At 58.7% G+C, this 461,373-nt stretch carries 405 protein-coding genes, 6 tRNA genes, 3 pseudogenes and 2 CRISPR repeat arrays; of the genes and pseudogenes, 208 read left to right on the top strand and 206 right to left on the bottom strand.

Annotated elements, in window-relative coordinates; genetic code table 11:
• Nucleotides 1-71 precede the first annotated feature (71 nt).
• Nucleotides 72-1,193: a tRNA (guanine(10)-N(2))-dimethyltransferase gene (locus tag RJ40_RS10095; protein ID WP_265580727.1), complete on the bottom strand. Its 1,122-nt coding sequence runs from the start codon at nucleotides 1,191-1,193 to the stop codon at nucleotides 72-74.
• 66 nt (nucleotides 1,194-1,259) lie between these two features.
• Between RJ40_RS10095 and RJ40_RS10100 the strand changes: the two genes are divergently transcribed.
• From RJ40_RS10100 to RJ40_RS10120, 5 genes are all read left to right on the top strand, one after another.
• Nucleotides 1,260-1,334, top strand: a tRNA-Arg gene (locus RJ40_RS10100).
• Nucleotides 1,335-1,414: 80 nt separating this feature from the next.
• The gene (locus RJ40_RS10105; protein WP_265580729.1) at nucleotides 1,415-3,622 is read left to right on the top strand and encodes a DUF3160 domain-containing protein; all 2,208 of its coding nucleotides are present in this window, start codon (nucleotides 1,415-1,417) and stop codon (nucleotides 3,620-3,622) included.
• Between the two features lie 373 nt (nucleotides 3,623-3,995).
• A complete protein-coding gene (locus RJ40_RS10110) occupies nucleotides 3,996-6,179 on the top strand; it encodes a DUF3160 domain-containing protein (protein WP_265580730.1) in 2,184 nt (727 codons plus the stop codon).
• Between the two features lie 40 nt (nucleotides 6,180-6,219).
• Nucleotides 6,220-7,056 carry a geranylgeranylglycerol-phosphate geranylgeranyltransferase gene (locus RJ40_RS10115; RefSeq protein ID WP_265580731.1) on the top strand — a complete coding sequence of 279 codons (837 nt, stop codon included), beginning with the start codon at nucleotides 6,220-6,222 and terminating at the stop codon, nucleotides 7,054-7,056.
• Between the two features lie 168 nt (nucleotides 7,057-7,224).
• The gene (locus RJ40_RS10120) at nucleotides 7,225-7,635 is read left to right on the top strand and encodes a bactofilin family protein (protein ID WP_265580732.1); all 411 of its coding nucleotides are present in this window, start codon (nucleotides 7,225-7,227) and stop codon (nucleotides 7,633-7,635) included.
• A 227-nt stretch (nucleotides 7,636-7,862) separates the two neighbouring features.
• Here the strand turns inward: RJ40_RS10120 and RJ40_RS10125 are convergent, their stop codons facing one another.
• From RJ40_RS10125 to RJ40_RS10140, 4 genes are read right to left on the bottom strand one after another with little or no spacing between them, the layout of a single operon-like run.
• The gene (locus RJ40_RS10125; protein WP_322743875.1) at nucleotides 7,863-8,558 is read right to left on the bottom strand and encodes a DUF116 domain-containing protein; all 696 of its coding nucleotides are present in this window, start codon (nucleotides 8,556-8,558) and stop codon (nucleotides 7,863-7,865) included.
• 18 nt (nucleotides 8,559-8,576) lie between these two features.
• Nucleotides 8,577-9,602, bottom strand: coding sequence for an S-methyl-5-thioribose-1-phosphate isomerase (gene mtnA, locus RJ40_RS10130; RefSeq protein WP_265580733.1), 1,026 nt, complete (start codon nucleotides 9,600-9,602; stop codon nucleotides 8,577-8,579).
• Nucleotides 9,599-10,882 (bottom strand): CoB--CoM heterodisulfide reductase iron-sulfur subunit A family protein, encoded by a 1,284-nt coding sequence (locus RJ40_RS10135; RefSeq protein ID WP_265580734.1) that lies wholly within the window; start codon nucleotides 10,880-10,882, stop codon nucleotides 9,599-9,601. The genes mtnA and RJ40_RS10135 overlap by 4 nt, the downstream gene beginning before the upstream one ends.
• On the bottom strand, nucleotides 10,875-11,366 hold the full coding sequence (locus tag RJ40_RS10140; RefSeq protein ID WP_265580735.1) for a gamma carbonic anhydrase family protein: 492 nt from the start codon (nucleotides 11,364-11,366) through the stop codon (nucleotides 10,875-10,877). Before RJ40_RS10140 ends, RJ40_RS10135 begins: the two co-directional genes overlap by 8 nt.
• Nucleotides 11,367-11,396: 30 nt before the next feature.
• On the opposite strand from RJ40_RS10140, the gene RJ40_RS10145 reads away from it, so the two are divergent.
• Nucleotides 11,397-11,855, top strand: coding sequence for a phosphopantetheine adenylyltransferase (locus tag RJ40_RS10145; protein WP_265580736.1), 459 nt, complete (start codon nucleotides 11,397-11,399; stop codon nucleotides 11,853-11,855).
• Nucleotides 11,856-11,943: 88 nt separating this feature from the next.
• Here RJ40_RS10145 and RJ40_RS10150 read toward each other — a convergent pair whose 3' ends face one another.
• From RJ40_RS10150 to RJ40_RS10170, 5 genes are all read right to left on the bottom strand, one after another.
• Nucleotides 11,944-13,173 carry an iron ABC transporter substrate-binding protein gene (locus tag RJ40_RS10150; protein ID WP_265580737.1) on the bottom strand — a complete coding sequence of 410 codons (1,230 nt, stop codon included), beginning with the start codon at nucleotides 13,171-13,173 and terminating at the stop codon, nucleotides 11,944-11,946.
• On the bottom strand, nucleotides 13,170-13,781 hold the full coding sequence (locus RJ40_RS10155) for a class I SAM-dependent methyltransferase (protein ID WP_265580738.1): 612 nt from the start codon (nucleotides 13,779-13,781) through the stop codon (nucleotides 13,170-13,172). The genes RJ40_RS10150 and RJ40_RS10155 overlap by 4 nt, the downstream gene beginning before the upstream one ends.
• Before the next feature lie 25 nt (nucleotides 13,782-13,806).
• Entirely contained in the window at nucleotides 13,807-15,129 is a 1,323-nt protein-coding gene (locus tag RJ40_RS10160) for a TrmO family methyltransferase domain-containing protein (protein WP_265580739.1), read from the bottom strand.
• Nucleotides 15,130-15,145: 16 nt separating this feature from the next.
• Nucleotides 15,146-15,625 carry a PadR family transcriptional regulator gene (locus RJ40_RS10165; protein ID WP_265580740.1) on the bottom strand — a complete coding sequence of 160 codons (480 nt, stop codon included), beginning with the start codon at nucleotides 15,623-15,625 and terminating at the stop codon, nucleotides 15,146-15,148.
• Nucleotides 15,626-15,837: 212 nt separating this feature from the next.
• The gene (locus RJ40_RS10170; RefSeq protein WP_265580741.1) at nucleotides 15,838-19,905 is read right to left on the bottom strand and encodes an acyl-CoA dehydratase activase; all 4,068 of its coding nucleotides are present in this window, start codon (nucleotides 19,903-19,905) and stop codon (nucleotides 15,838-15,840) included.
• Nucleotides 19,906-20,250: 345 nt separating this feature from the next.
• Here RJ40_RS10170 and RJ40_RS10175 point away from each other — a divergent pair, with 345 nt between their 5' ends.
• On the top strand, nucleotides 20,251-20,505 hold the full coding sequence (locus tag RJ40_RS10175; RefSeq protein ID WP_265580742.1) for a hypothetical protein: 255 nt from the start codon (nucleotides 20,251-20,253) through the stop codon (nucleotides 20,503-20,505).
• 385 nt (nucleotides 20,506-20,890) lie between these two features.
• Here RJ40_RS10175 and RJ40_RS10180 read toward each other — a convergent pair whose 3' ends face one another.
• Both RJ40_RS10180 and RJ40_RS10185 read right to left on the bottom strand, forming a co-directional pair.
• The gene (locus RJ40_RS10180; protein WP_265580743.1) at nucleotides 20,891-21,229 is read right to left on the bottom strand and encodes a hypothetical protein; all 339 of its coding nucleotides are present in this window, start codon (nucleotides 21,227-21,229) and stop codon (nucleotides 20,891-20,893) included.
• Nucleotides 21,226-22,245: an ABC transporter permease gene (locus RJ40_RS10185; RefSeq protein ID WP_265580744.1), complete on the bottom strand. Its 1,020-nt coding sequence runs from the start codon at nucleotides 22,243-22,245 to the stop codon at nucleotides 21,226-21,228. The genes RJ40_RS10180 and RJ40_RS10185 overlap by 4 nt, the downstream gene beginning before the upstream one ends.
• Before the next feature lie 782 nt (nucleotides 22,246-23,027).
• Between RJ40_RS10185 and RJ40_RS10190 the strand changes: the two genes are divergently transcribed.
• Nucleotides 23,028-23,387 carry a BlaI/MecI/CopY family transcriptional regulator gene (locus RJ40_RS10190; RefSeq protein ID WP_265580745.1) on the top strand — a complete coding sequence of 120 codons (360 nt, stop codon included), beginning with the start codon at nucleotides 23,028-23,030 and terminating at the stop codon, nucleotides 23,385-23,387.
• Between the two features lie 10 nt (nucleotides 23,388-23,397).
• Nucleotides 23,398-25,062 carry a M56 family metallopeptidase gene (locus RJ40_RS10195; RefSeq protein WP_265580746.1) on the top strand — a complete coding sequence of 555 codons (1,665 nt, stop codon included), beginning with the start codon at nucleotides 23,398-23,400 and terminating at the stop codon, nucleotides 25,060-25,062.
• Between the two features lie 296 nt (nucleotides 25,063-25,358).
• On the opposite strand, the gene pyrI is transcribed toward RJ40_RS10195, so the two are convergent.
• The 6 genes from pyrI to RJ40_RS10225 form a co-directional block, all read right to left on the bottom strand.
• A complete protein-coding gene (gene pyrI / locus RJ40_RS10200) occupies nucleotides 25,359-25,820 on the bottom strand; it encodes an aspartate carbamoyltransferase regulatory subunit (RefSeq protein ID WP_265580747.1) in 462 nt (153 codons plus the stop codon).
• On the bottom strand, nucleotides 25,817-26,716 hold the full coding sequence (pyrB, locus tag RJ40_RS10205; RefSeq protein WP_265580748.1) for an aspartate carbamoyltransferase: 900 nt from the start codon (nucleotides 26,714-26,716) through the stop codon (nucleotides 25,817-25,819). The genes pyrI and pyrB overlap by 4 nt, the downstream gene beginning before the upstream one ends.
• Before the next feature lies 1 nt (nucleotide 26,717).
• Nucleotides 26,718-27,449: a methyltransferase domain-containing protein gene (locus tag RJ40_RS10210; RefSeq protein ID WP_265580749.1), complete on the bottom strand. Its 732-nt coding sequence runs from the start codon at nucleotides 27,447-27,449 to the stop codon at nucleotides 26,718-26,720.
• Nucleotides 27,446-27,757 (bottom strand): nascent polypeptide-associated complex protein, encoded by a 312-nt coding sequence (locus tag RJ40_RS10215; RefSeq protein WP_394357382.1) that lies wholly within the window; start codon nucleotides 27,755-27,757, stop codon nucleotides 27,446-27,448. The genes RJ40_RS10210 and RJ40_RS10215 overlap by 4 nt, the downstream gene beginning before the upstream one ends.
• A gap of 35 nt (nucleotides 27,758-27,792) precedes the next feature.
• Nucleotides 27,793-28,266 (bottom strand): PUA domain-containing protein, encoded by a 474-nt coding sequence (locus tag RJ40_RS10220; RefSeq protein ID WP_265580752.1) that lies wholly within the window; start codon nucleotides 28,264-28,266, stop codon nucleotides 27,793-27,795.
• A gap of 94 nt (nucleotides 28,267-28,360) precedes the next feature.
• Nucleotides 28,361-29,746, bottom strand: a complete 1,386-nt coding sequence (locus tag RJ40_RS10225) for a single-stranded-DNA-specific exonuclease RecJ (protein WP_265580753.1) — start codon at nucleotides 29,744-29,746, stop codon at nucleotides 28,361-28,363.
• 349 nt (nucleotides 29,747-30,095) lie between these two features.
• Here RJ40_RS10225 and RJ40_RS10230 point away from each other — a divergent pair, with 349 nt between their 5' ends.
• The 12 genes from RJ40_RS10230 (at nucleotide 30,096) to RJ40_RS10285 (ending at nucleotide 36,852) form a co-directional block, all read left to right on the top strand.
• A complete protein-coding gene (locus RJ40_RS10230; RefSeq protein ID WP_265580754.1) occupies nucleotides 30,096-31,484 on the top strand; it encodes an NAD(P)H-hydrate dehydratase in 1,389 nt (462 codons plus the stop codon).
• A complete protein-coding gene (moaC, locus tag RJ40_RS10235; RefSeq protein ID WP_265580755.1) occupies nucleotides 31,477-31,950 on the top strand; it encodes a cyclic pyranopterin monophosphate synthase MoaC in 474 nt (157 codons plus the stop codon). Before RJ40_RS10230 ends, moaC begins: the two co-directional genes overlap by 8 nt.
• A 238-nt stretch (nucleotides 31,951-32,188) precedes the next feature.
• Nucleotides 32,189-32,779, top strand: coding sequence for a 50S ribosomal protein L15e (locus tag RJ40_RS10240; RefSeq protein WP_265580756.1), 591 nt, complete (start codon nucleotides 32,189-32,191; stop codon nucleotides 32,777-32,779).
• A gap of 29 nt (nucleotides 32,780-32,808) precedes the next feature.
• Nucleotides 32,809-33,444 (top strand): RNase P subunit p30 family protein, encoded by a 636-nt coding sequence (locus tag RJ40_RS10245; protein ID WP_265580757.1) that lies wholly within the window; start codon nucleotides 32,809-32,811, stop codon nucleotides 33,442-33,444.
• On the top strand, nucleotides 33,441-33,923 hold the full coding sequence (locus tag RJ40_RS10250) for an Rpp14/Pop5 family protein (protein ID WP_265580758.1): 483 nt from the start codon (nucleotides 33,441-33,443) through the stop codon (nucleotides 33,921-33,923). The genes RJ40_RS10245 and RJ40_RS10250 overlap by 4 nt, the downstream gene beginning before the upstream one ends.
• Nucleotides 33,923-34,666, top strand: coding sequence for an archaeal proteasome endopeptidase complex subunit alpha (gene psmA / locus RJ40_RS10255; protein WP_265580759.1), 744 nt, complete (start codon nucleotides 33,923-33,925; stop codon nucleotides 34,664-34,666). The genes RJ40_RS10250 and psmA overlap by 1 nt, the downstream gene beginning before the upstream one ends.
• 7 nt (nucleotides 34,667-34,673) lie before the next feature.
• On the top strand, nucleotides 34,674-35,378 hold the full coding sequence (locus RJ40_RS10260; protein WP_265580760.1) for a ribosome assembly factor SBDS: 705 nt from the start codon (nucleotides 34,674-34,676) through the stop codon (nucleotides 35,376-35,378).
• A 43-nt stretch (nucleotides 35,379-35,421) separates the two neighbouring features.
• Nucleotides 35,422-35,712, top strand: coding sequence for a 50S ribosomal protein L37ae (locus RJ40_RS10265; protein ID WP_220681114.1), 291 nt, complete (start codon nucleotides 35,422-35,424; stop codon nucleotides 35,710-35,712).
• Nucleotides 35,713-35,717: 5 nt separating this feature from the next.
• Entirely contained in the window at nucleotides 35,718-35,870 is a 153-nt protein-coding gene (locus RJ40_RS10270) for a DNA-directed RNA polymerase subunit P (protein ID WP_220681115.1), read from the top strand.
• The gene (locus tag RJ40_RS10275) at nucleotides 35,867-36,265 is read left to right on the top strand and encodes a Brix domain-containing protein (protein WP_265580761.1); all 399 of its coding nucleotides are present in this window, start codon (nucleotides 35,867-35,869) and stop codon (nucleotides 36,263-36,265) included. Before RJ40_RS10270 ends, RJ40_RS10275 begins: the two co-directional genes overlap by 4 nt.
• Nucleotides 36,258-36,500: a KEOPS complex subunit Pcc1 gene (locus RJ40_RS10280; protein WP_265580762.1), complete on the top strand. Its 243-nt coding sequence runs from the start codon at nucleotides 36,258-36,260 to the stop codon at nucleotides 36,498-36,500. The genes RJ40_RS10275 and RJ40_RS10280 overlap by 8 nt, the downstream gene beginning before the upstream one ends.
• Nucleotides 36,493-36,852, top strand: a complete 360-nt coding sequence (locus RJ40_RS10285; RefSeq protein ID WP_265580763.1) for a prefoldin subunit beta — start codon at nucleotides 36,493-36,495, stop codon at nucleotides 36,850-36,852. Before RJ40_RS10280 ends, RJ40_RS10285 begins: the two co-directional genes overlap by 8 nt.
• Nucleotides 36,853-37,485: 633 nt before the next feature.
• Here the strand turns inward: RJ40_RS10285 and RJ40_RS10290 are convergent.
• Entirely contained in the window at nucleotides 37,486-38,970 is a 1,485-nt protein-coding gene (locus tag RJ40_RS10290) for a 2-isopropylmalate synthase (RefSeq protein ID WP_265582563.1), read from the bottom strand.
• Between the two features lie 178 nt (nucleotides 38,971-39,148).
• Here RJ40_RS10290 and RJ40_RS10295 point away from each other — a divergent pair.
• The 6 genes and pseudogenes from RJ40_RS10295 to RJ40_RS10325 all read left to right on the top strand — a co-directional run bounded on the left by RJ40_RS10295 (nucleotide 39,149) and on the right by RJ40_RS10325 (nucleotide 42,488).
• Nucleotides 39,149-39,253, top strand: a tRNA-Tyr gene (locus RJ40_RS10295).
• Between the two features lie 11 nt (nucleotides 39,254-39,264).
• Nucleotides 39,265-39,337 (top strand) — tRNA-Asp (locus RJ40_RS10300).
• Between the two features lie 418 nt (nucleotides 39,338-39,755).
• Nucleotides 39,756-40,064 carry a nucleotidyltransferase family protein gene (locus RJ40_RS10305; RefSeq protein WP_265580764.1) on the top strand — a complete coding sequence of 103 codons (309 nt, stop codon included), beginning with the start codon at nucleotides 39,756-39,758 and terminating at the stop codon, nucleotides 40,062-40,064.
• Nucleotides 40,065-40,095: 31 nt separating this feature from the next.
• Nucleotides 40,096-40,412 (top strand): annotated as a pseudogene (locus tag RJ40_RS13030) (HepT-like ribonuclease domain-containing protein).
• Nucleotides 40,413-40,573: 161 nt separating this feature from the next.
• Complete coding sequence (locus RJ40_RS10320; RefSeq protein WP_265580765.1) at nucleotides 40,574-41,146, top strand: HEAT repeat domain-containing protein; 573 nt, start codon at nucleotides 40,574-40,576, stop codon at nucleotides 41,144-41,146.
• Between the two features lies 1 nt (nucleotide 41,147).
• Nucleotides 41,148-42,488 (top strand): SLATT domain-containing protein, encoded by a 1,341-nt coding sequence (locus tag RJ40_RS10325; RefSeq protein ID WP_265580766.1) that lies wholly within the window; start codon nucleotides 41,148-41,150, stop codon nucleotides 42,486-42,488.
• On the opposite strand, the gene RJ40_RS10330 is transcribed toward RJ40_RS10325, so the two are convergent.
• Together RJ40_RS10330 and RJ40_RS10335 are read right to left on the bottom strand one after the other, a co-directional pair.
• A complete protein-coding gene (locus tag RJ40_RS10330; protein WP_265580767.1) occupies nucleotides 42,466-44,109 on the bottom strand; it encodes a DUF4129 domain-containing protein in 1,644 nt (547 codons plus the stop codon). The genes RJ40_RS10325 and RJ40_RS10330 overlap by 23 nt on opposite strands.
• A complete protein-coding gene (locus RJ40_RS10335) occupies nucleotides 44,106-44,378 on the bottom strand; it encodes a hypothetical protein (protein ID WP_265580768.1) in 273 nt (90 codons plus the stop codon). The genes RJ40_RS10330 and RJ40_RS10335 overlap by 4 nt, the downstream gene beginning before the upstream one ends.
• Nucleotides 44,379-45,874: 1,496 nt before the next feature.
• On the opposite strand from RJ40_RS10335, the gene RJ40_RS10340 reads away from it, so the two are divergent.
• The 4 genes from RJ40_RS10340 (at nucleotide 45,875) to RJ40_RS10355 (ending at nucleotide 50,010) form a co-directional block, all read left to right on the top strand.
• Nucleotides 45,875-46,090: a hypothetical protein gene (locus RJ40_RS10340; RefSeq protein WP_265580770.1), complete on the top strand. Its 216-nt coding sequence runs from the start codon at nucleotides 45,875-45,877 to the stop codon at nucleotides 46,088-46,090.
• Between the two features lie 680 nt (nucleotides 46,091-46,770).
• Entirely contained in the window at nucleotides 46,771-47,811 is a 1,041-nt protein-coding gene (locus tag RJ40_RS10345; RefSeq protein ID WP_265580772.1) for a glycosyltransferase family 2 protein, read from the top strand.
• A gap of 54 nt (nucleotides 47,812-47,865) precedes the next feature.
• A complete protein-coding gene (locus tag RJ40_RS10350; protein ID WP_265580773.1) occupies nucleotides 47,866-48,984 on the top strand; it encodes a DUF354 domain-containing protein in 1,119 nt (372 codons plus the stop codon).
• A 96-nt stretch (nucleotides 48,985-49,080) separates the two neighbouring features.
• Nucleotides 49,081-50,010, top strand: coding sequence for a glycosyltransferase (locus RJ40_RS10355; RefSeq protein WP_265580774.1), 930 nt, complete (start codon nucleotides 49,081-49,083; stop codon nucleotides 50,008-50,010).
• Nucleotides 50,011-50,060: 50 nt separating this feature from the next.
• Here the strand turns inward: RJ40_RS10355 and RJ40_RS10360 are convergent, their stop codons facing one another.
• The 4 genes from RJ40_RS10360 to RJ40_RS13035 form a co-directional block, all read right to left on the bottom strand.
• Nucleotides 50,061-52,124 (bottom strand): hypothetical protein, encoded by a 2,064-nt coding sequence (locus RJ40_RS10360; RefSeq protein ID WP_265580775.1) that lies wholly within the window; start codon nucleotides 52,122-52,124, stop codon nucleotides 50,061-50,063.
• Between the two features lie 281 nt (nucleotides 52,125-52,405).
• Entirely contained in the window at nucleotides 52,406-53,506 is a 1,101-nt protein-coding gene (locus RJ40_RS10365) for a D-glucuronyl C5-epimerase family protein (RefSeq protein WP_265580776.1), read from the bottom strand.
• Between the two features lie 1,067 nt (nucleotides 53,507-54,573).
• On the bottom strand, nucleotides 54,574-55,059 hold the full coding sequence (locus RJ40_RS10370; RefSeq protein ID WP_265580777.1) for a transposase: 486 nt from the start codon (nucleotides 55,057-55,059) through the stop codon (nucleotides 54,574-54,576).
• A gap of 9 nt (nucleotides 55,060-55,068) precedes the next feature.
• Nucleotides 55,069-55,323, bottom strand: a complete 255-nt coding sequence (locus tag RJ40_RS13035; RefSeq protein ID WP_394357383.1) for a transposase — start codon at nucleotides 55,321-55,323, stop codon at nucleotides 55,069-55,071.
• 386 nt (nucleotides 55,324-55,709) lie between these two features.
• On the opposite strand from RJ40_RS13035, the gene RJ40_RS10375 reads away from it, so the two are divergent.
• From RJ40_RS10375 to RJ40_RS10415, 12 genes and pseudogenes are all read left to right on the top strand, one after another.
• On the top strand, nucleotides 55,710-56,576 hold the full coding sequence (locus tag RJ40_RS10375) for a hypothetical protein (RefSeq protein ID WP_265580778.1): 867 nt from the start codon (nucleotides 55,710-55,712) through the stop codon (nucleotides 56,574-56,576).
• A gap of 215 nt (nucleotides 56,577-56,791) precedes the next feature.
• The gene (locus RJ40_RS10380; RefSeq protein WP_265580779.1) at nucleotides 56,792-57,397 is read left to right on the top strand and encodes a serine O-acetyltransferase; all 606 of its coding nucleotides are present in this window, start codon (nucleotides 56,792-56,794) and stop codon (nucleotides 57,395-57,397) included.
• 669 nt (nucleotides 57,398-58,066) lie between these two features.
• The gene (locus RJ40_RS13040; RefSeq protein ID WP_449405519.1) at nucleotides 58,067-58,243 is read left to right on the top strand and encodes a transposase; all 177 of its coding nucleotides are present in this window, start codon (nucleotides 58,067-58,069) and stop codon (nucleotides 58,241-58,243) included.
• 83 nt (nucleotides 58,244-58,326) lie between these two features.
• A pseudogene (locus RJ40_RS13045) lies at nucleotides 58,327-58,518 on the top strand (transposase); the annotation flags it as partial.
• Nucleotides 58,519-58,665: 147 nt separating this feature from the next.
• Entirely contained in the window at nucleotides 58,666-58,833 is a 168-nt protein-coding gene (locus RJ40_RS13050) for a transposase (RefSeq protein WP_394357403.1), read from the top strand.
• Nucleotides 58,834-58,906: 73 nt separating this feature from the next.
• Entirely contained in the window at nucleotides 58,907-60,358 is a 1,452-nt protein-coding gene (locus RJ40_RS10385) for an oligosaccharide flippase family protein (protein WP_265580780.1), read from the top strand.
• Between the two features lie 389 nt (nucleotides 60,359-60,747).
• A complete protein-coding gene (gene pseF / locus RJ40_RS10390) occupies nucleotides 60,748-61,485 on the top strand; it encodes a pseudaminic acid cytidylyltransferase (RefSeq protein ID WP_265580781.1) in 738 nt (245 codons plus the stop codon).
• Nucleotides 61,478-62,383 (top strand): glycosyltransferase family protein, encoded by a 906-nt coding sequence (locus RJ40_RS10395; RefSeq protein WP_265580782.1) that lies wholly within the window; start codon nucleotides 61,478-61,480, stop codon nucleotides 62,381-62,383. The genes pseF and RJ40_RS10395 overlap by 8 nt, the downstream gene beginning before the upstream one ends.
• Entirely contained in the window at nucleotides 62,371-63,423 is a 1,053-nt protein-coding gene (locus RJ40_RS10400; RefSeq protein WP_265580783.1) for an N-acetylneuraminate synthase family protein, read from the top strand. The genes RJ40_RS10395 and RJ40_RS10400 overlap by 13 nt, the downstream gene beginning before the upstream one ends.
• Nucleotides 63,424-63,468: 45 nt before the next feature.
• A complete protein-coding gene (locus RJ40_RS10405) occupies nucleotides 63,469-63,894 on the top strand; it encodes an acyltransferase (RefSeq protein WP_265580784.1) in 426 nt (141 codons plus the stop codon).
• 3 nt (nucleotides 63,895-63,897) lie between these two features.
• Nucleotides 63,898-65,025 (top strand): DegT/DnrJ/EryC1/StrS family aminotransferase, encoded by a 1,128-nt coding sequence (locus RJ40_RS10410; protein ID WP_265580785.1) that lies wholly within the window; start codon nucleotides 63,898-63,900, stop codon nucleotides 65,023-65,025.
• The gene (locus tag RJ40_RS10415; protein WP_265580786.1) at nucleotides 65,026-66,054 is read left to right on the top strand and encodes a UDP-N-acetylglucosamine 4,6-dehydratase family protein; all 1,029 of its coding nucleotides are present in this window, start codon (nucleotides 65,026-65,028) and stop codon (nucleotides 66,052-66,054) included. It begins immediately after the preceding gene.
• Nucleotides 66,055-66,230: 176 nt separating this feature from the next.
• On the opposite strand, the gene RJ40_RS10420 is transcribed toward RJ40_RS10415, so the two are convergent.
• The 11 genes and pseudogenes from RJ40_RS10420 to RJ40_RS13055 form a co-directional block, all read right to left on the bottom strand.
• Nucleotides 66,231-67,490 carry a nucleotide sugar dehydrogenase gene (locus RJ40_RS10420; RefSeq protein WP_265580787.1) on the bottom strand — a complete coding sequence of 420 codons (1,260 nt, stop codon included), beginning with the start codon at nucleotides 67,488-67,490 and terminating at the stop codon, nucleotides 66,231-66,233.
• Nucleotides 67,472-68,398, bottom strand: coding sequence for an SDR family oxidoreductase (locus RJ40_RS10425; RefSeq protein ID WP_265580788.1), 927 nt, complete (start codon nucleotides 68,396-68,398; stop codon nucleotides 67,472-67,474). Before RJ40_RS10425 ends, RJ40_RS10420 begins: the two co-directional genes overlap by 19 nt.
• Nucleotides 68,399-68,636: 238 nt before the next feature.
• Nucleotides 68,637-70,094, bottom strand: coding sequence for a nucleotide sugar dehydrogenase (locus tag RJ40_RS10430; RefSeq protein WP_265580789.1), 1,458 nt, complete (start codon nucleotides 70,092-70,094; stop codon nucleotides 68,637-68,639).
• A pseudogene (gene wecB / locus RJ40_RS10435) lies at nucleotides 70,091-71,162 on the bottom strand (non-hydrolyzing UDP-N-acetylglucosamine 2-epimerase). Before wecB (RJ40_RS10435) ends, RJ40_RS10430 begins: the two are co-directional and overlap by 4 nt.
• Entirely contained in the window at nucleotides 71,159-72,073 is a 915-nt protein-coding gene (locus RJ40_RS10440) for a Gfo/Idh/MocA family protein (protein WP_265582566.1), read from the bottom strand. Before RJ40_RS10440 ends, wecB (RJ40_RS10435) begins: the two are co-directional and overlap by 4 nt.
• A 3-nt stretch (nucleotides 72,074-72,076) precedes the next feature.
• Nucleotides 72,077-73,159 (bottom strand): DegT/DnrJ/EryC1/StrS family aminotransferase, encoded by a 1,083-nt coding sequence (locus RJ40_RS10445; protein WP_265580790.1) that lies wholly within the window; start codon nucleotides 73,157-73,159, stop codon nucleotides 72,077-72,079.
• Nucleotides 73,160-73,309: 150 nt separating this feature from the next.
• On the bottom strand, nucleotides 73,310-73,513 hold the full coding sequence (locus tag RJ40_RS10450) for a hypothetical protein (RefSeq protein ID WP_265580791.1): 204 nt from the start codon (nucleotides 73,511-73,513) through the stop codon (nucleotides 73,310-73,312).
• Nucleotides 73,514-73,810: 297 nt separating this feature from the next.
• On the bottom strand, nucleotides 73,811-74,236 hold the full coding sequence (hepT, locus tag RJ40_RS10455) for a type VII toxin-antitoxin system HepT family RNase toxin (protein ID WP_322743877.1): 426 nt from the start codon (nucleotides 74,234-74,236) through the stop codon (nucleotides 73,811-73,813).
• On the bottom strand, nucleotides 74,233-74,652 hold the full coding sequence (mntA, locus tag RJ40_RS10460; RefSeq protein ID WP_265580792.1) for a type VII toxin-antitoxin system MntA family adenylyltransferase antitoxin: 420 nt from the start codon (nucleotides 74,650-74,652) through the stop codon (nucleotides 74,233-74,235). Before mntA ends, hepT begins: the two co-directional genes overlap by 4 nt.
• Before the next feature lie 298 nt (nucleotides 74,653-74,950).
• Nucleotides 74,951-75,298 carry a UPF0175 family protein gene (locus RJ40_RS10465; RefSeq protein ID WP_265580793.1) on the bottom strand — a complete coding sequence of 116 codons (348 nt, stop codon included), beginning with the start codon at nucleotides 75,296-75,298 and terminating at the stop codon, nucleotides 74,951-74,953.
• 629 nt (nucleotides 75,299-75,927) lie between these two features.
• Nucleotides 75,928-76,011, bottom strand: a complete 84-nt coding sequence (locus RJ40_RS13055; RefSeq protein WP_394357404.1) for a type II toxin-antitoxin system HicA family toxin — start codon at nucleotides 76,009-76,011, stop codon at nucleotides 75,928-75,930.
• Nucleotides 76,012-76,728: 717 nt separating this feature from the next.
• Between RJ40_RS13055 and RJ40_RS10475 the strand changes: the two genes are divergently transcribed.
• A complete protein-coding gene (locus RJ40_RS10475) occupies nucleotides 76,729-77,019 on the top strand; it encodes a nucleotidyltransferase family protein (protein WP_265580794.1) in 291 nt (96 codons plus the stop codon).
• Nucleotides 77,016-77,360, top strand: a complete 345-nt coding sequence (locus RJ40_RS10480; RefSeq protein WP_265580795.1) for a HepT-like ribonuclease domain-containing protein — start codon at nucleotides 77,016-77,018, stop codon at nucleotides 77,358-77,360. Before RJ40_RS10475 ends, RJ40_RS10480 begins: the two co-directional genes overlap by 4 nt.
• 281 nt (nucleotides 77,361-77,641) lie before the next feature.
• On the opposite strand, the gene RJ40_RS10485 is transcribed toward RJ40_RS10480, so the two are convergent.
• Nucleotides 77,642-78,010 carry a hypothetical protein gene (locus RJ40_RS10485; protein ID WP_265580796.1) on the bottom strand — a complete coding sequence of 123 codons (369 nt, stop codon included), beginning with the start codon at nucleotides 78,008-78,010 and terminating at the stop codon, nucleotides 77,642-77,644.
• A 694-nt stretch (nucleotides 78,011-78,704) separates the two neighbouring features.
• Between RJ40_RS10485 and RJ40_RS10490 the strand changes: the two genes are divergently transcribed.
• The 4 genes from RJ40_RS10490 to RJ40_RS10505 all read left to right on the top strand — a co-directional run bounded on the left by RJ40_RS10490 (nucleotide 78,705) and on the right by RJ40_RS10505 (nucleotide 82,371).
• Nucleotides 78,705-80,075: an oligosaccharide flippase family protein gene (locus RJ40_RS10490; protein WP_265580797.1), complete on the top strand. Its 1,371-nt coding sequence runs from the start codon at nucleotides 78,705-78,707 to the stop codon at nucleotides 80,073-80,075.
• A 134-nt stretch (nucleotides 80,076-80,209) separates the two neighbouring features.
• Nucleotides 80,210-80,848 (top strand): GNAT family N-acetyltransferase, encoded by a 639-nt coding sequence (locus RJ40_RS10495; RefSeq protein WP_265580798.1) that lies wholly within the window; start codon nucleotides 80,210-80,212, stop codon nucleotides 80,846-80,848.
• A 60-nt stretch (nucleotides 80,849-80,908) separates the two neighbouring features.
• Complete coding sequence (locus tag RJ40_RS10500; RefSeq protein WP_265580799.1) at nucleotides 80,909-81,358, top strand: hypothetical protein; 450 nt, start codon at nucleotides 80,909-80,911, stop codon at nucleotides 81,356-81,358.
• Entirely contained in the window at nucleotides 81,355-82,371 is a 1,017-nt protein-coding gene (locus RJ40_RS10505; RefSeq protein WP_265580800.1) for an ATP-grasp domain-containing protein, read from the top strand. The genes RJ40_RS10500 and RJ40_RS10505 overlap by 4 nt, the downstream gene beginning before the upstream one ends.
• Before the next feature lie 1,046 nt (nucleotides 82,372-83,417).
• Here RJ40_RS10505 and RJ40_RS10510 read toward each other — a convergent pair.
• Nucleotides 83,418-83,648 (bottom strand): hypothetical protein, encoded by a 231-nt coding sequence (locus RJ40_RS10510; protein WP_265580801.1) that lies wholly within the window; start codon nucleotides 83,646-83,648, stop codon nucleotides 83,418-83,420.
• Between the two features lie 364 nt (nucleotides 83,649-84,012).
• Between RJ40_RS10510 and RJ40_RS10515 the strand changes: the two genes are divergently transcribed.
• From RJ40_RS10515 to RJ40_RS10545, 7 genes are all read left to right on the top strand, one after another.
• On the top strand, nucleotides 84,013-85,626 hold the full coding sequence (locus tag RJ40_RS10515; protein ID WP_265580802.1) for a WD40 repeat domain-containing protein: 1,614 nt from the start codon (nucleotides 84,013-84,015) through the stop codon (nucleotides 85,624-85,626).
• Nucleotides 85,627-86,672: 1,046 nt separating this feature from the next.
• On the top strand, nucleotides 86,673-87,806 hold the full coding sequence (locus RJ40_RS10520; protein ID WP_265580803.1) for a glycosyltransferase: 1,134 nt from the start codon (nucleotides 86,673-86,675) through the stop codon (nucleotides 87,804-87,806).
• 58 nt (nucleotides 87,807-87,864) lie between these two features.
• Nucleotides 87,865-88,989: a non-hydrolyzing UDP-N-acetylglucosamine 2-epimerase gene (wecB, locus tag RJ40_RS10525; protein ID WP_265580804.1), complete on the top strand. Its 1,125-nt coding sequence runs from the start codon at nucleotides 87,865-87,867 to the stop codon at nucleotides 88,987-88,989.
• A complete protein-coding gene (locus RJ40_RS10530) occupies nucleotides 88,971-90,182 on the top strand; it encodes a glycosyltransferase family 4 protein (protein WP_265580805.1) in 1,212 nt (403 codons plus the stop codon). The genes wecB (RJ40_RS10525) and RJ40_RS10530 overlap by 19 nt, the downstream gene beginning before the upstream one ends.
• An 839-nt stretch (nucleotides 90,183-91,021) precedes the next feature.
• Nucleotides 91,022-92,221, top strand: coding sequence for a glycosyltransferase family 4 protein (locus RJ40_RS10535; RefSeq protein WP_265580806.1), 1,200 nt, complete (start codon nucleotides 91,022-91,024; stop codon nucleotides 92,219-92,221).
• Nucleotides 92,222-93,161: 940 nt separating this feature from the next.
• On the top strand, nucleotides 93,162-93,413 hold the full coding sequence (locus RJ40_RS10540; protein WP_265580807.1) for a hypothetical protein: 252 nt from the start codon (nucleotides 93,162-93,164) through the stop codon (nucleotides 93,411-93,413).
• Nucleotides 93,410-95,605, top strand: a complete 2,196-nt coding sequence (locus tag RJ40_RS10545; protein WP_265580808.1) for a DUF2206 domain-containing protein — start codon at nucleotides 93,410-93,412, stop codon at nucleotides 95,603-95,605. Before RJ40_RS10540 ends, RJ40_RS10545 begins: the two co-directional genes overlap by 4 nt.
• Before the next feature lie 1,252 nt (nucleotides 95,606-96,857).
• On the opposite strand, the gene RJ40_RS10550 is transcribed toward RJ40_RS10545, so the two are convergent.
• A complete protein-coding gene (locus tag RJ40_RS10550) occupies nucleotides 96,858-97,520 on the bottom strand; it encodes a polysaccharide deacetylase family protein (protein WP_265580809.1) in 663 nt (220 codons plus the stop codon).
• Nucleotides 97,521-99,021: 1,501 nt separating this feature from the next.
• Here RJ40_RS10550 and RJ40_RS10555 point away from each other — a divergent pair.
• From RJ40_RS10555 to RJ40_RS10565, 3 genes are read left to right on the top strand one after another with little or no spacing between them, the layout of a single operon-like run.
• Complete coding sequence (locus RJ40_RS10555) at nucleotides 99,022-99,930, top strand: glycosyltransferase family 2 protein (RefSeq protein WP_265580810.1); 909 nt, start codon at nucleotides 99,022-99,024, stop codon at nucleotides 99,928-99,930.
• Between the two features lie 36 nt (nucleotides 99,931-99,966).
• Nucleotides 99,967-100,917 carry a glycosyltransferase gene (locus RJ40_RS10560; RefSeq protein ID WP_265580811.1) on the top strand — a complete coding sequence of 317 codons (951 nt, stop codon included), beginning with the start codon at nucleotides 99,967-99,969 and terminating at the stop codon, nucleotides 100,915-100,917.
• The gene (locus tag RJ40_RS10565; protein WP_265580813.1) at nucleotides 100,914-102,371 is read left to right on the top strand and encodes a B12-binding domain-containing radical SAM protein; all 1,458 of its coding nucleotides are present in this window, start codon (nucleotides 100,914-100,916) and stop codon (nucleotides 102,369-102,371) included. Before RJ40_RS10560 ends, RJ40_RS10565 begins: the two co-directional genes overlap by 4 nt.
• 33 nt (nucleotides 102,372-102,404) lie before the next feature.
• Here the strand turns inward: RJ40_RS10565 and RJ40_RS10570 are convergent, their stop codons facing one another.
• The 6 genes from RJ40_RS10570 to RJ40_RS10595 form a co-directional block, all read right to left on the bottom strand.
• Nucleotides 102,405-103,322 carry an SDR family oxidoreductase gene (locus RJ40_RS10570; RefSeq protein WP_265580814.1) on the bottom strand — a complete coding sequence of 306 codons (918 nt, stop codon included), beginning with the start codon at nucleotides 103,320-103,322 and terminating at the stop codon, nucleotides 102,405-102,407.
• A 13-nt stretch (nucleotides 103,323-103,335) separates the two neighbouring features.
• Nucleotides 103,336-104,730 (bottom strand): mannose-1-phosphate guanylyltransferase/mannose-6-phosphate isomerase, encoded by a 1,395-nt coding sequence (locus RJ40_RS10575; RefSeq protein WP_265580815.1) that lies wholly within the window; start codon nucleotides 104,728-104,730, stop codon nucleotides 103,336-103,338.
• A 521-nt stretch (nucleotides 104,731-105,251) separates the two neighbouring features.
• Nucleotides 105,252-105,635, bottom strand: a complete 384-nt coding sequence (locus RJ40_RS10580; RefSeq protein ID WP_265580816.1) for an Hsp20/alpha crystallin family protein — start codon at nucleotides 105,633-105,635, stop codon at nucleotides 105,252-105,254.
• Nucleotides 105,616-106,248 (bottom strand): ArsR/SmtB family transcription factor, encoded by a 633-nt coding sequence (locus RJ40_RS10585; protein WP_265580817.1) that lies wholly within the window; start codon nucleotides 106,246-106,248, stop codon nucleotides 105,616-105,618. The genes RJ40_RS10580 and RJ40_RS10585 overlap by 20 nt, the downstream gene beginning before the upstream one ends.
• A 41-nt stretch (nucleotides 106,249-106,289) precedes the next feature.
• A complete protein-coding gene (guaB, locus tag RJ40_RS10590) occupies nucleotides 106,290-107,756 on the bottom strand; it encodes an IMP dehydrogenase (protein WP_265580818.1) in 1,467 nt (488 codons plus the stop codon).
• Between the two features lie 5 nt (nucleotides 107,757-107,761).
• Nucleotides 107,762-108,448, bottom strand: a complete 687-nt coding sequence (locus RJ40_RS10595) for a (5-formylfuran-3-yl)methyl phosphate synthase (RefSeq protein ID WP_265580819.1) — start codon at nucleotides 108,446-108,448, stop codon at nucleotides 107,762-107,764.
• A 62-nt stretch (nucleotides 108,449-108,510) separates the two neighbouring features.
• Here RJ40_RS10595 and RJ40_RS10600 point away from each other — a divergent pair, with 62 nt between their 5' ends.
• The 3 genes from RJ40_RS10600 to RJ40_RS10610 all read left to right on the top strand — a co-directional run bounded on the left by RJ40_RS10600 (nucleotide 108,511) and on the right by RJ40_RS10610 (nucleotide 112,213).
• A complete protein-coding gene (locus RJ40_RS10600; protein WP_265580820.1) occupies nucleotides 108,511-109,158 on the top strand; it encodes a HisA/HisF-related TIM barrel protein in 648 nt (215 codons plus the stop codon).
• Nucleotides 109,149-109,745, top strand: a complete 597-nt coding sequence (tmk, locus tag RJ40_RS10605; RefSeq protein WP_265582569.1) for a dTMP kinase — start codon at nucleotides 109,149-109,151, stop codon at nucleotides 109,743-109,745. The genes RJ40_RS10600 and tmk overlap by 10 nt, the downstream gene beginning before the upstream one ends.
• A 257-nt stretch (nucleotides 109,746-110,002) precedes the next feature.
• The gene (locus RJ40_RS10610; RefSeq protein ID WP_265580821.1) at nucleotides 110,003-112,213 is read left to right on the top strand and encodes a PKD domain-containing protein; all 2,211 of its coding nucleotides are present in this window, start codon (nucleotides 110,003-110,005) and stop codon (nucleotides 112,211-112,213) included.
• Nucleotides 112,214-112,328: 115 nt separating this feature from the next.
• Here the strand turns inward: RJ40_RS10610 and RJ40_RS10615 are convergent, their stop codons facing one another.
• The 4 genes from RJ40_RS10615 to RJ40_RS10630 form a co-directional block, all read right to left on the bottom strand.
• The gene (locus RJ40_RS10615) at nucleotides 112,329-112,520 is read right to left on the bottom strand and encodes a hypothetical protein (protein WP_265580822.1); all 192 of its coding nucleotides are present in this window, start codon (nucleotides 112,518-112,520) and stop codon (nucleotides 112,329-112,331) included.
• A 196-nt stretch (nucleotides 112,521-112,716) separates the two neighbouring features.
• Nucleotides 112,717-114,162 (bottom strand): flippase, encoded by a 1,446-nt coding sequence (locus RJ40_RS10620; RefSeq protein ID WP_265580823.1) that lies wholly within the window; start codon nucleotides 114,160-114,162, stop codon nucleotides 112,717-112,719.
• Nucleotides 114,163-115,177: 1,015 nt separating this feature from the next.
• Nucleotides 115,178-116,017, bottom strand: a complete 840-nt coding sequence (locus RJ40_RS10625; RefSeq protein ID WP_265580824.1) for a MerR family transcriptional regulator — start codon at nucleotides 116,015-116,017, stop codon at nucleotides 115,178-115,180.
• 160 nt (nucleotides 116,018-116,177) lie between these two features.
• Nucleotides 116,178-118,769, bottom strand: coding sequence for a valine--tRNA ligase (locus RJ40_RS10630; protein ID WP_265580825.1), 2,592 nt, complete (start codon nucleotides 118,767-118,769; stop codon nucleotides 116,178-116,180).
• 330 nt (nucleotides 118,770-119,099) lie between these two features.
• On the opposite strand from RJ40_RS10630, the gene RJ40_RS10635 reads away from it, so the two are divergent.
• On the top strand, nucleotides 119,100-120,308 hold the full coding sequence (locus tag RJ40_RS10635) for a DUF92 domain-containing protein (protein WP_265580826.1): 1,209 nt from the start codon (nucleotides 119,100-119,102) through the stop codon (nucleotides 120,306-120,308).
• Nucleotides 120,309-120,729: 421 nt separating this feature from the next.
• On the opposite strand, the gene RJ40_RS10640 is transcribed toward RJ40_RS10635, so the two are convergent.
• Both RJ40_RS10640 and RJ40_RS10645 read right to left on the bottom strand, forming a co-directional pair.
• Complete coding sequence (locus tag RJ40_RS10640) at nucleotides 120,730-121,587, bottom strand: DUF7847 domain-containing protein (protein WP_265580827.1); 858 nt, start codon at nucleotides 121,585-121,587, stop codon at nucleotides 120,730-120,732.
• A 7-nt stretch (nucleotides 121,588-121,594) separates the two neighbouring features.
• Entirely contained in the window at nucleotides 121,595-122,185 is a 591-nt protein-coding gene (locus RJ40_RS10645; RefSeq protein WP_265580828.1) for a pyruvate kinase alpha/beta domain-containing protein, read from the bottom strand.
• A 42-nt stretch (nucleotides 122,186-122,227) separates the two neighbouring features.
• On the opposite strand from RJ40_RS10645, the gene RJ40_RS10650 reads away from it, so the two are divergent.
• From RJ40_RS10650 to RJ40_RS10660, 3 genes are all read left to right on the top strand, one after another.
• A complete protein-coding gene (locus RJ40_RS10650) occupies nucleotides 122,228-123,400 on the top strand; it encodes a redox-regulated ATPase YchF (protein WP_265580829.1) in 1,173 nt (390 codons plus the stop codon).
• Nucleotides 123,401-123,457: 57 nt separating this feature from the next.
• Nucleotides 123,458-123,778: a hypothetical protein gene (locus RJ40_RS10655; protein WP_265580830.1), complete on the top strand. Its 321-nt coding sequence runs from the start codon at nucleotides 123,458-123,460 to the stop codon at nucleotides 123,776-123,778.
• Between the two features lie 772 nt (nucleotides 123,779-124,550).
• Nucleotides 124,551-125,150: a hypothetical protein gene (locus RJ40_RS10660; RefSeq protein WP_265580831.1), complete on the top strand. Its 600-nt coding sequence runs from the start codon at nucleotides 124,551-124,553 to the stop codon at nucleotides 125,148-125,150.
• An 816-nt stretch (nucleotides 125,151-125,966) separates the two neighbouring features.
• Here RJ40_RS10660 and RJ40_RS10665 read toward each other — a convergent pair.
• Entirely contained in the window at nucleotides 125,967-126,446 is a 480-nt protein-coding gene (locus RJ40_RS10665; RefSeq protein WP_265580832.1) for a hypothetical protein, read from the bottom strand.
• An 18-nt stretch (nucleotides 126,447-126,464) separates the two neighbouring features.
• Nucleotides 126,465-126,809 carry a hypothetical protein gene (locus tag RJ40_RS10670; RefSeq protein ID WP_265580833.1) on the bottom strand — a complete coding sequence of 115 codons (345 nt, stop codon included), beginning with the start codon at nucleotides 126,807-126,809 and terminating at the stop codon, nucleotides 126,465-126,467.
• 57 nt (nucleotides 126,810-126,866) lie between these two features.
• Between RJ40_RS10670 and RJ40_RS10675 the strand changes: the two genes are divergently transcribed.
• Entirely contained in the window at nucleotides 126,867-127,601 is a 735-nt protein-coding gene (locus tag RJ40_RS10675; protein WP_265580834.1) for a metallophosphoesterase family protein, read from the top strand.
• Here RJ40_RS10675 and RJ40_RS10680 read toward each other — a convergent pair.
• Genes RJ40_RS10680 through larB form a run of 3 tightly spaced genes read right to left on the bottom strand, consistent with a single transcriptional unit; the run spans nucleotide 127,573 to nucleotide 130,205 of the window.
• On the bottom strand, nucleotides 127,573-128,877 hold the full coding sequence (locus RJ40_RS10680) for a coiled-coil domain-containing protein (RefSeq protein WP_265580835.1): 1,305 nt from the start codon (nucleotides 128,875-128,877) through the stop codon (nucleotides 127,573-127,575). The genes RJ40_RS10675 and RJ40_RS10680 overlap by 29 nt on opposite strands.
• 42 nt (nucleotides 128,878-128,919) lie before the next feature.
• Nucleotides 128,920-129,432: a nicotinamide-nucleotide adenylyltransferase gene (locus tag RJ40_RS10685; RefSeq protein ID WP_265580836.1), complete on the bottom strand. Its 513-nt coding sequence runs from the start codon at nucleotides 129,430-129,432 to the stop codon at nucleotides 128,920-128,922.
• On the bottom strand, nucleotides 129,429-130,205 hold the full coding sequence (larB, locus tag RJ40_RS10690) for a nickel pincer cofactor biosynthesis protein LarB (protein WP_265580837.1): 777 nt from the start codon (nucleotides 130,203-130,205) through the stop codon (nucleotides 129,429-129,431). The genes RJ40_RS10685 and larB overlap by 4 nt, the downstream gene beginning before the upstream one ends.
• A gap of 90 nt (nucleotides 130,206-130,295) precedes the next feature.
• Here larB and RJ40_RS10695 point away from each other — a divergent pair, with 90 nt between their 5' ends.
• From RJ40_RS10695 to RJ40_RS10740, 10 genes are all read left to right on the top strand, one after another.
• A complete protein-coding gene (locus tag RJ40_RS10695) occupies nucleotides 130,296-130,604 on the top strand; it encodes an ABC transporter permease (protein ID WP_265580838.1) in 309 nt (102 codons plus the stop codon).
• A 41-nt stretch (nucleotides 130,605-130,645) separates the two neighbouring features.
• On the top strand, nucleotides 130,646-131,878 hold the full coding sequence (gene hisS, locus RJ40_RS10700; RefSeq protein ID WP_265580839.1) for a histidine--tRNA ligase: 1,233 nt from the start codon (nucleotides 130,646-130,648) through the stop codon (nucleotides 131,876-131,878).
• On the top strand, nucleotides 131,865-133,667 hold the full coding sequence (locus tag RJ40_RS10705; protein WP_265580840.1) for a DNA topoisomerase VI subunit B: 1,803 nt from the start codon (nucleotides 131,865-131,867) through the stop codon (nucleotides 133,665-133,667). Before hisS ends, RJ40_RS10705 begins: the two co-directional genes overlap by 14 nt.
• A gap of 277 nt (nucleotides 133,668-133,944) precedes the next feature.
• On the top strand, nucleotides 133,945-134,625 hold the full coding sequence (locus tag RJ40_RS10710; protein WP_265580841.1) for an FkbM family methyltransferase: 681 nt from the start codon (nucleotides 133,945-133,947) through the stop codon (nucleotides 134,623-134,625).
• Between the two features lie 62 nt (nucleotides 134,626-134,687).
• Nucleotides 134,688-135,767 (top strand): DNA topoisomerase IV subunit A, encoded by a 1,080-nt coding sequence (locus RJ40_RS10715; protein ID WP_394357384.1) that lies wholly within the window; start codon nucleotides 134,688-134,690, stop codon nucleotides 135,765-135,767.
• 128 nt (nucleotides 135,768-135,895) lie between these two features.
• On the top strand, nucleotides 135,896-136,540 hold the full coding sequence (locus RJ40_RS10720) for a class I SAM-dependent methyltransferase (RefSeq protein ID WP_265580843.1): 645 nt from the start codon (nucleotides 135,896-135,898) through the stop codon (nucleotides 136,538-136,540).
• A gap of 88 nt (nucleotides 136,541-136,628) precedes the next feature.
• The gene (locus RJ40_RS10725; RefSeq protein WP_265580844.1) at nucleotides 136,629-138,044 is read left to right on the top strand and encodes a polysaccharide deacetylase family protein; all 1,416 of its coding nucleotides are present in this window, start codon (nucleotides 136,629-136,631) and stop codon (nucleotides 138,042-138,044) included.
• Nucleotides 138,025-139,176 (top strand): carboxylate--amine ligase, encoded by a 1,152-nt coding sequence (locus RJ40_RS10730; protein ID WP_265580846.1) that lies wholly within the window; start codon nucleotides 138,025-138,027, stop codon nucleotides 139,174-139,176. Before RJ40_RS10725 ends, RJ40_RS10730 begins: the two co-directional genes overlap by 20 nt.
• Nucleotides 139,157-139,822 carry a PHP domain-containing protein gene (locus tag RJ40_RS10735; protein ID WP_265580847.1) on the top strand — a complete coding sequence of 222 codons (666 nt, stop codon included), beginning with the start codon at nucleotides 139,157-139,159 and terminating at the stop codon, nucleotides 139,820-139,822. The genes RJ40_RS10730 and RJ40_RS10735 overlap by 20 nt, the downstream gene beginning before the upstream one ends.
• Nucleotides 139,798-140,979: a glycosyltransferase family 4 protein gene (locus RJ40_RS10740; RefSeq protein ID WP_265580848.1), complete on the top strand. Its 1,182-nt coding sequence runs from the start codon at nucleotides 139,798-139,800 to the stop codon at nucleotides 140,977-140,979. Before RJ40_RS10735 ends, RJ40_RS10740 begins: the two co-directional genes overlap by 25 nt.
• Before the next feature lie 508 nt (nucleotides 140,980-141,487).
• On the opposite strand, the gene RJ40_RS10745 is transcribed toward RJ40_RS10740, so the two are convergent.
• Entirely contained in the window at nucleotides 141,488-142,705 is a 1,218-nt protein-coding gene (locus tag RJ40_RS10745) for a glycosyltransferase family protein (RefSeq protein WP_265580849.1), read from the bottom strand.
• Between the two features lie 293 nt (nucleotides 142,706-142,998).
• Between RJ40_RS10745 and RJ40_RS10750 the strand changes: the two genes are divergently transcribed.
• Both RJ40_RS10750 and RJ40_RS10755 read left to right on the top strand, forming a co-directional pair.
• On the top strand, nucleotides 142,999-144,018 hold the full coding sequence (locus tag RJ40_RS10750; RefSeq protein ID WP_265580850.1) for a polysaccharide deacetylase family protein: 1,020 nt from the start codon (nucleotides 142,999-143,001) through the stop codon (nucleotides 144,016-144,018).
• A 14-nt stretch (nucleotides 144,019-144,032) separates the two neighbouring features.
• On the top strand, nucleotides 144,033-145,385 hold the full coding sequence (locus RJ40_RS10755; RefSeq protein WP_265580851.1) for an oligosaccharide flippase family protein: 1,353 nt from the start codon (nucleotides 144,033-144,035) through the stop codon (nucleotides 145,383-145,385).
• A 166-nt stretch (nucleotides 145,386-145,551) separates the two neighbouring features.
• Here the strand turns inward: RJ40_RS10755 and RJ40_RS10760 are convergent, their stop codons facing one another.
• From RJ40_RS10760 to RJ40_RS10775, 4 genes are all read right to left on the bottom strand, one after another.
• Nucleotides 145,552-146,304: a class I SAM-dependent methyltransferase gene (locus RJ40_RS10760; protein ID WP_265580852.1), complete on the bottom strand. Its 753-nt coding sequence runs from the start codon at nucleotides 146,302-146,304 to the stop codon at nucleotides 145,552-145,554.
• Nucleotides 146,305-146,754: 450 nt separating this feature from the next.
• A complete protein-coding gene (locus tag RJ40_RS10765; protein ID WP_265580853.1) occupies nucleotides 146,755-148,062 on the bottom strand; it encodes a Coenzyme F420 hydrogenase/dehydrogenase, beta subunit C-terminal domain in 1,308 nt (435 codons plus the stop codon).
• Nucleotides 148,063-148,086: 24 nt separating this feature from the next.
• A complete protein-coding gene (locus tag RJ40_RS10770; protein WP_265580854.1) occupies nucleotides 148,087-149,346 on the bottom strand; it encodes a polysaccharide pyruvyl transferase family protein in 1,260 nt (419 codons plus the stop codon).
• 3 nt (nucleotides 149,347-149,349) lie between these two features.
• Complete coding sequence (locus tag RJ40_RS10775) at nucleotides 149,350-150,192, bottom strand: class I SAM-dependent methyltransferase (protein WP_265580855.1); 843 nt, start codon at nucleotides 150,190-150,192, stop codon at nucleotides 149,350-149,352.
• A gap of 358 nt (nucleotides 150,193-150,550) precedes the next feature.
• Between RJ40_RS10775 and RJ40_RS10780 the strand changes: the two genes are divergently transcribed.
• From RJ40_RS10780 to RJ40_RS10790, 3 genes are all read left to right on the top strand, one after another.
• Complete coding sequence (locus RJ40_RS10780; RefSeq protein WP_265580856.1) at nucleotides 150,551-150,718, top strand: hypothetical protein; 168 nt, start codon at nucleotides 150,551-150,553, stop codon at nucleotides 150,716-150,718.
• A gap of 240 nt (nucleotides 150,719-150,958) precedes the next feature.
• The gene (wecB, locus tag RJ40_RS10785) at nucleotides 150,959-152,017 is read left to right on the top strand and encodes a non-hydrolyzing UDP-N-acetylglucosamine 2-epimerase (protein ID WP_265580857.1); all 1,059 of its coding nucleotides are present in this window, start codon (nucleotides 150,959-150,961) and stop codon (nucleotides 152,015-152,017) included.
• A 26-nt stretch (nucleotides 152,018-152,043) separates the two neighbouring features.
• On the top strand, nucleotides 152,044-152,169 hold the full coding sequence (locus RJ40_RS10790) for a hypothetical protein (RefSeq protein ID WP_265580858.1): 126 nt from the start codon (nucleotides 152,044-152,046) through the stop codon (nucleotides 152,167-152,169).
• A 5-nt stretch (nucleotides 152,170-152,174) separates the two neighbouring features.
• Here the strand turns inward: RJ40_RS10790 and RJ40_RS10795 are convergent, their stop codons facing one another.
• Together RJ40_RS10795 and RJ40_RS10800 are read right to left on the bottom strand one after the other, a co-directional pair.
• A complete protein-coding gene (locus tag RJ40_RS10795) occupies nucleotides 152,175-152,627 on the bottom strand; it encodes a DUF5814 domain-containing protein (RefSeq protein ID WP_265580859.1) in 453 nt (150 codons plus the stop codon).
• Nucleotides 152,624-153,217 (bottom strand): DUF2150 family protein, encoded by a 594-nt coding sequence (locus tag RJ40_RS10800; protein ID WP_265580860.1) that lies wholly within the window; start codon nucleotides 153,215-153,217, stop codon nucleotides 152,624-152,626. The genes RJ40_RS10795 and RJ40_RS10800 overlap by 4 nt, the downstream gene beginning before the upstream one ends.
• A 152-nt stretch (nucleotides 153,218-153,369) precedes the next feature.
• On the opposite strand from RJ40_RS10800, the gene RJ40_RS10805 reads away from it, so the two are divergent.
• From RJ40_RS10805 to thiI, 3 genes are read left to right on the top strand one after another with little or no spacing between them, the layout of a single operon-like run.
• On the top strand, nucleotides 153,370-153,732 hold the full coding sequence (locus RJ40_RS10805) for a NifB/NifX family molybdenum-iron cluster-binding protein (RefSeq protein WP_265580861.1): 363 nt from the start codon (nucleotides 153,370-153,372) through the stop codon (nucleotides 153,730-153,732).
• An 18-nt stretch (nucleotides 153,733-153,750) separates the two neighbouring features.
• The gene (locus RJ40_RS10810; RefSeq protein ID WP_265580862.1) at nucleotides 153,751-154,479 is read left to right on the top strand and encodes a 7-cyano-7-deazaguanine synthase; all 729 of its coding nucleotides are present in this window, start codon (nucleotides 153,751-153,753) and stop codon (nucleotides 154,477-154,479) included.
• Nucleotide 154,480: 1 nt separating this feature from the next.
• A complete protein-coding gene (gene thiI / locus RJ40_RS10815; protein ID WP_265580863.1) occupies nucleotides 154,481-155,668 on the top strand; it encodes a tRNA uracil 4-sulfurtransferase ThiI in 1,188 nt (395 codons plus the stop codon).
• Between the two features lie 527 nt (nucleotides 155,669-156,195).
• Here the strand turns inward: thiI and pscS are convergent.
• Together pscS and RJ40_RS10825 are read right to left on the bottom strand one after the other, a co-directional pair.
• Nucleotides 156,196-157,380, bottom strand: a complete 1,185-nt coding sequence (gene pscS, locus RJ40_RS10820; protein WP_265580864.1) for an O-phospho-L-seryl-tRNA:Cys-tRNA synthase — start codon at nucleotides 157,378-157,380, stop codon at nucleotides 156,196-156,198.
• A complete protein-coding gene (locus tag RJ40_RS10825) occupies nucleotides 157,377-157,559 on the bottom strand; it encodes a hypothetical protein (RefSeq protein WP_265580865.1) in 183 nt (60 codons plus the stop codon). The genes pscS and RJ40_RS10825 overlap by 4 nt, the downstream gene beginning before the upstream one ends.
• A 116-nt stretch (nucleotides 157,560-157,675) precedes the next feature.
• Here RJ40_RS10825 and RJ40_RS10830 point away from each other — a divergent pair, with 116 nt between their 5' ends.
• Genes RJ40_RS10830 through RJ40_RS10845 form a run of 4 tightly spaced genes read left to right on the top strand, consistent with a single transcriptional unit; the run spans nucleotide 157,676 to nucleotide 164,585 of the window.
• Nucleotides 157,676-158,824, top strand: a complete 1,149-nt coding sequence (locus RJ40_RS10830; RefSeq protein ID WP_265580866.1) for a metallophosphoesterase family protein — start codon at nucleotides 157,676-157,678, stop codon at nucleotides 158,822-158,824.
• Entirely contained in the window at nucleotides 158,811-161,990 is a 3,180-nt protein-coding gene (locus tag RJ40_RS10835) for an AAA family ATPase (protein WP_265580867.1), read from the top strand. The genes RJ40_RS10830 and RJ40_RS10835 overlap by 14 nt, the downstream gene beginning before the upstream one ends.
• On the top strand, nucleotides 161,987-163,012 hold the full coding sequence (locus tag RJ40_RS10840) for a DNA double-strand break repair nuclease NurA (protein WP_265580868.1): 1,026 nt from the start codon (nucleotides 161,987-161,989) through the stop codon (nucleotides 163,010-163,012). The genes RJ40_RS10835 and RJ40_RS10840 overlap by 4 nt, the downstream gene beginning before the upstream one ends.
• The gene (locus RJ40_RS10845) at nucleotides 162,987-164,585 is read left to right on the top strand and encodes an ATP-binding protein (protein WP_265580869.1); all 1,599 of its coding nucleotides are present in this window, start codon (nucleotides 162,987-162,989) and stop codon (nucleotides 164,583-164,585) included. Before RJ40_RS10840 ends, RJ40_RS10845 begins: the two co-directional genes overlap by 26 nt.
• Before the next feature lie 569 nt (nucleotides 164,586-165,154).
• Here the strand turns inward: RJ40_RS10845 and RJ40_RS10850 are convergent.
• Both RJ40_RS10850 and RJ40_RS10855 read right to left on the bottom strand, forming a co-directional pair.
• Entirely contained in the window at nucleotides 165,155-165,562 is a 408-nt protein-coding gene (locus RJ40_RS10850; RefSeq protein WP_322743878.1) for a nucleotide-binding protein, read from the bottom strand.
• 127 nt (nucleotides 165,563-165,689) lie between these two features.
• Nucleotides 165,690-166,559, bottom strand: coding sequence for a formate/nitrite transporter family protein (locus RJ40_RS10855; protein ID WP_265580871.1), 870 nt, complete (start codon nucleotides 166,557-166,559; stop codon nucleotides 165,690-165,692).
• 385 nt (nucleotides 166,560-166,944) lie between these two features.
• Here RJ40_RS10855 and RJ40_RS10860 point away from each other — a divergent pair, with 385 nt between their 5' ends.
• Nucleotides 166,945-168,738 (top strand): chloride channel protein, encoded by a 1,794-nt coding sequence (locus tag RJ40_RS10860; protein ID WP_265580872.1) that lies wholly within the window; start codon nucleotides 166,945-166,947, stop codon nucleotides 168,736-168,738.
• Between the two features lie 225 nt (nucleotides 168,739-168,963).
• The gene (locus RJ40_RS10865) at nucleotides 168,964-172,185 is read left to right on the top strand and encodes a PAS domain S-box protein (protein ID WP_265580873.1); all 3,222 of its coding nucleotides are present in this window, start codon (nucleotides 168,964-168,966) and stop codon (nucleotides 172,183-172,185) included.
• A gap of 32 nt (nucleotides 172,186-172,217) precedes the next feature.
• Here RJ40_RS10865 and RJ40_RS10870 read toward each other — a convergent pair whose 3' ends face one another.
• From RJ40_RS10870 to RJ40_RS10885, 4 genes are all read right to left on the bottom strand, one after another.
• A complete protein-coding gene (locus tag RJ40_RS10870; protein ID WP_265580874.1) occupies nucleotides 172,218-172,385 on the bottom strand; it encodes a DUF1059 domain-containing protein in 168 nt (55 codons plus the stop codon).
• A 106-nt stretch (nucleotides 172,386-172,491) separates the two neighbouring features.
• Complete coding sequence (locus RJ40_RS10875) at nucleotides 172,492-172,932, bottom strand: hypothetical protein (RefSeq protein ID WP_265580875.1); 441 nt, start codon at nucleotides 172,930-172,932, stop codon at nucleotides 172,492-172,494.
• A 231-nt stretch (nucleotides 172,933-173,163) separates the two neighbouring features.
• Nucleotides 173,164-173,237 (bottom strand) — tRNA-Val (locus tag RJ40_RS10880).
• 176 nt (nucleotides 173,238-173,413) lie between these two features.
• Nucleotides 173,414-174,016 (bottom strand): PH domain-containing protein, encoded by a 603-nt coding sequence (locus RJ40_RS10885; RefSeq protein WP_265580876.1) that lies wholly within the window; start codon nucleotides 174,014-174,016, stop codon nucleotides 173,414-173,416.
• Between the two features lie 152 nt (nucleotides 174,017-174,168).
• On the opposite strand from RJ40_RS10885, the gene RJ40_RS10890 reads away from it, so the two are divergent.
• Nucleotides 174,169-174,747 carry a nitroreductase family protein gene (locus RJ40_RS10890; RefSeq protein ID WP_265580877.1) on the top strand — a complete coding sequence of 193 codons (579 nt, stop codon included), beginning with the start codon at nucleotides 174,169-174,171 and terminating at the stop codon, nucleotides 174,745-174,747.
• Nucleotides 174,748-175,055: 308 nt separating this feature from the next.
• Here RJ40_RS10890 and mch read toward each other — a convergent pair whose 3' ends face one another.
• From mch to RJ40_RS10925, 7 genes are all read right to left on the bottom strand, one after another.
• Nucleotides 175,056-176,000, bottom strand: coding sequence for a methenyltetrahydromethanopterin cyclohydrolase (mch, locus tag RJ40_RS10895; RefSeq protein WP_265580878.1), 945 nt, complete (start codon nucleotides 175,998-176,000; stop codon nucleotides 175,056-175,058).
• 62 nt (nucleotides 176,001-176,062) lie between these two features.
• A complete protein-coding gene (locus RJ40_RS10900; RefSeq protein WP_265582570.1) occupies nucleotides 176,063-177,196 on the bottom strand; it encodes an ORC1-type DNA replication protein in 1,134 nt (377 codons plus the stop codon).
• Between the two features lie 59 nt (nucleotides 177,197-177,255).
• The gene (locus RJ40_RS10905; RefSeq protein ID WP_265580879.1) at nucleotides 177,256-177,915 is read right to left on the bottom strand and encodes a hypothetical protein; all 660 of its coding nucleotides are present in this window, start codon (nucleotides 177,913-177,915) and stop codon (nucleotides 177,256-177,258) included.
• 47 nt (nucleotides 177,916-177,962) lie between these two features.
• Nucleotides 177,963-179,507, bottom strand: a complete 1,545-nt coding sequence (locus tag RJ40_RS10910; protein ID WP_265580880.1) for a beta-ribofuranosylaminobenzene 5'-phosphate synthase — start codon at nucleotides 179,505-179,507, stop codon at nucleotides 177,963-177,965.
• Nucleotides 179,508-179,992: 485 nt separating this feature from the next.
• Nucleotides 179,993-181,162: a cofactor-independent phosphoglycerate mutase gene (locus RJ40_RS10915; RefSeq protein WP_265580882.1), complete on the bottom strand. Its 1,170-nt coding sequence runs from the start codon at nucleotides 181,160-181,162 to the stop codon at nucleotides 179,993-179,995.
• Between the two features lie 4 nt (nucleotides 181,163-181,166).
• Nucleotides 181,167-181,637: a COG2426 family protein gene (locus RJ40_RS10920; RefSeq protein WP_265580883.1), complete on the bottom strand. Its 471-nt coding sequence runs from the start codon at nucleotides 181,635-181,637 to the stop codon at nucleotides 181,167-181,169.
• Nucleotides 181,638-181,641: 4 nt separating this feature from the next.
• Complete coding sequence (locus RJ40_RS10925; protein ID WP_265580884.1) at nucleotides 181,642-182,571, bottom strand: NAD-dependent epimerase/dehydratase family protein; 930 nt, start codon at nucleotides 182,569-182,571, stop codon at nucleotides 181,642-181,644.
• A 39-nt stretch (nucleotides 182,572-182,610) separates the two neighbouring features.
• Between RJ40_RS10925 and RJ40_RS10930 the strand changes: the two genes are divergently transcribed.
• From RJ40_RS10930 to RJ40_RS10950, 5 genes are all read left to right on the top strand, one after another.
• A complete protein-coding gene (locus RJ40_RS10930; protein ID WP_265580885.1) occupies nucleotides 182,611-183,483 on the top strand; it encodes a methanogenesis marker 12 protein in 873 nt (290 codons plus the stop codon).
• 342 nt (nucleotides 183,484-183,825) lie between these two features.
• Nucleotides 183,826-184,368, top strand: coding sequence for a pyruvate ferredoxin oxidoreductase subunit gamma (locus tag RJ40_RS10935; protein ID WP_265580886.1), 543 nt, complete (start codon nucleotides 183,826-183,828; stop codon nucleotides 184,366-184,368).
• The gene (locus RJ40_RS10940; protein WP_265580887.1) at nucleotides 184,368-184,628 is read left to right on the top strand and encodes a 4Fe-4S binding protein; all 261 of its coding nucleotides are present in this window, start codon (nucleotides 184,368-184,370) and stop codon (nucleotides 184,626-184,628) included. The genes RJ40_RS10935 and RJ40_RS10940 overlap by 1 nt, the downstream gene beginning before the upstream one ends.
• A gap of 3 nt (nucleotides 184,629-184,631) precedes the next feature.
• A complete protein-coding gene (gene porA, locus RJ40_RS10945) occupies nucleotides 184,632-185,786 on the top strand; it encodes a pyruvate synthase subunit PorA (RefSeq protein WP_265580888.1) in 1,155 nt (384 codons plus the stop codon).
• Complete coding sequence (locus tag RJ40_RS10950; protein WP_265580889.1) at nucleotides 185,787-186,671, top strand: thiamine pyrophosphate-dependent enzyme; 885 nt, start codon at nucleotides 185,787-185,789, stop codon at nucleotides 186,669-186,671. It abuts the gene before it with no gap.
• 783 nt (nucleotides 186,672-187,454) lie between these two features.
• Here RJ40_RS10950 and RJ40_RS10955 read toward each other — a convergent pair.
• The 5 genes from RJ40_RS10955 to RJ40_RS10975 form a co-directional block, all read right to left on the bottom strand.
• Nucleotides 187,455-188,102 (bottom strand): DUF5803 family protein, encoded by a 648-nt coding sequence (locus RJ40_RS10955; RefSeq protein WP_265580890.1) that lies wholly within the window; start codon nucleotides 188,100-188,102, stop codon nucleotides 187,455-187,457.
• Complete coding sequence (thrC, locus tag RJ40_RS10960; RefSeq protein ID WP_265580891.1) at nucleotides 188,039-189,244, bottom strand: threonine synthase; 1,206 nt, start codon at nucleotides 189,242-189,244, stop codon at nucleotides 188,039-188,041. The genes RJ40_RS10955 and thrC overlap by 64 nt, the downstream gene beginning before the upstream one ends.
• A gap of 371 nt (nucleotides 189,245-189,615) precedes the next feature.
• On the bottom strand, nucleotides 189,616-190,344 hold the full coding sequence (locus RJ40_RS10965) for a metal-dependent hydrolase (RefSeq protein WP_265580892.1): 729 nt from the start codon (nucleotides 190,342-190,344) through the stop codon (nucleotides 189,616-189,618).
• Nucleotides 190,326-191,066, bottom strand: coding sequence for a carbon-nitrogen hydrolase family protein (locus tag RJ40_RS10970; protein WP_265580893.1), 741 nt, complete (start codon nucleotides 191,064-191,066; stop codon nucleotides 190,326-190,328). The genes RJ40_RS10965 and RJ40_RS10970 overlap by 19 nt, the downstream gene beginning before the upstream one ends.
• Nucleotides 191,063-191,719 (bottom strand): MarC family protein, encoded by a 657-nt coding sequence (locus RJ40_RS10975; protein WP_265580894.1) that lies wholly within the window; start codon nucleotides 191,717-191,719, stop codon nucleotides 191,063-191,065. Before RJ40_RS10975 ends, RJ40_RS10970 begins: the two co-directional genes overlap by 4 nt.
• 642 nt (nucleotides 191,720-192,361) lie before the next feature.
• On the opposite strand from RJ40_RS10975, the gene RJ40_RS10980 reads away from it, so the two are divergent.
• Both RJ40_RS10980 and RJ40_RS10985 read left to right on the top strand, forming a co-directional pair.
• Nucleotides 192,362-193,117, top strand: coding sequence for a hypothetical protein (locus RJ40_RS10980; RefSeq protein WP_265580895.1), 756 nt, complete (start codon nucleotides 192,362-192,364; stop codon nucleotides 193,115-193,117).
• A gap of 145 nt (nucleotides 193,118-193,262) precedes the next feature.
• The gene (locus tag RJ40_RS10985; protein ID WP_265580896.1) at nucleotides 193,263-193,475 is read left to right on the top strand and encodes a hypothetical protein; all 213 of its coding nucleotides are present in this window, start codon (nucleotides 193,263-193,265) and stop codon (nucleotides 193,473-193,475) included.
• Between the two features lie 597 nt (nucleotides 193,476-194,072).
• Here RJ40_RS10985 and ndk read toward each other — a convergent pair.
• From ndk to RJ40_RS11025, 8 genes are all read right to left on the bottom strand, one after another.
• Entirely contained in the window at nucleotides 194,073-194,522 is a 450-nt protein-coding gene (gene ndk, locus RJ40_RS10990; protein WP_265580897.1) for a nucleoside-diphosphate kinase, read from the bottom strand.
• Nucleotides 194,523-194,527: 5 nt separating this feature from the next.
• A complete protein-coding gene (locus tag RJ40_RS10995; RefSeq protein ID WP_265582571.1) occupies nucleotides 194,528-194,719 on the bottom strand; it encodes a 50S ribosomal protein L24e in 192 nt (63 codons plus the stop codon).
• Nucleotides 194,720-194,724: 5 nt separating this feature from the next.
• Nucleotides 194,725-194,931 (bottom strand): 30S ribosomal protein S28e, encoded by a 207-nt coding sequence (locus RJ40_RS11000; RefSeq protein WP_265580898.1) that lies wholly within the window; start codon nucleotides 194,929-194,931, stop codon nucleotides 194,725-194,727.
• A 13-nt stretch (nucleotides 194,932-194,944) separates the two neighbouring features.
• Nucleotides 194,945-195,313, bottom strand: coding sequence for a 50S ribosomal protein L7Ae (gene rpl7ae / locus RJ40_RS11005; protein WP_265580899.1), 369 nt, complete (start codon nucleotides 195,311-195,313; stop codon nucleotides 194,945-194,947).
• Between the two features lie 97 nt (nucleotides 195,314-195,410).
• On the bottom strand, nucleotides 195,411-197,384 hold the full coding sequence (locus RJ40_RS11010) for a DUF2298 domain-containing protein (RefSeq protein WP_265580900.1): 1,974 nt from the start codon (nucleotides 197,382-197,384) through the stop codon (nucleotides 195,411-195,413).
• Nucleotides 197,374-198,345, bottom strand: coding sequence for a lysylphosphatidylglycerol synthase transmembrane domain-containing protein (locus tag RJ40_RS11015; RefSeq protein ID WP_265580901.1), 972 nt, complete (start codon nucleotides 198,343-198,345; stop codon nucleotides 197,374-197,376). The genes RJ40_RS11010 and RJ40_RS11015 overlap by 11 nt, the downstream gene beginning before the upstream one ends.
• On the bottom strand, nucleotides 198,329-199,045 hold the full coding sequence (locus tag RJ40_RS11020; protein ID WP_265580902.1) for a glycosyltransferase: 717 nt from the start codon (nucleotides 199,043-199,045) through the stop codon (nucleotides 198,329-198,331). The genes RJ40_RS11015 and RJ40_RS11020 overlap by 17 nt, the downstream gene beginning before the upstream one ends.
• Nucleotides 199,038-200,270, bottom strand: coding sequence for an NAD(P)/FAD-dependent oxidoreductase (locus tag RJ40_RS11025; RefSeq protein WP_265580903.1), 1,233 nt, complete (start codon nucleotides 200,268-200,270; stop codon nucleotides 199,038-199,040). The genes RJ40_RS11020 and RJ40_RS11025 overlap by 8 nt, the downstream gene beginning before the upstream one ends.
• Nucleotides 200,271-200,406: 136 nt before the next feature.
• On the opposite strand from RJ40_RS11025, the gene RJ40_RS11030 reads away from it, so the two are divergent.
• Both RJ40_RS11030 and RJ40_RS11035 read left to right on the top strand, forming a co-directional pair.
• Complete coding sequence (locus RJ40_RS11030; RefSeq protein WP_265580904.1) at nucleotides 200,407-201,588, top strand: tubulin/FtsZ family protein; 1,182 nt, start codon at nucleotides 200,407-200,409, stop codon at nucleotides 201,586-201,588.
• A 9-nt stretch (nucleotides 201,589-201,597) separates the two neighbouring features.
• Nucleotides 201,598-202,740 (top strand): hypothetical protein, encoded by a 1,143-nt coding sequence (locus tag RJ40_RS11035; protein ID WP_265580905.1) that lies wholly within the window; start codon nucleotides 201,598-201,600, stop codon nucleotides 202,738-202,740.
• A gap of 602 nt (nucleotides 202,741-203,342) precedes the next feature.
• On the opposite strand, the gene RJ40_RS11040 is transcribed toward RJ40_RS11035, so the two are convergent.
• The 3 genes from RJ40_RS11040 to tuf are packed head-to-tail and all read right to left on the bottom strand — an operon-like array spanning nucleotide 203,343 to nucleotide 206,546.
• On the bottom strand, nucleotides 203,343-204,932 hold the full coding sequence (locus RJ40_RS11040; protein WP_265580906.1) for a flippase activity-associated protein Agl23: 1,590 nt from the start codon (nucleotides 204,930-204,932) through the stop codon (nucleotides 203,343-203,345).
• A 6-nt stretch (nucleotides 204,933-204,938) separates the two neighbouring features.
• Entirely contained in the window at nucleotides 204,939-205,247 is a 309-nt protein-coding gene (gene rpsJ, locus RJ40_RS11045) for a 30S ribosomal protein S10 (protein ID WP_209628697.1), read from the bottom strand.
• Nucleotides 205,248-205,268: 21 nt separating this feature from the next.
• Nucleotides 205,269-206,546: a translation elongation factor EF-1 subunit alpha gene (gene tuf / locus RJ40_RS11050; RefSeq protein ID WP_265580907.1), complete on the bottom strand. Its 1,278-nt coding sequence runs from the start codon at nucleotides 206,544-206,546 to the stop codon at nucleotides 205,269-205,271.
• A gap of 176 nt (nucleotides 206,547-206,722) precedes the next feature.
• Here tuf and RJ40_RS11055 point away from each other — a divergent pair, with 176 nt between their 5' ends.
• Complete coding sequence (locus tag RJ40_RS11055) at nucleotides 206,723-207,022, top strand: hypothetical protein (protein ID WP_265580908.1); 300 nt, start codon at nucleotides 206,723-206,725, stop codon at nucleotides 207,020-207,022.
• On the opposite strand, the gene RJ40_RS11060 is transcribed toward RJ40_RS11055, so the two are convergent.
• On the bottom strand, nucleotides 207,006-207,872 hold the full coding sequence (locus RJ40_RS11060; protein WP_265580909.1) for a 4Fe-4S binding protein: 867 nt from the start codon (nucleotides 207,870-207,872) through the stop codon (nucleotides 207,006-207,008). The genes RJ40_RS11055 and RJ40_RS11060 overlap by 17 nt on opposite strands.
• Nucleotides 207,873-207,916: 44 nt before the next feature.
• Entirely contained in the window at nucleotides 207,917-208,633 is a 717-nt protein-coding gene (gene cobS, locus RJ40_RS11065; RefSeq protein WP_265580910.1) for an adenosylcobinamide-GDP ribazoletransferase, read from the bottom strand.
• A gap of 734 nt (nucleotides 208,634-209,367) precedes the next feature.
• Between cobS and RJ40_RS11070 the strand changes: the two genes are divergently transcribed.
• From RJ40_RS11070 to RJ40_RS11090, 5 genes are read left to right on the top strand one after another with little or no spacing between them, the layout of a single operon-like run.
• Nucleotides 209,368-211,170, top strand: coding sequence for a DUF3344 domain-containing protein (locus RJ40_RS11070; protein ID WP_265580911.1), 1,803 nt, complete (start codon nucleotides 209,368-209,370; stop codon nucleotides 211,168-211,170).
• A complete protein-coding gene (locus RJ40_RS11075; RefSeq protein WP_265580912.1) occupies nucleotides 211,157-212,131 on the top strand; it encodes a DUF3344 domain-containing protein in 975 nt (324 codons plus the stop codon). Before RJ40_RS11070 ends, RJ40_RS11075 begins: the two co-directional genes overlap by 14 nt.
• A 1-nt stretch (nucleotide 212,132) precedes the next feature.
• On the top strand, nucleotides 212,133-212,798 hold the full coding sequence (locus RJ40_RS11080; protein ID WP_322743879.1) for an ABC transporter ATP-binding protein: 666 nt from the start codon (nucleotides 212,133-212,135) through the stop codon (nucleotides 212,796-212,798).
• Between the two features lie 7 nt (nucleotides 212,799-212,805).
• Entirely contained in the window at nucleotides 212,806-214,023 is a 1,218-nt protein-coding gene (locus RJ40_RS11085) for an ABC transporter permease (protein ID WP_265580913.1), read from the top strand.
• Nucleotides 214,023-218,108, top strand: coding sequence for a DUF3344 domain-containing protein (locus RJ40_RS11090; protein ID WP_265580914.1), 4,086 nt, complete (start codon nucleotides 214,023-214,025; stop codon nucleotides 218,106-218,108). The genes RJ40_RS11085 and RJ40_RS11090 overlap by 1 nt, the downstream gene beginning before the upstream one ends.
• A gap of 575 nt (nucleotides 218,109-218,683) precedes the next feature.
• Here RJ40_RS11090 and RJ40_RS11095 read toward each other — a convergent pair.
• Nucleotides 218,684-219,136, bottom strand: a complete 453-nt coding sequence (locus RJ40_RS11095) for a phosphatidylglycerophosphatase A (RefSeq protein WP_265580915.1) — start codon at nucleotides 219,134-219,136, stop codon at nucleotides 218,684-218,686.
• A gap of 37 nt (nucleotides 219,137-219,173) precedes the next feature.
• Between RJ40_RS11095 and cobT the strand changes: the two genes are divergently transcribed.
• From cobT to RJ40_RS11120, 5 genes are all read left to right on the top strand, one after another.
• The gene (gene cobT, locus RJ40_RS11100; protein WP_265580916.1) at nucleotides 219,174-220,184 is read left to right on the top strand and encodes a nicotinate mononucleotide-dependent phosphoribosyltransferase CobT; all 1,011 of its coding nucleotides are present in this window, start codon (nucleotides 219,174-219,176) and stop codon (nucleotides 220,182-220,184) included.
• Between the two features lie 146 nt (nucleotides 220,185-220,330).
• Nucleotides 220,331-220,885, top strand: a complete 555-nt coding sequence (locus RJ40_RS11105; protein WP_265580917.1) for a GMP synthase subunit A — start codon at nucleotides 220,331-220,333, stop codon at nucleotides 220,883-220,885.
• On the top strand, nucleotides 220,873-221,415 hold the full coding sequence (locus RJ40_RS11110) for a YkgJ family cysteine cluster protein (RefSeq protein ID WP_265580918.1): 543 nt from the start codon (nucleotides 220,873-220,875) through the stop codon (nucleotides 221,413-221,415). Before RJ40_RS11105 ends, RJ40_RS11110 begins: the two co-directional genes overlap by 13 nt.
• On the top strand, nucleotides 221,408-222,613 hold the full coding sequence (locus RJ40_RS11115) for a TraB/GumN family protein (protein WP_265580919.1): 1,206 nt from the start codon (nucleotides 221,408-221,410) through the stop codon (nucleotides 222,611-222,613). Before RJ40_RS11110 ends, RJ40_RS11115 begins: the two co-directional genes overlap by 8 nt.
• A gap of 245 nt (nucleotides 222,614-222,858) precedes the next feature.
• Entirely contained in the window at nucleotides 222,859-223,377 is a 519-nt protein-coding gene (locus RJ40_RS11120) for a nitroreductase family protein (protein WP_265580920.1), read from the top strand.
• A gap of 37 nt (nucleotides 223,378-223,414) precedes the next feature.
• Here the strand turns inward: RJ40_RS11120 and RJ40_RS11125 are convergent, their stop codons facing one another.
• Nucleotides 223,415-224,239, bottom strand: coding sequence for a helix-turn-helix transcriptional regulator (locus RJ40_RS11125; protein WP_265580921.1), 825 nt, complete (start codon nucleotides 224,237-224,239; stop codon nucleotides 223,415-223,417).
• 97 nt (nucleotides 224,240-224,336) lie between these two features.
• Here RJ40_RS11125 and RJ40_RS11130 point away from each other — a divergent pair, with 97 nt between their 5' ends.
• The 12 genes from RJ40_RS11130 to RJ40_RS11185 all read left to right on the top strand — a co-directional run bounded on the left by RJ40_RS11130 (nucleotide 224,337) and on the right by RJ40_RS11185 (nucleotide 236,850).
• Nucleotides 224,337-224,867, top strand: coding sequence for a methyltransferase domain-containing protein (locus RJ40_RS11130; RefSeq protein WP_265580922.1), 531 nt, complete (start codon nucleotides 224,337-224,339; stop codon nucleotides 224,865-224,867).
• 1 nt (nucleotide 224,868) lies between these two features.
• A complete protein-coding gene (locus RJ40_RS11135; RefSeq protein WP_265580923.1) occupies nucleotides 224,869-225,477 on the top strand; it encodes a cobalt-factor II C(20)-methyltransferase in 609 nt (202 codons plus the stop codon).
• Nucleotides 225,478-225,479: 2 nt separating this feature from the next.
• Nucleotides 225,480-226,196 carry a cobalt-precorrin-4/precorrin-4 C(11)-methyltransferase gene (locus tag RJ40_RS11140; RefSeq protein WP_265580924.1) on the top strand — a complete coding sequence of 239 codons (717 nt, stop codon included), beginning with the start codon at nucleotides 225,480-225,482 and terminating at the stop codon, nucleotides 226,194-226,196.
• Nucleotides 226,193-227,083 (top strand): cobalt-precorrin 5A hydrolase, encoded by an 891-nt coding sequence (gene cbiG / locus RJ40_RS11145; RefSeq protein ID WP_265580926.1) that lies wholly within the window; start codon nucleotides 226,193-226,195, stop codon nucleotides 227,081-227,083. The genes RJ40_RS11140 and cbiG overlap by 4 nt, the downstream gene beginning before the upstream one ends.
• Nucleotides 227,084-227,102: 19 nt before the next feature.
• Entirely contained in the window at nucleotides 227,103-227,834 is a 732-nt protein-coding gene (gene cobJ / locus RJ40_RS11150; protein WP_322743880.1) for a precorrin-3B C(17)-methyltransferase, read from the top strand.
• Nucleotides 227,824-228,450 carry a precorrin-8X methylmutase gene (locus RJ40_RS11155; protein WP_265580928.1) on the top strand — a complete coding sequence of 209 codons (627 nt, stop codon included), beginning with the start codon at nucleotides 227,824-227,826 and terminating at the stop codon, nucleotides 228,448-228,450. The genes cobJ and RJ40_RS11155 overlap by 11 nt, the downstream gene beginning before the upstream one ends.
• Nucleotides 228,440-229,459, top strand: coding sequence for a cobalt-precorrin-5B (C(1))-methyltransferase (locus RJ40_RS11160; RefSeq protein ID WP_265580929.1), 1,020 nt, complete (start codon nucleotides 228,440-228,442; stop codon nucleotides 229,457-229,459). Before RJ40_RS11155 ends, RJ40_RS11160 begins: the two co-directional genes overlap by 11 nt.
• Nucleotides 229,456-230,025, top strand: coding sequence for a cobalt-precorrin-7 (C(5))-methyltransferase (locus RJ40_RS11165; RefSeq protein WP_265580930.1), 570 nt, complete (start codon nucleotides 229,456-229,458; stop codon nucleotides 230,023-230,025). Before RJ40_RS11160 ends, RJ40_RS11165 begins: the two co-directional genes overlap by 4 nt.
• A gap of 127 nt (nucleotides 230,026-230,152) precedes the next feature.
• The gene (cobN, locus tag RJ40_RS11170) at nucleotides 230,153-233,833 is read left to right on the top strand and encodes a cobaltochelatase subunit CobN (RefSeq protein ID WP_265580931.1); all 3,681 of its coding nucleotides are present in this window, start codon (nucleotides 230,153-230,155) and stop codon (nucleotides 233,831-233,833) included.
• Between the two features lie 58 nt (nucleotides 233,834-233,891).
• Nucleotides 233,892-235,220 carry a cobyrinate a,c-diamide synthase gene (locus tag RJ40_RS11175; RefSeq protein WP_265580932.1) on the top strand — a complete coding sequence of 443 codons (1,329 nt, stop codon included), beginning with the start codon at nucleotides 233,892-233,894 and terminating at the stop codon, nucleotides 235,218-235,220.
• A 1-nt stretch (nucleotide 235,221) separates the two neighbouring features.
• A complete protein-coding gene (locus tag RJ40_RS11180; protein ID WP_265580933.1) occupies nucleotides 235,222-236,178 on the top strand; it encodes a nucleoside recognition domain-containing protein in 957 nt (318 codons plus the stop codon).
• 135 nt (nucleotides 236,179-236,313) lie between these two features.
• Nucleotides 236,314-236,850: an antitoxin VapB family protein gene (locus RJ40_RS11185; RefSeq protein WP_265580934.1), complete on the top strand. Its 537-nt coding sequence runs from the start codon at nucleotides 236,314-236,316 to the stop codon at nucleotides 236,848-236,850.
• Between the two features lie 683 nt (nucleotides 236,851-237,533).
• On the opposite strand, the gene gpmA is transcribed toward RJ40_RS11185, so the two are convergent.
• Nucleotides 237,534-238,283, bottom strand: coding sequence for a 2,3-diphosphoglycerate-dependent phosphoglycerate mutase (gpmA, locus tag RJ40_RS11190; RefSeq protein ID WP_265580935.1), 750 nt, complete (start codon nucleotides 238,281-238,283; stop codon nucleotides 237,534-237,536).
• Between the two features lie 98 nt (nucleotides 238,284-238,381).
• Here gpmA and hxlA point away from each other — a divergent pair, with 98 nt between their 5' ends.
• On the top strand, nucleotides 238,382-239,668 hold the full coding sequence (hxlA, locus tag RJ40_RS11195) for a 3-hexulose-6-phosphate synthase (RefSeq protein WP_265580936.1): 1,287 nt from the start codon (nucleotides 238,382-238,384) through the stop codon (nucleotides 239,666-239,668).
• 560 nt (nucleotides 239,669-240,228) lie between these two features.
• Here the strand turns inward: hxlA and RJ40_RS11200 are convergent.
• A complete protein-coding gene (locus RJ40_RS11200) occupies nucleotides 240,229-242,286 on the bottom strand; it encodes a S8 family peptidase (RefSeq protein ID WP_265580937.1) in 2,058 nt (685 codons plus the stop codon).
• Between the two features lie 335 nt (nucleotides 242,287-242,621).
• Here RJ40_RS11200 and RJ40_RS11205 point away from each other — a divergent pair, with 335 nt between their 5' ends.
• From RJ40_RS11205 to RJ40_RS11220, 4 genes are all read left to right on the top strand, one after another.
• Nucleotides 242,622-242,876, top strand: coding sequence for a hypothetical protein (locus RJ40_RS11205; protein ID WP_265580938.1), 255 nt, complete (start codon nucleotides 242,622-242,624; stop codon nucleotides 242,874-242,876).
• Nucleotides 242,877-243,163: 287 nt separating this feature from the next.
• On the top strand, nucleotides 243,164-248,695 hold the full coding sequence (locus tag RJ40_RS11210; RefSeq protein ID WP_265582573.1) for a NosD domain-containing protein: 5,532 nt from the start codon (nucleotides 243,164-243,166) through the stop codon (nucleotides 248,693-248,695).
• Between the two features lie 95 nt (nucleotides 248,696-248,790).
• Nucleotides 248,791-249,714, top strand: a complete 924-nt coding sequence (locus RJ40_RS11215) for a hypothetical protein (RefSeq protein ID WP_265580939.1) — start codon at nucleotides 248,791-248,793, stop codon at nucleotides 249,712-249,714.
• Between the two features lie 32 nt (nucleotides 249,715-249,746).
• Nucleotides 249,747-251,543, top strand: coding sequence for an Ig-like domain-containing protein (locus RJ40_RS11220; RefSeq protein ID WP_265580940.1), 1,797 nt, complete (start codon nucleotides 249,747-249,749; stop codon nucleotides 251,541-251,543).
• A 295-nt stretch (nucleotides 251,544-251,838) separates the two neighbouring features.
• On the opposite strand, the gene RJ40_RS11225 is transcribed toward RJ40_RS11220, so the two are convergent.
• From RJ40_RS11225 to RJ40_RS11235, 3 genes are read right to left on the bottom strand one after another with little or no spacing between them, the layout of a single operon-like run.
• Nucleotides 251,839-252,273, bottom strand: coding sequence for an ACT domain-containing protein (locus tag RJ40_RS11225; RefSeq protein WP_265580941.1), 435 nt, complete (start codon nucleotides 252,271-252,273; stop codon nucleotides 251,839-251,841).
• A 2-nt stretch (nucleotides 252,274-252,275) separates the two neighbouring features.
• Nucleotides 252,276-253,574: a phenylacetate--CoA ligase family protein gene (locus RJ40_RS11230; protein ID WP_265580942.1), complete on the bottom strand. Its 1,299-nt coding sequence runs from the start codon at nucleotides 253,572-253,574 to the stop codon at nucleotides 252,276-252,278.
• Between the two features lie 5 nt (nucleotides 253,575-253,579).
• Complete coding sequence (locus RJ40_RS11235) at nucleotides 253,580-254,872, bottom strand: phenylacetate--CoA ligase family protein (RefSeq protein WP_265580943.1); 1,293 nt, start codon at nucleotides 254,870-254,872, stop codon at nucleotides 253,580-253,582.
• Nucleotides 254,873-255,386: 514 nt separating this feature from the next.
• Here RJ40_RS11235 and RJ40_RS11240 point away from each other — a divergent pair.
• On the top strand, nucleotides 255,387-255,833 hold the full coding sequence (locus RJ40_RS11240) for a hypothetical protein (protein ID WP_265580944.1): 447 nt from the start codon (nucleotides 255,387-255,389) through the stop codon (nucleotides 255,831-255,833).
• Nucleotides 255,833-256,621: an SdpI family protein gene (locus RJ40_RS11245; RefSeq protein ID WP_265580945.1), complete on the top strand. Its 789-nt coding sequence runs from the start codon at nucleotides 255,833-255,835 to the stop codon at nucleotides 256,619-256,621. The genes RJ40_RS11240 and RJ40_RS11245 overlap by 1 nt, the downstream gene beginning before the upstream one ends.
• Nucleotides 256,622-256,631: 10 nt before the next feature.
• On the opposite strand, the gene uvsE is transcribed toward RJ40_RS11245, so the two are convergent.
• Nucleotides 256,632-257,534, bottom strand: a complete 903-nt coding sequence (gene uvsE, locus RJ40_RS11250; protein WP_265580946.1) for a UV DNA damage repair endonuclease UvsE — start codon at nucleotides 257,532-257,534, stop codon at nucleotides 256,632-256,634.
• A 188-nt stretch (nucleotides 257,535-257,722) separates the two neighbouring features.
• Here uvsE and lysS point away from each other — a divergent pair, with 188 nt between their 5' ends.
• Together lysS and arcC are read left to right on the top strand one after the other, a co-directional pair.
• The gene (gene lysS / locus RJ40_RS11255) at nucleotides 257,723-259,249 is read left to right on the top strand and encodes a lysine--tRNA ligase (RefSeq protein WP_265580947.1); all 1,527 of its coding nucleotides are present in this window, start codon (nucleotides 257,723-257,725) and stop codon (nucleotides 259,247-259,249) included.
• A 922-nt stretch (nucleotides 259,250-260,171) separates the two neighbouring features.
• A complete protein-coding gene (gene arcC / locus RJ40_RS11260; protein WP_265580948.1) occupies nucleotides 260,172-261,107 on the top strand; it encodes a carbamate kinase in 936 nt (311 codons plus the stop codon).
• Here the strand turns inward: arcC and RJ40_RS11265 are convergent.
• On the bottom strand, nucleotides 261,094-262,311 hold the full coding sequence (locus RJ40_RS11265; RefSeq protein WP_322743881.1) for an arginine deiminase family protein: 1,218 nt from the start codon (nucleotides 262,309-262,311) through the stop codon (nucleotides 261,094-261,096). The two genes, arcC and RJ40_RS11265, sit on opposite strands and share 14 nt — an antisense overlap.
• 214 nt (nucleotides 262,312-262,525) lie before the next feature.
• Here RJ40_RS11265 and cas1 point away from each other — a divergent pair, with 214 nt between their 5' ends.
• Nucleotides 262,526-263,464 carry a CRISPR-associated endonuclease Cas1 gene (gene cas1 / locus RJ40_RS11270; protein ID WP_265580950.1) on the top strand — a complete coding sequence of 313 codons (939 nt, stop codon included), beginning with the start codon at nucleotides 262,526-262,528 and terminating at the stop codon, nucleotides 263,462-263,464.
• Here cas1 and RJ40_RS11275 read toward each other — a convergent pair.
• The 5 genes from RJ40_RS11275 to RJ40_RS11295 form a co-directional block, all read right to left on the bottom strand.
• The gene (locus tag RJ40_RS11275; RefSeq protein ID WP_265580951.1) at nucleotides 263,458-263,736 is read right to left on the bottom strand and encodes an acylphosphatase; all 279 of its coding nucleotides are present in this window, start codon (nucleotides 263,734-263,736) and stop codon (nucleotides 263,458-263,460) included. The genes cas1 and RJ40_RS11275 overlap by 7 nt on opposite strands.
• Complete coding sequence (locus RJ40_RS11280; protein WP_265580952.1) at nucleotides 263,733-267,266, bottom strand: hypothetical protein; 3,534 nt, start codon at nucleotides 267,264-267,266, stop codon at nucleotides 263,733-263,735. Before RJ40_RS11280 ends, RJ40_RS11275 begins: the two co-directional genes overlap by 4 nt.
• 241 nt (nucleotides 267,267-267,507) lie before the next feature.
• Entirely contained in the window at nucleotides 267,508-268,890 is a 1,383-nt protein-coding gene (gene glmM, locus RJ40_RS11285) for a phosphoglucosamine mutase (protein ID WP_265580953.1), read from the bottom strand.
• Nucleotides 268,891-268,903: 13 nt separating this feature from the next.
• Nucleotides 268,904-269,659, bottom strand: a complete 756-nt coding sequence (gene mobB, locus RJ40_RS11290; RefSeq protein WP_265580954.1) for a molybdopterin-guanine dinucleotide biosynthesis protein B — start codon at nucleotides 269,657-269,659, stop codon at nucleotides 268,904-268,906.
• 1 nt (nucleotide 269,660) lies between these two features.
• A complete protein-coding gene (locus RJ40_RS11295; protein ID WP_265580955.1) occupies nucleotides 269,661-270,200 on the bottom strand; it encodes a DUF5806 family protein in 540 nt (179 codons plus the stop codon).
• A gap of 2,204 nt (nucleotides 270,201-272,404) precedes the next feature.
• Between RJ40_RS11295 and xerA the strand changes: the two genes are divergently transcribed.
• Together xerA and RJ40_RS11305 are read left to right on the top strand one after the other, a co-directional pair.
• Nucleotides 272,405-273,331 (top strand): site-specific tyrosine recombinase/integron integrase, encoded by a 927-nt coding sequence (xerA, locus tag RJ40_RS11300; protein ID WP_265582574.1) that lies wholly within the window; start codon nucleotides 272,405-272,407, stop codon nucleotides 273,329-273,331.
• Between the two features lie 654 nt (nucleotides 273,332-273,985).
• On the top strand, nucleotides 273,986-274,516 hold the full coding sequence (locus RJ40_RS11305) for a type 1 glutamine amidotransferase domain-containing protein (RefSeq protein WP_265580957.1): 531 nt from the start codon (nucleotides 273,986-273,988) through the stop codon (nucleotides 274,514-274,516).
• On the opposite strand, the gene RJ40_RS11310 is transcribed toward RJ40_RS11305, so the two are convergent.
• Both RJ40_RS11310 and RJ40_RS11315 read right to left on the bottom strand, forming a co-directional pair.
• Nucleotides 274,500-274,898 carry an NUDIX hydrolase gene (locus RJ40_RS11310; RefSeq protein WP_265580958.1) on the bottom strand — a complete coding sequence of 133 codons (399 nt, stop codon included), beginning with the start codon at nucleotides 274,896-274,898 and terminating at the stop codon, nucleotides 274,500-274,502. The two genes, RJ40_RS11305 and RJ40_RS11310, sit on opposite strands and share 17 nt — an antisense overlap.
• Nucleotides 274,899-274,926: 28 nt before the next feature.
• On the bottom strand, nucleotides 274,927-275,760 hold the full coding sequence (locus RJ40_RS11315) for an MBL fold metallo-hydrolase (protein ID WP_265580959.1): 834 nt from the start codon (nucleotides 275,758-275,760) through the stop codon (nucleotides 274,927-274,929).
• A gap of 101 nt (nucleotides 275,761-275,861) precedes the next feature.
• On the opposite strand from RJ40_RS11315, the gene RJ40_RS11320 reads away from it, so the two are divergent.
• A tRNA-Gln gene (locus RJ40_RS11320) sits at nucleotides 275,862-275,934 on the top strand.
• A 410-nt stretch (nucleotides 275,935-276,344) separates the two neighbouring features.
• Here the strand turns inward: RJ40_RS11320 and RJ40_RS11325 are convergent.
• Nucleotides 276,345-276,695, bottom strand: coding sequence for a hypothetical protein (locus RJ40_RS11325; RefSeq protein ID WP_265580960.1), 351 nt, complete (start codon nucleotides 276,693-276,695; stop codon nucleotides 276,345-276,347).
• Nucleotides 276,696-276,978: 283 nt separating this feature from the next.
• On the opposite strand from RJ40_RS11325, the gene RJ40_RS11330 reads away from it, so the two are divergent.
• Nucleotides 276,979-278,016 (top strand): FkbM family methyltransferase, encoded by a 1,038-nt coding sequence (locus RJ40_RS11330; protein WP_265580961.1) that lies wholly within the window; start codon nucleotides 276,979-276,981, stop codon nucleotides 278,014-278,016.
• A gap of 5 nt (nucleotides 278,017-278,021) precedes the next feature.
• Entirely contained in the window at nucleotides 278,022-278,468 is a 447-nt protein-coding gene (locus RJ40_RS11335; RefSeq protein WP_265580962.1) for a CBS domain-containing protein, read from the top strand.
• Here RJ40_RS11335 and RJ40_RS11340 read toward each other — a convergent pair.
• The 16 genes from RJ40_RS11340 to RJ40_RS11415 all read right to left on the bottom strand — a co-directional run bounded on the left by RJ40_RS11340 (nucleotide 278,434) and on the right by RJ40_RS11415 (nucleotide 300,833).
• Complete coding sequence (locus tag RJ40_RS11340; protein WP_265580963.1) at nucleotides 278,434-279,606, bottom strand: cation:proton antiporter; 1,173 nt, start codon at nucleotides 279,604-279,606, stop codon at nucleotides 278,434-278,436. The genes RJ40_RS11335 and RJ40_RS11340 overlap by 35 nt on opposite strands.
• 27 nt (nucleotides 279,607-279,633) lie before the next feature.
• Entirely contained in the window at nucleotides 279,634-281,520 is a 1,887-nt protein-coding gene (locus tag RJ40_RS11345) for a sensor histidine kinase (protein WP_265580964.1), read from the bottom strand.
• Between the two features lie 163 nt (nucleotides 281,521-281,683).
• A complete protein-coding gene (locus RJ40_RS11350; protein ID WP_265580965.1) occupies nucleotides 281,684-282,826 on the bottom strand; it encodes a radical SAM protein in 1,143 nt (380 codons plus the stop codon).
• Between the two features lie 165 nt (nucleotides 282,827-282,991).
• Nucleotides 282,992-284,188, bottom strand: coding sequence for a PKD domain-containing protein (locus tag RJ40_RS11355; protein WP_265580966.1), 1,197 nt, complete (start codon nucleotides 284,186-284,188; stop codon nucleotides 282,992-282,994).
• 10 nt (nucleotides 284,189-284,198) lie between these two features.
• Nucleotides 284,199-285,170 carry a PKD domain-containing protein gene (locus tag RJ40_RS11360; RefSeq protein WP_265580967.1) on the bottom strand — a complete coding sequence of 324 codons (972 nt, stop codon included), beginning with the start codon at nucleotides 285,168-285,170 and terminating at the stop codon, nucleotides 284,199-284,201.
• Nucleotides 285,171-285,177: 7 nt separating this feature from the next.
• Complete coding sequence (locus RJ40_RS11365) at nucleotides 285,178-285,900, bottom strand: hypothetical protein (protein ID WP_265580968.1); 723 nt, start codon at nucleotides 285,898-285,900, stop codon at nucleotides 285,178-285,180.
• Nucleotides 285,897-288,368 (bottom strand): S8 family serine peptidase, encoded by a 2,472-nt coding sequence (locus RJ40_RS11370; RefSeq protein WP_265580969.1) that lies wholly within the window; start codon nucleotides 288,366-288,368, stop codon nucleotides 285,897-285,899. The genes RJ40_RS11365 and RJ40_RS11370 overlap by 4 nt, the downstream gene beginning before the upstream one ends.
• A 329-nt stretch (nucleotides 288,369-288,697) precedes the next feature.
• Nucleotides 288,698-290,530 (bottom strand): threonine--tRNA ligase, encoded by a 1,833-nt coding sequence (locus RJ40_RS11375; RefSeq protein ID WP_265580970.1) that lies wholly within the window; start codon nucleotides 290,528-290,530, stop codon nucleotides 288,698-288,700.
• 69 nt (nucleotides 290,531-290,599) lie between these two features.
• Nucleotides 290,600-291,154, bottom strand: a complete 555-nt coding sequence (dcd, locus tag RJ40_RS11380) for a dCTP deaminase (RefSeq protein ID WP_265580971.1) — start codon at nucleotides 291,152-291,154, stop codon at nucleotides 290,600-290,602.
• A gap of 18 nt (nucleotides 291,155-291,172) precedes the next feature.
• Nucleotides 291,173-291,895: an RNA methyltransferase gene (locus tag RJ40_RS11385; protein ID WP_265580972.1), complete on the bottom strand. Its 723-nt coding sequence runs from the start codon at nucleotides 291,893-291,895 to the stop codon at nucleotides 291,173-291,175.
• A 9-nt stretch (nucleotides 291,896-291,904) separates the two neighbouring features.
• On the bottom strand, nucleotides 291,905-292,594 hold the full coding sequence (locus RJ40_RS11390) for a phosphoglycerol geranylgeranyltransferase (RefSeq protein ID WP_265582575.1): 690 nt from the start codon (nucleotides 292,592-292,594) through the stop codon (nucleotides 291,905-291,907).
• A 12-nt stretch (nucleotides 292,595-292,606) separates the two neighbouring features.
• Nucleotides 292,607-295,426, bottom strand: coding sequence for a DNA topoisomerase I (locus RJ40_RS11395; protein WP_265580973.1), 2,820 nt, complete (start codon nucleotides 295,424-295,426; stop codon nucleotides 292,607-292,609).
• Between the two features lie 3 nt (nucleotides 295,427-295,429).
• The gene (gene gatB / locus RJ40_RS11400) at nucleotides 295,430-296,872 is read right to left on the bottom strand and encodes an Asp-tRNA(Asn)/Glu-tRNA(Gln) amidotransferase subunit GatB (protein WP_265580974.1); all 1,443 of its coding nucleotides are present in this window, start codon (nucleotides 296,870-296,872) and stop codon (nucleotides 295,430-295,432) included.
• The gene (gatA, locus tag RJ40_RS11405; RefSeq protein ID WP_265580975.1) at nucleotides 296,869-298,167 is read right to left on the bottom strand and encodes an Asp-tRNA(Asn)/Glu-tRNA(Gln) amidotransferase subunit GatA; all 1,299 of its coding nucleotides are present in this window, start codon (nucleotides 298,165-298,167) and stop codon (nucleotides 296,869-296,871) included. Before gatA ends, gatB begins: the two co-directional genes overlap by 4 nt.
• Complete coding sequence (gene gatC / locus RJ40_RS11410) at nucleotides 298,168-298,440, bottom strand: Asp-tRNA(Asn)/Glu-tRNA(Gln) amidotransferase subunit GatC (RefSeq protein WP_265580976.1); 273 nt, start codon at nucleotides 298,438-298,440, stop codon at nucleotides 298,168-298,170.
• Nucleotides 298,441-299,810: 1,370 nt separating this feature from the next.
• Nucleotides 299,811-300,833 carry an asparagine synthase C-terminal domain-containing protein gene (locus RJ40_RS11415; protein ID WP_265580977.1) on the bottom strand — a complete coding sequence of 341 codons (1,023 nt, stop codon included), beginning with the start codon at nucleotides 300,831-300,833 and terminating at the stop codon, nucleotides 299,811-299,813.
• Between the two features lie 477 nt (nucleotides 300,834-301,310).
• Between RJ40_RS11415 and RJ40_RS11420 the strand changes: the two genes are divergently transcribed.
• Nucleotides 301,311-306,074 (top strand): NosD domain-containing protein, encoded by a 4,764-nt coding sequence (locus RJ40_RS11420; protein ID WP_322743882.1) that lies wholly within the window; start codon nucleotides 301,311-301,313, stop codon nucleotides 306,072-306,074.
• Here RJ40_RS11420 and RJ40_RS11435 read toward each other — a convergent pair.
• A complete protein-coding gene (locus RJ40_RS11435; RefSeq protein WP_265580978.1) occupies nucleotides 306,055-306,636 on the bottom strand; it encodes a GNAT family N-acetyltransferase in 582 nt (193 codons plus the stop codon). The two genes, RJ40_RS11420 and RJ40_RS11435, sit on opposite strands and share 20 nt — an antisense overlap.
• 458 nt (nucleotides 306,637-307,094) lie before the next feature.
• On the opposite strand from RJ40_RS11435, the gene RJ40_RS11440 reads away from it, so the two are divergent.
• The gene (locus tag RJ40_RS11440) at nucleotides 307,095-307,499 is read left to right on the top strand and encodes a nuclear transport factor 2 family protein (RefSeq protein ID WP_265580979.1); all 405 of its coding nucleotides are present in this window, start codon (nucleotides 307,095-307,097) and stop codon (nucleotides 307,497-307,499) included.
• A 360-nt stretch (nucleotides 307,500-307,859) separates the two neighbouring features.
• On the top strand, nucleotides 307,860-311,465 hold the full coding sequence (locus RJ40_RS11445; RefSeq protein WP_265580980.1) for a right-handed parallel beta-helix repeat-containing protein: 3,606 nt from the start codon (nucleotides 307,860-307,862) through the stop codon (nucleotides 311,463-311,465).
• 541 nt (nucleotides 311,466-312,006) lie between these two features.
• On the opposite strand, the gene purB is transcribed toward RJ40_RS11445, so the two are convergent.
• Entirely contained in the window at nucleotides 312,007-313,347 is a 1,341-nt protein-coding gene (gene purB, locus RJ40_RS11450) for an adenylosuccinate lyase (protein WP_265580981.1), read from the bottom strand.
• A gap of 215 nt (nucleotides 313,348-313,562) precedes the next feature.
• On the opposite strand from purB, the gene RJ40_RS11455 reads away from it, so the two are divergent.
• From RJ40_RS11455 to mobA, 5 genes are read left to right on the top strand one after another with little or no spacing between them, the layout of a single operon-like run.
• A complete protein-coding gene (locus tag RJ40_RS11455; protein WP_265580982.1) occupies nucleotides 313,563-314,327 on the top strand; it encodes a hypothetical protein in 765 nt (254 codons plus the stop codon).
• A 54-nt stretch (nucleotides 314,328-314,381) separates the two neighbouring features.
• Nucleotides 314,382-316,400: an ATP-dependent DNA helicase gene (locus RJ40_RS11460; RefSeq protein WP_265580983.1), complete on the top strand. Its 2,019-nt coding sequence runs from the start codon at nucleotides 314,382-314,384 to the stop codon at nucleotides 316,398-316,400.
• 6 nt (nucleotides 316,401-316,406) lie between these two features.
• Entirely contained in the window at nucleotides 316,407-316,841 is a 435-nt protein-coding gene (locus tag RJ40_RS11465) for a methylated-DNA--[protein]-cysteine S-methyltransferase (protein WP_265580984.1), read from the top strand.
• A 35-nt stretch (nucleotides 316,842-316,876) separates the two neighbouring features.
• The gene (locus RJ40_RS11470) at nucleotides 316,877-317,794 is read left to right on the top strand and encodes a ketopantoate reductase family protein (protein ID WP_265580985.1); all 918 of its coding nucleotides are present in this window, start codon (nucleotides 316,877-316,879) and stop codon (nucleotides 317,792-317,794) included.
• Nucleotides 317,794-318,396 (top strand): molybdenum cofactor guanylyltransferase, encoded by a 603-nt coding sequence (mobA, locus tag RJ40_RS11475; protein ID WP_265580986.1) that lies wholly within the window; start codon nucleotides 317,794-317,796, stop codon nucleotides 318,394-318,396. The genes RJ40_RS11470 and mobA overlap by 1 nt, the downstream gene beginning before the upstream one ends.
• Nucleotides 318,397-319,070: 674 nt before the next feature.
• On the opposite strand, the gene RJ40_RS11480 is transcribed toward mobA, so the two are convergent.
• Both RJ40_RS11480 and RJ40_RS11485 read right to left on the bottom strand, forming a co-directional pair.
• The gene (locus tag RJ40_RS11480; protein WP_265580987.1) at nucleotides 319,071-319,865 is read right to left on the bottom strand and encodes a dihydroorotate dehydrogenase electron transfer subunit; all 795 of its coding nucleotides are present in this window, start codon (nucleotides 319,863-319,865) and stop codon (nucleotides 319,071-319,073) included.
• Complete coding sequence (locus RJ40_RS11485; protein ID WP_265580988.1) at nucleotides 319,858-320,748, bottom strand: dihydroorotate dehydrogenase; 891 nt, start codon at nucleotides 320,746-320,748, stop codon at nucleotides 319,858-319,860. Before RJ40_RS11485 ends, RJ40_RS11480 begins: the two co-directional genes overlap by 8 nt.
• 50 nt (nucleotides 320,749-320,798) lie before the next feature.
• Between RJ40_RS11485 and RJ40_RS11490 the strand changes: the two genes are divergently transcribed.
• From RJ40_RS11490 to RJ40_RS11505, 4 genes are all read left to right on the top strand, one after another.
• Nucleotides 320,799-321,665, top strand: coding sequence for a malate dehydrogenase (locus RJ40_RS11490; protein WP_265580989.1), 867 nt, complete (start codon nucleotides 320,799-320,801; stop codon nucleotides 321,663-321,665).
• Nucleotides 321,665-324,112: a DNA-directed DNA polymerase gene (locus RJ40_RS11495; protein ID WP_265580990.1), complete on the top strand. Its 2,448-nt coding sequence runs from the start codon at nucleotides 321,665-321,667 to the stop codon at nucleotides 324,110-324,112. The genes RJ40_RS11490 and RJ40_RS11495 overlap by 1 nt, the downstream gene beginning before the upstream one ends.
• Nucleotides 324,113-324,121: 9 nt before the next feature.
• Nucleotides 324,122-324,403, top strand: a complete 282-nt coding sequence (locus tag RJ40_RS11500; RefSeq protein WP_265580991.1) for a DUF1294 domain-containing protein — start codon at nucleotides 324,122-324,124, stop codon at nucleotides 324,401-324,403.
• Nucleotides 324,404-324,635: 232 nt separating this feature from the next.
• On the top strand, nucleotides 324,636-326,252 hold the full coding sequence (locus RJ40_RS11505) for a sodium:solute symporter family transporter (RefSeq protein WP_265580992.1): 1,617 nt from the start codon (nucleotides 324,636-324,638) through the stop codon (nucleotides 326,250-326,252).
• Nucleotides 326,253-326,280: 28 nt separating this feature from the next.
• Here the strand turns inward: RJ40_RS11505 and RJ40_RS11510 are convergent, their stop codons facing one another.
• The 6 genes from RJ40_RS11510 to RJ40_RS11535 form a co-directional block, all read right to left on the bottom strand.
• A complete protein-coding gene (locus tag RJ40_RS11510; protein ID WP_265580993.1) occupies nucleotides 326,281-328,014 on the bottom strand; it encodes a M28 family metallopeptidase in 1,734 nt (577 codons plus the stop codon).
• A gap of 345 nt (nucleotides 328,015-328,359) precedes the next feature.
• Entirely contained in the window at nucleotides 328,360-329,340 is a 981-nt protein-coding gene (locus RJ40_RS11515; RefSeq protein ID WP_265580995.1) for a TolB family protein, read from the bottom strand.
• 105 nt (nucleotides 329,341-329,445) lie between these two features.
• Complete coding sequence (locus RJ40_RS11520) at nucleotides 329,446-329,964, bottom strand: flavodoxin domain-containing protein (protein WP_265580996.1); 519 nt, start codon at nucleotides 329,962-329,964, stop codon at nucleotides 329,446-329,448.
• A gap of 22 nt (nucleotides 329,965-329,986) precedes the next feature.
• Nucleotides 329,987-330,898, bottom strand: coding sequence for a DUF2156 domain-containing protein (locus RJ40_RS11525; protein WP_265580997.1), 912 nt, complete (start codon nucleotides 330,896-330,898; stop codon nucleotides 329,987-329,989).
• The gene (locus RJ40_RS11530; protein ID WP_265580999.1) at nucleotides 330,885-331,310 is read right to left on the bottom strand and encodes a GNAT family N-acetyltransferase; all 426 of its coding nucleotides are present in this window, start codon (nucleotides 331,308-331,310) and stop codon (nucleotides 330,885-330,887) included. Before RJ40_RS11530 ends, RJ40_RS11525 begins: the two co-directional genes overlap by 14 nt.
• Nucleotides 331,311-331,646: 336 nt before the next feature.
• Nucleotides 331,647-332,108 (bottom strand): hypothetical protein, encoded by a 462-nt coding sequence (locus RJ40_RS11535; protein WP_265581000.1) that lies wholly within the window; start codon nucleotides 332,106-332,108, stop codon nucleotides 331,647-331,649.
• A gap of 203 nt (nucleotides 332,109-332,311) precedes the next feature.
• Between RJ40_RS11535 and serS the strand changes: the two genes are divergently transcribed.
• On the top strand, nucleotides 332,312-333,589 hold the full coding sequence (gene serS / locus RJ40_RS11540) for a serine--tRNA ligase (RefSeq protein WP_265581001.1): 1,278 nt from the start codon (nucleotides 332,312-332,314) through the stop codon (nucleotides 333,587-333,589).
• 93 nt (nucleotides 333,590-333,682) lie between these two features.
• Entirely contained in the window at nucleotides 333,683-334,351 is a 669-nt protein-coding gene (locus RJ40_RS11545) for a TMEM175 family protein (RefSeq protein WP_265581002.1), read from the top strand.
• A gap of 129 nt (nucleotides 334,352-334,480) precedes the next feature.
• Here RJ40_RS11545 and RJ40_RS11550 read toward each other — a convergent pair whose 3' ends face one another.
• Complete coding sequence (locus tag RJ40_RS11550; RefSeq protein ID WP_265581003.1) at nucleotides 334,481-334,834, bottom strand: DUF5518 domain-containing protein; 354 nt, start codon at nucleotides 334,832-334,834, stop codon at nucleotides 334,481-334,483.
• Between the two features lie 276 nt (nucleotides 334,835-335,110).
• Between RJ40_RS11550 and RJ40_RS11555 the strand changes: the two genes are divergently transcribed.
• Nucleotides 335,111-335,641: an LURP-one-related/scramblase family protein gene (locus RJ40_RS11555; RefSeq protein WP_265581004.1), complete on the top strand. Its 531-nt coding sequence runs from the start codon at nucleotides 335,111-335,113 to the stop codon at nucleotides 335,639-335,641.
• Between the two features lie 13 nt (nucleotides 335,642-335,654).
• On the opposite strand, the gene RJ40_RS11560 is transcribed toward RJ40_RS11555, so the two are convergent.
• The gene (locus RJ40_RS11560; protein WP_265581005.1) at nucleotides 335,655-335,948 is read right to left on the bottom strand and encodes a hypothetical protein; all 294 of its coding nucleotides are present in this window, start codon (nucleotides 335,946-335,948) and stop codon (nucleotides 335,655-335,657) included.
• Between the two features lie 220 nt (nucleotides 335,949-336,168).
• Between RJ40_RS11560 and cas1c the strand changes: the two genes are divergently transcribed.
• The 9 genes from cas1c to RJ40_RS11605 all read left to right on the top strand — a co-directional run bounded on the left by cas1c (nucleotide 336,169) and on the right by RJ40_RS11605 (nucleotide 351,110).
• A complete protein-coding gene (cas1c, locus tag RJ40_RS11565; protein ID WP_265581006.1) occupies nucleotides 336,169-337,200 on the top strand; it encodes a type I-C CRISPR-associated endonuclease Cas1c in 1,032 nt (343 codons plus the stop codon).
• A gap of 10 nt (nucleotides 337,201-337,210) precedes the next feature.
• The gene (gene cas2 / locus RJ40_RS11570) at nucleotides 337,211-337,501 is read left to right on the top strand and encodes a CRISPR-associated endonuclease Cas2 (protein ID WP_265581007.1); all 291 of its coding nucleotides are present in this window, start codon (nucleotides 337,211-337,213) and stop codon (nucleotides 337,499-337,501) included.
• A 297-nt stretch (nucleotides 337,502-337,798) separates the two neighbouring features.
• Nucleotides 337,799-343,402: a CRISPR direct-repeat array (repeat unit 32 nt; unit sequence GTCACACCCTTCACGGGTGTGTGGATTGAAAT).
• Nucleotides 343,403-343,796: 394 nt separating this feature from the next.
• On the top strand, nucleotides 343,797-345,983 hold the full coding sequence (gene cas3 / locus RJ40_RS11575; protein ID WP_265581008.1) for a CRISPR-associated helicase Cas3': 2,187 nt from the start codon (nucleotides 343,797-343,799) through the stop codon (nucleotides 345,981-345,983).
• Between the two features lie 75 nt (nucleotides 345,984-346,058).
• The gene (gene cas5c / locus RJ40_RS11580) at nucleotides 346,059-346,658 is read left to right on the top strand and encodes a type I-C CRISPR-associated protein Cas5c (protein ID WP_265581009.1); all 600 of its coding nucleotides are present in this window, start codon (nucleotides 346,059-346,061) and stop codon (nucleotides 346,656-346,658) included.
• Nucleotides 346,655-348,574: a type I-C CRISPR-associated protein Cas8c/Csd1 gene (gene cas8c, locus RJ40_RS11585; protein WP_265581010.1), complete on the top strand. Its 1,920-nt coding sequence runs from the start codon at nucleotides 346,655-346,657 to the stop codon at nucleotides 348,572-348,574. Before cas5c ends, cas8c begins: the two co-directional genes overlap by 4 nt.
• Nucleotides 348,571-349,422 carry a type I-C CRISPR-associated protein Cas7/Csd2 gene (cas7c, locus tag RJ40_RS11590; protein ID WP_265581011.1) on the top strand — a complete coding sequence of 284 codons (852 nt, stop codon included), beginning with the start codon at nucleotides 348,571-348,573 and terminating at the stop codon, nucleotides 349,420-349,422. The genes cas8c and cas7c overlap by 4 nt, the downstream gene beginning before the upstream one ends.
• The gene (gene cas4, locus RJ40_RS11595) at nucleotides 349,419-350,105 is read left to right on the top strand and encodes a CRISPR-associated protein Cas4 (RefSeq protein WP_265581012.1); all 687 of its coding nucleotides are present in this window, start codon (nucleotides 349,419-349,421) and stop codon (nucleotides 350,103-350,105) included. The genes cas7c and cas4 (RJ40_RS11595) overlap by 4 nt, the downstream gene beginning before the upstream one ends.
• Nucleotides 350,106-350,511: 406 nt before the next feature.
• A complete protein-coding gene (locus RJ40_RS11600) occupies nucleotides 350,512-350,895 on the top strand; it encodes a hypothetical protein (protein ID WP_265581013.1) in 384 nt (127 codons plus the stop codon).
• Nucleotides 350,895-351,110 carry a hypothetical protein gene (locus RJ40_RS11605; RefSeq protein WP_265581014.1) on the top strand — a complete coding sequence of 72 codons (216 nt, stop codon included), beginning with the start codon at nucleotides 350,895-350,897 and terminating at the stop codon, nucleotides 351,108-351,110. The genes RJ40_RS11600 and RJ40_RS11605 overlap by 1 nt, the downstream gene beginning before the upstream one ends.
• Nucleotides 351,111-351,583: 473 nt before the next feature.
• On the opposite strand, the gene RJ40_RS11610 is transcribed toward RJ40_RS11605, so the two are convergent.
• Nucleotides 351,584-351,656: transfer RNA gene (locus RJ40_RS11610), tRNA-Ile, on the bottom strand.
• 135 nt (nucleotides 351,657-351,791) lie between these two features.
• Between RJ40_RS11610 and iorA the strand changes: the two genes are divergently transcribed.
• Both iorA and RJ40_RS11620 read left to right on the top strand, forming a co-directional pair.
• Entirely contained in the window at nucleotides 351,792-353,567 is a 1,776-nt protein-coding gene (gene iorA, locus RJ40_RS11615) for an indolepyruvate ferredoxin oxidoreductase subunit alpha (protein ID WP_265581015.1), read from the top strand.
• Entirely contained in the window at nucleotides 353,564-354,151 is a 588-nt protein-coding gene (locus tag RJ40_RS11620; RefSeq protein ID WP_265581016.1) for an indolepyruvate oxidoreductase subunit beta, read from the top strand. The genes iorA and RJ40_RS11620 overlap by 4 nt, the downstream gene beginning before the upstream one ends.
• Nucleotides 354,152-354,594: 443 nt before the next feature.
• Here RJ40_RS11620 and RJ40_RS11625 read toward each other — a convergent pair whose 3' ends face one another.
• Together RJ40_RS11625 and RJ40_RS11630 are read right to left on the bottom strand one after the other, a co-directional pair.
• Nucleotides 354,595-355,131, bottom strand: a complete 537-nt coding sequence (locus RJ40_RS11625; protein ID WP_265581017.1) for a hypothetical protein — start codon at nucleotides 355,129-355,131, stop codon at nucleotides 354,595-354,597.
• Between the two features lie 2 nt (nucleotides 355,132-355,133).
• Complete coding sequence (locus RJ40_RS11630; RefSeq protein ID WP_265581018.1) at nucleotides 355,134-356,402, bottom strand: tRNA (N(6)-L-threonylcarbamoyladenosine(37)-C(2))-methylthiotransferase; 1,269 nt, start codon at nucleotides 356,400-356,402, stop codon at nucleotides 355,134-355,136.
• A 109-nt stretch (nucleotides 356,403-356,511) separates the two neighbouring features.
• Between RJ40_RS11630 and nadX the strand changes: the two genes are divergently transcribed.
• The 4 genes from nadX (at nucleotide 356,512) to RJ40_RS11650 (ending at nucleotide 360,132) form a co-directional block, all read left to right on the top strand.
• Nucleotides 356,512-357,273 carry an aspartate dehydrogenase gene (gene nadX / locus RJ40_RS11635; protein ID WP_265581019.1) on the top strand — a complete coding sequence of 254 codons (762 nt, stop codon included), beginning with the start codon at nucleotides 356,512-356,514 and terminating at the stop codon, nucleotides 357,271-357,273.
• Nucleotides 357,270-358,163 (top strand): quinolinate synthase NadA, encoded by an 894-nt coding sequence (gene nadA, locus RJ40_RS11640; RefSeq protein WP_265581020.1) that lies wholly within the window; start codon nucleotides 357,270-357,272, stop codon nucleotides 358,161-358,163. The genes nadX and nadA overlap by 4 nt, the downstream gene beginning before the upstream one ends.
• The gene (gene nadC / locus RJ40_RS11645) at nucleotides 358,160-359,002 is read left to right on the top strand and encodes a carboxylating nicotinate-nucleotide diphosphorylase (protein WP_265581021.1); all 843 of its coding nucleotides are present in this window, start codon (nucleotides 358,160-358,162) and stop codon (nucleotides 359,000-359,002) included. The genes nadA and nadC overlap by 4 nt, the downstream gene beginning before the upstream one ends.
• Before the next feature lie 104 nt (nucleotides 359,003-359,106).
• Nucleotides 359,107-360,132, top strand: coding sequence for a HEAT repeat domain-containing protein (locus RJ40_RS11650; protein WP_265581022.1), 1,026 nt, complete (start codon nucleotides 359,107-359,109; stop codon nucleotides 360,130-360,132).
• Here the strand turns inward: RJ40_RS11650 and RJ40_RS11655 are convergent.
• The 5 genes from RJ40_RS11655 to RJ40_RS11675 all read right to left on the bottom strand — a co-directional run bounded on the left by RJ40_RS11655 (nucleotide 360,119) and on the right by RJ40_RS11675 (nucleotide 365,002).
• Nucleotides 360,119-360,571, bottom strand: coding sequence for a universal stress protein (locus RJ40_RS11655; RefSeq protein ID WP_265581023.1), 453 nt, complete (start codon nucleotides 360,569-360,571; stop codon nucleotides 360,119-360,121). The two genes, RJ40_RS11650 and RJ40_RS11655, sit on opposite strands and share 14 nt — an antisense overlap.
• 4 nt (nucleotides 360,572-360,575) lie before the next feature.
• Nucleotides 360,576-361,853 carry an ArsB/NhaD family transporter gene (locus RJ40_RS11660; protein WP_265581024.1) on the bottom strand — a complete coding sequence of 426 codons (1,278 nt, stop codon included), beginning with the start codon at nucleotides 361,851-361,853 and terminating at the stop codon, nucleotides 360,576-360,578.
• A gap of 739 nt (nucleotides 361,854-362,592) precedes the next feature.
• Entirely contained in the window at nucleotides 362,593-363,867 is a 1,275-nt protein-coding gene (locus tag RJ40_RS11665) for an ArsB/NhaD family transporter (RefSeq protein ID WP_265581025.1), read from the bottom strand.
• Nucleotides 363,868-363,878: 11 nt separating this feature from the next.
• Nucleotides 363,879-364,406, bottom strand: a complete 528-nt coding sequence (locus RJ40_RS11670) for a universal stress protein (RefSeq protein ID WP_265581026.1) — start codon at nucleotides 364,404-364,406, stop codon at nucleotides 363,879-363,881.
• Nucleotides 364,407-364,456: 50 nt separating this feature from the next.
• A complete protein-coding gene (locus RJ40_RS11675) occupies nucleotides 364,457-365,002 on the bottom strand; it encodes an archaemetzincin family Zn-dependent metalloprotease (RefSeq protein ID WP_265581027.1) in 546 nt (181 codons plus the stop codon).
• A 15-nt stretch (nucleotides 365,003-365,017) separates the two neighbouring features.
• Here RJ40_RS11675 and RJ40_RS11680 point away from each other — a divergent pair, with 15 nt between their 5' ends.
• Nucleotides 365,018-365,431: a UPF0146 family protein gene (locus tag RJ40_RS11680; RefSeq protein ID WP_265581028.1), complete on the top strand. Its 414-nt coding sequence runs from the start codon at nucleotides 365,018-365,020 to the stop codon at nucleotides 365,429-365,431.
• Between the two features lie 745 nt (nucleotides 365,432-366,176).
• On the opposite strand, the gene RJ40_RS11685 is transcribed toward RJ40_RS11680, so the two are convergent.
• Nucleotides 366,177-367,574, bottom strand: coding sequence for a replication factor C large subunit (locus RJ40_RS11685; protein ID WP_265581029.1), 1,398 nt, complete (start codon nucleotides 367,572-367,574; stop codon nucleotides 366,177-366,179).
• 131 nt (nucleotides 367,575-367,705) lie between these two features.
• Between RJ40_RS11685 and RJ40_RS11690 the strand changes: the two genes are divergently transcribed.
• The 3 genes from RJ40_RS11690 to RJ40_RS11700 all read left to right on the top strand — a co-directional run bounded on the left by RJ40_RS11690 (nucleotide 367,706) and on the right by RJ40_RS11700 (nucleotide 369,851).
• Complete coding sequence (locus RJ40_RS11690) at nucleotides 367,706-368,713, top strand: methanogenesis marker 2 protein (RefSeq protein WP_265581030.1); 1,008 nt, start codon at nucleotides 367,706-367,708, stop codon at nucleotides 368,711-368,713.
• On the top strand, nucleotides 368,710-369,471 hold the full coding sequence (gene mtxX / locus RJ40_RS11695) for a methanogenesis marker protein Mmp4/MtxX (RefSeq protein WP_265581031.1): 762 nt from the start codon (nucleotides 368,710-368,712) through the stop codon (nucleotides 369,469-369,471). Before RJ40_RS11690 ends, mtxX begins: the two co-directional genes overlap by 4 nt.
• A gap of 173 nt (nucleotides 369,472-369,644) precedes the next feature.
• Entirely contained in the window at nucleotides 369,645-369,851 is a 207-nt protein-coding gene (locus tag RJ40_RS11700) for a histone family protein (protein ID WP_265581032.1), read from the top strand.
• A gap of 378 nt (nucleotides 369,852-370,229) precedes the next feature.
• Here RJ40_RS11700 and RJ40_RS11705 read toward each other — a convergent pair whose 3' ends face one another.
• The 20 genes from RJ40_RS11705 to RJ40_RS11795 form a co-directional block, all read right to left on the bottom strand.
• A complete protein-coding gene (locus RJ40_RS11705; RefSeq protein ID WP_265581033.1) occupies nucleotides 370,230-370,538 on the bottom strand; it encodes a PGF-pre-PGF domain-containing protein in 309 nt (102 codons plus the stop codon).
• Nucleotides 370,535-370,750, bottom strand: coding sequence for a PKD domain-containing protein (locus tag RJ40_RS13060; RefSeq protein ID WP_394357405.1), 216 nt, complete (start codon nucleotides 370,748-370,750; stop codon nucleotides 370,535-370,537). The genes RJ40_RS11705 and RJ40_RS13060 overlap by 4 nt, the downstream gene beginning before the upstream one ends.
• An 8-nt stretch (nucleotides 370,751-370,758) precedes the next feature.
• The gene (hisB, locus tag RJ40_RS11710; protein WP_265581034.1) at nucleotides 370,759-371,337 is read right to left on the bottom strand and encodes an imidazoleglycerol-phosphate dehydratase HisB; all 579 of its coding nucleotides are present in this window, start codon (nucleotides 371,335-371,337) and stop codon (nucleotides 370,759-370,761) included.
• A complete protein-coding gene (gene hisA / locus RJ40_RS11715) occupies nucleotides 371,334-372,044 on the bottom strand; it encodes a 1-(5-phosphoribosyl)-5-[(5-phosphoribosylamino)methylideneamino]imidazole-4-carboxamide isomerase (protein WP_265581035.1) in 711 nt (236 codons plus the stop codon). The genes hisB and hisA overlap by 4 nt, the downstream gene beginning before the upstream one ends.
• A gap of 6 nt (nucleotides 372,045-372,050) precedes the next feature.
• Entirely contained in the window at nucleotides 372,051-372,914 is an 864-nt protein-coding gene (gene hisG, locus RJ40_RS11720) for an ATP phosphoribosyltransferase (protein ID WP_265581036.1), read from the bottom strand.
• A 32-nt stretch (nucleotides 372,915-372,946) separates the two neighbouring features.
• Nucleotides 372,947-374,152, bottom strand: coding sequence for a methionine adenosyltransferase (locus RJ40_RS11725; protein WP_265581037.1), 1,206 nt, complete (start codon nucleotides 374,150-374,152; stop codon nucleotides 372,947-372,949).
• Nucleotides 374,153-374,209: 57 nt separating this feature from the next.
• Nucleotides 374,210-375,007, bottom strand: coding sequence for a DNA integrity scanning protein DisA nucleotide-binding domain protein (locus RJ40_RS11730; RefSeq protein ID WP_265581038.1), 798 nt, complete (start codon nucleotides 375,005-375,007; stop codon nucleotides 374,210-374,212).
• Complete coding sequence (gene sucD, locus RJ40_RS11735) at nucleotides 375,004-375,870, bottom strand: succinate--CoA ligase subunit alpha (protein WP_265581039.1); 867 nt, start codon at nucleotides 375,868-375,870, stop codon at nucleotides 375,004-375,006. The genes RJ40_RS11730 and sucD overlap by 4 nt, the downstream gene beginning before the upstream one ends.
• Nucleotides 375,867-376,952, bottom strand: coding sequence for an ADP-forming succinate--CoA ligase subunit beta (sucC, locus tag RJ40_RS11740; protein ID WP_265581040.1), 1,086 nt, complete (start codon nucleotides 376,950-376,952; stop codon nucleotides 375,867-375,869). The genes sucD and sucC overlap by 4 nt, the downstream gene beginning before the upstream one ends.
• Nucleotides 376,939-377,487, bottom strand: coding sequence for a 2-oxoacid:acceptor oxidoreductase family protein (locus RJ40_RS11745; protein ID WP_265581041.1), 549 nt, complete (start codon nucleotides 377,485-377,487; stop codon nucleotides 376,939-376,941). The genes sucC and RJ40_RS11745 overlap by 14 nt, the downstream gene beginning before the upstream one ends.
• The gene (locus RJ40_RS11750; protein ID WP_265582577.1) at nucleotides 377,484-378,242 is read right to left on the bottom strand and encodes a thiamine pyrophosphate-dependent enzyme; all 759 of its coding nucleotides are present in this window, start codon (nucleotides 378,240-378,242) and stop codon (nucleotides 377,484-377,486) included. Before RJ40_RS11750 ends, RJ40_RS11745 begins: the two co-directional genes overlap by 4 nt.
• 32 nt (nucleotides 378,243-378,274) lie before the next feature.
• The gene (locus tag RJ40_RS11755; RefSeq protein WP_265581042.1) at nucleotides 378,275-379,375 is read right to left on the bottom strand and encodes a 2-oxoacid:acceptor oxidoreductase subunit alpha; all 1,101 of its coding nucleotides are present in this window, start codon (nucleotides 379,373-379,375) and stop codon (nucleotides 378,275-378,277) included.
• On the bottom strand, nucleotides 379,372-379,644 hold the full coding sequence (locus RJ40_RS11760; protein WP_265581043.1) for a 4Fe-4S dicluster domain-containing protein: 273 nt from the start codon (nucleotides 379,642-379,644) through the stop codon (nucleotides 379,372-379,374). Before RJ40_RS11760 ends, RJ40_RS11755 begins: the two co-directional genes overlap by 4 nt.
• Entirely contained in the window at nucleotides 379,641-380,198 is a 558-nt protein-coding gene (locus tag RJ40_RS11765; RefSeq protein ID WP_265581044.1) for a FumA C-terminus/TtdB family hydratase beta subunit, read from the bottom strand. Before RJ40_RS11765 ends, RJ40_RS11760 begins: the two co-directional genes overlap by 4 nt.
• Nucleotides 380,189-381,037 carry a fumarate hydratase gene (locus RJ40_RS11770; protein ID WP_394357385.1) on the bottom strand — a complete coding sequence of 283 codons (849 nt, stop codon included), beginning with the start codon at nucleotides 381,035-381,037 and terminating at the stop codon, nucleotides 380,189-380,191. The genes RJ40_RS11765 and RJ40_RS11770 overlap by 10 nt, the downstream gene beginning before the upstream one ends.
• A 91-nt stretch (nucleotides 381,038-381,128) precedes the next feature.
• Nucleotides 381,129-381,641, bottom strand: a complete 513-nt coding sequence (locus RJ40_RS11775; RefSeq protein WP_265581045.1) for a 50S ribosomal protein L16 — start codon at nucleotides 381,639-381,641, stop codon at nucleotides 381,129-381,131.
• A gap of 586 nt (nucleotides 381,642-382,227) precedes the next feature.
• Nucleotides 382,228-382,686: a tetratricopeptide repeat protein gene (locus RJ40_RS11780; RefSeq protein ID WP_265581046.1), complete on the bottom strand. Its 459-nt coding sequence runs from the start codon at nucleotides 382,684-382,686 to the stop codon at nucleotides 382,228-382,230.
• Nucleotides 382,687-383,273: 587 nt separating this feature from the next.
• Complete coding sequence (locus RJ40_RS11785; RefSeq protein ID WP_265581047.1) at nucleotides 383,274-384,026, bottom strand: ABC transporter ATP-binding protein; 753 nt, start codon at nucleotides 384,024-384,026, stop codon at nucleotides 383,274-383,276.
• A complete protein-coding gene (locus tag RJ40_RS11790) occupies nucleotides 384,023-384,838 on the bottom strand; it encodes an ABC transporter permease (RefSeq protein WP_265581048.1) in 816 nt (271 codons plus the stop codon). The genes RJ40_RS11785 and RJ40_RS11790 overlap by 4 nt, the downstream gene beginning before the upstream one ends.
• Nucleotides 384,838-386,061 carry an ABC transporter substrate-binding protein gene (locus tag RJ40_RS11795; RefSeq protein ID WP_265581049.1) on the bottom strand — a complete coding sequence of 408 codons (1,224 nt, stop codon included), beginning with the start codon at nucleotides 386,059-386,061 and terminating at the stop codon, nucleotides 384,838-384,840. Before RJ40_RS11795 ends, RJ40_RS11790 begins: the two co-directional genes overlap by 1 nt.
• 189 nt (nucleotides 386,062-386,250) lie before the next feature.
• Here RJ40_RS11795 and RJ40_RS11800 point away from each other — a divergent pair, with 189 nt between their 5' ends.
• Nucleotides 386,251-386,784: a helix-turn-helix domain-containing protein gene (locus tag RJ40_RS11800; protein WP_265581050.1), complete on the top strand. Its 534-nt coding sequence runs from the start codon at nucleotides 386,251-386,253 to the stop codon at nucleotides 386,782-386,784.
• 199 nt (nucleotides 386,785-386,983) lie between these two features.
• On the opposite strand, the gene RJ40_RS11805 is transcribed toward RJ40_RS11800, so the two are convergent.
• Both RJ40_RS11805 and RJ40_RS11810 read right to left on the bottom strand, forming a co-directional pair.
• Nucleotides 386,984-387,400: a HEPN domain-containing protein gene (locus RJ40_RS11805; protein ID WP_265581051.1), complete on the bottom strand. Its 417-nt coding sequence runs from the start codon at nucleotides 387,398-387,400 to the stop codon at nucleotides 386,984-386,986.
• Nucleotides 387,387-387,947 (bottom strand): nucleotidyltransferase domain-containing protein, encoded by a 561-nt coding sequence (locus tag RJ40_RS11810; RefSeq protein ID WP_265581052.1) that lies wholly within the window; start codon nucleotides 387,945-387,947, stop codon nucleotides 387,387-387,389. The genes RJ40_RS11805 and RJ40_RS11810 overlap by 14 nt, the downstream gene beginning before the upstream one ends.
• 549 nt (nucleotides 387,948-388,496) lie before the next feature.
• On the opposite strand from RJ40_RS11810, the gene argH reads away from it, so the two are divergent.
• The 15 genes from argH to RJ40_RS11885 all read left to right on the top strand — a co-directional run bounded on the left by argH (nucleotide 388,497) and on the right by RJ40_RS11885 (nucleotide 400,906).
• Complete coding sequence (argH, locus tag RJ40_RS11815; protein ID WP_265581053.1) at nucleotides 388,497-389,978, top strand: argininosuccinate lyase; 1,482 nt, start codon at nucleotides 388,497-388,499, stop codon at nucleotides 389,976-389,978.
• Nucleotides 389,975-391,213 (top strand): Glu-tRNA(Gln) amidotransferase subunit GatD, encoded by a 1,239-nt coding sequence (gene gatD / locus RJ40_RS11820; protein WP_265581054.1) that lies wholly within the window; start codon nucleotides 389,975-389,977, stop codon nucleotides 391,211-391,213. Before argH ends, gatD begins: the two co-directional genes overlap by 4 nt.
• Nucleotides 391,203-393,032, top strand: a complete 1,830-nt coding sequence (gatE, locus tag RJ40_RS11825; protein WP_265581055.1) for a Glu-tRNA(Gln) amidotransferase subunit GatE — start codon at nucleotides 391,203-391,205, stop codon at nucleotides 393,030-393,032. The genes gatD and gatE overlap by 11 nt, the downstream gene beginning before the upstream one ends.
• A 48-nt stretch (nucleotides 393,033-393,080) precedes the next feature.
• The gene (locus RJ40_RS11830; protein WP_265581056.1) at nucleotides 393,081-393,383 is read left to right on the top strand and encodes a DUF5350 family protein; all 303 of its coding nucleotides are present in this window, start codon (nucleotides 393,081-393,083) and stop codon (nucleotides 393,381-393,383) included.
• A gap of 55 nt (nucleotides 393,384-393,438) precedes the next feature.
• Nucleotides 393,439-393,795 (top strand): hypothetical protein, encoded by a 357-nt coding sequence (locus tag RJ40_RS11835; RefSeq protein ID WP_265581057.1) that lies wholly within the window; start codon nucleotides 393,439-393,441, stop codon nucleotides 393,793-393,795.
• Nucleotides 393,782-394,312 (top strand): nitroreductase family protein, encoded by a 531-nt coding sequence (locus RJ40_RS11840; RefSeq protein ID WP_265581058.1) that lies wholly within the window; start codon nucleotides 393,782-393,784, stop codon nucleotides 394,310-394,312. Before RJ40_RS11835 ends, RJ40_RS11840 begins: the two co-directional genes overlap by 14 nt.
• 24 nt (nucleotides 394,313-394,336) lie before the next feature.
• The gene (locus RJ40_RS11845) at nucleotides 394,337-394,675 is read left to right on the top strand and encodes a DUF555 domain-containing protein (RefSeq protein ID WP_265581059.1); all 339 of its coding nucleotides are present in this window, start codon (nucleotides 394,337-394,339) and stop codon (nucleotides 394,673-394,675) included.
• On the top strand, nucleotides 394,672-395,556 hold the full coding sequence (locus tag RJ40_RS11850; RefSeq protein ID WP_265581060.1) for a carbohydrate kinase family protein: 885 nt from the start codon (nucleotides 394,672-394,674) through the stop codon (nucleotides 395,554-395,556). Before RJ40_RS11845 ends, RJ40_RS11850 begins: the two co-directional genes overlap by 4 nt.
• Before the next feature lie 6 nt (nucleotides 395,557-395,562).
• Entirely contained in the window at nucleotides 395,563-396,219 is a 657-nt protein-coding gene (locus RJ40_RS11855) for a diphthine--ammonia ligase (protein WP_265581061.1), read from the top strand.
• Nucleotides 396,216-397,964, top strand: a complete 1,749-nt coding sequence (locus RJ40_RS11860; RefSeq protein ID WP_265581062.1) for a DUF2070 family protein — start codon at nucleotides 396,216-396,218, stop codon at nucleotides 397,962-397,964. The genes RJ40_RS11855 and RJ40_RS11860 overlap by 4 nt, the downstream gene beginning before the upstream one ends.
• 217 nt (nucleotides 397,965-398,181) lie before the next feature.
• Nucleotides 398,182-398,394: a hypothetical protein gene (locus RJ40_RS11865; RefSeq protein WP_265581063.1), complete on the top strand. Its 213-nt coding sequence runs from the start codon at nucleotides 398,182-398,184 to the stop codon at nucleotides 398,392-398,394.
• 144 nt (nucleotides 398,395-398,538) lie between these two features.
• The gene (locus RJ40_RS11870) at nucleotides 398,539-398,736 is read left to right on the top strand and encodes a hypothetical protein (protein ID WP_265581064.1); all 198 of its coding nucleotides are present in this window, start codon (nucleotides 398,539-398,541) and stop codon (nucleotides 398,734-398,736) included.
• Nucleotides 398,721-399,056, top strand: a complete 336-nt coding sequence (locus RJ40_RS11875) for a type II toxin-antitoxin system PemK/MazF family toxin (protein ID WP_265581065.1) — start codon at nucleotides 398,721-398,723, stop codon at nucleotides 399,054-399,056. The genes RJ40_RS11870 and RJ40_RS11875 overlap by 16 nt, the downstream gene beginning before the upstream one ends.
• Nucleotides 399,057-399,663: 607 nt before the next feature.
• On the top strand, nucleotides 399,664-400,383 hold the full coding sequence (locus tag RJ40_RS11880; RefSeq protein WP_265581066.1) for a hypothetical protein: 720 nt from the start codon (nucleotides 399,664-399,666) through the stop codon (nucleotides 400,381-400,383).
• A complete protein-coding gene (locus RJ40_RS11885) occupies nucleotides 400,316-400,906 on the top strand; it encodes a hypothetical protein (protein ID WP_265581067.1) in 591 nt (196 codons plus the stop codon). Before RJ40_RS11880 ends, RJ40_RS11885 begins: the two co-directional genes overlap by 68 nt.
• Before the next feature lie 46 nt (nucleotides 400,907-400,952).
• Here the strand turns inward: RJ40_RS11885 and RJ40_RS11890 are convergent, their stop codons facing one another.
• Nucleotides 400,953-401,444: a hypothetical protein gene (locus tag RJ40_RS11890; RefSeq protein WP_265581068.1), complete on the bottom strand. Its 492-nt coding sequence runs from the start codon at nucleotides 401,442-401,444 to the stop codon at nucleotides 400,953-400,955.
• Nucleotides 401,445-401,500: 56 nt separating this feature from the next.
• On the opposite strand from RJ40_RS11890, the gene RJ40_RS11895 reads away from it, so the two are divergent.
• A complete protein-coding gene (locus RJ40_RS11895) occupies nucleotides 401,501-403,477 on the top strand; it encodes a copper-translocating P-type ATPase (RefSeq protein WP_265581069.1) in 1,977 nt (658 codons plus the stop codon).
• 312 nt (nucleotides 403,478-403,789) lie between these two features.
• The gene (locus RJ40_RS11900) at nucleotides 403,790-404,368 is read left to right on the top strand and encodes a hypothetical protein (RefSeq protein WP_265581070.1); all 579 of its coding nucleotides are present in this window, start codon (nucleotides 403,790-403,792) and stop codon (nucleotides 404,366-404,368) included.
• 334 nt (nucleotides 404,369-404,702) lie between these two features.
• On the opposite strand, the gene RJ40_RS11905 is transcribed toward RJ40_RS11900, so the two are convergent.
• Nucleotides 404,703-404,996: a hypothetical protein gene (locus RJ40_RS11905; protein ID WP_265581071.1), complete on the bottom strand. Its 294-nt coding sequence runs from the start codon at nucleotides 404,994-404,996 to the stop codon at nucleotides 404,703-404,705.
• A gap of 116 nt (nucleotides 404,997-405,112) precedes the next feature.
• Here RJ40_RS11905 and RJ40_RS11910 point away from each other — a divergent pair, with 116 nt between their 5' ends.
• Nucleotides 405,113-405,937, top strand: a complete 825-nt coding sequence (locus RJ40_RS11910) for a hypothetical protein (protein ID WP_265581072.1) — start codon at nucleotides 405,113-405,115, stop codon at nucleotides 405,935-405,937.
• Between the two features lie 93 nt (nucleotides 405,938-406,030).
• Here the strand turns inward: RJ40_RS11910 and RJ40_RS11915 are convergent, their stop codons facing one another.
• Nucleotides 406,031-407,227, bottom strand: coding sequence for an ATP-grasp domain-containing protein (locus tag RJ40_RS11915; protein WP_265581073.1), 1,197 nt, complete (start codon nucleotides 407,225-407,227; stop codon nucleotides 406,031-406,033).
• A 226-nt stretch (nucleotides 407,228-407,453) separates the two neighbouring features.
• Between RJ40_RS11915 and RJ40_RS11920 the strand changes: the two genes are divergently transcribed.
• The 3 genes from RJ40_RS11920 to RJ40_RS11930 all read left to right on the top strand — a co-directional run bounded on the left by RJ40_RS11920 (nucleotide 407,454) and on the right by RJ40_RS11930 (nucleotide 410,791).
• A complete protein-coding gene (locus RJ40_RS11920) occupies nucleotides 407,454-408,788 on the top strand; it encodes a Fic family protein (protein WP_265581074.1) in 1,335 nt (444 codons plus the stop codon).
• A gap of 646 nt (nucleotides 408,789-409,434) precedes the next feature.
• Entirely contained in the window at nucleotides 409,435-410,463 is a 1,029-nt protein-coding gene (locus RJ40_RS11925) for a PDDEXK nuclease domain-containing protein (RefSeq protein ID WP_265581075.1), read from the top strand.
• 100 nt (nucleotides 410,464-410,563) lie between these two features.
• Nucleotides 410,564-410,791, top strand: a complete 228-nt coding sequence (locus RJ40_RS11930) for a hypothetical protein (RefSeq protein ID WP_265581076.1) — start codon at nucleotides 410,564-410,566, stop codon at nucleotides 410,789-410,791.
• Between the two features lie 305 nt (nucleotides 410,792-411,096).
• Nucleotides 411,097-414,398: direct repeats of the CRISPR family, unit length 37 nt; unit sequence GTTTCAATCCCTATCGGGTTTTCTCATCAGCTGTGAC.
• Between the two features lie 147 nt (nucleotides 414,399-414,545).
• Here the strand turns inward: RJ40_RS11930 and cas2 (RJ40_RS11935) are convergent.
• Genes cas2 (RJ40_RS11935) through cas6 form a run of 8 tightly spaced genes read right to left on the bottom strand, consistent with a single transcriptional unit; the run spans nucleotide 414,546 to nucleotide 423,490 of the window.
• Nucleotides 414,546-414,818, bottom strand: a complete 273-nt coding sequence (gene cas2 / locus RJ40_RS11935; protein ID WP_265581077.1) for a CRISPR-associated endonuclease Cas2 — start codon at nucleotides 414,816-414,818, stop codon at nucleotides 414,546-414,548.
• Nucleotides 414,818-415,858: a type I-D CRISPR-associated endonuclease Cas1d gene (cas1d, locus tag RJ40_RS11940; RefSeq protein WP_265581078.1), complete on the bottom strand. Its 1,041-nt coding sequence runs from the start codon at nucleotides 415,856-415,858 to the stop codon at nucleotides 414,818-414,820. Before cas1d ends, cas2 (RJ40_RS11935) begins: the two co-directional genes overlap by 1 nt.
• A 5-nt stretch (nucleotides 415,859-415,863) precedes the next feature.
• Nucleotides 415,864-416,421 (bottom strand): CRISPR-associated protein Cas4, encoded by a 558-nt coding sequence (gene cas4, locus RJ40_RS11945; protein ID WP_265581079.1) that lies wholly within the window; start codon nucleotides 416,419-416,421, stop codon nucleotides 415,864-415,866.
• Between the two features lie 15 nt (nucleotides 416,422-416,436).
• Nucleotides 416,437-418,263: a type I-D CRISPR-associated helicase Cas3' gene (gene cas3, locus RJ40_RS11950; protein WP_265581080.1), complete on the bottom strand. Its 1,827-nt coding sequence runs from the start codon at nucleotides 418,261-418,263 to the stop codon at nucleotides 416,437-416,439.
• 2 nt (nucleotides 418,264-418,265) lie between these two features.
• Complete coding sequence (locus RJ40_RS11955) at nucleotides 418,266-419,009, bottom strand: hypothetical protein (protein WP_265581081.1); 744 nt, start codon at nucleotides 419,007-419,009, stop codon at nucleotides 418,266-418,268.
• A gap of 45 nt (nucleotides 419,010-419,054) precedes the next feature.
• A complete protein-coding gene (gene cas7d / locus RJ40_RS11960; protein ID WP_265581082.1) occupies nucleotides 419,055-420,101 on the bottom strand; it encodes a type I-D CRISPR-associated protein Cas7/Csc2 in 1,047 nt (348 codons plus the stop codon).
• Nucleotides 420,091-422,643 carry a hypothetical protein gene (locus RJ40_RS11965; RefSeq protein ID WP_265581084.1) on the bottom strand — a complete coding sequence of 851 codons (2,553 nt, stop codon included), beginning with the start codon at nucleotides 422,641-422,643 and terminating at the stop codon, nucleotides 420,091-420,093. Before RJ40_RS11965 ends, cas7d begins: the two co-directional genes overlap by 11 nt.
• On the bottom strand, nucleotides 422,630-423,490 hold the full coding sequence (gene cas6, locus RJ40_RS11970; RefSeq protein ID WP_265581085.1) for a CRISPR system precrRNA processing endoribonuclease RAMP protein Cas6: 861 nt from the start codon (nucleotides 423,488-423,490) through the stop codon (nucleotides 422,630-422,632). The genes RJ40_RS11965 and cas6 overlap by 14 nt, the downstream gene beginning before the upstream one ends.
• Nucleotides 423,491-423,621: 131 nt before the next feature.
• Between cas6 and csa3 the strand changes: the two genes are divergently transcribed.
• Complete coding sequence (gene csa3 / locus RJ40_RS11975; protein ID WP_265581086.1) at nucleotides 423,622-424,311, top strand: CRISPR-associated CARF protein Csa3; 690 nt, start codon at nucleotides 423,622-423,624, stop codon at nucleotides 424,309-424,311.
• Between the two features lie 368 nt (nucleotides 424,312-424,679).
• Nucleotides 424,680-424,943, top strand: coding sequence for a hypothetical protein (locus RJ40_RS11980; RefSeq protein ID WP_265581087.1), 264 nt, complete (start codon nucleotides 424,680-424,682; stop codon nucleotides 424,941-424,943).
• A gap of 563 nt (nucleotides 424,944-425,506) precedes the next feature.
• Here RJ40_RS11980 and RJ40_RS11985 read toward each other — a convergent pair.
• Both RJ40_RS11985 and RJ40_RS11990 read right to left on the bottom strand, forming a co-directional pair.
• Entirely contained in the window at nucleotides 425,507-425,818 is a 312-nt protein-coding gene (locus tag RJ40_RS11985) for a hypothetical protein (RefSeq protein WP_265581088.1), read from the bottom strand.
• 50 nt (nucleotides 425,819-425,868) lie between these two features.
• Nucleotides 425,869-426,204, bottom strand: a complete 336-nt coding sequence (locus RJ40_RS11990; RefSeq protein ID WP_265581089.1) for a hypothetical protein — start codon at nucleotides 426,202-426,204, stop codon at nucleotides 425,869-425,871.
• A 9-nt stretch (nucleotides 426,205-426,213) separates the two neighbouring features.
• Here RJ40_RS11990 and RJ40_RS11995 point away from each other — a divergent pair, with 9 nt between their 5' ends.
• Entirely contained in the window at nucleotides 426,214-426,813 is a 600-nt protein-coding gene (locus RJ40_RS11995; protein ID WP_265581090.1) for a DUF2703 domain-containing protein, read from the top strand.
• Nucleotides 426,814-426,819: 6 nt separating this feature from the next.
• On the opposite strand, the gene RJ40_RS12000 is transcribed toward RJ40_RS11995, so the two are convergent.
• A complete protein-coding gene (locus RJ40_RS12000) occupies nucleotides 426,820-427,236 on the bottom strand; it encodes a universal stress protein (RefSeq protein WP_265581091.1) in 417 nt (138 codons plus the stop codon).
• Nucleotides 427,237-427,477: 241 nt separating this feature from the next.
• On the opposite strand from RJ40_RS12000, the gene RJ40_RS12005 reads away from it, so the two are divergent.
• Nucleotides 427,478-428,908, top strand: a complete 1,431-nt coding sequence (locus RJ40_RS12005) for a SulP family inorganic anion transporter (protein ID WP_265581092.1) — start codon at nucleotides 427,478-427,480, stop codon at nucleotides 428,906-428,908.
• Between the two features lie 21 nt (nucleotides 428,909-428,929).
• On the opposite strand, the gene RJ40_RS12010 is transcribed toward RJ40_RS12005, so the two are convergent.
• Nucleotides 428,930-429,313, bottom strand: a complete 384-nt coding sequence (locus RJ40_RS12010; protein ID WP_265581093.1) for a VOC family protein — start codon at nucleotides 429,311-429,313, stop codon at nucleotides 428,930-428,932.
• Between the two features lie 467 nt (nucleotides 429,314-429,780).
• On the opposite strand from RJ40_RS12010, the gene RJ40_RS12015 reads away from it, so the two are divergent.
• The gene (locus RJ40_RS12015; protein WP_265581094.1) at nucleotides 429,781-430,404 is read left to right on the top strand and encodes a hypothetical protein; all 624 of its coding nucleotides are present in this window, start codon (nucleotides 429,781-429,783) and stop codon (nucleotides 430,402-430,404) included.
• A gap of 4 nt (nucleotides 430,405-430,408) precedes the next feature.
• Here RJ40_RS12015 and RJ40_RS12020 read toward each other — a convergent pair whose 3' ends face one another.
• From RJ40_RS12020 to RJ40_RS12035, 4 genes are all read right to left on the bottom strand, one after another.
• A complete protein-coding gene (locus tag RJ40_RS12020) occupies nucleotides 430,409-430,681 on the bottom strand; it encodes a hypothetical protein (RefSeq protein ID WP_265581095.1) in 273 nt (90 codons plus the stop codon).
• Between the two features lie 12 nt (nucleotides 430,682-430,693).
• Nucleotides 430,694-430,882, bottom strand: coding sequence for a hypothetical protein (locus tag RJ40_RS12025; protein ID WP_265581096.1), 189 nt, complete (start codon nucleotides 430,880-430,882; stop codon nucleotides 430,694-430,696).
• Nucleotides 430,883-430,985: 103 nt separating this feature from the next.
• Nucleotides 430,986-431,735: a class I SAM-dependent methyltransferase gene (locus RJ40_RS12030; RefSeq protein ID WP_265581097.1), complete on the bottom strand. Its 750-nt coding sequence runs from the start codon at nucleotides 431,733-431,735 to the stop codon at nucleotides 430,986-430,988.
• Between the two features lie 589 nt (nucleotides 431,736-432,324).
• Nucleotides 432,325-432,801: a YbhB/YbcL family Raf kinase inhibitor-like protein gene (locus tag RJ40_RS12035; protein WP_265581098.1), complete on the bottom strand. Its 477-nt coding sequence runs from the start codon at nucleotides 432,799-432,801 to the stop codon at nucleotides 432,325-432,327.
• A 128-nt stretch (nucleotides 432,802-432,929) separates the two neighbouring features.
• On the opposite strand from RJ40_RS12035, the gene RJ40_RS12040 reads away from it, so the two are divergent.
• Together RJ40_RS12040 and RJ40_RS12045 are read left to right on the top strand one after the other, a co-directional pair.
• Complete coding sequence (locus tag RJ40_RS12040) at nucleotides 432,930-434,342, top strand: MFS transporter (protein ID WP_265581099.1); 1,413 nt, start codon at nucleotides 432,930-432,932, stop codon at nucleotides 434,340-434,342.
• Nucleotides 434,343-434,389: 47 nt separating this feature from the next.
• Nucleotides 434,390-435,721: a deoxyribodipyrimidine photo-lyase gene (locus RJ40_RS12045; protein WP_265581100.1), complete on the top strand. Its 1,332-nt coding sequence runs from the start codon at nucleotides 434,390-434,392 to the stop codon at nucleotides 435,719-435,721.
• Nucleotides 435,722-435,738: 17 nt separating this feature from the next.
• Here the strand turns inward: RJ40_RS12045 and RJ40_RS12050 are convergent, their stop codons facing one another.
• The gene (locus tag RJ40_RS12050) at nucleotides 435,739-436,194 is read right to left on the bottom strand and encodes a ferritin-like domain-containing protein (protein WP_265581101.1); all 456 of its coding nucleotides are present in this window, start codon (nucleotides 436,192-436,194) and stop codon (nucleotides 435,739-435,741) included.
• Nucleotides 436,195-436,302: 108 nt separating this feature from the next.
• On the opposite strand from RJ40_RS12050, the gene RJ40_RS12055 reads away from it, so the two are divergent.
• Nucleotides 436,303-437,199: an HhH-GPD family protein gene (locus RJ40_RS12055; RefSeq protein ID WP_265581102.1), complete on the top strand. Its 897-nt coding sequence runs from the start codon at nucleotides 436,303-436,305 to the stop codon at nucleotides 437,197-437,199.
• Here RJ40_RS12055 and RJ40_RS12060 read toward each other — a convergent pair.
• On the bottom strand, nucleotides 437,196-438,596 hold the full coding sequence (locus RJ40_RS12060; protein ID WP_265581103.1) for a WD40 repeat domain-containing protein: 1,401 nt from the start codon (nucleotides 438,594-438,596) through the stop codon (nucleotides 437,196-437,198). The genes RJ40_RS12055 and RJ40_RS12060 overlap by 4 nt on opposite strands.
• A 465-nt stretch (nucleotides 438,597-439,061) precedes the next feature.
• Here RJ40_RS12060 and RJ40_RS12065 point away from each other — a divergent pair, with 465 nt between their 5' ends.
• The 3 genes from RJ40_RS12065 (at nucleotide 439,062) to RJ40_RS12075 (ending at nucleotide 441,704) form a co-directional block, all read left to right on the top strand.
• Nucleotides 439,062-439,346, top strand: a complete 285-nt coding sequence (locus tag RJ40_RS12065; protein ID WP_265581104.1) for a DUF427 domain-containing protein — start codon at nucleotides 439,062-439,064, stop codon at nucleotides 439,344-439,346.
• A 58-nt stretch (nucleotides 439,347-439,404) separates the two neighbouring features.
• Entirely contained in the window at nucleotides 439,405-439,881 is a 477-nt protein-coding gene (locus RJ40_RS12070) for a pyridoxamine 5'-phosphate oxidase family protein (RefSeq protein ID WP_265581105.1), read from the top strand.
• 674 nt (nucleotides 439,882-440,555) lie between these two features.
• Nucleotides 440,556-441,704: a hypothetical protein gene (locus RJ40_RS12075; protein ID WP_265581106.1), complete on the top strand. Its 1,149-nt coding sequence runs from the start codon at nucleotides 440,556-440,558 to the stop codon at nucleotides 441,702-441,704.
• A 653-nt stretch (nucleotides 441,705-442,357) separates the two neighbouring features.
• On the opposite strand, the gene RJ40_RS12080 is transcribed toward RJ40_RS12075, so the two are convergent.
• The 5 genes from RJ40_RS12080 to RJ40_RS12100 are packed head-to-tail and all read right to left on the bottom strand — an operon-like array spanning nucleotide 442,358 to nucleotide 445,914.
• Entirely contained in the window at nucleotides 442,358-442,645 is a 288-nt protein-coding gene (locus RJ40_RS12080) for a hypothetical protein (RefSeq protein ID WP_265581107.1), read from the bottom strand.
• Entirely contained in the window at nucleotides 442,642-443,250 is a 609-nt protein-coding gene (locus RJ40_RS12085; RefSeq protein WP_265581108.1) for an ABC transporter permease, read from the bottom strand. The genes RJ40_RS12080 and RJ40_RS12085 overlap by 4 nt, the downstream gene beginning before the upstream one ends.
• The gene (locus tag RJ40_RS12090) at nucleotides 443,244-443,882 is read right to left on the bottom strand and encodes an ABC transporter permease (RefSeq protein ID WP_265581110.1); all 639 of its coding nucleotides are present in this window, start codon (nucleotides 443,880-443,882) and stop codon (nucleotides 443,244-443,246) included. Before RJ40_RS12090 ends, RJ40_RS12085 begins: the two co-directional genes overlap by 7 nt.
• Nucleotides 443,879-445,003: an ABC transporter ATP-binding protein gene (locus tag RJ40_RS12095; RefSeq protein ID WP_265581111.1), complete on the bottom strand. Its 1,125-nt coding sequence runs from the start codon at nucleotides 445,001-445,003 to the stop codon at nucleotides 443,879-443,881. Before RJ40_RS12095 ends, RJ40_RS12090 begins: the two co-directional genes overlap by 4 nt.
• Nucleotides 445,004-445,017: 14 nt before the next feature.
• Complete coding sequence (locus RJ40_RS12100) at nucleotides 445,018-445,914, bottom strand: glycine betaine ABC transporter substrate-binding protein (protein WP_265581112.1); 897 nt, start codon at nucleotides 445,912-445,914, stop codon at nucleotides 445,018-445,020.
• A 185-nt stretch (nucleotides 445,915-446,099) separates the two neighbouring features.
• Here RJ40_RS12100 and RJ40_RS12105 point away from each other — a divergent pair, with 185 nt between their 5' ends.
• Nucleotides 446,100-446,408: a ferritin family protein gene (locus tag RJ40_RS12105; RefSeq protein WP_265581113.1), complete on the top strand. Its 309-nt coding sequence runs from the start codon at nucleotides 446,100-446,102 to the stop codon at nucleotides 446,406-446,408.
• A 271-nt stretch (nucleotides 446,409-446,679) separates the two neighbouring features.
• Here the strand turns inward: RJ40_RS12105 and RJ40_RS12110 are convergent, their stop codons facing one another.
• The 8 genes from RJ40_RS12110 to RJ40_RS12145 form a co-directional block, all read right to left on the bottom strand.
• Nucleotides 446,680-448,203: an MBL fold metallo-hydrolase gene (locus RJ40_RS12110; RefSeq protein WP_265581114.1), complete on the bottom strand. Its 1,524-nt coding sequence runs from the start codon at nucleotides 448,201-448,203 to the stop codon at nucleotides 446,680-446,682.
• 46 nt (nucleotides 448,204-448,249) lie between these two features.
• Nucleotides 448,250-448,981 carry an SAM-dependent methyltransferase gene (locus tag RJ40_RS12115; RefSeq protein ID WP_265581115.1) on the bottom strand — a complete coding sequence of 244 codons (732 nt, stop codon included), beginning with the start codon at nucleotides 448,979-448,981 and terminating at the stop codon, nucleotides 448,250-448,252.
• An 88-nt stretch (nucleotides 448,982-449,069) separates the two neighbouring features.
• Nucleotides 449,070-450,146: a hypothetical protein gene (locus RJ40_RS12120; RefSeq protein ID WP_265581116.1), complete on the bottom strand. Its 1,077-nt coding sequence runs from the start codon at nucleotides 450,144-450,146 to the stop codon at nucleotides 449,070-449,072.
• A 23-nt stretch (nucleotides 450,147-450,169) separates the two neighbouring features.
• Nucleotides 450,170-453,718 (bottom strand): NosD domain-containing protein, encoded by a 3,549-nt coding sequence (locus RJ40_RS12125; RefSeq protein ID WP_265581117.1) that lies wholly within the window; start codon nucleotides 453,716-453,718, stop codon nucleotides 450,170-450,172.
• A gap of 32 nt (nucleotides 453,719-453,750) precedes the next feature.
• A complete protein-coding gene (locus RJ40_RS12130; protein ID WP_265581118.1) occupies nucleotides 453,751-454,926 on the bottom strand; it encodes a hypothetical protein in 1,176 nt (391 codons plus the stop codon).
• A gap of 350 nt (nucleotides 454,927-455,276) precedes the next feature.
• Nucleotides 455,277-459,620, bottom strand: a complete 4,344-nt coding sequence (locus RJ40_RS12135) for a NosD domain-containing protein (protein WP_265581119.1) — start codon at nucleotides 459,618-459,620, stop codon at nucleotides 455,277-455,279.
• A 399-nt stretch (nucleotides 459,621-460,019) separates the two neighbouring features.
• Nucleotides 460,020-460,388, bottom strand: coding sequence for a hypothetical protein (locus RJ40_RS12140; protein ID WP_265581120.1), 369 nt, complete (start codon nucleotides 460,386-460,388; stop codon nucleotides 460,020-460,022).
• 94 nt (nucleotides 460,389-460,482) lie between these two features.
• Nucleotides 460,483-460,953 carry a peptidylprolyl isomerase gene (locus tag RJ40_RS12145; protein ID WP_265581121.1) on the bottom strand — a complete coding sequence of 157 codons (471 nt, stop codon included), beginning with the start codon at nucleotides 460,951-460,953 and terminating at the stop codon, nucleotides 460,483-460,485.
• A gap of 87 nt (nucleotides 460,954-461,040) precedes the next feature.
• Here RJ40_RS12145 and RJ40_RS12150 point away from each other — a divergent pair, with 87 nt between their 5' ends.
• Nucleotides 461,041-461,361: a HEAT repeat domain-containing protein gene (locus RJ40_RS12150; protein ID WP_265581122.1), complete on the top strand. Its 321-nt coding sequence runs from the start codon at nucleotides 461,041-461,043 to the stop codon at nucleotides 461,359-461,361.
• The last annotated feature ends 12 nt before the right edge of the window (nucleotides 461,362-461,373 follow it).

A 461,373-nucleotide genomic window follows, 5' to 3' on the forward strand; every position in this document is an offset into this window, starting at 1 on the left:
CAGCGCCCCGGCGCGAGTGGTGGGAAGGTGTGGGATCTGAAAGCCGGCACCACGCCTCTCCCGATCTTTTTTTACTCTCCCTCTCCCTTCACCGCCGCCTCGATCACTTCGAGCGGCGCCTCGGTCTTCACCCCGGTCCCGACATAGTGGGTTCGCGTCGCCGCATACCCAGCGTCCTGCACCCGCTGGAGCATCACGTCCATCGCCGGTGGAGAGGTCCGCAGCCGCTTGGCCACCCGGTGGTAGTCGTAGAAGGAGGAGGTCGGGAGTTCGGCCCTGAGGAGAGGGAGGAGGCGGCCGAGATAGGCGGCCGTGCCCAGACCCATCGTCGGGAGACGGGCTTCCAGGTCTTCGAGGAGGCCGGGGTCGTTGATCGCCCCGAGCCAGAGGGGGCCGACCGGACTGAGGGCCTCCCCACAGCGCGGGCAGGTCCGGCTTTCCGGGAACATCCCGGCCTGCTCGGCGCGGAAGAAACAGTGCGGGCACTGGAGAATATACCCGATCCGGCCGCGGGTTTGCTCGGCGGCGCTGACCCTGGGCACCACCCTGAGGTGGAGGCGGATGAAGTGCTCGTGGGCGAAGCAGAAGAGGGGCCTCACCCCCCGGTCGTACTTGACCATCTGGCGCGCCGCAAACCCGAGGAGCACCCGCAGCCCCACCTCGCCGTGGTACTCGGTGTTCATCGGCCGCGCCCAGTACCGGCGCATCCCGGCCTTGAGATGGGCGCCGCAGAGCGGGGCGGTGTCGGTGGCGGTGATGCAGAGGAACCGTCTGGCGCTCCGGCACCCCGAGTCGGTGAAGGGCGCCGGCGTCCCGAAGGGGTCGAGGTCCACGCAGTCGAAACGGCGACTGCTCATCAGGGCGTTGGCGTCCTGGCAGGTCACCTCGGCGTCGAGGCCCAGGTCTCTGACATTGGCCCTGATCTCGGCCGCGGCCGAGGGGTCGATGTCGTTGATGGTGGCGTGGGTCCCGGTCTCGTTCGCGATCCGCAGCCCGCGCACGCCGGTCGCCCCCATCGCATCGAGGTATTCGGAAGGACCGACCGCCGAGAGGAAGAGGACGGTGGCGTCGCGGTTCGCCTCCATCCGTGGGTTATAAAATATGGGGGCCGAACCGGGGGGGAACTGGGTGTTCTTATCCTGGACCGGTGCAAAAAATGACGTCTTCCCCTCGGTGACCCGTACTCTTTCCATTGCGGCAGAGAGGTAGCCCTCTCAAAACCTTAATACCTTCCAGGCACCAATATCTACAGACACTGAGGGCTTGTGGCCTAGCCAGGATAGGGCGTCAGCCTCCTAAGCTGAATACCAGGGGTTCGAATCCCCTCAAGCCCGCTCGATTTTATCACTGCGAATGTATTCGCAGTCTTGGATATCTTTATGGGGCCTTCGGCCTGATCTCAAGTCGTGAGATCATGCACCGAATACTCCCGGCTCTTGTCCTCGGCGCGGCCCTCCTGATCGCGGGGTGCGCCACCGTAGACGACGCATCGCCTCCTGCACCCACAGTCGAGGGTGCGGCGGCGGAGAATGATACCGACTTTGCCCATTCGTATACCCTCAAGCCCCTTGAGGTCACGCCGTCGGCACCGCAGTACGCCCTTCCCCTCGACCCCGGCACTGTCACGAACTGGGAGGAGGTCGTCGCCGCCCTCTCCCTCGGCGAGGAGGAACAGGCCCTCCTCAAGGAGCACGGCTTCGTCGTCGCCGCCTATCCCTTCGGCGACCAGGACGAGATCGTCGGGCCGTACAGGACCCTCGGCGAGCATGACGTCCCGCTCTTCCTCTCCTCCGACACTCTTCTCCACCTCTACCATGCCCAGTTCGACGACACTCTGCGCCGCGTCGAGGAACGCGAGTTCTTCGACGACCTCCGGGCCCTCGACGTCGCCCTCCTCAACGCTTCCGAGAAAGCCTATCGACAGAGTTCGGGGGAGGCGAAGGAGGCGGCCAGGCTGAACATGGGCTATTATGCCGTGGCCGCGACGCTCCTCGCGCCCGACGCCGAACAGGTCGGCGACGGCTTCGACCCTGAGGACGTCAAACGCTATCATGTCGACGTCCCGGCACCGGTCCGCGACGAGGTCGAGGCCGAACTCGCCCTCATCGACCGGCAGGCCGGGCTTACCCCCTCGCCCCTCTTCTCGTACACCGAGGACTACACCCAGTACCGCCCGCGCGGCCACTACACTCAATCGGAAAGACTCAAAAATTATTTCCAGGCGATGATGTGGCACGGGCGGATGCCCTTCCTTCTCAACGCCACCCGGCAGGTTCCCGAGGAGGAGGCGCGCATCCAGACCGCGGCCGCCGCCAGGACCGCGGCGCTCCTCGCCGACGACCCCGACCTGATGGAACACTGGGACCGGGTCTACGAGGTCACCGCCTTCTATGTCGGCTACGCAGACGACCTCGGACCGGAGGAGTATATCGCCGCGATGGAGCGCCTCTTCGGTGGGGCGAAGCAGGACCTCACTCCCGACGAAGTCGATGCCCTCAGGCAGGAACTCCGGACCCTTGACCCGCCGGCGATCTACAGCGGGACCGGTTACCAGAATGTGGGCTCCCCTGAAGAGGCGAGAAAGGCGCTCAACGCCACCATGGGCTTCAGGTTCATGGGCCAGCGTTTTGTCCCCGACTCCTACTTCTTCTCCGAACTCGTCTACCCGTACACCGGCGAGTTCACCGGGGCCGGCGAACCCTTCACGCTCGTCGGAGGTTATCGGAGCGTTCCGACCGGCCTGGACGTGATGGCCCTCCTCGGCTCGGAACAGGCCCGCACCCTCCTGGACCGTGGCGAAGACAGCGCCTATGCAAAGTATGATCCGGCCTATGGCAGACTTGAGGCCGAACTCGCCGCGCTCAACGAGAGCGCGTGGCGCCAGAACCTCTACTGGGGCTGGCTGTACTCGCTCCGCCCCCTCCTCGTCGAGTTCGGGGAGGGTTACCCGACCTTCATGCAGACCTCCGCCTGGCAGGAGAAAGAACTCACCACGTCGCTCGCCTCCTGGACCGAACTCCGCCACGACACCATCCTCTATGCCAAGCAGAGTTATACGTTCGGCAAAGGGCCTGCCACCTCGCCCGAGAAACCCGAGATCCCTGGCTATGTCGAACCGGTACCCGAGGCCTACCACCGCCTCGGGGCCCTCAACGCCATGACCGCCGACGGGCTCTTCGACCTCGACGTCCTTGACCCCGCCGCGCAGCGGCGGCTCAGAGATCTCGGCGACGTCATCGATCGGTTCACCGACCTCTCGGTGAAAGAACTCGAAGGCGTTCCCCTCACCGCCGACGACCACGCCTTCATCAGGGACGCCGCCGAGACTCTCGACGACCTTGTGATCAACCTCGAGGCACGGACGACTCTGGTTGCCGACGTGCATTCTGATCCGTACGAAAAAATCGTCCTGGAGGAGGGCGTGGGTCCTGTCGACCTCATCGTCGTCGCCTGCCCCGAACCCGACGGTGCGGTTACCCTCTGCGCCGGCCCGGTCCTCTCGTACTATGAGTTCACGCACCCGCTCGACGACCGCCTCACCGACGAGGCCTGGCGGGAGATGCTCAGGGAAGCACCCCCGACCAGGCCCTGGTGGACCGGCGAGTACGCGGTGGTGGCGTGAGGTGCGCCGCATCCTCGTGGGTGCTGTGGTCCTCATCCTCTTTTTCTTTGTCTTCCTCCCTTCAACCAGACCGTTGCCCTGAATCTCTCCATCGAGTGGGTGGACGGGATCGGCTCGACGGTCTCCCTCCTGTTCTCTCCTGGGCCTCAATGCCTCAGTCACGTCCTCGACGCTCAGGGCCGCGCCAGGCGAGCAAGTGGAGGTGGTCGTAGAGACGAGGGCCTGTGACCTGGCCAGGATAGGGCGTCACCCTCCTGAGCTGAATACCGGGGATTCGAATCCCCTCAAGCCCGCTCGGTTTTATCACTGCGAAATTATTCGCAGTCTTGGATATCTTTATTGCGCCGTCGGCCCGATCTCCTGTCGTGAGATCATGCACCGAATACTCCCAGCCCTTATCCTTGGTGCGGCCCTCCTCGTCGCAGGGTGCGCTACCGTAGACGACGCATCGCCTCCTGCACCCACGCCTCCGCTCAAGGGTGCGGCAGTGACGGATGATCCCGGCTTTGCCGGGTATTATCCGTCCGAGCCCCTGGAGGTCACGCCGTCGGCACCGCAGTACGCCCTCCCCCTCGACCCTGCGACCGTCACGAACTGGGACGAGGTCGTCGCCGCCCTCTCCCTTGGCCCTGAAGAGCAGGCCCTCATCAGGGAGCACGGTTTCGTCGTCGCCGCGTACCCCATGGGGCCCGAAGACGACATGGTCAGGCCGTACAAAGTCCTCGGCGACCGGAACGTCCCGCTCTTCCTCTCCTCTGACACCCTCTACCACCTCTATCATGCCCAGTTCGACGACACCCTCAGCCGGGTCGAGGAGTCCGAGTTCTTCGACGATCTCCGGGCCCTCGACACCGCTCTCCTCAACGCCTCCGAGGAAGCCTATCGGCAGGCTTCGGGCGAGGCGAAGGAGGCGGCCAGACTGAACATGGGCTACTATGCCGTGGCCCTCGCCCTCCTCGACCCTTCAGACGTCGACGTCCCGGCCGAGGTCCGCGCCGGGGTCGAGGCCGAACTCGACCTCATCGAGGGGCAGGCCGGGCTTGCGTCCTCGCCTCTCTTCTCGTACTCCGAGGACTACTCGCAATACCGCCCACGCGGCCACTACACCAGATCGGAAAAACTCAACAATTATTTCCTGGCGATGATGTGGCACGGACGGATGCCCTTCCTCCTCAACGCCACCAGGCAGGTCAGTGAGGAGGAGGCACGCGTCCAGACCGCGGCCGCCGCAAGAACCGCAGCGGTCCTTGCCGACGACCCCGACCTGATGGCGCGCTGGGACCGGATCTACGAGGTCACCGCCTTCTATGTCGGCTACTCCGACGACGCCGGACCGAGAGAATATATCGCCGCGATGGAACGGCTCTTCGGCGGGGCAAAGCAGGATCTCGGCCCCGAAGAGGTCGAGGCCCTCAGGCAGGAACTCCAGGGCCGGAACCCGCCGTCGATCTACAGCGGGACCGGCTACCAGGTTGTCTATTCGCCTGAAGAGGCGAGAGCGATGCTCAACGCCACCCAGGGATTCAGGTTCATGGGCCAGCGTTTGGTCCCTGACTCTCACGTCTTTTCCGAAATGGTCTACCCGTACGTCGGCGAGTTCACCGGGACCGGCGAACCCTTCACCATGATCGACGGCGGCCGGAATGTCCCGACCGGCCTGGACCTGATGGCCCTCCTCGGTTCAGAGCAGGCCCGCACCCTTCTGGCCGAGGGCGGGGACAGTGCCTATGCAGACTATGACGCGGTCTACTCCGGGTTCGAGGCCGATCTCGCCGCGCTCAACGAGAGCGCGTGGCGCCAGAACCTCTACTGGGGCTGGCTGAACTCGCTCCGCCCGCTCCTCGGCGAGTTCGGGGAGGGTTACCCGACCTTCATGCAGACGCCGGCCTGGCAGGAGAAGGAACTCACCACCGCGCTCGCCTCATGGACCGAACTCCGCCGCGACACCATCCTCTATGTCAAACAGAGTTATACCGGCGGCGGCAGCGTGTCGGTCCCGCCTGAGAAACCCGAAATCCCGGGCTACGTCGAACCGGTCCCCGAGGCCTACCACCGCCTCGGAGCCCTCAATGCCATGACCGAAGAAGGACTCTCAGACTTCGGCGTCCTGGACGCCGCCGCAGAGCGGCGGCTCGGCACCCTCGGCGAGGTGATCGACCGGTTCACCGCGCTCTCGGTGAAAGAACTCGAAGGCGTCCCCCTCACCGCCGACGACCACGCCTTCATCAGGGACGCCGCCGAGACCCTCGACGACCTGGTCTCAGACCTCGAGGCCCGGACGACCCTGGTCGCCGACGTGCACTCAGACCCGTACCACGACCTCGTCCTGGAAGAGGGCGTGGGGTACGTCGACCTCATCGTCGTCGCCTGCCCGACCGCCGACGGTGCGGCCACCCTCTGCGCCGGCCCGGTCTTCTCGTACTACGAGTTCACGCACCCGCTCGACGACCGCCTCACTGACAAGGCATGGGTGGAGATGCTCAGGGACGACCCGCCGCCCAGGCCCTGGTGGACCGGCGAGTACGCGGTGGCGGCGCACCCCGTCACCGTCAGATAAGTGGGATTGAAATATCTCTCCCGCTCACCTCTTTCTCAGCATGCACGGCTATCTTGCGATCACCCGCCCGGTCAACTCGGTCATCGCCGGCCTCGCCGGGGTGCTCGGCTACCTCATCGCCACCGGCACGGTCAGGCCCGAGGCCGCGCTCCTCATCGGGATCGTCGCCCTCGTCACCGCCGCAGGCAACACCATCAACGACTACTGCGACGCCGAGATCGACGCCGTCAACCGGCCCGACCGTCCCATCCCCTCGGGCGCGGTCTCCGGGCGCGGGGCGCTCATCTATGCCGCCCTTCTCTTTACCGGCGGCGTCGCTCTTGCTCTCGTCACCAACCCCCTCTGCCTGGGGATCGCCGTCTTCAACTCGGTGCTCCTGGTGCTGTACGCGGTGCGCCTCAAGGGCACCCCCTTCCTCGGCAACCTCGCCGTCGCCTACCTCTCGTCGTCCATCTTTCTCTTCGGCGGGGCGCTTGCCGGGGCTGAAGGTCTTCTTGCGACCCTCCCGGTGGCCGGGGTCACCCTCCTCGCCATGCTCGCCCGCGAGGTGCTCAAGGACGCCGAGGATGTCGAGGGCGACCGGGCCGGCGGGGCCAGGACGCTCCCGATGCTCATCGGGGTGCCCCGTTCGGTCACCCTTGCCCTCGGCTTCGCCCTTGCGGCCGTCGTCCTCTCGATGCTCCCGGTCTTTCGCTGGTGGGGCCTCCCGTACCTCCTCGCCATCGGCACCCTCAATATCGCTGTCCTCTTCAGGTCGGCAGGGGTGCGCGGGTGCGACACGCCGGCCTGTGTCCGGACCTCCGGGGTCACCTCGACCCTGAAGAAGGGGATGTTCCTCTCGTTGCTGGTCTTCACCGCAGCCGCCATACTCTGCTGAGGTGAAGATTTCGGGATTATGACTTTTCCTCTGTCACATGGGATATCGGACGAATAATCGGAGTCATGATGAAGAAAAGGGTTTTATACTGTCGATTGATTTCCTCATCAAAAATATAAACAAACCGAAACCTTTTCTATCCGTCCCCCGCATGATCGTGTTGAGAGCATGAAGGTCTATCAGCGCGGGGACACCTATATCGCACCAAAGGGCTCTTTTTTTGATGGGAATGTCCACATCCCGGGAAACTTTATCGTCCCGCCTGAAACCCATATCTGGGGCCGGCTCGATGTCGACGGCTGTCTCGAACTCGGGCCGCTCTCGACCGTCGGGGAGGACGTCACCTGCGGCTCAGGAGTTATCGGCCGGGGCGTGCGGATCAAGGGGAAACTCTCCTCGGCAGGCGATGTCACCGTCTCCGACCAGGCCGTGATCAATGGGGTCACCGCGCAGGGGGACATCATCCTCAGGCCAGGGGTGCGGGTCGGCGAGGTGAGGAGCGAGGCCACCATCTATGTCTGCGGCAAGATCGTCTCGACCAAACTTACCGGGAAGAACGTGAAGGTGTCGGGGAACTAGGGGCGAGTCAAGAACAAAATATCGCCAACGCGATGCAATTGAACGAGATCTCTCTCTCTCATCGCGTGAAAAGGACGTAGGGGACGACACCACCCTCTTCATGTTCCTCTCTCTGTCTTCCTGTTCCTATCGCAATCCCGGGGGTCCGGAATGAAGATGGGAAGGTGGCATAAAAGATCCTGAAGAGAGGGGGGTCATTCTCGCCCCTGCCTCCCGTACCCCTGCTCTCAGTTGTTTCCTGGAGCACTCGTCGGGGCAAGCCCGATCTCTGCGATCTCGACAAGGTCGCTCCAGTCAAGAATGGTCTCGACGCACCCGTCCTTGAGGGTGATCACGCCCATCCCGATGAGGCCGATCTTGTCGCAGAGTTCGAGCCCTTCTTTGATCTCCATCAGGCACCCGACCCCGATGATCGCCTCGGGGCGGTGCTGCTTCACCATCCTCTTGATAAAGGTCGAGCCCGGGACGATGAAGACCCGGTAACCCATCTCTTCAAACGTGTCGATCTCAGAGCCGATTGCACACCGCTTGCACCGGCGGCAGACCAGCCCCTCCGGGGTGAGGGAGGCGGGGCAGTCCCCTGCCCTGAGGCACTGAGGCAGGAAGATTGCCCTTTTTTCCACCGGCGTATCCCCAAACATCTTCATGTTCATGGTGTTGTGGAGCCTGATGAAGAAGGTGACCAGATCCTTGTCGTCGAAACCAAAGAACTTGCAGATCCCCTTGATCATCCCCTCAAGGAGGACCATCCCACTTTTCATCAGCCGTGGGAAGTAAAAATGCCCGCTCCTGACAGAAATAGTGGCAATGCTCATGACGACGACTGCACCGACAAACATTCCGATGAAGATCAGGACCGTGATCTCGCCGATGAGGGTCACCAGCGGGGTCCAGAGCGGGCTTGAGAAGAACATGCTTGCCATACAGTAAGGGAAGATAATTTAAATATTCCGGGGTTCGGGCATCAGGTCGAAGGGAGGCCTGAAGACGCCCTCCTCGGTGACGATCCCGCTCACCAGGTCGAGGGGCGTGGCGTCGAAGGCGTAGGTGGTGCACCGCACGCCCTCCCGCACGATCCGCCTGCCATTGAAGACGGCGATCTCATCCTCGTCGCGCTCCTCGATCACCACCTCGGCCTCGCTCCTCACGGTATCGAAGGTCGAGAGGGGGGCGGCCACATAGAAGGGGATTCCGTGGTGCCGGGCACAGACCGCGTGCATGTACGTGCCGATCTTGTTGAAGACGGCGTCGCGGGTGATCCGGTCGGCCCCGACGACCACACAGTCGATCTCTCCTCTGCGCATCAGGAACGCAGCGGTCGAGTCGGTGATCACCCGCACCGGGATCCCGTCCTCCGCGAGTTCGAAGGCGGTGAGGCGCGCACCCTGCAGGAGCGGTCTGGTCTCGCAGGCCGTGACCGAGACCTCCTTGCCGGCCTCGACCGCCGAACGGACGACACCGAGCGCCGTCCCCCAGGTCGAGCAGGCGAGGGCCCCGGCATTGCAGTGGGTGAGCACCCTCGCGCCGTCGGGGATGAGCGCCGCCCCGTGTCTCCCGATCGCCCGACAGGTCGCCTCGTCCTCGGCGGCGATCCGGTCTGCCTCCGCGACCGCCGCCTCCTTCGCGCTCTCGACGGTTTCGGCCGTTCCGGCGGCGGCGAGCACCCGGTCGATCCCCCAGCCCAGGTTCACTGCGGTCGGCCGCGTCCCTCTGAGGTACCCGGCGGCGTCGACGAGCCCGGCAAGAAAACCCTCCATATCCCCGGCCTCGCTCTGCATCGCGGCCAGGGCGACTCCGTATGCCCCGGCGATCCCGAGGGCCGGCGCCCCCCTGACCTCGAGCCGCCTGATCGCCGTGGCAAGCCGTTCGGGGTCGGTGCACCGCACTGTCTCCAGGCGTCCGGGGAGGAGGGTCTGGTCGATGAAGACGATGACCTCGCCCTCGCGGGCGATGGTCCGCGGGATCAAAGGTCCACCTTCAGCGCGTCCTGATAGGCCCGCATCGCCGCGGCCCCGGCCATCGCCACCGAGTCGGGGATATCTTTCGGGGCGACGGCAGTCCCGGCCACATAGATGCCCGGCCTGAGGGTCGAGACGGTGTCGGTCTTTTCGTCTTTGATCTGCACGAACCCGGTCGTCTCCAGGGTGATCCCGAGCCGCCCCGCGAGGGCCTCGGCACCGGTCGGGGGCTGCATCCCGACCGAGAGGACGACGAGTTCGGGGTGGAGGAACTCGACCTCCGCGGTCTCGGTGTTCTCGACCATCAGTTCAAGCCCGCCGTCCTTTGCGGCGATCTCGCCGGGCATACCGCGGAGGAACCGAACGCCCATCGCCTGGGCCCGTTCGAAATATTCCTCGTAGCCCTTCCCATAGGCCCTGATGTCCATGTACAGCACGGTCACCTCGGTCTCGGGATGGTGCTCCTTGATCAGGATGGCGTTCTTGACCGCCGCCATGCAGCAGACGCAGGAGCAGTACGGGCGGTCGATCTGCATGTCCCGCGACCCCACGCACTGGAGGAAGGCGATGCTTTTCGGCACCGCACCGTTCGAGAGCCGGCGCAGTTCGCCGCCCGTCGGGCCGCTCGCGTTGATCATCCGCTCGAACTCGAGGTTGGTCACGACGTCGGGGAGTTTGAGGTAGCGGAGGTTGGCCTTGCGCGAGGGGTCGAAGGTAGTGTACCCGGTGGTGACCACCACGGCGGCGGCCCTTACCTCGATCTCTTCTTCGTGATCTTCGTCGTCCCTGAGCACAGCGTCCTTACCGCAGGCCTCGTAGCAGAGCCCGCAGTCGATGCAGTGTTCGGCGTCCCTGACCGTGATGTTCGGGACGGCCTGCGGCATCGGTTTGTATACCGCCTTGCGCACCCCGATCCCGGCGTCGAAGTGGTTGTAGACCTCGACCGGGCAGACCTCGGTGCAGTCACCGCAGCCGTTGCACTCTTTCTCGTCGATGTAGCGGGGGTGGCGAAGGAGGCGGACGGTGAAGGCCCCGACCTCGCCCTCGACCCCGACGACCTCGGTGCAGGTGTGGAGGGTGACGAGCGGGTGGCGCTCGACGTCGACCATCTTGGGCGAGAGGATGCACATGGAGCAGTCGTTGGTCGGGAAGGTCTTGTCGAGCATGGCCATGTGCCCGCCGATCGTCGGTTCGCGCTCGACGAGGTGGACGGTCACCCCGTGGTTGGCGAGGTCGAGCGCCGCCTGGATGCCGGTGATCCCGCCGCCGACGACGACCACCTCAGCCATGCCGGTACCCCGCGGCCAGTTCGACGTAGATGCGTGCGTTCTCCCTGATGTGCTCGCGCTGCTCGGGACCGACCTCCTTGACGACCTTGCCGGGCACACCGAGGACCACCGATCCCGGCGGGACGACCTTGCCTTCGGTGACCACCGCGCCGGCGCCGATGATCGAGCCTTCACCGACGACCGCTCCGTTCATCACGATCGCGCCCATCCCGACGAGCACCTCGTCTGAGATGGAGCATCCGTGGACAATGGCGCCGTGTCCGATCGAGACCCGTTCGCCGATGATGGTCGGGTGACCGGTGCTGCCGTGGACGACGGCGTTGTCCTGAACGTTGGAGTCGGCGCCGATGACGATCCTGTCCCGGTCGCCCCTGACCACGGCGCCGAACCAGACCGCCGCTCTATCGCCGAGGGTGACGTCGCCGAGGACGGTGGCGTTCTCCGCGATGAAGACCTCGTCGCCGATGCGCAGATTGTGGTTCATAATTATAGTATGGGTTCCCCATGACTATCAATGAAGATTATGGTCGGGGGAACCTTCTCTCCCCTTCATGCCGGGCACAGGAAACTGATCTCGCGCTCGTTCGAACTCGCCGGCCCTGAGGGTCTGGTCGTCGTCGGGCTCTCGTCCGACAATTTTGCGGGCAGGAAGAGCCACCCGGTCATGACCTACGAGGCGCGGAAGGCGGCGCTTGAACGGTATATCGAGAGTCTCGGCACCGGGACGACGTGGGAGGTGGAGGCGCTCAACGACCGGTACGGCTCGGCGCTGGAGGTCGACTTCGATATTCTGGTCGTCTCTGAGGAGACGTTGCCGGTGGGTCTTGAGATCAACAAACTCCGCCGGGCCAAGGGGAAGAGGATGGTGGAGATCCACCAGATCGCCTGTGTCCTCGCGGAGGACGGGAAGTGGATCTCCTCGACCAGGATCATCAGGGGCGAGATCGACGATGCGGGACGGATGATGCGGTGAGGGTGGATTATTTTATTCAGTCAGGAAAATGCGCCGATGCCTTCGGAACCCTGCCTATCCGGAAAATAGGTGAATCTGTTCGCCCTCGTCATACAGATTCGTCCTCGACGCACCAGTCCATCAGTTGAGCCGCGCGTAATTCTTCTGCCCCCGTATAATCGACGCCGTAAATGTCCTGGTAAAAGGACAGCACCCATTCGTTCAGGTCTATGTCTTCAAATCTGTCGGGATATGTCGACTTTGCAATGACCATCATGTTGATCGGATATTCCAGACGTTCTGCGGAGTTTCTGGGTGCATAGGGGAGGGACGTGACGTGGTGATCTTTCACGGCGTCGAGTTCCCGGAGATTTCTGTAATAGGGTGCGTAATACAGTTCGTCGGGCGGATGATACCCGCTGGCCGTACCGAGAATGATGACGTCCGGGTTCATGGCAAGGACCTGTTCGGTGTTTATGACCTGGAACGTACCCACATCAGATCTGTACGCGTTTTTTGCATTGACAACATTTTCGACGATGTACGATTCGGTCGTCTTCAGTCCCCAGGCTATTCCCGCGGCAGTCTCGGTCCTGTGCATGGAAGAGAGTCCGAAGAGCAGCACACCGAGTTTTTGATCGTCAGATATATTTTGCGTCCTTTCTCTGATCCGGTCCTCCCGTGACTCCAGTTTTGCTATGATTTCTTCTGCCTTCTTTTCTTCTCCGAAGACGTTGCCGATGATCCGGATTTCGTCTGATATTTCGGTGGGGTCGGCATTTTTAGCGCATTCGGGAGTATACAGAACAACAACCGGAATGCCGAGCGATTCGATCATTCTGATGCTTTTCTGTGCGTTCTCGTCCTCTCCGGAGAGAAATGACGAACTTCCGAGGCGTATGATGACCACGTCCGGTTTGAGGGAGGCGAGCGTCTCAAGATTCATTGCCGAACCGTAATCCATGAACAGGGGAAGGTCTTTGAGATGCGGTGAGAGAGCAAGCGCGACATTCTTTCCTCCCTCGATTGACAGGTTTCTTCCATTGTCAAGGGAATAGCTGTAGTTAGAGACAAATTGGGAACCCTTCGACCCGAGGCCGACGATCGTGTCGTCGACACCGAAGATATACATCACTTCCTCGACGAGGCCGTCCGATACGGTCGCCACTCTCTCGATTTTCGCGGGTATCGTGACTTCGATGCCGCGGCTGTCCGTCACCGTTCTGACCTGCTCGTTTGCGATTGCGTTATCCGGGGTTGTTTCCTGCGTTTGCATGCACCCGCAAAAGGCAACCGCCGAGACCAGGATGCAGAAGACGATTGCTGTCTGAATTTTCATGTTCTCGCCTCCGGCACACAAAATGAGATCATGTAGTTGTACCCGAGATCTGCCAGACCGATCCTTTCAAAGCCGTAGTGCGATATGATCGGTTCAAGTTCTTCCGCCGATATGCGCATCCTGAACGGCGGGCCGAAATGCATCTCCTCTTTTTTGCATTCGATGACGACCAGGCGCCCGTGTCTCTTCAGGACGCGTCGAATGTCTGAAAAGAGCGTCTCAGCCACCTGATCGAGGTCGAGGGCGTGGAGGACCGTGACGAGGAAACAGACATCAATGGTGTCGTCGTCGAAGGGCAACCGCTCTGAGAGATCGGCGACCGTTGCCGTGATATTTTTCAACCCGGCTAAATCCGCTTTTTTCATCAGGGCGTCGGCCAGATCTTCCCGTATGTCCACGGCAATGACCGACCCCTGGTCACCGACCTCTCGTGCGGCATACAGGGAATATTCGCCTGCTCCGCAACCGAGGTCGAGGAAGACGTCTCCTTTCTTGAGGTTCACTTCCTGAAATATCCGGTCCGGGTCGTGCATCCAGAAACTGCTCGGACTTCTCTTTCCGTGGCCGCCCTCGCCGTGACGGCACACGGGCCTCTCTGTGTCCTCCATGGTGGTGTGTCTCCTCCTTCTGTCTTCATGCTTTTTCGACGATGCCTCTGCCTTCAACTTCCCGATATTTCCTGCTGCACATGAAACACATCCCTGTATCTCTGTCGATCTTTGTGGCCATCACGATCTCCCCGCACTGCGGGCAGACGGCGCTCGCCGCTATCGGGGCGTAGTCGGGAATGTCGGGAACAACGGTTTCAGCGACGAATATTTTTTCAAAGGGGAGTTTCATCAGTGCAAAAGCGGCTTCCTGTCCTTTTTCTCTGAAACTTTTCTCTTCTTCCGGTGTTCCCGCCCGGTTCATGATGACTTTTTCCATCAACGGGTAGAACTCGGGGACGGCGTCTCCGACATATTTCTTGAACTCGGGCCTGGCTCGTATGCGGACTCCTTCTTCTTTTCCGCGGACGGCAAACGTGACCGCAAGTTTTCCGAGGTCGCGGTAGATGAGGGAGTTGTTTCCCAGCGTGCACCCCGAAACCGCCTGGACGCCGTCGGCGAAGCAGGCATTGATCTCGACGATTGCAAGGAGGTTCTCCATAACGCCGTCTGAGTTCATGCAGTCCGGGCCGAGAAGGTGCAGGCCGTACATCGAGGCCATCACGCCGAGGGCGCTGCCCGGACAATAATGCCCGTGAATTTCCGCCGTTTTTACCAGACAGGTCGCGATATCTTTCTTTCGAAGCGCCTCTCCGAACTCTGCCCGCGGGTTTATTCTCAATTTTTCGATCCTCGCGCTCTCGAGCACACCTGAACAGAACAGGTCTCCGGCATTTTCATTGACATTCTCTTTCATTTCATCACTCTCTTTGTATTCGTTCATGATCGCATCCATCCATTCGGGAACAAAAGTGTCGTTCTGCGGGAATTGTTCACCCACATAGGGTTTGAGGTCCAGGACCGGGCTTCTGTCGATTGCGTCCAGACCAGAGACGGTCAATGTGGTGCCGTCCCTTCCCAGCAGCCGGACCACCGTCATCAGCAGAGGGTTTGGGCGGGCCGGGCTGCAGGTGGAAAAGATGCCCTTTAACGGGTAATCGGTACGGCCGACAGGGTGAACTTTTTTCAGGGACCGACCGGTGTCTGAAACCTCGTGACCCCAGTAGAGAACCACGATGTGGGAGAAGTCTTCGATGCCCTCGAGGAGATCGGCCATCTCCTCCTGTATGACGATCTTCGAACGCGCGTCCGATGCTTCATGAAATTTTTTCAGTGCGGTGCCCGGTTCATCGTTCAGTTTCAGGCCGTCGCCGTCCGCGACGAGTTGCGGTGCTGCCAGATCGTTCCTGATGATCCCGATGGGTTTCAGCGTGATAGCCTCCGCTAGTGTCGTGTCTGTTTGTTCCATTTTTTTGTCTCCTGGTCTAAAGGGTCTTTATTTCTTCAAAACTCCTTTTTAGAATCTCTTTTGCCTGGTCTATCTTCTCTTCGGGAAGTTTTTCTACATAGAACCTGATGTCCATCATGAGATGGATCAACGAAATATTCTCTTCTCCGAAAATTTCGAGGTGCATTTTTTTAAAAAAATTCACTCTCTCTTCAGACCCTTCTCTTTCGTTTTTGAAGTTCGAGATCGTTTTTTCTCCTGCATCTGTCAGTTCGTATGTTGTCTTTGAGCGCTTTCCGACTTCTTTTACTCTGATGAGTCCCTCCGATTCAAGAGATTTTAACAGGGGGTACACGGTTCCTTTGTTCGGAACCCACGTCCCCTCGGTCTGTTCGGCGATCTCCTTGAGGAGGTCGTACCCGGATTTCGGCTCTTTCTCCAGGGAGTGGAGGATCAGGACGGTGAGCAGTCCTCTCTCTTTTCCTTTTTCGGGGGTGAATTTCCAGATGCTGTGCATAATTCTCTCGTGTTTTGAGATCGGTGCGGTGACATTTGAAGGTTTTTATGCCAACGGTTTGGTAACAACCTATTGTCACAACATTGTTATAAGAGTTGCGTATTGTGTGATCACAACACAGCGATATGTCACATCGTCCGATCCGGTACCCTGCTCTCTCAAAAATCGGAGAGGAGCGGAAGACCGGCGCTCTTCCCCTGGTGTGCGAATACCTACAGATAATACAGGAACGATTCTATCTTTGTTTTCGTATTCTCATTTTCGTTCCCGTCGAATGTCAGGTTGAGAATCGGTTTTGACCTGTTGCGTTCATCTCCCTGGTGCAGGGTATTGAGTGCGATTCCCGTATTTTCATAGATCGACGCCACCGTTATGATGCCGTCGATTACTGCCCCGGCACACCGGGTTTTTGCTCCCCGGTATCTCCCGAAGGCGCCGGCATAATAGCCCAGGGTGCTGTCGGCCGTTGCGGCAAGACTCTTCACGTGCTTTTCGAAGGGACTGTACTCTGAGAGACACCCGGATATCTGTGAGATGGCGTCTTCAAACACCTCCAGTTTCTGGTGCAGCATCGTTTTGTTTTTCTTTCCGTTTTGAACGATGAAATCGTTCCACAGGAGCCACATGGATTCGCTCAGGGGAGCGTAGACCACCCGATGGTGGTTCTCTTCGATGTTTTTGAACGTTGCATTGTTTAAATAGTCGTTGAAGAGGATCATGGGTTCGCCGATTGCGAGAATGGTCTTTTTGTAGTTCTTTGCACGGTGTTCGGCACACATGTTCCCTGCCAGCTCTTTCAGGAATTCGAGGTGGAGACGACCGTCCTGAGACGCTTCGAGGACCATGTCGAGATAATCGTCTCTCCGCTCCGGGGGTGCATTGCGGACGATGTCTCCTGCGATCAGGACGAGAAAGATGGTGTCGAGATCGGTCGCGTCTTTCAACAGCGCGTCCTCGACAAATGGAGCAACGACGGCGATATCTTTCAGTTCCTTTGCATCCAGAATCGTTCTCAGGATGCGGTTGTACTGGCCGTCGACTTCTGCTCCCTCGGACTGCGGGATGAGTATTGCAGACGGTTTTTCATGATCCGTGCGAGTATCGAAGAAATTCACGACGTCTCCGATCAGAGCGATCAGAGAAAAATATTCGTTCGTTAAGGCGTATTTCCGCCCGGCGTTTATGCTGCCGAAGTCGGGTGCCGGCAGCGTTTGTGCATGTATCCCGGCGTTTTTCAAAGATGCACAGTAGATGTGCGAGTACGGGTAGATGTTCGGCACATAGATCGTCGCCCCGTCCTCCAGTTCCGCACGATCGGGCGTGATATTCGCTCTCCGGTGAGCCACCTTTCCGGGATATGTTTCCAGGGCATCTGCCGTTCCGGCGGGAATGGTATTCAGGCTGTTGATAAAAGCTTCGAGTCGCGTGATCACGCCGACATCTGAAGAATGTTCGTCGACCTCGATGTTCAGATAGGGTTTCCCATCCATAATTTCCCTGAAATAATGGGAAAAAACCGTGTCCGGACCGCACCCGTGATGGGTCAGGAATATTGCGTAGAGGTTCGGATGTGCTTTGACGATCTGCGCCGCTTCGAGGATGTGCTGACCGAAGGGCCAGTACATATTCGGGTGTTCTTTCGAGATGTCGCCTCCGGGCAGGTTGTAAAATGCCAGGACTTTATAGCCTTTTTCTGCAAGTCTGTCGGGAATTCCAAGGTTCAGTGCCGGGTCGGACACCCCGTACGTCTTTGAGATGATGACAAACGCTTTTTCGTCGGGCCTGAGATTTTTCACCAGTTCTCTGCTGGTTTCTTCGATCCTGGTCTCGAAATCGAGGAATGCTTTCATTCCTTTCTGGAGGGCCATGAGCGTTTCTTCGGGATCTTTTCCAAGTTTCCGCCCGAGATCCATGAAACTTTTTTTCATGAATTCTTCTCCGAGACTGAACCCGAATGTCGGCGAGAGGAGTTTGATACCTTTTTTGTCAAGTTCCATCGCCTTGTTGACCATCTTGAAGGCGATCTGCATATAGGGACAGCCATAGTCCTGCCTCGAATGGGAACCCGGGTGGGGTACGGTGAAGAGATCAGGGAAGAAAATATAGTCCACCTTTTTTTGTACCAGTTCGGCGACGTGGCCGTTGATCAATTTTACCGGATAGCATGTTTCATCCAGCGAGTACTCCTGGCCCAGCCTGACGGTTTCTTCATTGGTGGGATCCGACAGAATGACATTGAACCCAAGGTCCCTGAAAAAGGTGCTGAACATGGGGTACATGCCATAGGTGAAGAGTGCCCGCGGGATGCCGATGATCGGCTTGTCTTCATCATATGAACCATCGTATCCTTCGAAGATCAGTTCATTGACTCTGTTGTCAAATCTTGATTCGGTCTTTGGTGTTTCACTTTTCAGGGTAATCCTGGGAGCATCGCGAATATCAAATCCTTTGAATTTTGTTTGGGCTGTGTTCATCTCGTCTTTTGTCAGAATTGCCGCACCGTAGGCACCGGTGACACTAAAAAACGGGGGGACAATAATTTCTTTGCCGGTGAGCGCTCTGAAAGCATTGACAACTCCCTGGTTGTATGCGATGCCCCCCTGGAGGAATATTTTCTCTCCTATTTTATTCTGCCCGACAACTCTATTCAAATAATTTTTCGCGATGGAGTAACAGAGTCCGGCGGCAATGTCGTCGATTTTCGTGCCGCTGGATAAATGTGTGGCAATACTTGTTTCGATAAAAACGGTACATCTCTCGCCAAGATGAACGGGGTGGCGACTGTTGATCGCGATGGTGCCGAAATTGTTAATGGGTATATCAAATTTTTTTGATTGCTCTTCGATAAATGAACCCGTGCCCGCAGCACAGATTTTGTTCATCTGGAAATCGGTCACCATGCCGTCATGAAGGCTGATGTATTTGGAGTCCTGTCCGCCGATTTCGAATACCGTATCAACATCTCTGTCGATGGTGGTCGCTGCTTTCGCCTGTGCGGTAATTTCGTCTTTGATCACGTCGGCCCCGATCAGTCTCCCGATCATATGCCTGCCCGATCCGGTGATCCCCACGCCCAGAATATTTATTTTGTCCCCAATTTCATTTTTTAATTCATTGAATCCTTTTTTTACTGATTGAAATGGATCTCCGAGTGTTTTGAGATATCGGTAGGACAGAATCTCGTTGTACGGGTTCATGAGCACAAGATTGGTGCTGGTCGATCCGACGTCTATGCCCAGGTAGCAGTCGCTTTTTTCGCTTTTTTCACCGAATGGTTTGCAAAGATGTTTTCTTTTGCTGTCTCCATCGCCGAAGGCGTTGAGTGCCGGCAGTTCATCTTCCCCGGTATCGATGATGGATCTGTCATCCGCACTATCCAGGATATCCAGGATGTCTTTATAGCGGAGCCGGAGATGATCGTTTTTTGCAACTCTCGCTGCACCCACGGCTGCGGTATTCCCACATTTTTCGCAGACAACCAGTTCATGTTCTCTTAAATTGAGGACATCTTTAACCGCGCCAACAATGGCGTCGTTATAGGCTACTCCTCCTGTCAGCATGATGGGTTTTTCAAGGGGGAATTTTTTAATGACCGTTCCGCGATAATTCCTTATGAGGGCATACGCAAGTCCCAGAAGAATATCTTCTATCGGGACTCCTTCTTGCTGGTGATGAATGATGTCGGTTTTTGCAAAAACGCTGCATCTTCCGGCAATCCTTGGGATAAATATTGCATTTGCGGCATATGATGAATAGTCTTCAATATCAAGATTGAGTCTTGATGTTTGTTCTTCCAGAAAAGATCCTGTTCCTGCCGAACAGCTGGAATTCATTGAAATTTGAATGGTTGATCTGTTGTCCTTGTTCAGTCCTGTGATGTATTTTGCACTCTCTCCACCGATTTCGATGATAGATTTTATGGTGTCCTGTATGGTGAGGCATCCCTCTACCAGTGCCAGGACGTCGTTTATGTGCTGAATAGTCCAATTTCTGGTTGTGAATTTGCTTTCACTCCCGGTCACCGCTCCGGTCGTTATATTGTCGAGATTATATTTTCGTGGGATTTTTTTCAGGATTTTTTTCAGGGTTTCTTTGATTTTTCCTTTGTGCAGGATGTAATCGGTGTAAACGATTGCGTTTGAGTCATTGAGCAGTGCGATTTTCACTGATGAGTAGCCGATATCAATTCCTAAACTATATACCGGATTGAATTCGGTGATCTCACACAGGTGGTGGCTGTCTTCATCTTTTATTACGATTTCCGACATTTTTTCGAGCATTTTACATCTCCTCTCTGCGTTTGACGTATAGGGGATCGTCAATAGTTAATTCTCAAACTGTATATTTTCAAACAGTTCACAATCAAACTGTGAAGGATAGGTCCATTGTTAGGGGCATAAATAGATTTGCCGAACAAAATTTGATTTTCTGGCGTTTCTGGAACTTTTCCGATCGATGGAGGGTTTTCGTCTCCCTAGATTCAAGGCGCAATTGGCCCATCTTTCTTTTGTCGAGAATACTCTGGTTCTTATCTTATTTCTCCTTGAGATTTCCTGACCGATGCGGTTTATGGAAGGGCACCCCTCTCTCCGGGACGCGAGGTCGCAAAGAGCACGATCGTGTTGATGCAGCGCCTTCTCAATGAGTTCTTCACCCCCGAGGAGTGCGAGATGGTGGAGAGGGCGCGGCGGGCACGTGTGGAGACGCAGTATTATGTTGCCGGTGATGTCTCCGGGACATACGCTGAGAGGCTTGCACAACAGGTCCCGCGATTTCTGGTGAAGTGCAGGGGCATTGTCGACGGGTTGAACGAGAGGGAGGTGCAGGCACTGCGCGAGAGATATCGTGTGTTGATCGAGGAGAGCGGGGAACGGCAGTGAGGATGAGTGGGGGCGGCCCCTCTCTTCTCTATGAGCATATCCCAAAAGTCCAGAGTTCGATCAATCAGCTGGATCAGGACTTTTTTTCAGCCATTCTTCTGTCTTCCCTGCTTCAATCGCCATCTCGGGATTTTCATAGGCAACGTCCCCGGCGTGATTGATGGAGGAAGGCAAAACCGGTCAGACTTGCCGCCCACAGAGAGAATAAAGCATGTTCCCTCACTCTCTCCTGCCGGGGGGAGACCCCCCGGACCCCCCACGACGAAGATAGGGGCGGGGCGGCAGCAATCTCTTGAACGACGCCGTGCTTCATAGACCTCTTACTCTCACATAGAACGGCCAGGGAGTTTTGGGATGACCTCTATGAAAGGATTTAGAGATGACCTCACGGTATATTTTTCATCATCCCCGTATTCCGCATCCAGAGATAATACGGCAGGAAGAACGGCCAGAAGAGGAGAACCCAGATCGCCCACGACTGAGGTTTCCATGTTCTGATCTCCCTGAGTTGCTCGGGTTCCGCCTCTTTTCCGGCACCGATCGCTCTCGCGTCAAAATAGACGACCAATGCACTGAGAACCGCCAACACGGTCATGAGAACGGTGGCGACACCTCTCCCGCCGAGATTCAAGATTGCCGTCGTCAACAGTCCGGCAAGCAGGATCATGAGCACCACGCCTGGCCTATCCAGCCAGGATTCGGTTCCGGAGGCATCGCCGGTCATCGGATGTCCTCCCGCATGAACCTGACCCACGCCACCCCGAAGAAGGCCGCAGGCATCGCGAGCAGGGCGATGACGTTGCAGGCGATGCCTTGCATCTCGCCGCCAGGCCGACAGACAACATTCTGGACCGCCTGATAGTTGCCGGTCGGAGAGATAAGCGTGACGATATCGGTGATCATCTGTTTCTGCGTCATGTATCGTCTCGACGCCTTCTCATAGGCTTCGAGATCTTCGCTTTCTATCGTGTCGCCGGATGTTACCCCGACTCTTGTGTAGGTCGAAGAACTCTGCTGGTATGCGTAGGTGGAGGTGCCGGGAAGGTCGGGGGGATCGCCGAAGATGGCCGAGTATACCGGGCCGAACGTGAAGATCGGGATGAACGAAGAGAGGACGATCATCACGATCAGAGCATACAGCAGGGCGCTCCCGCTGTCCTTCGAGACCGCCGACATCAACAGGGAGAGTGAGAAGAACGTGAACATCAGGAGGAACGAAACCACACCAGAGATCAGTATGCGTACCATCTCTTCGTGGTCCGGGACAAGTCCGAAGATGCTCATGATCGCAAGGGAGACAATCAGGACGATCCCCATCGCGAGGGCGATCGCTCCCAACCCGCCGAGGGCCTTGCCGTTGATCACTTCGTCCCGGTATATCGGATGGGATAGCAGAATTTTCAGAGTTTTGTTCTCTTTTTCCCGGGTCACCAGGTCGAAGCCCATGGCGATCCCGAGCACCACGCCGATACTGGCGGTCAGGATCCCCATCTGATAATAAACCGAGAGGATGGATGGTTTCATGCCGGCAAGATCGCCGTCGACCGTAAGGTCTTCGCTCTGGGTAATCGTCTGGACCGCATTGTAATCGGCGATATCCTTGCTATACTGCACAACTCCGGCAATCATGCCGACAGCGGCGATGACGACCAGGATCCCGAGGAGGAGATGAAACCGCCTGCTCCGGATATGATCTGAAAATTCCTTTTTTGCTATGATACGCAGCCCGTTTGCAGTCATGGTTCCTGGATTTCTGTGCAATTGAGCGGCCCATATAGATTCTGTCACAAAGTGTTACCCATCAGGGATGAACCTCGGGCTCAAGCATATTGGATGAAAATTATCAGGTGTCTCTGGATTGAGCATGGATCCTTGCTTTCTTCTTTAGAGCAGGACACCACGTGGGAACGCCATCATTGCCACCCCCTGCCTCTCCTCGTCGTGAGGGTATGGGGAGTCTTTCCCCGGCGCGAGAGTGTGGTGAAGATTTTACGATCGGGGTGGCCTCTCAGATTGAGATGCCTTCCCCCATGAATCGCACCGGGGGCTCCGCCGCCTATCTTCTTCGGGGGTCAGCCATCCTCCCGGAGTGATATCCATCCTTGGGGTGGGAAGGCACACTATTGAGAGATGATCCATCTCTCACCCTGCTCATAGCGTAGTGAGCCTGTACGCGCATCCATCCCTGTGATCACAGAGAAGGTATCAGGGCCAGGGTCACTTATTGGGGATTTCATTCACTGCGAAATCTTGCTGTCTGGATTTCTGAGTAGTCGTGTGATCCATATGAGGGGTGGCACGCCGGATCATCACACTTCTCTTCATGGGAGAGGATAGGCAGTAGGACAGATTTCTGAAAGGTATTATCTCAACCACTGTGTTCTTTACCAGTCCTGGGCATTCTCACGCTTCCCTCCCGACCCGATGGAAATCTATAAATATGTTCATAGTACTTTCATTCTATTGTAGTAGAATATCGAGAACACTCGCAATCGATCCCGGGCTACAAAGGAGCCGTACACATGGCGATCAAGTTGTTTGACTCTGAATTGAAGGTCATGGATGTCCTCTGGAAAGAGGGAGATACCACTGCAAAACAGATTGCAGAAATCTTGAATGAGCAGGTGGACTGGAGCAAGACGACTACCTATACGGTCATCAAAAAGTGCGTGGATAAAGGAGCGATTCAAAGGAGCGACCCGCACTTTGTGTGTCACCCGCGTATCACGCGAGAAGAAGCACAGGAGTTTGAAACAAATGAACTCATTGTGAAGATGTACGACGGTGCTGCCGACCAACTAGTCGCCTCTATATTAGGGCGTAAGGATCTGTCCAGAGACGAGATCGAGCGCCTGAAGCAGATTGTCAACAGTCTGGAATGAGGTGGCGGATATGTCGATTATAGGTATGACACTCTCCGCGTCTGTCCTCATTCTGGTGGTCGTGGTGATCCGTGCACTTTTTCTCCACAGAGTTCCGAAAATAACATTTTTGGCGCTGTGGGGTATTGTGTTGTGCCGCTTGCTCGTTCCGTTTTCCATACCGTCGCGGTTTAGCGTCTATACGCTGATAGACCGGGTGGGAAATATGTTTTCGGAACAGGTCGTGATTCCGATCTCGACGGCTGAAGGGATTCACTCTCTTGCTATCGCTTCAGAAACGCCCGCATCGTCAGTATCGTCTGCTCTGTTCGTCTCCCCCCTGACACTGGTATGGTTGGCCGGCATCTTCGCCTGTGCCCTGTTCTTCATCGCCACGCATGTACGATGTCGTCGAGAATACGGGATGGCGCTGCCGGTTGAGAGCGACCTTGTGGCTGCGTGGCAACAGGAACATCCGACACGGCGACCTGTGCAGGTCAGAGAGTCTGATAAAATTTCCGCTCCGCTGACGTACGGGATCATCAGGCCGGTGGTATTGTTGCCGAAATCAATGGATTATACCAACAAACGTCAGCTGCGGTATATCCTTGCCCATGAGTACACGCACGTCAGGCGGTTTGATACGCTGGCAAAGAGTCTGCTGGCTGCTGCGCTGTGCGTTCACTGGTTCAATCCTGTGGTGTGGGTGATGTATGTCCTTGCAAACCGGGATATCGAACTTGCCTGTGATGAAGCGATCGTGCGGACGTTTGGTGAGACGACGAGATCTGCGTATGCTCGTACCCTTATCACCATGGAGGAAAAGAAAAGCGGACTGACTACTTTATGCAACAACTTCAGCAGAAATGCGATTGAAGAAAGGATCGTGTCCATCATGAAAACAAAGAAAACGACGACTTTTGGTATTGTCCTGGCGTTGGTGCTTGTTGTTGGTACTGCAGCAGCATTTGCAACATCAGGGATATCACAGATCCAGAACGGAGATACGTCGGTTAACGCCGACGGAATCGCAATTGGAGATCACACCGATGGTATCACATATGTAGTCGTAGAAGGAAACGATCATCCGCAGACAATCCGAGATATCCCTGAGGAGCAGGATTTATTATCCAAATACGGTTCATATGGCATTTCTTTTGATGAAAATGATAAAATGTGTTTCGATGGTGACCTTGTCAGATACTTTTTGGATGGTGTCGAATTAGATGACAATACATCGGCTGTCTATTATGAATATCTAAATGCGGATGGTATGGTTGACGTCCATACAACGCGAAAAGTGATAGACAACGGTGATGGGAGTGTAAATCCTTTTGGTGGATTAATAGGAATTGAAAAATATAGCCAGGAGGAATATGCACAAAGAAACCTGTCTGATTTGAAAATGTTGTCTGGATCGGACACATATGTAGTAGAGGACGTATCGGGGGGGTCTGGACAGGGCGAATCAGTTGTACAGAGGTTTTCCAAGTATAAGAGATATGGAATTGAGTACAAAGAACGAGAAGGAGGCAGCGTTGGCAACGTCTATTATAACGGACAAATGGTACAGATATTTATAGACGAAAACAAATCGAGTGGAATATTTACCTATCGGTCTGTTGGTGGTGGTGAAATCGTTGTTCATACGATTTATGACGAAAATGGAAAGTTGATTGGAGTGGAAGAAGAATAAGTGACTGCTTCCTCTCCTCTCGTCAGGGGTATCCAGGGTTTTTTCAGCCTGGAGATTGCAGTTCCGATCTTGATAAAATTGGCTCTGTTGAATCCCTCTTCTGGAGTAATATGAAGAGCTGATCACACCCTTGCCCCTCCGTGATGGACCGGCAGAGGACGGAGACCCCCTCTGAACAATTCCCCGCCCGCCTTCCCCCCCTATCGCAATCCCCGGGGGCGATCCCCTTCCTTCGACCAGATTTCATCCGGCCTCCTCGCCGCTCTCCCACCGCAAAAAAAAGAGGAAAAAAATCCTCAGATAATATGCCCCGGAATATCTTCCGTCAGGTACCAATCACAGTACAGACAGTGCAGCCCCCGCTTCGTCACCTCGAACCTGCTCTTGATCGGTTCGTTGGTGTTGGAGATGCACCCCCGGTTCGGGCACCTGACCACGCCCAGGAGCACCTTCGGGATCTCGACCCCCATCTTCTCGCAGACTAGATAGTCCCTGATGATGTTGATCGTGGCCTGGGGAGCGATGAGGGCGATGCGGTCGACCTCCTCGGTGCAGAGTTCGCGGTCTGAGATCTTGACCACGTCCTTTCTGCCCGACTTCTCGCTCACCACATTGGTGGCGATGGAGAGACACTCGTCGGTCGTCCCGGTGATCCCGAGGATCTTGAGCACATTGAGGGCCTCGCCCGCGGTGATATGGTCGATCACCGTTCCGTTCCTGATCGGGCTGATCTGCAGCACCCGCGGTTCGTCTTTCATCCCATCACCTCCAGGAGGAGGGCCATCCTGATCGGGACGCCGTTCCTCGCCTGCTGGAAATATTTTGCGTGCGGGAGGGCGTCGACCCGGGAATCGATCTCGTCGACCCGCGGGAGGGGGTGAAGGACGATCATCTGTTCCTTCGCCTGTGTCAGGAGTTCGGGGGTGACCCGATAGCTCGAAGCCACCGCATAATACGAGGCCGAGTCGGGGAAGCGCTCCCGCTGGATCCTGGTGACATACATCACGTCGAGTGCCCGCGTGAACTCACCGATCTCGTCGTGGACGACGATCTCGACACCCCGCTCGCGCAGTTCCTCGACGACGTTGGGCGGCATCTCCAGGCCCTCGGGGGCGAGGGTGTGGATGGTGACGTCGTACTGCGTCAGGGCGTAGGCGAGCGAGTGGGCTGTCCGCCCGTACCGCAGGTCGCCGAGGAGTCCCACATCGATCCCTTCGAGCGGCATCGCCTGCCTGATCGTGTACAGGTCGATGAGCGTCTGGGACGGGTGCTGCCCGGCACCGTCGCCGGCGTTGAGGACCGGGACCGAGGCAAACTCGCTGGCCAGTTGTGCCGCCCCCTCCTTGGGGTGACGGAGCACGATCGCGTCGGCATACCCGCTCACCACCCTGATGGTGTCGGCGAGGGTCTCGCCCTTCACGACCGAACTCACCTCCACGCCGCCCATGTCGATGGAGGCCCCGCCGAGCCTGGCCATCGCCGCCTCGAACGACATCCTCGTCCTGGTCGAGGGCTCGAAGAAGAGCACCCCGAGGATCTTGTCCTCCAGGGCCTTCGGGTCATAGTTGCCCTGGTCGATCGTCTCTGCCCGATCGAGGAGGGCGTCGATCTCCTTCTTCTCAAACTCCTTGATTGAGATGATGTGCTGCCGCATCTTACCGCCTTGCAATCGTGATATAACCTGAGTGTCCGACCCGCGTCGACGGTCTGGTGCCGCGCTTGCCCCGCGTCATCTCCCGCTCCATGCACTCATAGGTGTGCACCTCTGAGAAGAGCGTTGCGGCGGCGTCATAGGCCGCGTTCATCCCCTCGATGAAGGGGGTGTAGCAGGCGAGGTACCCGCCCGGCACCAGGAGGGCGCGGGCGCGGGCGACATGGTCGTAGGTGACCGGGAGGTCGAGGTGGACGATGTCGAAGCATTCCTCTCCTTCCACGTCGAGGACATCGCAGGCCCGCACCTCAACGTTCTCAAGCCCGGCATCTCTGATATTTTTCTCGGCCCGCGTCGCAAACTCGGGCCTGATCTCGCAGGTGACGACCGACCGGGCGATCCCGCCAAAATAGATCGCCGCGATCCCGCTCCCGGTCCCCGCGTCCAGAACGACGTCGTTCTTGTTCATGCCGGTGTAGGCGATGACCATCCCGATGTCCTTGGGGAGCATCGGGGCCCCGGTCCGGGAGGCATGGTTGAAGAAATCGGTGGCTTTCGGTCGCCTGACCGTGAACTCGTGCCCCAGGTGAGTGGCGGCGATGCTCCCGTACGCGGCCCCGACCAGGGCTTCGAGGTCGAGGATCCCCAGGTCGGTGGAGAGGGTGCCCTCGCCGGCACGTACATAGTACTCCCGCTTGTTCGAGACGAGGAGCAGCCGCTCCCCTGCCTGGATCATGCGCCGCTCAGCCGCATGATCGCCTCGGCGATGTCGCCGTTGGTGGCGGTGAGCGCCTCTTTTGCGGCTTCTGCAGAGGCGTTGGTCTGGACCATTACCAGTTTGACGTCTTCTTCGGGGATCTCGACGGCCGCCGGTTCGAACCGCGCCTCGCCGTTGATCTGGTAGGTGGTGGTCCCCTGCATGATCGTGGCGACGACCTCGGCCTCGTCGAAGACATAGTCCCCTTTCTCGGTCTCGATGACGACCCGCTTGACATCTTCAAGCGTCTCCATCTGCATGCCGAGCTGCTTCATCATCTGCTTCATCTTTTTTGGATTGATCTTACCGCCTGGAAACACGTTTACTTCCCTCCTTTCCGTACTTTTACCGCTACTCCGTAATCAAATGCCATCATCTCGTCGCCCGAGAGGGCGGCCTCGCCGGTGCCGAGAAGGTCGTCGCCCTCCCGCACCACCAGCACCTCGTCGCCTGGGCGGATCCCGGGGTCGGCGGCGACGACGTGTTTGGAAAAGGCGTTCTTCCCCTGCGCCACGAACTCGGCGGCGTCCTCCATCACCACGACCCGGTAGGCCGGGGCCGGGATGGCGGCCCGGAGCCGTCGGGCTCCTTCGATCCCGAGGGTGAACCGTCCGTCCTGGGCCCTGACCGTGACGAGCCGCTGATTTTCTAGCATCACCTGTCTGACCCGTTTGGTCTTCGACCTGACGAACCGGCACCCTTCAGGGAAGAGGGCTTCGCCTGCCCCCCGTCCGAACTGGAAGTCGGCGATGGTCCGGACCTGCTCCAGCGCGCGCGCTCCTGATCTTCCTATCACAACACACAGACTCCTGTACCAGATCCTGACATGCATGCCCCGCGGGGCTGGTCGGTCAGTACTTGTGTTTCAGCCGATATAATGCATCCGTGGGTCAGGCCTGACCCCGGGTGCGTTGCCGCCCGATGCACGCGTCCACCAGGCCGAGAAACTCCTCTTCCGCTTCCCTGGGGATATACGCACCCGCAGCGATGGCGTGGCCGCCGCCCGCCCCCCCGAAGGGTGCGGCCGCCTCGATGAGTGCCGCCTGGAGGTCGAGGCCAGCCCCGACCATCCGGTCGGTCGCCCGCATCGAGACTTTGGTGAGCGAGGGATCTTCGGGGAGCGAGCACATCACCAGGACCGGTTTGTCCTGGTTGAGTTTGGAGAGGGCCATTCCCGCGCCGATCCCGACGACGGTGTCGGGGAAGCGGTCGCCCACATGGATGTACTGGACCGCCCCGAGTTCTTCCACGCCGGTCTTGAGGATATAGTGCATCAACTCCTTGATCGTCGCCCGGTGGTGGGTGAGCATGTGCTCGGCCTCCCGGAGGGCGACGCCCCGGTCGTCGGCACAGACCGCGGCCCCGATCTCGGGCCTGGCCCACCGCCCGCAGGCGTTGAGGAGGGTCGAGAATTCGGCGGCATTGCGAAGTGCGGTCTGGGGTGCCTCGTCGGGGAAGAGGTAGAGTTCGGCGGTGAGTTTCTCGACGTCCCCACCGTCGGCGACGACCTGCTCGGTGAGGGCCGAGGTGATGGTCTGGCGCTCGCTGTCGTCGAGGTCTTCCCAGACCCGCCATCGTCCGCTATCGGTTCTGGTCCGGATCCCGTGAAGTTCCAGGAACCGGCGGGCGCCCTGGGGGTTGCCGGTCACGCCCCGCACCGGGGTCTCGTCGCTGTAGGCAAGACAGATGTGGAGGGGGCGGGTGGAGATCCCGAAGAGGTTGAGGTCGCGCCTGGCGGTCACGTTCCCGTACTCGATCCCGTCCCCGGCGATCTCTCTGGCCGGGCCGATGAGCCCGCAGTCTTCTCTGGCCATCATGTCGCCGACATTCCCGATGACCGCGAGTTTGGCAAGGTCGCGGTTGTCGGCGTCGATCGCCCTGGCGACGAGGTACGCCGCCCCGGCGGCCGAGAACTTGGTGTGGCCGTACGGGAGGGCGTTCACCTGGAGGTAGGGGGTGTCGACCTCCTGTGAGACGTGGTGGTCGACGATCACCACTTCGTCCTCGGCGAGGCCGTGCTCTTCGAGGAGGTTTTGTTGTCCTGCCCCGAGGTCTGAGAAGACCTTGAGGCTGTCGTCCTTCGGGACGCGGTGCATCATCAACGGCTCGAGCTGCCGGAGAAAGACCGGGGTCGCCATCACCCCGGCACGGGTAATGGCCTGCATCAGCACCGAAAGGCTGGTGATCCCGTCGGCGTCGATATGGGAGATGACGGTCACCTCGTCGGCGTTCAGGATCCGGTCTGCGGCCTCGCGCACCTCGCCCTCAAGAGTCATGGCTGTATGTACCTTGTCGCTGTCATTTAGTTCATTGGATCGGGGTCTGGTTCTGGGAAAAATAGTTGTGGTGAATTTTTATTCCGGGGTGTGAATGGTGGGAAGGCGAGTGATCCGACGTGCCGTCCTCCATCGTAGGATCTTCACCGCAATCTCGCGCCGGGGTGCTACGTACCCCCTCGCCGCCCTGTCGCGATTGAGAGGGGTCAGGGATCTCTCCATCTCCTGAAGAACTGCTATGAAAAATGTTCATGCGGTACGCCTGGGGCGTGCTCTCGACTCTGATACACCAGAGCCAAAATTATCTATGGAGGAACCGCGAAAAAGGACGCTTTGAGAAGGTTAGATCATGGACTTCAGGGAGTTGCAGGAGTTTTGTGAGACCGGGACGATCACGCCCGGACGGATGCGTGCGGTGGATAAAAATTCCATGGCCCTCGGGGTCTCGGGTCTCCAGTTGATGGAGGCGGCCGGGTGTGCCGTCGTTGCGGCGGTGCGTGAGTCTGCTCCGTCGCGGGTGCTCGTCCTCTGCGGGCGGGGGAACAACGGCGGTGACGGCCTGGCCGTCGCCCGCCACCTCCAGGACTGTGAGGTGGATGTGATCTTCCCGGCGTGCGGCTCGGCCACGCCTGGCTTCCTCACTCAACTCACCGCCCTCCGCGCCTGCCCGGCCGCCCTCCATGAGGTACGCCTGCCCACCGAGGTGGAGGCCCTCGCCCCGCTCTTCGAGCGGGCCGACGTGATCGTCGACGCCATGCTCGGCACCGGGGTTATGGGGACGCCGCGGGAGCCCCTGGCAACGATGGTCATGCTCATGAACGCGAGTGCCGCCCGCGTGGTGACGACCGACGTCCCGACGCCGGGGGCGCGTTCAGACCTCATCGTCACCTTCCACCGAGCAAAGGAACCGGGCGGCCGGGTGGCGGAGATCGGGATCCCGCTCGCCGCCGAGGTCTGCACCGGTCCCGGTGATCTCATGATGCTCAGGCCGAAGGGGTCGGCTGCCCACAAGGGTGTGGGCGGCGAGGTGCTCGTCGTCGGCGGCGGGCCGTACCAGGGCGCCCCGTACCTCGCGGCCCTCGCGGCCCTCAGGGCCGGGGCCGACATTGTGCGGGTTGCGTCGCCGGTGGCGCTCCAGGCCCCCGACCTCATCCAGGTGCCGCTCGCCGGTGGGCAGATCGGCACCGAACACCTGGAGACGCTGGTCCCGCTCGCCGAGCGTGCCGATGTCGTCCTCTGCGGCAACGGCCTCGGGACCAAGAGCCACGCGGTGGTGACGGCCCTCGCCCCGCATGCCCGGCGGCTCGTCCTCGACGCCGACGCCCTCCGCCTCCCCCTGCCCGCAGGGCAGGAGACGATCTACACCCCACACGCCGCGGAGTTTGCCAGGATGACCGGAGTCACTCTCCCGGCCGGGCTTGCCGATCGCGCGAGGGCGGTCAGGGCTGCGGTGCCGGAGGGCGCGACCGTCCTCCTCAAGGGCGCGGTGGACATCGTCTCAGACGGGAGGCGCGTCCGTTTCAACCGGAGCGGCTGTCCGGCCATGACCGTCGGCGGGACCGGGGACGTCCTCGCCGGGCTGACGGCGGGGCTCTTCTGTCGTCTTGACCCCTTCGATGCGGCGTGCCTCGCGGCGTACGCGAGCGGTCTCGCCGGTGAGGCTGCCGCCGCCGGGCGGGACGCCGGGATGACCGCAACAGAGATGCTCGAAAAGATCCCACAGGTGCTCTATGGTTGAGTTTACCCATATCGCCGATGACCGCGCCCACATGGTCGACGTCTCGGCCAAGCCCGACGTGGTGCGGACAGCGGTTGCCGCCGGCCGGATCTACCTGCGCCCCGAGACCCTGGAGGCGATCCGCTCGGGCACCACCATCAAGGGCAATGTCCTGGCCACCGCCAGAGTCGCCGCCACCCTCGCCGTCAAGGACACCCCCAGGATCATCCCGATGTGCCACCCCCTCGCTCTCGGCGGCGTGGAGGTCGAGTTTGAGGAGACCGGGGAAGACGCCATCGAGGCGAAGGTCAGCGTCCGTTCGTACGGCAAGACTGGTGTCGAGATGGAGGCCCTCACCGGCGTCTCCGCCGCCCTGCTCACCGTCTGGGATATGGTCAAGTCCGCAGAGAAGGACGAGGACGGGCAGTACCCGGTCACCAGGATCGAGGGGATCCGGGTGATCGAGAAGAGGAAGGGCACGGTCTGAGTGCTGTTGGGGGAGCGTTGCGCCTCCCGGTCCCCCCACGGACAGAGGAGAGGCAGGGGCGGCATGGACCTCCCTGCCCGCTGCCATATCGTGAAGAACGATCAGAATCGATCCCCTCCTCTCTCCGGACCGGTCTTCGGAACAATAATAACCACCTGATACCTAATTATACAGAACCACGGGATCCGTCCCGTTGAGGAATGTGGCGCGAAAGCGCCGAACCTTGAGGTGAATACGAATGGCAAAGTCAATGTATTCCTACGTCCGTGAGGCGTGGAAGAACCCTGAAGCCAGCGAGGTCAAGGCCCTCCTCTGGGAGAGGATGCAGACCTGGCGGCGTGAGGGTGCTGTGGTCCGTCTGGACCACCCGACCCGTATCGACCGTGCACGCACCCTTGGCTACAAGGCCAAGCAGGGCGTCATCGTCGTTCGTGCCCGGATCCGCCGCGGCGGTCGGAGGAAGTCCAGATACATCCGCGGCCGCAGGACCGCGAGGATGGGCATGCGCCGGATCACCGGCGGCAAGAGCATCCAGCGGATCGCTGAGGAGCGCGCCTCCCGGAAGTACCCGAACATGGAAGTCCTCAACTCGTACTGGGTTGGTCAGGACGGACGGTACAAGTGGTACGAGATCATCCTCGTCGATGGGAGTCACCCGTCGGTCAGGAACGATCCGTCGCTCGCCTGGGTGGCCAACGCCAACCAGCGCGGCCGTGCCGAGCGCGGCAAGACGTCGGCAGGTCACAAGGGCCGGGGCATGCGTCGCAGGGGTAAGGGTACCGAGAAGACCCGCCCGAGCATCAGGTCCAACGCGAACCGCGGCAAGTAACCCAATCTTTATTTTTTCGGAGTGCACCGATGGCGTATGCCGATGCCTGCGTGCATCCTTATCCTTCAGGCGACACGACCGCCGCTCGCCTCGCCCTCGAGGCTCGTGCCTGTGGTTTTGACACCCTCGTCTCAACCGCCGGTGCAGGGGAGTTCTTCGGGGTGAAGGTGGTGAAGGGCGTCCTGATCAGGGGGCGGACCCCCCGGGACGTCGCACGGAGCGTACGCCGCGTCCCTGCTGACGCCCTGGTCCTTGTCGAAGGGGGGGACGACGGATTCAACCGGGCGGTGCTCTCGACCGGCGGGGTCGATGTGATCCGCGGGATGCACCGGGCCCCGAGACGGGCCTTCGACTTTGTGGCTGCGAGGACCGCGGCCGAACATGAGGTGGCCGTCGAGATCGACCTCGCCCCCATCGTCGCCTGGCGCGGCCGGGAGCGGCAGAAGGTGCTCGGGCGGTATGCCGACCTCCTTGGTCTCCAGCGGAAGTATGGCTTCTCATTCTGCATCGCCAGTAACGCCCATTCGGTCCTCGACCTCAGAAGCGTGCGGGAGACGGTGGGGCTCTGCTCCCTCTTCGGGATGGAGGAGGACGAGGTACGGGCTGCCCTCTCCACGGTGGAGGGGCTGCTCGATCGCCAGGGCCCGGTGAGGGTGGTGGCATGAGGGCGAGACCCAAGGCCCTCCGTGCCAAACGGCGATACCTTCTGGTCAGGCTTCTCCCGCCATGGCGGGCGGTCGGGCAGAAGGCGCTGTACCTCGCGGTCAACGAGGCGGTCACCTCTCTCTTCGGAGATGTCGGTGCCGCCGGGATCGAACCGGCGGTGGTCTACTCGGCAGGCGAGTACGCTGTCGTCCGCTGTCGACGGGGCTCAGAGGACGATCTGGTCGTCGCCTGTGCTACCGTCACGGCCGTCGGGGGGGAGCGGGTCTCCCTGCGGACGGTTGCGACCTCCGGGACCATTGCCGCGCTCAAGTGTCGACTGGAACGTGACTCGGGGCGCTTTGAACCCGAAGAAGCGCGCTATGGTGAAAATGGGGTGCCGGCGTTCAGATACGGACGGCATAAGGTTGATGTGTTACAGGAAGATATTAAAGGAGAGAGCATAGTCTTTTTGACAGATAGTGAGAGAGAGGAGATCTAATGCAGCCACAATATCAGATGGGATATGACCGGGCCATCACGGTGTTCAGCCCGGACGGCCGGCTCTACCAGGTGGAGTACGCCCGTGAGGCGGTCAAGCGCGGGACCACCGCGGTGGGGATCAAGTGCAAGGACGGGGTGATCCTCCTCGTCGACAAGCGGGTGGCATCGCGCCTGCTCGAACCGGAATCGATCGAGAAGATCTACAAGATCGACGACCACATCGGTGTCGCGTCGTCGGGGCTTGTCGGGGACGCCCGGCTCCTGGTCGAGCGGTCGAGGGTCGAGGCTCAGATCAACCGGGTCACCTATGACGAGTCGATCGATGTCGATACCCTGGCCAAGAAGATCTGCGACCACATGCAGGTCTACACCCAGTTCGGCGGGGCACGTCCGTACGGGACGGCCCTGCTCATCGCGGGGGTCTCAGAGGGCGAGTGTCGCCTCTTCGAGACCGATCCCTCGGGGACGCTCCTGGAGTACAAGGCCACCGGGATCGGGATCGGCCGTGCAGCGGTGATGAAGGTCTTCGAGGAAGAGTACGACCCCGAGATAGACGTCAAGCAGGGGGTGCACCTTGGACTCAAGGCCCTTCATGCCGCGACCGAAGGGAAGTTCGATGTCAGTACGGTCGAGATCGGGGTCATCGAGGTCGAGAACCCGGCTTTCCGCAAGATGGAACCAGAAGAAGTGAAGGCCTTCGTCGACGAGACTGAGTTTGAGACGACGGCCGGCGAGGAGTGAGTGACCGATGATCCCGCTTGACCGGGCAGTGGTGGCACGTCTGGAGAGCCACGGCGAGCGGTTCGAGATCGGGGTCGACCCCGATCTTGCGCAGCAGGTACGGCAGGGTGCGGACGTCTCGATCGAGGACGTCGTCGCGGCCGAGACGATCTTTGAGAACTTTGCCCATGGGGACCGGGCCTCGGAAGAGACCCTGCAGAAGGTCTTCGAGACGACCGATTTCGAGCCGATCGCCCGGCGGATCCTCACGAAGGGTGAGATCCACCTCACCTCAGAACAGCGCAAGAAGATGATCGAGGAGCGGCGCCGGCAGGTGATCACTTACATCGCCCGCAACGCCGTCAACCCGCAGACCAAACTCCCGCACCCGCCGCAGCGGATCGAGATGGCGATGGAGGAGGCACGGGTGAACATCGATCCCTTCAAGTCGGTGGAGGAGCAGGTGAAGGTGGCGATGAAGGCCCTGCGTCCGATCATCCCGATCCGTTTCGAGGAGTTGCGGGTTGCGGTGCGGATCCCGGCCGACTATGCGCCCAAGGCCTATGGCGAGATGCAGGCCTCGGTGACGATCGAGCGGGAGGAGTGGCAGAACGACGGGTCCTGGATCTGCGTCTGCCGCATCCCGGCCGGGGTCCAGAACGATCTTTACACGCTGGTCAACCGTCTCTCCAGGGGCGACGGCGAGGTCAAGGTGCTTGAACAAGTATATTAATCCAGAAGTGTAACCTAGTAAGACATAATCAGGGGTAACCAGAATGGCGAGGCGTAAACAGAAGGCAAAAGGTAAAGTCACCGGAAGTGCCGGTAGATTCGGGCCGCGTTACGGCAGGTTCATCCGTAAAAGAGTGCTTCAGGTGGAGAAGGTCCAGAAGGCCACGCACACCTGTCCCCGCTGCGACCATGTCGCGGTGAAGCGGGTCGGCACCGGTATCTGGGAATGCCGCAAGTGCGGGTTCAAGTTCGCCGGTGGCGCCTATGCTCCGCAGACCCCGTCGCTGCGCGTGGCGCTCAGGACAATCGAGCGTGCCATTGAGTCGCAGGAGTAAACGGCGTGGCTGGTTCATATAAGTGTGCGCGGTGCAAGCAGAAGGTGGAGATCGATATCGACTCCGAGGGGCGCAAGCAGATCCGCTGCCCCTACTGCGGGCACCGTATCCTCTTTAAGGAAAGAGGGGCCGGGATCAAAGAGCTGAAGGCTCAATGACCGTCGTCACCACCTCAAGAAAGGCGGCGCACGACCTGCGGGCGCTTGCCCGGCACCTCGCTTTTGCGACGGGTGCCAGGTACATGCCCCGTGGGAAGACGGGATTTGCGGCCCTTGGCGATGAGCCGGTTATCGTTTTTTCGCGTGAGCACGGGAAGGTCCGGCTCCAGATCGTAGAAGAAGGGACGATCATTTTTGATGCATTGGTCGGGAAGGTGACACTCTCCGAGCGGGAGGGCCCCATCGTCCGGACGCTCCGCGTCTCAGACCAATCGGTTTATGATGTCCTGAAAAGATATTGTGAAGCAGAGCTGGTCGAGGCCGCAGAGCCGCTTGTCATCTATGACGGTCAGCAGAAGAAGCGTGTCGTTCTCGAGGTGGTGCCGGATGCATGAGGCGGTCTTTTCTTTTGAAACGCCTGCCGCACCCTTCCTGTACCGGGCCCTCGCCCCTGAGGCAGGGGAGGTGGCAGGCTCGCGGTCCCGCGAGGCGGTCGCCCTCCCTGATCCAGAGACTCTGGTCCTCTCGGTGCAGGCCGAGGATGTCCACGCTCTGCGGGCGGCGCTGAACATGTGGCTCCGGTTGATCAATGTGGCAGATGAAGTTCAGGAGATGATCAGGCATGAGTAGTAATATTTCCCCGAAGGTGCAGCAGCAGCTTGCGATGCTCCAGCAGATCCAGCAGCAGGTCCAGACGGTGGTCGGGCAGAAGACCCAGTACGAGATGGCGGTGAAGGAGACGAACCGTGCTGTCGAGGAACTCAAAGAGGTCGCGGACGACGCCCCGGTCTTTGTGAACGTGGGTACCGTGATGATGCAGCAGGAGAAGGCGACGGTGCTCGCCTCGCTCACCGAGAAGGCCGAGACGCTTGAACTGCGGATCAAGTCGCTGGAGAAGCAGGAGAAGGCGCTCCAGATGAAGTTCGAGCAGCTCCAGGCCCAGGTCAAGCAGGCGATCGGCGGGCCGCAGCAGGCGGCATAAGGTCGTCTCTTTTTTTGTTCGTTTTGGGTCTCTCCGTAGCCTGGGCATTGGAAATCCGTCCCCGATCCGGACCTCTCTTCCGCCGTTTTGAGGGGCGTACCGGGGGCCTATGGGCGTTTTATATTACCGTGGATCATATTGGTCTTCTGTGGGCTTTGTGAGGGCCGGTCTCTTTTCCGTATTGGAGAAAATATGGCTTTTCCGGTTAGATTTGAATAGTGGGCCGATATGGTCCCGGATTGAGGGGTTTGTACCTAAACGGGGGACGATATGGGCGTATCCTGGAGCGGGTCTGCCGCGGCGAGAGCCTGATCGCTCGCCTTCCTTCACGCCAGGGGGAGACCTCCCGGACCCCCCACGACGAGGATAGGTGGGGACGGGGATGGAGTGAGGTCTCCACCAGTTCATCTGTCATGAAAATAAGTGATCAAACGACGAGAAATTTTCTTCCAGTATGTTTTAGGCGTGCGTTCGCTTCAGGAACGATTCTAAAAACTTGTTCAGGCACATCGTTGATCCATCCCGGACCGGATCCCTTCGAGCGACCCCCTGAAGAGAGATCCATCCAGAAGCCCTCTTTTGCACTCTCTATCCCAAAAAAAGATCAGGGGAGGTTCCCCCTCCCCCTTGTCTTCACTCCCCTTTCTCGACCCGTCTGACCAGGTTGACGGCATTGATCATGGCGTCGACCGAGGCGGTGACAATGTCGTCTGAGGAGGCCGAGGCGTCGAAGATGTGGCCTGCCCGGTCCTCCACCGCAATGGTCACATGCCCGATGGCGTCGGTCCCGCCGGTGATCGCCTCGATGGAGAACTCCTTCAGGTGTACGGGTTCGGGCAGGCACCCGAGGATCGCCCGCATCGCAGCGTCCACCGGGCCGTTGCCGGTGCTGCACGCCACTTTCTCGGTCCCGTCGACGACCAGGCGGATCGAGGCCGTCGGGAGGGCGTGGGTGCCGGTGAGCACCGAGATGTCGGAGAGCTGGACCGACGGGGTCACGGCGCCCATCCCCACCACCTCCTCGGCGATTGCATAGAGGTCGGCGTCGGTGACCCGGCGGCCGCGCCCTGAGAAGGCCTTGACCTTCTCCAGGATCTGGTCGAGCTGGGCGTCGGTCGGGGTGAGGTGGACGTCGGCGAGCATCTGGCTGACGGCGTGCCGGCCGGCATGTTTGCCGAACTTGATCCGGCGCCGGTGCCCGACCATCTCGGGGGTCATCACCCCTGGCTCGAAGGTCTCAGGATGTTCGAGCACGCCGTGGGCATGGATCCCGCTCTCATGGGCGAAGGCGTTCTCGCCGACGACCGGCTGCAGGGATGGGACCGCGAAGTTGGCGTGGCGGGAGACGAGCCGCGAGGTCTCGACCAGCCGTGAGGTCTCGACGCCTGTGCCGATCCCGTAGATCGCCTCCAGGGCCATCACCGTCTGGGCGAGGTCGGCGTTCCCGGCCCGCTCGCCCATCCCGTTCACGGTCACCTGGACCTGGGAGGCCCCGGCCTCCACCGCCGCCAGGGTGTTGGCGACGGCGAGGCCGAAGTCGTTGTGGCAGTGGACGTCGATCGGAGCCTTCACCTCTTTCACGACATGGGTGATCAACTCCTTCATTGCCGAGGGGGTCATCACCCCCACGGTGTCGGGGATGTTCACCACCGTGGCCCCGGCCTCCACAGCCGTCCGGCAGGCCCTGACCAGGTCGTCCCAGTCGGTCCTGGTGGCGTCCATCGGCGAGAAGAGGACATGGTCCACATGCTCCCTGGCATAGCCGACGACCTCGGCGGTGGCCGCGAGCACCTCGTCCATGCTCATCCGCACAGTGTGCTCACGCTGGACCTTCGAGGTCGGGATGAAAAGGTGGATCATATCGACATCGCAGTCGAGACAGGCGTCGACATCGTCTCTGCGCATCCGTGCGAGCCCGCAGATCTCCGCACCGGTCCCCGCGGCGACGATGGCCCTGACGGCCTCCCGTTCCTCTGCCGAGGATGCCGGGAACCCGGCCTCGATGATCTTCACCCCGATCCCGGCGAGCTGCCCGGCGATCTCGACCTTCTGCTCGGTGGTGAAGGATACGCCTGGCGTTTGTTCGCCGTCTCTCAGCGTGGTGTCGAAAAGAGCGATTGATTTACGCGCGTTTCCAGGGGCAAAGAAAACGATACCCCCTTGTTGTTGGTGTGCCTGCGTTGTTGCGAGACATACACAGAAAGAGACGTATCGGTATATATAGGTGCGCCCTCAAGCATCGCACGCCGCCGATACCTTTAATAACAAGACTGACCCACCTATGTAGCACAACAAACCCGCCTTAACTCAGACTGGTAGAGTGCGCGGCTGTAGTTTGGTTCACTGTTCAAGTGACCGCGCGGCTACCGCGATGTCCCCGGTTCGAATCCGGGAGGCGGGATCTTGCTGTATGCCCAGGTAGTGTAGCGGCCTATCATGGTGCCCTGTCACGGCACCGACACGGATTCGAATTCCGTCCTGGGCGTTTACCTTCTTTTGTGATCTTGATTCTTCTCAGTCCTGGGTGCCGTTCGGAAAGAAATGTCTAAGTGGCGGGTGTGAGAGCATATTGCCTGACCGCATCGCGTAGGAGATGATAGAGATGGCCGTCCCCACGATTGAATGAGGGTTGTACCTGGAGGGCGAGGACGCCCGCCGCTTCGAGGATTACATGGCTAACCCCGAGAAATATAGCACTCCAGAAGGAAGGGAGATGAAGAAATGGGCCGAGGCCCATGCTGACGAAGTATTCGATTCTGTTTTTGTGTGCCTGCTAGTATGGATGCCTCTCCATCGAATGGCTCGCCCTTGATTGCCGATTCCCTGACATCAATTCAACCTCTGTCCGGGGCGGCGGTGCGGGATCTATATATATCGCCATCTCCCAGATCCTCTCGATAAGAGTGAGACCTCACCTCCAGACCGACGACTTCAGGCGATTGCAGGAGCGATCGGCCTGGATCAGGGAACATTTTGGCGTGAAGCGGATCGGCATCTTCGGGTCTGTTGCCAGGGGAGAAGAGACGCCGACGAGCGATATCGATATCCTTGTGGACTTTGCAGAAGGGGGGGCCACGTTCCAGAATTTCATGGCCCTCATCCGGTACCTCGAAGCCCTCTTCGGCCGGAGGGTGGACCTGGTCACCACCCGCGGGATCGACCCCTATCTCCGCCCGTACATTGAGGATGAGGTGATCTGGTGTGAAGCGTGAAGGGGTGTATCTTCACCATATTCTGGACGAGATGGTCTTTCTGGAGGAGCAGTGCAGCGCCATCACCTACGACGACCTTGTCCATGACGAGGTGCTGAAACGATCGGTTCTCCGGAGCATCGAGGTGATCGGTGAGGCGACAAAGCACCTCCCTCCTTCTTCAGGGAGGCTCATCCCGGGGTTCCATGGAGGGGGATGGCCGGGATGCGGGACCGTCTCATCCATGCCTATTTCAGCGTGGACTGGGAGATCGTCTGGGATGTGCTGACGCATGAGATCCCGGCACAAAAACTTCTTATCGGTGGTTTGCTCGAACGATGTGATGAAGAAGAGAGCAAGCGCGAGTGAAAGAGATATCCAACTGCCTGGATATCTCCGGGAGAATCGCGGCTGTACCTGATCCGGGCATCCATCGGATCGCCGGAGACCCTTCATGCCTCCTCTCGGGCACGGTCCCCATCCCGTGATCCCCCGACGCCTTCTTCACCCACGAGCAACGATAGGTGTGCATGGAGCATGAACAGACCGACGACCTCGCCGGGGAGGCCCTCCGCCTCGCCCTCGGCGGGGCCGAGGAGGCCAGGATCCGGAGGATGGCCTCCATCTTTCTGGGAAAGACCGGGGGCGCTTCATCGGTCGGGGCGCTGGAGACGGCGCTCCGCGACCCCGACAAGGAGGTGCGGGCCGAGGCGATGCGGGCGCTGGTCGCCTGCGGGTCGGCGGGTTTTCCGGTCCTTCTCGCCGCCCTCCGCGACCCCGACTGGCGGGTCCGGTATCGTGCCGCCGAAGGGCTCGGGCTGATCGGAGAACGGCGGGCCGTCGCCCCGCTCGTCAGAGCGCTCAAGGACGAACGGGAGCACGTGCGCTACATGGCGGCAAAGGCCCTCGGCCAGATCGCCGACCCGGCGGCGAGAGGGGCACTCCTGCCCCTCCTCCGCGATCCCAACCCCCCGGCGCGGAAGGCGGCGGCGACGGCCCTCGGGCAGATCGGCGGGGCCGAGGCGGTCCTGGAAGAGGCCCTTGTCGACGAACCCTCGGGTGCGGTCAGGCGGGCATTGAGGGACGCCCTCGGCCGACCGTGAGATGGACCGGTTTGCCGTCCCCCTCACGGTACAGATCGGTGTCTCGGGTGCCGGCAACCTGGCGCCGGCCCTGGCCCGCCTCGACGACATCCTCGCCCATACTCCCCATACCTATCTCGCTCTCTCGACCGGTCCGGGCCCGGTGCCGGGCACCGACGCCCACCGGCAGGTCGTCTCCCTCGAAGAGTTGGTCCGCGAGTGCGATCTTCTTATCGTCTCAGGTGCCGCGGACGGTGCCCTCGCCGCCGCAAGGGCCGCGGGCCGGACCGCACTGCTGATCTCCGCTGCGGGCCAGGTCAGCGCCGAGATCCATGGCGACCGGATCCTCGAAAACCTCAGGGCCTATGATGATTTCAATGCCGAAGAGGTCAATCAAAAAACGATCGATGAAAAGGTTGCTCTCTGGTCGGCTGATGTCCGTGCTGCCCTGCGGAAGGCCGGCCTCTCCCCCGCGCTCTTCGAGCCCCTGAACCGCTCGCTGCTTCCGTCGTATATCCGCACCCGGCTCCTTGCCGACCGGTACCGCCGTCGCCACCTCGGCGCCGGGACCGCGGTCTATGCCCTGGCCACCGCGGCGATCGCCACCGTCGCCCTCCAGATCCTCTTTCTCCCTGAACATCCTGAGGTGATCTGGTTCGAGGTGGCCGAGATCGCCGCCGCCCTCTTTCTCCTCATCGCCGCCCGGACTCTGGACTGGCACCGCAAGTGGCTCGACTACCGTCTCCTTGCCGAGCGGATGCGTTCGGCGCTCTTTCTCTGTTTTGTCTGTATCAGGTGCGAGTTGCCCGACGCCCACCCGGCCCTCACCCTCTCCCATCCCTCTGATGACTGGATGACCCGGGCCTTCGAGGGGCTGCTCGAAACCCGTCCAATCGAGTATTGTTATCTCTCGATGCCCCTCGGTCCTCTCAAAGAGTTCCTCCTCTCGGCCTGGATCGACCGGCAGGTCGCCTGGTATGCCGGCACCGCCCGGAGGAACCGGGCCTGGTTCGAGCGCCTCCTCTATGCCGGGGAGTTCTTCTTCATCGCCACGCTCATCGCCGCCGCTGCCCATGCCTCGGGTGCGGGCCATGGGTACGACCCCCTCCTCGCCGCGGCGACGCTCATCTTCCCGTCGGTCGCGGCAACCCTCGGGGCGGTGCGGACTCAGCGCGAGTACCGGCAGACCGCCGAGCGGGCCTCGCGGATGCTCAACCGCCTCTCATCCATCGCCCTCGAGATCAGGGAGGCCGAGGATATGTCCACCCTCTGCGCCCTCCTCGGCCGGGCCGACGAGGCGATGCTGCGGGAGCAGCAGGAGTGGCAGGCGGTCTTTCGGTTCAGGGAACTCGAGAGCCTCTGAACACACCGAGCAGTCGTTCGAGTTCCTCGACCTCTTCCCAGGTGCACCGGTCCCCGGCATAGCGTATACGCTCGTAGAGTTTCACAAATGCCCCCGCACTTTCCGCTCCCGGGGTATATTTGAGGGCCTTCACGAGTTCGCGCGGGGTCTGTGACCGCGGGTTCTTCACGTCGTACTCGATCCCGGCGGCATCGGCAAGGTCGATCCAGAGCCTGGCCGCCGCCTCTTCCGGGGTCTGTGGTATAGTCGGGGCCTGTACTTCTCCGGTCGCGGTCTCCTCTGCTGTCACGCTTATCTCTTCGTCTCTGTGTGCTGTGTCCGGAGCAACGTCGGGCCTGCGCCTTGACCAGCGCAGGAAGACGACGCCGGCGAGGAGGCCTATGGCCAGTCCTCCGCCGATGGTCATGAGGTTTCGGGGAGAGAAGGGGGAGGAACCGGTCTGGACCGGGATCTCCTCGCTCGACGAGGGCCAGAGCGGGTACTCCTCCCCGGTGAATTCGGCTCTCAAACGATGCTCTCCTGCTTTGAGCGAGACCTCGACCTCGTAATCTCCCTCTTTTCCGGTGACCGGCCTCGCGACGACGGCGTTGTCGACGATGACCTGCACCCTGGCGCCGTCGACGCCGCGTCCGTTTGCGGTGAGTGTCCCGGTGCATGTGACGACCTCGTCCTCGGCCGTCACCTGGAGGCTGAGGTTGGAGGGCGAGGTGAGGACGCTGAAGGGGACGAGGTCTGAGGCCGACCTGTCCGACTGGACATACACCAGGTGCGGCCCGGCCCTGGTCTTTTCGATCGGGTATGAGAAGGCGTACTCCCCGCCGGCGCCGGTGACGGTGGTCTCGTAGGGCCTGCTGTCCAGGTAACTCTCAATCTCCGTCCCTTCCGTCCGGGTTCCGAGCGTGCCGTGCCATCGCACGAGGTCGCCAAACTTCGCCTCGGTCGGCGCCAGGGAGATCCCGATCCCCGGGGCCGGGATGCCTGGCCTGGACGTGCCGTTGTCGAGACCTCCCACGATCTCTCCGTAGGTCTCGACGCTGTCTTTTAATTTCGCGGTATCGGTTTCGTACTTCTCGCCGATGGCGGAGAGATCGTCGCTATGCCCGGAGTAGGTCTTATACGATTCCTGAAGCTGTTTTTTGATCGCCTCTTCCTCGTAGATAACCGAATAATACATCGAGGGGTTGTCACTGTCCCGGTAGGTGACCTCCAGCTGCTTGAGATGGTCGAGGCGTGCGGTGCCGTTCACCAGGGTCTCCAGGGCGTCCCGGTTCTCCCGGCTCTTCTCTCTGAACTCGTTGATGTCGGTCCCTGAGAGGTCGAGGGAGAGGACCAGGTTGTCCATGGACCTGGTCATCTCGGCGTACTCTTCCAGTTCTTTCTGCGCACTCTCCCAGTCTTTCACCTTCACCGAGAGGACCACCGGGCCTCCCTGTCCGAGGATCTCCTCGAGGAGGGGCATCACCGTCTCCGCCTTCTTCGGGTCCATCTTCTCGGCCACCGAGAGGTCAACCTCGCCGATCGAACTCGTGTTCTCCGCAGTGTACAGCATCGGCTCCTGCGCATGGAAGGCGACCAGGGCCAGGCAGGCCACGATCAGCACGCCAAGGAGGATGCGTTTCATGAACCGATGATCTCCATGACTTTCATCACCACGATATACCCAAAGACTGTCACGCCCATCGCGATAAGCACCTTGATCCGTCGCATGGAACGCGGCTGGACGAAGGGAGAATCGATCAGCACCACCAGCACCAGCAGCCCGATCAGCCCGAGCACAAAGTAGACCTCAAGGTCGAGGGCCCGGTTGAGGAGCATGAAGAAGGCGATGATCCCGAACCACAGGGCAAAGAGGCAGGCCGCGAGGTACCTGGTATTGCTCATTGCGTTCATACGTTCTCATTACCCCGGATTAATGTTGCGAAATCGCCCCTTGTATTCTGAAAAATATGGCAGATATGTCTCCCCTCCAACCGCAACCTTTTTAATTGGTTCTCCCGATATGATCTCCCACGCGGCCCTCTCTCTCTGTCCTCTTCCTCTCTTCGTGCTATATATTGGCTTCGCAGATCCTGTCCTCCATCCGGGATGGGGGGCAAGGGCTATCATTCCCGTCCTTCCGGTCTCTGATCGGGAACACGAGTGAGTGCTTCTCGCATTCACCGGGGGATCCGGACGGATGCATATTTCTGGATCCTGTAGAATCGCTTATGAAACGAAGTTCAAGGTGGTTCTTTGAAAAATCCGGGGGAGGATTTCCCGAACTCTCCACGTATCTGATTGCATCGGGGATGGGAACGCCCTCTTCACGATCTCCCCTTCGCCTTCCCGCCCCTATCTTCGTTCGGGGGTCCGGGTGCAGGGGGCCGCCCCCGCTCCGATGGAAATCCGACCGGATATGCCTCTATTTTGGGGTCGGCCCCTTCGATCCGGGGCCATATCGGGCATATTGTGTGATCCCCTGAGAATGAGACTTTTTCATGAAATGCCGGGATATCCGTCTGCTTACCCCGCCCTCTGGAGGGCCCATATGCGTGGCAGGGATAGCTTTTGCCCGGCCCTGTGCATACCGCCGGTCTACGGCCCTTGTGTCCGGCAGGAAATCGGCGCGATTTCAAGGGCGTGGGTGCGGTTTCTGGCCGAAAAACGCTCTTCCTGCGGGCTTTGTATGGGCGTCGGCCGGAAGAGTTCTCCTGGTGTGCTCTCCCTAACCTGCGGGAAAAATCGTCGATCAAAATCGAGACTTTCCTGGATTATCGGCTTTTAAGAAATGCTCTGGATGACTATCTCTGCGGGGGGCTTGCCGCCCCCGCTCCCCCCAACGCGAAGATAGGCGACGGACGGTACCCCTCTCTTCAAGTTCGTCGATGGTGCCTTCCCGCCCCTGTCGCCATCCCCCGGGGTCGGGGGCAGCGCATCTGGTGAGAGCATGGAGATCCGCCCACACGCTGAAGCGCTGCTCAGAATATGTTCAATCGCGTATGCTTGAGCCCGGGGTTCATGCCTGATTCTACACCGTCGGATTATCATCGAACATACCCCGAAGTCTCCAGGTCTCGATCCATCATCAGGATCGAGACTTTTCCTCCCCTGCTTTAACCGACATGCCGGGGGGCGTCCCCGGCGCGATTTGACGGAGGAAGGCAGATCGATCCGACGTGCCGCCCACAGAGAGAACAAAGCATGTTCCCTCTCTCTCCTCCCGGGGGGAGACCCCCCCACGACGAAGATAGAGGCGGGGCGGCACTAATCTCTGGAACGACACCGTGCTTTCAGAACATTCTTCCACTCACCTCTCAGGGCCAGGCGAGTTCCGGGATGACCTCATCAAGTATATCCCGAAGTTTCGGAGGGTTTGAACATTCCCCCGGACTTTCTTCTCCTCTCTGATGCAGTACCCTGATGCATGGAGACACTTCTTCTCGTCGGTGCAGCAGGATCGGGAAGTCGACGCGGGTGTGCCTGATCATCTGTTCCCTTCTCCTGTGTGTGTGCCTGGCAGGGCTATCCTTTTCATCACCACGGATGAACCGCTCCTCCTCTCGATGGCGAACGACCCATGGCTTACCCACAGCATTGTCGAAGACCACTGCATCGTCCTATGAAGAAGTACGGTGCGGTCTTCTACCCCCGGGACAGAGTGCGACTTTTCGGTCAGGTCGGGCCGGACGATCGTCCTCGCCGTCCAGGTGACGCACTCTCTGCCACCATGGTGGCGGGGTTCTGCCGGGGCGATTGGACACGCGCACACCTTCGCTGAGGAGACGATCGTTCCCATGTCGGAGTCGGCAGAGAAAACCATCGAGGCCGGGCCGTCCACATCGTCTCGATCGTTGAGTGGCCGGAAGAGTTCTGGCATCTTTCTCTGCTCCGGGATCTGTCACAATTATTTCGGGTCTCTCTGCCCGCAAGGGTTGTGCCGCGCTCCCTGGCGTCTGCCTCGCGCAGGGCCAGGAGACCTCCCGGTCCGGGCTGTCGTGCCCCCGCCGCGGGTTGGAGGGGCATGGTGGGGTGGGGTCTGTGCCCTGTCCTCTCCCCCTTGCACCCCCCGCACCCTGGATCATATATAATTTTTGAATTTGTTTCCTTTATTTCTCCTCAATTACCACAACCTATATTATAATGTAATGAAAATAATCTCCAATATTTGTGATGCCCCGTCCGTTTGCACGTTTCCCCCTTCACACGCCGTTTCGTGGTGTTAGGGGGATGCCCGGTCCCTTGACCGGTGGCCGTGCGGGTGGGTGGGGGCTGATGTGAGGGTGAGTGAGTGGAAAGCGGGTGGATGACAATCGGAACAGAGAGTGTGGCCCTCGGCGGCGGAGGTGCGGTCGAGGGTCGGCCTTCGGCCGCGGCCGGGGTAGATGAGGAAACCTGCTACCGCGGGCGGCGGGTCGCGGTCGTCGTGCCGGCGTATAACGAGGAGAACCTGATCAAGGAAACCCTGGACGGGATCCCCGAGTATGTCGAGAAGGTCTATGTCGTCGACGACGGCTCGACCGATCGGACCGGTGTGATCATCGACGCCTACGCCCGCCACGACCCCTGCATCGTCCCCATCCATCACGACCCGAACCGCGGCGTCGGGGCGGCGATCACCTCCGGCTATCTCCGTGCCGTCGAGGACGAGATGGATCTCGTCGCCGTCATGGCCGGGGACAACCAGATGGACCCCGCCTATCTCCCCTCCCTCCTCGATCCCATCATCGACGGCAAGGCCGACTATACCAAGGGCAACCGCCTCATCAGCGAAGACTACCGGACCGGGATGAGCAAGTGGCGGAGCTTTGGCAACTCGGTCCTCACCTTCCTCACCAAGATCGCCTCCGGTTACTGGCAGATGATGGACCCGCAGAACGGCTACACCGCGGTCTCGACCCGGGCCCTTGCGACCCTCCCCCTCGACCATGTCTACCAGGGCTACGGCTACTGCAACAATCTCCTGGTCTGGCTGAACATCTATGGCATGCGGGTGCAGGACGTCGCCATCCCCGCGAGGTACGGCCGGGAGAAGTCGGGCATCCGCTACTCCACCTACATCCCCAAGGTCTCGCACCTCCTCCTCGGCAACTTCCTCTTCCGCCTCAAGACCAAGTACGTCCAGATGAGTTTCCACCCCCTCGTCTTCTTCTATGTCGCCGGGGCGGTGCTCACGCCGCTTGGGATGCTGGGGGGGTTGATCGCGTTGTGGGAGAAGTTTGCGATGGGCTACCCGGTGCTGTTTGTGCATGGGGTGTTGTCGTTTCTGGTGTTTGTGTTTGGAGCGCAGTGTCTGTTCTTTGCGATGTTTTTTGATATGCAGGCGAATGGGCAGCAGAGTTCATGAATATATGGAGAGTAATGGGAATTTCAGTAATTTTAAGGTGCTGATGGGGGTATAATGAGGATTCTTATTGATATGGGACATCCAGCCCATGTTCATCTCTTTAAGAATTTTATCTGGGAGATGGAGAAAAGAGGGCATCGTGTTCTTGTTACAGCCCGTGATAAAGACGTCGTTACTCAACTATTGAAGGCGTACAATATTCCATATATTCCTGTGGGCAAAAAAGGCACGGGATCATTGAACCTGATAAAGGAGTGGACATTCAGGGATTTTGACATTATTCGCATCGCAAGGAAATTCAATCCAGATATTCTCCTTGGGGTGTTGAACCCTGCAACGGCCCATGCGGCGCGGCTCCTCGGGAAGGTGTCGGTCACCTTTACCGATTCAGAACCTGAGATCGCGAAGTACCCGATTGCCGATACCATCACGTTGCCATTTACCGATGTCATCCTCACCCTTTCCTCAGTGCAGCATGATTATGGAGAAAAAGAGGTTCGTGTCAATAGTTACAAGGAACTCGCTTCCCTCCACCCACTCCGTTTTTCTCCGAACCCTGATGTCTTGAACATCGCGGGACTGACTCCAGAAGATGACTATGCCCTGGTCCGGTTTGTTGCCTGGGGTGCCTATCATGACATGGGTCAGGGTGGGCTCACACTGGAGGATAAACATGCCCTGATCAGGGAACTTGAACAATCGTGTCGTGTTTTCATATCTTCAGAGTCTCCGTTGCCTCCAGAGTTTGAGAAGTACCGTCTCCCCATCCCCCCGGAGAGAATGCACGACTTCCTCCATTATGCGAAGATCTTCGTCTCGGACTCACAGACCATGACCACGGAGGCGGCTCTGCTGGGAACCCCTGCTGTACGTTGCAATAGTTTTGTCGGCAAGAATGATATGGGGAACTTTGTTGAGCTGGAGGAGCGATATCACCTTATTTACAACTGCAAAGATGGAATTTCGGTATTATCGAAAGTGCGTGAGCTGCTTCTGTCATCAGACCTTAAGACTGAGTGGGCCCGGAGAAGAGAGCCTCTGTTGCAGGAAAAGATGGACCTGACGGCCTTCATGGTCTGGCTTGTTGAGAATTATCCACAGAGTTTTGCGGAGATGAGAGAGCATCCGGAGATGCAATACTCCGGTGCCTCTGCTATGGGTGGTGTATCGTGAGTACTAGATTTATGGGCTCTTTTGTGGGTTGGTATACACGAAAAGTATCAACGGCCTCCGTGAATTTTCTTCAATTGGATTGAAGTAGGTTGGAAAATGGCAACAGCTGAGATATTTGGTTTGGATGGTAAGAAGCTTCCTAGTTACATCCTAGTTACACCAGCAAGGAATGAAGAATCATTTCTCCCTCTAGTGGCAGAGTCATTAATTAAACAAACATTAAAACCAAAAATGTGGCTTATTGTAGATGATGGGAGCACGGATAACACTCCACAAATTATACAGAACCTTGAATATGATTTTAAGTGGATTAAAAGCGTACGCCTCCCCCCCCATCCAAGAGATTTATTCTATCATTATTCATTCGTATGCAAAAACGGCTTCGACAATGCAGTTGATCTCGCTGTTAAAAATAATATCAATTTTCAGTATATAGGTTTGGTTGATGCCGACACGGTTTTAGATGAGAGATATTTCGAAATATTAGTTAGTGAATTTATAAATGACAATACTCTCGGAATTGCTAGTGGGAATATCTATGATACAAACAATGGCCAGATTGAAGAGAATACTGCAGGGCACTTGCCACGAGGCACTGGCAGACTCTGGACAAAGAAATGCTTTTTCGAGACAGATGGATATATTGTAGAGGCAGCAGCGCATTCGATCTCAAATGTTAAAGCAATCTTGCGAGGTTATTCCATTAAAAAATTCGATAATATAATAGCAGTACAACAGAGACCAACTCGCAGTGCTGAAGGGCTATGGAGAACTTATATGAAAGATGGGTGGTTAGCATACTACTTAAATAAGCATCCCTTATTAATCTTATTAAATGTGGTCTGGTTCTCAACGAGGAGGCCATTCTATCTAGGTATACCTTACCTTTTCGGATACCTGGAATCATTATTTGCTCGGTGTCAGAAGATTAATGACGATGAAATAAAAGAATACTATTGGAATGTAAGACTAAGGGAATATAGGTCTCAATTAGGGAGTAAAATGAAAGCCATTTTCGTTAAATGAGATGAGAAATAGCATCTAAAGTTTTGTCGATTTATATGCCATAATGCTCGTTAGGGGCCTCTGATATTGTATCCATAAATTCCTTTGCTGTGATATATCAAATTATAATCCCCCAGCTTAAAGTGATTGAATATGTCCTCAGATAATGGAATATTTTTGCTATCACCATAGAGATCGGACTGTCTAACCGGTATAGGTTCATGTAGTGTACATTCTCGTAGAATATACAGTGTATCATATGTGACTTCTTTGTTTTTCCCTAACACATCTAAACTTCTGATACGAGACCATAAGTTTCCTTTACCAATGATTGTTTGTTCTCCTCCATATAGTCTGTATGTCCCGTAATATGCCGAATCTATCTTCACATCACCTGTAGATATCATTGAAGTTGTTTTAACTGCTTGAATCTCGCTATGTGTAAACTGATCTCTTACTGTTGTTTCTTTGGCTACGATGGGGTTATCTCGATTGATTGCCGGTGTGGTTATCATAATAAGCGAGAAGAAAAAAATTAGTACAAACAGAGTTATTTTTTTAAGTTTGTTTGATTTAATTGGTTGAACACTTCTTATAACGAAATCTGAAACAGGAAGAATGGAAAGTGCTACGAGTAAAGGTAGCCATCTTCCGGTTAATAGAGTTCGAATACCTAGCAATGGAATTCCATATGCCACAATAAAGAGCAATCCTGTAGAGATTCCAATGGTCTTCTTTCTACTGTCTTTAGAGGATATCCATAATAAAATGCCTGGTATAACTAAAAGTGGTATAATCAGATAGTGTGACTGAACTATCAGCGTCTCAATCGCAGTATAGTGGTATTGTTGGCCGACGATAAGCTTATCTGCCCCGTAAGCGCCTCCCTCAAGCGCCATAGATCGAACTGCTCGCACCATTGCTTCGAAGAAGGAATTAGCACTGCTTAACTCAGTAATGCTCCAATAAAATAGAATCAAAACTCCAAAGAGCGTTAATACAATCAGAGAAGGGGGCGCTTTGTTCTTCTCTTTATTTAAATTGTTAATGCCTTTTGAGGTTAACGTTATACAACATAAAGCCAATAAAACGACAAATGTGGTTAACTGGTGAGTTATAGTAATTAATACAATAGATGTTATGAGAAGTGCTAAAATTACATACGATTTTTTGTCTCGATAAACAAAGTATAGAATAATCGAGAAGCAACATAGGGTGACAGATCCTGCGGTAATATTTGTTATTCCCCGTACAATTACGACATTTGTAAGGTTAAACAGTAAGGCTCCCAAGAGCCCTATTTGGCTGTCACACAATGTTTTACCGAGCAGGTATATAAATAATGTTGGTATTATTATGCTACCTAATCCAATTGCGATTAAGATGCCTGTTTTAATATCGACACCGGGTATTATCTTCGCTGTTGCTATAAATATATGTAAAATGGGATAATAAAAATACTTGCCACTAATCTCAAATGGTGGAATAAAATGCGAATTTGATAAAACTTCCGCAATCGATGCGTGGGTGAATGCATCTGATCCCATTACACTAGGGTAATTGAAAAATATCCCACTTCGAATGATAAATGAAATATACAGTATTTTTAAAAGCATCGATAATGCAGAGCCTTTACTTTGAGGTATTGCAATTTCGACGCCAAGAATGGCCGAAGCGATTGCAATTAGTATAAAGTAAAGATCTGGTCTTGTACAATCACTGGTATACCACAAGATCTGTGCAAATATTAGAACAAAACAAAATATTACGTCTAAAATACGCCATTTATGAGCGTTGGGGATCGAAATATTATCCGTGTTTTTAGGATATAGAAAGCTCCTCGGGGGCTTTCTTGGGCATAGTATTTCGGGATCAGTGATCTGATTTCCGTTTTCAGCTTTGATTTGGTTACTATGGAAATTATATTGCCTGAGTAGTAGGTATGATACAGACCCCACTATGATTGTAAATCCGATATAATATTGACCTAAGACTCCAATGAAACTTAAGATAATTACAATGATACCTAAAACCGCTCCAAACAGGCCTCCTATAATATCTAACTTATCAAAAATATATTTTATTGTTTCATGGGGTAATTGCAATACGCTAAGTCTTCTTTTATCTGTATCCATGGGAGAACCCTAGTTTAATTAGTAGTTCATATTTAGGAACTTATAGACTTTATCTCTGGAGGAATTAGTGTGACTATTGGTCCGTGGGGGCCGGGTGTGGCCTAGGACTCTGTATCAATTTGAATTCTCCTTTCTGGCCCCCCAAAATGAGAACGGCTATTTTAGAGATGATATTATTACAAAAGGGGATTCAAATCGAATCGCTTGGTAGGGGCGATCAGCTCGTCGGTTTCCACTGCTTAAAGGGGGAGGGGTGATGAACATCGACTATAAAGTGAATACTATATCAAGGAAATGAATATGGAGAGGCTGGAGGCAATTACTGTCATGACGCACAAATTTAATATAAATCCCGCAAAGTGTTTTCTAGCCCAAAGGGGATTGAGAGGAATATAAAACCTCCACTTATGATAATACTTTTCAAAAAATGGATCTTCGGTTATCGTGTACATCTCATTTAATAATTTCAAATGAACATAATGATAATCATAAGCAAAATGATGTTGACGATCATATGCCGTCCAATAGCCTAGATCATATTCGTGAAGGTGCCTCTTGACTTCTTGTACGCCCAGATCGAATAATTCTTTGGCATTGCTGTCTTTTGTATCTTGGTAGTATTTATACAAATCTAATAGGCAGAATAAGTTACCATTTAGGATGGACGATGGTTTATCTGCGTTGCTTTTACAGGCTACTTCTTCAAACCACAATCCACCATCTTCGGGATCAACATGAAGCACACCTCCAGATGCCATTGGCACCCTCAACGAATTTATAATCAAATTGCATTTATATAGATATTTAGCGTCACATGTTAATTTATATGCGTTGAGATGGGTGACAAGTGCAGCTGTCTGTGCCATCGCTGAGTACCATGGGAGGTCTTGAGAACTCTTATCGGTAATGAAATTGTACGGATATAACACATATCTTCTACCTGAATCTTCATGCCATTCGCATAAGTCCTCAAGGTAATTGACACAACTAAGAAATTGGTTGTAAAACTGGCAATTTTTCGTTTCAACGTAGAGTTTGTAACAATCGTTTGCTTTGTCAGCAATGGTCAACGGGTTTCTTTGGGTGCCAACAAATACTCCCTGTTTATTTCCATAGTCTACATAAGGAACACCATTATTATCTATATGATTTACATTCGGGCCATGCAATTTGAAATAATTTGCCAATTTTCCATATATGGTCAGACTATTGTGTATGGACAGTGTGGAATTTATATGGGTTAAAACAAATGCGTGAATAATTAGGAGGATTATATAGGCCATATTTCGATACGCCCCGCTTATTGTGAGGGTAACAACAGTAAAGGTGACTACAAAGATAAGGATAATTAATATGTATTTTGTCCACTCTCTAATCAACATTCAGCACCTTTGGTATTAATAATCAGGTTTCCAGAATATATAGTATCCGAAAGATTATCTGAGAGGGGGTCCTAAAATTATAAGATCTTTCAGATAACTCTCAGAGTCATGGCCTTCCGGGAAATTGACGATGATCTCTGGAAGATTGTCCGGAAATATCTCCCGTCAACGAAGCCGCACATCGGTCGGCCCTGGTGTGACCCCCGCGGGTTTTTCAACGGTATCCTGTACGTCTGAGCGCTGGCTGTACCTGGCACGATGTTCCGACGAAATACGGTACTAAATCGACGGTACACCGGTAGGTACCACCTTGAATTATGCGAGAAGGGGGTGTACCAGGCGATCTTCCTCGACCTGCTCCGATCCGCTTATGAGATCCGGAAGATCGATCTCTCGCACTGTGCGATGGATACGAAGGACATTCTGGCTAAAAAAGGGGATCAACCGGCTATGATGGCTATAAAAAGGTAAATAGGAACAAGTTGAGTGCTCTAGTCGATCGAAAAGGCCTCTTTTACTTGCCTACACACAGTTTACCCTGCCAGAGTCCATGATTTCCAGTTCTACGAGCCAACCCTCGAAGCATTTGAGATTCCAGAAGTGCAGGATGACCTCGTGATCATTTCCGCAAATGCAGCCTACGATGCTCGGGAGATTCGACAATACAACCGAAAAAGAGGGATAAAAGTAATATCTCAGTCAACAAGATCTCTCGGAAACATCTGAAGCAGGGAAGACGGATAAGGTTCGATCCAGAACTCAAAAAGGGGCGAAGTGCCATTGAACGGCCCCTTAAGATGTATTGAGGCTTTTAAGAAGATTATTCCGCGTTAGGGGCGATATGAATGCTCATTCCTAGGACTGATTTATTTGGCGTGTGTCGTCCTGACCAGGAAAATATTGGGATGACCTCCACTACTGAAAGTTCGGAGAGACTTTAAAGATTTATACGCCTTCTAGCACTGCAATAGAGAGTGGGCATATTATCAGCCTAGATGCCTTTAAAGCGCTATAACAACATGTCCACAGTCTCGATTATCTTCGAGTTCATCCCATAACTCTCCTGATCATGATTCACATGCGAACATGATCAATCCGAGGAATGATTCTTCTTTTCTTTCATGCCTTAGAGCAATCTTCTTAAATGCTTTAATCCAACTTAAAAATCGTTCGATAGCTCCTCTTTTCTTGTAAAGTTCTGGATCAAAAGGTACTGTTCTTTTTTTCTCTGGATCTTCCGTGTTTCTTGTATTTATTTGAATATTGCTCTTTATTCTGTTTTGGTCATTGTATGCTCTTATTTTTATTGTATCGTACGCTGGATCTGCGGATATGAATGTTGGTTTGAATTTATTTCCGAAAAACGTGAATCCTTCAAGGGTTTGTATATAAAGTGTTGAATCGTGGCTATTTTCAGGGGATATAACACAAGAAAGTGGTCTGCCGTTTCGATCGACTATTACGCTCAGTTTGTTCTCTTTTATTTTCTTATGGTCATCAAATCCGATGATGCCCCTTTTTTTGCGGGAATAGACTTCGTATCTATCGAACAATGCGGAAGATCAACGATTTGAGATCGTATCCTCGCTGAAGTAGATCAAAAATATCTCCTTATTGGCGCTTTTCTCGCATAGATATTGATGAAATCGATGTACCGTCGATTTGGTTCCATGTTTTTCGGGTACGTCGCTCCATGTACATCTGGTAGTAAGAACAAAGAGAATTCCATTCATTAAACGACGAGGATCAGAACGAGGTCGTCCAGTGTGAGGTTTCTGAGGGGGGAGGTAATTGCTGATGATTGGGTAGTGCCCCATAAAAGAACTGAAAATTTATTTCGGGGAATCCGACAGAATTGCATCGAGCAGTGACCTGTATTCATAACATAAACTCACACAGGGAGAGTGTTTCTATTATCAGTTTTTTCTTGGGGCACTACCGATGATTGATCAGGGGGTCATCATCGATATCGCGGAATGCCGCGACATGTGGTTTTAATCGAATGCAATTTATAATCAGGCAATGTGGATTGGGATCACTTTTGGGATATGCTCTTCTATTGCAAAATTATCTTATATCCCTCAACTCCTATATTTAATGGAGATAATTATCGTGGTGAGTTTAATTTATAAAAATATTTGTCAGCCTATGATAACTTGATGAGTAAGGTATTAGAGATAATATTAGATGGTGTGTGGTGGCAATGGATCAAAACATTCATGGTAAATATCTTCAAAAAGCTATTGCAGTTTTGAGGATATTTAGCCCCTATGTAATTTACTATAAGTTATTAGATGCAGTATTAGACAGAAGTAGATTTGCAAATGTAATGACACTTGAACAAATAAGGGATGGCATTAAAAAGGATACTATATTTATATTCGGATCCGGTTTTTCGATAAACTCGATAACCCCAGCAGAGTTTGAAACAATTAGTAATATTGGAGATACTCTTTCTTTTAACTATTTTTTTAAGGGGATGTTTGTTCCAATTAAATATCATATCTGCGGAGAGGTCGCAAGTACTGGGCACTATGGACCAATCATGTTTGACAGGGATCGTCAACAGCGGATAGACGCCTACTATTCTGAACTTTTAAAAAATAGATTTTATAGTGACACCATTTTCCTTTTACGGTATAAACGCGATTATACAATCTCACCGATCGCTGCATGGTCTTTCTTTAGCTCTAAATATTTTGTTGACCGTAAAGTGTGCCTGTATGGTATAAAAAGATCGGTTGAATTGAATAAAAATGGGTCTTCAATTAGCCATAATGGTGGTACATTGTCCGATGCAGTTAATATTGCATATATTTTAGGGTATAAAAAAATAGTTTTAGTAGGCGTAGATTTGTATGATCGGCGGTATTTCTGGCTTAATGAAAGTGAAACCCGAGATATAGATCGCAAGAGAAGCGCAAATTTCTTTGACGTACATGACACTGCAAAACCGATCATTAAGTTAATGGGAACATGGCGAGAGACTCTAGAAGAGGAGGGAGTCGCTTTGTATGTCTATAATCCAAAATCACTACTTCGTGAAGTCCTACCTCTATACAGTGTTTGAACTAACCCGACATGAGGTTTTCAACAGAACACTTTATTTAGAATCGATCTAAATCGGTGGGAGGGCTTACTGTTACTACATTTGGGTATGAAAAATTTCTAGCGACGATCTACCCAAGTTTGCGACAATATAGATCAGTATCAAGAGTTTAACACGAGATGGGGCAATTGTTACAAGAGATACGTTTATCATCCCCATTAGCAACATATTGATGAATGATTCTGTCGAAACAAGATTATCTCTTTTATTTAGGTGCAGATAAGGCTTCTTTGAACCAAAAAAGGAAATATCCGAGGCTACTAGTTGACGAAGTTTGGATATATCAACGATTACTAAGGAAATGCGAGTATTGGAACAATTGCAAGAAAAACAAAACTCTTATTCATAAGTTATATTTTCAGGTACTTTTATTCAGGTTAACAAGGCAAGGTATATGTTTAGGATTCACGATCGGACTTAATTGTTTTGGACCCGGACTTAGCATCGCTCATCATGGAACTATTGTTGTAAATGGACGTGCCCGCATTGGTGCGAATTGCCGTGTTTATCCCGGCGTAAATATAGGCGTAAATCCGGGTGATCCAATAAATGTGCCCTCCATAGGTGATAATGTCTATATTGGTCCCGGTGCTAAGATTTTTGGGAATATTCAAATAGCAAATGATATCGCCATAGGAGCGAATGCTGTGGTTAATAAATCTTTTTTAGAGGCTGGAATTACGATTGGTGGAGTGCCTGCTCGTAAAATATCTGATAAGAGATCTAGTGTCGTAAAAGGAACTCAATTAGTGAATTCGTTGCAGGATCTTGATCACGGTTGATAGTGTAACGATCTCTCTGTAAAATTGAATTGACCTTGGATCCAACTAAGTATCCCAAAAGTATCCCGGGCTCGATCCATCGCCTGGATCGAGACTCTTCTCGGTCATTCCCCTGCCTTCCCCGCTTCAATCGTAATCGGGGAGCGGACCGATCAGCCGTGTCGTCCACCAAGAGAAGAAAGAGTTTTTAATTGCTCTCTTCCCCCAGGGGGAAGCCCCTCGGACCTCCTACGGCGAAAATAGTGGTGGGGCCGGCAGCAATCTCTTGAACGATGTCGTACTTCAGAAACGTCTTCCCATCACCGATCAAGACCAGAGAGTTTTGGGATGACCTCGAAGATAATCTCTCCGATCACGAGGGTGTTATGAAGACTCCCACCACCTGATTCCTCAATCAGGTGATGCTCGCAGAGGCACTGCAGCAGGCGAGAGTTACTCCGTATGAACGGACCGATGCGCGGAAGGCGCATTGGAACGGCTACAAAGACTGATCCCTCAAGACCCAGTATGGTGAGACAATCTTCTGGAAACCGCAGATCAGGGAGTTCCCATTTGAAACACAGGTCTTTGGACACTATTGCCCGGGTAGAGAAAACTTTGGTGGATGCGATCGTCGAATCCTACCTCTAAGGCGTCTCAACGAGAAGGATCCAAGAGGCCGTTACTCACTTGGAGATCGACCAGATCTCCCCCGCTTTGGTCTCCAGGATGGCTAAAGACCTCGACGACCAAGTTCAGGAATTCTTCGTGCGACCGATTGAACGGCCAATCCCGTACCTCTATGTGGATGCCTCCTACTTACAAGGGTGCGGGAGGAAGTTCGATACTTCACCAAAGCAGTCCTAGTGGTCGTCGGAGTGTGGGAAGATGATTATCTCGATATCATAGGATTTAAAGTTATGGAATGTGAGAATTAAGCGTTCTGGTTCGCTTTTTTCTATGAAATCAAGGAAAGAGGGGTATTTGGGCTCCAAATGGTCATCTACGATGGCCATATCGGCATCCAGAAGGCGGCCTTAGCCGCCTTCCTCGGTGCATCTTGGCGGATGTGCTCGGTTCACTCAAGGGCGGTCTTGAGCAAAATCTCCGAAAACACCAGAAGGAGGTTGCAGAGAGCTTGAAAGAGGCCTATGGAAGTGGACAAAGTCTACTAGGATCTTGCCGATGACCTGAATGCACACGGATACTGGAAATAAGCCAATACGATCGAGCTGTTTCTTCCGGGGTTCATGAATTACACAGTATTCTCCAAAGAACACTGAAAGCGAATCCGAACCACCAACATGATGGGGGGGGTCGGTAAGGAATTGAAACGAAGGACCAAAGTCGTAGAGGCATTCCCAAATGGGGAATCTCTCCTCAGGAGAGTTGGATCGATCCAATTAATTAAGGCGTCGCGTATAGCATTTATCATCAGGATCAGAAGAGTACTGTGACGACCTTAATATGCTCCTCTTGGAGAATCCTTTCTAGACAAATTTAAATAACCTCCTCTCCAAATAACTGTCATTGCATGGATATCAACAATTCGCCCGGCGAATCGGCCTCATAGGAATAACCAACCTCCTCATCGGCCTGAGCGGACTCATCCTTCTCCCGATCCTCACCAAAACTCTCCCAATTGAAGAATACGGGACATACGTCCAGATCACCGTGACCATCGGTCTTGTCCCCGGGGTGGTGATGCTCGGCCTCTCTTACACGATGGTCAGGTTCCTTGCGGCAACGAAATCACGGGAAGAAATCCAAGAAGGCTACTACTCGATCGTAGGCATTACAATCCTGACTGCGGGCCTTGCTTCGGCCACTCTCTTCATCCTGGCCGAACCCCTCGGCACTGCACTCTTCGACGGCCGGACGGCGGTCACCCGGATCCTTGCTCTCGCTGTCTTTTTGGAGTGCATGAATCTCCTCCAGTTTAACTACTTCAGGACATTCCAGCAGATTAAGAAATACTCCTCTCTCCTCTTCTTCAAGACCTGCCTGCAGTTAATCATGGTTGGAGGGCTTGTCCTTGCTGGCTATGGGATTTTCGGTGCGGTGATGGGGCTGCTTATCACCGACCTGACTCTGTTCCTCATTATGGGTGCTCTCATCATCTCTGAGATTGGGTTTGCTGTCCCGAAGTTCATACATATAAGGGAGTACCTCTCCTTTGGCTTTCCAACGGTTCCAGGGAACCTCTCAAGTTGGGTGGTGAACTCAAGTGACAGGTATGTGATTGCCCTTTTCTTGGGAACTGCTTATGTGGGTTACTATGCGCCAGGGTATACACTTGGGAATATCATTGGGATGTTTGTAGCGCCGTTTTCATTTATCTTGCCTGCAGTTCTTTCGAAGTATTATGATGAGAATAATCTTCAGGAAGTTCAAAATATCCTTCAGTATTCTCTGAAGTATTTTCTTATGTTAGCAGTTCCATCGTTTGTTGGGTTGTCCATTCTTTCAAAACCGTTGCTGGCAATTTTGTCGACACCAGAAATTGCGGCAAATAGTTATTTGATCACTCCATTTATCGCTTTAAGTGCCTTGTTCTTTGGAGTATATGCAATTATTTTCCAGATCTTAATTTTAGAGAAAAATACCCGGATTACAGCAATGGTATGGATTATTGCTGCGGTGATTAATTTTGGGCTTAACCTTGTTGTAATACCATATCTGGGAATCCTCGGTGCCGCCATTACGACACTGATTTCATTTATATTTGCTCTTGGATTTATTGCATATTATCTGATGGACAAATCCAAGACGCCTTTATTATATAATATTGTCTCTAGAGCCATTTTTCCAATAATATTGGCATCTATTTCAATGATTCCAGTTTTAGTTGCTTTTAATCCCGTTGGAATACTATCAATATTAATAACTGTGGCTTTGTGTGCTGCTATATATTTTGTTCTGATATATGCGCTCAAAGGAGTAACTAAAGAAGAAATATACTTTTTCAAGAACTTTGTTTGATCATTCGAGAATTACCTTCTGTGATTCTCTGTTAATATGGTATGGATCTGGATTCAAACAGACCCACAAAAACTTTTTTCATGTTACTTTCCGCCTTTTGGCTGAATTGATTTCTCTGATTTCATGGAGTAACACCATGTGACTGCTGTTTTCTTCTATCTCGTATGGGGGTTATAATCCGCACTTGGGAGTAAAATCCAGAAAACGGAACGGAGATCGTGAAGAGATGAATTGCTGTCCTATCCCAGTGTAAAATAGGAGATTGAGGGAGTGAAATCACCTCCGTCAGTATTCAGGGCGAGGAGTGTAAGAAACAAGACATATAATTTTAGAATTATGCTGGCGCGTCTATCCGATGGTTAATACGCAAGTTCTATATCTAGTAATGTATGAAAAATTATGGGTTATTCAAAATGGTGGTTGGAAAAAATATTGCGGTTATACCAGCACGGGCAGGAAGTAAAAGGGTGATTAATAAAAATATTAGAGAAATGTGTGGGCGCCCTCTTATCTCCTATACTATTGAAGCGGCAAAAAAATGTGGCCTATTTTCACATATTATTGTCAGCACAGATGGCGAGGAAATTGCTGCAATATCTGAAGAATATGGTGCAGAAGTACCCTTTATCAGAGATAATAACTTGGCTGATGATTATTGTCCTGTATCGCTGGTTACACTTGATGCAATCAACAAAATGGATTTTAAATCAGATCAATATGAAAATGTGTGTCAATTAATGGCAAACTGTCCTTTAAGGGATGATATTGATATATTAAATAGTCACCAGCAGTTTTTAGAAACTCGTTCTGATGCTCAAATATCGGTTACTAAATATGGATGGTTCAATCCTTGGTGGGCAATGAAATGTGATGTCAATAATAAACTAACACCGATCTTTGAACAACAATTAAGTGAGCGCAGTCAGGATTTATCTGAGTTATATTGCCCAACAGGAGCAATTTGGTGGGCGAAAATCAACACACTCCGTAAAGAAAGAACATTTCACTGTACGAACCGAACGGGGTGGGTAATCCCCTGGGAAAAGGGTGTTGATATTGATACGGAAGATGATTGGAAATTAGCTGAAATCCTTATGAAGAATAAACAATGGATTAAAAATGACTGATAATAAATTTGCGCTCTTTACAACTGTATATCCTGAAGGGATACAATATTTGAATGATTGGTATTCCTCTGTTTATCATCAGGATACTCCCGATTTTGATATCTGGATTGGATGCGATCGTCTCTCGATCGAAGAGGCACAAAAAGCAATGGGGGATCGTATTGAAGCGACATGGATCATTCGAAATGAGGATGAATCGCCAATTCAATTCAGAGAGAGAGCAATTCGGAAGATGATTAATCAGTATTCAGGAATTATATTTGTTGATAGTGATGATATCCTTGAACCTTCCCGTGTGAGCGCCGCTCAAAGTGCTCTCCAGTGTTATGATGGGTATGGGTGTTCCATGAATATTATTGATGAAGGCGGACATGATCTAGCAATAGAATTTAAACGGCCTCGAAATACTGGCCTCTTGGATTTATTGCTCCGCAATAATATTTTTGGTCTCTCCAATACTGCATATCGCTCGGACATATTAAAGAAATGTCTCCCATTTCCGAAAAAATGTGTATTGCTTGATTGGTTCATTGCGACAAGGGCTCTGAATAACAATGCAAATCTGTTTTTTGATGATATTGCTAGAATGAAATACCGTCAGCATTCTGCAAACACTGCGCGGGTGTTGCCTCCTTTTTCTGCTCAGCAGATTCTCTCTGCAACAAAGTTAGTCCTTCAGCATTATGATCTTGTTTTGAGATATATTCCTGAATTGAGTCCTTTCTTTAAGAAACAGATCCCTTTATTTCAGGATGAAGTTCTTCTGTTTTATAACTGCATGATACAATCCACGGAAACGTTAGATGAATATATCGAAAGATTGAATAAAATGCCTGCAAAGCACATATGGTGGTCATGTGTTGCTCACCCTGATCTGGAGGAGTTATGGAAACAATAGACATTGATGGTAAGATTGTCGGAAAAGGGAAAGTACCTTATTTTATCGCTGAGATTGGGTCAAACCATAATGGTGATATGGATCTATGCAAAAAAATGATCGATGCAGCAATTGCATGCGGTGCTGATGCTGTTAAATTTCAGTCTTGGACAAAATCGTCGTTGATCTCAAAGGCTGAATATGCTCGGAATACCGAATATTCAGATAAGAAAAAACATTTTGGATCTCTGGAGGCGATGGTTGAGAAATATCAGTTCACAACCGATCAACATAAAGAGATCATATCATATTGCAAAAGTGCAGGCATTACTTTTCTATCAAGTTGTTTCTCGAATAGTGAGGTGGATTTGCTTGTCTCTCTTGACGTGCCTGTTTTCAAGATCGCATCAATGGATATCAACAACCTTCCATTCCTGGAATATGTTGCGAGCAAAGGTAGACCAGTAATTCTTTCCACTGGAATGGCATCCCTTGGAGAGATTGAAACCGCTATTGCTACATTACGCTCATCTGGATCCGGTTCAATCGCCCTATTGCACTGTGTTTCTATCTATCCGCCGAATTTTGAAACCATTAATTTGCGTAATATCTCAACACTTGAAATGGCCTTTGACATGCCGGTGGGATTTAGTGATCATACGTTAGGAACTGCAATTCCCACTGCTGCTATTGCTTTAGGTGCATGTATCATTGAAAAGCATTTTACGCTTGATAAAAACCTTCTGGGGTGGGATCATGCGATCTCTGCCGATCCTGTTGAGATGAAAAGAATTGTTCAGGACGGAAAAGAGGTTTTTCTCTCTCTTGGAAATACTTTAAGATCAGTAAGTGATGCTGAACTTGAGAAAAGAAAAAAGTTTCGCCGAAGTGTAGTTCTAAAGAGAAACATGAAAAAGGGAGAGATTATTGATAGAAATGATATAGATTTCAAACGACCTGGAACTGGAATCGGCCCTGAAGAAATAAAATATCTCATTGACAGGTCTCTGAGTGAGGATGTGGAGGCTGATGTTGAATTGAAGTGGTCTGATATCAATTGAAATTCTTTATTTTGTTTCAGTACAAAATATTATATCAGAGAAATTATGAGATTCAAAGATTGGGAATATCCTGAAATTAAGAATGGGTTGCTAACAAAATATAACTGGGTAGTTCAGCATCCTGATAAATTAATCTTAGGATATAAATCTGATATTGGAACCTTTTCTTATATTAATGCAAAATATGGAGTAATAATTGAAGATTATGCACAAATTGGATCACATTGCTCTATATATTCAGTTTCCACAATTGATAATAAGGAAGGTTCGGTTGTTTTAAAGAAGAATTGTAAAATCGGCACACATTCTGTGTTGATGCCTGGCGTTACAGTTGGAGAAAACTCGATTGTAGGAGCTTTTAGTTTTGTAAATAAAGATATTCCAGACAATGTAATTGCATATGGTGTACCCGCCAAAGTTGTGAAAATGATTGACCATAACTGTGAAAATAATGACACCTTAGGTGACTGAGAAATGGCATGGAAAATCCCCCTCTTTAAAATGTACTGGGATGAAGACGACGTCAGTGCTGTCAGTGAAGCGATTCGCTCAGGGATGAATTGGGCGGTCGGTTCAAATATCCCTAGGTTCGAAGAAGAAATCGCGCAGTACGTCGGAACGAAATATTGTATTACATTCAATTCTGGAACCTCAGCCCTCCACGCTGCCCTCATTGCCCATGGGATCACCCCTGGCGATGAGGTGATCGTCCCCTCCTTCACCTTCATAGCAACCGCAAACGCCCCCCAATTTGTCGGCGCAAAACCGGTCTTTGCAGACATTGAAGAAACCACCTGTGGATTAGATCCAGAAGATGTAGTCGAACGAATTACTCCTAAGACAAGGGCGATCATGCCTGTCCATTATGGTGGATGCCCCTGCATGATTCGGGAGCTGCGCGAGATCGCTGATGACCATGATCTGATCCTCATCGAAGATGCTGCAGAGGCCTTTGGGGCGGCTATCGACGGCAAAAAAGTTGGAACCTTCGGCGATTCGGCGATGATGAGTTTTTGCCAGAATAAAATCATCACGACCGGAGAGGGGGGTGCGATCGTGACCGATTCACGAGACGTATACGAAAAAATGAAACTCATTCAATCGCATGGCCGCCTAGAAACTGCGGATTATTTCTCAACCACCGCAGTGATGGATTACGTCTCTCTCGGTTATAACTTCAGGATGTCGAATATCACCGCGGCACTGGGTATCGCTCAGCTTGGCAAGGTCGAGGATATCATCCGGATGAGGTGGGTTGATGCAGCGTATTATATCAAGCGTCTGAAGGCCGAAGTGCCAGAGTGCGTCATTCCAGAACTTCCAGAGGATTATTATCATGTCTATCAGTTGTTCTCTCTTCGGGTGAAGGATCGTGATGCCTTGATGCAGTATCTCGAAAAGAAAGGGATCATGACGAAAATCTATTTCTCGCCTGTCCATTATACGCATTTTTACCGTTCCCAGATGAAAAATCCATACAACTTGCCAGCAACCGAAAAAGTCTCAGAAGATATTCTCAGTCTTCCCTTCTACCCTGGAATTTCACGAGATGATATTGATTATGTGATAGATTCCGTGAAGGAATTTTATGAGGTGGCCTGAATGGATGAAGTTGATTTCTACTGTGGCAAATCGATCCTTGTCACCGGGGGGGTTGGATCGATCGGAAAAGAACTGGTAAAAAAAATTCTGAAAATGGATGTAGGTTCAGTCAGGGTTCTGGATAATAATGAGACTGGGCTCTTTGACCTGGGGCAGGAACTACAATCAGATAAAATTCGATTGCTGGTTGGTGATGTGAGGGATAAAGAACGATTGAAACGCGCCATGGAGGGGATTGACGTAGTGTTTCATGCTGCAGCCCTGAAGCACGTCCCTCTCTGTGAGTATAACCCATTCGATGCGGTTAAGACCAACATTCTTGGAACCCAGAATGTGCTCAATGTTGCTCTTGATGAGGAGGTAGAGAAGGTCATCGTTATCAGCACCGATAAAGCTGCCAATCCTGTAAATGTCATGGGTGCAACAAAACTTCTTGCAGAGAGATTGACCCTCTCTGCAAATTTCTATAGGGGGAAGAGAAAGACTGTTTTTTCCTGTGTACGGTTTGGAAATGTGATGGCATCGCGTGGCTCTGTTATTCCCCTATTTATGGAACAGATTAAAGGGGGAGGCCCTGTTACTGTCACCGATCCTGAAATGACTCGGTTCATCATGGATATTCCAAAGGCAACCGGTCTGATATTAGAAGCAGGGAAAATAGCACAGCATGGTGAGATCTTTATTCTGAAGATGCCTGTACTTAAAATTGGTGACCTTGCAGATGTTATGATCGCTTTTTGCACCCAAAAATATGGTCAGAGTGTCAATGACGTACGGATCAAAGTTACTGGCGCCCGCCCAGGAGAGAAAAAATATGAAGAATTGATGACAGAATCTGAGGCAGAACATGCATATGAGAATGAACATATGTTCATTGTTCTGCCTCTCCATGTCAAGGAAAAGATGCAGAGCAGTATTCTGCCAGATGGATTTTATAAATCTCAGAAAAAGCGGTATTCTTCGTCTGAAGAGGCAATAATTAACAAAAGGGGTATTTTTGATTTGTTACGCAATTTATATCCTTTTTGATTATTTCTATTCACAATTTTAGTTGCAGATCTGACATATATTTTTATGTGTTCTTCTATGGCTTCAAAAAAGACCTCAATTAACGCCTGCCATGTATAAAAAATTATAAATGGCATTTATAAATCATTTAATAAAATATCTTCTATGGGGCCCAGAATCGTGGCTTTGAAAACATCCTACAGCGTACAATACCGGCACCCCTCTCTCACCCCATCATTCTTCTTCAGCATCCCCGTCACATCCACAATGATCGGCTTCCCATTGCAGATCGCAAGTACCTTCTCCAGTGTCAACGACGCAAATACATCATGCGGCGAGTTGATGATGATGCATGCCATTGGATCGTCAATCTCCTGGAGCGAGCCGATCGGCGTCGCTCCGAACCGCTCGATCTCCTTTGCCCCAAGCAGTGGGTCGTACCCATACACATCCACATCAAACTCCTTCAACTCACGGACCATCTCGCTGACCGGGCTCTCCCTGGTGTCGGGGACGTTCTCCTTGTAGGTGAGGCCCATGATCAGCACCTTCGAGTCCCTGATCACCTTGCCAGCCCGGTTCAACTCCTTGATCGCCATATCCGCGACATGCTTGGGCATGGAGTCGTTGATCGCACGTCCGGCCAGGATCACCTGGGGGTGGTAGCCGAGTTCCTGGGCTTTGTAGACGAGGTAGTAGGGGTCGACTGGGATGCAGTGGCCGCCGACGAGGCCGGGGCGGTACTGGTGGAAGTTCCACTTCGTGCCGGCGGCCTTGATCACTTCCTGGGTGTCGATGCCCATCTTGTGGAAGATGAGGGAGAGCTCGTTCATGAGGGCGATGTTGAGGTCACGCTGGATGTTCTCGATCACCTTCGCCGCCTCGGCGGTCCTGATGTCGGGCGCGCGGTACACGGTGGTGACGAGGCTGTAGAGTTCGCAGAGGGCGTCGCTTGATTCAAAGTCCATGCCGGCGACGTTCTTGGTGATCTTTGCGAGTTCGTGGGCGTCGTCGCCAGGGTTGATCCGCTCAGGGGAGTAGCCGACCTTGAAGTCCTTCCCGCAGACGAGGCCTGACTCCTCTTCGAGGATCGGCTTGATGATCCCTTCGGTGACGCCGGGGTACACCGTCGACTCCAGGACGACGATCGCACCGGGCTTGAGGTTATAGCCGACGGTGCGGGCCGCGGACTTGACGAAGGAGAGGTCAGGCTCTTTGGTCTTTTTCACCGGGGTGGGGACACAGATGGAGATGAAGTCCGCCTTTTTGATCTCGGCGGGATCTGAGGTGACGTGCAGCGGTGCCTTCGTGGTCTCCGCGATGTGCCGCGCCTTCTCTTCCACGATCTCGTAACCGATCGTGGGAATCTTCTCCGCAAATGCCTCTGCAAGGGGCAGGCCGACATAGCCGAGCCCGACGACGCAGACGGTCTTGTCCTTCAGTGATTCCTGAACCATGTGATCGTCTCCATAAGTCCTGTTTTCAAGTCGTACTCCGGTGCGTACCCAAACGCCTCGCGCGCACGCGAGATGTCGGCGAGGGAATCTCTGACGTCGCCGGGGCGAGGGGCCTCGTGGATCGGTTCGAGGTCTTTCCCGACGATCTCCATGATGGTGCCGGCAAGTGTCAGGAGGTCGATCCGCTCGCCACAGGCGATGTTGAAGGCACCCTGGGCGTCGCTCTCCATTGCTCTGATGTTCGCCTGCACGACGTTTTTGATGTAGGTGAAGTCCCGCGTCTGTTTGCCATCGCCGTAGATGACCGGCGGCTGGTCATTCAGGATCCGCTTCACGAAGTTCGGGATGACGGCGGCGTACTGGGAGTTCGGGTCCTGGCGCGGGCCGAAGACATTGAAGTACCTGAGGCAGACGGTCTGCACCTCGAAAAGATCGGAAAAGACCGATGCATAATACTCGTCGGCGATCTTGGAGACGGCGTACGGGGAGAGGGGGTGGGGGTTCATGCCCTCGTGCTTGGGCAGGGTCGGGGTGTTGCCGTAGACCGAGGAGGAGGAGGCCATGACGACCTTTCTGACCCTAGCGTCGCGCGCTGCAAGGAGGACGTTCAGGGTGCCGGTGACATTTGCCTCATGGGTCGCCATCGGGTTCTTCACCGAGCGCTGGACACTGGGGAGCGCCGCTTGGTGGAAGATTCCGTCGGCGTCCTGGAAGAGGTTCTCGAGGAGGTCGGTGTCGTTGATGTCTCCCTGGACAAAGGATATGTCCTCACTGTCGACGAGATCCTGGATGTTTTCCATCCGTCCCGTGGAGAGGTTATCGATGATCGTGACCTCGTGGTCCAGAGAAAGCGTCCTGGCAAGATTTGACCCGATGAATCCTGCCCCGCCTGTGATAATATATTTCATTATATCTCCATTTTTTCGGCTCTGTAGAATTCCTCAAGACGGTCATCTCTGCGGGGGGCTCGCCGCCCCCCGGTCCCCCCGCGCGAAGATGGGCAGGGGACGGCAATACCCTCTTCATCGTCATTGATAGTGCCTTCCCGTCCCTATCGCAATCCCGGGGGTCCGGGGGCAGAGCCCCCGGCGTGAGCATGGGGGAAGGCGGTTGAATCAGACTTAAACCTAGAAAAAGTGAGGTTTTCTACAGGGCCATTTTTTCAATAATATGTCTGTTTTTATCCCCTCTCCCGATCCCCCTATAGGCGAAGCCGGCGTCGATCCAGACATCAGGATTCACAACATTCCGCCCATCGATGATCGCGGGATGCGCACATCCACACAACTCCCTCACACGCGCCGGCACCAGTCCCCGATACTCCTTATGCCCGGCAAACACCACCACCGCATCTGCACCCTCAAGCACACCCTCTAAATCACGACTCAGCCCCGCTGGCACATCCGGCGCCGTCGCGGGGTCCACCCACGGATCATGCACACGCACCTCCGCGCCCGCCGCACGGGCCATCTCATAAAACGGCTCCGACGGGGTGTTCCGTGCATCATCCGAATCGTTGATAAACGCCCACCCGAGCAGCGCAATCTTCGCCCCCTCCAGCGTCTTGCCCGCCTGCGCGAGCGCCGACTCCGTCAGCCGGAGCATATGCACCGGCATGAAGTCGTTGATCCCCCGAGCAAGGGTGTACAGCGACTCCCGGCCTGTCGGATAGTCAAGATCATCAGGCCCGAGCTGCTGCACCCCTCGCTCCAGATGGTAAGTATCCTTGGTGAGGCAGTGGCCGCCGACGCCGGCGCCGGGCCAGAGGACCGCACGGGTGATGCCCTCGCCCTTCAGGGAGGCCACGCCGGCACGGACGTCGTAGACGTTGATGCCCATCGCCTCGCAGTACAGGGCGAGCTGGTTGATGGCGGCGATCTGGAGGTCGCGGAAGGTGTTCTCCGCAGTCTTCGTCACCTCGGCGGCGGTGGCGGTCATCGGGATGACCTGGCCGGTGGTGAGGACGCGGGAGTAGAGCTCGACGGCCCGCCGGGTGGAGACCTCGTCGATGCCGCCGACGCAGCGGTCGTGCTCGCGGATGTTGCGGAGGAGGCGGCCGACCATCACCCGCTCTGGGGCGTGGGCGAGGGCGAAGTCCTCCCCCGCGACAAGGCCTGACTCCGCTTCGAGGATCTCGCGGGCCATGCCCGCGGTGGTGCCCGGGGTGATCGTCGACTCAAGGACCACGAGGGTGCCGGGCGTGAGGTGTCGGCCTACGTTTCGGATCCCTTCGATGAGGGGAGTGAAGTCGGGGAGGAGGTCTTTTTTGTCCCTGAAGGGCGTCTGGATCGCGAGGGTGACGGCGTCGCACCCGGCGACCTTTGAGAAGTCTGGGGTGCAGGAGAATGTTCCGGCTGAGACGACCTTTTTGAGGAGGTCTCCGAGCCCGGGCTCCTCGCCCTTGAGGGGCGACTCGCCCCTGTTGAGCATCGCAATCTTGTAGCCCGAGGTGGGCGAGTCGCGCTGGAAGCCGTAGACGTGTTCGGTCCCGGGAGCGTTTGCGAAGAGGAGGGCGGCCGGGATGCCGACATAGCCCATGCCGAAGACGCCGATGGTGCGGATGGGGCCGCGCTGTTTGATGAGTGAAGTGAGGTTCGTGGTCATGGTATACATCTCGATATCGATTCATAATCCGCGATGATCGCGGCGATCTGTTCTGCGGCGGTGCCGTCGCCGAAGCGAGTTGAGTGGCGGCGGTTCTGAACCCCCGCCTGCTGCGCCTCCGCGATGATCCTCTCCCGGTCCGCGCCGACGAGGACGTTCCAGCCGTCCTTGATGGTCTCCACCCACTCGGTGTTCTCCCGCAGGGTGACGCAGGGCACCTGGAGGATATAGGCCTCCTTCTGCACCCCGCCCGAGTCGGTGAGGACCGCACGCCTTGCTGAGGAGGTGGAGCATCTCCAGATACGGGAGTGGCTCTGTGATGCGAACGTTCTCCCCCGTCTTGATGCCGTACGCGGTGAGGTACTTGCGGGTGCGCGGATGGGCCGGGAAGATCACCGGCAGGTCGAGGGCGGCGAAGGCCTCCATGATCGACCGCAGGTGCTCCTCGTGGTCGGTGTTGCCGGCGCGGTGGACGGTGGCGAGATAGTAGCCGCCCTCTTCCAGCTCCGGGAAGGGTGCGTGCTCCTCTGCGAGAGTGCGGTTGTGGCGGAGGGCGTCGACCATCACGTCGCCGGTGAGGTGGACGCCGGCCGTGACCCCTTCGGCCGCCAGGTTCTGCACCGCCGTCTCGGTCGGGCAGAAGAGGAGGGTAGAGCAGTGGTCGGTGAGCACGCGGTTCACCTCTTCTGGCATCGTCCGGTCGAAACTTCGCAGGCCGGCCTCGACGTGCGCCACCGGGATATGGAGCTTTGCCGCTGCCAGGGCGCCGGCGAGGGTGGAGTTCGTGTCACCGTAGACCAGTACCATTCCGGGATCTTCCTGGAGGATGACCTCCTCGATGGCGGCGAGCATCCTCCCGGTCTGCTCACCATGGCGGCCTGACCCGATCCCCAGGTTGTAGTCGGGGGTCGGGATCCCGAGGTCGCGGAAGAAGACGTCTGAGAGAGCGGCGTCATAGTGCTGGCCGGTATGGACGAGCACCTCCTGGTGGTTTCGTCGGAGGGCGGCGGAGAGCGGGGCACACTTGATGAACTGGGGGCGAGCCCCGACGATGGAGAGGACCTTCACAGCGCCACGCCCTCTCTGATCGCGTCGCAGACCTGCACGTTGGCAAGCCCCTGTGCGGGCGTCACCGGGAAGGGTTTTTGGTCGCGGGCGCAGCGCACAAAGGTCTGGAGTTCGGTCTTGAGGGGCTCGACCTTGTTCACCAGGAGCTTCTCGATGATGTTCTCCTGGTGGTACAGCCCGTTGGTCTGGTCGTAGGTGCAGGGCTTGCGGTAGACGTACACCTCCTGGGCCATGAAGTCGGCCTCGATGGTGCGGTTCTCCTCCTCGATGTAGATCGACCTCACCTTCTTGGAGGACTTGCGGGAGGCGGAGAGGTAGACCGGGGTGGTGCCGAAGGTGGCGAGGGCCGAGGCGACGTCCGCCGTGCCGGTGGCCTGGAGGGTGTACTCCTGGTCAGGGAAGAGGATGTTGAAGGCGACGTCGATGTCGTGGATCATCAGGTCCTCGACGACCGAGGAGCCGGTGACGCGGGCCGAGGCCGGGTTGTGGCGGTGGAAGGCGACGTACAGGGGGTCGTGTACGAGCCCGGCGATCTCGGTGACGATCGGGTTGAAACGCTCGATGTGCCCGACGCCGACGACGACGTCGTCGGGGATCATGGCGATGAGGGCCGCCCCCTCCTCCGCGGTGAGGCAGATTGGCTTCTCGACGAGGGTGTGCACCCCGGCGGCGATCAACTCGCCGGCGGTCCTGAAGTGGTACGGCGTCGGCACGCAGACCGAGACGCACTCGGCCTTGCTGAGGAGTTCGTCCATCGAGCGGCAGACCTCGGCGCCGGTCGCGGCCGCGACCTCCTCGGCAGCGGCAGTATCGAGATCATAGACATAGGTGGTGCCGACCTCCTTGAGTTCGGTGTACACCCGGACGTGGTTTCTTCCCATCGCCCCGGTGCCGATGACGCCCGCGTCCATCATTCAGGCCACCTCGTTGATCGCGTCGCAGATGTACGCCCGGCCCTCGTCGGTGACGTTGGGGTGGACCGGGATGGAGAGCACCGAGGCCGCGAGTTTCTCGGAGATCGGGCAGGCGTCGGCCCCGGCATAGAGGGGTTGGTGGTTCAGGGCTACGGGATAGTGGACGGCGCAGCCGATCCCCTGCTCGCGGAGATGGGCCATCAGGTCGTCCCGCGAGAGCGGGAAGGCGTCGGTGACCTGGAGGGAGTACTGGTGCCAGACATGCGTCCTGCCGGGGGCGACCGCGGGGAGCACCAGGCCAGGTGCGGTGATGTGGGTGCGGTAATAGTCGGCATTCTCCTGCCGGCGGCGGTTGAAGCCGTCGAGTTTTTTGAGCTGCACCCGGCCGACCGCCGCGGCGAGGTCGGTCATCCGGTAGTTGTAGCCGAGTTCGGTGTGGAGGTATTTGTCGGCCTGGCCGTGGTTGATGATCCGGCGGAGGAGTACCTTATAGTCATCAGAGCCGGTCGTCACCATCCCGCCCTCGCCGGTCGCCATGTTCTTCGTCGCATAGAAGGAGAAGCAGGCGAGGTCGCCGAGCGACCCGGTCCTCTGTCTGTGATATTCCGCGCCGTGGGCCTGGGCGGCGTCCTCGATGAAGACGAGATTATTATCATCGCAGATCTCGCGCAGCGCCCCGGCGTCGCAGGGCTGGCCGTACAGGTGGACACCGATGACGGCCTTTGTCCGGGGGGTGATCTTCGCGCTCACATCGGCCGGGTCGACCGTGGCGGTCGCCCGCTCGACGTCCGCAAAGACCGGCACCGCCCCGCACATCGAGACCGAGGAGGCGGTCGCAAAGAAGGTGAAGGCCGGGACGATCACCTCGTCGCCTGGCCCGACGCCGGCGGCGAGCAGCGCGGCGTGGAGGGCCGCGGTGCCGGAGTTGACGGCGACGGCGTGCGGGACACCGCAGTACGCGGCGAATTCCTGTTCAAACGCGGCGGTCTCCGGGCCCTGGGCGATCATACCCGAGTCGAGGACGACGGTGACGGCCTCTGCTTCCTCGCTTCCGAGGGAGGGCTGTGCGATTGGGATCTGCATGGGGGTGCTCCTGATTGAATGCGCTGTTATTTTCGTGTGTCTTTTTATAAAAGTTTGTATTTTCTTCTGGGAATCAGGGGGAGTTAAACAGATTCGGAAGAGATGGAGCCGATGGAGGGGGAAATTTTTCCCTGGAAAAAAGAGGGACATTCACGAGGGAGAGGGCCCGCCCTCTCCCTCCTCGTCCTCTACCCTCACCGTGATCAGGTACGAGTGCCAGCCACCCCGTCTGATCGTGATCTCGGCGATCTCGCCTTCGGTCTGGCGCATCTCGGCGGCCAGGACGTGGGGGACGAGGTACAGGGGGACGGGGTACACGCTCCTCGTCCCGGCAGGAGTCTTCTTTGATGGCATGGTGATCGCTCTCCGGTGTCTTCGCACACCAGAGGGAGGTGGGAGGGGAGAGGGATAAATGAGGGGCGTGTGCGGGGGGTGAAAGTGAGCGTGAGAGTGTCGGGATGTTTCTTCATCGGGGGGATGAGCCCTTCTTCCCGGGATGCGGCCGGGAAGAACTATGGGGTATCTCTCAAAGAGGTTCGAAGGGGTTGGCCTCCTCCTCTGGACGAAGATGGCCGGGGGACGGTGACTGTATAGAATTTTGCATGAACCCCACGTTCATGCCCGATTCTCCAGAGCCGATCTGCGACACCATTATGGGTTCCCCGAAGATCGGTCGTGAAGATGCTCCAGGATGGCATCCCGGAATGCCGTGAGGGCACCGAGATCCTGGTGCAAGATTGCATAGACCTGTTCGAGATCCAGATCCCAGTAGATGTGGACCAGGACATTCCGGAATCCTGCCAGGGCCGAGAGATCACGGGTAAGCGGTTCAGGGAGAATCCCGTTCTCGCCGAGGATCTCAAAAGTCTCGCGGTAACTTGCAGGTTTCCTGAGCCGCTCTTCTGCGATCAGATCGGTTGCAATATCGATCGCCGACTGGATCCCGACCAACATTGCATGAAAGACCATATTCCGGGTATCTCGATCAGAAAAGAACTGCTCCCTGGAGATGGATTGATATCGTTCCCAGTCCCCCATCGCATCCTGGAGTTCCCGCATGTGGTGAAGAATTCTCATGTGGCCCCTGTTGTAAGAAGCGAGCGGTCCATCCTATCGTAGAGGGGCTTGAGATCGAGGTACTTCGCCAGCACATCAGCCTCAAATGCAACTCGCAGGCTCTCATCCCTGGCAAAGACAACCCTTCCCGTCTTCACCACTTCATACTGGAACTCCACGGGTGCGGTATTGAGAATCCGAAGGTCAACCTCGTATCTCGGCGTGATGCATCGTTCCAGATCGGCTGCGATCTTCATAGCATATCTGAAGAGTTCATATGGGCTCCTTTCCCCGGAAACGATAAGCCCTATGTCGATGTCATGAAAGTCGCTTCGCGCCAGGAACGAGCCATAGAGATAACCCAGCAGCAGATCCTCGACACCGGAGAGGCACCGGCTGATCTCTATGATCATCTCTTCTCTCTCACGATCGTTCATATCTCCCCCTGAAGACATAGTGACTTCTAACCTGATACTAGGATTGGGTGAAGGCAGGATAAAACTAGCGTTGCACTGAAAGCCTGGTGGTAGCGTGCATCCATTCTTCTGCAGGATTCCGTCCAGAAGAGAAGAGATCAGGTGCCCTGGCGTTTGGTCGACCGAAATCCTGGGGGTTGGAGGTAGCGATATTTGGATCGAGTGTGAAGAGGGGAACACTTCTCCTCACGCAAGGGTTTGCATGCCGTCTGTCCGGAACCACGGCGAGGGATGATCTCCTCTTCCCTCTTCTACGACCTCATGCCAGACAGAATACACACTGATGAAAATCGATGGAGCAGATTGAAACGACTGATCTTTGCGAGGTGGATGAGCGGTGAGGAGTTACTGACTGCTCGTGGCATAGGCTTTTGTCCTGGTCGAGATCCTCATTGGCATAGTGCCTGGGGATCTTCTGTGCTCCAGGCAATTGCTCCCATTCCCATCTGTTCACCCCTGCGAGAGCACAGGCCTTTCCAGACGAGAGGATGCCACGCTGGTAGAGTGCCAGGGCGAGTTCCTGCTGCAGTGCGGCCTGGATCGTATCGGGAGGAAGACGGAGTGCCTGGACGATATCCTCGGGCACCACGATCGTGATGTCTGACATACTGTATGGGGAAGGGTGGAGCGTAGATCGTATAATACTATTGAAGAGTCAGGAAAGAAAGGCCGCCTATTTTTGACCATGAGCATATCCCAAAACTCTCCGGGGTTGAACATCTCCTCGGACCGAAGCGCTCCCTTCCAGAAATGCTGAACTTTCTCCTCTACCAGGGGGCTTGCCGACCCCCGACTGCCCGCTGATGAAGATTGGCGGGGGATCCGCATCCCGTTTCTCGGTGGCGATCCCCGGAAATCAGCCCCTGATCCGGGCTCTGTTTCCACTATTTTCAGGGGCGTACCGCGGCGCCAGGATGGATGACATTACCTGCAGTCATATGGGGCGTCTGCGGGCCGGGTGAGGGGTGGTTTCCATCGTGCACCGGGGGAAAAATGGTCTCTCCTGGGAGATCTGGAACGAAGCCTGGTCCGGCCCCGGATCCGGGGCCGGCTCCCTGAATCCGGGGACAATATAGGCGTATTTGGGGGGGAGAGGGCCGTCGGTCCGGGTGGATACGCATCCCCCATGAGCGGGGGGGTCAATCCCTGCCCGGAGATGGAACCGGGAATGCGTTCTTCATGAAGGGATCGTTGCGTGCAGGGGGAGATCGGGCGTTCACTTCGACAGAATTACAGTTACAGGAACGCCTGGAATTCCTCGACGGTCAGCCCGACCTGGAGAAGAATCGTCTGAAGGGTCTTAGGGGCAAGGTTTTTCACTGAATGTACAGGGACCGTGACGATGACGCCGCGCCCGGGATGATGAGGTAATGGTGGCTGCCCCGTATTCCAACCTCCTCGAAGCCGGCTCTATTCAGGGCCAGGACTATCGGGAGTTTCATGTTGCATTGCTCGTGTTCAGAGGTACAGAGACCTCAACCGGAATGGGCTTTCCCGGTTTTCTGGCTACCTCGAGGTACCCCGCGATTGCCTCTTCAATATGTGCCAGTGCTTCTTCCTGGATCGATCCCTCGCCGATGCACCCGGGAAGGGAAGGGAAGGGACGGTTACGGTGTACCCTCCATCCTCATTCTGCTCCATGAGGACAGTGTAACGGAGACGAGTCTCTGCCATGATCCCTCCACTGGAGAGTGATACATGGCAATATATAGGAGTTCCGTACGAGGTGAATGCCCCGACTGAATCAGGCATATGGTCCTGGACCATGCCGATGCTCCCGCTCATCTCCTGAAGTTTGGTCCTGATGGCGGCACTCCTGACAACCTCACTTCGGAGGCAATCGCCCGCTCCCCGATAGAGGCATCGAGACGGTGCTTGAAGAGAGGGAGGATGAGACAGGAAGCCCGGGTTCTTCAGGGTGGGGTCGTTCACCCTCGTCCCGATCCCGGACGAGGGCCGTGGGGGGACTTCGAAGATTGCCCGGGGTCATTATCATGGCAACTCTTATCTCCCTCTATTCAGATAGGAGAAGATCAGATGAGCCTGTATGCAGATGTGCTGGAAAAGAGGGATGAGATCCTGCGGATCGCAGCAGGCCACGGTGCCCGTACGGTCCGGCTCTTCGGCTCGGCTGTCAGGGGTGAGGAGACCCCGGAGAGCGACATCGATCTGCTCGTCGAATTTGAACCTGGACGAAATCTCCTCGACCATGTCGCCCTTGTCCAGGATCTGGAGGACCTGCTCGGCCGCAAGGTCGACGTCGTGACCGAGGGTGGACTGCACTGGTATATCAGGGACCGCATCCACCAGGAGGCCGTCCCCCTGTGAAAGACGACCGGCTGTACCTCATCCATATCCTTGAGTGTGCTGGCAGGATCGAGTCCTACACCCGGGGAGGGCGGGAGGCGTTCATGGCATCCCCGATGGTGCAGGATGCGGTGATCCGGAACTTCGAGATCATCGGCGAGGCGGTGAAGCAGGTCTCAGAACAGGTGAAAGAAAAACGTCCCGACGTCCCATGGCGTGCAATTGCCGGTCTTCGTGATATCCTGATCCATCGGTATATGGGGGTGGACCTGGACGCGGTGTGGGACGTCGTCGAACAGGATCTCCCTGCACTGAAGCGGGCAGTTGCAGAGATCCTGGCCACGTTGCAGCAGGGCCCCTGAACCGGAGACGATCGAGGGCTGCGCTTTTTTTAAAATGTCCTCTCTTTCCAGAAAAGGATGGACCTTCATAGTCAGTCCCGGGTGTCGGCCGCGGCATCCCGGCTGCGCAAAAATGCCTCGATCTCCTGCCTGAACTGGGCGAAATCTCCGATATGCTCCTGCAGGATCGCAAACGTGAGGGCGTCGTCGATCGCTCCGGAGCGGTGGACGACGGATGGTTCTGAACCCTTTCATCGCCTTGAGGTTCGTGAGCCTCCCTCTGCTGAGGATTCCGTGCCGGATCAGATCTCGTCCGTACCGGGCACGCCGAGGCGGAGGTCGGTGTTCAGCATCGCACAGATATCGAAGACATTCACAATCCCACGGTCGATCCCGAGTACCTTAACCTCCTGCACTGGTTCCACGTCTGGATGCTCCATCGAGATGTGGAGGTAAAACACCTTCTTTCTCCTGTCATAGGAGAGAGTCGAAGTCGTGACCTTCCAGGAGAGGTACTGGCGATGATACTCGGAGATCGGAAACGTCGCTTTGATCCGTCCTTTCACCGATGCAATGGTAGCAAGACCCCGCACCAGGTTCACCGTGATGACTCGTTGATTGTACCGCATAGCGGCGAACGGCTTTCGTTCGGGTATGGTCTTACACTTCACGGCTTTCAGGGCCTCACACGCGCAATCTCGCGCACCCTGCACCAGAGAGGACGGAAGATCAGGAACAGTCTCACGAACACCCTTGTAGGTTGCCTTGTGGTTCTCCACCTTATTCCACGTATGGTCCTTGGACCCCCACTGTGCAGAGGCAGAGAACGCGATGGAATAGGCTCTCATCGTATTGAGGAGAGCAGTAGGGCCACCTTCAGGCAACTGAAGTTTGAACGTGATTGTCCGGATCACATTCAGATGCTGACCATGATAGCAGAAAAATGTACCGGAGGTGACGGGCAATTCCTCCCCGGCCTGAAGGCCGGGGTCTCCTTGCCCATTTAGATGAACCTCCTGATCCCCCCTATGGTCTTGATTATGCACCTGGAGGAAACCTCATCGGGAATCCAATCGATATAAATGAAATGAACAGGGTTAGAAGATATCAAAAATATTCCAATGTCTGATCACATCACCAGAGTCCTCAAAATCGTCTCCGGCAGTGTTATAACTCAGGTTATGGTGATGGGTTGTATCGGTCGGGGATTATGGGTTGCCTTGATGCATCGGTTCGCAGTGCATAGTGTCACCCCATCCAGACGCTGCATCAGAAATAATATGAAGCCAGGATCCAGCACATTCAGGAGAGAATCGATATGAGAGCATACTCCCGGTACATCGGAGTGCCTTTGAGTCAGGGTGCATGACAGGCAACGAGCAGAAGGGAATAATTACCAGGTTTTTTTCACACCTGATCCTCCCCGTCGTGAAGAGAAACCCGTATGCTTCTCGTGTGTTCGAGTTTATCCTGGATAATCCACTTTACAGGGGCGTACTCATCCTTGGCAGCGGCACCGCAGTTGCCCAGTTGATCGGTATCATTTCGATGCTGCTCATTACGCGCCTCTATACTCCGTCTGATCTGGGTGTTCTTGCGGTATATTCATCCATATTGGGGATCGTCGGGACCGGCGCCACTTTTCGGTATGAGTTTGCCTATGCATTACCAAAACAAGATGAAGATGCGGCAAATTTGTTTGGACTGTGTCTCGTCCTCCTGATCATTACAACCGCGGGGTTTGCACTGATTCTCCTCTCTGGAAGGGAACTTCTGATCGATGCCTTTGGTCTGGATACCCTTGAGCGGTATATCTGGTTCCTGCTTATCGGTTTCTTCGGGATGGGGCTCTATACAATACTGAACTACTGGGCAATCCGGCAGAGGGATTACAAGAGGATCACCTACACAAAGATCAATCAGGGTGCAGGGGGTGCAGTGTGCAAGATCCTCCTTGGTATTGTCTCATTAGGGCCAGTGGGCCTGATAATCGGGCATATCGTCTCTCAGATCGTGGGAATCGGCACGTTTGCACGTGCTATGTGGAGGAAGGAGAGAGAAAACCTCAAGGCCATATCCTTGAGCGGCATGAAGGGTGTTGCAAAAACATACCGGAGTTTTCCAATATTTAATCTGCCGGCCTCTATCGTGAACACCATGTCCTTGCAACTCCCGCCGCTTATGTTGCTCGCACTCTATGATGCACAGGTTGTCGGTTTCTACGCCCTTGCCCATATGGTGATGGTGCTTCCTGTCAGTGTCATCTCACAGTCGATGGGGCAGGCATACGTTGGCGAAGCGTCAAAGATGGTCAGGGAGGAGTCCCGAGAACTGCGAATGTTCTATATGAGAACATTCAGGCATTTATCGATGATTGCCGTCCCTCTCATTGGTATCCCGGCGTTGTGTGCCCCGTTTGTGGTTCCGATCATTTTTGGTGGGGCATGGGTGGAGGCGGGATGGTATTGCTGGCCGTTGGCGTTGATGGTCATCCCACAATTTATTTTTTCACCAATAGGTACTTTGTCATTGTATGGATATAATCACTGGGCGTTCATGTGGAATGTTGCACGTGTTATCGGGATTATTATCTCATTTTATCTGAGTTTTTTGCTCGAATTGTCTGTAATAACAACTATAATAATTTATGCATTTGTTATGTTGGTGATGTATATCGTTGGGTTCATAATGAATTTGAAGGCGATTGCCAACTTTTCGTCGGAGATAACGCACTAGATAAGTATAATAACTGGATCGAATGATGGGGTTATAGAAAGGAGAAATGCGGATATCACAATGTGATTATATCTTTGATGAAATATTGTGGTGTGCGTCGTAATTGCTAAGAATATGGGGGAGGGGGGGTAGAAATGATTCCTGGGATAGAAAAAATTGTTGAAAATAACTTCTTAAAAAAAAGATATGTCTTTTTGACAAATAAAGAACATTTTCCCGGACTGCGTGTACCCAAAAAAGATGAAAGTATTGCATGTAAAATCGAAAATACCGGTGATGAGGAATATATCCCGGGACTTCTGGCCGATATAGTCGATGATAAGGATGTTCTGGGGAGCATTAAGAAAATCTTAACGAATTTTAAGAATAGTGTTCTCATCTCTGCAAGTTATGATGGTGAAACGGCGGGATGTATTGTCGTTCTTATTCCCTCTGAGCCTATTATATATGATAACTGTAAGTATACCCCCGATCAGGTACGTTTTGCTCAGCTCTATGTAAACAGTAAATACCGTAGGAGAGGTATTTCATCACATTTACGATATGCTGCATTTGATTATTGGTATAATCATTATCCGGATAGGACTGTTGTGGGTATTATAGAGGGATCGAATGATGCATCACTCCAAGGAGCACAGAAGATGAATTATAATTTCGGGGGGGTCAATTACTTAATAAAATTTTTTGGAAAAAACCTGATGTCGGTAACAAATTGCACCGGGAAATGGGAGTTTCTTTTGTTATTTAGGGGTACAAAGTTTAAGAGAATCTAATTTATTTCACTCCCGGATATTTCCTGGGAATCTATTTCTGAAAAAGAATCTCTGATATATATGAAGAACAAGACCCCTGCTTTCGTTTTCGGATGCCAGTATAATGATCTGAGTATCATTCAGAAACTGGGCCGCCAGGGTACTCCGGTCTACGCCTGTCACTTGTCGAACCTCTGTGTGGATCATCAGGATCTTGAGAGTGGTGCATTTATTTTTCCAGAATCCGGGGATGTTTTTCCTTTTCTGAAATTCATTGTCATCGAAAATACCATCCAACAGGAGGACTCAAGGTATTTTTATTCGATGATGGAAATGTCCTGTGATGCATCCCCCAGAACAGACAAAAAACCTGGCTTGAGGGTTGCAGGAGAAAATTGCCAGGTTCAATTGTCTGGGAGGAATAGTCTCTCTATAATCCCTCGCATCGATAAGTGGGAAACCCGCGTTGCCTTTCGGAATGCCGGGAGCAAAAATTTCTCTTTGCCGTTCCAGGAGGTCACGGCAAAATGAAAAAAATCCTTATTCTACAGCCTGATTTAGACCAGTCGGTCTCGATTGCAAAATATATCAAAAAACATTCGGATAGGTATTATGTAGTCGGTGGATATGAGGAGGGCGTTCCAATTCCAGGAAGATTTTCTTATTTTGATGAAATGATTGTGGTGCCCTCAGATAGCGACTTGATCCCGGAGAACTATGATCTGATAATCCCTACCGGTGCGAAAAGCACCTTTCAAGAGATCACTCAAAAAGGGACGATAAATATTGGTAATATCAAGTATGATAAAGCAAATCTCATAGTCTTCGATAAAGTAAAAACGCTCGAAATTGTACGTGAAATCGGCATTCCAATCCCGGATATGTATTCAGATCTTGATGAAGTCCTTGAATATCCGGTATTTTACAAACAGGACTTTGAGAGGGGTGGAGGGGCCAGGGGAATTTTGAAAGATAAAAGTGAGTTAAGGGGAGTTTTCAACGAAAAAGGACAGATCTATCAGGAGTATATTAATTCTCCCTCTACGTATGGTGTTGCTTTTCTTGCGCATGAGGGACATATGATTACCTCCTTTATTCAAAAGGAGTTGCTGAGTTACCCTCGTGCCGGTGGCTCTGGCGTGGTATTGACAATTTTTGATGATCCAGGATTAATTGAGTATACGAAGCGGATAATCCAGAGATTGAATCTCAGTGGATGGGGTCTGGTTGAATTTAAATATTGCCCAAAAAGGGATGATTATGTATTCATGGAAGTAAATGCAAAGTTCTGGGCTTCAATAGAATTAGCATTTATGAATAATTCAGTATTCCTCAAGGAATTATTTGACATCGATTACACTGAACCGAAAACATCGAATATAATTTTCATGAATCGATTGGTAGAGTATGGCATTCTAGAATATATTCAAACATGTGTTGAGTATAAGGATTTCTACAAACTCAATTCGCTGAAATCCGTAACCGAACTGACTCTGGGATGTCTGCGTGGAGTCAGAAGAAATATTATGGGAGACCTCGATTAACCCGGGGCCTGGGGGGCATCAGTTATAAAATATCTGTCCCGGTTAAGTGAAAGGTTTCTGAAAATCCTCCTGGAATTTTCATCAGGTACCGTCAAAAGCATTTCGAGAGTTTCGACCCGCCACGCTCCCTCCTCTCTACAATGCCGCAGCATCTTCTCGTAGAACATCATCCCCTCCCTGTTCAGGCAGTGTGCCAGAGGAGGAAGACGTCGATGCAGCGCTCGGCCGTATCGATGGTGCCTGACGAGATCCCGGCACCGCTTGAAATCGATTCGCATGTAGTCGTCAGACTGGAAGGAAACTCCTTAAGGGAGTTCTGTACGGCCAGCAGTCAGGTTCGGCGATAGCGGTGTCGCCGAAGGCCGCTTCGAGTTCGGTGTTCGCGAGAAGAGTTTGGTCTTTGCGGCGTTGAAGCCGGTCAGGGTGGAGGTGCAGCCTCAGGGGTTGTCGACAGGGATGCTCTCGATGGTGCCGCTGGAGGCGGCGGCATCAGCGATCAGTGTGTCACGTTTCCGCACCGCCGTCTTGTTGACGGAAGACAGGACAAATGCAGCCACTGGTGTTTCTCTCCTGCATGGACGGCCCTTGGCCCGCCGAAGCGGAGGTCGGTGCTCGGCATCGCACTCGGGATGAATTCGATCGATACGATGTCGCGCCTGTATCGATTCATCACCTGTCATGGTGACGGCGCCGCCGATCAGGGAGAACTCCGGGATAGCAATAGAAGAATTTCGGCTCTGTTGAATTCCTCTTCTGGCGTGACCATGAGGGGCTGCTCACACCCTTGCTCCTCCGTGATGGATCGGCAGAGGACGGGAACCCCCTCTGAACGATTCCCCGTCCGCCTTCCCACTCTATCGCAATCCCGGGGGTTTCGGGGGCAGAGCCCCCGGCGAGAACATAAGGGGAAGGGACGTCGATCAGAAGGGTCGCCCCACCAGAAGAACAAGAAACGTTGCCCTGCTCTCTCTCGCTGGGGGAACCCCCCGAACCCCCCCACGGCGAAGATGGCCGAGGGGCGGCGAGGTGCTCGGTTCCCGCCACCCTCAAGGCCAGGAGAAGAGGAATTGAGGGTTTACCATGAAAATGATCCAGACGTTCAATTCTGGAGTTATGGATGAGAATTTGAACACACAGATTTCTCTCATACCTGATATACGGAGAAAAAAAACCGCCCTCAGAATGTTCGGGCTCTCTGCCTTCCCGCCCCCATCTTCGTCCCGGGGGTTCGGGGGCTCTGCCCCCGGCGTGAAAATGTGGGAAGGGGTGATGATCATGCGTGCCGCCCCGACCGCAGAATCTTCACCGTCGTCTCATACCGGGGGGCGAGTGCCCCCCGGACCCCCCACGGCGAAGATAGCCGAGGGGCGGCAATTGAACAGTACCCTTCAGGTGCCCTGTTGCGAGGAGAGGAATCAAGTATCCCTCCGCACTCAGGAGAACTGCAACGAGAAATTTTCATCCCGTATGCTTGAGCCAGGGGTTCATGCCTGATTCAACAGAACCAGAATTTCAGGATGAAATCGCCGCCAGGGGGTCATATCGTCAGATCTATTCCAGAAATATTCAAATCAGAATATTTATCACGCCTCTCGGTAATACTTCGGAGACATGGTATCTGCGACGGCAACGGCCAGAGGCATGGCCCCCCTCTGGATCTGTCTCCTTCTTGCCTGCCTGCCTGCCGGCGTCCTCGCAGAGGAACCCCTCTGGAACCTTTCTGTGCCGTCCGCGATCGGTGAGCTCACCATGACCCCGGACGGGTCGTATGTTCTGACAAACGGGGAACGCCTCTGTTTTCTCACCGGCAACGGCACCGTCCTCTGGACAGAGTGCTCGGCTGAGATGACTGACTGCTCTGCAGACGGCCGTTCGATCGCCGCTGCACGAGGCCAGCAACTCACTCTCTTCGCCAGGAACGCCACGGTGCTCTGGAGAGACGACCTTGATTCCGATACTGTGGACCTAGCCCTCTCCTCAGATGGCACGCGGCTTGTGGTCGCAGACCTCCCTGGAAGGGTGCATTTCTTCAATGCTGACGGCACCCTCCGTGCCACCGTCGATACCCGGGGCGATCCTGATGACGATGAGAAGAACGATCACCGCTCCTGGATCAGCGACATCGCCCTCTCAGAGAAGGGGACGTACGCCGCGGTCATCTCCAGCCGCGGCCTTTTCTATTATACCGGCAACGGAAGAAAACTCTGGGCGCACGAGGACGAACTGGAGGGCGGCACCGCCGTCGCCGTCTCCGGGACAGGAGACGAGATCGCCGCCGCCTCGGATGCCGGCGTCCGCCTTCTGAACCGCACCGGTGCACTCCTCTGGGAATATAAGTCCCACCGTCCGGTCACAGCGCTGGCGCTCTCCTCGAACGGCTCCCGCGTCCTTGCCGGCTCGCAGGACAACACTCTCATATGCTTTGATAGAGGCGGAGAGCAACTCTGGACGTTCACCGCCGGTGGCTGGATCCGGGATGTCGCCGTCTCTGAGAATGGCTCTCATGTCCTTGCCGGATCCATGGATGGGCAGGCCTACCTCTTCGACGGCGAAGGCCAGGTGCTCAAGACGTACCCCCTCGACGGCTGGGTTGACCATGTCGCCCTCACCGCCGACGGCACCGCCGGCGTCGCTGCCTCTTCTCATGAGATCATCGGTTTTTCTACGACTGTTCCTGTATCCCTCCCAGCGCCTGCGGCTGAGGTGCAGACGACCACGGTCATAACGACCGCGAGTCCGACGACTCCGACTGCCGTGGCTACGACGACCGCCGTCCCGACGGCCGTCCCCGCTCCTGATCCGAAGGAAGGCGTCGGCCTTCCTCTCCTGCTGGTCGGGCTGCTCATCGGTGGCGTGGTCCTCGGGGCAGGTTATCTTCATCGCCGGCGTTCTTCTCTCCCCGAGGTGCGGGTGGTAGAAGAGGGGAGCGAACGATCTGCATCATCCACGGAGATACCCCTTGTTCTGGAGGAGGAAGAACCCGTCGCATCCTGGGAGGCCTTTATGGAGCAGGGAAAAACCCGGGAAGCGGCCCAGATCATCTCGCAGCAGATGCTTGTCCTGGTCGGAGTGCGGACCGGTGCCCACATCTTTACCACCGCCGATGCCCTCGATGCCTGCCCGGGACAGCGGCACGATCTCGCCGCCTTCTTTGCGGCCGCGGACCGCCTCGGCTACGCCCTCGAGCCGCCGGATGTGCGTGAAGTGGAGGCGCTCGCGGCTGCATATCTGCACATTGCAGAACGGATGGGATAGAGGGTCAGGACTATTTCTGGTTGAGCATATCCCCAAACTCTCAGAGGGTTGAAGACTCACTTGAACCGAAGCGCTTTCTTCCGGAAATTATGGACAGATATCTTCCACCGGGGGACTTTGCCCCCTGGACTTCCCATGGATGAAGATTGGTGGGGGACCGCATCCCCTCTTCGTGTTCTTCTCTCCGCCTTCCCGCCCCTATCGCAATCCCGGGGGTCCGGGGGCAGCGCCCCCGGCGAGAGCATGGAGGATGGCGGGCGATCAGACAGGCCGCCCCACCAGAAGGACGAGAAATTCTCATCTGCTCTCGCACGCCGGGGGGAGACCCACCGGACCCCCCACGGCGAAGATAGTCAGGGGGCGGCGAAGTACCCGGTTCCCGTCACCCTCCTGGTCATCTACCATAAATCTTTTTCATGCGGTATGCCTGAGGCGTGTTCTCGGCTTATGCCTAATTTTACAGAGCCGAAAAATGAGAGAAATACTGATCCCCGGCACTCTTATCATGCAGGGGTTTGGGGGGCGGTCAATCCCCCGCACAAAGACCAGTACAGACGATTTCTTCACGGCTAAAAATGTCTGTCGTTCACTGCATTCCATTCGCGACCTTTTGTTCTTGACTCGCCACTGCCATGTTGTGGTGATGGCCGGAATTTTATAAATTTTAATATATATCTATTGTGCTACAGACACCGAAGAATTATGGGGGGACGGGACCGGTTGTCATGGTCTGTTCAGCGTCCTGGGATGATACGTCCTCGAGTTCGTACCGGTGGAACATGCCCGGCGAGGAGCATCTCCAGCGTCCTGAATGAACCTGTCCGGATAGAGGCTAACCTGAAGGTCAAAGAAGTCTTTTTTGAGGACGAGGCCTTCACCACAAGCAGAGAACGGGTTCTACAGTCTTGTGGAAGTTGCCAGGAACAGACTCTTTCGATTGTTTGGTCCTGCAACACCCTTGATCTTGAGATGATGCAGGCGATGAAGAAGGCGAACTTTCATCTGCTCATTGTTGGTTCTGAGTCGGGGGAGCAGAGGTGAGATGAATGAGAACATCCACCATCTGTATGGTGCATGGCTCGGACGTGAGCATCCCGAATGGTGCTACCGATCGAGTCATTGCATTTGTCAACGGCTTAAAAAATGCAGATTATGATGTTCATCTGGTGGTTCCGGAGCCGATGGGTACACTTCCGAAAGATGTGGAAGGGATAAATATCCATTCGATAAACACCACGGAAAAAGGGATAACGAATCAAGTTTCGAGGGCCGTCGCATTATCTCTAAAAGCAAAAAGGATTGCCCGGAATACCGGTGCGTTATTGCAGATCGAACATAGTACCCTCGCAGGATTTGCATCTCTCATGGGGTGTTCTGATTTTATACTGGACATGCATGATCTTTGTTTTACCGATCCGCTGTATTTGAATCTCCCATTTTCAAAATTCATACAACGCGGCATCTATAAAGTCGAAGAACGTGCTGTGAAAAATGCGTCTAAAATTCTTGTGGTCTCAGAACCCATGAAAAACTTTGTTATTGACGAATGGAATATTCCGGGAGATAGAATTGAAGTTATACCGAGTGGATACTTTGCATCTAAAATTGGCAATGGCATTTCGCAAGTCCCGGTAAGTCCGGATGTGATCTCAAGAGTCGGTTCTCTTTTCGTTCATCTTGATATAGATGCGATCGTGGCACTGGCAAAGTCTCTTCAAGAAACAGAGGTGAAAATTCATCTTATCGGCGGGGGTGTCGCAGAACATGAATTACACCTGAACATTCAAAAATACCATCTTAACAATATTGTGGTGCGTGGATGGGTATCATATCAAGAGGCAGTTCGCATAATGCGTGGTTCTCTTGTGACATTTGAGTCGATAAAAGATACGATGACCACAAGGCTGGCATCGCCGATAAAAATCCTGAATTATGCGGCAATCGGCAGACCAATTGTCTTATCGGATGTAAGTGAACTCAGTGGCATCTTTCAGTCAAAAAATGCCGCCCTCGTATCTGATCCCTCGGATATTGATCAATTTGTTGAAAATACTCATTTGCTTCTCGATAATGCAGGTTTACGGGATCAGATTGGGAATAATGCATTCAATCTGACACGTGCCTATAGTTGGGAGAAACAGGGAGAAAAACTAGCAAATATCCTGGATGATATGGACTGAACAATCTGTGGGGTACAGATGGTAATGTTTCATCGAATCTTGAGAGAGGAGACAATCTATGATTGCAATTGTCCTCGGCACTCGCCCTGAGATCATCAAGATGTCCCCGATTATTCGGGCCTGTGAGACCCATGGGCTTGACTGCTTCATCCTTCATACCGGGCAGCATTACTCCTACGATATGGACAGGGCCTTCTTCGTGGACCTCGACCTCCCTGAACCGGAGTATAGCCTCGACGTCGGTTCGTGGACCCATGCCGAACAGACCGGTCGGATCATGGCCGGTATCGAGAAGGTCTTGATGAAGGAGAAGCCTGAGATCGTCCTTGTCCAGGGTGACACCAATACGGTCCTCGCCGGGACTCTCGCCGCCGCGAAACTTTCTCTTCAAGTCGGCCATGTCGAGGCCGGTCTCCGAAGTTTTGACCGGAGGATGCCTGAGGAGATCAACCGGGTCGTCGCCGATCACATCTCCGACCATCTTTTCGCCCCCACCGAAACATCCAGACAGAATCTTCTTCGAGAAGGGATTGACGACGCGAAGATTCTGGTCACCGGGAACACCGTGGTCGACGCCGTCTCTCAGAACCTCGAGATCTCAAAGACGCGGTTCGATGTTCTCGATGAAATGACGTTGAAGCCAGGGGAATATTTCCTTGTCACCGCCCATAGAGCAGAAAATGTCGACATACGGATGCGTCTGGGAGGGATTCTCGATAGCCTTGCTGCAATCGGGGATGCCTACTCGAACCCTGTGATCTTCCCGATGCACCCGAGAACCGCGAAGATGGTCAGGGAATTTGGCCTCTCCCTGGAGGGGATCACGGTTACCGGACCTCTGGGATACCTTGAGTTCCTCCAGTTGGAATCGAACGCCCGCCTCATCCTCACGGATTCCGGGGGCCTGCAAGAGGAAGCCTGCATCCTTGGAGTGCCCTGTGTCACCCTGCGGGACAACACCGAACGTCCCGAGACGGTTGAAGTGGGGGCGAATGTGCTCGCAGGCGTGCACTCTGAAAAAATTATTTCGAGTGTATCGAGGATGCTGGGTGCAGCCTCGACATGGAAAAACCCGTATGGAGAAGGAAATGCAGGTGAAAAAATTGTTGCCCGGGTGGCCCACCAACGAAGATCTGAATTACATCTGCCACTCTCATCCAGTGGATGTATAGAAAAGAAGTAATACCACCTGCAGATGTAAGATGGGTTTATTTGAGAGGTGATGACGTGTTAGATCATTTGTCTTTATTATATCCGGGATCGATATGCCCTGACTTAACCGGAGGCTACCTCCGAACGATTCCATTGGCAAAATTAGTCAGGGATGATTTTATCGAGGTGAATATTTACACCACCGATGAGAATAAAAAATATCATGGCCAGATTGATGGCATCAATATTATACAGGATAAAAAGTTCAATGGATCTCTCGATAAATTCGTTTATTATTTTAATGGGCTTTTCTCCAATAATTTTAATTTGAAAGTTCCTGAATGTGCCTTAGATAACATTGATGATACTCTCTTTCAACTCGAAGGACCGTATTTCTATAATTTCATTAAAAAAACAAATATTGACCGATTTATTTTAGACGAGCATAACATCTATTGGGAACTTCAAGAATTTCCGTCATCTGACCCAAAAGAACTTGTGTACAATACAATCTCGGGGGCCAGGAATAAAAAGATCGAATTGGAAGCTCTTAATGCTGCGGATCACGTCCTGGTTTGTTCAAAACGAGATAAACAACTGATACTCGCTCATCTCCCACATATTGTCGATAAAATAACTGTTATTCCGAACTGTGTTTTTGCAAGTGAATATAGCCAATATATAATGGATGCTTCTGTGAAGAACAGAGATAATGAACCCTGCTCTGTTTTGTTTGTAGGATCTTTATCATATGCGCCGAATATCGATGCAGTCAGGATTATCTGTTCCAGAATTGCGCCTGTATTCGGAGATGAGGTACAATTTCTCATTGTCGGGAAAAATCCTCCCGATATTCCGAGACCATCAAATGTGAATTTTGTGGGCTATGTTGATGATGTCAAGGAATATATCATGAAAAGTGACATCTGCATCGCTCCATTGCGCTATGGGAGCGGGACGAGGCTTAAGATCCTTGAGTACATGGCGATGGGCAAGCCGATCGTTTCAACGTCAAAAGGTGCCGAGGGTATTGATTATACGGAGAATAAGGACATCATCATAGAGGATGATCTGGATGCGTTCTCTGAAAAGATCCGGATCCTCCTGGATGACAGGAGACTGAGGATTAATCTCGGAAAAAACGCTATGGATCTCATTCAACAGAAGTATGACTGGGAAATCTATCGAAAAACTCTTCATGAAGTCTATGAAGCCTGTAGGTAATATCCCCCGGCCTTCTCAAGTATTCTCTGGTCGCTCCTCGAAGCGCGTTCTGCTTCTCATACTTCCTTCTGGTCACACTCCCTGGTCAGGGGTTGACCCTGAGGTTACCCCAAAAGTGTCTGTGGGCTTGAACATTCACCGGGATCGAAGCACATTTTTTCAGAAACTCTGAACTGCTCTCCTCTGCCGGGGGAAAAACCCGGATCCCTCACGGACAAAGATAGTCGAGGTGCGGCATGAAGTGGTGGTCCCATGTGGCGTCCTGCTCCGAAGACGGAGCAAGGACCTATGCCCACTTCAGAGACCCATGTAATTTTCATGGCGTATGCTTGAGCCCCAGGTTCATGCAGAATTACTATCAAAATGATCCTGACGTTCAATTCTGGAGTTATGGATGAGAATTTGAATACACAGATTTCTCTCATACCTGATATACGGAGAACAAAACCACCCTCAGAACGATCCGGTTCTCTGCCTTCCCGCCCCTATCTTCGTCCCGGGGGTCCGGGGATAGCGCCTCCGGCGTGAAGATGTGGGATGGCGTGATGATCCGACGTGCCGCCCTCAATCGTAGAATCTTCACCGTCGTCTCGCGTCGGGGGGAGACCCCCCGGACCCCCCACGATGAAGATAGCCGAGGGGCGGCAATTGAACAGTATCCTTCAGGTAACCTGTTGCGAGGAGAGGAATCAAGTATCCCTTCGCACTCGGGAGAACTGCAACGAGAAATTTTCATCCCGTATGCTTGAGGCATGCTCCCGCCTCATGCCGAATTCTCCAGAGCCTTAAAATAGAATGTCGAGCCTGACTGACTCACCATAAACAATGGTATCACCCGAATGGTGGCACTCATCGAATCGGCGGTGGTCTGGTTGAAATTACGATACGTGGCCATGACTCCTGATCGGGATCTTGGTAGTGGCGTAAATAAGAAATTAGTATCTCAAGTGTCGAATCTGAGTTCTCTGGGAATGGATGCAAAACTGGTGTTGATTGGTATTATCAACTCCGACGGGCCTTACTCCGATTATATCGCTGCATATCCGTTAAGAGACATAACCGGACGGAACATTGTGATGCGTGTCAGGCGACTGTGGGAGATGCGGAGAATATTTAGGAATACCATTCGATTTTTGGGTGCATCTGATATCCTCTATCTCCGGGGCTCCGCTCCCATCCTCTCGTGCCCGTTCAATATAATCAGATGTTTTAGAACCTGTAAACTGGTGATTGAACACCAAACAATCGAGGAGAAAGAACTGAAGTTAAACAATCAATCTCTCGAAATCTGGTTAGATCGTCTTTTTGGAGATTTTCTACGGAAACAATCTGACGCTATCGTGTGTGTCACAGATGAGATCGCCGAGTACCAACTGAGGAATTCGGGACATTTTGCGAAACCTCATGTTACCATTGGAAACGGTTTTGAGGTCGCCACGGTTTCCATGAGACGGTCACCGATCCTGCAGAGTGATGAAGTACATTTTCTCTGTGTTGCTATGATAAATCCCTGGCACGGGCTCGACCGGCTTCTTCAGGGCCTTGCCACCTATAACGGGACATCGAAAGTCATCCTCCACATTGCCGGGGATGGTCCTGAACTGCCCCGCCTCCGGCAATTGACCGACGACCTCGGCATCGTCGACCGGGTGATCTTCCATGGTTTTCTGAGCGGCAGGAATCTCGATGCCCTCTTTGATCAGTGTCATGTTGCGGTAGGAAGTCTTGGGATTCATAGGATCGGTCTGAAGGAGGCGTCGATTCTCAAGGCCCGCGAGTATTGTGCTCGAGGGATACCCTTTATTTACGGGATATCAGATCCTGATTTCCCGGTAGATTTTCCTTATATTCTCTATCTCCCTGCCGATGAAAGTCCTATTGATATCGAAGGGGTTCTGGCGTTCGCAAAGAAGGTCTGTGGAGATCCCGATCACCCACAGAAGATGCGCCGCTACGCTGAGGAGCACCTCGACTGGTCAGTGAAGATGAAAACACTCAAAGAGTTTCTGGAGACCATGGTCGGGAATAATTCCGCCTGAAGTGAGCACCTGGCTCTATGAAGAGAATGGAGGTGTGTGTTCTGGGCCTTTCATGCTTAAGGATATTCAAGCGAGTACCTAATTAAACTCTCCAGACGGTACGGGGCCGGTTCAGAATAGATGTAAGACCGGCTCTGTTGAATCGGGCATGAACCCCTGGCTCAAGCATACGCTTGAACATTGTTCGGCCCTGTAGAAACCATCCTCTTTTCATCCCCTCAACCCCCCTATGACCTGAATCCATCGCCTTCCCTCATTCTTGCGCCGGGGGCTCTGCCCCCGGACCCCTGGGATGAAGATAGGGGCGGGAAGGCGCCATTGATGCACCTGAAGATGGGGTTGTCGTCCTCGCCCCTATCCTGATGCGGGGGACCGGGGGGCGGCCAGCCCCCCGCAAAGATATCCATCCAGAGCATTTCTACAAAGCCCATTGTTCAAAAGATCTTCTGATCGGCGTGCCTTCCCACACGCTCGCGCCGGAGGCGCTGCCCCCGGACCCCCGGGATGAAGATGAGGACGGGAAGGCATGTGGTGATCGTTCTGAGGGTGATCCCGTTCTCTGTCGATCCGTCACGCAGAGGGAAGGGTGTGATCAACCCCTGATGTTCACACCAGAAGAGGATTCAACAGAGCCATAAGATCGGAAAACCCTCCTCTTTCTGGCTGTGTGTGACTGCTCTCCCCACTTCAGTCCGGGGGACGGTCATATCATCAACGAAGAAATCTCGGGTTCCGGGCAAGCACCCATTCACCGCACTCCAGGAGGGGACCGTCCCATTCGCTTCTGGAGAATGAGTAATCATGGGGCCGAAAAATCCACACATTTATATACAGAATATCGTATACTTTGCCCGGGTGTGGGGGCACTGGACATCCGGAACAGAACCTCAAGACAGACATCTGTCATGAGGTTCAGTCTGGAGTCCTCTGGAGGTAGAAGATGCAGATTGGACATTTTGTTGAACATTTTCCTCCTGTTCTTTCTTCTTCTGGAGATGTATCTGGCTATTTCCGTTGTGTTGGTGCAGATATTGCCACTCCTCGTCTCGCCTTTGAAGGGGCCGAGAACTCAAATATTTCGTGTCCATCTCCCGGAAAGAATGCTGCTGAAAATATCGGGAGGAAGTACGACCCGGAGAGTGGTGGGGGACCGCTTCAGAGGATCTATGAAATCTTCAGGGATGACATATGAGAGTCAAAAATGTCTTCCGTTTGAATGATTGGGATTTTCGATCGTTTTTTATTTTCGTGCTGTCTCTCCAGCTCGCCCTTATAGGCACCTTTATTCTTGACACCTTCGGTCTCTCACTTCCTTTCCTCAGGGAAATGATCGGATTTCTCTATCTCACCTTTGTCCCCGGTTATCTCTTCCTGCGCATCTTTCGGATCCACCATCTTGGCAATATCGAGACATTCCTCTATGCTATAGGGCTTTCCTTTGCGTTTCTGATGTTTACCGGGTTATTTATGAACACCGTCTACCCATTTTTCGGTATCATCCACCCGATCACCCTCGTATCGGTGATGATTACCATCAGCGTCATGGTGTTTTTCCTCTGTATCCTCGCCTATGTGCGGGACCGTACATTTTCGGCTCATGATCTGCTCCCTCTTGGGGATGTCTTCTCGCCACCGGTACTCTTCTTCTCTCTGTTCCCTTTCGTGGCAATCTGGGGGAGTTATCTCATGAACCACTATCAGAGTACTCTCCTCCAGATGGGCCTCCTGATGGCCATTGCCATCGTCCCTGTGATAGTGATGTTCACTCGTCTTATTCCTGAAAAATACTATCCTTATATTCTATTTACCCTCGCTCTCGCTCTCCTCTTTCATACCGCTCTCATCACAAGGTACGTCTGGGGCTGGGACATTCAAGAAGAGTTCTATTTATCAAATTTTGTCGTCTCAGAATCGTTCTGGGATCCTACGATCTATCGAAACTGTAATGCTATGCTCAGCCTTGTCATGCTGGCTCCCATTTACTCACTTGTCCTCGATATGGGTATGGACTGGATCTTCAAGATCCTGTACCCCTTCTTCTTTGCTCTTGTCCCTCTGGGCCTGTATTTGTTTATCGGGAGGCAGACCAATGAAAAAATCGCTTTTTTGAGTGGTTTCTTCTTTATGTCCATATACACCTTCTACATGAGTATGCCATCTCTCGCCCGGCAGGAGATCGCTGAACTCTATCTTGTCATCATCCTTCTTGCAATGATCAATCAGGATCTGAAATGGCGGCAAAAATCGGCTCTTTTTGCATTATTCAGTGTTTCTCTGGTTGTTTCCCACTATGGGATCGCATATCTCTTTGTATTTATTTTATTTTGTTCCTGGGCCATAGTGGCTGTGGAGAGTCGTTTCCATCTCCTGGATATAACTAGTCGAATCCTCACCGGGATACAGGATCGATGGGGTCATTTCAGAGGTCTGAAGATGCAAAAATTCTCGTTTCACCCCTCGGTCCTCCCTCTCAATCTGGTGATGATATATCTTATATTCCTCTCGATCTGGTATATTTACACCGCGAGTTCAAAGCCCTTTGATATTGGCGTCATCATTCTGGATCAGGTCGTTGAAAGTACCTCCTCTGAACTGTTGAGTCCTGATGCTGCCCAGGGGATGGCAATGATCACAAATCCGGCAACGACACCTCTTCATGAGATTGGTAAGTACATGCATCTGTTGACAATATCCTTTATTGGGCTTGGATTTGTCGCTACTCTCTTTGGTCAGATCAAGACCCGTTTTGATCCCAGATATCTCCTCTTCTCTTTTGTGGCACTTGGCCTCTGTTTCGGAGGGGTTGCTCTCCCCTATTTTGCCAGTGCGATCAATGCTCCGAGACTCTATCAGATCTGTCTCATTCTTCTGGCACCATTCTGTATCATCGGGGGTTTGGCTGTTCTTTCAGGAGCAATGAATCGACTCGGTCGTCCGGAGGCACCATATAAATTATTATCTGTATTTTTTGCCGTTTTCATCTTGTTCAATTGCGGATGGGTTTATGAGGTCTCTCACGATAGGTCGACATCTTTTGCCCTCAATGATGAGGTCGATCTGGTTCATTTCAACCAGATGGAGATCACCGGGGGAGAGTGGTTGGCATCTCTGACATCCAAGAACAGGATCTATGCAGACACCTATCGATACCAGTTATTCAAACGATATTATGGTCGTCCTGCTATGCGTGTAAACCCTACGACACTCTTACAGGAAGATGACTACATGTATCTTTTCATGGGTACTTCGAATGTCCAGACCAAAATGCTGGCCGTTCATTCTTCGAGAGGAGTTACGTTGGTTTTTGATCGTTATGATGTCTCATCGCCTCTTCTCTCCTACGACCTTATCTACAACAATGAGGGTGCGGAGGTGTATTATTAGGACTCTGGAGATTCGCTCATGAACCGAAAGCACACCTCAAGCATACCGCATGAAAATCTTTCATCGTAGATCTTCGAAGTGTGGAAGGATCCTTGATATCTCTCAATCGCGACTGTGGGGCGAGGTAGGCACCACCTCAATCGCCGCCCCTCGTCTCTCTTTGCTGTGAGGGATTCAGGGGGTTCGCCCCCCTGGCGCAAGGCGGCGGTGAAGATTCTGCGATAGGGGTGGCACGTCTGATCCCTCATCATCTCACACAAAATATCTGACTTTGTAGATACGCAGATGAAAGGATCTTTCAAGCCGACACCATGAAAAACCCGGCGAGAGCGTAGGGTGAAGACACGTCGATCAGATGGGCCGCCCCCACAGAAGAACGAAAAAATTTTTGTCACGCTCTCGCGCCGGGGGGCCTTGCCCCCGGACCCCCCACGTATGAAGATAGGCGAGGGGCGGCAATTGAACAGTATCCTTCAGGTGCCCGGTTGCGAGGAGAGGAATCAAGTATCCCTCCGCACTCGGGAGAACTGCAACGAGAAATATTCAACCACGTATGCTTGAACCCGGGGTTCATGCTCAATTCTACAGAACCATCCATTCGCATAACTTCCCTGACCAAGAACACAATGATCGTGATTCTGGATTCTGTTCCCGGAACGGCTCTGTATAATCGCTCATGAAGCGAAAGCACGCCTCAGGCATACCTCCTGAAAAGTTTTTCATGGTAAATTCTCTAGGTGGTTATCTCTGCGGGGGGCTAGCCGCCCCCCGGTCCCCCCGCGTCAAGATAGGACAGGGGACGGGAACTCCCTCTTCATGTTCGCTGATTTTGCCTTCCCAACCCTATCTTCATATCGGGGGTCCGGGGGCAGCGCCCCCGGCGCGAGCATGCGGGAAGGCGGGTGGGTCACGCTTGTACCCAGAAGAGGTAAGGATTTCCTATGAAAAACAAAAAAGAATGGGTGGAAAAGCTCCGCTCTTTAAATCTGCCACCCCCGCCATTGGGTTGGGGAGCGGGTCTGAATTTTACAATGAATTTCCTATACGCGTTCTAAGACGCATGTCTGCTTTCAAGAGACACCTGATTCATTTCTACAACGGGCTCGAGGCCCAAAAATCCTTCAACCTTTGCTCCCCAGGGCACCTATTTGGGACAAAACATAATACGTTTTTCATGGTGCCGGCTTGAAAGCCCCTTTCATCTGCGTTTCTACAAAGCCCACGGAACTATTTTCCTATCTCATGATCCTCTTCAGTCTCTCATGAAGTGATTGCACAGTGCCGCACCATTGGTCAACCACGCGTCTTTCCCGGAGCAATAATCTAAAATCTTATGGTACATCCTCAACTGCTCCCCTCTCATGTAGGTGTTGTGCCAGAGGATGGTCATGACGCCATGGCACTGCTCGACCGTATCGATCACCTGTTTCGTGATCTCCCATGCCTGTGATGCATCCAGTTTCATGTACAGATCAAAGGTGCAGTCCATGATCGCGAGGGGGATCTCAAGGAGGTCGATGGATTGATTCTTTGAGAGATTATATGGGATGAAAGGGTGACACATGCCGTTTCTGAACCCTATACAGTCGGCATACCCGAAGGTCGTGTCGTACTTGAATCCTGCCTCTCTGATATATTCCCAGGTTTCTGGAACCCTGAAGCGGAGATAATGGTTCCGATACCCGACAGGCGGTCGCCCGAGCACATCTTCAAGACGTTTTTTTTCTTCCCTGATCTTTTCCGGGTTGTTGTAGGCGTCATGTCCACCGTGGAGGCCGACCTCCCAGCCGCGGTTGATGATGGTGCCGATCTCTCCTTCGAGGTCTTCGATGTTGAAGGCATGATCCGGATCGCCGTCCTCCAATGCGAGGAAGAAGAAGGTCGAAGATCCTCCGTAACATTCTTCGAGATCCATGATCTCGCTGAAATTACAGAGAGGGAGTTTTTTTGAGCGCATATTGGCAAGGGCCGATCGGATCCCCTGTATATCACTATTTCTGAGTGATCCCAGTGCTGCGAGCCCTTTGAAGGGGATCGATCGGTAGGCTTCGTCGATATCGTGGGTCAGACAGACTGCAAAGGTTTTGTCGTCTGGATAATCGATGTTATGGCCTACATCATGGAGGTACCTGGATGCATGGGGAGTGAAGATGTCGCGGCAATTGCTCGCGAAGTGAGGAAATCGGTCATATTGATCTCGTATTCGGTTGTCGTACTCTTCTTTTCTGGTGTATAGATCCCAGAGCGGAGGGTTCTGGCGAAGAAGACGAAGTGCTCTTTCTGGATATTTTTTCACACCCATTATTTTATGGGTCGAAAGATTCCAGGATTCAGGTTTCGAAGACGTATTATGGCCCCCCCGTTGTTCTTCTGATCCCGATGGTCGAGAGAAATGGATGCCTCTCCGAGCCTCAGGATTGCCATGAAAAAATACCAGTGGTATTTTTCAAAGAACCACCTGAAACTCCTTCTCATAAGGGATCCTATAATATCTTTCTCACTGTGGACGTCTCGTGGGGGGTCGGAGATCGCTCTGCGTACTTTTGATCTCCGGGATCGTAAATTTGAAAATTCGGCTCCGGATGACCACTCATGAGATGAATTTTCGGTTCTTTAAAATCGAGCATGAGCCAAAAACACGCCTCAGGCATACTCCATGAAAAGTTTTTCATGGATCATACCCCAAAACTCTCAGAGAGTAGAACACTCACTTGAACCAAAGTACTTCCTTCCGGAAATTATGAACGCATATCTTCTACCTGGGGGCGAGTGACCCCCGGAACCCTCCACAGATGAAGATTGGTGAGGGCTCGCATCCCTTTTTTCATGATCTTCTCTTCGCCTTCCCGACCCTATCGCAATCCCGGGGGTCCGGGGGCAGCGCCCCCGGCGCGAGCATGTTGGAAACCATATCGATCAGACGGGCCGCCCCTATTGAAGGATTCTCGCTCTGAACAATTTTCATGCAGTATACTTGAGGCGTGCTCTCGACTCATGCCCGATTCTACAGAGTCGATATTTCATTGGTTGAGCATGAGGCACGCCTCATGGAGGTTTCATAGTAAACCCTCTGCAGGGCTCGGTGAACCCCCTTCAGTGAGATCCTGTCTCCCCGGAGGATGATGCTTTTCTCCATCCGTCCGGAGATGCAAATCATTATATAAATGAAACCGGTGTTTATCTGCGGGGGGAGCATGGTTTTTCACGGGGGGTGGAAGATCTAACATTCAATATCACACGCTCTCCTATTCCCGGAAGCATATTAAAACTCTTTCCGGGACGTTATGGTGATTTGAAAGCACATGTGGGGGGTAAGGAGTGTGCGTGGGGTCGAGGTCTCGGTTCCATCTTCAGAGGAGTATAAACATCCGGGAAGATCGGATCGATCCAAATATTATGATCTTAAAAATGCCGGATTGCCATTTCCTGGACTTCGTGATCTTGCCGTCGGTCATGTCGTCGCTGCAATGCCTGCTTTCAACGAGGAGCACCAGATCGCCAGGACCATCCTTGCGGTGAAGAGGTATGTCGATTATGTCATCGTCGTCGATGACGGTTCGGTTGACGCCACCGCCGATCTGGCCGGTGCACTTGGTACAATTGTCGTCAGGCACGAGCAGAACCGCGGCTACGGCGGTGCACTCAGGACGATCTTTGAAGTCGCCCATGCACTCGGTGCCGACGGTCTGGTGGTCCTGGACGCCGACGGCCAGCATGACCCTGACGAGATCCCGAGACTCCTCAAGAAACTGGATGACGGGGTCGATGTTGTCATAGGCTCACGATTTTTGAAAGGTTCCTGGACCAATGCACCGGCCTACCGGAAGTTCGGGATGAAAGTTCTCAACATCACCCTCTCCTTTGCCGGCGTATCCCATCTCACCGATACGCAATGTGGTTTTCGGGCCTATGGTCGACGAGCGATCGAAGCGATACGGATCTCCCAGGGAGGGATGTCGGCAGGATCGGAGATCCTCCTCCAGGCCGCAGAGCGCCACCTGAAGATCGAAGAAGTGCCGGTCAGCGTACGCTATGACCTCAAGAGTACCTCGACCCTGCACCCGGTCACCCATGGTTTTTCAGTCATGAATATGATAGTCCAGCAGATCTTTGCCAGGAGACCGCTGGCTTTTTTTGCAATTCCAGGATTTGGCTTTCTACTCCTCGGCTTCATCTCCGGATATAACCCTTTTCTGGGCTATTCCGTCACTTCGAAGATCCCCTCGCTCCTCGGTATCGGGAGTCTGGTCTTTCTGATCACGGGGACGCTTCTCATCGCCGTCGGTCTGGTCCTCATGCTCCTCGCAGATGGGCAGGATGGGTGAGGTGGTCTTCGTGCGTGAGTATGGGGGGTCAGGGTGATGGATGCAACGCCACCGGATCCGAAGATCTCGGTCATTGTCCCTGCAAAAAATGCCGGGACACAACTTCAACCCTGTCTTGATGCTCTTTTCAATCAGTCTATCCCGGTTTATGAGGTGATTCTCGTCGATGGAAATTCTACGGACGATACCGTCGAGATTGCCGGGCAGTATCCCCTCAGGATCATCTCCGAGGACTATGGGACCGTCGGCGGTGCACGGCAGGCCGGTTTTGAAGAGGCATCCGGCGACTATGTGGCCTACACCGATGCCGACTGTCGGCCTCTGCCAGACTGGCTCGAACACCTCTCTCCTGAACTTCGGCGCGGCGTTGCAGGAGTCGGGGGAGGGGTACGAAATATTGGGTCCGGCATCTGGGAAGAATCCATTGCCCTTGCACTGGACACGTTTCTGGGGAGTGCGAACTCTGTCCAGGACCGTCTCATCCCCTATAAGAAGAAGGTCTCCAGCATCAGCGGCTGCAACTGCATGTATCGGCGTCTGGACCTCCTGGAGGTCGGCGGGTTTGATGTCGGCCTCCCGGTCAATGAGGACACCGAGCTCAACAGGCGGATCCGAAGACTGGGCGACCTTGTGTACACCCCGGATGCGCTCGTCCTTCATGAACAGAAGCGGGGCCTCGGTGATTTTGCCCGGAGAATGCACTTCTTCGGCTATGGAAGAGGAAGGAACCGACTCTGGGACCTGCAGGTCGCCCCCCCGGTCCTCGGTCTCTTTGTTATTTTCACGTATTTTTCCTTTTTCGAAGTGTTTCTTCTGCTTCTTCTGATCTATTTTGGTCTGATCATCCTCTTTGATCTGGCGATATTCGTGAGGACGAGAAGGCCCGCCTATCTCCTCTCGGTCCCGGTCGTCTACCTGGTGGAGCATCTCTCCTATATGCTGGGGTTCTGGCATGGACTTGCACACAGTTTCTGGAGGAAATCATGAAGATCAGTCTGTTAAACCCACCATATTTCCCTCATTTTAGCAGGGGCGGACGCTGGCAGGATACGGGAAGAGGAGGTACCCTCTACTATCCGATCTGGCTGGCATACGCCGCCGCCCTCCTCGGTCAGGAGCACGAGATCGATCTCATCGACGCCCCCGCGAGGGGCTGGTCCAGAGATGACGTCGTCAGGTATATCTCCTGGTCAGACCCGGGTATGACGGTCATCGACTCCAGTTTCCCGAGTCTGAAAAACGACTGTGCCGTTGCCGGAGCCGTTCGAGAGGCCTGCCCGGGGACAAAGACGGTGCTGGTGGGACCGCCGGCGTCGCAGTTGCCTGACCGGATCCTGGAAGAGGGAGGTGTCGACATTGTTGCACGCTTCGAATATGATTTTACCCTGAGAGAACTTGCGAGAACAGTTGAGAAAGGGGAGGATCTGCGCCCTGTCCGCGGCATATCGTACCGCACCGATGGAACGACGGTTCATAATCCGGACCGGGAGTTCTCCTCTTCTGAAGACCTCGACGAGATCCCTTTCGTCTCTGAGGTCTATGACCAACATCTGAATATCGAGGACTATTTTCTTGGTCAGTCCCTCTATCCTGAGGTCCAGATCCTGACCGGGAGGGGGTGCCCGAACCAGTGCACCTTCTGCGCCTGGCCCCAGACCCTCACGGGACGGAAGTACCGGGTCAGGAGCATCTCCGGTGTGCTGGACGAACTCTCCTGGATCGAGGAGAACCTTGCGGTCAGGGAGGTTTTTTTTGAAGACGACACCTTCACGATCCATTCGCAGAGGGTGCTGGACTTTTGCAGAGAGTATCAGGAACGTGGCCTCACGATACCCTGGTCATGCAATGCCCGCGCCAACACCCTGGACCTCCGGACGATGCAGGAGATGAAAAGAGCACATTGCCGTCTTTTGATAACTGGATATGAGTCGGGGGACGACGAGATCTTAAGGAGGGTAAAAAAAGGTATCACCACCGATCAGATCCGTGCGTTCGCACGGAATGCCAGGAAGGCCGGACTGATGGTCCATGGTGATTTTATCATCGGTCTGCCGGGTGAGACGAAGGCCTCCATTGCGCGGACACGTGACCTCATCAGGGAGACGAGGCCTGAAGTTCTCCAGGTCGCGGTGGCCTCCCCCTTCCCGGGGACTGCATTTTATGCGTGGTGCAGGGAACAGGGGTATCTCCTCTACGAAGACTCGGACGGGTATCTTGACGCCCATGGCCATCAGAGGGCCGTCATCTCATATCCCGACCTGAGCGGCGAGCAGATGGTGGAGGAGGCCAACGCTCTTCTCCGCGGCTATTACCTCTCGCCCCGCTATGTCCCTCTGGTCCTCAGGCAGATCTTACGGAGAGATGGTACGGAAGAGGCGAAGAGGATCTGGCATTCGGCGAAGATGTTTCTCGGATATCTTCATCTGGGGCGAAAAATGTGAGGGGAGTGTGAAGGCGCCCGATGTATTGGTGGCCTATCCGGAGCGTGCATCCCACCGGATCGTCTCCACCAACCCGTCCACCAGCGACCATTCAGGTGCCCACCCGAGCACCTCGCGGGCCCTGGAGATATCCGCGAGCGAGTGGCGGACGTCGCCCTGGCGGACCGGGCCGTACTCCACCGGCACCTCGCGCCCGGCCGCCTCCATCACACCCCTGGCCAGGGTGTTGAGGTCGGTCTGCCGCCCGCGCGCGATGTTGAAGACCCCGGTCACGTCCCGCTCCATCGCGAGGAGGTTTGCCCGCACCACGTCGGCCACATAGACGAAGTCGCGGGTCTGCCCGCCGTCGCCGTGGATGGTGATCGGTTCGCCCGCCTTGACCCGGTCGGTGAAGATGGAGATCACTCCCGAGTACTGGGAGGAGGGATCCTGGCGCGGCCCGAAGACATTGAAGTACCGCAGCGCCACGGTCTTGAGCCCGAAGAGTTTTGAGAAGACTGCCTCATAGTGTTCGCCGGTCAGTTTGGAGATGGCGTACGGAGAGACCGGGGCCGGGAGCATCCCCTCGTGCTTCGGGAGGGTGGGCTCCTCGCCGTACACCGCCGACGAGGAGGCGAAGACGACTTTTTTCACGCCGGCGCCCCGCGCCGCGAGGAGGACGTCGAGCGTTCCGGTCTCGTTGACGGTGTGGGTGGCGAGGGGGTCGTCGACCGATTTCGGGACCGAGGCGATCGCCGCCTGGTGGAAGACGCCGTCGGCACCTCTGAAGATCTCCCGGAGGAGGGGGAGGTCGGTCACGCTCCCCTCGACGAACTCGACATCGAAGTCCTGGATGTTCTCACGATGACCGGTGGAGAGGTCGTCGATGACCACGACCTCGTGCTCATTCGAGAGCACCTCTGCGATATGGGAGCCGATGAACCCCGCACCCCCCGTTACGACATATCTCATGCGATCCGATTCCTTAGTGTATCGTATGGGTACATAGCACTGTCGGTCTCTTTTCCGGCTGCTTTTCACGTTTGAAATCGTCGTCGTACCTGACGATGTCGTCCTCTGTGATGTGTTCGCCGTTCTGGACCTCGATCACTTCGAGCGGGATCAGGCCCGGATTCTCGAGCCGGTGCTTCACCCCGGCGGGGACATAGGTGCTCTCGCCGGAGCGGACAAAGAACCGCTCCCCATTGTTCGAGACGAGGGCCGTACCCCTGACCACCACCCAGTGCTCGCTCCGGTGGTGGTGGAGTTGGAGCGAGAGCCTCCGACCGGGGAGGACGGTGATCCGTTTGATGGAGAAGGAAGGCCCACTTTCGAGGAGGGTGTATGAGCCCCAGGGCCTGAAGACCGTGGTGTGACTCTCGCATCGGGCGTCCCCTCGTGTCTGCAATGTCCCGACGATCTCGCCGACCCGCTGCGCCTCGGCCTTCGGGCAGACCAGGAGGACATCTCTGGTATCGACGATCGCCATCTCCGAGACCCCGATGGTGGCGACGAGGCGGTCGGAGACGATGAGGTTGTTCCCCCCATCGATCCCGAGGTGTTCGCCATGGACGACGTTTCCCTTTCCATCTTTTTCTGCAAGAGCATAAAAGGCGTCAAAACTTCCCACGTCGCTCCATGCCGAGGTGAGCGGGACGACCGCGGCCCTCTTCGTCCGCTCCATCACCCCGTAGTCGACCGAGATCGCCGGTGTCAGCCTGAAAGCCTCTTCAGTTGATTTTTCAAACGCCGAGAGGGCTTCTGGTATGCAGTGCCGGCACTCTTCGAAGAAGAGGCGGGTGTTGAAGAGGAACATCCCCGAGTTCCAGAGAAACCCGTCTTTGATATACTGCTCTGCCGTCTGAAGGTCGGGCTTTTCGACAAAGGCATCGACCCGATACCCCCCCTCGACCCGGGTGCCCGGCCTGATATAGCCGTACCCGGTCTGCGGCGAACGCGGGGGAACCCCGAAGGTGACGAGGTACTCTTCTGCCAGTCTCCCGGCCGCCTTCATCGCCGCTCCATAGGTTTCGTCGGTCTCGACGAGGTGGTCGGACGGGAAGACCGCGACGTGCTCTTCATCGTCGACGGCATGTTTCAGCCCGTACAGCACCGCCGGCAGAGTATTTTTCCCCTCTGGCTCGACGAGCACCCGGCACTCGGCTCCGACCCCTTTCATCTGGTCCATGACCAGGAACCGGTGGTCCGCGCTGGTGACCACCGTCACCTCGTCGGGTGCTGAGAAGAGCAGGGCCCTCCTGAGAGTCTTCTGGAAGAGTGACTCCCCCTCGAAGTACTGGAGAAATTGTTTCGGAAAATGGGAGCGGCTCAAGGGAAAGAGCCGGGTACCTCTCCCGCCTGCAAGTATCAAGGTCTTCATCTGTCCCCCCTGTTGGAATGGAAAAATCCTGTTTGGTCTATAAATCGTTGATAATATATAATGATGGTGGGTCTTTCACCGGCCCATCAGAAGAAAGGGATTCAGATTCATTCGGTTTTGTTGAGATCCTTTGAATTGATCGATTGAGATCATTCCTTATGGGGCTGATAGGCTAACCTGCTCTTATCTTCTGCAGGGGATGATCGAGAGTGAGTTCGAGAAAATCGGCCCTGTTGAATCTTCTTCAGGAGTGTGCATCAGGGGCTGACCACACCCTTGTCCTCGGGTGGCTGGTTTCCCGCCGTTCCCCCCGCAGAAGAGAGGGAGTAGGACGGTAATCCCCTCTTCAGCATCATCACATGCGCCTTCCTGCTCCTATCGCAATCCCGGGGGTCCGGGGGCAGCGCCCCCGGTGCAAGCATGCGGGAAGGCACGTCGATCAGAAGATCTCTTGAACAATGTTCAATCGCGGATGCTTGAGCCCGGGGTTCATGCCTGTTTCAACAGAGCCAGAGAATCATTCACTCGGTTTTCACACAGACGATATCGAGGACACCGTGGTTGCATGAGACCGAACTCTGCTCTTCGTCGACCTCGCTTTCGAGATCGATCGTCTCCTGTACGCCGCCGATCGTCAGGGTGACTGCCTTCGCCTCGATCGCCGCCGAGACCTGTTCCTCGCAATCCGGGGGAATCGGGGCGGTGATATAGACACACCGATCGCACTCGGTGATCTCGTAGTCGATCCCATCGTCGTCATGGGCCTCAGGTTCGGGTCCGGGCCCGCCCCCGCCGGCGATGATCGCACATCCGATGACCCTCGGGTTTTCGCCGTTCTGACTCAGGGCCTCCTTCAGGATCTCTGCCAGGTTTTTGAAAATCTCGTCATAGGGATTGTTTGACATAAGGACCACGCAACATGTACTCGTTACCGTTCTGTTCGACGATACCCTTCACGATCAGGTCTTTGAGCATCCTCTCCACCGGCCCGGCCTCCAGGCCGGTGTACTCCTCGAGGTCTCTGAGGGTGAGGGTGCAGTGGGCCAGGGCCAGGACCAGGTCCATCTCGACCTCGTCGGCGAGCAGGTTCCGGCTGTACCTGACGATGTCATTCATCTTGACATCGATCTCCCGCTCGATGGTCTCCAACTCGGCGGCCAGGCGGTCGCGCGCCCGGATCATCCTGGCGAGGGTGTACAGGGAAACCAGGTACTTCCCCTCCAGATTCTCTGCCGGTTGGATGAGGGGGACTGGATCGCCGTTGCTGAGGTGGACATCGATCCTGATCTCCCGGGTCAGGCAATAATACTTCCGCCGCCGGTCGTCGTGGAAGGAAGAGAGGATCCGCTCCTGTTCCATCAACTGGAGGTGCTCGATCACCGCCTTTGGCGAGATCATCAGTCTGTCCGAGATCTCGGTGACAAAGCAGGGCTTCTGTCTGAGGAGATCCAGGATCCTCCTCCTGTTGCGGTTCCCCAGGATGTCGAGGATGCGGGAGGTCTCGGTGCTCTCAAACATCTTTACCTGATGTTAGTGGTTATCCTATTAAAAAAATGGGATTATCCCATCTGCCGGTAGTTCGGGGCCTCGTCGGTGATGAGAATATTGTGCGGATGGGACTCTCCCATACCGGCCGCGGTGATCCTGACAAACTGCGCTCTGGTCCTCAGGTCATCGATCGTTGCCGAGCCCGTATACCCCATCGCGGCCTTCAGCCCGCCCATGAGTTGGTAGACAACCTCCGAGACCTTTCCGACATAGGGAATCGCCCCTTCGACGCCCTCGGGGACGTACTTCGTCCTGCCGATCCCCTTCTTCTGGAAGTACCGGTCCGAGGACTCGCCGCCGCTCATCACGCCGAGCGATCCCATGCCGCGGTACTGCTTGTACTTCCTGCCCTGCATCGCGATGAGCCGCCCCGGAGCCTCGTCGGTCCCGGCAAGGAGACTGCCCATCATCACCGAGTTGGCGCCTGCAGCGATGGCCTTGGCGATGTCGCCCGAATACCGCACCCCGCCGTCGGCGATGACCGGGATGCCGAGCGGCGACGCCACCTCGGCGACACTTGCGATCGCCGTGACCTGCGGGACACCGACCCCGGCCACGATCCTGGTGGTGCAGATCGAGCCAGGTCCGATCCCGACCTTGAGCCCGTCGACCGTATCGGCGAGGGCCTCGGCGGCTTCCGAGGTCGCGATGTTGCCCGCGATGACGTCGGCCTTCACGCTGCCCTTGATGTTCCTGACCGCTTCGACCACATTCATGTTGTGCCCGTGGGCGCAGTCCACGACTATGGCGTCGACCCCTGCCTCATCGAGCATGATGGCGCGTTCTACATCGAAGGGCCCGACCCCTGCAGCCACCCTCAGGCTGCCCGAGGCGTCACGGTTTGCCTGCGGGAAAGAACGCTTCTCCAGGATGTCCTGCATGGTGATGATCCCGAGGAGCTTCCCGTTCCCGTTGGTCACCGGCAGACGCTCGACCTTGTTGGCGTACATCGTCTCCAGTGCCTCTGCGGTGGTGACATCCTCGCGGGCCGTGATCGGTTCTCTGGTCATGATCGAGGCGATCGGTTCCTCGCCACGCACATGCAGGATAGCCCTGATGTCACGGCGGGAGACAATCCCAACCAGTTGCTTCTCCTTGATCACCGGCACACCGCTGATCCCGTGCCGGTTCATCAGCGCCTCCACCTCATTGAGCGTGGCGTCAGGTCCGACCGAGAGCACCTCGCGCTCGATGAGGTCTTCGGCATGCTTGACCCTGGTCACCTCTTCGACCTGGTGGTCCGGCTTCATGTTCCGGTGGATGACCCCGATCCCGCCGAGGCGGGCGAGGGCGATGGCCATCTCCGACTCGGTCACCGTGTCCATCGCTGAGGAGACGATCGGGATATTCAACGGGATCTTCTTTGAGAAGATTGCATGCACATCGGCGTTGTACGGCTCGACGTACGACGCCGCGGGCTTGAGGAGGACATCGTCGAAGGTGAGAGCGGTGGGGATCTCGAATTTTTCTGTGTACATGGTCATCACCTGAGCATTGCCAGGGCCTTCTCCACCAGTTCGGGCCTGATGGCATCGGTCCGATCGCCGCCGCAGACCATCCCGCGCACCCCGATGATCTCGGGATCGATGGTCTTGAGGGCGGTGAGATCCTCGAACTTCAACGAACCCGCAAGAGCGGTCTCGACCCCAAGGCTCCGGTTCTTTGCGGTAAAGGCGGCAAGCATATCCGCGTCCATGAAGGCGAAGGTGCTCTTCCCGTCTTTCTTACCGGTGTCGATCATGGCGACGTCGGCGCCGGCATCGGCAGCAGCCTCTGCGGCGACGAAGGGCGAGATGGTGCCGAGGCGCTGGTAGTCGGAGTACGCGGCGATGACGACGATCTTCTCCGGGAATTCGTCTTTGACCGCCTTTACGACCGCTCTGCTCAGTTCGTAGGCCTTTTCCTTGCCGTCAAACATGAGCCCCACCTTGATGTAGTCAGCACCAGCGCATGCCGCTCCGTATGCTGCGAGAGCGGCGCCTCCAGGTTTGTAATCAAAATCACCTATGGCAGCACTGACTGGCTTCTCCGCCATCTCCTTGATCGCGCGGATCACCCAGGGGAAATTGGCACCGAGCGAACCCTCCGACGGTTTTTTCACGTCGATGATGTCTGCAGCGAGGGCAGATCGGGCCTCTTCGATACTGCTTGGGCTGACCAATAATCGCATAGAAATTAATGATCTTTAATCCTAATAGTGATTACGTTGAGCACATGGAATGTATTCTTGCAATGGACCTGAAGGGAGGTTATGTTGTCCACGGCGCAAAGGGACGACGGGAGACGTACGCCCCGCTCACCTGGGGCCTCTCTCCCACGGCCGAGCCCGAAGCTTACCTCCGGGAGTTAGCGCCAAAATCTCTCTATATCGCCGATCTCGACCGGATCGAGGGGTTGAGGAACCACGACAAGGTGGTCGGGCGCCTTGCCGGGATGGTGACGCGCTGTTATCTCGACCGCGGCTGCCGCACGCCGGCGGATCTGATGGACGGGGTGACGAACGTCGTCGGGACTGAGACGGCGGGCGACGATCTCTCTGGATATGCAGGATGTTTTCTCTCGGTGGATATCAAGGACGGCCTTGTGATCCCGAAGGGCGAGCGGCCGATCGAGGTGCTGAAGCGGGTCGAGTCCCTCCCCTTCGCCGGGTGCATTCTCCTCAACATCGGTGGTGTTGGGACCGGGTGCGGCCTCCCCGACGATCTCGAAGACCTCCGCGCCGCCTACTCGGGCCGTCTCCTCTGGGGCGGCGGCGTGGCCGGGGTGCGGCACCTCGATATGCTCGAGGGCGCAGGATTCGACGGAGCGATCGTGGCGACCGGCGTTCATAAAGGTACAATCCCCCTCGAATGGCTGCAGGAGGGGCGGACGTGCTCGTGACCGTCGAGGGGATCGACGGGAGCGGGAAGAGCACCCTGGTGAAGGGGCTTGCCGGCGCCCTCGCCGACCTCGATCCCGTCATCACCCGCGAGCCCGGGGCCACCTGGGTCGGCGAGGCGGTGCGGCGCGCGATCGCCGAGAACCGCGATCCCATCACCGAGTGCCTCCTCTTTGTCGCCGACCATGCCGCCCACCTCACCCATGTCGTCAGACCGGCCCTTGAGGAGGGAAAGATTGTCATCTCCGACAGGTACTCCGACTCCCGGTATGCGTACCAGGCGGTGACCCTGCAGGGGACGATGCCCGACCCCGAAGGATGGCTGCGGGCCGTCCACGTCCCCTTCACCGTCGTTCCCGACCTCACCTTCCTCTGCGTCCTCCCGGTGGAGGCGGCGGTCACGCGGCTCAAGGAGCATAAGGAGCACTTCGAGGAGGCGGCTGTCCTTGACGCAGTCCAGACGAATTATCTCCGCTTTGCCGAGGCCGAGCCCGATCGCTTCGTCCTCGTCGATGCGATGCTCGAAAAAGAGGCGGTGCTGGACTTTGTCGCCACCGAGATCAGGCGGCAGGCCGGGTCAGGGAGATGAGCGTTTCCGTTGAATTCCATATTTTTTTGTCTGCCGCCCCGTGGTGAGGAGATACTCTGGACCCTGCTGAAGACGCCCCGGCATCAGGCCTGGGTAACTAGCCTTTTTTTGTTTGGTTGGATAAAAGTGGGGTAAATGGCACCATGAGCATATATTTTGATCAATAATTATAATTATATCGAATGTCAATAGTGATTCGTCGTGCTTGAACATTCTTTCGAACATGTCTCCAGTCTTACAAATGGAAGATGATTATAGTGACAGGATCCAGACGTTATATCCGCCCGGGAAAGGCCACGTTCGGCCTGATCCTCATCATAGTACTTGTAGCCCTCATTCCGCTCGCTGCGGCGTCAGCCCCCGGCGCTGCTTTCTCGATGAACGTGACCTCCGGCCCGGTGCCGCTTGCGGTGTCCTTTACCGATCTTTCGACGAACGCTCCCACATCGTGGTCGTGGACCTTCGGTGACGGGAATGCGTCTTCTGAAAAAGACCCGACTCACGTCTATACAAAGGCCGGTACCTATTCGGCGAACCTGACCGCGACGAACGCGGACGGATCCGGCTCCGCGTCGAAGACCGTCACCGTGAACCCTCCGCCTCCCGTCGCCAGTTTTTCGATGAACGTGGCCTCCGGCCCGGTGCCGCTTGCGGTGTCCTTCACCGATCATTCGACGAACTCTCCCACATCGTGGTCGTGGGCCTTCGGTGACGGGAATGTATCTTCTCAACGGAACCCGACCCATGTATATACAACGGCTGGCACCTATTCGGCGACCCTGACCGCGACGAACGCAGGCGGATCCGACACAATGTCGAAGACTGTCACCGTGAACCCTCCGCCTCCCGTCGCCAGTTTTTCGATGAATGTGGCATTTCTCTCCGTGTCCTTCGCCGATCATTCAACGAACGCTCCCACGTCGTGGTCGTGGACCTTCGGTGACGGCACCACCTCGATAGAGCAGAACCCGACTCACGTCTATACAACGGCCGGCACCTATTCGGCGACCCTGACCGCGACGAACGCAGGCGGGTCGAACACCACGACTGCAGACGTCATAGTGACGCCTCCGGCTCCCATCGCCGGCTTTTCGATGAACGTGACCTCCGGTACGGTGCCGCTTGCGGTTTCCTTTACTGATCTTTCGACGAATGCTCCCACGTCGTGGTCGTGGTCCTTCGGTGACGGAAATATGTCTTCTGAACAGAACCCGGACCATGCCTATGCAACGGCCGGCACCTACACGGTGTCCCTGACTGCGACGAACACGGGCGGGTCGAATTGCACGATGAAAAATGTCACGGTGACGCCTCCGACTCCCGTCGCCGGCTTTTCGACGAACGTGACCCTTCTCTCCGTGTCCTTCACTGATCAATCGACGAATGCTCCCACGTCGTGGTCGTGGTCCTTCGGTGATGGGAATGTGTCTTCTGAACAGAACCCGACTCACGTCTACGCAACGGCCGGCACCTATTCGGCGACCCTGACCGCGACGAACGCAGGCGGGTCGAACACCACGACGGGAAACGTCACGGTGATGCCTTCGGCCCCCATCGCCGATTTTTCGATGAGCGTGACCTCCGGCCCGGTGCCGCTTGCGGTGTCCTTCGCTGATCTCTCGACGAATGCTCCCACGTCGTGGTTGTGGGCCTTCGGTGACGGTGCACATTCGACAGAGCAGAACCCAGTCCATGTCTATGCAACGGCCAGCACCTACACGGTGTCCCTGACAGCGACGAACGGGGGCGGGTCGAACACCACGACGGCAAACGTCACGGTGAAACTCCCCCCGGTGTCTGATAGCGGGGATAGCGATACGTATGATATTGCAGCCTCGGGAAACCTGAAGGAGGGCGCTTCGGTGACGCTCACCTTCCATGACTCGGCGATATCCACGATCAACTTCACCGCCGCAGAGTATATCGACGGGATCATGGTCAAACTGGAGACCACGGACGACCCCTCGCCGACGCTCCGCGGGCCTGTGTACCAATATATCAATACGACCCTCTATTATGCCTCCAACGACCAGTTCGATGATGTCGTCGTCACATTTGAGGTGCCGATCTCATGGATCTCCACCAGAGGCATCAAAGTCGGCGATATCGCACTGAGATATCTCGACGGCGGGTCATGGATGATCCTCCCCACAGAACTCAAAAAACAGACCTCGAGCACGGCCACCTACCGGGCGTTTGCGCCGGGCATTTCGTCCTTTGCTATCACCTATGCAAAGGGTGCAACTGTTGTTCCGGTCGTAAGTGTGCCGACATCGGCCAGTGCCGAGATCAGCGAACCGACACCCACCCCTGCTACCCCGGAGCCCACCGTCACGGAGACGGAGACCACGGCCACTCCGACGCAGACTGGATCACCGGCCGAGAAGACATCGACATCCCCCCTGATACTGCTTCTCCTTGCAATAGGGGCCGGCGTCGCTCTTATCCTCTTCGTAAGAAGGAAATAATCGGACCGTGGGTCCTCTCAACGAACACTTTTTTTCTTGTTTCGAAGATTTCCTGTTCTGGCGTGCCTACACCCTCTTCAGCCGCTCAGAGGGGCCTATCCTCTCCCTAACTCGGTCATTCCTCCGGTTTGCTCTCCTCGTCGTCCTCCGGTTCCTCTGTATATTCCGACGTCTGCATTCCGAGGAGGACGAGGACGATGCCGAGGAGGGCGAGAAGGCCGCTCACCGTGAGGTTGGCCGTGAGAAACCAGAGGGCCGCGGCCGCGACGAGGCAGGCAAGCCCCACATAGAGCGCTTCACGCGGCATTACATCTCCTCTGTCGTGTGTCTGTACATACAGGATCGTCCCTTTCCGGGATGATAGAGGTTGCGGGGTTTTCAGTCCCTGACAGGATACTGGATCTCCGAGGTGTGAAACCCCCGGCGCAAAGATTACGGGAAAGATTTTCTGATTTAGGGCGGCAAATCCGATCCTCGCGCCTTTTCACGCACTCCCTCGGTATTCACAGCCATCGGGGCAAGGGCACCCCGAGTTGCACGACGAGGTCGCGGAGTTCGTCGTGGATGCCGCGGTCGGCCTTCATGAGCACGAGTCCATACACAATCCCGCCGAGGGCGACGGCGGCGAGGGCGATGAAGACATTGGAGAGGGGGATGATCGAGCGGTACAGAATGAGCACGAGTGCCATCAGCCCGGCGGCGAGGAGGATATGGAGGGTGGGGCCGCGCTCGAGGCGCACCGGGATCTGTTTTGCAAGATAATGGCGGGTGATGGCGACGTTGACGAGCATCGTCACGAGGGTGGCGATCGCCGCCCCTTCGATCCCGAGGATGGGGATGAGGGCGAGGTCGAGGGCGATGTTCACGATCGCCGCGGTGCCGGTGGCATAGAAGGACTCCCTGGGCCGGTCGATGGCACTGAGCGTCATCGTCTGGAGGTACATGAAGACATTGACCACCTGCACCAGGAGGAGGATGCCAAGCACCGCCGCCCCCTCGGCAAAACCCGCGCCATAGAAGAAGTAGAGGAGACGGTCGCCGAGAACCCACCCCCCCACCGCCACCGGAACGGCGAGGAGGAGGGAGTAGGTGAAGGCGCGGGAGAGGGAATTGGCGATCCAGGCCGGGTACCGGTCGGCGTGCCAGCGGCTGATTTTTGGGTAGAGGGTCGTGCGGAGCGCCGTGGTGGTGAAGGCCGCGGCGGCGGTGAACTGGAAGGCGATCTGGTAGACACTGACGTCGGCATCGGTCATGAAGTAGCCGACCAGGATCGTGTCGGCGTACGAGAAGATGATCACCCCACTTGAGGCTAGGAAGATCCAGAAGGAAAAGGTGCTGAGGTTTATGAGGTGGCGCCGGGTAAACCGTGCCGGTCTGAGAGAGAGGAACCTGAGGGTGAAGAGGCCACCAACGAAAAGACCGGCGACGAACCCGCCGACAAGTCCGGCGACACCATATCCGAAGAAGACGGCGACCACCTGGAGAAGAATTTTTACCAGACTGTTCAGGAGACCCGCGCTCTGGTTCACGCCGACCTTCCCTTCTCCGTAGACCCCATTTCCCGTGACGCCGGTGAAGACCCCGATGACCAGCGCAAGCACCAGCCAGAAAAATATCCCTTCGCCCTGGAGAGCGTCGATGAACGGGCGGATGGAAAGGAGTGCGGTCACCGAGAGCGCAAGGAGAAGAACTCTCAGTACGAGAAAGGCCGTGAAGTATTCGTTCCGTTCGCTCCCGGCTGAGATCCGTTTGACCGCCGCACCGCCAAACCCTCCGTCGCCGATGAGATTGAAGATCCCATAGTACGCGAGGAAGAGAGCATAAGGTCCATATGCGGCCTTCCCCAGCACATGGGCAAAGTACATCGTGGCAACAAAACCAACTGCGGTAAGGCCGACCGTGGAGGCGAGACTGATCAGACCCTGCCGCCGGATTGGGTCGATGTCCATGATGCGAGAGAAGGAGCGGGGTTGAGAGACCACGATCTGGTACTATGGGGAGTATCTCAATAATGATTTGGCCTTGACGATACTCTGAGCATATCCCAAAAGTATCCCGAACATGAATCTTCGTCCGTATCAAAACCCTTCATTCCAGAAATTCTGATCGCAGATCTTCCTCCGGGTGGCTGGTTGCCCCCCGTTCCCCCCGCAGAAGATAGGGAGGATGACGGCAATCCCCTTTTCATCATCATCACGTGCGCCTTCCCGCCCCTATCGCAATCCCGGGGGTCCGGGGGCAGCGCCCCCGGCACGAGCATGCGGGAAGGCAGACCGATCGACGTGCCGCCCCACCTATAGAGTAAAGAATGTTCTCCTGCTTTCTCTCGCCGGGGGGAGACCCCCCGGACCCCCCACGACGAAGATAGGGCCGGGGCGGCAGATCCACCGGTGAAAGGAGAGAAGAAGGCGAGGAATGGATGTTCACGCTACGAAGAGAGGAGAGTTTGAAACCATCATCTTTCTTTATCTCTGGAAGAGGGGGAAGTCAGGAGAGCGATGAAAATTTTCTGAGGAGATCTTCCGGGGGTGGGAGAGTCCGTGATCCCTCCCTTGCGACGGTGTGGGAAGCATGAACACCGTCTTTTTGCTGCCTCCCGGACCCTCCAGCGCGAGGATAGATGGGGGCGGTGAAAGGAATTATTGGGATCTCCGTTGTGGCCTTCCGGCCCCTATCTTCATCCCGGGGGTCAGGGGGCACCGCCCCCGGCGCGTATGGTGTGGGAAGGCACGTCGATCGACGGGCCGCCACACCAGACCGATCTGAACCTGTCGTCTCTCGCCGGGGGGAGACCCCCCGGACCCTCCACGATGAAGATAGTCGAGGGGCGGCGGTTGAGAGGGATCAAGAATCCTTTCACACCTCAAAACGCCGCTCAGAACAATGTTTCCGCGGTATGCCTGAGGCGTGCTCTCGGTTCATACTTGATTCTCAGGGCCAAAAAAAGAGGCCCCTTCGCCGCACTCACTCCCTGACCGGGTACTGGATCTCGGTCATGAGGTCTGCGGCCGCGGTCTCTGCCGGGTCGTTGAGATAGATCTCGCGCTCAGGCCCGGTCTGGTGCAGGCTGTGGGCGGCGAGATACTCCCTCACCTGCCGGTGGGCTAGAGGAAGGTTCTCATGCGGTCCCTGGTACAGCGTCGAGAGGACCCGGCACCCTGGCAGCACCCGCACTTCGATGGCCGGATCCCTGACTGTCACCGCTCCCGCGACCGGGAGGGCCACCTCGACATCGCAGTCGCTTCCGTTCTCGTCTCCGGCATGACAGATCGAGATGACGGTGCCGGTGACCTTCACCATGGCGTTCCTGTTCTCAGGGAGGGCAACCTCCCGGCAGAGTTTCTCGATCATCGGGCCGGTGACCTCTGCATATGCTCCTTTCTCACGGGTCGAGACGACGCGCAGGGGCGCGACTTCTTTGATTGTCCATTCGGTAAGTGACATCTTGAACAACTCCTTCAACGGGTCTGCCGACGACAGCACCCGTTCCACCCCATGCAACCGATCGATCTCCTGCCTGACGGCACGGCGCCGCATCTGCATGAGTCCTGCAACGACCCTGGTATCTCCCTGGTCCAGGGCGTCGAGGACTGCCCCCACCTCGTCCAGGGAGAACCCGAGACCGGCAAGGGCGCGGATCCTGACGGCCCGGTCGATCTGGGCGATCGCATAATACCGGTAGCCTGAACAGAGGTCCTTTGCCACCGGCACCAGCAGGCCCTTCTGGTCGTAGCAGTGCAGCGCTTTCTTCGAGAGCCGGGTCAGGTGGGAGAACTTCCCGATCGGGATCTGATCGATTGGCATGGTATGATCAATCATGGAGAGCGGTGATAATAGGGCCTGGTTCTCTCCCCCGGGGGTGAGTTCGATAAAAGGAAAAGATTGGATTGTTCAGATGAGTTCGACACAGCCGGAGAGCTCTGTGTTTATCACGAATCGCCGGCACCAAAAAAAGTTGGAGGACTCAGTCACGCCGCAGCGTGACCGTCACCTCGTCGAAGTCGAGCACCTCGACTTCTTCGCCTTCCACCGAGAAGGCGAACTTCGGGGCGAAGGCGTCCTCAGGAACCGCGACTTCCTCGCCGTCGAGGGTCACCGTCGCCGGGGGGGTGACGAGCATCTCGGGCGGTAGGGCCTCGACCGCCTGCATGAAGGCCTTCGCCTGCTTGCGCAGCTTCGGGCCGATCACTGCCATATTGAATGTGACGCCGGCCACCGACTTTTCGAGTTTCGGCTCGCCGGTCTTCCAGGCGACCGTGGCGTTCAACGCCCGCGCCACATCGCCTGAGTCGTCGATCTGGTCGGGTGCGTAGATGTTCACCCTCCCGAAGGGGGCGTTCAGGGCAAGGCCCACGTCGTGTTTGTACCGGCGGAGTTCTGCCGTGAGGTCGACCACATGGTCGCCGATCCGCTCGGCCTCCGCGTCCTCGACGGCAATCTCAACCCACGGCTGCTTCAACACCGAGCCCTCCCTGAACTGGGCCCAGCACTCCTCGGCGAAGTGTGGTGTATAGGGTGCGATCATCCGACAGAGGGCGTCGACGGTGATGGTCAGGGCTCGGCAGGCGCTCGCGCGTTCAGGAGCGTCGGAGTACAGCCGGCCTTTCACCAGTTCGATGTAATCATCTGCGAGGATGTTCCTCGTGAAGTCCCGGATCGCCTTGAGCCCCTGGTCGAACTGGTAGGTCTCGAGGGCGTTCGTGACCTCGGCCACGGTCTCCGAGAGTTTTACAAGAAGCCAGCGGTCCAGGAGTTCGGTCACCTCGGCCGCCTCCTCCACCGGTTCGCGTTCGAGCTGGGTCAGTACAAAGCGGATGATGTTCCACATCTTGGTCTGAAACCTGGACGCCGCGACGACGTCGTTCCAGTTGAACATGATGTCCTGTCCGGTGGCTGAGCCCATCGCTCCCCACTGCCGGAAGGCGTCGGCGCCGTACTCTTTGAGCACGTCCTCGGGGGGGATGATGTTGTTGCGGCTCTTGGACATCTTGAATCCGTCCTCGCCCAGCACCATCCCGTTGACCAGGATCCCGTCCCACGGCCGCTCGCCGGTGAGGGCCACCGCGCGGAGGATGGTGTAGAAGGCCCAGGTTCTGATGATGTCGTGCCCCTGGGGCCGCAACTGCGCCGGGAAGATCTCGGGCGTGCCGCTCCCGTCCCATCCGGTGATGTTCAGGACCGAGATTGAGGAGTCCATCCAGGTATCCAGGACATCGTCCTCGCCAACAAACTCCTCCGACCCGCACGTCGGACAGGGGTGGTTGGGCTTTGTGACCGTCGGGTCGACTGGAAGGTCGGCCTCGTCGGGCAGGACCATCTCGCCACACTTCGCACAGAACCAGACCGGGATCGGGGTGGCGAAGATCCGCTGGCGCGAGATGCACCAGTCCCACTCCATCTGCTCGACCCAGTTCTCCAGGCGCATCTGCATGTGCTCCGGGTACCACTTGACCTTCCGGGCGGCCTCCAGGATCTCCTCGGGCTTGATCCGCACGAACCACTGCCGCTCAGAGAGGATCTCGATCGGGGTCTTGCACCGCCAGCAGGTTCCTACCCGCTGTTCGAGTTTCTCCTGTCTCTTGAGGATCCCGGCCGTCTCCATGTCGGCGAGGATCGCCGTGCGGCACTCTTCGGCATTCATACCCTCGTACCGGCCGCAGAGCGCTGTCATCCTGCCTTTCCGGTCGATGGCCTTTCTGAGGGGGAGGTCGTATTTCTTCCACCAGTGGACATCCTGCTTGTCACCGAAGGTGCAGATCATCACGGCGCCGGAACCAAAGGAGGGGTCGACGTCCTCGTCCTTGATCACGACAACCTCATGGCCAAAGAGGGGCACCGTCAGGTGCTTGCCGACGAGGTCGGCGTACCGCTCGTCCTCGGGGTGGACGGCGACCGCCACACAGGCCGCGAGGAGTTCGGGCCTGGTGGTCGCGATCTCCAGGCCGTCGAAGTCGAAGAAGTTGAGCTTTGTCTCTCTGGCTTCATGGTTCACCTCGGCAAAGGCGATCGCCGTCTCGCAGCGGGTGCAGAAGTTCACCGGGTGCTCGCTCTGGTAGATATAGCCCTCTTTGAGCATCCGCAGGAAAGAGAGTTGCGTCTTCCCGAAGTACTTGGGGAGCATCGTGATGTACTCATGGCTCCAGTCGGTCGAGAACCCGCACCGCCGCAGGGTGGTCCGCATCTTTGCGATGTTCTCGTGGGTGAGTTCCCGGCAGAGCCGCCGGAATTCCTCGCGCGGGACATCGTTTTTGGTGATGCCATGGATCTCTTCGACCTTGACCTCGGTCGGGAGACCGTGGCAGTCCCATCCCTGCGGGAACATTACGTTGTACCCGCGCATCCGCTTGTAGCGGGCGATGAAGTCGATATAGCACCAGTTCAGGGCGTTCCCGATATGGAAGTTGCCGGTGGGGTAGGGCGGCGGGGTGTCGATGATGAACCGCGGCTTTTTCGAGTCGGGGTCAAAGTAGTTGTCCTCGTCGCACCATGTGCGCTGCCACCGCTCCTCCACTTCCCGAAAGTCGTAGTTTTTAGGGATCGTATGCGAGGATGACATCTTCTTTCCTATTGTCTTTTCAAGTTTTTAACTCGTGGGGATGGGAAGGGAGAGCATGAAGTCGGCGCCCGGAGTATCCACTTTGAAGCAAAGCCTCAATCCTGGTCTATATTTCACGATGCCGGCCATGCTGCTCTGGTGGGGATGCTGAATACTCTCCTGGCAGATGTCCTGACTCACCTATAGTATTGGGGTGTCCGGAAGAAGGGGCAGTCTATTTGATAGACGCTCCGCCGCCTGGGCGCGGGTCCGTTTCCAGGGATGAGATAGCGCAGGAGATGCCGTGCCCCCGCCTCTCCCTACTACAAAGTTCTTTTTGGAGTACTCCCAATGATCATCCTGATGACTCGGGAGATCGGGCCTGCGCTGGCTGCTGTCCTTGCGGTCTTTGGGATCCTCATAGCTCCGCTGGTCCAGCCTGCATGGCTCCTCTCCCTGCTGGTGATCCTCTTCTCCGGCGTCCTCCTCTTGATCAAGGGGACACGGTATGTCTCGATCTCGATCATCGTCACCGCCCTGCTGTACGGCCTCGGCCTTCTCTCGCTGGCGGTCTTCGCCTCGACCCTGGCGATTATCGTCCTTGGTGAGTTCGCCTTCAGGGCGACCGGGGGAAAACCCCGGTCCTATATCGCCTACATCGTCTCGGGAATTCTGGGGGCGCTTGCGGCCATGGCCTACCTCGGGGTCTTCTCCCCGCTCACTGTTCTCATCGGGGCGCTTGTCGCCGTATTTTTGAGAGCCGCCCTGGTCGGTCGCGAGGACGCCCTGATGATCGAGGCACTCGGCGTGGCTATGGCCCAGCAGCTCTTCTTTGAGATCGGCTACTCGATCGACCTCCAGTCGCTCCTCCTGGCTGCGGTCATCGCCCTGGTCTTTGGTTACCTCTCGTACCATTTCAGGGCCGCCGACCTCTCGGGCCTCTTCTCCGGGGCGATCATCGGCCTCCTCCTCATCGTCTTCGCCGATGTCCGCTGGTTCTTCATCATGCTCGTCTTCTTCATCCTGGGTTCAGGGGCGACGAAGTTCAAGTACAGAGAGAAGAACGACCTCGGGGTGGCGCAGTCCCATGGCGGGGTGCGGGGCTACCTGAACGTCTTTGCGAACGGCCTCGTCGCGACGGTCGGCGCGGTGCTGTACGGGATCACCGGCCACCCGGCCTGTATCGCACTCTTCCTCGGGAGCGTGGCCTCGGCCGCGGCCGACACGGTGGCTTCCGAGATCGGAGTGATGGGCGGTCGGCCGTACCTGATCACCACCCTCGAACGGGTGTCGCCGGGCACCAACGGTGGGGTGACCCTGCTCGGCGAGGCGGTGGGACTGGGTGCGGCGGCGTTTGTCTCCCTCACCGCCTGGGCCCTCGGCGTGGCCGACCCCTGGATCGCGGTCATCGGGATGATTGCCGGTTTTGTCGGGACCAATGTGGACAGCGTCGTCGGGGCGACCCTGGAGAACCGTGGGGTCTTCGGGAACGCGGGCACCAACCTCATCGCCACGCTGGGCGGCGGGATCTGCGCTGCGGGACTGGCGCTCCTGCTCTGAAGAAGGGTTTGTAGGGTTTTTAGGCTTTGTTGAATCGTTCATGAAGCGAAAGCACGCCTCGGGTATGCCGCATGAACATTGTTCTGAACGCTTCGAGTGTGGGAGGATCCTTGCCCTCTCTCAATTGCGACCGGGCGGCGGGGAAAGCACTCCTCAATCGCCGCCCCCCTGGTCTCTTCACCGTGGAGGGTCCGGCGGCTCTTTCCCCGGCACCGGACGGCTGGTTCAGATCTTTTGGTTGGGGAGGCACTTCTGATCGACGTGCCTTCCCCCACGCTCGCACCTGGGGCGCTGCCCCCGGACCCCAGCATGAAGATTGGGCCGGGAAGGCCACATCAAAGATCTAGAGAGAAGAGGTTCGTTCAATAGTATGGTGGTGATGGGGGGGCCAACCCCCCTCCCGTCAGGATCCGGGATGACCTCAATACTTGTACCACCGCCCCTTCTCGTCGTACTCTCCCACCTCAACAATCGGTTCTTCGACGGTGCCATCGGCATGCCGCGCATAGAAGGCGGCCTTGAAGGCGAGGGTGAAGGGGAGGACGAGGACGATGAAGACCGCATAGGTAATGGCGGTGATCATGGCGCCGTCGGGCCCGAGGAGAGTGATGAACTGGGCCTGGGTGGCGGTGGCGTTCGCCGCGTCGAAGGCGAAGGTCTCCCCGCTCTCCACGAGAGGAGCAAGTTTCTCATACACGAGCATGCTCCAGACGATGAGCACCCCGAAGCCCAGGATGAAGAGGGCGAAGAGGTTGACGAGATAGAAGAGGAGCACCTGCCAGAGCCTGGTGAGCACCACGGCGGCGCTCCGCTGGAGGGAGACAAAGACCCCGAGTTCTTCGGTGACCGCCGCCACATCGTAGAAGTAGGCGAAGAAGGCGAAGGAGAGGATGACCCCGAAGACGGCCGACCCGGCCATAGCAATGGCGTTCTCTCCCAGGACCAGGGTGATCGGGATCGCAAGGAGGAAGACCGTCACCACTGTAGCAAGGAAGAGGACGATCCCGGGGAGGAGGACTCTGAAGTAGCCCTTCTTCCCTTCTTCAAGGAAGACGGCCATGCTCCGGTCCTCACGGTGTGCGGTGCCATACGCTCCGGCCGCAAAGAAGGGGACAAGGAGCAGTCCGAGGAGAAGGATCTTGCCGGCGAAGAAGACCTCTCCCGAGAACTCGAGGAAGAGGTCGATGCCGAGGGCTGCGCCGGCGACGATGCCCGCCGCCCAGAATGCCGGGTATTTTGTGAGCAGGCCGAAGGTGTCCTGGAGGGATGCGAGTACCATATCCTGGTCACCGGTTCCGTGGCATGGCGACGATCTCGCGCACCTGGAGGTCGAAGTACGAGGCCGTGTGCGAAGGCCTGATGACGCAGACGGTGTCGGCACCGGTGGCGGTTCCGCCGACGGCGACGATCTCCTCGTCCACCCTGATCGCGCCATGGTCGGCGGCGATGAGCGAGCACTCGACGGCCACCTTCAGGCCGACGGCCACCGTCCGCCTGAGCGCCTCGGCGATCGCCTCGGTCCTTGACGACCCGCCGAGTTTCGGCGACCTGGAGATCGCCCGCTCCAGGCCGGAGAGGGCATGGGTCCCGGTGACGATCTCGGCGCCTGCCGCCCGCAGGGTTGCGGCCGCCCCGGGATCGAAGTCCCAGACCCCGGGCGCTGAGAAGCCGACGACATGGGTGACGGCCACCAGACGCAGGTCGGTACCTTCCATTGCCCTGAGGAAGGCGAGGGCGGTCTTGCCGGTGGAGGAGGCCACGACGATGGTGTTGATCCCTGCTTCCTGCGCGCGCTCGACGGCGAACCTGGCGGCGTCCTCGGTGTTTGCCTCACCGGGTTCGTCGAAATAATAGGTCTTCCGTGTAATGTAGCCCATGGTACCAGATTAATAAGAGTACAAAGGTAAAAGTGAATTGTTATGATTACGCTTGCACTGGCCGGAAAACCAAACTGCGGCAAATCGACATTTTTCAAGGCCGCGACCATGGCGCAGGTTGAGATCGCCAATTACCCGTTCACCACCATCGACGCGAACCATGGCGTCGCCTATGTGCGGACGACGTGCCCGTGCAAAGAACTCGGCATCGAGGGCTGCACCCAGTGCCAGGACGGCGTGCGCTTTGTCCCCATTGCCTTCATCGACGTGGCGGGCCTGGTGCCCGATGCGCACAAGGGGCGGGGGCTCGGCAACCAGTTCCTGGACAACCTCAGGCAGGCCGACGCCATCCTCCATGTAGTGGACGCCAGCGGGGCCACCGACGAGGAGGGTAACCCGGTCGAACCCGGAAGCCATGACCCCAGGGAGGATATCAAGTTCCTGGGCGTCGAGATGACGATGTGGGTCCACGGCATCCTTGCAAAGCACTGGCCCCGTATCCAGCGGCAGGCCCAGTCGAAGAACTACAATATCCACGACGGCGTGGCCGAAGTCCTTGCGGGCCTCGGGATCACCTTCGAGGACTCGCTGCACGCGGAGAACGAGCTCGGGATCGACCTGCAGCGTTCGGAGATCGGGAACCTTGTCCCCTTCTGTGAACTGCTGCTTGCAAAGAACAAACCGGTTCTCTTTGTCGGGAACAAGATGGACACCGCTGATAAGGCCCTGCTCGGCGAACTCACGGAGATGGGAGGCGTGGTCAGCAGCGCCGCTGCCGAACTCGCCCTGCGGATGGCCGCGGATGGGGGGTTCATCCACTATATCCCCGGCGACCCCTCGTTCACGATCAAGGAAGACGCAAACCTCTCCGCCCAGCAGAGGGCCGGACTCGAACATCTCGCTGTCATGATGACCGAGCACGAGGGGACCGGCGTCCAGCAGGCGATCGACCGGGCGGTCTTCGAACTCCTCGACCAGATCGTTGTCTACCCGGTTGAGGACGAGCGCCACTTCACCGACAAGCAGGGTCGGGTTCTCCCTGACGCCTTCCTGATGCCGAAGGGCTCCACCCCGAAAGATCTCGCCTTCCGCGTCCACACCGATATCGGCGAGGGCTTCCTGTACGCCGTCGACGCCAGGACCGACATGCGGATCAAGGAGAGCACCGAACTGAAGAACGGCGACATCATCAAGATCGTAAGCGCCAAGAAGTGAGCGGGACCCCGGGGCCAAACCGCTATCTTTTTTACTCCCAGAGGTGGATCTTCACCTATGAGTGGCGAGGTCTACCAGGCACAGGTGCTCAAGAACTTTTTTGAGACGATCACCGGACCTGACCGGAACCTCTCCAGGATTTTCATGTGCGTCCTCTCTCTCGCGAAACTCCGGATGGAAACGCCCGAGATGGTGGCGCACCTCACTGATCAGCTCCGCAAGAGCCGCCAGCACCGCGAGCTCTCCATTGATATTCTGGACTATATGTGCTCGTGCGCGAGCGAACTCGACGTGGTCCCGGTCCAGACGGCCTTCGGGGTCAAGGACGTCAGAGAGATCGCCGAGACGTTTGAAGGGATCTCGATCGACTCGTTCTGAGGTCGTGCGGGAGAGACTTTTTTTGTGCTCTTGAAGAGCGGTGGCGGTCGCTCGCAACTGGAAGAGAAAACCTGCAGGGAGCAGATGGAGTTTTTCAATAGGATCTCTGGTGGCGCCTCAAGCACGAAAGGTCGCCAACACGATGTAATTGAACGAGATCTCTCTCTCCTCGCGTGAAGAGAACGCCGGGAACGACACCATCCTTTTCATGATCTCTCCTCTGCCTTCCTGCCTCTATCTTCGTCCAGGAGGTCCCGGGGCAGCGCCCCCGCGCGAGCATGGGGGAAGGCACATCGATCCGACGTGCCGCCCCACAGAAAAACGAAGAAATTTTTGTCCTTTTCTCGTGCCGGGGGGCGACCCCCGGATCCCCCCGAATGAGGATAGGCGGGGGGCGGCGATGGTTTGTGTTCCTGTCCATTGCCTCGTCTTGAGGAGCGTGATCAGGGGTCTCGAAAGGTCTGACATTTGAGGCCAGACTCGCCACCAGGCGAATGATTCATCCCGGATACTTTTGGGATATGTTCATAATTAAAGTAGATTTTCCAGTGGCTGAGTGTCCGACGATGATATCACGAACCATATATGGAATGAAAAGATATTGCATGGTTTGGAGATGGAAACGATCCCCCCGGGAACTCTGGAACATCCTTCGGGTGCTGAACAGGTATCTCCATCATCTGGAGGTATGGATCATTACCTTGCAGAGGAATGATGCGATTAGATCTCCCGGATACTGAGAGAGATCAGAATGAAAGAACCCTGATACGCAATGAATGAACAAAAGTTGTTCGCCGTGGCCCTCACCTGCACGTCCTCCCTTTTCTTCTACCCCTGGGTTATCTCTGCCCTCATGGCGGTCACCCCTGTATCTTCCGCTGTGCTTGGGGTAGTCCTCCCCCTTCTCCTCGGGAGCGTCTCTCTTGCCGGGACTATGCTCGCTCTCAACTGTGTCGAGGGCAGACGGCGGTACCTCGGTCTCCCTCTCCTTCTCGTGATCGGGCTGATCGTCGCCGCCAGTTTCCTCTCGGTGCCCCTGGGGTTCAGTCGTCTCATCGGGGCTCCGGGCCTCCTCCCGGCTGTCTGGATGGTTTCATTCCTTCTCCTTGCTCCATCTTCTTCGCTGTTCTTCCTCTCTCTTCCGGAAAGGACGGCGGCGGTCAGGACTGCCTCAGTGATCGCAGGAGTGGTGAGTCTCTTTGCTCTCCTGATCCTCCTCCTGATCGGGCCGTCCATGCTTGCAGGCGAGTCTATCCTCCCCCTCATCGGCTTCCTCTGGCTGTATGGGGTCATCGGACTCCCGATCATCGGCATACTCTTCATCATCATCGCAGTGTGCGTCAGGAAAGAGCGTTCAGGTGAGGAGGGGTGAGAGGCTCATACATCTCTTGTCGGATGTGATGAGATGACCTGCCCCTGACCCCGGCATAGATCTGGTCAATCTGGCCCCGGTTCAGGGCTCTGCCCCCCGGTTCTGCGGCCAGATCGGGCTTATTTTTATATCTCTCTAGAATGTCGATATTTCTTGAAATGTGGAAAGAAGCAGGCGCTCTGCTCGGCTCAGGATGACCGATATGACCCCGAGAGATGTGTCATAGGGCCTAAACTCCTGGAGCGCCGGTATATGGGCCGGGAGTCTGCCCGGAATGCGGCGCGATTGGGTGGGATAATCGGACTTATATTGGGGTTTTTAGAGCTGTGTGGAATCCTCTGGATGGTTATCTCTCCGGGGGGCTGGCCGCCTCCCGACCCCCCCGCGACAGGATAGATCCGGGGACGGCAACTCCCTCTTCATGGTCGTTGATTTTGCCTTCCCAGCCCTATCTTCATCCCGGGTGTCCGGGGGCAGCGCCCCCGGCGTGAAGATATGGGAAGGCGTGCCGCCCCGACCGCAGAATCTTCACCACCGTCTCGCACCGGGGGGCGTTGCCCCCCGGACCCCCCACGTATGAAGATGGCCGAGGGGCGGCAATTGAACAGTATCCTTCAGGTGCCCGGTTGCGAGGAGAGGAATCAAGTATCCCTCCGTACTCCAGAGAACTGCAACGAGAAATTTTCATCACGTATGCTTGAACCCGGGGTTCATGCTCAATTCTACAGAGCCGTTTTTAGGTTCATTCAGTCATTATTCCGGGTGTGGGGCCTCCACTCCCGTTCACCCCTGAGAATCTCACATCCGGTCAGGGACTCATAAACGCAGTTGTTTCCGGTATGAGGTGAGGATCTGGATGGTGAAGCCCCGGTGTTCGTCGAGCGCTTGCTCGTCGTCAGGGGAGGCGATCGCGCCCACCGCATACAGGAGGAGGAGGGCGTTGTCCAGGGTGAAGGTGGCCTTGTCCTCGACCTCCCCGGCCGGGAGATCCATCGCCAGGAACGGACGTTCTTCCTCGGAGAAGGGGGGAAGTTTGGTCGAGACCGGGACCGAAGCCTTGAGATCGTCTGCCCGCTGCTGCAGAACTTGCAGGGCAGTCCTCAGGGCCCCTGGTGCCTCCTCGCCCTCCAGGCGCGCGAGGGCAACTGCCGCCTTTGCGGCTGCGTTCCCGTAGAGTCCGAACTTGAACCTGAGGAGGGCCGAGGTGACGGCGTGCGCCGTCTCATCGTCCAGAGCCTCGAACGCCGGCCTGAGCCGTTCGATATATGCCTCGAGATAGGTGTCTGCGCGTCCCATGCCTCTACCTCTCTGCCTTCACTCAAATCTTTTCTCAAGTCGCACGGCGAGGATGGTGATCGTCGCGGCATAGACCACCTGCATGATCGGCCCGCCCGAGAAGTCGCCGGTGAGGAGGATGAGCACCGCGTACAGCGGCGCCAGAAGAGAGACGAGGTCTTTTCTCTTCTTCTGGTAGGCGACGTAGGCGAGGATGACGGAAGCCGCCACGCACGCCCATTTCCCTATCGCCCAGTACGGATGGTAGACATTCATTATCGATTCCCCTGAGACGAGGAGCGCCACCACCGCGACAAGCACCCCCCCGAATGCCACCACCGGGACGAGCGCCCACAGCCACTTGTTCATATCCTGCGATTTCATGATCTATAGAGAGAGATGGGGGTGCACATTTATTGGAGGTTGTGGTGAGATTATGGTGTGGCGACGCTCATCTTCTCTGATGTCCATGCCGACGCCCCGGCCCTCCTGAGCGTGCATGCTCTCCTGAAGGACCCGGCATTTCATGCATATTTCGGGGAAATCGACCGGGCGGTCAATCTCGGCGATCTCCTGGGCAGGGGGTACGCCCCGGTGGAGACCCTCGCGGCCGTGCAACAGTTCGGGCAGGAGATGCCGCTCCTCTCGGTCGTCGGCAACCACGACCACGCCTTCCTTCATGGGATCCCGGTGAGCGGGAGCGACGCCGCGAGTCTGGCCGCCCACCGCGCTCTCGAGGGCTCGCTCCTCCTGGAGGTGGTCAGGAACCTTCCCGAGGAAGCGGTGCTCGACGCCACCCTCTTTGTGCATGGCGGCCCGCTCCGCGCCGGCGACGCCCTCACCGACCGTCCCTTCTGGCAGCGCCTCTCTGCGCGGGCCGGCCCCTCTTGTGCCGGGTATCACTACACTCCAGGCATGGCCTTCGCCGAACTCGAACGCCGGGGGCTCTCCCATCTCTGTTGCGGGCATCAGCACACACCTCTCTGCTGCCAGAAAAGAGGGGAGGAGATTGTACCCCACCCGTTGATACTCAAGCCCATTCCCGGTCTTCCGCTCGGAGGTGCCACGGTCGCCCTGGACGCACCGTCCATCCTCAGGGTCGGGGCCTGCTGCGGGGCGCACCCGGAGTTTGCGGTCACCGATTTTTTCAGGTTCTGGTTTCTGCAGCGATGGTGAATCCCTCCCCTTCCAGGGCCACCGGAACGCCTGCAACCGATACCAGGGCGTCTCTGAGTCGGTGCGCCCGCTCGGGGATGCTTTCCGTCTCAGCGGCCACCTGCTCTGCCGCCTCCACTCTGGCGGCCCGGTCGGCCGCCACCCCGGCCTTCAGATTCTCGATCTCATTTTCAAGATCGGTCGCCTCGCTGAGAGCCGTGCATGCACGCGCCCGTGCCAGCGCCTTCTCCTCTTCCTTTTTCATCTCATCGAGGTGGGCGAAGGCGTCGGTGAAGGCACCCTCGATCTTTCCTTCCTCGGAGAAGAGGGCCCGGTCCTCCTTGCTCTTGAGGGCCAGGTCTCCGCTTTCGATCTGGCCCCTGACGATCTTGACCGCCGGGGGGAGGGCGGCCGCGACTTCTCCGGCGCCTGCGGGCACCGGGTTGTCGAGAACCTTGATACATGCTTTCAGTACCTTTCCCTCCTCTTTCCCGCCTGCCCTGGCTGCGACTCGTTCCGCCTTCCTGATGACCCGGGTGGCCTGTGCTCCCAGATTCTGCACCGCGCGCTCGGCCTCCTGTCTCCGGTCGAGACTCTCTTCCGCCGCGTCCTCGAATCTGGCGGCCTCCAGGTAATTGTCCCCATCTTTGAGGTTCTGAAGGGTCGCAGTCTTCTCCTGCATCATCTGCTCATCCGCCGCGATCTTCGTCTCCAGGTCTGCCGCACGCTCGCCGGCCCGGGCGATATCAGTCTGCGCCGCCTCAAAAATGCCGAGAGCATCGCGTGCGGCGTCGATCTGCTTCTGGGTGTCCTGCACCTCCTTGACCACGGCAGTGAGATCGTTGACAGCATTGCCGATGGTGCTGGTGACCTGCCTGAACTCCTTCATCTCCTCGGGGAAGGCCCCGGCCAGGTACCGGCCCTGCCCGCGCTGGATCTTGAGGATCCCGGTGATCAGGTCGGCTGCGGCGGCGTAGAAGCCATCCGGATCCTCGGGGAGGGGCCTGGCGATCTGCTGCTCCATTGCAGAGAGAAAAGAAGGGAGCGAACGCTCGGTGACGGTCTTCAACCGCGACGGGATATCATCCCGCCCCTCTGCGTCGCCCAACAATGCGAGGACACCCTTGAAGTCCTGGAGGGAGGCGGCGACCGTTGCCCGGGTCTCCCCGGTTTTTGCCTCCAGTCGCTCCTCCAGTTCCCCCTCGCGCCTCTCCAGCCACTCATCGACATCGCCGACGCGAAGGGTAAGGATTTCCTCCTCGTTCTTTCCGAAAAGACCCCTGAGAAACCTGAACATCACCGATCTATCGGTGGCGGGGTATATAGGGTTTGAGGGGGATCAGATCACATCTGAGGAGGCGATCTGCTTCATCCGCTCCACTCCATGGATCTGATCGATCACCCCGGCGACCGCCTCGGGCACGAGGTTCCGCCAGTCCTCCCCGGCGATCATGCGGCGGCGGATCTCAGTTCCGGAGAGGGTCTTACGCATGACCATCGGCATCGTCCGCACCTTCATCCCCATCTCCGAGAAGAGACGGATGACCAGGGGGTTGTTGGAGTAGACCACGTCGAAGTACGGGGTCATCGAGTAGACATGCGAGACCCAGAGGGCGTTCCTGCGCAGGTCTTCAATCGGGATGGCATAGAAGGGGATCCCGATCTCCTCCATGGCCGCTGAGATCATCATCACCCGCTCGCCCGCGGTGAACGGGTTCTCGATCTCGTGGGAGAACTGGGCGCTCCCGACCCCGATCACGATCTCGTCCACCTCTGGCGCGATCTGCTCGATCACCGTGTGGTGGCCGTTGTGGTAGGGCTGGAACCGCCCGATGTAAAACCCGCGGGTCATGCACGTCCCGCCAGGGTCGCGATCTGTGCGGCATGCGCCCCGGCCACAAATCCGGCATCGATATTCACGACGGTCAGCACCGAGCAGGACTGGAGCATGCTGGCAAGCGCCGCCTCGCCACCGCCCATGTAGCCGTATCCGGTCGAGACCGGGACGCCGATCACCGGTCTGTCCACGAGCCCCGCGACGACCGCGGGCAGGGTTCCTTCCCGTCCGGCGGCCACCACATAGACATGCGCCCCGGCCAGATCCTGGAGGGCCGGGAAGAGGCGGTGGACGCCCGCCGCCCCGACGTCGTAGGCCGTCTTCACCGTGCAGCCCATCTCCTCGGCGATGACCCGCGCTTCCTCGGCGACCCTGATGTCGGCCGTCCCTGCGGTAAGCACGGCGACGACCCCCTTGTGCTTCTCGGGTGCACCCCCCTTTGAGAGGACAATGATCTTTGCCCGCTCCTCGTGGCGGGACAAGAGCCCTGCCTTCCCCGCGGCCACTTCCACCGCCGCAGCCTGTGCCGCACTCACCCGCGTCGCCAGACAGCGCCCCGCCGCCTCGGTGTGGCGGAGCATGATCTCGACGAGGTCGTCGGTCTCCTTCCCCTCGGCAAGGACGACCTCCGGGATCCCGCACCGCATCTCGCGTCCCAGATCGATCCGAGCAAGTTCTCCGATCTTCGCTATTCTGAGCCCGGATATTTTCTCTATGGTATCGTCGAGGGAGAGTTCCCCGGCGGCATAGGCATCGAGCACCTCCCTCAGGTCCCTGTCTGACGACATATTCCCCTCGTACATTAGATAGACCCGTTCCCGTATATCATGCTCCCTCTGTCGACAGGCATAAACCCGTGCGCAGACCACCTCTCGGCAATGACCTATCTCCTCTATGTGGCCGGCTTCGGGGCAGCCGCTACCTTCTTTCTCTGGCTGCGGGACGCCAGGATCTTCTGGCGCACTGCCCTCCCCGGATACCGGCAGGCGGCGTACCGGGGCGTCCTCTACTCGGCCCTCTCGCTCTTCGGGTTTCTGATGGCGTACACCTCTGAGGATCTCGAGTTCCTCGCCCTGGGTGCAGTCCTGCTCGCCCTGTATCTGCAGGGGCGCCAGGAGCGGGAAAAAGTCTGGAAGGGCGGCGAGAACGCCGTGGATCGTTTCCTTGGCACCACCGGACGCAGGTAAGATAAGGCCCTGGCCGAAATACATACAGAGGAGACGTATTGATGCTTCAGAAACCACGTGGTACCAGGGATTTTCTGCCCGACGAGATGGCGCGCCGGCGGGCCGCGGAAGCGAAGATGCGCGAGGCCGTCGCCAGGTGGGGATATGGCGAGGTCTGCACCCCGACCTTCGAAGATGTGGAACTCTTCACCATACGCTCGGGCGAGAACATCAAGAAAGAGATGTACACCTTCGAGGACAAGGGCAACCGACAGATGACTCTCCGCCCCGAGGTGACCGCCTCGGTGGCGCGGATGTACGTCAACGAGGGGCGTTCTCTCCCCAAGCCCCTCAGGTGGTTCTACGTGGCCGACTGTTTCCGGTACGAACGGCCGCAGAAGGGGCGGTACCGCCAGTTCTGGCAGTTCGGCGTGGAACTGATCGGGGCCGACTCGGCGTCGGCCGATGCCGAGGTGGTCATGGTGGCCGACGACCTCCTCAGGTCGGTGGGCCTGGAATATGACCTCAAGGTCGGGTTCCTCGCCCCGATGAAGCATCTCCTCTCAGGGATCGAGCCCGGCCTCCAGCGGCAGGTGATGGGTCTCCTGGATAAGCGCGACTTCGAAGGACTTGCAGGCTGTCTCCAGACCTGCGGCCAGGACGAACTGGAGGACGCCCTCACCGGCCTGGTCTCCTGCCGGGCGCCTGAGGAGGCCTTCGAGATCTGCGGCGAGATCCCGGAGAAGACGCGGATCGAGGAGATCTTCTCCATCCTCGACGGCTCTGAGACCGAATACACTCTCAACTTCGGGATCGTCAGGGGCCTGGACTATTATACCGGCATGGTCTTCGAGGGCTTTGCTCCCAACCTCGGCGCCGAGAGTCAGGTCGTCGGCGGCGGCAACTACCGCCTGGCCAAACTCTTCGGCGGGGACGATGCCGCCAGCTGCGGGTTTGCCATCGGGTTCGACCGGGTGATGGTCTCCCTCGGTGAGACCCCGATGCCGCGCCCGCCCCTGGTCGCCGTCCTCTCCCAGCCTGGGCTCCTGGCCGTGGCCTTCAGGACCGCCCGCGCCCTCCGTGCGGCCGGAGTCACCGCCGAACTGAACCTGCTCGACCGCGGGATCGGGGCGCAACTCTCCCATGCGGCGAAGACCGCCGACTTCGCCTGTATCATCGGCCAGCGCGAGTCCGAGGCAGGGACCGTCACTCTCAAGGACCTGCACACCGGTGAGCAGCGGGAGATGAGCCTCTCAGAGGCTGTTGCCGGGGTGAAGGCCGTTGGTGATCGCTGAAGACCTGGCCAGGCAACAGCGCAGCATCTCGGTCGCTGAGTTCTTCGAGAAGAACAAGCACCTGCTGGGCTTCGACTCCCCGACCCGCGGGATCATCACCACCATCAAGGAGGCGGTGGACAATGCCCTCGACGCCTGCGAAGAGGCCGAGGTTCTCCCTGACATCTATGTGAGCATCAAAAAGAGCAGCCAGAGTGCCTACCGGGTGGCGGTCGAGGACAACGGTCCGGGGATCGTCCCGGAAAATGTCCCCAACGTCTTTGGCAAACTCCTGTACGGCTCGCGCTTCCACCAGATCAGGCAGAGCCGGGGGCAGCAAGGGATCGGGATCTCGGCCGCGGTGCTGTATGCTCAACTCACCACCGGGATGCCGGCGGTCGTGACCTCCCGGACCTCGGCGAAGGTTCCGGCCCACCGCTTCTCCCTGATGATCAGGACCGAGACAAACGAGCCCCAGGTGCTCACCCACGAGGAGGTCGTCTGGGATCGGACCCATGGGACCAGGATCGAACTTGAGTTCACGTCCACCCTGGCGGCCAGAAAACGCCTCCTCGAATATCTCAAATACACCTCGGTCGTCAATCCGCACGCGCGGATCCGGGTGGAGATCGACGGCGAGGCCGAGACCTTTGAGCGGGTCTCCGCCGAACCGATCCGGCCGCCGCAGTCGATCAAACCTCATCCGCACGGCACTGAACTCGGCACTCTCAAGCGGATGGCGGCGGCCGATCCCGACCGGCCGCTGGTCGAGTTTCTGGTCGACTCCTTCTCCAAGGTCGGGCAGAAGACGGCGGTCGCCATCGCAGAGGCGGCCGGGCTCGCGCCGGGAACCCCGGTGGGCACCCTCGGCGCCGCGGAGTTGAAGGCCCTTCATACCGCGATGCAGACGGTTCATGTCCCCCCGCCACCGACGAGCATCTGTCTCTCCCCCATCGGGGAGGAACTCATCGCGAAAGGGCTTGAAAAGGAGTTTCAGCTCGACTTTGTCAGGGCCCGCACCAGACCGGCTGCGGTCTTCTCCGGTCACCCCTTTGTGGTCGAGGCGGCGATCGGGTATGGGGGCAGACTTGAGGCCGAGGGATCGGCGCAATTGATGCGTTTCGCGAACCGCGTTCCCCTCATCTATCAGCAGGGGGCGTGCGCGATCACCGGGGCGGTGGCCGGGGTGAACTGGAAGAACTATAACCTCTCCCAGTCGGGCATCCCGACCGGTCCGGTGCTCATCCTCGTGCATGTGGCCTCCACCAATGTCCCCTTCACCTCGGAGAGCAAGGACGCCGTCGCCTCGATCCCCGAGATCGAGCGTGAGGTCACCCTGGTCCTCCAGGAACTGGGACGAGAACTGAAGGCCTGGCTTGCCCGCCGGGAGAAGAACCGGCAGCGCCAGGACCGGGCGCGGGCGGTTTGCGCGGTGATGCCAGCGATCGCCGAGAAGGTCGCGGAGATCGTGGACAAACCGGTCCCCGACATCTCGGCCCTGGAAGGGCGGATCATGCGCAAGGTCGTCGCAAGGAAACAGGTCCACGACGGCCGTGTCGTCATCGAGGTGAGGAACCATACCGATCAGGCGGTCGACCTCACGATCTACGACCTCTCCCCCGACGCCGGCGAGGACGCCGTCCCGGCGCCGTCGTTTGCGAGCGGGGCCGACGGGGAGTACACCCGCGTCTGGAACTGCACCCTGCCGGCAGGCGAGCGGTGGCAGGCGGCGTATGCCGGGAGGGGCGGCGGGTTCGTCGACCTCAAGGGTGTGGACGACAGGAAAAAAGTGGTCCTGCCGTTTGTGTAGGGCCTGTCTCTCTATTTTTGGCTGTGTAGATTCAGACTGATCGACGTGCCTTCCCATACGCTCGCACCGGGGGCGTTGCCCCCCGACTCCCGGGATTGCAATTGGGAGGGAAGGCAGACGAGAGATCTTGAAGAGACAATTGCAGTCCCCTATCCTGACGCCGGAGGGCGGCAAGCCCCCTTTATACCGGTCACTCCAGATGATCTCTCCGGAGCCGGCATCTCCCTGATTCTTCAGACCCATATTTTTATACCCTCCACGCTCGTCCCATGAGACGATGGATATCGTCTTCCTGATCAAGGACCTGATCAAGACCAGAGACCCCCAGGCATGGATAAACCGGAGGTTCAAGGACGAGCACCGAGTTCCGGTGGACTTTCGGGTATTCAGGACGATCTCGACCCATGAAGGTACTGTGTATGCGCTCTCCCCTGAGATCCAGACGGTCAGCGATGCGGCGGTGCGGTACCGCCTCTCTGAGATCAGAAAGGACGATATCGTCATCGACATAGGGGCCAATGTTGGGGGGTTCTGTATCCCGGCCGCCCGGCACTCGGCGCATGTCTATGCGGTCGAACCGATGACCACCGAAGAACTGCGCCGGAACATCGCCCTCAACGGTGCCGATGTCACGGTGATCGAGGCGGCCCTCGGCGACGGGACCGAGCAGGAGATTGCCTGGCGGGACGAGGTCCGACAGGTTCCGACGATGACGCTTGGTCAACTCAAGGAGGTCTGCGGCGGGTGCGACATCCTGAAGTGCCACTGCGAAGGGGCGGAGTGGTCCATCAGGCCCGAAGAACTGGAGGGAATACGCCGGATCGAACTGGCCTACCACCCCGAGAAGCAGACCGGGGCGGACCCTGAGGAGCTGCTTGGCTCCATCAGGTCGAGGTACGTCACCGAGTGGGAGGAGGTCGACGGACATGCCCTCCTCCATGCCCGATGGGTGGATTAATCCGTACCGGGACGCAAACAGTGAGAGTACGAAAGGTCGGTGATGTGGCGATGAGAGGTCAGGTGGAGACAGAACAGAAGGCTGCAGAGCGGCTCTATGCGATCGCAGAGCGGTGGTATGGGCAACTCAACGAGGGGCAGATCCCCTCGATCGCCCTCCCGACCAGGACCAAGCAGAATATCGAGTACGATGATGGGAGCGGGGTCTGGAAGTACGGCGATCGGGAGAGTGTCAGGTCGGCCCAGACAGCGAGGGGGGCGGTCCACCTCCTGAAGATGGCATATGTCGTCGGGTTCCTGAAACAGCAGCTTGCAGAGAACCGTTCCTCGACCCTGAGGGAGATGTACTACATCTCTGAAGGCTGGAAGCAAGCGAAGTTCGCGGCGCAGGACGAGTCCAACAAACTCGTCGAGGATCTGGAGATCCTCACCGATATCCAGCGCGAGGTCTACCACCTCCGTCCCGAGGAGAATGGCGCCTCGATCTTCGGGCCGATTCGGGTGCGCGAGCAGACCCGCCGGGGGATGCGCGAGCTGCACTGCCAGGACGACGTCGGCGAGACCGGGTACCAGATCCCGAACAATGTCGACGCCCTGGAGTTCGTGGACCATGACGCAAACTTCGTCATCGCTCTGGAGACCGGCGGTATGTATGCGCGCCTCATCGAGAACGGGTTTGACGAAGAGTACGGCGCGGCCCTCGTCCACCTCAAGGGCCAGCCGGCGCGCTCCACCCGTCGGCTCCTCAAGCGCCTCCACGAGGAGTTCAAGCTCCCGGTGATCGTCTTCACCGACGGCGACCCCTGGTCGTACCGCATCTATGCCTCGGTGGCGTACGGCTCGATCAAGGCGGCGCATATGTCGGAATTGCTGGCGACGCCACAGGCGCAGTTTTTAGGGGTGCAGCCCTCGGATATCCGGGACTATGACCTGCCTGCGGATCATCTCTCCGACCAGGATGTAAATGCGTTGAAGGCGGAGCTGACCGATCCGCGGTTTGCGACGGAGTACTGGCGGGAGCAGATCGGGCTGCAGCTTGAGATGGGGTTGAAGGCGGAGCAGCAGGCGTTTGCGAGTCAGGGGTTGGATTTTGTGACGCGGGAGTATCTGCCGGCACGGTTGAGTGAGATGGGAGTGTTGTGATTGGTCTATATTAATAAAAAAAGGGATCGAATATGAATCGTTCTCCTTTATCTTGGAAATCATATCTGGATGATATAAATAATGTTGATTCTTTTATGACCCGATATTACCACTATCTGCGGATTGTAATGGTTCAAGATGCAATTAAATATCTGCAGAATAATAATTTCTCAATACAAAACTGTCTGGATATTGGGTGTAATCGCGGATACTATTCTGCAATCTTTGGGGATCTTGGGGCACAGGTTGATGCTGTCGATCCGTACCTCCGTTCCGATCTGGTCATACGTCATCCTAATGTAACATATCACAAGGCTGATTTTTTAAAATGGACGGTGGACAAGAAGTACGATGTTATTCTTTTCTTTGAGGTATACGAACATATTCCGCCAGAATCTCGTGAGATCTTCATAGAAAAAATAAAACAGTCCCTGAATCCTGGAGGAATAATTCTATTCAGTGGTCCCAATTGCATCTCTTTATTTTACTCTGGAGGATTCATCAAGAGTTTAATCCCTCGAATCCTGGGAAAAATTCCAGAGATTGACTGGCATTACAAGATCCCATTTTTTTTCTATCGAAAATTGTTTAAGAATGATGAATCTCAGATAATTTCGTGGCAGACAAATGGAATTACGCTGGTTTTTTCCAATAAAATTGAATTAATGCTTGGTAAATCCTGTACTCAGCGATTATTAAATTTAGATCGATGTGTGTCTAGGCTGACATCTGGGTTGGGTGCAAATTATTTTTGTATAGTCCAGATGAAATGATGGTTTGTAACCTGTGACATGATTATGCATAGTAATGTTGTGTGGTCAAAATACAGCATACGCCGGAATTCTAGAATAGAGGCAATGAATGATAGGTGTTTATTATCCCGATCTCTCTCCAGTTGAAGAAACATTTCGACTCTTCAAGATCCCATGGGAGTGGTACGACCCCGCGCATACCTATGACGTGGTTATCGCCCGCAGAGGAGAGGTTGAGACAGCCGGTGCCTATCTTGTCGACCTCTCTGAGAAGGACTATTTTGCCGAGATTGCGCGGATCTTGAGCGAAGGTCTCCCTCACTGCCATGAGCCAATGGTCGAGATCCTCATCGACGAACTGCGCCAGGTCCTGAAGGAGCACACCCTCCTCGTGGAAATCCCCCCGGTGCCGTGGGGCTACTCGTACACTGTTGCCCTCACCCATGACGTGGACATCACCTCGGTGCGGGAACGGCGCTGGGTCTCGGTCGGGTATGCGGTGTACCAGTGCCTGCGGAAAGGCATGGTGAGGGACGCTGTGCGGATCCTCGGTGCGAAGTGCGGGATCGGAAAAGATCCATGGAATTGCTTTGAGGAGTGGATGCGGCTAGAGGAGGATCTCGGCGTGCGCTCGACATGGTTCTTCCTGCCTGAGAAGGGGAAGGCAGGGGAGGGTGCGCCCGCGATCCGGGCTGGGTACTATGACCTCGACGCTGAGTTGATCAAGAGGTTGACTGACGGCGGCTGGGAGGTCGGGGTGCACGGCCTCGACAACTGGCGGGACGCCAGTGCGGCGCGGGAAGAGTTGCAAAAGGTTTCAGACCTCACTGGTGCTACGGTGGGAACGCGCGTTCACTGGCTGCTCTTTGATGAAGATTCCTGGAAGAAACTCGATGAGGCGGGATATGTCTATGACTCGACGTTCGGGTACAACGACGACGTGGGCTTCAAGGCCGGGACGATGCAGCCTTACCGACCGCAGGGGTGCGAGCGCCTGCTGGAGGTGCCCTTGATCATTCAGGATGGCGGCCTCTTTGGGGGGAAGACCTGGAACTCGTCTGATGACGGAGGCCGTGGGGCATGCCTCTGTCTCTCTGAGGAGGAGGGGATGCGCCGGTGCGAGGAGGTGCTGACGTATGCGAAGCAGTATGGGGGTGTCGTCACCCTCCTCTGGCACCATGTGAGTATGGCGGCACCGAAGAGGTGGGGCGAGTTTTATCGTGTCCTGGTGGGGAAGGCGATCGTGGACGGGGCGTGGGTGGCACCAGAAAAGGAGGCGGTACAGTGGTTTAATGCTCGTTCAGATGCTGTTATCCACACCGAACACGTACCTGATGGTATCAGAATCCGCGTACCTGGTATCGGACTGGATTCATCTCTTCCTCCAATGAGGATACGGATCCACACCAATGGAGCGGATCTTGGTAAAATAAACGGTGATTATATTGAGGGAGCGCAATATAGTGATCTGCGGTGTTCATCTTTGGATATTCTGGTGAAAGTGCATGAAGGTACTGCTGACTGATGGGAATTACAAACATACCCTTGCTGCTGTCCGTTCTCTTGGTAAGTGGGGGGTGGAGGTTGGTGTCGTGTCGCATATCCCCTGCAGTGTCTCTTTCTGTTCTCGATACTGTACGTATCGGTATCATGCCCCGGATCCGAAAAAAGACGCATCATATGCCCAGAGGATCCTTGATATTGTTAAACAGGATCACTATGATGTTCTTCTCCCTGTCAGTTATGCCGCGGTCATGCACCTCTCCGGGATCAGGGATGAACTGGAGCACTTTGTACACCTCCCGATAGCCGATCCCGTCGCCCTTGACCTTGCCGGTCATAAGGATGAGACCATTAAAATTGCGGAAAAAGTCGGCGTTCGTGTTCCTAAGACCTATTATCCCCACAATATTCAGGAAGTCAGGGAAATTGCGGAAGAACTGCGATATCCTGTTGTTGTGAAAGGCGCCGAGGAGGCAGGATATGTCGGCTATGCAAACACGCCAGAGGAACTGATCTCCCGGTTTTCGTCGATATCAGAGTATCTACCGATCGTGCAGGAGTATATCTCTGGCGATGGCTACGGGTTCTTTGCCCTCTATAATCACGGAGAGCCGCGGGCAATCTTTATGCACCGGCGGATCCGTGAGTACCCGGTCACCGGCGGACCAAGCACCTGTGCGGAGAGCGTCTTCGATCCTGAACTGAAGCGGTGTGGTATGGCAATGCTGAATGAACTCCGGTGGCATGGCGTCGCCATGGTCGAGTTCAAAAAGGACGCACAGAGCGGGGAGTACGTGCTGATGGAGATCAATCCGAAGTTCTGGGGGTCGCTTGACCTTTCCATTGCCTCTGGTGTGAATTTTCCCCATCTTGCATGCAGGATAGCACTGGAAGGAGATGTAGAACCTGTTTTTGAGTATAAGGTCGGCACGAGGTTTCGGTGGCTCTTTCCTGGAGAACTATTCCATGGGATGACGAATCCCCGCGCGATACCACAGATTGTGCGGGAATTTTTCGACGGCAGCACGAATACAGATGTTGAACTGACCGACATCGTGCCAAACGTCGTGGAGATTGGGATGGCTGGTGCTGAGTTTATCCTTAGGGTGGCTCAGGGTCGTTTCTGGAGGGCTCATGGACAGGTTCGTCGCTGACTTTCATATCCACTCTAGATACTCTCATGACTCTTTCATGCGTCCGGAGAAAATCCTCGCCGTCGCAAGGGAAGTGGGGCTGGATGTGGTGGCGATCACCGATCATAATTCCATTCAGGGTGGACTGGAAGGTAGAAAATATCAGGAGAGGTCTGGGATCCAGGTTATTGTCGGCTCGGAAGTTAAGTCTGATGCTGGGGATATCATCGGGCTCAGTATAGAGGAGGAGATCAGATCTCGCGCGTGGAAGGACGTGATTGACGAGATCAAAGGACAGGGTGGGATTGTAGTCCTGCCCCATCCCTATCGAAGTCATCATTCGATTCAGGATCTTGCGGAGGCTGTTGATCTGGTTGAGGTATGGAATGCTCGAAGTACGCCAGAACAAAATGCTCAGGCTCTGGAACTGGCATCAAGACTCGGGAAAAAGGGCCTCATGGGAAGTGACGCTCACCTTTATCGTGAGATCGGAAGCGTGAAGGTAGCCTATGAGGATGATTCCTGGGTTCTAAATGAAACACTCTGTGCAAGATATGCCAGCACGCGGGATATCTGCTCCAGCCAGGTCATTGGACATATGCGGAAGGGAGAATTCCTTTCTTTGATTCTGGAGGGCGGGAAATGGGTGGCAAGAAAGGTTCTCTGATGGTGCTTTCGGACCACTATCTCACCTTTGTAAAAGATCAGATCGAGTGTATCGCACCGAAATTTGAGCAGGTGGATGTCTGTGTCCGTCACAACACTCTTGCCGAGGTCTCGAACTATCTCCCTCTAAATCGTCTGAAACCGTTCCGGTTGTGTTCGATACTGGATCGATCTGAACTGCCTGGGAATATCTCTGTCTATCCCTGCAGTCTTCCCTATCTCCCCCTTGAACAGATGAAAAAGTCACTGGGGGACCGCTTGTTCAGGACAGTTGACGATCTGATACAAAAGGAACAGATCAAGTGCGACCTCATCCATGCGCACTTCCTGTGGCCGAATGGATATGCCGGGGCGTTACTGAAGGAGAAGTATGATGTCCCTCTCGTGGTGACAGCCCACGGGTACGATATCTATGACCTTCCATTCAGGGATCAAGCATGGAGAGATCGGATCGTCTGGACACTCGAAGCCGCCGATGCGATCATCACTGTCAGCCAGAGTAATGAGGTGTGCATCAGGAGACTCGGGGTCATGAAACCCGTTCATGTCATCCCGAACGGCTTCAGGTCAGACCTCTTCTATCCGCGCGACCAGGGAGAGTGCAGGCGGACGCTCGGCCTCCCTCTGGACAGAAAGATCTTGCTCACCGTCGGCAACCTTGTCGAAGTGAAGGGCCACAAGTATCTTGTCGAGGCGATGGCTGAGGTGATGAAGGAGCGAGAGGATGTGCTCTGTGTTATCGTTGGATCCGGGCCGCTGAAAGGGAAACTGGAGGGGCAGATTAAAAGTTTGGGACTGGAGGAGCATGTTCACCTTGTGGGGGGGAAGCCGCATGAGGAGATCCCAATATGGATGAATGCGTGCGATGTGTTTGTGCTGCCGAGTTTGAGGGAAAGTTTTGGGATTGTGCAGGTAGAGGCTATGGCTTGTGGAAAACCTGTCGTGGCGACGAGGAATGGAGGGAGTGAAGAGATCATGGTTTCTGAGGATTATGGTTTATTGATGGACATTGCTAATTCCAGGGATCTTGCAGAGAGAATTTTGATTGCTTCGGATAGACAGTGGGATAGTGTAAATTTACGTGTGTTTACTGAGCATTTTTCATGGGAAAATATCTGCAGACAACTATATGGGATATATACTCTTCTTGATCTGTAATCATGATAAAGATAAGTTGGCAATATGGTCTTTTTTGAATATATGTATAATCATAGAGTATATCCCAAAAGTATCCAGGTCTTGATCCATCATCGGGATCGAGACTCTTCCTGGCCATTCCTCTTTCTCCTCCACTTTAACCGGCATCACAGGGTTCTGGAGTCGGCGTCCCCGGCGCGATTGACGGAGGAAGGGGAGTGATCCGACGTGCCGCCCACAGAGAGAATAAAGCATGTTCCCTCACTCTCTCCTGCCGGGGGGAGACCCCCCATGACGAGGATAGGGAGGGGCGGCAATAATCTCTGGAACGACACCGTGCTTTCAGAAAATTCTTCCACTCACCTGTTAGGGCCAGGCGAGTTTCGGGATCACCTCATATTCAGCATTCACTGATTATTTCTATGATTAGACTCTTTCTGTGAAGTAATACGCATGAAAGATAAATCAATTGAATCTTCGTGCCATTATATTGATTTATATATGTGATACAAAGATGGAGGTCATTGTATTAGGATGATGAGATTGAGGGTGTCTGTACCTCATGATAGAGTTGAATATATTGTGTTGCGACTGTGTCATATAGAAACATATTTCTAACGTTCAGGCTCTCCTTCATCATTTTAAGAATTCTATCTGGTTGCTGGATCAGAGACCCCACCACGGAGATGATCTCATCATCTGGAGTGTACCTGTCGAAGATCAATGAACATTTTGAGAATATATCGGCATAGTCAACATCTGCGCGAATGATGGGGACTGTTCCACACATCAGATACTCAAATACTTTATTTGGGGATATCTTCACCCAATAAGAGGTATCTGGTTTGAGGAGACAAAAACCCAGATGTGCTTTTTCTGTTATTTGGACCACTTCTTCTCTTGGGAGGAATCCGGTGAAGTGAAATCTCCCTGGATATTGTTTAGAGAGGTGTGCAAAATCGTTGATAAGAGACTGGTCCCCTGTCCTGCCACCGATAAATACATTTGTTCTAGGATAATTGGCCAGTATCTTGTTCGAAATATTGAGAATGAGTGCGATATCTCGGTCATAATGGTAGTCAAGGGATCCAAAATATACCAGATTGATGGCTGAATCTGCTGAAAATGACTCTATTTTTTCATTGATGATTTGGATATTGTAATCTGATGATTCTGGGAAATTAGGGACTGCTTTAATATTTGCATGTGGGAAAATGTTCTTACAAGATGATATGTAACTTTCCGAGACAGTGACTACACCTTTCACCGCTTTTGTAGTTATCACTTCGTATATCCTTTCAATGCGAGGGTGAGTAATTCCAAAATGTTTTTTACCATGTTCATATACTTCGTGCCGGTCATAGACAATAGTCGTGTTCTTGCAAATCTGTGTCATTTTTTTTGCAACAAGCAGGAGAGATGGATCATGAACGTGAATTATAGATCGATTACTTTCTTTCCAGCCTACCAATTTGAGACTTTTTTTAACTTTTTTCTGGATTATCGGTGTGAATGTATGGATGTTGTATAATACTGAGTTTTTTCTTGAATTTTGTGTATCAAAAAGATTTATCCTGTATCCTTTCTCTCCGTGATTTGAAAATGGACCTTCTTGAAGATTTGGATAAAATCTATTGATATGGATGCGGTAAACAAGGTACCCATTTTTTAAAAGGAACTTAATATGTCTGTTAACTCTGCTATCTTCTGTGGGATGTATATCTAGGACAATTACGCTGGTAGTCATAATCTTTGTTGTTGGTATCTTATATTCCTGTGTTCATACCTGATTTTGTTTTTTCATTTAATTATTCATTTTTGTGGACAAATATTTTCTGCTGGCAACCTGGGCATCGTTGAGTTGCAACTTCATTCAAATTTTTTTCAGATCTGTACCTCTCTATCAATGTGATAGGATCGGTCCATCTGGCAAATGTGCCGTCTATGCATATTTCGTTGTCGTGGTATCAAGAAAAATGTAGAAAACAGGCATGAACTTATAGCAACAAATCTAAGATCTTTGAGGGATGAGCGATGCAGATGTACAATATTCTCCAGCAGGATCCTGAGATGTGGCACCTCTTCACCTGTAAGGAGGAGTATGATGCATCATTTAGGGATGGATATGATCGTTTCCCCCACTATATGAGCAATAACCGGCAGGTCTTCGAACCCAGGGCTTCACAGTACCTCTTTGAGCGGGGGTATCATCCCGAATATCCTGAGGGCCAACCCTTTGCGGTCTGCCTCACCCATGACATCGATGTCGTCTATCAGTCGTACCCGAAAAAAGGGTTCGATCTCCTCCTTGCCCTGGCATATGGAAACAGGGCTGGTCTGATGCAAGGTGTCAGGAACCTGAGGAGCCCGAAATATCCTCTCTGCAACTTCGAGGAGGTCATCGCTCTTGAGGAGGAGTATGATGCTACGTCGACTTTCTTCTTTCTCGCCCTCCAGGACGGCGACCAGGACCATTCCTATCAGGTGGAGGATCTGGCCTGCGAGATCGGGACGATCGCAGACTATGGATGGGAGGTGGGCCTCCATGGCGGGCATCAGGCCTATGCAGACCTACAGAAGTTGAAAGACGAGAAGGCGAGGATGGAGAGGGTGCTGGGCCGACCGGTCGCCGGATACCGAAACCATTTTCTCAGGTTCAGGGTACCTGAGACCTGGGAACTCCTGGACCAGGCAGGGTTCCTTTATGATACGACATTTGGCTATGCCGATTGTGTCGGGTTCAGGAACGGAATGTGCTATCCTTTCAGGCCCTATCATGGTAGAAAACACCAGGAGATCGGGATCGTCGAGATCCCACTCACCGTCATGGACTGCACCCTTGACAGTTACATGCGCCTTGGTTCCATGCAGTCCTGGGACATCGTCAGGCATCTCATCGATACGGTGGAACGCTGCCATGGCGTCATCACTCTCCTCTGGCATAACACCTACCTGACTGGGGACAGGATGAAGTTCTATGAGAAGATCTTACGCTACTGCAGGGAGAAGGGTGCCTGGATGACGGGAGGAGACGGGATCATGAAATTATTAAACCCATAATTTGTGGTAGAGTAATGTTTAGGAAGCGTTCCATTCCTCTTTTGGATGCGATTGTTAATGAGATTATTTCTAAAATCTATATAATTTGGGGCCGCTTTCATGAGCGGTTCATTGAAAATCCTACCTATGTGGGATTTTATTCCATATTGAGCGGTTCAGTTTTAGGGCAGTTGGTGATGCTACTGGCCACTCCAATAATTACTCGGCTGTATTCTCCCTCTGATTTTGGTATTCTGTCTCTCTATACGATGGTCGTTTCTGTGCTTTTAGTTTTTGCTACATTAAAATATGAGTTGGCAATACCACTCCCAAAGGAGAATAAAAAAGCAATAAATCTAATGACACTTTGTTTTGGATTGACTTTTGGGATAAGTGTCATTAGTATCCTATTGATTGGTCTTATTGGGAGGGTATTTGCTTCTGAAACAGACCTCTCTTTATTGTCGCCATACCTATGGGTGATTTCACTGAGCATTTTCGGAGGGGGGGTTTATAATATTCTTAATTACTGGGCAATTCGAGACAAAAAATATTCGGATATTGCAAAAACACGAGTTAACAAAAGTGTTTTTGGATCTACTGGGAAGATCGCCTTTGGTATTTTTAACATGGCTCCCTTAGGCCTGATATTGGGAGAATTTATAGGGCAGATTACTGGTGGTCTCACTTTTCTGAGGTCGTTTCTGGCTAAAAACCGGCAGGAATTGAACTGTATCTCATGGAAAGCAATGGTATCTATCGCAAAACAATATTATAGATTCCCACTTTATTCCTGTCCTTCTGTCTTGTTTAACACACTCGCATTTCAGATGCCGGTGCTCATGCTCATCAGGCTCTATGGTCCTGAAACTGTTGGTCTATATACTCTTGCGAACAGTGTTCTGGTTCTGCCTGCTTCCTTAATTTCTTCGGCAGCATCTCAGGTTTATCTGGGAGAAGTTGCGCAATTTATTCATAGAGATCCGGCAAAAGTCAAGAAGTATTACCACGCAGTAACACGTAAACTTGCTTTTATCTCTTTACCTACAATTTCACTCATTGCAGTTCTGGCTCCATTTTTCTTCCCGTTAATTTTTGGCACTGTATGGGATGAGGCTGGATTATATTGTATTGCGTTATCTGGGATGGTAATCGCTCAATTAATATTCTCTCCACCTTCGATCTTACATTATTGTGGTCGTAATAACTGGGTTTTGCTCTTTGATATTTCCAGAACTATCCTCACTGGAGGTGTATTCCTCTTGTGCGCAATGTGGGGATATTCACCACTCCTTTCTCTGGTGCTTTATAGCATTACGATGGCTCTGATGTATGTTGTCAATTACTTTATGAACCTCAAGGCAATCGCATGTTTAACAAAAGAGTAAAAACATGATAAACCTCCATCTCAGATCAATAGATTGTGGAAAGAAACCTTGATCCCTCTTTTAACGGCGATAATGTCGGTTGAACCGTATAATTTTGCCTGCCTGCGCCTATTTTTCCATCTTAGAGGTTCGATCGAAGATTGTTGATCTTTGATTGTACTATGAATTACTTTTTTATGGCAGTTATGATATAGTGATATGCGAGACCATAGATTGGCCGGTATGGTGAATTCATTCGTTTAATATTCTTTTTTTTCTCTTGATATTTATGCTCAGAGTAGCCTTTGATGTAATTATTCCAAATATGGGGGGAGTGATCGCTCTTTTTGATTGCAAACATAGAATGATAGAGAGTTTCTATATTTTTTCTTATCTTTAATAGATCCAGGATAAAATTAAGTAAACGACGAGTAAAGTTGAATTTATATCCTGAAATGCTTTCAATATAGAAGAAGTCTTGGATTAAATTTTCAATGTCTTTCTTACTATAGTAGTGATAGTGCGTGAAATTGAACTGTGAATATTTATATGTACCAAAACGAATTTCAAGATCTCTAATTATCCTGAAAGGTGATCTGCGAGTTGGAACTGTAAAGTAAAATGTTCCTCCCGGTTTTAATATCCGAGAAATTTCTTTGATGACAGTTTTATCGTCTTTGATTAATTGTATGGTTGATAAACAACATATGAAGTCAAATGAGTTCTCTTTAAATGGGATGTATTCTACTGAGCTCAATATAAATGAATAATTTACATTTGATTGAAGATTATGGGGGTTTTGGATGTCCAATGAGATTATTCTTCTCGATTTGCTCATGAGTATATTGGTATAATAACATTCTCCGCATCCTGCATCCAGAAATAATCCTTCATTAGGTGCATTGAGGATCAAAGATGATGAAGGCTCAGAGATCATCATGAAGTAATCTACAGTCCGGTATATTAATATTATGAATATATGTTCCCTGTTGTTCTTGTAGGCAGAATCGAGTGTATAGCAACTGATAGTCTATATTGTAGTAGTCACAGGTCGCTATTTTATTCTTCTAGAAGGTAGTTGGCATCTGTTTAGAAGGGTATTTGATATTGGCATGATCCGAAGAAGGAGAGATAAATCAGTAATCTCGTGCCGAGAAAAGCAGAAAATTTTGATCGAAACATCTTGGTGAGTCAGATCAAGGCACGGGTTATATTGTGGGAAAAAAGTTGATCCATGAAATCCCCTTTATTGTAACTCCTGTGCACGGAAAATGGAAAGTTTTTCATTTCAAGTAGTGTTTTAATATCATACTATATATTGGAAGCCTTTGAGAGTATAGAAGTAATTTTTTTATTTCCTAGAAGGTTGATCAACCAAGATATTTTCAAATTATAGGGAGAATGATCTATGGATCTTTATTTTCAGTCGTTCTGCAAGGCATAACCACTGATATCCATAGCGGAAGATCACACCGTAAAGGAATAAACATGGCCACAAGATCTTGATCTGTGAGAGTCTCATCCCTGTTGTTATGAGGAAGAGTTTCATTTCCCAGAATAGATTCATTTTATATTTATCAGGGTCAAAATGGCGATTGATATAGTCTTTTCCGAGCAAAAATCTGCATGTTGTAGGATAATTATTAAAATAATCTGAAAATATTCTTTGTGAGTAAATTAACTCTTTTTCATTGGATTCCTGAAGAAGCAATTCCTTTTCTTGTTGCATTTGAGATAATATATCTTTTGCAACAGGACTTCTAGATATTATCAGAGAAACTCCTGTTTTATCTGATTCATATTGTTTGATCCAAGCATCACCTACTGAAATGTCTGACGCAGCTCCAAAACGATCATTACAGATGAGACACCTCTTCTGAGCAAATACCGGGAAAAATGCCAGGGTATGATAAATTTGTGCGAAAAATTTCTCAGGTCTTCTTGAGATGTGGATGGTTTCTTGGTTATTGAGTTCAAAAACATTATTTCCAGGCCATCCCATCCCTCTGTAAATTGACCTCACTTTATGCTCGTCGATTCCGTGCATCTTCAGATAATACTTGTATGCATTCAGGTTCGGGACTCCCCCACAGAAAAAACTGATTCTTAAGAGTATTTTCTCGCTGATGGATCTGTTTTGTTCTTCATATTTACGGAGAGCAGAGATCTGACATGGTGTTCCAATAATAACATATCTGCCGCTCATCTTGGACAGTTCTTTCAAGATCATATTTACAGGGATAGGAAAATACCTTGTTCCTGCATATCGGAGGATATCGTCAACATCATGAGATAAAAACGGATAATTATCAAATGGGGATTTGTCGCTTGGTTTGATCAATACAAAACCATCAATAATCTTGTTTGTTTTCAGATATCGCAAGAGAGAACTTACAATACCTCCTGATGATGCACGGTATCTCAGAGTATTGTCTAACGAATAACCCGAATAGATCCCATTATATGCTCCTATGATGGAGTTATTTGGATATTTATGCCCTGAAAGAATATCATTTGAATGACAAACGTCCAGACACAGCCCGCAGTTTATACATTTATTTCCGTCAATATTAGCGATAAGAATTCCTAATTGGAGATCTTTATGAATGGATATTGCTGATTTAGGACATGCTGAGTAACACGTACCACATCCATTACATAAATGAGAATTAACTACAGTGTTGATGTTTTTTGTCATACACACCTGTATTGGGATAAAACTTTAGACATTGTTCATAACAATCTCTTTCATAGTTTCAGATGAATTCTCGTACCTTGGCATGAATCTCTGGATATGCTCTTTCAATTCTGTATTGTGTGAAATGACATAGGAAATCCTTTCTTCAATGTCTTTGGTGCTACAATTCGAATAATCAACAACTAGATGTTCCAGTTCGAAGAGTTCCATGATCTCAAAGTACTTGTCGGCCCAACCTACTACTATTGGGACAACGCCTACCTTCAGGGAGGAGACCATTCCGTGAAATCTTGAACAAAGTGTAAAATCACAGCATTTCAATAGGGACTTGATTTCATTTGCTCTTAAATCGTCCTGTATATTTAATATATCGTCTTTGTTTTTGCATTGGTTGAAGATGATGTTATTTATGTACCGATCGTCTATCTTGCCCTGGTCATCTACTTCGTGTGCAATGAGTATCACATGATATCCCTTGGACTCGATCATAGTGTCAATAACTGCAGATAACATTTTTACTATGGGCATGCCTCCCCAGGTATAAAGATGAGTGTTGAACAGCACGGAAACATATTTTTTTGAGGGATCAAGACGATACCGTGAATAGATTTCCTGATCTTCATCGTTGCTGGGGTTTGGAAACGCAAAGGCCAAATCTGGCACGAATTGAATATGGGGATTACGGAGGTGCAACCTTTTGAGATACTCAATTGATTTCTCCCCTCTGGGCATGATGTAAGTAACGTTGTTTAAACCGCATTTTGCGCAGAAATTAATAAACCAATCGTCCGAAGGACCAATAGATTGTGGCATACAAAAATATTTTTTTCCCATTATTTTTGCTATTAGCATCTGCTCTGCCCAATAAAGTGCTGAAATCCTCCTAAAATCTTTTGAAAATGAAATGCCTGCGATTTGCAGGATACAATCACAAGTATCAATGTGCCGAATATGGGGTAATTTATATTGTATCTGCAGGTTGAAATGGCATAGAACAACTTTATTTAGGATTATAGATAGTAAGTCTCTGACTAAGAATAGTAAAGATACTCCAGAGTTTAGGTATCGATTTTTCACATGTCTCGGTGATAAACTACTAAGAACCTCAATATCTACTGACTTCGAGGCTTTATTTATAACTGATATATCGTATTTAGGGTTGGTAGATAGAAGAGAGATCTTATTATTTGGATCGATCTCCATAATTTTTCTGTAGGTTTCAAAGACCATGGCTTCAGCACCTTTACTCCGTACTGATGCTCCAGTTATCAGATAATTTTTCATGACTCACTCCTTCTTTGCCACTATGATGTAATGGTACGCAAGTCCATAGATCAACCAGGACAATGGGTGAAAATGTTTGAAATTCTTTTTTCTCTCTTGATGTTTATAATCTGAAGATTCTCCAGTACAATTATTCCGGATATGAGGGGTTTCATCACCTAATTTAGGTTTGAATATAGAATGAAAAATATTTTCCACGCCTCTCCTCACTTTGAACAGATCCAATATAAGATTGCATAATCGGCGAATGAAATTAAATTTATACCCAGAAACGATCTCGATCTGGAACAAATCTCTAGTTAGATCTTCAATGTCTTTTTTGGCATAGTAATGATGATGAGTAACATTAAACTGTGGATAATTATATGTCCCAAAACGAATTTCGAGATCTCTGATTATTCTGAAAGGTGATCTGCGAGTAGGAATTGTAAAATAAAACATTCCCCCCGGCTTCAATGTCCGAAATATTTCTTCAATCGTGGCTCGATCATCCTTGATAAATTGTATGACTGATAAACAGTATATGAAATCGAATGAATTATCATTAAAAGGCAGGTGTTCTACTGAGCTCAACATGAATGTAATTTCTTTTTTATGGATTTTTTTTGGTCTTTGTATATCCACAGAGATTATTTTTCTTGATTTGCTCCCGAGAATATTAGTATAATCACATTCTCCGCATCCCAAGTCTAAGAATAACCCTGTTTCTGGAGCGTTAAGAATCAAGGATGATGTTGGCTCGGAGATCATTGTTATAATACTATTTTCTGTGGAACATAAGAGGATTCCTGAAAGATCCCTGTAAGAGATTTTGCAGGTAAAATCTTGTGCATAAAAATAATACATAATAAAATATTATTCTCTTATATCTGCCCGATTCTTGATTGAGATAATAGAAAAGGTGAACTTGATCATCTCGGAAAAATCCTTCATAAAGGTTAAAGATGGAGAACCTGTGACTCAACCACGAGGGTTATCGTTTGATTTAATCGGGATCCCAATAGCAGTAAACATCGTTTTTATGGCTCTGTAGAGATCCTCACCTATTCTTATTGCATATGTGACAGAACTACCTTCCTCCGTGCTTGCGCTTGGGGACTCTGCCTCCATAGACGACTATAATGATGATGTTGCTGTCCTCTACCCTATCGTGTGGTGAATGGTCCGGGAGGTGGCATGCCATCCGGTACAGAGAGATGTCAAGATGATTTCTACAAAGCCGTATTTATCTCGTTCTGATCGCCATTTTAGGGTTATAGGGTTCAAACGGGCAAAGCTCACCGCGTTTGTGACAGTGGTCGTCAATGCCACCATCTACCTCGGCGAGATCGTCTATGGTCTTGTGCTCCTGATGTCGAAGCGGCATCCATGACGAAATTCGAAGCCTTAAGGTGCAGTTCTGGGTATGCTCTGGTCCGGTGGTTAAGAACGCAGGGAGAAAAAAGTGAAAAGGGTTCTGCAGAGTCCTTCTTATGGAGTGTGAGGGGGAGCAGTTGGGGGGTGGCAGTTCCCTCCCTATCAGGATTTTAGGATGAACTCCTGACTAAATAATCCACGATGGTGATCCTCCAATCGCAACCCTCATCCTCTCCCCGTCCCAACCATCTCCACCATGAAGATCCTCACCGTCGTCGGCGCCCGCCCCCAGTTCATCAAGTGTGCACCCGTCTCCCGCGCCCTCAGGAAAGAGCACGAAGAAGTCCTCGTCCACACCGGCCAGCACTATGACCGCGAGATGTCAGACCTCTTCTTCGAGGAACTCAGGATCCCGCGCCCTGACTACAACCTCGGGATTGGTTCAGGCACCCATGGCCACCAGACCGGGGCGATGCTCGCAGGCATCGAGGACCTGATCCTCAAAGAGGAGCCCAACTGCGTCCTCGTGTACGGCGACACGAACTCCACCCTGGCAGGCGCCCTTGCGGCAGCCAAACTCCATGTGCCGGTGGCGCACGTCGAAGCGGGGCTGCGGAGTTTTGACCGGAGGATGCCAGAGGAGATCAACCGTGTCCTCACCGACCACTGCTCCGACCTCCTCCTTGCCCCCACGGAAACCGCGGTGGAGAACCTGGCCCGCGAAGGGATCACCGGCGGTGTTCACCTCACCGGCGACGTGATGGTCGACGCTCTCCTCGACAACGCCGAACTGGCACGCCGCTCCTCGCTCCTCGACGACCTCGGCCTGACCACGCGAGAATACCGCCTCGCCACCGTCCACCGCGCCGAGAACACCGACGACCCGACGAAACTCACCGCGATCGTCAGGGCATTGACCGAGATCGGCAACGTCGTCCTCCCCTGCCACCCAAGGACCGAGAAGATGCTCAAGGGTTTCGGGCTCTGGGAGGAGGCGAACGAGGGAGTCAGGATCATCTCGCCGGTCGGCTACCTGGAGATGCTCGCCCTCGAGGCCGACGCAGCGCAGATCCTCACCGACTCGGGAGGCGTCCAGAAAGAGGCCTATGTCCTCGGCGTCCCCTGCATCACCATGCGTGAGAGCACCGAGTGGGTCGAGACCGTGCAGGACGGGTGGAACGTGCTGGTCGGCAGCGATTGGCAGGAGATCGTCAGGGCTGCGAGAGAATTTGTGCCGGAGAGCGGGAGATCTGATCTCTTCGGGAAAGGCGATGCGGCTGTGAAGATCGTGCAGGCGGTTCAGAGCTTTATATAATCATGCACAGAGTGAATGGAAGATAGATGCTGAAGAGATCTCCACGATGGGATCTCGTCGGGAAGGAGTATGCGATGGCAGTCATCTCGCGTCTCCCTGAGATCACCCGTTTTGTCGCCTGCACCCGCGAGGTCGTAAAAAAGGGGTTGTGAACGATCTACCGTTCCACAGCCTTGATATGTTTATCAGTCTTCTTGACCAGTTCGTCCTTGCCCTCGATCCTTGCGACCTCGCGCACCACTTCGAGGGCATGGACTGACTCCTCCAGGAAACCGAGGATATCTGCCGGGAAGACCTCGATCCCGTACTCTTCCAGAAGCGCCTCGCTGATCTGGCGGTGATCGAGCCCGGTCTCCCGGTATTCGAGGATCGTCTTCGCGAATTTTCGCTCAGGACAGCCACAGTTGGGGTTGTCTTTACATTTACAGGCGAGGAAGTCGTGGTGGATATTGAGGAGTTGCTCCCCGATATGGTGATCGAGGGAGCGGTTGGTCATCGCCGGGGTGACCGCCTCAAGAAACGCCGAGTTGAAGACACGGTCGGGGATGCGGACTCCGATCGCCCGCTCGATCTTTCTTGCCGAACGGAACCTCGCCTTTTCTGCGATCACGACGCGTCTCCGGCCTCTTCGTCGAACTTCTTGAGCGACTTCACCGCATCGACCATCGTCTCGATCTCGGCAAGCCACTCGTCGAAGATCGTCGGTTCGCTCTTGCTCTTCAGGAAGGTCGCGCTCCACTTCCCGCCGTCGATGATCTGAGCACCGATCCTGGCGGCGATCTCGAGTGCGGCCTCGGGATCCTCTGCGGCTACGTCCCGCCCTTCTTTCACCAGGTCTTTCGTCTCGCCTTCGAACTCCCCCTCAAGGAAGGTCTTGCACGAGGCGAAGAGGGCGATCAGGGAGAGTTGCACGCCGTCGACGATCTCTGCGATCTCGTCGTCTTCGGGGAGCGGCTGCATCACGATGACCTCTACGCCCTCCAGTTTAGCGATTGCTTCCTCCTGGGTGAACCGCTCGTTCTGATACAGTTTTACGATCTTGAGCACCGAGATGGTGATGTCCTCGACAAAACTCTTGAGGACCTGGAAGCCCTCGGGCATCTCTTCACCCTCTGCATCCCCTTCGAAGTCGGATTCCCTGAGCGTTGCAAGCCAGTTATTCCAGCGCTCTTCGCTGTAGAAAATATAGAATAACTTCATTGGCTCCTGATTCTGTCCCCTCTTCTTGGCCATTGTAATAGAGGTAGAATACCCCGAATTAAAGAACTTTCTATAAGTGAAGAGCGGACCGGGGTTCTTTCCGCCCGGTCGATGGAAAAGTGCTTTATCTGATGTGAAGGATAGAGGCGTGTATGGAAATTGTTGTCGCAACTGACGGGGCGGGAGGGCTTGATGCGATCGCTGCCACCGACTTTGGTCGGGGCGAGACCTTCACCATCGTCTCGACCGAGAAGCATGCGATCAGCGCGGTCAGGGTCGTCGAGAACACCGGCCGGCGGGCGGCGCAGGGTGCCGGGATCGTTGCGGCCGAACAGGTGGCTGGAGAGGGAGTCAACGTGGCGGCCGCCGGCCACTTCGGTCCCCATGCCGAGGAGATCCTGGGTGAGGAGGGGATCGTGATCGCCCTGATCCCGAAGGTGACGGTGCGCGAGGCGGTCGAGCGTGTCCTGGCCCGCCTGGAAGAGGGGGGATCTCCCCAATCTTCATCACCTTAAAACGCCCACCCTCAGGGCATGCTTCCCGACTGCCTCAGAACGTATCTGAGGGCGCACGCCCCGCTCGTCGTCGCGCTCTCAGGCGGGACCGACAGCGCGGTACTTCTGGCCGCAGCGGTGAGGGCCGGTGTGGAGGTGGCGGCGGTGACCGTGGCCACCGGGCTTGTCCCGCCTGAGGAGGTGGAGGTGGCGGCCGGGGTTGCCCGGACGCTCGGGGTGAGGCACGAGACACTCTCTGTCGAGATGCTCGCGCGGGAGGCCGTGCGCGAGAACACCCCCGAACGCTGCTATGTCTGCAAGAGAGCGATGATGGAGCAGGTCATCGCGTGGGGGAAGGCGCATGGCTATCACTACGTCGCCGACGGCACCCATGCCGGCGACGACCCTGCCGGTCGGCCCGGGGTGCGGGCACTTGCCGAACTCGGGGTGCTCAGCCCGTTTGCAGCCTGCGGCATCGGACGCGAGGAACTCCTCGCGCTCGCCGCGGCGTGGGGGGTCGAGGTACGGCCCTCCTCCTCGTGCATGGCCACGCGCATCCCGACCGGGATCACTGTCACCGCTGAGGCGATGCGCCGGGCGCGGGAGGCCGAGGAATTCCTGCGGCGCGCCGGGATCCCGGGTCGGATCCGGGTACGGGTCTCCGGCCGGTCGGCACGGATCGAGGTGCCTGCCGGGTACGAGGAGCAGGCGCGGGTCCTCATTGCCGGGGTGCGGGCCGTTGGATTTGATGAGGTCGAGGTGGTCTGAGATGGGAACGGTGCTTGTACGTTTTGGTGAACTCTTTCTCAAGAGTGAGAATGTGCGTCGGCTGTATCTGCGAAAACTCCACCATAATATGGATCTGGCCCTGACCGCCTGCGAGGTCGGGCATGAGTTCGAGGTGCACCGGGACCGGCTCCTGATCCACGGCCCCGACGCGGTGGCGATCGCGCGGGTGGCGGCGCGGACCTTTGGGATCGTCGACGTCGCGGTCTGCACCCAGACCGGCCCCACCATTCCCCAGATGGGCGCGGCGGCCCTTGCCCTTGCGGAAAGACACCTGCGGGCGGGGATGAGTTTTGCGGTGCGGGCCAGGCGCCAGGATGTCGAGGGGATGACAAGCCAGCAGATCGGGGCCGAGGTCGGGTCGGTGATCTATGATGCGATCCCCGGTCTGAGGGTCGACCTCTCCCACCCGGACTATGAGGTCTTTGTCGAGGCGCGGCCGTATGGGGGCCTGGTGTACGACGAGCGGGTTCCGGCGCCCGGCGGTCTCCCCTTCGGGACGCAAGACCGGGTGCTCTCGCTCCTCTCTGCAGGGATCGACTCGCCGGTGGCGACCTGGCAGGTGATGCGCCGCGGGTGCCTGGTCACCCACCTCACCTTCGACAGCGGTCGGTGGCAGGGGTCAGATGTCCGTGACGCCGTCCGCCGCCATCATGCCGCCCTCTCGACCTGGTGCATGGGCCACCCCCTCGACCTCCTCGTCGCCGATATGGAACCCTTCTTCGAGGCGATGACCGGGGCCGCCGACCCCCACTACCGCTGTATCCTCTGCAAACGCTTCATGTTCAGGGTGGCGGGGGGTGTCGCCAGAGACGCAGGAGCCCTCGCACTGGTCACCGGGGACAACCTCGGTCAGGTCGCCTCCCAGACCCTCGCCAATCTTGGTGTGATCGAGGCGGCGGCCGACCTCCCGGTCCTCCGCCCCCTTCTCACCTATGAGAAGAACGAGGCGGTCGCTCTCGCACGCATGATCGGAACCTTTGACGAGGACGCGGGCGACCTCTCCTGTGCGGCCGTGCCAAAGCGGCCGGCGACCCAGGCAAAGATCCAGACGATCGAGAAAGAAGAGGCAAAGTTCGATCTCGAAGGTCTGGCCGACGAGGCCATCGGCGGGGTCAGGCGTATCAGGGCGAAAAACGGGAAGATCGTCAGGGAAGAAGAGCGGGTCTGAGAGCGGGATCACCGCTTCGTCGCCGCCCCGCCCCTATCCTCCCCGTGGGGGGTCCGGGGGGTCTCCCCCCGGCGCGAGAGAGTAACAAAAATGTCTTCGTTTTTCTGTGGGGCGGCCTGTCTGATCGACGTGTCTTCCCCAATGCTCGCACCGGGGCCGCTGCCCCGGACCCCCGGGATGGTGATTGGGAAATGCGAGACACCCACCCTCAAATATGGCCATATTGCCCCTTGTTTCAAGAACAAAACCCCTGATCCGGGGTCATATCGGGCTTCTTTTTCGTTCTTACTGTAGTGCCGTTCTTTCGTGCAACGTGGGGAAGGAACCGGGTCTCTCCTGGCCTCCTGAACCGTTGTATGACTGGAGATAATATCCTGGCATCCGGACTACCTGGTACGCCTGCGGAAGGGACGGAAGAGGAGACAGGATCCGGGGTGGATTTCCCGGGATCTGGCAGTGTAGAATACTTTACACATCCAGAAAAAAGCGCTGCACCGACCCCATCAGAGCCGGCGCTATTGTTCGCCTTACGAGGAGACGATCGAGAGACCGTTCTCCTCTGCGATCCTGGTATAGGCCTGTGCCACATACTCGGCCTGGGCGCGGGTGAGGCCGTAGGTATTGAACTTCCAGACCTTCGTCGCCCCCGGAATCACGCCCATGATCCCCTGTTTCTTCAGAGCGGAGGAGAGGAAGAAACCGCGCTTTTTGTGGGTCTCCGCGACCTTGTCGAAGGAGCCGGTGGTGTCGACCCTGGTCAGGGTGTGGCGGCGCGGCATCTCGGACCTGACCTCGGTCCCCTCGATGGACCTGAGGGCGTCGACGACGAGGCGGCTGTTGGCGAGGTGCTCATCCCAGTGCCGCACCCGCTCCTGCACATGCGGGAACGAGGCCATCATCCCCATGAGGGTGACGCCCATCAGGGTGCAGCCCATCATCTCCACCTCCTTGATCCCGAAGGTCCGGCCGGTGACATCACCCTTGATCTGCGTGGTCCTGAAGACCTCCTCGGCCCGTTCTGAGGTCGTTGCCAGGACGCCGGACGGCGCCGGGGCGGCCATGCTCTTGTGGCCCGAACCGACCACGAAGTCGGCGCCCAGGGCCTTCCCGTCCACCGGCATGGTCCCGACGGTGTAGGCCCCGTTGACCAGGACCGGGATGTCGTGGCTGTGAGCGACGCGGGCGATCTCCTTCACCTCATGGAGGTTGCCGTACTGGTAGTCGACCTGGTCGATGAAGAGAAGGACCGGCGAGCGGCCGAAGGTCTGTTCCGCCTCCTCGATCCTGGCCGCTGCGGCCTCGGCGGTGATGATGTTCGCCTCGTTCTTCGGGATCTCCAGCGGCACCCCCCCGGCATTCTCGACGGCGATGAACTCGGTGTAATGGGAGAGCCCGGTGAGCATCACGGGGTCGCCCTTCTGGACATATGTCCCTGCGACCGCCAGGAAACCGCGGCGGGCCCCGGGCACCACCCGCGCCTCGTCCATCCCGACGAACGCCGCGAGATCCTGGTGGAAATCGGCGATCGGCGGTTTCTGGATGTAGTCGAGCCTGAAGGGTTTTTTGCAGTTATCGCAGACCGAGTAGCCGTCGCCATAGGCGATGACCGCCTTCATTGCGTCGGCGGTCAACCGTCCCCCGGCCTGAATGGGATCGATGTTGATGTACATCTCCTCCACATCGCGCAGCTCGATCTCGGCGGTGCACTTCACCTGACCAGCTCCTGCTCGATGATCTTCACCTGCTTCTGCAGTTTTTCCATCTTTTTTGCGACAGATGCCTGCTGCTCCTCATCGAGGTCGTGCGTCGGCGCGGTCTCCCGCATCAGCGCCCGCAGGTCGGTGAGGAGGAACATAGCCTGAAAGATTGCGTCCACGGCCCGCTGCGTCATAAAATCACCACCCTCATATTGTGCCTCCGCAATAAATAGTGGTGACGCTCTCTCCTTTACTTTCGGGGTGCGGAGATCAGTCCTATATATGACGGCAGAACGAGGGATCAGTGGGCATGAAATGTGTACATATCGCCGATACGCACCTGGGCCTTGCGGCCTTCCATACGATCGACCCTGATACCGGGATGAACCTGCGGGAGCGATTGGTCTACGAGAACTTTCTGGCGGCCGTCGACGTGATCGTGCGCGAGCGTCCCGACGCTGTTGTCCATGCCGGCGACCTCTTCCACCAGGTCAGGCCAAAGACCAGGGCCTACACCACCGCCCTGGAGGGGCTCGACCGTCTGGCCGCGGCCGGGATCCCCCTTCTCGTCATCGCCGGCAACCATTCGATGGCCAGGACGCGATATACCCAGTCTCCCTTCACCGTCCTAGAATACCATGGCGCCGAGGTGCATGCCGCCTACCAGTATCGGTACGAGGCGGTGGAACTGGGCGATACCCTCTTCCATCTTATCCCGAACATGCTCGAGGCGGGGGACTACCGGCGGGCCTTCGACGAGATCACCCTCTCCCCATCCGGCCCCAACCTCATGGTCACTCATGGACTGGCAAGCATGGTCGCCGAGAAGAAACTCCACACCATCGCCGAGCACGAGATCGACAGCACCATGATCTCGGACGCCTTCGAATACATCGCCCTCGGCCATTATCACGGGCAACTCTCGGTCGGGGCAAACGCCTGGTACAGCGGGTCCATCGAGCACTGCACCTATGGGGAACTGCGAGACCGGAAGGGGGGGCTGGTGGTCGACACGCAGAGTGGTGAGGTGAAGCATCTCGATCTTCCGCGCACGCCGATGTATGATCTCGGTACCATCGAGGGCGCCGGGCTCTCGGCCCGCGAGATCGTCGACGCCATGGCCGGGAAGGTGGAGAGAGTCACCGAAGCCAACGCGATGTGCCAGGTCACGATCGCCGGGGTGGACCGGGCGACCCTCAGCGCTGTTGGTAAGATCGGCACCGGGGAATGCGCCGGGCACCTCCTCGATCTGAAGGTCAGGACCGAATGTGCCGAGGAGGACCGGCCCCGTCTTGCCTCCGGCGACCTCTCCGGCGTTGACTATGTCGCGGAGTTCGGGCGTTTTCTCGCAGAAAAACATCTTCCCGGACCGAAACACGACTACGCCCTCAAAAAAGGGCAAGAAGTGTTGAAGCGGGTGATCAGGGAGCACGCGGAGGGCGACGATGCTCCTGCATAGACTGATCCTCCACAACTTCAAGCGGTACCGCGAGGAGGAGATCAGGTTCCGCGACGGGATCACGGGAATCGTGGGGAACAATGGGGCAGGGAAGAGTTCCATCACCGACGCGATCCTCTTTGCGCTGTACGGTGTCCAGGGGGGGGTGGACGCCGAGTACGTCGTCTCGTCCTTTGCTGGCCCAAAGGACCGTTGTGAGGTGCGCCTTGAGTTTGCGGCCGGCGGCGAGGAGTACGTCGTCCAGCGCACCTTCAGGAAGACGGCCGGGTCGACGCAGCACAAGGCCTCGCTCTTCATGCTCGGCGGCGAGAAGCACCTGGCCGAGGGGGTGAGTGCCGTCGCCTCTGAGGTGCAACGAGTCCTTGGGATGGGGCCTTCAGACTTCAAGAGCACGGTCTTTGCCGCCCAGAAGGATCTGCTCGCCCTCCTGGACGAGCGGCCGGCGGCGCGGAAGGAGTGGTTCATGAAGATGCTCGGGATCGACTACCTCAAGGAAGAGGGGCAGGCGGTCCTGAAGGCAGAACTTGAAGGGGTCGAGCATGAGATAGGGAGGGCAGACGGCAAGCTCTCGGTCCTTGATGAGGATGGCATGCAGGAGGCTCTTGAGACATGCCGGGCCGAAGTGGCCGGGGCCGGCGCGCAGGTGGATGCGTGTCATGGAGCACTCTCGGGCCTTCGTGCGGAGGCAGAGGAGACCGAAGCCGAGCGAGAGGCTCTTGAAGCGGCCGAACGTGAGGTCATCAGGCTCACAGAGATGGAAGGGGCCTGCAGGAGAGAGATCGAGCGCCTGAGGTCGGAATCAGCTGCGCTGGAACGTGAGGTGGAAGCGGTCTCGAAAAACCTCGGCGATTACGATGCCCTCGCTGCCTCTGAGAAGGAGTACGAGGGGATCGTCTCCACCTATGAAACGTGGAGAGGGCGTAAGCACGACCACGACCTCCTTGTAGGACGGCGCACGTCTCTCCAGGCTGAAAAGGTGCGGGAGGCTGAACGGCTCGACACACTCTCGGCCACTCTCGCACAACTCGACGTCGACGCCGCCCGCTACCGTGAGCTCGAACCATCGGTCAGGCGGTTGGGGGAGGTGCGAGAAGAACTGGAGGTGCTGAAGGTCGACGAAGAGCGGCACCGGCACCTCTGTGACCATCTTCGTGCGGCAGAGCAGTATTTTTCCGAGGTCGAGCGGAGTACGGCCGGGCTCAGTCGGGAGGTGGCGGCGCTCAGGCAGAGGGACGCCGAACGCGCCGACCTCGAGCCCGGGGTCGCGAGGTACGATGAGCGTCGTCGTCTCAAGGAGGTGCTTGATCTGGCGGCGGGCCATCACCGCGAGGCCTCCCGCCTCCGTGAGGAGATCCGCTCGGCGAGGAACGAGTACGCTGCCCTGGAAAATGTCATCCTGGGGCTTCGCCGCGATGCGGAGGCGCTCGGCGACCCGGCCGTGGCCCTGGAGGAGGCGGAGGAAAGGCGTGCGACGCTCACCTCGTCCCTGGCCACTGCCAGGGCCGGGCGCGAGGCCTCTGCCAACCGGGCGGCGTCGGTGAGGGAGCACCTGCAGGAGATCGAATCTCTCGGCGCGGACTCGCGCTGCCCCACCTGCCACCAGCCCCTCAGGACGCACTATCCAGACCTGGTCGCCGGGCTGGAGGAGGAGGCCGCCGCGGCCGAGCGGGAGGTCAGCGCACTGGACGCCGGGATCGCCGAGATCGAGTGCGAGCGCGCCAGAGTGGAGGAGGAGATCGCCGGGATCACCGGGCGTTGCCGCGCCCTCCAGGGGTTGCAGGCCGAGATCGCAGCCCGAGAGGAGGCCCTCGTCGAGCGGGGCCGCCGGTGCGATCTCCTTACGGCCAGGTGTGAGGCCGAGGAGCAGGCGATCGCCGCCCTCGGGTTCGGGGTGTATGACCCCGGGCATCACGAGCAGATCGTCAGTGAACTTGCGTCTCTCTCAGAACTCAAGGTAAGATATGACCGATTGTCAGGGGAGACGGCGGCCCTGCCCAGGAAACTCGAAGCCCTTGAAGCCCTTGACACCGGGGGGAGCGCGGCGCTCGTTGCCATCGAGGTAGCGCGTCTCGATTGTGCGGCCCACACTTATGATCCCGGCCAGAAGGCCGGGCTCGAAGAAGAGGCCGGGCGGCTTGAGGTACTCTGGAAAGAGTACCTCGCGGCCGGCGCCAGGTGCGAGGGTCGGCAGAAGGTCGAGGACGAGTACGACGCGGTGAAGAAGGAACTCGCCCGTCTTGACCGTGCGTGTGTCGACTGCACCGCCGGGATGGAGACCCTGGGCTTCGACCCCGATCTCTATGTCCGTCTCGGCAAGGGGAGGGAGGCGGCCGAGGAGCGGCACCGCAGGTATCTTGTCCTGGCACAGGAGGCGACCCGCCTTCCTGACCTGAAGAAGCGGATATCCGCGCTCGCTTCAGAGGCCCATGTGGCTGAAGAGCACCTGAACGAGGTGCTTGTGGCGAGAGAAGCCCTGAACTTCGACCCCGATCGTCTCGCCGGCGTGCGCGCCCGCGCCCGCACCGTCGCCGAGGCGGCCCAGGCGCGGCGGGAAGAGTTGAGCAGGCTCCAGAACGAGGTCAAAAATCTTGAGATGCGCAGGGAGGAACTGAAGAAAAAAGTGCAGCAGGCCGGAACGATCAGAACAGAGATCCAGGCCCTCGAAGAGGAACGGGAGAACCTGAAACTGGCCCGCACCCTCCTCGCCGAGTACACCACCTACCTTCTCGGCGTCGTGCGCGGGCGACTGGAGGGGGTCGTCGGCGAGGTGCTCGGCGAGATCACCGACGGCCGCTACGACACTGTCACCTTCGACGACGACTTCACCCTCATGGTCAACGATATGGGCGCCGACTACCCGGCTGCACGCTTCTCGGGCGGGGAGCAGGACGACATCGCCATTGCCCTGCGCATCGCCCTCTCCAGGTATCTCGCGGCCATGCGCGGGATGGGCGACCCTGCGGTCCTGATCTTCGATGAGATCTTCGGGAGCCAGGACGAGGAGCGGCGGACCAACCTGATCCGGGCCCTCAGGACACAGGAGGTCCATTTCCCCCAGATCTTTTTGATCTCTCATATCGGCGAGGTCCATGAGGAGTTCGAGACAACGCTCCGTGTCGAACAGGGCCCTGGTCCTGAGAGCCATATCGAGGAGGTGTCCGGGTGATCCCCCTCGACGAGAACGATCTCAATGGTGTTCTCGGTTATCTCGGAAAGATTCGCCCTGCCGACCTCTCTTCCAGGTTTGCCAGGGCCGGAGGCTATGATGCCTCGTCCTTCATCTCCTGTGGGGAGGAGTGGGAAGGATACTTCTCGGCGGTGGACGGGAGCAATGCCATGGTCCTTGAGAGCGGCAGTTTCTCTGTCGTCCTGGTCAGGGCCGTCGAGACGACCTTCTCGGGCGGCCGGAGAGCCCATGCCGGGGAGACCCCGCTGCGCGCGTTCAGGATCGGCCCCGAGACCGAGAACCCGGCCTATGGGGATCTCTATGCCGCATGTTTTGAGAGCACGCCACTCAGATCCCTTGAGAACGAGGACCGCTCCCGCGCCGCGTCCGTCCTCAGGGACACCCTTGAGTATTCGACTGCATTACGTCTTGTCTCGAACCTTGATGCCGGGGATATTCTGGTTCTTGACGGTGCCCTCAGGGTCGACCACGAGAGCCACCGTCCGGTCCTTCAAGATATCCTGAGGTCTGCCAGACGGCGTGGCGTTCTCATCGCCGCGGTGACCAAGATGGCGGCGTCCACCTGGGGTGGGGGGATCCCCCTCGTCCCCGCCGCTGCGGCCCTCGCCCATGACCTGGGGAGGAACGAGGCATGGTACCTGGAGGTGCCCCCTGAGGTCATGGACGCCGAGCGCTACGAGGAGTGGCACTTTGGTGACACCTATGTCGCTTCCCTCCATCCGAAGGCGCCCCTGGCCTTCAAGGTGGAGGTGCCCAAGGGCACCTCATCTCGATCGGTCGAGACCACGTTTGCCGCCCTGACTTCCTATGCCGACGACGGGAGGGTCACCGGCTATCCTTTCCCCCTCTTCGACGCCCATCGTCTCGTGACCATCGGCGCAGACCAGGTGGAGCAGGTCAGACAGGCACTCATCAGGGGGATGAGCGGGCAGGGCATGACCGGGAGCGAATACAAGGCATATTTTGGTGATATTCATGACACATTTGCATCCTATCGATAACGACGACTCGGCCAAGTACCGACTCATCGGCAACAGCGTCCTCTCGTACCGTTTCATCGTCCCGCATGACGCCAGGATCTATGTCGGCGATCTGTTGAAGATCACCGACCGGACAAAGGGCCTGACTTTCTATGCAAAGGTGAGCGATATCTGCCATGCCTGCAACTTCGCCGATCCCAGATGGGACACCAGGCCTTATACCGGTCGGTTCTACGAGATGGGTGAGGATGTCTTCCTGGGGGTGGAGGCGGTCCCACTCGGCTACCTCGATGAGGGAGGGAGGTTCAGAAAACCGAACACCGTCCCCTCAAAGTTCTCCGAGGTGGTCGCCGATCCCGATGCCGTGGACTTCGCTTTCCTCAGAGAGGAGATGGGCGAGATCGAGGTCGGGCTTCTCAAGAACGGACGGGGGGTCGTCGAAGGTGTCCCGGTCGCCCTCCATGCAAGGGTGATGGCCCAGCACATGGGAGTCTTTGCGACCACTGGCATGGGCAAGAGCAACTTCATGAAGGTCTTCTCCGCTTCCTGCATGAAGGCGCGGGAGTTCGGGATGCTCATCGTCGACCCGCACGGTGAGTACGCCACCGGGGGGCGTTCTTCCACCGGCGATCCCACCAGGGGTCTTCTCCATTATACAGCAGGGGGAGACGGGCTTGCGGTCTTCACTATCGACCAGAAGAAATTGAAAAAGTACCACCTCAACCGCCTCTGGCTTGAGTACGACGATATCAGGGCCTCCGACCTGAACATCCTCTTCGATCATTCTGATCCGCAGCACGATGTCCTCGAACTTCTCGGCGACTTGAAAGGTTCTGACCTCATTGCGTTTTTTGAAGAGACTGATTTTGTTGATTTCGACGTCGAAAACTACACCGGCGGATTCAAGTGGATCGCACAGAAATTGCGCACCTCTCACCCGGGTCCGCTCAATGTCCTCAAGCGCCACTTTGAGATCCTGACGCGGAACAACGATTCTTTCTTTAGAAAAGAGGGGTCGGCCATCCCTGAGATCATCAAGGCCCTTGATGAGAACAAAGTTGTCCTCATCGACATCCCTGCCATGAGTGAAAGGAGCGAACTCTTTGTCCTCTCAGTCATCACCCGCAAGATCATGGCGCGCCACCGCGAGTGGGGGGTCGACAAAGAAGAGGAACCGCCCCAGGTGCTCATCGCGATCGAGGAGGCGCAGCGGGTGCTCGGCACGGGAGGCAGACGGACCCAGGTCTTCCGCGAGGCGGCGATGGAAGGAAGGAAGTTCGGGGTCGGGCTCTGCGTGATCACCCAGCAGCCCAAAAACATCGACCCAAGAGTCCTCGCCCAGCTCAACACCTTTGTGGTGATGGGACTTGGCGACCGGGGCGACCGTGACATCATCGCAAGCAGCGCAAAACAGGATCTCTCACAGATGGACACTGAGATTCAGACTCTGGATACCGGTGAGGCGGTCATCTCCACTCTGAAGATCCCCTTCCCGGTGAGCACGAAGATCCACGCCTTCGATCCATACATACAAAAATTGAACCAGGACACCCGGCGCCCGATCGACGACGGGCTGAAACGGGGTTTTTTCTGAAGAAGTTCTTGTCGACGAGTAGATCCCATAACCCTATGCCTGTGACTGATACACAGTGTACAAGAACAACCTCAGAAAGATTAGCCCTCTGCCTTCCCAGTCCTATCTTTCTATATTCCAGGGTCCGGGGGCAGCGCCCCAGGCGTGAGTGTGTGAGAAGGCACATCGATCAGACATGCCGCCCCAACCGAAAGATTTGAACCCGCCGTCTCGCGCTGGGGGACCTTGTCTTCCGTTCTTCCCACGACGAAGATGGATGGGGGCGGCGAGGGTGCGTGTCCCCCATCTGTTGCCCTATTGTGTGGAGAAAGATCAAGGATATCTCTCTATACTCCCTGGACTTGCTCTGAACATTTTCATCAGGTATGCCTGAGGCGTGTTCTTACACAACCCTTTATTCAGGATCTTTTCTTCCCCCTTCCCGCCCCCCGGGGGATGAAGTTCCCTCTGAGATCTCTGGAAAAAACAGATCCACGCCCGTCTCATGGGATCAAAAGGGTCGTTCCAACAAAAGTGTGAGGCTTTCTACAAAGCCTGAAGAAGTGATCCCCGATCCTGAAGGGATGGGCTCACTTCTTCTTTTCTGCTTCGATCTTTCTGATCGAGACGCAGTTGATCACCGGTTCTCCGACCGCCACAAAGCGGTGGATCACCATGCCGAGCACCTCGACGACGTCATCCTTGTTGATGTCTTCCTGTGGGGAGGTGAACATCTTCACCGAGATCTCCCCGGTTCGGTCGGCGACCAGGAACTGAGGCCTGTTGAGGTACTTGAATGAGGCCCGTTCCACGACGCCCTTGATCTTGACCGGCTTGTTGAGCAGGTTCTCGTTGATCATCCTGATACGATACTCCTTTGCCTCTCGTTCATAGACCGGAACCAGGTCGATGTACTGGGTCTGGCTCATGTAGTTGAGGGCTGCCGGAATGATCAGGAGAAAAACCAGCGTCGGGACACCCCAGAGAAGGATCGACATATCTCCGGTAATCACGACACTTGCGATGACCACAAGCAAAAAAAAGGCGAATGCGGCCAATGGGAGGGCCGATATTCGCACGTTTACTTTACCGATATCCATTGTACAGTACTCTTACGCGCCGCACTCACTTGAGTGCTGCGATCTCCTTCTGGAAGGCGAACCAGTAGATGACGCCCACGAAGAGCAGACCACCGATGATGTTGCCAATGGTGACGATGATGATGTTGTTCGTCCACATCGTCACCCAGCCCAGGTTCTGGATCTTCGTGCCCACAATCGCCAACTGATCGGCGGTGAGGTACGGGGCGGTCATGATGCCTGCCGGGATGAAGTACATGTTTGCAACACAGTGCTCGAACCCGGAGGAAACGAAAGCCATGATCGGGAACCAGATCCCGAAGAACTTGCCTACGGCGTCGTCGGCGCATATCTCGAGGAGGATGGCCAGGTTGACGAGCCAGTTACAGCCGATAGCCTTGAGGAGGAGCGACCACATTGCTGCTCCGCCGAGATATGAACATTTGCCTGCGGCGATGTTCACGGCGGTAAGACCGAATGCGGTTGCCACGCCGGCACCGTCGGCTGACCAAGAGGTCAAGGGACCGTATGCCATGAGATAGGCGTAGACAACAGATCCGATAAGGTTGCCAATGTAGACCCAGACCCAGAGATTGAGCACACTGGCCCATGAGATCTTGTGGATAAACGCGGCCATCGGGGCGAGCATCGCGTCGCCGGTGAAGAGCTCGGCACCGGTCAGAACGGTGATGATAAGCCCCACCGGGAAGACGGAACCCAGAACCAACTTTGCGAAACCCACACCAAGGGTGGCTGCGACACCTGTGCTACAGACGGTTGCAAGCCCGGCGCCCATGGCAATGTAGGCGCCTGACATGAAACCCCTCAGGAGCATATTCCAGGCGGGGAGGGAAACCCTGTATTTCCCCGTATCGCCTGCCTTTGCGACAATCGCTACTGGAGGATGGAACACCATTACTTTACACCTCTTAAACGTCCGACCTATACCAGCACTATAAAGTCTTTCTGTATAGGTCATTCTACACTTTCTTGAGATATTATTAAAGACTTTCTAAATAATCCTGAGAGCGGGGGATTCTCACGTTTTCTGGCCCCCAGCAAGCCCATTCGAGAGTTAAGTTATGAATGTTAATATTTGGCCAGGATAAATGAGATCATCCATCTGATGCTGAAAAATCGTGCCAGGTTGGGAGAATATCTCCAGCCCATCGGTCCCCCTCTCACCGTGGCGCGCAGATCCCTCCCTCCGGCACATGCAGGTCGTATGGTATGATCCAGTTGATTTCCTTGAGTATCGGGATATCCTTTTTCTTCTTTCTCCGGCAAATAGTACTTGCACTATGTCAGAAGGCGCCACCCCCTCACAACGGATCTTTCTGATCGCCGTGATCGTTGGAGTAATATCAGGTATAGGGGCTCTCGTCTTCTTCGAAGCTCTCAAGATCGGGACCCGGTTTTGTATGGGGACCATCGTCGGGTTTCACCTCCCTGAGGAGGGACAGAGCATGGCCGAGATCGCCCTCTGGTCCGCACCCCCTAACCCCTGGCTGATCATCCCGGTGATCTGTCTTGGCGGCCTGCTCTCCGGTCTTCTTGTCTACACCTATGCGCCTGAGGCCGAGGGGCACGGGACCGATGCCGCGATCAAGGCCTTCCATGGGGAGGGGCGGATTCGGCACCGCATCCCTCTTCTCAAGGCGCTCACTGCCGTCATCACCATCTCCACCGGAGGGAGTGCAGGACGTGAGGGGCCGACCGCCCAGATGTCGGCGGGATTTGGTTCGATGGTCGCCGACTATCTGGGTCTCTCAGAGCGCGAGCGGCGGATCGCCCTTGCCACCGGGATCGGTGCCGGCATCGGCACGATCTTCAAGGCACCGCTCGGAGGGGCGATCCTTGCCGCCGAAGTGCTGTACACCCGTGACTTTGAGGCCGAAGCGATCATCCCCGGTTTCCTGGCCTCGGTTATCGGGTACGCGATCTTCGGGAGTGTCGAGGGTTTTGAACCGGTCTTCTCCCCGGTCGCCGTGGAGTGGACGGTCATCCAGATCCCCCTCTTCCTTTTCCTTGGTGTAGTTTGTGCCGGTATGGGCCTGCTGTACATCAGGACGTTTTATGGGACAAAGCAGGTCTTTGCAACCATTTTCGAGCGCTACCACCTCCCCAAACACATCAAGCCCGTTGCCGGCGCCTTCCTCACCGGTCTTCTCGTCGTCGCCCTAATCTATCTCTCTCCCGAGACGGCGGTCGTCGGACTTGCGGGACTGGGCACAGGGTATGGCTTCATCCAGCTCGCTCTGTACTCGATGCTCCCCCTTTCGGTCCTCCTCTTCATCCCGCTGGTCAAGATCCTCACCACTTCTCTTACCATCGGCTCGGGGGGGAGCGGCGGGGTCTTCGCACCCGGACTGGTCATCGGTGCCGCTACCGGTGGTGCAGTCGGCATGGCGTTCCATCTGCTGGCCCCTGCGTATGTGCCCGCTACGTTGTTGCCCGGGTTTGTGGTGGTCGGAATGATCGCGTTTTTCGGTGCTATCTCCAACGCCCCCATCGCTGTGATGATCATGGTCGTGGAGATGACCGGGAATTTCTCGCTCTTTGTCCCGGCGATGGGTGCGGTGGCAGTCGCTTATGTCCTCACGGGGGAATCGACGATCTTTGTCGAGCAGGTGCACACCAGGGCACAGTCCCGCGCCCACCGGGGCGAGTACGAGGTGGATGTCCTCGAAGGGATCATGGTGAAGGATGTGATGATCCCACGCTCATCGGTCATCGCCCTCACACCTGGGGACGCCTGCGAAACGGTTCTCGATCTCGTTAATTCGACGGAGCACACTGGCTATCCGGTCCTTGACAGAGATGAGATCGTCGGGATCATCACGACCAGAGACGTCCGCACCCTCCTCGCCGTCGGTGATCTCTCCCGTCCGGTCCGCGAGGCGATGACTGCACCAGTGGTGACGGTTGCCGAGAACCGGAGCCTGGAGGAGGCGCTGCAACTCATGATGGAACTGGATATCCACCATCTCCCGGTGGTTGCGAAGGATGCTCCCGGACGACTGGTCGGGTTCCTCACCCGGACCGATCTGATGCTTGCCCATACCAGATACCTCGCCTCAACCGGCCAATCCTGAGGTCTTTATTCCCGTATGGGAACACCTCGCCCTCCCTCTGGTGAGGGGCGGATATCTCTAAAATTATTTGCTAAATTTGGATAAAACTCAAAAATCTTGCCCTGATTGTGACGATATATTATATAGGAACGAAGGCCACGTATCTTGGACGTGAATCTGTCCGATCCATCCGGCCATGAGAGCGTGCTTCCCCCTCTGCCCGGTCCCAGTATCAAATGGGTCCGGTTGCATGAATCCGGGAACGATCTCTTCTTTTGTTTCTCTCCAGACGGTAAGATCCTCTATCTCAACCATGCCGCCAGGGAGGTGCTCGGGTACGGGGAGGGAACGACACCCCACACTGTCGACTCCTTCATCGCCCCTCATGACCTCGGTCGTTTCTCCGTTTTCCTGACACGAGCGGTGGAGGGGGAAGAGACCGATGAAATCAGGCTGTCCTTCATGGTTGAGGAAGGGAGGGAGATCCCGGTCTCCGGCAAATTCCTCTGCTGTGGCGGCGAAGAAGACCTGGTTGTTTTTGGATTATTTACCCCGGTCAGGAGGCCTCAGCCTGACGATGGTGTCTTCAGGGAAGTTTTTTATGCCAGTCCGGCAGCCATGGCAATCACCAGTGGCGAGGACGACCGGTGCCTCATGATCAACGAGGCATTCTGTGCCCTCCTTGGTTGTCTTCCCTCAGAGATCCTTGGTAAGACGCCGGCCGGGTCAGGAGTATGGATCGATCCCGAAGATTATGATCGGCTTGTCTGTGGGTTAGGCGGGTCAGGGACATTCAGGGAAACCGGCGTGCGTCTCGTGCGCAGGGACGGCACCCCTCTTGAGTGTGTTGTTTCGGCGAAGGAACTGAAGTTCTGGGGTCTGCCACACCGGCTTCTTGTCGCCCGCACCACCGGTCAGGGTCGTTTCCATGCCTTCCTCGACAGGGTCAGTGATGCCGTTGTCCTCCATGAAATCGATGGCGATAGCCTTCCTGGTCGGATCATCGATGTCAATAGGGGTGCCTGTTCCTTGTTTGAGTGTTCATGGGAGAAATTGACGGGTCGTCTCTTCAGGGAGTTTATCCCGCTCGCTGAATGGGAAAGAGCCACCTCTCTTGTATCTATTCTCAGGGAAGAGGGCCAGATCACCACTGAAATTCCACTTGTCAGACAGGACGGAAGAGGGGTGCCCGTCGAGTTCAGTGCCCATCTGTACGAGCAGAATGGGTCAGAGGTCGTTCTCTCGGTCATGCGGGATATCGGCGAGCGAGTGGAGAGTGAGAAGAAGATCAGGGAGGCGAATCAGCGGTTCAACCTTCTCATCGACGCTCTCTTGGAATCGGTGTACTTCAAGGACCGAGAAGGGCGATGTCTCATCGTAAACAATGCCCTCGCTGAGATTGCAGGGATGCCGAAGGAAGAGATCGTTGGGAAGAGGAATGATAACATTTTTCCTCCTGCGTTTGCCGCCCAGTGTAATCAGACTGACACCAGGGTTCTTGAGGAACGGACCCTGATCCGCTCGCTGGAATCGGTGGAAAGTGAAGATGGGAGTATCTTTTATTTTGATACGACCAAAATCCCGGTCCTTGATGAGAATGGAGAGGTGCTGTACTTTGTCGGGGTCAGCAGGGATATCACCGAACAGAAAAAAGCCGAGGGGGCTCTCCGTTATTCTGAAGCAAAATATCGGATGCTCTTTGAGGCGGCAAGCGATGCGATCTTCATCTTCGACCTCGAAGGGCGTTTTCTTGAGGTCAACAGGGTCGCATGTGAACGGTTGGGTTATCTGAGGGACGAACTGCTCACCATGACCCGAACCGAGATCAGCAGCCCTGTCCTCAGGAACGAGGTGCCCGAGCGGATCAAAACCCTCTTCGAGAGTGGACAGGTCATCTATGAGACAGACCATATCACGCGGGACGGCCTGGTGATCCCGACTGAGGTGAACGGGCATCTCATTGAATATGATGGCCGGTCGGCGGTCCTTTCGATCGCACGCGATATCACCGAGCGTAAGAGCCTGGAGGAAGAACTCAGGCGGTCGGTGGAGGTCTACCGGACGATCTTTGAGAACACCGGGACGGCGATGGTCCTGATCGATGAGGACGCCACCCTCCTCCTGGTCAACTCGGAGTTGGAACGGCTCTTCGGTTACCGGCGGGAAGAGGTGGAGGGCCGGATGCGGTGGACCGACCTGATCGCGGAGGAAGACCTGGAGCAGATGCAGGAATATCATGCCAGGAGGCGAGAAACGCCTGCATCGGTCCCCGGGAGTTATGAATGCACTGCAATCGCGCGGGGCGGCCGCCGTCTCTGTCTCCTCCTGACGGTCTCGATGATCCCGGGGACGAAGCAGAGCATCGCTTCGGTGATCGATATAACCGAGCAGAACGAGGTGGAACTGGCACTCAAAGAGCGGGAGGAGCGCCTTCAACTCGTCGTAACCGGGGCGGACCTCGGGATCTGGGACTGGGATATGGAGTCAGGGCATTTTGTCCTGAACGAACGATGGGCCGGGATGCTCGGGTACTCGCTTTCTGAGGTGGAAGCGAGTTTTACGGCATGGAAAGCGATGATCCACCCTGAGGACCGCCCGAAGGTTCTCTCGGCCCTTGCCTCCTATCTTGCCGGGGACTTCCCTCAGTACCATGTGGAGTATCGGATGCAGGCAAAGGACGGCCACTGGGTCTGGGTGCTCTCGGTCGGTGAGGTGGCGGCCCGTGACGCGGGCGGGCGTTCGCTCCGGATGACCGGCATCCACCAGGACATCACCGACTTCAAACGGAGTCAGGAAGCGTTGAGGGAGGCGAACAAGAAACTGACGATCCTCTCCAGTGTCACGCGCCATGACATCCTCAATCAGGTGCAGTGCCTGCTCTGGTTCGCGTCAGAGATCGAGGAGCGAACCGAGAAATATCCCGGACTTTACGATGCGGCACAGCGGATCGGACATATCGCCGAACTGATCCAGTACCAGATTTCGTTCACCCGCGACTATGAGGAGATGGGGGTGAAGGCCCCTGAGTGGCAACGGATCCGGGAGATCGCGGAGGGGGCGGCCCTCGCCGCTCTCCCCCGAGGAGTGCGCCTGGAGGTGAAGGTCGGGAACCTTGAGGTCTATGCCGACTCCATGCTCAGCAAGGTCTTTTACAACCTCTTTGAGAACGTCGTCAGGCACGGTGGGGGGATCACCCGGGTCACGGTCTCATTCAGGATTGAAGAGGGGCGAGGGGTTCTTGTCGTCGAGGACGACGGTGTCGGAGTTCCTGAGGCCAAAAAGACCTATATCTTCAAGCGCGGCTACGGGCAGCACTCGGGCCTCGGGCTCTTCCTGGTCAGCGAGATCCTGGGGATCACGGGGTTGACGGTTCAGGAGACGGGAGTCGAGGGGGAGGGGGCCAGGTTTGAGATCGCTCTTCCCCGGGGAACCTATCGGTGGGAAGAAGAGGGCCGAGAAGAAATTTGAGAGCCGAAAAAAAGTAAAAGTCTGGTACCAGTTCAGTGGATGGTCTTCTTGATCTGCATCCACTCCTCTGCAGAGAGATTTTCTTTGCCATGCACCTCGCGGGCGTGGTCGGCGATCTTCTGCTCAAGGTCGAACTCGTTCTCGGCTGTGGTCTCGAATTCACATTTCATCCCGATGTCTTTGCATTTGAACGACGGCATGGATATCACCGGGGGCGGGTACCTCACCCTGGTATATAGAGATGATCCTGATCCGTTGCTGTGGCAGAGTCTCGGCCCAGTGTCATCTGGAGGGGAGGAACTTCGATCACTCCGGCGGCGGCGGATGCCCGCTCTCTTCGTCCTCGTCATGAACTCTTTTCGCCAACTTCTCCACTTCTTCAGCTTTGATCTCCTCGGCGCGTCCTCCGAAGTAGAAGCCGACGATTGTTGCAAGAGCTCCTGTCAGGACTCCCAGGGTGTTCTTTAAGAGATCGGACGATGCGTCTTTCTCAGCAAGATAGAGCACTGCCGCTCCGACGATCAAAACGACCGCGAGCATCATCGAATATCTTGACAAACCTTTCCGTGATGGGGACTGAGACAGGAGTTCCTGCACCACTGTGGTCCGTTCATCTTCGGAGAGATCCTCCAGATGTATGCTTTTGAGGATCTTTCTTTTCATCAGGTAATGCAGAGAGATGTTCAGAATCCACGGTAGTACAATGAGAATTCCGATAATTATGAATACAAGGATCCATGATTCCATGCCGCACCCCTCAGGGAGTGAAAATAATATATCTGGCGGGATATATCTGCCGTTTTGAATGGCGTTATCTATGCAATGGTGGTGTGGGTATTCCGGGAGGATTGGATCTAAAATACGGACGCATCTCTCTGGAGAGGTACGTATCTCGATATTCCTCGGAGCAGACGGTGAGATGAAATCTTCAAAAGGAATATCTTTGTGTTGTATCTGGGATTATCTTTTGAAAAAGGATGGGCCTGTCCGGATTCGAACCGGAGATCTTCGCCGTGTAAGGGCGACGTCATAACCGACTAGACCACAAGCCCGGTGTTCATAAATGTTTCTCATTTGTCGGTATTAAACGTGTTGCTGCTCTCCGGTCGTTGGAGTTATTCTGGAGAGACCTATCTGGAGGGCAGGGTGGATACAGATCTCCATGCGCCTGGTGTCCCCCCTCCGTCAGGATTCTCTCTCCCGGTGGTGGGAAAAAAGATCGTGCCGGTCACCTTTCAGCCATCTTCTCAAGCAGTTCTCTGATCGCCCTCAGTTCTGTGACGACCGCCTCTTGTCCCGCCCCGACAGGGACCGGTGCGGTCTCCTCCTCTCCGCCGGTCACCGCCGCCACCGGCGGGCGTCCGCGCACCTGCGTCATGATCAGTTCCCGGAGGGGTTCGGGTTCTTCGATGCCCAGGATCCTGATCTCGGCCTGGGCCTGGGCCGAGTACCCGGCTGTCTGGATGCGAAGATTGGAGATGCCGAAGAGACGCATCACCGGGCCTTGGATAATGTCGACATTGGTGATCCGGTTGTACGGGACGATCCCGGTGCTCCTGAACCAGACCCCACGTTTCCAGGTCATCTCGGTGTCGGTGAGATGGTAGACGATGCTCTGGTAGTAGAGCGGGATCCAGACGGCGACGAAGATGATCAGGGCAAGCATACCCCCTCCGAAGATCAGGGTGAGCAGCGCCTCTCCGGCGAAGGAGACCGGGAGCAGGATGAAGAAGGCGCCGAAAATGGCCAGGATGACGAGAGAAAGGAAATAATATCTCTTGAACTGGGGGGCAGGCTTGAAGTCTTTCCCTATCGTGATCAGGTCTTTCATAGGCGGTTACCTCTCAGCCATACTCATCTGTTCCAGAGGATAAAGATATGGCAGGCTCGGCTCCTCTCCAGATGCTTCATCCCTGTATCAGGATCCCTGAGCGATCTGCGATCTGACAAACCATTATATCTCGCGGTGCGGCAGGGCGACCCATGCCGACCGATGTTGAGATGGTCCTTGCGGCCATCAGGGGAAGGCGGAGTATCAGGGCGTATGAGGAGCGACCCCTCGACGAGGAGACTGTCACCGCGATCATCGACGCGGGGGTCCACGCCCCGACCGCCCTCGGACTCCAGCCATGGAGGTTTATCGTCGTCAGGAAACGCGGCCTGATGAAGCAGATCTCCGACTACTGCAAACCGATCCTTTGCACCATGCTGGAGGGCGCCACCGACGAGACGTCCGCAGGTTTTCGGGATCTCCTCTCCAGGGAGGATTTTGAGATCTTCTACGGTGCCCCGGTGCTCGTTCTCGTCCTTGGAGACGAGAAGAACCCGTACAGCATTTATGACTGTACTCTCTGCGCCGGAACCATGATGCTTGCTGCCCATGCGATGGGGATCGGGAGCTGCTGGATCGGTTCGGCCGGGCCGGTTGCCGGGAATTCAGAACTGATGAGAGCGCTGGAGGTGCCGGCAGGGTATGAGATCATCGCCCCGCTGATCTTTGGCTATCCTGGAGAGCGTCCGGAGATGCCGGTGCGATCCAGACCGGGGATCACCTGGGTCTGAGTTTAGGGGCTGAAGATACCCAGTTTTTTGTAATAATAGGGCTCTGTTGAATCAGGCATGAACCCTGGGCTCAAGCATACGCGATTGAACATTGTTCAAGAGATCTTCTGATTGACGTGCCTTCCCGCACGCTCACGTCGGGGGCGCTGCCCCCGGATCCCGGGATTGCGATAGGGGCGTGAAGGGCAGCGAGGAGGTTATGAAGAGGGTGGTGTCGTCCCCCGCGCTCTCTTCGCGTGGAGAACCAGGGGGTAGTCAGCCCCTGATGTTTCACTCCTGAAAAGGAATACAGCAGAGCAAAAAAAGTATTACTGGAGCCCGAAGGACTGCAGCGTCACATCGGGGTTCACTTCGCCGACATGGTAGACCGCGCCCTTGGAGAGCTCGTTGATGATGACCTCGGCCGGGGAGAAGAGGGAGGTATCGATCTTGTAGAAGTCGTAGCCTGCCTCCTTGAAAATCTCGTTGAATGGCTTGCCATAGCCCTGTGATTTGTTGGACGGGATCTTCTCGAGGTACTCCGTGATCTCAGGGGCGTTCATCGTCAGGGTGATCTGGCCGTGGTAGATGGTGGCATCGTTGGTGACGCCCATGGCCTGCTTCGGACCGCGGACCGGCGGGATTGGTGCCGTGCCCATGCCGGCGATGATCTTTCTGGTGTCGAACCCGAGTTCGTTGAGTTTGTAGACCGCGGTCTCGACACACCGGCCGGCGACCTGGATCGAGCCGACGATCGAGGAGGTCGGAGCGACGATCGCACAGGTGTTGGCGACGTCCACCTTGCAGGCGTCGGCGATGGTCTGCATGACCTCGCCGTTCGGGAGGTGGTCGCTCTCCAGACAGATCACCGCAGATTCGCACTCGTCCTGATAGTCGATCACTTCATAGGTGTGCTTGGGCTTGAGGGAAAGTGCCCGTGCGGGGCCTGAGCCCATCGCAAAGTAGTTCCCTGTTTTGACGGTCCAGCCTGCCTTCTGTGCGCCGAGGCACGCAATCGACGGGTAGTCAGTTGAGACCTCGATGAAAGGCATCGGGATCCCCTTGATCTGACCCATCGTGAAGTTCACGTCGGCGAGGCCGCCCATACAGATCTCGGTGAAGACCCGTCCCGCCAGGTAGCCGCCTGCTACCGAGACACCGGCATCGACGATCCTGGCACCATTGTCCAGTTCGTGCGCCGCGACATTGTAGTCTTCAGGGTACTCGAAAACATCGTTGAAAATATCAAGGGCCTGTTCATTCACGCTCAGCATGGAAATATCACCGTTCATATAAATGACGCGGAGAGAATAGATAAGACTTGCCAATCGTTCTCTCATACCAGGAGTTCGAGGATGCGTCCTGGTTCGTATCTGAGGGAGATAACCCTCGTCCGTCCCCGTCCCTGCCGATAATTGAGGTTGATCAGGCGCATGGCATCGAGTTTCTTAATGATCTCATAATATCTTGTGTAGCCGAGTTTCATGTGCCCTTTTGCCCATTCATAGATCCCGCCTGCGTTCATCTCATCTTTTTCGTCCCTCTCAAGACTCATCCTGGCGATGATCCGCATCAGTTCTTTCTCTTCATCTTTCAGTGTCCTGAGCGTGAAGGTGAGATGAAGATACTTCGAGACCTCGTAGGCCTGGCAGATGTCGGCCTCCTCGATCTGCCGTCGTGCTGCCATCTCCGCGTTCAGGGTGGCACGCTTGAGCAGGTCGAGCCCGACCCGCAGGTCGCCGCTCTTCATCGTCTGTTCGACGACCAGGTCGAGCATCGACTCAGAGAGGGCTCCGGGATACAGCCCGGTCATCACCCGCTCGGAGAGGATATGGCGAGCCTCCTCGGCACTGTACGGCGGGAAGTAGATCTCGGTCGGTCGAAAGACCGAGGCGACCCTGGGATCGACCTCGCGGGAGAGGTCGACATTCATATCGGATATGATAGTGATCACTCCGATCCTCGTGCCGGGGTATGTCTCGTGTGAGCGGAGGAGGGCATACAGGATCTTGTTGATCTCGTTTTCGTACAGGAGATAGTTTGCATCGTCAAGGGCGACGAGCAGAACTTTCTCTTCTTTTAGAAGAATTCTGGCGACTGCGTCGAAGATCTGCTTGAACGAGGTGCCTGAGGCCGGGGCGGGGTGGCCGGAGAGTTTCTGGTAGATCTGGGTGAAGATGGCGAACTTGGTGTTGTCGATCTGGCAGTTGATGTAGACCGGAACAAGTTTGCTCTCGTGCTCCTCCACCTGTGCAAGGAGTTTGCGCACGCTTGTCGTCTTTCCGGTACCTGGCAGCCCCCTGCAGATGGTGTTGAATGGCCTGCCTCCCCTGAGCCCTGGTGTGATCTGGAAGGCGAGTTCACGCATCTGAGTCTCCCTGTGGTTGAACTGCTCCGGGACATAATCAATCTCGAAGACTTCCGGATCCCGGAAGAGTGTCTCGTCCCACATGAGGAGATCCTTTTTCATCATCTATCCCTCGTCCTGTCTCTATTTATACGCTGTAGATCTTCACTTTCGCCCTGTGCTCACTGCGGGTGAGTCAGTTTATCCATGCACCCCTTGCAGAGAGTTTTGTTCAGGAAGAGTTGACTCATCTGTTTCTGGGTCTTGGTGACCGATACGCCGCACTCCTCGCAGACCGCTTCGCCGGCGGCCGCCGCGGGTTTCGGTGCCGGTGTCGGTGTCGGTGTCGGCTCTACCGCTTTTTCCGGTGCGGGTTCGGGGGCCGGGGGTGCTGCCACTGCCGGTTCGGGGGGAGTTATGGGTGCCGGCTCTACCGGTTTTTCCGGCGTGGGTTCGGAGGCCGGGGGGGCTGCCACCGCCGGCGTGGGGGGAGTTATGGGCGCTGGTTCGGGTGCAGGCTCCGATTCCGGTTCCAGTACGACCTTTTTTGCCTCCTCTTCCTCGACTTCGATGGGAACCAGCACGGTCTGTTCCCTTGCCGGGGCTGGATGTTCGGGCTCTGCTGCCTTCTCTGTGGAGAAGACCCGGTGACGGTAGGCATCCACCCGTTCGGCGGTCGCTTCGTCGCCCCGGCCGAGCCTGGCCAGCATCCCGTCGAGGAACCCGGTGAGTTCGTCGGCGTCCTCCTGCGACTCCACCTCTCCGGCCACTTCGAGGCGGAGGTTCTCGTAGTTGTCAAGGTTGACGGTGATCCCGAGTGTGAGTGTCTTCTTTCCAGGCATGGTAATCACTAGAATATGTGTGGTATATCTATATCTGTGTATATTCGTTAGCTGATTTGGGGGGAAAACCTGACATTTGCCCCACAGTTTCTGGCATGGGTGAGGAGTGCTGTTCCTCCGGTTTCCGCCATCGTTTCCTCCGCAGCTCTGAAGGCATCCTGCATGCCGGTGTCACCGATTGCATAGACCGTCGGACCGAAGGAACTCAGTCCAACCCCTGTGGCATCGGTGTTTCTGAGGGTGGCGATCAGGTCGGGGATGAGAGGGGGTTGAAGGCTGTGTTCGACTCGTTTGAGCCCGAGCCCCTGGATCGTGTTCACCGCCGCCCCGAAGAGTTCAAGATCTTTTTCCACGATGCCGGGGAGCATCTGCATCAGCACCGCATGGCAGAGCGCCTGCACCTCACTAAGGGGCACCGGGCAGTGCTGCCGGAAAATATCTACTTCAGCCTTCCCGCTCGCACCCTCCGGAATGGCAGGGGTGGCCAGGAGGATCTGCCAGTCCTCAGGGAAGGGATGCCTGAAGAGCACCGGGGCGGGAGTCACCCCCTTCGAGGCCGAAGACGGCCTGAAGTTTGACTTCTCTCCGGAAGGCCCGAAACTATGTCCGCCGTCCAGGATGAAGCCGCCTGACTCGAATGTGGCGGTCCCGATCCCTGACGTCCCGCCCCTTCCGACGATCGCCGCGATCTCTCTGACCCCCAGGGGACGGTAGAGCGCGGAGAGTGCGCGGGCGGTGGCGAGGGCGATCTGGGTTCCGCTGCCGAGACCGATGTGCCCGGGATAGGTACGGTGCAGTGTGATCTCGGCCCCTCCCTGCACACCCAAAGCGGCAAGGACTTTTTCTGCAGTCTCTCTAACTCGTTCCGCGCTCTCCTCATCTCCTCTGACCGAGAGTTCGCCGCTTCGTTTCGCCTCGATCACGACGGCGGGATCTTCGACCGAAAGACCGATCCCGCCGTCGACCCTCCCGGAACTCCCGTTCATATCGATGAGGCCCATGTGGATCCGTGCCGGGGCCTCCACGATCACTCTGGCTTCATCAGTGAAGTTGCAGTATGGGAAGGTCTCTCTGATGGTGATGAGGGGCGCTCCACCGGTGATGATCTGGTACCGGCGGGAGAGCAGCGGCTCGTGGCGGAAGATCTCGAAGACGCCGCTGATGCCGGTGTCGGCCCGGCACACTCTCACGTCGTCGAGTTCGCGCCGCGCCTCGATCCTGTGCATCTGCATGATTCGCCCGATTGGAATGTCGGCTCGCATCAGATCGTCTTTGAATGAGGGTTCAAGTCGGGAGAGTGGGGTATCTGACACTGCGTACAGGAGTATTTTCCCATTCTCGCTCTCGTTCAAGGTCACGATACGGTGGTTGACAGGTTCTCCTGCACTGATGCCGAGAGACACCGCCACATCTTCGTCGGCAGGCATCACCTTCTGGGAGAGCGTGTGCACCGTCACATCGCAACCCAGCACGTTTTCAAGAAGTGTGGTTACCGAGCCGTCGGTGCCGAGAAGGATCTTCTGCATCGGCGAGAGGGTGCCGACATCTTTCTCCAATTCCTGGAACTTTTCAGCAATTTTAAATGATTTCATGGTTCTTCACCTGCTGCTCGTCCCGGAAAGGGGCTGCATGGACGGCAGGGAACAATAATACCCCAGAGCAATAATAGTACTGTACAAATTATCCTGACCGCGGTAGATGATGAAAGTTACCCCCTCTGATTTATGATGATGCAGGGTTCTGATGCCGCTTTTATTTTAAAAAAGTGATTTTATTCCGGCTTTGTTGAAACTCTCTTCTGGAGTGAACATGGCGGTGGGAGAATTCTCTGGACCCTGCTGGCAAGTCATCACTAAAATGTCGGACCTTTTGAAACTCTTGATCACACTCCTCACGACGGGGCAGTGGGCAAGGAACACAAGCCATCGCCGCCCATACTCTATCTTCGTCATGGGGGGCACACGCTCTTTACGGTCTCTTCCTGGCAATCGTACGGCAGTGCGCCCCCGGATCGAGGATGGGGGATGATGTGGGATCAGAGGGTTACAAAAAAAGTATGAGGGTTTCAACAGAGCCTTTATTCTGGCCTTTCAACCGATTTCCGCCCGAAAAGAAGAGGCAGGAGGTCGGCCGATTCGCGCAGACCGTACGCACCCTTCGTCGCCTCGCTCTCCGAGTACACCTGGGTGGAGTCCGCGCCATGACCCAGAACCGCGAAGGGGACCGGGTTGCTGGTGTGTGTCTTCAACCTCACCGGCGTCGGGTGGTCGGGGAGGAGGGCAATTGCCCCGTCGAAGTGGTCGAGGACCGTGCCGAGCAGTCCGTCGACTCCCTCGATCGCCTTCACCTTCTCCTCGACACTGCCCATATGTCCGGCCTCGTCGGGCGCCTCCACATGGATGTAGATGAAGTCGAGGTGCTCGATGGCCTTGATGGCGTAGCGCGCCTTCGCCTGGTAGTCGGTGTCGATGAACCCGGTGGCGCCCGGCACCTGGACTACTTCCATCCCTGCATATTTTGCGATCCCGTTGAGGAGGTCGACCGCGGAGATCATCCCGCCGGCAAGTCCCCAGCGCTCCGTGAAGTCAGGGACTGCCGGGCGTTTCCCGCCACTCCATGGCCAGATCGTCGTGGCAGGGAGTTTTCCAGCGGCCGTGCGGGCGCGGTTCACCGGGTGGTTGGCAAACGCAGCCTCTGCGGCTTCCATGCACCGCGCGAGAAGAGGAGCGTCCCCGCCTTCCGGGAGGTACGGAGCGACCGCCTGCCCGACGATGTCGTGAGGTGGGGTGGTCTTTGACCCTTCACCCTCGTGGACAACCATCAGGTTGCGGTACGAGACGCCGGGGTGGAGGTCGGCGCCGGGCACGGCAAGGGTGCTGATGAGGGCGGCGCCCTCCTCGCTGGATATATGTCCGGCATTGAAGTCCTCCATCACCCCCTCTCTGAGCGTGACCAGGTTGAAGCGGTAGGCATAGTCCGACGGCCCCAGGTCGACTCCCATGCTCGCTGCCTCCAGCGGGCCCCGTCCGGTATAGCAGGTCCGTGGGTCGTAGCTCAGGACCGAAAGGTTTGCGACGTCGCTTCCCGGTTCGAAACCGTCGGGCACGGTCTTCAAAAGCCCGCACCGCCCCTCTCTCGCGACGAGATCCATATTGGGCGTGTCCGCATATTCGAGGGGGGTCTGTCCGCCGAGTTCCTCAAGGGGCTCGTCGGCCATCCCATCTCCCAGCACGACGATGTATTTCATGGTATCATCCGAGCATTCCGTGTACAGATGTGATTCCAAGCATAGTAATGGTGGTGACGGCGACGGCGATCAGCATCCCGGCGGCGATGGCTGGGAGGGCATAACGGAATCTTATTCCGAATACGAACGCCGCAGCGCAGGCTGTCCATGAACCGGTGATAGGGATCGGCACGGCGACGAAGGGAATGAGGGCGAGGGCCCCCCAGCGCTCGAAGCGCTCAGAGTGTCGGCGCGTCCTGGTGAAGAGCCAGTCGAAGAATCTCTCGAAGAGTCTCGACCTTGCGATCAGGAAGTCGGAGACCGGTTCGAGGAGGAGGAGGAGCACCACGACCACGGCAAGGTTGCTTGCGATCCCGATCGCGGCGGCGGCGACCGGCGGGTAGCCTCCCTGGATCGCGAGCGGGATCGCGTAGCGCGACTCCCAGAAGGGAAGGGCGCTCTGCACGGCGATGAGGATCGTGGCGATCAGGTCCATGGCATCACCGGAGGATGGCGCGCACAGTCTTTCTGACGCTCTCCTCAGAGCCGATGTCAGGCCGCCACCCGAGTGCCTTCATCCTCTCGATGGAGAGCTGCATCTTCGGGACGTCGCCGACCCACCCGCGCGCCCCGCCGGTGAAATGATACTCCACGTCGGAGAGTCCCATCTCGTCGACGATGATGTCCGCGATGGAGACGACGTCGATCCAGTCCTCCGAACCGATGTTGAAGGTGTTGACGGTCTCGTCTGCGTGGGCGACCGCATATTCGAAGCCCCCGACGCACTCGCGGACGTCCAGGTACGACTTGGTCTGCCGTCCGTCTCCCAGGATCTCAAGTTCTTGCGGGTTCTCCCGCAGTTTCCTGATGAAGTCGGTGATCACCCCGTGCCCGCTCCGTTCGCCGATGATGTTGGCGAACCTGAAGACCCATGCCTGCATCCCGAAGGAATGAGCATAGGCCGAGATAAGCGCCTCGCAGGCAAGTTTGGTCCCGCCGTAGACCGAGATCGGGAGCATGGGGGTATAGTGCTCAGGGGTCGGGATGATCGAGGCCTCGCCATAGACGGTGGAGGTGGAGGTGAAGACCAGTTCGGGCACCTCGTGCTCGTGCATGGCATCGAGCACCCGCTGGGTGGCAAGGATGTTGTTGTCCACCTGGACGCCCGGGCTCTGGGCGCTCTGCCGGACGTCGGGGTCGGCGGCGATGTGATAGACGCGGTCGGCCCCTTCGAAGACCGACTGCCACCCGTCGTCGAGGAGGTCGGCCCTGACAAACCTGACGTCTCCTGCCTGGAGGTGGCCGGCGATCTGATCGGTCGAGCCCGCGCTGAGGTTGTCGATGACCACGACATCGTCGCCGCGTGCGACGAGGGCGTCCACGGTGTGCGAGCCGATGAATCCGGCACCGCCTGTGACTATGCTGAACATCACCATTGAATATCCCTCCAATGCTATAGGAATAATGGTATGTTTATCGGGATCGATCATGGCACGACGGCCATGCGCTTTGCCTCCGAGGAGGGGCAGTTCAAGATCTCACGCGAGGCGGCGCGCGAGTTCTCGGTCCATGACCTCGAACGACTCTGCCCACTGGATGAGATCGAGGGGATCGCAGTCTGTTACTCGATGGGTGACGGCATTACGGCCATCACCGATATCAGAAAGGTCACGCATCGCGGGGTCGTCTCCCGGGAGGGGGCGGGCAAGCACATCGGCGGCGGGACGCGCGTCTTCGACGAGGTGGCCGCGAGCGGTCTCCCGGCGGTCGTGGTCCCCGGCATCCACCGCGGTTCCCCGACCGACCCGCGCTTTAAGGCTTATTCACACCAGACCAGCCCGGAAAAACTGGGAATCGCCTATGGGGTCTGTCATGACCTGGGCGGGGACGTGGTGATCTCCGACATCTCCTCGAACACCGTTACCCTCCTGGTCTCCGGTGGTACGATCATCGGGGCCTTCGACGCGTGCGTCTTTGCGCCGGGTACGCAGCACGGGGCGCTGGATGTCGACGCCATCCGGCGGGTCGATGCAGGGATCGAGACGGCGAACGAGGCCTTTCTTCACGCGGGCGTCACCCACACCCTCCCGCCTGAAGAACAGGACCGCACCATCGCGATGTTTGCGGCAATGGAGTGCGCTTCGATGCTCCTCCTCAATCCGGGGGCAAAAGTAGCTCTTGCAGGCTCGAAAGCCCCGGTGGTGGCGGACGAGATGCGCGCCCTCCTCGGTCGGGAGGTTGCGATCTATGACGAGTGGTGCGCGGCCCACGGCCTTGCCGCCCTCGCCCGAGACGTATTCACCAGGAAAATGCCGGTTCTTGGCCTTCCTCTGGATCTGTAAAGGCCCCATGTTCCGGGGTCCCGGAAACCGGGATCTGATCTCTGATAATGGCGTTTTGGGTCAGATCCGTATCCACGATGGGTACGATATGTAAAATATTGCCCAATTGGGTTGTAGCACGGTTGGCGTATGGGATTGGATCAGCCTCAAAAAAGATACCTTATATGCACGTATTTTACACGATTTTGAGTGTTGCCGGGTTATTTCGTAAAGTTGATAGAAGATGGTGATGATTTTTACTGGCACACTTATGTTCACGGATGGTGCCTTCTGTCCAGATGGCTGCTTGCCGGCAAAATATTCTTATTTATTAATCATGATAAATTATGTGGGGTATTCTGAGTGAGAGAGTTACGCATCCATGGTAGGGGTGGACAGGGTTCTGTCACTGCTGCCGAACTGATCGCCGTCGCTGCGTTCGAAGGTGGGGTCTACTCCCAGGCCTTCCCGTCTTTTGGCGTCGAACGGCGAGGGGCGCCAGTGCAGGCATTTGTCCGCTTTAACGATAGAAAAGTTCGCCTGCGCAGTGAGGTTTACGAGCCCGACTATGTTATCGTGCAGGATAGCACGCTGATCGGCGACGTGAACGTCTTTGGCGGTATGAAAGAGGGCGGTATCGTCCTGATCAACACAGAAAAGGAACTCTCGGTTGATGTCCCCGAAGGGGTGAAGGTGATCGTGATCGACGCGACCGCAATCGCCCTCCAGCATCTCGGTGTGCCGATCACCAACACCACGCTCATCGGCGCCTTCGCCGCAGCCTCTGGCGAGATCGCCCTCCCGGCGCTTGAGAAAGCCCTGCGGGTACGCTTCCCCGGAAAACTTGGAGACAAGAATGTCGCAGCCGCTGAATATGCCTTTAACCTCATCAAGGGTGAGGCCTGATGGCACTGAGAGTCGGGTGCGCCGCCCCCCCGGGCCGCGCTCATGACAACAGGACCGGGTCCTGGCGCGTCTTCAAGCCTGTCTTCAAATATGAAAAGTGCGTGAAGTGCGGGCTCTGTGAGGTCGTATGCCCCGAAGGTTGTGTGTACGAACGCGAGGACGGGTTCTATGAGCCTGACTTCGATTACTGCAAGGGGTGCGGGCTCTGTGCCGAGGAATGTCCGGTGGATGACATCGAGATGGTCCAGGAGGAGAAGTAAACAATGATGGAAATTCTTGAAGGCTCCCACGCGGTCGCCGAAGCGGTGAAGCGCTGCCGTCCCCAGGTGATCGCCGCATATCCGATCACCCCTCAGACCCATATTGTCGAGGCGCTCGCGAGCATGGTCGCAGACTGCGAACTCGACGCCGACTACATCTGTGTTGAGAGTGAGTTCTCCGCCCTCTCCGCCTGTCTTGGTGCGAGCGCCGCGGGTTCCAGGGTCTACTCTGCGACTACCTCCCAGGGACTGGCCCTGATGTTCGAGGTCTGCTTCAATGTGGCCGGGATGCGCCAGCCGATCGTGATGACCATCGCCAACCGTGCGATGGGCGCTCCCCTCAACATCTGGAACGACCAGCAGGACTCGATCTCCCTGCGCGACGCGGGATGGATGCAGTTCTATGCCGAGGACAACCAGGAGGCGAGCGACCTCCACTATATCGCCTACAAGGTGGCCGAGGACCACGACGTCCTCCTGCCGGCGATGGTCTGTTTCGACGGCTTCATCCTGACCCACACCTACGAACCGGTGGACATCCCCACCCAGGAAGAGATCGACGCATTCCTCCCGCCCTATAATCCGGTGAACATCCTGGACGCAAAGAACCCGATGTCTCTGGGGATGTATGCGACCCCCGACTACTATATGGAGTTCAGGTACGAGATCGAGGAGGCGATGAAGCGGTCGCGGAAGATCTTTGCAGAGGTCGGCGCCGAGTTCGGCGAGACCTTCGGGCGCGACTATTCCGGGATGGTCGAGGGTTACCGTCTCGATGACGCGGACACGGCGTTTGTGGCGATGGGCTCGATCTGCGGGACGGTCAAGGACGCGATCGACGAGATGCGCGAGGACGGGAAGAAGGTCGGCCTCCTGAAGATCAGGAGTTTCAGGCCGTTCCCCTCTGAAGAAGTAAAGGCATCTCTCGCCGGGGTCTCGAAGGTGGCGGTCCTGGACAAGAACATCTCGCTCGGGCAGAAGGGGGCGGTCGCCCTTGAGGTAAAGGACGCCCTCTACGGCACCGGGACCGAGGTGCTCGACTACATTATCGCCCTGGGTGGGCGCGACGTCAGGAAACGCGACGTCCGGGCGGTCGCCGACCTCGCGGAGAAGGGGATCGGTGACCGGTTCTATGGGCTGAGGACGGAGGTGCTCTAAATGGAACAGGAATCTGAACTCTTCGAGTGCGGTCACCGCGCCTGCGGCGGCTGCGGCCCTGCCCTGGCGGCACGACTCATCCTGAAGGGCACGGGCCCGAACACGATCGTGGTGGCATCGACCGGGTGCATGGAGGTCTTCTCGACCCCTTACCCCGAGACGGCCTGGGGCGTGCCGTGGATCCACTCGCTCTTCGAGAACGCCGCGGCGGTGGCCTCGGGGATCGAGTCGTCCCTTAAGAAGCAGGGGCGCGACGAGCATGTCGTCTGTATCTGCGGCGACGGCGCCACCTTTGATATCGGAGTGCTCTGCATCTCGGGGGCCTTTGAGCGGGGACACGATATCACCTACATCTGCTATGACAACGAAGCCTACATGAACACCGGGATCCAGCGCTCGGGTGCGACGCCGTACGACGCCAACACCACCACGACCCCGGCCGGGAAGTGCTCGACCGGAAACCCGCGGCCCAAGAAGGATCTGCCTGCCATCCTGGCCGCTCACGGGGCGAGTTATGTGGCGACGGCCTCGATGGCCTACCCCAACGACCTGATCAGGAAGGTGCAGCGCGCGGTGAACACTCCTGGCTCCAACTACATCCAGGTCCATGCGCCATGTTGCACGGGCTGGGGCTTTGACGGTTCGCAGACGATCAAGGTCGGTCGTCTCGCCGTCGAGACCGGGCTCTGGGTGAACTACGAGATGGCTGACGGCGAGGTCGAGCATGTCAGGAAGGTCGCGAACCGTAAGCCTGTCGAGGAATACCTCGAGGCCCAGAAGCGGTTCCGCCACCTCTTCAGGCCACAGAGAAACGAGGAAGAGATCGCCAAAATCCAGGCGATCGCCGATCACAACGCCATGGCGTTTGGGGTCGACCGAAAATAATATTTTTTTTGGCTCTGTTGAATCGCTCATGAAGCGAAAGCACGCTTCAAGCATACCGCGAGCATATCTCAAAAGTATCCCGGGCTTGAACAGTCCCCTGGATCAAAGCACATTTTTCCTGGAATCCCCCGCAGCGAGGATAGGGGTGGGGCGGCGACGAAGCGGTGATCCCGCTCGCTGCCCCCCCAGTGAAGAGCATGATCGGCGGCTCTCCAGTCAGACATTTGAGGGTTGACCAGACAACAGATCCATTCCTTCATGGAGGCGAAACGTCATCTTCCGTCCTATCTTCTGCGGGGGCGTCCCTTCTGATCCCGCGCTATCCCTCTCAAGACTTCTGAACGATCGTCTTCCATCGACCTCGTTTCTGGGGGGCGATTGAGCGGTGTCCCTTCCCGCCGGTCTTCCGGGTAGAACCGGACGCCGGTGTGCTACACGCGGAAAAAAGGACTCTGTTGAATTCCTCTTCAGGAGTGACCATGAGGGGCTGCTCACACCCTTGCCCCTCCGTGATGGACCGGCAGAGGATGGGAACCCTCTTTGAACGATTCCCCGCCCGCCTTCCTCCCCTATCACAATCCCGGGGGATCCGGGGGCAGAGCCCCCGGCGAGAGCATAGGGGGAAGGCACGTCGACCAGACGGGCCGCCCCGCCAGAAGAACGAGAAATGTTACCCTGCTCTCTCGCGCCGGGGGGTGATGAAGTGCTCGGTTCCCGTCACCCTCAAGGCTGGGAGGAGAGGAATTGAGGGTTTCAACAGAGCCGGAAAAAGAGGGAAGGATCTTATGGCCCTTCGGGCGGCGGGATCTCGGGCGGTTTCTGCCGACGGAGAAGGAGGTACGGGAAGAGGAGCACCACCGCGACCGTCAGCCAGATCGACCCGAAGATATAGAGGAGCCGTTCCTGTCCGGGGTCGTAGTAGCGAGCCTCGGCGAACACGGTTTTCTCCCACTGAATTGTAGTCGTCCCGTTCTCTTCCTCGGTCACCGCCGCGCCGGTGCTCGTCCACCCCAGGAGGGGGTTGGAGACCGAGAGACCCTCGGGCAGGGTGACGGTGATATTGGAGGGCTCGGTCATGAGGATCTGGAGGTCTCTAGCCTCGACGTCGGCCTCATAGCCGACGGTCACGTTGCCCTGCTGGAAGGAGACGGTGTTTTTGTCCTTCCACGAATAGGTGCAGTTTGTTCCGCACTCACCCGAGACCGTGACATTTCTCACCTCCAGGGAGACGGTTTCACCGAGATACCCCGGCTTCCAGAAGGAGTATTCACTCTCGTTGACGAGGGTGACCGCCCCCTGGTAGGCTTCGCCACCAGGGAGCACCTCGAAAGTTGCATCGAGGGCCGAGACCGGCACCGCAAGGGCGATTATAAGTGCAAGACAGAGAGCAAGGCACGCTCGGTGGCCTCGATCTCGATCGGGGGTGGACATTGTTTGATCACCGTCTCCGGGTCTTTGAGGAGGTGCCCGGTAACGACACAGACGATCCGCTCGTCCCTGTCGATCGCCCCTTCCTCGACGAGTTTCTTGATCCCCGCAACCGAGGCCGCAGAGGCGGGCTCAACCCCGATCCCCTCTTTCTGGGCGAGGTCGCGCTGCATGCTGAGGATCTCTTCATCGGTCACCGCCGCGGCCGTACCGCTGGTCGCCCGGATCGCGGTCAGGGCTTTCTCGGCATTGACCGGTGCGCCGATCCTGATCGCGGTGGCCACAGTCTCAGGGTTCACCTGGGGCACCACCTCGGGGAGGCTGCCTTCGACAGCCTGCACCACCGGCTGCGAACCGGCCGCCTGGATCCCGGTCATCATCGGGAGGCGGTCGATGAAGCCAAGGCTCTCGAGCTCGCGCAGTCCCTTGTAGGCCGCGGAGATGTTCCCTGCGTTCCCGACCGGGAGGACGAAACGGTCGGGGACGTCGCCGAGCTGGTCGACGGCCTCGAACGCGATGGTCTTCTGCCCCTCAAGCCGGTACGGGTTGACCGAGTTCAAGAGATAGATCCCGTGCTTGATGCAGAGTTCGCGGACCAGTTCGAGGGCGCGGTCGAAGTTGTCCTGGATCGCGATCACCTTTGCCCCGTGCATCAGGGCCTGGGCGACCTTGCCGAGGGCGACCTTGCCCGCCGGGAGGAGCACGACTGCCGGGACGCCTGCCTTCGCTGCATACGCCGCCAGACTGGCCGAGGTGTTGCCGGTACTTGCACAGGCCACACTCTTCATCCCGAGTTGCAGGGCCATCGAGACCCCGACGGTCATACCCCGGTCCTTGAAGGAACCGGTCGGGTTCATCCCTTCGTGCTTGGCATAGAGGTGCGGGAGACCGAGTTCCTTGCCGATCCGCTCCAGATGGTAAAGAGGCGTGCCCCCCTCCTGGAGGCTGACCGGTTTGATGGTGACCGGGAGGAGTTCCCGGTAGCGCCAGACCGAGAGGGGACGGCGGTCCCATTCGTCCCTGGTCACGGAGATAGTATCAAGGTCATATTCAATGGTGAGCAGGTGCCCGCACTTCGGGCATGTATAGATGATCTCGCCGGGCGCGTATTCGGCACCACAGTGGATGCACGAGAGACGATACATACGAGAATATTGGTCGTCCCGGTAGATGAAAATTCGGCTATGGGGGTGTCATCGGGATCGGTCCGGGGTGTCTCCTCCGCCCGACGCGAGAGAGCAGTTTGGCATTCTTTGTCCTTCTGGTGTGGTGTCCTTTCAGGATCGCCTGCCTTCCCACACCCTCGCGCCGGGGGCGCTGCCATTGGACCCCCGGGATTGCGATAGGGACGGGAAGGTAGAGGTATGATCGTTCTGAAGGCGTTTCCGTCCTCTGCTTATCAAGTCTACACGGATGAGGGGTGTGGTCAGCCCTTAATGTTCACTCCAGAAGAGGAATTCAAGAGAACCGAAAAATTATGGAAGTAATGGGGCCAGAAAGCCGAACATACAGGCCCCTACCGCCCGAAACGGCTGATGATAAGAAAGATCCCCCAGAGTGCGGCGGCCAGCGCCGCCCCGCTCCATGGAATGAGTTCTACAGGTATCTGGCCCATGACGCAGGCTGCGAAGACGCCGACTGCTCCCGCACCCATCACCAGGACATAGGCCGCCGGTCTGCGGTCGTCGTTGCCGGTGACGATCCGCCCCTTCGTCCGGTGTGCAGAGAGGGGAAAGAGCCAGGCAACCCCGCTCTTCGTGCATGAGTCCTCGAGGAGGTGGAAAACCGCCCCGCCGAAGAGACCGAAGAGGAATGCCTGGACAGCACCGTTCCAGGGGAATCCCAGCACTGCCGTTCCGAGGAGCCAGGCATAAAATCCCACGACCAGGGTCATCAGGAGAACCCCGATGCCGGAGTGGAGGACGCCGCGGTGGCGGGGCATCCCGCGCTCTCCCAGGAAGAGAATGAAGGGGAGTGAGATCGGGTAGTAGACGAGGTACTTGATCCCGTACCCGAAGAACGGGAGGAAGTAGACCCGCCTGCCGCGCCTGCCAGGCATATGGGTGTGAAAGATCGCCGAGTCGTTGGCGTCGGCGTCGGGAGCGAGGGCACCGATGAAGACTCCGAAGAGTGCTGCGACCGCCCATTCCGGTGGGATGGTGAGCAGAAGGGGGGCCAGGACCGTTGCAGCCGTTGCGAGACTGATGCTGATATGTTCGTCGCCTTTCACGGCATCGTCTCCCACCGGGCATAGAGGTCGGACCTGCGGTCTTTCCTGACCGGTATCGAGGTACGCATCTCGGTGACCTGTCGCGGCTCGATCTCTCCGCAGACCATTCCACCGGTCCGCTCTCCGATCAGAGATCCATCAGGGGCGGCGATGCACGATCCACCGTAGGCGTTCGCACCAGCCAGATAACATCCTGCATCGAGGGCCCGTGCCCTGGCCAGGAGTTCCCACTGGGAGAGCCTCTCGGGCGGCCAGGCTGCCGGGACGAGGATGCACTCGACGCCGCACCTTGCATAATGAAGGAAGAGTTCGGGGAACCTGAGGTCGTAGCAGATCGCAAGCCCGAAGCGGACGCCGTCCGCGTCGAAGACCACGGGGCAGTCGCCTGCCGAGCAGGTCTGCTCCTCTCCCAGCGGGGTGAAGAGATGGACCTTGGCATAGCGGGCATGCACCTCGCCGTCAGGCCCGACGGCCCAGGCGGTGTTCTGTAGTATCTCCTCCCCTTCCATCGAGGAGCCGACGACCCAGACGTCGTGGTCGGCCGCACTCTTCGCGAGGGCCGGGAGGATCTCGGGTGCGGCGATCGGATGCACCGGCGACCACCCGGTCGCAAACTGCTCCGGGAAGAGGACGAGGCCGGCACCCGCACGGGCCGCGGCGGCAATGCACCGGTCGGCACGCAGAAGACTCTTTGTCACCGTCGCCCCGGTCTCGCCCTCCGCACAGCAGACCTTCACGGCACCACTCCTGCCAGAGTCGGGAATGCCGTCCTGATCCCGGTGATGATGAACTGCACCGCGATGGCGATGAGCATCATACCCATCAACCGGTTTACCGCCCTGTACTCCCGTGGTCCGATCCGGCGCATGATCGTCTCTGACCTGGAGAACATCAGGTACGTGATCCCGATCGTGACGGCGACGGCGACGACGGTGATGAGCACCCCCGCCGGGTGGTAGGAGGTCGCCTCCTGGGTGAGGACGATGACCGTCGTGATCGCCCCGGGTCCTGCGATCATCGGGATCGCGAGGGGCATCACTCCGACATCATCGGCGTCCAGACCTTCTTCCCGTTCGGTTGGTGAGATCTTTGCCCGCGAGGCCCTGGCATAGACCATGTCCATCCCGATCCCGAAGAGGAGCAGTCCGCCAGCGATCCTGAAGGCCTCCAGGGTGATCCCGAAGACCTGGAGGATCAACCCGCCGGCAAGGGCGAAGACGAGCAGGATTGCCAGGGCGTATCGGCAGGCCGTCCTGGCCACGCTCCACTGCTCGGCTCTCTCCATCCCTTCGGTGAGGGAGACATAGAGGAGCGTCGCCGCGAGTGGGTTGACGACGATGACCACCGACGAGATGGCCAGGAGGGCAAAACTCAGCAGGTCGCCGTTCATGGAGAATCTGTTGGATTTCTGTGGGTTAATGCCTTTCGAAGGTTTTTGGTTTGTTTCATAAGATGGCTCTGTTGAACCGGGCATGAATCCCTGAATAAAGCATCATCGAATGGTCGTAGGGGATGAAGAGTCTGCGATTGAGGGGGCACATCCGATCATCGCGTCTTCCATCACCACACGTGCCGAGGGGCTCTGTCGCCGAGACCTCCGGGATGAAGATCGGGGTGGAAGGCGGAGAAATGACCATGAAATGGGGATTGTAGAAATCCTCTCGCTTAATATCTCTGCCGGGGGAGTTCTGATGCTTGGTTTCTGTTCGCTCCCTGGTCGCAAGGATCGGGGTTCTCCCACGCGAAAGAGATGAGAGCACCGTGACGATTGGAAGGCCGACTCATAATCCATATATGGAACATCAAATATATTTCTGGTAGTGGTAGTTGAAATGAATTTAATGCGGACTCAGGTTCGATGGTTTCAGACCATCGTCTCCCGTCGGCGAGAATGTGGAGCAGGATGAACCCTCTTTTTATTTCAAGAATCTCTGCTCTCATGATCATCGGGCTTCTGGTTGCAGGATTCTTTTTTGCCGCTCCGGTATCTGCCGCAGTGCAGACACCTCTTCCAGGTCAGGGAGACCAGACCTTGATCCTGTACGGCATTCATCCCAACGCCCAGAGGAACGAGACCATCAGGACATTTATCGAAGAACATGGCAAGATTGAATGGGGAGAACACGGCAGGAATCGGACACACCGGTATGTGTGTATCGTCCCGGTCAATGCGAGCGAGAAGAAACTCTTCTATCTCAACAACCAGACTGCTTCGGAACATGATCAGGAACCTTCGATTGTGTTTGTCAGAATCATAGACCGCGACGAGCCACTGCCCATCCCGACACCTGATCGCGATCCTTTCAGGGGACTCTATCAGAAATATCCGGCACTTAAAGAGGACGAGGACGTCCAGACTTATATCGAAGATCACTCCCCTGAACGATATAAGGAAGAGTCGACCGGAACGTCACAGACCAGGGTGTACTTCATCGATGAGGTGGGAATTTTTTCGGAATATATCGTTGATCTCGATGACGGGAATATCGTTTCAGGCAGGTATCTCTCTGAGGACCAACTCGCGGTCAACAGATCGGAGGCGATTGAACAGGCTCTCGGTCGCCAGCCTGAAGATGCCGGCGTGGCGTGTGCATTGCTCATGATCCGTGATGACGATGTATACTGGGAGATTGCCGTTCTTGAAGGTCCGATGATGGAATATGCTCTTATCCCGGCGGAAAAGACGACAAGCACACCACCTCCGACCACTGAATCGTCGTGTTCTGGAGCGGGTCTTGCTCTTGGTGGCATCGGCGTCGTCCTGGTGCTCTCCTGGACACGGCGATGAAGATGCTCGTGATGGCCCCGGTTCATGCAGAGGTCATCCAAAAACTCTCCTGCCTTGACTTGTGACGGGAAGAAGGTTCTGAAGTACGGCATCGTTCAAAAGCGTCCTGCCGCCCCGCCCCCATCCTCTTCGTGGGGGAACGAGCGTGAGCGAGTTCGAGAAGGCGAAGTATTCGCTTTCGGTGGCGTCTCCCCCCGGCGGGGAGAGAGCAAGGAAACATTCTTTCTTCGGCTCTGTCGAAAACCTCATTTTTTCCTGGTTCAAGTATGATCCAACCGCCTTCCTCCAAACTTGCGCCGAGGGTGAGTGCCGCCCGAACCCCGGGATGAAGAGAGGGCCGGGAAGGCACCATCAATGATCATGGAGGGGATATTGCCGCCCCTCGGCCATCTTTGTCGTGGGGGGTCCGGCGGGTGTCCCCTCGGTGCGAAATTTCAGGAAAAGTTCTGCCGATGGGGGTGGCATGTTTGCTCTCACTATTTTTCCTCAATGGGGACAGGGGATGTGCCCTCCCTCGTGCTCATACCGGGGCTCTGCCCCCTGACCCCCGAGATTGCGATAGGGCAGGAAGGCACATTTGATGATCCTGGAGAGGGAATTGCTGTCTTCCACCTATCTTCTGCGGGCGGACCGGGGGGAACGAGCGTCGGTCCCCCGGCGGAAGATGTGCGCTCAGAATTCCTGGAATGAAGGATTTTGATCCAGACGAAGGTTCATGTCCGGGATACTTTTGGGATATGCTCGCAGAGAAACCTCTTCAGAATGGTTTCGCGCGGGGGCGCTGCCCCTCGACTCCCACGACGAAGATGGACGGGCAGCGATTGAACAAGGTCTTCACCGAGTATTCAGTCTTGAAAAGAGAGCGTAAATGACGAAAAATTTTCAGTCTTGGACTGAAATGTCTTCAAAAAAACGAACCAAAAATGGAATGGGCCTGAGATGGCCCTCAGGAATTTTACTCGTACAGGACTGACTCGTCGATCCTGGTGTAGGTGACGAGTTCTTCCTCAGCGAAGTGGATGCCGATCTCGCGAGCAGCGCTCTCTGGAGCGTCGGAGGCATGGATGACGTTCTTGCCGGTCTCCATACCCATGTCGCCACGGATCGTCCCTGGTGCGGCCTCGGCCGGGTTGGTCGCGCCGACGAGCCTCCTGACGATCGCGATTGCGTCTCCGCCTTCCCAGACCATGGTAAGAACCGGGCCTGACATGACATACGCCTTCAGCGAAGGGAAGAAGGGCTTCTCGACATGCTCGGCATAGTGCTCCATTACCTTCTCCTCAGAGAGGGTGGTGAACTGTGCCGCGACCAGCTTGAGTCCCTTAGCCTCGAGGCGGGAGATGATCGTCCCGACGATGCCCCGCTGGACACCGTCCGGCTTGATCATCACGAAGGTCCGCTCCATGCGGTTCACTCCTTCCCGAGGGCCTTGCGGCCGGCCTCAGTCCAGGTGACCCGACGGGGGACACGCCCGAGCTTGTAGTTCTTCTGGCACTTTGTGGAGCAGAAGTAGAAAAGCGAACCGTCCTTGCGGACGAAGAGCTTCCCTGTACCCGGCTCCAATGTCTTGCCGCAGAAACTGCACTTGTAGGTGTCGACCATTCTTTTCACCGCCTCGACAGTTTCTTCGCTTCACGCTCAGTTTCAAGGAGCATCAGGATGTCGCCCTCGCGGATGGGGCCGACGGTGTTGCGGGTGATGATCCGGCCCTTGTTGTTTCCCTCAAGGATCCGGCACTTCACCTGCATGGCCTCGCCATGCATCCCGGTGCTGCCGATCACTTCAATGACCTCTGCGGGTGTTCCATCTGCCATTGAGCACCCTCCTTCAGGCCTTCAGTTCAGTGACCTGCTTCGCAACCTCTTCCACAAGATCCTTTGCCTTGCCAGGTTTGACGATGGCAGCGGCGGCCGAGCCGACGTTCAGGCCACTGGCTGCGCCGATCTCGTTCTGCTTGGTGATGAAGAGGTACGGGATCTGCTTCTCCTCGCAGAGCGGTGCGAGGTGCATGACGATCTCCTCAGGCTCAACGTCGCCGCCGATGAGTACGAGCTGGGCGGTGCCGCGCTCGATGCACTTGGTGGCCTCGTTGGAGCCCTTCTTGATCTTTCCGGTGTCCCGTGCGATCTCGAGCGATTCAAGTGCCTTGTTCTGGATTTCTTCCGGAACTTCAAATTTTACGTATGTCTTAGCCATGATTCACCTCATTCAGGAGCGTAGTCTCTCCTTCATCAATCATCAGGTGTGATTGAACAGCCATAGTATTTCGACAGGGAAACGGATAAACCTTCCTTCACTCCCTCAGATAGATGACGACATCTCCGGACTCAAAGACCGGCACAAGTCCATCGACCGGCAGGTCGATGGTGTATGCTTCGCGTTCAAGCCCGCCCACATAGAGGTGGGTCGCCCCATATCGGTCCATCAGATCGAGCGTCCGGGTGGGTTCTTCATAGATAGTGCGGACATCGTTCTGCCGGCCCGAGATGAGGCTCCAGTTGCTCCGCCACATCTGCTCGTGAAACGGCATCCCGAGGACGGTCGGGATCCCGGTGTAGGCGGAGACCCTGGCTGCATAGCCATAGTCCTCTCCCACCCCCTCGACGAGGGTGATGGCGCCCTCCTCCTGGTTGAGCCATGCGATCCCCGCGGCATCGCCCGGGTGCTGCTCCCGGAGCCATGCGGACCCATCGAGTGAGGTCGGTCCGATGCTGGATATTGGGACGGCAAATGGGGTGATGATCAGGGCGACGGCTGCGAGCGCTCCCAGCGTCCGCCACTGCCGGGGGGTGTATCGATCGGCCCACCCCCGTTCGGCAAGCCACTGCCCGACCCAGACCAGGATGCCGGTGCCGATGAGGAGCCAGGCAATCGAGTAGCACTTGAAGACTGTGTTCATCCGGTAGTTGTCTACGCTCATGTTGTCCTTGAGATAGACGAACTCGCAGAGGAGGACGATGACAAGCCCGGAGGCGACGAGAAAATCAGAGGCCGAAAGGTGTCGACGGACTAAGAGGATGGCAAGAGGTAGTGCGGCGATCGCCGCCGCCGGATAGCCTGCGAGGGCGATGACGATCGGAGCCGCCAGGAGATACGGCCGCTCTTTGAGGTCTCTCAGGGTGAAGGCATAGATGAGGGCGAGGAAGAAGCCATGGACAAGCAGGAACTGGATCGGGTCTGAGGGTGCCGAGACTATGCCAAACCCGCTGAACCCGGCGCTGTTGAGCTGGAGATAATAGGGGGCATAGACCGCGATCGCCAGGGGCGGAACGGCCAGGAGGAACCCTGGGTCATGGTTCCGTCGCCAGATGAGGAGGCCGACGGCGAGCGTGATGGGGGCGTACAGGAGGACATCCCATGAGTTGATCCCCGGCATCGAACCCAGGGAGAGCGCGGCACAGGCGATGAAGAGCCAGCGTGCCTTTGGTGCAATATCGTCCCAGCGTGTGAGAGCATAGACGACCAGGAAGATGAAGAAGGCCTGGTTGAAGATGTCCATGACATGTGGGTGAAGGTCGCCCCAGAGAAAGGAGAAAAGGGTGTACTCGTTGATCGTCCCTTCGATGACTCTGCTGCTGTTCCAGAGGAGGAGTTTTGTCGTCTCTCCGAGGAAGAGGTTCTGGAAGAAGGCCGGGTTTACGATGAAAAATATGCCGAGCGGAACCCATGCAAACTTCGGGATGAGGAGGCGGCCGACGGCATAGACCGAGACGGCTGCCGCACCGAGGACGGTCGGGAGCGCCAGGTTGTAGACAACCGCCGAAGGGACGCCGGCGGTCACCCCGAGCATCCCCATCATCCAGTATCCGAGATAATAGTAGACGTCCAGTGCCCCGCCTGCAAACCATGGGTCCGGCGGGGTGACGGTCATGAAACGCATCGCCGACGCGAGGAAGGCAAGGTCCATCGGTTTTTCGGCGTAGATGATGGCCGGGTTGATGAACCTGACCGCGAGCAGCGCGGCAAAGAAGGTGAAGAAGACTGCGTCCCAGACAAGGGCATGTTTCAGTTCGTCGCGCCGGTATGCGCGCCGGTAGAGGGCGTATCCTCCCAGGGCTGCGAAGGGGATGAGAGCGGTCTGGATCGGGAGGCCGACGAGGCCGGCATACCAGGTCAGAACACCGAAGAGAAGAAGGGAAGCCGGGTATGCGGCCGGGTAGGCATACTCCTTAAGGGCCGGCCGGAGTGCCGGCCAGAGGGCGAACTGGAGCGCCTTGATCAGGAGGAGCCAGGAGATAAGCATGAGGGCCTGTGCCTCAGGGCTCACGCAGATCCTCCTCGGAGAGACCTTCCTTGAAGGAACGCCTCATCAGGGCGACCGACCAGTCGCCAAAGAAGTACAGCGCCGCCACCCCGCCGAAGAGGGTGACTCCGTTCTTGATGAGATGGTCGACGACTGCGATGACCGTGGCAGTGGCCGGCGCTGTCCCGGCCAGTTCGAAGGTGGCCGCGAGGGCGAACTCGTAGGTTCCGACGCCGCCGGGCGTGATCGGGACGGCCTTGACGAGGTTGCCGACGACGATCGCGAGCACGACCACCGCGAAGGGGATCTGCTCGCCAAACATCAGGACGACAACGGCGCAGACCAGGATATCCACGATCCAGATCCCGACCGAGGAGGCGCCGAGAAGAAGCAGGGCCCTGGGGTGGAGGGACGCCTCTCTGATCTCTGAGAACATCTTGAAGATGATGCCCAGGATCCGGTTCTCTGAACTCCGGTCGCCCATCACCCAGAGGAAGAGAGCGAAGGCGGCCCCCCCCGCGATCGGAATCAGGATGAGGGGCAGGTACCATTCGGGTGTCCCCACGACAAAGGGGAGGGCCACCACGCCGAGGATGGCAATGGTCACCACATCGAAGATCCGCTCCACCACCAGCGAGGAGATACCCTGCGAGTATGTTGCCAGGTTCTCGTGCTTGAGGATGAAGATCCTGACCAGGTCGCCGAGTCTGGCCGGGATAATGAGGTTTGCGGTCTGTGAGAGGAATATACAGGCTGTGGAGAAAGAGAGCGACGTTTTTATGGCCATTCCTTCGAGGATGGCCTGATACCGCCATCCGCGCATCACCCATGCGATGACGCAGATGCCGATGGCTACGGCCAGGTAGATGGGATCTGCATGCGAGAGGGTGAGGAGGAGATCGTCCCAGACTCTCCAGAGCATATATGCCAGGATCCCGACGGCAATGACCGTCGGGATGACGATCGCACTAGTTCTTCGCCACATGGAGATGCCACCAGAGTCCGAGGATCTGTGACCCCATCGAGAATACATCCTTGAACCGCACTGTTGTCCCTGGCCCCTGCCGCCAGACTACCGGGAACTCTTTGATCGTCAGGCCCGCATGCTGGCCGCGGACCAGCACCTCGGTGTCCCAGAACCAGTGAGGAGCACCCACCGTGTCGAGGAGAGGGAGGATCTGATCGCGGCTGAAGGCCTTGAAGCCGCACTGGTGGTCGTGGAGTCTGCTGGAAAGGATGGTCCTGACCAGGAAGTTGTAGCCGCGGCTTGCGATTTCGCGATCACCGCTCCTGACGATCTCCGAGTCCGGGAGGAGACGCGATCCTGTCGCGATGTCGGCCCCCCCCTGGATCGCCCCTACGAGTTCCCTCAGATGAGCAAGGTCGGTCGCCAGGTCGACATCATAGTAGCAGACCGTGCTATAGCGTGCCGAGGCGATCGCCCGGTTCAGGGCCTTGCCGCGGCCAAGCCTCTCGTCGGCATGGAGGAGGCGAACCCTCGAGTCTTTCTGGTGCCAGGCCTCCACGAACTCCGCACTCCCATCGGTGCTGCCGTCCTCTGCGACGATCACCTCGAAGGCGTCGGTGATCTCCGAGAGGGCCGCGGCCGACCTGGGAATGGCCTCTTCAAGTGCGGTTCTATCGTTGAAGACCGGCAGGATCACCGAGACCCCCTCTTCAGTCATCCTGGCCCTCCATGATCCGGTCCGCCACTTCAAGTCCGGCAATGATCGAACCTTCCATAGAACGTTCGGGGTAGTTGGGGCGTGAGAACATCCCGGCAAGGTACAGGCCGCGCTCCTCGTAGGCCGGGATGAGTCGGGCGAACCCGGTGGTATAGACCGGGCCGGCGAAGCGTTCGACAGCCAGTTCGCTCCAGTGGACAGCGGTCTTCGGGACGGAGAAACGCCTGCAGAAGTCGGAGAGCATTGTCTCTTTCAGATCTGGTGCCGGCTGTCCGGCAAAATATGAGGCGAGGTAGACGATGTCTTCGCCGTACCGCTCTCTCGGCGCAAAATTGGTGTGAGTGACCACAGCACCGTACGGTGCCTGGTCTTTCATATTCACCCAGTAGATCCCGCGGGTCACGTCCCGGTCCAGGCCGAGAGTCATGCAGGCCGCACCCTGGTATGGGAGAGAGGCGAAGGTCTCGTCCCCGCTGATCCTTTTGATCTCCTGAGGGGGGATCGTGGCAAGTACGACATCGTATGCCCGACCATTCACCAGCCATTTCCCGCCAGTGTGTTCAAGAGAGATGGCCGGAGTTCCTTTCTCGATTGCACAGCCCTTGCTGAGGAGCCGCTCTTCGAGGCTGTCGATGAGGAGATGCCACCCCCCGTTGAGGTACCCGAGTCGTTCCCCCTCGACTCCCCGGTCGGAACGGATGGCGATCCTGGAGATAAGCCATGCGGCCGAGACCTCGTCCCGCCGGTCTCCGAACTTGCTGCGAAGGAGCGGTTCGAAGAAGGAGGTGTAGACGCGCTCGCCGAGGTGTTCCCTGATGTACTCCCCGGCCGGGACATCGTCAAGGGAACTGAGGTCGAGTCCCTTTGCCCTGAGCGTGAGCACCCCGAGGCGGGCTTTGTCGATGAAGGAGAGGTGCGGGTATCGCAGGATCTCCATCGGACTCGTCAGCGGGTGGACCTTTCCCTCCACATAATATCCGGTTGAGCCCTTGAGCCACTCGAGACGGTCTTTGAGTCCGAGATCGTCCAGGAGAGAGAAGAGGTGGCTGTCACCGGCAAAGCAGTGATGATAATATTGCTCGATCCAGTAGCCGTCTCTCTGGTACGACGCCATGCATCCCCCGAGGAGCGGTTCTTTTTCAAGGACGGTGACCTCTGAGGCCTCTGAGAGGGGAAGGGCGGCGACAAGGCCGGTGAGCCCCCCCCCGATGATACAAATATCCATAATCTGCAATACTGTGTATCATCAAAAGCGCATAAGAAAGTTTTTGAACTCTGGTGAGAACTTTACTATTAGCTAGATACCAGCTATGAGTGTCCTTTGCATCTGTGGTAGGTAGCCGACTGGATGGTGTAACTGAATGAGAGTATTTTTTATAGGATTCGGTCAGGCTGGCGGTAAGGTCGTTGACATGTTTATCGAGCAGGATCGGAAATCCGGCTCGAATAACTTCAGGGGTATCGTCGTCAATACTGCTCGCACTGACCTGATGGGACTGAAGAACATCGAGATGAAGGACCGGATTCTGATCGGTCAGACCGTTGTGAAAGGGCATGGTGTGGGTACCGACAATGTCACCGGCGCCAGGATCGCGGCCGACGAGATCGACTCGATCATCAACGCGATCGACACGCGGGGCACCCACGATGTCGATGCCTTTGTCATCATCGCCGGTCTGGGCGGCGGTACGGGATCGGGCGGCTCTCCAGTGATCGCCCGCCACCTGAAGCGGATCTACCGCGAACCGGTCTATGCCGTCGGTCTCCTCCCGGCCCCTGAGGAAGGGAGACTATACACATACAACGCGGCCCGGAGTCTTTCGACACTTGTCAAAGAGGCCGACAACGTCTTTGTCTTTGACAATGCCGCCTGGAAGAACGAGGGCGAGAGTGTCAAGAATGCCTATTCCCGGTTGAACGAGGAGATCGTCCGTCGTTTCGGCGTTCTCTTCCGGGCCGGCGAGGTCGGGAAGGCAGGCGTCGGCGAGATGGTCGTCGACTCCTCCGAGATCATCAATACCCTGAGGGGAGGCGGGATCTCCAGTGTCGGGTACGCCGTCACCGAGGTGGTGAGCGAGCGGACAAAGAAGAAGAAGGGGCTCTTCGGCGGTCTGCGTGACAGCATAGGGAAGAAAGAGGAGGCACCCGAGGAGATGCTGACCGGTGAGGACAAGTCGGCGAAGGTGATTGCTCTTGTCCGGCGTGCGATGCTTGGCCGGCTCACTCTCCCGTGTGACTACTCGACTGCGGAGCGCGCACTTGTCCTGGTGGCCGGCAGCCCTTCCGAGATGGATCGCAAGGGTGTCGAGAAGGCGAAGAGCTGGGTCGAAGAGAATATCGCAGGCGTAGAAGTCCGTGGCGGCGATTATCCGGTTGAGAGCAACTATGTCGCAGCGGTTGTCATCCTCTCCACGATCGGGGAGGCACCGCGGGTGCGTGACCTCTTCGAGATTGCAAAGCAGACAAAAGAAGAAGTGATCAGGTCGAAAGAAAAACGTGTCTCGATGTTTGATGAAGCCGGGGTAGACCCGTTGTTCGAGTGAGAGGAAAAGATGAAGCGGATTGTCGGATTGGTGGTTGGACTTCTCGTTGTTATCTGCTGTATCCAGGCAGCAGCGGCGACTTCGTACGTTGATGGAGGAAATTATGATCTTGCCAGGGCACCTGATGTGGACCCTGCGTCCGGTGACCTTACTCCCGGTCAGAAGGTGATAGTCAAGATGACCGTAACCCTTGAGGGCAGCGGTGATTACACGTTCCCTGATGACGAAACCATCGAGTTCTACTCTGAGTTGGAAGGTCTCAAGTGGAGTTATAATCTTGATGTGGAAGGCAGGGAAATCTTCAATGATCCTAAGACTTCTTCAGCCAGGTACCTCCGTCTCTCCGGGTGGGACCTCGCCTACAAAAAGGGTTCCGGCGCTAAAATTGAGCTGACCCTTGAGGGCAAGGCCCCAACAGTGGCCGGCAACCAGAAGAAGAACATCGTCAGGATCCGGCAGTACGACGAGGATGACGATGTTGTCGATGACAGCGAGTACCTCCTTGAGCGCACGGTCATCAGCCCGCAGAACGTGGATTCAAATCTCAAGGCCGCAAATGACCGGCTGAACAATCTCAAGGGTGCGATCGAGGAGAAACTGAAACTGGGTGTCGACACCACCGCCGCCCAGAAGAAATACGACGAGGCAAAGGCCGCACTCAACAGGGCCAGCGCCACCACCGACTATGCCGCAGCTCAGGCCGACCTGACTACCGCAACAGAGGCGATGGACGCCGCCGAGGCCGAGCTCTCAAAGGCATGGGCACGCAAGGATATCGACGACGCTCAGGCGAAGATCAATGAGATCGATGGATTAATCTCGTACTTTGAAACCGAAAAGGGCATGAAGACCGACCAGCGGGTGGTCGGCCTCAAGACCCAGCGCGATATCGCCGCCCAGTCTCTCTCTGCAGCAAACGATAAGATGAATGATAAGAACTACGCTGCAGCCAGGATAAAGGGTGAAGAGGCCGCCCAGAAGGCGACAAGCACTCTCGATATCGCCAACGCTCTCAAGAAAGAGGTCGGCCAGGGTTTCTCCCTTGAACTCGGCTCGCTGCCCCTGTACATCGGGGCCGGTGTGCTGGTGGTCCTGATTATCGGCGGAATCGTCTATCTCCGGGGCCGGAGAAAGTGGGACGAGCTGGGATAATATCTCAATTCTTTTTCAGTTTCATTCTTCCATCCGGGTTTTTCTTTTTTGGGTTTTTTTAGAATCGCTCATGAAGCGAAGGCACGCTTCAAGCATACCGAATGAAAATCTTTCATCGCCGATCTTTAGAGTGTGGAAGGATCTTTAATCCCTTTCTTCGCGATAGGGCGGCAGAGAAGGCATCGCTCAATCGCCGCCCCTCGACTATCTTCGCCGAAGGGGGGTGTCCGGGGGGTCTCCCCCAACGCGAGACGGTAGGTTCGGATCGGTCAGGTGGGGCGGCCCATCTGATCGACGTGCCTTCCCCCATCCTCACGCCGGGGGCGTTGCCCCAGGACCCCAGGATTGCGATGGGGTCGGGAAGGCGGAGGGGAGATCATGAAGGGGGTGGTGTCGTCCCGGCGCTCTCTTCACGCGGGGAACCGGCGGGCGGTCAATCCCCCGCACAAAGACCAGTACAGAGGATTTCTTCACGGCTAAAATTGTATTCTCGTGGTGACTTTCCCTCGCCACGAGTGCCATCATCAGTAGTGCAGAGGTCGAGGGTTGTGGCCGACCCCCGGCCATTCGCAGTTAGAATGGGATATAGAGTCTGAATTTCTTCAGATCACGCTTGTGTTCCTGACAAAGACTTCGAGGCGCATGTTCCCCATCTTCCCGTCTCTCTTGAAGTAATACGCCGGGATCCGGTCCTTGTTGTCGTACCAGGAGAACCAGTAGTTGAGGTTATAGGGCCGTTTCTCGAAGCCCGGCAGGGAGTCGTACGTATCCTCGTCGGAGGTGATGACCACGTCGAACTTTCCAGACCTGAAGGTGCTTTCATCGATCTTTCTGCTATAATAACTGAGGTTATCGGCTTTATCACCCCGGTAGTACCAGGGCAATGGCCAGTAGCGGTCTGAAGCGATGGCGGTGGCGTTTGCGTTGTCGATGAGGGTCATCACCTCTCGCATATCCTCCGAGTTCTGGACCTGCACGATCGGTTCGTTTACGTCGGCCGGGACAAAGGCCACATGCCAGAGGACCGGCGCCAGGAAGAGCACCGATGCAAGGGCGATGAGGGCCTTCTTCTTCGTCATCGCATAACTTGCGACAAAGACCATCGGGAGGAGTTGGTGAATGATCAGCCAGGGTACCTTCTCGCCAATATAGGCGTACGCCGCGAGGGAGAGGACCATCCAGACGATGCAGAACCTGAAAAATTCCTCTTTTTTGTCGAAGGTCCGTATCTTCGGAACCGAAAGTCCGGCCTGCTGAAGGGAGGTTCTGACCAGGTGGTACATCCTGTCTCCCTCTTCCTTTGCTTTCCCGGCATGGATGAACTGGCCGACCCCTACGACGGCGAGGGCGAATATCGGGAGTTCATACAGGAGGAAGAGAATGATGTAGAAGAAGAACGGTCCGCCGATCCGCTGCTGCTCATGCATCGCCCACCAATGGGAAATGGCGTCAGGCACCCAGGTGAGCACCCGCTCGGGATGAGCGCCGAACGAGGAGTAGAAGAGGACGATGACGCCAGCAAGGACGAGGATGCCGACGATGAGGTCGCGCTTCCATCTCGCCGGTAAGACAATTTTCCTTGTCCAGAGGAGGTAAAGGATGTACAGCCCGAAGATCCCGAGGACGATCGGCATGTTCTCCTTGCATGCCAGTCCGAGCCCGGTTGCAAGTCCGGCAAGGGCTGCCCAGCGGAGTTGGCCTTTCTCGAAATAGAGGAGGAGGGCAAGAAGGAGTACGAAGGTGAGGAAGAGAATGAAAATGTCGTTCCTGAGGAAACGGGAGAAATAGACCAACTCGGGCGAGATCGCGAGGAAGAACGCTACAACAAGCGTCTGCCTCCGGTCGAGGTAGCCGAGTCTGTGCAGCGGCCAGACCAGGGCGACGATCAGGGTGCCGAGGAGGGCGGGTATCACCCTTCCGACCAGGTCGGAGTCGCCGAAGAGGGCGAACATTCCTGAGGTCACATAATACAGGAGCGGACCATGGTATGAAGGGTCGTAGAGATAGGTCCCTTCGGTCAGGAGTTGATATGAGAACCAGGCGTGGATCGCCTCGTCATGGTGGAAGAGTTTGAGGTCGAGGAATGCAAACCGCAGGACGGCTGCAAGAATTAGAATAAGAAAAAAAATTCTCTCAAAAGAGAGAAATTGGTAGATTTTCCTGGCAGATCCCAGAGTCGGACCGCCGTTCACCGCGCATCAGCTCTCGAGTACGATCTCGATGCCGATGTCTTTTGGCACCTGAATGCGCATCAGCTGTCTGAGGGCACGCTCGTCGGCGTCGATGTCGATGAGCCGCTTGTGTACCCGCATCTGCCAGCGATCCCAGGTTGCAGTACCCTCTCCGTCAGGGCTCTTTCTGATCGGAACGACCAGTTTCTTGGTGGGGAGGGGGATAGGCCCTGCCAGATTCACGCCTGTTCTCTCTGCAATTTCCTTGATCCTGTCACAGACCATCTCAACTTTGTCGTAATCAGTCCCTGAAAGGCGTATTCTGGCTTTCTGCATGATCCTCACCCATTAACAGACTTATCTCATCTGCTTGGCCTGGACAGCAATGCACATGCCAGCCGCGATGGTGGAACCCATATCACGGACCGCGAAACGACCGAGCTGTGGGATCTCCTTGACGTTTTCAAGGACCATCGGGCGGGTCGGTTTGATCTTGACGATCGCTGCATCGCCGGCCTTAAGGAAGGTCGGATTCTGCTCCTTGACCTGGCCAGTGCGGGGGTCGAGCTTGCTGAGCAGTTCGGTGAACATGCAGGCAACCTGTGCGGTGTGGCAGTGGAAGACCGGCGTGTAACCGACGGTGAGTGCGCTCGGGTGCTGGAGCACGACGATCTGAGCGGTGAACTCCTCGACGACCGTCGGCGGAGCTTCGACCGGACCACAGACATCGCCGCGGCGGATGTCGCCCTTGCCGACACCACGGACGTTGAAACCGACGTTGTCGCCAGGCTGAGCCTCGGGGATTTCCTCGTGGTGCATCTCGATGGACTTGATTTCACCATTGACGTTGGCAGGCATGAAGGCAACCTTGTCGCCCTTCCTCATGATACCGGTCTCGATACGACCGACAGGCACGGTGCCGACACCGGAGATGGTGTAAACGTCCTGGATCGGGAGACGCATCGGGAGGGTGGTCGGCTTCTCTGGCTCCTTCAGGGCGTTGAGGCACTCAAGGACCGTCGGGCCGTTGTACCACGGGGTCTTGTCGGACTTAGCGGCGATGTTTGCTCCCTCGAAGGAGGACATCGGGACGAACGGTACGTCGTCGGGCTTGAAGCCGACCATCTTGAGGAGCTGTGAGAGCTGTTCCTTGACCTCGTTGTACCGCTTCTCATCGAACTTGACGGCGTCCATCTTGTTGACACCGACGATGAGCTGGTTGATCCCGAGGGTCCTGGAAAGGAAGACGTGCTCCTTGGTCTGCTCCATGACGCCGTCAGGTGCGGCGACGACGAGCAGTGCTGCGTCGGCCTGGGATGCACCGGTGATCATGTTCTTGATGAAGTCACGGTGGCCCGGACAGTCTACAACCGTAAAGTAGAACTTGTCGGTGTCGAAGCGCTTGTGGGCGATATCGATGGTGATACCACGCTCGCGCTCCTCTTTGAGGCTGTCCATGACCCATGCAAACTCAAAGGAACCCTTGCCTTTGGCTTCGGCTTCCTTTCTGAAGGTCTCAATAATGTGCGCAGGTACGGCACCTGTCTCGAACAGAAGACGCCCGACGGTGGTGGACTTACCGTGGTCGATGTGTCCGATGACAGCAAGGTTCATGTGTGGTTTATCAGTTGCCATAGATTATCCTCCACTCATGTATGGGACTGCATACACAGTCTGGTTGAAGCGAGTATCATATATTGGGCATTGATCTATATAAACCATTTTGATTCGCTTGTTCTCTCTACAACTGCAGATTTATACGCAGGTATCGACACCCTCAAATCCCTGATTGAACAAACACTCACTGACCTATGAAAACTCTGGAATTCCACCGCGATGAAGAGAAAGGCCGTGTCACGGTGGCCTGCGCTACCGGGGAGGTTTCGGTGTACAGCCACTGTGCCTACTGCAAACACTGCAATGGCGTGCAGGTGGGCAGGCGGGTGCTCCCCTCGCCGCCGCAAAAATTGGTCGGTGGGCCCAGGGGGATGGGCTTTGACGAGGAACTCCTCGACGCTGCCATGATGTTCAACTCCCTGGTCCGTGATGGAGAGGCGATCTCCTGCAATGATAAAGAGGCTGTCGGCTTTACCTCTATGTACCGCCGTTGAATTCTTCCTGTAATCCCTTGCGGAAGGCCTCGAAATCAATTTCGTCGAGTTGGTCGGCCAGGTGCCGCCCGCTCCATGCCTTCCGGTAGACCCAGGTGATCACCCGCTCGACGACCATGACAACTTCATCCTCACTCTCGACTGTGATGAGTTCCCGGCCCGGCCTGGGGTGCCGCCCGCGCCGCCCGCCGACGGTGATAAGGTAGTGGTGATACTCTGACTTCAGGAGGTCGAAGGGACATGACTGGATACAGATCCCACATTGAACGCATTTTTCAGGGATCAGTTCTGAGATCCCGTTCTTGATGACGATCGCTGCCTCCTTGCAGTACTCGGCACAGGTGCCGCAGCCAGTACACATGCCCTCAGTCCTGAGGGGGCGGATCCGGCCGATGATCCCGACTTCGTTGAGGACCGGGCTCGTGCAGGCGTTCGGACAGCCGGAAAGAGAGATCCGCATCCTGATCGGCATCTCGCGCCCAAAGACCTTCTCGTCGATCCTTCTTGCGAGGTTATAGGTCTCGATATTGGAATACTTGCACCCGGTGGTCCCTGGGCAGGCGATGACATTGACGACCTCGTCATATTCGGATCCCAGGGGGGTTCCGTTCTCCTGCAGGTCGTGGGCGACCTCTTCCAGACGGGCAGGGTCGACGTGCGGGATCTCCATGGTCTGACGGGTGGTGAGGTGGACCTCGCCGTCTGCGTATTTCTTTGCGATCTCACCGATGCCCGCCATCTTCTCGGCGGTCAGGACACCTGCCGGGATCCTGAGCCGCACTGCACAGAAATCCGGGTTGCGTTCAGTGATCACGCCGCCCCGTTTATAGATGGCCCGATCTCTCATCATCTGGAATAGGTCAGGCGTGGAGCATAAAAAGGTGTGTGCACTCTTTAGAGAGCGAGGGCCAGGGCGACAGCCGCACGCGTGATCTCGTTTGAAGCGCCTGCGACGTCCCCGTTCACCCCACCAAAGAGACGGGTGGCAAGACTGACGAGGAGGGCCACGACGATGGCGGTCACCAGCAGCGCCCTGCCGATGAGGGCCGGACCGAGGGGAAGAAGGAAGAGCGGGAGGACCGGGACGAGGGCGTAGATGACAAAGCGCTTCTTCGCAAAACCATGGAGGTAGGCATGGATCCCTTCGTGGAAGGGGGCGCCGAGGGCGGTGATCCAGGCCATCGCGAGTTTTGCGCAGACCTCCGCGGTGAGGATGACGAAGGGGATCGACCAGGCCGCGGAGAGGCCTTCGACCGCTATGAGGGTGGTGAGGAGTCCGCACGCCACACCCCCCGCGCCGATCTGCCGGTCGGTGAGTGCGGTGATCCGCTTCTCTCTGCTCCCGTGGGCCATCAGTCCGTCGCCGAGGTCGAGGAGGCCGTCGAAGTGGTTGGCGCCCGAGACGATGATCGCGGCGGCGACGGCGGCGGCCGCGGCAAGGCCGGGATGACCGGAAAGGAGGAGAGCGATGCCTGCTGCGATCCCACCGATTATGTATCCCGCGAGGGGGTAGAGCCAGGTGTGCCTGGCAAAGGCGTCGAAGTCTGCAGGTCGTCCGAAGGGGAGGATGGTGCAGAACTGAAAGAGTGCCCTGAGAGCGTCGAGAGCCATCTGGTTACTGATTTTGAGGTATGATACAATAAGTCCTGTGATATTCGTGCTGACAGGATAGGCTTTTGATGGTGTAGAATCTGACATGAACCCCGGGTTCAAGCATACGCGATGAAAATCTCATATTGCAGGTCTCTGAGGTCTGGAAGGATCCTTGATCCTTCTCCTTGTGACAGGGGAACGAACAGAAACCGAGTGTCGTGCCGCCCCCGCATATCCTCTGTCCGTGGGGGGTCCGGGAGGTCAACCCCCCGGCGCGAGATGGCGGTGAAGATTCTCTGATCGGGGTGGCCCTTCTGATCATCACGCCTTCCCACATACTCCCACCGGGGGCTCTGCCCCCGGACCCCCGGGATTGCGATAGGGACGGGAAGGGAGTGAGGAGATCATGAAGAGGATGGTGTCATCCCCGGCGCTCTCTTCACGCGGGGGACTCGGGGGTGGCCCTTCTGAACATTCGCCATCACATATCAATCGCGCCGGTGGTTCTGCCCCCCTGATCCCCGGGATGAAGATGGGGACAGGAAGGCAGAGGGGTGATCGTTCGGAGGGCGTACCCGTCCCATGCCTCTTAGTCACGCGGGGGCGGGGTGTGGTCTCGCATGATTCACACTCTAGAAGAGGGTCTATTTTCCTGAGAGTGCATTCTGGAAAACAATCCTTCCGATTAGTGTGCAATAAATAATAACAAATAAAATATTATTAATATCTGATGTGATTGTACATCATTTTGTATGAAACTCCCCCAGTTCTCCCTGATCGGATGTATCCTCTGCGCGGCAGTACTCCTTCTTGCCGCCCCGGTATCGGCAGTGTACGATTTTGAAGGTATCCCTCTCCATATGACGGCCCAGGGCGAAGTCAGGGGGGACGTGCTCACCTTCGGCACCTATGGGCTTGCGGCCCCACCGATGGAATGCACCTTCTCTCTTCCTGATAAGCCAATCTGGGCGAGAGTCTATACAGGCGTCTGGGGGGGGACCGAGCGGTACACCGGGTGGGAAGAACTCACCGTCAACAACGGAGTCCCGGTCAAGAGATCCCTCTTCGGGATTGATGACCGGAATAAAGAGACCTATGTCTCGGGCTATGGTGTCTACTGGGTCGCGCACGACTGTACCGACCAGCTCCACGGCGGTAAGAACACCGTCGCCCTGACAACCAGCAGGGGTCTGCCTGAGAGCAGGATCGATGGGAGGGTCTATGGTGTCTTCGTCGTCGCCGTCGTGGAGGACAAGGACGGACCGGTCACCAGATACTGGATTGCCGAAGGAAACGAGAATCTCCATGGAGAAGGGTGGGCAGGGACAAACCCCACGCGACATAATGATTGTGAGATCTCGTTTGAGAAGGCAAGTCTGCTGGAAGGGGCCACTGCAGACTTCACCATGCTTCTGCTGGCCTCGACGAAAGGACAGCCCGATTATATCCGGTTCAACGGCGAAGACCTGGGTGTCGCCCCGGACGACCCTTCGATCTATCCTGATGGGGCGCGGGATATCGGCAACGAACGGTGTTTCGATGCCACGGGCGGTGCCGGGACCGAGGCGAGATACATCGATGTCGAGAAATTCGATGTCAGCGGTCTTCTGAAGGAGACGAACCATATCTTCTTCGAGCGCGGCAGGGATCTGGACGACGACGGGACGATCACCACCACCGGGGAAAAACCTGAGGGTGAAGATTACATCCATCCCTGCTGCGCCATCCTTGCTGTCAGAAGGCCGGGGGCCGACCCGGCCCCTGACTTTTCCGTGGATGCACCGCAGGTGAGGGGGGCCTATGCCGGTGAAGAGGCTGTGGTGCAGGCAACGGCGAGGAACCATGGGGCGCGGCCTGAAGGGATGATCACGGTGATCTTCTCGGTCGATGGAGTGCCTGCAGAGACAGTAACCGTGGAGCCGGATGTCTCGGGGGTTCAGGAAGTCACAGCGAATCTCACGATGGACGAAGGCCGGCACACACTCTCGGCACGGGTCGAGACCGGGGGAGACCTCGACCTGTCGGACAACGAGGCGTCGGTCTCGGTCAGGGTCGGGACGATCCCGGATCTTGCGGTGAAGATCGGCACCCCGGTCCGCACCGGAGCCGGAGAGCCTGATGCCCAACACTCGCCCTTCCCGCTCATCGCCCTGGTTGGAGGGATCTGTGCCGCGGCCCTCCTCGCCAGGCGGCCGCCGGGAGGAAAACTTGTCGCCGTGCTGATCGCAGGAGCGGTCATTGCGGCATCATGTCCATTGGTCATATTCCCGGCCGCCGCCGCAGGATATGAGGACTACACCATCCCGGTCACGATCACGAACAACGGTGGGAGCGATGCACCGCCTTTCGCCCTCACCGTCTATCTGGACGGGGAGAAGGCGGCGGTGAAGCCCATCGAGGAAGGACTGGAGGCCGGGGCAACGGTCGAGATCGCCCTGTCTCATTACACGACACCGGGAAAACATCGTTTGAGGGTGGTCGCGGACGAGGCCGGTACGATCAGGGATGCTGAGAGAGGAAACAACGCGGCGGAGGGCGACTATGTCTTCCCATAGATCGGTCCTCGGCGTTGCTCTCCTCGCCGTGCTCCTCCTTGTCCCCGCGGTCTCAGCCACCTATGCAGGCGACAGGCCGCTTGAGACGGCGTTTCATGAAGAATTCAGTGGCGGTCACCTCTTCACCCTCGGCAACAGCACCTACAGCGGATCTCTGAAGCCCGGAGATCGGTATGCCGTCGATTTTGAGATCGAACTCCCGGAGGGTGCGGCAATACGGTACCAGCGTCTCTATGTTTACTGGGCCTGGAGCAAACTCGACCAGAAGGCGATCTATCCCTCGGTCTCAATCACCCGCACCGACACCGGGGAACTCCTCAACAGGACAGGACGTTCTGTCGACTCCAAGGGATTCGTGAGCAAGAACGATTTTTTCTCGGGAATGGACATCTTCGAGATGGCCGCCCTCTCTCCAGGGAAGAACTCCTTCACCGTCGTCCTTGAGAATACGGCGGAGGACAACCGGACCTTTGTGGTCCAGGGGCTCGCTCTGCTCGCGGTCTACGAGAGTCCGGAGTCGCCTGAGGTTGTCTGCTGGGTGAAGGAGGGGGCCGATCTCCTGTACAGCAGTTATGGGATCACGCCTCCCATGGCGACGAGCAGGATCGAGTTCGAGGGGACGGTCGAGAGGTCTGATCTCTCTTCAGCCGAGCTCCTCCTCGTCGCTCCTTCGGGCGGTTATACCAGAGAGAACATCCCGGAGATAAATCGGCTCTTTTTGAACCGCGAGGGAGAGAGCAGCATGCCCTCGTTCTTTGAATCGATTCTCTCCGCTCTGTTTCCGGGTTCGAATGGACGGGAGTGGGTGAACATCTTCGACTCCGACGAGACGAGGCAGGTCGGGATCGACCGCCGGGATGTGCTGCCCTATCTTCGGTCTGAGAACAATTTTGCAGCTGTCAGGGACGAAAAAGACTATCTTGTCCTTACCAACGCCGTGTTGTGGGCTGAAAAGAGGTGAAATGATGGATGTCATCATGCAGACGAGAGACCTGAACAAGGCGTACACCGAGCAGGTGACCGCACTCCACGATGTGAACATCGCCCTTGAGAGAGGGGAACTTGTCACCCTCCTCGGACGGAGCGGGAGCGGGAAGAGCACGCTCCTCAACATCCTCGGCGGGCTTGACCGGCCGACCGGGGGAGAGGTACTCATCAATGGGACGCATGTCGACTTCGACGATCGACAGGCGCTCATCACTCTCAGGAGGGAGGCGCTCGGATTTGTCTTCCAGAATTTCAATCTCATCCCGACCCTGACGGCCAGGGAGAATGTAGAGTATCCCCTTCTCTTCAACTATGCCGGGAGGGGGGTGAGAGAGAAACGGGCCCTGGCCCTCCTGGAGATGGTCGGGCTTGCGGAGAGAGCCAACCACTATCCGCGCGAGATGAGCGGGGGAGAACAGCAACGGGTGGCGATCGCCCGCTCCCTTGTGGGAAACCCGACGATCGTGCTTGCCGACGAACCGACCGGGAACCTGGACTCGAAGACGAGCGACGGGATCTTTGAGTTGATGCGCCAGGTGAACCGGGAGCGGGAGACGACGTTTCTGATCGTGACCCATGAGCGCGAACTCGGGAAGAGGGCCGACCGTTCCATCAAACTCCTCGACGGGAGGGTGGTGTGAGATGAAGATGGCAAAGATATTTGAGTCCCTGAAGATCTCGGCCAGGCAGGTCGCACGGAAACGGATGCGCGTCCTGCTCACCGCCCTCGGCATCGCCATCGGCGTGGCGGCGGTGGTCGGGACCGTCTCCCTGGGCGAAGGGATCAGGTACCAGGCGGTGGAGGCGATCAAGGAGCAGTCAGACCTGACCCTCATCGAGGCGACCGCGGATATCCGCAGCGGCACGCTTCAGTTGATCACCCCGGCGAAGATCGATGAGATCGCCGCAATACCTCATCTCAAGGGGTCATCGGCGATTGTCAGGGAGGCCTACGCAACAAAACGACAGACCTACCTGGGGGTGATGGGCGTCGACCCGGCAGAGATCGGGGGGGTGATCAAACCCAGGTTCTTCAAGGGAGAGCCGATTGATCCCGGCTCCAGACAGGCGGTCCTCGGCCATGACCTCGCCGAGACGCTCCAGCGCTACGAGGGTATCCGTCTCGGCGACTCGATCCCGATCCTGATCAGGCAGTACGACGAGGACGGTATGCCGGTGGACGTGCAGGTGGACTTCACCCTGGTCGGCGTGCTCCAGGAACGGGACGACCAGTTCGACCAGATGATGCTGATCGACCGGGGGGTCGCGCAGGAACTGCGCGGCGGCGAGGCGTCTTTCGACGGTGTCCTCATCAGGGTCGACCACCCCGAAGAGGTCTTCGGTGTGGTGGACGGGGTCAAGGCCCTCGGTCTCACCGCCACGGGAGCCTTCGAGCAGATCGAGTCGGTGAACCGCCTGATGGATGTGGTCATCCTGCTCCTTGCGTTCTTTGCCGGAGTATCCCTCATCGTGGGCGCCCTGATGATCATGAACACGATGATCACCTCGATCTTCGAGCGGACTAGGGAGATCGGGATCACGATGGCCATCGGGGCGTCGCCCAGGGATGTGGTCCGGCTCATCCTCTTTGAATGCCTGTATATCGGGCTGATCGGCGGGGTGCTCGGCGATCTCCTCGGAATTGCCTTTGCCGGCGTCATCAACATCTTTGGGAAACCCTTCATCATCGCCCAACTGGGTGACACCTTCGCCACCTTTGCGGACGCGGAGATCACCCTGATCACACCGGGGCTTCTTGTAATCGGGATTCTTATCGCCATTGTGTTGTCCGAGGTTTCCGGGTTCTATCCGGCGCTCAAGGCGGCAAGGCTCAATCCGGTGACGGCGATCAGGAGTGGAGAGTGATGATGTTCCCCGCAGAAAGGGTGACATGTCTTGCCCTTCTTCTCCTTCTCCTCCTGCCTGCCTGCGCCGTTGCCGACCAGTATGTGGGGGGCATCCCTCTCACGACCGTCAACGGAGATGTCGTCTCAGGCGGGGTTTATGTAAATTCCTTTGTCGGGACCGGGATGGACCGTGATGTCTCGAAGGAATTTTCGCTGCCCGAGTATACGGAGATCAAATGGGCGCGCCTCTATGTGTCGGTCTACTGTGCACATATGCAGAACAACTACGAACATCGTGCGACCGTACAATTCGACGGCGGTTCGGGAACAAAGACTCTTGGGGTGGAGGAACTGCGGGTGCCATACTCCTTCCCGATCGACGGGGGTTCAGGGCCGGTCTGGGTGAACGACCACTGCAACCGGGTGACGAGCGACTACCTGATGTGGTACGATGTCACCGATGCCATCAAGGAAAGATGCGTCACTGCGATGGTCAAGACCGATCAACCCGAGGGTTACTCGGGAACCTTTGACGGACGGATCAAGATCGTCACTCTGGTCGTTGCCTATGATGATGGCGACGCCGACGAGGTGTATTATTGGGTGAACCAGGGGCATGATGTCCACTCATATTATGTCGAGGATTATCTGGGCGATATCTATGAGGGGGAGACGATCTTTGCCACAGGGAACATCCCTGAAGATGACGAACGAGAGTGTGTCGCCGAACTCTCGTTCGTGCATATGGCAAGCAAGGTGGGAGAATTTACCTTTAATTCCGAACCATTCGAAGCGGCGAAGTCACAGGGGGCGTACTCCGGCTACCATACCGAAGACGTCACCGACCTGGTTCTTCCCGGGACCGACAGCCTTCTCACTTACACCCGGGATCTCAGTGTCAGCGGGAGCGGCGGGAGTTATCTCGGGGCATACTTCAAGATCCCGCTCGCCGTTCTGTCGGTCCGTTACCCCGGCAAAGAGGTGGGGAGCATCGAGGTGACTTCTTCCCCGGCCGGTGCGGCGGTCTACCTGGACGATGAAGAGACTCAGTGGGTTACCAACACGACTATCAGCGGGATCGGTGCCGGTGACCACTCGGTGAGGGTCGAACTCGATCGCTACCACGTACCTGACGATCGGTACATCGAGGTGAAGAATGGGAAAAACACCACGGTTCATTTTGACCTCGAAGCGCGGACCGGGAGCATCGAGGTGACGACCGAGCCGTCAGGGGCCTGGATATATCTTGAGGGTGGTGATTACGAGGATTTAACGAATATGTCTCTCCAGACTCCGGCCACGATTGATGGACTCATAATCGGAGAATATACTGTGGAGGTGAGAAAGGGAGGATATGAAACGGCATACCAGACTGTGAAGGTGCAGGAGGACGAAACGGTCGGGGCGGATCTGGTATTCGGAGGAAGCGGTTCTGAGGGAGGAAATGACTCTGAGTTCGGGTACACTGGCAAGAAACTAGATCTCCTCACCACCGGCACCCTCCACGGGAACCTCAACTATTATGAGTTCAGTGACTATACCGGGCTGATCCATGCCGGAGAGACGAGGGAGTTTGCGATCACGATCCCGATGCCTGAGAACGGTACGGTCAGGTCTGCCAGGCTGTACATCTACACCACCTGGGGGCATGACGAGAAGCGCAAAGAAGGAACCAAAGGCAGGATCACGCTGAAGATCGACGGGGTCGATATCAAGGCAGATCAGGTATACCGTGACCGGAAAAACGAGGGCATCTACAATTATCTCCTTGAGACTCATGCCTACAACATCACCACGCTTAAGGGTGGCGTGGCCGGCAAGCATATGGTGACGGTGACCAACGATGGGCGCAAAGATGATGTCTTTGCGACCTATGGACCCGGTGTGCTGGTCGTGGTCGAAAACCCGGCAGAACCGGAGATCACCTACTGGATTGCAGAGGGCTCAGACACCATCTATGCCAACCCGGATTTCAGCACCACGAGCGACGACTGCATCACGAAGGCACTCTTCGATGGCCAGATCGATCTCGCCGATGCGGGGGGGGCACGGCTGATCCTGGTGACCACGGCCGGGTCTGGGGTGGACGACGACGAGCACAGGATCACCTTCAATGGGGGCAAGTGGTTCAATCTCCTCACCGGCGGGTCGTCTGCGATTAGTGTGGCCGGGATAGATGTGAGGCCTTATCTGATGCCTTCAGGGAACGAGGCCGGGATCCAGAGTTACATCAACTCGACAAAGGGGGACTATATGGAGAACCGGGGCGCTATCCTCGTCGTCAGGCACGGCACCCCCCCGGCGGGGGTTGCGGTGAATGTCACCGCCGCCGCGAATGTGTCGGTCGGGAAGAGCAAACGGTTCACTCTGAACGAATCGAATGGGAGGCTTGAGGCCACGCACCTCACCTTCGACGATGGGGCGCTCGAACTCTTCATCTCCGAGGGAACGGTGATCACCGACGGTGCCGGGAAGCGGTTCACGGCGCTGACACTGCAGGTGCTCAGCCCCGGTGACGTTCTGCGGGCGTACGCGATCGGCGACAAGGGGCTGGAATCCGATATTCCCATCCTTCTGGTAATCCATACGGACCGTCTCGGTCTTTCGGGTGTTCATCTTGTGAGATACGATGATTCTTTGGGCCGCTGGCAGCCGGTGGAGGTCGAGGCTGCGGATGGTCAACTCTCCGCCAGGATCCGGCAGGGAGGAACATATGCGCTTCAAGAAGGGGGTGATATCGAGATCTTTCAGCCTCTGGTCGACCTGATTGGCGGCGTTGCGACGGCGTTCTTCGGGATCTTCGGGGTCGAGATCTCAGGAGAGAACTCCGGCACGCTGCAGGAACCTGATATCATGACGGGTAATTTGTCCGGGCAGGCGGTCGAACCGACTGCCGCGGCTGAGGTTCCATCCGTCACCCAGGAGATGCCTCCTGGTGATGTCACGGAGATGCGGTTCGATCTCTCGGTGCTCTCCACGCCGCCGGGCGCTCTCATCGATCTCGATGGGGAGTATACCGGCAGGACGACGCCTGCCACTCTCGAATCGTTGGCAGGAGGGAATCACACTGTCAGGATGAGCATGGACGGGTTCGAACCGGTGGAGAGGACGGTCTATCTTGAGCGCGACGACGAGGTCCATCTCCAGTTTGAATCAGGTTCTTCAGAGTTGATGAAGCAGACGACCGCCACCGGACCGTTGCGCGGGTGGGAGGAGAACCGGCACGGCGGAGTGTATGTCGAATCCTTCCCCGAGGGGGCGGAAATCTATGTGGACGGCAGGAAGAGCAACAAAAAGACGCCCGCATTGATCTATGGGCTGAAAGAAGGGCTGCATACGATCAAGGCGAAGAAGAAAAATGTCGCGTTCGGGAATGAGAAAGAGCGGGTCTGGATCGTGAAGAACTCGGTGTCGCAGGTGAAATTCAGCAGTGGTTCGAAAGGGTTTGAGCGCTCTCTCTCGATCGAGTCTGAGAAGTATTCGGGCTCTTCTTTCTCGGTCAGCGGGAGGGATCTCGGGTACAGGGTTCCAAAGCAGGTCGATGTCGGGGGGATCGATGCATATCTCACGGTCCATGACAATGGCAGTTTCCTCTCGCAGAAGATCCCGAATACTGTTCAATCGAACGAGACAGTGGTCATCAGCCCGTTGCTCGCCGCACCCTGTGGACTCCTCGTCACCTCGGTGCCGTCTGGAGCTCTGATCTTCATCGATGGCTTTTCCACCGGGTGTGCGACACCGTACCTCGTCGAGAACATCTCGGAGGGCAGGCACCTGGTCTCGGTCTCGAAGCCTGGATATATTCCTGAGGAGCGGGTGGTCCTGCTGACCGACAATCGCCTTAAGGAACAGGACGCGGAGGTTGGTCTGAACCTGGACCCGTATGCGCACGGGTCACTTACGGTTGGGAGCACGCCGGAAGGTGCGAAGATCTATCTCTTCGGCAAGGACACCGGAGAAAAAACACCTCATACGTTCCATTACCTCGGCATCGGGTCATATGATGTGAAGGTCGTGGGGAAGGAGGGTTCAAAGACGCTTGAGGATGTGGTGGTGGTACCGTATGAGAAGAGCGAGTGCCAGGTGGATCTTACTGCGGAGTGAATTATCTCCTTTTTTTGCCTTTTAGAATTCGGCATGAACCCTGGGCTCAAGCATACGCGATGAAAATTTCTCATCACAGATCTCCGGGGCGTGGAAGGATCCCTCTCCTCACGACAGGGCAGTAGGTGTGAACATCGCTCAATCGCCGCCCCTCGGCTATCTTCGCCGTGGGGGGTCCGGGGGGTCTTCCCCCGACGAGAGAGAGCAGGGTAAAGTTTCTCGTTCTTCTGGCGGGGCGGCACATCTGACCGACGTGCCTTCCCCTTACAATCTCGCCGGGGGCTCTACCCGCGGACCCCCGGGGATTGCGATAGGAGCGGCCAGGCGGTTGGTGATTGTTCTGAGGGTGTTTCCTTCCTCTGCCGATCCATCATGTAGGGGCAAGGGTGTGATCAACCTCTCATGTTCACTCCAGAAGAGGAATTACCATGAAAATCACCCGAAGATCTGCTATGAAAGATTTCCATTCGGTATGCCTGAGGCGTGCTTTCGCTTCATGAGTTATTCGACAGAGCTCGTTCAATCGCATTCTCCTGGTGGCCTTTTGTCCTTGACCCCCCACCAGTCATTTTGGTCTATTCTGTGTTCCCGGAGGTGAAACTCTCGCTGTACAGCCGCGAGGTGTTCCCGGCGATGAGTCCGGCGACGGCATCGTCGAGGAAGGGCCCGAGTTCGCCGAGGATGCCCGGTTTGTTCTGGTCGTAGCGGGTGAACTCGAAGCGGGCATAGGTGCCCCCGATGATCTCGGCGATGGCCATCCCGATGATCTCGTCGGAGAGGAGGAAGACCGGGTCGTCGGCGATCTCCGAGTCGTCCCGGTTCTCGTAGAGTTCTTCTTCGAGGAGGATGGCGCCGAGGAGGAGGGAGGAGACGTTTGGGTCCTGATATGATGCCAGGATCTTCTCCTGCAGGCGCGTCCTCGCCTCCTCGGGGCTCATCCCATGCGAGACATAGAGTCCCATGCCCGCGTCGACGATGGCCCCGGTGGTGATTCCTTTTCCTCTGAGCCGCTCTTCGATCTCAAACATAGGAGAATTTTTGGTCAGGCTCAATATATACATTGATATGACATTTCTCTCCGAGTCTCCGTCCATTGAGTTTTCAAGACCGCTCTTTGCAAGCGTCCTTGGAAATACCGCACTCTCAATGGTGCCGGGGGTATCGGGCGCGGGGCCGTCTCCGAAGAAGACGGTTTTCACCCCGATCCTCGACGCCGAGATGATCACCACCGGGGCGATCACCTCGATGCCCCTCAAGCCCAACACCCCTACCGGGTGCCCGACGCCGGCGGTGATCACCAGGGCGATGGCGACACTCACCGGGATCGAACCGGTCTTCGTGAACGCCGGCCTCTTCAACCCGCCGACGGTGCCGTGCATCGACGTCTACGGGGCGCCGGGCGGTGACCCGAGAGAGGGCGACGCCGTCCCGACGGTCAGGGATCTTCTTACGGCCGGTGAGCGGGTCGGCCGCCTCCTCTCCAGGTGCGCCGACCTCCTGGTCCTGGGTGAGTGCGTGCCCGGCGGGACGACGACCGCTCTCTGTGTCCTGCGCGCCCTCGGGTATGAAGCCAGGGTATCGAGCAGTTTTGTGGAGAACCCCGTGCACCTGAAAGATGAGATCTGTAGAGGTGTGCTGGAGCGGGTGGAGAGCGAAGGGGCGACCGACGCCCTCGACGTCGTGCGGATCGGGGGCGATCCCATGATGCCGGTGGCCGCGGGGATCGCGAGTACCTTTGAAGGCACGCTCGTCTTTGCCGGGGGCACCCAGATGCTTGCCGTCGACGCCGTGCTCAAGGGCCTGGGGAGATCCATGGTCCCGCTTGCCACGACCGAGTACGTGCGCACCGATGCCTCGGCAAACTTCGAGGAGGCCGTGGCCGCAGTGGGGGCGAAGGCCTATTATGTGGACCCTGACTTCGGCACCATCGGCGATGCGGGGATCGGCAGGTACTGCGAGGGCGAGGTGAAAGAGGGGATGGGTGCCGGCGGCGCCATGTTCCTTGCCCGTGTGATGGGTTACTCAGAAGAGGAGATCAGGTCGGCCATCCTCTCCACGGTCAGATCGTTCAGATAAGGTACCTGCTTCTCTCTCTTTTTTTCGGTTTGAACAGATCCGCACTCCCGACCATAGACAAAGCACCGCGGCCCCTCTGAGATCGCCGACCGCAGGCCAGATTCTCCATAAAAAAGGCTATAGCCTCAACCAACCATACCCTTGTAATGCGTCCCATTTTTGTCGTGAACAACCATGGGCAGTTCAACCACCTCATCCACCGCAAACTGCGGGACATGGAGATCGAGGTGGCGATGGTCCCGAACACCACTCCGCCAGAAGAGGTCGCCGCGGGGTGCCGGGGGATCATTCTGGGTGGCGGTCCGTCGCTTGAGCGGGCCGGGAACTGCGCCGAGTACCTCGACCTGGGCCTGCCGGTGCTGGGGATCTGTCTTGGCCTCCATATCATCGCGACCGCACGGGGCGGGGCCGTCGGGCCGGGCTCCCACGGTGGGTATGGCGGCGTCAGTGTTGAGATCACAGGGGAGAGCGAGATCCTTGGAGGATATCCAGAGCAGATCCATGTCTGGGCCTCCCATGCCGACGAGGTGAAAGAGGTGCCTGCGGGCTTCACCGTCTATGCACACTCCGACATCTGTCCGGTCGAGGCGATGGGATCCGCGGAGGACCGGATCTTCGGTGTCCAGTGGCACCCTGAGGTGAGCCACACTGAGGATGGAGACCTGCTCTTCAGGAACTTTGAGCGTATATGCGAGGAGTAGACGATCTCACCGGCGAGATCAGGGAGCGGGGCTTCCGTTGCACGCGCTGCGGGGCCTGCTGCAGCGAGGTCTCCGAGGGGTCGAACCTGGTCATCCTATCACCCGGCGAGGTGCGGCAGGTGGCAAAGGCTGCAGATCTTCCCCCTGGCGAAGTCGCGGAACCGTACCCCGAGTTTCTTGATGGGCCGGGGAAATCGCGCTACACTTTTGACTGGTGTCTCAATCGGGACGAGGGGCACTGCCGCTTCCTGGAGGGGGAAAAGTGCCGGGTGTACGCCGCTCGGCCCTGGATCTGCCGGACCTATCCGTTCATGCTCGAGGGTGACCGCCTCATTGTCTCCGAGTGTCCGGGTCTGGGAACAGAGATGACCCTGGAAGAGGCGCGTGCCGTTGCCAGCGCCCTTATCGAGCGTCAGGCGGCCGAAGCGGCCGAAGAGGAGGGGATCAGGCGTGTCCTCTCCACCACCTCTCCTCCACCGGGGGAGACCGCGGTCGTCGACAGCGAGGGGGTGTGGCCGGTCCATGGGTGAGATCAGACTGGTCGGCACGGCCCATGTCTCTGAGAAGAGCATCACCGAGGTGCGCGCCGCGATCGAGGAGTTCGAGCCCGACATCGTCGGGGTGGAACTTGACGCCGGGCGATACCAGGCCCTCAGGAACGGGGCGCCGCCCCCGAAGGTCGACGAGGTGCTGAAAGGCGGGAACTTTTCCCAGATCCTCTTCCAGTGGACCCTGGCCTATCTCCAGCGAAAGATCGGGATGGACGTCGGCGTCGAACCTGGCGCCGAGATGATGGCGGCCATCGATGAGGTGGAGAACCGGGGTCTGCCCCTGGGCCTCATCGACCGCGACATCAGGATCACCCTCTCCAGATTCTGGGAAGGGATGAGCCTCTGGGAGAAGGTGAAGATGCTCTACGCCCTTGCGGTCTCGGTCTCAGGGGGTGCGGACGAGAAGGTCGACATCGACGCCCTGACCAGACAGGACGTCGTCTCGGCGGCCCTGGAGGAGTTCAGGAACTTCTCACCGAACGGGGCGAGGGCCCTCATCGACGAGCGGGACGCCTTCATCGCCCGCCGGATCCTCGACCTCTCGGTCAGGTATGAGAAGGTGCTGGCGGTGGTCGGCGCCGGGCATGTGCGGGGGGTGGAGCGCTACCTCTCTTCCCCTGATCTCCTCCCGCCTGAGGCGGCGCTCACCGCCGCCCCCAAAAAGCGCTATCCCTGGGGGAAGATCATCGGCATCCTGGTCGTCGCCCTCTTTGCCCTCCTCCTCATCTCGATCGCCTTCTCCGGGGTCGGGCTTGAGGTGCTCGCCTGGGCGATATTGTACTGGGTGCTGATCAACGGCGTGCTCGCTGCCGGGTTCACCATCGCCGCCGGGGGCCACCCGCTCTCGGCCCTCACGGCCTTCGGGGTGGCATGGATGACCTCCCTCAATCCCCTGATGGCCGCCGGATGGTTTGCCGCCATCGTGGAGGCGAAAATCAGGAAACCCTCGGCTGCCGACTTCCAGCAGATCATGGACGCCGAGACCTTCACCGAGATGCGGAAGGTGCCGATCTTCAGGGTGGTGCTCGTCGCTGCGCTGGCAAATGTCGGGTCGACCATCGGGACGTTCGCCTACTTCCTCTTCATCGCCCCGATCCTGGGGATCGATCCCACCGTGATCATCCCGCAGGGCTTTGCGAACTTCGTGGGGTGGCTGGGCGGGCTGCTCCCCTTCTGAATTTTCTTTTTTTGCTGGCTCTGCTGAAACTCTCATATGTTTTTCGTACCTCTCTGTTCCCACGCCTTCCTCTCTCCTTACGTCGGGGGTGGCCGTATGATTGCGAGGAAGAGAGCAGGTTCAGATCTGTCTGGTGAGGCGGCCAGCCCCCCGGCATTGGCATGCCAGAGTAGGGATCTTACAATGCCCAACAGACCCCCTTTCTCTTCGCAAAGATTATCCATTTTCACTGCCTAGTGAGGAGCATGTATCTTGGTCCGAATCTTGGGCTTACCATCCTTAAGACGCGTCATTCTATCAGGAAGTACAAGGAAGACCCAATCGAGGAGAAGATCATCGAGAACGCCCTCGAGTGTGCCCGTCTTGCCCCGACCGCCAGGAACGAACAGCCCTGGCTCTTCGGGGTGGTGAAGGAGAAGGAGACCCTCAAGCAGATCGCCGACCTCACCGACCATGGCACGTTCATCGAGGGCGCCCCGATCTGTTTTGCGGTCTTCGGCAAGAGGGACGCAAAGTACTATCTTGAGGACTGCTCCGCAGCCACGACCCAGCTCATCCTCGGCCTCTGGGCCTATGGGGTCGGGTCGTGCTGGGTGGCGGGCGAGAAGAAGGAGTATGCCGATGCGGTCCGCGAACTCCTCGGTGTCCCTGAAGAGTACACTCTTGTCTCCCTTCTTCCGGCCGGGTATCCGATGGACGTGAAGATCGCCGGGAAGAAGGCTCTCGACGAGATCGTCTTCGAGGGACAGTATTCACAGAGGTGAGACCGGGTTTTTTTTCCCGCTCCACTTTTTTTTGTTCTCAGTCCTGGGTGCGCGCCCTGCAGAAGATGAGGGAGAAGCCCAGGTGATTGACACTTGTCACGTCGAAGAAGTCGGAGAGTGCGCTGAGGAAGTCGGTCTGTGTCCAGACCTGCATCTCAGGGAAGAACCGCCGCACCTCGCGGATGAGAAATTCACCGGCGATTGAAGATCTCGCCATCTCTTCAGTGAAGGGGAGAAAAGTGACGAGCTGGCCGCGTGGGGCGAGGAGACGGGCAAGTTCCGGGAGGAATGGGTCGGGGATGGCCTCGCTGAGTCCGGGGGCGATGAGGAGATCGAAGGCTCCGTCACGGCACGGCATGGCGGTCGGGTCTGCCGTGAGGCTCTGAAACCCTTCGATGGTTATTCTGTAACTTGATATCAGCCAGCGTTCCGGGATCTGGCCCGTGAGGTCGGCCGCCGCTGCGACGAAGAGATCGGCCGGCCCGCCCCTGAGAGGCTCGGGAACCACGGCAATCCGCCTGAGGGGCCGTTCGCTCTCGAACTCGGCCACCATCAGATCCTGGAATGTCAGGGCAAGGTGGCGGAAGTAGTCTGAGAGGACAAGTCCGACGCTGCGCTTCCTTGCCAGGAACAATGCCTCCCTGCCCTTCTCGGTGATGAAGAAGATCTTCTTCTCCGGCCCCCTCGTACCCGGCGCCCTCTCATAGTCTACGAGTCCCTGGCGCTTGAGCGAGTTCATGGTCTTGTAGAGTTCGCTGTGGCTCCTGCAGACTCCTTCTTCATCGAGTCTGAACTTGAGTCCGTAGACATGGCAGGGCGCGGTGGCGAGCATGGTGAGGATCTCAAGCCCGGGGTCGTGCATATTCCCCGGTGATCCTCTCCCATAGTAAGGGCTTCGAAATGATTCCGAAGGAGTTTGAACAAATGTTAATTATTCCGTGCAAGTGAACTTTACTTACATGGATGAGGGACTTCGGGGCGGACCGACGCAGGATGAAGTGGCGGCGGTCGCCCTCTGGCACCTGAGGCTTGCGCCGGGGTGTGCCTTTGCAGATGTCGGGTGCGGGACAGGGAAGATCGCGGTGGCCGCGGCCCGGACCGCCGGCCGGGTGCTTGCAATCGACCGCCGGTCAGAAGCGGCGGCCTGCACGAGGGCCGCGGCGGAGACAGCCGGTGCCGACAACATCGAGACCGTCTGCGGTGAAGCCGCGGAGGTCCTCGCGGGTGCGGGTCCCCTTGACGCCGCCTTCGTCGGCGGTTCGCGCGATCTTGAGCAGGTGCTCGAGGTGCTTGCCGGGGAGGTGCGCGGTCGGGTGGTCGTCGACTGCGTCCTCCTGGAGACTCTCCACCGGGCGGTGGGGACGATGCAGGATCTCGGGATCTTCAGGGAGGTCATCTCCCTCCAGGTGGCGCGCTCTCACCCCCTTGGACAGGGGATGATGATGCGCCCGGCCAACCCGGTCTGGCTCGTCGTCGGGGAGGTGGCCTGAGATGCTGGTCGGTGTCGGAATCGGCCCGGGCGACCCTGAACTCCTCACCGTGAAGGCCGTGCGCCTGATCCGGGAGGCCGACGTGGTCTATGTCCCCGGCCGGGTGGCCGCGAAGATCATCGCCCCGTACCGTACCGATGTCGAGATCCTCTCCTTCCCCATGACCGGGGACGAGGCCGAGATCGCGCGGTGCATGGAGCAGAACGCCGATACCGTGGCGGCGCCTGCGGAGAACGGGCTCTGTGTCTTCTGCATCCTCGGTGATCCGAACTTCTATGGCACCTTCGGGAGGCTCTCGGCCGTCCTCGCCGACCGCCACCCGGCGGTCAGGTGCACGACCGTCCCCGGCATCAGTGCGATCACCGCCTTTGCCTCGGTCGCGGACGTCCCGGTCTCGGGCGGGATCGGCGTGAGCGACGGGTCCGAGGAAGCGTGTCGTCTCCTCCTCAAGGTGACGCATCCGAAGGAGACGGCCGCACGTCTCCGCACCGAGGGCTTCACCGATTTCGTCCTGGTGGAACGGATGTATATGGACGGCGAGCAGGTCTATCGGGGCGAAGAACTCCCTGAGAAGAGCAATTATTTCAGTGTACTCTTTGCGAGGCGGTGACGATGGAAAAGATCTATATTGTCGGGGCCGGGCCGGGAAACCCGGACCTGATCACGGTGAAGGGAAACGATCTCCTGATGCGGGCCGACGTCCTCATCTACGCGGGGTCGCTCGTGAACCCGGTGCTGGTCGAGCGGTCGCCGGCGCCTGAGAAGTACGATTCCTGGGGGATGAAACTCCCCGAGATGGTGGCGGTGATGGTCGAGGCAGCCAGGGCCAGGAAGACGGTGGTCCGTCTTCACTCAGGCGACCCGTCTCTGTACGGGGCGATCGTCGAACAGATCGCCGAACTGGAACGGGCCGGGATCGAGGTCGAGGTGGTCCCTGGCGTCTCCTCGATGTTCGGGGCGGCGGCGACACTCAAGACTCAATATACCCTCCGCGGCGTCTCTGAGTCGGTGGTCGTCACCAGACCCGCGGGGGCGACGCTGGAGACCGACCAGATCGCCGAACTCTCGCGAACCGGGGCGACGATGGTCGTCTTCCTCGGCACCGAGCATATGGAGGAGGTGCTCGAAAAGGTCGAGTGCCCACCTGAGACTCCGGCGGCGGTCGTCTATCATGCCACCTGGCCTGACGAGCAGGTGGTGCGTGGCACGGTCGCCGACCTCGCGGCAAAGGCGCGGGCGGCCGGGATCGAACGCTCGGCCCTGATCATCATCGGCGGCGTGGTGAATGCCACCGCATCCGACTACACCAACTCAGACCTCTACGGATGAAGACGGCAGTCATTGCGCTGAGGCGCTTCGAGGACGAAGGGCGGTTGGTCGCCAAGGCCGTCGGCGGCGAGTTTCTCCCGTACTCCCCCGGGGTCTTCGAGGAGGCCTTCGCCGCCTACGAGGCGATCGTCGCCGTGATGTCGGCCGGGATCGCGGTCAGGAAATGCGCCCCCTTCCTCACCACCAAGTGGCGGGACCCGGCGGTGGTGGTGGTCGGCCCTGACCTCAGGTTTGCGGTCCCAATTCTCGGCGGGCATCATGGTGCAAACGATCTCGCCCGCGAGATCGGGGCGAAGACCGGTGCGGTCCCGGTGATCTCGACCGCCACCGAGGCCCTGGGTCGCCCGTGCGTCGAGGGCGTCGCGGCGTCGGTCGGGGCCGAGATCGCAAATCCCGCCTCCACCCTCCCGGTGAACGCGGCGATGCTCGACGGCGAGGTTCCGGTCTATACCGTCGGCGGCCCGGCGATCGTCGGCGGCCCGGCGATCGTCGTCGCCTCTCCGGCCGTCTCGGTCCTGGTGGAGGGCGGCGAGTATGTCGTCGGTCTCGGGTGCCGGCGGGGGACTGCGACTGAATCGGTCGTGGCGGCGGTGGGGGCGGCCCTCAGGACGGCCGGGCTCGGGCCAGAGGAGGTGCTCGTCTATGCCACGACCACGAAGAAATCAGACGAGCCCGGCCTGCGGGACGGCGTCGCCGCGCTGGGCGGTGTCCTCCTGTACCTCGGCGACGAGACGCTCAACGCCCTGACGCCCCCCTCGCCCTCGCGGGCCGGGCTGATCGGGCTTGTCGGCGTGGCCGAGCCGGCGGTGCTCGCTCTTGCACGCCGCGGCGAACTGATACTGAAGAAAACGGTCTATGGGGATGTGACAGTTGCAATCGGACGATAAAAGAGGGAAACTCTCAATTGTGGGCATCGGCCCGGGCGGAATCGCGCAGATGACCGGGCAGGCGGCGGACGCGATCCGCGACGCCGAGTATGTCATCGGCAATGCCTTTTATCTGGAACAGATCGCCCCCCTCCTCGGGGGCCAGGAAGTGATCAGGAGTTCGATGGGCAGGGAGGTCGAGCGGGCGCAGAAGTGCGTCGACCTCGCCCGCACCCACCGCGTGGTCATGGTCAGCGGGGGCGACCCCGGCGTGTACGGGATGGCGAGTATCGTGCTCGAAGTGATGAACCGGGCCGGTGCGCCGGTGGAGTACGAGGTGGTGCCTGGCGTCACGGCCTCGTGCGCCGGGGCCTCGCTTCTCGGTTCCCCGCTCACCGGCGATCATGTCACCCTCTCGCTCTCGGACCTCCTCACGCCGTGGGAGACGATCGAGACAAGACTCGACCTCGCCTTCCTGATGGGTGTGCCGGTGGCCCTGTACAACCCGAAGAGTCATGGCAGGCCTGAAAACCTCTCCATGGCACTTGCGATCGCCCTCAGGCACCGCTCGCCCGGGACGCCGGTGGGGCTGGTGCGGAACGCCTACCGCGACGGGCAGGAGACGGCGGTGACGACCCTCGGCGATCTTGCTGAGGACGACTCGGCCGTCGACATGCGCACGCTCGTCATCGTCGGCGGGACCGAGACTTTCAGGATGCAGGACGGCGGGATGCTCACACCGAGAGGATATGGGAGGAAGTATGTATATTGATCCCGGCGCCGACACGCCCGAAGGGTATGCGATCTCGCGGACGAGCAGGTCGCTGGCCCGCCAGGTGATCGGGGACCGGACGCCTGAAGATCGGATCAGGCAGCGGTGTGCGATCTCGGTCGGCGACTTCGTGATGGCCGACCTGGTGCGGTTCAAGGGAGAGGCGGTCGAGGCCGGGCTCTCAGCCCTGGAGCAGGGCGCCCCCATCATCACCGACATCCATATGGTGCAGATGGGGATCAGGAAGAAGGAGCACCACTCAGAGGTGCTCTGCGCCCTTGACTATGGGCAGGAGATCGCCGCGGCGCGCGGGATCACCCGCTCGTCCGCCGGCCTCCTCGCCCTCCGCGATCGGCTGGAGGGCGCGGTCGTGGTGATCGGGAACGCCCCTTCGTCGCTCCTCGCCCTCTGTGCGATGGTCAGGGAGGGCGTGCGGCCCGCGCTGGTCATCGGGATGGCGGTCGGGTTTGTGAATGCGGCGGAGTCCAAGGAGGAGTTGCGCACCCTCGACATCCCCTCGATCTCGACGCAGGGGACGCGGGGCGGGACGCCGCCGGCGGTCGCGGCGATGAACGAGATCGTCACGATGTTTGTGGAGCGGACGCGTGGAGCATAAAGAGATCATCGACCCGGTGACAGGCTTTCTCTACCCGGCAGAGTGGGTCGGGCGCTGCACCGATCTGACGGCCCGTGACCTCGCCATGTCTGGCCTCGGCGTCCTCACCGCCGACGGGTCGGTGCTGCGCCGGGGGTTTACGACCGGCACGACGGCGGCGGCGGCATGCCGGGCGGCGGTCCTCTCCCTGGCCGACCCGGTGGACGCGGTCTCGTTCCTCCTCCCGTGCGGCCTGGAGGTCGTCGTCCGGGTGAGGGGCGACGGCGGCCGCGGCGAGGCCGGGAAGGACTCTGGCGATTATCGTTCAGATGTCACCGCGGGGCTCGCGTTTGTCGCCGTGGCAGAGCGGACCCCGGCCGGGATTGAGGTCGAGTACGGCGAGGGGGTCGGACGGTTTGTCCGCGAGACCCCGCGGTATCCTCTGGGGGCGCCGGCAGTCAGTCCGACGGCCCGCGAGACGATCGAAGAGGCAGTCAGGTCGGCCGCCGCATCGGTCGGGCTCCCTGGCGTGCGGGTCCGCCTCTCGATCCCTGAGGGCGCCGCGGTCGCGGCAAAGACCCTCAACCCGCGCATCGGCGTGGAAGGCGGGATCTCGGTCCTCGGCTCCACCGGCCTGGTGGAACCCTGGGACGACCACCTCTCTGAGTCGGCGCTGGAGCGGGTGGAGAGTGCCGAACAGGTGGTGCTCACCACCGGCAGGCTTGGTCTGCGCTATGCCCGTCTTCTCTTTCCCGACCGCGAGGTGGTGCTCGTCGGGGTGCACCTCGACAACGCCCTCGCGGTTGCAAAAGATGAGGTGGTCATCTGTGGGCTCCCCGGATTGGTCATGAAGTTCATGGATCCCGGGGTGCTTGCCGGGACCGGGTGCGCCACCGTGGAGGAGTTGACCGGGACGCCAGCATGGCAGGGCGTCATGGAGCAGACATTTGCCTCGTTCAAGGCCGCCCGTCCGAAGGTGCGGGTGGTGATCGTGGCCAGGGACGGTACGGTGCTGGGGGACTCGGGATGAAGGTCGTCGGCGTGGGTTGCGGTCCAGGCATGCTCACCGACGAGGCGGCGCGCGTGATCGGGGACGCGGCTCTGATCTATGGTTCGGCGAGGGCGATCGACCTCGCGAGGTCGGAGATCCGGGACAGGTGCGAGGTGCACGAGATCACCGACTACAAAGCCCTCCGCTCCCTGCCTGACGACGCCGTCGTCCTCTCGACCGGCGATCCCATGCTCGCGGGCCTGGGCTACCTGGGCGGCGAGGTGGTGCCGGGCGTCTCCTCGATGCAGGTCGCCTTCGCCCGCCTCGGCCTCTCCCTCGTGAAGGCGGCGGTGGTCACCGCTCATGGCAAGGACCACGCGGCGGCAATCAGGGAGGCGGCAGAGGAGATCGGCCGCGGCAAGGTTGTCTTCCTCATCGCCGATCCGGAGTTTTCGGTCAAGGCTCTCGCGGCGGCCCTGCCCGGTGAGACCGGGCTTGCCGTCTGCGAGGATCTCGGCTATCCGGAGGAGCGGGTCGCCGTCGGGACTGCGGCCGAACCGCCGGTGCCGGTGTCAGGGCTCTTTGTAGTGGTCGTCGGGTGCTGAATCCACTCCCCCCGGAGTGTGAAGGCGGCCACGCGATCATAATACTTTTTTTCAATTCGTAACACCTTTACCATAAAAATTTCAATCTGGTATGATCGGAGCTGCGGCTCCATCGGTCAGGAATATCATGAATGGAGAAACCGGGATCGGGGTGGTGGGATGGGGGAGCGAACTCCCCCTCTTCAGGGAGGCGGCCGCGGCCCTCGGCCTCTCTCTCCGTGCATGGGCCGTGAACGACCTGAAGGCGGACCCCGCCCTGCGGGCCGCATGCAGGAAGGCCCTCGGCGACGCAGCGCTCGTCCTTCTCCATCCGTCCGGCGAGGCATGGTGGGACGAGGTGATGGAGGGCCTGGGTGCCGGGACTCAGGTCGTCGCCTACGGCTACAACGACACCTACTGGAGCGTCTCGACAGTGTCGATGAGAGTCGTCGCCGCGCTGAACGCATATTATCTCTACGGCGGGGCAGAGAACATCAAGAATCTGCTCGCATCTGCGGCAAACGAGGTGCTGGGATGTGAGATCCCTGTTGCCCCGCTCGAACCCACCCTCTGGGAGGGGATCTACCACCCCGACGCACCTGAGCCCTTTACATCCACCGCGGACTATCATGCATGGCGCCCCGGGCGTCACCGGCATACGGTCGGCCTCCTCTTCTCGCGGACCGCCTGGCTCACGAGGGATCTGGCGGTGGTCGACGGGATGATCCGGGAGTTCGAGCGGGACTGCGATGTCATCCCGGTCTTCTGCTTCGGTACCGGCGACCGGGAGACCGGCGCCCTCTCCTCCGCCGCGGTCATCGAGACCTATCTTGCCGGTGAAGTCGACGCCCTCGTCGAGGCGAGGTCTTTCATCCATGCCGCGGACGCCGCGGCCTATGAGGCGTCGCTGACCGCGCTCGGCCTCCCGGTCATCCATCCTCTCGTCCTCTATCACACCACCGAAGAGGCATGGGCCTCGTCGCGCGACGGGATGGGGAGCAGCGAGTTGGGGTGGTGCGTCGCCCTCCCTGAGTTCCAGGGGATGATCGAGATGCTCCCGGTGGGTGTCGCTGCTGCGGGTGACGACGCCTCTCATGTTCCTCTTCCTGAGAGGATCGGGAGGGTGGCCGACCGTGCCAGGGCCTGGATCGCCCTCCGGGATAAACCGCCAGCAGAGAGGAAGGTGGCGTTCATCCTCCACAACAAACCCTGCGCCTCGCTGGAAGGCGGCGTCGGCGCCGGCGCACACCTCGACACGCTGGAGAGCGTGGCACGCGTTCTCCAGGCGATGGCCGGTGCCGGGTACCGGGTGGAGGCTCCCGTTGACGGTGAGGAATTGATCAAAACCATCCTCTCCAGAAAGGCGTTGTCAGAGTTCAGGTGGACCTCGGTCGCCGGGATCGTGCAGAACGGCGGCGCCCTGGATATGATCGAATTAGATCGCTATATGCGCTGGTTCTCCTCCTTCCCTGAGACTGTCAGGCGGGAGATCGTCGAGGCATGGGGGCCGCCCCCCGGTGGAAAAGATGGTGTCCCGCCAGCGATGGTCTACGATGGAAAGATCGTCGTCACCGGCGTGCTCTTCGGGAACGCCGTCGTCTGTGTCCAGCCAAAGCGCGGGTGTGCCGGGAGTCGGTGCGACGGCGAGGTCTGCCGGATCCTCCACAACCCCGAGATCCCGCCGACCCACCAGTACCTCGCCACCTACCGCTGGCTCGAGGAAGAGTTCGGCGCCGACGCCGTCGTCCATGTCGGCACCCACGGGAACCTTGAGTTCCTGCCCGGCAAGAGCGTCGCCCTCTCGGAGTCGTGCTATCCCGACCTTGTGATCCGGCGGATGCCGCACCTCTACATCTACAATGCCGACAACCCCCCGGAGGGCACGACCGCAAAACGGCGGGCATGCGCCACCCTCGTCGACCACGCCCAGGCGGCGATGGTGGAGAGCGGGCTGTACGGGTCGCTCAAAGAACTCGAACGGCAGATCGACGACTACCGCCGCGCCGAAGGTACGGACGGGGCGCGGGCGCACGCGCTGACGCACACGATCCGCGACCTCATCGACGAGTGCGGGCTCGCCGAAGAGATAGGGCTTCCCCGCATGGAGGCGGCGGGTGCGCCCTTCGAGGAGATCGTCGCCGCGGTCGAGGACGTCCTCACCGCGACCTACGATGCCCGGATCCCGGACGGGATGCACATCTTCGGGGAGATGCCCGCGGGAGAGAGGAAGGCGGCATACATTGCGGCCATCATGCACCATGAGGGTCATCTCAGGGATGTCGTCCTGAGGATGATGGGCGCTGATCTCGAAAATGCCGGTCCCCCCCTCCTTGAGGAGGCGGACTCCTCTGCTGTGGCACTCGTCGCCGCGCTCCTTGAGGGGGCCGGGTCAGAGGATGCGGCCCGCCGTGCCCTTAACGGGCGTCTGAAGGATCTCGCTGTCCCCCTCGATCACATTGCGGCCGAGGTTGCCGACCTCTCCGGACGGATCGACGCCACCGATGAGATCGGGGCGCTCCTCCGGGCACTCGGCGGGGGGTTCGTCCCGCCCGGCCCCTCGGGCCTGATCACGCGGGGCAAACCCGAGGTACTCCCGACAGGGCGGAACTTCTACTCCCTCGATCCGTACCGCGTGCCCACGAAGGCGGCGTGGCGGGTCGGGAGCCGTCTCGCCGATCTGCTCCTTGCGAAGTACATCGAGGACGAGGGGGCGTACCCAGAGAACGTGGCGATGTACTGGATGGCCTCTGACATCATGTGGGCCGACGGGGAGCAGTGCGCCCAGGTGCTTGCTCTGCTCGGCTGCGAACCGGTCTGGAAGGAGGGGAAGGTGCGGTCGTTCCGTCTGCTCTCTCTCGAAGAACTCGGCCGTCCACGGATCGACGTCACCGTCAGGGTGAGCGGCATCCTGCGCGACAACTTCTACACCTGTATCGAGTTGATCGACGACGCCGTCCGCGCCGTCGCCGCGCTCGACGAACCGCCGGAGATGAACTATGTCAGGAAGCACACCCTTGCGTCCGGGAGCGTCGCCCGGATCTTCGGGAGTCGGCCGGGGACGTACGGGAACGGCGTTTCCCTCGCGATCTATGCCTCGGCATGGGAGGACGAGGCAGACATCGCCGAGGTCTTTCTCAGGTGGAACGGCTATGCGTACGGCCGGGGCAGTTTCGGGAATCTCTCGGATGACGGGCTCTCGGCGCAGCTGGCGTCGGTCGACCTCACCTTCAACAAGACCGCCACCGACGAATACGATCTCCTTGGCTGCTGCTGTTATTTCGGGACGCATGGCGGCCTGACCGCGGCGGCGCGGAGCATCAGCGGCCATGACGTCCCGGCACTGTACGGCGACACCCGCGACGAGAACCGCCCGGCGGTCAGGACTCTCGCCGACGAGGTGCGGCGGGTGACGCGCACCAAACTGCTCAACCCGAAGTGGATCGAGGGGATGCGCCGCCACGGCTACAAGGGTGCGGGCGACATGTCGCGGAGGATAGGGACGGTCTATGGGTGGGAAGCGACGACACAGGAGGTCGACGACCGGATCTTCGACGAGATCACGCGGACGTACGTGCTCGATCCGGAGATGCGGGAGTTCTTTGAGAAGGAGAACCCCTGGGCATTCGAGGAGATCGGGCGGCGTCTACTTGAGGCGTACGGCCGCGGGCTCTGGGCACCATCTGAAGAGATCGCCGAAGGTTTGAAGGCTGCATACCTGGAGGCCGAGGGGTGGATGGAGGATGCGATGGATTCCGAGGGTGAGGTGCAGGGGGGGGCGATTCACGCGATGGCCCTCCGTGACCTGCCCGGCTGGAAGGAGAGGAAGTGACGCCGGCCACCGGCACTGGCCATATCTTCATTTCGTCTCCTCCCAAAGATCTTCCAGCATGATCCCGGCAATCGTCATCGCAGGCACCCACTCGGGTTGCGGCAAGACCACCCTCGCCTCAGGCATCATGGCGGCCCTGCAGGCGAGAGGTCTGGAGGTCCAGCCCTTCAAGGTCGGCCCCGACTTCATCGACCCTTCGCACCACACCGCCATCTGCGGCCGCCCCTCGCGCAACCTCGACCCCTTTATGATGGGAGAGGACGGGGTGGTCAGAACCTTCAGGGCGGCCTCGGCAGGTGCGGACATCGCCGTCATCGAGGGCGTGATGGGCATGTACGACGGACTCGAGGGTGGAGACCTCGGCTCCACGGCCCATGTCGCCCGCATCCTCGGCGCTCCGGTGGTGCTGGTCGTCGATGTCGGCGGGATGTCCAGGAGTGTCCATGCCCTGGTCCGAGGCTACACCGCCTACGACCCCTCGGTGCGGTTCGCCGGGGTGATCTTCAACCGCGTCGGGAGCCCGCGGCACCGGCAGATGATCGAGGAAGAACTCTCGGTCCCGGCCCTCGGGTGGGTGCCGACCGAGAAGGAGAAGGCTGTATCCAGCCGGCACCTCGGGCTCGCGATGGCCGGCGAGGCGAGCATGGCCGCCTTCGGCGAGGTCTGCGAGGCGTACTGTGATCTCGATGCCCTTCTCGTTGCGGCCGCTTCGGGTCCGGCGGCGGTGCCTATCCCAGGCCCGGCCGGTGCCGGTGCGCCCTCCCGCGTCCGTCTCGGGGTGGCACGCGACGCCGCCTTCTGTTTCTACTATCAGGACAACCTCGACCTCCTCCGCCGGGCCGGGGCCGAACTGGTCTACTTCTCCCCACTCACCGACCCCTTCCCCGAGGTCGACGGGCTCTACCTCGGCGGCGGCTACCCTGAACTTCATGCGGCCGCACTCTCGGCCGCTCCCTGCACCGATCAAGTCCGAGCGGCCGCAGAGGACGGGATGCCGGTCTATGCCGAGTGCGGCGGGTTGATCTATCTCTGTGAAGGCCTGGAAGCCGATGGGCAGGCGTACCGGATGGCCGGTGCCCTGCCGGCGAGGGCACAGATGCACGGGCGTTTCCAGGCCCTCGGCTATGTGGAGGCCGACGCCACCGGGGCCTCGCCCCTCCTCCCCGCGGGTGCGGGCTTCCGCGGGCACGAGTTCCATTACTCCTCGGTCGACCCGGCAGCGGACGCGCGTTTCGGTCTCTCTCTCAGGCGCGGGAAGGGGATCGCCGACGGCCGGGACGGACTCTGCGAGTATGCGGTCATGGCGGGCTACAGCCACGCCTATCTGAACGAGACCTTTGCCTCGGCATTTGTCGAGGCCATGGAGCGGCGGCAACGGAGCGGGTGATATGGTCGAGGTCGCCCTCTCTCTTGGTATGGTCGTATCCTACCTCCTCAGGGCGACGGTCCTCATCACCATCGGCATCCTTATCGCGAGCATCATCACCGAGACCGGAATCTTCTCCCGTCTCGGCTTTCTTTCGCGGCCGATCTCGCGGCTCTCGGCGCTCTCGGAACCCTGCTCTTTTGTTCTCCTCACGATGGTCGCAAACGCCACCGCCGGCAAGTCGATGCTTGCCCAGTTCTTCAGGGAGGGGAAGGTGCGCAAGGAGGAGGTGGTCCCGACCCTCCTGATGGGCACTTTCCCGACGGTGCTGGGGGAGTCGCTCTTCAGGGTCCAGCTCCCGACAGCGGTGGTCCTCCTCGGCCCGGTCGTCGGTGTGACTTATACGCTGCTCAACCTTCTCTCCACCCTCATCCAGGTCGCCGGCGCGATGATCTATATGCGGCTCTTTGTAGGCAGGGGAGACGGGGATACTCAGGTTCAGTCTCCTGAACCGACCCCGCTCAGGCTCGACCGGGCGACGTTCAAAGAAGGTGTCGCAAAGGCCCTCCCCTCCCTGCGCCGCATCGTCCCGGTCGCCGTCGTCGCCACCCTGGTATTTTTTGCACTCTATGCCGTCGGGGCGGTGACGGCGGTCGCAGCGATCTTCGGACCAGTCCTCGGCCTGGTCGGTGTGCCCGGCGAGAGCATCGCCGCGATCGTCGCCCATGCCGCTCATTTTTCCGCAGGTTATGCGGTCGTCGGTTCGCTTCTTGCAGAAGGTACGCTCGATATCGAAGAGGCGCTTGTCACCCTTGTCATCGGTTCGATGGCGGTGATCACCCTCATCTATCTCAAGTACTCCGCGCCCCTGTACCTCTCCCTCTTCGGGAGGGAAGGGGTCAAGGTCACGATAAAGACCTATGGTGCTAGCATGGCGGCCAAGGTCATCACGATTGTGCTCATACTTCTTATCTTCTAAATGGGGCCAAAGTGGCACAAGAATTATTTTTGGTAACTTTAGTTCATACTGATGGTAAGTTATTTAATATTTGTAGACAATGATCCTGTATGCATCACCGGAAAGCAGGGCCGGTGGTGCGCGGGGGAGAATCGTATGACTGGAGCAACGATGGAGCACTTCATTCCGGGGAAGGTGACCGGGACGCGGACGGTCAGGGTGCGCGACAGGGAGTACGAGCGGTTGCGTGCCCTGGGCACCGTGCGCGAGTCGTTCAGTGACGTCATCGAGCGTCTGCTCGATTTCTATGAAGCCTACAATGGCGGCGTCCACTCGAATGATCCCGGGGGGTTTGAGGGAGCAGACCTTCCCGAGAACCCGGTCTATCGCCGGGTCACCCTTGAACATTTTACCGGGACTCTGGCCCTGGGTGAGGATGTCTCCTTCACCATCGGCTTTGACCCACTCGCAAATCCGCTTGGGCGGCGCGGGAAGGGTCTGGTTGCCTTTTACAAGGACGGCAGGAGATTTTGTCTGTTTCGAGTTGGAAAGGAACACCTCTGGCTCTACTTCCCGACCGATCGGAGGGACACCGAACTTGAAGGTTGGGAACTTGTGCAGAACGTGTTCCTCGACAACTATCTGGAAGACGGGGGGATGCACCTTATCAGGCGTCAGTATCAGACGATGTGATAGGTAGGCACGTCCACCAGGAGGGACGGGTATGCAAGCCCCCTCGCCTCATATTTTTTGTTCAGGGAACTGAAGAAAGATTTTTTTGAAAAAACGCTATGGCTGCTGGATTCTAGCGTCATGTCATCACTCAAATGTCTGGATAATTTTTTCGTAACCTTATGGTCCCGCACTATCTTCCCTTCTTGCGCCCGGGTGCATGGCCATAAAGATTGCCAGAAAGAGATTGTGATGTGCGTGGTGCCGCCTCCCATCTATCCTCGTCGTGGGGGATCCGGTCGTTCATGAAAAATTATGATCTGACCCGGATGCAATGGAACCACCCGTTATGAGGAAAGGGTTTTGTTGGGCTTTGTAAAATTCCTCTTCTGGAGTGAACATCGGGGGCTGACCATGCCCCCGTCCCCATATGACGGATCGGCAGAGGACGAGATCACCCTCTGAACGATTCACCCCCTCTGCCTTCCCGTCTCTCTCGCAATCCTGAGTTGCTCTCTCGCGCCGGGGGGAGACTCCCCGGATTCCCCCACGGTGAAGATAGGGGGAGGGCGGCGAGGTGTTCGGTTCCCGTCACCCTCCCGATCAGGAGGAGAGGGATCGAGGGGTTACCATGAAAAGAGTTTTCATGCGATATGCCTGAGGCGTGCTCCCGGCTCATGCCTGATTCGACACAGCAAAAAAAATTATTTCTTCGCCGCGCCCTGCTTCTTCACGCCCTCGATCGCCGCCTTCACCCTCGCCTCGTCGGCAAGGTAGTAGTGGCGGATGGGCTTGAGATCGTCGTCGAGTTCGTAGATGAGCGGGATGCCGGTCGGGATGTTGACCTGGGGGATCTCGTCGTCCGAAATCCCGTCCAGGTGCTTGACCAGGGCGCGGAGGCTGTTGCCGTGGGCGGCGATGAGCACCCGCCTCCCTGCCTTCAGTTCAGGGACGATCTCCTCTTCCCAGAGCGGCAGGAAACGCTTCACCGTATCGGCCAGGCACTCGGTCGCCGGGAGTTCGTTGTCGGGCACGCCTGCATACCGGCGGTCGTGGCCGGGGAAGCGCGGGTCGTCGGCCTCCAGGGGCGGCGGCGGGGTGGTGTAACTCCGGCGCCAGACAAAGACCTGCTCGTCGCCGTATTTTTCCGCGGTCTCGGCCTTGTCCAGTCCCTGGAGCGCTCCGTAGTGCCGCTCGTTCAGCCGCCAGGAACGGCGGACCGGGATCCACATCAGGTCCATCTCATCGAGCGTGATCCAGAGCGTGCGGATGGCCCGCTTCAGGACCGAGGTGTGGGCGAGGTCGAAGGTGAACCCGGCATCTTTGAGGGCCTTCCCTGCCTCATGGGCTTCGGCAACTCCTTTCTCGGAGAGGTCGACATCAGTCCACCCGGTGAACTTATTTTCCTTGTTCCAGAGGCTCTCGCCATGGCGTAAGAGGACGAGTTTGATCATGATATCTCCTTGTCTTGAATCGTTCGCCCGGATATCTCTTATGTCTGACGCCCCCTCTCTGAGCAACTCTTAACAGGTCTCCGGCCTAATCTCCTCCCATGACACGCCCAAAGCTCCAGGTGGCCCTCGATATCCTCGAACTCCACCGTGCGGCCCAGATCGCCCGCGAGGCGGTTGCCGGCGGTGCCGACTGGATCGAGGTGGGGACGCCACTCATCAAGAGCGAGGGGATGGCGGCGGTGCGTGAACTCCGTGAGGCCTTCCCTGACCATGAGATCGTGGCCGACATGAAGATCGCCGACACCGGGACGATGGAAGTGGAGATGGCGGCCAGGGCCGGGGCAAGCATCGTCTGCGTCCTGGCCGACGCTGACGACACCGTCATCGCCGAATCGGTGCGGGCGGCCCGTCTCTATGGGGTGCGGATCATGGCCGACCTGATCAATGTGGCCGATCCGGTGAGACGGGCACAGGAACTTGAGGGTCTGGGTGTGGACATCGTCAATGCCCATGTCGGGATCGACCAGCAGATGATCGGGAAGAGTTCGGTCGACCTCCTCCGCTCCATCGCCGGCGAGGTCTCCATCCCGCTCGCGGTCGCCGGTGGCCTCGATGCCTCGACCGCCGCCCAGGCCGTGGCGGCCGGAGCCGATATCGTCATCGTCGGCGGATGGATCGTCAAGGCGCGGGACGTCGAAGGCTCGGCACAGAAGATCAGGGCGGCCCTCGACGACCCGTCCCTGGTGCCGCCAGAGAAGAAAAGTCTGGACGAGGAGATCAGGGCGCTCCTGACGGCGGTCTCGGCGCCCAACGTCACCGATGCGATGCACCGGAAAGGAGCGATGAACGGTCTCTTCCCGCTCACCATGGGGGTGAAGGCCGTCGGTCCTGCGGTGACGGTTCAGACCTTCGGTGGGGACTGGGCGAAGCCCGTAGAGGCGATCGACCTCTGCCGCCCCGGCGATATCCTCGTGATCAACAACGACGGCAGGACAGAGATCGCCCCCTGGGGCGAACTCGCCACCCATTCGGCGAAGAACCAGGGCATCAGCGGGGTCGTCATCGACGGCGCCGTGCGGGACGTCGACGACATCAGGGCGATGAAGTACCCCCTCTTTGCCCGCGCCTGCGTTCCGAATGCCGGCGAGGCGAAGGGCTTCGGCGAGATCAATGCCGAGATCACCTGCTGCGGCCAGCAGGTCCGGCCCGGCGACTGGATCATCGCCGACGAGAGCGGCGCCGTCGTCATCCCGAAGGAACGGGCCTACGAGGTCGCCCGCCGCGCCCTTGAGGTGAAGAAGATGGAGGACCGCGTGCGAGAGGAGATCGAGCGCGGGAGCACCCTGGCGCAGGTGCAGGAACTGTATAAGTGGGAGAAGCGGTAGGGTGCCTGAAAAGTTCCCCTCTCCGGCTTTGTAGAATCAGGCATGAGCCGAGAGCATACCCCGGGCGCACCGCATGAATATTGTTCTGAGGAGATCTTCTGGGTGTTGAGGGATCCTTGCTCTCTCTCCTCATGACAATTCCTCTCTTCACAACATAGCAGCGGGTGGGAACGCCGCTCAATAGCCCTCCACCTATGCTCATCCGGGGGGGGGTCCGGGGGGTTTCCTCCGGGCGCGAGAAAGCAGGTTTGCATTTCTCATTCTTTTTTTGGGCGGCCCCTCTGATCTCCCGCCTTCCCACCACTCGCGCCGGGGGCGCTGCCCCCGGGATGAAGAAAGAGACGGGAAGGCAACGGGGAGATCATGAAAAGGGTGGTTTCGTCCCCGACACGTTCTTCACGCAGAGGACCTGGGGGTTGGTCAGCCCCCTGCACAAAGAAGCGACCTTTTGTTCTTGAATCATTACTACCGGTATACCCGGAGGTGAACCGCCCAGACGGGAACTACCTGCTGCAGAGGGAGTCCCAGGCACCGGCCTTTTTTAGGCCAGGGTGGTTGACTTACAGGTTTCCGGCCGGCACTGTCGTGCCCACATAGCAATCGGAGATATACCTTGCATCGGCAAGGTCAACGATACCCCGGGGTTCGACATAATCGGCACGGAGGTCTGGTTCAGAGAGCGTGTTCCGGGCACAGTGATACACATACGCAACATCACCGATGTCGGCATCAATACCATTTTCATTGAGGTCCAGAGTCGTTCTCGCCTGCAAGGTCGACCGTGCCATCAGTACCGCCCTGGACGCGTTGACTCTCCCGCCGGAGGACACTTTCTCTTCAAGAGAAGGGATTTTGTCCACCGAGTCGATCAGGATCTGCTTTGTCTCTTCCGCAGTCAGACTTCGGTTCACCGATTTTATCAGCCCTGCAACACCTGAGACCATGGGCGTCGCCATGGACGTGCCGCTGTAATACGCATACCCCTCTTCAGGTTCGGTATACCGCGTGATCGTGAAACTGTCAAGCCAGGCAAAGCTGTCCGGACTCTTGGAATAATACAGATATCCGATATAGAGGGGATCTTCACCGAGCATGGTGCCATATCTGTCCAGATCGACGATCCTGGAAACGATCTCCCGGTGCGAACTCCCGGTGACGACGTCGGCAATGTAACAACTATCGTTGTTGATCATATCGTTATAGGATGGATAGTTTCTGAAATCAGTGGTGGAAACAAGGATCTGAAGTCTGTCGGTCCCCTCCTTGAGGGTGTATGCGGTGACAAACTCCAGTATGGTGTCTTCCAGGTCGATGAACGGGGTGTCAGAGTAGGTCAACGACACATTCACACCGGAGACACCCAGTGCGTACCTCTCTGTCCCGCTCATGTAGTCCCCGCTCCAGTTCGCGCTCTCCAGATACGAGAGTGTCTTCCAGTCGTTCACCGACGACTCGGTGATCTCGTCCTGATATGCCGCGGACCAGATAGGGATCGTGGAAAGGATGCCGACACCAGGTGCCGTGACATGGACGCTGATCTTGCCGAAATTTGAGAAGATGGCGAATTTATCCTGATTGTCCAGTGCAGCGACAGACAGCACATTCGGGCTATTATAATTTGCCGGATACATGGGGAAGGCGTCGTTATTCGTGCCGTCATTGCCCGCGGCGCAGACCACCAGCGCCGATGAGGCCCTGATCGCATCCCGGTATGCCTCGCTTCCTTCGCCACCGCCAAATGAGCAACTAATGACATCGGCTCCCATCGCAGTCGCGTACTTGATGGCAGCAATGGAGTGATAGACCGTGCCATACCCCTGTGTGTCAAGGACACGGACAGGCATGATCTTCGCCGTCCACATCACGCCGGCAACACCGACACTATCGTTCCCGACGCCGGCGATGGTACCTGCGCAGTGAGTCCCGTGCCCGTTGAAGTCCATCGGATTATTGTCTTCGCTAACAAAATCCCAGCCGTGGACATCGTCGACATACCCGTTGCCGTCGTCGTCGATGCCGTTATCAGGGATCTCCCTCGTGTTCGTCCAGATGTTGGCCGCAAGGTCGGTGTGGGTATACATGACCCCGGTGTCAACGACCGCGATGGTCACGTTGGACGAACCGGTGGTGATGTTCCATGCCCCGGGGATACTCATGTCGGCACCCGGCGTTCCGGCCTGACCATTGTAGTAGATCAACATGCCCTCGAAGCTCTGGCCGTCCTGCAGGATCTGGCCGGTGTTCTTCATGCCCCATAACTTCTCGAAGTAGGGGTCGTCGGGCTCTTTCAAGGCATGCACATAATAGTTCGGCTCGGCATATTCGACACTGGAAAGTCTGCTGTAGTAGTCGACCGCCTCTTCAACGGAGACTCCCTCTGGAAGTTCAACAACCTGCATGCCAGGTACAAGGTCGCTCAGGTCGTCGGCGACATCCGCCCCGAGTGCGGAGTGTGCGTTCACCGATGCCGAGCAGAGCGCGGGGCCGTCTCCTGTCGGGGCGGCAAACCGTACGATGACCGTGTTCGGTTCGTACAGGGATACGTCAGGCACGACCTCATCACTGAAGCCCGAGCCCTGCACCAGAGCGACCGTGGACAGCAGGAGGAGGATCTCCATAATGGCACGAAATGCCCTTAAATTTCTCTTTGAGGGTTTAAATATCATATTTGTGACATTATAACTCATAATACCGGTTAATTAGGTGAGCAGCCTTTGCATATAACTATTCTTTTTTTTCACACTGACTACTACTTAATGATAATCACGTATCACTCGGTGCTCTGCGGCTATTTGTCGTAAAAAGAGAATACCCGGAAAACTTGATGGGTCATACCTTCAAAAAATGAGATTGAGAAGACTTTTTGGCTCTGTTGAATCGGGCATGAACCCTGGGCTCAAGCATACGGGTTGAAAATTGTTCTAGAGATCTTCTGATCGACGTGCCTTCCCGCATGAATCGCGCCGGGGGCAGCGCCCCCGGCGTGAAGATGTGGGAAGGGGTGATGATCAGGCGTGCCGCCCCCGACCACAGCATCTTCACCGCCGTCTCGCACCGGCGGGCGATCTCCCGGACCCCCACGACGAAGATAGCCGAGGGGCGGCGATTGAACAGGGCCTCCACTGATCCTCATGTCCTGAAAAGAGGGATCAAACCCTTTCAACACCCGGAGATCGAGCGACGAGAAATTTTCATCCCGTATGCCTGAGGCGTGCCCCTCGCCTCATGAGCAATTCTAAAGAGCCAACTTTTTTAACAAGGTCTTTTTTATGGTTATATTTGTATTTTTTCTGTTTAAGATTCTCTTATGAGTTAAAGGGACTGTCTTATGCCCCTGAAAATGAATTTGAAACTATATCATATATATCTGATCAGGTGTTACCTTTATTTTGAAACATATCATCGCATTGCAACACTGTTCATTTGTGTAGCAAATGTGCGTTCTTTACACTGGATCGTGGTTTGATGAGAAATATACGATGGATTGTGCTGCTCATGGTAGCAGCGACGGTGCTGTGCTGTATGCCTGGTGCAGCGGCAGAAGGAACAGAGGGGACCGATATCGAAGAGAGATGTCCCGCTGCGGGAAGTGAACTTGGAACCGGAATCTCCGATGAACAGACTGATGCCTCCCCGGAAAGCGTCCATGACCTGGGATTGTTGTCGAAGGGCGACATATCGGTTCTCGCCGTAACTCCGTCCGAGATCACCCAGAGTGTATTCGTGAACGGCATCTGCAAAATTACCGTCCCCGGCACATACACCCTGCAGGAGGACGTCTCAGGAACGGTCCTGATCACAGTTGATGGGAGTGTCGTGCTGAACGGCAACGGCCATATACTCAGGCCCGATCCGGACAATGCCGCGGATCAGAAGTACGGTGTGCAGGTCACGGACGGCACAGCCTCTGCGACGATTGAAAACTTCGGCAACATCACCGGGTTTAGCGGCCCTGGTATTCACTCCAGGGCATTCAGGACCACCACGATCCGCAACAACATCATTTACGGCTGCGGTGACGAACCCATCACCTCACTGAGGAGTACGAACTGCCAGGGCATCTACGCAGCCTCTCAGAAGATCGTCGTCACTTCAAACACCGTGACAGACTGCGGTACTCCTGAGACCAGCACGACTCCCGGGCCTGGAAGTTATGGGATACTGGTCATGGGCTATGACGGTACTGTTTCGAACAACACCGTGACTGGATGTGGTAAGATCACAGAGAGCCGCGACGGGCGTACGGGATCGTACGGCATCTATGCGAAGACCGGTCTTCTCGTCTCCGATAACACCGTCACCGACTGCGGGAAGGTCACCACCTCAGGTGCCGAGGAGGTCTCAGGTACCGGCATCTTTGCCCAGGGCGGTATCATCTCAGGCAATACGGTCACCGACTGCGGGAAGACCGTCGGCGCTGGCGGTGAAAATATCGGGAACGGCATCTTCGGAATGTCGGGCACGACGATCGAGAAGAACATCGTCACCAACAGCGGTTTCAGCAACGGAGAGAGCGATCTCTCGTTCGGTTTCGGCATCAGGGCTGAAGACGGTTCGATCAGGGACAATGTCGTCAGCGGTTGCGGCCGGGAGAGTCCTATGGGCTACGGCATTCAGTCTGTCGCCGGTGCCGAGGTCACGGACAACCGCGTCTCTGATTCGGGCATCGACTGTGTCAAAGGCGGGTTCGGTATTTTCCTGAGCGGCGGATTTTCCGACCTGACGCTCGCCGACAACGAGGTCACCGGGTGTGGCGTCTCCCGGGCCGAGGGCTATGGCATCGTTGCCATGAACGCCGGGTCGAGGACCGGTTCGAAGAGCGTTATCAGGAACAACACGATCACCGGCACGAGTGCCACCGCGTGCCTGAAACTGAACTCGGTTTCCGCCCTCACCATGACGGAGAACCGCATCAATGCCGACGGCCCGGCACTTTCCCTCACCGGCGGCCTGACCGGTGCGTCCAGGATCTACAACAACGCCTTCAACACCTCGTCCTATGTCCACCCCGACGTCACGATGGCGGCAATCGAGAAATATGCATGGAATGCGGAGACCCCGGTCTTTGCGAGAAACATTATCGGCGGGGAATGGACCGCCGGCAACTGGTGGGGTTCGACTGACGGCGCGAGCGGGTACTCTGATACCCACTCCTCGGTCAAGGGCTTCGGGAAGGAGGCATTCGAGGTCGTCGCCGGTTCAGGAGTGTATGATGCCATGCCCCTCTGCGGTCTCTCTGAGTCGGGCGGCGGCGAGTTGAAGATCACGGGAGGGGTCGGATACACCTATGACCGGACCACCACGACCTATACGATCACCGCACCCGGTGAGTACTGGTTTACCGGGTTTGCCCACGTAAAACCGGTGATCATCGCGTCTGACGATGTCGCGCTCGACGGCGGGTACTTCTCTATCTCTGTTGGCACGAAGACGCCGGGCAAGACCGGCATCTTCGCCGAAGACCGTTCGAATATTGTCGTTAAAAACTGTCAGGTCAAAAATGGGGATATCGGCATCAATGTTACCGGGAGAGAGATCGTCATCACCGGCAACACGGTCACCGGCAGTGCCCTGTACGGTATCTACACCGGCGATGCGACCGTCACCGACAACTCGGTAACTGTGAAAGCGGTCGGTATCCATGGGAGCGGCATCGTCTCCCGCAATACGGTCGCCGCACCGATCGGCATCGAGGTCACCCGTGAAGCGGAGGACGTCTTCATCAAGTCAAACACCGTGACCTCCACGACCACCGGCATTTCGGTTCCTTCGGAATGGGGAGGCAGGGCGACGCTCTCCGGCAACGTGGTCAAGTCCGATGCGACGGCACTAGAGGTCAACGGGGGAACCGGTTCGGTCTACAACAACCTCTTCAGGGCAGAGACCTATGTCGCCGGTACGGCGCCGGCCGATTATGCCTGGAACATCACCCCGACCGATATGGCGGGACGAAACATTGTCCTTGGAAAGTATATCGCAGGGAACTACTGGACAAACGCGGCAGGCAATGGGTGGTCAGACACCACCACCTCGGAGACGGGGTATTCAGAGACACCCTTCGAGGTGAAGACCGGCGTCTATGATAAGACCCCACTGTGCAGCGTCGAACTGCCCCCGGTCAGCGGTGTGGAACTCACCGAGGCGGGAGGTTCAGGATATGCGTATGCCAGCGGCAAGTACACCATCACGGTCCCCGGCTACTATTACTTCAAAACCCAGCCCCACATCGTCAGCATCGAGAGCGACGACGTCGTCATGGACGGACGCGATGTCCTGCTCACCGCCGACACCAGAAGCACGGTCGTCTCGACAAAGCAGGGGAAACAGTACAGGAACGTAACCGTCAAAAACTGCTACATCGACGGCGGGTACATCGGCATCAGGGTGGAGGGAACAGATGGGGCAGATGTTTCTGTCATCGACAACACGCTGAAGAATACGAAATCATACGGTGTCTATGTCAAGAAGGGCGTTGTGGATGGGAACATCCTGACAAACTGTGCCTATGGCGGTATCGGGTATCACTCCATTGTCGTCTATGATTATGCCAGAGTGACAAACAACATCGTCTCCGGCGCCACCAAAAACGGCATCTACTACTCCAATACCCTCTCCGACGGTGCAGGGGGCGCCGAGATCGCCGGCAACAGGGTGCAGGACGGCAGGGGAGACGGCATCTCAGTCACCGGGAAGGACGGCAACACCACCGTCACCGGCAATACCGTGACCACCATGCGGCACTCCGGTATCTTCATCACGCCCGGGAGAAACAACCCCGACATCGACGGCGCCACGGTCCGTGTGCTCGACAATACCGTGACCGACTGCGAGGTCGGCATCGACTCCACGGTCAAGACCCTTGAACTGACCCGTGGCAACGTTGTTACCGACTGCGACACCGGCATCTCCGGTGACGGCGAGATCACCGGGAACACGGTGCAGGAGTGCATGGTCGGCATCGCTGTTCCGGCCGGCGCCGCCACTCCCGCGACCATCACCGACAACAGGGTATCCGGCGCCGGAGGGTGTGCTGTCGAGGTCGATGGCAGCAGCGGTTCAGTCTACAACAATGTCTTCGCTACCCGGACCCACGTCCGCGGCAGCGCTGTAGATACGTATGCCTGGAACATCACCCCGACGAGGGGGGAGAATATTGTCGGCGGCGCCTATCGCGCCGGCAACTGGTGGGGCTCTCCTGACGGCACGGACGGATACTCCGAGATAAACCATGCAGTCAATGGGTATCTTGGGGAGAACCCGGCGAACTGCTACGAACCCGCGCCCGGGGTCTGTGATTATTACCCGCTGGTCAGGACCACAGACCTGACGCTTGACCCTGCCCTCCATGTGGCAGACGGGGACGTGGTCCTCGACATGCCGGCGGTCTTCGCCGCGCACTATACCGGCACCGCTATCGACCGGTGCGGTTCGTGGACCTGGACCTTTACCGACGCCACCGGCACCGATACGCAGAACTTTACTTCTGCGACGATGGAGATCGAGCACACCTTCACATCTCCGGGCCCTGCGGTCGTCGCCCTGACAGTCGCCGACAGGGATGGCCAGACAGTCGGCACTTCACGATGGAAAGGGGTTGTGGCCCGTTCCGCCCTGAAGATCGGGATCGAGAATCTTGAAGACGGTGCGATCTTCACCGTCGACACCGGCGTCACCCTGAGGGCGGATGTCCCTGACCTGGACGAACCGGAAAATGCAACCTATGCCTGGGAGTGTGTCGGGGACGACGTCGCGACGTTCTCGTCCCCCGATGCCATGGAGACGACCGTCACCTTCACCAGGCCCGGTATAAGCGGCATAAAACTCACTGTGACCCCGGGTGGCGCTGACGCGGAGAAGTATCCCGCCGGTTCTGTCGTCTGCACAGCAGTCGTGACCGCCACCCCCTCGGTCCCAACACCACCTGAGCCCCTAAACCCGGTGAAGCCGAAGATCGACTCAGGTTCGCCTGATGTCCCGACTATCATCCCGGAGATCTCTGTCGACCGGCAGGATGTCGATGGGGATGCCGGGTTCACGGTGACCGTGGTGACGCCGGTAAGCGGAGAAGTCCCGAAATTTGCCGCAACCATGGGCCGTCCGTCAGATGCGTTCCTTACCCTCAACATCACGCCTGAGAACCTCAAGGACGAGAAGCATCTCCAGTACAGTGCGGTGTTCACCGTCTGTATCCCGGCGAGCACGGTCCCGGAGAACGAGAAGTACAACGTGAGAGTGTATCGTTTCAACACCGTATCGGCGGCATGGGAGGCATTGCCGACCACCTGGGTGAAGACTGAAGCAGGCGTTCATCATTACGAAGTGAAAACGCCAGGTTTCTCGGTGTTCACCGTGGTGCGTGCCGTCCCGAAGGGAGTTCCCGCCTCATCTTCCGGGAGTGACGGGTGGAGCGATCGGGAGACCGCCGTATGTAACGCCGACGGCGTTGCCCGTTTCAATGGTGTGATCAGGACGGTCTCCCTGGGCTCCGGTGCAGCAGGGGCGCTCGTCGTTCTCGATGGTGATATCGCGATCACGCCCGCACAGGAGTTCTACAGGGTGGTGGCGGTCACCGTGAGAGACCCGTCTGTCACCGGCGGTGCGGATATCACCTTCTGCGTCCCGAACGGCGTGTACGAGAATGCGGGATACAGCAAGGACGACATCGCCCTTGCGCTCTACACCGGAGAGAAGTGGGAGGTCCAGTCTACCTGCTGTACGGGTGAGGAGAAGGGTATGACCTGCTACTCGGCACACATCCCCGCGCCGGGCACGGTCGCCGTCGTGTATGGGAAGGGGATCACCGCAAGCAGCGATTCGGCTGCCGGGAACACCACTGCCCCGACCGTCATGCCCACTCCGATACCGACCACCCCCACGGTGCCTGAGGTCGTGGAGACCACCGCACCGATTACCGCCGGTACGGCGACTGCGGCCCCGACCGGCCCTGCTTCGACGCCGGGCTTCGGCATCATCACCGCCCTCGCAGGGGCGGGTGCGGCAACCCTGCTTGCAGGCCGCAGGAACTGATCCGGTGGGGCAGCATGACAACAAAACAGCATGACACCTGGTTTTCCTATCCGAAAACCAGCCCTCTTTTTGGTGAGGTGCAACAGCGAATGTCAATGACAAAGATATGCCTGCTCTCGGTCTGCGTCCTGGCGATGGTCTGCGGAGCGGCATGCGCGGCAGAGATCTCGGTACAGGGATCGTCGGCCGAGACCGGTCCCGGAGTGTTTACAGTCGCCGCCGGAGGTCTGGATGGAACCGAAGGGGTCGGCTTCAGGCTCTCGTACGACCCCGACTATCTCAACATCACCGGCGTCACGAACATCTCCGGTGGGGCTTTGAACTACCATCTGCACGATGGCAACCTCTCGGTGGCGCTCATCTTCCTGGAGACTGTGATGGCACCCGATGACGAACCCCTTGTCTCGGTCGCGTACACCACCCGGTCATCTGAACCAAGGTCTGTCCTGATGAGACTGCATGACTCCGAGTATAGCGTTGGCTATCAGAACCTGGCCTTTACCCATGAACAGAATGGCGTCCTCTCCTTCAGAAAGGTGGTGGCCGATACGATGAAAGACGGCAACTGGAGCGCACGGACCCCTGCCAGGTACGGGTATGAGATGGTGCCCGGTGCGATGATCCGGGCCCCGTCTGTCTCCAATGGCGGGAAGACGATCTTCCTGGGTGACCTGGCGGTGAGAAAGTATGTCGGCGGCTCATGGGCCGATGTCTCCCCGTCAAATGTCAGCATCGCCGAAGACGGCAATGTCACCATCTCCGGAGACCTGGGCGATGCCGCAAAACTCGACCTGGTCTTTACCGGGAGAGTCCTTGGAGACGTCAATGCCAACGGGATCACGAATTCCGCGGATGCACGCGATATAGCAAAAAATGCAACGCACCTGTCGTCCGTCGATGAGCCCGGCGCGTTCTACGGGGACGTAAACGGCGACGGGATCCTGGACGGGGCAGATGCGAGGAACGTGACGGGATATGCTGTTGGTATACTGGATGAGCATTTCCACCAGAAATTCTGAGTCAGAGGCAAACGATGAGATTCCTGCGTTCTATGATGTCGATCGCGCTGGCATTGCTTCTCCTGGGCAGTGCCGGTGCGGTCAGTGCCGCTGAAATTACGGTGAAGACGCCGGCGGGGCCGGTACCTGCCGGTGAGACCGTCGTGGTGCCGGTCGTTGTCGCTGGTGCAGAGAAACTCGATGCATGTGATATCAGGATCACCGCTGACGCATCAGATGTCACCATCGTTGCGAACACGACCAATCCTGTCGACGGGACGGTATTGACGGTGAATACTGTTGATAATGTCGCGAAGATCAGTTTCTACCACCTGACCGGCGTCACCGGCGACCTGACGCTCTGTTATGTGGACTGTGTCCCGAAGAAATCGGGCGCGTCCGCGCCCGTGAACCTGACGATCGAGTGCATCGCGGAGAACGGTTCTGCCGGCACGCCCGGCGATGCTGTCTATGCGAAATATGCTGTCGTGAACGGCTCGCTCACCACCGAGAGAGACCCATCGGTCGTGACCACGCTTGAAATAAAGCCCACAACAGTATCCACACTCTTCCCCGGGGATACCCGGCAGTTCGCTGCCACGGTCTACGACCAGTACGGCGACCCCATGAACACCCCGGTCGCATGGTCGAGTTCCAACACAACGGTCGGGACGGTCGACGCCTCCACTGGTCTCTTCACCGTGGTCTGTGCCGGCACCACCGGGATCACCGCGAGGGCGGGCGGGGTCATGTCCGGTGCGGTCATGATCACGGTCAGGGCCGTTCCGGCACCGGCGAGGATCGAGGTTGCGTCTCCTGCGCTCGTCTCCCCCCTGAACACGACACAGACCGTGCAGTTCACCGCCACGGTCTATGATCAGTACAACAGTGTGATGGAGATTCCACTCGCCTGGTCGAGTTCCAACCCGACGGTCGGAACGATCGACGCGTCCACCGGCCTCTTCACGGCCCTCTGTGGCGGGACCACCAATGTCACCGCAGTGGCGGGGGAGATGGTGTCTGAGAATGTAATGGTTACCGTTTACCTTGCGCCGGTATCGGTGCCTCCGGCACCGAAGAGCCCGGTCAACCCGCAGGTCCGGTCGGATGCCGCCAGCGCCGTCCTGAAGATCGTGGTCGACCGGCAGGATGTCGATGGAGATGCCTGGTTCAATGCTACGACGGTGAACCCCGCAGGCGGAGAAATCCCGACCTTCGGCGCAGGCATGGGCCTGCCCGAGGACGCGTACCTCGCCCTCAACATCACGCCCGAGCACCTCAAGGACGAGAAGCACCTCCAGTACAGTGCGGTGTTGACCTTCCGTATCCCGGTTGCCGACCTTCCTGCAAGCGAGAAGCATAATGTGAGGGCGTACCGCTACAACACGCTCTCCGACGCATGGGAGGCGCTGCCGACCGCCTGGATGAAGACGGAGGCGGGCTATCACCACTATGAGGTGAAGACGTCCGGGTTCTCCGTCTTCACCATGGTCCGCACCATCGGCGGAGCACCTGCGGTTACTCCACCCACGCCGCCGCCGACACCGACGCCGAAACCAGGTCACTCTGGTGGGGGTTCGTCCGGAGGCCACGGGGGGAACAGCGGTGTGAAGATGCCGGTCTCTGTCCCCACCCAGGTCGCGCCGGGCAGCGAATCTCTGGCTGCCAATGAGACCGTCATCCCCACCCAGGCACCGGCGACCGTCGTCCCCACCGTCTCCGAGGCTGTGCAGACCGCCGTATCGACGAGCGCGACCCCGACCGGACCGGCACCGAGTCCTGGCTTCGGCGTCGTCGCCGCCCTTGCGGGTGCGAGTGCGGCGTTCGTCCTGGCGGGCCGCAGGGACTGATCTATCTATCTTTTTTTGCTGTCGTCTTCGATTCGAGTGTGGGCCTGCAGAGATGCTGGCGAAAAAGAGAGAAGAGAGAAATTCTGGCTCCTTCGAATCCCTATCCTGACGTGCCAATGTTGGGGGGCGGCGATTGAGCGGTATTCACGCTCATCACCCTGTCGAAGAAGAGGGATCAAAAATCCTTTCACACCACGGAGACCCGCTCTGAACAATTTTTATGTGGTATACCTGAGGTGCGCTTTCGCTTCATGACTTATTCTAAAGCGCCAGAAAAAAAAAGAAGAGATCAGATTCACTGAAACAGCGACACATCCAGGAGCGTCCCGCCGGCGGCGAGGATCTTCTCGACCCCCTCCTCCACCTGGTCGACCCGCAGGATGAGCACCGCCCCGTCCTTGCCAGAGTAGGCATACGAATACTCGATATTGATCCCGGCCTCGCCCAGGATCCTGGCGATCTCGAAGAGGCCGCCCGGTTCGTCGCGCATCGCCACGGCGATCACGTCGGTGAAGGAGACCATGAACCCGAGGTCGGTGAGGGTCTTGTGGGCGAGGTCGGGTTTGTTCACGAGCGCCCGCACGACGCCGAACCCGTTCGCCTCCGCGATGGAGAAGGCCAGGATGTTCACGCCCGCCTCCTCGAGGGCGCTCGCGATGGCCGCCAGGCGGCCCGGTTTGTTCTCTGAAAAGATCGAGACCTGCTTGATGAGATACTTCTTCTCTGCCATAATCAGTACACTCTCCGGTCAATCACTCTCTGTGCCTTCCCTTCAAAGCGCGGGAGGGCGCCCGGCGCCATCAGTTCGACCTGCGCTGCGACATTGAGGGAACTCTTGAGGGTGTGGGCCACCTTCCCCCGGATCTGCATCAGGTCGGTGATCTTGTCTGAGAAGGCCTCCGGGCTCATCTCCACCCGCACGAGCATCGAGTCGAGAGCGCCCTTCCGGTCCACCACGATCTGGAAGGCGCTCCCGACCACCTCGGGGATCTCCATGAGGGTGTGCTCGACCTGCGATGGGAAGACATTGATCCCGCGCACGATGAGCATATCGTCGACCCGCCCCTGGATGCGCATGATCCGCGGAGCAGTCCGGCCGCAGGCACAGGGCTCATCGTCAAGGACCGTCACGTCCCCGACACGGTACCGGATCATCGGGAGGGCCTCCTTCTTCAGGACCGTCATCACCAGTTCGCCCTTCTCGCCGGCAGGGAGCGACTCGCCGGTCTCGGGATCAATGATCTCAGGGTATGCGAGGTCGCCCCATATATGGATCCCGTTCTGTTCGGTGCACTCGGTGAACATCGGCCCCGAGAGTTCGGAGGTGCCGTAGATGTCGTACACCCTGATCCCGAGGGAGTCCTGGAGGTTTGTCCGCATCGCCTCAGACCAGGGCTCCGCGCCCAGCACCCCGATGCGCAGGTCGGTGTCGTCCCTGATCGAAACGCCCATCCTCTCGGCTGTCTCGCCGATATGCACGAGGTACGACGGGGTGCAGGCGATGGCCGTCACATGCAGATCCTGCATCAACTCGATCTGCCGCTCGGTGTTGCCGGTGCTCGACGGGAGAACCGTCGCCCCGATCCGCTCGGCCCCATAATGCATCCCGAGCCCTCCGGTGAAGAGCCCGTAGCCGTAACTCACCTGCATCACGTCGCCGCGCCCAAGGCCGCACGCCGTCAGCGATCGGGCGAGAGACGTCGTCCAGTTCTCCAGGTCGTTTGCCGTGTAGCCGACGACGGTGGGCTTCCCGGTCGTCCCTGAGGAGACATGGTACCGTACAAGTTCGTCCTGTGTGGCGGTGAAGAGGTGGTCGGGGTAGTTGTCGCGCAGGTCGCGCTTATACATGAACGGGAGCCTGGTGACGTCGTCGAGCGTCCTGATATCGTCGGGATGGACGTTCGCCTCCCGCATCCGCGCATGGTAGAAGTCGCTGAAACTGTACAGCCGGTAGACCAGCGTCTTGAGAAGGCGGTACTGGAGCCGCTTCAACTCCTCGACCGGCATCTCCTCTGCTCTCGGGTCCCACATCCGTCTTACCAGATCTCTCCCCTCCTGTCCACGACATGACGGGCCTTCCCCTCGAAGCGCGGGAGGGAACCCGGCTCGACGAGTCTCACCGTCGTTCTGAGGTTGAGGCTCTCCTTGATCGCCCCGGCAACCTTCCGCTGGAGGCCGGCAAGGTCGGCGAGTTCGCCGCTGAAACTCTCGCGGTTCATCTCCACCTCGATCGTCATCTCGTCAAGATGGTTGATCCTGTCCACATATACCATGAACTGATCTCCGACCTCCGGGATGGAGAAGAGGGTGTGCTCGATCTGGGAGGGGAAGACGTTGATCCCCCTGATGACCAGCATATCGTCGGCCCGCCCGGAGATCCGTGCGAGACGCTTCCCCCGGCCGCACGGGCAGGCATCCGGGATGATCCTGGTGATGTCGCCGGTCCGGTATCGCACCAGGGGCATCGCCTCCTTGACGAGCGGGGTGATGACAAGTTCGCCCTTCTCGCCGTCGGGCAGGCGTTCGCCGGTCTCGGGGTCGATGATCTCGGCAAAGTAGAAGTCGTGCCAGAGGTGGAGGCCGTCATGCCCGGGGCACTCGAAAGCGGCGCCGGGCCCGTACATCTCGCTCATGCCGTACGAGTCGAAGGCCTCGACCCCGAGCCGGGTCTCGAGTTCCTTTCTCATATTCTCCGACCAGGGTTCGGCGCCGAAGACCCCGATCCGCAGGGAGTCCAGGGACGCCCCCATCTCTTCTGCCACCTCGGCGAGGTGCATCCCGTAACTCGGGGTGCAGTGGATCGCCGTGACGCCGAAGTCGTCGATCATCTCGATCTGCCGTCTGGTGTTGCCGGTGGCGCTCGGGATCACCGTGGCCCCGATCTTCTCCGCCCCGTAGTGAAAGCCGAGCCCGCCGGTGAAGAGCCCGTAGTTCACAGCGTTCTGGAAGATGTCCTCGTCGGTGAGGCCGATCATGGTGAGGTTGCGGGCGATGAGTTCGGACCAGTTGTCCAGGTCCTGTCTGGTATACCCGACGACCGTCGGTTTTCCGGTGGTCCCTGAGGTGGTGTGGATCCGCACCACCTGCTTCATCGGCACGGCGATGTTGCCGAAGGGATAACCGTCCCTGAGTTCCTTCTTGGTGGTGAAGGGGATCTTTTCGATGTCGTCGAGGCTCTGAATGTCGGCCGGGGTGACCCCGGCATCTCTGAACTTTTTCTGGTAGAACTCGACATTCTGGACGTGGCTCACCGTCCACTTCAGCCTGGAGAGCTGCAGCGCTTCGAGGTCGGTCTGAGAGATCGTCTCCATTTCTTTGTTCCAGAACATGTGTACCCTGTCCTCTGCCAGGCGGCCGCTCCGCCCTGAGATGGTATGGAAAATGTTGGTCGTCGGGCCCCAATAACCTTGCCATGGTGTGACATGGCATACTGTTCCGGGGCGGCGGATCTGATCGACGTGCCTTCCCCTACGCTCGCGCCGGGGGTGATTGCCGCCCTGACCCACGGGCGATAGGGACGGGAAGGCCACGCCGAAAACTTCACTCCATTCTGACGGAACAGCGAGCGGAGATCACGGACCTCGCCGCCCCCATCTATCCTCACTTCGGCGGGGTCCGGGGGTGCAACCCCCGGCGCGAGATGCCGAAAAAGATTCGGTGATGAGGGGCGGCACGTTTGATCATCACGCCTTCCCCATCCCCTCGCCGGGGGCTCTGCCCCCCGTCCCCCGGGATGAAGATAGGGTCGGGAAGGCACTGACCATGATCATGAACCGTTCCCTCGCCTGGACAGGTATGCCTGTATTCGAAACCTATATATTGTCAACATCAATATGTTGACGCATGTTCCTCAGGGTGGATGACCGACAGTTCGTGTTCTGGAACCTGAGACGGGGCGGCCTTTCGAACACTGCGATTGCAGATCATTTCACGATCTCCAGACAGGCGGTCTCCCGGGCTCTCCTCACGATGGATCGGAAGGTCGGCGATCTCCTCTGCAGCATGGCGGAGGCAAACGGGATCGAGGTCCTGCGTCTTGATCCCGCTCTCGGCGTCCTGATCGGTCGGTCGGTGCCCCTCGGAGTCGATGCCGTCATCTTTGTCTCAGAGACGCATGGGGTGCAGGTATGGTACGAGCACGAGGGTGACTGCGCCGCCTGTGCACGTCATGATGAATGCATGATCCTTCTCCGTGACTTTGCACGGGAAATGGATATCAGTCTCATTGAAAACGGGAACCCGACCGAGATGGCGGACGAGATCTTCAGAAAAGTGAAGGAGTTGGTCTGATGTATCGAATTACTGAGATGATAGGAAAACTGATGGGCTGGTGTCCATGTCAGGAGACGGTGTCGGCGGCACAACCAGGAAAATCTGATCATGATACCGGCAGCGGCGGCAGAAACGGCCTGCTGATGATACGATGGTCTCGCCTCGCGATGATCGGGATCGTCGCCCTTGCATTTCTCATCGGGGTCACGGTTTATCCGACGATGCCCGACGAGATCCCTTCGCACTGGAACGCCGCCGGCGAGGTCGACGATTATCTCCCTGCATTCTGGGGAGTATTCCTGTTGCCGATTCTCCTTGCAGGCGTTGCCGTGCTCTTCCTCTTCGTGGTACCCGCCCTGGATGCGCGAGTGGAGGCGACGGCGGAGGCCGGGAAGCGGTACGACGCCTTCGGTCTGGTCACCACTCTCTTCCTCTTCGCCGTCTATGTCAGCACGATCCTGTGGGCGCAGGGGATCGAGGTCTCGATGTCTGCCTTTCTCGCGGTGAGTTTCGGCATCATGGAGATCGCCATGGGTTTCCTCATGAAGAAGGGACTGGAACAGAATTCTTTTGTCGGGATCAGGACGCCGTGGACGCTTGCGGACGAGCGAGTCTGGCAGATCACGCATGAACGGGCCGGGGTCGCCTTCCAGGTGGCGGGCATCCTCACGCTGCTCACCGCCGCGGCCCCTGAGGTGTACGGGTTCGTCCTGCTGGTCATGATCCTCGCCGTCGTCTGCATCTATCTGATCTGGTATTCCAGGCAGGTGTATCAGAGGGTCGTGCGTCGCTCGGAGATCAGGTAGGGCGGCGGCTTCAGAGATTTCTCTTCACCCTGGGGTCGTCGGTCGCGAGGGCACGGGCGCGGAGGGCGCTCTGCTCCTTGTCCTTCACCTCGAGCATCAGGTCGAAGTCGTGGGGACGGGAGGCCGCGAGGAAGGCGGCGAAGTGTGCGGGATCGAGGGTGGGGGTGTGTCGGCCGCGCCGCGCATCCGGCGCCTGGGAGGAGTAGTCAACCATCGGAAGTCCGTCGGCATGATGGCTCCAGGTCGGCGCGCATGCCGCCAGCGCCCCGGCCACGTCCTCCCCCGAGGGATTGCACTCATGGTGGAGGGTGTCGAAGACGACCGGCACGCCGCAGGCGCGGTGGAGGGAGAGGCAGTCTCTCGCCGTGTACAGGCGGTCGTCGTTCTCGACGACGAGTCGCCGCCTGATCCGATCGGGCAGGGTGCGGTAGCGCTCGACAAACCGCGCCATCGCCGCTTCCCGATCCCCATAGACCCCGCCGACATGGACCTGGACCTTTGCGGTGGTGTCCAGCCCCATCGCATCGAGGACCGCCGCATGGTATGTCAGTTCGGCGACGCTCCTCTCCCGGACTCCCTCGTCGGGAGAGTTGATGAGGGTGAACTGGTCCGGGTGCATCGAGATCCGCATCCTGTTCTCCCGCACCAATGCCCCGATCCCGGCGAACTCCTCCGTGAAGATCTCAGGCCAGTCGAGGGTGTTCACCGGATGGGAGGCGAAGGGAACGAGGTCCGAGGTGACCCGGAAGAAGAGGAGACGATGCGCCGCGTTGTAGGCGAGGATCCTGGAGAGACAGGCGAGGTTTTCTGCGACCGTCGAGAGAAACCGCTCCTCGCTCCAGGACTTCAGCCTGAATGTCCGGGCCGAGGTGCAGCCGATGCCGGTGTTCATGCACGGGTAGCCGATCCGCATCAGGAGGGGAGGGGACGGCGACAGGATATATAGCCTGCCCCGGGGGTACACGGTGGTTGGTGACGCAGTGCCGACCCGGCATGCTGGCAGGGATGATACCCTTAAGAACACAGGATAGAAAAAATATAAGCATGATTTCACCCGGACGCTCCCACGCGCCCGGGTGCCTGTACCCGGGATAGGTTACTATGAGCGATTCACAGATCAGTTTTGATGAGGCAAAACTCACCAAGTATCAGGAGCTCCAGGAGGCCGGTCTCCCCATGTACCCGGCCCGGTTCGAGCGAGAGGTGACCCTGGCGGAGGTCAGGGAGCGGTACGCCGAGATCGGCCACGACCCGAGCGAGGAGGAGGTCACGACCGCCGGGCGGATCTACAGTGTCCGCCGTCACGGCAAGACCATCTTCGTCGATGTCGGCGACGAGTCCACGAGGCTCCAGCTCTATGTCCGGAAAGACGACATCGGTGACGAGCCTTTTGATGCATTCAAGAAGTTTGTCGATACCGGGGATATTGTCGGGGTCACCGGTCGGGTATTCAGGACCAAGATGGGCGAGATCACGATCTGGGTCAGCACATACCAGCTCCTGACCAAGTCGGTCTGCGCCATGCCCGAGAAGTTCCACGGGCTCAAGAACACCGAGATGCGCTACCGCCACCGCTACCTCGACTTGATCATGAACGCCGAGACCAGGGAGACCTTCAGGCTCAGGAGCAGGGCTATCGCCGAGCTGCGCACGTTCCTCAACTCCCGGGACTTCCTGGAGTTCGAGACCCCCACAGTCCAGCCGGTCTATGGCGGCGCCAATGCCCGGCCTTTCATGACCTACCACAATGCCCTTGAGCAGAAACTCTTCCTGCGGATCGCCCCCGAGCTCTACCTCAAGCGGCTCGTCGTCGGTGGGTTCGAGAAGGTCTACGAGATCGCGAAGAACTTCCGCAACGAGGATATCGACACCCATCACAACCCCGAGTTCTCGATGGTCGAGATCTACGCCGCCTACCACGACTACCATGACATGATGAATCTCACCGAGGAGATCATCACCCACCTCGTCATCGGCACCCTCGGCACGTCGACGGTCACCTTCGAGGGGAACGAGATCTCCTTTGAGCGGCCCTGGCGGCGGCTCACGATGGAGGACGCGGTGAGGGAGTACGGCGGGATCGACGTCTTCGCCACCCCGGTGGAGGAACTCGCGGCTATCGCCGAGAAGGAGAAGATGGAGAAATACGAGGCTGCCGAGACTCACGGAGACTACCTTGCGCTCTTCTTCGAGCACTTCTGCGAGGACAAACTCATCCAGCCGACCTTCATCTACGACTTCCCGATCGAGAACTCGCCGCTCGCCAAGCGCCACCGTTCCAAGCCCGGCTTTACCGAGCGCTTCGAGCTCTTCGTGAACGGCATGGAACTTGCAAACGGGTTCTCCGAACTGAACGATCCCCTCGACCAGAAGGAGCGCTTCGAGGCACAGGACCTGAAGCGCCGTCTCGGCGACCTGGAGGCGCAGATGATCGACTACGACTTCATCAACGCCCTCGGCTACGGCATGCCCCCGACCGGCGGTGTCGGGATCGGGATCGACCGGACGATCATGCTCATCACCGGCAACGACTCCATCAAGGAGGTCATCCTCTTCCCGTCGATGCGGCGGCTCTCGCAGAACGACGACGGCGAGGGTGACGACCCCGCCGAGGAAGAACAGGAATAATTCTTTTTTTTCTCTGTTGAATCGGGCATGAACCCCTGGCTCAACAAGCATACGTGATGAAAATTTCTCGTTGCAGTTCTCCTGAGTGGGGAGGGAAACTTGATTCCTCTCCTTGCAACAGGGCACCTGAAGGATACTGTTCAAATGCCGCCCCCCGGTGCGAGAGCGTGACATAAATTCTTCGTTTTTCTGTGGGGCGGGCGGTCTGATCGATGTACCTTCCCCAACACTCTCGCCGGGGGCGCTGCCCCCGGACCCCGGGACGAAGATAGGGGTGGGAAGGCAGAAAGCCGGATCGTTCTGAGGGTGTTGTTCCAGAGATTATTGCCACCCCGCCCCTATCTTCGTCGTGGGGGGGGTCCGGGGGGTCTCCCCCCGGCAGGAGAGCGTGAGGGAACATACTCTATTTTCTCTGTGAGTGGCACGTCGGATCACTCACCTTCCTCTGTCAAATCGCGCCGGGGGCGCTGCCCCCGCCTCGGGATAGGGCGGGGAAGGCTGAATGAAAGACCCTGAAAAGCGTGTTGCTGTTCTCGGTGCTATCCTGACGTGCGGAGTCGGGGGCCAGCCAAACCCCTGCAAAAAGCCCTGTTAGGAGGTTTTCAACAACGCCACATCCACATTCAATCGCGCCGAGATCCGTCCATTCTCCCTGCCCTTCAGCCCGTTGTATCAGAGGCCCCGGACACATCATATCTCTCACACTCATGTCGGCCCGCAGAAGTCGGATATAATGCCTGCTCTTTCCCGCATATTGTGAACGCGCTCTATTCTGCCGACATTCCTCAGTCTCCTCCATATGGGCAGGGATCCGATCGCCCATCCCCGAATCCGGGGCAAATATGGGCATATCTGCCCCCCCAGGACCCGGCAGGCACCGCCGACCGGAAGGTCTATTCCCTCCCCTCTCCGAGGGAGGGGGATGAAGATCGTCGCGGCCCTCGGCGGGAACGCCATCATCAGATATCGTGAAAAGGGGACGGCGGAGGAGCAACTCGGCCACATCGATGCAGCGATCGCCCCCCTGGCCAGGATGATCGCCGCCGGCCACCAGGTTCTCGTCACCCATGGCAACGGTCCGCAGGTGGGGGACATCCTTCTCCAGAATGAGTGCGCAAAAGATGCGGTGCCGCGGATGCCCCTCGACATCTGCGGTGCGGAGAGTCAGGGGATGATCGGGTACATGATCCAGCAGTGCATGCAGAACCGCCTGGAGAGCCTCGGAGTGGGGGCGCCGGTCGCGGCCGTGCTGACCAGAACCCTCGTCGACGGTGCCGACCCGGCCTTTGCCGTTCCTTCCAAGGCGATCGGGCCCTATTACACCGGGGCGGAGGCGCAATCTCTCGGCGAGGCCGAAGGTTGGACCGTGCGCGAGGAAGCAGGGAGGGGGTGGCGGCGCCTCGTCCCCTCCCCCGCGCCGTCTGAGATCCTTGAGGCCGGGGCGATCAGGACGTTCTTCGAAAGCGGGGCCGTCGTCATCGCCGGGGGCGGCGGCGGGGTTCCGGTCGTCAGGGAGGCGGACGGACTCCGGGGGGTCGAGGCCGTCGTCGACAAAGACCTTGCCGCGGAACGACTTGCCTCCGCCGTCGGTGCAGACCACCTCCTCATGCTCACCGATGTCGGGGGTGCGTACCTGGACTTCGGCGGGGCAGAAGAGGAGATGATCCTGAGCATGGACGCACAAGACGCGCGACTGCTCCTCGCACGCGGTGAGTTCGGGGCCGGGACGATGGCCCCGAAGATCGAGGCCGCCGTCAGGTTTGTCGAGGGGGGCGGGGGGACCGCGGTCATCGCCCACCTCGACGCCGCCGAAGAGGCACTCGCCGGCCGGGCCGGGACGCGGGTCACCCCCGCCTGACCGGGCAGGTCATGCAGTGCGCCCCGCCGTACCCCCCGGTGGCATGATGCAGGTCGATGGGGGTCATCTCCACCCCCTCGGCATAGACCTCCTTTTTGAACGGGAAAAATTCGGCATCCAGCCTGAGCTGCCGGTAGTCGGTCTCGGCCTGTGCGAGCAGACGGTCATAGACTCCGGGTTTCGCCGCCGCCCGCATCCGCAGCCTCTTGATCACCGCCCGAGCGACCTGCCCGGTGTCGACGGCGACACACTCGCGTTCACGGACACAGAGGAAGTTCGCGGCATAGCAGAGTTGTTCGAGGGTGGTGACCGGAACGATGGAGAAGTCCTTCTCCTTCAGGAACCCGGCAAGACTCCCCTCCCAGCCGGTCGGGCGGTAGATCCCGGATTCGTTGGCGAGCACCTTCACCTCGGCCCGTTCGAGGAGTGCGGGATTTCCAACGGCAACCCCGTCTCCGGCCAGGTTGCAGTAGGTATCCAGGTGCATGTTCACCATCGGGTCGGCACCCTCGATGAGGGGATGGACCGGTTCCCGGACCACTGCCACCTCGTCGAAACTTGAACCCGCCCACAGAAGGGCGTCGGCGCCCTCGCGGTCGGTCCTGGAACCATATCCGAGAAGGGCGAACTTCCCGGCAGGGATGAAGTCCCCTCCCTCGAGATGGCCGCGCCTGATCAGCCCCACCGGCCCTGCGCCGATGGCGGAGAGAGCGATCCCGGTGAGCGCCCCCTCACGCTGCCGTTCGGTCGTTGCCATCCGCCCCATCACCATTCCCTGATCGGTGCAGACCTGCTGGTCACGCATAAAGTAGAGATTGTGCATCGTACCCCGCAGGGTGACCTCTCCTCCGTTCTGGCAGGCGCCGAGAATGGCGCGGGCAAGAAGGTGCCGGTCGTCCCTTCCGGCGAGGGCCAGGTCCGTCTCTCCGGCCGGTTCTTCGGCAAGGTTCAGAAGTGTCTCACGGTGCCTTGGGTTCTGCACCCCCTCAAGGGCCGCGTCGGTCAGTCGGTGGACACGTACACCAAACTCATCCTTCAATACCTCACAGAGTCTCTGATGTTCTCTGTGGGCGGCATCCAGGTTGAAAAAACGTTCGTAGAGATGTTTTTTAGGAGATATGAGTGCAAAAAACACTTCTATCCCCGGTTCGTGCATGAGAACGCCATGCAGCCTGTGCCATTCAGCTTGGGCTCTGGCACGCATGATCTCTCAGACCCATATCACAATATTTATAATTTCCTGCATTGCCTGGAAAGAGCGGCATATCATCCGAGGTTCCTTTTACCGATAAAAAAGATTTCCTGGACAATAATAGTCAACTGATGGCTCTGGTTCCGGAATATAATCGATCCATTCATCTATAGTGAGATTCCAGATCAATCAAGACCACGACGTGTGGGAATGGTGTTTACGACATATGACTGAAAAGGCTCGTGCATGGGTGACGGTCGCCGGTTTCGGTGGGCATATAAAGGCGACCAGGACAACCCTGACCGTGAGGAAGAAAAATGAGGAGAGGCAATACGACATCAGGGACGTCGGCCACCTCATCGTCGTCGGCGGACACACCATCCACACCTCGGCCGTCATCTCTCTGCTCAGGGCCGGTGCTTTCATCTCGATCTTCGATGCCGACGGTCAACCTGCCGGTCAACTCACCCCCCCCGGCATGGGCGACGCCGCCACCGCACTCAGAAGTGCACAGAACCGGGCTTTTGGTCATACCTACGCCCTGGCCTTTGCAGAAAAAGCGATGAACGAACGTCTCCTTGCCATCGAACGCTACGGCAATGCCTCCGGATGGGATCTCCTCTATGAAGGCGAACTTGAGTTTCTCCATCGATCGCGCGAGGAATATCCTTTCCTCATCAAGATGGACGAACTCCGCCGGCTCCATCAGATGAGCACCGATATGTACTATGAAGTGATGGGCCGCACCCTGCCGGGAGGACTGGAATTTCAGCGGCGGACAAAGAGGCCACACCCCGACCCCGTCAATGCAATGCTCTCTTTTGGCTATGCCGTACTGTACAGTGCGGCAAATGTTGCCGTTATCGCTGCCGGCCTTGACCCGGACCACGGCGTCTTCAAGGAGGGCCCTGGCGGTCTGGTCTATGATGTCATCGACGGGTTCAAGCCGACCATGGTGGATGATCCGGTCTTCGCCCTCGCACGCGCCGGGCTCGGGCGGGGAGAATATGAAACCGGTATCGGGCGGTGTGTCCTCTCCGAATGCCTGGCCACTCGCCTCCTTTCGGTCCTCCATCGGACGATCCGGGAGGAGCGGGTGACCGCTGTTGTCAGGGATCTTGCTCACTCACTGAAGACCGGGGAGAATTTCTCTCCGGTCTATTGAACTGCCTCGCGCCCGACCGTGAAGTCGGCATAAAGTCGTGTTTCAAGAGGCTCGGTCTCGATCTCTTTGATCACCGCCCGTGGGCACTCATAGACCATGGCGACAAATTTTTCAAGAACTGCAGGGTCGCCGGTGGCAGTGATCTCGACGGTTCCATCGTTGCAGTTGACCACTTCCCCGCAGACCCCGAGGTTCACGGCGATCTTTCTGGTACATGCCCGAAAACCGACGTGCTGAACTTTTCCCGAGACCAGGATCCGGACGGTCTTCAAACCTCCCGCCCCTCCTGGAGGATCCGGATCACTACATCCAGTTCGTTGAAGACCTCGTCGCGCAGGTCGTCCTGCCTGATGTTCGTCGCTGCGTTCACGGCCATCCCGATGATGTCTCTGCTCTTTTTCCGCTCGCCTGCCTCGTGAAGGGAGAGAGCAAGGTCGGAGAGTACATAGACCCGCCTGGAGAGCGGTCTGATGATACTCGCCTCGTCGAGACCGACGAGAAGGAGATTTTCGGCGGTCCGCCCCATCTCGGCGTCACGGAAGATGACAAAGAGCTCGAAGCAGTATCGTGCCCTCTGTGCACGGTCGGAGATGTTTTCAATGAGATATTCTATTGAGGAGGTGTCCGGATGAGTGGCATGAGCGACGATGACCTCCTGGCTTGCATCGATCAGGCGGTTGTATGCCGGGTCTGTGATCTGCTCTTCCGGGCTGACTCCGAGTTGTTCGAAGATCCGATGCCTGATCACCTCGTTTTCAATGCCCTTGATCACGGCAAGTCCTTCTCGCCGCAGGTCTTCGTCTCCTTCTGCTGCGGCGAGCATAAGATACATGTGACTGACGCCCTTCTTCACCATGGCGGCGACGACCGGGATTTCGATCTCGGTGGTGAGATGATCGGCCTCCTGAAGAAGGGCCAGGGCATCGCCTTCTTCCCCGTATTTTTCTGCGAGTGGGACGACTGAAAGGAGCATGGAGGCCCGGTCGTAGGCGAGCGGAATCTCTTCGATGCCGCCGTAGATCTGTTTCATGACCTCATGCGTTTGCCCGCCCTCGGTGAGCATTCCGAAGGCGGCGACCAGCGAGTTGACGAAGTCGGCCGGGTCGATGATCTCGTTGATGAGGGCGATGACCTCGTCGACATTCTTCTCCTGGGGTTTGATGGCATGGAGGCTGACCAGTGAGAAGACAAGGTGCTTGCGTACGACCCCGCCCATCTCGAAATCTATGAGAGGCAGGAGTGATTTTGCTTCGTTAAAGCAGGTATATGCTTCATCTGTCTCCACTTTTGCCATCAGGCCTGCGAGGTCTGAGAGTATGAGGGCCTTCTCGTATGGGAGATCCATTGCCCTGGTCCCCTCATGTACACTCCTGAGGAGGGCGCCCGCCCGTTCATGGTCATGGATCCGCAGGTAACTCTCAGAAAGAGTACACATCCCGGAATAGCGCGTATAAAGATTTGCGATATGGACGAAGAGGGCGCGCGTCAGTTCCATGACCTCGGGCGACTCTTTCGCGTATTCGAGACGCTGGAGAAGGAAGGCCATCATCTCATAGGGGTCGGTGGACGGCAGATCGTCGACATATTCCTCGAACTCGGCTGAGACGCGTGTCACCATGGCGTCCTGCTCCGCCTCGCTCCGGATCTCCAGCAGGAGCATCGCCATCGGAATGGCAAAGTAGGGGCTCCTGTTCTTCTTCAGGTACTCGGTGATGATGTCGATCCCCCGGGCAAGCCTGATCGAGTACCGCCGCTCGCTGACCGTCTCCCGGAGGATCTCGGTGGAACGCCTGAAGACCGCCATCCTGTTCTCCAGGAGGGCCTGGTCGCCGGCGATGAGGGGTTCTGCCATCATCCGGCAGCCGACCCTGATGAAGCCCTCGGTGATCCCCTCGAGAAGTTGCTGGCGGAGCGAGGGATCCTCGATCTCCCTCGCGATATCGTAGGCGTTCTCCAGGGCATGGGGTGCCATCGTATCGATCCCGTACTTCACCATCCCCCTGACGATATTGCCGGTGGTGTACAGGCCGTACTCCCGTTCAAGGAGGGGGTCGGTCCAGCCGCGCATTCTCTTGAGGAGTGTGAGGTCGCCCTGGGCGACGGCGAGATCGGCGGCCCGGTCGATGACACTGCAGAGTGCCTCGGAACGGGCTTTTTGTCCTCGGATCTCACAGGTGAGCCCGACTGCACGCTGGAGGACATCACGGTTCCGATGTACAAACCCGAAGTCGGCCATGTCGGCGACGATCCTGGCGACCGCCATGCTGGCGATGGTCGGGCTTCTGATCTGCCGGGCGATCTCGATGAGGTACGAGGGGTCGAGATGGTCGATGAACCGCCGCTCGATGAGTTGGTCGATCGCGCCGAGGAGTTGCTCGTCGCGGTGGCGGTGGAGGTTGGCGAGGGCCACGAGGGAGGAGATGTGATGGATAATCTCGTTGAGGTCTGTGTCTTTGCAGATGTGGGTGATGCTCCGCTGGATCAGGCTCTCCTTTGTGCTGGTGTCCATCCGCTCGAAGACCCTGGTCTGGACCTGGTCGACCCGGTCGCGCAGCACCCCGTTGCTCACCAGCATCACCGAGGTGTCCCAGAACTGCATGCCGATCTGGACGATCTCGCTGAACGAGGGGATCTTGGCATAGATATCGATGGCATGGGAGAACGCCCCGCGTTCCAGCAGGGTGTGGACCAGGGTCAGGTAGATGGTGAATGCCCGGTGGCCCGAGACCGCCTCTTCAACAATGGGGACGATCTCAATGATGAACCGCGCCTCGCCGGTCCGTTCGACGACGGCGATCCCGGCCTTGACAATCTCCTTGATCTGGACCTCTTCGTCGGGCCCCAGCATGGAGTTGAGCCTGAGCCCGGCCTCGAAGTAGTACGGGTCACCGAGGCGTTCGGCCGCGCCGAGCAGTTCCCCGATGATTGCCTGGAGGGTGAAGGGGTAGGTCTTCTCCACTTCTTCAAGGGTGGAGATGACTGCTCCCTTGTCATGGCCCCTCGCGATCATTTCATCGGTGAGAGATGCGGTGATCTCGGCGACCTCTTCGTTTTGCAGGTCGGAGAGTGTCCTGAGGACGGACATGATGTCGGAGATCTGGGTGCTGAGCGGTGACTTCCAGGCCTGACTGATGATGGAGGCGAAGCAGTTGGTCCGTCTGATCTTCTGTCTGATCTCGGCGGCGCTCCGCAGGGCGGTTATGATGAGGTCGAAGTCCCTCTTGATGACCCCGATCCTTCCGATCGCTTTTGTTACTTCACTCTGAAGGAGCGAGCGTTTGGAGATGTCACCGATGCCTTCGATGAGTCCGAGCGATTCGGTGAGAAGGGTGGTGTCTCTGGTTGTGATGCTCCAGACGATGTGCAGGGGAACGATATCCATCAGAATTGCGGATCTGTACTTCCTGAAACTGATCTGATGGAAGACCTCCATCCCGGCCTCGATCAGGTCGGAGTCGGCCTTGTCGACACCTGCTTCGATGAGGTTCTTGGTCACCTCAGAGAGGATCACCGACTGCGAACTCTTCCGGTCCAGTGAATTGGAGAGATCAAAGACGGCCTGAAGCCAGGTGCGGTCTTTGGTCTCGGTATAGATCTCGGCTGCATCTTTGACATATTTGAAGATTTTTTTTCGTGGAAGTTCCAGCGGCATCCTGGTCAATTCGGGGCGTTTTTCTCTGAAGGCGATCTCCAGGACGGTTGAATAGGTGGTATCCAGTAGTTCTTTTTTCTCTTTCCGCCTTGGAATCTGTGAGATATCGGTAAGTAATCCCTCGATCTCAGCCTGGTCCCCCTTCTCCACAACCAGGTGGATTCTCTTTAAAAGATCAGCATCTATTTCTGACAAGGCTCATCCTACCAGAAAATATAATCCTGCAATACTTAAAAAAGTTACCCTATGGGGACTTCAGAGATAATATTAGATAAAACAAATCAAACTTTATTTCACCTATTGCAAGGGTGAGGTACTGGGGTTGGATGAGCCATACGATGATTTGGGGCAATTATCTGATCAAAAGGATAATAATTATTTTTGAATAATTTTACTCATTCCCAAGATCAGGGGCAGCAGCCCTTACGACCTCCATGATCTCGAAAAAGAGTTTTTCACAGCCTTTTTTCTCTCCTGCTTCCACGATCACTCGCATCATGGGTTCGGTCCCTGAGGGTCGGACAAGTGCCCAGGTTCCGGGCCGGTTGATCCTGATCCCGTCCCTGCAGTCGGGTTGTTCGTCTGCATACCTTTCTTTCAGGGCGGCGATGACGGCTTCCGCCTCCTGCGTCCTTACTTTCTCCTTGATGATCGAGCGTTCGGGCAGGCTGTCGACGAGGGCCGAGAGGGGCCTGTCGCTGGCATGGAGAAGGCCCACCATCATGGCCGCGGTCATCCCGCCGTCCCGGCAGAACTGATGCTCCGGGTAGATGAGCCCTCCATTCCCTTCCCCTCCAAAGATCACGTGCTCTCCACGCTGGATGAGGCTGCGCATCTCCCTGGCCACATAGATGCTCCCCACCGGGGTGTACTCGACCGAGCAGTTGTGTCTGGCGGCGATCTCCTCGCAGAGGAGAGAGGAGGAGACGGGAGTGACGACCAGGCCCTGGTCCTTCCGGCATACAAAGTCTTCGATGAGGGCGAATTCCTGATTCTCCTCGACGTACCTCCCGGTATCGTCGACAAAGACCGCGCGGTCGGCGTCGCCGTCGTGGGCTACTCCGAAGGCGGCGCCGGTCTCCCTGACCATCTCGGAGAGGGGGGCAAGCCCTTCCAGACTGGGTTCAGGCAGCCGTCCGGGGAATCTCCCGTCCATCTGGGCGTTGATGGTGTGGACGGTGCAACCCAGACGGGCGAGGATCTTCGGCGTGGTCGCGGCGGCCGGGCCTGACCCGGGATCGACGACGACCGTCAGGCCCGCTCCGATGCCGGGGGGGAAGTGGGAGACGATGGCCTCGATGTACTCTTCCTTCAGGTCGGGCTCGCTCCGCTTTGAGCCGACGTCGTCCCATGCCGCATAGGTGAAGTTCTCGGAGAAGAGGATCTCTTCGAGTTTCAGGGTCTCTTCGTCGCCCATCTCGGTGCCGTCCGGTTCGATGATCTTGACGCCGTTGTATTCGGGGGGGTTGTGGGAGGCGGTGATCATCGCCCCGCCGTCGAAGTGATCGCGTACCAGGTACTGGAGGGCCGGGGTGGGGAGGACGCCGCAGTCGATCACCTTGCACCCGGTTGCCATCAACCCGGCCGAGACTGCGGCGGCAAGCGCCTCCCCCGAGGTCCTGGTGTCCTGTCCCACGGCGATGGTCCCTTTGCGCATGGTGCCGAGCGCCATGCCGATCCGCATCACGAGGTCCGGCGTCATCGCCTCGCCGACGATGCCCCGCACGCCGTTTGTCCCGAAGATCTGTTTCTGCACCCGTGTCTTATTTTCCATCTTCTCTCACCTCTCAATGGTTCTTGTCGTGGGCCTTGCTCTTGAGTTCATCGATCGCTCGGCTCATGGCGGCGAAGGCCTCCTGCCGGTGCTCGGCGAGGATCGCAAAATAGGTGATGTCTTCTCCGGCATAGAGTCGACCTTTCCGATGGTAAAAACGTGCGCCGATGACGCCGGGGGTCTTTTCGGCCTCAACTCTGATCGCTTCGACGATGGCATCGATCTCAGGGCCGAAGTCCATGTGCTCGGTCCGCTCGTCGCCGGTCAGTTCTCTGACGATGCCGTTGAAGGTGAGGACGGCCCCGGCCCGTTCGAGGGGGTATGAGCGTCTCAGTTCTCTGACGATCCCCTGCATCGTATAAAATTCTTCAAACGCGTCGAGGTGGTCGGGCACCTCGTCGGGTGTCGGGTTCCTGAGGACAATGTCCTCGCTCTCAAGGTCGCCGATGACGATCCTGGGGAAGGGCACGGTCTTGAACCCTTCGATAATACAGTACTCTATCCCGGCATCGCAGAGTTCGCCGAGCACGGTGGCGAGGTCGGCGGCGTCCCTGATGATCACTGCCTTCTCGTTGTCGATCCCGACCGAGAAGGCGGCGCCGGCCCCGGCATATTTGGTGGTGTCTTTCCCCTCTTCGACCGCGTACCGGTCGTGGGCGAGATGTTTGACTGCTGCAACGGTTCCGTGTTCTTTGAGGACGGGGACCAGCGCTTCGATGAAGGTGGTCTTGCCAGAGTTCGAACTGCCAACGATCTGAATTATTCTCATCTTACTCTCCCTCTTCTTCTGCGTCTTCTGGTGTGCGACTTCGTTCCCGCAGGAGTCTGGCGGACTCTCTGGAGATGCTCTTCATTACTTCGGATACCTTGTCCTCCCGTTCGATCTCGTCGTCGATATCGAGGGTGGTGCCTTCCACTTCCATCAAAAAGCGCGCCACTTCGCTCGCTTCAAAGAGGAGGTCGTCGAGTTCTTCGGGGGTGAAGAATCCGCACATCGCTCCGTACAGGAATGTCGCCCCGGCCATACTGACTTTCTTCTTGAAGGCGTTCCTTGCCTGGTTGACTGCCTGGGGGGTGTAGGGCTCGGTCATGAACGGAACAAGTTCGGGGAGGTTCGCACCGATGAAGGTCATCTCCGCGCCGCTCGTGGTCTGGAAATCCGCACAGAGTCGCGCGATGGACCATTCGCGCGCGGTAAAGTAGGTGCGTCTGCGGAGAAACTGGTTGACCCGCCGGTAGGTCGAGCCTTCGACCTTCTTGAACTTATGATATTTGCTGATATCTTTGGTGCGGTCTTCAGGATCTCCCATTTTCTGTACCGCATTGGTTTGTGGGGGGTATCAAGATTACTGGTTGATGTCCTCCGGAGGCATATTTTACATATAGCATCATACGGTTTATAGTCTGGAGAACACTTTCTCGCCGCACCCCTTCATATTATATACTTCCCGGCCTATTCTCTGTCATGGGGCCCGGAACCGCCTCTGGGTGTCCCTTCTAAACCTTCAGAATGTGGTGGAGCATCTTTGCTCAATACTCCTTTTGGACAGGTGTGGGGTGGGGGCCTTGCCTTTGCCCCCTCTGTCGGGTCTTGCCGGCGGATGTTCTGTTCTGTGTGCTCTGTTGGGTCGGGCATGAACTGGGGGCATGCCGTATGAAAACTTTTCATGGAGCAGATCCCCAAACTATCTGCCAGGATATACGCCTGGAAGATGTTTGCGAAGCACAGCGATGTTCAAGAGTTTGCTGCCGCCCTCCGCATCTTCGTCGTGGGGGGTTTGGGGGTCTCCCTCCGGCGCGAGAAAACAGTTAAGCATTCCTTAGCTTTCTAGTGGGCGGCACGTCTGATCGACATGCCTTCCCATCAAATCGCGCCGGGGGCGCTGCCCCCGGCTTCCAGGATGGCGATAGGGGCGGGAAGGCAGCGGGGAGATCATGGAAGGGGTGTTGTCGTTCTCGGCGCTCCCTTCTCGCGGGAAACTGGCGTGCGGTCGGCCCTCCGCACAAAGACCAGTACAGAGAATTTCTTCCCGGCAAAAAAATTGTATTCTGTTGGTGGCCTTTCGTTCTTGACTTGCCACCGGTCTCCCATGCATGGTGGGCGCTCCGCACCCGGGTCTGTTCTCTTCTCTGCCCTGGTTCCTTCCTCCCGCGCTCCAGGATTTATCTTCCGCGGGTTCTGTTGAATCGAGCATGAACCTCTGGTTCAAGCATACGCGATTGAACATTGTTCAAAAGATTTTCTGATCGACGTGCCTTCCCGCATGCTTGCGCCCGGAGCTCTGCCCCCGGATCCCCGGAATGAAGATGGGGCCGGGAAGGCAGGGGGCCGGTCGTTCTGAAAGTGTTTCTGTCTTCTGTGTATCAAGGTCATACGGGGGAGCGGTGTGGTCAAATCCTCAGTCTTCCCTGCAGGGCCGATCTTCGGGATCATTTTCATGGTAATCGCTCATGAAGCGAAAGCACGCCACAAGCATGCCGGATGAAAATCTTTCATGGCAGATCTTTGGGGTGATTTTCATGGTAATTTGGCATGAACTCCGGGCTCAAGCATACGCGGTTGAATATTGGTTCTGAGTAGCGTTTCGAGGTGTGGTGGGATCCTTGATCTCTCTCAACAAAGGGGGCGAGGAGGGCACCACTCAATTGCCGCCCCTCGGCTATCTTCATCGTGGGGGGTCTGGGGCAAGAGGCGGCAGGTTCAGATCGGTCTGGTGGGGCGGCCCTTCTGATCGACGTGCCTTCCCCCATCTTCACGTCTGGGGCGTTGCCCCCGGATCCCCGGGACGAAGATGGAGGCGGGAAGGCGAAGAGGCAACCATTCTGAGTGTGTTCCCGTCCTCTGCCGATCCGGCACGCAGGGACGCGGGTGTGGCCTCTCTTTCATTTGTTCTGCTCTGTTCGATCCTGTGCAATCTCCGGGGGGGTACGTCGGGGGGCAGGTTCAATTCAATGGCTTTTTGTGATGTTGGATTTCTCTGGATCTGTCGCGGGGTGTGTGGGGAGGTCTGATCGTACGGTCTGTCATCTGTGGGATCCTCCACTTGTGGATCGGTGGGTGTTGTCTGGTGGGTGCGGCAGATTTTCGCGCGCGTCCGGGAGTTGTTGTCTGTGTCGCCGATCCGGATCCCGGGTTCTGTCCCACATTTTGATTGGATGTCGGGGTTGAAATCCGGTCGATTTCCTGCGGTTTTATCGGCACATGAATGGCCCCAATATTCATGGCATGATGGATGCCCTATCTTCACAGCAAAAATGGATTTTCGGGGCGTTTATGCGGACCCTTTATATGTGGGCGGACCTCGCACCGGAGGATCGTCCATCCGGGGCTCTGTCGGTGCCGGGGATCGTACCGATCTCATTGCTTGCGTGCGGTGGTCGAGGAACTCCGTCACCTGCTGTCCTCGCACATGGTGTCCCGTGGTTGTTGCATGATGATCCGGCTATGGGGCTCTGTCGCAGAATGTATATTCTGCGACAAAATTAAATACGGTCGAAACAGAGAAAATAAATGATGGAGAAGGGTTATTTTTCTGAGTGGCTGGATAGGTTCGAAAACTACCTCCGAATGCGAAATTACTCGCCCAGGACCATCCGAAGTTATGGTGAGACGGTCCGGCACTTCGCCCACTATGTCTGGGCCTGCCGGCACACCTCTCCGGGCGAGTCGCCGCAGTGCGATGCGGAAGGCTTCACCCCGGCCTCCCTGCAGACCTCGGCCGGGGTGCCCACCTCGATGGTGACCGACTATTTCACCTGGCTTGCGGAGCAGCATGCCTATAAACCAAAAACTCTCCACCGCATGATCTCGTCGCTCTCGTCCTTCTATTCCTACCTCTATGCGCAGGGGGCGGTCGCCGCCGATCCGATGCCTGCGGTGGAGCGCCCACGGATCAAGAACCAGGAACTGAAATACCTGAAGCATAGCCAGGTGATGCGCCTCCTCCGGTCGATCGACGACGAGCGCGACCGTCTTATTGTCAGGCTGATCTACGCGACCGGCGTCCGCGTCTCCGAACTCTGCACCATCGACATCGGCGATATCGACTTTGATGAGGGCACCATCAGGGTGCGGGGCAAGGGCGACAAGATCAGGACGGTGTTCGTGGACGACGAGACGCTTGCAGAGGTCGAGGATTATATCGGAAACAAAATTGTGGGGCCGCTTTTCGTGGGTCAGCAGGGCAAGGGCCTCTCCCCGAGAACAGTCCAGCGGATCTTCCGGCGGTACGCTCCCGAGGGGATCACGCCGCACAAGATCCGGCATTCCTACGCCTCCGAACTCTACCGGCGCTCGCACAACCTCCGTGTCGTCCAGGAGAATCTTGGCCACTCCTCCATCAAGACGACCGAGATCTATCTGCACACCGATATCGACGAACGCCGGCAGGTCTACCGGGAATATTTCCCGCTCTCCAACGGCGGCGACCGTCGTCAATAAGTGGCGCTGTTCCGCGGGGCGGGGCCGGTCTGACTGCGGTTGCTCTGGCCCCGACGCCGATTTTTTCTGCTGAATTGATTGGTCGGGGCCATCCCTCGCGGGTCGACATGTGGTCTCGCCTCCATCCTTCAGAGGGAACATCCGATTTTTTGGACCCTTTTGAATTCCTTAATCGCCCCACTTTATAACAGAGCGGCGGGCAGTTACAGAGCACGTTGCCGCCCCCACACAGGGGCAAGGATGCGGTCAAACCCCGACCTGTAGAAAGCCTCACTTTTTCTAGGTTTGAGTACGATTCAAACGCCTTCCCCCATGCTCACGCCGGGGGCTCCGCCCCCGGACCTCCGGGATTGCGATAGGGCCGGGAAGGCACTATCAATGACGATGAAGAGGGTATTGCCGTCCCCTGCCCATCTTCGCGCGGGGGGACCGGGGGGCGGCGAGCCCCCCGCAGAGATAACCGTCTTGAGGAATTCTACAGAGCCAAAAAATCGTTTCATCCCGGAAAAACTTCTGCAACTGCTCGCGGTGTCGCCTGAAATTGTGTCCTGCCTACACCGCGTCGATGCCAATAAACCGTATGTTGCTATATGGGTGATCCGCCACCGATACCTTCATTCCGACGGAGGTTCACCGGTCACCGGGTGAGATCCAATGGCGGTGATTGCAGTTCTCATCGGAGAGCGGTTTGAGGACTCCGAATATACTGAACCGGTGAAAGCCTTCCGTGCCGCGGGCCACGAGGTCGTCCACCTCGGGCTGAAGGCGGGGAGCACGGTCACCGGGAAGAGGGAGGGGACGAAGGTGCGGATTGAGCGGGGGGTCGCGGATGCCGTGCCCGACGACTACGACGCCCTCCTCATCCCGGGAGGATATTCTCCCGACCATCTGCGGGCGTACGACGCGCCTGTCAGGTTTGTCAGAATATTTGTGGAGAGTAAAAAACCGGTCTTCGCCATCTGCCACGGGCCGCAACTTCTCATCACGGCGCAGGTGATCGAGGGGCGGCGGGTGACCGGGTGGCGGTCGATCGTGCAGGACATCAAGAACGCGCGGGCCGACTATGTCGACGCCGAGGTCGTCGTGGACGGAAACCTCGTCACGAGCAGACGGCCCTCAGACCTCCCGGCCTTCATCGACGCGTCGCTGAAAAAAATCGGGGTGATGATCAAACAATCTGCCTGACCGCTTCCATCAGCCAGGGGACCGCCCGGAACATCTCGATCTCATCGAAACTCGCCCAGGTCGATGCCGTGTGTCCGGGTGCGAGACTGATCTCCTTCTGTTGCGGGTGCGCCACCCAGATCTGGTGGACCTCGGTCTTCCCCTCCCATATCGATTCGCAGGAGCCGGTGCATCCGCAGATATCGAGGGCCAGTCCGGTCTCCTCCAGGACGGTGCGTACCAGGCACCCGGGAAGAGATTCTCCTTCCTTCACCGTCCCGCCAGGGAGTTCCCAGAGGCCGGGATATTTTTTCAGGTCTTCTGCACGCCGGAGAAGAAGGACTCTTCCTTCCTCGTCGGTGATGATTGCCCGCACCGAGGCGGGTGTTTCGCTCTCTGTCATCAGATCACCGCCGGAGTATTCACCGCGATCAATAAATATCTGCGGGCGGTCGCTCCCAGAGTTCCCGGCGCCGCGCCTCCAGAAGCCCGGGCCGGGCACCCATGTAGGTCGCGGCCGAAACTCCGCCGGCGTCTTCGACCCACCGCAACCCCCCGACGCCCCTGAGAATGTGGTGGTCGATGACGAGGGTCTTTGCAACTCCGGCGATGCGGGCGGCATGGGCAAGGGCGCGGTTGACCTCCTCCCAGGTAGTCGCAGAGAGGTACAGGGGCGGGCCCGAGGTGTAGACGATCGTCGGCCGCCACGCCAGGATCTTCGCGACCGCCTCAGCAGAGAGGAGCTGGGTGTCGGAGGCGTGGACAAAACACTCGTTTCCCTCTCTCACCGCGACGATCATCACCGGTCCGCTCCCCCCGCCGTGGGCGAAGGGCCCGGCGCAGGCGACGACCCCGTCGTCCTCCCCCTCGGCGGCCGGGAGGGTGCGGCCGAGGGCCCGGGCGAACGCCCGCCGCCGCGCTCGCGACTGTCCCGAATGCCCGCCCTCGCCCGGCACCAGGATCCGGCACCCTTTCGGCGGGGCGAAGGCGGCAAGGGGGATCTGGGATGGGTCGGCGTCGGCGAGGGGCATGTGGTCGCCGTGGAAGTGGGTGACGACGATGTCGGTCGCCCGCGGGAGCCATTCGAGCACCGCCTCCCTCGTCCGCTCGGCCGCCGCGGCTTCGAGGGGGTGGGGCGGGAGGCCGGAGCGTTTCGGGGCGAGGGCGACGCCGGGGTCGATGAGCACCGTCCGGTCCGCGGTCAGAACGACGGTCGCCATCGAGCGGGCACCCAGGGACTCGGCACCGAGGAAGAGGACCTGCATCGAAGTACATCCGTGGGGGATGAACGCGAATAAATAGGATTCTGTCCAATGAATAGAAGGTCGGTTCTCTGGGTGACAGGGACTGGTGCGCTCAAGAGCAGACCCCCGTAGTGTAGTGGTCAATCATGCAGGACTTTGGATCCGGCGACGGCGGTTCGAATCCGCCCGGGGGTATCGGGCTTTTCTTTTGTTGAGGATCTGGGCGGGTGCGTTGTCGCCCGGTTCGGTTGTCGTTGTCAGGAGGATCTTTGAATTTCAGGAGTGACGGCGGCGAAGATTATGAACTCAGGAATTCATAATGGGCCGATATGAACTCTGGGGTTCATGAGTAATGATCGGGCTCCGGCACTCGCGAGGAGTCATGTTTTTTTCAACATTGCCTCAACGGAGTCACTGAAGGATTTTTCATCGATGGAAATCTCTGCGAGCTGCGCGATTTGTCTTTGTAGGACTCGTTTTGGTGGACTTTGGGAACGTCGAGTTGGTTTTTGGGGAGGTTCTGATTGTGACAATAGTGGTGTTGAACCCATTCAAATTTGTGGAGGCAAGCATGAAGGTTATGATGCCCTATTAAAAAATAGTGATTATATAAGAATTTCTGGAACTTTTGAATATAATGTATCTTCTATATCCAAGATGTATATATTGTAGAGACTAATGTAATCTCTTCTTTTTCGTGTATTGTAAGCATTGATAATCGCATGTATCGTTTTTTTATAAAATATCATTGCATCATTTTCTTTTTCGAATTTTTTGATAATTTGATGGTGATCTCCATCTTTCCAGTATACGGCATATTTTGAATCAAGTCTGCCGTGTTCGATACAATTTATGTCTGGAACTTTTTTCATCAGGCCGCTCTGTTCTGATTGAACCTCTATGAATAGTTGCTCTAAGTACTTTTTGTCTAAGGTAGTTTCATCGATGATATACATATGATACATGCTATAAAATAAATTCATGTTTAGAAATATTTTTGGTTTTCAATGCACTTATGAAGATTATTATCTTAGGTAGGCTTCTCGACGCGAGAAAGCAGATTGAAATTTTCATATCATTGTTGGTCAGGCGACCTCTCTGATCGGTCTGCCTACCTCTCCCTCCTTTAACCTCGCCCCACCCCCCGCCACAATCTATATCCTCTCCCACGTCTCTCTCCCACGCGGGGGGATCGAAATCCCGGTACAAACCATTCAGCAGAGCCACACCGAGGCACTGGTGCGCCGGACCCTCGACGAGGTCTGGGAGCGAAAGCGGGCCGAGAACGGGAAGGGCAACCGCCTTGCCCGTGCGGCGGTCGAGAAGATCAACGGCCTCTTCCTCTGGGCCGGGACGCCGCTCGAACTCGGGTTCAGGGAACGCCACCCGGAAGTTTTCAAGGAATCGGTCGGGGTGCTCGCCGGGGCGGTCGGCGACCCGGCGAAATACGACCGCGTGCGGGCACTCCTCTCAGACGAGAGGTCGAAAGAGATCTTCGACTGGCTCGTCGGCTACCGCGTCGCCTACGCCCTCATCGGCAACGGGGCGCTCGAACTCCGCCCGCCGCCGATCGCACGCGACGAGTTCTGGCGACTGCAGCGGGAGACCGAACGCTACCGCTCGGGACACTATTACCGCTACGACGGGAGCACCGTCCACTCGGACGCCTACGTCTTCAACACCATCTGGCTCCAGGAACAATACCGCGTCGAAGGACTCTGCGAACCGCGGCCAGGCGACATCGTCGTCGACGCCGGGGCGTGCTGGGGGGAGACCGCGGTCTGGTTCTCCAGGTTCGTCGGCCCCTCGGGCCGGGTCCATGCCTTCGAACCGGCCGGGGCCAACCGGCGGGTGATCGAGCGGGTGGTCGAGAAGAACGATCTTACCTCATCGGTCGTCACCGTGCCCCTCGGACTCTGGGATCAGGAGACGACCCTCACCTTCTCAGGGACCGGGCGGATGTTCCGGCAGGGCGGCGGCGTAGGCGGGGCCGAGGTGCCGGTGACCACCCTGGACCGCTATGTCGAAGAGACCGGGCTTGACCGCGTCGACTTCATCAAGATGGACATCGAGGGCGCCGAACTCCCCGCCCTCGCCGGCGCGGAGAAGAGCATCAGGGAGTTCCGGCCAGACCTCGCCATCTCGGTCTACCACCGGGCAGACGACCTCACCGAAGTCCCAATCTTTCTCGCCTCCCTGGTGCCTGAGTACCGGATGTACCTCCGCCACTACACCCCCGGCCCCGACGAGAGCGTCCTCTATGCGACGGTGCGGTGACGAGCATGGAACCCGCAGATATCCCGGTCACCACCGTCATGGACGAAGAGGTCGTCTCCGTCCTCCCCGACACTCCCCTCCCCGAGGTCTTCGAGACCTTCTCCAGACTCGGCTGCACCGACCTCGTCGTCGCCGGGCCCGAGGACCACTTCCTCGGGTTCATCACCGCCCTCGACCTCCTCGCCTCCGTCGGCCCGGTGGTGGGCGTGCGGAGCAGGGAGCGGGAGCGCTGCATCGAGTGTCTTCTTAGACGGGAGACGGCGGTGGCCGCCGACATCATGACCCGCAGCCACATCTCGGTCCCGACCACCGCCACCCTCCGCCACGCGATCGAGGCGATGGAACACTACCGATACCCGGCCCTCGTCGTCGTCGACGAGCGCGGCGTCGCCGTCGGCCGCCTCGAGGCCTGCATGGTCATCTCGCACCTGCGGGTGGCCGGCCATCTCTGAGCGGCACCCGCCGGTATCCCCAGGCCATCAGGATGGGGGTGAGGAGGATCGAGACGACCACCATCACCGTGAAGGCCGAGAAGATGCTCTGGTCGATGATCCCGGCTGCGAGGGCGATCTGAGAGACGACCAGGGCGATCTCGCCCCGCGGGAAGAGCCCGATCCCCACCACCAGCGCCTCGGCACGGGTTGCCATGAAGGGTGCGGCGCCGAGGAACCCACCCGCCACCTTGCCCACGAAAGCGAGGAGGATGAGCGGGAGAACGAAGGGGGAGAGGAAGGTCTCGGGGGTCACCACCACTAGCAGCCCGATGGACGCAAAGAAGATGGTGACAAAGAACCCGAAGGCGAAATCGGCGATCCCGTCGAAGAGCGACCGGTCGCTCCTGATCTCCTCGCCCAGGATCATCCCGGCCAGGAACGCCCCGATGGAATAGTGAAGCCCGGCAAAATCGGCGAGCCAGGCCATCAGCAGGGCGGTGACGATCGCCGCCGTGTAGGTCAACTCATGGGTGCGGGCGCCCCGCGTCCTGGCAAGCGCCGCCGGTAAAACCCGCCGCCCGACCACGACACTTCCCGCGATGAAGACACTTCCCCCGACGATGGTGTACACCAGCGAGCCCTCGCTCCCCGAGGCGACGGCGGTGAGGGCGGCGAGGAGAACGATCCCGAGCACATCGTCGATGACCGCCGCCCCCACGATCGTCGCCCCCGAGGGCGTCTCCAGTTTGCGCAGGTCGATGAGGCTCCTGACCGAGATCCCGATCGAGGTGATGGAGAGAGCGATCCCGATGAAGAACCGCTCCAGAAAAGAAAAACCCATCAGCACCCCGAAGGCCCACCCGAGGGCGAACGGAAGGACGACACCGGTGAAGGCCGTCGAGACCGCCGCCTTCTCAGACGCAACAAAAGACTTCAGGCTCAGCCTGATCCCGCTGACAAAGAGGAGGGCGATGATCCCGATCTCGGAGAGAAAGACGAGCGGTTCGTCGAAGGTCACGAGCCCGAGCACCGAGGGGCCGAGGAGGATCCCGGCCGCGATCTCCCCGACCTGCGCCGGATAACCCATCCGTTCGAGGAGTTCGCCTCCGACCTTCGCGGCGACGAGGATGAGGATGACCTGGGCCAGCGGGTCCATCGCGTCAGGGGATCGCCGTACCCCCCCTTATGCCTGCCGCCGCTCTCCCTCGTCCGGGATCTTCAGGAGGGTGAACCGGATCGCCGCCCCCTCCTCGGGGGCGCCCTCGACCCGGTCGTCGGCCCGGACCGTTCCGCCGTACCGCTCCACCAACGACCTGACGATATAGAGCCCGAGCCCCTTCCCGCTCTGCTTGTTCTTCCCCTTCTTGAACCGGTTGAAGATCGTCTCCTTCATGGCGTCGGGGATGCCAGGCCCGGTGTCCTCCACCGAGACCAGCACCTCCTCGCCCCGGTCTTCCACCCTGATGCAGACCTTGCCCTCCTCTTCCATGAACTTGAGGGCGTTCCCGATGAGGTTGGAGAAGACCTCGGGAAGGAGGGCGTCGGCCCTGACCAGCACCCTCTCCCCATCATAGTTGACCCGGCCATCGGGGTGGTGGGCCACCTCCTCTCTGATCACCCTGTCCAGGTCCACCGTCCTGAGCGGGAGGGCCTCCTGGCGGATCTTCCTGATAGTCGCGACATTCTGGGTGATCCCCGAACTTCTGAGAATGCTCTGCCGGATCCGGTCGACCTCGCCTCTCTCCTTCTCGGGAAGGTTCATGAGCAGGAGCTGGGTATAGCCCAGGGAGACGGCATTGGCATTGTTGATGTCATGGGACATGATGTCCAGGTAGAGGTTTGCCTCTTCGTTTGCCTCTTTGAGTTCGGCCGTCCTCTTATCGACGATCACTTCCAGATTCTCGGAATATTGTTTCAACGCCTCTTCGGAGACCTGGGCGCGCCTGATATTCTCTTTGAGCGTTCGAACCATCGCGTTGATCGCGTTCTCCATTCTCGAAAATTCGATCCCCTTCGTGTGCCGGATCGTGTGGTCGAGATCGCCCCGTGCGATCCGGTCGATGTCCTCGACCACCTCTGAGATCGGGCGGGAGATGTGGCGGCTCCCGACATAGGTGAAGATGATGCTGAGGAGGATGGCGAGAAGGGAGATCGTCAGTTGCGAGATGAAGAGGGTGTTGAGTTTCTTCTGTATCGGAGCGGTCGTGTAGGTGAGTTCGGTCACCACGCTCATATCTGAGGCATAGTCAGGGTCACGGAGGTCGAGATAGAGGAAGTGGACCTCGCTCCTCTTCGCAGGGTCGGTGTAAACGGCGCCTTCCCGTTGTGCAAGCGCCCGTTCCACCCGTTCTTTCTCGATGACGGGCATCTGGTAACTCTTGTTCCCGATGATATTGCCCATCGAGTCAAAGAACCTGATCTCGGTCAGGTCGGGATTGAGGGTCTTGAGGTTCTCGCCGGTCTCGACATAGGAGAGATCGAGACTGCGGTCCTTGAGCAGGTCGGTGACCAGGCCGAGTTCGAAGAGGTAGCGGTGGTCCGGGGTGGGCATGTAAGCGTACTTTCTCACCTTCCTGGTGGACTGCTCGCGCACCACCCGGTCGGCCGAGAAGGTGTCCCCCTCCCGCAGGGCGGTGATATACTCGTAGAAATACGGAACCTTCTTGAAGTCCAGACCGACCTCTTTTTCGTAGGTGGAATACTCGATGACCCCCTCGGCATTGATGACATAGAGGTCCATCTCTCCACCGAGATCTTCCTTCAGTCTCCGGAGGTCCATCGCGGACGGGTCTCGCCCGGACCGTTCGTACTCCTCCAGAAAATTCTTGAAGCCATGTCTCATCTTATCGTTGAGACTGTCGTCGTACTTTTTCAGGCCGGCATCGACGAGGGCCATCCACTGGAGGATACTCTTCTCGGTCTCGTCCTGGAGGAGAAGGTTCTTCTCGACGAGTTCGTCTCTGGCCTCGATATAGGAGAGCGAGGAGAGGACGGAGATGACGACGACGATGAGGAGGATGAAGAACGTCATCAGGTACTGGTTGAAAGAGCGTTCTTTGCGACACGTCAAGGACTGAAAAGATCTCCTCATCAGAACATCAGGCTCTCTGCAGGTTCTGCCTCCGGGCCTGATCGGCGAACCTGCACTTCTGGAAGAAGGTACGATATCTGATGATAAATCTGTTCTTAAATGAAATGGGGATCCGGGGATCCTTTTTTCTGGAAAAAGAGGTCTATGGTTTGTCTGCCATCTTGCTGGAACTCTGGGAAAATGCGTTCGATCTCGGACGCATCGCCAGGTCAAGGTTTTTTGCCGAGAAACACGGCGCTTTGCAGAGAAGTTGCGTCCCGCAGGAGGTGACCAGTTCCCTGAAGCGACGCGCGCGTTCCCCGGTCCAGGCTTCCATGAATCCTTCGGAGGCGACATTCCCGAGCACCACATGCGGCATCGAGGAGCACGGGAGCACCTCTCCGTACGGCGAGACATATGCCGTCGCAAACCCTGCCCCGCAGTTCTCTCCCTCGTCAAATCTGAGTTTATGATCTTTTGCCTCTCTGGGCGTGAGCGGGAAGTCGTCGGAGGAGAGCTGGACCTCGATGCCGAAGAGTGCCCCGAGTTGCTGGAGACGCTGTGCACTCTCCAGGTCTGCGGTGTAGCCGAGCAGATCGGCGTTCTCCGGGTCGGCGGCCCGTCCCACCTCTTTGATCGCCGACGCCTTCACCTCATGCACGCCGCAGGCGGCCAGGTCGGTGAAGAGGTCTTCGAGATGCTCCTCGCTCCTGCCCGAGAGGGTGAGTCTGACCACCGTGTGGTTTCCGGTCTCGATCAGGTTGTTCACGGCGCGTAGCGCCTTCTGGTACGTTCCTTTCCCCCTCACACTGTCGTTGATCTTCTCCGCTCCTTCGAAACTGACCCGTACATCGAGGACGCCGAGCCTTGCCAGTCTGGCCGCGGCCTCCTTTGAGACAAGCAGCCCGTTGGTCGAGATCATCACGTTCATCCCGCAGGCGCGGGCATGGGCGATCAAGGGAAAGATGTGCCGGTAGATGAACGGCTCTCCACCGGTCAGGGCAACATCCAGGATGCCGGCCCGTGCGCATTCTGAGAGAAGCGTACAGGCTCGTTCGAAACTGAGTTCTCCTGAGGTGTCCGCCGTCGGCGCCGACCGTGTGATACAGTGTCGGCATGAGAGGTTGCACCGATACGTCGGGTCGTAGTACAGACGGAGCGGGGCGAGCGGATGACCTTCCGGCGGCACCCAGACCTCGTCTCCACCCGCGTCATGGGGCGGAAAGGTGTGGATGGCCCCGGACGTCCGGTCATAGTAAATCTCAGACCTCCCCACCGTTCTTTTGATCCATCGTTTCTGAACCATTTTTCCTATCCTCCTTTTTTCATGGTCGATGGTCTCAGCCCCAGGCCCGCACCAGGCGGACGGACGATATCCTGCAGCCCTGGTGCAGGTCTCCGATGGCCCTGGCCGTTGTGTCCCCCCATCTCTCCGGCAATTTTCCCTGTGCTCCGGAAAAAATGGTGGTGTTTAGACCATCATGGCAAGTGTCACGACATCGTCGTAGTCGATTTCGCCGTTGTTGTTGAAGTCGAAGAGTGCAACCAGGTTGTTCTCCTCGATCCACTGCATGTTTGCGAAGAAGGCGACGACGTCGTCATAGTCGATGATACCGTTCCCGTTGATGTCCTCGTACTTCCCGTCGCCGTTCGGGTCGGTCGGTGAATTCTCGTAACCCGGGAACGGCGGCGGCGGTGTGATGGTGATGCTGGCCGGCGTGGTCGGCGGGTCGAATGCCGCACCGCCGTCCGCGTCCATCACCCGCACTTCAACCTGAAGTTCGGCAGTCCCTGCTCCCATCCCCTCGATGGTCACCGTCCCGAGCGTCACGTTGGTGGCGCCGGCCTGGACCGTGTCGTTGAGGTCGACGGCACTCATCCATGCCGTGGAGTTCGGGAGCAGCGATGTCTCGTTGAAAAGCGCCCATTCGGGGAAGGTGATCGCGGTGATGTTTGCGGTGGCCGGGTCGCTGACTGTCAGGTTCAGGGAGTACCCGGCCAGTCCCTCGTCCGCCGAGGCGAGGACAAGGTCGAGGGTCGTGACGTTCCCGACCGGGACCGAGATGACGGACGGCCTGAACGAGAGACCGACGAGCGGTACCTCGCCGACGGTGATGTAGGCCTCTTTGACCATGGTGTCGGTCTCATTCATCTCGTCGGAGACGGTGAGGCTGACGGTGTAAGTCCCGGCATTCTCGTAGGTGTGGGCCGGGTTCTGCTCGGTCGAGTTGGTGCCGTCGCCGAAGTCCCACTCCCACGCAGTCACGTTCCCGGTCGAGAGATCGGTGAAGGTGACGGCAAGGGGTGCGTCCCCGCTGGTCATGTCGGCCTCGAACTCTGCGGTCGGTCCGACCGGCGGCGGTGCTACGCCTGAGACGTTGATGTAGTCCTCCTTGACCATGGTGTCGGTCTCATTTGCCTCGTCCGTGACGGTGAGACTGACGGTGTAGAGTCCCGCCTCCTCAAAGGTGTGGACCGGATCCTGCTCGGTTGAGTTGGTGCCGTCACCGAAGTCCCACTCCCATGCGGTCACGTTCCCGGTCGAGAGATCAGCGAAGGTGACGGCAAGGGGTGCGTCCCCGCTGGTCATGTCGGCCTCGAACTCTGCGGTCGGTCCGACCGGCGGCGGTGCTACGCCTGAGACGTTGATGTAGTCCTCCTTGACCATGGTGTCGGTCTCAATTTGTCTCGTCCGTGACGGTGAGACTGACGGTGTAGAGTCCCGCCTCCTCAAAGGTGTGGGCCGGATCCTGTTCGGTCGAGTTGGTGCCGTCACCGAAGTCCCACTCCCATGCGGTCACGTTCCCGGTCGAGAGATCGGTGAAGGTGACGTCGAGCGGTGCCTCACCCTCGGTCATGTCGGCCTCGAACTCTGCCGCAGGTCCGGGTGCCGGCCCGCCGCTCACCATGATGTAGTCCTCTTTCACCAGGGTGTCGGTCTCATTCATCTCGTCCGAGACAGTGAGGCTGACCGTGTAGATCCCGCCCTCCTCGTAGGTGTGGACCGGATCCTGCTCGGTCGAGTTGGTGCCGTCGCCGAAGTCCCACTCCCACGCGGTCACGTTCCCGGTCGAGAGATCGGTGAACGTGACGTTGAGCGGCACGACGCCGACCGTCACGTCGGCCTCGAAGTCGGCGGCAAGTCCGGCCGGCGGCATCTCACCGGTGACATTCAGTTCGCCCGGCACCACGGTGGCGTTGTACAGCGTCCCGTTGACGTCTTCGATCGCCTCAGGGGTGACATTGATCGCGCTCATCCCTTCGGCGTCACCGCGTACGGTGACGGTGCAGAGCGTGATGTTCGTCTCACCTGCGAGTTCCTCGGGATCGAATGCCTGCGCCCAGACGGTGTCTGCAGGCAATGATCCGTTCTCGGGCTCAAAGGCCCAGTCCGAGAAGTTCAGATCTACGATCTCGCCTATCTCCGGGTCGTCGATACTGATGGTGATGTTGAAACCTGCCAGCCCCTGTGGGGCCGCGTCCAGAATTACTGCAATGTCTGTGGTCTCGTTGAGCATCACCTCAGCCGATTCGGGCATGAGCATGATGGAGACTGTCTCATTCCCCTGGTCCTGTGCCAGGGCCCCCTGTGTCCCGAAGACACAGAGGATAACGATGCCGAGAAGCGGCATAATACGCTTCACGTTCATCTTTTCTTCACTCCTTCTTCTCCCTCGTTATGAATCCGAATATCAGGGCCGCTATCATGAGGACGATCAGGAAAGGCGAGGCCCCCTGGGCCGGAGTCGTCTCTTCCGGAGTCCCGGTCGCGGTGGACGGCACTTCAGACGTCGTCACGGTCTGGGTGCTCTCCTCGGTCGGCGTCGGTTGCGGCGTGGTCACGGCCGCGGCCGGCACGCTGCTGCTGCCCGAACTCCCGGAGTTCCCGGAACTTCCAGATTGAGATTCCGACGCAGACCCGATCATAAGGCCGGTCTTCACCTCGGAGATCTGATAACTCGTGCCTGTATCGTCCTGGACTCTGACCGGGGCGATCACCAGGTCGGTCGGTCCTCCCCTGATCCCTCTGAGCGTGATCGTGCCGAGGGCGACGCTTGTACCGTTCCCCTCGGCTCGATCTCCAAGGTCGACTCCCTCGATCCAGGTCGCTCCGGCCGGGACCGCCCCTCCGCGGTGGAGGGGGGCCCAGGCGGGGAACGAGACCGCCGAGATCTCGGCGCAGGCGGGGTCGGAGAGCGTGACGGTGAGGTTGTACCCGGAAAGTCCGTTCTCGGCCCCTTCCAGGGTGATGGGAATTTCAATGCTCCCTCCCACCGGCACGTTTCCAGGGTCCCCTACCCTGAGTTCGGGAGCGGCCTGGCAGGCCGCAACAAGGCCGACGATGGCGATCAGCCAGATGACATATCCAAGACCCTTCATTGTTGCACCATTCTGTAGAGCGTGTTCACGTCACTGAACCCGATCCTGCCGTTTTTGTCGAAGTCAAACACTTCGAGCGGCTGATTGTCCCTGATGAACACCAGGTTTCCGGCGTAGACGGTGACGTCCTCCATCGTGAGGACGCCGTCTCCGTCGACGTCCTCGTAGAGGCCGTCGCCGTCCGGATCGGTGGGCGGAGGATAGGTGCCCCCGTCAGGCCGCGGGAAGGGCCTGACCGGAGCGGACATCACCATGAGACGTGCAGGAGTGATCTCCAGCACGTACTCTCCTTCGCCCGGGCCGGTCACCCGGGACTCAGGGCCGGCCGCGACATCGGTCGTCCCGGCCGCATCGCCCCGCACCGTCAGGGTGCAGAGGGCGACGCCGTCGGGCTGCGAGCGCGGCGGTTGGCCGGTCGCGTTGATCCTGACCGTGTCGGCAGGCAGGGCCGTGTGCTCCTCTTCCTGTACCCATCCGGGGAACGAAACCCCGGTGATCTCCCCGACCGCCGGGTCGGAGAGGGTGGCCGTGATGCTGTACCCCAGGAGCGCGGCGGGTGTGCGGTCCATCGTCAGCCCGACCTCCGCCTCCTCCCCTGCCCGGACCTCGGCCGCGGCAGGGACAAAGAAGAGCGAGAGGTTGGTCGGCGATGCAGAGAGGGCATCGAACATCGAGAGCGCATCCGCCCTCCCATGCCCATAGACCGGATCCCATCCGGGTTCTCCCAGGTCGACGGCCGTCTCGTAGAGGGCCTCGCGCACCCCGGCAGGGGACGTGTCCCTCCTGATGCCCCACACCGTCGCGATGACCCCCGCGACCGCCGGGGCTGCTGCGCTCGTACCATAGAACTGTTTCCCGAAGCCGCCGGCACCGGTGATCTGCGTCCTGTCGAGGCCGCAGATGTCGGGTTTCGGCCGCACCTCGAGGGCGGGCCGGGTGATCGTCGCCGGCCCTTCCGAGGAGAAGATCTCGATCTCGGTCGGGTCGTCGGCCCTGACCGCCCCTACGGCGACCACGCCGGGCACCGCCGGGTGGCCGAAGACGGCGTCCCCAGGCGTGGCGGCCGGATCGTCGAAGAAACCGCCGGTCGGGATGAAAATTTCGAGCGTGTGCGGCTCACCGTCCTGGAGGGCGACCGACAGGTAGACCACACCCGGTTCGTCGCCGAAATACTCGACTGCGATCTCCTCCATCGGGACATCGTCGCCGTCCTGGACCATTGAACTGTTCGCAATCTCGACAAAACGGTTTCCTTCCTCGGTGAGCAGGAACAGGTCGTAGTCGCTCGACGCCCTCCCCCAGGGTTCGTCCCACTGGAGGAAGATCTGCAACAGCCTGCTCTGCGTTCCCTCGGCAGGAGGCTCGACCACGGCCCTGATGAGGTTGCTCCCTTCGCTGAAGAGGTGGGAACCCCGGCCGTCGTCCCTGAAGACTCCTTCGTAGTGCCCCAGGGCATCGTTCCCTGCGGCTGAGACATAGATGAGATCCTCGGTCTCCACGACGTCGTGCACGTACGAAGCGACGTACCCGTCCTCGAAGTACGGCTCGTCGAACCACCCGATGTCGTCGCAGACAATGTCGCACCCGGCCTCGACCAGGGCTGAGATCGCCGTGACAAAGGTGAGTTTGTTGGGCAGGCCGCTGTGGAAATAGAGGTCTGCTCCGGGCGCCGTGTCATGGACGACCTCGAGCATGGCCGTGCCCTCGTCTATGCCTTCGATGTCGTACAGCACCCGGACGGTGGGCGGCAGGTCGCCCGAGGCCACCGCCTCCCGCCACTGGTCGGCACTGTCCGAGACGATCCCGACCTTCATCCCTTCGCCGCCGTAACCGGTCTCGGCACGCACGGCTGCGGTTTTGAGGATCACATCGCTCTCACTTGCGATCGAGCCCGCATAGACCACCGGAGAAGTCACGCTCTCGATCCGCCTGACGTCCGTAAGGGACGCAAGATCGCAGAGCCGGTCTATCCTCACCCATGCCGCCGCGACATGGCGCTCCTCGTCCCGGTCGGTGACCCCGGCATAGGGGTCGACGACACGGGTCGACACCCCATCCTTGAGCCAGACATAGACATAGACCTGGAGCGCTCCATCGCTCGTATGGGCGGTCGAAGGTTCAGGGAGTGCAGGGACGAACTCTGCCGCGGGCCCGGCGGGCGGTGCGGCGCGCGTCGTCACGGCCGACCCGTGTTCCTGACCTGCCCGTGCGAGCCGCACGAGTTCGGTCGGGAGTTTCTCCTCTGCGGCTGAGAGTCCGGACTTGAACGTCCTGCTCTCGTTTCTCATCGAGATCGAGAGATCCGGACCTGTGTCTGCGGCCGGAGCCAGCGCGGCCCCTCCTGCAGTTTCGTCCTGAAGACCCGCGCCATGGGCCAGAGCCGGGCAGCAGAGGAGCACCATCGCTACGGCGAGCAGCGCTGGAACTCGTACAAACCCGACGGTCACAGGACCCCCCCTTTCCTTCATGACCTCTCCGTGGACTGGAAGGCAGCCTCTGGTCTCTCAGGTCTGCTGGCGGGTGATCACCTCGATGCGGCGTCTGTGCAGCCGTGTGATTCCCATGTCGGTTGAATAGGCGTTGTGCTCGGGCCTACCATCCAGTGTGCTGTATACCTGAGGAAATACTATTTAAACTTTGTCTACCCGCAGGAGGGGAGACGAAGCGGTATTTGGCCGGAAATATCGGGACAGCGAGGGACAGAGAGATTTCTCTCTCTATATGGACCTGCAGAATGTTCGGTCTTTCTGAAAAAAGTATGAGATCTGGCCGATCCCTCCTGAAGAGAGATAAGCCTTCAGATGAAGCGCGGTCTCCGGGTGAGGTTTTTCGGGGTGTAGATCGGCCTGACCGGCTTGCCGGCACACTCGTCCTGCACCGCGGCGACGAGTTCTTCCGCGGTCATCTCCTCTTTGTGCGGCTTCTTCGGCTCGGAGAGTTTCCTGACCGTGACGGTGAGTTTTCCTTCCTCCATCTCGCGGTCGCCGATGACGGCCACGTAGGGCACCCACTCGGTCCCGGCGGCACGGACCTTCTTGTTCATCGACTCGTCGCGGTCGTCGACGTCGGCCCTGACGCCGGCGGCGGTGAGTTTCCGGCAGAGTTCCTCGGCATAGGCCACATGACGCTCGGCCACCGGCACAAAGCGGACCTGGGTCGGGGAGAGCCAGGTCGGGAGGCGGGGCACTGCCTGGTAGGCGGTGTTCTCGAGCATCGCGCAGATGACGCGCTCGATCGAGCCGGTCGGGGAGCAGTGAAGGATCGGCGGGTGGACATCTTCGTTGTCGGCACGGTACGAGATCTCGAAACGCCTGGAACTCTCGACATCGATCTGTACGGTCGGGTTCTCGATCGGCCGGCCCTGCCCGTCGATCGCGGCGAGGTCGATCTTGGCGATCCAGTAGTGGACGCGGTCGGAGAGGATCTCGACGAACAGCGGGACGCCCGACTCCTTCACGATCTTCTTGACCCAGTCCTCGTGCTCGTTCCAGAAGTCCTGGGTGCAGCGGAAGGCGCCGACGAGCGGGGTCTCCAGGTCGCGACCGGTCTGCCAGCCCATCCGGAGCTGCTCCTCGAAGCATGTGAGGGCGTTGTCCATGTCCAGACAGAGGGTGTGCATGTCGGGCATCGTGAAGGCCCGCAGCCTCTTGAGCCCGATCACCTCGCCGCGCTGCTCGTGCCTGAACGAGTAGGTGGAGAGTTCGTACATCTTCATCGGGAGGGTGTTGGGGGAGATGTGCATGTCCCGCATGAAGGAGAACATCCCGAAGCAGGCGGCAAAGCGGAGCATCATGTTCCGGTTCCCGCTCTTGAAGCGGTACTGCCGCTCGCCGAACTTCGCGGCATGCTCGGAGATCGCCGGGTCGGCGAGGTCGTACATCACCGGGGTCTCGACCGGCATCCCGCCATAGTCGAGGACCAGACCCAGGACATAGTCCTCCAGAAGGTCGCGGACGAGCCTGCCTTTCGGCATCCAGCGGAGGTGACCGACATCCGAGGCGGGCTCGTAGTCGACGAGTTCCTTGGAGCGCATCAGGTCGACGTGCACCGGTTCGCCGCCTGCCGAGGTGGGCTTGCCGAGTTCTTTCCTGACGAGCGCACCGAAGGCGGTCTCGTCACAGCAGGCCTCGGCGTCCAGACGCTCACCCTCGGGGGTGAGGACGAAGAAGGTGTGGGTGACCTCTTTCTTGGCCGGTTTTGCCTCCTCGCTCCCGCCGGGCACGATGGTCCTGGAGAGTTCTGAGAGAGGGTGGCCCTTGCACGAGAGGGTGAAGGCCTTGTACCAGCCGAAGGGCGCGCGCTTCACGGTGAGACCGATGGTCTTGAGCCCTTCCTCGATCTCCTGGAGAGCCTTCCTGGCGGTCTCCGGTTTCGAGAGGTCCGCGCTCAGATGAGCGTATGGATAGACGAGCACCCGCTCGGTCTTGAGCTGCTCGGCGGTCTTTGCGATCTCCGCGACCGCCTGGCCGATGACGTCCTCGATGTCCTCTTCGTCGATTGATTCAACAGCACAGAAGGCGACGAGGGCCTCGTCGAAGGCGTCCTCAAGGACCGCGCCCTCTTCCGCGACCGGCGTCTTTTTCTGCGCCTGGTAGTCGATATGGTTAGAATGAATTAAGAGAAGCCGCATGGAATACCCCTTTTCGTTTCTGGATCTCCGTAGATATTTTTCCGTCCCTCTATTTATGCCTTCGAACACTCAGTCGCGCTCGTTCTCGTGATAGCGCGAGAGGGTCGCCTGACGCTGGCCCATGTACTTGGCGTCCTTCTTGAGATTGTACGGCTGGTCGGCCCGTTCGGTGGTGTAGAAGACGAGTTGCCCGACCGGCATCCCGGCGTACATCCTGACCGGCCGCTGGTTCACGTTGCACATCTCGAGGGTGATCGTCCCCATGAACCCGGCGTCGATCCAGCCGCCGGTCTGGTGGAGTTCGATCCCGAGGCGAGCAATGGAACTCTTGCCCTCGATGCTTGCGACCACGTTGTCGGGGAGGGTGATCGCTTCGAGGGTCTCGGCAAGGATGAAGGCGCCGGGCTGCATGACAATCGACTCCGCGTGTTTTTCCTGAACCCGCGCGGTGACGCTCTCCTTCTCGTAGGGATCGATGACGTCGTCTCCGGGTTCGTACCAGACAAAATGGTCCCCGAGCCTGATGTCCAGGGAGTTGGGCTGGATGAGGGTGGGGTCATAGGGGTCGATCCCGATCTGCCCCCGTCTGATCCGGTCCTCGATCTGCCAGTCGACAAGAATCATTGGGTAGAGTTTTTGCGCTCAGGGAGAATTAAGATGTTCCTCGGGCATGTCATGCTCGATGTGCCACTCGGCCCGACGGAGGATGCCGTGGAGGGTCGAGACCTCCCGCGTCGTCAGCGCCGTCCGTCCGAGGATCCGGCGGAGCATCAGCAGGGTGTTCTCCCGTTTGTGGTCCGGGTGGTCGATCTGCGCCAGAAACGTCCCGAAATGGCCGATGAGCGCCTCGCGCTCCGTCTTCCCGGCGATCCGGTAGGTGCCGCGGGGGAGGTGGGCGAGTTCATAGCAGACGATGGCCACCGCATGGGAGAGGTTCATGATCGGGTATATCTCGGAGGTCGGGATGGTGCAGATGAGGTCGCAGCGCGAGACCTCCTCGTTGTTCAGTCCCCAGTTCTCCCGACCAAAGATTATGCTCACCCGCCCGTCGACCTTGCCGACGATCTCGCGCAGTTCGCCGGGGGTGTAGTAAGGCATCCGCATCGAGGTGCAGACCGACTTGGAGAGTTCGCCGGTCGTGGCCACGACCAGGTCGCTCTCGGCGAAGACCTCGTCCAGACTCTTTCGTTCGGCGTTTTCCAGGACGTCGAGTGCGTGCGAGGAGCGGGCGACGGCGTCGTTCCCGATCTCGCAGGGGTCGACGAGGACGAGGCGGGTGAACCCGAAGTTCTTCATCACCCGCGCCGCAAAACCGACGTTCCCTTCGTACAGGGGTTGGACCAGAACGATCTCGACCTCAGGCATGGGTCACCCCTACTGAACGGCCTTCACCGTCGCCTTCAGGGTATCGACGCCCTTCTCGTAGACGGCGTTGCCGATGACGATGGTGTCGGCATACTGCCCCATCTCCGCGGCCCGCTCGGCCGAGTTGATCCCGCCGCCATAGTAGAGGACGGCGTCTTCGACCGTCTCGGAGACCGCCCGCACGATCGCCGGGTCGCCGTAGGTGCCCGAGTATTCGATGTACACGATCGGGAAATGGAAGTAGCGCTCCGCGCAGCCGGCATAGGCCGCCACCTCTGCAGGGGAGAGATCGCAGACCGCCCTGGTCACCCGCCCGACGGAGGAGGCCGGGTTGAGGACGATGTAGGCCTCGGGCACGACCTTCTCCCAGGGGATCGCGGGGTCGTTGAGGAACCACTGCTGGTGTTTGCCGACGACCCACCTGGCGTCCGGGGTGTTGAGGACGCTGGGGACAAAGAGCATATCGACGCCGTCGAAGACCGCGCCCGAGGGGTCGGCGGGTTCGACGACGAGGGGGACACCGTAACCCTGCACCTGCTCGCGGAGTTCGGCGAGGTTCTCGCGGGTCACGTTGAGGGTGCCCGAGAGGAGGATGGCGTCGGTCCCTGAGGTCGCCACCTCATCGACGATCGCCTGGTCGAGGTGTTTGTCCGGATCGAGTTTGGTTACGTGTCTCCAGTTTTTCCAGTCCATCTGCATGCCGTTCACGTCTTACTTCTTTGTTTTGCGTTCTGTCGATATAGATGCCACGTAGGCCCGGATCTTCTCGACGGCGATCCCCGACTTTGCGGCGGCCTCTTTGGGGTCGGCGGCGGCGAGGGAGGCGGCGTCGGTGATCCCGGCGAGGTAGAGTCTCTCGATCGTCGCCTCGCCGATGCCCGACACCTGGAGAAGTTCCTTCTTCCCGCTTTCGAGTTTCTTCTGGGTGATCTTCTCAGGGGGCTCACGGCCGAGCGCTTCGCAGGCGGTCTGGGCGTGCTTCCAGACCGTCTCCACCCGCACCCCGCTGACCGCGCTGATGTAGGCCGGGTGGAGAGCGGCAAAGTCCTCGGGGCCCGAGATCCCGGCGGCGACATACTTCTTGACGCTGACCGCCGGCAGACCGGCCTCTTTCAGCCGTTTTTCGCTGTTGACCTCCCGCGCCCTGGTCAGGAGGTGTTCGGTCTCCTCGTCGGAGAGCCCGGCTTTTTTCAGGAGTCCGGGTTTCGCCCCGCCGAGGCTCTGGATGTCGTCGATGCCTGCTTCGATCAACTGCTTTGCGATCTTCGCATGGCTCCGTCGGCGGCGCGGCGGAACCTCGGCGCGGATGAACTTCTTCATCTCCGAACGTCGGCGGAGGAGGTCGAGGACGTCGTTCGCCTCGGCGACCAGGGTTGCCGCTGTCTTTGTCCCGATCCCGAGCCGTCCGGCCAGGTCTTCGGGGGTCATCCTGGCGATCTCGGGCACGGTGTAGATGTGGCGGGCCTGGAGTTCGGCGAGGAGACCGGGGCTCATCGAGGGCATCATGCGCAACGTCTCCGCATTGGACTCGATATGCGAGCAGAGGGGACAGCCGATGTCCCAGGGGCGCGCCCCCTTCCTGATCAGCCTGACATGGCTGAGGCCATGCTCTTCGCAGACCTTCTCGACGCGGATGGCCTTGCCCCACATGACGCCGGGGAGGCTGATGTTGAAGGTGCACTCAGGGTACCCCGAGCAACCGATGAACTGCGAGGCCCCGTGGGCCTGGCGGAGCTGGAGGTCTTTGCCGCAGACCGGACAGGGGCCGATGGTACGCTCCGCGACCGTCCGGTCGATGATGCCTTCCCCGATCTGATCCTCGTGTGCTTCGAGCCCTTCGAAGACCGAGTGGAGCATCCCTCTGGACTCGTTGACGACATCTTCCCCGCTCTTTTTGCGCTCCTTGATCAACTGCATGTGGGCTTCGAGCGTCCGGGTCATGTCAGGCCTGGTGATGGTGTCGGCATGGGCTTCCAGCGACTCGATCACCGCCCGGCCCACCAGGGTGGGGCGCAGGGGGCCGTCCTGCACGTACCGCCGGGAGATGAGTTTCTGGATCACCTCGTGGCGGGTGCTCTTCGTGCCGAGGCCGAGTTCTTCCATTGTCTGGATGAGCCGGCTCTGGGTGTAGCGCGGTGGGGGCTGGGTCTCCTTCTCTTCGAGGTCGACCGAGAGGATGGGGAGACGTTCGCCGACCGTGCAGACCGGAATGATCCGCTCGGCCGCCCTGCTGTATGGGTAGACCCGCCGCCACCCCTCCTCTTTCAGCCGTCCGCCGGTGGCGGTGTACGGCTCGCCGCCGGCGTCGAAGTTCACCTTCATGGTGGCCCACTCGGCGTCGGGGGAGAGGGTGGCAAGGAACCTTCTTACCACGAGTTCGTAGAGTTTCCACCGGTCTTCGCCGAGTTGTTCCCTTGTCGCCGGGCCGGTCGGGTGGATTGGCGGGTGGTCGGTGCTCGACTTCTTGCCCCGCGTCGGTGTCGGCCGCCGGTGTTTCTCGACCCACCGCGTCTCGTTGGCGAAGGCCGTTTTCGTGAGCATCCCGAGCACCTCGTCAAGGTCGAGGGTGGCCGGGTAGACGGTGTTGTCGGTCCTCGGGTACGAGATGAACCCGTTCATGTACAGGTCTTCGGCGATCCGCATCGCGTTCGCCGCGGAGATCCCGACTCTTCCGGCGGCGACCAGGAGAGCGGTCGTATCGAAGGGCGTCGGGGCCCGGTCGTGTTTGACCCCCTCTTTCACCTCGGTGACGGTGAGCGGATCTTTTGTCCGCTCCTTTGCTCCGAATGCCTCGTCGCGGTCGGTGAACCGCCCGGCGGTGTGACGGAGTTCGAGGGGTGTGTGGTCCTTCTCGGTCTGGAGGGTGAGCATCCAGTACGGCTCGGGGACGAACCGCTCGATCTCTCTCTCCCGGTCGACGATCATCGCGAGCGTCGGGCTCTGGACCCGGCCGACCGAGAGGATATTTGCTCCCCCTCGTCTGGCGGCGATGGAGATGAACCTGGTGAGGGAGGCGCCCCAGACCAGGTCGATGATCTGGCGCGACTCGCCCGCGGCGGCCAGGGCAAAGTCGAGTTCGGTCGGTTCGGCAAAGGCCCGCCTGATCTCCTGCGGGGTGATGGCCGAGAACCTGGCCCTCAGGATCGGCACCCTCGGGTTGACCGCCTGCACCAGTTCCAGGGCCTCTTTGCCGATCAGTTCGCCCTCGGCATCGAAATCGGTGGCGATGATGACCTGGTCGGCTTTCTTCGCCATTTTCTGGAGGAGAGCGACGATCTTCTTCTCGGTCGGACGTTTGACGGTGCCGGCGTCGATGAGGCTCCGCGGCGGCCGTTCTGCAGAGCGCCAGTTGGTATAGCCAGGTTCGAAGTCGACCTCGACGACGTGCCCCTTCAGCCCCACGACAGTGGTGTCGCCAAAGGAGTAGGTGTCGACACCTCCCTCCTTCTTCGTGGCGACTCTCTGGTCTTCCGCCAGGATGGCGGCGACCCGCCGCGCCGAGATGTTCTTCTCTGCGACGATGAGGCGCACGGTCTATGACCCCTCCTCAGTGGAGATACGGGCGGCGATCATAGGAGTGATCTCTCTGGGGTCGGCCTTGCCCCTGGTCTTTTTCATCACCTGTCCGAGCAGGAAGTTGAGGGCGGAGGCTTTCCCGGCTCTATAGTCGGCGACCGCCTGTTCGTTCTCGGCGATCACCTCGTCGACGACGGCGGCGAAGGCCGAGGCGTCGCCCTTGCCCAGGTTCTGCTCTTGAACGTACGCGGAGGGCATCGCCGGGCTCCGGCCTTCGAGGACGGCGTCGAGGAGTTTTCTGAGCACATCGACGGCGACGCGGTCGGTGACCTCGCCGGCGCCGGCGAGGTTGACCAGGTCGGCGAAGTGGTCGAGGGGCACCGTCGTGACCGGCATGTCCCGGTAGTTCAGTTCGCCCTGGAGCGTGTCCGCGGTCCAGGTGGCCGCGAGCACCGGCTCGGCCTTTGCGGCCAGGGCCTCGTAGAACTCGGCGAGACGGAGGTCGCCGGTGAGCGTCCTCGCGTGGTTGAGGGAGAGACCGTACTGGCTCATGAACCGGTCGCGCCGTGCGTCGGGGAGTTCGGGAAGGGCGATTTTGGCCACCCAGTCCTGCACCCGCAGGGGGCGGAGGTCGGGTTCGGGGAAGTAACGGTAGTCGGTCTCGGTCTCCTTGGACCTGGCCGAGGTGGTGATCCCGCGGCCTTCCTGGAAGTGGCGGGTCTCGCGTTCGACCTGGGCGCCGCGGCGGATGAGGCTCTTCTGTCTGGTGATCTCGAAAGTGAGCGCCTTCTCCACGCCCTTGTATGAGGTGATGTTCTTCACCTCGACCCGCTCGGAGCCTTTGATGGAGATGTTGGCGTCCACACGGAGGGCACCCTCGCGTTCGCCGTCGAAGATGCCGAGGTACTCCAGGGTGGCCCTGAGTTTGTTGAGGAACCGCCGCGCCTCCTTTGGCGAGCGGAGATCGGGCTCGGTGACGATCTCGATGAGCGGGATCCCGCTCCGGTTGTAGTCGACCAGGGTGTACCTGGCCCTGCCGACCCCGCCCATGTGCACGAGTTTGCCGGGGTCTTCTTCGAGGTGGATCCTGGTGATCCTGATCTTCTTCTCCTTGCCCTCGTCGTCCTCGATCTCAAGGATGCCTCGCTCGGCAAGCGGCCGGTCGTACATCGTGATCTGGTAGCCCTTCGGGAGGTCGGGGTAGAAGTAGTTCTTCCTGGCAAACTCCGACTCTTCGAGGACTTCGAGGTTGAGGGCCTTGGCGACCCTGAGGGCGTACTCGACGGCCTTTTTGTTGACCATCGGCATCGCGCCCGGCAGACCGATGCAGACCGGGCAGACGTGGGTGTTCGGGCCGTCCTCTTTGTAGTCGGTCGAACATCCGCAGAAGAGTTTGGTCTGCGTGTTCAACTGACAGTGGATCTCGAGCCCGATGATGACGTCGGTGTGCTGCGTGCTCATGCCCGCACCTCCTCGAAGGCGGCGGCGGCATCGATGATCCGCTCCTCCCCGAAGTGTGGGCCGATGAGTTGCAGTCCGACCGGGAGGTTGTCGACGGTGCCGCAGGGCACCGAGATCGCCGGCACGCCCGCGAGGTTGGCCGGGACGGTGAGGATGTCGGCGAGGTACATCGAGAGCGGGTCGCTCTTCTCGCCGAGTCTGAAGGCGGTCGTCGGCATCGTCGGGCCGGCGACGATGTCGACGTCGGCGAAGAGGCGGGCGAAATCTTCTCTCACGTTCTTCCTGGCCGCCTGGGCCTTGCCGTAGTATTTGCCGTAGTACCCGGCGGAGAGGGCGAAGGCCCCGAGCATGATCCGCCGGCGGACCTCGGCGCCGAAGTGCTCTTTGCGGTGGTCCTGGTAGGCGTCGTGCCAGGAGCGGATGGTGTCCGCACCCGGCCCGTACCTGACGCCGTCGAAACGGGCCAGGTTCGAGGAGGCCTCGCAGGTGCAGGTGACGTAGTACGCGGCGAGGGCGTACTGCATGCTCGGCATCGTGCACTCGACAACCTCGGCGCCGAGTTCGGTGAACCTCTCGATGGCCGCCCGCACCTGTGCGGCGACGGCGGGGTCGACGCCCTTCCCGAAGAACTCGGCCGGGACGCCGATCCGCAGGCCCTTCACCTCGGGGGTGGGGGTGTGGTCGTACGGGCGGTCCAGGGAAGTGGCGTCGCGGGGGTCGTGCCCGGCGATGGCCGAGAAGAGTCGTGAGACGTCCCTGACGGTCCGCCCCATCGGCCCGACGCCTTCGAGCGAGTTGGCGTAGGCGATGAGCCCGTACCGGGAGGTCCGGCCGTAGGTGGGTTTGAGCCCGACGATCCCGCAGAAGGCGGCCGGGCACCGGATCGAGCCGCCGGTGTCGGTGCCGAGGGCCATGTCGACGAGACCGCCGGCGATGGCCGCGGCGCTCCCGCCCGACGAGCCGCCCGGCACTCTGCTCATGTCGACCGGGTTGGTGGTCGGGCCGTAGGCGCTCGACTCGGTGGTGGTCCCCATCCCGAACTCGTCCATGTTGGTCTTGCCGACGATGGCGGCCCCGGCCTCCCTGAGGAGGGTGACGACGTGGGCGTCGTATGGCGGGACATAGCCCTTGAGGATGGCGGAGCCGCAGGTGGTCTGGGTCCCGGCGGTGGAGATGTTGTCCTTGACGGCGATCCTGACCCCGGCGAGGGGTCCGTCGTCCTGGTGTTCAACATTTCGGCAGACGGTGACGAAGGCGTTCCAGCGGTCTTCTGCGTCGAAGGTGACGATTCCCATCTAGAGCACCACCCGCGGGGCCTTGATGTAACCGTCTTCCGACTCGCCGGCGATCTTCAGGATGTCGTCGAGGGGGAGGGAGGCGACGACTTCGTCGTCTCTGAAGACGTTGGTCGTCCCGGCCTCTGGTCTTTCACCGGCCTCCACCTGGTCGAGGAGGTCGAAATAGTCCAGGATTGCGTTGAACTGCCCGGTGAATTCGGCGAGTTCTTCGCTGGATATCCCGATATCTGCGAGTATTGCGATATGTGCTACCTCAGTTTCAGAAACCATGCATGTCCCTACCCATGTCAGATAAGTACCCTTGTACCGACTTTTTATAACCGTTATGATACGGCCAGCAGTCGGATTTATTTTTTGTACAGGGGAAAACAAATACGTTTCAGCCGATATTTCCCTTTTCCTCTGAAGGTTGAATCTCGCATGGTAATAAAAGTGCCCGATATGCGAAGGGCATTGACGGTGCTGCACGAACTGAAGAAACAGGTGGATTTGATGACTTTATGAGAATCTTTCAGACTGATCTCTCTGCAGTGGGCGGGTCGTCGCCAGGTTGCCCCCGCGCAAAAGAGGGGGCCTGTGAGATCGGCACCCGGCATCGTCGCTCCCGTTGTCATCATTGTGTTCTGTGGGAGGTCCGGGGATATCCCCGCGTGAGGGAACGAGCGACGGAGATCCTGACGTGAAAATCTTGTGAAACAATAATTCAGTCAATTATTTCTCTCATGAGAGAAGAGTGGGGTGAGGTAGATGCCACACGCCGCCGCCCCGCTACATCTATCGCAGCGGCCGAGATCGGTGCGCACCCGCGTGAAATCCCGGCAACGTCTCTTGCAGCAAACCCTTCCGTTTTGCAGTCGTTTGCGGCAGTTCGCGGGAGGCGACGTCACACAACGGGCGGCGCGGTGGAGGTTGATCCGATTTTTCTCTGCCAGACGTCGAGATCACCGGATCAGTTACAACATTTCGGGTTTCGCACACACACCCACCCGCAGACCCATGAGTATCCGGGCTACCGGGTGGGTGTGGGTTTTGCCGTAATATAGTACTAAGAGAGAGACGCGTCTCTCTATCTATACTAGTACTGTCAGTTTCAACGTCGTCCCTCGCCGTTTGATCCTCGCGGCAACCGCTGCAATCCTGTGGTAAACCTGCTGCAATGTTGCAAGAGTCGGCGGGGCCGGGACCGTCGTCCCGGTCCTGTCCCCCGGTGCGATAGATGGGGAAGGCCATCCCCATCGAAAAATGTGTCCTTGCCGTCTCGCGCCGGGGGGAGACTCCCGTACTCCCCACGTCGAGGATTGGCGGAGGACGGCAGACCCCTCTTCAGGTGCATCGATGGAGCCTTCCCGTCCTATCTTCTTCCCGGGGGTTCCGGGGGCAGCGCCCCCGGCACCGATGTTTTGGAAGGCATGATGATCAGGCGTGCCGCCCCAACCGCAGCATCTTCCCCGCCGTCTCGCACCGGGGGGAGACACCCCGGACCCCCGACGGATCGAAGATAGGGGGGGCGGCGATTGCGTGAGGTGCCCATCGATTCTTCTGTCTTGAAAAGAAAGCGATCAAGCGGTGAGAAATTTTCATCCCGTATGCTTGAACCCGGGGTTCATGCCCGATTCTACAGAGCCGAAACTCCGTTCAATTCAGCGTTCCTCTTCGCCCAGCATTTGCAGGTAGTCGGCAACACGGCGACAACCCTGGCGACGTGCGAGTTTCTGGATCGTCTTCCAGATCCCGCTGCCGTACTGCATCGCTTTCTTCTCCGCCGCGGCGAATTCGAGAGGAATGTGCCGTTCCGCGACCGTTCTCAGGGGTCGTTTGCGCACGCCCCCCTCGATGAGGGAGGCCGCGGGGATGGCGCGGGCCGCCGCCGCCACGCGCAGGTCGAGGTACGGGGGCGAGAATGCAGTACCATAAGAGGAGGCCACCGCCCGGTCCCTGGCCACCTGGCGGGGAAGGTCGAGACGGTCGCGTTCGAGTTCTGCGGCGAGATCAGGGCTTTTGAGGTACCGTGCATACCCGCCGAAGAGTTCGTCGGCGCCCTGGCCGGTGAGCATCCAGGGGTAGCCGCGGTCCCGCGCCCACCTTGCGACGAAGATCTCGGTCGCGGCGATGGAGGCGTCGACGGGGTTTGGGGTGCCGAGGAGAGCGACGGCCTCGCGGAGCGCTTCTTCGACCTCGGGCACGGTGACGGTCACGGCGTCGCACTCGATCCCGCAGGCCGCGGCGAGGGCGAGGGCCAGGCGGCGGTCGTGGGAGTCTTCGAGCCCGACGACGACGGCCGGCCTTTGCGCAAGGGCGGCGACGAGTGCGGAGTCCACCCCACCGGAGAGGGCGACGGCGGTGTCGTCGGTCGCCCTGAGTTCGACGGCGGTGAGGATTGCGGCCTCCAGGTCGCCTGCCGGGTGGGCCGGGTCGACTTCGCCGACGACCTCGCCATAGCGGGTGAGCGTGCCGGCCGGCGAGGGGCCGTCCCTGATCCCGAAGCGGTCCCGCGCCGTCCACTCGCCGTACCTCAGGAAAAACTCCCCGCCAAAGAGGGTGGGGGCGAGAGGGTCGGCGCCGAAGGCCGCCTGCACCTCCTCTTTAGAGAGGCGGCGGCCGTCCATCTCCACCCATCCGTCGAGGTAAAATTCGACCCTGCCGTCCGCTCCTGTGCTGCTCATTGTGGGTAGGTTTGGTGCCGACCGATATGATACTCCCGCATGGGGAACGCGAGTGGAAGTGGGGTATAAGTCGGACACACATCCGGATCCGCCGGCGGGAACGCCTGTGAGATCCTCGGACGAGTCTTTGAATCCCAATTTATCTATTGGAATCTATATGCTGTGGCCAAATCTGTTCGGAGTTTTATTAATCCACATTTTTGAATGCTGAATAAATCGACAATAGCATATATGATATCTTGATTATATCTACTCGATAACCTTTCCTACAGTTTTCAGGAGGGAAACGACACGAAAAACCGACAATTATTCAGACAATTCTCAGAAAGCATAAATCGTACCACACTCGTCCATTTCCTGGGCATACTCCTGCTCGCCCTCGCGCTCGCCTCCCCGCCGGCGGCGGCGGTCGAGTGGACGGTCGGGAGCGAGGGCTGCAACTTCACCACCATCGGCACGGCGCTCTCGAACACCTCAGTGACGGCCGGCGACGTCATCCTCATACGCCCCGGTACCTATGACGAGAGCGTGACGGTGAACAAACGCCTCACCCTCAAGGGCGAGGCGGGCGCGACGGTGAACGGCGGGATCACGATCATCGCCGACGGTGCAACAATCGAGGGCCTCGCCGTGAACGGGGCTGCGGGTTCCAGGACCATCGATGTCAACTGGGTCGCCGACGCCGTGGTGCGGGGGTGCACGGTCTCCGGCAGCAGGACCGGGATCTATATCGAATCGGCGCCGAACTGCACCGTGGAGGGGTGCACACTGGACGACACTATTACATACATTGGCATCGACCTCTTCGGGTCAGGCCAGTGCCGGATCCTGGACAACCAGTTGAGCGGGAGCGGATCTATCGGGATCACACTCGTGGATTGCCCCGACTGCATCATCTCCGGGAACACCGTCCAGGACAGTGATTTTGCAGGCATTAAACTCCAGAGCGGGTGCCAGGGCTCTGTGATCGTCGCCAACACCCTCTCCAACACCCCCAGTGGTATCGAGGTCACGGGTTGCACCGGCCAGACCACCGTCCTGAGAGACAACACCATCGTAGGAGCCAGAGACGAGGGAGTCTTCCTGGTGGATACGGACTCTCTCATCGTCGAGAATATCACGGTGAGGGGCGGGGGCTATGGGGTCCGCCTCTCCTCTGTCGATACTATCACGCTCGCCAACAGCACCATCACCGGAACTGGTACCGGACTTTATGTCGAGAGTACCACAACAGACTCTCTCATCGCAAACAACCTCTTCAACAACACGGAAAACATCAAGGTCGAGGCCGAAATCACCATGACCGGCACCCGGTGGAACACGACGAAGACCGCCGGTGAAAACATCCGCGGCGGTTCTTTCCTCGGCGGCAACCTCTGGCTGACGCCTGAAGGCAAGGGATTCTCCCAGACCCGTGCCGACCTCGACCTCGACGGGATCTGCGACGAGGGGTATGCGATCACGGACACCGCTGGAGAAGTCGTCGGCACTGATTTCTTCCCACTCCAGAATGGCGGGCCGTCGGCGAACTTCACCGTCACTTCCCCGGTTTTCATGCCCGGCGTGCCGGTCTCCTTCAACGACACTTCCGTGGGCGACCCCACTTCGTGGTCGTGGACGTTCGGCGACGAGACGCTGACCGCCAGGAACGTCACCCGCACCTACGATACCGCGGGTACCTACCTGGCGAACCTCACCGTCTCCAACACCCTCGGCACGAACACCACGACCCGCACCTTCACCATCGAGCCCTTCAGCATCCAGGCGGCGGTCGACGCTGCCGCCCCTGGAGATATCGTCCTCGTCCCGGCCGGCACCTATGACGAGGACGTGACCGTGGACAAGAACATCACCCTCAGGGGGAGCGAGGGTGCTGTGGTGAACGGCAAAATCTCCCTCACGAATACCGCGACCGGTGCGACCGTCGAGCACCTCGCCGTGAATGGGGTCGCAGGTTTCTCGACCATCACGGTCAATGCCGACGATGCCGTCGTACGTGAATGCACTATCTCTGGGGGGCAAAAAGGGATAGATCTCTATTCTGCGGAGAACTGCACCGTGGAGGGGTGTAGCGTGGGTGGCGCCACCGACGGCATCTCTCTCTACTCCATGGGTCAGTCCAGGATCCTGGACAACCAGGTGACCGGGTGTGGATGTTTCGGGATTGTACTCATACGGGATTGCCCGGAGTGTATCATCTCAGGAAACTCTGTCCAGAATTGTAATAGTTCAGGCATTCAACTCCAGTCCGGGTGCCAGGGTTCTGTGGTTGAGTCCAACACCTGTTCTCACAATAACAATGGTATCACGGTCACCGGGTGCGCCGGCACGACCACTGTCCTGAGAGACAACACCATCATTGAAGACCGAAACATTGCAGTCAACCTGCAGAGCGGAGACTCCGTCATCGTCGAGAATGTCACGGCGAAGGACGGGAACTACGGTGTCTCCCTCATCGATGTCGAGAATATCACCATCACCAACAGCGCCTTCACCGGGTTCACCAGATATGGGCTGTATGTCCCCATTGGCTCTTCCGCGCCGCACTCGCTCATCGCAAACAACCTCTTCAACAACAGCGAGAACTTCTATCTCTCGTCCAGCGCCGATCTCTCCACCATCCGCTGGAACACCACAAAGACCGAGGGCACAAACATCCGCGGCGGTTCTTTCCTCGGCGGCAACCTCTGGCTGACGCCTGCGGGCACCGGGTTCTCAGAGACCCATGCCGACTTCGACCTCGACGGGATCTGCGATGAAGGATATGCGATCACCGATGATAACGGGGACGTCGCCGGCACCGACTTCTTCCCGCTCCAGAACGGCGGGCCGTCGGCGAACTTCAGCGTCACGTCGTCGGGCATGATGGTCGGCATGCCGGTCTTCTTCAACGACACTTCTGTGGGCGCTCCCACTTCGTGGTCATGGACGTTTGACGGGCAGACAGAGACCACCCAGAACGTCACCCGCACCTACGATGTCGTGGGCACCTACCAGGCGACCCTGACGGTGAAGAACGAGTTCGGGACGAACACCACGAGCCGCACGCTCGATGTCGTACCGTACACAATCCAGGGGGCGGTGAACGCCGCCTCCGAGGGCGACGTCGTCCTCGTCCCGTCCGGCACCTATGACGAGGACGTGACCGTGGACAAAACCCTCACCCTCATGGGGAGCGAGGGTGCGGTCCTCAACGGCAGCATCACGATCACCGCCGACGGTGCGACGGTCGAGAACCTCGCCGTGAATGGGGTCGTCGGTTCCACGGTCATCACGGTCAATGCCGCCGACGCCGTGGTGCGGGGGTGCACCATATGGGACGGCGGTGACGGGGTCCGTATCACCTCTGCACCGAACTGCACCGTGGAGGGGTGCACGCTGGGCGGCACTCTCACCGGCAACGGCATCTACCTATATTCCGCAGGCCAGTCCCGGATCCTGGCCAACCAGATGACCGGATGTGGGGGTTTCGGGATTATTCTCTATTCAAGTTGCCCTGGTTGTTTCATCTCAGGGAACACTGTCCAGGACTGCAAGGAAAGAGGCATTCAACTTCAGTCCGGATGCCAGGGCTCTGTGGTCATCTCAAACACCTGTTCGGGCAATAATGGCGGTTTGAAAGTCTCTGGGTGCAAGGGGCAGACGACGATCCTGAGAGACAACACTCTTCTAGAGAATAACTACTATGGAGTCAGCCTGGAGAAGGCGGATTCCGTCATCGTCGAAAACGTCACGGTGAAGGACGGGACGTCCGGTATTTTCCTCACCAATGTCGAGAATATCACGCTCACCAACAGCACCTTCACCGGGCTCACCAGTTGTGGACTGTCTGTTTACCCCCGTTATTCCGCGACGAACTCTCTCATCGCGAACAACCTCTTCAACAATACCTGGAATGTCTATATCCCGGATACCTCAGACCTGACCGGCACCCGCTGGAACACCACAAAGACCTTCGGGAAAAATATCCGCGGCGGCCCCTTCCTTGGCGGCAACCTCTGGCTGACGCCTGACGGCACCGGGTTCTCAGAGACCCACGAAGACCGCAACGGCGACGGGATCTGCGACGAGGGCTACGACCTCGGCAACGGCTGCATCGACTCCCTCCCGCTCCACACCTGCCTCCCGACCGCGGACTTCATCTTCGCACCCACCGGGGGCAGCACCCCGCTCGAAGTGCAGTTCACCCAAACCTGCTCTGGGGTCAACCCCCGTCTCTATCACTGGGACTTCGGGGACAACACTCCCGCGGTCGAGTTTGTCCATCCCTCCCACACCTTCACGACCAACGGCACCCACCAGGTGAGCCTGACGGTCGAAAACGCCTTCGGAAGCAGCACGACGACAAAGACGGTCACCGCCCTCGAACCGCCGACGGCGAACTTCACCGTGACGCCAGCGGGTGGGAAGGCTCCTCTCACGGTGGTGTGTACCGATACATCGACTGGCTGCGTCTTCGCCCGCCTCTGGGACTTTGGTGACGGCACCACTTCGACCGAGCCCACCCCCACCCATGTCTACGCAAAGGCCGGAACCTACACCGTATCCCTGAATGTCAGCAACCCGTACGCCTCTGACATGATGGTCCAGGAGAAGTGCATCACAGTGGAGGCGCCAGCCAGGAGCGGCGGTGGTGGGGGTGGGCGCTCGCCCGCGTCGGCCGGTGCGGCAAGTCATATCCCTGCCGGCGGCCACGCTTCCTTCGGGGTCCGCGACGCGGCGATCCACGAAGTCGAGGTGACGACCGCTGAAGCGGTCTCGCATATTCTGGTCACCGTCGAACCGACCGCGAAGCCGAACCGCATCGAGGCCCCGGCAGGTGCAATCTTCGAGTACGACGAAGTGACGCTGTACCACACCACCGACGATGCCCTCGCCGGCGCCGAACTCAACTTCACGGTCACGAAGGCGTGGCTCGAGGAGCAGGGGGCCGGGCCCGATGACGTGGTGCTGTACCGGTACCACGACGGTGCCTGGCACGCCCTCCCGACCCGCATCGTCGGCGAGGACGAGCATCGGTACTCCTTCACCGCCGAGAGCCCCGGCTTCTCCCTCTTCGCGATCGGGATCGATGCGTCCGGCCCCGCACCGACGGTGACCCCGACCGGTACCGTGACCGCACTCCCGGTCACGACCTCTACCACCGCGGCCACCACCACCCCGCAGCAGAGCCCGGTTCCGTTCGGGCTTGCGGCCCTCGCCGCGGGTGCCGCCCTCCTCCTCAGGGGAAGGCGAGGATAAAATCCTCTTTTTTCCAGCCCCAACGGCTCGTCCCATCCCACTGCGCCCTGGTCAGGTCGTAGCGTAACCTGATGCCGCCCTCCTCATCCCCGGCAGGAGTGAAGCCGAGTCGTCTGAGGAGACGGATCGAGGGGGTCAGGTCGGCATAGGTTCTGGCAAAGACGCATGTCACATCAGGATCGTCGAAGGCCCACCCGATGAGGGCCGCCGCCGCCTCGGTCGCATAGCCCCGGCCCCTGCACCCGGGCATGAGGGAGTACCCGATCTCGGCCCTCCCCTCGATGGAAGGGTGGCCGACAAAACCACACCCCCCGGCGAGCACCCGGCGCTCGCCCCCGGTGCGGATGAGGTACCAGAGGTTCCAGCCCTCGCTGAACGGGTCGGCCCTGAGCATTGAGAGGAAGGTCCGGCGTGCATCTCTGATCATCTCCGGCGGCCAGTCGGGCGGAACCTCGGCTTTCAGGAGTGCGGCGAGCGCTCTGTGGTCGGTGAGATCGAGGTCGAGGTGGCGCGGGGTGGCCGGAACCAGTTCGAGCCGTTCGGTCCTGAGGGCGGATGGCATGAAGTACGCCTCTTCCCGCTCGATGAAAAGGTTTTGGAAATGTGGTGACTGATGGTGTGAAACGGGGGGAATGCTGATCGGTCTTCTCCCGACAGCGAGCATGAGAATGTCGTCAGGCTTTCGAAGAGCCTCCGGCGAGAAGATGCGGGAAGGCGGGTGAGTTGCGCTCACACCCGGAAAAGTGGGGTTACCATGAGGTCATCCCAGAACGTTCCGGGCCGGATATGTGACCTGAAGATGTTTCTGAAGTACGGCGTCGTTCAAGAGATTGCTGCCGCCCCGCCTCAAGGCGGCCCGTCTGATCGACGTGCCTTCCCTTATCTTCACGCCGGGGGGGAGGGCACGATGCTCGATTTCTGTTCGTTTATCGGTCACAAGGAGGGAGATCATGGATTGATCCTTTTGCGCCTTGCACAGGATCAGGAAAGGCTAACTCCCATCTGTTCTATTCTGTATCGATGGCTCTCAGTGCAAAGACGCGGGAAGCGGTGACGAAGACGATGTACGCCTACGCCTCCGCGTACGGACGAAAGGACGCAGACGGCGTTGCGGCGCTGCTGGCGCCCGAGGTGATCGGGATCGGATCCGAGAAGGGGGAGTGGGTGGAGGGGCGCGACGAGTACGTCTCTGCCATCACCCGTGAATGTGCAGCTTTCGACGACATCTCGCTCGAATACGGCGACCTCAGGATCGCGGCGGACGGGATCATAGCCTGGGTGGCGACGCCCTTCGAGATGACGATTACTGCGGATGGCAGGGTGCGGCACCTGCACGGTCGCCTGACCGCCGTGCTGATGAACACCTGGGACGGGTGGCGCTTTGTCCAGACGCATTTTTCCGTGCCCGAGGGCGGGGAGGAGTGAGTGGCGGCCCCTGATCGGGGCGTCGGGTTCTTTTTTCAGAGCGGCAGGGGGTGCCGTGCAGATCAGCTGGGGGCTGTTCTCTGCCTATTCTGGTGCCGTATGGCGGTGCACTCTCTGCGCGCCGCATTTGAGATTCTGATCCCTTATCCGGCCCTCATGGAACTCTAAGAGTACAGATTAACCCCATATGTGTTCCGCCGGCCATAATCCACCCGTATGGATTGTATATATTTGCGATTAGTAAATTCAGCATATACTATATTACTATTATTAATCCAAATTTTTGATATACAGTCTCATCGCTATCTATAAGGATGCCATCACATCCCGCAAAAAAAGAACGGGACGATATGGAGTATTATGACTGAAGATCATATGTGCAACAGTAGGGCCAGAATAGCAATTTTGTGCCTGATTGCGGGGTGTCTCCTCCTCCCCGCGGCCGCTTCTGCGGCAACCGATCACCCTCACACCTGGAATGTCTCGAAGATCGAGGTGGGCGACAATTACACCAGTCTCCTGGGTATCCCTGAGATCGGTGACGGCGACACGATCCGCATCTGGGGCGTGGAAGGCTACACCTACGAGGGCGGGATCACCATCAACGCGCCCAACGTGACGGTCACGCGCTGGGAAGGGTCGCCCGCACAACCCCTCATCTCCGGCACTGCCCGGGCGTTCACCGTCAGCGCGGACAACGCCACCTTCCGCGGCCTCAACATCTCCGGGAACACGTTGAGCTTTGGTAGCGGCGCCGGCATCGACGCCTACGGGATTCAGGGCCTTACCATCGCCGAATGCACTTTTGCCGGGAACACGGGAGGCTCTGGCCTCGGCGGTGCGCTCCATGCCCAGCGCGTCGACCACATCCTGGTCGAGAGGACGGTGTTCACCGGCAACACGGCAGACTCTGGCGGCGGTGCGTATTTCGACAGTTCTAACTATGTCGCCCTGACGGACACGACCTTTGCGAACAACACGGCAGAACAGAACGGCGGCGGTGCGTTCTTCACCGGTTCCACCGGTGCCACCCTGACGGGCGCGACCTTCACGAACAACACGGCAGTTTATGGCGGCGGCGGTGCGTTCTTTTTCAATTCCGCCGGTGCCGCCCTGACGGGCGCGACCTTCACGAACAATACGGCAACAAACGACGGCGGCGGTGCGTACTTCGTCAATTCCGTCAATGCCGCCCTGATGGACACCACCTTCACAAACAACACGGCAACGAACTGCGGCGGCGGTGCGTACTTCCGCGGTTCCCCCGGTGCCAGACTGACGGGCACGACCTTTGCGGACAACATGGCAGAGAACAGCAACGGGGGCGGTGCGTACTTCGAGGCTTCCGCCGATGCCGCCCTGACGGGCACGGCCTTCACGAACAACACGGCAAAATCTGATGGCGGCGGTGCATATTTCGACTCTAGTTGTTCCAGAGCCAGACTGACAGACGCGACCTTTGCGAACAACACGGCAACGAACGGCGGCGGTGCGTTTTTCTCCTGGCCCCTCGGTGCCACCCCGATGGACATCGCCCTGACTGACACCACCTTCACGAACAACAATGCAACAGAGAACGGCGGCGGTGCGTACTTCGCTTCCACCGGTACCACCCTGACAAACACCGCCTTCACACACAACACGGCAATGAACTGGGGTGGCGGTGCGTATTTCAAGGATTCCGCCGATGCCGTCCTGACGGACACGACCTTTGCGAACAACACGGCAACGAACAACGGTGGCGGTGCATTCTTCCGCGGTTCCACCGGTGCCGCCCTGACACGCACGACCTTCACAAACAACACGGCAGACTTCGGCGGCGGTGCGGATTTCGAAAATTCCGCCGATGCCGCCCTGACGGACACTATCTTTGCAAACAACACGGCAGATTATGGCAGCGGCGGCGCTTGGTTCGCCTATTCTCCCAATGCCAACCTGAAACGGACGATATTTGCGAACAACATGGCAAAGTACCTCGGCGGCGGCGGTGCGTGCTTCGAAGGTTCCACTAATGCCACCCTGACGGACACGACCTTTGCGAACAACACGGCAGCACAGAACGGCGGCGGTGCGTACTTCGTTTCCACCGGTACCACCCTGACACGCACGACCTTCACGAACAACACGGCAGCACAGAACGGCGGCGGTGCGTACTTCTTCAATTCCGCCGGTGCCGCCCTGACGTACACGACTTTTGTGAACAACACGGCAACCATGAATGGCGGCGGTGCGTTCTTCACTGATTCCACCAATGCCACTCTGACGGACGCAACCTTCACAAACAATACGGCAGCAGAGAACGGCGGCGGTGCATTCTTCATCAAGTCCACCGGTGCCGTCCTGGAGGGCGCGACCTTTGCGAACAACACGGCAACGAACTTCGGCGGCGGTGCGTTCTTCATCAGTTCCGCCGGTGCTGCCCTGACAGACACGACCTTTGCGAACAACACGGCAGAACAGAACGGCGGCGGTGCATATTTCGACGGTTCCGACGATGCCGCGCTGACGGGTACGACCTTTGAGGACAACACGGCAGTTTATGGCGGCGGCGGTGCGTTCTTCGTCCGTTCCGAGGGTGCCAGACTGATGACGGGCACGACCTTTGCGAACAACACGGCAACGAACGGCGGCGGCGGTGCGTATTTCGCGGCGTCCCACAATGCCGCCCTGACAAACACCACCTTTGAGAACAACACGGCAGCACGGCTCGGCGGCGGTGCGTATTTCGAGTCTTCCACCGGTGCCGCCCTGACGGACACGACCTTCACGAACAACACGGCAACGATCTGCGGCGGTGGTGCGTTCTTCATCAGTTCCACCGGTGCCGTCATCACCAACTGCCGCTTCGAGAACCCCACCAACATCTTTGCAGAAAACTCCACCGGCGTCCTCAACGCCACCCGCACCGCCGGCACGAACATCGCGGGCGGGCCGTACCTGGGCGGCAACCTCTGGCTGACTGACCCGACCCAGAACATCTCCGAGTGGTGTGCGGACGCAGACTTCGACGGCATCTGCGATCAGACGCTGGAGATCCCGAACCTCGGCACCGACGCCCTCCCGCTGGTGTACGGCGGGACGGTGGCTGTCTCCTCGACGCCTGCCGGTGCGTCCGTCCATGTGGACGGCGTGAATACCACCCGCACAACCGACACCTTCCTCTACCTCCCTGTCGGCGACCACACGATCACCGTCTCCCTTGCAGGGTACGTGACCCCCGCAAACAGGACGGTGACGGTTGTCTCTGGCACGAACACGCCCTTTTCCTTCTCCCTGCAACCGGTGCCGACGCCAACACCAACACCAACACCAACGCCGACGCCGACACAGACGCCCCATTCCCACAGTTCCGGCGGCGGTCACTCCGATGTCTCGGCCGGTACGGCGAGCAACATCCCTGCAGGCGGCCACGCCTCCTTCGCAGTGCAGGGCTCCGCGATCTCTGAAGTGGGCGTGACGGCCGGGGAGACAGTCCCTGAAGTCCTCCTCACTGTCGAGAGGGGAGGCCTGCCCTCGGGCGTCGATGCCCCGGCCGACGCGGTCTACGAATACGACGAGGTGACCCTCTACCGCACCACGGACGCCGCCCTCGCGGGTGCGTCCCTGAATTTCACCATCCCGAAGGCATGGCTCGAAGAGCATGGCTTTGCGCCTGAGAACGTCGTGGTGTACAGGTATCACGACGGCGCCTGGCACGCCCTCCCGACCCATATCGTCGGCGAGGACGCGTATGGCTACTCTTTCACCGCGGAAAGCCCCGGTTTCTCCCTCTTCGCGATCGGGGCCGAGGGGTCCGGACCCGCGCCGACGGTGACCGCGACCGTGACGCCGACCGAAACCGCGACCGCACTCCCGGTCACGACCCCCGCCCCCACGGCAACAACCCCGCAGCAGAGCCCCATCCCCTTCGGGCTTGCCGCCCTCGCCGCGGGCGCCGCCCTCCTCCTCAGGGGAAGACGGAGATAACTCCTCTTTTTTCCAGCCCCGGCGGCTCTTTCCTTCCCACTGCACCCAGGTCAGTCGTGGCGTAACCTGACGCTCCTTTCCTCCTCTCCTGCAGGAGTGAAGCCGAACCGTCTGAGGAGACGAAAGACCCTGGAAATGCACCGACTCACCAGAGGGGACGTGAGTGATCAGAAGAGCCCCCCTGGCAAAAGAATGAGGATTCAACAGAGCCGGCCCTCCTGAAATCAGCCATAATCCCGTCTCTTTTCTTGCTCTTATTGCAGGAGTACCGGACGGCCATGATGCCGGGGCATTACTTGCAGTCATACGATGGCTCAGGGGGCCGGGAAAGACCCGGTTCCCTCGATGCGTTGCATGAAAAAACGTCTCTATGGTTTGATCGGAAAAAACGCCCAGACTGGTCCCTGATTTGGGACTTTGTTCTTGAAACAGGGGGCAATTTAGCCATATTCGAGGGTGGGTCGTACCTCATCGCCCGTGCTGACCGCCCCCGGCTAAGAGATCATTGGAGAATATGTTTCCAGACCCGAAAAAAGATTTTTCAGGCCGAGAGGGGCCTGAGTTTTTCGACGACGCGCTCGACCTGCTCGACCGCGGTGCCGATGTAGTTGTCAGGGTTGAGGAGGACGGCGATCTCTTCGGAGGAGAGGACGGCCGCGACCTTCGGGTTCTCTTCGAGGACGCCGGCGATGCTCCGCTTCTCTGCAAGCGCCGTCATGCTTGCCACACGGACGGCCTCGTGTGCGTCCTGCCTGCCCAGACCGCGCCTGGTCAGTTCGATCATCACCGACTCGGCGAGGTTCACGCCGTGGAGAAGGTTGAGGTTCTTCCTGATGTTCTCCTCCCTGATATTGAGGCGGTCGAGGACGCCGGTCATCACGTTGAGGATGTGGTCGGCGAGGACCGAGGCCTCGGGGAAGACCACCCTCTCGCAGGAGGAGTTGGTGAGGTCGCGCTCGTCCCAGAGGGTGTTGTTCTGGAGGGCGGGTTCGACCATTGAGCGGACGATGCGGGCGAGGCCGCAGACCTGCTCGCTCTTGATCGGGTTCCTCTTGTGGGGCATCGTCGAGGATCCGACCTGCTTCTTGCCGAAGGCTTCCTCGACCTCGGCGATCTCGGTCCGCTGGAGCGACCTGATCTCGACCCCGATCTTGTCCAGGGTGGTGGCCATGTTCGCCAGGAAGAGGACGTACTCCGCATAGCGGTCGCGGGAGATCACCTGGTTGGAGACGTCGACGGCGGAGAGTCCGAGGTACTCCATCATCGCGGGCTGCACCTCAAGCCCCTTTGTCCCCAGGGCCGCCTGCGTCCCGACGGCGCCGGTGAGCTGGCCGACGGCGACCCGCGGCCGCAACTCGCGGAGGCGCTCGATGTGCCGACCGACCTCGCTCGCCCAGATCGCAAACCGCAGCCCGTACGTCGTCGGCACGCCGTGCTGACCATGGGTGCGTGCGACGCAGACGAGGTTTTTCGTCTCTTCGGCGCGGCGCAGGAGGACGGCGAGGAGTCTCTGGAGTTTCTCCTCGATCAGGTCCATCGCCGCCTTCATCTGGAGCCCGGTGGCCGTGTCCAGCATGTCGTTCGAGGTGGCGCCGAAGTGGATCCAGCGCCCGGCGTCGCCGCAGACCTCGGTGACAGCCTTGACGACGGCCATCATGTCGTGGTTGATCTCGGCCTCGATCTCGTTCGCCCGTGCGAGGCTGGCCTCTCCCGCGCACTTCTCTATCGTCGCCGCAGCGTCGGCCGGAATAACCCCGCACGCCGCCTCGGCCTGTGCGAGCGCGACCTCCGCCGCCACTATGCACCTGAACCGGTTCTCTTCGCCCCAGACGGCCTTCATCTCTGGAGTGCCGTACCGGTAGTCTATCGGGTGGATCGCCATGGGGAATAGTGTGGACGCCTGGCGATAAAAGGGGTGTGCGTGGAGGAAGGAGCGACCGGTCATGGAGGAGACGAAGAGGCGGCACCTCCCCCCGGCACATCAGAGGCCACCCCTGTCATTGCAATTCGGTTCTAAAACCACCACCTGTGCGGATCGCACCGCTCCGAGGATTATGATCCCAAAAATATTATGTTTGGGGCCATAATATGTGATATATGCAATCCTCCCGTCTCCTGTATGTCTGCTCGGCCCTCGCTCTCGCCCTATGCCTCATCGCCGCCGGGTGCACCGGCCTTGCCGGGGCGCCGGAGAACGAGGCGACCGTCGTCCTCCAGCCCAACGCCTTCGGCCTCCCGCTCGGTGAGATATGGACTATCATCCTGGAGAAGACCGGTGCGACAAACGAGACGGCCGTGCTCAACAGTGCCGACCTCGTGATCGGAGCGGACGGGGAACTGGAGAGGATGACCATCGAGTTCTGGGACGAAAAAGAGGGCGGCGCGAACCTGGTCCACGTCGACCTCTCCTTTTTTCCCGACCGGCCCGGGAAGATCTCCTGGTCACGAGCGGCATCTGAGACGGTGCCGGTGAGCCTCCACCCCCTCGATGTCCTCGGCGAACTGGAAGAGGTCGACTTTGCCGATCTCCACCTCGGGAAAGAGGGGCTCTGGATCATGGTCTCGGGATCGCGAGGTTCTATCGGGTACGGCGGCGGGGACTACGACCTCGCTCTCCTCGAAAACGGCACTTTCACCCCGCTGGGGGAGGTGCATTTTGCCGGGGACGTGCAGGCGTGTCCGATCAGTATCCTCGGTCGGGGCGGCCAGGGGGGGAACGTCACCATCACCGAGACCCGCGACTTCCTCTTCTGGCATGATGAGAGGACGTCCACCACCTACGAAGAACCCGACCCCGAGCGGGAGAACATCATCGCCTTCGTGCCTGAGAGTATTTCGATGGCTGACGAGGTCGTCTCCTGACCTGGCGCGCGGGAACCCAATACTACATCATGCCGGGCGACCAAGACGTAGTGAATGGACCCGCTTGAAGACTGGTTCCCGTATCCGTCCTTCCGCCCGAACCAGAGGGAGATGCTGGAGTTCGCCGCAGAGACCGCGCGCGACGGCGGGATCGCGATGATCGACGCCCCCACCGGCAGCGGGAAGTCGAGCGTCGTCTCGGCCCTCCTCGCCGCCCGCGGCACAAAGAAGGTAATCGTCGCGGTGCGGACCATCTCGCAACTCGCCACCTTTATCAGAGAACTCGAACTGGTCCGGAAGGTGAAGCCCACCCTCACCTTCGCATACCTCGTCGGAAAGCGATCGATGTGTCCGCTCGGCGGGGAGGGTGATCCCTACCGGCGGTGCGAGGCGGTCAAGGCCTTCTCCTCATCGCTGATGCGCGAGCAGGCGCACAAGGGTTCCCTGGTCCCGACCGAGGACCGGGTGATCAAGGAGCAGCTCAGGAAGATGGACCCCGAGCACCCGCTCCTCTGCCCGTACTTCATCAAGAGCCGGGTCTTTGTCAAGGACAGCGAGGAGGCGGGACTGCGGATGGGACCGTCGGGGGCGCTCCGCGACCGGGCCAACCGCGTCCGGCGCGAAGGGATCCCGCCCGAGAACCTCAACGCCTTCTGCCGCGGGCTCTGCCCGTACGAGACGATGATGCAGGCGGCCCGCGGCGCCGACGTCCTCATCTGCAACTTCCACCACCTCTTCAACGACGACGTCAGGGACCAGTTGTACGCCAACCTCGACATCAAACCCGAAGACGTCCTCCTCCTCATCGACGAGGCCCACAACTGCGGGGACGTCGTCGAGGGGATCCAGAGCGTCGTCCTGGAGGCGAGAGTGCTCGAAGGGACGATGACCGAACTGGCCCACCTCTCGAAGAACATGAAGTCGGTGAACGCCGTCAGGCAGGTTCTCCCCAATGTCTCGCGCTTCATGGAGGATCTCAGGCGCTCGCCCAAGGATGAGGACTGGTTCGACCCGGCGATCTTCCACCGGATGGCGATCAAGGGTTCGCTGTACAAAGGGCTTGAAGAGGTCGTCGAAGACCTTTCAAAGATCGCCGAGAAGGTCTCTGAGAAGAACAAGAGCGCCGGGATCTACAAGGAGAGCGCGGTCGAGCAGTTCTCTGATTTCATGTACCGCGTCTACCGCGCCGGGGCCGACCCGACCTTCCTCACCCTGTATCGCTCCTCCGAGGGCGTGGTCGAACTTGAGGTGCGAAACATCGATCCGAGCGGGAAGATGTGTGAGATCTGCGAGGCCCATGCCGGTGCCGTCCTCATCTCGGGCACTCTCTCCCCCCTCGACGCCTACATGAAATATTTCTTCGGCGACCTTGTGGTCCGCGCCCGTTCCCTCCCCAACAGTTTCCCACGGGAGAACCGTCTGCTCGCCTGCGCAAACGATGTCACCACCGCCTTTCGGATGCGCCGCGATCCCCTGAACACCGAGCGGATCGTCGGCTACATCAGGGCTTTCGCCCAGGCGCCGGGCAACCTTGCCGTCTACTTCCCCTCGTACCAACTCCTCAACACCTATGCCGAGGCCTGCGGGAGTCGGGTCAACGGCAAGAAGATCTATGTGGAACCAAGGGAATCGGGCGAGGCGACGACGGCGCTGCGCGAGTTCGTCGGCCTCCCCGAACAGGGGAAGGCCGGGATCCTCTTTGCGGTCTGCGGCGGCAAGTGGAGCGAGGGGCTCGACTACCGGGGCGAGATGTTGCGGGGGGCGATGGTCGTCGGCCTCCCGCTGGCACCGTACAACAATGTGCGCCGGATGGTCATCGACTACTACAAGCACAAGTTCGGGCGGGAGGGTGAGTTCATCTCGTACACCCTCCCGGCGATCAACCGGGCCACCCAGGCGCTCGGCCGGGTGCTGCGGACGCCCGAGGACACCGGGGTGCTCGTCCTCGCGGAGCAGCGTTTCCTGGAGCAGGACGTGCGGGACGGCCTCCCGCCCTGGATGCAGGAGGAGATGGAACGGTGCGAACTCGAGGGGTTCAGGCGCCTGGTGCTCAAATGGAAGGACCGGCGGTGAACCGGGGTGCATGAGGGGAGTTGCTCCTTCGGGCTCTGGCACGTGCATGTCGCCTGGGAGGACGACTTCGTCTCACAGGTCTGTTTTCTCAGGCACCCTGCCGCGGGCGGGGTGCCCGAGCAGTTCACCCGGTACCTCGCCGGCGACCCGGCCGGGCTTGCTGACCTCCGTTCGGTCGCAACCGAGGGCGAGAGCGTCTTTGCCCGGATCTACCGCGCGGTGCAGGCGGTCCCGTACGGCGAGACGACGACCTACGGCGAGGTCGCCGCCCGCGTCGGGACGGTGCCGCGGGTCGTCGGCACGGCGATGCGCCTCAACCCCACGCCGCTCGTCGTCCCCTGTCACCGTGTGGTGGCAAAGGACGGGCCCGGCGGTTTTTCTCCCTCTATCGAATTGAAGCAGGCGCTCCTCTCATTGGAGAGAGGAAAGCGGATATATTAAGAGCCGTGAGTGCCATAATTTATAACGATTCTTCCATGAAAGTGCTGATACTCGGAGCCGGTGCAGTCGGGCTCTCCCTTGCCGCCCGACTCTCCGACCACTGCGATGTCCATGCCGTCTGCAGGCAGCGGCATGCCGATGCGATCGCTGAGCGCGGGCTGGTGCTGACCGGGCTCTGGGGCGAAGGTACGCACCGCTTCTCGGCCTCCGAGGAGGTACCCGCCGGCGAGCGCTACGACTATATCTTCATCACTTCCAAGGCGCTTGCCACCCGTGCTATCTGCGAGCAGTTCGCCGATGTGATCCGGGACACCGAGACGGTCAGTCTCCAGAACGGGATCGGGAACGAGGAGATCGTCGCCGAATACACCGACCGGGTCATCGGCGCGACGATCATCACCGGGTTCGAGTGGCGAGGCGATGCCCGCGTCCATATCTCGGTGGTCGGTGGGCCGATGAAACTCGGGCGGTTCCCCGACGGCCCCGATCCGAAGGTGGACGCCCTCGTCGCCCTCGTCGAGAAGGCCGGGATCCCGGTCGAGGGGAGCGACCATATCAAGGGCGACCTCTGGGCGAAGACCCTGTACAACTCCTCGCTCAATCCCCTGGGCGCCCTGATGAATGTGCCGTACGGCAAACTCCTCCACCCGATGCCCTGGGGGATCATCGAGCATGTGGTGAGGGAGGCCTACGCGGTGATGGCCGAGGAGGGCGTCCGCGTCCCCTGGCCGACGGCCGACGACTACCTCGCCTACCTCCACGACGTCCAGGTGCCGAGCACCGCCGAGCACCATGCCTCCATGCTCCAGGACATCATGCACGGGCACCTGACCGAGATCGATTTCATGAACGGCGAGATCGCGGCCAGGGCACGGAAATACGAACTTGACGCCCCCTACAACGACTGCATCACCCGGCTGATGCACTTCCGCGAGTCGCTCCTGGAGCAGTGATGAGAACCGGGATCGTGCTGGTGGGCGGCGAGGCGCGTCGGGCCGGGGGGGTGGAGAAATATTTCTTCGAGGTCTGCGGCCAGACGTTCATCGACCGCCTCCTCAAGACGCTCAGAGGAGTCGTCGATGAGATTGTCATCGTTGCCAGGAACAAAGAGCAGTGTGCGCGCTTTGCCCAATACCAGGACGTCCGGTGCATCGAAGACCTGCGAAAAAAGATGGGGCCCATCGGCGGGGTCCATGCCGGTGCTCTCGCGGCTCGCGGTGAGGAACTCTTCATCGTCGCCTGTGATATGCCCTGCATCAACGGGGAGGTGATCGAGGAACTCTTCAGGATGCTGGAGGACTACGACGCCGTCATCCCCTGCTGGAACCGTGAGATGCTCGAACCCCTCCATGCAGTCTATCTCCGCTCCGCGCTTCTCGAATATCTCCGCGAGCACGAGTCCCGCTCCCTGCGGGCGATGGTCGAGGGCCTCCGTCCCCGCTATGTCTCTGCCGAGTCGTTCAGACCGCTCGACCCCGAACTCCTCACCTTCATCAACATCAACCATCTCGGCGACCTCGAACGGTTCAAGGCAGAGATCGAGCATCGGTTGTGAGAGGGTGATATTTTTTCTTTGATTTTTTTCCATAGAACATTCAATCATTTTGGCTTTGTAGAATTGCTCATGAACCCTTGGTTCAAGCATACGGGATGAAAATTCTGTGGGTCTCTGGAGTGGGCATAGATCCTTTCTCCCCCTTCGGAACGGGGCACCAGATGGGACCACCACCCAATTGCCGCCCCCGCCTATCCTCGGTCCGTGGGGGTCCGGGGGTGGAAACCCCCGGCGCGAGATTCCAGGAAAGATTCTACGATTGAAGGCGGCACGCCTGATCATCATGCCTTCCCATCCCTCCCGCCGGGGGCGTTGCCCCCGGACCTCTTGGATGAAGATGGGGGCAGGAAGGCAGAATGGTGAAGCCGAAGGGATGCTCTTCTTGCTCCTCCTGTTTGTCTTTCGCCCTCATCTGTGGCAAAGGGGGTTCAGGGTGCTCTCGCCCCCTGAACCCCGCCCTGATGGCGATTGGTGGGGGACGGCAAGTAGTGATCAGGAGAGGTGGTGTTTCTTCTCTTCAACGATGTGCCGTCCCGCTCCTATCCTCATAATACGGGGGTTCGGGGAACCCGAACCCCCGCGGTGACGATAGAAGAGGAAACGAGAGAGCGAAGGCAACCGCTCCGCTCCCCTTCATCCCACGCTCAGATAAAAAAAAGAAAGGAAGTGTTTGCTCACTCTTCCGCTTTCTTCGCCCACGGGAAGACGACCTTGCTGCCGGTGGCGTCCCGTGCATAGCGCCCGAACTCAGACTCCAGGAGGTCGGCGCCGGTGAAGACGGGGCCGTCCCGGCAGACCCGGAGGCCGTGGGGGTCGGTGGCGCACGAGCCGCAGACCCCGATCCCGCACTTCATGTACCGGTGGAGCGAGAACTGGCCGCGGTCGGCGACGCCTGCCTTCTGGAGGCGTTCGAGCACCTTGAGCATCATGATCTCGGGGCCGCAGACGCAGATGTGGTCGTACGCCTCCAGGTCGATCTCGTCCATCAGGTCGGTGACCACCCCGTGGTGGCCGGCCGTGCCGTCGTCGGTGGCGATCTTCAGGTTGGACGAGGCGTTGATCACCGGGGCGAAGAGGAGTTCGTCGGCGGTCCGCGCCCCCAGGAGGAAGGTGCTCACCTGCCCCTCCACCGCGAGGTGGAGGAGCGGAGCAGCCCCGACCCCGCCGCCGATGGCCAGGGTCTTGCCGCTCACCGTGAAGCCGTTGCCGAGCGGGCCGCGGATCCCGAGGGAGTCGCCGGGCCTGAGCAGAAACATCGCCGTCGTGGCGTCGCCGACCTGCTGGACCGTGATCGAGGTCGCCGAGGAGAGGGCCATCGGCACCTCGTCGACGCCGGGCACCCAGACCATCACGAACTGGCCGGGCGAGGAGGGGATCGCTGGCTCGAAGTAGAAGGTCCGCACCGACGGCGTCTCCTCGACGACCGCCTTGACCGTCACCCGCACCGGGAGCATCGGGAGGTCAGGCATGGTGCGCCACCCCCACGATCTCCTCGGCCGCCACCCCGTCGCCGGAGTACAGGCCGCGTGCGATCTGCTCGAAGACCCGCACGTCGTCGACGACCGCGCTCCCGACCTCGACGGCCTGGGCGCCGGCCATCATCATCTCGACGACGTCGTTCGCCGTCGACACCCCGCCGCATCCGATGATCGGGATCGAGCAGGCCTCGTACAGGTCCCAGACGCACTTCACCGCGACCGGAAAGATCGCCTTGCCCGAGAGCCCGCCGCTCCGATACCCCAGGACCGGCCGGCGGAGTTCAGTGGAGATCCGCATCGCACGCACGGTATTGACCGCCACGATCGCGCTCGCCCCGCCCTTCTCGGCGGCCAGGCCGATGGTGGTGATGTCGGTGACATTCGGGGTGAGTTTCACCCAGACCGGCAGGCCGTGGGAGGCCACCGCCCGCGTGCACTCGAGCACCATCTCTGGGTCGGTCCCGATCGCCGCCCCGTACCCGGCGGCATGCGGGCAACTCACGTTCAGTTCAAAGCCGCGGGCCGTTTCGGCAAACCATCCGGCGACCTCCTTGAAGTCCTCCGGGTCTTTGCCATAGATGCTCACGACTACGGGATCGTCTTTGAGGGGCTCGATCTCACCCACAAACTCCTTCGAGGGATTGGGCAGGCCCATCGCGTTGAGCAGCCCGCCCTCGGTCCTGACCAGGCAGGGACCGTGGTGGCCGGGGTTGGGCTCGGGGCCGATGGACTTGGTGACCACGCCGCCCGCCCCGAGCCTGAGCATCCGCCCGAGGGACGCACCGGTCGTCCCGAGCACCCCGGCCGCGAGGAGGAGATGGTTGTGAAGAGCGACCCCGCCGACCGTTATTTCGCCAGGTTGGAGGGTAATCATCCAGAAGAGATTGCGGTTATTTATTATTAGCATACCCATAGAGAGATCATATGAGCAGCCTCGCAGTGATCGGAACCGGCCGGGTCGGGGGTGAAGTCGCATTTCTCGCCGCAGCATTGGGTCTTGCGGACGAACTCATACTCTGCGACGCCGTCAAGCCCCTTGAACGCGCGCAGGTCCTTGATATCAGTCATGCCGCCTATGATGTTACCATCGAGACCGATCCCGCCCTCCTGAGGGACGCGGACGTCTGTATCTTCACCGCGGGACGGCCGCGGACCCCTGACGTGAAGACCAGGGCCGACCTCCTCACCGTCAACCTCCCGGTCATCGACGACTGTTGCCGGGCATTGAGAGGGTTTGGGGGCGTCCTGATCACGGTCACCAACCCGATGGACGTGAACAACTTCCTCTTCTCCCGCTGCCTCGACCTCGAGCCCTCCCGGTGCGTCGGGTTCGGCGGCCAGCTCGACAGCGCCAGGTTCGCCCTCAGGCTCGCGAAGGAGGGGATCGCGGGCGGGCCGGCCTTTATCCTCGGCGAGCACGGGGAACACCAGGTTCCGGTCTTCTCCAGGCTCGGGACCGGGGTGCCGGTCGAGAAGCGCGAGGCGGTGCTCACCGCCCTCCGCGGCGCGAGCATGGAAGTGATCAAGGGCAAGGGCGGCACGGCCTTCGGTCCTGCGGCCCATATCACGAGGCTTGCCGAGACGGTCCTCAGCGACCGGCGGGACGAGGTCGTCCCGTGCTCGTGCATCGTCGACGGGGAGTATGGTCTCTCCGGTCTTTCCATCGGTCTCCCTGCCAGGGTCGGGCGCGATGGGGTTGAGGAGATCGTCGAGTGGGATCTCGACGAATGGGAGACGGCCAAACTGAACGAGGCCGCCGGCTTCATCAAGAAACTCTGCAGGGACGCGTAATGACCGAGAAACAGGCGACGCTCTTTGGCCCGGAGGCCGGGGCGGGGGGGATCAGGTGTGCGATCAACCAGGTGGAATACGACAACATCTCGGGCGTCGGCCCGGTCATCCACGTCTTCGGGCGGGAACCGGACGGTCGGGCGGTCCATATCCAGGTGACCGGGTTTCGGCCGTACTTCTATGCTCCGGCCGATGAGGTAGCTGAAACCTCCCTCCCTCCCCAGGTGACCGGGCAGGACGAAGAGGTGTACCGCTCCATCAAGGGCGAGGCGCTGACCAGGCTGTACACCAACAGACCGACCGACGTCCGTGATCTTCGCGGCGAATTCACCCGCCACTATGAGGCCGACATCCCGTTTGCGACGCGGTACCTCATCGATACCGGGCTGACCGGCGGTCTTGAGGCCCCGACCGAGGTCGTCGAACACACCGGGGTGGCGCCGGCCGAGGTCGACGCCCCGGCCCGTCTCTGTTTCATCGATATCGAGTGCGAGGACGAGCGCGGCTTTCCCGAGACCGAGCGGGATGCGATCACCTGCATCACCTGCTGGGACTCTTTCGAGCGGGACTACACCACCTTCCTCTATCTTGCGGACGGGACACCCGCCTCCTTCTCCGAGGCCTGGGAGAAGAAGAACGGCCACCTCTGGAAAGGGGACGCCCGGCATACCGTATGCCCATACGAGACCGAGGAGGGGATGCTCCACGCCTTTGTCGCCTATATCAGGGACCGCGACCCCGACATCCTCTCTGGCTGGAACTTCACCGACTTCGACCTCCCCTACATCGTCCACCGGATGAGCGCCCTCGGGCTCAGGCCCAACGACCTCTCCAGGCTCCCGGGCGCGACCGAGCGGACCGCGGTGCGGGGCCGGGCGGTCTTCGACCTCCTCACCGCCTACCGGAAACTCCAGCCAGGTCAGAAGGAGTCGTACCGCCTCGACGCCGTCGCCGCCGACGAGGTCGGGGAGCGGAAGGTCCGCTACACCGGGACGGTCAGCGACCTCTGGCGGGACGACCCCGAGCGGCTCGTCGAGTACAACTGCACTGATGTCGAACTCTGCGTCAAGATCAACGAGAAAAACGACATCGTCGATTTCTACCGGATGATATCGAGGTACGTCGGCGTACCCCTCGACCGAACCCTCAACTCATCCAATGTCATCGACATCTACATCCTGCGCAAGGCCCACGGCCGTTTCGTCCTTCCCTCGAAGGGGCATGTCCTGGCCGACGAGTTCGAGGGCGCCACGGTCTTTGAACCGACGCTTGGCGTGAAGGAGAACGTGGTGGTCCTCGACCTCAAGTCCCTGTACCCGATGGCGATGATGACCATCAACGCCTCCCCCGAGACGAAGGATCCGGCCGGAGAACTGAAGGCCCCCAACGGCGTGCGGTTCAAGCGGAGCCCTGACGGGTTGACCAGGACGATCATCTCCGAACTGATGGCAGAGCGCGATTCGATCAAGGCGCGCCGCAACGAGCACCCGTACGGCTCGCCCGAGTACCGCCTCCTCGACCTCCAGCAGGGGGTCATCAAGGTGATCATGAACACCTACTACGGGGTCTCAGGCTACTCGCGCTTCAGGCTGTACGACCGGGAGATCGGGGCCGCGGTCACCTCGGTGGGCCGGGCGATCATCGGGCACACGCGCGACGTCATCACCGGAATGGGCTACGAGGTGCTGTACGGCGACACCGACTCGTGCATGGTCGAACTCCCGCAGGCCCCCCTGGAGGAGACGATCGCACGGGCCCGCGAGATCGAGGCGCGCCTCAACGAGAGTTACGAGGCGTTTGCGAAAGAAGCCCTCAACGCCGACCGGAACTACTTCTCCATCAAGTTCGAGAAGGTCTATGCCCGCTTCTTCCAGGCCGGCAAGAAGAAGCGGTACGCCGGTCACCTGGTCTGGAAGGAGGGGGTCGAGGCCGACACCGTCGACATCGTCGGGTTCGAGATGCGGCGCAGCGACTCGCCGCAGGTCACCCGCGAGGTGCAGGAGCAGGTGATCGCCATGATCCTCAGGGGCGCCCCGCTCTCCGAGGTGAAGACCTATCTCGGCGAGGTGATCAGGACGTACCGCCGGGGTGGGTACTCCATGGACGAGGCCGGGATCCCCGGCGGGATCGGGAAGGCGCTCGATGACTACGAGACGAAGGACGCCCATATCAGGGGTGCGATCTACTCGAACACCTATCTGGGCACCGACTTCAAGCGCGGGAGCAAACCCAAACGGATCTATATCAAACAGGTGACCTGCAAATATCCCCAGACCGACGTGGTCGCCTTCGAGTACGCCGACCAGGTGCCCCCCGAGTTCGTCGTCGACTGGGAGACGATGCTTGAGAAGACGATCAAGCAACCGATCGCCAGGATCATCGAGCCCCTGGGATGGACCTGGACCGACGTCGATCCTTCGAGGACGACGCTCTTCGACTTTGCGTGAGGAGAGAGGATGGAAGGTACCGTTCCGCTCCTCGCGCTCTACCTGCTCCTGAACCTCGGCGCCGCGTCCGTCTTCTGGAATGACAAGAGAAAGGCGCGGGCCGGCCGGTGGCGGACCTCCGAGAATCTGCTCCTCGTTGTCGCCTTCCTGGGGCCGTTCGGGGCCTGGTGGGCGATGCGGCGGTTCAGGCACAAGACGCAGAAACCGAAGTTCAAACTGGTGCCGGCCTTCCTGTTCGTTCATCTGGCGGCGGCCGTCGGGCTCCTGTACCTTGTGCTGAGCGGGATCTGATCCTGCGGCATGTCGGGCCTGGCGGTCCTCACTCACGCCTCCATCTGCCCGGAGGTGCGCCCGCCGGTGCGCGCTTGCCCCGTTTCCCGACTTTCTGCACACTCGTCATCGTCGTGGTTTTCCGGCGCTACGGCTCCTTTTCCTTGGTTGGGTGGTGGAGATCTCTTTTTTGCCCCTGCGTCTCCATCCGATATTCTCAAAAAACCTCGGGGAAAATAGTACTGGTCGCCTGATGAGCATAGAAGTCCTGATTATCCTGCTGTACCTCGCCCTGATGCTTGCTATTGGCTTTTTTGTCCAGCGCCGGGGCGCGGTCGAGACCTCGAAGGGATACCTGGTTGCAAACCGGAATATCGGTCCTGTTCTGATTGGGGGAACACTCTTCGCCACCTTCTGGGGAGGGGGCACCCTTCTCGGCGGGGCGGGGGCGGCGTACGACGGCCATCTCCTTGCCACCATCGCCGATCCCTGGGCCTCGGGTATAACGCTTCTCCTGATGGCGGTGTTCTTCGTCACCATCCTGCGGAAGATGAAGATCGCCTCGCTGGGGGAGATGTACTATCTCCGGTACGGGATGAAAGGCTCGCTGGTTGCGTCCTTCCTCTCCCTGCCCACTCTTATCTTCTGGACCTCGGTCCAGATCCTGGCCATCGGCAAGATCCTCAACGTCCTCATCGGCCTCCCTGCCGTGGAGAGCGCGGTCTTTGCCGGGCTGATCGTGATCATCTACACCTATCTGGGCGGGATGCTCGCGGTGATCATCACCGACAACATCCAGATGGTCCTGATCCTCCTCGGCCTCGCCGTCCTGATACCGACCGGCATCTCCTATGCCGGCGGCATCGAGGCCATCGCGGCCAACACCCCGGCTGACTTCTGGTCGATCCTCCCCGACGACGCCTCGCCGAGCGGGATCGGGTGGACTTTCACCGGGATCATGGCCTGGTTTGCGGCCTGGTGCGGGATGGGCCTGGGGAGCCTGGCCTCCCTGGACATCTCGCAGCGGGTCTTCTGCGCACGGGACGATAAAGCGGCCAGGCAGGGTCTCCTCTTCGGGACCGGGCTGTACTGGGTCGCGGGCCTCGGCCCCATCGTCCTCGGTCTGGTCGGGATCGTGATGGTGAACAACGGGCTCATCGACGGGGCGGTGCTGGCTCAGGACCCCGAACTGATCGTCCCCTATCTCGCCAAGACCCTCCTCTCCCCCTGGATGATGGCCCTCTTCGTCGGGTCGCTGGTGGCGGCGATCATGTCCACCGCGAGTTCGGCGATCTTCGCGGCCGCGGCGGTCATCTCGACCAACTTCATCCATGGCTCGGTCTCGGACCATGTGCACCATGAGAAGAGGGTGCTGCGGATCACCAGGGCCCTGGTCGTCGCCATCGGTCTGCTCTGCATCGGGATCAGTTTCACCGCCACGGGAGTCTACGACCTGATGATCTTCGGGTTCACCCTCCTCTTTGCCTGCCTCTTCTGGACGGTGGTCTGCGGGCTCTTCTGGAAGCGGGCGAACGCCCCCGGAGCGATCGCCTCGATGCTCTCCGGGTTCTTCACCACCCTCGCCGGGATCGCCGCCCTTTCTCTTCAGGAGGGGGCGTTCACGCTCGTCCCGCCCGACAACGAGTGGACGGTCTTCTTCACCTTCGTCCCGACGGTGGTGGCCGGGGCGGCGATGTTCGTCGTCTCGCACCTGACGCAGACCTCCCACCCGCCGGTGCCGCTCAGGGATACCGACGGGCAGGTGCTGAAATGGCCCGAACTTGCCGAGCAGCCGGTGATCGTCAGGCGGGAGCCCGACGGCGTACCGGTGGCGGCGGCGGCCGCGCAACCGGTTCCTGAGGAGGAGTGACCCCTCTCCCTTTTTTTACCCGACCGCGTCAGCAGAGGATGAGGCTCCCCGTGCCGACGGCGTTTTCGTCGCCCTTGCTGCAGGAGATATTCCAGCGGTACGTGCCCGGTCCCTCAGGTTCCAGCCAGAACATGATCTCTCGTGTCTGCGAGTCATCGAGGACCGGTATGTCGTAGAAGCGATACCCCGTATCCCGGCCGTCGGGGCCGTCCACCCGGAACGCTGCCGTCTGCAGGAGGGCATCCGTGGTATCCGTATACGTGCACCCCACCACGATGTGATAGCGCTCGCCAGGATTGTAATTATAGGTGTACGTGCGGGCCGCCGCAGAACAGGCGACCCCTCCGGTCTCGTCGACCTGTAAGAGTCCTCCGTCGAGGTCCACCAAACTGAACCTCTCCAGGGTGAATGCGGCCCGCTCGGTCCCGATGACCGCCTCGTCGGTTCTATATGCCACGACCGTGAAGGTGTGCGGCCCCGGGACCGGAACCACAGCGTGATCGTTGTCGAGGTTCCGGATCAGGATCCCGTCGAGGTAACCGTCGACCCGGGCAACCTCTTCTGGTCGTTCGATGCTGTAGGCGAGCGGGATGGCGGTAAAGGTGAAGCGGACGACGTCTCTCGGACCGTCCGCCCATGGGATGGCGACGGCGCTGCCCGAAATGGCCGGCGGCTCGACCTCCCATCCCTCCCCGGTGGCCGTCGCAACGGCCCTGGTCCCCTCGCGCCCGTGGGTAACCGCCTGCACCGTGTGAGGGCCTTCCGGGAGGGTGACCGAGCCCGAGGGGAGCACCCCGAGGCTGGTGCCGTCCACGATCACCTCGACCGGCGCATCGCCCGGTCCGGTGAAGACGATCGTCCCGTTCTCGATCCTGAGATCGATCTCGGGCGACGGATCGCCGGTGGCCGCGTCGGTCCCCGCGATCGTCCCTGCGACGATCCGTGCGCACTCCGCGGCAAGCGTGTAGTTGAGGCGTTCGGGCCGGTCGTCCGGAGTGTGCATGATCTGGCGACTGTCCTCCTCATAGATCAGGACTGCCGGTATCCTGGCGGCACGGAAGGTATGGTCGTCCCCGCGTGCGAGGTTCAGGAGGGGCATCGTCGTCTCCTCCAGGCACGCCGACGGCGGGAACGTCCCGAGGATCCACCGGTGCTGGGGGAGCGCCGTGACCTGCAGACGATCCCCGGAGGCCACGCAATCGAGGTTTATCGCGAGGACGATCCGGTCGTGGAGGTCAGGGTTGTCGGCCAGCCACCGCCTGCTCCCTTCAAGCCCGGTCTCCTCCCCGCCGAAGGCGATGAAGTATACGGACCGGTTCAGGGAAATGTCTTCGAGGATTCTGGAGACCTCGATCATCGTGGCCACGCCCGCGGCGTTGTCGTCGGCGCCGGGCATCTCCGGACCGGTGGTATCGTAGTGGGCGCATATGACGACGATCTCGTCGGTCGCCCCCTCTCTGACGCCGATGATGCTCGATGAGAGGCTGAGTTGGGGATCAAAATAACAACCGGCATACGCAAACCTCCCGGTGCCGACCGATAACCCGCGCTCCTTCATCGCCCCGGCGATGTAGGTCGCCGCCGCGACCCGCTCTTCAGATCCTGAAGCCCGCTCGAAGGTGCAGAGGTCGTAGGTCATCTGCTCGATCTTCTTGGGGTCTGGTGCCGGGATATCAAGAGCGGCCGCCGGGCATGCCAGGGCAATCCCGACAAGCATGATCAGAATGACGGTAACGGCCCCCTGTCTCGATAGGTGTTGCATGACTCATCTCCTCGTCTGCGGGCAGCATCGGCACGGCCGTTGCCATGACAGGGAGTTTGTCTCCGGGGTATATGTGATCTCTGAGGCTGGAGGCTAGATGTCGGTCAGAAGAGCGCCTGCACGCCGTGGTTGGGAGATGCAGGGGCCGAAAGAATTGACCATGCTCCTCGCGGCATGGCGGCGGGGAGATCATGAAGAGGATGATGGCGTTCCCGACATTCTCTTCACGCAAGGAGAGGGAACTCTCGTTCAACTGCATCGCGTTGGCGACATTTTGTCCTTGACGTGCCACTAGAGGGGATTTGATGAGGTCGAATCCCCATTTAAATCTATAGAGCCGTTTTTTCAGGAACTCCTCTTCTCCGAAAGATCGTAGAGATAGATATCGCGGTTCCCGTTCCGTTCGTCGGTCCATACCACAGAATCCCCGCTGACCGCCGGTTCGTACTGGTCGGCCCGGTCGTTGGTGATCCGCGTCTCGTTCCCACTTCCGAGGTCATGGAGATAGATGTCGCGGTTCCCGTTTCTCGTATCGGTCCAGACGATCCGGTCGCCGTCGATCGCCGGTTCATACTGGTCGGCGGTGTCGTTGGTGACCTGCCGCTCCTCGCCGCTTTCGAGGTCGTAGAGATAGATGTCCTGGTTCCCGTTCCTGGTGTCGGTCCAGACGATCCGCGTCCCGTCGAACGCTGGTTCATACTGGTCCCCCGCGTCGGTGGTGAGCCGCGTCTCCTCGCCGGTCGTGAGATTGCCCAGATAGATGTCGGCACTCCAGTACCTGGTGTCGGTCCAGACGACCAGGTCGCCGGAGAGGGCGGGATAGCCCTGGAAGGGGATGCCATCGGTGACCGGCGACTCGTTGCCCGCGGCGAGGTCGAAGAGATGGACATTGACGTTGAGGGTCCGCAGGTCGGCCCAGACGACCCGGTCACCGTCGATCGCGGGGTCGCCCTGGACCCCCGGGTCGTCGGTGATCCGCGTCTCGTTCCCGCTTCCGAGGTCGTGGAGATAGATGTCCTCGTTCCCGTGGCGGGTGTCGGCCCAGACGACCCGCTCGCCGAAGAGCGCGGGACGGTACTGTTCCCCGTCGTCGTCGGTGAGGCGGGTCAGGTTCCCGCTCGTGAGGTTATAGAGATAGATGTCCTCGTTCCCGTTGCGCGTATCGGTCCAGACAACACGCTCCCCGTCGATCGCCGGCATATACTGGTCGGCCGGGTCGTCGGTGACCTGCCGCTCCGCAGCCCCGAGGCCCGCCGCCTGCATGGCGAGCGCCGCCGCAGTGAGCAGCACGAGCACTGCTATGATCGCGTTTCGTCTCCTCATCATCGTCCCCCCCTACATCAAAAGAGCGTGCGGTCCCGCGTCCCGGTCCGGCCTCTCTCTCGATCCGCACTGGGCGATGCCGCAAAATAAAGGTTGTGTCGGTTTGGCCTACTTCTCGACGTCGAGGGTGAAGAGAACCGACGGGAGGGCCCTGGCCCAGTTCCTGACCGCCGTCCAGTCCCTGGCGTCTCCGGGGGCCGCCCCGGCCATCTTCATGATCTGAAGATCGGTCGTGCTCATCCCGACGGGGTCGAACTTCCCGGCAAAGAGTCCCTCGGCCTGGGCGTGGACGTACATCCGCAACTCGTTCATCGAGGCCCTCGCCGATTTTCTGATCATGTCGTCTTCCTCTTTCATCGAGTATCCGACCGCAAAGACCGCGAGCGGGCGCTCGTTCAGTCCGATCCTGAACCGTTTGGCCAGGTCGACCGCCTCGGGGAGCCATTTGCCCATGTAGATCGGGCTGCCGGCGACGACGGCGGCGTAGGGCGCGACCTCTTCGACTTCCATCACGTTCATGCAGTCGACTTCATAGCCCAGGGCCGCAATCTCGTCGGCGATCACCCGGGCGATCTCCTCTGTCGAGCCGTACCTGCTCGCGTATGCCACCAATATCCTCTCAGTCATGCTCCACTCCATATCGACGCATTCATAGATGTCTTTTTTCCAGGTCGGCCCGTCGGGCGGTATGCACCTCTGCCATGTGATGGGGGTGATAGCGGAGTTTTGCCTCTCGCAGGCCGGGGAGGCCGAGGTCTGACTCGCGGTTGAGGAAGGTGGAGCGTCCAGCCAACCGGGCGGCCGTCTCCTGGTTGACGGCCCTGTAAATCCCTTCGCAGTCGGGGAGTCCTTTCTCGAAGTGGACCACCGCAGTCTCCTCGTTGAGGCGGTCGTACAGGGCGCACCCGGCGATCGCCCCCTCGACCCGCACCGCGATCCCTTCGAGCCCGAGGTCGTCGAAGTGGGCGATCGCGTATCGCAGGGCCGTCTTCTCCTCGGCAAGCACCGGCGACTCGTCGCAGTGGCGCCACTCGCACCACCGTTCCAGGAACCCGACCACCTCGCCGAGGAGGTTGGGGGTGATCGCCTCGACCGTAGGGCCGCACTCTCGCCTGAAGCGGTTGAGATGTTTTCTGATGGTGAGGTAATCCCTGCCCGGCAGGGTGGCGAGATCTTCTGTCCGGTACACATAGTCGGCGAAGTCCCGGTCAGGCCTGAGGGGGAGTGTGGGGTACTGAGAACGCACCAGATCCAGCGTGGCGTCGTCGAAGATGTAGTACGCCACCTCCCCGCCCTCCCGCACGGCGATGTCGAGGGCCGCTTCGAGGGCCTCGGGATCCGGGGGGCCGATGGGCCCGCGGAAAGAGCGTTCGCCCTGGATGGTGCTCATGATCACGACGCCCTCGCCGACGCGGGCGTACTCGTAGTGGGCGTAGTGGTTCCAGCAAAGCATGGTGGTGAGGCTCATGTCGGAGTGTACCGGCGGGTGGCGGCGGTACAGGTCGGCGAAGAACTCCCGGTCATCCGGGGTGACCGGTATGAACGCGTCAATAGAGAGCATCTTCATCCCTCAGAAGCATCGGCACATGCCCGGGCATCCTGGCAAAGCCGTGCCGTCGGTAAAATTCAACGGTGCCGGGCTGGGCGATGAGCCCGATCCAGGCGAGGTCGCGGGCGGTGCAGAAATTGACGAGCGCCTCCACGATGGCGTCTCCGATCCCGTGCCCCCGGTACTCGGGGAGGACGACGATGTCCTGGAGGTAGGCGTCCGAACACCCGTCCGAGATCGCCCGGCCCATTCCGACGGCCCTTGTCCCGTCGACGGCGACGACAAAACAGAAACTTCCTTCGATGAGTGCCGTGATCCCGTCGGCCGTCCACTCTTCCTTCCACCACTCGCCGGCGCGGTAGAGTCCGACGATCTCCTCGGCGTCCCAGGCCCCTACGGTCCTGACGGTGATCCCGGAGAGCATGCACCCCCCTCGCTCCCATCCTATATAGAGACAACGGAAGATGAGGAATTGTCCAGTGTGCAAGTGGGTTTTGCGGGATTACGGGCATTCTGCGGGGGCGACCGGGAGGCTGAGAGGGGGGGCTCTCTTTCTTCAACGGTTTGCCGCCCGCTCCAATCTTCATAATTCGGGGGTTCGGGGTTTCCTCGAACCCCCTCTGGTGGGGATAGGTGTGGGGCGGCAGAGCGGAGGATCCGGTGCGGGCGCTCTCTAATCTTCATCATTTCAAAGAGAGAAGAAAAGTGTGGGGGGTTCATTTCCCGGTATTTTCTCAGGAGAAATTTTACCCGGCCGGTTTCACTCCTCTTTTTTCCAGGAGAACATCGGGAACATCGGTTTGAGGGGGTCGGTCTCATCGAGAGACGAGAGCCGCCAGGTCTGTTTGTACGTCTGGCCGCTGCTGTTTGCGTACGTTGCGGCCACTTTCAGTTCGGTGGCCATGGAGGCGAGGGTGTGGGCGTACTTCTCGTCGACGCCGAGTTCGGGGATGTCGAACTCGATGTCCATCGGGACCAGGGCGACGTGGATATTCTTTGCCGGGGCGTTCCCCCCGTTCGCGACGATCACCGACTTCGCATCGTCGGAGAGGCGGCACGATACTTCGGGAAGATCTCTGGTCTCGCCCATGATCTGGAGGCACATCGCCACCGTCCCCAGGATGATGAGGACCGAGGCCCCCATGAAGACGTTCTGGGTGACGGCGAAGAAGACGCCGAAGACCACGCCTGCACCGAGTATGACTGCAGGGACACGTTCCATATCATGGAATTGGTTTGAGGAGATATAATAGGATAGGAGTTGAGTTCTGATCGGGATTGTCGGGGTCGGCCATGGGTGATGCCGGGGTTCTCTCTCTCCCCCGCCCATTACCGGGCAACCCTCAAGACCTATTGCATCCAAACTGATCAGGACAGGAAAGAATCAATTTATGAATTGAGCGCACCAGAGGGAGAGAGAAGACAATGCTTGAGTTGAAGTTCATCAGAGACCATCCCGAGGTCGTGAGGGCCGACCTTACGAAGAGGGGAGACGAGGAAAAACTGGCATGGCTCGACGACCTGCTGGAGAAGGACCGGCGGAGCCGGGAGATCCAGACCGAGGTCAACCGGATGCGGAGCCGGCGCAACAAGATCGGCCGCGAGATCAACGCGGCCAGGAAGGCAGGGGAAGACACCGCGCCCCTCCTCGAAGAGGCGGCGTCCCTCCCGAAGGTGATCAAGGAGGCCGAGACCGAACTCGACGCGATCGACGAGCGGGTCCACTACTACCTGATGCGGATCCCCAATATCCTCCACGAGAGCGTCCCGGTCGGCAAAGACGACACCGAGAATGTCGAGGTGAAGCGGTGGGGAGAGCCAAAAGTTCCGGCGTTCGAGTTGCAGAACCACGGCGCCCTCGCCGTCGAACACGACTGGGCCGACTTCGAGCGGGCGACCAAGATCTCGGGGGCCGGGTTCTACTTCCTCAAGGGCAACCTCGTCCTCCTCGACCTCGCGCTGCAGCGCTACGCCCTCGACCTGCTGATGGAACGCGGCTACACTCCCATCTCGCCCCCGTACATGATGAACCGGGCGGCGTACGAGGGGGTCACCGACCTCGCCGATTTCGAGAACGTGATGTACAAGATCGACGGCGAGGACGAGTTCATGATCGCGACGAGCGAGCACCCGATGGCGGCGATGTACAAGGACGAGATCTTCGAGGAGAAGGATATCCCCCTGAAGTACGCCGGGATCAGCCCGTGTTTCAGGCGCGAGATCGGCGCCCACGGTCTCGACACCAAGGGGCTCTTCCGCGTCCACCAGTTCACGAAGGTGGAGCAGTTCGTCTTCTGCAAGCCCGAGGATTCGTGGAAGTATCACGAAGAACTCCTGGACAATGCCGAGGCGTACTTCCAGGGCCTCGGCCTCCCGTATCATGTGGTCAACATCTGCACCGGCGATATCGGGACGGTGGCGGCGAAGAAGTACGACATCGAGGTCTGGATGCCCCGCGAGGAGCAGTACCGCGAGGTGGTCTCGTGCTCGAACTGCACCGCATACCAGGCGGTGGGGCTGAACATCAGGGTGCGGGACGCCTCCGACTTCGCCTCCAAGCAGCCGGTCCACACCCTCAACAGCACGGCGGTGGCGACTTCCCGGACGATCCGGGCGATCCTCGAGAACTACCAGCGCGAGGACGGCTCGGTCGAGGTGCCCGAGGTGCTCAGGAAGTACATGGGCGGCATCGAGACGCTGTAAGAAGAAACTCCCCTCTTTTTTTTCGACCTGTTTCACCGACGACCCAAACGATTTTCATCCATGCTTCCCATCCTCCCGCCGAGGAGGTGAGGGATGGGCCGCCGCGATGAGGGGGAGAAGAGACCGGGCCGGAGCATCCTGACCGACGTGCTCCCCGCCGACCGGCTGAACGCCTTTGCCGACGGGGTGTTTGCGATCGTCATCACGCTCCTCGTCCTCGAACTCCCGGTGCCGGAGGGCGGCGAAGCCCTGGTCCCGGCACTCCTGAACGCATGGCCCGATTTTCTCGCCTATATCATCAGTTTCGTATTCATCGGCGGGTTCTGGATGACGCATGCGTCCATCACCCGCCTGACCGAAGAGGAGGACGAGGTCACGTTCCGCCTGACCCTGATGACGCTCTTCCTCGTCTCCCTCATCCCGTTCACCACGAGCCTGATGGCCGGGCACCTCGTCGGGGTGGGTTCGCATCTCTCGGTCCTCGTCTACGGTCTGGATCTCCTCCTCGCCTCGGTCATGCTGAGCGCGATCATGCGTTACCTCGCGTGGCGCCCTGAACTGCTCGTCGACGGGCTTGCCGAGGAGGATTTCCGCGTCATGGAGAGACGGCGGCGGTCGGGTATTATCTTCAACGGCATCGGGGTGCTGCTCGCCCTCTTCCTGCCGCCGGCGGCGATCGTGGTGTACATCTCGGTGGCGTTCTTCTTCTTTCTCCAGCCGTTCTTCTACAAGCGGATCCTCAGAGGTTTTAAGAAAGTGTGAACGGAGAGGTCCCTCTTCTGTCCGTCTTCATCGTTCGGCGAGAGGGATGCCGGGAGAGGGTCGACACCATGCCACCTCTCCGGGTATCAGTCGCCATGGGCTGTGGATTCCTATTTTCAGTCGGATCCATCACTTCGTCAGCGATCCTCCGATAAGCCCGCCCACATACCCGAAGAGGCCGAAAAGCGGGAAGAGGGCGACGATGATGAAGAGCGTCGAGCCGAGGAACCCGAGATAACTGATGTCGCTCGGGGCGGTCTCGATGCCGTACACGAAGATGGCGGCTCCCAGCACCACGGCGTTCAGGAGGCCGAGATAGACACCCGCCTTCCCCCCGTTCTTGGCGCCGCCCCGCGCGATCCAGCCTGCCATGATCCCTCCGATGAAGGCGCCGCCGATGGTGATGAGGTAATTGACGATGAGCGCCACCACCAGTCCCGCGATCACGCCGGTCCAGAACTGCCGCGAATTTGATCCGTTCATGGAATTCGTCCTCCTGGCCATGGGCACCCGGGAGGGTCCGGCGGGAAACCGTGCCGCACGCGCCTGCAGGGCAACCGCGTTCCCGGATGCGTGGCAGGCAGGAGATATTCCTGGCCCTATATAAATGTGGGTGGGGGCCGCCGCAAAGGACGCGGTGCCGGGCGGATGCCCGGTTTCCGGGAAAATTATAATGCCGATCTCGGGGTACTGCCCGCGGTCGCGGATCGGCATCAGGCGCGGGGTGGTGACGGTCCGGAGGAGAGCGAGGTGAGGGATATGCTGCGAAGAAGAGGAGGAGCCGCCCTGAGGGGCAGAGAGGAAGGGGCACACCGGTACAGGATGCGAGAGAAGATCGTCTCGATCGGGGACGACTACTGGATCGAGGACGAGGCCGGAGAGAAGGCCTTCAAGGTGGACGGGAAGATGCTCCGCGTCCGCAATACGCTGGTCATCCAGAGCAGCGGGGGGCAGGATCTCTACAAAATCCAGGAGCGGATGCTCCGCATCAAGGACACCATGGAGATCGAGCGGGGCGACGGCGGCACGGCGGCGACGATCAAGAAGGCGCTGATCTCCCCGCTCCGTGACCGGTGGACGGTGAAGATCCCCGAGGGTGAAGACTGGAGCATTCAGGGAAACATCCTGGACCACGAGTACAGGATCGATGCCGGGCGGGAGCGGGTCGCGGAGGTCTCGAAGAAGTGGTTCAGGATCCGGGACACCTATGGCGTGGAGATCGCACCCGGCCACGACGACGCCCTCGTCCTGGCGGTCACGGCGGCGATCGACCAGATGGCGCACGACTGATCGGAGGCGCCCTCTACCAATATTTCCAGAGGGCGACGAGGGCGAGCGCGAGGGCGGTGGCGAGGAAAAGAGCGGCAGAGATCCACTGTGCGGTGAGGATGCAGTAGATGGCGATGAGGGTGGCGAGGGCGGTGGCGGGGACGAGGAATTTTTTCAGCATGGGTCTGACGCTCCATCGCCAGAGGGCAACGAGGACGACGCCGAAGGCGATGAAGAAGACGGCGATCATCCACTGTCCGGTGATCGCGCTGTACAGGGCGAGCAGCGTGACGAGGACGGTGACGGGGATGAGGAGTTTTTTCAGCATGGGTCTGGCGCTCCGTTGGATGGGGGATCGGTTTTAGATCAGGGGGAGATCTTGGTATCGGGTGGGATATATCTATTGGAATGAATGCTGGATCAGATAATCATCATCTGAGATGTCAGATGCCTGGGGTCGATCTCACTCTATGATTTGATCAATAATCCGATTTTTTTAGAATGATTTATATTCGGACAGATGAATCCCTATTCGGGACCATTTGCTCATGAGAAAGTTGCTCAATACCTTATATGTGACCACTCCCGAATCCTATCTGATCAGAGATGGTGAAAATGTCATCGTTAAGGTCAATGGTGAAGAGAGGTTCCGCATTCCCATACACAATATCGAGGGGATCGTGTGCTTTGGATATATGGGTGCCAGTCCGCAGTTGATGCGGTTGTGTACCGACAATAATGTCGGCCTCTCTTTTTTGACACCGTCGGGAAAATTTCTGGCACGGGTGCATGGACGGGTGCGAGGAAATGTCCTCCTGCGACGGACACAGTATCGTACGGCGGACAACCCTGAAACCTCACTGGATATTGCCCGGGGTTTTATCATCGGGAAGGTGGTGAACTGTCGAACGGTCCTCGGAAGGGGTATTCGCGATCATGGGGAGGTCGTCAGGTGTGACCGGATCCGGTCGGCAGATGCCATGCTGATCGAGAACCTGCCGGGGATCGATGACTGCGCCAACGCAGATTCTCTCCGGGGCATCGAGGGGAACTGTGCGAAGTTCTATTTCGATGTCTTCGATGAATTGATCCTCAAGCAGAAGGATGATTTTTTCTTATCTGAACGGAACCGGCGGCCTCCTCTCGACAACATGAATGCGTTGCTATCGTTTCTGTATACTTTGCTTGCCCATGACGTCGAGTCCGCGCTGGAGACGGTGGGCCTTGATCCCTATGTCGGGTTCTTCCATACCGATCGGCCCGGGAGACCGAGTCTGGCACTGGATCTGATGGAAGAACTCCGTCCCTTTCTGGGGGATCGTCTGGCCCTGAACCTAGTGAATTTGAAGCAGGTGACCGGGAGTGATTTTCTCAAGAAGGAGAATGGTGCGGTGATCATGACGGAGAATGGAAGGAAAAAGGTTCTGGCAGCCTGGCAGAAGAGGAAAGTGGATCTTATCACTCATCCTTACCTGAACGAGAAGATACCGGTCGGCCTGGTCCCCTATGTGCAGGCGATGGTGCTTGCCCGTTTCTTGCGGGGAGATATCGACGGGTATCCACCTTTCTTCATGAATTGAGGTGTTTTGCATGATGGTATTGGTCACCTATGATGTGAGTACGGAATCGAACGAGGGAAAGAAGAGACTGCGAAGGGTGGCAAAGGAGTGCGTTAACTATGGACAGAGGGTTCAGAATTCCGTGTTTGAGTGTCTTGTGGATCCCGCCCAGTTTGCACAACTGAAACACTCTTTGTGTGGGATCATCGACGAGGAGAAGGACAGTCTCAGGTTTTATTATCTGGGAAAGAACTGGAAACGTCGGGTTGAGCATTTCGGTGCAAAGGAGGGGTACGATCCGGAAGGGTTATTAATCACCTGATCGCTGCGAACCGGGAGCGGCCACCGTTTTCCCGGGAACTTCGCAGGGAAAATTGAAATCTTCGATATAGTTTTTGTGGTGGTGAGGAGGTTGTGTCATTTCTGGGAGTTCTGTCCTCCCTGGGGGTGTGGCTCTGTGGTTCACCTGGGTCGATTTATATTTGATTTGTGGAATATCTTGATTGGGCGCTTTTTGTGACGAAAACAATATTGCTCGTCGGGTTAACAAAATGGTGTTTAACTGGATCTTTGTCTTATCTTTTGAGAAATGATGAGGGAAGGATCCGGGTAATCTGCAGTCACACCCTTCACGGGTGTGTGGATTGAAATTGTTTCATCCTCTCGGCGTCTGCCTTTGCGATCGTCACACCCTTCACGGGTGTGTGGATTGAAATTGATCTGTCTACAGCAGATTGAAATCGATCTGCGACGTCACACCCTTCACGGGTGTGTGGATTGAAATAATGGGGTGACTGGTGTTATTACAACCTTCGAGTCACACCCTTCACGGGTGTGTGGATTGAAATCGATTGCTCCGGGCACGTTGCTCACATTTAATCGTCACACCCTTCACGGGTGTGTGGATTGAAATAAGGTCGTCCCGGCCGACCTGTCCAGGCGAAGTGTCACACCCTTCACGGGTGTGTGGATTGAAATCTGAAGCCCCTGGAAGACGCTTATCACGGTGGTCACACCCTTCACGGGTGTGTGGATTGAAATAAAATCACCATCCAACCGCACACAAATCGCCCCTAGTCACACCCTTCACGGGTGTGTGGATTGAAATTCCAGCCGCTTGTCAAAAATACGGGCTATTGCCAGTCACACCCTTCACGGGTGTGTGGATTGAAATAGCCTGCCAAGTACTGTGGGTAAGAACATCCCAGTCACACCCTTCACGGGTGTGTGGATTGAAATTGAGTTCATCCTCACTGATGAGCCGCCGCTGGAGTCACACCCTTCACGGGTGTGTGGATTGAAATATAGAGCACGTCCCACAACTCAGGCAATGTTGTCACACCCTTCACGGGTGTGTGGATTGAAATCGACTGTTTACTGTACTACGAGCGGCGGATGTGCGTCACACCCTTCACGGGTGTGTGGATTGAAATACCTTTATCAAGGATATCGAGGTTGCCGGTCTCCGTCACACCCTTCACGGGTGTGTGGATTGAAATAATGCGGCGATCAAGCATCTCCTCGACGCCGCCGTCACACCCTTCACGGGTGTGTGGATTGAAATCTTTTCTCTGATCTCCAATCTCCCTCTCACTGAGTCACACCCTTCACGGGTGTGTGGATTGAAATCCTGGAAACTCGTCATGAAGGAGATGATTTGATGTCACACCCTTCACGGGTGTGTGGATTGAAATTCGTGTCGTAGTGTTTAAACCATTTGAACATCCAGTCACACCCTTCACGGGTGTGTGGATTGAAATCGCTTAAGTGCGCGATTTGCCGGATGGCCTACGCCAGTCACACCCTTCACGGGTGTGTGGATTGAAATTGGAGATGGCTGGAACGGATGTTGATTGCGGTCTGTCACACCCTTCACGGGTGTGTGGATTGAAATCGCTCAACAACTGCGAAGAATCCATGACTACTACCGTCACACCCTTCACGGGTGTGTGGATTGAAATCGGCAATACTTAGGGAGGTTTGGATACGACACAGAGTCACACCCTTCACGGGTGTGTGGATTGAAATCAGACCTTCAGGTTTATCAGTGGATGTTCAAATGTCACACCCTTCACGGGTGTGTGGATTGAAATCGGTGGGTGTATTCTGATACCGACAGCGTTGCAGTCACACCCTTCACGGGTGTGTGGATTGAAATAAACGGTTAATGCCGGCTGCGAGCAGGTGCTCCTGTCACACCCTTCACGGGTGTGTGGATTGAAATTAAAATATGTTGACACTACCCCAAAGTAAGCAAACTGTCACACCCTTCACGGGTGTGTGGATTGAAATGCTACCAAAGGCGCTTTTTACGACGACGACACCGTGTCACACCCTTCACGGGTGTGTGGATTGAAATGAGATGAATGCTAAGGCGCTTGTAGGTACCGGGTGGTCACACCCTTCACGGGTGTGTGGATTGAAATTCTCGTTTAACAGAGGCTCAAGATAGGTGGGAGCCGTCGTCACACCCTTCACGGGTGTGTGGATTGAAATCTCCGGGCCGGCTCGACGGTGGCGAACGCGACCGATGTCACACCCTTCACGGGTGTGTGGATTGAAATTGAACATGAACCCGATAGACAATCGGGAGAACTTGCCGTCACACCCTTCACGGGTGTGTGGATTGAAATTCAACATCAAGAAAATAAATCCACAAACAATGCGTCACACCCTTCACGGGTGTGTGGATTGAAATGCCCACCGGTGATCGTCCCCCCTCTCGCGCATCGTCACACCCTTCACGGGTGTGTGGATTGAAATCCACAGGTCTGGGCCGCTTTGGCACCTAAACAGGGTCACACCCTTCACGGGTGTGTGGATTGAAATCGTATTGGGGATTTGTGCAGTCGTGGAAGCGCCGTCACACCCTTCACGGGTGTGTGGATTGAAATCCGAGAGCACGAGCCGGAATAACGTATGTGTCGACGTCACACCCTTCACGGGTGTGTGGATTGAAATTCCGTCGCGGGCAAACGACTCGGCACAAAAGACGTCACACCCTTCACGGGTGTGTGGATTGAAATAACGTCGAATGAGTGAAGATCAAGAGGTATACCGAGTCACACCCTTCACGGGTGTGTGGATTGAAATCAGATGCCGGTAAGCACCCGTGTTTGTCCACATGTCACACCCTTCACGGGTGTGTGGATTGAAATTTCACAACTACGGGACTGTCCCCTGCAGAATTTGGTCACACCCTTCACGGGTGTGTGGATTGAAATTTTGGCGCCTTTATCGGGCTAAGCGGGCTGAAAGAGGTCACACCCTTCACGGGTGTGTGGATTGAAATTAAACACCTATCCGATAAATCAGAAGATATCAAACAGTCACACCCTTCACGGGTGTGTGGATTGAAATCACACTGCCGGCGTAGGTCGGTATCCCGCTTCCCGCGTCACACCCTTCACGGGTGTGTGGATTGAAATCCCCGCTCTCGATTTAGGGACGGTCAGGAGCGTTGTCACACCCTTCACGGGTGTGTGGATTGAAATTCTTTGCTCCGCTCCCGGCCGGTTTTGCCTTCTGTCACACCCTTCACGGGTGTGTGGATTGAAATAGCCCGGCGAGCGACAACCGCACGCCACAGAAACCGTCACACCCTTCACGGGTGTGTGGATTGAAATGCTGAGGGGGGGCTGCGCCCCCCCCGCCGCCCCGTCGTCACACCCTTCACGGGTGTGTGGATTGAAATCCTGTTCGCTCCATGCCCAAAATGATATATTAACGTCACACCCTTCACGGGTGTGTGGATTGAAATCTTTGACTCCCGGTGAAGGGCTGAGGTCTCTGGTGTCACACCCTTCACGGGTGTGTGGATTGAAATCTTCACGGGCGCACGCAGAGGGTGCCCTGGAAACTCGTCACACCCTTCACGGGTGTGTGGATTGAAATCCGTTGTTTTACCTCAATCAGGGTAAGGAGCGGCAAGGTCACACCCTTCACGGGTGTGTGGATTGAAATTGAGGGCGGCGGATTGGGCTCCTGGGTGGATAGAGTCACACCCTTCACGGGTGTGTGGATTGAAATGCCACCAAAGGCCCTTTTTACGACGACGACACCGGTCACACCCTTCACGGGTGTGTGGATTGAAATAGAGGAAACGGCTGAACGTATCGCTGAGGCTTCGAAGTCACACCCTTCACGGGTGTGTGGATTGAAATTTTCGTTTAACAGAGGCTCAAGATAGGTGGGAGCCGTCACACCCTTCACGGGTGTGTGGATTGAAATCCGCCTCAGGTGGAGTTTTTCTCTATCACGGCGGACGTCACACCCTTCACGGGTGTGTGGATTGAAATCCGATAGCGCCGGGAACATTGCTCACATTTAACGTCACACCCTTCACGGGTGTGTGGATTGAAATTGCGCAGAGATGGACGACTACGACTCTGATGAGCGTCACACCCTTCACGGGTGTGTGGATTGAAATACCAGGGAAGCGGGCGTGTTGACTCTGGACCACTGTCACACCCTTCACGGGTGTGTGGATTGAAATTCCAATCGCTCCTGGCACGTTGCTCACATTCAACGTCACACCCTTCACGGGTGTGTGGATTGAAATTCTACTATCCTAAGTGGAGACCACCCCACACAATGTCACACCCTTCACGGGTGTGTGGATTGAAATTCTACTATCCTAAGTGGAGACCACCCCACACAATCGTCACACCCTTCACGGGTGTGTGGATTGAAATCTGAAGATATCGTGGGATTTGCCGAGAAAGCGGGGTCACACCCTTCACGGGTGTGTGGATTGAAATCGTGAGCTGCTCGATGATCCTTGTAACCGTCTCCGTCACACCCTTCACGGGTGTGTGGATTGAAATTTCAGATGCGGCCGGGAATGACTTGGTGTAAATGTCACACCCTTCACGGGTGTGTGGATTGAAATTACCCTCCTGACGTCCTGAGGGCAAACGCTGCCGTCACACCCTTCACGGGTGTGTGGATTGAAATTCCGAATAAAGGCTCGAATGCCACCGGAAAAACAGTCACACCCTTCACGGGTGTGTGGATTGAAATACCACCAGCACCACCAGCCAGATCCCCAGGTGGACGTCACACCCTTCACGGGTGTGTGGATTGAAATTGGAGAGAGGTGGATGGTCTGCCAGTAGGAGGTACGTCACACCCTTCACGGGTGTGTGGATTGAAATTGAGACTCCAGGACGTCGAAACCCTCCGGGATCGTCACACCCTTCACGGGTGTGTGGATTGAAATCAGACCGGCGCCCTCACGGAGGAATCGGCGTCGGTGTCACACCCTTCACGGGTGTGTGGATTGAAATTCTCCCCGCCTCCCCTTTGTGGCCCTGCTGATCGTCGTCACACCCTTCACGGGTGTGTGGATTGAAATCTACTTGGATTCAGGAGTGTGAATTCTCGTTCTCCAGTCACACCCTTCACGGGTGTGTGGATTGAAATCTCGATGGATCGGGCAAAGGGGAAGAGACCCGTGTCACACCCTTCACGGGTGTGTGGATTGAAATTTCCAGGCAATCATTGACCGGCTCGCGTCTGACGTCACACCCTTCACGGGTGTGTGGATTGAAATCCCTGCACCGGAGAAGACGCCGATCTGATCGCCGTCACACCCTTCACGGGTGTGTGGATTGAAATAGGCAGTTCGTGGATCGACGGCGACGCGTATACGGTCACACCCTTCACGGGTGTGTGGATTGAAATACAAACAGCGCAAGCCGCTTGGTATCGGCGCCCGTCGTCACACCCTTCACGGGTGTGTGGATTGAAATTTAACTTGGACCGTTACGGGGACATCAGGATTGTTGTCACACCCTTCACGGGTGTGTGGATTGAAATGTCAGACTGATCACCTGCCGGTTGCGTGGGTGATGGTCACACCCTTCACGGGTGTGTGGATTGAAATTCTTGGAGCCATCCAGTAGGGCCAGTCATATATGTCACACCCTTCACGGGTGTGTGGATTGAAATATCGATGCACACCGAGAACCGCGCCCCGGTCTTGGTCACACCCTTCACGGGTGTGTGGATTGAAATAGGAAATGGGGGATTACGACAAGACGCCCCTTGACAGTCACACCCTTCACGGGTGTGTGGATTGAAATTCTCTCAAGGCTGCACGGGCCGCATCCGCAACGGGGGGTCACACCCTTCACGGGTGTGTGGATTGAAATTCGCTGGAGGTCAACCCGACCATCTCAGATGATGTGTCACACCCTTCACGGGTGTGTGGGTTGAAATAGCCACAACAAGAGTAGGGTGCCGCCCAGGATCAGGTCACACCCTTTCACAGGTGCGTGTATTGAATCCCCCACAGGCAATTCAGGTATGGAGTCCATGGTCGCCCCCTTGAAGAGTGCGTGGATTGAAATGTTGTGCTTGTAATACACTAAAACTGAAACGAATGTCATACTCTTCATGGGTATGTGGATTGAAATATTGTTGATTACATGAATAACCTTCAAACCAAACGGTCGTACTCTTTATAGGTGCGTGGATTGGAATCTCCCCCGCATTGGCCGGGGAGGCGCTTTTTTCCGGGTCTCTGACTTGAACATATGCTTATCCACTCCGCATTTGAGATATAATGAATAATATTATCGTGTAGTATATTCGAAGTAATATCAATGCCTCGTATGGCGTATTATGCTCACACGACAAATAATCCGGATAAATCCGACTGGCAACCCCTCAGAGACCATCTGATACACGTTGCAGACCTCGCATCGACCTTCGCAGAGGACTTCAGTGCCGGCGAGTTTGCGTATGCCGGCGGTCTGCTGCACGACCTCGGAAAATATTCTCCAGAATTTCAGAGACGCTTGGAAGGCACCCCCATCGGCGTCGACCATTCCACCGCCGGTGCACGGGAGGCACGGTCCCGCTACCATCCGGCCCACAGTCGGATCCTGGAATATATCATCACCGGTCATCACGGAGGGCTTCTCAATTATGGGAACAGCGAGAGCGGACTCGAAGAGCGCCTTTTGAAATCATATCTGCCGGACTACTCGGCCTACCGCGATGAAGTTTCAGTCCCTGACCTGAATGGGGCTCGCGTCGCCGCGCAACCCCTTCAGAACACCATCGGGTTCACGTTCTCGTTCTACACTCGCATGCTCTACTCGTGCCTGGTCGATGCAGACTCTCTGGATACCGAAGCATTCACCAGCCCTGAAAAGTCCGGTCTCAGAGGCCGGTACGATCCGTTCGAACTCCTCTCCAAAAAATTCGAGGACCACATGAACACCGTGCAGGCACGTGCCGAGGAGAGCGCGATCAACCGGTATCGACGGTCGATCCTGGAGCAATGCAGAAAAAAAGCGACCTTCCCACCTGGGATGTTTACCCTGACCGTCCCCACCGGGGGAGGGAAGACCCTCTCGTCCATGGCATTTGCCCTGGACCACCTGAAACAGAACGACCTGAAAAGGATCTTCTACGTCATCCCCTATACCAGCATCATCGAGCAGAACGCCAGGGTTTTCAGGAATATCTTCGGTGGTCAAAACGTGCTGGAACATCACAGCAACTTTGACCCGGCGAAGGTCCTGCCTGAAGAGGACGCTTCGACAGAGGAGACACTCAGACTCTCATCCGAGAACTGGGACATGCCCATCGTCGTCACCACCAACGTCCAGTTCTTCGAGTCGCTCTTCTCCAGCAAACGGTCCAGGTGCAGAAAACTGCACAACCTGGCAAAGAGCGTGATCATCCTTGACGAGGCCCAGATGCTCCCGACCGAGTATCTGAGACCCTGCCTCGCGGCACTCTCCGAACTTGTCGGGAACTATGGTTCGACGGTCGTCATCTGCACGGCAACGCAGCCGAAACTCGGCGAACTGCTGGACGAACGACTCAACCCGGTTGAGATCACCGATTCGCCGGAAGAACTCTACGAGGCCTTCAGGCGCGTGCAGGTGCGCAACCTCGGTGACCTGGACGACGTCGCCCTCTCCGACCGATTGAGGGCGCACCGGCAGGTGCTCTGCATCGTCAACACCCGGAACCACGCGAAGAAACTCTACGACGCCCTCAAGGATTCGGGGGCATGCTATCATCTCAGCGCCAGGATGTGCCCGGCGCACCGGAGTGCGGTTCTGGATGAGATCAAAAAGCAGTTGAAAGCAGGTGTCGAGTGCCGCGTCATCTCGACCCAGCTCATCGAGGCCGGGGTGGACATCGACTTTCCGGTGGTGTATCGGGCAATGAGCGGCGTCGATTCCATCGCTCAGGCGTCGGGCCGTTGCAACCGCGAGGGAAATCTGGAGTTCGGGGAGGTCTATCTCTTCAGGTCCACCGAACCCCACGGCCGGGCGACCAGCTGGCAACGACGGGTCGCCGAGATCGGTGAGATGACCCTCGAAACTACCGATGATCCCCTCTCTCTCCCGGCGGTGGCGGATTACTTCCGGAAACTCTACTTCTATGAAGGGGACGACGGGCTTGACAGGAAGAAGATCCTCTTGTCCCTTGAGGATGAGGGAAATCTTAGATTTCCGTTTGAGGACGTCGACGCGGCGTTCAGGATCATCGAGGCAGGAACCAAAGAGGTCATCGTCCCCTATGACAAAAATGCCGAATCGGTCATACAGGAACTCAAGGGTACCTCCTGTCCATGGAAAGTCGCACGAAAACTCCAGCCCTATACGGTCAGCGTCTATGCCCAGGAGTTTAGAGCACTGGAAGAAGCGGGTGCCCTGGAGTCTATTGGCGGCCAGTATTATGTACTGAAAGATAAAGAGCGTTATTCTGAGAAAACAGGGCTTGAAAACTCATATCAGAAAATATATACGTATGACGGTTCATTGTCGATTACATGAAAGGAGGTGATTGCTATAGGTTTTGGAATTTGTTTAAAAGTCTGGGGAGACTACGCCTGCTTCACGCGTCCTGAAATGAAGGTCGAACGGGTGAGTTATGACGTAATGACTCCCTCGGCGGCACGGGGCATTCTCGAAGCGATCTACTGGAAGCCCGCGATCTGCTGGAAGATCGACAGGATCCATGTCATGAACCGGATCGCGTACGACAATATCCGCAGGAATGAAGTTCTCGGAAAAATTCCTGCAGCAAAAGTGAAGTCCGCCCTCAAGGGCAAGGACGTCCAGCTCTATCAGGACTCGAATGAAGCCCGCGTCCAGCGTGCCTCTCTTCTGCTCCGTGATGTCTGTTACTGCATCGAGGCGCACTTCGAACTGACCGAGAAGGCGGGACCGGACGACACGCCTGAGAAGCACTACAATATTGCGCTCCGGAGGATGAGACGAGGACAGTGTTTCCATCATCCCTATCTCGGGTGTCGCGAGTTTCCCGCTCGGTTCGAACTCATCGAAGGGACGGTCCCGCCCTCATGCCACACCGGGGAGAGGGATCTCGGGTTTATGCTCTATGACATCGATTTTGCCGACGATATGAGACCTGTCTTCTTCAGGGCCAGGATGGTCGACGGCGTCATCGATGTTAGAGAGTGTCTGGGCGCCGGAGGTGTCTCGTGATCATTCAGGCTCTCTGCCGGTATTACGATATTTTAGAGCGCGACGAGAGCGTGAAGATTGCCAGGCCTGGGTACAGCCGGGCACCGGTCTCGTTCGCCCTTGTCCTCTCCGATGACGGCGAGATGACGCACATCGTCGACCTCAGGAGTGATGATAAGAAGCCGAGGCCGCAGGAGATGGATGTGCCCCTCCAGCCTTCTCGCGCCAACAGTATTGCCCCGTATTTCGCGTGTGACAATGCGAAGTACGTCTTCGGCGTTGAAAAACTGAAGATCAAAGAGTTTGAGAAGAAGTTTGCGAAAAATGCTGCCAATGGGGATTCGCAGGACGCTCTGGTCCTGGAGAAGGATGACAAAGAAGTTGTCCTGATCTCTCAGCGTTCCAGAGATTGCTTTGAGGCCTTCAAGGCCCTCCACCATGAGGTGCTCGACGGTCTGGACGACGCCGGTGTCAGAAGTTTTCTGAAGTTCCTGGATGGGTGGGACCCTGCATCGTTCCTCGGCCATCCGAAGGTTCTCCGGTACAAGGACGAGATCCTCAATGGCGGGAGCTTCGTCTTCGAGTGCGGAGGGGGCTACCTGCACAGGAACGGTGCAATCCGACGTGCCTGGGAGGGGCACTTCTCCAATGAAAACGACGGTGACGGTTCTGCTGCTCAGTGCCTGGTAAGCGGGGATGTGGAGCCGATCGCCAGGTTGCATCAGAAGATTAAGGGGGTGGTCGGCGCTCAGACTGCAGGGGCGTCGCTGGTCAGTTTCAATGACAGAGCCTTCGAGTCATATGGGAAAGACCAGAGTTACAATGCGCCGGTCGGCGAGACCTCGATGTTCAAGTACACGACGGCGCTGAACCATCTTCTTGCGCATCAGGAGAACCGGATGGGTATCGCCGATACGACGACGGTCTTCTGGGCTGAGACACAGGACCGGACCTGTGAAGACCTGGCACGTTTCCTGATGAACCCTCGTGAGGAGGAGGCCGTCCCCGAAAACGATGAACCCGCCGACGGTGCGAGGGTCAGGGATAAAAAAACACGCAAACTGGTCGGAGACATTCTCAAGAAAGTGAGGTCTGGCCAGAAGATCAATCAGGCAGATATCCACACCGACCCGGAGACAAACTTCTACATCCTTGGTCTCTCTCCCAACAATGCGAGACTTGCGGTGCGGTTCTGGTATATGGACAGTTTTGGAAATTTTGTTGACCGGGTCGGCCGTCACCACCTGGATATGGAGATCATCAAAGGTGATTTCAGCCCGAAATATGTCTCGATATCCCGATTGTTGAAAGCGACCCTGCCGAAGGGGTCGAAGGACCAGAAATCCCAGCCAAAGACTGTTCAAAAAGTGTCGCCGCTTCTTGGCGGCCTGGTTATGAATGCGATCCTGAAAAACCAGCCCTATCCGGTCCAGATGTACGGTGCGGTCCTGAACCGCGTGAAGGTGGGGCGGTCGATCGATGCCGTGCAGGCCGGGTTTATCAAAGCATATCTGCTGAGAATGTGCCGGGCCGGTGGAACGAAATTACAGGAGGATTTGATTACTGTGAGTCTGAATGAAGAGAGTCCAGATGTGCCGTACCGTCTTGGAAGGCTGTTTGCCGTCCTTGAAAAGGCACAGAACGACACGAACGGAGAGATGAAGAGCACCATCAACAGCAAGTATTTCAGCAGTGCGTCGTCGACGCCGGCCGTGGTATTCCCGGTTCTGCTCAAACTTGCCCAGCACCACATCGCCAAGTCCGAGTGGGGGTTCAAGTCGAACAAGTCCATCGAAGAGATCCTGTCGGGAGTTGACGGGTTCCCTGCATATCTGAACCTTGAAGAGCAGGGCATGTTCATGCTGGGTTATTATCATCAGCGCAAGGCATTTTTCCAGAAGAAAGAGGAGACTCCGGTTGAGGAGGCTAAATCATGAGTGAGATTATCAAAAATCGGTATGAGTTTGTATTGCTGTTCGATGTCGAGAACGGGAACCCGAACGGCGATCCCGACATGGGCAATATGCCCCGGATCGACCCGCAGACTGGCAACGGCATCGTGACCGACGTATGTCTCAAGAGGAAGATCAGAGACTACGTGGACCTTGTCAGGGACGGAGTTCCGGGGTATGATATCTATGTCAAGACGGGCGCCGTCCTCAATGATCAGCACAGGAAGGCCTATGACTATCTCGGGATCGAGCCCTCCAAGAATAAACCGGGTGATTCCAGACTGACTGAGTTCATGTGTGAGAATTTCTTTGACATCCGCACGTTCGGTGCCGTGATGACGACGGAAGTGAACTGCGGGCAGGTCAGGGGGCCGGTGCAGATCAACTTTGCCCGGAGCATGGACCCGGTCTTCCAGCAGGAGGTCACCGTCACCCGGTGTGCGGTCACCAATGAGAAAGACGCTGAAAAGGGTCAGACAATGGGCAAAAAGCAGATGGTGCCCTATGCCCTGTACCGTGCAGAAGGATACATCTCCGCTCACCTGGCCCAGAAGACGACCGGATTCAATGAGGACGACCTGGAACTGCTCTGGGACAGTCTGGTCAATATGTTCGAGCACGACCACTCGGCGGCGCGGGGGAAGATGTCTGCACGCAAACTGATCGTCTTCAAGCACAGGAACGAACTCGGGTGCTGTCAGTCCCACGTCCTCTTTGACGGAGTGAAGGTGGAGCGTCTCTCCGGTGATCTCCCGCCGCGTTCGTTCGGCGATTACCGTGTCACCGTCTCCGACGACGTCCCTGACGGCGTTGAGTTGATCGAAAAATTATGATCCGGAAAAGATATACCGACGACGAGTTGCTCTCGTTGTCAGGTATACAGCATTTCTCTTTTTGTAAGCGGCAATGGGCCTTGATCCATATCGAACGCCAGTGGGAAGATAATCTTCGGACGACAGAGGGTCACTTCTTGCATGAACGGGTGGACGACCCCTATTTTACGGAGAGTCGGGGAGATGTCGTGATCTCACGGGCATTCCCCCTGGTGTCGTATGCGCTCGGGTTCTATGGGGTGGCCGATGTGATCGAGTACACGCGGTCGAAGGAGGGGATCTCTCTGCCCGGCCACGAGGGCCTCTGGACGATGCGGCCGGTCGAATACAAAAGAGGAAAGCCAAAGGTCGATGAACGCGATGAGGTCCAACTCTGTGCCCAGGCGATGTGCCTCGAAGAGATGTTCGGCGTCGAGATCGGGTCAACTGATTTCTATTACCATGAAATTCGGAGAAGGGTGCATCTCGACCTCGCCGATGCGTTACGGGATCGTGTCTGCTCGCTCTCCGACGAGATGCACGACCTTTTCAGGAGAGGGAAAACCCCTGCCGCCGAAAAATCGAGGGCCTGTAGACTCTGTTCTCTTGTCGAGGTCTGTGTCCCGAAGTTGACGACGAAACGTCGCTCTGTCGGGAGATATGTCAGGAACCATGTGAGAGATGCGTGTGAGGGTGATTTCTGATAGGGGCTGTCGGGGGCTGGATTTCGGGAGGAAATCTGGTAGAAACCCTCCAGATCTCCTTCTCAAATCGGGGCGATATCCTCGCGTCTCTTCCGCCCCTCTCGTGGCCGTGCCGGGCGGGCCGGATGTTTGATATTACTTCCGGTCATGTGGGTCATCTGAGGGCAGGGTGAAGCGCGGTTTCCTCGCTGCGCTGGATGAACAACGGCCTCTATGGGCGGATCGGGACCGGGGGCCGGTACGGTCCCGGATCAGGGGTGGGGTTCGTGAAATGGGGGGCGATCTGGGGGTATTTGGGGGTGGATCCCGGTCATGTTCCGGGCTGTAAGATAATTTGGATACCCATAAATCCTCATGAACAGATTCCCCTCCCATGCAAATTCCGGATGAGTGGGTGGGGGGGTTGGTGGTCGGACTCATCTTGCTCGTATTGGGGCAGTTGGTGTTGTCATGGCGGGCATATTATCAATACAAAGATGAAGTTCGGGATCAGATAGACGAAAAAATCAGGAACATCGCCACCTCTCTAGAAACTCAGAACGCCAAAATTGAAAACTGCAACATCCGGATCGAGACCATATACGCGCGCTTGGAGTCCTTTGAAAACAAATACGACCAGGCCGACAAAGAACTCTGGAATAGGACGGATCAGATCGAGAGAAGACTCCAGGATAAGAACTCACAACTGAGGGAAGAATTATTAGCATTGCAGACCACTTCTGACTTGTTGATGAAGGCTGGTCTCCTTGGTTCGGAGGAGATATACAAAAAACGAAGAGGGGATGACTGATGCCGTTGACGCCTGCACAATTTGAAAGGATGGAGTACCTCTTAGGCAAAGTTCAACACACGTCGCTGACCCCATATGAGCAAGATGAATTACGGCGGTATGTTGTCGTTGAGCAACCTGGAGCAGATGACGTTACGTTCGAAACTGTCGTAACGCTGGGACTGATCATCGTCGGTGCATATCTTCTGTACAAATATGTGGAATCAGCGGCCTGAAAATGTCGCGCTGATTCACAGAACCTTTTTCATGCGGCATGACCGGGACGTGCTTCTGGTCCAGTGCCACTTCCCATTTTTCACACGCCTCTGCACGGCCATAACGATTGCCCGGAAGCGATCATGGAGGGTGGGGTGCCGCCCCATGCCTATCTTCGTCGTGGGGTTCCGGGGGCAGCGCCCCCGGCGCGAGACGGCGGTGAAATTCCTTCGGTTGGGGCGGCCTTTCTGGTCTCATGTCTTTTCTGTCAGGATTTCAGAACGTCGCCCCTCCCCTTAACCGCACCGGGACGCTCTACCCTCGAACTCCGGGATTGCGGATTGGGCCGGAGAATTCTATCATCCAATTTCATTCAGATGAAGGGGGCATCCCGACGACCAACCGCCCGATTATCAGCCGGGTGTACCACCGAAAATAACATCCCGGAAAATACTCACAATCATCAGAAAACAACAAAAACAAAGAGAAGCAATGGGCCCGGTGCGACTCGAACGCACGACCTCCCGGTTATCAGCCGGGTGCACCACCGACTATGCTACGGGCCCTCTTCGGTGCCTGTTAGTGCCTGTAAATGTTGTACGAACACAGATTTAAAGGTTGCGCCGTTTCCTGCCCCACGACCCCCCATCGTGAGGGATCATTAAAAAGGAGTCAGGCGTACATACCATGGGACGCAGAATATGGTGAAACGATACCTCCTTGGGAACGAAGCCATCGCCCATGCCTGCATCGAGGCGGGCATCGACTTCGCGAGCGGCTATCCCGGAACACCGTCGTCCGAGGTGGTCGACACACTCAGGGCGCAGAAGGAGCGGGAGTTCTACATCGAATGGTCGGTGAACGAGAAAGTGGCCTTCGAGAACGCCCTCGCCGCATCCTGGTGCGGGCTCCGCTCGATGGTGACCATGAAGCACGTGGGCCTCAACGTCGCCGCCGACCCCCTGATGACCAGCGCCTACACCGGGGCGAAGGGTGGGTTCGTCGTCCTCTCGGCCGACGATCCTTATGCCCACTCCTCGCAGAACGAGCAGGACACCCGGCGCTACGCTCACTTCGCAAAGATCCCCTGCATGGTCCCCGCGAGCGTGCAGGAGGCGCACGACATGATGAAGGACGCCTTCGCCCTCTCCGAAGCGGTGGGCCTGCCGGTGCTGTACCGGCCGACGACCAGGATCTGCCACTCCAAGGGCGACGTCGACCTGGCCGAGGCGAGCGAGGAGCACCGCACCGGCGCCTTCGAGAAGGACCCGACGCAGTACGTCGTGGTCCCGGCGCACACCCGCGTGCTCCACAAGAAACTCAACGAGAAGCAGCCCGCGGTCAGGAAGGCCGTCCACGCCCTCGGGTACAACACCGCCGAGGTCCGCGGCAAGACCGCGGTCGTCGCCTGCGGGATCGCCGCCTCCTATGTCCGCGAGGTGCTCCCGGCCGACGTCTCCTTCATGAAGATCGGGTGCTTCCCGGTCGACCCGGCCTGGATGGAGGAGTTCGTCCGGGCGCACGAGACCGTGCTGATCGTCGAGGAGGGCGCACCGATCGTCGAAGAGCGGCTGCGCCAGCTCTCCTGCGGCGTGAAGGTCTTCGGGCAGATGGACGGCACCGTCCCCAAAGAGGGCGAGTTCTCCCCTGCCCTCGTCGCCGAGATGATGGTGAAGGCCGGGATCCTCGCGGCCTCGCCCTTCCAGGCTCCCGCCGCCGCGGCCCCCGGCCTCCCGCCGCGGCCCCCGGTCCTCTGTGCCGGATGCCCCCACCGCTCGGTCTTCTACGCGATCAAACGGGCCTTCCCTGACGGCATCTACCCCTCTGACATCGGGTGCTACACCCTCGGCCTCCAGCTCGGCACCGTGGACACCACCATCTGCATGGGCGCCTCGGTCACCGTCGGGAGCGGGATCGCCCACTCTGGTGAAGAACGGCCGGTCGTCGCCACCATCGGCGACTCGACCTTCCTCCACACCGGTATCCAGGGCCTCATCAACGCGGTGTACAACAACGCCGAGATGACCCTCGTCATCCTGGACAACCGGATCACCGCGATGACCGGCCACCAACCCAACCCCTGCACCGGGGAGACGGCGATGGGCGCGTCGAGCGTCCCGGTCTCCCTCGAAGCCCTCTGCCGGGCCTGCGGGGTGCAGTTCGTCGAGACCGTCGACCCCTACGACTTCACCGCCTCCCTCCAGGTGCTCAAGGAGGCAAAGGCGCGGCCCGGCGTCAAGGTGGTCATCGCCAAACAGGCCTGCGTCATCACCGCGAAGCGGGCGAAGGTCAGGCGGGGTCGGTACGTCGTCGACCCCGAGGTCTGCACCGCGTGCGGCGCCTGCCTCAGGTTCGGGTGCCCGGCCATCGGGCGCGACGAGAACGATAAGGCCGTGATCAATGAACTCTGCAACGGCTGCGGGGTCTGCGCCGACCTCTGCCCCACTGGCGCCATCGGAAAGGAGGGACGGAGATGAGCAGCAGTTTTGACGTACTGATCGTGGGTATCGGCGGGCAGGGCACCATCCTTGCCTCGAACATCATCGGCGAGGCCTGCCTCATCGAGGAGACCCCGATCAAGGGCGTGGAGACCCACGGCATGGCCCAGCGCGGCGGGTCGGTGGAGAGCCACGTCAGGATCGGCGGGGAGTTCGGCCCCCTCATCGTGCCGGGCGGCGCCGACCTGATGATCGCCCTCGACCTCCTGGAGGCGGTGCGCTACCGCCACTATCTCAAGAAGGGAGCGCGGATAATCGCCAACGACCACACCGTCGTCCCCACCTCGGTCCACATGCAGAGCCTCGATATGCCGGGCCGCGACGCCCTCGTCGCCGACCTCGCCGACTTCGACCTCACCCTGGTCGACGCCGCCGACCTGGCGGCCGAAGCAGGCAACCTCATCGTGCAGAACGTCGTGATGCTCGGCGCCGCGGCGCCCTCCTTCCCGCTCAAACCCGAGAGCCTGGAAGAGGCGGTGCGGCGCTCGGTCCCGCCAAAGACCCTCGACCTCAACCTCAGGGCCTTTGCCCTGGGGCGTGAGGCCGGGCTGAAGAAGGAATAAGAGGGGACTTTTCCCCTCGGTTTTTTTGAGCGGATGAACGCGGGAGCGGAGCGGCCGTCTTCGATCTCTTGTTTTCTCTTTCAGGTGTCGCTGCGGGGGTTCGGGTTCCCTGTAGTATGAGGATAGGGGCGGACGGCACACCCCCAGAGAGATGGGAGAGGGCTCACCGGATCCGCCTCATCGCCGCCCCCGCCTATCGCCACCGTCGAGGGTTCGGGTTCCCCGAACCCTCGTATTATGAGGATAGGGGTGGCGGCATATCGTAGAAAATATGGGCTCTGGAGAATTGCTCATGAGGCGAACGCATGCCTCAAGCATATGTGATGAAAATGTTTCGTCGTTCGATCGCTCTTTTTCAAGACTGAAGAACCGATGGGGATCGTGTTCCATCGCCACCCCCCCGCCAAAAAGTACCATGGGGCCCCATCACCTCCGCAAAAAAATTATTTCGATTTCGCTTCTTCCTTCAAGAACGCGACGGTCTTGCCCAGCGCCTCGACCGTCTCCTCCTCGCCGGTGAGATACTCCTTAAGGGCGCGGTAGAGCATGAGCATCAGGTCGTAGCCGTAGATCTCCACCGCCTCCGCCGGGGTGAGGGGGCAGAAATACGAGTCGACCATCTGACCGTCGGCACTGTACATCAGTTCGGCGAACTCCCCCTTCTCGGTGAGGACGCAGTACTGGTCGGCCACCTTCTTGCTCGCATCGTCGGGACGGTACGGCATCGGGTCGGTCTTGCCCAGCACGATCATCTTCTCCCGGTAGTACAGGGGCTTGAAGATCTGCCCCTGTGCGTCCTGCCGCCCGGCCTCGAGGAGGCTGACCCCGACCTCACCGATGAGGGGCGCCGCCATCTCGCCCATCCGCACGAGCAGGTCGGCCTCCTGTCCGGCAAGGTCGCCGGCGAGATGTTCCTTCTCCTCTTTCGCCGCTTTGATCCGGTTGATAAGGGCCGCAAGCCCCGCTTCGATCTCGTCCATGCCTAGTGCTCCGTTGATACTGAGTTAGGTTTCTCACTATATGTAGATCCTTCTTTCAGCCTTCCGGTCATGTACACCGTCCGGTTCCCGGTGACCTCCACCTCGATCCACGTCCCCGGCCTCAGGTCTCCCTGGACCACGATCTCGCGGTAGGCCTGGTCGCGGGCCACCACCGAGCCCGGCCGCTTCTGCCCGACCACCACCGCCCGCACGACCCGGCCCAGCACCGCCTCGTTCTTCTCGGAAAAGATCCGTTTGACCGTTGCGTCGAGAAGCCGTGAACGCGCCTTCACCACCCGTCCGGGCACCTGCTTCATCTCGGCCGCCGGCGTGCCCGGCCGCACCGAGTAGCGCGTGATGTTCACCTTGTCGGGCCTGACCCGCTCGACCATTGCGAGGGTCTCGGCAAAGTCCTCCTCGGTCTCGGTCGGGTAGCCGACGATGATGTCGGTGCAGATCCGCACCCCCGGCACCCCGGCCCTGAAGGTCGCGACGATCCGCTCGAACTCCTCGACTGTGTTGCCCCGCCGCATCGCCGCGAGCACCCGGTCACACCCCGACTGGACCGGGAGATGAATGAACGAGAAGACCTTCTCGTCCCGGCACGCCTCTACCAGGGAGTCGAGCGAGTCCAGTACCGTCGCCGGGTTCATCATCCCGAGGCGCAGCCTGAACTCGCCCGGCACCGCCGTCATCGCCCGCACCAGGTCGGGCAGACGCCCGTCCCCGTCCAGGTCCATCCCCCAGGCGCTCACGTCCTGCGCCGTCACCTGCACCTCCGCGACGCCGTCCTCCGCCAGGGCCGCGAGATCTCCACAAATCCTATCAACCGGCCTGCTCTTCAGCCTCCCCCGCGCCGCACGGGTGATGCAGTAGGCGCACCGGCCCATACACCCGGAGGAGACCTGGAGGATCCCGACCGCGCCCCCGGTCTTCGCACACCCTGCCGGCCAGCGCCGGTCGATCTCGGCCGGGAGGACGAGGTGCGCATGCGGCGCCGCGGCCAGGATCGCATCGCCCATGACCACCGGCATGCACCCGGTGACCACCAGGTCGCGGTCCGCGCACGCTCCGATCCGCCTGAGCATCTCCCGCTCGGTCCGGCCGATGACGATACAGGTGTTGATGACGACCAGATCGGCCGCCTCCGGATCGTCGACGACGGTGCACCCCTGCCCCTCCAGGATGCCGGCCAACCGGTGAGAATCGGCCTGGTTGTAGGTGCATCCGTAGGTCTCGATCCACACCCGCCTGTCCCTGAACTCGTCCATCCCTATACCCTCTGTTCCCACCCCATATCAGTCTGCAGACTGCGGCCGCAGAGGGCGCCGGATCCTCCCCAGCACAACCCTTAACCCCCCTTCCACCTATCATATACAGATGCTCACCATAGGCCTGCTGGGGTGCGGCAATATCGGGAATATCATAATTAAAAATCATGTAGGAGTCGATATTGTCGCCCTTTTTGACCAGATGCCAGGACGTGCAGAGGAGGCCGGGAAACTCTGCGACGCGAAGGCGTTTGGAAATATCGAAGACTTTCTCAATGAAGACTACGATATCGTTGTTGAAGCGGCTTCCATCGATGCCGCTCAGAAATATGCAGCCTCGGTTCTTGAACATGGGAAAGACCTTGTCGTCATGAGTGTCGGGGTTTTCGCAGACGAATTGTTCAGGCAGGAGATCATCGACCTCGCCTCGTCTCTCGGCAGAAAGATCTATATTCCGAGCGGGGCGATCTTCGGACTCGACAACCTCAAGATCGGGCAGGTCTCAGGGATCACCAGACTGCTGCTGCGCACGACCAAGAACCCGCGGTCCCTCAATATCGAAGAGTGCGCCGAACGCACGTGCCTCTTCTCAGGGATGGCGAACGAGTGCATCAAGCACTATCCCAAGAATACCAACGTCTCGGTCGCCCTCGAACTCGCCGCCGGACGGGATGTGGAAGTGGAACTCTGGGCCGACCCGAGCGTCGACAGGAACGTGCACGAGATCTTCATCGAAGGGGACTTCGGTGAGGCGACGATCACCGTGAAGAACCTGCCGAGTCCTGACAACCCGGCGACAAGTTATCTTGCCGCGCTCTCGATCGTGACCCTGCTCAAGAACCTCGGCGAACCGATGAGAGTGGGAACATGATCCAGGATGAAATACGGAAACTCAAAGAAGAACAGGGCGCGGTAATCCTCGCCCACAACTACCAGATACCTGAGGTCCAGGAGATCGCCGATTTTGTAGGCGACAGCCTGGAACTTGCGATCAAGGCCAAGGAAGCCACGGCTGACGTGCTCGTCTTCTGCGGGGTCGAGTTCATGGCCGAGACGGCGAAGATCCTCAACCCGTCGAGGAAGGTGCTCCTCCCGGTGAAGAATGCCGGGTGCCCGCTCGCTGACTGTCTCACCCCAGAGATGGTCCGCGAGGCGAAGGCCCGCCACCCGAACGCCGCCGTCGTGCTGTACGTCAACTCGACGATCGAGTCGAAGGCCGAGGCCGATATCACCTGCACCTCGGCGAACGCCGTCGAGGTGGTGGAGTCCCTCGCCGAGAAGACGGTGCTCTTCGGGCCGGACGCCAACCTGGCGCACTATGTCGCAGAGCAGGTGTCGGGGAAGACGATCATCCCCCTCCCCGCGGACGGTCACTGTCCGGTCCACCGGGAATACACCCTTGCCGACGTCGAGGCCGCCCATGCGAGGGGCGACGCCGTGGTCTGCCACCCCGAGTGCGACCCTGAGGTGCAGGAGGCCTCCGACCTCGTCGCCTCGACCGGCGGGATGGCCAGGCAGGCGCACCTCCACCAGAACTGGACGGTGCTCACCGAGGAGGGGATGGCCTACCGTCTCGGCCGCCTCTTCCCCGACCGCACTTTCCATGCCGTCGAGGGAGTCGTCTGCGAGGACATGAAGCGCACGACCCTCGAAGACGTGCGCCGGGCCCTCGAGACCGGGGAGTACGAGGTGACGATCGACGAGGAGATCGCCGACCGCGCCCGGAAGGCCATCGAACGGATGATCGCCCTCAGGGGGTGAAAAACACGACCGTCGACCTCGGGCGCCTCATCTCGTTCCTGGAGGAGGACGCTCCCTTCGGGGACATCACCTCCGAGGCCGTGGTGCCCGCGGACGCCGTGCTCACGGCCGGGGTCAGGACGCGGGAGCGATGCGTCGTCGCCGGACTCGAGGAGGGCGTCGCCCTCTTCAGGCATCTCGGCGTCGAGGCCGAGGCGAAGGTCGAGGACGGGGCGGAGGTCGACCCCGGCACGACGGTGATGACCGTCTCCGGGCCGGCCCGCGCCGTGCTCCTGGGCGAGCGCACCGTCCTCAACCTCATCGGTCGGATGAGCGGGATCGCCACCGCGACAAGGGAGGTGGTGCGGGCGGTGGAGGCCGTCGACCCGCATCTCAGGGTCGCCTCCACCAGGAAAACCGCACCCGGACTCCGGGCCCTCGACAAGAAGGCCGCGGTCCTCGGCGGCGGGGAGGGCCACCGCCGCTCTCTCTCCGACATGTTCCTCATCAAGGACAACCATCTCGGCCTCGTCGGGTTCGAGGAGGCGGTGCGGCGGGCACGGGCCTACTCGGTCTATCACAAGGTGGAGATCGAGGTGGAGACTGTGGAGGACGCCGTCGTAGCCGCCAGGGCCGGGGCGGACCTGATCCTCCTCGACAACATGACGCCCGCCGCGGTCTCCGCCGCCGTCGAGGCACTCAAGGCGGCCGGTCTGCGCGACCGCGTCCTCATCGAGGTTTCGGGCGGGATCACGCCGGAGACCGCCCCAAAGTATGGAGGGACGGGGGCGGATCTCGTCAGCATGGGAGCCCTGACCCATACGGTCCGGAATGTGGACGTGGGGCTCGATATCGTCTGAAATTCGGTATGCTCGGGGGGGCGCGCTTCTCGTTGTAGCAAGGCGTGGCGGGAAGTTTGATAAGATTTCACACCGTAGTGATTAAGTCATTTCAGGATTGGAGCATGGGAGCACATATTCGGGACACCAATAGCCAGGAAGGTGAGATAGAAGATTCTCTGGCAGACGAGATCGAGGGGTTGATCCTCGACCTCAAGGATCCGAACCTCGCCGCCAGGTGGGAGGCGGTTGCCTCCCTCGTGGAGATCGGGGTACCTGCTGTCCCGCGGCTCATCGAAGCGCTCCAGGACCAGAACAAATACGTGCGCTGGGGTGTGGCCGAGGCCCTCGGCAAGATCGGGGACGAGCGGGCGGTCGGGGCCCTGGTCAGGGTATTGAGAGATAAAGATAAGGACGTCCGCTGGAAGGCGGCGATCAGCCTCGGCGGGATGCAGGCCTCGGACGCTGTCTGCGCCCTGATCAAGGCGCTCAGGGACGACGATCCGGACGTCAGGTGGGGGGCGGCGACCGGACTTGGCGAGATCGGGGATCCGAGAGCGGTGGAGTATCTCCTCGACGCCCTCGACGAGAAGGACGGGCCCGACGGCCGGGATGGGATCGTCTTCGCCCTCGGCGAACTCGGCGACCGCCGGGCGGTCGGTCCCCTCATCGAGGCCCTGGACGACAAAAATTACGAGATCAGGTTCGAGGCCGCAAAAGCCCTCGGCAAGATCGGCGACCCCGCAGCCGAAGAGCCCCTCCTCGATCACCTCAGGGACCGGAACTGGGAGGTGAGGCTTGTCGCCGCGGAGGCGGTCGTCAAGATCGGCGGCACCGACGTGACCGACTCGCTTCTCGCCCTCCTCACCGACAACTCGGCCGACGTGCGAAGGACGGCCGTCGAGATCCTCGGGGAGATCGGGGATCTCAGAGCTGTGGAACCGCTCGTCGCCGTCCTCAGGCACGACGAGAACTGCCGGTACGAAGCCGCGGAGGCACTCGGCAAGATCGGGGACATCAGGGCCTTTGTTCCGCTCCAGCAGGTCTACGACTTCTGCGACCCCTGCGTCAAGGTCGCGGTCCTCAACTCGCTCACGGCAATCCGAATGAAAAACAGGAATCTCGCTGACCCGCAGGTCAGCGGACAATAAGCACCGGGGTCTCGATCTCCCCGCTGATCTCGCCCAGGGTGCTGCCAAGTTGCAGACGGCCGGTCCGGCCGTGGGCGCCCATCACGACGAGCGAGTACCCCCCGGCGTTGACCTCCCTGACGATCTCCTCTCTTCTACTCCCTTCGGCGACTCTGGAGGTGCACCGGCATCCTTCCTCCGCGCAGTACACCTTGAGGTTCTCGAGCTCGTCTTTGAGACTCTGGTGCATCGAGTCCCAGATATTCTGTTCGTAGGTTCCGATGATCTCGCACCGGTCGCTCTGGGTGCAGTAGTTGAAGGCCATCACCCGCGCCTCCCGCCGGTCCATGACGCTGAGGAGAACGATCTCGGAGTCTTTTTTCCGTTTTGCAATTGAGACGGCGTGCAGTGCCGCTTTGTGACCCCACTTGGAGCCGTCGATGAGTGCCAGTATCTTCATTCCATCACCACATGAAGCGCAGCCAGAGGAGGCCGAGGCCGATCGTCACGCTGAGGAAGAGGACGATCATCCCTACCTTCAGGAATTCGATGAAGCTGATATTTATGCCTTCCCGCTCGGCGACCCCGAGGACCACCACATTTGCCGAAGCGCCGATGGCCGTCCCGTTTCCGCCGAGACATGCGCCCAGGGAGAGGGCCCACCAGAGAGGACCGACGTCCATCGCCGTGCCCATGTCCCTGATGAGAGGGATGAGGGTGGCGGTGAGCGGGATGTTGTCCACGAAGGCCGAGGCGATGGCCGAGAACCATGCGATGATGATCATCGCCTCGCCGGTGGAGGAGACATGGCCGACGACGAAGTTCGCGACCTGGGCAATGAGCCCGGTCTCGACGAGGGCACCGACGATGACAAAGAGCCCGCCGAAGAAGAAGAGGGCGGGCCACTCGATCTTCTCTAGGACTTCTTCGGGCGGCACGCGGCTCCAGAAGAGGATGAGCGCCGCACCGGTCAGGGCCACGACGGCAGGCTCCACCCCGAGTTCGCCGTGGACGAAGAAGAGGACGACGACCAGGAGGATGGTGACCACCGACTTGATGAAGAGCGAGCGGTCCTTGATCGCCGCCCGCTCGTCCAGGCCCTCAAGGGTCCGGACGATCTTCTCCATCGCCTCCTTCCCGACGGCGATCTTCTTGCGGTAGAGGAGGGCCAGGAAGAGGATGACCACCACGAAGTCGACGGCGACGATCGGTCCCATCGTGAAGAGGAAGTCGTTGAACCCGAGGCCGGCGGCCGAGCCGATCATGATGTTCGGGGGGTCGCCGATGAGCGTCGCCGCCCCGCCCACGTTGGAGGCGAAGATCTCGGTGAGGAGGAAGGGGACCGGGTTGAGCTCCATGACTCTCGCGATGTACAGGAGCATCGGGGTGAGGAGGAGCACCGTCGTCACGTTGTCCAGGAAGGCGCTCGTCACCGCGGTCACGAGGGCGAAGAGGACCAGCACCCGCATCGGGCTGCCCTTCGAGAGTTTGGCGGTCTTGATCGCGATGTACTCGAAGAGTCCGCTCCCGCGTGCGGTGTTCACGATGATCATCATCCCCATCAGGAGGAAGATGGTGCCGAGGTCCAGGTATTCGGGGATCTTTTCCCAGGGGACGATCCCGGCGAAGGCGATCACCGCGGCGCCGGCCATCGCCGCCACGGCCCGGTGGATCCGCTCGTCGATGATCAGGGCGTAGGTGAAGAGGAAGATCGCGATGGCGATGAGTTCAGGGCCGGTCATCTCGTCTCCTCTGATTTTTCGTGAGTGTGTGGCTCACATGATCTGGTGTTCGTGTTCTCTGCCTCCCGGAGAAGGTCGATAGTATGAATTGCAGAAGAAGTGTTGTCGCCCCCGCTACATCAGGCTTGCGAAGAAAACGATCATGCCCCGGAATGGGACTGAAAATCCGGTTTTGTTGAGAGCCCCGGCTGTGTAGAATCAAGCATGAGCCGAGCGCACGCTTCAGGCATACTGCATGAAAATCGCTCAGAGTAATGTTACAGAGCGTGGAAGGGCTTGATCCCTCTCCTCACGATCAGGCAACAAGTGGGAATAGAAACCAGCGCCGCCCCCGGCCCCCAGCGCGAGACAACGGAGAAAATTCTTCGAGGGGGCGGCCCTCTGCTCTCGCGCCGTCTCCTGGTGTCGAGTCATCAGTCAAATTTCTGGCCAGGGACTCTTGATCACGCTCTTCATGGCGGAGCAGCGGGCAAGAAAACCGCTTCGTTGCCGCCCTGCCCCTATCTTCGCCGTGGGGGGGGTCCGGGGGGGGTCTCCCCCCGGCGAGAGAGAGCAGGGTAAAGTTTCTCGTTCTTCTGTTGGGGGCGGCCCGTCTGATCGACGTGCCTACCCCCATGCTCCACCAGGGATTGAGAACCCCTGCGTGATTTCTCCGGGAAGACACAAACAGAAGATCGATCCCCTCGACAAAAGCGGGGAGGCCTCTCCTCCGCCCCCAAAAATACGAGTTCCCCCGTCCTCATGTGAACATGAGGAGGAGGATGCCGAGGCCGACGGCCACGGTCACGACGAGGATGAGCATCCCCATCTTGAGGAACTCCATGAACGAGATGGAGATCCCCTCGCGCTCGGCGATCCCGATGACCACGACGTTCGCCGAGGCGGCGATCGCCGTCCCGTTCCCGCCCATGCAGGCGCCAAGAGAGAGGGCCCACCAGAGGGGCTCGACCTCCATCGTCATCCCCATGTCCTGGATGAGAGGGATAAGGGTGGCGGTGAGCGGGATGTTGTCCACGATTGCCGAGGCGATGGCCGAGAACCAGGCGATGATGATCATCGCCTCGCCGGTGGTGTTGACGTGGCTGACCACGAAACCGGCGACCTGTGAGATGAGCCCGGTCTCGACGAGGGCGCCGACGATGATGAAGAGCCCGCCGAAGAAGAAGAGGGCCGGCCACTCGATCTTCTCCAGGATCTCTTCGGGCGGCACGCGGCTCCAGAAGAGGATGATCGCCGCACCGGTCAGGGCCACGATCGCGGGCTCGACTCCGAGACTGCCGTGGACGAAGAAAAGGGCGACGACCAGGAAGATCGTGATCACCGATTTGTTGAAGAGCGAGCGGTCTTTGATCGCCGCCCGCTCGTCCAGGTCGTCGATGGTCTTTGCGATCTTGCTCTGTTCTTCGGGCTCGACCCGCAGCTGTTTGCCGTAGATGAAGTAGAGCATGATCAGCACGATGACCATGTCGACGAGGACGACCGGCCCCATCGTCATGAGGAAGTCGTTGAAGCCGAGGCCGGCGGCCGACCCGATCATGATGTTGGGCGGATCGCCGATGAGCGTCGCCGCCCCGCCCACGTTGGAGGCGAAGATCTCCGAGAGGAGGAAGGGGATCGGGTTGAGCTTCATCAGTTTCGCGATGTAGAGGAGCATCGGGGTGAGGAGGAGCACCGTTGTCACGTTGTCCAGGAAGGCGCTCGTCACCGCGGTCACGATCGAGAAGAGGATCAGCACCCGCATCGGACTGCCTTTCGCGAGTTTTGCGGTCCTGATCGCGATGTACTCGAAGAGCCCGCTCCCGCGAGCGGTGTTCACGATGATCATCATCCCCATCAGGAGGAAGATCGTCCCGAGGTCCAGGTATTCGGGAACCTTTTCCCAGGGGACGACCTGGGTGAAGGTGATCACCGCGGCGCCGGCCATCGCGGCCACGGCCCGGTGGATCCGTTCGTCGATGATCAGTGCGTAGGTGATGAGAAATACGCCTATTGCAATGAGTTCTGCTTCTATCATGGCTGATATCTCTAGTAGACAATGATGGGGATGTCAGCGGTCTGGGCAAGTTTGAGGGTGACCGAACTCAAAGGTGAGATCTCGGTCGTCGAAGCCCCGTACTGCTTCGAGACCACGATCATGTCGTGATCTCCGGCAAGTTCGAGGATGTTCTCATACTTCTTTCCTGAAAAGAGCCTGCTCTTTACCGAGAGCCCTTCTGCTTCAAGTTCTGATACGGTTTGTTTGAGGAGTTCTTCTCCGAAGTTTTCGCGTTTCTGCTTGAAGTCCTGGATCGCCGCCTCGTCGAGGCTGTCCTCGACGATCCTGATTACCTCCATATCGATGATGTACACCAGCGAGACCGTGGCCCCCTTATAGGTCGAGAGGGTCTCGTACAGGGCCGGCGGGATCTCCTTCACAAAGTAGTCGAGAGGCATGAGGATGGAGGCGACCTCGGGGACCACAGCCTCTTCTTCGGTGAGAAGGAACTCACGGTACTCTTTCACGACGGTGTCGTACCGCTTCCCTGCTACGTCCTTGAACTTTCTCTGAATCAATGAAGCAAAATACCCCATTGTGATCCCGTGATGGTATGATAAACGGGACTTTAACACTTCTCCCCTGAATGCCTGCCTGAAAGCCGGGCGCGGCAGGCGGGACAGAGCCTCATCCGCTTCCGATCCAGTTCGTCGAGGGTCTCGGGTTTGAACATCACGCACTCGGGGTCGTCGCAGTGTTCCAGGCCGAGGAGGTGGCAGATCTCGTGGGCTCCTTCCTTCGCCGCCCGGTCGGCGAGGTCGTCGAAGGCGGACGGCCGGCCATAATAGGCGTTGTCCAGGCGGGCGAGGGAGATGACGGCGCAGCCGGTGGAGGGTCTGGCCAGGCCGAAGACGAAGTCGCACCCGTCGATGAAGAGGTCGTGGGTGACGATGAGAAGAGCGGGGTCGCGGCAGTTGGCCCGGCGTTTCATGAAGAGGACGCGTTCGAGGACGGCGCGGGCGTCATACTGGTTGCGTTCGGGATGGTAGCCGTTGATCAACCCTTCCGCGTCCGCATGATCGAGGGGGGTGCCGATGACCAGTTCGATCCGCCGCCCCACCGGCATCTGCAGACCGGTCGGGACCTGATGGTCCCAAATAATCGTGACACCCATAATACCTAGGTATTCGTGGCATCTGAGTATAAACGTATTGAGGGCTGTATCGCGGCGTATATCTCCGGAAACTATTTCAACGTCGTCGAGATCGGGATCGGGAGAAATCCCGACGTCGCAGTATGGTGCCATGAGGCCGGGCTGCGGGTGCGGGCGACGGACATCAGGGAACCGTCGTCGACGTCGGGGGTGGAGACGAGGAGAGACGATGTCTTCTGCCCCGACCTCCCCTGGTATGCGGGCGCCGACCTCGTCTATGCGGTGAGGCCGGGGGTCGAGATGGTCCCGGCGCTCATCACCCTCGCCAGGACGCTTCAGTGCGACCTCCTCGTCTACCACCTGGGCGACGAGGTCTATCTGGACGGTGGGGAGCGGATCGAGTGCGGCGTCCGGCTGCATCGATATTGTCGCGCCTCGAAGCGATCGTGACAGGGCCGTCCCTGTTTGATCAGGGTGCCTTCCCCCATGAATCGCGCCGGGGGCCCTGCCCCGGTATCAGGCATGGCGATTGATGGTGAGCGGCACAGTGGAGGATCAGAGTCGTCCACTTCTATCTTCACGCGAGATTGTGGGAAAGATCCGATGATGCGGGACGGCACATTCTGACCTCCACACCAGCCCTCTTGTCGCGACCCCGAAGATTGAACTCGAACGGGAGAGGGGCGATAATTAATTCAACGTGATCACGCGCTCCGTGCCGTCCCCCGCCCTGTCTTCTCGCGAGAGGGCAGAACAGATCGCGTGATGAGGGGACGGCACATTCTGACCCCCACACCAGCCCTCTTGTCGCGACTCCGAAGATGGAACCCGGACGGGGAGGTCCAATCTTTTTTCAACGGGATCACGCGCCCCGTGCCACCCCCCGCCCTATCCTCTCGCGAGACGGCAGAACAAACCCTGTGATGAGGGGGTGGCATATTCTGATCGTCACGCCTTCCCATATGAATCGCGCCGGGGGCTCTGCCCCCGGAACCCCCGGGATTGCGATAGGGGCAGGAAGGCGGAATGAAAGATCCCGAAAAGTGTGGCGCCGCCCCCGGCATGAGAAGGCGAGACAGAATCCTTCAGGGGAGGCGGCACCTTTGACCGATATGTCTCCCTCCCTCACCTCGATGGGGGGCGGGGAAGAGACCCAAAAAATTCTGAAAAGAGGGGAGGCCGGCCGAACCCGCGCCTAGAAGGCGTCGAAGAGGGTGGCCTGGTTCACCTTCGGCTGCGCTTTTTCGGGTTTCTCAGGCTCGGGTGCGGGTTCAGGAGGATCTTCGCGAGGCTCTTTCTCCTTTTTCTTCCGCTCTTTTTCCTTCTCCTTCTCTCTCTTCTTCCTCTCGCGTTCGGCGGCCTTGAGTTCTTTGACCACCGCCTTCGCCCGTGCCGTGTCGTGGAGGAAGAAGTTCAGTTCGTCGGCGTCGAGGGCGAGCGCCCCGGCGTACGAGAGGGGGTCTTCGTCGACGAGGAGGGTGACGAGCGGGAGGTACTCCTCCCTGATGGTGTGCTGCGGGAGGGAGAGGGCGTGGGAGAGTTTGTGCATCACCGAGGCGCGGACCGCCTTCTGTTTGCGGGCGCTGCCCATCCGCCGCCACCTGGCCGGGGGCATCAGTCTCCCGTGGGCTCCCACCCCGCCGGTCGCCTCTTTGACGCCGATGAGCATCGTTGCGGTGGCGTATTTCCAGAGGGCAAAATATTGCCGTCGGCGGGTGAGCCCGAGCCACTCGTCGGCCCGCGCGAGGGGGACGTACGCCTGCATCTCGGCCTCGGGACGCTGGAGGGTGTGGAGGTTGCCTTCGAGCCACTGGAGGACGGCATCAGGGTCGTCGTCCACCGCCCTACTGAGTGCCATCAACTCGCCGTCAGGCTTTCCCGCATAGGTGGCGGCGACGAGGTCGAAGATCGTCGCCCGCCGGTCTTTCTGGTCGGTGTGGACATCCGCGGCATCGATCTCGTCCTTCCCGAGGGCCGAGGCATAGAGCATGTTGACGGCCGCGCGGACATCGCCCCCGGCACTCCGGGCGATCGCATCGAGGGCCTCCTGCGAGCAGGCGATCTTCTCGCACCCGCAGATCTCCCTGAGCCGCGGCACGATGGACCGGGCCTGGATGGCCCTGAACTGGACCGGTTCGCCGATGGCCCGCAGTTCCTTCGAGAGGCCGTAGAGGTCGTTGGCGATGAGGAGGATCGGCTGGCAGGAATGTTTGACGATCTCGATGATCGCGCGCGCCCCCCCGCGGTCCGCGGTCCCGTGGAGGTTGTCGGCCTCGTCAAGGAGGATGAGTTTGCGCTCGGCCCCGAGGAGGCTTGCCGTGGCGCTCGAAGTGCCGGCCACCCGTTCGAGGACGGCCTTCGTCCGCTGGTCGCTCGCGTTCAGTTCGACGACCTCCCAGCGCATGTCGCGTGCCAGGGCGTGGGCGCTGGAGGTCTTGCCCACGCCGGGCTTCCCGTACAGGATCAGGGGCGGACTCTCACGCGTCCACGACCTGGCCCATTCGTAGATCTGGCGCACGGCTGGCCCGTTCCCGACGAGATCCTGGAGGCTCTGCGGGCGGTACTTCTCGGTCCAGTCCATATGCAGGATCATAGGGGCGGGGATCTCAAATATGCAGTGGTATGGCCCGCGGCTCTGCCTGCCTGGGGCTCCGGTGTGCAATCAAATACATTATCTTTGATGAAAAAGAGTACCATACAAGCTTACAGGATGTTGGTGTTATCGTGGTAGACAACTGTTCCCCCGATTCGGTTGCCAGATCGGTCCGGGAATACGAAGGGGTTACAAGGAAGCGCGGGATCGGGGAGTTGATCGAGTGTCTCAGGATCACCGACCAGCCCGACGTCGTCGCGTCCTTCGGCGAGGACGCCGCTGTGATCAGGCAGGACGACCTGGCTCTCCTCCTGGCGGCAGACGGCATATGGAGCAGACTGATGGAAGCCGACCCGTTCTGGGCCGGATATTGTGCTGTGCTGGTGAATGTGCACGACATCGCCGCGATGGGCGGGAGACCCCTGGCGATGGTCGACGTCCTCTCGTTTACCGACGGAACGCTCCGCAACGAGGTGACCAGAGGTATGCAGGCGGCGTCCGAGCAGTTCGGCGTCCCGATCGTGGGCGGCCATCTTCACCCGGACACGCCGTACTCGGTCATCGACCTTGCGATCATGGGCTCGATGCCGATCGACGATGTCATCTATTCGAGCACCGCCGGGGCCGGCGACCGGATCGTGGCCGCGATCGATCTCGAAGGTCGGGTGCACCCCTCGTGCCTGCTGAACTGGGACTCGGCGACGATGAGGTCGGCCGGGGAGGTGCGAAAACAGATCGGGGTGATGCGGGAACTCGCCACCCGTCATCTGGTCACGGCGGCCAAGGACATCTCCAACCCCGGTGTCATCGGCACGCTGGGGATGCTCCTCGAAACTTCGAAGAAGGGGGCCGAGATCGAACTCGACGCGATCCCGCGCCCTGATCTCAAGGCCCACGGGCTCACCTTCGAGCACTGGGTGCGGATGTACCCGGGGATGGGCTTCATCATGACCTGTCATGACGAGCACACCGAGGAGGTCTGCCGGCTCTTCGAGGAGGCCGGGATGACGGCGCGGCCGATCGGGTGGGTGAACGACTCGCACTCGCTCTCGGTCTCGTACGAGGGGACCACCACCTCGGTCTTCAATCTTGAGTCCGAGGGGATTATGCGGATCATCGACACCACAGACCTGGTATGAGTATCGGTATCGGTGCCGGCGGCGACCCGGAGAAGGTCGCCGAGAGTGTCAGGAAGGTCGCGGACCGGGTGCAGGCCGTCTGTTACTGCCGGCCGGGCGTGATGGACGGTCTGGGGGTCGAGACGCGGGAGAGCGAGCGGCCCTGGGAGACGATGGTCGACGACCTGCTGGCCGGGCGGATCGAGGGTGCGGTGCGGGGCACTCTGCCGGCAAACGAGACGCTGCGGTGCCTGAAGGAGGAGTGCGGCGTCGATCATCTGGAACGGGTCGCCCTCCTTGAGACGGCCGACGGCGTGCGGTTCCTCTTCGCCCCGGTGGGGGTGGACGAGGGATGGACGATCGCGGAGAGGCTTGCCTTTGTGGAGAAGGCGCGGCCGATCGCGCGTTCGTTCGGTCTCTCGAACCGCGTCGCCGTCCTCTCGGGCGGGCGGTACGGCGACGTGGGTCGCCACCCGGCGGTGGACCGGTCGCTTGCCGATGCCGAACTGGTCGCCCGTCTGGGCGATGCGGAGCACTGCGAGGTGCGTATCGAGGATGCGGTGCGTCGGTGCGGGGTGATCATCGCTCCGGACGGGATCTCGGGCAACCTGATCTTCCGTACGCTCACGTTCCTCGGGAAGGGAGCGGGACATGGGGCGCCGGTGGTTAATATCGGGTCTATTTTTGTGGATACTTCGCGCGCCTCTCCTGATTACACGAGCGCCCTGCTCCTCGCCGCGTCGATGGCCGGATCGGGAAAAACCGACGAAATCGATTAATATCTCAAAATAATCTCAGATTGCACTTTTCTTTTTTTGGCCAATCTCCTTCACCCAAACCGGATGTGAACCAAAATTCCCTCCCTAATACGATATTAAAAGCCATAATGGGCGGTTCAATAGGAAAGTATTAAATACTCTTCGAGAAACTGATATTCTAGAGGTAATTGGACATGGCAGACTTACCAATTGCAGCGGTTGTCAGAATCGCTAAGAAGAATGGTGCTGAGAGAGTTGGAAGCGACGCAGCTGCGGCCCTTGTCGGAAAGGCCGAGGCCTACATCGCCGGCCTGACCAAAGAGGCAAACCGCCTCGCCCAGCACGCCGGTCGCAAGACGATCAAGGAAGAGGATGTTGAACTCGCGGCAAAGTCCGCCTGAACCCCCCTCTTTCTTTCCTGAACGCTGTTCGGACGTTTCCCTGTTTTTCGTTTCTGCTGATGGTCGAGTCGGTGGGCTCGCTCTTGTTCCGGTTGGAACGGCAGGCTGTGTAGAAGCATGAACCTCTGGCTCAAGCGTACGCGGTTGAATATTATCGTCGCTTGCTCTCTCTTTTCAAGGCCGGAGAATCGGTGGGGATCTCGTTCAATCGCCGCCCCGCCTATCCTTGCCGTGGGGGGTCCGCGGGTCTCCCCCGGCGCGGGATGGCGGTGAAGATTCTGCGATTGTGGGCGGCACGTCTGATCAGTCCGCCCTCGTCGTCAATCGATTCAGAATATCGGGGAATCAACACCGCCGAAAAAAAGAGTATGATCTACCTCATTCTCCAGATCGCGACGGCGGCGAGGGGTCGCTGCCGATCGCAAAGAAGGAGAAACCTGGACTTGTAGCCGAGATGTGCCTGGCGGTCTCGTCCTCCCTGATGACCATGGCCGGAAGGGGGTGCCATGCACTGTGGTGGTATCGATACAGCACCACATCGACAGGTTCTATGCCCTGGCTCCTCAAGTCATGTCCTTCGACGCTGAAGAGGGCAAGGACGCCCTCGATTGCATCGTCGGTCGTGTGGTAGAGGGTCACCTTGTCGTACGTGTAGACCACCCGGCCGGTCTGCTCGACGATGATCAAGATCTTACCTGCCGACCAGGCAGAGGTGGTCGAACGGCCACTATAGGACTTGGGGTATGAGAAGCGGTGACCGTCTGCTCCGCGGTCAATGAACCGTAGGTGTTGGAGACGGTTGGTCCAATGGTGTACGTCCCTTCGTCGACGTAGCGATGGGTCGGGTTCTGGTCGGTCGAAGGGCGCCGTAGTCGGCGCTCCCCTCGAAAAAAAAGTATCTAATCCTTCACAGCGTGCCTTTCGTGCTTGGCACGCCCTGCCGGCCGTCCCGTGCGACCGCCTTCCTGAGGGCGACGCCGAAGGCCTTGTAGATTGCCTCGGCGATGTGGTGGTCGTTGCGCCCGTAGAACCTGACATGGGCCGTCACCCCGGCCTGCGTGCAGAGGCTGTAGAAGAAGTGCTCGAAGAGCGTGGTGTCGATCCCGCCGACCGCGGGTGAGTTGAACGAACCCATGAAGACCAGGTAGCCCCGGCCGCCGACGTCCAGGGCCACCGTCGCGAGCGCCTCGTCCATCGGGATCGAAGCGTCGGCGAAGCGCGTGATCCCGGCGCCGTCGCCGACCGCCTCCTTCAGCGCCGCGCCGAGCACGATCCCCACGTCCTCGACGAGATGGTGGGCGTCCACCTCAAGGTCGCCCTCCGCATCCACCCGCAGGGCGAAGCCGCCGTGTTTTGCAAACGACGCGAGCATGTGATCGAGGAAGGGCAGTCCTGTCTCGATCCTGCTCTCCCCCTCGCCCTCCAGGTCCAGGGTGAGATCGATCTTTGTTTCCTTCGTCTCTCTCTGAATGGAACTTTGTCTCATCGTGCCGCCTCCAGTGCCTCTTCAAGCGTGATCTTCCCGCTGTACAGCGCCGATCCGAGCACCACCCCGGCGACCCCCAGGTCGCGGAGCGCCCGCACGTCCTCCGCGCTCGTCACCCCGCCGGCCACGACCACCGGCAGGGAGGTCCGCTCCAGCAGACGTGCGACCGGTTCGGTCTCGATGCCCTGGCAGAGTCCTTCGACCGCCACGTTGGTGAAGAGGAGCGAACCCGCCCCGAGCGCCTCGAAGCGTTCGGCCCAGGCGAGATAGTCGCCGGCCTCCTCCTGCCAGCCCTCGATGACCACCGCCCCGCCCCTCGCGTCGACGCCGGCCATCACCTGCTCGGGCCCGAACTCCTGGGAGAGATCGCGGATGATCTCAGGCTCGCGGACCGCCACCGTCCCCAGGATCACCCGGCCGACTCCGGTCTCCAGCCAGGCGCGAGCGTCCTCGCGGCTCCTGATCCCGCCGCCGAGCTGCACGAAGACCCCCGTCTCCTCGATCACCTCGCGGATCATCTCCGCGTTCGCCCGCGCCGACCCGAAGGCCCCGTCCAGGTTCACCACATGGAGCGCCTCGGCCCCCGCGTCCAGCCACCGGCGTGCGTTCTGGAGCGGCGTCCCGAAGGCCCGCGCACTCTCCCGCCGCCCCTGCACCAGTTGCACGCACTGCCCGCCCAGGATATCGACTGCCGGAAAGACGATCATAAGCACTCAGGGGATCATCCGCTCGATCGACATCACCAGGATATCGCGGGCACCCGCCTGCTTCAACTGGTTGATGAGCTGGTACACGCACTCCTCGGCCACCACCGCATGGACCGCGACCAGCCCCTCCTTCGAGGCCACGTCCATCACCGTCGGCCCGCCCAGACCAGGAAGCACCTCTTCGATCGCCGGCAGGGCCTCCCGCTGGGCGTTCATCATCAGGTAACACTGCCCCTGCGCCCTCACCACGCTTTCCAGGGCGAGGAGCACCTCGTGCACCTTCTCCTTCTTCTCGACGAGGGCATCCCGGTTTGCGATCACGCCCGTGCTCGACCTGAGCACCTCGGTGATCACCCGGAGCCGGTTTGTCTTGAGCGTCGTCCCCGAACTCGTCAGGTCCACGATGGCGTCGGCGATCCCCAGGTACGGCGTCGCCTCGCAGGCCCCGCCGACCGGCACGATCGTGACCGAGACCCCGTGCCGCTCGAAGAAGGTCTTCGTGATCGTGGGAAACTCGGTCGCCACCCGCGCCCCGTCGAGGTCGGTGACCTCGACCACCGTCGAGTCCTCGGGCACGGCCGCCACCAGGGTGGCGCTCCCCATCTTCAGGTCGAGGAGTTCCTCGACATCGGAACCCCGCTCCATCACCATGTCGTGGCCGGTGATCCCGATGTCCGCGGCCCCGTTGGCCACATATTCCGGGATATCGACAGGACGGGCAAAGAGCACCTCGATCTCGGGATCCACCGTCTTTGCGACGAGCATGCGCTCGCCGGTCCCGACCAGATGGATCCCGCTCTTCTCCACAAGTTCGCGGACCGGCTGAGCGATCCGCCCCTTGTTCGGTAATGCCAGGCGGATAGAGGTCATAGTTTTCAAAAAATGGTTGTGTTCAAAAAATCTCAGAAGGTCTTCAGGTCGCCCCTGATGACCTTCTCGGTGATGCTGGTGATGTCTTCGAGACCGGCGTCGATGATCGCCTGGACCGCGGGCTGGACCTCGGCGAATGCGACGCCCTGCCTCGGGATGATCTGGGCGCTCGCCACCAGCGGCTGGTCGATGGGGTGGCCGATCTGGGAGAGGAGCCTGATACAGATCTCCTCGATCCCGTCCACCTCGGCAACGCAGGTGGCGCCGAGTTGCGTGGCGAGGAGGTTGTAGATCTTGCCGATATGGTTGATCGGGTTCTTTCCGCTCGTCGCCTCCATGCTCATCGAACGGTTGGGGGTGATCAGCCCGTTGCACCGGTTGCCCCTGCCGACCGACCCGTCGTCGCCCATCTCGGCCGAGGTGCCGTTGACGGTGAGGAAGACGCTGCCGTTGTTGATGTCGTCGGCGGTGTTGACATGCACCTGGGTCTTTCTCCCGGTGAACTGCGGAGCGATCCCCTGGAGATTCTCCTTGAGGGCCTCGACCGCCTCGACATACTCCCCGACATCGGAGAGGTAGCGGTCGACCATCGCCACCGCGAGGGTGAGGGTGATCTCGTCGCCGTCACGCAGACCCATCACCTTCACATCGGTCCCGATCTCGGGGTGGCGGGGACGGTAGGTGGTGTCGATATAGTCGGAGACACCCTTGACCAGGCTCTCGGCCTCGCTGAACGGGGCGTGGCCCACGCCGAACGAAGTGTCGTTCGCCCGCATCACCCTCGTGCCCCCGCAGGTCTTGAAGACGTCGCGCAGGTCGGTCGACCCGCTCCCCATCCGGCAGTCGACGATGATGTCGCTCTCCATGTTCATGATGGGGATGATGCTCTTGACATAGGCCCTGGCCGCCTCGACCGCGATGGCGTCGGCCGGGATGTTGATCCCGTCAAAGACCTTCGTGGCCCGTCCGGTGAGGAGGGCATAGATTGGCTTGACGACCTTGCCGCCGCCGAAACAGGGGATGGACTCACCGGCGACGATCTCGCCCTGGTCGGTATTGTGGTGGAGGTACATCCCGCACTCGTCCATGTACGCCCTGCACAGCGCCCGCGAGATCGCCTCCGCGATACCGTCGGCAATGCTGTCAGGGTGGCCGATACCCTTGCGCTCGACCAGTTCGATCTGTTGTCTCTCGATTGGGGTCTGTTCGATCTCTTCTACCCTGATATTCCTGATCATAATAACCCTCGGTCTTCTGAATAGTACATAAAATGCTTGTGCATCATTTAACCATTTCTAACTGGTGATCCTGATATCCGACCGGATCGTAATGGTACAGACGCCGTCACGAAAGACTCTCACCAATCCCCCGCTCTCCGAGACGGTCACCCCGACCGCCGGCGTCACCGCGGTGATCGCCGCCGTCGCCAGGTGCCGACCCCCCAGGCCGGGCGGGAGGTCGACGACCTTCGCGTTGACGTCGAGGTACGTCCCGGCCGACTGGAGCGTGCCCTCGGTGTCCAGGACGAAGACACCGTCGATCTGGGCGAACTCCTTGACGCTCTCCCAGTTCTCGCGGTTCGTGACATCGCGGTAGGCCGGGTCGTGCCCTGCATAGGGATTGAGGATCGCCTGGTGGGAATGCCTCGCGATCTTTGCCGGGTCGCCGATGATGAAGGCCGTCCCGATCTTCCTGCCCTCGCGCCCCTCGACGGCGATCTCGAGGGCGAGGTTGAGAACGGCGTACATCACGTCTCTCGGGACGATCTCCTCGTACTCCTTGATATTGACAAAGTTCTTCGCCTTCTCCAGGTCGAAGATGAGGATGGCGTACGGGAAGACCGCCACGACCGTCCCGTCCTCGAACTGTTCCTTGAGATAAACCTGCACTGCGGTGTCGAGCATATGGTGTTCGCAGACCGAGAGGATCTCGCACATCGAGAGATCCTTAAGGATGTCGAGTTGCAGGTCGGTGACCCAGATCAGCGGCACCTTTGCCTGGCAGGTGCAGGGGTGGGTGAACGCCACGATCGCCCGCGCCCCGATCTCCTCGGCGAGTTCCGCCGCTGTCTGGACAAGGAGTTTCTCGTTCATAGGAGTCTTTTGATGATGCCGGGGATCTCGGACGGCCGTGAGGCGACGTCGACCCCCATCGCTTTGAGCCTTTTGATCTTGGACTTTGCGTCGCCCTCGCCGCCGGCGATGATCGCGCCCGCGTGTCCCATCCGCTTGTTCGGCGGGGCGGTGACCCCGGCGATGTAGGCCGCGATCGGAAGGTCGGTCGACCTGACCCCTTCCTCCTCCAGGTTGCCGCCGACCTCGCCGATGAGCACCACGGCCTTGGTCTGCGGGTCTTCCTCGAACCTGGCCAGGGTGTCGGCGAAAGTCTGGCCGATGACCGGGTCGCCCCCGATCCCGATGACCGTGGACTGGCCGATGCCTGCCCTGGTCAGTTCGTCGACGACCTCGTAGGTGAGCGTCCCGCTCCTGGAGACGACCCCGACGTGGCCGCGGGAGTAGAGATGGGCAGGCATGATCCCGAGTTTCAGTTCGCCGGGTGAGAGGAGACCTGGACAGTTCGGGCCGATGACCGTGCACCCGACCGTCTCCGCATACCCGATCGCCTTCATGGCGTCGTGGACCGGGATATGTTCGGTGATCGCCACGATCAGTTCGAGCCCCGCGTGGGCGCCTTCCATGATCGAGTCGCCGGCCGCACCGGCCGGGACGAAGAGGACGCTCGAGGTGGCGTCGTGCTCGGCCAGGGCCTCCTTGACGGTGTCGTAGACCGGGACGCCGCAGACCTCGCGGCCGCCCTTGCCGGGCGTGACCCCGGCGACGACGCCTCTGCCCCCGACCGACCGGGCGTACTCGTTCATCAGGTTGATATGGAACGAACCCTGCTTGCCGGTCGCGCCCTGCACGATGATCCTGGTGTCTTTGTCCCCGTAGATCATGCGGTCACCTCCACGGCGGCCTCGACAGCCTCGTCCATGCTCCCGAGCATCCGGTACCCGTGCCCGGCGAGGAGTTCTCTCCCTTCTTTCTCGTTCGTGCCGGCAAGCCGGACAATCACCGGCTGTTCGACACCGGCCTCGATGATCCCGCGGGCCACCTCGTCGCAGCGCGTGATCCCGCCCAGGAGATTGACGATGATCACCTTCACCGCGGGCATATCCGCGACCAGTTCGACGGCGTACTTCACCCGGTCCTTGTCGGCGCCGCCGCCGACGTCCAGGAAGTTCGCCGCCTTCCCACCGAAGTGCTCGATGAGGTCGAGGGTGGACATGGTCAGCCCGGCACCGTTGCCGATGACCCCGATCGATCCGTCGAGTTCGACATAGGAGAACCCGTGCCGCTCGGCCTCGCGCTCGCGCCTGGTGAGGTCGCGGTTCACCGCGATCTCCTGGCGGGCGAGAGCGTTGTCGTCGACGATCAGTTTGGCGTCGGCCGCATAGACTCCCTGGGGAGTGATGACCAGCGGGTTGATCTCGGCGAGGAGGGCGTCCCGGTCGCAGAAGACATGGTAGAGTTTGTTGATCGTCTCGCCGACCTCGGCGGGGGCGTCCCGGATCAACTCGCGCAGGAGGAACCGCGGGATATTGCGCAGGAGCGGCGTGAACGAGACCTTCCTGATCGCGTCAGGGTTGGTCTTTGCCGTCTCCTCGATATTGACGCCGCCGGTCTCGGCAAAGAGGACGACCGGGTGTTTGGTCGAGCGGTCGATGGTGATGCTCACGTAGTATTCGTGCCTGATGTCCAGGCGCTCCTCGATGAGCACCCGTGCGACCTTGACGCCCTTGATCTCTCTCGCAAAGAGTTCACGGGCGGCCAGGAGCGCCGTGTCGGTGTCGGCCATCAGGACGCCGCCGGCCTTCCCCCGTCCGCCGACGTCGACCTGCGCCTTGACCACGACTTTCGGCCCGACCTTGCGGAGGTTGAGGACCGCTTCCTCGTGGTCGCTGATCAGGACGCCCCTGGGCACCTGGATACCATGTTGTTTGAAAAGTTCTTTTGCCTCAAATTCAAGCAGTTTCATTGTGCATGCTCCTTGTGCCGAGGTCAAAACCGAGTTTCAGCGCCCGCATATTGAGATCCTCGGTCCCCTTCGGGACCGAGTCGAGGACGGCCTTCTCGATCGCCTCTCTGGAGACGATCCCGGTGATCGCAATAAGCGCACCGAGCATCACGATATTGGCGACGATCACCCGGTTGAGGGTGAACTTCGCCTCGTAGGTTGCCGGGACAGGGTGGAACCGGCACGCGGGCCGGTCCTGCACGAGGCCGTCGTCGAGGAGCATCACCGCTCCTTCCGGCGCCCCGGCGCCGTACTTGAGGAACCCTTCCTGCGACATGATCACATAGATGTCGGGTTCGGTCACCTCGGGATACAGCACCGGTTCGTCGTCGATGACGACGGCGCTCATCGACGCCCCGCCCCGCGCCTCGGGGCCGTAGACTTGCGTCTGGACGGCGTATTTCTCGTCGTAGATCGCCGCGGCCCGGCCGAGGATGACGGCCGAGAGGATGATCCCCTGGCCGCCGAACCCTGAGAACCGCACTTCGTGTCTCATTCTTCAGGCACCCCCATCGCCGGCCGGTTCCGCCGCACGAACTCGCCCACCGGGAACTTGTCCGCAGGGAGCGGGCGGCCTTCGGCCTCCATCTGTTTCCACTTTTTCATCAGGACGGCGTGGTCGCGCATCCAGTGGACCATCGACTGGGCGTCGCGGAGTTTGTTCCGCCGCCCGTACCCGGTCGGGCACTGGACCAGGGCCTCGACGAGCGAGAAGCCCGGCGTCTCCAGCCCGGCCTGCACCGCCCGCGTCAGTTCCTTCACATGGTACGAGGTCCAGCGGGAGACATAGTTCGCGCCGGCCGCCACCGCGAGGGCGGCGAGGTCGAAGGGGGCCTCGTGGCACCCGTACGGCGTCGTGGTCGAGATGGCCCCGAGCGGGGTGCACGGGCTTCCCTGCCCGCCGGTCATCCCGTAGATGTAGTTGTTCATGCAGACGACCGTCAGGTCGATGTTCCTGCGGCAGGCGTGGATGAAATGGTTGCCGCCGATCGCCGCCAGGTCGCCGTCCCCGGTGAAGACCACCACGTGGAGGTCGGGCCGGCTGAGTTTCACGCCGGTGGCGAAGGGGATCGCCCGGCCGTGGGTGGTGTGGAGGGAGTCGGTGATGATGTAGCCGGGTGCCCTGGACGAACACCCGATCCCCGAGATGAAGACGGTGTTCTCGGGTTCCCAGCCCATCTGGTTCACGGCGTTGAGGGTGCAGTTGATCACCGTGCCGTTCCCGCACCCGGTACAGTAGATGTGGGGCATGCGGTCTTCCCGCAGCCACTCCCGAAAGTCTTTCACAGATATTCCTCCGCCGTCTTTGCAAGCCGCGCCGGGGTGTGCAGTTCGCCGCCGAGTTCGGGTACCGGGACGACCGGCACCGCGGTGTGGCTGGCGACCTCCCGCGCGATCTGCCCGAGGTTCAGTTCAGGCACCAGAAAGACCCTGGCGTTCTTGAACTCGTTCAAGGCGAAGTCGGGGAAGGGCCAGACCACCCGCAGGCGCAGGGAGCCGACCCGTTCGTCGTCCATGTCCCTGACCGCCTGTTTCACCGACCGTCCGGGGGAGCCGTACGAGACAAAGACCACCTCGGCGTCCGGGTTGATCACCTCGTAGTCGGCCATCTCCCGGCGCGCTCCCTCGACCTTCCCGACGAGCCGTCTGACCAGTTTGTCGTGGACATGCGGGTCGGTGGAGGAGGGATAGCCCCGCTCGTCGTGGGTGAGCCCGGTCACATGCACCCCGTAGCCCTGGCCGAAGGTGGGGAAACCGGGGACACCGTCCTCGCCCGCGGCGTACGGAAGAGCGCCCTTCTCCAGCGGACGGCGCTCGACGATCTCGACGGCGTCGGGCACCTCGATCCGCTCGCGCATATGTGCGATGATCTCGTCGGTCATCACGAAGGTCGGCACCCGGTACCGGTCGGCGAGGTTGAAGGCCTTCGCGGTCAGTTCGTACATCTCCTGGACTGATCCCGGACTGACGGCGATGACCGCGATGTCGCCGTGCGACCCGAAGCGGCACTGCATCATGTCGCCCTGGGAGGCGCGGGTCGGCTGACCGGTGCTCGGCCCGCCGCGCTGGACATTGACGACGACGCAGGGCGTCTCGGTCATGATCCCGTACCCGATGTTCTCCATCATCAGGGAGAAACCCGGACCCGAGGTGGCGGTCATCGACCGCTTCCCGGTCCACGAGGCGCCGATGATCGAGGCGATGCTTGCGAGTTCGTCTTCCATCTGGACAAAGACGCCGCCGACCTTCGGGAGGCGTCTGGCCATGTGCTCGGCGACCTCGGTCGAGGGCGTGATCGGGTAGCCTCCGAAGAATCGGCACCCGGCCGCGAGGGCTCCTTCGGCACAGGCGGTGTTGCCCTGCCAGAACTCAAGACGCGTCACTCCTCAATCACCACCTTCACCGGGGTATAGGGGTCTTCGTCCACCCAGGTGATCGCCTGGTCGGGACAGATCATCTGGCAGACGCCGCAGAGCACCCGTCCGTAGAGTTTCTGCAGCCGACAGTTGGTGCAGCGCTCGGGGCGGTCGAGGACAGGCACCACCACGCCCTTGTGGTTCGGTTTCGTCCCCTCCTGAAAGATCTTGTATGGGCAGACCAGGGTGCAGAGGTTGCAGCCCTTGCACCTGGTCTCGTCAATGATGAGTTTCATAGACCCGGTCCTTTATAACTATTGAACTGCTGGTCAAATTGTAGTTTTGCCTTCTGCATAACGGCTGCGAAGAGGTCGCCGCCGTGGGCGTCGATCCCGACGATGAGCGGCAGATGGTCGAGTTCGATCTCCCAGACCGCCTCGGCCATCCCGAGGTCTTCGAAGGAGACGCTCTTCACCTGCATCCTTGCGGCGGCGAGGGCGGCGCACCCGCCGGTGAAGGCGAGGTACACGCCGCGGCCGCGGAGTGCTTCCCGTACCCGCTCGTCCATCCCGCCTTTGCCGACGAGGGCGCGGACGCCCGCGTCGAGGAGAAAGCCCGAGAGGGCGTTCATCCGCGCCGAGGTGGTCGGGCCAGCGGCGACGACCTTTCCGTCCCTGATCACCGGGCCGCAGTGGTAGACCGCCGCACCCGCCGGATCGAAGGGGATGCCTTCTTCCATCATCCGCAGGTGTGCCTCGTCCCGTGCGGTATACACCGTCCCGGAGAGGGTGACGGCGTCGCCTGCCCGCAGGTCGAGCACCTCGTCGCCGAGCGGTGTGGTCAGGTCCATTGCTCCGCCTCCACTTTTCTGGTCGCCCGCCTGGACGCCCAGCACTGGACATTGACCGCCACCGGGAGGGAGGCGGTGTGGCAGTGGCCGCGTTTCACCTTCACCGCGAGGGCGGTGACTGTCCCCCCCAGGCCCATCGGCCCGATCCCGAGGGCGTTGACGGCCTCGCAGAGTTCCTGCTCGAAAGGATCCATCTCATCGATCGGGAGAAGCAGGGCCTCTTTCGCGAGCGCCGCCGCCCCGTCGAAGGTGGCGCCGATCCCGACCCCGAGGACGACCGGGGGACAGGGTTTGCCGCCGGCAAGGAGCATCGTCTCCGCGACAAACCTGGCGATCTCGCCTTTCTGCGAGGGAAGGAGCATCGCGATCCGCGAACAGTTCTCGGCGCCCGCACCCTTCGGGAGGACGGTGACCGTCAACTCCCTGCCCGGTTTCACATGGACCGCCGGCATCCCCCCGCCGGTGTTGTCTCTCGTATTCTCCCTGGTCAGCGGGTCGACGACATTGGGCCTGAGCGGGACCGCCGCCGTCGCCTGGCGCACGCCCCTCGCCACCGCCTCGTAGAGTTCCCCGGTCGCCGGGACCGAGGGCGGGAGGGTGAGGTAGATCACCGGGACGCCGGTGTCCTGGCAGAGCGGGAGCCCGCGCTCCCCGGCATAGCGTATATTCTCCCGAATGTTCTCGAGCTGGGCCCTGGCGGTCGGGTCCTGTTCCCTCTCGAGTGCCCGACCGATCGCCGCTTTCACGTCGGCGGGAAGGGAGGTCTCGGCCTCCTGAAGTGCGGACGCGGTTGCCGCGGCGACTGCGTCCAGAAGTCCGGATGACGCGCTCTCCATCATCGGTTATAATGGATGAGGAGGGCTAAAAAATATGCTGTCGAACTGCTCTCTCCCTCTGCCTCGCGGCAGGGAAGAGAAAAAAGAAGAATATTCAGTTCTCTGCTTTCTCTTCGATGACGACGCGGATCGGTGACGGAAGCTTGTAGCCGCCGTGCTTGATGGCGTCCTTTGCCTTCTCGATCTGGTTCTTGCTGGTGTAGACCGTGAAGATCTTCTGGCCGGGTTCGACCCTGGCTGCAGTCCCGACCGGTTTGCCGAAGGCCATCCGCATCCCTTCTGAGACACGGTCGGCACCGGCACCGGTGGCCTGCTTGTTCTCACGCAGCACATGATGGGGGTAGGTGCGGAGTTTGAGGTGGTACCCTGCACGCCCAATCTCCTTCATCAGACGCCTGTTGATGTTAATACGCGCCGCTTCAAGTGCAGTGTGGCGGATCTGACAGGCCTCGTCTACCACAAGGGAGATTTCCATCGGGAAGTCACCGCTGAGGTTGCCCATATCAAACTGCACGATCCTGCTGCCGGGCACGCCGCCCATATATTCTCGCCGAGTATATGCCTTCTTGGCGAGATTCCTATACATTACTCCTGGTTTACGTACCATACCTCACAACGCCTCGCCGTAAGTTCGTGCTTTATAAGATTGTGATTTTTCTTAATAAAGGTTACTGGAGCGGAGGAGCATGGCGCATGAAGCGAACGCACGCCTTCTCAGCCGTACCGCTTGAAAAGCGTCTCATGCTCTGCTGAAATCCTCATCGATTTTCCGCGACCTCCCGGCCGCCTCCATCGTCGCTTGCCGTGGCGCCGGGGGATGGAAGACGTCTGATCGGGGTGCCTTCCTCAACGCTCACGCCGGGGGCTCTGCCCCCGGAACCCCCGGGATGGCGATAGGTGCGGGAAGGCCACTCCCGAGATCCCGGGGAGAGCACCATTCAAGGCAACCCCCTGATTATTTTCTTAAGACAGGATCGCAGGAGGAACACCGCTCATTGCCGCCCCTCGGCTAGCTTCGTCGGGGGGGTCCGGGGGTGAAACCCCCGGCGCGAGACGGCGGTGAAAATCTTTCTGTGGGGCGGCCCGTCTGAACGCCCACCTCTCTCCATCATACGCGCCGGAGATTCTGCCCCCGGACCTTGAGGATGAAGAATGGGCGGGCGGGATTGAACCGAAAGGAAAGCACCCTCATCTCACCCCGTGGCGATGCTGTATCCCCCGGCCCCGTATGAGGACCGCTCCACCGGCTCCCCGAGACCTTCGGGCAGTGTGGGATCGTATTTCGTTGCATTCCTGAAGCACGCCTCCGCTTCGGCGTCCTTCTCCATGTTCGTCAGGATGGTCCCTTTCAGGTACCAGGCCAGGCCGTACTCGGGGTCCAGTCCGAGCGCTCTCTCGCAACTCGCCAGGGCCTCGTCATACCGGTTGTAATTGTTGTTGTAGAACATCCCCCGGATGCACCACGCGGTGGCGTTCTCCGGGTCTGAGACGACCATCTCGTCGTAGTATTTCTGGCTCTCGTTCACCCGCTCTTTGAATGCGGAGAGGTTCGAAGTATCCGAATTTCCGGTGTCGGCGGCGATGCACCCGCCGGTATACACCATCAGAATCCCGATGCAGCAGAGCGAGAGTGTGAGGAGTGGGGACTTCATCTCTCGATCATTCGTCTATTATTATATGTGGGCATCGATCGATCCGGGAAGGCCACTCCTGAGATCACGAAGAGAAGAACGATCCAGAAGAAGACACTTCCTGCCGCCCCTCATCAATCCCCATGGCCGGGGTCCGGGGCCCCCCCCCAGACGCGAGAGAACAGCCCGGCATTCCTCGTTTTTTGCCGGGACATTCGTTCTGATCGACGTGCCTTCCTCAACGTTCGCGCCGGGGGCGCTGCCCCCCCCCTCCCCCGGGATTGCGATAGGGCCGGGAAGGCACCCCCTGAGATCCCGAAGAGAAGAGGAGTTGCCGTCCCCCGTCAATCCCCATGGCCGGGATCCGGGGCCCCTCCCAGACGCGAGAGGACAGTCCGGCATGCCTCGTTTTTTGGTGGGGCGGGTGGTCTGATTGATCGCCGTGCCTTCCCCCACGCTCGCGCCGGGGGCGCTGCCCCCCCTCCCCCGGGACGGCGATAGGGCCGGGAAGGCAGAGAAAACGATCATGATGAGCGGGCAGTCGCTCCCCGACCAGAACCCTCGGTAAAAAAGTATCCCGGCCCCTTCGGGGCCGTTGCCCGGGGACTTCAGTCGCCCTGGTTCTGGATCAACGAGAGCACGTACCGCCGGACCTGGGCGAACTCGACGCTCGTCCGGTCGCGGGGGCGCTTCTGCGGCACCGTCACGACCTCCCGCACATTCGACGGCCGCGGAGAGAGGACGACGACGCGGTCGGAGAGATAGACCGCCTCGTCCACGCTGTGGGTGACGAAGATCACGGTCTTCTTCGTCTTCTGCCAGATCTCCAGGAGTTCTCTCTGCATCGTGTTCCTGGTCTGGGCGTCGAGGGCCCCGAAGGGCTCGTCCATCAGGAGCACCTGCGGCTCGGAGCAGAGAGCCCTGGCCACTGCGACCCGCTGGCGCATCCCGCCGGAGAGTTCATGCGGATGACTGTTCTCGAACTCCTCGAGCCCGACAAGTTTGAGGTACTCCCGCGCCTTTGCGTACCGCTCCTCCTTCGGGACGCCCCGCACTTCGAGCCCGAAGGCGGCATTGCCGATGATCGTCCGCCAGGGGTACAGGGAGTACTCCTGGAAGATCATCGCGAGTTCGGGCGCCGGCCCGTCGATCTCTTTCCCGTTGATCTCGGCCCGGCCGCCGGTGGGGGTGTCGAGCCCCGCGATGATCCGCAGGAGCGTCGTCTTCCCGCAGCCCGATGGGCCGAGGATGCAGATGAACTCGCCGTCCTCGACTTCGAGGTTGACGTCGCCGAGCGCGGTCACCTCTTCGCCTTTCTCGTTGACGAAGACCTTTGATACATGCTTGATCGAGAGGGTCATCTGGTCATCCCCCTCCAGGTGAACTTCCGGTGCTCGACGACCCTGAAGAGCCCGTCGATGAGCAGACCGATCAGCCCGATGACGATCATCCCGGCGATGATCACCTGCACCTGTCCCCAGTTGTAGGCATACATGATCAGGTATCCGAGGCCCGAGGTGGTGCCGGGCAGCATCTCGGCCGCCACCACGCACATCCAGGCGATCCCGAACCCGACCCGCAGGCCGGTCCAGATCGTCGGGAGGGAGGCGGGCATGACCACCTTGGCAAGCACCTGCCGCTGGTTTGCCCCGAAGGTGAGCGCCGACTCGACCCAGGTCCGGTTCACCGACTTCACGCCGTCGACGGTGTTGAGCAGCACCGGAAAGACCGCCCCGATGAAGATGATGAAGGTCATCGAGATGAGGCCGGTCTTGAACCACGCGAGGGCCAGCGGGATCCAGGCGAGCGGCGGGATGGGCCTGAAGAGTTGCACCGTCGTGTCGACGAAGTCCTCGGCCTTCTGCCAGTAGCCCATCACCATGCCCAGCGGTATCCCGACCGCGGCCGCGAGCCCGAAGCCCATCGCCACCCTCTCGACAGAGAGGAGGGCGTTGTTGATGAGGCTCCCGCTCCCCAGGATGTCGGTGGTGGGGCTGGCAAGCACCGCGAGCACTGACTCCAGACGGGGGAGGATGAACTCGTTGTTGATGAGGACCGCGGCGATCTCCCAGCAAATGATGAGAAGAATAGGGAGGATGGCCCCCAGGGCCCTCCTCCTCAGAGCGGTACTTTTCTGTATCTGTGATCTCGTGGGTGTATTCGTTCTTTGCATCAGACCTCTTTCACCACCAGTCCGCTGTCTTTGAGGGCGAACTTGAGCATGACGTCCTGGATGGATCCTTTCAGCGGGGCCGCAATCTTCAACGGTTTCCCCTCGGCTGCTCTGCTGTTCGCCCAGTCGACGAAGGTCGGCCAGTCGTTTACGGGTGCGGATGCAGCCACGACGAGTCCGGATCCCTCAGTATTAACGGGTTGGACAATCTTAATAGGTGTTCCTTTGTCGATGGCGCTGATCGCCGGCGGGGCGCCGACCCAGGCCATCTGGATGTTGTCGGTGGCGGCAAGCTGCATCAGGGCCGGGCCGGCGGCGCCGGAGACGAGCGTGACGTCGGCGATCTTCTCGCCGTTGACGATCAGTTCGAGTGCTTCAGGCCTGCTCTGGGTGAGGTCTTTGGGCTTGAGGGCGATGCCGTAGTTCTCCTCGAAGTATTCCCAGTTCTTGATGGCGACGAAGAGCGAGGCGTGGTGGTCGGACATGAGGTAGCCGATGCCGAACTTATCGAATGTTGCCGGGGTGGCGATCTCGCCGGCGTCGATCATCTTTGTGCCTTCGGTGTACGGCTGGGTGTTGAAGATGAGGGCGCGGCGATCCTCCTTGGTGGTGTCCTTCAGGCTCCCGGTGAGGTAGCCGAGTTCGGCCTGGGCGTCGACGAAGAGGTCGACTCCTTCCATCCACTTCTCGGAAGGTTCGCTGGTGAACTTGATCGTCGGGATCGCCTTCTCAAGGACGTCGACCGAGCTGACGGAGACGTCGCCGTAGGTGAAGTTGCCCTTGCCGACGAGCCAGTCGGCGACGATCTCGGCGGACTCGTTCTGGTGCTCGTTGACGTACTGGTTGCTCAGGGTGGCGAGGGCGCTGACGGCGTTGACGGTGTCGGCGTGTTCCGCGGCGAAGTCGTCACGGGTGACGACGACACAGCAGGGGTGGTCCTTCCACATGTCCTGGGGCGGGAGATCCTGGGAGTACGAGGCGACCTTGCCGATCCCGCTGACGGTGGCGATCTCCACGAAGGGCTGCCACGCGATGTATCCGTCGATCTCGCCGGTCGAGAGGAGCATCGGCATGGGTCCGACGCCCTGGCTGTAGGTGACGCCGACCTCGGCGCCTTCGGTCGTGGGTGTTGTCGGGGTCTCGGGTTCAGAGACGCATCCGGCGACGATGAGAAGAGCTGCAAGCCCAATGGCGAGGACTGCAGCGAGCATCTTGTTTGCCATGGGGTACTGGTCAGTCTCACGATATATATAGGTCGTCGTCTTTCTGTCGGTAAATTGCCCGATTGTGTCTGCCCTATCTTTTTTGTGTCGTTATGTCCATGTTCCATCCCCCTTCGTCCTCTCCTCCCTGCCTCCGGGTGTGGACGTACGGGAGAACATTCATCATGTTTTACCCAGAAGAGATAGACCATGATCCAGGCAGACCCGGTCGAACGTATCATCAAGGCGGCGCTCATCTCCGACGAGGAGTTTGTGACGGTCCTCCAGCATGTACTGAAGAATGACCTGCGGGTGAGCGTGCGCGAACTCTCGGAGCGGAGCGGGGTCGCCCAGAGCACATTATATAAGGTGCTCACCGGCAAACGCTCGCCCACGCTCCCCACCATGCGGGCGATCATCAACACGGTCCGTTCCTTCTCCCGGATCCCGGAGGAGGCCTTCATCGGGCTCATCGCAGCACGTTACGTCCTGGAGTCCATCCAGGAGCGGACGGCGATCGTCGACGGCCACGAGTTCAGGGTACGGGAGTACCCGGTCCATTCCTTTGAGGACGCGATCATCGCCGCCGTCCGGGCCGAGCGGGAGGGGGCGGTGTCCATCGTCTGTGCTCCCATCGCCTCCTCGACGATCGAGCAACTGGTCCGCATCCCGGTGACGACGATCGTGCCCAAAGATAGCGTCCAGCGCGCCATCGAGTCGGCGGCGCGCAAGGCGTGGTTGTGAGCCGGTAGGTGTCGGTCGGGAAATGCGATTGCCCCCACCTGATCCTCAACATTGCCACTTCCGTCTATCTTCGTCATGGGGGATCCGGGGGTCTCCCCTCTGGTGTGAGATAATAGGAAAGATCTTACGATGGGGGCGGCACGGCAGGTCGGGGGTTCCCGACGAGATGATAGAGGGTGGCGGTCAAGTGAACCTCTCCTCACGCCAGAAGCCCTTCGACGGTCTCCAGAAACGCTTCCGCACGGGCGACGGCGTTTCGCGCCTCCCCTTCGGAAACCGTCCCGGCCATGTCGTAGACCGTGATGTGCCGTTTTCTCCGCATCCGGTCGAAGGCGAGGACGGCCTCGCGGTCCAGGTAGAGTTCGGTGAACCTGACCACCGCGATATGCTGGTTCGTTCCCGCCGGCCGGTAGCCCTTCGAGAACATCAGCGCCCGTCCGGCCTGGAGCATTGCGTTGTAGGCGATGGTGTAGGCCCAGTCGGCGTTGCCGGCGAGCATGGTGCCAGCGACGGTTGCGTCCCGTCGCGCGAGGGCCATCGCGTTCTCCACCGCGCCGGGTTCGGGGGGGAATTTCTTGATGAGGCCCCGGCGTCTCAGGTCGTCAGTCGGTTCCAATCAGCATCACCTTCGGCCCCCTCAGCACGTTCGCGACGAAGGGGTCGTCTGCGGCGGTCCGCTCCGCCATCTCTTCGGGCGTGAAGAGGGCGTAGTTGATCTCTCTCCCGAGCGCCTCCTCGGTCTCCTGCACCGCGACGATCAACCGGTCCTCGTCCACGGTCCCGACGATGAAGAGGTCGATGTCACTCTCCGCGCCCGCCTCGCCGCGGGCGAAGGAGCCGTAGATGAACATCCGGTCGATCGTTCCAATCCCGTCGAGGCGCTCGGCGATGACCTTCGCCACCCCCTCGGTCTTGAGGATGATGGCGGTCAACTCCTCGTACAGAGGGAATGAGCGGTCCACCACATAAAAATGTGCGTTCCCTCGCCGGGTGCTGGTGAGCAGCCCGAACTCTTCGAGGTTCGCGAGTTCCCGCCTGACGGCGTTGAGGTTCTCCCCGGTGAGGCGCTGGACCTCGCGGAGGTACATCTCGCGGCCAGGGTTCATGAGGAAGAGGGTGAGGAGTTTCACCCGCGTCTTCGAGGGGATGAGCCGTTCGAGCATGTATCAAGAATATATACGAGAGTATAAAAAATGTGTTCAATGGCGGGGACGCGGTGCGGCCGGGAGGTACATTTGTATGGGCTCGCGGGATCCTTCCTGTTGAGGTATGCCCCACTCGCTACTCAACGGGGGTTCGGGTTCCCCGAACCCCCTCATAGCGAGGATAGGGGTGGACGGGTATTGGCTGAAGAAGGTGGTCGCCCTCACCTGATCCTCCCCTCTGCGGCTCGCCCCAATCGCCCCTCAACGGGGGTTCGGGTTCCCCGAACCCCCCTCATCGCGAGGATAGGCGTGGGCGGGCGTCGGCCGAAGCATGCGGTCGCTCCCCCATGATCCTCCACATTGCGGCCTCCCCCGATTGCCATCGTGGGGGGTCCGGGTTTTTCCCCCCGGCAGAGCCCATGAACACACACTCCTGATCCGCCACTCCGCCCCCGCCCCATCCCCGGCACACACCGGATTATTCCCCTCTCCCGGCCCTGCCGGTCCCCTCATCCCTCCCGCCGCCCCCACAAGTTCATTTCCTCTCGGGCCGCAAGGTACACCACCATGCATCGTGATCTGCTGCGGCGAGGCAGACTCAGTGACGACCGTACCGGCGAGGTGATGCACTTCCTCTCCTCGATGACGGCCGATCACTGGATTGCCGGGATGGATATCCAGGTGGACATGGCCCACCTTCTGATGCTCAGAGAGAGAGAGATCATCGGAGAGGACGCGGCCAGGGCGCTGATGGGTGCGCTCCTCGCGTTCCACGAGGACGGGATCCCTGACGAGGCCTACGACGAATGCTTTGAGGACATCCACGCCGGGAAAGAGGCGGCGCTCATCGCCCGCGTCGGCGAGGAGTTCGGCGGCCGCCTGCACATGGGCCGGTCCAGGAACGACGAGGTGGCGACCTGCATCAGGATGCGCCTGCGCGAAGAACTGCTCGGGTGTATAGCGGCGGTCTGCGACCTGAGACGGGTGCTGCTCGACCTGGCCGAAGCGCACCGCGAGACGATCATGCCCGGGTTCACGCACCTCCAGCACGCCCAGCCGACCACCCTCGCTCACCACCTCCTCGCCTACGAGGCGGCCTTCGGGCGGGACTTCGGGCGGCTCGCCGACGCCTACGGTCGGGTGAACGAGTGTCCCCTCGGCGCGGCGGCCTTCGCCTCGACCGGATACCCCATCGACCGCGAGATGACCGCCCGGCTCCTCGGGTTCGAGCGGCCGATGGGCAACTCGATGGACGCCGTCGCCACCCGCGACTTCGCCCTCGAAAGCCTCTCGGCCTGTGCGGTGATGATGACCACCGCGAGCCGTCTCTGCGAGGAGATGGTCGTCTGGTCGAGCGCCTTCGTGCGGTTCGTGCAGCTCGCCGACGGCTACTCCTCCACCAGTTCGATCATGCCCCAGAAGAAGAACCCCGACACCGCCGAGATCATGCGGGCGAAGGCCGGGACCGTCGCGGGATCGCTTGCCGGGGCGATGACCATCACCAAGGGCCTCCCGATGAGCTACAACCGCGACCTCCAGGAACTCACCCCCCACCTCTGGCGGGGCGTCGCCGCCGCGCGCGAGAGCCTGGTCGTCCTGGCCGGGATGCTCTCGACCGCGACCTTCGACACCGACCGGATGGCCGCGGAGTCCGACCGCGGCTTCTCCACCGCCACCGAACTCGCCGACGTCCTGGTCCGCGAGTACGGTCTGCCCTTCAGGACAGCGCACTCGGTCGTCGGCCGCGCCGTGAAGCAGGGCGCCCTCGACCTCGCCACCCTCGAAGCGGCGGCCGAGGAGGTCGCCGGGCTCTCGCTCACCGAGCGGGGCCTCACCCCCGAACGGGTGGCCGCCGCCCTCGACCCAGCGATCAGCGTCGCCGAGAGGAAGGCCATCGGCGGCCCGGCGCCCGACGAGACGGCGCGGGCCGTGGCGGCACGGAACAAAGACCTTGCGGCCGACGAGGCCGCCACCGCCGGGCTGGCGAAGGCTATCGAGACGGCCCTCGCCCGCCTGGTCGAAGAAGCCAGGAGGCTCGCAGAAGCATGAGTACCTATATGACCGGCGACATCGTCGCCGCCTCCTGCCGGGGCCACCCGGTGGAAGGGATCTATATCACCGACCGCGACGGCATGGCGGTCCTCAAACTGAAGAGCGGCTACAACATCGGCGTGGATGAGGAGACCTGCACCCTGGTGCGGCGGGCCGGCGAGCAGCCCGCGCCCGCGGTCCCCGCGGTCGTGCAGGACGAGCGCCTGCCCGAACTCGCGATCATCTCCACCGGCGGCACCATCGCCTCCAAGATCGACTACCGCACCGGCGCCGTCACCAGCCAGTTCACTGCCGACGACATCCTCAGGGCGGTGCCCGGCCTCACGACGGTCGCGCGATACCGCGCCGAGGTGCTCGCCACCATCCTCTCCGAGAACATGACGCCGTCCACCTGGCAGGCCCTGGCCAGGGCGGCGCACGCCGCGATCCGGGACGGCGCCGAGGGCGTCATCGTCACCCACGGCACCGACACCATGGCCTACTCGGCCTCCGCCCTCTCCTTCATGCTCGACACCCCGGCCCCGGTCGTCTTCGTCGGGTCGCAGCGCTCCGCCGACCGGCCGAGCAGCGACAACGTGATGAACGCGATGTGTGCGGCCGCCGCCGCCCGGAGCGACCTGGGCGAGGTGGCGGTGGCGATGCACGCCACCACCAACGACGACACCTGCACCGTCCACCGCGGGACGCGGGTGCGAAAGATGCACACCTCCCGCCGCGACGCCTTCCAGAGCCACGAGATGGCTCCGATCGCCACCGTCGCCTACCCCTCGCTCGCGGTCGACCTCTCCCCTGAGGCGGTCCGCCGCGGCTCGGCCGAACCGGCGCTCCGCGCCGACCTCGAAGAGCGTTGCGGGCTCCTGTACTTCTATCCGGGGATGCCCGAGGAGGCGGTCAGGGTCTACGAGGATTTCAAAGGTCTGGTCATCGCCGGCACCGGCCTGGGCCACGTGAGATCCGCGTGCATCGGGGCACTGCGCGAGATGGTCGACGCCGGGACCACCGTCGTCATGACCTCCCAGTGCCTCCACGGCCGGGTCTGCGACCGGGTCTACGACACCGGCCGCGACCTGCTCGCCGCGGGCGTGGTCGAGGGGGAGGACATGCTCCCCGAGACCGCGCTCACCAAACTGATGTGGGTGCTGGGCAATGTCGACGACGCCGAAGAGGCCAGGAGGCTGATGGCCACCGACCTCAAAGGCGAGATCAGGAGGAGGTCAGACTATGGATTTTAAGGCGCTCGGGCTCATGGCCGGGATCGAGATCCACCAGCAACTCGACACTAAAGAGAAACTCTTCTGCCACTGCCCCACCACGCTGCGGGAGACCGAGGAGCACACCGGCGAATTCTTCCGGTACCTCCACGCCACCGTCTCGGAGATGGGCGAGGTCGATCGAGCGGCGGCCGAAGAGATGATGAACCGCCGGCAGTTTTGCTACTTCGCCTACGACACCACCTGCCTGGTGGAGAACGACGAGGAACCCCCGGCCCCGATGAACCCCGAGGCCCTGGCGATCGCCCTCCAGGTCGCGAAGACCTTTGCCATGCACCCGGTCGAACAGGTGCACACCATGCGCAAACTCGTCATCGACGGCTCGAACACCAGCGGGTTCCAGCGGACGGCGATGGTGGCGATGGGCGGCGTCCTGCCCGGCGACGGCGAGGTCGAGACGATCTGTCTCGAAGAAGAGGCGGCCCAGCGCGTCGAGGGGAGCACCTTCTCCCTCGACCGTCTCGGCATCCCGCTCGTCGAGATCACCACCTCACCCTGCATGCACACTCCCGAGGCGGTCCAGGAGACGGCCCGGTACATCGGGATGGTGCTTCGGTCCACCGGCCGGGTGAAGCGCGGCCTGGGCACGATCCGCCAGGACGTCAACATCTCGATCAAAGACGGTGCTCGGGTCGAGATCAAGGGCGTGCAGGAACTCGACCTCATCGCCGAGGTGGTCCGCCGCGAGGTGACGAGACAGGTGACCCTTCTTTCGATCCGGGACGAACTCCGCGCGCGGAACGCCTCGGTCGGCGAGGAGACCCACGACGTCACCGCCCTCTTCGCCGGGACCAAGTCCTCGATCCTGAAGCGTGCGAAGTCGATCCTCGCCGTCGTCCTGCCGGGCTTTGCCGGTCTGGTCGGCCGCGAGGTCCAGCCCGGCCGGCGGTTCGGCACCGAGATCTCGGACTATGTGAAGAAGTGCGGGCTTGGCGGGATCTTCCACACCGACGAACTCCCGGCCTACGGCGTCACGGCCGACGAGGTCGCCATGCTCCGCGCACACCTCGGCGCCGCCGACGAGGACGCGATCATCCTCATCTCAGGCAGTAAGGAGAAGGCCGCCTGCGGCGCGAAGCAGGTCCGCCACCGCGCCCGCCTCGCCTTCGAGGGCGTGCCCGAGGAGACCAGGAAGATGCTCGAAGGCGGGAACACCGCGTACATGCGTCCCCTCCCCGGCGCCGCCAGGATGTACCCCGAGACCGATGTCCTCCCGGTGACGATCACCGAAGAGCGCTGGGCGGCCGTCGAGGTGCCCGAACTCCTCGCCGACCTCGCACGCCGGATGGAGGACGAACTCGGCCTCGACCCCGCGGTGGCCAGGCAGGCCGCCTACTCCGAGCACCTCCCACTCTTCAGGGCGGCGGTGCAGGCCGGGATCAAACCCAACCTCGCGGCGCGGACGGTCCTCGCCACCCTCAAGGAACTCTCCAGGGACGGCGTCGCCGTCGAGAACGTGGCTGACCAGGACGTCCTGGCAATTCTCACCGCCGTCGAAGCGGGGGAGGTCGCCAAGGAAGTGATCCCCGAACTCCTCACCGAGGTGGCCGAAGGGAAGACGGCGGCGGCCGCGGTCGCCGAGCATGCCGGCGGGGTCTCGGCCGAAGAACTGGCCGCGATCGTCGCGAAGATCGTCGCCGAGCGGATCGAGTTTGTCCGGGACAAGCAGATGCATGCCCTCGGCCCGTTGATGGGCGTCGTGATGGAAGAGGTCCGCGGGAAAGTCGACGGCAAGAAAGTGAGCGAGGCCCTGAGAATTGAGATCTCGCGGGTGATCTAAGCAACATCTTTAAACCACGTATTGAGTAAATATATAGGGAGTTTGATTATGGGAAAAACAGGAACCACGACCTGGGCCCAGGTGAAGAATGTCAGGGGCAAGATCCGCCTGGTCAGAGCACAAGAATCGACCCAGAAGAAGCCAGGCCCGAACCAGCGCTTCAAGACATCTGCGACCCTCAAGAAGATCGCAGTCCAGGCTGAGCGCCAGCAGGGCCGCGGAGGACGCGGTGGGCGTCGCGGTGGCCGCGGCGGTCGGGGGCGCGGTCAGGAAATGAACGACCAGCGTGTCCGCAGGCGGATGCTCCGCTCCAAGACAACCGCTATGGGCGTGAAGCAGAAGTCCAGGTAAGACCAGGGGAACCCACCCCAAATTATCTTTTATATCTCAGGCGTCCATTCATTGTATGGATCCAAAGACTGCCGTTTTGAACTATCAGTACGGTGAGAGAGCGAAATCCGAACTTCTTCTGGCCTCGAAACTCATTGCAGGCATGCCGAGTTTCCCGAACGGCGAGAAGATGGGCGGGAAGCGGATGCTCCTCATGGTGCTCGATGGCGTCAGGTCTGAGATCGCCTTTGCCCACGGAAGCACCGGACACGACGGGTTCAGGAAGGCCCTCGAAGCCCTGGACAGCGCGATCTCTGCGGTCGAGGGACTGAACTTCGAGGAGGCCGTCCCGAAGATGGCGGAAGCGATCTCCGCGTCGACGACGGTTGCCCAGGAATCCTGGGAGGCGCTCACCGGTCATGGACTCCTCTGAGTTCCTCACCTTCCTCGAAGGCCGCCAGACGGTCCGGGAATACGACCCCGACCGCGAGGTCACCGAGGAGGAAGCCGAGTTTATCCTGCGGGCCGCCTCGTCGGCGCCGAGCGCCGGCAACCGCGAGGCCTGGGACGTCGTCGTCGTGCGGGCCGAGGACCAGCGGGAAGCCCTCGCAGAGACTGCCTTCGACCAGGCGCAGATCCGGAACGCACCGGTTGTCTTTGTCGTCTGCTCCAACTATGTCAGGTCGATGTCGCGGTATGGCGACCGGGGCATTCTTTATGCCCTTGAGGACGCAACCATTGCCTGTACCTATATGATGCTCGCCGCCCACGCCCTCAGGCTCCATGCCTGTTGGACCGGCGCCTTTGAAGAGGACAGTGCCAGAGAAGTCCTCAACATCCCGCCGCACATCCGCCCGGTGGCCCTCCTTGCCGTCGGCAGGGGCGAGGTGCCGGCCGCCAGGACCGAACGGATGCCGGTCGGCGAGCACGTACACAGAGAGACGTGGTAATATTATTCCAGGAATGTGAGATTCATGACCAACTATCTTGTAACACTCGAATCTGCATGGATTATCAAGGACGTCAAGTCCCTGGACGACGCTGTGGGGATCGCGATCAGCGAGGCAGGCAAGCGCCTCAACCCCTCGGCAAAGTTTGTCGAGATTGAGAGCGGGTTTATTCAGTGTCCGTTCTGTGAAGAAGACCTGAACTGCGCTCTGGTCGTTGCGAACACCGCCCTGGTCGGGCTCATGCTCTCGATGAAGGCCTTCAACGCCGAGTCGGAGGAGCATGCCAAGAGGATTGCGAAGTCGGTCGTCGGTCGGGCGCTCGGCACGGTCCCTCTCAAAGTCACGGATGTGCAGGAGATATGATCAGCGTCGTCGGGCATACGGCCATCGACCATATCTGCACGGTGCCGCATTTTCCCGAGCGGCACACCTCGGTCTCCACCCTTGACCACCAGATCTTCTTTGGCGGCGGGGCGGCGAACATCGCTGTGGGGATCGCGACGCTGGGGGGGCCTTGCGAACTGGTCAGTGCGGTCGGTTCCGACTTCCCGGGCAGTGGCTACGAGCAGAAGATGGACGAACTCGGGATCATGCGCCGGTTCTTCGAGGTGCCCGACCGCCCGACGGCGACGGCCTTCATGTTCAACGATGTCGCCGGCGACCAGATCACCTACTTCGACTGGGGCGCCTCGGCGGTCTTCGCCGGGGCCGAGGCTCCGGCCCTGGAGTTCGTGCATATGGCGACCGCCGACCCCTCGTTCAACGTGCAGGTCGCAGAAAGAAGCGAGTTTGCCTCCTTCGATCCCGGCCAGGATATCCTGCGGTACTCGAAGGAGCAGTTCGAGGCGATTCTTGAGAACATCAACATCCTCTTTGCGAACCGGCACGAGGCAAAGCAGATGGCCGAGACGCTCGGCACGACGGTGCATGACCTGGCGGCGCGGGTGGACCTCGCGGTCTTCACGATGGATTCAAAGGGGTGCATGCTCTGCGTCGACGGCGAGGAGAAGCATATCCCGGCGATCCGGGTCGACGCGGCCGACCCTACGGGTGCGGGCGACGCCTTCAGGGCCGGGTTCCTGACCGCCTATGCCCGCGGCTACGAGCCGGTGCGCTGCTGCACGGTCGGGACGACGGCGGCCTCCTTCGTGGTGGAGAAGGTCGGGTGCCAGACCAACCTCCCGACCTGGGAACGGTTGGCGAGGCGGCATGAGGAATACTTCGGACCGATTGTGAAGAGGTAAGAGACAATGACATGGGCAGCACTGACGTCTGGCGGCAAGGACTCGGTCCTTGCCGTGCAGCGGGCGATCGACGCCGGGATCGAGGTCTCGGCCCTGGTGACGGTCAGGCCTGAGAACCCGCATTCGTATATGTTCCATTCGGCCAACCTGGACGCGGTCCGGGTGATGGCCGACGCCGCCGGGATGGAGTACCACGAGATCCCGTCGGCCGGGAAGAAGGAGGAGGAGATCTTCGAGATGGAGGAAGGCCTCGCCGCCCTCGGGCTCGACGGGATCGTCACCGGGGCGGTGGCCTCGACCTACCAGCGTTCTCGCCTGGAGGCGATCGCGGGGAGGCTCGGGATGAAACTCTATGCCCCGCTCTGGCATATGGACTATGCCGACCTCCTCCGCGAGGTGGCGGCCCGCCTTGATGCGATCATCGTCGTCTGTGCTGCCGAGGGCCTGACCGAGGAGTTCCTGGGAGCGCATATCGACGGGCCGATGGTGGAGCGGCTCCTGGACCTGGAGAAGCGCTACCGGATCAACCCGGCGGGCGAGGGGGGTGAGTACGAGAGTCTCACCCTCAACGCCCCCTTCTTCTCCAGACCGGTCACCTACGCCTCGGCCGAGCGGCACTCGGTCGGCGACCGGCACGAACTGGTCCTCAAGGGATTCAGATGAACGGTAGAGCCGAGACGAGCGACGTCAGGATGGCCGGGCTCTCCCGGTATATTTTCACCGCCCCGTCCTGGCCCCGGTCCCTTGCGATCATCGTCGTCCTCGGCCTGCTCATCGACGGGGTGAGTCTGCGGGCCGGCGATACGTATCCGTTCTTCGGCACGCTGGCCTTCACTATTCCTGCGGTCCTGGCGACGTTCCTGACCCGCCCTCTCCTGATGGAGCGGGGCAAGGTGATCACCTGGAACCGTTCGGCCCTGCTGGCGGCGGCGGGCACGGTCTTTGCGGTGATCGTCACGCTCTTCTCGGTGGTGCTCGGCCAGAGCGGACTGCTCCCCCTCACCTTCGCCCTCGCGATGGGGCTGGTCTTCGGGGTGCGGCTGCTGGTCATCGCGGCCATCGCGGACTACCGTCTCTCCCATGTGGTGATGCCGGCCCTGCCGCAGAGCGCCTTCGGGGTGGTCTTTGCCACGCTCTCGTTCGGGCAGGAGTTCCTGATCCTGGGCGCGGTTCTTCACCTGGTCTTCGGGTTCGGGTGCGTGCTCTTTGTCTGGTTTGTGGAGCGGCCGCTGAACAAGGGCTTCCATATCAGCGCCTTCAACTTCATCAACACCTTCATCGAGCACATGACCGACGGTTCGAAGAGTATGGAGGACTTCTTCCGCGAGATCGGCGAGGAGGTCTCGGTCCCGCAGGTGAGTCTCGCCTTCAGGCGGGACGGCAGGCGCGACATCCTCTTCACGGTCCCGAATGTTCACCCCGGTCCGATGGGCGAGATCGGCGGCGGCAACCTGACGCGGGCGATCTACGAGGCCTTCCCCGAGGAGGTGCTCACGGCCCACGGGTGTTCGACGCACGACTTCAACCTGGTCTCGGCTTCGGAGAGCGAGAAGATCGTCTCGGCGGTGGAGGACTCGCTCGAAGATCTCGTCTACTCCCCGCTTGCGGGGCCGTCCCGCCGCACCCGCGTGGGGTCGGTGGAGGTGCTCGCACAGCCGATGGGCGACGCCCTGATGATGGTCTCGACGCGCTGGCCGCAGAAGACCGAGGACGTCGACTTCGCGATCGGGATGGCGGTGATGGCCGAGGCGCACCGGTGCTTTGCGCACTGCGCCTTCGTCGACGCCCACAACTGCATGGCCGACGTCGCCTCGCCGGTCCACATCGCCTCGAAGGAGGGGAACGAGTACCTCGCCGCCGCGGAGCAATGCATCTCCGACTCGGCCGGGGGTGCGGTGCATGCCTTCCGGGCCGGGGCGGCCCGCGTGCCTCTCCCGTTCACCCGCGAGGAGGGAGTCGGCGACCTCGGGGTGCAGGCGCTGGTCGTCGAGACGGCCGGGCAGCGGACGGCCTATGTCCTCTTCGACGGCAACAACATGGTCACCGACCTCCGTGCCGAGGTGCGCAAGGCGGTCGGCGACCTCGTCGACGAGTGCGAGGTGATGACCTCCGACTCGCATGTGGTCAACACCGTCACCGGCAAGAACCCGGTCGGGCTCCACGTGAGCCCCGACATCCTCGCCGGTTTCGCGAAGCAGGCGGTGGAGGCGGCGGTCGCCGACCTCGCCGATGCGGAGGTGGCCTCGGCCTCGGCCGCCTGCGAGGACGTCCTGGTCTTTGGCTCCAACCGGATCTCGGAACTCGCGAGCACGGTGAACGCGATGCTCGTCTTCATCCCGCCGCTCTCCCTGGCGGTGCTGCTGGTGGCGTTTCTGCTGTCGGTGCTCGCGTATGTGGTGATTGTTTAGGGGTTTCTTTTTTTTGCGGGCGGCACCGGATGGGAGAAGTACTTGATGGGTATCTCTTCAGAGCGCCTGCACGGGGGATCGATCCCGGCACCGACGGGAGATATCGAGATGTCGCCGGCGTTCTCCTCTTTATTTTGTACTTGATGGGTACTTGATCGGAGGCACTCCCGGTCACCCGGAGATCCTGAAAGAACCATCATCTTCACATCACATACCGATGTATAACCACGATATGGAGCGGCTCGACAAACAAAAGATCCACGCTCAGGAATCCTGCACCGACGTGACCGATCGCCTCGCGGATATGGCCGTCGACGACGAACCGCTCAGTGACGAGAGCATCAAGGCCATCGAGTCGTCCCGTGAAGATATCAGGATGGGCCGGATCTATACCCTGGAGCAGGTGATGGCGGAGTTGAAAGAAGAATAAAATCTCGCGTCTTCTTCTCCGCGACGGCCAGCCTCCCACAGAGAGAGATTTCTCCAGAGCCAAAAACTATATTGGAGTACGCAGATTACCTCTCACCAGAAGGAGATTCCCTGCCACACGATCACGTACCGAGGTGAAACTCCCATGAGCCGGGTCAAGGAAGAGATCATCAGTGAGTTGAACACCCTCTCGCCCAGGGCATCCGAAGAAGTTCTCAGTTTCATCAGGTTCCTGAAATCGAAGCGTCAGAAGGCTGTTCCCGACACCGCCCTCGCGAGCGAGCCCGTGCTTCGGAAAGACTGGCTTCTGCCCGAGGAGGACGAGGCTTGGGACGATTTGTAAAAGGCGATGTTGTTATCGTACCGTTTCCCTTCTCAGACCTCTCAACCGTAAAACGACGTCCGGCCCTTGTCGTTGCTACCCCCGATGGCGACGACCTCATCCTCTGCCAGATCACGAGTCAACAGGTCCGGGACCGCTACGCCATTGGTATCGCCGACACTGACTTTACCGAAGGAACGCTCCGAAAATCAAGCAACGTCCGACCAAATCGGATATTTTCCGCCAGCATCAACCTTATTCTGTATCGGGCCGGCCACCTCGATGATCAGGCCATGAAGTCGGTCATCACCAGGCTCATTGAGATCCTTCAGGCCGAATGAGTGCCGGCCCCGGGGAAGCGTTCATCGTCAGGAGGCGAAGGCCGCAGTGATCGATCTTCTCGGGAGGGTTTACCATGAAAATGATCCTGACGATTATCTCTTCGGGTTTGCATGAGAATTTGAACTCGCCTGATCTCGTTGAAGATGATATGCAGATGACAAAGACGCCTTCAGCATGATCGGTGTTCCGCCTTCCCGCCCCTATCGCCATCCCGGGGGTCCGGGGGCAGAGCCCCCGGCCGATGGTGTGGGAAGGCGTGATGATCATAGGCGCCGCCCCCGATCGTTGAATCTTTCCTGGAATCTCGCGCCGGGGGTTTCACCCCCGGATCCCCCACGCCGAGGATAGGCGGGGGCGGCGATTGAGAGAGATCCGCCCACATGCCGAAGCGAAACTCAGAAAATTTTCATCGCGTATTTCATCGCGTATGTTTGAATCTCAGGCTCATGGTGAATTCTCCAGAGCCAGATCCCGATCGTTTTGGATTCTCAAAAATCCCCCCTGATGCACCGTTGAACCCCATCCGAATCTTCCTCCGGGTCGAGTTGGAGAAATAGAAATCAATTGCCGTAGAATTATATGTCCATAGCGTGATGATCTCCTATCATGGCCTTGAACAACCGATCGAGAGGATCGGAACTCTCGGTTGTCGAGAGGGCGATCGCCTGCACGAAAGAATACGAGAATGTCGGCTATGTGCAATACGATACGAAAGACGGGCATTATTTTTACCTCCATCCTTCGCCCTTCCTTTCAACCGTCAAAAACGAGATCTATTATGCCGCCGGCACTCCCCCTCCTGAGAACGAGTTTGTCGAAGTCGAAGTCTCTGAGAGGAAGACGGAGATCCTGGACCGATCATGCAAAAAATATCGCTATGTCAAAACGATCAGCGAGTGGAGACCATTCGATATCGCCCCCCTCGCGATACGGAGAAAAAATCTCGACTTCATGGAGATCATCGATTTTTTCACCTATCCATACAAAGGCGAAGCAGAGATCGTCCAGGAGATCGCGACCTGTTCGACCCTGTTTGCGTTCTCTTCCCCGCCGATCACCGGCGAGACCGGCGGGATCAAGACCGCGGTCTTCGGGAAAAACTATCAATGGGATCTCTTTCAAAGGCCGTTGAAGATCATCCCCCCGGAATTCAAGACGATCAGTTCTGATTACTTACTATTATTCGGTCTCAAAAACCGATCGACGGATCAGAAAATCGAGCGGAGAAATCAACCAGGCCATTCTCAGGCCCGAAAAAATGGTGTCCGATGTCCCGATCATGATCGACGAGATCGCCAGACGAAGGTTTTCGAAGGGACATCATGAGAACCAGGACGTCGAGACCGGAGTCATTATCGCCCAGGTGCTGGACGGGTTGCTCCTGAAGCCAGAACCATCAGAGTCCATTGGAAAAATGATGAGCAACGTGATCTATGAACTGCGGGACGAATACCTATCCGCCGGACAGGTTCCCATCAAACAGAATATCGGGGATGGCATTCCGAAACTCGCCTCTTCGTATGCCAGGCTGCAGTCCAACCCGGAGATCAGAAAAGAAGATGTAAAATATGTCTTTGATATGTGGTCGTCGATGTTCAAGAGGGCCGCGAAAATTTCGTCGTACCCGATGAAGACGCACCACATGTATGAACTGACCGGCGAAGGGCGGAGAGTGTACTTCGAATGCTATGACGTCTTCGGGGCCGAATATAACATCCCGATCGTGGAAGCAATGGACGCCGTCACCGTCGACCCGGTCGAGTTCGAACTGGCCATCGATTCCCTGGTCGAAAAGGGATATTGCAGGAGGAGCAGAGATTCCATCGTGCTCCTCGAACCCTACCGGTAGGAAAAATCTCTGTCGCAGTTCATCGCTTGTTGAGAGGCCCCCTCCCTCACCGTTTCGAGACGAGGCCGAGCAGCCAGATGATCGCCAGGATGCCGACGATCAACCAGACCAGCAGAAAGATCCCGGCCAGGGCCATGGCGAGGAGCATCACGCCCCCCATCATCCCGTAATACGGCATACCCGGCATATCATGCCAGGGCCCCCCGTCCGGTTGCCCCCAATAGTCGTTTCCCATCATCCGGTCGAGCATCATGCTGTACCCCGCCGGGTACCGCTCCATCAACTGCACCAGCCGGTCCTCCTCGGCCGGGGTCAGGTCCCCCTCCATCATCTTCGCCATCAGGCCCTCCATCTCGGCGTGGACGCTCGCATTCATCGATCGCTCCTCGACGGACTGCATCGCCTCATGCCCGGCGCCCTCATCGTACATCATCGACGTGTCCGCACCGCCCGCCGCCGTGAGGGCGCAGAGCAGCATGCAGACGACGATCCCGATCCTCGGCATGGCGGCGAATATCCCGGGGAAAAATATGAACATTGTCCACACCCCCGATCCCCTTTTATACCCCCATCGCCTTTCCGGGCAGGAGAGCGATGGACCCACACCACGAGCACCACCCCCCGACCCACGAGCACGGGGCGGGCGGCGGCCACCACGGCCACGCAGCCCTCGCCGACTTCAAGCGCCGGTTCATCGTCTCGACCATCCTCACCGTGCCCATCCTCATCCTCTCCCCGACCATCCAGATGCTCCTGGGGTTCAGCGTCGACGTCCCCGGCGCCGAATACATCGTCCTCCTCCTCGCCACCGTCGTATACCTCTACGGCGGCTACCCCTTCCTCACCGGCATCGTCGACGAACTCAAGGCCCGGATGCCTGGGATGATGACGCTCATCGCCGTCGCGATCACCGTCGCCTATTTCTACAGCGCCGCGGTGGTCTTCGGCGTTCCGGGCGAGGGCTTCTTCTGGGAACTCGCCACCCTGATCGACATCATGCTCCTCGGCCACTGGATCGAGATGCGCTCGGTGCTCGGGGCGTCGCGGGCCCTCGAAGAACTCGTGCGGATCATGCCGCAGGAGGCGCACCGCCTCGGGGACGGCGCCGTCGAGGAGGTGACGGTCGAGGCGCTCGGCGTCGGCGACCGGGTGCTCGTCAAACCCGGCGAGAAGATCCCGATCGACGGCGTGGTCGTCGACGGGGAGAGCAGCGTCGACGAGGCGATGCTCACCGGCGAGTCGCAGCCGGTGACCCGGCGGGCGGGCGACACGGTGATCGGCGGGGCGATCAACGGCGAAGGCTCGCTCGTCGTCGAGGTGAAGAAGGTGGGTGCCGACACCTACCTCAGCCAGGTGGTCGACCTGGTCCGCCGGGCCCAGGAGAGCCGGTCGCGCACCCAGGACCTCGCGAACCGGGCCGCCTTCTACCTCGTCGTCATCGCCCTCTCGGTCGGGGCGCTGACCTTCCTCGGGTGGGTGTACCTCGTCGGCGACGCCGGGTTTGCGATCGAACGGGCGGCGACGGTGATGGTGATCACCTGCCCCCACGCCCTCGGCCTCGCCGTCCCGCTGGTGATCGCCGTCTCGACCGCTCTTGCCGCACAGTCCGGGTTTTTGATCCGCGAGCGTCAGGCCTTCGAGCGGGCGAAAGATATCGGGGCCGTGGTCTTCGACAAGACCGGGACCCTGACCGAGGGGCGGTTCGGGGTGACCGACCTCCTCACCTTCGGCGGCACCGACGAGGAGGAGGTGCTGCGCCTCGCGGCCTCCCTCGAAGCCCGGTCCGAACACCCGATCGCAAAAGGCATCCTGCGGGAGGCGGAGGTTCGGGGCCTGACGCCGGCGGCCCTGGAGGAGTTCAGGGCGGTCCCGGGCAGAGGGGTCGAGGCGGTGGTTGCCGGCCGGCGGCTGCAGGTGGCGAGCCCCGAACACCTGGAAGCCGACCCGCGGGTGGAGGCGCTGCAGCGGCAGGGAAAGACCGTCGTCTACCTCCTCGAGGACGGGACCCCGATCGGTGCCCTCGCCCTCGCCGACATCGTGCGCAAAGAGTCCCGCGAGGCGGTCGCCCGCCTCAAGGCGATGGGGATCCACTGCATGATGCTCACCGGCGACAACCGGTTCGTCGCCGCCTGGGTGGCAGAAGACCTGGGGCTGGACCAGTTCTTCGCCGGCGTCCTCCCGCACGAGAAGGCCGACAAGATTGCAGAGGTCAGAAAGGACTACGTCGTCGCGATGGTCGGCGACGGCATCAACGACGCCCCGGCCCTCGTCTCCGCCGATGTGGGAATCGCGATCGGGGCCGGCACCGACGTCGCTGTCGAGAGCGCCGATATCGTGCTGGTCAGAAACGACCCCCGCGACGTAGCGGCGGTCGTCGAACTCTCGAAGAAGACCTACGCGAAGATGGTGCAGAACCTCTTCTGGGCCACCGGCTACAACGCCTTTGCGATCCCGCTCGCCGCAGGCGTGGCGAGCGGCTACGGGATCCTTCTCACCCCGGCGGCGGGGGCGATCCTGATGAGTGCGAGCACCGTGATCGTGGCGGTCAATGCACGGTTGCTCCGCAGGTAGTGGGGGGAAACCGGCCGTCCGTGAGTTTGAGAGCGTGGGATGACGGAGGCACGGCCGATCCTTCCGGCACCCTTGCGCTCCTGGCGGGCCTTCACTCCGATACACTGTTTTCGAACCGTCGTCTCGCACGTTCCCCCGGCCCCGCCTCCGGCGAACTCGATCTCAGAGAATTTGATCGCATCTGTCGTGTTTATCCCTGGAAAATGCGTTAAAAACCATTCACGATCATAAATGACGTGATCTGTTCGCGTGGGTTTATCAGGAAATAGCCCGGATCTTTACGGGTATCATAAATCCAGGGGGTTTTCAGAGATGGATTTCTCAGAGATAGACAAAAAATACCCGTGGGCCAGGCTCGCTATCGTAGTGACGCTGATTGCCCTGTCGGTGGCCCTTGAAGTGGGGGTTCATATCCACTTCAACACCGCAGTGGCGTACACCCATGTCTTCTACCTTGTAATCGCCCTTACCGGCATCTGGTACTACCGGAAGGCGGCGGTCATCGCCCTGGTCTTCGGCTTGATTCATATCGGCGTGGACTACGCGATGACCGGCGCCCTGGATCCCGCGGCTGTCTTCAGGGCGGCGATGTTCGTCATCGTCGCGTATGTGATCGGTGCGCTCTCCGAGTCGGCCAACCGGTATTATGAAGAGCGCGAAGAGAAACACCGCGCTCTTGTCGGTTTTGTCGAGGAGGTGCGCCTGCGGATCAAGACCCCGGTCGGCACCATCCGGGATGACCTCACCGGCATCTCCCGCCGCGTCGAGCGGGGAGAGATGGAAGACGGGGAGATCGCGGCGGCCCTCGAGATGCAGATCGCCCATGCCGAACAGGTCGTTGCCAGTCTCCGCGAACTGCAGCAGGGCGTCATCGAAGAGCACCACCCCTGACGCCGCCGGAGGGGGAGGGCTCTCCCCCTGCCGCAATGAAGTATATGTATAATACCATTTTTCTTATTCGCCCCGCGTTGCTCAATATTATTTCACCTACGGTTCATTCTCCCTTCAGTGCGGTGCCGCCACACTCCCGGACATTCTTTGATGCGGCGGGCCGCATGGGAGGAAGAAAAATCATACAAGAACCATCTCAAACGGTCCCTGAAAGGGGGACGAGGAACAGCACGAAGAGCAGGGCTATGGTGAAAACTCAGGAGGAAAGAGACGGCAGCCCCCGTGACCACCTGTGCGCCAACACCGGACCATCGATGACTGCCACTTGTTTCCTCTACCTGTGAGGATATAAAGGTGATCGATCCGGTGCCGCTCTACCCGGTACCCCAGATGGTGACGGCCGCGGACATTTCCGGATCGCCGCCGACGATCTGCGGGCCTTGCTCTCGCGGGGGAAGAAGGTGCCGGTGACCGGCCGGACGGCGATCGTCGGCCACGCGGCAGTGAACCCGGCAGTGAAGATCTTCACGACAGCCGGGCGGTTCCACGTCTCCATCCCGTACGCACAGCGGGTGCAGTTCTCGGTCACGGCCAACCGCAGGAACCCCGGCATGCTCTTCGACCTCATCAAGGCCTCGGCGCTCTTGCACCGGTTCGGGCGCGAGCGCTACGACGGCGGCATCCGGGCCAACCGCGAGGATCTATGCGGCGATCAACGGCGACTCCGGCGGGCAGGAGACGAAGGTGACGAAGAACGAGGCGGCCGCCCTCGAAACCGTCGCCACGATGGGCTGGGACCAGTTCACGATCAAGATGCTCCAGGAGGCGCTGGGGCTTTCCTACCACCAGGTCTACCGGATCCTCCACGGCTACGCAAGCCGCGGCTCGACCTACTCCGGACTGCTGGAGAAGTGTCCGGCGATCAGTTACCTGGATACCACCGTCACCGAAGACATGGACGGGTGTGCGGTCCGCCGGCGGGAGCACCTCTTCCTCTTCGACCGCGGGGGCTATCTGCGGTGGGCCCGCGGGGCGGCGGTCGGGATCGCCGGCGGCGACGACGATGAGGGCCATGACCAGGACCGGGACGATGATCCCGGTCCGGGCACCAACGGCGTTTGCAACTTTGCAGCAGGTTTACAGCAGATTTACAGCAGGTGCCGCGAAGATCAATCGGCGCGAGACAGCGTTCGATCTGACAGTACTAGTACAGATAGAGAGACGCGTCTCTCTATCTGTACTAAGTTACAGCAAAACCCACACCCACCCACTCCCCCTGGGTCTTCAGTGTCCGGGAGTGTGGGTGGGTGCGATGTCCGGAATGTTGCAAACGATCGGTCGATCTCGTCGAGAGATGGAGATAAACCCGATCGACAGGAGGCACGCCCCCCGTTGAGTTGCAGCGCCTTCCGCAAACTGCTGCAAACGGCTGTAAAGAAAGGGGATCTGCTGCAAGAGACGTTGCCGGGTGTCCTGGACCACCGGGAGTTCACGCGGGTGAGCACCGATCTCGGCCGGTGCGATGTGTGTGCCGAGGGGAAGGCGGTGCACCGGTCGGCCGATGGATAGGTGAAACTCTGCGAGGGGTGTTTTGCCGGGGTGGTGCAGGCGTGGAACGCGGGGCGGGGGATCTCATGATCCCGACGGGGAGCGTGACCGGCGTCACCGGTCCGCCCGGCGTATGACACATTCCGCCTGGTCCGACCGGAGGAATTCGTCGATCTCGTCCCTGGTGCTCTCGTCGGTCTCGGTGAAGAGGAAGCCGAAGACCGGGTACCTGCGGAAGTCGACCGGGCGCCACTCGAGGGGGTGGGTAAAGGTCGCGAGGAACCGGTCGGCATCGAAACCCTCGATATCGTCCGGGTCGATCCCGTCGGGGCGTTTCACGACCAGCAGGGAGTACCTCCTGCCCGCGTCTTCGCGGAGGATGCGGTCCCAGTCGGGAGCACGCTCTTCGAAGAAGCAGCGGTAGACGTTGATCCCGTAGGCATGCAACGCGATGTCGGTCGTGCACCACCCGGCGAACCTGAGCGGGTTGAGTTCGATCGGGGTCGTGGTGCCGTCGTCGCCGACCCTGAGTTCGATGTGGAACGGGAAGGCGGTGAGGCCCGCGAGGGTGTTGATCTCCCCGAGCAGTCTGAGGACTGGACCGAGGTATTCTCTGACGATCGCCGCCGAGGTGACGTAGACCTTGTCGTCCACGTCGTCTGCCGCGGAGAAGTCGTGCCTGAGGATGTCCAGGACCACCGGGGTGCCGTCGGAGGTATAGTAGGCGTCCACGGCGATTTCGGTGCCGTCGATCTGCTCCTCGATGATGAACCGCCCCGAATCGCAGACTTCCGGCGGATAGTGCGCCCTGATCTCGTCGATCTCGTGCGTGAGCGAGGCGAGCACGCGGGCCCAGTCGGCGTCGGTCGCGACGGTGTAGACGCCGGCGCTGAAGAACCCGACCGCGGGCTTGATGACGAAGGGTTTTGGGAGTGCGGAAATCTCCAGATTCTCCAGGCGGTCGGCCGCGACCTCGCGGTAGAAAAAGTCCGGGTAGAGGGGCCTGAGCATCTCCCTGAACTTCACTTTGTCCTTGCAGCGGTCGATCCGGGCCGGGAGGCCGGTGAACCCAAGGTGCTCTGCGATCCAGGCGATGGACTGTTCCGAGTTGGTGTAGAGCCGATATTCGGCGTCCCCGCCCTTCGTCGTCTCCTCCCGCATCCGGGCGACGAAGGCGTCGTCTGAGAGGAGGACGGTTCCGTCGGGAAGATCCAGGTTTTTTGAGGTCGGGTTCGCGAGGACGGGGAGGTGCATCGCGGCGATGGTCTCGATGAGGAGGCGGGAGACGTAGGGTTTGTCGAGGATGATCATGGTCTGTCGGGCTCCGAGGAGTTCTGGTCATATATCGGCCGGGAGAGGGGATGAAGGTGCGGGGGATGGGGCCGGTCCGGCCAGGACGATCTCTCTGAGACCACTCTCTCACCCCCGAACTACTCATGAATTACTAATTTGTGTAAAATTAGTATTTTATAGATCCAGATCAAAATATCAATGAAATACTAAATCGTGTAAAATTAGTATTTGGCAGGTCGAGCCCATGAAAAAACTCCCTGAAAAACCACCCACGATCTGGAATGAAACCGCCATCCGTACTATCGACACCCTCCAGCACGACCCCACGTTCAGGAAGGCGGTGACCGACTACAACACTCGTTACCTCGCCTGGGACGACCTGAAGTACCGCATCCCCGACCAAAAGAAACGGATGGCGGCATGGTCGGTGATGAAGACACTCAGGACGATGCGCTACGAACCCGTCCCCTACCCCCCCCTCGACCTCAAGTACTCGACCACTCCTGAGATCTCGCGCAGTCTCCACATCTTCGACCAATATCTCTCCGGCACGATCCAGATCCACAACAAGACCATCAGACTCGAAGAGTCCTACATCATCAACTCGCTCATGGAGGAGGCCATCGCCTCCAGTATCCTCGAAGGGGCGGCGACCACCCGCAAAGTCGCCAAAGAAATGTTGAGAAAGGGGAGAAACCCGCGGAACAAGTCTGAGCAGATGGTGATCAACAACTACCTGGCCATGCGGTATATCAGGGATCACAAGGACACGCCCCTCACCCCCGAGTTCATCCTCGCCATCCACCGACTCGTCACCGAGCACACGCTCGAAGAGTCTGTCGTCGGACGGTTCAGAGACAACGACGATATCGTGGTCGCCGACCCGGTCACCGGCGTCGTCCACCACACCCCGCCTGAGCACACCGAGATCCCGGGTCTCATCGACGCACTCTGCCGGTTCGCAAACGCCGACGACGACGATGCCCGCACCTTCATCCACCCCATCGTCAGAGGGATCATCCTCCACTTCCTCATCGGCTACATCCACCCCTTCGAGGACGGCAACGGCAGAACCGCACGCAGCATCTTCTACTGGTACGTCCTCTCGCGGGGCTACTGGCTCTTCGAGCATATGCCCATCTCCAGGATCATCCTGCGGTCTAAGAGGGACTACGCCCTCGCCTATCTCCACACCGAATACGACGAGATGGACCTCACCTACTTCATCCAGTATCATATCAGGTGCATCGAGGAAGCACGCAAAGACCTGCTCACCTACATCGAGAAGAAACAGCGCGAACAGCACGCGACGAAAGCGATCATGAGAACGATTCAAACTATCAACCCCAGGCAGGCGGACATTCTCAGGGAGATGATGGAACACCGCGACGAGTACTTCACCATCAGAGAAGTCTCAGAGACCCACGGTGTCGTCTACCAGACGGCGAGGACCGACCTCCTCGGCCTTGCCGGTCAGGGCTGCATCAGGAAGGAAAAACGCGGCCGGGAGTTTGTCTTCATCTTCAACGAGGCGTGCGACCTCTGGAGCGAGGGGACAAAATCGGGCCGTTTTTTGTGAAGAACGTCGTGTTGCTCTCCACGACACGGCCGGTGTGTGCGGGTTTCCGGTCGTGGTCAATGCCTGATTATGATCTCGATGAGGAGGGCGCGGTCCGTCTCCTTCGTCCTTAGGGGCGCCGCAATCGCGACGCAGGGACTCCCTTTTCCCCGAATGAGGGAGCCCATTATCGTCGCAGGGGTCGATGACGGATCGTGATGACAGCGTTTTCAGTTTCGATGGACGGCCCTCTGGTGGCGAAGGTCGACGAAGCGGTGGAAGTTTCGGTGCGGGGAACTTGAGCGGGAGGTTTGTCGGGTTGTGGCGGAGCGGGGGAAGCTGGTGGAGGAGGTGGCTCACCTCAGGGATGCGGCGATCTAATTCTCTCTTTTTTCCGGAGAGGTGTTGGGCGGAGTAGTGCGGGAGTGGAATATGGGGAAAGGAGTCTCGTGATCCCGCCCGGCCCGCTCCTTGCGCTGGCGGTGGTGATCGGTCCGCGTCGCCCGCCGCCCGCTGTGTCCCGACATATGTCTGGAAAAAAGATCTGGAAAAACGTATCAGGCCCCCCTCACAAAAGAACGAAATGAGTCGGTCTTCCTACGGATCTTCGCTGAAGGGTGCGATGTCTGCCGGGTCGGAGGGCTGGAGGAATGTGCGGAGGATAGATATGAGTCTGTATGAGGGTATCCCGGAAGAGTATCCTGTGTTTCTTGCTGGCCTGAAGGTGCGGATCCGTGAAGCTCAGACCCGTGCGGTCCTGTCGGCGAACCGGGAACTGATCCTGCTCTACTGGCATATCGGAAAAGAGATCGTGCAGAGGCAGGAGCGGGAGGGCTGGGGGGCGAAGGTGATCGACCGGCTCTCCGCCGATCTCAAGAGGGAGTTTCCCGATATGAAGGGTTTCTCTTCCCGGAACCTGAAATATATGCGTTCGTTTGCACGGGCGTACCCGGACGAGGAATTTGTGCAGGAGGTGCTTGCACAAATTACGTGGTATCATACGGTCACGCTGCTCGACAAGGTGAAGGATCCGGTACAGCGTGAATGGTATATCCGGAGGACGATCGCGAACGGCTGGTCGCGGAACGTGCTCGTCCACCAGATCGAGCGCGGGCTTATCAGACGTGAGGGACGGGCGGTGACGAATTTTTCGGAGACTCTCCCGGCGGAGCAGTCCGACCTCGCTCTCCAGACCATGAAAGATCCCTATATTTTTGATTTTCTCCGGATGGGAGAGACGGTGCGGGAGCGAGAACTGGAACGGGGTTTGATCGACCATCTCCGCGAGTTCCTGCTGGAACTTGGTGTGGGATTTGCGTTCGTGGGCAGTCAGTATCGTCTGGCGGTCGGCGGGCAGGACTTCTACCTCGACCTCCTCTTCTACCACCTCAGACTCCGGTCCTATGTGGTGATCGACCTGAAGGTGGGCGAGTTCATCCCGGAGTATGCGGGGAAGATGAACTTCTACCTCTCGGCGGTCGACGACCTCCTGGCTCATTCTTCTGACAACCCGAGCATCGGGATCGTGCTCTGCAAGGCGAAGAACCGCGTGATCGCCGAGTATGCCCTGCGGGATATGGCCCGACCGATCGGGGTGGCCGGGTATGTGCTGACCTCGTCGCTGCCTGAGGAGTTGGCCGGGCGGTTGCCGACGGTGGATGAACTGGAGGAGGAGCTGGAGCGGGGGGAGGGGTGAGGGGGATATGTGCCCTGTGCCTCCCGGTTCTCCGAATGGCGGAACTCATTATCGTGGCAGGGGTTGATAATGGATCGTTATGACAGAGTTTTCGGTTTCGATGGATGACGCACTGGTAGCGAAGGTCGACGAGGCGATGGCGCGGGAGGGGGTCGCGTCCCGGTCGGCGTGGTTCGGGAGGGTTGCGGAGGAGCGGTTGGCCGGCGGGTCGGCGCGGGCGGAGGAGTGGAAGTTGCGGTGCGGGGAAATCGAGCGGGAGGTTTCGAGGATTGCGGTGGAGCAGGGGAAGTTGGTGGAGGAGGTTGGGCGGTTGAAGAGGGGGGTGTGAAGGGGAGCGGGTTTGATCTTTTCTTTTTTTGTTCGGCGGATCTGCCGGGCGGCGTTGTGATCGTTTTGTGATGTGATGAGTGGTACAGGGGTGCAGCAGCCTACTGCGCAAAGTGGGTGGACGAGATCACCGTTGTGTTGCCTCGTCGTATGAACTACTAATGAACTACTAAAACATGTCAGATTAGTATTTCGGAGATCGCGCTCGATTTCGTGTAGATGTCGGGAGGTGCTCGTGGAGGGGTGAAGAGGAGGAATACGGACGGTGGTTTTGAGTACGTGAGTATGCCCGCCTACCATACTCAGGCTTCAATCCCTATCGGGTTTTCTCATCAGTTGCGACCCAGAAGATCACCGCCCCATCGGTCGATCAGGACACGTTTCAATCCCTATCGGGTTTTCTCATCAGCTGCGACTTCGCCAACGCCACCGCTCCGACGGGCCGGACCGGGTTTCAATCCCTATCGGGTTTTCTCATCAGTTGTGACGATCCCCTGGGCCCACCGGTGCCGATGAGACCATGTTTCAATCCCTATCGGGTTTTCTCATCAGCTGTGACCTCTGGCACCCTTCCCCGACTCGCCCATCTGCTGATAGTTTCAATCCCTATCGGGTTTTCTCATCAGCTGTGACGGAGAGCACCATGACGCAAACGACATTCGAGACCTTGTTTCAATCCCTATCGGGTTTTCTCATCAGCTGTGACTCTTCGAGGCGATCAAGTCGCCGTGTCAGCATGTCGATGTTTCAATCCCTATCGGGTTTTCTCATCAGCTGTGACGAGGGCACGACCCTGATCCAGACCGAGTTTTACAAGTTTCAATCCCTATCGGGTTTTCTCATCAGCTGTGACGGAATTGGAAGGTGATTGAACATGGAAACTAATTTTTGTTTCAATCCCTATCGGGTTTTCTCATCAGCTGTGACTCAATTGCTGCTTCTAAATCAACATAATTATCATGTTTCAATCCCTATCGGGTTTTCTCATCAGCTGTGACGGAGCAGAGAAATCAACTCCTCCCAATTGCACGTCGTTTCAATCCCTATCGGGTTTTCTCATCAGCTGTGACCTCCTGGGCCATCCGGTCCAGGGAGTTCTGGTCGTTGTTTCAATCCCTATCGGGTTTTCTCATCAGCTGTGACGCTATGAATTGGCGAGTTCTTGGGGTTTGGGAAGGTTTCAATCCCTATCGGGTTTTCTCATCAGCTGTGACGACAAGGCCGCCGTCGACCAGGTGCAGGCAGTCTTCGTTTCAATCCCTATCGGGTTTTCTCATCAGCTGTGACCTCGTCGAATGGGGAGGTCGCCCTGGTGCAGCTCGAGTTTCAATCCCTATCGGGTTTTCTCATCAGCTGTGACTCTTCACCGGCTCAGGGAGGGCGTCGAACTTCTCCTTGTTTCAATCCCTATCGGGTTTTCTCATCAGCTGTGACTGGCGGGGTCCACTCCGGGCGCGAGGGAGATGTTTCAATCCCTATCGGGTTTTCTCATCAGCTGTGACTTCCCGCGCCACACCCGCACTATCACATTGTCTGTGTTTCAATCCCTATCGGGTTTTCTCATCAGCTGTGACTGGGCTGTTCGCCCTGATCCTGTCCTATGCCCCGTCGGTTTCAATCCCTATCGGGTTTTCTCATCAGCTGTGACTGGGCTGTTCGCCCTGATCCTGTCCTATGCCCCGTCGGTTTCAATCCCTATCGGGTTTTCTCATCAGCTGTGACACACATTACCTTTTTCTGTTGTGGTCCCACAATATCGTTTCAATCCCTATCGGGTTTTCTCATCAGCTGTGACAAAAACGGGGTCTCAAAATGTATGGATAAAAATTTTTGTTTCAATCCCTATCGGGTTTTCTCATCAGCTGTGACGAAAAGACCGGCAGCAGCACCACTACCCCAATCGCGTTTCAATCCCTATCGGGTTTTCTCATCAGCTGTGACGGGAAGGTGACTCGGAACGGTCAGGGTAATACACTACACCGTTTCAATCCCTATCGGGTTTTCTCATCAGCTGTGACACTTGCACCATTCGCCGGTCTCGAGTACTTCGAGTTTCAATCCCTATCGGGTTTTCTCATCAGCTGTGACGTTCTGTCCCAGGTGCGGCCGCCGCTACGTCCCTCGGTTTCAATCCCTATCGGGTTTTCTCATCAGCTGTGACTCTGCGGGAAGAGCATGGATCGTGCGCCTCCTCCCGTTTCAATCCCTATCGGGTTTTCTCATCAGCTGTGACATCTGTGCTCTCCACCTCCGTATCAACTTTCGGATGTTTCAATCCCTATCGGGTTTTCTCATCAGCTGTGACTCCACGACAAAGACAAAGGAGTCACAAATGAACTCTAAGTTTCAATCCCTATCGGGTTTTCTCATCAGCTGTGACGTCGGGGTCGGCGACCAGAACGCCCCGGAGGATTGGTTTCAATCCCTATCGGGTTTTCTCATCAGCTGTGACCTCGCGCACCTGATCGGCCGCAGAGTGCGGATCAGTTTCAATCCCTATCGGGTTTTCTCATCAGCTGTGACGTGAGTTCGCCGTTGGCGAGGCGGTCCATGTTCGTGTTTCAATCCCTATCGGGTTTTCTCATCAGCTGTGACGACTCCCCCGCACCGTCGCCGAGGCAGTCGCCACCCTGTTTCAATCCCTATCGGGTTTTCTCATCAGCTGTGACCACGGTACTGCGCTGTAGCGGTCCGCCCATACTGAGTTTCAATCCCTATCGGGTTTTCTCATCAGCTGTGACGGCGGGTGTCAAATTATATCATCGGCCCAATCTCTTGGTTTCAATCCCTATCGGGTTTTCTCATCAGCTGTGACGGACATCCGGGAGACACTCCGGAGGGGATTCGGTTTCAATCCCTATCGGGTTTTCTCATCAGCTGTGACCGACCTGACGATCTCCCCTGTGGCATCGGCCACGTTTCAATCCCTATCGGGTTTTCTCATCAGCTGTGACGAACGATGCGGCGAGGGCGACGTTGCGTTGGGTGAGTTTCAATCCCTATCGGGTTTTCTCATCAGCTGTGACGAAGGGGGCGTCGGCGGGGGCCGCAGTATATATTATGTTTCAATCCCTATCGGGTTTTCTCATCAGCTGTGACGGCAAGGTCTCGACGAGGTCAAACAGGCGCAGGTTGGGTTTCAATCCCTATCGGGTTTTCTCATCAGCTGTGACGACTGAAGCCAACCAATGGGGGATCGGTAGAATTGTGTTTCAATCCCTATCGGGTTTTCTCATCAGCTGTGACGGTGCGCCGGGGGCTACTCTCCCGAAGTTAGTTTGTTTCAATCCCTATCGGGTTTTCTCATCAGCTGTGACTGGCAAACCCTCCGGGCTTCTCCTTCGGGCCGCCCGGTTTCAATCCCTATCGGGTTTTCTCATCAGCTGTGACTTCGTCATTATCGCCGTTATCAACTTCTAATTCTAGTTTCAATCCCTATCGGGTTTTCTCATCAGCTGTGACCCGGCTTCGGGAAGACCAACGTCCTCCAGTTCATGTTTCAATCCCTATCGGGTTTTCTCATCAGCTGTGACGGCGACCGCCGGGCCTGCTGCTGCGGCCCCCCCGCCGAGTTTCAATCCCTATCGGGTTTTCTCATCAGCTGTGACCGCCCCCCATTTTGCCTGCAAAACCTAAACTAAGCAATGCACAGCACCAAACAGAGACGATCAGATCATGGGTCGATGGCATACCCTGCCCATATAAACAGGCATGATACACCAGAACTCTCTGTGTCAAATAAAAAGAACCTATCCCTACACCACATTGGAGAGCGACTCCGGCGACTGCTCCCCGAGATCCGTAATCTTTCCGACACACCTGGTACAGAGTTCATAGACCCGCACCCTGTCATGCGGGCCGATGACCCCCCTGATCTTCTCCTCCATCTGCACCCTCTGCACATCGGTGATCTCAAGTTCAAAGATACTATACTGCTTCCACGCACCATACCCCTCAAGAATCCTGAACACCCGATTTCTGATCTTATCCTTGGAGATATCATAGGTCACCACCAACCGCACGCTCATCACCTCATGAACACCAGAGGATGATAGATCTTCATCTCCCCGGTAATCGCCTTCCTGAGCAAAATCGCCTGCATGATTATCGCACGTCGCCGGGACACCCGATACTTGAAACCCGGATGCCGAAACTCCTCTTTCATATACGAATCATACTGGGAGAGATATTTTTTGAAGGACGTGTCCTTCAGGTGATTATCCTCCTTGAAGTCGTCATGCGTGAGGATCCTCTGATTCACCAGCCTCAGGGCAAACGCATCACAGAAGATCGGCCTGAACTCCTCTAAGAGATCCAGGGCAAGGGCCGGCCTCCCATGCCGGTCCACATGCATCACCCCGAGGAAAGGGTCGAGATTATACTGCCGCAGGGCCGAGATGACCTCGTTCTGGACCATGGCGTAGGTCAGAGAGAGAAGAGCGTTGATGTGATCCTGTGGGGGCCGGCGCGTTCTTTTCTGAAAAGTCCAGCCCTCGATCAGACACTCGTCCAGGGACGCGAAGTAGATACTGGCCGCCTCGCCTTCCATACTGCGCAGCGCACCCATGTCCCTCGCACCCCCGGCATTCTGCTCCAGTTCCTTCAACCTCCCCGGAGGAGAGACATGCTTCCTGGAGAGGAGCGTGCGGGAGTTTCTGATCTTGCCGCCGATCATGGCGCGGGCAATCCTGAGGGCCCGAGCACCCGTGCAGCCGTACTGGTGGCGGCGGACCTCGGCGATGGTATTGTGTACCGGGACAAAACTCCCCTCGTACCGCCCATAATAGGTGAAATAGTTCACGGCCATACCATTTTCCCGACACTTCGTGAGAACCGACGAGGAGACCGACACACTCCCGAAGACATTGATCGTCCTCACCTTCTCAAGCGGGAATGAGGCCAGAACCTCCTTCTCACCCCACGGCGTGACCGTGATCCTGCCTCCCTCCGCCCTGACGCGGCTCTTCTGTGCGGAGACATAGACCACGTCGTCATCAAACATCCCCTCGGACGTCCGCACCATCCTGAATGCTTCGGCACCCTCGACCGCACGATCAGACTCAGCCATACTCCTTACACCTCCTCCAGCAGACGGGCCTCATAGGGCATACAGTAGGTGACCGCACTGCACTTCCTGCATTTATTCGGATTGTCCGAAAACGCAGGGATCTCATCGACTCTCATCGTCCGTATCATTTCGACCGTCTTCATCACCCTCTCCCTGAGCAGATCAGTGATCTCGATCAGATACCTGGCATTGGTCTCGTAGAGGTACAGGTACCCAAAAGGCACCCGCTCCCCCAGATACTCCTCCAGTAGCATGGCATACGCCGCCAGCTGGACCAGGTCGTTCTCATAATATCTCGAACCGTGTTTGCGTTCCACCGGGACGACGACATCGCCGGCACGCTCGACGACGTCGATCTTCCCGTGCATGTGGAGAGCCTCAGAGCGGAGATAGACCTCCCGGTACCACCCGCCCCGCCGGCTCTGTCGCTTGTGGAGGGCCCGGCCGTCGGCAAGGTAGAAGTTCAACCCCTGCGTCTGGTAGAACATCAGGTAATAGAGGCGGCGGGGGCAGTAGAGGAACTGGTTGAGGTCTGAGATGTTGACGAGATCGGGCTCACTCACATGATCACCGGAACATTACTGTACCTTAATCACCTGATTGTCCCAGAGAATGACTTCCTCCGGGGCCAGCATTCGGCCCGGATCGATGGAGTATAGCAGATCTCCAAGATATTTAATCAGAAATTTCTTCTGCCCAAGAGAATACCCCTGCAATGCCTGGTCCGTGAGAGGCATAATTATGGCCTTTAGGGCCTCGCTACGGAGGGGGTATTCAACAGGTTCAGGGATATATGGAAGAATTATTGCCTGAACAAAAGGTCCATCGATATCGCTTGAAATTTCTTCCAGTTCTATTCCCTCCGGAGTTTCTCTGATCTCAACCGGTGTTCTGTTCAGGACCGCGAGGAGGTCATACACAGTCTGGCGGACTTCATGCCCCCGCACGTACCTCACATTACCTCGTAATGCACGACCACGGAGACTCTGGCAGGCCTTCTTGATATCATCGATAAAGTACATCAACCGGTCCATGTCTTTATTCGCCAGCTCCGGGTTCCGTTTATCCAATAGTATGAAGAAAGTCTTCCATATGGTATAGCCTGGTCCACTCTCTGGAGATGCGAAATATCCCTTCAGATCTTCTTTCCTGCGCCTGTATTGATCTATGGTCAACGCCTGGCGAAACGTAAAGAGAATTTTTACCTTATCGACATTGAGAGAATAATCCGTAGAGATATCCTTCATGGTCTTTATAAAATCCGGATAACTGATAATGCCCTGAGGAAAGAGATGTTCGATTCCTTTTTGAGTGAAAAGATAACAGACTGCGGGCTCGTGACGGGCGGCCCGCCCGAACCGCTGGACAAACGAATCAATGTTATATCCCTCCTCCATAAAGAGCAGCGAGATGGGATAGTTCAGCCCGACCTCACTTTTGTTTGTCGAGATCAGGATTGGCTTCGTTAAATTTGGTTTCTCCCCGATCTGATTTGTATCATATCCGTTATCCTTTTCAGACAACGCGTAGACCTCAGGACATTCCTGATACAACCTGCGGAAAAATTGGTTGCTGTCCCGCACACTGTCAAAGATCAGGAGGATGGATGGTTCCCCACCTCTTACGCTCTGGAGAGCGGACCGCAGAATTTGTACAACCTCTGCAAAATGATCAAGAATCTTCCCCTGAAAAAATGACACATCTGTTTTATGTCGGATCTTGCTTCCTTCCCTTCGATTGTTGTTCTCCATCGGTTCGGCGATGATTTCGGCTATTGATTGAGGAAGACGCTCTTCACCGATCCGAACGAGGTTCTGAAGGAGATCGATGACCTCATCCTTTGGAGTTGCAGAACTCAGGATAACTCTGTTGTAGCAGCCATTCTGGAAGAGTGCGATCTGCATCAGAATGCCGCTCAACTCAAATTCCTGATAGGCATGGAATTCATCATAAACCACATAAGAGAACTGCCTGAACACATCGAGAAGGTTCTCTTCTGGATTACGATACATCCGCCCTATTATTGCCTGGAAGATATCAGGGTTTGTTAAAATGATATTATGTCGGGCAATGAGACCCCAGAGTTCATTGCTCCGTTCAGAGCCCTTCAGATGCAGATCCTTTGATGATAATGTCGCAACAGAGTATCCTCTCTTTCTGAAATAATCCATTTGACTTGCGATGAGTGCGTTTGTCGGATAGAGGAGCAGAACCTTTTCCTCTTCTTTCAGCAGGTACTCAAAGCACGAGGTCTTCCCGGCCCCGGTCGGGGCGACAAGATGGATAACATCCGCGTTCCCCTCCTGGACGCACTCGATGAAATCCTGCTGAAATTGTCTGGGCCTCTGGGAATCATCTCCGCCGTCAGGGCCGAGCGGGATATAGACTTCATCAACAGTTGTCATTGTCAGGTAGCCATAATCTCTGGAACGAGGACGTCTTCGACAAATTTTACATCGACATCAAGGAAGTGGTGATCCCGGTAGTCACTCCCGCGGACAAGGGTGCTCGCATGATTGTAAATATCGATAAGAGAGACAGCACCCTCACCGGCACCCCGTGCCGAAGGGATCCCGTAGACATCGTGCAACATGAACAGGTTCAGGCAGACGGTTCTGGGGTTGGTCGTCTTTTTTAATCGCACTTCTCCACTTCGTCGAATCCCCATCGTCAGCAGCAGATCATCTGGCAGTGGTTCAAGAGACCACACTGTGAACGAAAACTCGCTTCCCGGTGCAAGGCCTATATATCTTCGAACCTTGTTTATCGCTGCGGGAGCGTCACTGCCCATCCTCTTTGGGTCGGTCTTCGTAAACCTCCCTAAATCACCTTTGCGATTGCTTGAAACATTGACAGTCAGGCTTCGCTCTGAAAGGTATTCAGTACTTTTGAACACCTCCTCAGTATAGGTCAGGTGCAGAGGAACACCATCTGTTACAAAGAGACCCGTGGAGGCCAGTTCTTCATACTGGTGCTGATACGCTTCCTTCCCGTACAGAAAATATCGCTTTTTAAGGAGACCTAATGAATATCCGAGTGCATATGATAGAGCTGTGCTGCTCAAGATCTCACCGGTTCGGATTAATGTGCCTTCACTCGCTGCATAAAAGAGAGGCGAGTGGATCTCTGCAACATAGGTCGTCATTTCCATGTTTGTTCACCTGGTCGCAGAAGAGAACAACTCTCAGCAATCATGTTAGTCTGTGCCGCTCTCTTCGGTTTTATCCTCTTTCTCAACAGTTTTCAGGCCTTCCTCCCTGAGAGTTACGAGGGCTTCCCTTAACACATTAGAACTGGCCTTCTCTTTTCGTTCACAGACGTTGATCGCTTTCGTAAGCCACTCCGGGAAGTCTTTGAAAAGAATCTTTTTGGACTCTTCTGTGAATCCATCCTTGACAAAGACATTCCAATCCGCCCTTTTGTGCTCCATGATGTAGGATGATAATATGGCCTTAATATCGTCCACAGAAAGATCATCTGTATCTGAAGGAATGTGATCCAGAATCATCTCCCCGCAACTCAAGGACGAGTCGGAAGGAGATTGAATGCATCCGATGATTTCATTCCTGATATTTCGGCCGGTACGCGTTTCTCGTGCACCATACCGGCTGGTGTTCAGGATGTTGTGGAGGAGGTACAGGAACATCTCTTTTGTTCCTGCCTCAAGGGTAACGAAATGAACAAAGTGCATGCCCGGTTGAACTTTCGTTGGGCTGAACAGGGCTTCTGACTGACCTCCCTTCTCGTTGCGCATAGTGCCGCTCTCATAGAGGGCATTATGTACCTCCTTGTTCATGAGGTCGTACCGCTCAAGGCTGTAGGTATAGCCTTCAATGACCCTACTCTTCTGAGAATATGTCGCCCCCGAAACAGTCCCGGCAAGACCATAGGTCAGCATGTCAGCAGTCTGAGATTTTTTCAAATCAGAAAGCGGTTCATTGTAGGTGTACTCTGGGTTGATAATATTCCCCTTATCATCCAGTTCACGGCACAAATTCAGGCCTGTGAGACGCTCTTTGCTTACGAACTTCTCTCCATTAACCTGTGCGTGCAGAACTCCGGAGAATTCCTGAGTCTCCGCCCGTTCAGGATCTGAACTCCTGAAAAGGGTAGGATCGGTTACCGTCCTCAATACAATAAGCGTAGTCGTTGGGCGTGCACGACGATAGATCTCATAGTTCTCAACGAAACCTGCATCAGGCATATCTTTTTTCAGTCCATTCCAGTTCACATCATTCGCCATTTTTCTCATCCTTCCTTGTCACGAGAATATACTCAAATTCATAGAGATCTGTGAGGGAGTTCTCCCACGTTACGATACCGTTCACACTCAAGAGTTTCTTATCTTTCAGGTAATCGGAAACACTGCTGACAAAATCCAGGCATTCCGCAGGGATATCTTTCCCTTTCTTTTTGCTGTACTGCTCACGGAGCACATCTTTCATGACCTCCGCAGATGCGAACCGCACTGCTTCATCTTCGGAAAATCCCTGTGAAAGGGCATTCATCAGCGATTCAAGAGTTGTGCGGAAGATCTTCACTTTTTTGTGCGTCCCGCCAAAACGGTGCGTCCCAAAGAGCGCCGCTCCTTTCTGTGCAACGGTTTTCATTTCCATATCACCATCATCTCGAAATAATGCATTCAAATCGTCCCCATGGGAAACAACCCACGGTTCAAAATTGTCAACCTGTCGTTTTGCAAATGGAATTACAAAAATCGGTTTGAACTCCTGGACCTGGAAAAGTCCTTTCAACGAGCCGAGGCGATTGATGAAATCCAGTTGTGCATCTCTCAACCTTACCTCAGCGAATGATTTGATTGTATCAAGTTTTAGCGTCTTTTCAAGCCGGGTTGGCATTTCATTGGAGAATGCGAACGCCTGCATCTTGACCGTTGAATAGGGGGCGGTCACAATACAACGGCACCCGGCGGCGGTACACATCTTCAGTGCCGTATGGATTGCTCGTGCTCTCCACGTAGTTTTACTTGCAAGGTCCGGATTTTTGTTCATCTTCCCGGGAACCCGAATAGCCATTGGTTTGATGTGGAAAGGGGTTCGGAAATCGCCAAGAGTGAAATTTATCCCCCAAGCATCAGATTTGGTCGTGCTTGCATGGATTGCAACGCGAGAGAGCGGGGCCCGAAAGGCATCGAGATTGGCAAACGTATAGTCGAAGTAAAAGTAGAAGAACAGCAGATCTTCCCGGACATTGAACGAACTGTTTTCGATCAACCGATTTAACAACAGAAATTCGATCTGACATGCATCGCAATACCGTTTGTATTGATCCTGGAGAGTTGTACTTTTGGTAAAGCCCCCTGATTGAATGAAATGCTTTCCTGGTTTGTAATTCTGGTGTGCTGGCGCTCCACACATAAAACAAACATCTGTCCCTCCCTTAGGGGAGGGTAAATCCATACAAGCCAGGTCATCTTTATTCAGGAATAAGATCGTCTGAACAAACGGATCAAGGACAGAACATTCTTGACTTAACTGATCTCGCAGTACTTTTGTGACTGCAGGATGTAATTGCAGAAGTTCGTCTTTCAATTCATCAGAACGCTGCACAATTTCGTGAACAGAGTATGCTTTACATTTCTGCCCCCCTACGCCCTCTGTATCTGGAAAATGTTGTCGTATCTCTCCTATTTTTCTAAGCGCAAGGAGTGTACGTTGGTCAGTGATTTCAGTTTCGATCTTGGGGAAAGATGTCCAGTCATGACCACGCTTGTCATTGTAAATAAAATACGAAAGACAGGCAATCGCTTCCTGCAGGAGGGTGTCGGCGGGATAGGTCGTTTTGCCAAGAACACTTAGCAGGCCGGATTCTGTTCTTTCACGAACAGAATTCAAAAATACCGTAAAACGCGTATTGACATCAAGAGGAATTGACAGAAGTGGCGCGATATCGAATTTCCGATCAGAAATGTTGGGCTTGGATTCAATATTCTGAATCAACTCTTCTCCGATCAGGTGTTCGAGAACGTGCGGGTCGAGGGGGACTTGCTCTGGAGCGAGGTAAAGAATTCCATGGGGTGACAGGAGAAGCGGAATACCTCCACCATCAGTAATTGCTCTCTTTACACTCCGGTAGATGACCTGGGAGAAAAGTTGTTGAGGAATGTCTGGAAGAACAATATGATGAGCGTCGAATCCTCGATCAGATAGTTCTTTGCAGATATTGGGAAGAGAATACTCTGATTTTCCCCAACTGGCAACTTTATCGCCGATCTTTACAAAAGATAGGAGTTTCCCAAACTTTGAACGACAATACCTCGACTCATGTTCTGCCTCGTCTGATTCCTGGGCATGCTGCACGAGGAATACGATATCATCAAAATATTCATTCCAATCCGGGAAATATTGCTTGAGATGAAACGGATCGGTCTCAAAATATTTTTCGATCGCGGAACGGTAGTTCCCCTTTATTTTCGTCCCGGTTTTTTCGTTCCAGAATTTCTGAACATCATGGAGTGTCAGGGCGGTGCAGAGAATTTTTACATCCAACATTTTGATAGAATGGTGATTGACCTGCTGCTGGTTATAGAGGTACAATGTCGCCCCAGTCAAGACCGCGGTAATAACATGCGCCGGAAAACTGACATCTCTCTCATATTTTGCATCATATCGAGCCGATTCCCGGAATAAATCCGGGACAACTGTAGATATATAGTCAGTCAGGTAGGGTCTAATGGCTTCATATACATCCGGGGTTTCCTGTATCAACCGTTCACGTTCCTCATCTGTTTGAGGAAGCATCTCAATGTCTTTATCGTCTCCCATTGTTTCCCTCTTGAATCATAGTACTAACCTGACCGCATCCACGTGCAACGCTGCTCCCCACTCCGCTGAAAGGTGCAAACAATGAAAGAAGAGTAACGGCATTTTTGAAGGTGATGGGTGCGTTTGGTGTAACCAGATAATTACATTCACAGACAAAGCCCTGTTTGAAGATTGGGCGCGGGTGATCTCTCTTGGCATCATGCACCGTATTTACGAGGACACTGTAGGTTTGATAGGACTCGGGTTCTGGCTTTTCTATAAGATATCTCCCAAAATCATCCAGATCGATCCCCATCCGCATCTCTTCAGGGCAGACCTGATTCCACTTCGAGAGAAGAGAATGAAACACTGCAACCCGGTGGGGGAACATCTCTGTAACTTTACTGTTTCTAAATTGAATGCACGTCGGAGTCAGGAATTTGAATGCCATTACTGGTCGTTTGTACTTTGTGACTTCAGCTATCATATCGGGATAAGTCAGAGATCTTTTTTTCACCTTCTCAACGAGGAGTGAACCTTGATCAAGTGAGACCTTCGTGTCAGGTAGGAAGAGTGACAGAATCAGGGACTCATAAATCTCCTCTTCCTGAGGATCACTAATCCCTATCCGAATTTCGTAGGATACATTCGGGCTAAGGTACTTGTGTCCCGGTCTGCGCCCCCCTGAGAAATGTCCGAGTAACCCGCTTACCGATATTGAGTGCAGAGGTGTTTCGTGGATGTGGCGACTTGTATTTTCGTCTGTATTCTGGATACAGGACAGAATTGAAGAGTATACTTGGTACCCATCGTTATGCGGAACTTCAAACCCATTCTCCGGCCGCACAGTGATGGAGATCTGACGCATAATTAAGCATGAATTCATGATTATATAAATATTTTGAATGTTTTGGGGGCCATATTTTCAAATATGAGGATTTTGATCCTGGGATTTGCGTAAATGTGCATATATATGGGTAGAGCCGAATTGCTGTTTTAATGAAAACATATCTCTCTCCACTCGGGTTTGACACGTCTCATATCGTCTCATTGATCGTCACATGTGGTATTGAACGGGGAGACCGAATCTGTCTGATCAGACCAGGGTATGGGGAAGATGCACGGGCAGAGCGAGCCATTGATGATGTCAGGGCGATGAGCCAGAAGATCAGCGGTGACATCAGAGTGGATGTCCTGAAGATTGCCAGTCGCAGTATCGAGGACATGACTCTCATGATCATGGACGAGATTTGTGCATCAACTCCGCCGGTTCTTCCAGAGGGGAATCTGATAGTAAATCTCTCCGGCGGCCCGCGTGAAGTGCTTGTTGCACTCAACACCGCCACACTCGTTCTCTCATCACACATTCATCAATGTGCAATTTTCTCAGATATTACGCGAGAGATTGAAACCTACATGCCGCCGCGCCTCCCCCTCTCGTTTGATGAACGAACGCTTCAGATATTGGCCGATATTGCCATGCACAATCCGACCTCTATTTCAGAAATTGCTGAAAGGGTTCAGGTCTCCGAGAGCACGGCGTCACGGGTTTGCGCAAAACTTGCATCCGAGGAGATGATCCAGATCCAGCAGGAAAAACGGAGCAAAATTGTAACACTTCAGTTCAGCGGAAAAATAATGCTCAAGGCAGGAGGGATCACTCTCTCAGATTTATCCAAAGTGCGTTAGTTCTTACCCCGACAAATATATTTCTTAGAGAGAGTGGTATAACAAGGTGACAGGGTAATGCAGCGCCTATAATCTATAAACGATTACAAGATTCTGTTGGAGACATCCACGACTACAACCACAGAGAATTAACAGAGATCGAAGACAGAACTGAGAGTGATAAATTGAAAGAAACCAACCCTGTACCAGAACTCTTCTGCTTCAAGGTCGTCGCGACTATCAAGGGAGGAGAAGGCAAGATGCACTATTACGTCACCGGCCCATCCATGGTCGACGTAGCCACTTGGGCACAGAAAACCTATTCCAAGGTCTGGTCCATCGAACTCCTCGGGCCGGCTTTTGTAGCTAAGTAAAAGGAGATCTCAAAAATGGAGCCCGAAAACGAAGACGCCAAAACTGTATGGAACAACCTCTACTATGCTTGTCTAGAAACAAAAGAAGAACCCTATCCACACGAGGTCATCGAAGATCTAAATAAAGCGATCCATGAAACCCTCGTGAAACACGGATACGAAGGGGAGATGGTCCACTCAAACTCAGTCCACAGTTTCATGGACCATTTTGTCTTTGCATACGAGAGAGGATATGAAGAATCAATTGAGATCATTGTTCAGCGGTGTGACACCGACTGAAAATCACCCTTATTTCCACACCAAAAACCTACCTTGAAGCAAAAAAATGGCCAAAAATCCTCTAAAATTAGTGAGAAACAAGATTTGCATCTTGATCTATCATCTGCCTTGTTTTAAAGTATGGCAACAGAATGTATAAGTGGTTTAATTCCAGCATCGTAGGATCCTAACCAAGAAACACCTAAGTCCTCAAGACGCCATTATTGGTACTGAGAAACTCGACGGTTCATGTGTTACAGTCGCAAACTTCAACAGCACTCTTCTCTTCCTCGTCAAAGCAGATTAGTCTCAGCTGATGAGAAAACCCAATAGGGATTGAAACTACTACAAGGGGGAGATGATCCCCCGCGCCCTCTGTCGCAGCTGTTGAGAAAACCCGATAGGATTGAAACAGGCGGTCCCAGGTGCGGGATTCGTAGCCCGATTTGCGTCGCAGCTGATGAGAAAACCCGATAGGGATTAATACACCATCAGGAGGGTGCCTGACTCTGGGCCCCCATCACCCCCCCGAAACCGAAAAAAATCTACAAAAACGTGGAAAAGGTGCCAGAGGAGAAAACCCCTCACCTCTCATCCAGCACCTCCTCCACCCCCTCCCTCACCCCGATCTCCCTCCTCCTCCCCCGGCCCCGGCGCACCATCTGCACATCCACCAGCCGCAGCCGCTCGAGCTTCTTCAGCCGCTCGTGGAAGACCGTGTAACTCATCTCCGCCGCCTCGCACACCCGGCCGTACACCTGCCCGGCCCCGGCCGCCCCGTCCTCGGCCCGGCCCTCGTCGAGGGCCGCCGCGAGCACCGCCCGCTCAGGCCTCGAGAGCGCCCCGACGGTCACGGCGAGGTGGCAGATCTTCGAGACCGCATAGACTGCGAGCACGTCGCCCCGCCGTCGCCCCGCCTCCTCGGCCGCCCTCGCCGCCCGCCCGATCAGATCGAGGCCGACGCGGAGGTCGGCACAGGCCGCTCGACAACGAGGTCGAGGACCGCGGGCGGCATCACCCCGGGAGCCGGCACGATCAGCGCCCTCGTCTCCTCCGCCTCGGCAAAGAGCAGCCTGACCGCCGTCGTCTTCCCGGTGCCGGGGACGCCGCGGAGCGCGGTGTTTTGCGGGCGGAGGGCGAAGGCGAAGGCGAGGGCATCGAGATGGGCGTCGCGGTATTCGAAGGCCTCGGGGAGGCGGTCGGCCTCGAAGAGAGCAGGGTCGCGAACGAGGACCGCCGGCAGTATGATTATCTGGCGGGCCGCGGAGAGTGATGACCACACGGTGAAGCCATGAAGATCAAGATTTCTGGACCCGACGACATGAAACGCAGACGCATGATAAAGAACGTCGAGATCGCGGTGGCGGAACTCGGGGTCTCCGCCGAGATCGAGAAGATCGAGGGGGCGGGCGCCGCCATGCCGCCGACCCCGGCGCTCGTCGTCGACGGCGACCTGAAGGTCGCGGGCCGGGTCGCCACCGTGCCCGAGATCAAGGCGCTCCTGCAGGAGACCGTCCTCGTCGTCGAATGGCGGCACATCGGCGAAGACATCGACGCCACCTGCGAGCGGTGCGCCGCGACCGGCCGCGTCCTCGCCGCGGTGGTCGAGGAGGTCCGCCCCGCCCTCGCCGCCCGCGGGGTCCGGGTGGAGATGGTGGAGACCGTGCTTCCGGCCGAACGGATCGCCGAATCCAACACCATTCTCTTCAACGGCACCCCGCTCGAAGACCTCCTCGAGGAGGTGCGGGTTGAGATGACGCCCTGCGCCTCCTGCTCCTGCATCGTCGGCACCGACGCCTCGTGCCGGGCGATCGTCTGCGGGGACGAGACCTGCGAGGCGGTGCCCGCCGACCTGATCCGGCGGGCGGCCCTGAAGGCGGCGGGGCGGTGAAACCCCTCACTTCACGATCATAACCGGGCAGGCGGCGAGTTGCGCCGTCTTCTGGCTGACACTTCCCAGGACGACGCCCTTGAGGGCGCCAAGCCCGCGGCTCCCGATGACGATCAGGTCGGCCCCGACCTTCTCGGCGGTCGCGAGGATCTCGGACGCCGGGTCGCCCATCCCGACCTCCAGGCTGTAGGGGACGCCCGCCTCCTCGATGAGGTGGAGGACCGGTCCGGCGACCGTCCGGGCGTCTTCCTCCAGGAGGGCGTGGACATCGAAGTTCGCCTTTACGATCCTGGACTGGGACGGCGGGACGGCCGCCACGTACACGACCGCGAGCGACGAGTCCGGCAGGTCCGCGACCAGGCCGACTGCACTCTCGGCCGCCCGCCTGGCATTCTCTGAGCCATCCACTGCAAGAAGAACCATATGAAACATGACAACCTCGAAAGACCGGTGCCGGGAGCGTGGCGCCGCGACGTCTCTGTGCCATAGAGAGCAACGCCCGGCCTTAAAACCATGCCGGGCCCTTCCCTGGCCGGAAACCTTGAAGTCCGAGGGCGCCCTTATATAATGCCAGCTGCGGCACGACCGCACCTCTCCGGGAACGCATCCTGTCCTATACCATACACCCTGAGGATTGACCGTGAATCTGAATATAATCCCTGATATGCACGCGCTCAAAACGACCTGGCTCTCCAATGTCCGCGGCGACACCCTGGCCGGGATGACCGTCGCCCTGGCCCTCATCCCCGAGGCGATCGCCTTCTCGATCATCGCCGGCGTCGACCCGATGGTCGGGCTCTACGCCTCCTTCTGCATCGCCATCGTCATCGCCTTCGCCGGCGGACGGCCGGGCATGATCTCCGCAGCCACCGGATCGATGGCCCTGGTGATGGTCATCCTGGTCCGCGACTACGGGCTCGAATATCTCCTCGCGGCGACCGTCCTCACCGGCGTGATCCAGGTCGTCCTCGGCCGCCTCCGGGTCGGGCGGTTCATCAGGTTCATCCCGTACTCGGTCGTGCTCGGGTTTGTCAACTCCCTCGCGATCCTCATCTTCCTGGCCCAGGTGCCCTTCCTCATCGGAGCATCCCCGGCCGTCTACATCATCGCGGCGGCGACCATCGCCACCATCGTCCTCCTCCCCCGCATCACCACGGCCGTTCCGCCGGCGCTCGTCGCCATCGTCGCGGCGACGGCCGCGGCCATCGGCCTGAACCTCGATATCCTCACGGTCGGCGGGATGGGCAATATCACGCAGACTCTCCCGGCCTTCCACCTGCCGGCCGTCCCGCTCACCCTCGACACTCTCTGGATCATCCTCCCGTATTCGGTGACGCTCGTCATCGTCGGGATCATCGAGTCCCTCCTCACCGCCTCGATCATCGACGAGATGACCGAGACCGAAAGCGACAAGGACCGGGAAGTGCAGGGCCAGGGGCTTGCCAACTGTGTCGCCGGGTTCTTCGGCGGGATGGCCGGGTGCGCCATGATCGGGCAGTCGGTGATCAATGTCAAGTCCGGCGGGTCGGGCCGGCTCTCCACCCTGGTCGCCGGGCTGTTTCTGATCTTTCTCATCATCGTCCTCGGGGACATCGTCGCCCGGATCCCGATGGCCGCCCTCGTCGGGGTGATGGTCATGGTCGCGGTCGGCACCTTCGAGTGGCAGTCTATTCGAGATCTCCCGAAGATCCCGCGGGGCGACGCGGCGGTGATGCTCCTCACCGTCGCCATCGTCGTCTCCACCCACGACCTCGCGAAGGGCGTCATCGCCGGCGTCGTCCTCGCCGCCCTGATCTTTGGGTGGAAGATCTCGGTCATCTCCGCGACCAGCACCACGAGAGAGGACGGGGTGAAGGTCTATACCGTGAAGGGCCAGCTCTTCTTCGGGACGATGTCGGGCTTCCAGGATCTCTTCGACTATGCCGGCGACCCGGAGCGGGTGCGGATCGACTTCTCGCACTCGCATATCTGGGACCAGTCAGGGGTCGAGGCGATCACCCGCGTCGTCCACCGCTACCAGCAGCACGGGACATCGGTGTACGTCATCGGGCTCAACCCGGAGAGCCAGGAGACGCTGGACCGTGGCTTTTCCTGAACCCGGCGGCAAAAAAAGCGATCATGAGGGGCCCTTCTGGTGCAGGGCGAGAATGTTCCCCTCGGTGTCCTTGAACCAGGCGGTCTTTGCGCCGCCGGGCTCCTCAGTAATCCCGTTCACGGTCTTGAGGTCCGGCAGATCATAATCCTCGAAAACGACCCCCTTTTTCCTGAGATCCTGCATCTCCGCCTCGATATCGGAGACCATGAACCCCGCGACCGTCTGTTCCGCCTTCGTCGGCGCGCTTTTGTAGATATAAAGAACCGTCCCTTCCCCGCAATCGAAGAAGACACCCTCGGGATCGGTATCGACAACCTTCAATCCCAGGATTTCTTCGTAAAACGCACGCGCACGTTTCAGGTCCACGACCGGTATAGTCGGTGCGACTCCCAGATTTGATAACATTTTACTCACCTCCAATGACAAAGGACACAGTCCTTCTCGGGGAGGGGAGACGCTCCACCCCGCATTAAAGGTATGCACGGGGGCGGGCCTCACTCCCACCCCCTGGATCTGCCCGGTTCGGCCTCTTTTTCGAGATTTCACCCTCTTGATCCGGGCGGAATGGACCCCGTTTTGAAACAGGCTGTTTTGCGAGTATTTTTGGGGTATGCCGGCGGGAACCACCCTTATATCCGGCCGTGGACGGGATGTGCGGCTCCGGATGGGGGAAGAGATGGGACGTTGCCGGTGCGTGGATGAGAGGGACCGGAGAAAACAGCGAAAATCAGCGCGATTGGGTGAACGCGATCGAACCATCGTACCCTCCCCCCACTCCATTCCGAACATAGCATCAACTCCGTCGACACATCTATCCGGTGGAAAAAACTTTCCGAGGGCCCCGGCGCCCCGGACAGAGAGGGAACGACACGATGGACTACACATTTCACGCACGGATACGCACCGCCCCGGAGCGGCCGGTTATCGAGAGGGCCTATGCAATGCCGGAGTCTCTGCTCTCATCAGAACCGCCGGGAAATAAAATCCTCGCACGCCTGATTCCTCCTGAACACCAGGACGGCGCCGACAACGGCACCTGGCTCGCGGACGGGTTTTATTACACCCATGACGGTCGGTCCTACACCATCAAAGAGATCCTCTTCGACCAGTACGTCACGACCCTCGTCACCGCTGAAGGCTCCGCCCTCGGTGACTTCTGGGCCGCCCCCTATGGGTGCCGGTTCGGCATCTACCCGAGCGGCGCCTGGCTTGTCGGCGAGATCGTCGGCAGGGAGTCGAACCCCGACGACCGGCCCATTGTCTGGATCCCCTGTCCGGGGATCGAGAACATCGACATCGATGTATGGGCGATAATGGGGAACGCCGAGTGGGACAGAGAGAGACAGGTCTTTGTCCTCCCTGACGGTCGATGCTTTGAAGATGACGGCGACCTGGTCAGGGCCGTCTGTGCCGGGGGGGAGGTCGCCGAAGAGGTCGAGTGGCTCAGGCACGCACTCATTCACGAATACGACCTGGTCAAAAAAATCGGGCAGTAAACCCTCATGCCCCCTCCCCGTGCTCCGGGAACGCCACCTTCGGCCGCCCCCCGCCCCGCACCTCCGCGCGGCCGGTGGAGACGAACCGGTTGATAAAATCGGGACGTGGTGCAAATCCCATATGGGCAAGTCCCCCCGGACAGCACCTTCCCTCCGTCTCCCCGCCCAGAGCGAGTGCCGGGGCGTCGGTCTCCCCGGTGGCCCTGCGGTAGAGGGCGACGGCGATGCAGCGGTGGACGGCGAGGTTGCGGCGGCCGACCTGGACCTGCGACGACAAAAATAAAGGGATCTATTTTTTTGGCTTTTTCTTCCCCTCATGCTCCTGCTCTTCGGGAGTGGGCACATCGGCGTCTGACGGGCGCTCTTCATTCTGTTCTTCTTCTCTGGCCTCTTTTTCCTTGAGGGCCTGAAGGACGAACTCGCTCATGCGGGGGTCAGGTTCTGAGGTTTCTGAACGCGACGATTTTTCATCGGACATAGAGCACCTGATATTTGTTGGATTGTATGCGTCAGCACTATATCTTGTCTGTGGTTCAAGATTCTTTGAATAAATGTCCTGTGGATGTACAGGCGGGACCGTTTCACCGATCGCCCTCGTCCTGGTGTGCGGTCTTCTTTGCGCAGAACTCGAAGACGCAGAGGTCGGGCGCCGCGCCCGGCATGCCTGAACGGTCCCCCACACGCACCGTGATCTCGCGAAAACCCGCCTTCGCCATGTACCCGGTCATTTCGTCTCGTTTCATCAGCCGCGGGGGTCCGGCGCTGCTGCGGGCAACGACCCCGTCCCTGAGCCCCAGCGTCGACCCGAAGAAGATCCCGCCTGGCTTCAGGGCGTCGTGGGCGTACATAAGGTACTCCATGAACTCGTCCTCGTCCTCGATCACATGGAAGACACTCCCCGAATAGACGGTATCGAATCTCTCCGGCCGGAACGGGAACTGATCAGTCACCAGGAAGAGATCCCCGACCTCCTCCCGGTCGGCGTAGAGGTCCATGCCGAGGTCGATGCTCTTCCAGGTGAGGTCAAACCCCCGCACCCTCTCCCGCGGGTACCCGTCGCGGAGCAGATGCCGCACGGCGTCTCCGGTGCCGCACCCGTAATCAAGAAACTCTCCCCTCAACTTCACCGCCTCTGAATAGAAGAAGTGCCGCGTGATCCGCGGCACCCAGACGCGGAGGACGATGTACGGATACGGGACATTTTTGAGCGTATATCTTTCGAGTACCTGCTCGAGGTGCCCCTTGGGGTAGACGACGCCCGCATCCTCCAGACGGTCCATGGCCTGGGCGAGTGCCTCTTTGAGCCCGGTTCCATCCCGGAAGCGCTGCATTTGTGTCATATGGCAGTCGAGAAAAAAGCAACGAAAAAAAGGGGGGAAATTGCCTGTTCCGGCATCGTTCCGGTCGGCACCGTCCGGGGGTCTGGTCTTTTTTGATTATCTTCTGCCCTCGCTCTCGTATTTTTCGAGTGCCTGGATGATGATGTCGCTCATCTGTGGCTCTTTTGATGATCTGTCATCTGAAAGCTTTGTCTGTGTGGGGGAGGGTCTTCTCATAAGTCTTCGGAGATTTGTAAAAAATATATTGGACATTTATATAAATGGTTCGGTTTTGCCCGGGTCTGAGGGATCTGGGAGGTATTCGGTATCAGTGAGGAAAAAATGGGGGGGCGGTGTTGTCGTGGGTGTGGGGGGGGCGGTGCCGTGTGAAATGGTCCGGGCCGGTCAATCCGGGTTTTTCTCCTATGGAAACCACCGGAGGCAGTTTTCAAAGATCCATAAAAAAGCAGTGAACCCTTCCCTACTTCGTCCCGCCCACCTTACGGTGGTTTCATCCTTTTCGGGAAGGATACTCACAGAGGTTGATTATTTCTGTCACTATTATAGTGTTATCGTCATCCTCGCGGAGGTGGTGCGGTTCCTACCTCCCGTACAGCACGTACGTATCCCCGTACTGGACAACGTGCTCGTTCATCGCGTCGAGGAGCGCCTTCTTGCTCGCACCGGCCGGCAGGTCGAGTTCGGTGTCCAGGCCAAAAACCCGAAACTGGTAGCGGTGCTGCTCGCCCCGCGGCGGGCACGGGCCGCTGTACCCGATCTTGCCGAATGAGTTCTCCCCCTGCCGTGCGGAGAAGGGGAAGGAGATCTCGGCATCCTTCGCGATCGCCTCCGGGATGATCCGCACCGGCTCGATGTTCCAGATGAGCCAGTGAGTGAACCCCCCGCCGCCCGGCGAGTCCGGGTCGTCGGCGACGAGGGCGAGCGATTTCGTCCGCTCGATGTCCACGCCCCCCAGACTGATCGCTGGCGAGACGTCCTCGCCGTCGCAGGTGTAGTTGGGCGGGAGCTTCAGGACAGCGATCTCGACACTCAGTTTTGTGACCGTTTTTCCGATCATGATTGATCCCCCGCACCCCCATCCGTACCGGCGATTAATATACCTTCTGCACCCCCGCGGGGGGGCCGGCGAAGTATGATGTGGCCAGAGAACCTATCCTATACACAACCCATTTCCTGGTCGATATTGTGAAACAACCCTTTCATCTCAACGATCCTCGATACCATCTCGCCGCCCTCTTCGTTCTCTGCATCACCGTGGCCGCCACGATGTTCACCGAGGCAATGATCACCCCGGCCCTCCCGGTCATTCAGGAAGAGTTCGGGGTATCGAGTGTCTGGACCTCGTGGGTGCTGATGATCGTCCTCCTCGTCGGGGCGATCGTCACCCCGATCATCGGCAAGTGCGGCGACCTCTACGGGAAGAAGCGGATGATGCTCCTCTGCATCGGGGTCTACCTCGTCGGCGTCTTTGCGAGCGGATGGGCTCCCGACATCTGGTCGCTCATCTTTTTCCGGGCGCTCCAGGGTGCAGGCCTGGGACTGTTCCCCCTCGGCTACGCCCTGATCAGGGAGCAGTTCCCCGAAGAGAAGGTGCCGATCGCGATCGGGACCATCGCCGCGATGTTTGGCGCAGGGGCCTTTGTCGGGATGTTCGTCGGTTCCTGGATCATCGAGCATGTCGGATGGCGGATGACCTTCCATGTGATCACGCCGGTGGTGGTGCTCCTCCTCCTGGCGATGGCGATCATCATCGTCCCCTCTCCACCGGCCCGAAAGGCCGCGATCGACCGGAAAGGTCTGGTCGTCATGACCCTCGGCCTCCTCACCCTGGTTATCGCCCTCACTCTGGGCGGGCAGGTCGGGTGGGCCTCGCCCGAGGTGCTCCTCTGCGCTGTCCTGACCATCCTCTTCGCCGTCGTCTTCGTGCGGATCGAGAAAGAGGCCCCCGACCCGATGGTCGACCTCGGCATGATCAAAAACCCACCGGTGCTCATCGCAATGGCGATCGGGTTCTTTGTCTGCATGATCTCGTTCATCATCATTCAGACGCTCCCCTACCTCATCGAGAGCCCGACGGGCCTTGGGCTCTCCAGGCTGACGGTGGGGCTCGTGATGATGCCGGGTGCGATCGCCGACATGATCTGCGGTCCGCTCACCGGGGTGCTGATCAGGCGGCGGGGCGTGCGGACCGCCATGCTCATCGGAACCTCGGTCGTGGCGGCGGGAGCGGTCTGTTACCTCTTCCTCCCCCTCTCGGTCGCCTCGCTCGTCGTCGCCGGTCTGGTCTACAATGCCGGGATGTCGGTCGCCCTCACCAGCAACACCATCATCGTCGTCGATTCGGTGCGGCCCGAGGAGACCGGGGTCGGGACCGCGGTCTACCACACCGTCCAGAACCTCGGCGGGATGATCGGCCCGGTCATCGCCGGGATCTTCCTCACCCTCCACACCACGGCGGTGCCTGGGTGGAGCGTCGAAGTACCGACGCAGGATGCCTTCCTCGGGATCTTCGTCACGGTCATCTGCATCGCAGCGGTCGTCCTCCTCATCGGCGGGCGGCTGCGGGATCCCGGGCGCGACGGCGCCGGCCGCCGTTGAAGGCCCGCGGCCGTCTCTTTTATCACCTCGCCCCGCCATCCCCCGGCATGCTCAGGAGGCTCAACCGTCACCCCCCGGCAGAAGGCGAGCACGTGCTGTACCGGATGCAGGCCTCGCAGCGGGCCGAGGGGAACCCGGCCCTCGAGTACGCGGTTGCGGAGGCAAACCGCCGTGCCCTCCCTCTGCTCGTCTGCTTCTGCCTGGACCCGCGGGGCGAAGGGCGGCAGGCCCGGCATCTCGGATTCATGCTCGAAGGGCTTGCCGAAACCGGGGCACATCTGGCCGACCGGGGGATCGCCTTCCTGGTCGGGGCCGGGCCGCCGCACGAGGTGGTGGCCGCCCTCGGGGAAGAGGCGGCGCTGGTGGTCGCCGACCGCGGCTACCTGCACGGACAGGCGGAGGACCGCGCCCTCCTTGCCGAACGACTCGCCGTGCCGCTCGTCGAGGTGGAGGGGGAGGTCGTGGTGCCGGTGGAGACGGCCTCGCAGAAGGAGGAGTGGTCGGCGGCGACCTTCAGGCGCCGGATCGCCAGGCACCTCGAACCCTTCCCGGCCCCTCAGGCACAGCGGGCGGTCCGGGTGCGGTCGGCAGACGATGGGAACCACGAGACTCTCAGGCTCGACCGTCCCGACGCCCTCCTCAGAACGCTCGGGGCCGCGGAGGACGCCGGGCCTGCGGCATTCACCGGGGGACTCACCGAGGCCCGCCGTCTTCTCGACCGGTTCGTCCGCGAGCGGCTCGGGCGGTACGCAAACGAACGCAACGACCCGAACGCCGACGTCCTCTCCTGCATGAGCCCGTACCTGCACTTCGGGCAGATCTCCCCCCTCGAAGTCGCCCGCCGGGTCAGGGCGGTCGGGGGCACAGACGCCGCCGCGTACCTCGAAGAACTGGTCGTCCGTCGCGAACTCTCGATGAACTTCGTCCGCTACAACCCCGCGTACGCCTCCCCCGACTGCCTCCCCGCATGGGCGGCGACGACTCTTGCCGACCACGCCGGCGACCCGCGGGAGTACGAATACGCCCTCGCCGACCTGGAGGCGGCAGCGACCCACGACCCGTACTGGAACGCCGCCCAGCGCGAACTCCTCGGCACCGGGAAGATGCACGGCTACATGCGGATGTACTGGGGCAAAAAAGTGCTCGAATGGTCTTCGACCCCGGAAGAAGCATACCACGCCCTCCTCACCCTCAACAACCGCTACGAACTGGACGGCCGGGACCCGAACGGGTATGCCGGGGTGGCCTGGTGCTTCGGGAAGCACGACCGGGCCTGGAAGGAGCGGCCGGTCTTCGGGAAAGTGCGGTACATGAACGCCCGGGGGCTGAGGCGAAAGTTCGACGCCGACCGATATGCGGCGCGGTTCGGCGAAGAGTAGGAGGGAGGTCGTCCCCCCTACCAGACCTCCGGGAAGGCCACCTCGGTGTACAGGTCCTCAAGCCGCGCCTTGTGCCCGAGTTCCATTCTGGCCAGTTCCTCGAAGATCTTTCGCTGGTCAGGATCGGTGCTCAGTTCGGCGAACTGCCGGTACATCTCCACGGCGTCTTCCTCCCGTTTGATGGCCAGTTTGATCCCGTCCACCGGCTTCATCTCGGGCGTCGGTGCCGGCCGGTCGAAGGTCTCTGAGACCTTGTAGTCCTTCGATTCGTCGAAGTGGAGTTCCATCGGCCTCGCCGCCAGGAAGTTCTCCAGGAGTTTGCGGTGCTGCCTCTCTTCGGAAGCGAGTTCCCGGAAGAGCGTCTGGAGGGCGGGATCGTTCACCCGGTCCCTGATCTCCTCGTAGAAGACATAGGCCTCCACCTCTTTGTCGATGGCACTCGCAATGATCTGTCGATAATCCTCGGTCCTCATACCTGTCCCCCTCTGCGGGAGAGAGGGCCGGTCTCGATATATATAGGTATCCGCGAGGCGGGGGGTGCAACCTCAACCTTTTTTGTGTCTTATCCCCTGATCCTATCGGTGTCTGGCAGCGAGACGACCTCTGTCGACGAGCACGCCCGGTTGATCCGGGCGTTTGAAGGGGCCCTGCGAGAGGAGGGGCCCGGAGTTGAGGCATGTGCACGGTTCAGGCAGGTGATCTGCCACTATTTCCATCATCATGCCCGGCAGATGCCGTGGCGGGAGACCGACGACCCATATCGCATCTTCGTCTCCGAGGTGATGCTCCAGCAGACGCAGGTGGAGCGGGTGCGGAAGAAATATTCTGAGTTCATCGAGCGCTTCCCCGATTTCGCCGCCCTCGCCGCGGCCGAACAGCGCGAGGTGCTGGAGGCGTGGCAGGGGCTCGGGTACAACCGGCGGGCGCTCGCCCTCAGGCAGGCGGCGCAGATGATCGTGCGGGACTTCGACGGGACGGTGCCCGCCGACCCCGCCGTCCTCGAGACCCTGCCCGGCATCGGTCGGGCGACGGCCTCCTCCATCGCCGCCTTCGTCCACAACCGCCCGACGGTATTCATCGAGACCAATGTCCGCCGGGTCTTCATCCACTTCTTCTTCAGGGACCGCGAGGATGTGCGGGACGCCGAGATCCTCCCGCTCGTCGAGATGACCCTGGACCCGGCGCACCCGCGGGAGTTTTACTGGGCGGTGATGGACTACGGCACCATGCTCAAGAAACGGTACCCAAACCCGAACCGCCGGAGTGCGTCGTACAGCAAACAGTCTGCCTTCGAGGGTTCTGACCGGCAGGTGCGGGGCAGGATGCTGAAGGCCCTCCTCGACCACGGGACGCTCACGACGGAGCGTCTGCTCTCGGAAGGGGGGGTCGTCGACGAGAAAAGAGGGACGCGGATCCTCAAAAAACTCCTGGCCGAGGGGTTTGTGGCCGAGGAGGAGGGGGAGTACCGGATCCCTTAGGCGTCCGGCGGGATGGCGAGGGTGGGGATGGCCGGGAAGGCCCCCATCGGGGCGGCGTCCCCGGTCACGGCGACGATCCCGTACGCGGTGAGCGGGTACGGCGACTTCCCCTCGAAGATAAGGCGGTCGTCGGGGTCGTAGCCGACGAACCTGGTGGGTACGACCTCGGCATCCGTCGTCGCCTCACCGTTCTCGTCAGGGAGGCAGGCGGCGATCTTCACCCGGTCCGGCCCGCCGTGGGCGGCGACCCAGGCGGCGTCCACGGTCATCCTCACCGTGACCTTTGCGTCGGCGTCGGCGGTGCGGCGAAGCACGTCGGCGACCGAGGCGCCGTCCGAGGGGCCGGCGATCTCAGGCTCGGTCTCCGTTCCGCTGAGGACAAAGGAATCGGCAAGATACTCGCTCCCGTTCTCCTCTCCCTCCGGGCCGGAGAAGGACGGCGTGGCCACCGCACCCCGGTTCTCGCCGGCATTAATCATCTCTCCTTCGAGGGCCACGAGTCTGTTGTCGTTCCCGCCGGTGCCGAAGACGATCATGCCGGCGTCAGGTGTCATGGAGAGACTGAAGACGGTGGTCCCGGCGTCGTAGGTCCAGAGTTCCTCGCCGTCACGGTCCAGGAGGGTGACTGTGTGCCCTGAGGCCACGGCGACGCGTTCGCCGTCTCTGGCGACCGCCACCCCGAAGATGCGCTCGCCAGGATCATATTTCCAGAGGAGGGTGCCGTCCCGGTCGAAGAAGTAGACGAGGCGGTCCATCGAGCCTGCGGCGACGTACCCGCCGTCAGGGGAGAGGGCGACGTTCCCGACCGTCTCGCCGGTCCGGTAACTCCAGAGGAGGGTGCCCTGGTCGGCGAAGAAGGAGACATTGTCGTCCTTGCTGCCCGCGACGAGGTACCGGCCGTCCCTGGAGAGGGCGAGGCTTGCGGCGTCGTCCCCGAGGGTACCCATCCACTCGGCAAACCCGTTGACCGAGTAGACGCCGAAGACCTGGTTGTCGAAGCCTGCGGCGACGTGTTTGCCGTCAGGGGAGATGGCCGCACTGTAGGCGAAGTAGCCGTCGTCCTCGATCTGTGCCGTCACCTCTCCGTTCCGGTCGACGACCCTGACCTTGTCCGAGGCCCCGGCGACGTACCTGCCGTCTTCGGTTATGGATACCTGGAAGACCGGCGAACCGGTCGGCAATTCCCAGACCTGGTTGCCCTCGCCGTCGAAGAGGCGCATCGCTCCGTTGGTGTCGGTCCCGGCGGCGACGTAGGCGCCGTTCGGCGATACTGTTGTCGAAAGGACTTTGCTCCCGAGGGAGACGTCCCAGAGGGGAACGGGTTTCTCGTCGGCCGCGACACCCCAGGGGACGAGGAGGAGTGTCAGGCAGAGCGCGATGTGCAGAAATGATCGCACCTTATCGCCCCCGGCCCGCACCCGGATAGATTGTCCATGCTGCCATCATTTTCACAGCTCTCGCCTCTGCGGGTATAATCATTCCTATTGATACAACCGGAATTATGACTGATTTTCCCGGATTGGAGAGGTCGCCGGGGGAGAGAGGAGGGGCCGGGCCGGGCATTGCTCATGGGTTCTCCGGGATGCGCCCGGCTTTCCATGGGGGGGAGAGGAATGGTTTGTTTCTGTTCTGGGTCTCGTTTCCGGCCGGCCCACCTGCCCCCGCGCCGGAGTTCTCTCTCCTGGTGAGGCGTCGGGTCGGGGAGGCGTTGAAGGAACGACGCCGGTCGGCACCTCCTTGCGCGTCCGTCGCACCGTTGATGTCGACCAAAACCCGTTGATACGGGCGCGGAACCGTCGGGCCCGAACGACCCGGGAAAGTCTTATCCGTCGCGCGCTCCAGGTAGGGACAGGGGGGTGACCATGGCGAAGGCCGAATGGAAAGGAAAAGTGCTCGCGGAGAGCGACCAGGTCAGGATGGTCGAGGGCAATGTCTATTTTCCACCAGGGTCTGTCCGTTTCGAGTACCTGAAGGAGTCGCCGACGAAGACGACCTGCACCTGGAAGGGCGAGGCCCATTATTATACGGTCGTGGTGGAAGGCGAGGAGAACAAGGACGCCGCCTGGTATTATCCTGATCCGAAACCTGCAGCCGAGCAGATCCGCGAATATGTCTCGTTCTGGAGGGGGGTGAAGATAATTGACTGAAAATGCGAATGAAAATCTATTTACCGGGGTGCAAGAGAAACGCAATGAGGAAGCACCCATGGAGATTGTAAAGATCCCGAAGATGGAGAAGAAGGAGTACGACGCCCTCATCACCGATGGATATGTGGCTCGCATCGCCTTCCAGGGCAACAAGTACCCGTACATCGCCCCGTTCCTGTATGTCTTCGACGGGACGTTTCTGTACTTCCTCTCCACGAAGTACGGGCGCAAAAACGACCTCTTCAGAAAGAGCCCCTATGTCTCGGTGGAGATCGAGAAGTATACCGTGGACCTCTCGTGCTACACCTTCGTGACGATGCAGGGCTACCTGGTCCAGGAGGAGGACGCGATCCAGAAGAAGATCGTGCGCAAGATGTTCGTGGAGATGATCGAGGAGCGCGCCCTCTCGCCCAACATCCTCGCGGCCCTCGGCCACAAACCCGGCGAACCGATCGAGGCGATCGCCTCGGAGGAGCGCTCGAACATCTGGAAGTTGACCGGCGTCGTCGATATCGTGGCGTTGAAAAATCTTTGAACTTTTTTTTGGTGGACATCGGTTGGGGGAGGCGGATGGCCCTCGCCGGTTCCATCGCTAGCCGGCGACGCGCACGGCTCCCATTCGAGATACATGTCGCCGATTTTCTTGATTGGGTGTGAAAATCTTGTATTACAATGAATATCCCTATGAAATCATCCTGATCTGTTTCAGGCTGCTATTATGCTGAGGATTTTCTAGCGAAGATGATTCCGTCAGATTTCCTGGCCCGGTTTTTCTGATATCTATCACTGAATCTCAGGACAATTAAATGATTGTACCAGAAATTATAAATGAATTATAATTTTATTCATCATTTGGGACGTCGGATTCGGCGCCCTGATGGAAGCCGGTATGAGATGCAAGTGCCGGTCTCCAGGCATCGCTCTGGAAACCGATCACTAACCGATCTGGATTCAGGTATGAATCTCATGTTTCCAGAAAAGAACATCCAAAAGGAGGTATAAAATTATGAAAAAAAAATCGATTTGGGGCCTTATTCCTGAGTTTGCTGTTAATTAATGATGGATGGACAACAGGAACACCTCGTTGCATTGCCTTTGGGAATTGGGAGGATGATTATGTGGTCTATGTCCGCACCTGAAAATACTCTCAATATATATTTTTGTAATTATTGTATCAACATCAATGGTTCATGAGGGAGAAACTAGATCATGTACTCACTCCTCAACGCATTCCTCTTTGCAGTCGAGACCGGGCAGTTTCAGGTTCCGGGCCCCTATCTCTTTGACCTCGGGATGCCAGAGATCTCACTCCTGTATCTTTTCAGCGCTCTTCTCGTCCTCGGTCTCTTCGTCCTGGTATCACGGTTGAGATCACCCCATCTGCAGGCATCGGTCTTCATCGTCCTGGGGCTCTCGCTCGCTCTTCTCTCCTATGGGATACAGAAATACATGCAGATCTATTTCCCCGACCTTTTCATCCTCGGCCTCTCAGACTGGAACTGGTATGATCTCAGGAACCGATCCGCAGCACTCTGCCGGTTTGCGAGTCTCCTGGTCTCAACTCTGGTACCGGCAGTCTATCTCATGCCGCGTCTTGAACTCGGTTCACGGTGGCGGTGTCTCTCCCTCTATGGAGTGATCGTGACGACCCCCATCATCTATGCCAACTATGTGCTTTATGTGACCATGACGCCGGGCAGCGGCATCGATCTTCCTGCCTGGGTGCCCGCCGTGAACCCCTTCGTCAGCGCGGTCGCTATCGCAGCGATACTCTTTGGCTTTCTGGTGGTCTTCAGGGAGATCCAGAAACAGGCGCCCTCGCCGACCCTCTGTGTCATCGGTCTGAGTGTACTGGCACTCCTGGCTTTGATCCTCACCTTTCAGACGGCGGTGGCATTGTGCGCCGTGCTCATGCTCATCGCGTTGCAGAAGACGGAGGTGCGGGCCGACACCGGACCTGTCTCGGTGGCCCTCATCATGGGTGCGGTTCTCATGGCGCTGGTCGGTTCATGGCTGGGATCGATGGGGCCTGATGTCGGGAGGTTTGCACCGGTATGGCTCTTTCCCATTCTTGCCATGGCCTTCGCGACACTTGCACCGGTGCTGTTCTTTCTTCCCCGGGTTTCTGAGACCCGGCGGGTTCTCAGCGTCTTCCTGATCTCATTTGCGGCAGGATTAGTGGTGGGGCTTCTCGGGATGCTCACAGGAGATGCCGGGGTGCTGGTGCAGCCCGACATCCTGCCCCAATCAGCGGTTCAGATCTTCGTCAACCTCGGTCTCGGTGTCGTGATCCCGGCGCTCCTCATGACCGGGTATCTATCGGTCAGGGGAGAGCCTCCGATCCTCCCGCGAGGATAGGCGATGGCCAGCATTTCTCTCTTCAGGATCATTGGTGATGTCTTCCCGGCCCTATCTTCATCCCGGGGGTCTGGGGACAGGGCTTCAGGCGCGAGCATGGTGGAAAGTGAATGAATATACTCGGACCAAGAAAAGGTGAGGTTTTCTACAGAGCCTCTGAACTTTTTTGTGGGGGGAGGGGGAGAGGCCTCGCGGGATCGGTTGATCTGCCGTGCCGCTCTCTCGCACCGGGACGACGCGCATGGCTTCCATTCGAAATACATGCCGCAGATATTTCAATAGGATCTTAGAATTGATCTATATAATGAATAATCGGCTTAAATCAGCCTGATACATCTCAGATACTTGATTTATGGATGGATTTGTGACAGTGGCAATTTCATCGGCTTTCCGGGTTCGATTTTTCTGATCCCTCTTCCAAACCTTTGAGGTAATTAGATGATTGTACTAGAAATTATAAATGTCAGTACATTTTAGTCTCCAGTGTAGCCCCTGGACGCGGTGCCCCGATGGAGGTCGGCATGAGATGCAAGTGCCGGTCTCCGGGCAACGCTCCAGGAGCCCGATCATGTAACTGATCTGAAATTCAGATAATGCTTGTTTCCATGAAAGAGCCTCTGAAAAATTATGAATAAAGAGATCGACGCACATACTCACTCCACGATGGAATCCTCTTTGCACTCGGGGCCGGGCAGTTTCGGGTTCCGGTCCTCTATCTTTTTGAATCCGGTGTGGTAATATCGGTGCTTTCTTATGGTCGGGTTCTCTCGGTGGGGAGACGATCTTCTGGAGCATCGCCATAAACGTAAAAAATTCTCTCTCCTCATCATCCCTCTCTCCGCTGTTTTCCTCCAGTATCTGGCCGCCCCCCGGTATTTCACATGACTGATAGGATCTGAGACAGCAACCCCTTCATTATAGTCATCACTCCCCTCCTTCATCCCCCCTCGTACACCACCCTCCGCTCCAGCGCCGCAAGTCCGGCATCGACGAGGACGGCGATGAGGATCGCCGGGATGGCGCCGGCAAGGAGGGTCTGGGTGTTGGTGCCGGCGATCCCCTCGAAGATGAGGTTGCCAAGCCCGCCGCTCCCGATGATCGCCGTGAGCACGGCGACGCTGTTGGTGAGGATCGCGGCGAAGCGCACGCCCGCGAAGAAGGCCGGGTAGGCGAGCGGGAACCTGACCCGCCAGGTGATCTCGCGGTTCGTGAGCCCGATGCCGACGGCGGCGTCGATGATGCCGGGGTCCACGTTCGAGAGCCCGATCCAGGTGTTCTTGACGACCGGGAGGAGGGCCCGGAGGACGAGCACGATGAGCGCGGGGTAGAACCCGATCCCGAGGAGCGGGACGACGAAGGCGACGATGGCCAGGCTCGGCACCGCCTGGGCAAGGTTTGCGCCGGTCATCACCACCGAGGCGAGCGTCCGGGAGGAGAGGGAGAGGACGGCGAGGGGGACCGAGAGGGCGACGGCGACGAGGAGGGCGGAGTAGGCGAGGGCGACGTGCTGGAGCGAGGCGGCGAGGACGGTGGCGATGGCTACCATACCCCGTACCTCCGGTTGAGGCGGTGCTCGATTGCGGCGGCGACCCCGTCGAAGAGGACGGCGAGGAGGCCGACCCAGGCGCCGGAGAGGAGGATCAGGGCCGGAATGTTGTTGAAGATCCCGGTCTGGAGCGGGACGCCGAGCCCCCCGGCGCCGACGAGGCCGCCGAGGGTGACGATGCCCATCGTGAAGACGACGGCGATCCGCACGCCCCCGGCGAGCATCGGGAGGGCGAGGGGGACGCGGATGTGGAGGAGCACCTCGCGTTCGGTGAGCCCGATGCTCTCCGCGGCGCCGACGTGCCCGGCGCTCACGCTCGTCAGCCCGGTGTAGGTGTTGCGGGCGATGGGCAGGATTGAATACAGCACGCAGGCGAAGACCGTCGGGACCGCCCCGATGCCGAGGAGCGGGATGAGGATCGCGAGGAGGGCGAGGTCGGGAAAAGTTTCGACGGTGTTGAGGGCGGCGAAGGAGACCCCGGCATATTTCCGTTTCCGGAAGAGGAGGACACCGACGGCAAACCCGATGATCATCGAGAGGAGGAGGGCGACCGAGAACATCGCGAGGTGCTCGACGGTCCTGGCCGTGAGGTTGTAGTCCTGCCAGAGTTCCAGCATCCCGCCGTCGGTCATACCAGCCTCATCAGCACCTCGTCGGCGAGGAGGAGGCCGGCGGGGTGCCCGTCTTCGTCGGTTACCAGGGCAAAGGACGCCCCGGCCTTTTTCAGGTCGGCGAGGGCGGTCGGGAGCGGGTCGGCCGGGGCGAAGATGAGGGGCGGTGAGGCGATCGCCGCCATCGTCGACCCGTCCTTGCGGCGGGTGTAGGCCTCCCGCCGCCGCACCGTCCCGACCACCCGGTCGCCTTCGGTGACGACCGCGACGCCGACGTCCCCTTCCATCATCGCCTCAAACCCCGGGCCGACCGCCGTCTCGCCGGGCACCAGGTAGTTCCTGAGGAGCGGGAGCATCAGGTCCTGCACGCTGAGGCTCTCCAGGTGCCTGAACTTCCGGTCGGCGTCGACCATCCTGGCGACGACCTCGGAGGCCGGGTCCAGGATGAGTTCTTCGGGCCGTCCCACCTGGACGAGACGGGCGTCGTGCATCACCCCCACCCGGTCGCCGAGTTTGAAGGCCTCGTCGATGTCGTGGGTGACGAAGACGATGGTCCGCCCGAGCGCCGCCTTGATCTCCTCGAACTCGTCCTGCAACTGCCGCCGGAGGATCGGGTCGAGGGCGCCGAAGGGCTCGTCCATCAGCACGAGCGGCGGGTCGGTGGCGATGGCGCGGGCAAGGCCGACGCGTTGCTGCTGTCCCCCTGAAAGTTCCCTGGGGTAGCGGGCGGCGTAGGTCTCGGGCGGGAGGTCGACGAGGTCGAGGAGGTCGTCGACCCGCGCCCGCACCCGTTCGGCGTCCCAGCCTTCGAGCGCGGGCAGAAGACCGACATTCTCCCCGACGGTCATGTGCGGGAAGAGCCCGACCTCCTGGATCACATAGCCGATGCTCCGCCTGAGGGCGACCACGTCGAGATCCCTCGTGTCGGTGCCGTTGATCCGCACCGCCCCCTCGTCTGGCTCGACGAGCCGGTTGATCATCCGCAGCGTGGTGGTCTTGCCCGAGCCGCTCGCCCCGATGAGGACCAGGAGTTCGCCGCCCTCGATCCCGAGGTCCAGGTCTTGGACGGCGTAGCGCTCACCGTAGCGTTTGGTGAGCCCGACGAGATCGACGGCGTCGACCCGCTCGAAGAGGCGCGCCATAGGGGGTCGGGGGTTCACCCCTGGATCAGCCCTTCCGCGACAAGATAGTCGCGGGCGATCGCACGCGCCTCCCTCTTCTCGACATCGAACTCATGGTTGAGCCTTCGCATCGTGTCGGCGTCGATCCGCTCGGAGAGCACGCTGAGCGCTTCGACCGCTTTCTCGTCCCCGGCGACCTTATCGTTTGCCAGCAGGATCGCGTGGTACGGCGGGAAGGCCGCCCGGTCGTCCTCGAGGATCCGCAGGTCGTAGAGGTCCACCCTGGTGTCGGTGGTGTACGGGGTGATTGCGTCGGCCTCGCCGCTCTTGATCACGTCGTACATCAACGTCGGCGACATCGGCTTCGCCTCCTTGAAGGTGAAGTTGTAGACCTTCGCCACCTGCGGGAGGCCGTCCTCGCGTTCGGCAAAGACATAGTCGGTCACCAGGACCATCTCGCCGGCATGGGGCGCGAGATCCGAGACCTTGGTCACGCCCTTCTCCTCGGCCCAGGCCTCGGGCACGGCGATGGTGTAGTCGTCCCTGAACCCGAGACGCGAGAGGACGGTGATGTTCTCGGCCTTCAACCCTTTCACCACATCTGCGTAGACGACCTCGGGCTCCCAGGTCTCCATGGGTGGGAGTTTGAGGAGTTGCGAGTAGGCCGTCCCGGTATACTCGACATAGACGTCCACCTGGTCTTTTCTGATCCCTTCATAGAGGGAGAGGTCGTTGAGGTTTGCCTTCATCTCGGTCGTGTACCCGGCGTCCTCCAGGAGAAGGGCGACCATCTCGGCCAGGATGTACTGCTCATTAAAGGTCTTCGCCCCGACCACCACCGTCTCGCCGCCCCCGCCGGGAATCTGCGAGCACCCGGCGATGCAGAGGGCGGCGACCACGAGGACCGCACCCGCGGCCATCAATCTTTTCATTATCGTCCCCCGGATGGGGGGTGCAGTTCATAATTTTTAAACCTTGTCCCGACCCTGGGGGTAGCAGGTACGAAGAGAGAATTTTGGGACGTTTTGATCGGATCCGGCGGGCTCATGGGGGCGCCGGGTTCAAAAGATCAGGTATATAAGCAACCGCGCCGTTCTCAGGATACGAGGGAAGAAGAATGCCTGAGTTTGCCAACCCCTTTGCAGGGAATGCCTATGGGAGAAAGTTAACTGACATGGAACTCGTCAGGGCGATCAGGTATATGGTCGCCGCCGAATATGAGGCCGTCCAACTCTACCAGCAACTCGCCGAGTCGGTCGAGAACGACCTGGCCAGGGCGGTCCTCCTGGACATCGCCGAGGAGGAACTTGTGCATGCCGGGGAGTTCCTCCGTCTGCTCAAGGAACTCTACCCCGAGGAGGAGGCCTTCTACCGGGAGGGCGCCGACGAGGTCGAAGAGTTGATCGAGGGGATGAAGAAGAAGTAGGGGTTCTGGAGAGAAACTCCGAAACGCCTGGAGAGAGCAGGGACAGACCACTCTTTTTCTCCCTGGTTCTCTTCTGTATCCGGAGATTTGAGGAATGAGCGAGAGCGATCGTGAGATGATTTTTGATCTTCGGCTTTGGAGAATTCCTCTTTTGCCCCTCGTGACGGATCGGCAGAGGACGGGATCACCCTCTGAACAATTCCCCCCGCTTTCCCGGCCCTATCGCAATCCCGGGGTGCCGCGGGGCGGCGATGGTTTGTGTTCTCGCCCGTCATCCCTGGTGGGTGTAGTGCTCCACCTCGCCGACGGCCTCCAGTCTCCCGTTCTCGTCGAGGACCGAGACCGCCCCGTGCCCGCCGCAGATATAGCAGCGCCGCCCCTTCTCCGCGAGGGCCCGGTCGCTCTCAGCCGCGATCTCCATGAGGGCGTGCCGCTCGCGCCTCGCCACCCCTGAGTCGACATTCACCGAGGTGACCAGGAAATCGGCGAGCGAACTGTAGGTCTTGCGTTCCTCGGTGAGGCTGCCGAAGTTGATGACGGTGTCGCTGGTGAAGAGGAGGCCGCACTTCGGGCAGAAGACGTAGACCAGTCCCTGCACGTGGCCGCCGAACCCCTCCAGCACCTCGAACTCGAGCCCGCCGAAGGTGAAGCGGTGGAGGACCGGGAAGATCCCGCGAGTCTCGCCGGTCGGGCCGCTGAAGAGCGTGTAGTTCTCCGGCGGGTTGAACCGCGAGAAGAGGTTGATGATGGTGGTGTAGACCATTTCCAGGACCGAGCCCTCGACCGGCGAGGCGAAGGCGCGGTTCGAGGTCTCGATGATCGCCGCGGAGGTGGGGTGCATCATGGCCGGGGCCTCGTAGAACCCGGCGGCGCCGCAGTGGTCGGCGTCGGCGTGGGTGAGCAGGATTGTCCTGAGCCTGGTGCCGTTGCCCAGGCCGTAGTGGTTGAGCATCCTGATGATGTCGGGGTAGTAGATGCCGTAGCCGGTATCGATCATCATGCTCTCCTCGGGGGTGTTGAGGAGGTAGACGCTCCCGCCGCCGGGCAACTGGAAGCAGAAGAGGTCCATCTCCGGCGTGACCGCCACCTGCTGGACGTCGGCGTAGAACCCGTCGCCGCAGGTCCGCTGCAGACTCTCGCCGGTCTGCAGGACGCTGGCAAAGACGGCCCGCGGGTCTTCGCCCCGCGCCCCGAGTTCCTGGACGACGTGGTTGATGTCGTGGAGGAGACGGAGGAGGAAGCCGTCGCCGGCCGGACCGATGATCTCGCGGACCCGCTGTGCGAAGCAGAGGTAGAAGACGGTCTCGTCGAGAGAGCTGCCGGTGGTGTCGTACTCCAGGATCTCAAGCGGATAGCGCGACTTGAGGGCGTCGAGGAGGGTTTCGGCCTGCCCGCTCTCCTCCAGGCTGACGGAGACGGTCACCCGATCGGGATGGGGGCCGGCGTCGTCGAAGTCGATGAGGGCGATGTTGGCCCGTGCCTTTGTCGTCAGGTCGAGGAAGGCGGCGAGGGCGCCGGGCGTGTGGGGGAGGTGGACGTGGAAGCGGAGGATGCCGGGGCCTGGGAGGGCGGTCTGGAGGTAGCCGATGGCGGCGAGTCTCTGCCTGATCGCGGCGTGGGCCTCTTTCCGGGCAGTCACCTCAAAGAAGACGGTCCTCGGATCGATGCGTCGGCTGTACTGGATCCGGTTGATGTTCCCGCCATGCTCGGTGACGATCGCGGCCGCCTGCTGGAGGGCGCCGGGGTGGTCGGGCATGCGGGCGATGAAGGAGAACTTCTCTTCCCTGGTCTCCATAGTCTGGTATAGTTTTTCCGTGAGCGGTATTAAACTTCATCAATTGTCATACGGGGACGAGGACGTAGAGCCCGAATCCCATATATTCGCGGGCGTACCCCGCGAATTCGTCCTGGATCCGGTGGAGGTATTCGCGCACCTCGTCCGCATCTTCGTCGTCGGGGTGCTCGTCGAGCCATCCGATGAGCCCGCCCCAGTTGCCGGATTCGTAGGCGTCCCAGTCGTCGGCGGTGGCGTGGAGGACGCCGCGCACTTCGTAGCCGGCGTCCCTCGCGCACTGAAAGATCTCGTACTCGGTGAGGACGTCGGGCCAGGCCCTGGCAAAGTCGGGTGGGACTGCGGCGTGCTGCCAGCAGCGTTCGCCGACGATCACCCGTCCTTCAGGTTTGAGCCAGGCCGCCATCGCGTCGAGGGCGGGGGCGAGGCCTCCCCAGATGTGGGTGGAGCCGATGCAGGCGGCGAGGTCGTAGGCGCGGTCGGGCGTCGCGTCGAGGACGTCGGCGCAGGTGACGGTGAGGCGGTCCGCATATCCTTCGGCCTCGATGAGGTCGGCCGCCCGTTGGCAGGCGTATTCCCGCAGGTCGATCCCCCGTCCCCGGATCCCGAAGGCCCCGGCCAGGATGGTGAGCACCGTGCCGTAGCCGCACCCGAACTCGATCACCTCCTCGCCCGGAGCGAGGCCCGCCATCTCCCCGGCCCGCCGGAGTTTCTCCGGGGTCGTCGGGTTCATGATGGCCATGTCGCGGGTGGAGATGGAGATGAGATCGTAGTAGTCCATGGGAGAAGGGTGGAGGGTGGTGAGATATAGGGGCATCGGCGGGGCGGGCCTGCGAGGAAAAAAAAGGGTCGGAGATGGATGGTCGCGATTATCTCTTCATCAGGTAGAGCCCTGCGCCCGCGATGACGATGATGACGAGGACGCCTGCGACGATCGGGATGGTCCAGTCGTTCGTCTTGCCGCCGGTCGCTCCATCTCTGGTCTGGTCGGTGACCTGGGCGGCCGGGAGGTTGTCATCGCCTGTGGCGGGCGCTGCGGTGAAGAGTGCGAAGGTGCTGAAGTGCGAGACCTTGGCGGTGACGGTCATCGTCTCGTAGTCGACGGTCGTCGGGATCTCTTCCCAGCGTCCCGCGTCGGTGTTGTACCACTTTATCGTGAACTGGTCGCCTTTGAGTTTTTTCCACTCCTCTGCCGGGATCTCGAAGGTGAGGGTGATGGGTGGGTTGAAGGTAGCACCCGCAGGTCCGCAGAGATATGCATACCCTGAGAAGGCGAACCCGGTCTCTCCCGTGACCGTGGGCACCTCGTATGAGAGGGCGGGCCTGATGCTGATCTCGTCAAGAGGCGTGCCGTCTGAGGCGTGGGCTCCGGTGCCTTCAGGTACCGTGATGGTGGCGATCCTGTCCGAGGAGACGACGGCGGTGGCTTTGTCCACCATGCCGCCGGATGAGGTGGTCAGGTTCGTGCTGCCGACGGGCGGTGCTGCCGGTGCCTCGACGGAGGGTGCGACGGTCTTCACCGGTGCGGGGTTGGATGGGCTGCTGCCGCCGCCTCCCCCGCCGCCACCCGGCGTGGTGCCGCCGCTCTTCGCCGCGAGGGCGACGGTGTGGATCTCTTCTGGCCTGAATGTGGCTTTTCCAGCGTTTTTGCCGTTGGCAGTGAAGGTGATGGTCTTGCCGGCATCGTCGGCATACCCGGTGACGATCAGGTTCTTGTCGATGTTCATGTCGCCGCCGAAGGTGCCTTTCTCTTCGATCGTCAGGGTGCCTCGCACCTCGCCGTCGATGAGGGCGAGGATGGTGGTGCCCGCGGGTGCGGGTTTGCCGTCGATGGTGACGGTGCCTTTGTACTCGTCAGGGAACTGCGGCAATTCCTCCACCGCCATGGCGCCCGTGACGAGGGCGAGGGCGAGGATGAGAACGATGGAAATTCTAGTCGTGTTCATGGTCTCTGCCTCAAGAAAAAAAATTAGGTGCTGATGGCCGCCAGGGTGCCGTCGGCACGCATGTACAGCCAGTACCCTTTGCCGGGTATCATGGGGAGGGTGTCGGCGTGTGATCCGACGGCCCCGTTGATGGCCGAGTGTTCGTATGCCTGGCTCCCAGCTTCGTAGCCGATGAGGATGGCCCACTTCTCCTTCACGGATGTGAGGGCGTCCCTGGCCGGTTCAGGTTCGATGTCTGAGTATCCGACGGCGTTCCACCCTTCAGAGAGCCGTTTGGTCGGCGGGGTCGTCGGTTTGGCCGGGTCGAAGGTGATCTCTATGCCGGTGTTCTTTGCGGCGTAGACCCAGATGCCGTCGAGGGGCCTGACCGTGTCGTTCTTCCCGAGCGGCTTCCAGAGCCCTGCGGCGGCGTCGAAGGTGAGGATGGAGTGTCCTGCGGAGTCGACATCTGCGAAGATCGCGGCGGTGTCGTTGCCGGGTGCGAGGGTCCGCGGGACGGAGACGAAGTTCCAGCCCTTGTGGAGCGTGAGGATCATGTCTCCGGTCCCTCCAAGTCCTTCGAGCCTGATGGCGTCGACGCTTCCGAGTCTCTTCTCGGCGGGCACGTCTTTTCCGACGAGTCTGAGCGGCCAGTCGCCCTCTTCGAGCGGCCACTGGTCGATCTCGTTGGCGAGGAGAATGTTGTTGTTCCTCTTGACGTCGGCGCTTGCGAACTCGACGGTGCGGTCGTCTTCGGTGCCTTCGATGCCGTCGGGACCATAGTCGACGACGAGGACAGTGTAGCCCTGGTCGGCGAGGTCGTCGCGGAAGGGTGCGTGCTGGTCGGCGTCGTCGACCCATCCGCAGAGGAGCCAGAGGGGCAGTCCGGACCAGGTCTTTCCGTCGTCGGTCCAGGTGGCGCCGTGTCCGGGTGCCGAGCATGCGACGGCCTGTTCATAGTAGGAGCGGTCGATGGTCCTGATGATCGCACCGGCGAGGTCGAGGTCCCAGTCTTCCCTGGGTTCGGGGACGATCTCGATGGTGACGATCTTCTTGACCGAGATGCCTGCGGCCGAGGGCCAGTCGGTCCAGTAGTGGTGGTATGCCTCGGGGAAGCAGATGCGCATGTCTTCGTTGCCGAAGACGCCGTCCGGGGTGAAGAAGAAGAGTTGCGGGCCCCATTTCCACTCGGGGTATTCGCCGGCTTCGGCGTCCCACCATGCGATGATGGCCGGGCCCTGGCGCTCGTGAGGTGCGAGGACGACAGAGGAGGGGATGACGCCGGGGTAGTTGTCCCTGCCGGTGAACTGGATCTCGCCGTCTTCGTAGACGCCGCCGACGAGGTCGCAGAGGTCGGCGAGGGCGGTGCCTTTGACGGTGTTGTTGACTTTGCCGAGGTTGAGGTTCTCTGCCGGATTCCAGGGGTCGTTCTTGTCGAAGGACGGGCCCTGGAACCTGAGCATGGTGCCCTCCTCCCCGCCGAGCACCGGGAGGTGACGCTGCATCCACCTGATGGTGACGGTCTTCTTCTCCTCGACGGTGACGCCGTCGGGTGCGTACCTGATGATCTCGATGGAGGGGAGGGTGTCGGGTGCGACGACGGTGACCCGTGCGGTGCCTTCGACCCCGTCGCACGCGGCGGTGAGGGTGGTGGCGCCCGGTGCGACGGCCTCGAACCACCCGGTCTCGTTCACGGTGCCGACGGCAGGTTCGCTGCTCGTCCAGGTGAAGGCGAGGTCGGGGACGACGGTGCTGTCGGAGTAGACCCCGGTGGCGGCGAACTGCCAGGTCTCGCCGGTTTCGAACTCGGTGGTCTCGGCGTCGACGGTGACGGTGGTGAGTGTCGGGGCGGGCTTCATGATCTCGCTGTTCTTCCAGATGCCCATCATCGGGTACTCGTCCCGGTGTTCCCCGGTGACGTCGTCTGTCCCGAGGAGCATCGAATCGTCGCCGATGCCGTTGTTGTCGTCGTCGGTGCCCTCGTAACCGCCGTAGTAGTTGCCGACATAACCGGTGTGTTCGGTGCCATTGTAGGTGTAGGTGACCTCGTCGGGCGAGTGATAGGTGTTGGCGTTGAGGCATTCGACGGTACCGAAGAAGGCGTTGGCCCAGATGACATTGTCGGATGGGTAGTCCTTGACGCAGAGTTCGTCGTCTGCGTTGTCCCAGCAGGTGTTGTTGTACACCGTGTTGCCGGTGACATTGTCTCTGAGGCTGATGCCACGGCGGGTGTTATCGTGGCAGGCGTTTGCCTCGATGAGGTTGCCGGTGGCGTCGCCGCCGAGGTGAATGCCGTTGTAGCAGGCCCCACCGCAGTCGTTGCCGATGATGCGGCATTCGTCGTACCCGACGCTCTCGATGCCGGCGACATGTGTGTTCGTCGGGCCGCGGACCGAGAAGCCTTCGACGGTGATGCCGTCGGCCTTGAGGTCGAAGACCGGTTTGGTGGGGGAGGCGGCCGTGACGGTGACGGCCTCCGTGCCGTTCTCGGCCCTGATGGTCAGGCCCTTATCGACGAGCACGTTCTCGGTGTAGGTGCCGTTCCTGACGACGATGGTGTCGACGCTCTTTGCGGCGTCGACGGCCGCCTGGATGGTGGTGTAGACTCCTTCGCCGCCGTCGTCGTCGACGTACAGGGTCTGCGGGACGACGATCTCATACTCGCCCGCCGCCGCGACCAGCGGGGCGTGGTCGGTGCCAAGGCCGTCGGGGAGGACGTACGGGGTGTCGATGACGCCGTCGCCGTTCTCGTCGGTCTTGGTGTAGCCGGACCAGAGGTTGCCGAGGTAGCCGGTGTGGGCGGTGTTGTTGTAGGTGTAGGTGAGGGGGGCGGTGGAGTTCCAGTGGGTTGTGGGGGCGACGGTGCCTGTGTGAAGGGCGACGCCCGAGACGTTGGTGTTGAGGAAGATTTTGTTTCCGTCGCCGGCTTCACGGAAGTAGAAGGAATTTCCATCGAAGGAACTATCGAAAATGTTGCCGGTGATAGTGTTGTTGGTTGCTGTTGTCTTGTAGAGTAAGATAGCCCCAAATTTGGGTGTAATATTGGTGAATGTGTTATTGATGATTTTGCAGTCTGTCGAATCTCTCAACATCATATAACAGGCAGGAGTTCCTGTGGTGCCCATGAAGGTGTTGTTTTCAAATGTGATATTGTCACCTTTTGGAAGTACCTGGACGATCATATCATTTAGTATGCAATTCTTAACAATCGAATCGTTGGCAGGACCGTAAGTTCCTATTTTTAGACCCGGCTTTCCATTGAGGAATTTTAGTCCATCAAGGATCGTTCCTGTCGCGTTTTCATTGCTCCCATCTGGGATCCGGGCACCCTCTTCATTCTGACAGTCCACGATGACAGACTCAGCCCCATCTCTGCTCAAAATGGTCAGGTGAGGTTTTCGAACAGTGAAAGTTGAATAGGTGCCTGGCAGGATAGAGATCGTGTCGCCCTCTTCGGCGGCGTCGAGTGCTCCCTGGATTGTGGTGTAGAATCCTTCGCCACCGTTGTCGTCGACATAGAGGGTCGTCGCCGCTGTCGGTGCGATGAGGAGAGCAAGCAGAATAAGGCAGAAAATTCCAATCGATTTTTTCATGAAAATCACCATAGAAAAGAAAAAAGGGTTGGTTAGTGGTGATGCGTCACCACGAACTTTACGTAGTCGGTTGCAAGAGTTGATGCATCAAATCCATCTGATGTACTCTTCTGCTTCACGAGCACGGTGACGTTGCCGCCGTTGACGTAGTTGCTGATGCTTGAGGTCTTTTCGCCGGTGAGCGAGACCTCGGTGCTGCTGGTGCTGCCCTGCAGGTGCTCGTAACTGCTGCCATTCCAGATGTAGAGGTCGGCACCGTTGGTGCCGCCGGCGTTGGTGCCGGTCCCGATCCAGGTGACGTTGAGTTTCTCGATGTTCGTGGCGTTCTCGTTCAGAGTGAAGACGAAGCGCTGGGCGGCATACTCGCCGGTGACTGAGGTGGTGTAGGGGTCATCGTCGCTGTCGATGGCGGTGATCTTCGAGGTGTTGACGGTGGTAGCGCTCGGCACATTGCTGGCGGTCGGCAGGCCGGTCACGCCGCCCTCGTACGCATACTCGACGGTGTCGCTGCCGGTGGCGAAGTCATAGCGGTGCGGGGGGTAGATGTTGATGGTGTCGACGGTCTGGACGGAGAGACCCTTTGCCGACGGGCCGGAGAAGTCGGAGTACTTGTCATCCGCGAACTGGTAATACCAGGAGGAGAAGGACGTGTTCATGTCCATGTTGCTGAAGTCCCGGTCGCTTGAGGTGTAGAAGTAGAGGCGCATGCCCTTCCCCCAGTTGGGGACTAAGCCGTCCACGGAGTCCCACCAGGTGAGGACCATCTCGCCCTGGCCGGTGGGGGGGGTGTAGACATTGGTCTTGCTGAAGTGCCTCGTCGCCAGGGGGTACGTCGAGTCGGCGACCTCGAGTTCAGAGCCGTCGGTCATGCCGCCGATGTGTTGGACGATGTCCTCGACCAGGGTGCCGTTGTGGGCGCCGTAGTTCTTGAAGTTCATGCTCTCGGTGGCATCCCATCCGTCCTGGAAATCACTCGGGTTAAGGCCGGAGTTTGCCCAGTCGTCGGGGGTGACCAGACCCTGCATCCGGATGTCTCCGTTGCTCTGGAACTCGCTGATGTTCCTGAGTTGCTGGAAGGTCAGGGTCGTCGAGTTGTCGACCGCCGTGTAGTTGTTGTCGCAGTACCGGGTCACGGTGACACTTGTCGTCGCCGCGGCCGCCGGTACGACCAATAATGCGATGGCAATGCAAAGGCAGAGCAGTGCCATCGGGGTTCTTTTTGCAAGATGCGTTTTTCCGAGGTTCATTTTTAGTGTCCTATCGCCTTAGCGACAAAGAATACTCAATCTGGAACTCTATAAATCTCTTTTCATGATTTTGTAAATTATATTAAGCAAATTACCTTTACGGAGTTGACCCGATCCTGCCGGTGTGGGGGTATGAAATCTTGCGGTTCCGTGCGACACGCCGGAATTTCTCGCCGGGGTGTCGGCATTATTGGAAATCAAGAATATTCGTCGGGGTTCGGGATCGGTTTCGGCGTTCCGGGCGTCATACCGGGAAAAACGAAAAAAATAAAGTGATTTGTATTCTGCGCCCTCGATCGGTCCCGGCGCCCTCAGACCGCTGTCCCTGCGAGGGTGCCGTTCTCGTTCATGCCGAGCCAGTAACCGCGGCCCGGGAAGAGGGCGTGGTCGGGGAGGTCGACGGTCACCGGCGCCTCGTAGACCTGGCGCAGGGCGTCGTAGCCGACGCACCGCTCCCACCGCCCCTCGGCCGAGACGAGGGCGAGGGCCGCGGGTTCGGCGTCGGTCCCGGCCGCACCGACGAAGTTCCAGCCCTTCGAGAGGGCCTTTGCCGGCGGGAGATGGATCGGGTCGTTGTCGAAGGTCAGGGACACGGCGGCGGCGTCCTCGGCATAGACGAGCACCCCGGTAAGGGGCGTGACGGGATCGTCTGGGCCCAGCGCCTGCCAGCACTGCGTCCCGGCATCGAAGGTGCAGAGCGAGTGCCCGGCCGACTCGACCCCCGCGAAGATCAGGGCCGTGTCATTGCCGGGCGCCAGCCGCTTCGGGACCGAGACGAGGTTCCAGCCCGGCGCGAGTTCGATCGCCCCCTCCTTGAAGGCCGGGCCCTCGCCCGGCGAGAGGACATAGAGCTGCTTCTTCATCACATTGTTCTCGCGCTCACGCTCGCCCGGCGGTCCCTCGACCGTCGCCACGAAGGCGTGGCTTCCGCTCGTCGCCGGACTCCAGGCGAAGGCGAAGGTCGCCGTCTCCCCGGCAGGGAGCGCCGCGGCCTCCTGCTCTCCGAGAGATGCACCGTCCGCCGTCAGGTTCACCGCGAAGGCCCCTGCCTCGGTCCCGCCGAGGTTCTCGACCGTCACCACCACCGTCGCCTTCTCCCCGGCCACCGCCGGGCCGTCGGTTGTGATCGTCACCGGCGCCAGATCGGGCCCGCCTGCCCCGCCGATCACCACCCGGTCGAAGACCTCGCCCGGCGGGCGGATCCCGGCGACCTCCCGGTTGTCCTCGGAGATATCGGCGACCGGCACGAACTCCATCGTCACCGTCTCGTTTGCCGGGTCCACCGTCACCCGCTCATAGCCCAGGATATACTCCATGCCCGCCTGGTACTCGGGCTTCTTCTCATCCTCGAGTTCGTACTGCATCCCGCCGCCGGTCGCCGCGATGATGAACTGCGTCCCGTTGGCCAGGTGGCGCTGGTACGAGTGGACATGCCCGTTGAAGACGGCCGCCGTCCCTTTCTCCTCGAAGGCATCGCGCCAGCCGGTGTCCGGCCACCCGCTTCCATGGTGCCCGCCGGAGTTGTACGGCGGGTGGTGGAAGGCGGCGATCGTCCAGCGTGCGCCGTCGGTTGCCAGGTCGGCTCTGAGCCACTCGGTCTGTTCGGCCATCTCGCTGCCCTTCATGCTGGTGGAGTCCAGCACCACCACATGCAGGTCGCCGCACTCGAAGGAGTACCATGGCGGCAGGGCGAAGGTCTCCTCGGCGAGGTTCTTGTACTTCTCCTCATGGTTGCCGAGGGCCGTGTACAGCGTGGTGTTCGCGAGCATCGGCCTCGCCGACGCGAAGAACCGGTCCCACTCGGTCGGGTCCTGCGCCTGGCTCACCGTGTCGCCGAGGTGCAGAATGAAGAGGGCGTCCTCCTCCTCCACCGCGATCCGGTCCGCGACGAGTTTGTGCCGCTCCAGCTGCGTGTAGTACGGGATCTGCTCCTGCGAGTCCCCGTAGGTGATGAAGGTGAACCTCTCCCCGGCCTCGGGGAAGGTCTCGAAGGTGAAGTCCTGCGTCACGTTCCGCCCGGCCGTCACCCGGTAGTGGTAGGTCGTCCCCGGTTCGAGGCCGGTGAGGGCGACGTGGTGGAGACAGGTCTCCTCGCCGTCGGCGACGTTCAGGGTGTAGTTCCCGTCCGCGTACGCCGCCGCCGGGGCATAGTCCACCCGCCCGGCCGTCGGCACGTCGGTCCGCCAGTTGATCGTCGTCTCCGTTCCCGTGGTGCCGGTGATGTACGGCCCGTGCATGATCGTCTGCATCGGCGGGAGGATCTCGTAGTTCTCGACCGGGGCGACGAGCGGGTAGAAGTCGTGGTCGTCGGCCGAGGCATTGTAGGGGGTCTCGCCGACCCCGTCGCCGTCGTCGTCGGTGCCCTCGTAGTCGAAGTAATAGTTGCCGAGGTAGCCGTGGTGGAGCGTACCGTTGTAGATGTAGTCGACCGCCTCAGGCGTGCGGGCGGTGGTGTTCACCGAGTTATCACTCTGCCATGAGGTATACCTGACCCCCGGCCTATTGCTCTTCTCCAGCAGGTCGTTGAGATAGACCGCGTTCCCGCCGGCGAGAGTCCAGAGAGCACGGGCGTCGTTGTGCACGCAGGTGTTGTTGGTGATGGTGCTGTTCTTTGCAGAACAATAGATCCCATTGTAGCCATTCGAGACGATGTTGTCACAGAGCAGGTTGTGCTCGCCTCCGAAGCCGATAGGGGCGTGCCCGCCGGAGACCATGTTCCCGCAGATGGTCGAGTTCCGGATCCCGACATTGATCGCGTTGCTTCCGTAGGACGAGACCGTGTTCTTCTCGATGGTGACGTTCCAGGAGGAGGAGGCGGTGATGCCTTTCGCCGAGCGCCCGCTCAGGTGCTTCAGGGTGTTCTGCACGACCCGTGCATTGTCGGTCCTGCTCAGGACGATCCCGTACGCAGGTTCGCCCTGTGTGGTGATGGAGCATTCCCGGATCACCGGGCCCTCGGAGGCGGCGAGAGAGATTCCCTTCGCCATTCTGTTGTTCACCTCTACCCTGCACCCCTCGATCACGGTGCCGTTCGCATCCGTGCCCCTGATCCCCGACCCCGTGATCGCATCCGCGGTGATCCCGGTGATGAGGGTGCCGGCCGAGGCGTTCAGGAAGACGCCGTCATAATTCTCGCTTGTCCTGATCGCCCGGAGAGTGCACCTGTCGGCATGGTCCACCAGGACACCTGCCGTGCCTTCGACGATCCCTCCCTTCACCGTCAGCCCCTCGACCGTGACATTCTCCGCGGTCAGCGTCACCGGTGACGCCTTTATATCGGAGGTTGTTAAGACCGTCGTCTCCGGCCCGTTCTCCGACCTGAGCACGATCGGCCGGTCCACCACCACGTTCTCGGTGTACTCGCCGTCCTTCACCACGACGGTGTCGCCCGGATTGCAGGCATAGACGGCCGCCTGGATGGACGTGAAGTTCGCCGGGCCGTCGTCGTCCACGTACCACGTCTTCGGCTCGGGCGGGACCGGGACCACGCTGACCCCGGCCGTCCCGCTGATCCCGGCGGTCGAGGCGGTGACGGTCGTCGTCCCCTCGGCAAGGGCCTTGAAGACCCCGTCGTCGATCGTCCCAACGGTGGTGTTGGAACTCGACCACTCGACCGCGACGTCCTTCATCATGCGCCCCTTCTGGTCGCGGACCATCGCTGTGAAGACCTGCGTCCCGTCGATGATCACCGTCGCCTCAGGAGGCAGGACGTCCAGAGTCGTCGGCACCGGCCGCTCCTGTGCCGCGATGTATTGATACCGCGTCTTCGTCGCCTTTCCGTCCGCGGCCGTGACCGTGAGACTCACATTGAAGAGCCCGCCCTTCTCGTAGGTGTGGGTCGGGTTCTGCACGTTCTCGGTCGCACCGTCGTCGAAGTCCCAGTGCCAGTCCGTCGGCGAAGCCGCCTCCGTCGCCCCGGTGAACTGCACGGTCAGGGGGAGATAGCCGGTGGTCCGGTTGGCCTCGATGGTGATCGGGAAGGGGGGCACCGGTTCGTGGCTTTTGATCTCGATCCTCTTCACGTACTTCTGGCACTGCGCCCGTGAGCACGGCCATCCCTCGTATCTGGTCCAGTACTCCTCGTCCAGGAACCGGCGCATATCGTCGTTCCCGAAGACATACTGTCCCTTCGCGTTCGTCGTGGTCGCAAAGAAGAAGGTGCGCATCCCGGTATCGTAGTCGGGCACGTACCCGTCGTCAGGCCGCCACCAGGTCAGGACCAAAGGCCCCTGCTCGGGGTTGCCCCCGTGTTCGGTGTCGGTGTAATAGACATTCTTGTACGGATGCTTCATCGCGCTGTAGGGATCATTGGGATAGATGTGGATGATATCATCCGGTCCCATCCCGCCGACCAGATTGCAGAGGTCGCGCACGTCCGTGCCCCGCATGGCATGGTAGTCATTGACATTCTCCGTCTCCTCGGGATCCCAGGGGTTACTCTCGACGAAGGTCGGCCCCTGCATATAATAATGCGTCACGCCGTCCCCGACTATCGGGAGGTTCTCCTCCATCCAGCGGTAGTCCACCGTCCGCTCGTCCAGGGCCGTCTCCCCGTCCTCGGCCAGTTTGACGACCGTCACCTCGGTCGTCTGGAATCCGGCCGAGACCGGCGCCGCGAGCAGGAGGCCGGCAAGGAGGAGGAAGAGGAGGAACACTCCCGGTTTTATCCCTGGTTTGAGATGAGAATGGTTGGATAATCTGTATGCTCGATCATTTCTCGATTTCATGTGATATCGTCCTGTAAATTGTAGATCGATATCATCTCAGGGCGTACAATATAAATGGATTTTCATGTTTCTGTTAATTATGTTAAACAGACCTTTTGAATTTCCTTCCGTCGCTGCAGGGGACGATCCGGGCAAAAATGGGCGTTCGAACAAGTAGGGGTCGGAATATCGAGAATATCGCCGCGATCGTGGCGCCGTATGGAGAAAAAACCGATTATAATTCTCTCTTGCCCCGGAACTCGGCCGTGCCCGGCGGAGCGGGGAGCGATCCGGGATGCGCCCGCCTCCCGGCCGGGAGCGGGCGGACGCCCCGAGATACACCCTCCCTCAACAGTCCACGCCGCGCTCTCTCAGTTCCTCGGTCTTCTTCTGCGAGCAGGTCTCGCACCTGAACTCAGGGGTGTTGTCGTCGGTCTTGTCGTAGTTGGTGGTCTTCACCAGTCGGTAGCCGCGGCAGACCTTTCCGCAGTCCACGCACCTGATGTTCTCCTTCACTTCCCACTGGGCGGCGAGCGCCTTCGAGGTGAAGATGAACCGGTCGACCCAGAAGAAGATGAGCCCGCCGATGAGGTTCGCGATGACCGTCGCGGTGATCGGGTCCATTGTGGAGAGGAGGATGAGCACGCCGGCGAGGAGAGGGGTGGAGAGCTGCCACCTGATCAGGTACAGCCCGTAACGCTTGAAATTGACGTCCATATCTGTACACAGGTCTGAACCTGCGGGGATAAATCTGCGGATGGTGGTAGGGGCGGACCCCGCGGAAAAAAGGGAAAAAACAGAGAGAACGGACTCAGATGACCTCGGCCTTCGTGATCCGAACCTCGGTGCGCGGCCGGTCCTGGCGGTCGGTCTGGGTCTTCCCGATGGCGTCGACGACCTCCATCCCCTCGACCACCTCGCCGAAGACCGGGTGCATCGGGTTGAGGTGGACATTGTTCACCAGGTTGAGGAAGAACTGGCTTCCCCCGGTGTTCGGGCCCGCATTCGCCATCGAGATGGTGCCGCGGTTGTTCTTGTTCGAGGCCGTGAACTCGTCGGGGATCGCATACCCAGGCCCGCCCATCCCGGTGCCGGTCGGGTCGCCGCCCTGGATCATGAAGTTGGCGATGACACGGTGGAAGATGACGCCGTCGTAAAAACCTTCCTTCACCAGTTTCTCGAAGTTGCCGGCGGTGATCGGCATGTCGGCGTAGAGCTGGATGGTGATGTCGCCCATCGTGGTGTGCAGGACGACCTTTGGTCCTTCCGGATGTTCTGCCATGATAACTCCTCCCTGTTTCATGGGGGTGACACCATATAGACCTTCCCGGCGGGCAGGTTTTTGCCGGGCCGCGCCCAGAGGAGGTGTATGAGAGAGGAGGAGCGGGAACTGGTGGTGCGGGAGTTTCTCGGGAACCTCGACCACGAGAGGCCGGAGTTCAGGTGGGGGGCGGCGGAGGCGCTCGGACGGCTCGGGGACTCGCGGGCGGTCGAGCCCCTGATCCGGGCGCTGGAAGACGACCCCGACCCCAGGGTGCGCAAGAAGGCGGCATGGGCCCTCGGGCAGATCGGGGATATGCGGGGGCAGCGGCCGCTTCTTGCGGCGATACGCGATCGTGACGAGGACGTCAGGGAGATCGCGGAGGAAGCGTATGAGATCCTGAAGGGGAAACTCTTCGGCGGGGGATGAGAGGCCCTCTCT

Source organism: Methanofollis aquaemaris, from assembly GCF_017357525.1.
In the GTDB taxonomy this organism is placed as follows: Archaea; Halobacteriota; Methanomicrobia; order Methanomicrobiales; family Methanofollaceae; genus Methanofollis; species Methanofollis aquaemaris.

Excerpts from the sequence above, each read along its gene's own strand:
- RJ40_RS10095 (WP_265580727.1), bottom strand. The coding sequence starts at position 1,193 with ATGGAAAGAGTACGGGTCACCGAGGGGAAGACGTCATTTTTTGCACCG.
- RJ40_RS10105 (WP_265580729.1), top strand. The coding sequence starts at position 1,415 with ATGCACCGAATACTCCCGGCTCTTGTCCTCGGCGCGGCCCTCCTGATC.
- RJ40_RS10110 (WP_265580730.1), top strand. The coding sequence starts at position 3,996 with ATGCACCGAATACTCCCAGCCCTTATCCTTGGTGCGGCCCTCCTCGTC.
- RJ40_RS10115 (WP_265580731.1), top strand. The coding sequence starts at position 6,220 with ATGCACGGCTATCTTGCGATCACCCGCCCGGTCAACTCGGTCATCGCC.
- RJ40_RS10120 (WP_265580732.1), top strand. The coding sequence starts at position 7,225 with ATGAAGGTCTATCAGCGCGGGGACACCTATATCGCACCAAAGGGCTCT.
- RJ40_RS10125 (WP_322743875.1), bottom strand. The coding sequence starts at position 8,558 with ATGGCAAGCATGTTCTTCTCAAGCCCGCTCTGGACCCCGCTGGTGACC.
- RJ40_RS10135 (WP_265580734.1), bottom strand. The coding sequence starts at position 10,882 with ATGGCTGAGGTGGTCGTCGTCGGCGGCGGGATCACCGGCATCCAGGCG.
- RJ40_RS10140 (WP_265580735.1), bottom strand. The coding sequence starts at position 11,366 with ATGAACCACAATCTGCGCATCGGCGACGAGGTCTTCATCGCGGAGAAC.
- RJ40_RS10145 (WP_265580736.1), top strand. The coding sequence starts at position 11,397 with ATGAAGATTATGGTCGGGGGAACCTTCTCTCCCCTTCATGCCGGGCAC.
- RJ40_RS10150 (WP_265580737.1), bottom strand. The coding sequence starts at position 13,173 with ATGAAAATTCAGACAGCAATCGTCTTCTGCATCCTGGTCTCGGCGGTT.
- RJ40_RS10155 (WP_265580738.1), bottom strand. The coding sequence starts at position 13,781 with ATGGAGGACACAGAGAGGCCCGTGTGCCGTCACGGCGAGGGCGGCCAC.
- RJ40_RS10160 (WP_265580739.1), bottom strand. The coding sequence starts at position 15,129 with ATGGAACAAACAGACACGACACTAGCGGAGGCTATCACGCTGAAACCC.
- RJ40_RS10165 (WP_265580740.1), bottom strand. The coding sequence starts at position 15,625 with ATGCACAGCATCTGGAAATTCACCCCCGAAAAAGGAAAAGAGAGAGGA.
- RJ40_RS10170 (WP_265580741.1), bottom strand. The coding sequence starts at position 19,905 with ATGCTCGAAAAAATGTCGGAAATCGTAATAAAAGATGAAGACAGCCAC.
- RJ40_RS10175 (WP_265580742.1), top strand. The coding sequence starts at position 20,251 with ATGCAGCGCCTTCTCAATGAGTTCTTCACCCCCGAGGAGTGCGAGATG.
- RJ40_RS10180 (WP_265580743.1), bottom strand. The coding sequence starts at position 21,229 with ATGACCGGCGATGCCTCCGGAACCGAATCCTGGCTGGATAGGCCAGGC.
- RJ40_RS10185 (WP_265580744.1), bottom strand. The coding sequence starts at position 22,245 with ATGACTGCAAACGGGCTGCGTATCATAGCAAAAAAGGAATTTTCAGAT.
- RJ40_RS10190 (WP_265580745.1), top strand. The coding sequence starts at position 23,028 with ATGGCGATCAAGTTGTTTGACTCTGAATTGAAGGTCATGGATGTCCTC.
- RJ40_RS10195 (WP_265580746.1), top strand. The coding sequence starts at position 23,398 with ATGTCGATTATAGGTATGACACTCTCCGCGTCTGTCCTCATTCTGGTG.
- pyrI (WP_265580747.1), bottom strand. The coding sequence starts at position 25,820 with ATGAAAGACGAACCGCGGGTGCTGCAGATCAGCCCGATCAGGAACGGA.
- pyrB (WP_265580748.1), bottom strand. The coding sequence starts at position 26,716 with ATGCGGCAGCACATCATCTCAATCAAGGAGTTTGAGAAGAAGGAGATC.
- RJ40_RS10210 (WP_265580749.1), bottom strand. The coding sequence starts at position 27,449 with ATGATCCAGGCAGGGGAGCGGCTGCTCCTCGTCTCGAACAAGCGGGAG.
- RJ40_RS10215 (WP_394357382.1), bottom strand. The coding sequence starts at position 27,757 with ATGAAGCAGATGATGAAGCAGCTCGGCATGCAGATGGAGACGCTTGAA.
- RJ40_RS10225 (WP_265580753.1), bottom strand. The coding sequence starts at position 29,746 with ATGACTCTTGAGGGCGAGGTGCGCGAGGCCGCAGACCGGATCCTGAAC.
- RJ40_RS10230 (WP_265580754.1), top strand. The coding sequence starts at position 30,096 with ATGGACTTCAGGGAGTTGCAGGAGTTTTGTGAGACCGGGACGATCACG.
- moaC (WP_265580755.1), top strand. The coding sequence starts at position 31,477 with ATGGTTGAGTTTACCCATATCGCCGATGACCGCGCCCACATGGTCGAC.
- RJ40_RS10240 (WP_265580756.1), top strand. The coding sequence starts at position 32,189 with ATGGCAAAGTCAATGTATTCCTACGTCCGTGAGGCGTGGAAGAACCCT.
- RJ40_RS10245 (WP_265580757.1), top strand. The coding sequence starts at position 32,809 with ATGGCGTATGCCGATGCCTGCGTGCATCCTTATCCTTCAGGCGACACG.
- RJ40_RS10250 (WP_265580758.1), top strand. The coding sequence starts at position 33,441 with ATGAGGGCGAGACCCAAGGCCCTCCGTGCCAAACGGCGATACCTTCTG.
- psmA (WP_265580759.1), top strand. The coding sequence starts at position 33,923 with ATGCAGCCACAATATCAGATGGGATATGACCGGGCCATCACGGTGTTC.
- RJ40_RS10260 (WP_265580760.1), top strand. The coding sequence starts at position 34,674 with ATGATCCCGCTTGACCGGGCAGTGGTGGCACGTCTGGAGAGCCACGGC.
- RJ40_RS10265 (WP_220681114.1), top strand. The coding sequence starts at position 35,422 with ATGGCGAGGCGTAAACAGAAGGCAAAAGGTAAAGTCACCGGAAGTGCC.
- RJ40_RS10275 (WP_265580761.1), top strand. The coding sequence starts at position 35,867 with ATGACCGTCGTCACCACCTCAAGAAAGGCGGCGCACGACCTGCGGGCG.
- RJ40_RS10280 (WP_265580762.1), top strand. The coding sequence starts at position 36,258 with ATGCATGAGGCGGTCTTTTCTTTTGAAACGCCTGCCGCACCCTTCCTG.
- RJ40_RS10285 (WP_265580763.1), top strand. The coding sequence starts at position 36,493 with ATGAGTAGTAATATTTCCCCGAAGGTGCAGCAGCAGCTTGCGATGCTC.
- RJ40_RS10320 (WP_265580765.1), top strand. The coding sequence starts at position 40,574 with ATGGAGCATGAACAGACCGACGACCTCGCCGGGGAGGCCCTCCGCCTC.
- RJ40_RS10325 (WP_265580766.1), top strand. The coding sequence starts at position 41,148 with ATGGACCGGTTTGCCGTCCCCCTCACGGTACAGATCGGTGTCTCGGGT.
- RJ40_RS10330 (WP_265580767.1), bottom strand. The coding sequence starts at position 44,109 with ATGAAACGCATCCTCCTTGGCGTGCTGATCGTGGCCTGCCTGGCCCTG.
- RJ40_RS10335 (WP_265580768.1), bottom strand. The coding sequence starts at position 44,378 with ATGAACGCAATGAGCAATACCAGGTACCTCGCGGCCTGCCTCTTTGCC.
- RJ40_RS10340 (WP_265580770.1), top strand. The coding sequence starts at position 45,875 with ATGCAGTACCCTGATGCATGGAGACACTTCTTCTCGTCGGTGCAGCAG.
- RJ40_RS10345 (WP_265580772.1), top strand. The coding sequence starts at position 46,771 with ATGACAATCGGAACAGAGAGTGTGGCCCTCGGCGGCGGAGGTGCGGTC.
- RJ40_RS10350 (WP_265580773.1), top strand. The coding sequence starts at position 47,866 with ATGAGGATTCTTATTGATATGGGACATCCAGCCCATGTTCATCTCTTT.
- RJ40_RS10355 (WP_265580774.1), top strand. The coding sequence starts at position 49,081 with ATGGCAACAGCTGAGATATTTGGTTTGGATGGTAAGAAGCTTCCTAGT.
- RJ40_RS10360 (WP_265580775.1), bottom strand. The coding sequence starts at position 52,124 with ATGGATACAGATAAAAGAAGACTTAGCGTATTGCAATTACCCCATGAA.
- RJ40_RS10365 (WP_265580776.1), bottom strand. The coding sequence starts at position 53,506 with ATGTTGATTAGAGAGTGGACAAAATACATATTAATTATCCTTATCTTT.
- RJ40_RS13035 (WP_394357383.1), bottom strand. The coding sequence starts at position 55,323 with ATGGGGCACTACCCAATCATCAGCAATTACCTCCCCCCTCAGAAACCT.
- RJ40_RS10375 (WP_265580778.1), top strand. The coding sequence starts at position 55,710 with ATGGATCAAAACATTCATGGTAAATATCTTCAAAAAGCTATTGCAGTT.
- RJ40_RS10380 (WP_265580779.1), top strand. The coding sequence starts at position 56,792 with ATGATTCTGTCGAAACAAGATTATCTCTTTTATTTAGGTGCAGATAAG.
- pseF (WP_265580781.1), top strand. The coding sequence starts at position 60,748 with ATGAAAAATTATGGGTTATTCAAAATGGTGGTTGGAAAAAATATTGCG.
- RJ40_RS10395 (WP_265580782.1), top strand. The coding sequence starts at position 61,478 with ATGACTGATAATAAATTTGCGCTCTTTACAACTGTATATCCTGAAGGG.
- RJ40_RS10400 (WP_265580783.1), top strand. The coding sequence starts at position 62,371 with ATGGAAACAATAGACATTGATGGTAAGATTGTCGGAAAAGGGAAAGTA.
- RJ40_RS10405 (WP_265580784.1), top strand. The coding sequence starts at position 63,469 with ATGAGATTCAAAGATTGGGAATATCCTGAAATTAAGAATGGGTTGCTA.
- RJ40_RS10410 (WP_265580785.1), top strand. The coding sequence starts at position 63,898 with ATGGCATGGAAAATCCCCCTCTTTAAAATGTACTGGGATGAAGACGAC.
- RJ40_RS10415 (WP_265580786.1), top strand. The coding sequence starts at position 65,026 with ATGGATGAAGTTGATTTCTACTGTGGCAAATCGATCCTTGTCACCGGG.
- RJ40_RS10420 (WP_265580787.1), bottom strand. The coding sequence starts at position 67,490 with ATGGTTCAGGAATCACTGAAGGACAAGACCGTCTGCGTCGTCGGGCTC.
- RJ40_RS10425 (WP_265580788.1), bottom strand. The coding sequence starts at position 68,398 with ATGAAATATATTATCACAGGCGGGGCAGGATTCATCGGGTCAAATCTT.
- RJ40_RS10430 (WP_265580789.1), bottom strand. The coding sequence starts at position 70,094 with ATGACCACGAACCTCACTTCACTCATCAAACAGCGCGGCCCCATCCGC.
- RJ40_RS10440 (WP_265582566.1), bottom strand. The coding sequence starts at position 72,073 with ATGGACGCGGGCGTCATCGGCACCGGGGCGATGGGAAGAAACCACGTC.
- RJ40_RS10445 (WP_265580790.1), bottom strand. The coding sequence starts at position 73,159 with ATGCAGATCCCAATCGCACAGCCCTCCCTCGGAAGCGAGGAAGCAGAG.
- RJ40_RS10450 (WP_265580791.1), bottom strand. The coding sequence starts at position 73,513 with ATGCCATCAAAGAAGACTCCTGCCGGGACGAGGAGCGTGTACCCCGTC.
- hepT (WP_322743877.1), bottom strand. The coding sequence starts at position 74,236 with ATGAGAATTCTTCACCACATGCGGGAACTCCAGGATGCGATGGGGGAC.
- mntA (WP_265580792.1), bottom strand. The coding sequence starts at position 74,652 with ATGAACGATCGTGAGAGAGAAGAGATGATCATAGAGATCAGCCGGTGC.
- RJ40_RS10465 (WP_265580793.1), bottom strand. The coding sequence starts at position 75,298 with ATGTCAGACATCACGATCGTGGTGCCCGAGGATATCGTCCAGGCACTC.
- RJ40_RS10475 (WP_265580794.1), top strand. The coding sequence starts at position 76,729 with ATGAGCCTGTATGCAGATGTGCTGGAAAAGAGGGATGAGATCCTGCGG.
- RJ40_RS10490 (WP_265580797.1), top strand. The coding sequence starts at position 78,705 with ATGACAGGCAACGAGCAGAAGGGAATAATTACCAGGTTTTTTTCACAC.
- RJ40_RS10495 (WP_265580798.1), top strand. The coding sequence starts at position 80,210 with ATGATTCCTGGGATAGAAAAAATTGTTGAAAATAACTTCTTAAAAAAA.
- RJ40_RS10500 (WP_265580799.1), top strand. The coding sequence starts at position 80,909 with ATGAAGAACAAGACCCCTGCTTTCGTTTTCGGATGCCAGTATAATGAT.
- RJ40_RS10505 (WP_265580800.1), top strand. The coding sequence starts at position 81,355 with ATGAAAAAAATCCTTATTCTACAGCCTGATTTAGACCAGTCGGTCTCG.
- RJ40_RS10510 (WP_265580801.1), bottom strand. The coding sequence starts at position 83,648 with ATGATCATCACCCCTTCCCACATTTTCACGCCGGGGGCAGAGCCCCCG.
- RJ40_RS10515 (WP_265580802.1), top strand. The coding sequence starts at position 84,013 with ATGGCCCCCCTCTGGATCTGTCTCCTTCTTGCCTGCCTGCCTGCCGGC.
- RJ40_RS10520 (WP_265580803.1), top strand. The coding sequence starts at position 86,673 with ATGAGAACATCCACCATCTGTATGGTGCATGGCTCGGACGTGAGCATC.
- wecB (WP_265580804.1), top strand. The coding sequence starts at position 87,865 with ATGATTGCAATTGTCCTCGGCACTCGCCCTGAGATCATCAAGATGTCC.
- RJ40_RS10530 (WP_265580805.1), top strand. The coding sequence starts at position 88,971 with ATGTATAGAAAAGAAGTAATACCACCTGCAGATGTAAGATGGGTTTAT.
- RJ40_RS10535 (WP_265580806.1), top strand. The coding sequence starts at position 91,022 with ATGGTGGCACTCATCGAATCGGCGGTGGTCTGGTTGAAATTACGATAC.
- RJ40_RS10540 (WP_265580807.1), top strand. The coding sequence starts at position 93,162 with ATGCAGATTGGACATTTTGTTGAACATTTTCCTCCTGTTCTTTCTTCT.
- RJ40_RS10545 (WP_265580808.1), top strand. The coding sequence starts at position 93,410 with ATGAGAGTCAAAAATGTCTTCCGTTTGAATGATTGGGATTTTCGATCG.
- RJ40_RS10550 (WP_265580809.1), bottom strand. The coding sequence starts at position 97,520 with ATGGATCTCGAAGAATGTTACGGAGGATCTTCGACCTTCTTCTTCCTC.
- RJ40_RS10560 (WP_265580811.1), top strand. The coding sequence starts at position 99,967 with ATGGATGCAACGCCACCGGATCCGAAGATCTCGGTCATTGTCCCTGCA.
- RJ40_RS10565 (WP_265580813.1), top strand. The coding sequence starts at position 100,914 with ATGAAGATCAGTCTGTTAAACCCACCATATTTCCCTCATTTTAGCAGG.
- RJ40_RS10570 (WP_265580814.1), bottom strand. The coding sequence starts at position 103,322 with ATGAGATATGTCGTAACGGGGGGTGCGGGGTTCATCGGCTCCCATATC.
- RJ40_RS10575 (WP_265580815.1), bottom strand. The coding sequence starts at position 104,730 with ATGAAGACCTTGATACTTGCAGGCGGGAGAGGTACCCGGCTCTTTCCC.
- RJ40_RS10580 (WP_265580816.1), bottom strand. The coding sequence starts at position 105,635 with ATGTCAAACAATCCCTATGACGAGATTTTCAAAAACCTGGCAGAGATC.
- RJ40_RS10585 (WP_265580817.1), bottom strand. The coding sequence starts at position 106,248 with ATGTTTGAGAGCACCGAGACCTCCCGCATCCTCGACATCCTGGGGAAC.
- guaB (WP_265580818.1), bottom strand. The coding sequence starts at position 107,756 with ATGTACACAGAAAAATTCGAGATCCCCACCGCTCTCACCTTCGACGAT.
- RJ40_RS10595 (WP_265580819.1), bottom strand. The coding sequence starts at position 108,448 with ATGCGATTATTGGTCAGCCCAAGCAGTATCGAAGAGGCCCGATCTGCC.
- RJ40_RS10600 (WP_265580820.1), top strand. The coding sequence starts at position 108,511 with ATGGACCTGAAGGGAGGTTATGTTGTCCACGGCGCAAAGGGACGACGG.
- RJ40_RS10615 (WP_265580822.1), bottom strand. The coding sequence starts at position 112,520 with ATGCCGCGTGAAGCGCTCTATGTGGGGCTTGCCTGCCTCGTCGCGGCC.
- RJ40_RS10620 (WP_265580823.1), bottom strand. The coding sequence starts at position 114,162 with ATGGACATCGACCCAATCCGGCGGCAGGGTCTGATCAGTCTCGCCTCC.
- RJ40_RS10625 (WP_265580824.1), bottom strand. The coding sequence starts at position 116,017 with ATGCCAATCGATCAGATCCCGATCGGGAAGTTCTCCCACCTGACCCGG.
- RJ40_RS10630 (WP_265580825.1), bottom strand. The coding sequence starts at position 118,769 with ATGTCATCCTCGCATACGATCCCTAAAAACTACGACTTTCGGGAAGTG.
- RJ40_RS10635 (WP_265580826.1), top strand. The coding sequence starts at position 119,100 with ATGATCATCCTGATGACTCGGGAGATCGGGCCTGCGCTGGCTGCTGTC.
- RJ40_RS10640 (WP_265580827.1), bottom strand. The coding sequence starts at position 121,587 with ATGGTACTCGCATCCCTCCAGGACACCTTCGGCCTGCTCACAAAATAC.
- RJ40_RS10645 (WP_265580828.1), bottom strand. The coding sequence starts at position 122,185 with ATGGGCTACATTACACGGAAGACCTATTATTTCGACGAACCCGGTGAG.
- RJ40_RS10650 (WP_265580829.1), top strand. The coding sequence starts at position 122,228 with ATGATTACGCTTGCACTGGCCGGAAAACCAAACTGCGGCAAATCGACA.
- RJ40_RS10655 (WP_265580830.1), top strand. The coding sequence starts at position 123,458 with ATGAGTGGCGAGGTCTACCAGGCACAGGTGCTCAAGAACTTTTTTGAG.
- RJ40_RS10660 (WP_265580831.1), top strand. The coding sequence starts at position 124,551 with ATGAATGAACAAAAGTTGTTCGCCGTGGCCCTCACCTGCACGTCCTCC.
- RJ40_RS10665 (WP_265580832.1), bottom strand. The coding sequence starts at position 126,446 with ATGGGACGCGCAGACACCTATCTCGAGGCATATATCGAACGGCTCAGG.
- RJ40_RS10670 (WP_265580833.1), bottom strand. The coding sequence starts at position 126,809 with ATGAAATCGCAGGATATGAACAAGTGGCTGTGGGCGCTCGTCCCGGTG.
- RJ40_RS10680 (WP_265580835.1), bottom strand. The coding sequence starts at position 128,877 with ATGTTCAGGTTTCTCAGGGGTCTTTTCGGAAAGAACGAGGAGGAAATC.
- RJ40_RS10685 (WP_265580836.1), bottom strand. The coding sequence starts at position 129,432 with ATGACCCGCGGGTTTTACATCGGGCGGTTCCAGCCCTACCACAACGGC.
- larB (WP_265580837.1), bottom strand. The coding sequence starts at position 130,205 with ATGTCGTCAGACAGGGACCTGAGGGAGGTGCTCGATGCCTATGCCGCC.
- RJ40_RS10695 (WP_265580838.1), top strand. The coding sequence starts at position 130,296 with ATGACCTATCTCCTCTATGTGGCCGGCTTCGGGGCAGCCGCTACCTTC.
- hisS (WP_265580839.1), top strand. The coding sequence starts at position 130,646 with ATGCTTCAGAAACCACGTGGTACCAGGGATTTTCTGCCCGACGAGATG.
- RJ40_RS10710 (WP_265580841.1), top strand. The coding sequence starts at position 133,945 with ATGGATATCGTCTTCCTGATCAAGGACCTGATCAAGACCAGAGACCCC.
- RJ40_RS10720 (WP_265580843.1), top strand. The coding sequence starts at position 135,896 with ATGGTTCAAGATGCAATTAAATATCTGCAGAATAATAATTTCTCAATA.
- RJ40_RS10725 (WP_265580844.1), top strand. The coding sequence starts at position 136,629 with ATGATAGGTGTTTATTATCCCGATCTCTCTCCAGTTGAAGAAACATTT.
- RJ40_RS10730 (WP_265580846.1), top strand. The coding sequence starts at position 138,025 with ATGAAGGTACTGCTGACTGATGGGAATTACAAACATACCCTTGCTGCT.
- RJ40_RS10735 (WP_265580847.1), top strand. The coding sequence starts at position 139,157 with ATGGACAGGTTCGTCGCTGACTTTCATATCCACTCTAGATACTCTCAT.
- RJ40_RS10740 (WP_265580848.1), top strand. The coding sequence starts at position 139,798 with ATGGGTGGCAAGAAAGGTTCTCTGATGGTGCTTTCGGACCACTATCTC.
- RJ40_RS10745 (WP_265580849.1), bottom strand. The coding sequence starts at position 142,705 with ATGACTACCAGCGTAATTGTCCTAGATATACATCCCACAGAAGATAGC.
- RJ40_RS10750 (WP_265580850.1), top strand. The coding sequence starts at position 142,999 with ATGTACAATATTCTCCAGCAGGATCCTGAGATGTGGCACCTCTTCACC.
- RJ40_RS10755 (WP_265580851.1), top strand. The coding sequence starts at position 144,033 with ATGTTTAGGAAGCGTTCCATTCCTCTTTTGGATGCGATTGTTAATGAG.
- RJ40_RS10760 (WP_265580852.1), bottom strand. The coding sequence starts at position 146,304 with ATGATGATCTCTGAGCCTTCATCATCTTTGATCCTCAATGCACCTAAT.
- RJ40_RS10765 (WP_265580853.1), bottom strand. The coding sequence starts at position 148,062 with ATGACAAAAAACATCAACACTGTAGTTAATTCTCATTTATGTAATGGA.
- RJ40_RS10770 (WP_265580854.1), bottom strand. The coding sequence starts at position 149,346 with ATGAAAAATTATCTGATAACTGGAGCATCAGTACGGAGTAAAGGTGCT.
- RJ40_RS10775 (WP_265580855.1), bottom strand. The coding sequence starts at position 150,192 with ATGTATTATTTTTATGCACAAGATTTTACCTGCAAAATCTCTTACAGG.
- RJ40_RS10780 (WP_265580856.1), top strand. The coding sequence starts at position 150,551 with ATGATTTCTACAAAGCCGTATTTATCTCGTTCTGATCGCCATTTTAGG.
- wecB (WP_265580857.1), top strand. The coding sequence starts at position 150,959 with ATGAAGATCCTCACCGTCGTCGGCGCCCGCCCCCAGTTCATCAAGTGT.
- RJ40_RS10790 (WP_265580858.1), top strand. The coding sequence starts at position 152,044 with ATGCTGAAGAGATCTCCACGATGGGATCTCGTCGGGAAGGAGTATGCG.
- RJ40_RS10800 (WP_265580860.1), bottom strand. The coding sequence starts at position 153,217 with ATGAAGTTATTCTATATTTTCTACAGCGAAGAGCGCTGGAATAACTGG.
- RJ40_RS10805 (WP_265580861.1), top strand. The coding sequence starts at position 153,370 with ATGGAAATTGTTGTCGCAACTGACGGGGCGGGAGGGCTTGATGCGATC.
- RJ40_RS10810 (WP_265580862.1), top strand. The coding sequence starts at position 153,751 with ATGCTTCCCGACTGCCTCAGAACGTATCTGAGGGCGCACGCCCCGCTC.
- thiI (WP_265580863.1), top strand. The coding sequence starts at position 154,481 with ATGGGAACGGTGCTTGTACGTTTTGGTGAACTCTTTCTCAAGAGTGAG.
- RJ40_RS10825 (WP_265580865.1), bottom strand. The coding sequence starts at position 157,559 with ATGACGCAGCGGGCCGTGGACGCAATCTTTCAGGCTATGTTCCTCCTC.
- RJ40_RS10830 (WP_265580866.1), top strand. The coding sequence starts at position 157,676 with ATGAAATGTGTACATATCGCCGATACGCACCTGGGCCTTGCGGCCTTC.
- RJ40_RS10835 (WP_265580867.1), top strand. The coding sequence starts at position 158,811 with ATGCTCCTGCATAGACTGATCCTCCACAACTTCAAGCGGTACCGCGAG.
- RJ40_RS10845 (WP_265580869.1), top strand. The coding sequence starts at position 162,987 with ATGACACATTTGCATCCTATCGATAACGACGACTCGGCCAAGTACCGA.
- RJ40_RS10850 (WP_322743878.1), bottom strand. The coding sequence starts at position 165,562 with ATGTCGATCCTTCTCTGGGGTGTCCCGACGCTGGTTTTTCTCCTGATC.
- RJ40_RS10855 (WP_265580871.1), bottom strand. The coding sequence starts at position 166,559 with ATGGTGTTCCATCCTCCAGTAGCGATTGTCGCAAAGGCAGGCGATACG.
- RJ40_RS10860 (WP_265580872.1), top strand. The coding sequence starts at position 166,945 with ATGTCAGAAGGCGCCACCCCCTCACAACGGATCTTTCTGATCGCCGTG.
- RJ40_RS10870 (WP_265580874.1), bottom strand. The coding sequence starts at position 172,385 with ATGCCGTCGTTCAAATGCAAAGACATCGGGATGAAATGTGAATTCGAG.
- RJ40_RS10875 (WP_265580875.1), bottom strand. The coding sequence starts at position 172,932 with ATGGAATCATGGATCCTTGTATTCATAATTATCGGAATTCTCATTGTA.
- RJ40_RS10885 (WP_265580876.1), bottom strand. The coding sequence starts at position 174,016 with ATGAAAGACCTGATCACGATAGGGAAAGACTTCAAGCCTGCCCCCCAG.
- RJ40_RS10890 (WP_265580877.1), top strand. The coding sequence starts at position 174,169 with ATGCCGACCGATGTTGAGATGGTCCTTGCGGCCATCAGGGGAAGGCGG.
- mch (WP_265580878.1), bottom strand. The coding sequence starts at position 176,000 with ATGCTGAGCGTGAATGAACAGGCCCTTGATATTTTCAACGATGTTTTC.
- RJ40_RS10900 (WP_265582570.1), bottom strand. The coding sequence starts at position 177,196 with ATGAAAAAGGATCTCCTCATGTGGGACGAGACACTCTTCCGGGATCCG.
- RJ40_RS10905 (WP_265580879.1), bottom strand. The coding sequence starts at position 177,915 with ATGCCTGGAAAGAAGACACTCACACTCGGGATCACCGTCAACCTTGAC.
- RJ40_RS10910 (WP_265580880.1), bottom strand. The coding sequence starts at position 179,507 with ATGAAATCATTTAAAATTGCTGAAAAGTTCCAGGAATTGGAGAAAGAT.
- RJ40_RS10915 (WP_265580882.1), bottom strand. The coding sequence starts at position 181,162 with ATGAAATACATCGTCGTGCTGGGAGATGGGATGGCCGACGAGCCCCTT.
- RJ40_RS10920 (WP_265580883.1), bottom strand. The coding sequence starts at position 181,637 with ATGGACCTGATCGCCACGATCCTCATCGCCGTGCAGAGCGCCCTTCCC.
- RJ40_RS10925 (WP_265580884.1), bottom strand. The coding sequence starts at position 182,571 with ATGTTCAGCATAGTCACAGGCGGTGCCGGATTCATCGGCTCGCACACC.
- RJ40_RS10930 (WP_265580885.1), top strand. The coding sequence starts at position 182,611 with ATGTTTATCGGGATCGATCATGGCACGACGGCCATGCGCTTTGCCTCC.
- RJ40_RS10940 (WP_265580887.1), top strand. The coding sequence starts at position 184,368 with ATGGCACTGAGAGTCGGGTGCGCCGCCCCCCCGGGCCGCGCTCATGAC.
- porA (WP_265580888.1), top strand. The coding sequence starts at position 184,632 with ATGATGGAAATTCTTGAAGGCTCCCACGCGGTCGCCGAAGCGGTGAAG.
- RJ40_RS10950 (WP_265580889.1), top strand. The coding sequence starts at position 185,787 with ATGGAACAGGAATCTGAACTCTTCGAGTGCGGTCACCGCGCCTGCGGC.
- RJ40_RS10955 (WP_265580890.1), bottom strand. The coding sequence starts at position 188,102 with ATGTCCACCCCCGATCGAGATCGAGGCCACCGAGCGTGCCTTGCTCTC.
- thrC (WP_265580891.1), bottom strand. The coding sequence starts at position 189,244 with ATGTATCGTCTCTCGTGCATCCACTGTGGTGCCGAATACGCGCCCGGC.
- RJ40_RS10975 (WP_265580894.1), bottom strand. The coding sequence starts at position 191,719 with ATGAACGGCGACCTGCTGAGTTTTGCCCTCCTGGCCATCTCGTCGGTG.
- ndk (WP_265580897.1), bottom strand. The coding sequence starts at position 194,522 with ATGGAGCGGACCTTCGTGATGATCAAGCCGGACGGTGTCCAGCGGGGC.
- RJ40_RS10995 (WP_265582571.1), bottom strand. The coding sequence starts at position 194,719 with ATGGTCGACACCTACAAGTGCAGTTTCTGCGGCAAGACATTGGAGCCG.
- RJ40_RS11000 (WP_265580898.1), bottom strand. The coding sequence starts at position 194,931 with ATGGCAGATGGAACACCCGCAGAGGTCATTGAAGTGATCGGCAGCACC.
- rpl7ae (WP_265580899.1), bottom strand. The coding sequence starts at position 195,313 with ATGGCTAAGACATACGTAAAATTTGAAGTTCCGGAAGAAATCCAGAAC.
- RJ40_RS11015 (WP_265580901.1), bottom strand. The coding sequence starts at position 198,345 with ATGTGGCGAAGAACTAGTGCGATCGTCATCCCGACGGTCATTGCCGTC.
- RJ40_RS11020 (WP_265580902.1), bottom strand. The coding sequence starts at position 199,045 with ATGACTGAAGAGGGGGTCTCGGTGATCCTGCCGGTCTTCAACGATAGA.
- RJ40_RS11025 (WP_265580903.1), bottom strand. The coding sequence starts at position 200,270 with ATGGATATTTGTATCATCGGGGGGGGGCTCACCGGCCTTGTCGCCGCC.
- RJ40_RS11030 (WP_265580904.1), top strand. The coding sequence starts at position 200,407 with ATGAGAGTATTTTTTATAGGATTCGGTCAGGCTGGCGGTAAGGTCGTT.
- RJ40_RS11035 (WP_265580905.1), top strand. The coding sequence starts at position 201,598 with ATGAAGCGGATTGTCGGATTGGTGGTTGGACTTCTCGTTGTTATCTGC.
- rpsJ (WP_209628697.1), bottom strand. The coding sequence starts at position 205,247 with ATGCAGAAAGCCAGAATACGCCTTTCAGGGACTGATTACGACAAAGTT.
- tuf (WP_265580907.1), bottom strand. The coding sequence starts at position 206,546 with ATGGCAACTGATAAACCACACATGAACCTTGCTGTCATCGGACACATC.
- RJ40_RS11055 (WP_265580908.1), top strand. The coding sequence starts at position 206,723 with ATGAAAACTCTGGAATTCCACCGCGATGAAGAGAAAGGCCGTGTCACG.
- RJ40_RS11060 (WP_265580909.1), bottom strand. The coding sequence starts at position 207,872 with ATGATGAGAGATCGGGCCATCTATAAACGGGGCGGCGTGATCACTGAA.
- cobS (WP_265580910.1), bottom strand. The coding sequence starts at position 208,633 with ATGGCTCTCGACGCTCTCAGGGCACTCTTTCAGTTCTGCACCATCCTC.
- RJ40_RS11070 (WP_265580911.1), top strand. The coding sequence starts at position 209,368 with ATGAAACTCCCCCAGTTCTCCCTGATCGGATGTATCCTCTGCGCGGCA.
- RJ40_RS11075 (WP_265580912.1), top strand. The coding sequence starts at position 211,157 with ATGTCTTCCCATAGATCGGTCCTCGGCGTTGCTCTCCTCGCCGTGCTC.
- RJ40_RS11080 (WP_322743879.1), top strand. The coding sequence starts at position 212,133 with ATGATGGATGTCATCATGCAGACGAGAGACCTGAACAAGGCGTACACC.
- RJ40_RS11085 (WP_265580913.1), top strand. The coding sequence starts at position 212,806 with ATGGCAAAGATATTTGAGTCCCTGAAGATCTCGGCCAGGCAGGTCGCA.
- RJ40_RS11090 (WP_265580914.1), top strand. The coding sequence starts at position 214,023 with ATGATGTTCCCCGCAGAAAGGGTGACATGTCTTGCCCTTCTTCTCCTT.
- RJ40_RS11095 (WP_265580915.1), bottom strand. The coding sequence starts at position 219,136 with ATGTTTGAGATCGAAGAGCGGCTCAGAGGAAAAGGAATCACCACCGGG.
- cobT (WP_265580916.1), top strand. The coding sequence starts at position 219,174 with ATGACATTTCTCTCCGAGTCTCCGTCCATTGAGTTTTCAAGACCGCTC.
- RJ40_RS11105 (WP_265580917.1), top strand. The coding sequence starts at position 220,331 with ATGCGTCCCATTTTTGTCGTGAACAACCATGGGCAGTTCAACCACCTC.
- RJ40_RS11110 (WP_265580918.1), top strand. The coding sequence starts at position 220,873 with ATGCGAGGAGTAGACGATCTCACCGGCGAGATCAGGGAGCGGGGCTTC.
- RJ40_RS11115 (WP_265580919.1), top strand. The coding sequence starts at position 221,408 with ATGGGTGAGATCAGACTGGTCGGCACGGCCCATGTCTCTGAGAAGAGC.
- RJ40_RS11120 (WP_265580920.1), top strand. The coding sequence starts at position 222,859 with ATGTATCTTGGTCCGAATCTTGGGCTTACCATCCTTAAGACGCGTCAT.
- RJ40_RS11125 (WP_265580921.1), bottom strand. The coding sequence starts at position 224,239 with ATGCACGACCCCGGGCTTGAGATCCTCACCATGCTCGCCACCGCGCCC.
- RJ40_RS11130 (WP_265580922.1), top strand. The coding sequence starts at position 224,337 with ATGGATGAGGGACTTCGGGGCGGACCGACGCAGGATGAAGTGGCGGCG.
- RJ40_RS11135 (WP_265580923.1), top strand. The coding sequence starts at position 224,869 with ATGCTGGTCGGTGTCGGAATCGGCCCGGGCGACCCTGAACTCCTCACC.
- RJ40_RS11140 (WP_265580924.1), top strand. The coding sequence starts at position 225,480 with ATGGAAAAGATCTATATTGTCGGGGCCGGGCCGGGAAACCCGGACCTG.
- cbiG (WP_265580926.1), top strand. The coding sequence starts at position 226,193 with ATGAAGACGGCAGTCATTGCGCTGAGGCGCTTCGAGGACGAAGGGCGG.
- RJ40_RS11155 (WP_265580928.1), top strand. The coding sequence starts at position 227,824 with ATGTATATTGATCCCGGCGCCGACACGCCCGAAGGGTATGCGATCTCG.
- RJ40_RS11165 (WP_265580930.1), top strand. The coding sequence starts at position 229,456 with ATGAAGGTCGTCGGCGTGGGTTGCGGTCCAGGCATGCTCACCGACGAG.
- cobN (WP_265580931.1), top strand. The coding sequence starts at position 230,153 with ATGAATGGAGAAACCGGGATCGGGGTGGTGGGATGGGGGAGCGAACTC.
- RJ40_RS11175 (WP_265580932.1), top strand. The coding sequence starts at position 233,892 with ATGATCCCGGCAATCGTCATCGCAGGCACCCACTCGGGTTGCGGCAAG.
- RJ40_RS11180 (WP_265580933.1), top strand. The coding sequence starts at position 235,222 with ATGGTCGAGGTCGCCCTCTCTCTTGGTATGGTCGTATCCTACCTCCTC.
- RJ40_RS11185 (WP_265580934.1), top strand. The coding sequence starts at position 236,314 with ATGACTGGAGCAACGATGGAGCACTTCATTCCGGGGAAGGTGACCGGG.
- gpmA (WP_265580935.1), bottom strand. The coding sequence starts at position 238,283 with ATGATCAAACTCGTCCTCTTACGCCATGGCGAGAGCCTCTGGAACAAG.
- hxlA (WP_265580936.1), top strand. The coding sequence starts at position 238,382 with ATGACACGCCCAAAGCTCCAGGTGGCCCTCGATATCCTCGAACTCCAC.
- RJ40_RS11200 (WP_265580937.1), bottom strand. The coding sequence starts at position 242,286 with ATGGAGATCCTCCTCCTGCTGTCCACGGTCGCTCTGGTGCAGGGCTCG.
- RJ40_RS11205 (WP_265580938.1), top strand. The coding sequence starts at position 242,622 with ATGAATCGCGCCGGGGGCAGCGCCCCCGGCGTGAAGATGTGGGAAGGG.
- RJ40_RS11210 (WP_265582573.1), top strand. The coding sequence starts at position 243,164 with ATGGTAGCAGCGACGGTGCTGTGCTGTATGCCTGGTGCAGCGGCAGAA.
- RJ40_RS11215 (WP_265580939.1), top strand. The coding sequence starts at position 248,791 with ATGACAAAGATATGCCTGCTCTCGGTCTGCGTCCTGGCGATGGTCTGC.
- RJ40_RS11220 (WP_265580940.1), top strand. The coding sequence starts at position 249,747 with ATGATGTCGATCGCGCTGGCATTGCTTCTCCTGGGCAGTGCCGGTGCG.
- RJ40_RS11225 (WP_265580941.1), bottom strand. The coding sequence starts at position 252,273 with ATGGCAGAGAAGAAGTATCTCATCAAGCAGGTCTCGATCTTTTCAGAG.
- RJ40_RS11230 (WP_265580942.1), bottom strand. The coding sequence starts at position 253,574 with ATGTGGGACCCGAGAGCAGAGGAGATGCCGGTCGAGGAGTTGAAGCGG.
- RJ40_RS11235 (WP_265580943.1), bottom strand. The coding sequence starts at position 254,872 with ATGTTCTGGAACAAAGAAATGGAGACGATCTCTCAGACCGACCTCGAA.
- RJ40_RS11240 (WP_265580944.1), top strand. The coding sequence starts at position 255,387 with ATGTTCCTCAGGGTGGATGACCGACAGTTCGTGTTCTGGAACCTGAGA.
- RJ40_RS11245 (WP_265580945.1), top strand. The coding sequence starts at position 255,833 with ATGTATCGAATTACTGAGATGATAGGAAAACTGATGGGCTGGTGTCCA.
- uvsE (WP_265580946.1), bottom strand. The coding sequence starts at position 257,534 with ATGCGGATCGGCTACCCGTGCATGAACACCGGCATCGGCTGCACCTCG.
- lysS (WP_265580947.1), top strand. The coding sequence starts at position 257,723 with ATGAGCGATTCACAGATCAGTTTTGATGAGGCAAAACTCACCAAGTAT.
- arcC (WP_265580948.1), top strand. The coding sequence starts at position 260,172 with ATGAAGATCGTCGCGGCCCTCGGCGGGAACGCCATCATCAGATATCGT.
- RJ40_RS11265 (WP_322743881.1), bottom strand. The coding sequence starts at position 262,311 with ATGCGTGCCAGAGCCCAAGCTGAATGGCACAGGCTGCATGGCGTTCTC.
- cas1 (WP_265580950.1), top strand. The coding sequence starts at position 262,526 with ATGACTGAAAAGGCTCGTGCATGGGTGACGGTCGCCGGTTTCGGTGGG.
- glmM (WP_265580953.1), bottom strand. The coding sequence starts at position 268,890 with ATGGAAAATAAGACACGGGTGCAGAAACAGATCTTCGGGACAAACGGC.
- mobB (WP_265580954.1), bottom strand. The coding sequence starts at position 269,659 with ATGAGAATAATTCAGATCGTTGGCAGTTCGAACTCTGGCAAGACCACC.
- RJ40_RS11295 (WP_265580955.1), bottom strand. The coding sequence starts at position 270,200 with ATGGGAGATCCTGAAGACCGCACCAAAGATATCAGCAAATATCATAAG.
- xerA (WP_265582574.1), top strand. The coding sequence starts at position 272,405 with ATGGAGAAGGGTTATTTTTCTGAGTGGCTGGATAGGTTCGAAAACTAC.
- RJ40_RS11305 (WP_265580957.1), top strand. The coding sequence starts at position 273,986 with ATGGCGGTGATTGCAGTTCTCATCGGAGAGCGGTTTGAGGACTCCGAA.
- RJ40_RS11310 (WP_265580958.1), bottom strand. The coding sequence starts at position 274,898 with ATGACAGAGAGCGAAACACCCGCCTCGGTGCGGGCAATCATCACCGAC.
- RJ40_RS11315 (WP_265580959.1), bottom strand. The coding sequence starts at position 275,760 with ATGCAGGTCCTCTTCCTCGGTGCCGAGTCCCTGGGTGCCCGCTCGATG.
- RJ40_RS11325 (WP_265580960.1), bottom strand. The coding sequence starts at position 276,695 with ATGTATATCATCGATGAAACTACCTTAGACAAAAAGTACTTAGAGCAA.
- RJ40_RS11335 (WP_265580962.1), top strand. The coding sequence starts at position 278,022 with ATGGAACCCGCAGATATCCCGGTCACCACCGTCATGGACGAAGAGGTC.
- RJ40_RS11340 (WP_265580963.1), bottom strand. The coding sequence starts at position 279,606 with ATGGACCCGCTGGCCCAGGTCATCCTCATCCTCGTCGCCGCGAAGGTC.
- RJ40_RS11350 (WP_265580965.1), bottom strand. The coding sequence starts at position 282,826 with ATGGTTCAGAAACGATGGATCAAAAGAACGGTGGGGAGGTCTGAGATT.
- RJ40_RS11355 (WP_265580966.1), bottom strand. The coding sequence starts at position 284,188 with ATGGTCAAGGAGGACTACATCAACGTCTCAGGCGTAGCACCGCCGCCG.
- RJ40_RS11360 (WP_265580967.1), bottom strand. The coding sequence starts at position 285,170 with ATGAACGTGAAGCGTATTATGCCGCTTCTCGGCATCGTTATCCTCTGT.
- RJ40_RS11365 (WP_265580968.1), bottom strand. The coding sequence starts at position 285,900 with ATGAAGGGTCTTGGATATGTCATCTGGCTGATCGCCATCGTCGGCCTT.
- RJ40_RS11370 (WP_265580969.1), bottom strand. The coding sequence starts at position 288,368 with ATGAAGGAAAGGGGGGGTCCTGTGACCGTCGGGTTTGTACGAGTTCCA.
- RJ40_RS11375 (WP_265580970.1), bottom strand. The coding sequence starts at position 290,530 with ATGCGGCTTCTCTTAATTCATTCTAACCATATCGACTACCAGGCGCAG.
- dcd (WP_265580971.1), bottom strand. The coding sequence starts at position 291,154 with ATGATTCTTGTCGACTGGCAGATCGAGGACCGGATCAGACGGGGGCAG.
- RJ40_RS11385 (WP_265580972.1), bottom strand. The coding sequence starts at position 291,895 with ATGCCTGAGGTCGAGATCGTTCTGGTCCAACCCCTGTACGAAGGGAAC.
- RJ40_RS11390 (WP_265582575.1), bottom strand. The coding sequence starts at position 292,594 with ATGCAGATGGACTGGAAAAACTGGAGACACGTAACCAAACTCGATCCG.
- gatB (WP_265580974.1), bottom strand. The coding sequence starts at position 296,872 with ATGAGCACGCAGCACACCGACGTCATCATCGGGCTCGAGATCCACTGT.
- gatA (WP_265580975.1), bottom strand. The coding sequence starts at position 298,167 with ATGGGAATCGTCACCTTCGACGCAGAAGACCGCTGGAACGCCTTCGTC.
- gatC (WP_265580976.1), bottom strand. The coding sequence starts at position 298,440 with ATGGTTTCTGAAACTGAGGTAGCACATATCGCAATACTCGCAGATATC.
- RJ40_RS11415 (WP_265580977.1), bottom strand. The coding sequence starts at position 300,833 with ATGAGCAGCACAGGAGCGGACGGCAGGGTCGAATTTTACCTCGACGGA.
- RJ40_RS11435 (WP_265580978.1), bottom strand. The coding sequence starts at position 306,636 with ATGCCATCCGCCCTCAGGACCGAACGGCTCGAACTGGTTCCGGCCACC.
- RJ40_RS11440 (WP_265580979.1), top strand. The coding sequence starts at position 307,095 with ATGGCTCTCAGTGCAAAGACGCGGGAAGCGGTGACGAAGACGATGTAC.
- RJ40_RS11445 (WP_265580980.1), top strand. The coding sequence starts at position 307,860 with ATGACTGAAGATCATATGTGCAACAGTAGGGCCAGAATAGCAATTTTG.
- purB (WP_265580981.1), bottom strand. The coding sequence starts at position 313,347 with ATGGCGATCCACCCGATAGACTACCGGTACGGCACTCCAGAGATGAAG.
- RJ40_RS11455 (WP_265580982.1), top strand. The coding sequence starts at position 313,563 with ATGCAATCCTCCCGTCTCCTGTATGTCTGCTCGGCCCTCGCTCTCGCC.
- RJ40_RS11460 (WP_265580983.1), top strand. The coding sequence starts at position 314,382 with ATGGACCCGCTTGAAGACTGGTTCCCGTATCCGTCCTTCCGCCCGAAC.
- RJ40_RS11470 (WP_265580985.1), top strand. The coding sequence starts at position 316,877 with ATGAAAGTGCTGATACTCGGAGCCGGTGCAGTCGGGCTCTCCCTTGCC.
- mobA (WP_265580986.1), top strand. The coding sequence starts at position 317,794 with ATGAGAACCGGGATCGTGCTGGTGGGCGGCGAGGCGCGTCGGGCCGGG.
- RJ40_RS11480 (WP_265580987.1), bottom strand. The coding sequence starts at position 319,865 with ATGCCTGACCTCCCGATGCTCCCGGTGCGGGTGACGGTCAAGGCGGTC.
- RJ40_RS11485 (WP_265580988.1), bottom strand. The coding sequence starts at position 320,748 with ATGATTACCCTCCAACCTGGCGAAATAACGGTCGGCGGGGTCGCTCTT.
- RJ40_RS11490 (WP_265580989.1), top strand. The coding sequence starts at position 320,799 with ATGAGCAGCCTCGCAGTGATCGGAACCGGCCGGGTCGGGGGTGAAGTC.
- RJ40_RS11495 (WP_265580990.1), top strand. The coding sequence starts at position 321,665 with ATGACCGAGAAACAGGCGACGCTCTTTGGCCCGGAGGCCGGGGCGGGG.
- RJ40_RS11500 (WP_265580991.1), top strand. The coding sequence starts at position 324,122 with ATGGAAGGTACCGTTCCGCTCCTCGCGCTCTACCTGCTCCTGAACCTC.
- RJ40_RS11505 (WP_265580992.1), top strand. The coding sequence starts at position 324,636 with ATGAGCATAGAAGTCCTGATTATCCTGCTGTACCTCGCCCTGATGCTT.
- RJ40_RS11510 (WP_265580993.1), bottom strand. The coding sequence starts at position 328,014 with ATGCAACACCTATCGAGACAGGGGGCCGTTACCGTCATTCTGATCATG.
- RJ40_RS11515 (WP_265580995.1), bottom strand. The coding sequence starts at position 329,340 with ATGATGAGGAGACGAAACGCGATCATAGCAGTGCTCGTGCTGCTCACT.
- RJ40_RS11520 (WP_265580996.1), bottom strand. The coding sequence starts at position 329,964 with ATGACTGAGAGGATATTGGTGGCATACGCGAGCAGGTACGGCTCGACA.
- RJ40_RS11525 (WP_265580997.1), bottom strand. The coding sequence starts at position 330,898 with ATGCTCTCTATTGACGCGTTCATACCGGTCACCCCGGATGACCGGGAG.
- RJ40_RS11530 (WP_265580999.1), bottom strand. The coding sequence starts at position 331,310 with ATGCTCTCCGGGATCACCGTCAGGACCGTAGGGGCCTGGGACGCCGAG.
- RJ40_RS11535 (WP_265581000.1), bottom strand. The coding sequence starts at position 332,108 with ATGGAACGTGTCCCTGCAGTCATACTCGGTGCAGGCGTGGTCTTCGGC.
- serS (WP_265581001.1), top strand. The coding sequence starts at position 332,312 with ATGCTTGAGTTGAAGTTCATCAGAGACCATCCCGAGGTCGTGAGGGCC.
- RJ40_RS11545 (WP_265581002.1), top strand. The coding sequence starts at position 333,683 with ATGGGCCGCCGCGATGAGGGGGAGAAGAGACCGGGCCGGAGCATCCTG.
- RJ40_RS11550 (WP_265581003.1), bottom strand. The coding sequence starts at position 334,834 with ATGAACGGATCAAATTCGCGGCAGTTCTGGACCGGCGTGATCGCGGGA.
- RJ40_RS11555 (WP_265581004.1), top strand. The coding sequence starts at position 335,111 with ATGCTGCGAAGAAGAGGAGGAGCCGCCCTGAGGGGCAGAGAGGAAGGG.
- RJ40_RS11560 (WP_265581005.1), bottom strand. The coding sequence starts at position 335,948 with ATGCTGAAAAAACTCCTCATCCCCGTCACCGTCCTCGTCACGCTGCTC.
- cas1c (WP_265581006.1), top strand. The coding sequence starts at position 336,169 with ATGAGAAAGTTGCTCAATACCTTATATGTGACCACTCCCGAATCCTAT.
- cas2 (WP_265581007.1), top strand. The coding sequence starts at position 337,211 with ATGATGGTATTGGTCACCTATGATGTGAGTACGGAATCGAACGAGGGA.
- cas3 (WP_265581008.1), top strand. The coding sequence starts at position 343,797 with ATGGCGTATTATGCTCACACGACAAATAATCCGGATAAATCCGACTGG.
- cas5c (WP_265581009.1), top strand. The coding sequence starts at position 346,059 with ATGAAGGTCGAACGGGTGAGTTATGACGTAATGACTCCCTCGGCGGCA.
- cas7c (WP_265581011.1), top strand. The coding sequence starts at position 348,571 with ATGAGTGAGATTATCAAAAATCGGTATGAGTTTGTATTGCTGTTCGAT.
- cas4 (WP_265581012.1), top strand. The coding sequence starts at position 349,419 with ATGATCCGGAAAAGATATACCGACGACGAGTTGCTCTCGTTGTCAGGT.
- RJ40_RS11605 (WP_265581014.1), top strand. The coding sequence starts at position 350,895 with ATGCCGTTGACGCCTGCACAATTTGAAAGGATGGAGTACCTCTTAGGC.
- iorA (WP_265581015.1), top strand. The coding sequence starts at position 351,792 with ATGGTGAAACGATACCTCCTTGGGAACGAAGCCATCGCCCATGCCTGC.
- RJ40_RS11620 (WP_265581016.1), top strand. The coding sequence starts at position 353,564 with ATGAGCAGCAGTTTTGACGTACTGATCGTGGGTATCGGCGGGCAGGGC.
- RJ40_RS11625 (WP_265581017.1), bottom strand. The coding sequence starts at position 355,131 with ATGGACGAGATCGAAGCGGGGCTTGCGGCCCTTATCAACCGGATCAAA.
- RJ40_RS11630 (WP_265581018.1), bottom strand. The coding sequence starts at position 356,402 with ATGGACGAGTTCAGGGACAGGCGGGTGTGGATCGAGACCTACGGATGC.
- nadX (WP_265581019.1), top strand. The coding sequence starts at position 356,512 with ATGCTCACCATAGGCCTGCTGGGGTGCGGCAATATCGGGAATATCATA.
- nadA (WP_265581020.1), top strand. The coding sequence starts at position 357,270 with ATGATCCAGGATGAAATACGGAAACTCAAAGAAGAACAGGGCGCGGTA.
- RJ40_RS11650 (WP_265581022.1), top strand. The coding sequence starts at position 359,107 with ATGGGAGCACATATTCGGGACACCAATAGCCAGGAAGGTGAGATAGAA.
- RJ40_RS11655 (WP_265581023.1), bottom strand. The coding sequence starts at position 360,571 with ATGAAGATACTGGCACTCATCGACGGCTCCAAGTGGGGTCACAAAGCG.
- RJ40_RS11660 (WP_265581024.1), bottom strand. The coding sequence starts at position 361,853 with ATGACCGGCCCTGAACTCATCGCCATCGCGATCTTCCTCTTCACCTAC.
- RJ40_RS11665 (WP_265581025.1), bottom strand. The coding sequence starts at position 363,867 with ATGATAGAAGCAGAACTCATTGCAATAGGCGTATTTCTCATCACCTAC.
- RJ40_RS11675 (WP_265581027.1), bottom strand. The coding sequence starts at position 365,002 with ATGGGTGTCACGATTATTTGGGACCATCAGGTCCCGACCGGTCTGCAG.
- RJ40_RS11685 (WP_265581029.1), bottom strand. The coding sequence starts at position 367,574 with ATGATCCTGCATATGGACTGGACCGAGAAGTACCGCCCGCAGAGCCTC.
- mtxX (WP_265581031.1), top strand. The coding sequence starts at position 368,710 with ATGAGTATCGGTATCGGTGCCGGCGGCGACCCGGAGAAGGTCGCCGAG.
- RJ40_RS11700 (WP_265581032.1), top strand. The coding sequence starts at position 369,645 with ATGGCAGACTTACCAATTGCAGCGGTTGTCAGAATCGCTAAGAAGAAT.
- hisB (WP_265581034.1), bottom strand. The coding sequence starts at position 371,337 with ATGAGACAAAGTTCCATTCAGAGAGAGACGAAGGAAACAAAGATCGAT.
- hisA (WP_265581035.1), bottom strand. The coding sequence starts at position 372,044 with ATGATCGTCTTTCCGGCAGTCGATATCCTGGGCGGGCAGTGCGTGCAA.
- hisG (WP_265581036.1), bottom strand. The coding sequence starts at position 372,914 with ATGACCTCTATCCGCCTGGCATTACCGAACAAGGGGCGGATCGCTCAG.
- RJ40_RS11725 (WP_265581037.1), bottom strand. The coding sequence starts at position 374,152 with ATGATCAGGAATATCAGGGTAGAAGAGATCGAACAGACCCCAATCGAG.
- RJ40_RS11730 (WP_265581038.1), bottom strand. The coding sequence starts at position 375,007 with ATGAACGAGAAACTCCTTGTCCAGACAGCGGCGGAACTCGCCGAGGAG.
- sucD (WP_265581039.1), bottom strand. The coding sequence starts at position 375,870 with ATGATCTACGGGGACAAAGACACCAGGATCATCGTGCAGGGCGCGACC.
- sucC (WP_265581040.1), bottom strand. The coding sequence starts at position 376,952 with ATGAAACTGCTTGAATTTGAGGCAAAAGAACTTTTCAAACAACATGGT.
- RJ40_RS11745 (WP_265581041.1), bottom strand. The coding sequence starts at position 377,487 with ATGAGACACGAAGTGCGGTTCTCAGGGTTCGGCGGCCAGGGGATCATC.
- RJ40_RS11750 (WP_265582577.1), bottom strand. The coding sequence starts at position 378,242 with ATGCCCCACATCTACTGTACCGGGTGCGGGAACGGCACGGTGATCAAC.
- RJ40_RS11760 (WP_265581043.1), bottom strand. The coding sequence starts at position 379,644 with ATGAAACTCATCATTGACGAGACCAGGTGCAAGGGCTGCAACCTCTGC.
- RJ40_RS11765 (WP_265581044.1), bottom strand. The coding sequence starts at position 380,198 with ATGGACCTGACCACACCGCTCGGCGACGAGGTGCTCGACCTGCGGGCA.
- RJ40_RS11770 (WP_394357385.1), bottom strand. The coding sequence starts at position 381,037 with ATGATGGAGAGCGCGTCATCCGGACTTCTGGACGCAGTCGCCGCGGCA.
- RJ40_RS11775 (WP_265581045.1), bottom strand. The coding sequence starts at position 381,641 with ATGGTACGTAAACCAGGAGTAATGTATAGGAATCTCGCCAAGAAGGCA.
- RJ40_RS11780 (WP_265581046.1), bottom strand. The coding sequence starts at position 382,686 with ATGAAGTCCCCACTCCTCACACTCTCGCTCTGCTGCATCGGGATTCTG.
- RJ40_RS11785 (WP_265581047.1), bottom strand. The coding sequence starts at position 384,026 with ATGACCCTCTCGATCAAGCATGTATCAAAGGTCTTCGTCAACGAGAAA.
- RJ40_RS11790 (WP_265581048.1), bottom strand. The coding sequence starts at position 384,838 with ATGCAAAGAACGAATACACCCACGAGATCACAGATACAGAAAAGTACC.
- RJ40_RS11795 (WP_265581049.1), bottom strand. The coding sequence starts at position 386,061 with ATGGCAAACAAGATGCTCGCTGCAGTCCTCGCCATTGGGCTTGCAGCT.
- RJ40_RS11800 (WP_265581050.1), top strand. The coding sequence starts at position 386,251 with ATGATCCAGGCAGACCCGGTCGAACGTATCATCAAGGCGGCGCTCATC.
- RJ40_RS11810 (WP_265581052.1), bottom strand. The coding sequence starts at position 387,947 with ATGCTCGAACGGCTCATCCCCTCGAAGACGCGGGTGAAACTCCTCACC.
- argH (WP_265581053.1), top strand. The coding sequence starts at position 388,497 with ATGCATCGTGATCTGCTGCGGCGAGGCAGACTCAGTGACGACCGTACC.
- gatD (WP_265581054.1), top strand. The coding sequence starts at position 389,975 with ATGAGTACCTATATGACCGGCGACATCGTCGCCGCCTCCTGCCGGGGC.
- gatE (WP_265581055.1), top strand. The coding sequence starts at position 391,203 with ATGGATTTTAAGGCGCTCGGGCTCATGGCCGGGATCGAGATCCACCAG.
- RJ40_RS11830 (WP_265581056.1), top strand. The coding sequence starts at position 393,081 with ATGGGAAAAACAGGAACCACGACCTGGGCCCAGGTGAAGAATGTCAGG.
- RJ40_RS11835 (WP_265581057.1), top strand. The coding sequence starts at position 393,439 with ATGGATCCAAAGACTGCCGTTTTGAACTATCAGTACGGTGAGAGAGCG.
- RJ40_RS11840 (WP_265581058.1), top strand. The coding sequence starts at position 393,782 with ATGGACTCCTCTGAGTTCCTCACCTTCCTCGAAGGCCGCCAGACGGTC.
- RJ40_RS11845 (WP_265581059.1), top strand. The coding sequence starts at position 394,337 with ATGACCAACTATCTTGTAACACTCGAATCTGCATGGATTATCAAGGAC.
- RJ40_RS11850 (WP_265581060.1), top strand. The coding sequence starts at position 394,672 with ATGATCAGCGTCGTCGGGCATACGGCCATCGACCATATCTGCACGGTG.
- RJ40_RS11855 (WP_265581061.1), top strand. The coding sequence starts at position 395,563 with ATGACATGGGCAGCACTGACGTCTGGCGGCAAGGACTCGGTCCTTGCC.
- RJ40_RS11860 (WP_265581062.1), top strand. The coding sequence starts at position 396,216 with ATGAACGGTAGAGCCGAGACGAGCGACGTCAGGATGGCCGGGCTCTCC.
- RJ40_RS11865 (WP_265581063.1), top strand. The coding sequence starts at position 398,182 with ATGTATAACCACGATATGGAGCGGCTCGACAAACAAAAGATCCACGCT.
- RJ40_RS11870 (WP_265581064.1), top strand. The coding sequence starts at position 398,539 with ATGAGCCGGGTCAAGGAAGAGATCATCAGTGAGTTGAACACCCTCTCG.
- RJ40_RS11880 (WP_265581066.1), top strand. The coding sequence starts at position 399,664 with ATGGCCTTGAACAACCGATCGAGAGGATCGGAACTCTCGGTTGTCGAG.
- RJ40_RS11885 (WP_265581067.1), top strand. The coding sequence starts at position 400,316 with ATGGTGTCCGATGTCCCGATCATGATCGACGAGATCGCCAGACGAAGG.
- RJ40_RS11890 (WP_265581068.1), bottom strand. The coding sequence starts at position 401,444 with ATGTTCATATTTTTCCCCGGGATATTCGCCGCCATGCCGAGGATCGGG.
- RJ40_RS11895 (WP_265581069.1), top strand. The coding sequence starts at position 401,501 with ATGGACCCACACCACGAGCACCACCCCCCGACCCACGAGCACGGGGCG.
- RJ40_RS11900 (WP_265581070.1), top strand. The coding sequence starts at position 403,790 with ATGGATTTCTCAGAGATAGACAAAAAATACCCGTGGGCCAGGCTCGCT.
- RJ40_RS11905 (WP_265581071.1), bottom strand. The coding sequence starts at position 404,996 with ATGAGGTCGAAGAGCATGCCGGGGTTCCTGCGGTTGGCCGTGACCGAG.
- RJ40_RS11915 (WP_265581073.1), bottom strand. The coding sequence starts at position 407,227 with ATGATCATCCTCGACAAACCCTACGTCTCCCGCCTCCTCATCGAGACC.
- RJ40_RS11920 (WP_265581074.1), top strand. The coding sequence starts at position 407,454 with ATGAAAAAACTCCCTGAAAAACCACCCACGATCTGGAATGAAACCGCC.
- RJ40_RS11925 (WP_265581075.1), top strand. The coding sequence starts at position 409,435 with ATGAGTCTGTATGAGGGTATCCCGGAAGAGTATCCTGTGTTTCTTGCT.
- RJ40_RS11930 (WP_265581076.1), top strand. The coding sequence starts at position 410,564 with ATGGATGACGCACTGGTAGCGAAGGTCGACGAGGCGATGGCGCGGGAG.
- cas2 (WP_265581077.1), bottom strand. The coding sequence starts at position 414,818 with ATGAGCGTGCGGTTGGTGGTGACCTATGATATCTCCAAGGATAAGATC.
- cas1d (WP_265581078.1), bottom strand. The coding sequence starts at position 415,858 with ATGGCTGAGTCTGATCGTGCGGTCGAGGGTGCCGAAGCATTCAGGATG.
- cas3 (WP_265581080.1), bottom strand. The coding sequence starts at position 418,263 with ATGACAACTGTTGATGAAGTCTATATCCCGCTCGGCCCTGACGGCGGA.
- RJ40_RS11955 (WP_265581081.1), bottom strand. The coding sequence starts at position 419,009 with ATGGAAATGACGACCTATGTTGCAGAGATCCACTCGCCTCTCTTTTAT.
- cas7d (WP_265581082.1), bottom strand. The coding sequence starts at position 420,101 with ATGGCGAATGATGTGAACTGGAATGGACTGAAAAAAGATATGCCTGAT.
- RJ40_RS11965 (WP_265581084.1), bottom strand. The coding sequence starts at position 422,643 with ATGGGAGACGATAAAGACATTGAGATGCTTCCTCAAACAGATGAGGAA.
- cas6 (WP_265581085.1), bottom strand. The coding sequence starts at position 423,490 with ATGCGTCAGATCTCCATCACTGTGCGGCCGGAGAATGGGTTTGAAGTT.
- csa3 (WP_265581086.1), top strand. The coding sequence starts at position 423,622 with ATGAAAACATATCTCTCTCCACTCGGGTTTGACACGTCTCATATCGTC.
- RJ40_RS11980 (WP_265581087.1), top strand. The coding sequence starts at position 424,680 with ATGGAGCCCGAAAACGAAGACGCCAAAACTGTATGGAACAACCTCTAC.
- RJ40_RS11995 (WP_265581090.1), top strand. The coding sequence starts at position 426,214 with ATGAAGATCAAGATTTCTGGACCCGACGACATGAAACGCAGACGCATG.
- RJ40_RS12000 (WP_265581091.1), bottom strand. The coding sequence starts at position 427,236 with ATGGTTCTTCTTGCAGTGGATGGCTCAGAGAATGCCAGGCGGGCGGCC.
- RJ40_RS12005 (WP_265581092.1), top strand. The coding sequence starts at position 427,478 with ATGCACGCGCTCAAAACGACCTGGCTCTCCAATGTCCGCGGCGACACC.
- RJ40_RS12010 (WP_265581093.1), bottom strand. The coding sequence starts at position 429,313 with ATGTTATCAAATCTGGGAGTCGCACCGACTATACCGGTCGTGGACCTG.
- RJ40_RS12015 (WP_265581094.1), top strand. The coding sequence starts at position 429,781 with ATGGACTACACATTTCACGCACGGATACGCACCGCCCCGGAGCGGCCG.
- RJ40_RS12025 (WP_265581096.1), bottom strand. The coding sequence starts at position 430,882 with ATGTCCGATGAAAAATCGTCGCGTTCAGAAACCTCAGAACCTGACCCC.
- RJ40_RS12030 (WP_265581097.1), bottom strand. The coding sequence starts at position 431,735 with ATGCAGCGCTTCCGGGATGGAACCGGGCTCAAAGAGGCACTCGCCCAG.
- RJ40_RS12035 (WP_265581098.1), bottom strand. The coding sequence starts at position 432,801 with ATGATCGGAAAAACGGTCACAAAACTGAGTGTCGAGATCGCTGTCCTG.
- RJ40_RS12045 (WP_265581100.1), top strand. The coding sequence starts at position 434,390 with ATGCTCAGGAGGCTCAACCGTCACCCCCCGGCAGAAGGCGAGCACGTG.
- RJ40_RS12050 (WP_265581101.1), bottom strand. The coding sequence starts at position 436,194 with ATGAGGACCGAGGATTATCGACAGATCATTGCGAGTGCCATCGACAAA.
- RJ40_RS12065 (WP_265581104.1), top strand. The coding sequence starts at position 439,062 with ATGGCGAAGGCCGAATGGAAAGGAAAAGTGCTCGCGGAGAGCGACCAG.
- RJ40_RS12070 (WP_265581105.1), top strand. The coding sequence starts at position 439,405 with ATGGAGATTGTAAAGATCCCGAAGATGGAGAAGAAGGAGTACGACGCC.
- RJ40_RS12075 (WP_265581106.1), top strand. The coding sequence starts at position 440,556 with ATGTACTCACTCCTCAACGCATTCCTCTTTGCAGTCGAGACCGGGCAG.
- RJ40_RS12080 (WP_265581107.1), bottom strand. The coding sequence starts at position 442,645 with ATGAAGGAGGGGAGTGATGACTATAATGAAGGGGTTGCTGTCTCAGAT.
- RJ40_RS12085 (WP_265581108.1), bottom strand. The coding sequence starts at position 443,250 with ATGGTAGCCATCGCCACCGTCCTCGCCGCCTCGCTCCAGCACGTCGCC.
- RJ40_RS12090 (WP_265581110.1), bottom strand. The coding sequence starts at position 443,882 with ATGACCGACGGCGGGATGCTGGAACTCTGGCAGGACTACAACCTCACG.
- RJ40_RS12095 (WP_265581111.1), bottom strand. The coding sequence starts at position 445,003 with ATGGCGCGCCTCTTCGAGCGGGTCGACGCCGTCGATCTCGTCGGGCTC.
- RJ40_RS12100 (WP_265581112.1), bottom strand. The coding sequence starts at position 445,914 with ATGAAAAGATTGATGGCCGCGGGTGCGGTCCTCGTGGTCGCCGCCCTC.
- RJ40_RS12105 (WP_265581113.1), top strand. The coding sequence starts at position 446,100 with ATGCCTGAGTTTGCCAACCCCTTTGCAGGGAATGCCTATGGGAGAAAG.
- RJ40_RS12110 (WP_265581114.1), bottom strand. The coding sequence starts at position 448,203 with ATGGAGACCAGGGAAGAGAAGTTCTCCTTCATCGCCCGCATGCCCGAC.
- RJ40_RS12115 (WP_265581115.1), bottom strand. The coding sequence starts at position 448,981 with ATGGACTACTACGATCTCATCTCCATCTCCACCCGCGACATGGCCATC.
- RJ40_RS12120 (WP_265581116.1), bottom strand. The coding sequence starts at position 450,146 with ATGAACACGACTAGAATTTCCATCGTTCTCATCCTCGCCCTCGCCCTC.
- RJ40_RS12125 (WP_265581117.1), bottom strand. The coding sequence starts at position 453,718 with ATGAAAAAATCGATTGGAATTTTCTGCCTTATTCTGCTTGCTCTCCTC.
- RJ40_RS12130 (WP_265581118.1), bottom strand. The coding sequence starts at position 454,926 with ATGGCACTGCTCTGCCTTTGCATTGCCATCGCATTATTGGTCGTACCG.
- RJ40_RS12140 (WP_265581120.1), bottom strand. The coding sequence starts at position 460,388 with ATGGACGTCAATTTCAAGCGTTACGGGCTGTACCTGATCAGGTGGCAG.
- RJ40_RS12145 (WP_265581121.1), bottom strand. The coding sequence starts at position 460,953 with ATGGCAGAACATCCGGAAGGACCAAAGGTCGTCCTGCACACCACGATG.
- RJ40_RS12150 (WP_265581122.1), top strand. The coding sequence starts at position 461,041 with ATGAGAGAGGAGGAGCGGGAACTGGTGGTGCGGGAGTTTCTCGGGAAC.